The sequence below is a fragment of the Paenibacillus phytohabitans genome (assembly GCF_013141775.1).
Lineage (GTDB): Bacteria > Bacillota > Bacilli > Paenibacillales > Paenibacillaceae > Paenibacillus_AQ > Paenibacillus_AQ phytohabitans.
Genome location: NZ_WHOB01000093.1, coordinates 1 through 327,711, shown reverse-complemented (window position 1 = coordinate 327,711; position 327,711 = coordinate 1). Strand labels below are relative to the sequence as shown.

254 protein-coding genes, 2 pseudogenes, 3 riboswitches and 2 other annotated features are annotated in these 327,711 nt (G+C 53.3%); of the genes and pseudogenes, 187 read left to right on the top strand and 69 right to left on the bottom strand.

Features of this window, described 5'->3' with window-relative positions:
- Nucleotides 1-220 precede the first annotated feature (220 nt).
- Nucleotides 221-1,171: a helix-turn-helix transcriptional regulator gene (locus GC101_RS32500; RefSeq protein ID WP_171720671.1), complete on the top strand. Its 951-nt coding sequence runs from the start codon at nt 221-223 to the stop codon at nt 1,169-1,171.
- Between the two features lie 91 nt (nt 1,172-1,262).
- On the opposite strand, the gene katA is transcribed toward GC101_RS32500, so the two are convergent.
- From katA to glgP, 3 genes are all read right to left on the bottom strand, one after another.
- Entirely contained in the window at nt 1,263-2,714 is a 1,452-nt protein-coding gene (gene katA / locus GC101_RS32495; RefSeq protein ID WP_171720670.1) for a catalase KatA, read from the bottom strand.
- Between the two features lie 329 nt (nt 2,715-3,043).
- Complete coding sequence (locus GC101_RS32490; protein ID WP_171720669.1) at nt 3,044-3,568, bottom strand: discoidin domain-containing protein; 525 nt, start codon at nt 3,566-3,568, stop codon at nt 3,044-3,046.
- A gap of 389 nt (nt 3,569-3,957) precedes the next feature.
- Nucleotides 3,958-5,574: an alpha-glucan family phosphorylase gene (glgP, locus tag GC101_RS32485; protein WP_171720668.1), complete on the bottom strand. Its 1,617-nt coding sequence runs from the start codon at nt 5,572-5,574 to the stop codon at nt 3,958-3,960.
- Nucleotides 5,575-5,867: 293 nt separating this feature from the next.
- On the opposite strand from glgP, the gene rbsK reads away from it, so the two are divergent.
- From rbsK to GC101_RS32455, 6 genes are all read left to right on the top strand, one after another.
- Complete coding sequence (gene rbsK / locus GC101_RS32480; RefSeq protein ID WP_343049844.1) at nt 5,868-6,836, top strand: ribokinase; 969 nt, start codon at nt 5,868-5,870, stop codon at nt 6,834-6,836.
- A 324-nt stretch (nt 6,837-7,160) separates the two neighbouring features.
- The gene (aroD, locus tag GC101_RS32475) at nt 7,161-7,925 is read left to right on the top strand and encodes a type I 3-dehydroquinate dehydratase (protein ID WP_171720667.1); all 765 of its coding nucleotides are present in this window, start codon (nt 7,161-7,163) and stop codon (nt 7,923-7,925) included.
- Nucleotides 7,926-8,383: 458 nt separating this feature from the next.
- Entirely contained in the window at nt 8,384-9,076 is a 693-nt protein-coding gene (locus tag GC101_RS32470) for a response regulator transcription factor (protein ID WP_171720666.1), read from the top strand.
- Nucleotides 9,073-10,437 carry a sensor histidine kinase gene (locus tag GC101_RS32465; protein WP_171720665.1) on the top strand — a complete coding sequence of 455 codons (1,365 nt, stop codon included), beginning with the start codon at nt 9,073-9,075 and terminating at the stop codon, nt 10,435-10,437. Before GC101_RS32470 ends, GC101_RS32465 begins: the two co-directional genes overlap by 4 nt.
- On the top strand, nt 10,434-11,066 hold the full coding sequence (locus tag GC101_RS32460) for a PepSY domain-containing protein (RefSeq protein ID WP_171720664.1): 633 nt from the start codon (nt 10,434-10,436) through the stop codon (nt 11,064-11,066). The genes GC101_RS32465 and GC101_RS32460 overlap by 4 nt, the downstream gene beginning before the upstream one ends.
- Nucleotides 11,067-11,258: 192 nt before the next feature.
- Nucleotides 11,259-11,828, top strand: coding sequence for a PepSY domain-containing protein (locus GC101_RS32455; protein ID WP_171720663.1), 570 nt, complete (start codon nt 11,259-11,261; stop codon nt 11,826-11,828).
- 71 nt (nt 11,829-11,899) lie between these two features.
- On the opposite strand, the gene GC101_RS32450 is transcribed toward GC101_RS32455, so the two are convergent.
- Together GC101_RS32450 and GC101_RS32445 are read right to left on the bottom strand one after the other, a co-directional pair.
- Complete coding sequence (locus tag GC101_RS32450) at nt 11,900-12,664, bottom strand: MerR family transcriptional regulator (protein ID WP_171720687.1); 765 nt, start codon at nt 12,662-12,664, stop codon at nt 11,900-11,902.
- Nucleotides 12,665-12,959: 295 nt separating this feature from the next.
- Nucleotides 12,960-13,712, bottom strand: a complete 753-nt coding sequence (locus GC101_RS32445; RefSeq protein WP_042133697.1) for a 3'-5' exonuclease — start codon at nt 13,710-13,712, stop codon at nt 12,960-12,962.
- Nucleotides 13,713-13,901: 189 nt separating this feature from the next.
- On the opposite strand from GC101_RS32445, the gene GC101_RS32440 reads away from it, so the two are divergent.
- The 3 genes from GC101_RS32440 to GC101_RS32430 all read left to right on the top strand — a co-directional run bounded on the left by GC101_RS32440 (nt 13,902) and on the right by GC101_RS32430 (nt 20,136).
- A complete protein-coding gene (locus tag GC101_RS32440; protein WP_171720662.1) occupies nt 13,902-14,552 on the top strand; it encodes a hypothetical protein in 651 nt (216 codons plus the stop codon).
- 157 nt (nt 14,553-14,709) lie between these two features.
- The gene (locus GC101_RS32435; RefSeq protein ID WP_171720661.1) at nt 14,710-15,129 is read left to right on the top strand and encodes a hypothetical protein; all 420 of its coding nucleotides are present in this window, start codon (nt 14,710-14,712) and stop codon (nt 15,127-15,129) included.
- Nucleotides 15,130-15,156: 27 nt separating this feature from the next.
- Nucleotides 15,157-20,136 (top strand): DUF4132 domain-containing protein, encoded by a 4,980-nt coding sequence (locus tag GC101_RS32430; protein WP_246354610.1) that lies wholly within the window; start codon nt 15,157-15,159, stop codon nt 20,134-20,136.
- A gap of 551 nt (nt 20,137-20,687) precedes the next feature.
- On the opposite strand, the gene GC101_RS32425 is transcribed toward GC101_RS32430, so the two are convergent.
- From GC101_RS32425 to GC101_RS32410, 4 genes are all read right to left on the bottom strand, one after another.
- Entirely contained in the window at nt 20,688-22,256 is a 1,569-nt protein-coding gene (locus GC101_RS32425) for an ABC transporter substrate-binding protein (protein WP_171720660.1), read from the bottom strand.
- Between the two features lie 31 nt (nt 22,257-22,287).
- Nucleotides 22,288-23,181, bottom strand: a complete 894-nt coding sequence (locus GC101_RS32420; protein WP_246354609.1) for a carbohydrate ABC transporter permease — start codon at nt 23,179-23,181, stop codon at nt 22,288-22,290.
- 17 nt (nt 23,182-23,198) lie between these two features.
- Nucleotides 23,199-24,188: an ABC transporter permease subunit gene (locus tag GC101_RS32415; protein WP_171720659.1), complete on the bottom strand. Its 990-nt coding sequence runs from the start codon at nt 24,186-24,188 to the stop codon at nt 23,199-23,201.
- A gap of 138 nt (nt 24,189-24,326) precedes the next feature.
- Nucleotides 24,327-26,654: a helix-turn-helix domain-containing protein gene (locus GC101_RS32410; RefSeq protein WP_171720658.1), complete on the bottom strand. Its 2,328-nt coding sequence runs from the start codon at nt 26,652-26,654 to the stop codon at nt 24,327-24,329.
- 313 nt (nt 26,655-26,967) lie between these two features.
- Here GC101_RS32410 and GC101_RS35895 point away from each other — a divergent pair, with 313 nt between their 5' ends.
- The 6 genes from GC101_RS35895 to GC101_RS32365 all read left to right on the top strand — a co-directional run bounded on the left by GC101_RS35895 (nt 26,968) and on the right by GC101_RS32365 (nt 38,124).
- Nucleotides 26,968-30,102: a fibronectin type III domain-containing protein gene (locus GC101_RS35895; RefSeq protein WP_216626837.1), complete on the top strand. Its 3,135-nt coding sequence runs from the start codon at nt 26,968-26,970 to the stop codon at nt 30,100-30,102.
- Nucleotides 30,103-30,377: 275 nt separating this feature from the next.
- Nucleotides 30,378-32,546: a right-handed parallel beta-helix repeat-containing protein gene (locus tag GC101_RS36830; protein WP_171720657.1), complete on the top strand. Its 2,169-nt coding sequence runs from the start codon at nt 30,378-30,380 to the stop codon at nt 32,544-32,546.
- On the top strand, nt 32,524-34,848 hold the full coding sequence (locus GC101_RS35890; protein ID WP_216626836.1) for a YyaL domain-containing protein: 2,325 nt from the start codon (nt 32,524-32,526) through the stop codon (nt 34,846-34,848). Before GC101_RS36830 ends, GC101_RS35890 begins: the two co-directional genes overlap by 23 nt.
- 121 nt (nt 34,849-34,969) lie before the next feature.
- On the top strand, nt 34,970-37,402 hold the full coding sequence (locus GC101_RS32375) for a helix-turn-helix domain-containing protein (RefSeq protein WP_171720656.1): 2,433 nt from the start codon (nt 34,970-34,972) through the stop codon (nt 37,400-37,402).
- Between the two features lie 127 nt (nt 37,403-37,529).
- Nucleotides 37,530-37,889 (top strand): nuclear transport factor 2 family protein, encoded by a 360-nt coding sequence (locus GC101_RS32370; RefSeq protein WP_336102354.1) that lies wholly within the window; start codon nt 37,530-37,532, stop codon nt 37,887-37,889.
- Between the two features lie 37 nt (nt 37,890-37,926).
- Nucleotides 37,927-38,124, top strand: coding sequence for a DUF4177 domain-containing protein (locus tag GC101_RS32365; protein WP_171720654.1), 198 nt, complete (start codon nt 37,927-37,929; stop codon nt 38,122-38,124).
- A 366-nt stretch (nt 38,125-38,490) separates the two neighbouring features.
- Here the strand turns inward: GC101_RS32365 and GC101_RS32360 are convergent, their stop codons facing one another.
- From GC101_RS32360 to GC101_RS32335, 6 genes are all read right to left on the bottom strand, one after another.
- The gene (locus tag GC101_RS32360; protein ID WP_171720653.1) at nt 38,491-39,276 is read right to left on the bottom strand and encodes a spermidine synthase; all 786 of its coding nucleotides are present in this window, start codon (nt 39,274-39,276) and stop codon (nt 38,491-38,493) included.
- Nucleotides 39,248-40,744 (bottom strand): response regulator, encoded by a 1,497-nt coding sequence (locus GC101_RS32355; protein WP_171720652.1) that lies wholly within the window; start codon nt 40,742-40,744, stop codon nt 39,248-39,250. The genes GC101_RS32360 and GC101_RS32355 overlap by 29 nt, the downstream gene beginning before the upstream one ends.
- A 51-nt stretch (nt 40,745-40,795) precedes the next feature.
- Nucleotides 40,796-42,607, bottom strand: a complete 1,812-nt coding sequence (locus tag GC101_RS32350; protein ID WP_171720651.1) for a histidine kinase — start codon at nt 42,605-42,607, stop codon at nt 40,796-40,798.
- Nucleotides 42,608-42,632: 25 nt separating this feature from the next.
- Nucleotides 42,633-43,466: a carbohydrate ABC transporter permease gene (locus GC101_RS32345; protein WP_171720650.1), complete on the bottom strand. Its 834-nt coding sequence runs from the start codon at nt 43,464-43,466 to the stop codon at nt 42,633-42,635.
- Nucleotides 43,467-43,468: 2 nt separating this feature from the next.
- Nucleotides 43,469-44,362 carry a carbohydrate ABC transporter permease gene (locus tag GC101_RS32340; RefSeq protein WP_042133723.1) on the bottom strand — a complete coding sequence of 298 codons (894 nt, stop codon included), beginning with the start codon at nt 44,360-44,362 and terminating at the stop codon, nt 43,469-43,471.
- A 250-nt stretch (nt 44,363-44,612) separates the two neighbouring features.
- Nucleotides 44,613-45,965 carry an ABC transporter substrate-binding protein gene (locus GC101_RS32335; RefSeq protein WP_039310194.1) on the bottom strand — a complete coding sequence of 451 codons (1,353 nt, stop codon included), beginning with the start codon at nt 45,963-45,965 and terminating at the stop codon, nt 44,613-44,615.
- Between the two features lie 292 nt (nt 45,966-46,257).
- Between GC101_RS32335 and GC101_RS32330 the strand changes: the two genes are divergently transcribed.
- The 12 genes from GC101_RS32330 (at nt 46,258) to thrC (ending at nt 64,067) form a co-directional block, all read left to right on the top strand.
- Complete coding sequence (locus tag GC101_RS32330) at nt 46,258-48,795, top strand: beta-mannosidase (protein WP_171720649.1); 2,538 nt, start codon at nt 46,258-46,260, stop codon at nt 48,793-48,795.
- Between the two features lie 689 nt (nt 48,796-49,484).
- On the top strand, nt 49,485-51,635 hold the full coding sequence (locus GC101_RS32325) for an alpha-galactosidase (protein WP_171720648.1): 2,151 nt from the start codon (nt 49,485-49,487) through the stop codon (nt 51,633-51,635).
- Nucleotides 51,636-52,839: 1,204 nt separating this feature from the next.
- On the top strand, nt 52,840-53,184 hold the full coding sequence (locus GC101_RS32320; RefSeq protein ID WP_039310202.1) for a hypothetical protein: 345 nt from the start codon (nt 52,840-52,842) through the stop codon (nt 53,182-53,184).
- A gap of 315 nt (nt 53,185-53,499) precedes the next feature.
- Nucleotides 53,500-54,591, top strand: a complete 1,092-nt coding sequence (locus tag GC101_RS32315; RefSeq protein ID WP_171720647.1) for an ABC transporter substrate-binding protein — start codon at nt 53,500-53,502, stop codon at nt 54,589-54,591.
- 2 nt (nt 54,592-54,593) lie between these two features.
- Nucleotides 54,594-55,574 (top strand): nucleoside hydrolase, encoded by a 981-nt coding sequence (locus GC101_RS32310; RefSeq protein ID WP_171720646.1) that lies wholly within the window; start codon nt 54,594-54,596, stop codon nt 55,572-55,574.
- Entirely contained in the window at nt 55,567-56,385 is an 819-nt protein-coding gene (locus GC101_RS32305) for an ABC transporter permease (protein WP_039310210.1), read from the top strand. Before GC101_RS32310 ends, GC101_RS32305 begins: the two co-directional genes overlap by 8 nt.
- A gap of 4 nt (nt 56,386-56,389) precedes the next feature.
- Complete coding sequence (locus tag GC101_RS32300; RefSeq protein ID WP_171720645.1) at nt 56,390-57,178, top strand: ABC transporter permease; 789 nt, start codon at nt 56,390-56,392, stop codon at nt 57,176-57,178.
- Between the two features lie 30 nt (nt 57,179-57,208).
- Nucleotides 57,209-58,279, top strand: coding sequence for an ABC transporter ATP-binding protein (locus tag GC101_RS32295; RefSeq protein ID WP_171720644.1), 1,071 nt, complete (start codon nt 57,209-57,211; stop codon nt 58,277-58,279).
- A 22-nt stretch (nt 58,280-58,301) separates the two neighbouring features.
- Nucleotides 58,302-60,023 (top strand): adenine deaminase C-terminal domain-containing protein, encoded by a 1,722-nt coding sequence (locus GC101_RS32290; RefSeq protein WP_171720643.1) that lies wholly within the window; start codon nt 58,302-58,304, stop codon nt 60,021-60,023.
- Nucleotides 60,024-61,313: 1,290 nt separating this feature from the next.
- On the top strand, nt 61,314-61,868 hold the full coding sequence (locus tag GC101_RS32285) for a hypothetical protein (RefSeq protein WP_171720642.1): 555 nt from the start codon (nt 61,314-61,316) through the stop codon (nt 61,866-61,868).
- A gap of 94 nt (nt 61,869-61,962) precedes the next feature.
- Nucleotides 61,963-62,457 carry a CYTH domain-containing protein gene (locus GC101_RS32280; protein WP_171720641.1) on the top strand — a complete coding sequence of 165 codons (495 nt, stop codon included), beginning with the start codon at nt 61,963-61,965 and terminating at the stop codon, nt 62,455-62,457.
- Nucleotides 62,458-62,678: 221 nt separating this feature from the next.
- Nucleotides 62,679-64,067, top strand: coding sequence for a threonine synthase (gene thrC, locus GC101_RS32275; RefSeq protein ID WP_171720640.1), 1,389 nt, complete (start codon nt 62,679-62,681; stop codon nt 64,065-64,067).
- Between the two features lie 571 nt (nt 64,068-64,638).
- Here the strand turns inward: thrC and GC101_RS32270 are convergent.
- Complete coding sequence (locus tag GC101_RS32270) at nt 64,639-65,925, bottom strand: PucR family transcriptional regulator (RefSeq protein WP_171720639.1); 1,287 nt, start codon at nt 65,923-65,925, stop codon at nt 64,639-64,641.
- Nucleotides 65,926-66,044: 119 nt separating this feature from the next.
- On the opposite strand from GC101_RS32270, the gene GC101_RS32265 reads away from it, so the two are divergent.
- The 8 genes from GC101_RS32265 (at nt 66,045) to GC101_RS32230 (ending at nt 75,902) form a co-directional block, all read left to right on the top strand.
- Nucleotides 66,045-67,985, top strand: coding sequence for an NAD(P)/FAD-dependent oxidoreductase (locus tag GC101_RS32265; protein ID WP_171720638.1), 1,941 nt, complete (start codon nt 66,045-66,047; stop codon nt 67,983-67,985).
- A 24-nt stretch (nt 67,986-68,009) separates the two neighbouring features.
- Nucleotides 68,010-68,831 carry an acetoacetate decarboxylase family protein gene (locus tag GC101_RS32260; RefSeq protein ID WP_171720637.1) on the top strand — a complete coding sequence of 274 codons (822 nt, stop codon included), beginning with the start codon at nt 68,010-68,012 and terminating at the stop codon, nt 68,829-68,831.
- A gap of 76 nt (nt 68,832-68,907) precedes the next feature.
- On the top strand, nt 68,908-69,681 hold the full coding sequence (locus GC101_RS32255; RefSeq protein WP_171720636.1) for an SDR family NAD(P)-dependent oxidoreductase: 774 nt from the start codon (nt 68,908-68,910) through the stop codon (nt 69,679-69,681).
- Between the two features lie 314 nt (nt 69,682-69,995).
- On the top strand, nt 69,996-70,982 hold the full coding sequence (locus GC101_RS32250) for a Gfo/Idh/MocA family protein (RefSeq protein WP_042133752.1): 987 nt from the start codon (nt 69,996-69,998) through the stop codon (nt 70,980-70,982).
- Between the two features lie 57 nt (nt 70,983-71,039).
- The gene (locus tag GC101_RS32245; protein WP_171720635.1) at nt 71,040-71,915 is read left to right on the top strand and encodes a radical SAM/SPASM domain-containing protein; all 876 of its coding nucleotides are present in this window, start codon (nt 71,040-71,042) and stop codon (nt 71,913-71,915) included.
- Nucleotides 71,916-72,029: 114 nt separating this feature from the next.
- Entirely contained in the window at nt 72,030-72,704 is a 675-nt protein-coding gene (locus tag GC101_RS32240) for a response regulator transcription factor (RefSeq protein ID WP_171720634.1), read from the top strand.
- On the top strand, nt 72,701-74,068 hold the full coding sequence (locus GC101_RS32235; RefSeq protein ID WP_171720633.1) for a sensor histidine kinase: 1,368 nt from the start codon (nt 72,701-72,703) through the stop codon (nt 74,066-74,068). Before GC101_RS32240 ends, GC101_RS32235 begins: the two co-directional genes overlap by 4 nt.
- 895 nt (nt 74,069-74,963) lie before the next feature.
- Nucleotides 74,964-75,902, top strand: a complete 939-nt coding sequence (locus GC101_RS32230) for an alpha/beta fold hydrolase (RefSeq protein WP_246354607.1) — start codon at nt 74,964-74,966, stop codon at nt 75,900-75,902.
- 529 nt (nt 75,903-76,431) lie between these two features.
- On the opposite strand, the gene GC101_RS32225 is transcribed toward GC101_RS32230, so the two are convergent.
- Nucleotides 76,432-77,436, bottom strand: a complete 1,005-nt coding sequence (locus tag GC101_RS32225; protein WP_171720631.1) for a LacI family DNA-binding transcriptional regulator — start codon at nt 77,434-77,436, stop codon at nt 76,432-76,434.
- A gap of 491 nt (nt 77,437-77,927) precedes the next feature.
- Here GC101_RS32225 and GC101_RS32220 point away from each other — a divergent pair, with 491 nt between their 5' ends.
- The 11 genes from GC101_RS32220 (at nt 77,928) to GC101_RS32170 (ending at nt 93,833) form a co-directional block, all read left to right on the top strand.
- Nucleotides 77,928-79,289 carry an ABC transporter substrate-binding protein gene (locus GC101_RS32220; RefSeq protein WP_171720630.1) on the top strand — a complete coding sequence of 454 codons (1,362 nt, stop codon included), beginning with the start codon at nt 77,928-77,930 and terminating at the stop codon, nt 79,287-79,289.
- Between the two features lie 138 nt (nt 79,290-79,427).
- Nucleotides 79,428-82,313, top strand: a complete 2,886-nt coding sequence (locus GC101_RS32215; protein ID WP_171720683.1) for an extracellular solute-binding protein — start codon at nt 79,428-79,430, stop codon at nt 82,311-82,313.
- A gap of 54 nt (nt 82,314-82,367) precedes the next feature.
- The gene (locus GC101_RS32210) at nt 82,368-83,240 is read left to right on the top strand and encodes a carbohydrate ABC transporter permease (protein WP_081970408.1); all 873 of its coding nucleotides are present in this window, start codon (nt 82,368-82,370) and stop codon (nt 83,238-83,240) included.
- Between the two features lie 5 nt (nt 83,241-83,245).
- Entirely contained in the window at nt 83,246-84,145 is a 900-nt protein-coding gene (locus tag GC101_RS32205) for a carbohydrate ABC transporter permease (RefSeq protein ID WP_042133769.1), read from the top strand.
- Nucleotides 84,146-84,158: 13 nt separating this feature from the next.
- Nucleotides 84,159-85,667: an NHL repeat-containing protein gene (locus GC101_RS32200; RefSeq protein WP_343049843.1), complete on the top strand. Its 1,509-nt coding sequence runs from the start codon at nt 84,159-84,161 to the stop codon at nt 85,665-85,667.
- Nucleotides 85,648-86,268 (top strand): YIP1 family protein, encoded by a 621-nt coding sequence (locus GC101_RS32195; protein ID WP_171720629.1) that lies wholly within the window; start codon nt 85,648-85,650, stop codon nt 86,266-86,268. Before GC101_RS32200 ends, GC101_RS32195 begins: the two co-directional genes overlap by 20 nt.
- A gap of 14 nt (nt 86,269-86,282) precedes the next feature.
- Nucleotides 86,283-88,862, top strand: coding sequence for a DUF5696 domain-containing protein (locus GC101_RS32190; RefSeq protein WP_171720628.1), 2,580 nt, complete (start codon nt 86,283-86,285; stop codon nt 88,860-88,862).
- Entirely contained in the window at nt 88,859-89,758 is a 900-nt protein-coding gene (locus tag GC101_RS32185) for a carbohydrate ABC transporter permease (RefSeq protein ID WP_171720627.1), read from the top strand. Before GC101_RS32190 ends, GC101_RS32185 begins: the two co-directional genes overlap by 4 nt.
- 24 nt (nt 89,759-89,782) lie before the next feature.
- Complete coding sequence (locus GC101_RS32180) at nt 89,783-90,793, top strand: carbohydrate ABC transporter permease (RefSeq protein WP_171720626.1); 1,011 nt, start codon at nt 89,783-89,785, stop codon at nt 90,791-90,793.
- Between the two features lie 25 nt (nt 90,794-90,818).
- A complete protein-coding gene (locus GC101_RS32175; RefSeq protein ID WP_171720625.1) occupies nt 90,819-91,859 on the top strand; it encodes a glycosyl hydrolase in 1,041 nt (346 codons plus the stop codon).
- A gap of 42 nt (nt 91,860-91,901) precedes the next feature.
- Nucleotides 91,902-93,833 carry a cellulase family glycosylhydrolase gene (locus GC101_RS32170; protein WP_171720624.1) on the top strand — a complete coding sequence of 644 codons (1,932 nt, stop codon included), beginning with the start codon at nt 91,902-91,904 and terminating at the stop codon, nt 93,831-93,833.
- A gap of 89 nt (nt 93,834-93,922) precedes the next feature.
- On the opposite strand, the gene GC101_RS32165 is transcribed toward GC101_RS32170, so the two are convergent.
- Nucleotides 93,923-94,756 (bottom strand): helix-turn-helix transcriptional regulator, encoded by an 834-nt coding sequence (locus tag GC101_RS32165; protein WP_171720623.1) that lies wholly within the window; start codon nt 94,754-94,756, stop codon nt 93,923-93,925.
- Between the two features lie 117 nt (nt 94,757-94,873).
- On the opposite strand from GC101_RS32165, the gene GC101_RS32160 reads away from it, so the two are divergent.
- Complete coding sequence (locus GC101_RS32160) at nt 94,874-95,716, top strand: NAD-dependent epimerase/dehydratase family protein (RefSeq protein ID WP_171720622.1); 843 nt, start codon at nt 94,874-94,876, stop codon at nt 95,714-95,716.
- A 283-nt stretch (nt 95,717-95,999) separates the two neighbouring features.
- The gene (locus tag GC101_RS32155; protein WP_171720621.1) at nt 96,000-98,084 is read left to right on the top strand and encodes a class I SAM-dependent methyltransferase; all 2,085 of its coding nucleotides are present in this window, start codon (nt 96,000-96,002) and stop codon (nt 98,082-98,084) included.
- Between the two features lie 86 nt (nt 98,085-98,170).
- Here GC101_RS32155 and rarD read toward each other — a convergent pair whose 3' ends face one another.
- The 4 genes from rarD to GC101_RS32135 form a co-directional block, all read right to left on the bottom strand.
- Complete coding sequence (rarD, locus tag GC101_RS32150; RefSeq protein ID WP_171720620.1) at nt 98,171-99,049, bottom strand: EamA family transporter RarD; 879 nt, start codon at nt 99,047-99,049, stop codon at nt 98,171-98,173.
- Nucleotides 99,050-99,243: 194 nt separating this feature from the next.
- Nucleotides 99,244-99,594, bottom strand: coding sequence for a nuclear transport factor 2 family protein (locus GC101_RS32145; protein ID WP_171720619.1), 351 nt, complete (start codon nt 99,592-99,594; stop codon nt 99,244-99,246).
- Nucleotides 99,595-99,732: 138 nt separating this feature from the next.
- A complete protein-coding gene (locus tag GC101_RS32140) occupies nt 99,733-100,647 on the bottom strand; it encodes a YwqG family protein (protein WP_171720618.1) in 915 nt (304 codons plus the stop codon).
- Between the two features lie 75 nt (nt 100,648-100,722).
- The gene (locus GC101_RS32135; protein WP_171720617.1) at nt 100,723-101,640 is read right to left on the bottom strand and encodes an AraC family transcriptional regulator; all 918 of its coding nucleotides are present in this window, start codon (nt 101,638-101,640) and stop codon (nt 100,723-100,725) included.
- A 127-nt stretch (nt 101,641-101,767) separates the two neighbouring features.
- Between GC101_RS32135 and yicI the strand changes: the two genes are divergently transcribed.
- Entirely contained in the window at nt 101,768-104,089 is a 2,322-nt protein-coding gene (gene yicI, locus GC101_RS32130; RefSeq protein ID WP_171720616.1) for an alpha-xylosidase, read from the top strand.
- A 399-nt stretch (nt 104,090-104,488) separates the two neighbouring features.
- Complete coding sequence (locus GC101_RS32125) at nt 104,489-105,676, top strand: SGNH/GDSL hydrolase family protein (RefSeq protein ID WP_171720615.1); 1,188 nt, start codon at nt 104,489-104,491, stop codon at nt 105,674-105,676.
- 270 nt (nt 105,677-105,946) lie between these two features.
- On the opposite strand, the pseudogene GC101_RS37015 reads toward GC101_RS32125, so the two are convergent.
- The 3 genes and pseudogenes from GC101_RS37015 to GC101_RS32110 form a co-directional block, all read right to left on the bottom strand.
- Nucleotides 105,947-106,245, bottom strand: a pseudogene (locus tag GC101_RS37015) (transposase); the annotation flags it as partial.
- 334 nt (nt 106,246-106,579) lie between these two features.
- Nucleotides 106,580-108,241, bottom strand: a complete 1,662-nt coding sequence (locus GC101_RS32115; protein WP_171720614.1) for a helix-turn-helix domain-containing protein — start codon at nt 108,239-108,241, stop codon at nt 106,580-106,582.
- Nucleotides 108,238-110,076: a cache domain-containing sensor histidine kinase gene (locus GC101_RS32110; protein ID WP_171720613.1), complete on the bottom strand. Its 1,839-nt coding sequence runs from the start codon at nt 110,074-110,076 to the stop codon at nt 108,238-108,240. Before GC101_RS32110 ends, GC101_RS32115 begins: the two co-directional genes overlap by 4 nt.
- Before the next feature lie 134 nt (nt 110,077-110,210).
- Between GC101_RS32110 and GC101_RS32105 the strand changes: the two genes are divergently transcribed.
- The 4 genes from GC101_RS32105 (at nt 110,211) to GC101_RS32090 (ending at nt 115,513) form a co-directional block, all read left to right on the top strand.
- Entirely contained in the window at nt 110,211-111,092 is an 882-nt protein-coding gene (locus tag GC101_RS32105) for a carbohydrate ABC transporter permease (protein ID WP_171720612.1), read from the top strand.
- Complete coding sequence (locus GC101_RS32100; protein ID WP_171720611.1) at nt 111,093-111,926, top strand: carbohydrate ABC transporter permease; 834 nt, start codon at nt 111,093-111,095, stop codon at nt 111,924-111,926.
- A gap of 58 nt (nt 111,927-111,984) precedes the next feature.
- Nucleotides 111,985-113,286: an ABC transporter substrate-binding protein gene (locus GC101_RS32095; protein ID WP_171720610.1), complete on the top strand. Its 1,302-nt coding sequence runs from the start codon at nt 111,985-111,987 to the stop codon at nt 113,284-113,286.
- 214 nt (nt 113,287-113,500) lie between these two features.
- Nucleotides 113,501-115,513 (top strand): beta-galactosidase, encoded by a 2,013-nt coding sequence (locus tag GC101_RS32090; RefSeq protein ID WP_246354605.1) that lies wholly within the window; start codon nt 113,501-113,503, stop codon nt 115,511-115,513.
- A gap of 21 nt (nt 115,514-115,534) precedes the next feature.
- Here the strand turns inward: GC101_RS32090 and GC101_RS32085 are convergent, their stop codons facing one another.
- Entirely contained in the window at nt 115,535-115,768 is a 234-nt protein-coding gene (locus tag GC101_RS32085) for a hypothetical protein (protein ID WP_171720609.1), read from the bottom strand.
- A gap of 153 nt (nt 115,769-115,921) precedes the next feature.
- On the opposite strand from GC101_RS32085, the gene GC101_RS32080 reads away from it, so the two are divergent.
- Nucleotides 115,922-116,833 (top strand): LysR family transcriptional regulator, encoded by a 912-nt coding sequence (locus GC101_RS32080; protein WP_171720608.1) that lies wholly within the window; start codon nt 115,922-115,924, stop codon nt 116,831-116,833.
- Between the two features lie 77 nt (nt 116,834-116,910).
- Here the strand turns inward: GC101_RS32080 and GC101_RS32075 are convergent, their stop codons facing one another.
- Complete coding sequence (locus GC101_RS32075) at nt 116,911-117,747, bottom strand: AraC family transcriptional regulator (protein ID WP_171720607.1); 837 nt, start codon at nt 117,745-117,747, stop codon at nt 116,911-116,913.
- 118 nt (nt 117,748-117,865) lie between these two features.
- Between GC101_RS32075 and GC101_RS32070 the strand changes: the two genes are divergently transcribed.
- Nucleotides 117,866-119,896: a beta-galactosidase gene (locus GC101_RS32070; protein WP_171720606.1), complete on the top strand. Its 2,031-nt coding sequence runs from the start codon at nt 117,866-117,868 to the stop codon at nt 119,894-119,896.
- 65 nt (nt 119,897-119,961) lie between these two features.
- Here the strand turns inward: GC101_RS32070 and GC101_RS32065 are convergent, their stop codons facing one another.
- The 4 genes from GC101_RS32065 to GC101_RS32050 all read right to left on the bottom strand — a co-directional run bounded on the left by GC101_RS32065 (nt 119,962) and on the right by GC101_RS32050 (nt 124,931).
- Nucleotides 119,962-121,152 (bottom strand): Ger(x)C family spore germination protein, encoded by a 1,191-nt coding sequence (locus GC101_RS32065; RefSeq protein WP_171720605.1) that lies wholly within the window; start codon nt 121,150-121,152, stop codon nt 119,962-119,964.
- Nucleotides 121,145-122,248: a GerAB/ArcD/ProY family transporter gene (locus tag GC101_RS32060; RefSeq protein WP_171720604.1), complete on the bottom strand. Its 1,104-nt coding sequence runs from the start codon at nt 122,246-122,248 to the stop codon at nt 121,145-121,147. The genes GC101_RS32065 and GC101_RS32060 overlap by 8 nt, the downstream gene beginning before the upstream one ends.
- Before the next feature lie 32 nt (nt 122,249-122,280).
- Nucleotides 122,281-123,954, bottom strand: coding sequence for a spore germination protein (locus GC101_RS32055; protein WP_425497171.1), 1,674 nt, complete (start codon nt 123,952-123,954; stop codon nt 122,281-122,283).
- 245 nt (nt 123,955-124,199) lie between these two features.
- Complete coding sequence (locus GC101_RS32050; protein ID WP_171720603.1) at nt 124,200-124,931, bottom strand: hypothetical protein; 732 nt, start codon at nt 124,929-124,931, stop codon at nt 124,200-124,202.
- A gap of 248 nt (nt 124,932-125,179) precedes the next feature.
- On the opposite strand from GC101_RS32050, the gene GC101_RS32045 reads away from it, so the two are divergent.
- Together GC101_RS32045 and GC101_RS32040 are read left to right on the top strand one after the other, a co-directional pair.
- A complete protein-coding gene (locus tag GC101_RS32045) occupies nt 125,180-125,737 on the top strand; it encodes an SLOG family protein (protein ID WP_171720602.1) in 558 nt (185 codons plus the stop codon).
- 13 nt (nt 125,738-125,750) lie between these two features.
- The gene (locus tag GC101_RS32040) at nt 125,751-126,071 is read left to right on the top strand and encodes a YciI family protein (protein WP_171720601.1); all 321 of its coding nucleotides are present in this window, start codon (nt 125,751-125,753) and stop codon (nt 126,069-126,071) included.
- A gap of 18 nt (nt 126,072-126,089) precedes the next feature.
- On the opposite strand, the gene GC101_RS32035 is transcribed toward GC101_RS32040, so the two are convergent.
- Nucleotides 126,090-127,547 (bottom strand): amidase family protein, encoded by a 1,458-nt coding sequence (locus GC101_RS32035; RefSeq protein ID WP_171720600.1) that lies wholly within the window; start codon nt 127,545-127,547, stop codon nt 126,090-126,092.
- 210 nt (nt 127,548-127,757) lie between these two features.
- Between GC101_RS32035 and GC101_RS32030 the strand changes: the two genes are divergently transcribed.
- On the top strand, nt 127,758-128,660 hold the full coding sequence (locus GC101_RS32030) for a DUF6612 family protein (protein ID WP_171720599.1): 903 nt from the start codon (nt 127,758-127,760) through the stop codon (nt 128,658-128,660).
- Between the two features lie 85 nt (nt 128,661-128,745).
- On the opposite strand, the gene GC101_RS32025 is transcribed toward GC101_RS32030, so the two are convergent.
- The 4 genes from GC101_RS32025 to GC101_RS32010 form a co-directional block, all read right to left on the bottom strand.
- Complete coding sequence (locus GC101_RS32025; RefSeq protein ID WP_171720598.1) at nt 128,746-129,486, bottom strand: hypothetical protein; 741 nt, start codon at nt 129,484-129,486, stop codon at nt 128,746-128,748.
- Between the two features lie 436 nt (nt 129,487-129,922).
- Nucleotides 129,923-130,417 carry a hypothetical protein gene (locus GC101_RS32020; protein WP_171720597.1) on the bottom strand — a complete coding sequence of 165 codons (495 nt, stop codon included), beginning with the start codon at nt 130,415-130,417 and terminating at the stop codon, nt 129,923-129,925.
- Between the two features lie 97 nt (nt 130,418-130,514).
- Nucleotides 130,515-131,927 (bottom strand): sensor histidine kinase, encoded by a 1,413-nt coding sequence (locus tag GC101_RS32015; protein WP_171720596.1) that lies wholly within the window; start codon nt 131,925-131,927, stop codon nt 130,515-130,517.
- Nucleotides 131,915-132,595 carry a response regulator transcription factor gene (locus GC101_RS32010; protein ID WP_039305880.1) on the bottom strand — a complete coding sequence of 227 codons (681 nt, stop codon included), beginning with the start codon at nt 132,593-132,595 and terminating at the stop codon, nt 131,915-131,917. Before GC101_RS32010 ends, GC101_RS32015 begins: the two co-directional genes overlap by 13 nt.
- A 189-nt stretch (nt 132,596-132,784) precedes the next feature.
- Here GC101_RS32010 and GC101_RS32005 point away from each other — a divergent pair, with 189 nt between their 5' ends.
- The 6 genes from GC101_RS32005 to GC101_RS31980 all read left to right on the top strand — a co-directional run bounded on the left by GC101_RS32005 (nt 132,785) and on the right by GC101_RS31980 (nt 137,393).
- Nucleotides 132,785-133,501 carry a YceI family protein gene (locus GC101_RS32005; RefSeq protein WP_171720595.1) on the top strand — a complete coding sequence of 239 codons (717 nt, stop codon included), beginning with the start codon at nt 132,785-132,787 and terminating at the stop codon, nt 133,499-133,501.
- A gap of 580 nt (nt 133,502-134,081) precedes the next feature.
- The gene (locus GC101_RS32000; protein WP_171720594.1) at nt 134,082-134,411 is read left to right on the top strand and encodes a nucleoside triphosphate pyrophosphohydrolase; all 330 of its coding nucleotides are present in this window, start codon (nt 134,082-134,084) and stop codon (nt 134,409-134,411) included.
- Between the two features lie 105 nt (nt 134,412-134,516).
- Entirely contained in the window at nt 134,517-135,515 is a 999-nt protein-coding gene (locus GC101_RS31995; RefSeq protein ID WP_171720593.1) for a Gfo/Idh/MocA family protein, read from the top strand.
- Entirely contained in the window at nt 135,508-135,882 is a 375-nt protein-coding gene (locus GC101_RS31990; RefSeq protein WP_171720592.1) for a hypothetical protein, read from the top strand. Before GC101_RS31995 ends, GC101_RS31990 begins: the two co-directional genes overlap by 8 nt.
- Nucleotides 135,879-136,802 carry an ADP-ribosylglycohydrolase family protein gene (locus GC101_RS31985; protein ID WP_171720591.1) on the top strand — a complete coding sequence of 308 codons (924 nt, stop codon included), beginning with the start codon at nt 135,879-135,881 and terminating at the stop codon, nt 136,800-136,802. The genes GC101_RS31990 and GC101_RS31985 overlap by 4 nt, the downstream gene beginning before the upstream one ends.
- Nucleotides 136,803-136,886: 84 nt before the next feature.
- Nucleotides 136,887-137,393 carry a hypothetical protein gene (locus GC101_RS31980; RefSeq protein ID WP_171720590.1) on the top strand — a complete coding sequence of 169 codons (507 nt, stop codon included), beginning with the start codon at nt 136,887-136,889 and terminating at the stop codon, nt 137,391-137,393.
- 238 nt (nt 137,394-137,631) lie between these two features.
- Here the strand turns inward: GC101_RS31980 and GC101_RS31975 are convergent, their stop codons facing one another.
- Nucleotides 137,632-138,333, bottom strand: coding sequence for a class I SAM-dependent methyltransferase (locus tag GC101_RS31975; protein ID WP_171720589.1), 702 nt, complete (start codon nt 138,331-138,333; stop codon nt 137,632-137,634).
- A gap of 35 nt (nt 138,334-138,368) precedes the next feature.
- Nucleotides 138,369-139,478, bottom strand: a complete 1,110-nt coding sequence (locus tag GC101_RS31970; protein ID WP_171720588.1) for an ATP-binding protein — start codon at nt 139,476-139,478, stop codon at nt 138,369-138,371.
- A 285-nt stretch (nt 139,479-139,763) separates the two neighbouring features.
- Here GC101_RS31970 and GC101_RS31965 point away from each other — a divergent pair, with 285 nt between their 5' ends.
- The 11 genes from GC101_RS31965 to GC101_RS31915 all read left to right on the top strand — a co-directional run bounded on the left by GC101_RS31965 (nt 139,764) and on the right by GC101_RS31915 (nt 149,159).
- The gene (locus tag GC101_RS31965; RefSeq protein WP_171720587.1) at nt 139,764-140,138 is read left to right on the top strand and encodes a Na-translocating system protein MpsC family protein; all 375 of its coding nucleotides are present in this window, start codon (nt 139,764-139,766) and stop codon (nt 140,136-140,138) included.
- A 149-nt stretch (nt 140,139-140,287) separates the two neighbouring features.
- On the top strand, nt 140,288-141,073 hold the full coding sequence (locus GC101_RS31960) for an ABC transporter ATP-binding protein (RefSeq protein WP_042210734.1): 786 nt from the start codon (nt 140,288-140,290) through the stop codon (nt 141,071-141,073).
- A gap of 111 nt (nt 141,074-141,184) precedes the next feature.
- On the top strand, nt 141,185-141,994 hold the full coding sequence (locus GC101_RS31955) for an ABC transporter permease (protein WP_373604790.1): 810 nt from the start codon (nt 141,185-141,187) through the stop codon (nt 141,992-141,994).
- 42 nt (nt 141,995-142,036) lie between these two features.
- Nucleotides 142,037-143,086 carry an ABC transporter substrate-binding protein gene (locus tag GC101_RS31950; RefSeq protein WP_171720679.1) on the top strand — a complete coding sequence of 350 codons (1,050 nt, stop codon included), beginning with the start codon at nt 142,037-142,039 and terminating at the stop codon, nt 143,084-143,086.
- A gap of 47 nt (nt 143,087-143,133) precedes the next feature.
- The gene (locus tag GC101_RS31945; RefSeq protein ID WP_039305844.1) at nt 143,134-143,772 is read left to right on the top strand and encodes a cysteine hydrolase family protein; all 639 of its coding nucleotides are present in this window, start codon (nt 143,134-143,136) and stop codon (nt 143,770-143,772) included.
- The gene (locus GC101_RS31940; protein ID WP_171720586.1) at nt 143,769-145,211 is read left to right on the top strand and encodes an MFS transporter; all 1,443 of its coding nucleotides are present in this window, start codon (nt 143,769-143,771) and stop codon (nt 145,209-145,211) included. Before GC101_RS31945 ends, GC101_RS31940 begins: the two co-directional genes overlap by 4 nt.
- 261 nt (nt 145,212-145,472) lie before the next feature.
- Nucleotides 145,473-146,249: a Cof-type HAD-IIB family hydrolase gene (locus GC101_RS31935; RefSeq protein WP_171720678.1), complete on the top strand. Its 777-nt coding sequence runs from the start codon at nt 145,473-145,475 to the stop codon at nt 146,247-146,249.
- Nucleotides 146,250-146,271: 22 nt separating this feature from the next.
- A complete protein-coding gene (locus tag GC101_RS31930; protein ID WP_171720585.1) occupies nt 146,272-146,790 on the top strand; it encodes an NUDIX domain-containing protein in 519 nt (172 codons plus the stop codon).
- Nucleotides 146,787-147,536 carry a WecB/TagA/CpsF family glycosyltransferase gene (locus tag GC101_RS31925; protein ID WP_171720584.1) on the top strand — a complete coding sequence of 250 codons (750 nt, stop codon included), beginning with the start codon at nt 146,787-146,789 and terminating at the stop codon, nt 147,534-147,536. Before GC101_RS31930 ends, GC101_RS31925 begins: the two co-directional genes overlap by 4 nt.
- Before the next feature lie 48 nt (nt 147,537-147,584).
- Nucleotides 147,585-148,727 carry a 3-dehydroquinate synthase gene (aroB, locus tag GC101_RS31920; RefSeq protein WP_171720583.1) on the top strand — a complete coding sequence of 381 codons (1,143 nt, stop codon included), beginning with the start codon at nt 147,585-147,587 and terminating at the stop codon, nt 148,725-148,727.
- A 99-nt stretch (nt 148,728-148,826) separates the two neighbouring features.
- Nucleotides 148,827-149,159: a hypothetical protein gene (locus GC101_RS31915; protein ID WP_171720582.1), complete on the top strand. Its 333-nt coding sequence runs from the start codon at nt 148,827-148,829 to the stop codon at nt 149,157-149,159.
- A gap of 117 nt (nt 149,160-149,276) precedes the next feature.
- Here the strand turns inward: GC101_RS31915 and GC101_RS31910 are convergent, their stop codons facing one another.
- Genes GC101_RS31910 through GC101_RS31900 form a run of 3 tightly spaced genes read right to left on the bottom strand, consistent with a single transcriptional unit; the run spans nt 149,277 to nt 152,204 of the window.
- Nucleotides 149,277-151,079, bottom strand: coding sequence for a hypothetical protein (locus GC101_RS31910; protein ID WP_171720581.1), 1,803 nt, complete (start codon nt 151,077-151,079; stop codon nt 149,277-149,279).
- 56 nt (nt 151,080-151,135) lie between these two features.
- The gene (locus GC101_RS31905) at nt 151,136-152,059 is read right to left on the bottom strand and encodes a hypothetical protein (protein WP_171720580.1); all 924 of its coding nucleotides are present in this window, start codon (nt 152,057-152,059) and stop codon (nt 151,136-151,138) included.
- On the bottom strand, nt 152,052-152,204 hold the full coding sequence (locus GC101_RS31900; protein WP_171720579.1) for a hypothetical protein: 153 nt from the start codon (nt 152,202-152,204) through the stop codon (nt 152,052-152,054). The genes GC101_RS31905 and GC101_RS31900 overlap by 8 nt, the downstream gene beginning before the upstream one ends.
- A gap of 242 nt (nt 152,205-152,446) precedes the next feature.
- Between GC101_RS31900 and GC101_RS31895 the strand changes: the two genes are divergently transcribed.
- The 8 genes from GC101_RS31895 to GC101_RS31860 all read left to right on the top strand — a co-directional run bounded on the left by GC101_RS31895 (nt 152,447) and on the right by GC101_RS31860 (nt 170,456).
- Entirely contained in the window at nt 152,447-154,270 is a 1,824-nt protein-coding gene (locus GC101_RS31895) for a vWA domain-containing protein (protein ID WP_171720578.1), read from the top strand.
- Between the two features lie 89 nt (nt 154,271-154,359).
- Nucleotides 154,360-157,749 (top strand): tubulin-like doman-containing protein, encoded by a 3,390-nt coding sequence (locus GC101_RS31890; RefSeq protein ID WP_171720577.1) that lies wholly within the window; start codon nt 154,360-154,362, stop codon nt 157,747-157,749.
- 4 nt (nt 157,750-157,753) lie between these two features.
- Complete coding sequence (locus tag GC101_RS31885) at nt 157,754-160,177, top strand: FtsZ/tubulin family protein (protein ID WP_171720576.1); 2,424 nt, start codon at nt 157,754-157,756, stop codon at nt 160,175-160,177.
- A gap of 102 nt (nt 160,178-160,279) precedes the next feature.
- Nucleotides 160,280-161,551, top strand: a complete 1,272-nt coding sequence (locus GC101_RS31880) for a vWA domain-containing protein (protein WP_171720575.1) — start codon at nt 160,280-160,282, stop codon at nt 161,549-161,551.
- Between the two features lie 35 nt (nt 161,552-161,586).
- Entirely contained in the window at nt 161,587-162,222 is a 636-nt protein-coding gene (locus GC101_RS31875) for a beta-mannanase (protein WP_171720574.1), read from the top strand.
- 702 nt (nt 162,223-162,924) lie between these two features.
- A complete protein-coding gene (locus tag GC101_RS31870; RefSeq protein ID WP_076247346.1) occupies nt 162,925-164,187 on the top strand; it encodes a hypothetical protein in 1,263 nt (420 codons plus the stop codon).
- On the top strand, nt 164,184-167,441 hold the full coding sequence (locus tag GC101_RS31865; protein WP_171720573.1) for a GAP1-N2 domain-containing protein: 3,258 nt from the start codon (nt 164,184-164,186) through the stop codon (nt 167,439-167,441). The genes GC101_RS31870 and GC101_RS31865 overlap by 4 nt, the downstream gene beginning before the upstream one ends.
- Before the next feature lie 451 nt (nt 167,442-167,892).
- Nucleotides 167,893-168,081: riboswitch (cobalamin riboswitch) on the top strand.
- Between the two features lie 194 nt (nt 168,082-168,275).
- Nucleotides 168,276-170,456, top strand: coding sequence for an S-layer homology domain-containing protein (locus tag GC101_RS31860; RefSeq protein ID WP_171720572.1), 2,181 nt, complete (start codon nt 168,276-168,278; stop codon nt 170,454-170,456).
- Between the two features lie 80 nt (nt 170,457-170,536).
- Here the strand turns inward: GC101_RS31860 and GC101_RS31855 are convergent, their stop codons facing one another.
- Nucleotides 170,537-170,755: a hypothetical protein gene (locus GC101_RS31855; RefSeq protein ID WP_171720571.1), complete on the bottom strand. Its 219-nt coding sequence runs from the start codon at nt 170,753-170,755 to the stop codon at nt 170,537-170,539.
- A 1,051-nt stretch (nt 170,756-171,806) separates the two neighbouring features.
- On the opposite strand from GC101_RS31855, the gene GC101_RS31850 reads away from it, so the two are divergent.
- From GC101_RS31850 to GC101_RS31825, 6 genes are all read left to right on the top strand, one after another.
- Entirely contained in the window at nt 171,807-172,541 is a 735-nt protein-coding gene (locus GC101_RS31850) for a DUF4430 domain-containing protein (RefSeq protein WP_171720570.1), read from the top strand.
- Nucleotides 172,538-173,482, top strand: coding sequence for an energy-coupling factor transporter transmembrane component T (locus tag GC101_RS31845; RefSeq protein ID WP_171720569.1), 945 nt, complete (start codon nt 172,538-172,540; stop codon nt 173,480-173,482). Before GC101_RS31850 ends, GC101_RS31845 begins: the two co-directional genes overlap by 4 nt.
- Nucleotides 173,398-175,239 carry an ABC transporter ATP-binding protein gene (locus GC101_RS31840; RefSeq protein ID WP_171720568.1) on the top strand — a complete coding sequence of 614 codons (1,842 nt, stop codon included), beginning with the start codon at nt 173,398-173,400 and terminating at the stop codon, nt 175,237-175,239. The genes GC101_RS31845 and GC101_RS31840 overlap by 85 nt, the downstream gene beginning before the upstream one ends.
- Complete coding sequence (locus GC101_RS31835) at nt 175,212-175,898, top strand: ECF transporter S component (RefSeq protein ID WP_171720567.1); 687 nt, start codon at nt 175,212-175,214, stop codon at nt 175,896-175,898. Before GC101_RS31840 ends, GC101_RS31835 begins: the two co-directional genes overlap by 28 nt.
- Nucleotides 175,899-176,041: 143 nt before the next feature.
- Complete coding sequence (locus GC101_RS31830; RefSeq protein ID WP_171720566.1) at nt 176,042-177,751, top strand: methyl-accepting chemotaxis protein; 1,710 nt, start codon at nt 176,042-176,044, stop codon at nt 177,749-177,751.
- A gap of 277 nt (nt 177,752-178,028) precedes the next feature.
- Nucleotides 178,029-179,114, top strand: a complete 1,086-nt coding sequence (locus GC101_RS31825) for a hypothetical protein (protein ID WP_171720565.1) — start codon at nt 178,029-178,031, stop codon at nt 179,112-179,114.
- A gap of 369 nt (nt 179,115-179,483) precedes the next feature.
- Here GC101_RS31825 and qoxD read toward each other — a convergent pair whose 3' ends face one another.
- The 4 genes from qoxD to qoxA are packed head-to-tail and all read right to left on the bottom strand — an operon-like array spanning nt 179,484 to nt 183,381.
- The gene (qoxD, locus tag GC101_RS31820) at nt 179,484-179,777 is read right to left on the bottom strand and encodes a cytochrome aa3 quinol oxidase subunit IV (protein ID WP_039302907.1); all 294 of its coding nucleotides are present in this window, start codon (nt 179,775-179,777) and stop codon (nt 179,484-179,486) included.
- A 1-nt stretch (nt 179,778) separates the two neighbouring features.
- A complete protein-coding gene (gene qoxC, locus GC101_RS31815) occupies nt 179,779-180,375 on the bottom strand; it encodes a cytochrome aa3 quinol oxidase subunit III (protein ID WP_042133881.1) in 597 nt (198 codons plus the stop codon).
- Nucleotides 180,372-182,321: a cytochrome aa3 quinol oxidase subunit I gene (qoxB, locus tag GC101_RS31810; protein WP_171720564.1), complete on the bottom strand. Its 1,950-nt coding sequence runs from the start codon at nt 182,319-182,321 to the stop codon at nt 180,372-180,374. The genes qoxC and qoxB overlap by 4 nt, the downstream gene beginning before the upstream one ends.
- Before the next feature lie 43 nt (nt 182,322-182,364).
- Nucleotides 182,365-183,381: a cytochrome aa3 quinol oxidase subunit II gene (gene qoxA, locus GC101_RS31805; RefSeq protein WP_171720563.1), complete on the bottom strand. Its 1,017-nt coding sequence runs from the start codon at nt 183,379-183,381 to the stop codon at nt 182,365-182,367.
- A 503-nt stretch (nt 183,382-183,884) separates the two neighbouring features.
- On the opposite strand from qoxA, the gene GC101_RS31800 reads away from it, so the two are divergent.
- Nucleotides 183,885-185,024: a polysaccharide deacetylase family protein gene (locus GC101_RS31800; RefSeq protein WP_171720562.1), complete on the top strand. Its 1,140-nt coding sequence runs from the start codon at nt 183,885-183,887 to the stop codon at nt 185,022-185,024.
- A 493-nt stretch (nt 185,025-185,517) separates the two neighbouring features.
- On the opposite strand, the gene GC101_RS31795 is transcribed toward GC101_RS31800, so the two are convergent.
- On the bottom strand, nt 185,518-186,138 hold the full coding sequence (locus GC101_RS31795; protein WP_171720561.1) for a TetR/AcrR family transcriptional regulator: 621 nt from the start codon (nt 186,136-186,138) through the stop codon (nt 185,518-185,520).
- 157 nt (nt 186,139-186,295) lie between these two features.
- Between GC101_RS31795 and GC101_RS31790 the strand changes: the two genes are divergently transcribed.
- From GC101_RS31790 to GC101_RS31765, 6 genes are all read left to right on the top strand, one after another.
- A complete protein-coding gene (locus tag GC101_RS31790; RefSeq protein WP_171720560.1) occupies nt 186,296-187,732 on the top strand; it encodes an MFS transporter in 1,437 nt (478 codons plus the stop codon).
- 237 nt (nt 187,733-187,969) lie between these two features.
- Nucleotides 187,970-189,070 (top strand): agmatine deiminase, encoded by a 1,101-nt coding sequence (gene aguA / locus GC101_RS31785; RefSeq protein WP_171720559.1) that lies wholly within the window; start codon nt 187,970-187,972, stop codon nt 189,068-189,070.
- A 253-nt stretch (nt 189,071-189,323) separates the two neighbouring features.
- Nucleotides 189,324-189,713 (top strand): GntR family transcriptional regulator, encoded by a 390-nt coding sequence (locus GC101_RS31780; RefSeq protein WP_171720558.1) that lies wholly within the window; start codon nt 189,324-189,326, stop codon nt 189,711-189,713.
- Nucleotides 189,706-190,608, top strand: a complete 903-nt coding sequence (locus GC101_RS31775; RefSeq protein WP_171720557.1) for an ABC transporter ATP-binding protein — start codon at nt 189,706-189,708, stop codon at nt 190,606-190,608. Before GC101_RS31780 ends, GC101_RS31775 begins: the two co-directional genes overlap by 8 nt.
- Nucleotides 190,583-192,586, top strand: a complete 2,004-nt coding sequence (locus GC101_RS31770; RefSeq protein ID WP_171720556.1) for a DUF6449 domain-containing protein — start codon at nt 190,583-190,585, stop codon at nt 192,584-192,586. Before GC101_RS31775 ends, GC101_RS31770 begins: the two co-directional genes overlap by 26 nt.
- Before the next feature lie 181 nt (nt 192,587-192,767).
- Nucleotides 192,768-193,289, top strand: coding sequence for a mismatch-specific DNA-glycosylase (locus GC101_RS31765; protein ID WP_144026182.1), 522 nt, complete (start codon nt 192,768-192,770; stop codon nt 193,287-193,289).
- Nucleotides 193,290-193,661: 372 nt separating this feature from the next.
- Here GC101_RS31765 and GC101_RS31760 read toward each other — a convergent pair whose 3' ends face one another.
- Nucleotides 193,662-194,621: an MraY family glycosyltransferase gene (locus GC101_RS31760; RefSeq protein ID WP_171720677.1), complete on the bottom strand. Its 960-nt coding sequence runs from the start codon at nt 194,619-194,621 to the stop codon at nt 193,662-193,664.
- 103 nt (nt 194,622-194,724) lie between these two features.
- On the opposite strand from GC101_RS31760, the gene GC101_RS31755 reads away from it, so the two are divergent.
- Both GC101_RS31755 and GC101_RS31750 read left to right on the top strand, forming a co-directional pair.
- Nucleotides 194,725-195,408 carry a YjjG family noncanonical pyrimidine nucleotidase gene (locus GC101_RS31755; protein ID WP_171720555.1) on the top strand — a complete coding sequence of 228 codons (684 nt, stop codon included), beginning with the start codon at nt 194,725-194,727 and terminating at the stop codon, nt 195,406-195,408.
- Between the two features lie 147 nt (nt 195,409-195,555).
- A complete protein-coding gene (locus tag GC101_RS31750) occupies nt 195,556-196,227 on the top strand; it encodes a stalk domain-containing protein (protein ID WP_171720554.1) in 672 nt (223 codons plus the stop codon).
- A gap of 198 nt (nt 196,228-196,425) precedes the next feature.
- Here the strand turns inward: GC101_RS31750 and GC101_RS31745 are convergent, their stop codons facing one another.
- Entirely contained in the window at nt 196,426-197,409 is a 984-nt protein-coding gene (locus tag GC101_RS31745) for a ring-cleaving dioxygenase (RefSeq protein WP_171720553.1), read from the bottom strand.
- 205 nt (nt 197,410-197,614) lie between these two features.
- Here GC101_RS31745 and GC101_RS31740 point away from each other — a divergent pair, with 205 nt between their 5' ends.
- From GC101_RS31740 to GC101_RS31700, 9 genes are all read left to right on the top strand, one after another.
- A complete protein-coding gene (locus GC101_RS31740) occupies nt 197,615-198,454 on the top strand; it encodes an AAC(3) family N-acetyltransferase (protein ID WP_171720552.1) in 840 nt (279 codons plus the stop codon).
- A gap of 88 nt (nt 198,455-198,542) precedes the next feature.
- Nucleotides 198,543-199,475, top strand: a complete 933-nt coding sequence (locus GC101_RS31735) for a manganese-dependent inorganic pyrophosphatase (RefSeq protein ID WP_042133906.1) — start codon at nt 198,543-198,545, stop codon at nt 199,473-199,475.
- 171 nt (nt 199,476-199,646) lie between these two features.
- Nucleotides 199,647-200,219: a hypothetical protein gene (locus tag GC101_RS31730; protein WP_171720551.1), complete on the top strand. Its 573-nt coding sequence runs from the start codon at nt 199,647-199,649 to the stop codon at nt 200,217-200,219.
- A 30-nt stretch (nt 200,220-200,249) separates the two neighbouring features.
- Nucleotides 200,250-200,687, top strand: coding sequence for an RrF2 family transcriptional regulator (locus GC101_RS31725; RefSeq protein WP_171720550.1), 438 nt, complete (start codon nt 200,250-200,252; stop codon nt 200,685-200,687).
- Between the two features lie 119 nt (nt 200,688-200,806).
- Nucleotides 200,807-201,454, top strand: coding sequence for a nitroreductase family protein (locus GC101_RS31720; RefSeq protein ID WP_171720549.1), 648 nt, complete (start codon nt 200,807-200,809; stop codon nt 201,452-201,454).
- 181 nt (nt 201,455-201,635) lie between these two features.
- Complete coding sequence (locus GC101_RS31715) at nt 201,636-202,337, top strand: pirin family protein (protein WP_171720548.1); 702 nt, start codon at nt 201,636-201,638, stop codon at nt 202,335-202,337.
- A 35-nt stretch (nt 202,338-202,372) separates the two neighbouring features.
- Nucleotides 202,373-202,702, top strand: a complete 330-nt coding sequence (locus GC101_RS31710; protein WP_171720547.1) for a hypothetical protein — start codon at nt 202,373-202,375, stop codon at nt 202,700-202,702.
- A 182-nt stretch (nt 202,703-202,884) separates the two neighbouring features.
- Nucleotides 202,885-203,979 (top strand): Leu/Phe/Val dehydrogenase, encoded by a 1,095-nt coding sequence (locus GC101_RS31705; protein WP_042133922.1) that lies wholly within the window; start codon nt 202,885-202,887, stop codon nt 203,977-203,979.
- A gap of 244 nt (nt 203,980-204,223) precedes the next feature.
- Complete coding sequence (locus GC101_RS31700) at nt 204,224-204,565, top strand: DUF898 family protein (RefSeq protein WP_039302961.1); 342 nt, start codon at nt 204,224-204,226, stop codon at nt 204,563-204,565.
- Nucleotides 204,566-204,698: 133 nt separating this feature from the next.
- On the opposite strand, the gene GC101_RS31695 is transcribed toward GC101_RS31700, so the two are convergent.
- On the bottom strand, nt 204,699-205,397 hold the full coding sequence (locus tag GC101_RS31695; RefSeq protein WP_425497170.1) for a peptidylprolyl isomerase: 699 nt from the start codon (nt 205,395-205,397) through the stop codon (nt 204,699-204,701).
- Between the two features lie 174 nt (nt 205,398-205,571).
- On the opposite strand from GC101_RS31695, the gene GC101_RS31690 reads away from it, so the two are divergent.
- Nucleotides 205,572-206,789: an MFS transporter gene (locus tag GC101_RS31690; protein WP_171720545.1), complete on the top strand. Its 1,218-nt coding sequence runs from the start codon at nt 205,572-205,574 to the stop codon at nt 206,787-206,789.
- Nucleotides 206,790-206,808: 19 nt separating this feature from the next.
- On the opposite strand, the gene GC101_RS31685 is transcribed toward GC101_RS31690, so the two are convergent.
- The 3 genes from GC101_RS31685 to GC101_RS31675 all read right to left on the bottom strand — a co-directional run bounded on the left by GC101_RS31685 (nt 206,809) and on the right by GC101_RS31675 (nt 209,098).
- Nucleotides 206,809-208,116, bottom strand: a complete 1,308-nt coding sequence (locus GC101_RS31685) for a voltage-gated chloride channel family protein (protein WP_171720544.1) — start codon at nt 208,114-208,116, stop codon at nt 206,809-206,811.
- Nucleotides 208,117-208,180: 64 nt separating this feature from the next.
- Nucleotides 208,181-208,242: riboswitch (Fluoride riboswitch) on the bottom strand.
- A 49-nt stretch (nt 208,243-208,291) separates the two neighbouring features.
- Nucleotides 208,292-208,897 (bottom strand): hypothetical protein, encoded by a 606-nt coding sequence (locus GC101_RS31680; RefSeq protein ID WP_171720543.1) that lies wholly within the window; start codon nt 208,895-208,897, stop codon nt 208,292-208,294.
- A 21-nt stretch (nt 208,898-208,918) separates the two neighbouring features.
- The gene (locus GC101_RS31675) at nt 208,919-209,098 is read right to left on the bottom strand and encodes a hypothetical protein (RefSeq protein WP_042133927.1); all 180 of its coding nucleotides are present in this window, start codon (nt 209,096-209,098) and stop codon (nt 208,919-208,921) included.
- A 275-nt stretch (nt 209,099-209,373) separates the two neighbouring features.
- Here GC101_RS31675 and GC101_RS31670 point away from each other — a divergent pair, with 275 nt between their 5' ends.
- Nucleotides 209,374-211,269, top strand: coding sequence for a sensor histidine kinase (locus GC101_RS31670; protein ID WP_171720542.1), 1,896 nt, complete (start codon nt 209,374-209,376; stop codon nt 211,267-211,269).
- Between the two features lie 296 nt (nt 211,270-211,565).
- Nucleotides 211,566-213,302 carry a sensor histidine kinase gene (locus GC101_RS31665; protein WP_246354604.1) on the top strand — a complete coding sequence of 579 codons (1,737 nt, stop codon included), beginning with the start codon at nt 211,566-211,568 and terminating at the stop codon, nt 213,300-213,302.
- Between the two features lie 15 nt (nt 213,303-213,317).
- Here GC101_RS31665 and GC101_RS31660 read toward each other — a convergent pair whose 3' ends face one another.
- Together GC101_RS31660 and GC101_RS31655 are read right to left on the bottom strand one after the other, a co-directional pair.
- Nucleotides 213,318-213,557: an NHLP leader peptide family RiPP precursor gene (locus GC101_RS31660; protein ID WP_039302970.1), complete on the bottom strand. Its 240-nt coding sequence runs from the start codon at nt 213,555-213,557 to the stop codon at nt 213,318-213,320.
- An 84-nt stretch (nt 213,558-213,641) separates the two neighbouring features.
- The gene (locus GC101_RS31655; RefSeq protein WP_171720540.1) at nt 213,642-214,580 is read right to left on the bottom strand and encodes a hypothetical protein; all 939 of its coding nucleotides are present in this window, start codon (nt 214,578-214,580) and stop codon (nt 213,642-213,644) included.
- A gap of 222 nt (nt 214,581-214,802) precedes the next feature.
- On the opposite strand from GC101_RS31655, the gene GC101_RS31650 reads away from it, so the two are divergent.
- Nucleotides 214,803-215,879 carry a Gfo/Idh/MocA family protein gene (locus tag GC101_RS31650; protein ID WP_171720539.1) on the top strand — a complete coding sequence of 359 codons (1,077 nt, stop codon included), beginning with the start codon at nt 214,803-214,805 and terminating at the stop codon, nt 215,877-215,879.
- Between the two features lie 401 nt (nt 215,880-216,280).
- Here GC101_RS31650 and GC101_RS31645 read toward each other — a convergent pair whose 3' ends face one another.
- Nucleotides 216,281-218,209, bottom strand: a complete 1,929-nt coding sequence (locus GC101_RS31645) for a glycoside hydrolase family 20 zincin-like fold domain-containing protein (RefSeq protein WP_171720538.1) — start codon at nt 218,207-218,209, stop codon at nt 216,281-216,283.
- 84 nt (nt 218,210-218,293) lie between these two features.
- On the opposite strand from GC101_RS31645, the gene GC101_RS31640 reads away from it, so the two are divergent.
- From GC101_RS31640 to GC101_RS31515, 24 genes are all read left to right on the top strand, one after another.
- Entirely contained in the window at nt 218,294-219,148 is an 855-nt protein-coding gene (locus GC101_RS31640) for a helix-turn-helix transcriptional regulator (RefSeq protein ID WP_171720537.1), read from the top strand.
- 827 nt (nt 219,149-219,975) lie between these two features.
- Entirely contained in the window at nt 219,976-221,421 is a 1,446-nt protein-coding gene (locus GC101_RS31635; RefSeq protein ID WP_246354603.1) for a sensor histidine kinase, read from the top strand.
- A gap of 23 nt (nt 221,422-221,444) precedes the next feature.
- A complete protein-coding gene (locus GC101_RS31630; protein ID WP_076247414.1) occupies nt 221,445-222,080 on the top strand; it encodes a response regulator in 636 nt (211 codons plus the stop codon).
- Between the two features lie 363 nt (nt 222,081-222,443).
- Nucleotides 222,444-223,184: a YveK family protein gene (locus GC101_RS31625; RefSeq protein WP_039302983.1), complete on the top strand. Its 741-nt coding sequence runs from the start codon at nt 222,444-222,446 to the stop codon at nt 223,182-223,184.
- Nucleotides 223,168-223,809, top strand: a complete 642-nt coding sequence (locus GC101_RS31620; protein WP_171720535.1) for a CpsD/CapB family tyrosine-protein kinase — start codon at nt 223,168-223,170, stop codon at nt 223,807-223,809. Before GC101_RS31625 ends, GC101_RS31620 begins: the two co-directional genes overlap by 17 nt.
- Nucleotides 223,810-223,855: 46 nt before the next feature.
- Nucleotides 223,856-224,746 carry a UTP--glucose-1-phosphate uridylyltransferase GalU gene (gene galU, locus GC101_RS31615; protein ID WP_171720534.1) on the top strand — a complete coding sequence of 297 codons (891 nt, stop codon included), beginning with the start codon at nt 223,856-223,858 and terminating at the stop codon, nt 224,744-224,746.
- 30 nt (nt 224,747-224,776) lie between these two features.
- Nucleotides 224,777-225,469: a sugar transferase gene (locus tag GC101_RS31610; protein WP_039302991.1), complete on the top strand. Its 693-nt coding sequence runs from the start codon at nt 224,777-224,779 to the stop codon at nt 225,467-225,469.
- A 19-nt stretch (nt 225,470-225,488) separates the two neighbouring features.
- Complete coding sequence (locus GC101_RS31605) at nt 225,489-226,430, top strand: glycosyltransferase (RefSeq protein WP_246354602.1); 942 nt, start codon at nt 225,489-225,491, stop codon at nt 226,428-226,430.
- 14 nt (nt 226,431-226,444) lie between these two features.
- Entirely contained in the window at nt 226,445-227,791 is a 1,347-nt protein-coding gene (locus GC101_RS31600; RefSeq protein ID WP_039302995.1) for an O-antigen ligase family protein, read from the top strand.
- Nucleotides 227,788-228,561 carry a WecB/TagA/CpsF family glycosyltransferase gene (locus tag GC101_RS31595; RefSeq protein ID WP_039302998.1) on the top strand — a complete coding sequence of 258 codons (774 nt, stop codon included), beginning with the start codon at nt 227,788-227,790 and terminating at the stop codon, nt 228,559-228,561. The genes GC101_RS31600 and GC101_RS31595 overlap by 4 nt, the downstream gene beginning before the upstream one ends.
- Before the next feature lie 31 nt (nt 228,562-228,592).
- Nucleotides 228,593-230,092, top strand: coding sequence for an O-antigen ligase family protein (locus GC101_RS31590; RefSeq protein WP_171720533.1), 1,500 nt, complete (start codon nt 228,593-228,595; stop codon nt 230,090-230,092).
- Entirely contained in the window at nt 230,058-231,437 is a 1,380-nt protein-coding gene (locus tag GC101_RS31585; protein WP_171720532.1) for an oligosaccharide flippase family protein, read from the top strand. Before GC101_RS31590 ends, GC101_RS31585 begins: the two co-directional genes overlap by 35 nt.
- A gap of 295 nt (nt 231,438-231,732) precedes the next feature.
- Nucleotides 231,733-232,587: a glycosyltransferase family 2 protein gene (locus GC101_RS31580; RefSeq protein ID WP_171720531.1), complete on the top strand. Its 855-nt coding sequence runs from the start codon at nt 231,733-231,735 to the stop codon at nt 232,585-232,587.
- Complete coding sequence (locus tag GC101_RS31575; RefSeq protein ID WP_171720530.1) at nt 232,574-233,764, top strand: glycosyltransferase family 4 protein; 1,191 nt, start codon at nt 232,574-232,576, stop codon at nt 233,762-233,764. Before GC101_RS31580 ends, GC101_RS31575 begins: the two co-directional genes overlap by 14 nt.
- The gene (locus tag GC101_RS31570; protein ID WP_171720529.1) at nt 233,761-234,900 is read left to right on the top strand and encodes a glycosyltransferase family 4 protein; all 1,140 of its coding nucleotides are present in this window, start codon (nt 233,761-233,763) and stop codon (nt 234,898-234,900) included. Before GC101_RS31575 ends, GC101_RS31570 begins: the two co-directional genes overlap by 4 nt.
- Before the next feature lie 102 nt (nt 234,901-235,002).
- On the top strand, nt 235,003-236,103 hold the full coding sequence (locus GC101_RS31565) for a glycosyltransferase (RefSeq protein WP_171720528.1): 1,101 nt from the start codon (nt 235,003-235,005) through the stop codon (nt 236,101-236,103).
- A gap of 4 nt (nt 236,104-236,107) precedes the next feature.
- Complete coding sequence (locus tag GC101_RS31560; protein ID WP_171720527.1) at nt 236,108-237,448, top strand: UDP-glucose dehydrogenase family protein; 1,341 nt, start codon at nt 236,108-236,110, stop codon at nt 237,446-237,448.
- A 45-nt stretch (nt 237,449-237,493) separates the two neighbouring features.
- A complete protein-coding gene (locus GC101_RS31555; RefSeq protein ID WP_171720526.1) occupies nt 237,494-238,003 on the top strand; it encodes a hypothetical protein in 510 nt (169 codons plus the stop codon).
- Nucleotides 238,004-238,624: 621 nt separating this feature from the next.
- Complete coding sequence (locus GC101_RS31550; RefSeq protein WP_042133969.1) at nt 238,625-239,998, top strand: sugar phosphate nucleotidyltransferase; 1,374 nt, start codon at nt 238,625-238,627, stop codon at nt 239,996-239,998.
- 137 nt (nt 239,999-240,135) lie between these two features.
- A riboswitch (cyclic di-GMP riboswitch) is annotated at nt 240,136-240,216 on the top strand.
- Between the two features lie 13 nt (nt 240,217-240,229).
- Nucleotides 240,230-242,812, top strand: coding sequence for a PA14 domain-containing protein (locus tag GC101_RS36390; protein WP_246354601.1), 2,583 nt, complete (start codon nt 240,230-240,232; stop codon nt 242,810-242,812).
- Nucleotides 242,813-243,024: 212 nt separating this feature from the next.
- Nucleotides 243,025-244,539, top strand: coding sequence for a glycosyl hydrolase (locus GC101_RS31530; RefSeq protein WP_171720525.1), 1,515 nt, complete (start codon nt 243,025-243,027; stop codon nt 244,537-244,539).
- Nucleotides 244,540-244,759: 220 nt separating this feature from the next.
- Complete coding sequence (locus GC101_RS31525) at nt 244,760-247,306, top strand: discoidin domain-containing protein (RefSeq protein WP_171720524.1); 2,547 nt, start codon at nt 244,760-244,762, stop codon at nt 247,304-247,306.
- Between the two features lie 87 nt (nt 247,307-247,393).
- Nucleotides 247,394-248,872, top strand: a complete 1,479-nt coding sequence (locus GC101_RS31520; protein ID WP_171720523.1) for a potassium/proton antiporter — start codon at nt 247,394-247,396, stop codon at nt 248,870-248,872.
- Between the two features lie 233 nt (nt 248,873-249,105).
- A complete protein-coding gene (locus GC101_RS31515) occupies nt 249,106-249,561 on the top strand; it encodes a Dps family protein (RefSeq protein ID WP_042133976.1) in 456 nt (151 codons plus the stop codon).
- 83 nt (nt 249,562-249,644) lie between these two features.
- Here GC101_RS31515 and GC101_RS31510 read toward each other — a convergent pair whose 3' ends face one another.
- Both GC101_RS31510 and GC101_RS31505 read right to left on the bottom strand, forming a co-directional pair.
- Nucleotides 249,645-250,349, bottom strand: a complete 705-nt coding sequence (locus tag GC101_RS31510) for an AIM24 family protein (RefSeq protein ID WP_042133978.1) — start codon at nt 250,347-250,349, stop codon at nt 249,645-249,647.
- 52 nt (nt 250,350-250,401) lie between these two features.
- Entirely contained in the window at nt 250,402-250,911 is a 510-nt protein-coding gene (locus GC101_RS31505) for a phage tail tape measure protein (protein ID WP_171720522.1), read from the bottom strand.
- 212 nt (nt 250,912-251,123) lie between these two features.
- Between GC101_RS31505 and GC101_RS31500 the strand changes: the two genes are divergently transcribed.
- The 10 genes from GC101_RS31500 to modB all read left to right on the top strand — a co-directional run bounded on the left by GC101_RS31500 (nt 251,124) and on the right by modB (nt 261,586).
- Entirely contained in the window at nt 251,124-251,810 is a 687-nt protein-coding gene (locus GC101_RS31500) for a M50 family metallopeptidase (RefSeq protein ID WP_171720521.1), read from the top strand.
- A gap of 187 nt (nt 251,811-251,997) precedes the next feature.
- Nucleotides 251,998-252,681, top strand: a complete 684-nt coding sequence (locus GC101_RS31495) for a hypothetical protein (RefSeq protein WP_171720520.1) — start codon at nt 251,998-252,000, stop codon at nt 252,679-252,681.
- A gap of 234 nt (nt 252,682-252,915) precedes the next feature.
- The gene (locus tag GC101_RS31490) at nt 252,916-253,881 is read left to right on the top strand and encodes a helix-turn-helix transcriptional regulator (RefSeq protein ID WP_039302247.1); all 966 of its coding nucleotides are present in this window, start codon (nt 252,916-252,918) and stop codon (nt 253,879-253,881) included.
- Nucleotides 253,882-254,152: 271 nt separating this feature from the next.
- Nucleotides 254,153-255,142: an ABC transporter ATP-binding protein gene (locus GC101_RS31485; RefSeq protein WP_216626834.1), complete on the top strand. Its 990-nt coding sequence runs from the start codon at nt 254,153-254,155 to the stop codon at nt 255,140-255,142.
- Nucleotides 255,139-256,131 (top strand): ABC transporter ATP-binding protein, encoded by a 993-nt coding sequence (locus GC101_RS31480; protein ID WP_171720519.1) that lies wholly within the window; start codon nt 255,139-255,141, stop codon nt 256,129-256,131. The genes GC101_RS31485 and GC101_RS31480 overlap by 4 nt, the downstream gene beginning before the upstream one ends.
- Nucleotides 256,132-256,251: 120 nt before the next feature.
- Nucleotides 256,252-257,922 (top strand): ABC transporter substrate-binding protein, encoded by a 1,671-nt coding sequence (locus GC101_RS31475; RefSeq protein WP_171720518.1) that lies wholly within the window; start codon nt 256,252-256,254, stop codon nt 257,920-257,922.
- 78 nt (nt 257,923-258,000) lie between these two features.
- Entirely contained in the window at nt 258,001-259,005 is a 1,005-nt protein-coding gene (locus tag GC101_RS31470) for an ABC transporter permease (RefSeq protein ID WP_171720517.1), read from the top strand.
- Between the two features lie 11 nt (nt 259,006-259,016).
- Nucleotides 259,017-259,910: a nickel transporter permease gene (gene nikC / locus GC101_RS31465; RefSeq protein WP_171720516.1), complete on the top strand. Its 894-nt coding sequence runs from the start codon at nt 259,017-259,019 to the stop codon at nt 259,908-259,910.
- A gap of 204 nt (nt 259,911-260,114) precedes the next feature.
- The gene (modA, locus tag GC101_RS31460) at nt 260,115-260,894 is read left to right on the top strand and encodes a molybdate ABC transporter substrate-binding protein (RefSeq protein ID WP_171720515.1); all 780 of its coding nucleotides are present in this window, start codon (nt 260,115-260,117) and stop codon (nt 260,892-260,894) included.
- A 29-nt stretch (nt 260,895-260,923) separates the two neighbouring features.
- Nucleotides 260,924-261,586 (top strand): molybdate ABC transporter permease subunit, encoded by a 663-nt coding sequence (modB, locus tag GC101_RS31455; protein WP_042133997.1) that lies wholly within the window; start codon nt 260,924-260,926, stop codon nt 261,584-261,586.
- A gap of 60 nt (nt 261,587-261,646) precedes the next feature.
- On the opposite strand, the gene GC101_RS31450 is transcribed toward modB, so the two are convergent.
- Both GC101_RS31450 and GC101_RS31445 read right to left on the bottom strand, forming a co-directional pair.
- A complete protein-coding gene (locus GC101_RS31450) occupies nt 261,647-263,266 on the bottom strand; it encodes a helix-turn-helix domain-containing protein (RefSeq protein ID WP_171720514.1) in 1,620 nt (539 codons plus the stop codon).
- Complete coding sequence (locus GC101_RS31445; protein WP_171720513.1) at nt 263,253-265,058, bottom strand: sensor histidine kinase; 1,806 nt, start codon at nt 265,056-265,058, stop codon at nt 263,253-263,255. The genes GC101_RS31450 and GC101_RS31445 overlap by 14 nt, the downstream gene beginning before the upstream one ends.
- 224 nt (nt 265,059-265,282) lie before the next feature.
- Between GC101_RS31445 and GC101_RS31440 the strand changes: the two genes are divergently transcribed.
- From GC101_RS31440 to dhaK, 7 genes and pseudogenes are all read left to right on the top strand, one after another.
- Entirely contained in the window at nt 265,283-266,845 is a 1,563-nt protein-coding gene (locus tag GC101_RS31440) for an extracellular solute-binding protein (protein WP_171720512.1), read from the top strand.
- A gap of 80 nt (nt 266,846-266,925) precedes the next feature.
- A complete protein-coding gene (locus GC101_RS31435) occupies nt 266,926-267,834 on the top strand; it encodes an ABC transporter permease (RefSeq protein ID WP_042134003.1) in 909 nt (302 codons plus the stop codon).
- 24 nt (nt 267,835-267,858) lie between these two features.
- A complete protein-coding gene (locus GC101_RS31430) occupies nt 267,859-268,728 on the top strand; it encodes a carbohydrate ABC transporter permease (protein ID WP_042134005.1) in 870 nt (289 codons plus the stop codon).
- 42 nt (nt 268,729-268,770) lie between these two features.
- Complete coding sequence (locus tag GC101_RS31425; protein ID WP_171720511.1) at nt 268,771-270,984, top strand: alginate lyase family protein; 2,214 nt, start codon at nt 268,771-268,773, stop codon at nt 270,982-270,984.
- 240 nt (nt 270,985-271,224) lie between these two features.
- Entirely contained in the window at nt 271,225-272,232 is a 1,008-nt protein-coding gene (locus GC101_RS31420; protein WP_171720510.1) for a PocR ligand-binding domain-containing protein, read from the top strand.
- Between the two features lie 134 nt (nt 272,233-272,366).
- Nucleotides 272,367-273,467, top strand: a complete 1,101-nt coding sequence (locus GC101_RS31415; RefSeq protein ID WP_076242274.1) for a glycerol dehydrogenase — start codon at nt 272,367-272,369, stop codon at nt 273,465-273,467.
- Nucleotides 273,464-275,107 (top strand): annotated as a pseudogene (gene dhaK, locus GC101_RS31410) (dihydroxyacetone kinase subunit DhaK). The gene GC101_RS31415 and the pseudogene dhaK overlap by 4 nt, the downstream one beginning before the upstream one ends.
- 92 nt (nt 275,108-275,199) lie before the next feature.
- Here the strand turns inward: dhaK and GC101_RS31405 are convergent.
- Nucleotides 275,200-276,210, bottom strand: coding sequence for a substrate-binding domain-containing protein (locus tag GC101_RS31405; RefSeq protein ID WP_171720509.1), 1,011 nt, complete (start codon nt 276,208-276,210; stop codon nt 275,200-275,202).
- 144 nt (nt 276,211-276,354) lie between these two features.
- Nucleotides 276,355-277,131: a polysaccharide deacetylase family protein gene (locus GC101_RS31400; protein ID WP_171720674.1), complete on the bottom strand. Its 777-nt coding sequence runs from the start codon at nt 277,129-277,131 to the stop codon at nt 276,355-276,357.
- 246 nt (nt 277,132-277,377) lie between these two features.
- On the opposite strand from GC101_RS31400, the gene GC101_RS31395 reads away from it, so the two are divergent.
- Nucleotides 277,378-278,787: a deoxyguanosinetriphosphate triphosphohydrolase family protein gene (locus GC101_RS31395; RefSeq protein WP_039302188.1), complete on the top strand. Its 1,410-nt coding sequence runs from the start codon at nt 277,378-277,380 to the stop codon at nt 278,785-278,787.
- A 209-nt stretch (nt 278,788-278,996) separates the two neighbouring features.
- Nucleotides 278,997-280,781 (top strand): methyl-accepting chemotaxis protein, encoded by a 1,785-nt coding sequence (locus GC101_RS31390; protein ID WP_171720508.1) that lies wholly within the window; start codon nt 278,997-278,999, stop codon nt 280,779-280,781.
- A gap of 874 nt (nt 280,782-281,655) precedes the next feature.
- On the opposite strand, the gene GC101_RS31385 is transcribed toward GC101_RS31390, so the two are convergent.
- On the bottom strand, nt 281,656-282,612 hold the full coding sequence (locus GC101_RS31385) for a D-2-hydroxyacid dehydrogenase (protein WP_171720507.1): 957 nt from the start codon (nt 282,610-282,612) through the stop codon (nt 281,656-281,658).
- A 91-nt stretch (nt 282,613-282,703) separates the two neighbouring features.
- On the opposite strand from GC101_RS31385, the gene thpR reads away from it, so the two are divergent.
- Both thpR and GC101_RS31375 read left to right on the top strand, forming a co-directional pair.
- A complete protein-coding gene (gene thpR / locus GC101_RS31380; RefSeq protein WP_171720506.1) occupies nt 282,704-283,315 on the top strand; it encodes an RNA 2',3'-cyclic phosphodiesterase in 612 nt (203 codons plus the stop codon).
- Nucleotides 283,316-283,391: 76 nt separating this feature from the next.
- Nucleotides 283,392-284,300, top strand: coding sequence for a cell wall hydrolase (locus tag GC101_RS31375; protein WP_171720505.1), 909 nt, complete (start codon nt 283,392-283,394; stop codon nt 284,298-284,300).
- Nucleotides 284,301-284,452: 152 nt separating this feature from the next.
- Here the strand turns inward: GC101_RS31375 and GC101_RS31370 are convergent, their stop codons facing one another.
- Nucleotides 284,453-285,649 carry an MGDG synthase family glycosyltransferase gene (locus GC101_RS31370; protein ID WP_171720504.1) on the bottom strand — a complete coding sequence of 399 codons (1,197 nt, stop codon included), beginning with the start codon at nt 285,647-285,649 and terminating at the stop codon, nt 284,453-284,455.
- Nucleotides 285,650-285,945: 296 nt separating this feature from the next.
- On the opposite strand from GC101_RS31370, the gene GC101_RS31365 reads away from it, so the two are divergent.
- The 5 genes from GC101_RS31365 (at nt 285,946) to GC101_RS31345 (ending at nt 296,760) form a co-directional block, all read left to right on the top strand.
- A complete protein-coding gene (locus GC101_RS31365; protein WP_039302173.1) occupies nt 285,946-286,521 on the top strand; it encodes a TetR/AcrR family transcriptional regulator in 576 nt (191 codons plus the stop codon).
- Between the two features lie 196 nt (nt 286,522-286,717).
- Nucleotides 286,718-289,072, top strand: a complete 2,355-nt coding sequence (locus tag GC101_RS31360) for a YhgE/Pip domain-containing protein (RefSeq protein WP_171720503.1) — start codon at nt 286,718-286,720, stop codon at nt 289,070-289,072.
- Between the two features lie 374 nt (nt 289,073-289,446).
- Nucleotides 289,447-294,042, top strand: a complete 4,596-nt coding sequence (gene gltB, locus GC101_RS31355) for a glutamate synthase large subunit (RefSeq protein WP_042140782.1) — start codon at nt 289,447-289,449, stop codon at nt 294,040-294,042.
- A 1,007-nt stretch (nt 294,043-295,049) separates the two neighbouring features.
- Nucleotides 295,050-295,976 carry an ABC transporter ATP-binding protein gene (locus GC101_RS31350; protein ID WP_171720502.1) on the top strand — a complete coding sequence of 309 codons (927 nt, stop codon included), beginning with the start codon at nt 295,050-295,052 and terminating at the stop codon, nt 295,974-295,976.
- Nucleotides 295,969-296,760 (top strand): ABC transporter permease, encoded by a 792-nt coding sequence (locus GC101_RS31345; protein ID WP_042134035.1) that lies wholly within the window; start codon nt 295,969-295,971, stop codon nt 296,758-296,760. Before GC101_RS31350 ends, GC101_RS31345 begins: the two co-directional genes overlap by 8 nt.
- Nucleotides 296,761-296,815: 55 nt before the next feature.
- Here the strand turns inward: GC101_RS31345 and GC101_RS31340 are convergent, their stop codons facing one another.
- Nucleotides 296,816-297,265 carry a bactofilin family protein gene (locus tag GC101_RS31340; protein WP_171720501.1) on the bottom strand — a complete coding sequence of 150 codons (450 nt, stop codon included), beginning with the start codon at nt 297,263-297,265 and terminating at the stop codon, nt 296,816-296,818.
- Between the two features lie 22 nt (nt 297,266-297,287).
- Nucleotides 297,288-298,511, bottom strand: a complete 1,224-nt coding sequence (locus GC101_RS36645) for a M23 family metallopeptidase (RefSeq protein ID WP_281365936.1) — start codon at nt 298,509-298,511, stop codon at nt 297,288-297,290.
- Between the two features lie 213 nt (nt 298,512-298,724).
- On the opposite strand from GC101_RS36645, the gene cls reads away from it, so the two are divergent.
- A complete protein-coding gene (gene cls / locus GC101_RS31330; RefSeq protein ID WP_171720500.1) occupies nt 298,725-300,155 on the top strand; it encodes a cardiolipin synthase in 1,431 nt (476 codons plus the stop codon).
- 168 nt (nt 300,156-300,323) lie between these two features.
- The gene (locus GC101_RS31325; RefSeq protein WP_039302151.1) at nt 300,324-301,232 is read left to right on the top strand and encodes a YitT family protein; all 909 of its coding nucleotides are present in this window, start codon (nt 300,324-300,326) and stop codon (nt 301,230-301,232) included.
- A gap of 192 nt (nt 301,233-301,424) precedes the next feature.
- Here GC101_RS31325 and ligD read toward each other — a convergent pair whose 3' ends face one another.
- From ligD to ku, 3 genes are all read right to left on the bottom strand, one after another.
- The gene (gene ligD, locus GC101_RS31320) at nt 301,425-302,309 is read right to left on the bottom strand and encodes a non-homologous end-joining DNA ligase (RefSeq protein ID WP_171720499.1); all 885 of its coding nucleotides are present in this window, start codon (nt 302,307-302,309) and stop codon (nt 301,425-301,427) included.
- A gap of 138 nt (nt 302,310-302,447) precedes the next feature.
- Nucleotides 302,448-303,446 carry an ATP-dependent DNA ligase gene (locus GC101_RS31315; RefSeq protein WP_342424315.1) on the bottom strand — a complete coding sequence of 333 codons (999 nt, stop codon included), beginning with the start codon at nt 303,444-303,446 and terminating at the stop codon, nt 302,448-302,450.
- Nucleotides 303,439-304,431: a non-homologous end joining protein Ku gene (gene ku, locus GC101_RS31310; RefSeq protein ID WP_171720498.1), complete on the bottom strand. Its 993-nt coding sequence runs from the start codon at nt 304,429-304,431 to the stop codon at nt 303,439-303,441. Before ku ends, GC101_RS31315 begins: the two co-directional genes overlap by 8 nt.
- Nucleotides 304,432-304,644: 213 nt before the next feature.
- Here ku and GC101_RS31305 point away from each other — a divergent pair, with 213 nt between their 5' ends.
- The 22 genes from GC101_RS31305 (at nt 304,645) to GC101_RS31200 (ending at nt 327,441) form a co-directional block, all read left to right on the top strand.
- Nucleotides 304,645-304,824: a hypothetical protein gene (locus GC101_RS31305; protein ID WP_171720497.1), complete on the top strand. Its 180-nt coding sequence runs from the start codon at nt 304,645-304,647 to the stop codon at nt 304,822-304,824.
- A 12-nt stretch (nt 304,825-304,836) separates the two neighbouring features.
- On the top strand, nt 304,837-305,022 hold the full coding sequence (locus tag GC101_RS31300; RefSeq protein WP_171720496.1) for an H-type small acid-soluble spore protein: 186 nt from the start codon (nt 304,837-304,839) through the stop codon (nt 305,020-305,022).
- Nucleotides 305,023-306,018: 996 nt separating this feature from the next.
- Nucleotides 306,019-307,185 carry a group II intron reverse transcriptase/maturase gene (gene ltrA, locus GC101_RS31295; protein WP_171720495.1) on the top strand — a complete coding sequence of 389 codons (1,167 nt, stop codon included), beginning with the start codon at nt 306,019-306,021 and terminating at the stop codon, nt 307,183-307,185.
- A gap of 456 nt (nt 307,186-307,641) precedes the next feature.
- A complete protein-coding gene (locus tag GC101_RS31290) occupies nt 307,642-308,652 on the top strand; it encodes a multidrug resistance efflux transporter family protein (RefSeq protein WP_171720494.1) in 1,011 nt (336 codons plus the stop codon).
- Between the two features lie 237 nt (nt 308,653-308,889).
- Nucleotides 308,890-309,381, top strand: a complete 492-nt coding sequence (tsaE, locus tag GC101_RS31285) for a tRNA (adenosine(37)-N6)-threonylcarbamoyltransferase complex ATPase subunit type 1 TsaE (RefSeq protein WP_171720493.1) — start codon at nt 308,890-308,892, stop codon at nt 309,379-309,381.
- Nucleotides 309,378-310,211, top strand: a complete 834-nt coding sequence (gene tsaB, locus GC101_RS31280; RefSeq protein ID WP_171720492.1) for a tRNA (adenosine(37)-N6)-threonylcarbamoyltransferase complex dimerization subunit type 1 TsaB — start codon at nt 309,378-309,380, stop codon at nt 310,209-310,211. The genes tsaE and tsaB overlap by 4 nt, the downstream gene beginning before the upstream one ends.
- Nucleotides 310,208-310,732 carry a ribosomal protein S18-alanine N-acetyltransferase gene (rimI, locus tag GC101_RS31275; protein ID WP_042134051.1) on the top strand — a complete coding sequence of 175 codons (525 nt, stop codon included), beginning with the start codon at nt 310,208-310,210 and terminating at the stop codon, nt 310,730-310,732. The genes tsaB and rimI overlap by 4 nt, the downstream gene beginning before the upstream one ends.
- Entirely contained in the window at nt 310,729-311,778 is a 1,050-nt protein-coding gene (gene tsaD / locus GC101_RS31270; protein ID WP_171720491.1) for a tRNA (adenosine(37)-N6)-threonylcarbamoyltransferase complex transferase subunit TsaD, read from the top strand. The genes rimI and tsaD overlap by 4 nt, the downstream gene beginning before the upstream one ends.
- A gap of 54 nt (nt 311,779-311,832) precedes the next feature.
- Nucleotides 311,833-312,127, top strand: a binding site (T-box leader).
- 46 nt (nt 312,128-312,173) lie between these two features.
- Nucleotides 312,174-312,473 (top strand) — a binding site (T-box leader).
- Between the two features lie 81 nt (nt 312,474-312,554).
- Nucleotides 312,555-314,123: a 2-isopropylmalate synthase gene (locus GC101_RS31265; protein ID WP_171720490.1), complete on the top strand. Its 1,569-nt coding sequence runs from the start codon at nt 312,555-312,557 to the stop codon at nt 314,121-314,123.
- Between the two features lie 734 nt (nt 314,124-314,857).
- The gene (locus tag GC101_RS31260) at nt 314,858-316,915 is read left to right on the top strand and encodes a BglG family transcription antiterminator (protein WP_171720489.1); all 2,058 of its coding nucleotides are present in this window, start codon (nt 314,858-314,860) and stop codon (nt 316,913-316,915) included.
- Nucleotides 316,916-316,931: 16 nt separating this feature from the next.
- On the top strand, nt 316,932-317,420 hold the full coding sequence (locus GC101_RS31255; RefSeq protein ID WP_171720488.1) for a PTS sugar transporter subunit IIA: 489 nt from the start codon (nt 316,932-316,934) through the stop codon (nt 317,418-317,420).
- Complete coding sequence (locus GC101_RS31250; protein WP_042210843.1) at nt 317,417-317,701, top strand: PTS sugar transporter subunit IIB; 285 nt, start codon at nt 317,417-317,419, stop codon at nt 317,699-317,701. The genes GC101_RS31255 and GC101_RS31250 overlap by 4 nt, the downstream gene beginning before the upstream one ends.
- A gap of 69 nt (nt 317,702-317,770) precedes the next feature.
- The gene (locus tag GC101_RS31245; protein ID WP_171720487.1) at nt 317,771-319,033 is read left to right on the top strand and encodes a PTS galactitol transporter subunit IIC; all 1,263 of its coding nucleotides are present in this window, start codon (nt 317,771-317,773) and stop codon (nt 319,031-319,033) included.
- A 259-nt stretch (nt 319,034-319,292) separates the two neighbouring features.
- Entirely contained in the window at nt 319,293-320,324 is a 1,032-nt protein-coding gene (locus GC101_RS31240; protein ID WP_171720486.1) for a zinc-binding dehydrogenase, read from the top strand.
- A 24-nt stretch (nt 320,325-320,348) separates the two neighbouring features.
- A complete protein-coding gene (locus GC101_RS31235) occupies nt 320,349-320,540 on the top strand; it encodes a hypothetical protein (protein ID WP_171720485.1) in 192 nt (63 codons plus the stop codon).
- On the top strand, nt 320,533-321,210 hold the full coding sequence (gene rpe / locus GC101_RS31230; RefSeq protein ID WP_171720484.1) for a ribulose-phosphate 3-epimerase: 678 nt from the start codon (nt 320,533-320,535) through the stop codon (nt 321,208-321,210). The genes GC101_RS31235 and rpe overlap by 8 nt, the downstream gene beginning before the upstream one ends.
- Nucleotides 321,211-321,214: 4 nt before the next feature.
- On the top strand, nt 321,215-322,408 hold the full coding sequence (locus GC101_RS31225; RefSeq protein ID WP_171720483.1) for a sn-glycerol-1-phosphate dehydrogenase: 1,194 nt from the start codon (nt 321,215-321,217) through the stop codon (nt 322,406-322,408).
- Between the two features lie 123 nt (nt 322,409-322,531).
- Nucleotides 322,532-322,990 (top strand): ribose 5-phosphate isomerase B, encoded by a 459-nt coding sequence (gene rpiB, locus GC101_RS31220; RefSeq protein WP_171720482.1) that lies wholly within the window; start codon nt 322,532-322,534, stop codon nt 322,988-322,990.
- A gap of 20 nt (nt 322,991-323,010) precedes the next feature.
- On the top strand, nt 323,011-325,044 hold the full coding sequence (tkt, locus tag GC101_RS31215; RefSeq protein WP_171720481.1) for a transketolase: 2,034 nt from the start codon (nt 323,011-323,013) through the stop codon (nt 325,042-325,044).
- Between the two features lie 2 nt (nt 325,045-325,046).
- The gene (locus GC101_RS31210; protein WP_042210850.1) at nt 325,047-325,313 is read left to right on the top strand and encodes a phosphocarrier protein HPr; all 267 of its coding nucleotides are present in this window, start codon (nt 325,047-325,049) and stop codon (nt 325,311-325,313) included.
- Complete coding sequence (gene ptsP / locus GC101_RS31205) at nt 325,313-327,040, top strand: phosphoenolpyruvate--protein phosphotransferase (RefSeq protein WP_171720672.1); 1,728 nt, start codon at nt 325,313-325,315, stop codon at nt 327,038-327,040. Before GC101_RS31210 ends, ptsP begins: the two co-directional genes overlap by 1 nt.
- A gap of 38 nt (nt 327,041-327,078) precedes the next feature.
- On the top strand, nt 327,079-327,441 hold the full coding sequence (locus GC101_RS31200) for a hypothetical protein (protein WP_171720480.1): 363 nt from the start codon (nt 327,079-327,081) through the stop codon (nt 327,439-327,441).
- The last annotated feature ends 270 nt before the right edge of the window (nt 327,442-327,711 follow it).

Below are 327,711 nucleotides of genomic sequence, written 5' to 3'. Positions count from 1 at the left end.
AAATAATAGTTATAGAAACCCTTGTTATTCAAGGGTTTTTTTTGTTTTTTTCTACATGGGGCGGAAGTATTGGCTTATTAAAAATGCACATTGTATGCTGGTGGCCGCTCTATGCGCTGATAATGCTATATTATGCAGACAGCCATGTTTATATAGACCTGTTATATTAGAACTATAGAAGTACAGGCACTATTTACTTGGAAGTTGAGGAGCATTTATTATGACAGACAAAGTAATACGGATTTTCAAGATCATTAACGCCATCCAGTCGAATCCCGGGATTACGGCTGCGGATTTGGCATTCCGGTGCGAGGTGAATATTAGAACGATTTACAGGGACTTGGATGTAATCAGTCATTTTGCACCGGTGATGAACGAGGGGAGAGGAACAGGTTATAAGTTTATGGGGAAATTCTTCTTATACCCGCTGGATTTCTCCGAGCAGGAGGCAATGGCCTTCTCTCTGCTGCCCTCCGTGCTGGCACCCGGCAAAATCCCCCCAGGTTTCCTATCTGCCTTTGACAAAGTCATGGGCACACATCTGAAGGAGAAATCCAAACAGAATGGAATGCTTGAGAATATTTCAGATATTATCCAAATGGGCAAGCCTGCTTACCGCAAGGAGAGCCGGAATTTCCTGCAGCCGCTGATCGGGGCGATTATGGAGCAACGGCGGATTCGTACGGTATATCACTCGCAATTGCGCAACGAGACAACGCAGCGGGAGATTGATCCTTATTATTTGATTCCGCGTGACCAGAGATTCTATCTGATTGGCTATTGCCACCTGAAGAGGGCGATCCGGACGTTTCGTATCAGCCGTTTTCTGCAGGTAGAGGTGACGGATACCCCCTTCGACAAAGGGGATTTCAATATTAAACAGTATCTGAAAAATACCTGGTCGATCGACCGGGGCAATAAGAATACCACCTTCAAAGTGCGGTTTCATCCGGAGGTAGCGCGTTACATCAAAGAAGAGGAATTGTTCGTGCACCCGCGAATGACCGACGAGGAAGACGGAAGTCTGCTGTTTGAAGTCACCGTCAATAACGACAAGGAATTTATTAAGTGGATTCTGCAATATGGCCCTAACGCCGAGATTCTTGAGCCGGTATCCGCGAGACAGGGACTGAAGCAGCAGCTGGAGCAGTGGATGAATGTGTATCATTAGGCTATATACATAGAAAATCATAGAAAATGCTGTAAGAAACCCCTGACTGATGAAGTCAGGGGTTTCTGTGCGCTGGAGGATGCAAGTGGAGTTACTCCGGTACCACCAGTCCCAGTCCGTCCGCGATACGCCGGCCAAATTCCGGATCGGCTTTGTAGAAATGGCCAATCTGGCGAAGCTTGATCTCATCCGACTCCACTGGAGTCATAGCTCCTACAATATTGCGTACGAGCCGGGCACGCTCCTCCTCACTCAGTAGACGGTACAGGTCGCCAGGTTGAGTGTAGTGATCATTGTGGTCGTAAGGGACGCTGTCCGCTTGGCCGGAGACTGCAAAAACGGCCGGTTTATCCTGCGGCGACTCGGTTGCCCCGCCGAAGCTGTTAGGCTCGTAATACACGGAGCCTCCGCCGTTATTGGTGTGATTCAGCGCGCCATCCCGCTGATTATTGTTAACCTCAGCGATGGGGCGGTTAATCGGCAGGTGGTTGTGATTCGCTCCTACCCGGTAACGGTGGGCATCACCGTAGGCGAAGAGGCGGCCTTGGAGCATTTTATCAGGAGAGGCTTCTATCCCTGGCACAAATGATCCCGGAGAGAAGGTAGCCTGCTCCACTTCAGCGAAGTAGTTCTCCGGATTGCGGTCCAGCACCATGCGGCCCACCTCAATCAGCGGGTAATCCTTCTGGGACCATACCTTGGTGACATCAAACGGGTCGAAACGGTAGGTGTCAGCATCCTCTACAGGCATGATCTGCACATGCAGTCTCCAGGCGGGGAAATCCCCTTTGTCGATCGCATTGAACAAGTCCTCAGTATGGTAATCCGGGTTGTCACCGGCAATCTGCGCAGCCAGATTAACATCGAGATTCTTGACGCCCTGCTCTGTTTTGAAATGGTATTTCACCCATACTGCGGCGCCTTCTGCATTCACCCACTTGAACGTATGGCTGCCGAAGCCGTGCATATGACGGAGGGTGGCCGGTATGCCGCGGTCAGACATCAGAATGGTAACCTGGTGCAGGGATTCAGGGGAGAGCGACCAGAAATCCCATACAGCGTTCGGGTTCTTCAGATGTGTCTGCGGGTGGCGTTTCTGGGTATGGATAAAGTCCGGGAATTTGATCGCATCACGGATGAAAAAGACAGGTGTATTGTTGCCGACGAGGTCATAGTTGCCTTCTTCGGTGTAGAATTTCACGGCAAAGCCGCGCGGATCACGCACGGTATCAGCAGAACCCAGCTCCCCGGCTACGGTAGAGAAGCGGATGAACATTGGTGTGCGCTTACCGACTTCAGATAAGAAGGCAGCTTTTGTATATTGGGAGAGATCCTTGGTGACTTCAAAATAACCATGGGCACCGGCACCTTTGGCATGGACGACACGCTCAGGAACACGTTCCCGGTTAAAATGGGCTAATTTCTCCAGCAGGTGGACATCCTGCAGCAAAGTGGGTCCGCGGGAACCGGCTGTCATAGAATTCTGGTTGTCACCTACCGGGGCACCCCAGCTTGTCGTTAGTTTGTTATTGCTCTCACTCATGAATACAGTCACCTCGTATTAGGATTTGATTTTAGATTAAGTATAAGTTTTATAATAACAAAAAATTAAATAAAATCAATCCTTTTTTATAATCATTATAATTAACAATATGCGGAAGAAGGTAAAATCATGATAGGGTAGACTGCCTCTGGTGCGGAATATATCTGGCATTATTGGATGGCAAGGGCAAAGGCGAGTGAGAGGGAGGTATGAGCTGAAGAAGTAGGGTGACAACGTCAAAAACCCTCTACGTTGGGCGTAAGAGGGTCTCTATTGCTGCTATCAGTCAGGAATGCGGCCTGTATCTGATAAGCGGATGTAAGCGTTAATTATTCGTACAGCTCCAGCTCGCCTACAGAAGTGGAATAAGCACCGTTGTTGGCGGTAATGACTAGCCTGTAGCTGGTATAGTCACCTGTAGAAGAGAGGCTGAAGTAGTAAGAGGAACCCGGATAATAAAGGCCAGACTGGCTGCTCAGAACGACCCAGCTGCTGCCGTTACTGGAGCCCTGAAGGGTCCAGGTTTTTGGCACATTCGCCTGAGGCTGGGATGAGGTGGTAAGCCTATAGCTGCGGACCTTTTTGGAAGTGCCAAAGCTGTATTGCAGATATCCTGAGCTGCCGCTGGAAGTGGAGTAATAGGTGCTGTAATCATGGTCAAAAGCTTTGTAGGCTTCATGGAATGCCCATTCGCTGCTGGCGGAGGCGGTACCCGCCGGACTTGTGTTGGAGGTCATCACTGGAACAAGATTGCCGGCAGCACTGGCTCCGGTTAAACTGATCGCGGAAGCAATAAGCAGAGTCCCTAAGCCGATGCCTACTTTTTTGAAGCTGCCCATTCGTTGCAATTGCATTTGCCCATCTCCCTTTGTAGTGGTTTTACCTGCTTCATTTGTGCGTGTTTGGCCTAAATAAACTCCCGGGAACTTCTAGCCGCTCATCGCATATCTTATTGTGCAAACGTTTGTAGCACACTATCACTGTAACCTAAGTGAACTGAAAATAATGTCGGAATTGGACAAGCAGCCAAAAAAAATTGGTTGGGGAAACTGGTTTCACTAAAAGTAGGATATTTGCCCGGAATTCCGCTGGAAAGCAGATTAAATGAAGATGATTAACGTTATTAAAGATAAAGAATATGAACTGAAAACTCGTGGAACCTAAAAAATCCCGCCCGCTTCAGCGGGCAGGAGGGAACGAAGAAAGGGCATGTAGAAGGAAGCAGCAGAACTGTGGACGCCAATCAGCCTTTGATGTACATCCGGTTATAGTATTCATCCAGCATGCGTTTGGTGGCGAACTCGGTGCGGGTGGTCTCAATGCTGCGGTGCATCATCTGCACCCACTTGTCCTTGTTCTCATAGAAGGTCGGCAGAACACGGTTCAGGAGTGTATCATACAGGGCATCGCTGTCGTGCTGATCAAGCACCGCGAAGTCCGTAGTCTCAAAGCCGTCCCCGATCTGCCAGCCGTTCTCGCCGTCTATACAGGCTTCCGGCCACCAGCCGTCAAGGATGGAGCAGTTGAGGACGCCGTTCATGGCGGCCTTCATACCGGAGGTTCCGCTGGCTTCCAGCGGTCTGCGCGGATTGTTCAGCCAGATATCGGAGCCGCGGGTGAGCTGGGCACCGATGGTCATATCGTAGTTTTCCAGGAAAACTACGCTTTTCGGGTATTTTTTCATCATGGCTACGAGGTTGCTGACGATTCTCTTGCCGTTATCATCCAGCGGATGCGCTTTGCCGGAGAAGACAATCTGAATTCTGCCGCTCTCCAGGTAAGGCTCAATCACCTCGGGCTGGGAGAAGATCAGGTCACTGCGTTTGTAGGGAGCTGCGCGGCGGGAGAAGCCGATCAGCAGGTTGTCGGCATTCAGGGCAATCCCGGAGCGTTCCTCGATGAAGCCGATCAGCTCCTGCTTGATCTCCTTGTGTGTGGCCCACAGGTCGCCGCCTTCCTCAAAAGCACGCGTCATCCGTTCATCCACCCAGGTAGGCGTATGAATTGCATTAGTAATGCCGATGATCTCGGACCGGCCGGCGACCTCTTTCCACATTTTATTGGCGGTATCGGCATGGAGCTGGGCAACGGCGTTCGAGATACGGGACAGGCGCAGGCCTGCCACAGTCATGTTGAACGGCTCTCCGCCGATCCGCTCCATCTGAGCGCGGGTTAAGCCGTTAAAAGCACCCATGTACTCCAGACGGTCGAGCGGATGGGTCTCATTACCTTCCTTGATCGGTGTATGTGTAGTGAACACAACCTCTTCCCGTGTAGCTTTCCAGGCTTCCTCAAAAGTACTGCCGCCCGACATCTTCTCACGGATCAGCTCAATTGCTGCAAGCGCGGCATGCCCCTCGTTGAAGTGGTAGACATCAATCGGAATTCCCAGGGCACGCATGGCCTTGACGCCGCCGATCCCCAGGACAATCTCCTGGGCAATGCGTTCTTCCCCGAACCAGCCATACAGCTGGCCTGTAATCCAGGCATCACTGTTCTCGGGAATATCGGTGTCCAGCAGATAAAGCGGGCTGTTACCGAAATGCTCTGTTTTCCACACTTTGCAGACGACATCGGTTTTTCTGACTTTTACCGTAACCTTGACGCCTGTATCTTCAAGGAACTCATATACATAATTATGGTAGGAGTCGTATGGATTGCCGTTTGCATCAATTTTCTGGTCCGTGTAGCCTTGTTTCCATTTGAGTCCGATGGGGATGATTGGAGCGCCTATATCCTTGGCACCTTTGATGTAATCTCCGGCCAGAATGCCCAGGCCTCCGGCGTACATTTTGAAGTCTGAATGGAGCCCGTACTCCATGCTGAAATAAGCTACTGACGGCAGTTGGTTCTCGTTCACTTGATAAGCCTCCTAAATATGATTTAGATTATTATTGGCCAAGCTGCAGGCTTTATCTAAGATGCAAACGTTTGCTCAAAAGAATATGCTGATTTCTGGAAGCGATTGCACACCTATTCTAGCATATTTGTCTTTAAAAAGCACAGCGAAGTTTTGATGAAAAAAAGCTGCCAAAGCTTCTATTCATAAAAATTTGATTAACCCGGCTGAAGGCCATAAGATAAGAGGATAACAACCAGTAACGCCGGTGCCGTCCCTTCCATGGAGAAGGTAGCCTTAATGGCGAAGAAACAATGGAAATAAACCAAGTGGTGGTGTTCATGTTGAGTATAGTCGTAATTGGAAGTCTGAATATGGATATGGTAGTACGCACGAAACGGGCTCCGGAAGCGGGCGAGACGCTGTTTGGTCAGGAATTTGCATTGTCCCCGGGCGGCAAAGGTGCCAATCAGGCCGTTGCTGCAGCCAGACTTGGCGCGGAGGTAACCATGATCGGCAGAGTGGGCCGGGACTCTTTTGGCAGCGGACTGCTGGAGGTTATGTCACAGGAGCAGGTTCACACCGGATATATCACGCAGAGTGAGTCACAGGCTACAGGAGTCGCCTCCATTGTGGTGGACGGAGAAGGCGAGAACCGGATTATTGTGGTCCCCGGTGCGAATGTCGAGATGAAGCCGGCCGATATTGAAGCACTTGAACCGGTTATCCGCCAAGCCGGAATTGTCGTCATGCAGCTGGAGACGGATCTGACTATGGTAGAGGCTGCGGCTGCCGTTGCTTCCCGCCATGGAATTCCGGTGATCCTCAACCCGGCACCGGCTCAGCCGCTCGGAGATGAATTGCTTCACCATGTGACTTACCTGACTCCGAATGAAACAGAGGCGGGCATTCTGGCCGGTATTTCTGTAGAGAGTGTGGATGATGCGGAGCGTGCGGCACGGATTTTGCTGCAAAAAGGGGTTCAGCACATTATTGTCACACTGGGCTCCAAAGGGGCGCTGATTGTGAATGCCGCCGGCAGCCTGCATGTTCCCGGGTTCCCGGTACAAGCTGTAGATACAGTGGCAGCGGGCGACTCCTTCAACGGGGCGCTGGCCTGGCAGCTTACCCGCGGGAAAACGCTGGATGAAGCGGTCAGATTCGCGAATGCGGTCGGTGCACTGGCGGTTGGCAAAGCGGGAGCGATTCCTTCGCTGCCAAGATTACAAGAGGTGAAGCAGTTCCTGCAGGAAGCTGCTGATGCCGAGCCGGGCGCACAGTAGATTTAGCGTAAGGATCGTGTAAATGGTCCTTTGAGATTCGTAAGTTCATTCTGTATAGGCAAAATGTTGCAGGTATTACAACTTGAATCCATAAATACCGCGTTGTCCGGACGGATTGTTGTATGAAATACATGAATTGTTTGTTTATTCTGCATGGTAAGGGGAGAATATTGCCTTTTATACAACAATTTCGGCTTCTGGTTAATATATTGCGGGGATTGTTGTATTCTGTGCAGGATTGTCTGACCAGATACAGAATGCTGCGGATAAGCGAGCCGTACGGTTAATTCACAGGCTTAGCCTGATACATAAGGAGCTGAAACGATGAGCGGTACAGTAACCGTTAAGAATGTGACCCTTGGGGAGGGGATGCCCAAAATCTGTGTTCCGCTGGTCGGAACAACGTTATCCGAGCTTCGGGAAGAGGCGGAGGCCCTTAAGGCTCTGGCTCCGGATGTGGTGGAGTGGCGGAGCGATTTCTTCAGCCAAGTGGAGGATATCGCAGCAGTAACGGAGGTCCTGGAGGAAATCCAGCAGCTTCTGCCGGAGATTCCGCTGATCTTCACGTTCCGCAGCGCCAAAGAGGGCGGGGAGAAGGAAATCTCCACAGAGTATTACTTCCGGCTCAACAAAGCCGCTGTAGAGAGCGGATACGTTGATATTGTGGATGTGGAATTGTTTAACGGGGAACAGGAGGTCCGCGGGCTGATTGCCACAGCGCATGACAATGCGGTATTCGTGATTATATCGAATCATGATTTCCATGGCACGCCGTCACAGGATGAAATCGTCTCCCGGCTGCGCAGAGCACAGGAGCTTGGCGGAGATCTGCCGAAGATTGCTGTGATGCCGCAGAGTGCGGGGGATGTGCTGACCCTGCTGGCGGCAACAAACGTGATGCAGGAGCAGTATGCGGACCGTCCGATCATTACAATGTCGATGGCCGGAGAGGGTGTAATCAGCCGGCTTGCCGGTGAAATCTTCGGCTCAGCGCTGACCTTCGGGGCAGCGCATAAGCCTTCGGCTCCGGGTCAGGTAGCGGTTGCCGAGCTGCGCAGTGTGCTGGAGCTGCTGCATCGCAGCTTATAATTGCTGCTGCTATTGCCTGTTCATACGCAGTAGAAGAGAATGGGGTGTTTCCGAGCCGCTTAAACGGCCTGGAGCACTCTTTTTTGTTTAATCCGCAGAAAGTGGGCAATAGACGGGAACGAGAGGGATATTGGATTTGGCGGTATCCGGGAAAAATGAGGAAATGAGAGGGATAATTTCCTCTGATTGAGCGAAAGGCGGACAGAATGAGGAAATGAAAGGGATAAATCCCTTTGGTTGAGCGTTAGGCGGGCATGTTGAGGAAGGGGGCAGGGGTCCATAGTTAAGGGGATGTATAGTTCATACTATTAAGAATAAACCGGAGAATTACGAGGAGCGAGGGGACATTGGCCAGAGGCAGAGTTTGAATCTGCGCCTGCCTATGCCCTACAATGGAGGCAGCCGGATTAAGAATAAGCATGCATACACGTGCATGCAGGCAGAAAGGCGGAACGCCAATGACAGAATCTATCCTGGTTGTTGAGGATGAGGTGAGAATAGCCCGTCTGCTGCAGATTGAGCTGGAGTGTGAGGGATACCGTGTATCCATTGCCGGCAGCGGCCATCAGGGACTTGAGCTGTATCAGGAGCAGCAGCCGGATCTGCTGCTGCTGGATGTAATGCTGCCCGGATTCAGCGGAATAGAGCTGCTGCGGCGTATCCGGGCGAATGATGCCGATACTCCTGTGCTGCTGCTTACGGCTAAAAGCTCGGTGGAGGATAAGGTATCGGGGCTGGATTTAGGGGCAAATGACTATATTACCAAGCCTTTTCAAATAGAGGAGCTGCTGGCGCGTGTCCGCGCTGCGCTGCGGCTGGCATCAGGACGTAAGACAGCGGAAACAGACTCCTGGCTGAGAGCGGATGATCTTGAGCTGAACGAAGCTACACGTGAGGTAATGCGGGCGGGCAGAAGGATTGAGCTGACGCCGCGGGAGTTCGATCTGCTGGTGTTCCTGCTGAAGAACAAACGCCAGGTGCTGAACAGGGAGCAGATAATGACAGCCGTCTGGGGATATGACTATTACGGGGATACGAATGTCGTGGATGTCTATATCCGGTATGTCCGCAAAAAGCTTACGCAGGATAATCAGGAAGAACTGATCCATACGGTGCGGGGCATCGGTTATGTGCTGAAGGACTCCCTATGAAGCTGCGGAGCAAAATCTATCTGTACTCCAGTGTGCTGTTTGCCGTACTGCTTGTCATCATGAACCTGTTCATTTACCTGATGTTCAGCCGGTTGTCGACAGATAGCCAGCTGGAGCAGGCTGCTGCCGAGACAGCCAGGGTCGCTGCTGATATGAGAAGGGCGGGAAGCGGGGTAACGGCGCCGGAGCTGCTCCGGGCCTATGTGCCGATTGAAGGGATGCTTCGGCTGCTCGCACCGGACGGGAGCGGTCCTTCGCCTGTCACTTCAGCCTCCGAACAGGAGATCAGCCGGCTGAAGCCGGTCTATCATTCTGAGAAGCACACTGGAATTATACAGGCGGGCGGGCGCTCCTATGCTTTCGTGAGTGCTCCGGTCATCTGGACGGACGGGAACGTCATGAATGTCCAGATGACCAAAAGTCTGGAGAGCACCATGAGTACACTGCGGGTGCTCCGGATTGTGCTTGCCGGAGCCACGCTTGTTGCGCTGCTGCCGCTGCTGCTCTCCAGCCGGTTGCTGTCGGGGCTGATTATGCGCCCCATCGTGCAAATGACAGTTACCATGCGGGAGATCAAAAATAGCGGGAAATTCCGCAGGCTTGCGCTGAAGGAGACCTCCGGGGATGAGCTGGTGGAGATGGGGCGTACGTTCAACGAGATGATTGCCCTCCTGGAGAGCAATCATGTGAAGCAGGAGAAATTCGTCTCCGATGCTTCACATGAACTGCGCACACCGCTGACGGTAATTGAGAGTTATGCCAGCCTGCTGAAGCGGAGAGGGCTGGATCATCCCGAGTTGTTCAATGAATCGGTTGAAGCCATTCATTCTGAAGCTGTACGGATGAAGGAGCTGACCGAACAGTTGCTGCTGCTGGCAAAGCATCATGAGCATTGGGATCTTGAGATGAAGATGATCGATTTGGAAGAGCTGGCCCGAGCTTCGGCCAGGGTATTTCATAATGCATATGGGAGAGAAGTGACCGTCCAGTCCAAGGGCCCGGTTGAAGGCTACAGCGATGAAGCGAAGCTGAGGCAGCTGCTGTTCATCTTCCTGGACAATGCCCGCAAATACAGTGATGAGGCGATAACTGTCAGCCTTGAAGCTTCCGGGCAGGAGCAGGTTATAGTCATTACGGACCGGGGGATCGGGATTCCCCCGGAGGAGCTGCCTAAAATATTCGACCGTTTCTACAGAGTGGATGAGGCAAGAAGCCGTGAGGGCGGAGGTGCAGGCCTGGGGCTGTCGCTTGCGGCAGAGATCGCAGGCGCGATTGGTGCCAAGCTGTCCATGAATAGTGCAATAGGTCTGGGAACCTCGGTGATGATCCGGATTGCCGCTGAGAGCAGGGGAGGACAATGAACAAGCAGCGTGAGAATACGAAACGAGTGAATAATAAACGATCGACCAAGAGCCTCCTGTACAAGGCGGTCATTATTTTGGCTGTGCTCATCGTGCTGGTACTTGCTGCACTGTGGATATCCGGTAATGAATCCGAACAGCTGCTGTCCAGGGAACAGGCGGAGCAGGCCGTGCTGAAGGAATATGCCGGAACGGTAGAGAGTCTGAGGCTGCAGTCCGGGAAATACGTGGCAGAGCTGGAGACTGCGCAGGGATTATATGAGCTGAAGCTGGATGGAGCCACGGGTGATATCCTCTCCATAGTGTTGCTGAAGCGCGCAGCAGAGCCAGCTGTTCAGCCTACACCCGCAGCCTCTCAAGCCCCTGCGGGCGGAGCAACCGCTGCACCGTCACCAGCTCCGTCCCCGTCAGCGCAGCGTGTGGTCTCAGAAGACGAAGCGGTCCGGCTGGCATTGCAGGAAGTGGCGGGGGAACCGGATGATGTGGACACCGGAATCAATGACTCAGGCGCATTTTATCTGGTGGAGATTAAAACTTCAGACGGACGAGAGGCCGTAGTTCAGGTGAACGCCATCTCTGGCAGCATTATGTCAGTAACGTGGGAAGAACCGGATGGAGATAACTCCTGAGCCTTTTTCTAAGACAAGAATATATATGTTCTGGGGCCCCCGCAAAGTACCTGAGTAAACATCGAAGCTATAGCTCCACTTTGTGAGGTTAATTTTCTCATCAAATTCTAATGTTCCTCCCGCTGTCCTCTCATGTTGGGCCGTTATAGTTACTACATGAGCAGCACAGATTGAACTTAGGAGGCGGCAAAGATGAAGAAGAAAGTATGGAGCAGTATAGCGGCAGCAGCATTGATTCTCGGAGGTGCCTACGGCATCGGCGAGGTTAAGGGCGGTACTGCGGCAGCAGCCGCATCGGTGCAGAGTCAGAGCAAAACGCTGATCGGTGTAAGCAAAGCCGAAGAGATTGCTTTGAAGGCGGCACCGGGACAGGTAGAGAGCATTGATCTGGATAAGAAACTCAGCGGTACGTATTACGATGTCGAGATCCGGCAGGCCAAGCAGGAGATGGATGTCCGGGTAGATGCGTACACGGGTAAAGTGATAAGCGTGCGCAAAGAAACAGACGATGACGACGATGATAACTATGAAGTTGCTGCTACAGCACCAAGCGGAACGCTGATTACAGCGGCCAAAGCAGCCGCAGTAGCATCAGCCTCAGTGAAGGGAACGGTAGCTGAAATTGACCTTGACCGGGACAATGGCGGAGCCGTGTATGAGGTGGAGATCAGAAACGGACGGGTCTCGACGGAAGTGGGAGTCGATGCGTATACAGCCAAGATTGTGTACACCGATGTAGACTCCGACGACGATGATGATTGAGCCATACAGCAGTATAAAAAAGAGGCAGCCGTGCAATCCGGCTGTCTCTTTTTTATAAGGGGACCCTCACACTACTGCTTCGCGCCCGTATACACATGTACAGCATCCCGCAGGAACCCGGCCAGTCCGGGACGGCGTTTGTCGTAATAGGCGGTGAAGCGTTCATCATCGACATACATCTGCGCTACCCCAGCGTGAGCTTCCTTGGTGTAGGTATCCCAGTAGAAGCTAAGCCACTGCCGGTGCAGATCAGCTGCCTTCTGCGCAAGCTCACCTGCAGAATCTCCTTCCTCCATCGCCTGCTCCAGCGAAGCGAACATGTCTGCTTCAAGCTGCTGGATGGCAGCATACTGCTCCTCGGTCATGTTCTTCAGCTTGCGGTTCGACTTCTCTACGGCATCTTCGCCGTACTTCTCCCGGATTTCCTGCCCGTACTTCTGCTCGTTATCGTCAATCAGCTTCTGCTTAAAGCCTGCGAATTTCTCATCATTGCTCATTGTAATTCTCCCTTCGGTGTGTGCAAGTGTCTGCTCGACGTTCGCGATCAGCCGGTCCAGCTGCTGTCTCCGCTGAAGCAGCTTGTCATGGTGCTCACGCAGCGCGCGGGCCCCATCGAAGGAAGGTGATGTGACAATGTCCCTGATCCCTTCGAGGCTTAAGCCCAGCTCCCGGTAAAAGAGAATCTGCTGCAGCCGGTCTACTTCGGCCTGGCCGTAGATGCGGTATCCCGAGGAATTGATTCTGGCCGGCTTCAGAATCCCGAATTCATCGTAATACCGCAGTGTCCGTGTACTGATCCCCGCGAGTGCTCCCAGCTTCTGAACAGTGTACTCCATTGTCATTTCAGCCTCCAACTCTGTCTTGGCGTATACAGCATGGACGTGCTCTATCGTCCCCGCCGTGTAAGCTGCTGCTTACAAGAATTACTCTACACCTTCACGTAACGGCAATGTCAAATCCTAATTTTAGGATAACCCGAGGGCTAGCAGGATAACCAGATAACCGGATAATATCTCAAACAGCAAACAGCAAACAGCAAACAGCAAACAGCAAACAGCAAACAGCAAACAGCGGCAGTCTCCGTAGCTGCTGCTAGGAAACTGCCGCTGTCAAGCGGAGCATGAGGGATGTCTATTTCTTGCCGACCTGGGCGGCGAAATACGCCTGCAGTTCTGCGAGCTTCCGGGGGTCGGCCAGAGCATCCTCAGCAGGGAAGTAATGCTCGGCTACAAGCTCCCAGGTGGGAACGATCTTCTGGGAGGTCATGGCTTTGATGGCGATCTTGACGGTCTTGCGTTCTCTGGCGTTGGAGAAGGTGTCGATATAGTGCTGGGAGCGCCCGAAATCCAGCTCGCTGAAGACCGCACGGAAAATATCGGCCGTCATCTTGGCATCATCCAGCGCGCGGTGTGCAGAGCCGGAAGGCTCAAGGCCGAACAGGGCCATAGCGCCTTCAACGCTGATGTCATTGCTTAGGCCGCGGGCGCGGAGTACGCCTTTGAGCAGATCGAAGTAGGTTGCTTCCATCCAGTAGGCGTCATCGATTTTGTGCATCCGCACGTCCTGGATGATCCGTTTCATATCCTCGCCGCCCCAGGTCAGCAGCAGCACGCCGTCCGTGCTCTGGTCAAGCCAGGCTCTGAAGGCGGCTATCACCTTCGGGAACCGGTCGGCGACATCTATATCCTCTTGGGGGATGCCGGTTTTTTTCTTGATGAAGGAATTGAGGGTGGAGAAGTATATGGGTTTGATTAAGGCAGAGAACTCGCCCTTATATTGCAATGAAGCGTCTAGACGGACAGCTCCGATCTCAATGACCTCCATAGGGTGCTCACTGGCAAATTTGCGGCCGTTGAATTCGATGTCCAGAATAATATAATCCACAGGTAATGCCTCCGTTTCAGTGACTGGCGCCGGATTGCCCGTAATTGCGCCGACATTTCTATTTTAACAAAAAAAGTGCTTGTGTGGGGAATTCGGCGGTGAAATGGCAGATTGATGCAGGAACGGCGGCAATCCGGTGTCGAATAGCTCAGTATCAGGTAATGCCGGAGAACAAAGGAGCGGATGTACATGAACAGACAAATCTATTGGATCGGCGGTTCGGCCTGTGCCGGAAAAAGCACGCTCGCGGGGCGCCTCGCGGAGAAATATAATGTGGCGCTCTACGCATGCGATGAGCATTATGAGGATCACCTGCAGAGAATTACAGGGAAGGCGCAGTCCGCAATGTACCGGGTATCGCAGATGTCAATGAATGAAGTGTTCTTCACCAGGGATGTGGCGGAACAACTGGATGTATATACCGGGTGTCTGAGGGAGGACTTCAATTATGTGCTGAGCGATCTTGAGGGTTCGGGCGATGGCCCCATTGTTGTGGAGGGAAATCAGCTGCTCCCGGCGCTGGTGGTGCCTCTTCTGAAGCCGATGGATAAGGCAATCTGGGTGATCCCGGCGGAACCGTTCCAGCGGGAGCAGTACAGCAAGCGGGAATGGATTCAGGGAATCCTGCAGGCTACAGAGAATCCGGAGCTTTCGTTCAACAATTGGATGAAGAGAGATGCGCTGTTCGCTGCGAGGATCAGGAGTGGGGCAGGGGAACGGAAGCTGAAGGTGCTGGAGTCAGATGGCAGCCGGACGCTGGAGCAGAATTTCGCTGAACTGGAGCGCTGGTTCGGATTGCAGGCGGATGGCGGGGCGGAATCGGCGGATGCGGCTGAGTAGGCAAATTAACGGGTTAGATTGTACCCGGGATGAAGTCTGTCCCGAATTTCATCGTGTGAAATCTAGCCGAAGCGCGGCAGAGGGGCCGGAATTGGGTATTAATCTAAGATGGCCTGTTTTCCGGTAAGGCTTGTCTGTAGAAACAGGAGGGATAGATGTGCGGCTGTATGTTACTGTCAAAAGCCTGGGCAAACGCAAACCGGTGCTTGCCCGGCAGGAATTAGTACTGCAAGGGACTCCTGCTACACTGCAGGAGCTGATTACTGAGATCGTAGTCCTGCAGGTGCAGGGACTTGCGGACAAGCAGGGGCGGGGAGAGATCATTCCTTATCTTACAGGCAATGAAATCGAAGAACAGGGAGAGAACGGCAAGGTTGGCTTCGCGACCATTTATAATGATGAACCGCCGGATACCGGTGAAGCGGTTGCTGCTGCACTGCTTGCTTTTGAGGACGGATTATATAAGGTGTTCCTGCAGGAGCGGGAATGTGCCCTAATAGAGGAGCCGCTGCAGATCCAGGACGGGGATGAGCTGGTATTCATCCGGTTCACTATGCTGGCCGGAAGACTATGGTAGGAAGACTAGGTAGAAGGGGGAACAGGAATGGCGGTAAGTAAAACTGAGGATCTGGAAGCACAGTGGTATGCGGAGATGGAGAATAAGGCCAAAGGGCTGGATGAAGAAACATCGGGTCTTGCGTCTGTCGTTATTGGACTCAGCCGTTTGAATTATTATGGCGGCCAGGAGGAGGAGAGCAAGGCGTGCTTGGAACAGCTCAGGACACTGGCCGGCGGCAGGACAGAAGGATTCTATGAACCGCTGCTGACGGCTGTCAGGAAGCTGTTCAGCCCGTATACCGCAGAAGTGATGACCTACATAGTGGAGCATTGTACGGAGTATCCGTACAGCAGGGGATACGTGCGCAGACCGTACCGTACCCGTAATCCTGAGCTGCACAGCGCACAAATTCTGAGCAAACTGAGCTCCCTGATCTTCATGGAGCGGCAGGGTTTCGTCCTTGGAGAGTATCTGCGCAAAAAGGACAACGATACGGATTACAATGTGAGTTACCGCTTCAGGCTGGTCTTAAGCGATGTCATAGCCTATGAGCTGGACCGTGAGGACAGCAGCGGTATGCTGGACGACCTTAAGGAAATGGTCTACGGCGATAATCAGGCAGCGGTGCTGAGCTACGAGGTGATCAAGGGCGTATTCATGAGTCACCGGAAGGAAGCTGTGGTGATGCTGGGCGAGCTGCTGCTGGCTGCCAAGCTGCAGGAGGGACTGCGCCAATCGCTGGTGGAGCGGATGGATGAAGGAACGCTGGATAACAATCTGTACGTGCTGAAGCTGATTCTGGACAATGATTTCATCCGCTACAGCTCTGTCGTGCGCGCGCTGGGCGTGTGGACGGGCATGGGGCTGGAAGCCCAGAATCAGCGTGTGGCCAAGAGCCTGATTGAAGGCGCATACCTGGTTCTGCAGGATGAAGCAGTGCGGGCAGCATGGCTGGAGGATGCGAACGCCCATCATGTCTACCTGAGCCTGTGGGCAACAGCTGTGCATGAGGAAGAGGATCTCTATGGACGGATTGGGGTTCTGATGGCCGGAGGGCAGCTCTATCAGAAGATTGTGGCCCAGTATGTGCTGGCGAACAGCCAGAACAGCGAGCTCCGGCTGGAGAGCGCCCGGCAATCTCTGGAGGAGCAGGACCTGGAGCTGCAATACTGGGTTCTAAGCAACTATAGCTACGGCTACAGCAGGCTGTGGAGACCGGACAAGAACGGGCCCAAGCTGGAGCTGCAGCGTTCACCGCAGCTGGGGGAGAAGGCGGCACGAGAGCGGGATTTCACTGCCCTCAAAGCGATGTTCCTGCGCACTCCCCATCGTGAATTAACCGGGGAATCCAAAGTGCTGGATTTCGTCCAGGTGAACTACACCCCGGAGCTTCCGGTGCGCAAAATGCTGTACCTGACCGCGTATGATATGGACAGCGCCTGGATTGCCGAGCTGATTGCACTCAAGGATGAGTTCTCGCCGGATCTGCGCGGCGAACTGCTGGCCAGCTTCATTAGCGACCCGCTGAATCCGGTGCAGCGTGAATTCGTGTTCGCCAGCCTTGGCGATAAAAGCATGAAGAACCGTGAGCTGGCCCTGGAGCAGGCCAAGGAATGGACACTGGATGCGGAGGAACTGGTGCAGGCCGAGGCGCTGCTGAAGCTGAAGACCGGATCGCTGCGCCAGAACGTGACCCGGCTGCTGCTCAGCCAGCCGGATTCGGCGCTTGAAGGCAGCATCCAGCGGCTGCTGCAGGAGAAAAACAGCCTGCAGCGCCTGGCCGCGCTGGAGATGGTGACGGTGCTCTTCGAGGATGAGCAGCGCAGCAGCCTGTATGAGGCGGTGCGTCCACAGGTGGAGGCGATTGCCGAGCCTGCGGCGAAGGAACGGGAGCTGATCGCGAAGCTTAGCCGCAGGAATGAATATACGGCGGCGAGCGGGTTCGGGCTGTTCAACCCGGGGGAGACGGAAGCATGGCTGACCGGGGGGCCGCAGCCCGGCGAATTCAGCTGGGATAAGGTGTTCTCCCTGCCGCTGGAGGAGATCAGGACCTTCCTGCACGGGCTGGATGAGCAGATTCATGGACAGCGGGACACGGAATATGTCAGCGAATATTATTCCGGCCAGAAGGAGACGCTGTTGGTCGGTGCGGTGCTGCGCACACTGAAATGGACTATGGCTAAGGACAGGGACAAATCGGCTTCTCAACTGGAGGAGTATCCGCTCCATGAGCTCTGGTCCGCCTATCTCCAGCAGAGCGGCTGGAATCCAAAGATGCTGCTGGAGCTGAACTTTTACAACCAGCTTGATGATCTGGATGGAACGATGGAGAGCTATTACCGGTACTACAGAGGCTCTATGGATTATAGGGAGCTGAAAAAACATAAGCTGCTGGAGGGCTGGAGAGCGGAATTCACGGAGCAGGTATATCCGCTGCAGACCATCAGGGATGTAGCAGAGCTGTTTGAAGGGCTGCGGTACGGCAATCAGGTGAAGACTCTGATCAGTGCCTTCTATGCAGACAGTGATAAACAGGATAACTTCAGCCTGGCCGCCGGGGCGCTGAATGCGCTGATGGCAGCGATGCCGGAGGATAAGCTGGAAAGTGAGCCGGCGCTGCTGAATGTGCTGGCCCAGCCATGGCTGAGGATGATGCGGGACCGGGCGGACGGGCCGGAGGATTTCAAGGAGCTGTTCAGATCCTTGTATGTCTTCGACCGGATGAACCCGGAGGATGCTGGCACCAGGCTGGAGCTGTACGATTATCTGAAGGCTTACGAAACGGGATTAATCGGTGAAGGTGAATTGTACAAGGAGCTGCTTACCGGCCATGACAACCGCCATCACATGCGCACCCTAACCGGCCGGAATGTGGAGTGGATTGACGACAGTGAGCGGGTTGCCGGAATCCGCACCGTATTGATTGACCGTCTGCTGGAAATCGATCTGGCCCGCGGGGAGCTGCCGACCGAGGTGACCCCGCTGGTGATGGGGCTGCAGCGGATTCAGGGAATGGAGTATTTCATCCGTATTCTGGCGGGGCTCGACAAGGAGACCTTCATCCGGGGTTATGTATATGGCTACGGCGACAGTATCACGAAGAAGGAATCATTCAGCCATCTGCTTAAGGTCAGCCATCCCCGGGAGGGTGAAGACTCTGCACTCCTGCGGACGCTGTTGAAGGATTCCGGTATCACGGAGAAGCGGCTGCTGGAGGCCGCCATGTATGCGCCGCAGTGGATTGAGATTATCTCCGGCTATCTGGATTGGGAAGGCATCCGCAGTGCCGCCTGGTATTTCCACGCCCATATCAACGAGAGCTTCTCGGCGGAGAAGGAGACGGTGGTGGCGCATTACTCGCCGATTACCCCGCAGGACTTCAATGACGGCGCTTTTGATATGAACTGGTTCCAGTCGGCGTATCAGACGCTTGGACAGAAGCGGTTCGATCTGCTCTACGACTGTGCGAAGTATATCTCTGCGGGTGCGAACCACCGGCGCTCCCAGCTGTTCGCTGATGCCACCCTTGGCAAGCTGAAGCTGGAGGAAATGAAGCAGTCTGTGGAACAAAAGCGTAACAAAGACCATCTGCTCAGCTACAGCCTGATTCCGCTCCGCAAGGACCGGGAGCAGGATATCCGGGAGCGCTATGAGCTGATCCAGCGCTTCCTTACGGAGAGCAAGAAATTCGGCGCACAGCGGCGGGCGAGCGAGGGGCTGGCGGCACGGATTGCCCTTGGCAATCTGGCCCGCAATGCCGGATATGCCGATGTCACCCGGCTGATGTGGGATATCGAAGCCCGCAAGCTGGATGAGCTGAAGCCATACTTCGAGCCGCACGCGCTGGATACCGACACCTTCGCCCAGCTGGTCATTGATGAGCAGGGTCAGAGCGAGCTTGTCATTACCAGCAAAGGCAAGGTGCTGAAATCGGTGCCTGCCCGCCTGAAGAAGGATGCCTATATCGAGGCGCTGAAGGAAACGCGGAGCGAGCTGACGGCCCAGTTCCGCCGGGCGCGCCTGGAGCTGGAGCGCTCGATGGAATCAGGCAGCAGCTTCACGCTGCAGGAGATTACCGGGCTCAGCCGGAATCCTATTCTGGCGCCGCTGCTGCGCGGTCTTGTCCTGAAGAGCGGCAGCGTGCTGGGCTACTTCGCGGCCCTTCCGCCTGCGCTGGAGAATCCTTCCGGAGCGCAAGCTGCTCTTACGGATAAGGATGAGCTATTCATCGCCCATCCGCTTGATCTGTATAACAGCGGGCAGTGGAGCCTGTACCAGAAGGATCTGTTCGACCGGCAGCTCAGCCAGCCGTTCAAGCAGATCTTCCGGGAGCTGTATCTGCCCAATGCGGATGAACTGGCGAATGGCGGCGTATCCCGCCGCTATGCCGGCCATCAGGTGCAGCCGCGCAAGACGGTCGCACTGCTGAGAGAGCGGCAGTGGACGGTCAGCTATGAAGAGGGGCTGCAGAAGGTATTCTATGGCGAGAATCTGATTGCGCGGCTCTACGCCATGGCGGACTGGTTCTCCCCGGCCGATACGGAGGCACCAACGCTGGAGACGGTCGAGTTCTTCGACCGGACTACGTATAAGAACGTTAAGCTGGATGAGGTGCCGCCCCGCCTGTTCTCCGAGGTGATGCGGGATGTGGATCTGGTAGTGAGCGTAGCGCATGTGGGAGGCGTCGATCCGGAGGCCAGCCTGACGACTATAGAGATGCGCCGGGTGATCGTCAGTGAGTCCCTGCGTCTGCTGAAGATCGGCAACGTCCGCGTGGACGGCAGCTATGCGCGGATTACCGGGACGCTGGGCGAATATGTAGTGCATCTGGGCAGCGGAATGAGCTATAAGCAGGCCAGCGGGGCGCTGCATATTATCCCGGTCCATTCGCAGCACCGCGGCCGGCTGTTCCTGCCGTTCCTGGACGAAGATCCGCGCACGGCGGAGATTCTCTCCAAGGTCGTGCTGCTGGCTGAGGATACGAAGATTAAAGACCCTGAGATTCTGGCGCAGCTGAAAGCTTAAGCAGCTGAGTAGGGGGTGAGTCGTGCGGCTGAGCCTATGCTTCAGCCGCAGAGAATCTATAGCAGGTATGCAAAAAGCACCGGCGCTGAAACAGAGCGCCGGTGCTTTTTACTATAGTGTAAATTGAACAATACCAAAAACGTGTATAACTCCGAAGAAGCGGCTAAAGAAGCCGGGAGCACCATTGGCAAGGGTTTGACTGCGGATTTGGCTGTGGCTGTGACTGCGGGTGTAGCCGGATATAGTTGGATATTGTCCACTTGCTTATGAACGGAGGGACACTTGCCGGGCAACAGTTGGATAATCAGCACTTAATACGCTGCAAATAGATCAGAGTAGGGGAAATGCATGAAATTAAATGACGTTTCTCCAACTAATACCTCAGACTCCGTCAAAACACCCAAATTAAGATACGTTTTTCCAATTAAAAATGCTGGGTGGATGCTCCCTGTGGCCACCATTTTATAAAACTGCTAGTTTTAAGGGAAAGTAACAGGGAACGGTGTTAGCCCCCGGAGAAGGCCTATCGCCGTTCCCTGTACATTCGCAGCTTACTGTTTGTTTTTCAGAAACTCGGTCCACTGGGCAGTGATCTCAGCCTCTACCTTCTCGATGCCTGAGGCTTTGAGCTTGGCGATATAGTCGGGAAGCACTTTGTCCGGATCAACCGCTCCGGTCTCCAGGGCAGCTTCAAACTCATTTTTGACCGCGTTGATGTTGGCGGCTTCGGCCTTGATCTTATCCTCGCTGTACTGGAAGCCATTGCTGGCAGGCACGATTGCATTATTGTTCAGCTCGATGGTCTTCTCCCAGGTGTCTGCGGCCTGGCCCGGCTTCAGATAAGCATTGAACTGGTTACCGAACACCCAGTCTCCGTTAGGCGCATAACCGGAATTCTCAATCGGAGCGATGTTCTGCTCGTCGACCTTGGTGTAGTGTGTGCCTTCGATACCGTTACAGATCAGGTTATAGAGATATTGGTCGGTGTTGAGCAGATTGATGAGCATCAGGGCACGTTCAGGATTCTTGGAGTTCTTGTTGATGACCTGAATGGCGCTGGCAATCCCGGTGAAATAGCTGTCAGAGATCGGAGCGTATACGACATCATTGCCGCCGTTAATCGCTTTCTCACCGATCTCTCCGCCCGGCTTCGAGGTGAATTCAATCGCTACAGCCACATTGCCTTTGCTCTTGAGATCATTGATATTCTGCAGCACAGGCGCATCCTGGTTGATGTACCCTGCCTTGTACCAGGCGTTCATCGTCTGGAAATATTCTTTCTTGTTCTCCAGCTGTGTAATCTTGGAGATGAACTTCATCTCCGGGTCGTCTTTCTTATAGAATACGGAAGAGCCGTCGGCGCCGACTTCAGTGCGGTCAATGTAGATGCCGTTGGAATTCTGGGCGAGACCGAGCGGTATGATTCCTTTTTCATTGTCCTTCAGTGTCTTGAGGAATGGCTCGATGTCTTTGTAGGATTGAATGGACGCGAGATCCAGATTGTATTTGTCGGCAAAACGTTTCTGGATCACCAGACTCTTCTGCTTGGCTGCGATCTGATAGATCGGGAAGCCGTAGACTTTGCCGTCGGCGGCTTTCATGTCCGGCCAGAATTTGTCGGGAATATTGGCACGGGCTTCGGGTGCATAGCTGCTGATCATTTCATCTGTAATTTCCAGATAAGCGCCCCGGTCAATATAAGGCTGATAATTGCCGAGCCAGCCCTTGGAGCTGAAGGCAATGTCGAAGTCTTCCTGAGCGGCCAGCATGGCATTCAGCTTCGGCTCATATTCGTCAAAGGTCAGCGGTTTGAGCTCGACGGTGGCGTTGATTTTGTCCTTGATGTATTTATTAATCTCATCGTTCACCAGCTGCTGGTCTTTGCCCGGGTCAGCGGCTACCGGATAAATGAAGGTCAGCTTAACCTCAGGCAGCTCGGTGGCGGCAGGTGTGGCGGCGGGATCGGTGCCGTTTGTGGCAGCCGGCTCGGTTGTGGCGTTGCCTGCGGGGGCTGCGCCGTTGTTTCCATTATTATTGCTGTTGCCGCAAGCCGCGAGAACCGACATACAGAGCAGGAGTACACACAGCAGCACAGCGGTGGATTTCGTGTGTTTGATCATTCATGAACCCTCCATTATTTTGGAATAGAAGCTATTCTTTCAGGGAGCCTACCGTGATGCCTTTGACAAAGTACTTCTGGAAAAAAGGGAAGATCAGCAGCATCGGACCGCTGGCCACAATAGCCATCGCCATCCGCACTGACAAGGTCGGGAAGCTCGCATACTTCAGCTTATCCGAGACCTCCGCCATCGGCGAGTTGGCCAGGAAGTCGGCCTGGGACAGGATGCGCACGAGCAATAGCTGCAATGGGATGAACTTATCATTATCGATGAAGAGCAGCGCATTGAACCATTCATTCCAGTAGCCGAAGGAAATCAGCAGTCCGAGCGTAGCCAGGGCGGGCGTGGACAGCGGCAGGATAATCTGGAAGAAAATCCGGAACTCCCGGGCGCCGTCAACCTTCGCCGACTCGATGATTTCCTTGGAGATTTTGTCCAGAAAGCCTTTCATAATCATAATGTTGAAGGGGCTCAGCAGACCGGGAATGATCAGCGCAGCCAGTGTGTTCTTCAGATGCAGATACTGGGTCATCAGGATGTAGAACGGAATCAGTCCGCCGTTGAACAGCATGGTGAAGAAGACGAAGAAGGTCAGCTGGCGGTTGTAGCGGAAATCTCTGCGGCTGAGCGGATAAGCCATCATGGCCGTCAGCAGGAGCGAGAGCACGGTGCCGATTACAGTAATCAGTATCGTTACCCCGTAACCGCGCAGCAGGGTAGTGGGCTTCTCAAACACAATCCGGTAAGCCTCGAAGCTCCACGCCTTGGGCAGAAGGTTATATCCGAACTGGCTCAGCGCATCCTCCGATGTCAGCGAGATGGAGATGACGAGCAGGAACGGAAGAGCGATCATCAGGCAGACTATGATGAAAAATACATTGATGCCGAAGTTAGACGGTGCGGATTTGGCTGTGTTCATGTTCATGTGTGTGCTCCTCCTGTTCAGAAAAGTGCGCTGTCATCGTCGATTTTGCGGACGACATAGTTGGCAGTGACGACTGTGATCAGTCCGACTACCGATTGCAGGAAGCCGACAGCTGCCGCGGAGTTGATATCCCCCAGCTTGGTCAGTGCCCGGTAGACGTACGTATCAATAATGTCGGTGGTCGGGAAGTTCGGCCCTACGTTGTTCGGCAGGAAATAGTGCAGGCCGAAATCGCCGCGGATAATATTGCCGAGCCCCAGGATGAACAGAATAATGATCAGCGGCCTGATCAGGGGCAGCGTAATTCTGCGCATCATCTGTACACGGGTTGCCCCGTCCAGCGTGGCAGCTTCATAGTAATCCGGGTTAATGCCGGTCATGCCTGCATAATAGATCAGGGTAGAGAAGCCGATGCCTTTCCAGAGTGAGACCAGCGGGAGAATGAAGATCCAGGGGGTCGTCTCCAGATACCAGTTATGCGGGTCGATGCCCACATAGCCGAGCAGCGTATTGAGATATCCGTTCTGGAAGTCGAAGAAAGCGTTACCAATATAACCGACGATAACCATGGAGATGAAAAAAGGCAGGAACATCGTCGTCTGGTAGACCTTGACCAGCCGGCCTGACAGCTCATTCAGCAGCAGTGCGAGCAGCAGGGCGGAGACCGTCCCCAGGATAATATAAGAAAAATTGTACAGCAGCGTATTGCGGATAATGCGGAAGGCGTCCTGCGCCTTGAAGAGGAATTCGAAATTCTGCAATCCTACCCATTTACTTCCGAAGATTCCCTCGTCATATCTGAAAAACTTGAATGCCAGAATCAGACCCACCATTGGAAAGTACGCGATCACCAGCTTGAATAGTATTCCGGGCAAGGCGAGCAGCAGCAGTTCGCGGTTCTTGCGCAGATGCCTGAATTCGCTTCTCACCCATCGTAGAACAGCGGGCTGCCTGCGGCCTGTGTTCCCCGGAAGTGTGCTTAGTTCGGCCGGCTCAGGCTTTCCCATCTTCATCTCCTCCTCCGTTCTGTTATGAATCCATCATGCCATGGAGGGGAGGAGGGAGGATACAATGTCATGTTCGAAAAGCTGTGCAGCGGGAGTATACAATATGAGAATTCCTGTGTATTCTTGGAATCGGCACGTTCAGGACAGTGATTTCTTAAGCCGGTAATCCTTCGGAGTGGTGCCGAACCGGGTCTTGAACAGCCGGAAAAAGTAACTCTGATTGGCATAGCCGCATTTATCCATAATCTCTGAAATCGTATAATCGCTCTGCAGCAGCAGCTCTTGTGCATGCCGCAGCCGGATATCGTTGATATATTCGGTAATGGATACGCCGCAGCTGTCCTTGAAGAGCTTGCCGAGATAGGCGGAGGTCAGCTTGACGTTCGCCGCAATGGACTGCTGGCTCAGATTAAGGTCGTTGAACTTCTGTTCAATGACCTCTTTGACAGTGCCGATAATCAGCTCATTACGTTCAGGACTGGCCGGCCGCTGGCCTTCACAGATGGTGGCACACAGCGACAGAAGAGCTACGTAAATCTCCTCCAGCGTCTCATGCGCCTGGGGAATCCGGTGAATCTGATCGATGTCGAGGGGCAGGGAGCCTACCCGGTTGCCGGCAATTTCCGCCGCTGTATTCTGCACCACCCAAGCCAGGTCGGCAACGACACGCCGCATCTCTTCATACTGGAATGTGGCGAGGAGCGAGAAGGCTTTCTCCAGTTCGCTGCCTGCGGCCGTGAGCTGGCCTTTCTTCAGCGCCTCCGACAGCTTGCGTTCAATATCCGGCGGCAGGGTCTTGCGTTTATTTCCGAGATTCTCCCGGACATCCTCCGGCAGGATGATCGATTTGTATCCCGAAGCAAAGGTATACAGAGATAATTGATAGGCCTGGTAGTAAGCAGCGGAGAGCTGCGGAAGCTGGGAGATTACGCTGCTGATTCCTCCGGACAACGACAGGCCGTAATACTGGCCGATCGTATCCTGAATCTCCCGGATGAGCGGCTTCGTCCCGGCAAAATCAGATGTGGTGCCGGAAGCCGCCGATACAATCAGCACGATATGGTCGCCCTGAAGATCTACAGCTTCGCAGGGGTAAGCACGCGACATAATCTCCTGGGCGATGTTGACCAGAGCGAAGCTGTGCAGCTTCTTGGAAGAAGGCGGCGTCGCCAGGTCATAAGCGGCATAACGTTCGATGCGCAGCACACATACGAGCAGGGATTCCCGGGCGGAGATATGCAGCCCGTGCTTCTCAATCAGCAGCTGCATGTCATTATGGGAGAAGATCCGGCTGTCCGTCAGGAACTTGCGGATGTAATATTTGTTCACGATCTGCTCGGAGCTGATCTCCTGCAGCTTCTCCTGCATGCGCTGATAATGCCCGCTCATGAGATCCAGCTCGTTACCGTATGGTTCATCCGCCTGCTTCGGATCTGCGGACAGCGGTCGCATCCGCCGCAGCATATTCTCAATCGGGTCATAGAGCTTGTAGGAGAGCCAGACGGATACGGCAATCGACAGCAGCAGGAAGCCGCCGGTAATCAGCAGCGATTTCGTGCGGGCATCGGTCACATCCTTCATGACGGAGGCATACGGCTGGACATACAGGATCATCCAGTCGCCGATGCCTTCCATATAGGTGATAATGCTTTTGCTGTTGCCGGTATTGCCGGTGACTGAACCGGAGCCTGCGCCGGTCATGGCCTTATCCTGCCGGATCAGTTCGGTAATACCGTCCAGGTCCGGTTGATTACTCTGCGCGAGGTTCTCGCCGGACAGCAGCTGTCCGCCGGAAGTCTGGATATAGATTTGGCCTTGGGCTCTTGTGCCCGCATCATTCAGTTTGGCGAGACTGTCGAAGACCCAGCCGGATTTAATATAGAGGATAAGTGCAGACCGGTCGCCGGTAAAGGGGATGTAGGCATCGGTTACGATGAAGGCGAAGGCATCAATTCCGCCGTCTGTCCGCTCCAGGCTCACCGGGATTAGCCGTGAGGTCGGATGCGGCTGCGCCGGATGCAGCAGCCACTCTGTCATCCGTTCTTTGGTGACACCGCCGTCGACCAGGAAATTGCTGGTCGAGCCGTACAGCTCGTTGCTTGAAGCGTTGTAGACGGCAATGGAGTGCAGAAACGATGAGCTTTTCATCAGATTGGCCATTTCACGGTAGCCGCGGATATAGTCCATTTGAGGCAGGGGTTTCGAGAACAGCAGCGGGATCAGCAGATTATCGTTATAAGCGAAGGTGGAGAGGTGGGTAATGATTTCATTCATGGAAGACAGATTATATTGCGTCTGCGTCAGCACCTTAAGGTTGGAATTCTCCTGCACATTCTTGATCGAACGTTCCAGCACGTAGGTATTTACAACGGCTAAGCCGGTCAGAATCAGGGCCATGGCAAGCATGATGGAGAACATGACGGATTGGAAGTATTTTTTCGATTTATAAAATGAGAACGGTTTCATAAATCCAGCCCCTTCGGCGCAGACATAGTTGTGAGAGTAGGTATGATATAGTTTTAAACAAATTTGCCTAGAGGTGCAAGGCTTTTGTCAGACGGCTGGATGATATTCTGTAAAAAGAAAGCTTTTGGCGTTTTATACAGTGTGTAAAACATGCTTTTTGATAAAATGAACAGTTTCTCCCCCTGTAGAAGGTATGGCAAGATAAGGAGGAGATGTCCCGGCTCACGTTCAGTCTGCCCCGCCGGAAGCATCGGATCATGCGGGAAGCCGGAAATCATGCATTAGCCGATTCAGAAATGACAGGGAGGGATTTATGAAGATGACAAGCAAGCTGAAACACGCCTCAAAACTGAAAGTGCGGATACTCTGTATTCTTGGTGCTGTATCGCTTCTCCTGCCAGCCGTGCCGGCAACTCCGGCGTTTGCCGCAACATTAAATGTAACCGCTTACGGTGCGAACGGCGGGGATACCGCAGACGACAAGGCGGCGTTCCAAAGTGCTGTAGATGCAGCGGTCAGCGGAGACACTGTGCTCATTCCGGCGGGAACCTACTATCTGTCAGGAACCGTCAACAGCAAATCCGGCGTCAAAATTGCCGGGGCCAGCCGGGATTCGGTAATTATCAAGTTCACTCCCGGCGCCACGGCCGCAACCTTCTTCTACCTGCATAATGCGCTGAATGCTGAAGTATCGGACATGACCCTCGATGGAGGCAACAACACCGCAGCCCAGTCTGCCGTTACTTCCGAAGACAGCGACGGCAACAAGATGCGTAATTTGCGGGTCAAGGATTTCGTCGCATCGAGCGGCTTCGGACCTTTTGCGCTATATGCTGTAAGATCGACCCATATTGAGATTTCGGGCAATACAATCACCAACACCGGCGTGAATTCCGACTGGGGAGGCGGGGTACGGGCCGGCTGGGGCTCCAGCTATGCGCTGATTGAGAATAATACGATTGCGGATACGGGCCGGGGCGGGATTTTTGTGAATGATGACAGTCCTTACGCTATCGTCCGCGGCAACACCATCACCGGCACCGGTAAAAAAATGGAGGGCCTTGGCATCGAGCTGCACACCAACGTCGACTATTCGCTGATTGAGAACAACAACGTCGATCACTGGATCAGCGCCGTCCGCTCGAAGTATATTGCGGTGCGCAACAATGTAGTTAAGGCAACGGACGGCTCTGTCGGCCACATGGGACTGGAGGTCATGGTTGACCATGGTGTCACCTCAGGCAATCTCGTAGACGGGGGACAGCAGGTGGGCATGCAGCAGTCGCCAGGTACGGGCTATCAGCTGTGGAACTACAATACGGTGCAGAACATCGTGATGTGGGGCATGCAGCTGCAGGGTGCCGGTACCGGACAAACCGAGCAGTATCAGTACTTTTATAAGAATATCTGGAAAAATGGACCGGCCGGCAACCCCGCCGCCGCTTATCCGGGGTATGACGGCAATGCCGTGCGGATTCACGGGGATACGCGGAACATTACTTTTGACAGCAACCAGATTCTGAATAACGGCCGGAAAGCTATTGAGATTACGACAGCTTCCGGGGTGGACCGGATCAGCTTTGTTAATAACACCATTACTGGAAACAGTGGACCATCCATTGACCAGTATCCGTCAGCGGCTGCTGATCTGGAGTGGAGCGGCAATACCGTCAGCGGCAACGGTACGAATACGCAGCTTACCAGCCGAGGCTTCAATGATCCGAAGCCGGTGGCCAATTTCACCGCACCGCTGACCGTTCAGTTGGGGCAACCCGTCACCTTCACCAATACGTCCACAGACAACGGCAGTATTGTGGAGAATCTGTGGGATCTGGGTGAAGGCATTCCGGTTACCACGGTGAGTCCAACCTATACGTACCAGAAGGCAGGCACCTATAAGGTCATACTTGGTGTCTGGGATAATGGCGGCCGGGCCAGTGTGAAGGAGCAGACAGTGACCGTATACGCTGGTCCGCCGGATACTACGGCTCCTACCGCACCGGGCAGCTTAAGCACGCCTTCCAAAACAGATACCACAGTCAATCTGACCTGGTCGGCATCCACCGACAATGTGGGGGTATACGGCTATACGATCTATAAAAATGGTGTAAGCACGGGAACTACAGTAGGTGCAGGTGCAACCTCTTATACTGTAACCGGGCTTACAGCGAATACAGCCTACAGCTTCACGGTGAAGGCCAGTGATGCGGCGGGCAATCTGTCGGCGGCAAGCAATGCGCTGAGTGTAACGACGAATGGTCCGGATACGGTGGCACCGGGTGCTCCGGCGAATCTCGCTTCACCGGCCAAGACGGACACCAGTGTTAGTCTTACCTGGAGCGGCTCCACCGACAATATTGGAGTCACAGGCTACAATGTCTATAAGGGAGGCGTACTGGCCGGGTCCACCACAGGCGCGCTCAGCTTTGAAGTGACGGGTCTTGCGGCAAGCACCGCCTACAGCTTCACCGTCAAGGCGAAGGATGCAGCGGGCAACCTGTCGGCTGCGAGCAACACACTGAGCGTAACGACGCTGGTATCCTCGGCTAACTGGGTTCCTTGTGCCGGTGAGAACAATCCTTGTAACTTCACAGGCACCAAGCAGGTGCGCTTCGGGGCGAACAACAGCTACGCCTACGGCACCTACACCAATACGGTCATGTGCTCGACGAATGCCTTCGGCACCGATCCGGCCGTGGGTTTCTACAAGACCTGTGATGTGAACCAGGGTGGAGGCAGCAACCCGACACCGACGCCGACACCGACGCCGACACCGACGCCGACACCAACACCGACGCCAACGCCGACACCAACACCGACGCCAACGCCGACACCAACACCGACACCGACGGTAACGCCAACTGTAGCACCGACACCAACGGCGACAGCGACGGCAACGCCAACGGTAGCACCGACACCAACATCAACGCCAACAGTAACACCAACTCCGACGCCGGGTGGTTTGACTCAGGTCGGGACGATTACCCGTGAATACTGGATCAATGTTACGGGAGGCTCAGTTTCAGCCATCCCGGTAGGGACGACACCAACCGGGGTTACGGCCTTGACGAGTTTTACAAGTCCGTCGAACTGGGCCAACAGCTACGGGGAACGCGTAAGAGGATATATTGTGCCGACGGTTACAGGTGTTTATCAGTTTGCCATTGCCGGAGATAATGACTGTGAGCTCTGGCTCAGCACGACTAACAGTGCGGCCAATAAGGTCCTGATCGCCAACGTAGCCGGCTGGACGCCAGCGGGAAATTGGACCTACCAGCCTTCGCAGAAGTCCGGCCAGATTACATTGACCGCAGGACAGCGCTATTACGTAGAGGCGCTGCACAAGGAAGATCAGGGCGATGACTCCCTGTCCGTAGCCTGGACCGTTCCGGGTGGCGGATCAATGTTCACGGTCATTGACGGGGCGCATCTGGCTCCAATTCAGTAAGGTAAGCAGGATACAGTTATAACTTACGGAGGCTTTCGCAGGGCTAAAGGCGGCCCCGCGAAAGCCTCTTTGCTGCGGAAATGAACAGTAAATCTTATAAAGTACAGTATGAATGCGGGCAATTGCCATATTGAACAGTAGATTTTGTAATGTGATAGCCTGCATGCTGGAGACAGGAGCTGGTGGCGCAGAAAGCTGTGAAGAAGGTTGTGAAGAAGGCAGTAATCGGCGTGAATCAGGATGAGAAGGGATGAGGGGAAATGGGGGAAACAGGCGTGTCAGAAGAACGGGAAACGGATTGTGAACTGCAGCTTTATATCCACCCGGATATAGGGAATGATTCCGGCAGCGGAAGCCGGGAAGAACCGTACCGCACAATTCCCGCCGCGCAGAGTGCGGTGCGCGCTGCCCTAGCCGGAGGGCACACGGGGCAGATAACAGTCTTCCTCGGGGGCGGTATCTACGAGCTTGGCGAGCCGCTGCGCTTCGGGTGCGGGGATGCAGCGGGTACCCGATGCCGTGTACTCTACCGTAATGCTGAGGGAGAGAAGCCGGTACTCGCGGGAGGCGCCGTGCTCTCCGGCTGGGAACTGTGGCAAGACGGCATCTGGCGTACAACGCTGCCGCAGGGAACCCGGTTCCAGACGCTATATGCAGGCGGGGAACGGGTAGCGAAAGCCCGCCTCCCGGCGGCGGGTTATTACGAATCCGCCGCCTCGGTTGAGGGAAGAGAGCATGACGGAATCATTGCCCGGAAAGGGGATGTGCCGGAGCAGCTGGATACGGCGGGACTGCAGATGTTTGTGTGGCCGGGAGAAGGCGAGTGGAACTGGGCCTCCGAGACGATTCCGGTGCGGCGGATCGATCACTCTTCCGGCTGGATTGAGCTTGCGCGGCCCACCATCTGGGGAATAGGTGCAGGCTCACGCTTTTTCCTGCAGGGCTCGCTGTCGTTCCTGCGTGAACCCGGCCAATTTCATCTGGATGAGGCAGAGGCTATGCTGTATTACCGGCCTAAGCGCGGCACTCCGCTGGAGGAGCAGGTTATCGCCCCGTCTGTCCTGCGGCTGCTTGAAATTCAAGGGGAAGATGATTCCCGGCGGGTATCCGGTCTGGCCTTCCAGGGTCTGACCCTGGCCTGCACTGATTTCTATGAAGACTATAAGATGATGCGCAATGAACCGGGAATGGATAATGTTGAACCGGATGAACAACGTAACGGAGTGATCTATATCCGCAATGCGGAGGAGATTGAAATCTCGGATTGCCATATCCGTGAATCCGGCGCCTGCGGCATCTTCCTTGACCGCAGCGCCGAGCGGATTGTGCTGGACGGAAACATTATACAGACCGTTGGACACACGGCCATTTACGCCTCAGGTTATGCCCCGGGGGAAGGTTGCTTCCGTGAAGTGGAGGATGCCAATCAGAATAAAGGACACCGGATCACGAACAACCGGATTAGCCATGGCGGAGAGCTTGTCGGCCATGGAAGCGGAATTGTCCTGTATCAGTGCGGGGACTGCGAGGTCGCGCATAACCGCATCTCACATATGCCCCGCTACGGGATATCGCTCAAAGGACAACGTCATCAGCAGTTGCCGGAATCTCTATGGGGTGTAGCCGTGACGCGGGAGAACCACCATGATTTCCTCTTTACCCGGGCCAACCGGATCAGCTATAACGATATCTCGGAGGTGATGACCGGCAGCCAGGACGGGGGGCTGATCGAATCCTGGGGAATCGGCCGCCGGAATGTCATCCATGGCAACCGGCTGCATCACAGCGGTATCCATTTCTCCTTCGGCTTCGGCATTTATCTGGATGATGCCTCCGATGATGTGACTGTGTCGCATAACGTGCTTGACCATCTCTACAGCACCGGGGAGGGGAAGCTGTGGATGACGATTTTCTCCAAAGGCGTCGGCAATGTCATCCGCAACAATCTGATGGCGGATAATCCCCAGGCGGTCAACGCTATAGGCTCGCAGGAGATGGTAGGGGAAGCGAACCGGGATATTACGGTCGAAGGAAATATCATCTCTAATTCAGGTCATCTGTACTGCTTCGTCAACTGGAGTCCGAAGCGGTTCCGGGCTGCTGACCGCAACCTGTTCTGGCGCGGTGGAGTCGTTCCCCGGATCACCGGCGAGCTTCCGGCAGAGTCTGTCGGCCCCAATAGTGTATGGGGCGAAGAATACACATGGGAAGCCTGGCGTGCTGTACTGGACGGCAAATATGATGCCGGTACCGTCTTGGCCGATCCCGCTTTCGTTGATGGTCCGGCAGGGGACTACCGGCTGCTGCCTTCTTCGCCGGCTTATGCCTTAGGCTGGGAGGATATCGATTTCTCGCAGTTTGGCCCGCGTGACAGAGCTTCAGAAGCAGGGTTGGCGGAGAGAGAAGAGAGGGGGGCGGCAGATGCAGATGCAGAAGAAGCTTGAGCTGCTGCTTGAAGAAGCCGGAGCGAAGCTGGCTTTCGCTTCGCACACCTTCGAGGAGGCCGAGCCGCTTAAGGAATATCACACTGGCTGGGCGGCAGATGCAGGAAATGCAGGAGAAGCAGGAGAAGCAGGAGAAGCAGGAGAAGCAGGGCAGCCCCTTCTGCCTGCCGGAGAAGCAGCGGCTTGGGAGATTACGCTAACCTGCGCCGGGATAGGCGGCAGCAGTGATGGAGCCAGGCTTGAAGTGAACTGGCTCCACCGGGGACAGTCCAGGCAAACGGCAGCGGAGGTCCGCTTTGAATTTGCTGCCTGGGACCGCTCCAATTATGTGCTTGTTCCCGGCGCTGTATATAACGGCAACCGCTTCGATGTGCGCAGCTTCAGCTATCCGCCCTGCTGGAGCAAGCTGCCGGAGCGCGGCCCGGATACTCCGGCGCTGATTACAGACGTGCCGCGGCTGTCCGTAGGGCCCGGCCCTTCGGCATTCCACCTGCTGGCCGGGGACGCGGCTACACCGGCGGTGGGGGTATATGATCCGGTCCGCAGACAGGGAATCCTGATTCTAACCTGCCAACGGACCGGCTGCGGGGAGACCTCGATTCATGTGCAGGAAGCGGAGGACAGAGGCTCTGCTGTTATATCCTTCCGTGCTCCGGGCGTACGGCCGCGGATCAAATACGACATGTGTACCACCGGGGCCCCTTCCCCGGACAGAGGGGCGGACTTCGGGGAAGGCGATAAGCTCAGTCTGAGCTTTGAGGTATACAGCTTCCCGTGCGGCAGTGTGGACGGGTTGTTCGCCAGATTCGCCGGGGTGCGCAAGTCGCTGGCAGGAAATCCGGTGCTGTCCTCCAGCCTGCCGTTCTCGGCGGCATGGGCCATTCAGGAGCAGAAATATAACGAACTGAATTGGAAGGAGCCGTACGGCTATTACGCCGTAGGCACCGTGGATATGAAGCATCAGGACTGGCAGCTGGGCTGGGTCGGCGGCGGCATGTCCAGCTATGCGCTGCTGCTTGCGGGTGGCGAAGAATCGGTCCGCAGAGCCCGCCGGACCCTTGATTTCATCTTCAGCGGACAGACGGAGGCCGGATTCTTCCCCGGTGTATTCTATAACGGCCGCTACTACGGCGATGAGTTCAATGAAGATCCGCAGCGCGATCATCCGGAGCAATGGCATATTGTGCGCAAGAGTGCGGATGCGTTGTACTTTCTGGGGAAGCAGCTCATGGCAATGAACATGCTGCACCCGAATGAACCTCTGCCGGAGCGCTGGCTTGAGGGCACGCGGCGGCTTGCCGATGGCTTCCTCCGCTTATGGGGCCGGTATGGCCAGTTCGGCCAATGGATACAGGCCGAAACCGGAGAGCTGCTGGTCGGCGGCTCTGCCGGAGGTGCGATGGCGGTTGCCGGACTGGCGCTGTTCGGCCAACACCTGAAAGAAGAGGTGTATCTGGCAGCGGCGCGGGCAGCCGGGGATTATTATTACCGCCAGTATACCCGGGAGGGTGTAACCACGGGCGGGCCCGGAGAGATTCTGCAGTGTCCGGACAGCGAGTCGGCCTTCGCCCTGCTGGAAGCGTTCATCGTCCTCCACGAAACGACAGGGGAGGAGAAGTGGCTGCAGCGGGCAGAGGAAGCGGCCCGGCAGGCAATCTCGTGGTGTGTGTCGTATAATTTTGTTTTTCCGCAAGAATCGACCTTCGGGCGGCTGGGGATTGAAACGGCAGGCTCGGTCATTGCCAATGTGCAGAATAAGCACAGCGCTCCGGGCATCTGCACCCTGTCTGGCGATTCGCTGCTGAAGCTGTTCCGGGCCACCGGCAACCCGCTGTATATGGAGCAGCTCAGGGATACTGCGCATCAGCTTCCGCAATATCTCTCCCGCCAGGACAGACCTGTCATGGGCTGGGACGGGAAGGAGCTGCTGCCCGGTTATATGAGCGAAAGGGTGAATATGAGCGACTGGGAGGGCACGGAGCTGATCGGGGAAGTGCTGCCGCTCTCCTGCTGGTGTGAGGTCTCGAATATGCTGACCTATGCCGAGGTTCCGGGAATTTATGTGCAGCCCGACACAGGGCTGCTGTGGGTATTCGATCATGTGGAATGCTCGCTGCAGGAGGAGAACGGGAAGCAGGTCCTTACCGTTGCCAACAACACAGCTTATCCGGCTGAGGTGTCCATATTCGCCGAGCTGTCTACCGCAGCGGCAGTCGCGCTGGGGCAATGTACAGCTGCGGATTGGCCGCGCATCAGCGTAGAACCCGGCGCTGTGCGCAGGGTTCCGCTGGCTTTTCACTGAAACCAAATCGCAGTCTGAGATCGGAGAGCAATTCGCACATTGTACAGTAGATTGCCCCATCCGCTATATGTCATGCTGGTTACAGGCGGCATAATGCATCTTAGTAGAGGGGGGACTGCCGATGTGGCAAGCTTACAGGTCCAAGAAGTACCTGCTGCGCATTATAGGCTCTGTAACACTGCTGATGGTGGCTGTGCTCGCCGGTTCTTCGCTGCTCCTGCAGTATAATGCGGAACGCAGCGCAATTCGGATGCAGCAGGAGGTCAGCCGCAAGGCTATGAAGCAGATTCAAATCAACCTGTCCTATATGTCAGGAGTAATGAATAATCTGGCTGTCTCCCTGTACATGGACCCTAATATTGTACCGCTGCTGAATTTGCGTGATCCTGACGAAATGCTGGTGATCCGTTCGATGAATTCGCTGAAGCAGGCCTACCTCTCCTCTTCGTTCCTGCATTCGATCCTTGTCTATAACGGTTATGACGACCGGACCTATACCGTAGGGGAGCTCAGTCTGAACAAACCGGATGCCCCGATGAGCGGGGAGATTGCCCTGCTGGTGAAGAATAAGCAGAAGCTTCCCCGGATGAAGCTGATTCCGATGAATTTCAGCGGAGCAGACCAGCCCGTTGATTTCTTTTCGCTGGTGATGTATCAGAATTTCACGGACACCGGCACCAGTAAGGAGAGTGCACTTGTCGTCAATATCAAGCCCGAATGGCTCTATGAGAATCTGCGCTCGTTCAATGACTTCGCTATCCCTGAGCAATCGGGCGTCTATCTGCTGGATGAGGCAGGCAAGCTGCTGCTCTCAGGTAACCCGGAGTTGCTGCCTAGTCAGGGGGAGCTGATCCGGGCGCTGGGCGGGCATACGCCGGGGGATGCCGAAGCATTCGGCACCTTGTCCGGCAGGTTCGGCGGCAGCACCAGACTGCTGGTCAACTATCTGAATATGCAGGGGACGAACTGGAAGGTCGTCAGTGTGCAGCCGTATGAAATTATCCTTCAGCCTATACGGGAGCTGCGCGGCACCTTTCTGTCCGTCATTATTGCCGTTCTGCTGCTGGCTGTGGTTCTGGCTACCCTTGTAGCGCACAAGCTCTATAAGCCTATTGGACGTCTGATAGGCCAGCTGGGGATGCAGCCGGGAGGGAAAGCGGCGGCTGGTAAGGCCACGGGGCAGAATATGGAGAAGGGTACGGAGAAGGGGAAGGAGAAAGATAAAGAAAAAGATAAAGAAAAAGATAAAGAAAAAGATAAGGATGAATTATCGGCAGTGGCCAGCCTGTTCAGTACGATGGCCCAGCAGCTGCGAAGCGTCTCAGACGAGCAGGGCAAACAGCGGCATATTATTACAAGCTATTACCTCCGAACCCTTCTCTCCGGTGGCAAGGCGTTGTCCGCGAAGGAATTCGAGGATAATATCAGGCAGAACGGCCTGCAAATCAACCGCAGCGGCCCTTACAGGGTAGTCCTGATTCAGGTGGACGGATATTCCGGGTTCATCAGCAGGACCAGCCATAATGAACGCAGCCTGTATTATTTTGCTATCCGCAATATTGCAGAGGAGATCCTGCGTCCGGGACATTATCTCTGCGAGCTGGCAGATATGCGCAGCAGTCATCTGGCCCTGCTGATCAGCCGGGCAGAAGGCAGCAATAGTGAAACCGAAGATGAGGAAGCGCTGCATGAGCTATTCCGTAACATCCAGCAGGTGGTCAGCAGCTATTACCAGCTGTCACTGACCCTGACGGCCAGTGAATCCTGCGGCAGCCATGAACAGATTCCGGACCGTTATGCGGCGGCTGTTCAATATTCGATGTATAAGCTGGTATACGGCCGGCAAAGCATCATTACGAAGGAGCGAGTGGACGGCAATCTCCGGCAGCAGGAGTATAGCTTCCCGGCGGAGCTGGAGAAGAGGCTGGGTGAGAGTATCCGTACCGGTCATCTGCCTGCCATGGAGCAGGCCATCGGGCATATGCTGGCTCCGCTGGGGCATTGCCATTATGATGCCATTGTTCACAGCCTGCTGCATATCACGGGCATTATCAAAACCTCCGTTAAGGAGATTAACCATAACCGTGTTATTCCGCTGAATGTGGAGCTGAGCACGCTCAGCCGTCAGGTGCTGGAGCAGGAGACGCTGCAGGAGACCGCTGAATTATTCCGCAGGGTATGCCGGGATATTCATGATCAGCTGGACCAGACGGGCAGCGGTAAGAATGCGGCTCTGATGGACGCGATTAAGGAAATCATCGAGATGAATTATAAAGAGCCGAACCTCAGTCTGCAGGGGATTGCCTCGATGCTGCATATGACTCCTGCCTACGTCGGCAGAATGTTCAAGCAGAGCGAAGAGGTATCGGTGAGCGAGTATCTGAACGATATCCGCCTTCAGCATGCCCAGACTTATCTGGAGACGAAGAATATCAGCATCAAGCAGATTATGGAGCTCGTCGGATACGTCAATGAGAGTACCTTTTTCAAATTGTTCAAAAAAGCCTTCGGCGTTACCCCCAAGGAATACCGCCTGAAGCGGTCGCTGGAATAGGCTGCATTCCCTTGCGGAATCCCGGTTAGCGCTGCGTCTCCTGCAGAATGGACCGGGATTTTTGCTGTCTGGAGAGGATATTCCAATGCCCATCCAGAATAGTAAATGTAAAAAGGAGGGAATTGATGTGACAGCTAAAGAATTGCTGGCAGACCATATATGCGATCTCGAGGAGCAGCTGCTGAGCAATGAAGTGCGTACGAATCCTGAAGCGGTGGCGCTGCTGATCGCAGATGATTACACTGAATTCGGAAGTTCAGGCAGGGTATGGCGGAAGCAGGATCAGGTTGGCGAAGGGGGAGCAGGTGAGGTACGGATGACCTTGAGTAACTTCGAACTCCATACGTTGTCTGAGGAGGCTGTCCTTGCGACCTACCGGACCTTCAATGAAGATTCCGGCATTCACTGCCTGCGCAGCTCGGTCTGGAGGTTGCTCGAGGGACGCTGGCAGATGTTTTTTCATCAGGGGACGCCGGTGAAGGATTAACATGCTTAAGTAGAAAATTACAACAGGAGGAAGATCAATGTTTGAATACAAATTTGTACAAATTAAAAAGAAGAATACTGGATTTCTCCAATTGCCAACGGAGAATTATCAGGAGATTATACATACGCATGCAGCGGAGGGCTGGCGGTTCGTTCAGTTTGTTATCATGCCCAGCGCCCAGGCTGTGGGGTTTCCGGAATATTATGAGCTGATTTTTGAAAAGAAAACGGAGTAGGCCTATTCAGCGGCTGGTCGAGTGGTGCGCAGCGGAGCTGAGCGGACTCAAGGTGGAGTTCGGCCACAAGCGTATCTGTTCAATGGGCGGACATTTCTCCCCCGGCAGCGCCTGCCTGCGCGTACCGAACGCGGAGTGCCTAGTATTTAGTTGTATTTCCTGCAGTTAAAAGACGGCGAAAACCCGGATTTGCCGGGTTAACTGTATTCTGTACAATTAAAAAGAGGGGGAAGCCCCCTTTTGCGGAATATGAGAGTTTTTAATTGTAGAAAATACAACTAAAACCTTCGCAGCGCAATAATCGCTCGTTTTAGTTGTACAAAATACAGTTAAAGCTAGGGCGGCGCAACTCCGGTCATAGGCCAACTACCGGGGGTCCCGGATCACATGCCCAAGCTCCGGCGTAATTTCGCTGAATCCGGCCATGTGGCGGGACTGATAGGTGACCGGACGGCTGCTGCCAACCATTATAATGTTGCTGAGATCCGCAGTGCCTTCTGCCGGGAGGGCAAAAGTGCGGGTATGGGGATACACCTCGCTAAGCGTCGTATGAATGGCGCCGATCAGCCGGTCATTATCGCTGCGGCCCATCAGGTTCATGATAATCGCGCCGTGTCCGTGCAGCTTATCCCGGGTAAGCCCGAAGAACTCCAGCGAGGTGAAATGCGCCGGCGTTCCGGCAGCGGTGAAGGCATCCAGCAGAATGTAATCATAGCTCCGGTCTGCTTCATTCTCCAGCAGGCTGCGGCCGTCACCGATCAGGACATTGTCCTGATTGTAACCAAAGCGGGTTCGGCTGTATTCCACAACCTGCTCATTGACCTCAGCGACCTTAAAGCGCTTCTCCGCAAAATACCCGGCAATCGTTCCAATCCCGTGCCCGATCAGGAACACATCCTCGAAATAAGGATCGCCCGCCTCCATCAGATGGATCATCGCCCGCGGATATTCAAAGACGACCCGGCGGGGATGCTCCAGATCCAGCGCGCCTTGAATCGCTTCACCCGAGAACTGCAGCACACGGAACCGTCCGGTCTCGCCATACAGCTCGGTTGTATCATATACCTCGATTTCCTGAGAGTCATGTGTAGTTCGGGACAGCGGATGCAAGTGATCAGACTCCTTACACAGATGAGATTCGTTTATATTCATTCGGCGTGACGCCGACAACTTTTTTGAACAGTTTATTGAAATAGGCGGGGTCGGGATAGCCGACTTCGGTGCCGATTTCATGGATTTTGAGATCCGGGGCATTCTTCAGCAGCTGCTTGGCCTTGCGGATGCGGATTTCAATTATATAATCAGTCAGCGTAAGGCCGGTCTCCTGCTTGAACAGCTTGCTCAAATAACTTGGCGTAAGATACACCATCCCCGCAAGGGTGTTCAGATCTGCGTGCTGGTTATAGTTGGCTGAGATCCAGCGCTTGATGGTCTCGACGGCGGTACCGGACAACTCCAGCCGGTGGGCACGGATACTGCTTAGAGCAGACGACAAGGAGGAAGCGAACAGCTTTTCCATATCTGCAAAAGCCAAACAGCTCTCCAGCTGTTCCTCCAGCGCCATAGTTAATCCGTTACGGTAGACCGCTTCGAATTCCTGCACTTCCTTACGGGCAAGCTCTTCCATCTCCCGGCACATGCGGAGAATCTGCTCGGGATAAGCACACTGCGATGCAAGCTCCGAGAATAGCTTATGAATTCCTGCAAGTACACCCTCGACATTGAGGATCTGTAAATCATGGACCAGCGGTTCACGATAAGGCGCAAAAAGCTCAGACCCTGCCTTATCCGGCAGGATGAGCTCTTCAATAGTAACATAATGCAGCGGCCGGGATTGGTATATTCCGCAGTCACAGGCATGTTTGGCTTCCAGATAAGCCGTTCTGAGCCTGGCTGCATCCGCGTAGGAGCGGCTTATGCCCACATGCAGAGTATGCCCTGCACTGGCAGCCTGCAGATATCTGCGGATCTCGCTTAATTCAGCAGATTCCAGCGGCTGCGCAGAATACCAGATCCAGACCTGCAGTCCCTGGCGGAGTTCCAGCACATCGAATCCGTTATCCTTCTCTTGCCGCAGACTGTCTGTACAGGAGCAGACGGTTTCAGGCGAGTCTCCTTTGAGGACAAACACCGAGAAATAAGGCTGGGGCAAAATAAGGCCGCCGATCAGCACAGCGGAGGGCTCTTCAATATGCAGCATGGAGAGCAGCATCCCGGAGCGGTGCCGTTCTTCCTTCTCACGCAGCAGCGTGCGTTCCTTATCCAGGCTGTAGAGCACGTCGAACAGCTGCTCTTTATTGATCGGCTTCAGCAGATAATCTACCGCCGAGCTGCGGATGGCTTCCCGGGCATAATCAAATTCAACGAATCCGCTCATCAGCAGGGAACGGATATGGGGATGACTGGCTTTGAGCAGACGGATCAGCTCAAGGCCGCCAATCTGCGGCATGCGGATATCGGTAATCAGGACATCGAACTGGAGGGCAGGCAGCTCATCCAGCAGCTGTTTGCCGTCAGGATAAGTGCGGATGACGGCGAAATCGCTGCTCTCCTTGCTGATCATCCGGGCCAGACCTTCGCGGATCAGGACTTCATCATCTACGATCACAATACGCAGCAATCCGGATATCCCCTTTCAAAAGACATAATGTGCAGGTTGCCCTGTTTCCGGTTAATCTTCAATACGGTGGGAGAGATTCTCGATTCTTAGAATGACACGGGTGCCTTGGCCGGATTCGCTCTCTACACGCAGTCCATACGGGCTGCCGTAGTCCAGGCGGAGCCGTTCGTTCACATTGCGCAGGCCGATACCGAATTTCTCGCCGTCAGCTCCCCCCGTCAGGGTATGGTTCAGCGCGCGCAGCGTATCTTCATCCATGCCGACACCATCATCCTCCACGCAAAATACAGCTTTGCTCCCCTCTGCCCAGCCGGTGATGCTGATGGTGCCCGGGCCTTCCTTGGGCTCCAGGCCATGAAAGACGGCGTTCTCGACGATCGGCTGGAAGACCAGCTTAATGACCGGGAAGCTCAGCAGAGCATCCGGCACGTCAATCTTCAAGCTGAATTTGTCCGGGAAACGGATTTGCAGCATATCCAGATAATTACGGGTATGATCAAGCTCCTGCCCGATGGTCACCATCTCCTCGCTGCGGACAATCCCGTAACGCATCTGCATCCCCAGCAGGTACGTCAGCTTCGCGACCCGGGGATCATCACTGCCTTCAGCCAGCATGCGGATGGATTCAAGCGTGTTGTAGATGAAATGCGGATTGATCTGGTTCTGCAAGGCCCGCATATCGGCTTTTTGCTTGCGTTTCTCCGTCAGCTTCACTTCCTGCAGCAGGTCCTTCACGCGGATGATCATCCGGTTGAAGTGGCTGCCCAGCATTCCGATCTCATCATTGTACCGGGGATGCAGCCATACCTCCAGATTGCCATGCTGCACCTGCTTCATCAGGCGGACCATGGATTTCAGCGGCTTCGTCAGGGCATGGGAGATGAAGGTGGCTACGATCAGGGCGAAGGCGATTATCGCCAGCGTGGTCAGCACCTGCGCGTTACGGGTTTTCTCCACTGGTGACAGTATCCGCTCCAGCGGGATAGAAACCATTGTAGTCCAGCCGGTCTTGGCTGATACGGTATATACCGCGAGAAATTCCTTGCCGTCCAGAGTGATCTGGAAATGGCCATCGTGTCCGTTCACCTGCTGCAGGAACTTGTCCGTATGCTTCTCCAGCATGCCGGAGCCACCGCCTGAATCATCCGGGCTGGCGTACATCATTTCCCCCTTGTCATCAACAATCAGGGTACTCCCCTGGGTGACTGCATTGACCGGGTCCACGATGCCCTTGAACAGGCTGATATTGATATCGAACACAATAATGCCGATCTTCTGTAGCGAGCTGACCGAACTGACGGTACGCAGAATGCTGAATACCTCCCGGTGATCCCCCGCATTTACACGGATCATATGCCTGCCCTGAACTATGGAAGCTACGCCGGACTCGGTGAGACTCTGCCACTGTGCCAGACGTTCTTCCGGGAACAGCTCGCTGATGCCCGAGCTTTTGTCATAATAGACGGAGCCGTATTTATCCACCAGGTATACGGCAACAATCTCTTCTTTCGTATGGTTCAAATAGCTAAGGAACATGGACATGCCCGTATTTTTTTCCCAATCGGTCTGCTCCTGCTCCAGATAGAACTGGACATCGGTATTGTAGAGCGGGAGCGCAGTGTACCTCTTCAGGTCGGCTACATAACGGTCGATGGTATCCGAGGCGCTGTCTGCCATCTGTCCGGCGCTTGCTGTTGCATTAACCAGGACGGAATTGAAGGTGGAACGGGACGAGAGATAACTGACATAAGTGATCGGCATGGATATCAGAAAAATAAACACGACAATCAGTTTGCGCTCCATAGGCAGATTGGCCAGGAACAGCCAAAGGGTACGCGGAAATCTCCGGATATAGGATACCACTGTGTTGTTCCTTTCCGTACATCCCCTATTTCACCGCGCCGTTCGTTACGCCTTCAAAGATATAACGCTGCAGGAAGAAGTAAAGGATGACTGTCGGCAGCAGGATCAGCAGGATCGCCGCACAGATCAGGTTCCACTCGCCTGAATTGACCCCCTGGAAACGCATGAGGATCGTCGTTACAACACCCAGGCTCTGCTTGGGCATATAGAGGTAAGGGATGTACATGTCATTGTAAATGCTGATCGTCTTCAGGATGACCAGGGTGGCCGTCGCCGGTGTAAGCAGCGGGAAGATGATCGAGCGGTAGATTTTGAACAGGGAAGCGCCTTCAACCATGGCATTCTCGTCGAGATCAAACGGAATATTGCGGATGAACTGTAAATAGAGAATGATCTGGATCACATCGGCCCCGATATAGAGCACAATAGGAGCGCCGAGCGTGTTGTAGAGCCCCATATTTTTGATGATGCCGAAGGTTGCCACCTGGGTGGTGATGCTCGGAATGATGGTGGCCACGAGATATGCACCGAACACAACCGGCTTCAGCTTAAAAGAGAAGCGGCCTAGTACATATGCCACCATTGTGCCAAACAGAATGTTCAGGGTCAATGTAATTATAATAATGACGAGTACATTGCCGAAGCCGCTGAGCAGCCCGCCGCGCTGGAAGACAGCAACGAAGTTGTCAAAATTCAGGAAGCTGTGCGGCAGAGCCATAGAGCTGCTGCTGTTGAACTCATCCGTGGATTTGAACGCATTGACGATCACGACATACGGCGGGAACAGCACTACGAATACGCCGATGAGCAGCGTGAAATATTTGAACAGGTCTTTGAAGCGCAATTTGGAATGTTCCATGGCTACTTATCTCCTCCCCGGCTAAGAACCAGCTGTTGAATCAGCAGTACGATGACTACAAAGAAGAGCAGGATAACGCTCATGGCCGAGGCCAGGCCGTAATTGTTGAAGGCAAATGCCGTATCCACCACGCGCTGGACATACGTCTGGCTGGCGCCCGCTGGGCCGCCTTTGGTGAGTACGAACGGAAGGTCGAAGACTTCGAGTGCGCCGGTCACGGTCAGGAACAAATTGAGCTGAATGACGGCCTTCATATTCGGCAGCGTAATTCTCCAGAGGGTCTGCATTGAGTTTGCACCGTCAATCTTCGCAGCTTCATAAATATCACGCGGAATGGCCTGCAGGGAAGCAATATAAATGACCATATTGTAGCCCATGAACCGCCAGAAGCCGGTGGAAGCGAGCGCGTAGTTCACCAGTCCTTCGGTGCCGAGCCAGCTGGTCTGTCCAAGACCGGTCAGGCCGATGCTGTTCAGGAACAGATTCAGTGAACCGTTGGTAGTGTCGAAGACATAACCGAACATGAAGGCAACGGCGACACCATTCATAATGTAAGGCAGGAAGAGCATGATGCGAAAAGCATTCCGGCCCCGCAGCTTGCTGTTCAGCACAACGGCGAAGTAGATCGCCACTATATTCTGAACGAGACCCATGACGAAGTAAGCGAAGTTATGGGTGAATACTTTGAAAATATCGGGAGTGTTAAACACCTCGCGGTAATTATCGAGGCCGACCCAAGGCTTCTCGGGGCTGTAGCCGTCCCAGTTGGTGAAGCTGTAATAGACCAGCTTCAGCGCCGGATAATAAGTGAACGTGGCGAGGAGGATCAGCGGGATCAGCAGAAAGGAGACTATGATAATAGTTTTCTGTTTGTTATAAGACAGTGTTCCGAACATCGCATACCCTTCTTTCGTGAAAGCTTAAGTGGGATTGACGACAAAAGGGATTATCCATGAAGGCGATAATCCCTTTTGCGCCGGAAGTTTAGTGCATCTGGCTGCTTAGTGCAGCAGGGTGAATCATTTTATACCTTGAAGCTAAAGCTCCACTTCGTGGGGCTGTTTTAAAAGAATTTATATGTTTCGGGGTCCCCGCAAAGTACCTGAGTCATCACCCGAAGCCAATCTCCACTTTGTGGGGTTATTTTTAATAGCCGAGGTCTTTCTTGGCTTTGGCCCAGGCTTTATTCCATTTGTCGAAGACGGTTTGCGGATCTTTGGCAAGCACGAACTCTTGGACCATAGCAGGCAGGTCGAGCTGTGCTTTGTTGGTGATTTCGGTAACCTTGGCGTCATCTACGGTACCTTCCTGCAGGACTACACCCGTCGACTGGAATTCCTTAAGCTGAGTCAGCTTGGATTCTTTGCCTTTGAGCGGGGAGATGAAGCCGGCGAAGTCCTCGTATCCGGATTCTTCGATCATCCATTTCACGAAGGCCTTGGCAGCATCGACATTCTTGCTGTTCTTAGCCACGGCATAGAAGAAGTCCGGGCTGAGCGGAGCCGTCAAAGTGCCCGAGTTGTCATAAGGAAGCGGGAAGAAGCCTACGTTATCGGAAGTGGTACCCGCACCGATCACCTGATTGATGACCCAGTTACCCAGGAAGTACATGGCGAATTTACCCGATGCGATGTCTTTCTTGGATTGCTCCCAGTTGGTGGAGTTGATGTCTTTTTCCAGGTAGCCTTTTTCATTCAGCTCTCTGAGCAGACCAAGCGCTTTGCCGTATCCGTTGTCCATGGTGAACGGGGCATCCTGTGTCAGCTTCTCATTCGGGAAGTCAGGGTTGCCGGCAATCACGCGGGGAACAGCATATACCCAGTCATTAAGCGGCCATTTGTCTTTGAAGTTGGAAGCGAGCGGAACGACACCTTTGGCTTTGAGTTTCTCGCAGGCCGCGAGGAATTCATCCCATGTCTTCGGAACTTCGGTGATTCCGGCATCGGCGAAGGCTTTTTTGTTATAAACAATCCCCGAAGTGGAGTTACCGGTAGTGATCCCGTACAGCTGGCCGTCAAAGGATTTGAAATCTTTGAAGGTAAGCTGGTCGTTCAGGCCGAGATCATCAAGTGAGGCGAAATATTTAGGCAGATCGGAGTTCGGAATGTTAGGGACGAACATGACGTCCGGCAGCTCGCCGCTGGCCATTCTGACTTTTGCCTGCTGGTTGTAGTCGGTCTGGGAAGCTTCGAATTCTACCTTGATGTTCGGATATTTCTCATTAAAGCGCTTAACATATTCGTCATACTCTTTGCCGATCATGTCGGTTCTGTTGGTCAGGAAAATGATTTTGCCGCTGATGTCAGCGCCGCCTGCCGCTGCAGGTTCAGTAGCAGGTGCAGCTGTTGCCTCTCCGGCGGCAGTCTCAGGAGCGGTGGTTGCTGCCGGCTCATCTGTAGCCGTCGCTGCGTTGTTATTGTTGTTAGAACCGCAGCCTGTCAGGGATAAAGAGAAGATCATGATGATAACAAAACATAACGAAAATAACTTATTTCTCATTGTGTAGTCCCCTTTTCGTTTATTGATAGCGTTTACATGATTATTATAGCGCTAAAGTATCCAATGAGAAATGTATTCATTTATTATTTATTGTCTTTATTTGTTCTGTTTATAAGATTATAATTAAGTTATTGCTAACAATAAAATAACAAAATACAATGAGGGTAATTAAAACGTAGGCTATTCAACTTAAAGCTTATGCTATTAAAACTTAAAGCGTATACTTCCGATGCGGGTTCTGTACGAAGCAATCTCAGGGAAGTGTACGCTCACAAAACTTTTAGGAGGACTTATGAAACAACTGCACATCAACCTGACGAACTGGGAATTTAGAGCCTGTGGAGATGAAGCCTGGCTTCCGGCGGCCGTACCGGGAACGGTACATACGGATCTGCTCCGGAATGGAGTTATAGATCAGCCCTTTTATGGAACCAATGAACATGACCTGCAATGGATCGACAAGAAGAACTGGGAATATAGAACTGTACTTACATTAGAAGAGAAATGGCAGACACTGGCGGTTACGGAGCTGGTATTCGCCGGACTGGACACGTATGCAGATGTATATGTGAACAATGTGCATGCCCTGTCCGCAAATAATATGTTCCGCTCCTGGACCGTGAATGTGAAGGGCCTTCTGCAGGCTGGGGAGAATGAGATCCGCATCGTATTCCGCTCGGTGGTGACCGAGGATCTGCCGAAGCTGGCACAGCTGGGCTATGATCTGCCTGCACCGAATGACCAGTCCGAGCTCGGCGGGCTTCAGGAGCAGCGGATCAGTGTGTTTGCCCGCAAAGCGCCGTACCACTATGGATGGGACTGGGGCCCGAGATTCCTGACCAGCGGCATCTGGCGTGAAGCTGTGCTGGAGGGCCGGGACATTGCGGTCATTAAGGATCTGTACATCCGCCAGAATGCTGTGAATGCACAGGAAGCGCGGCTGACGGCTGTAGTGGAAGTGGATGCTCCGGAAGCGTGGAGCGGTATGCTGCGTGTAACTGCAGAGGGGCAGGAATGGATGAAGGCAGCTTCGCTGGTACCGGGCAATCAGGTGGTAGAACTGGAGCTGGTCATCGATACGCCGCGCCTGTGGTGGTGTAACGGGTTGGGTCTACCTGAGCTGTACAATTTCCGTGCAGAGCTGCTGGAGGGAGAAGAAGCTGTGGCCGTGTCGGAGGTTACGACCGGACTGCGGGAAATTAAGCTGGTCCGTAAGCCCGATGAGCGCGGGGCTTCGTTCCATTTTGAGCTGAATGGTGTGCCGGTCTTCGCTAAAGGATCGAATCATATTCCCAATGATAGCTTCATAACTGAGGTTACGGAGGAACGTTACCGCCATGAGATTGCTACAGCGGTGGAATCCAATATGAATATGCTGCGTGTGTGGGGCGGCGGATTCTATGAAGAGGAAGTTTTCTACCGGCTGTGTGATGAGTACGGCCTGCTGGTCTGGCAGGACTTCATGTTCGCATGCAGCATGTACCCGGGGGACGAGCCGTTCCTGAACAATATCCGTGAGGAAGCGGTATATAATGTCCGCAGATTGCGGAATCATCCTTCTATTGCTGTATGGTGCGGGAACAATGAGATTGATTCGGCCTGGTCGCAATTCGAGGAGAATATGGGCTGGGGCTGGAAGGAGAAGCTGAGTGCTGATATCCGTGAGACCTTATGGGCCGCGTATGAAGAAATCTTCCACAAGATTCTGCCTGAGGCTGTTGCCGCGAATCATCCGGGTGTGGATTATTGGCCTTCCTCACCGCTGCGTGAGCTTACCCGCGGTCAGGATCAGCATGCTACGCGGATTATGGGCGAAGGCGATATTCACTACTGGGGAGTATGGCACGGAATCGAGCCATTTGAGAACTATAACCTTAAGGTTGGCCGCTTCATGAGTGAATATGGCTTCCAGTCCTTCCCGGAGCTGAAGTCGGTGCTCAGCTATGCAGAAGAAGCGGATATGGAGCTGGAGTCCAAGGTGATGCTGGCCCATCAGAAGAACGGACGGGGTAATCAGCTGATCAAGGAATACATGGATATGTACCTGCCGCAGCCTAAAGATTTCAGAGGCTTCCTGTACATGAGCCAGGTGCTTCAGGCCGAAGCGATCCGCATCGCGATTGAGAGCCACCGCCGGAACAAGCCTTATTGCATGGGCACGCTGTACTGGCAGATGAATGACTGCTGGCCGGTAGCTTCCTGGGCGGGTATGGATTATTACGGACGCTGGAAGGCGCTGCAATATACCGTGCGCAAGTCCTTCAAGGATGTGCTGCTGTCCATTGACGGTACGGACGGGGATACGCTCAAGGTTCACGCTGTCTCCGACCGGCGTCAGGCGCTGGACGGCGAGCTGGTGATTCGGCTTCATGACTTCAGCGGCGCGCTGCTGCGGGAATGGTCGCAGCCGGTAACGCTGGCAGCGGATTCGGCAGAGGTGGTATTCACGCTGCCGGTTGCTGAGCTGCTGGAAGGCCGCGAGCCGGCACAAGTGCTGCTGGTGGCTTCCCTGCTGGAAGGCGGACAGGTGCTGGAGCACAAGGAGCATTACTTCGCGGCAGCCAAGGATATTCCGCTGAGCAAGCCGGTAATTACAGTGACGGAAGTGCCGGGCAGCGCCGGGAAGAGCTTCACGCTCAGCAGCGATGTGTTGGCTAGAGGTGTGCATCTGACCGTAGAAGAAGAGGGCATCTTCTCCGACAACTTCTTCGATCTGCTTCCGGGCGAGCCGAAGACGATAGAGTTTGCGCTCAGCGGAAGCGGTGAGGCGGACTTCACGCCGGCGGCTCCAACGGGCCTGGTGGTCCGCTCGATGGCGGATTATATCTAAATATAAAGCGGGTGCTACGCAATCCTTCACGCTGAATCGGATTGCGTCCCTTGATGGACGAGATGGCCGTTTCTACTTGAGGGAAGCAGGCAGGCTTGCGGACTGACAAGACCTTATTGTTTGAAATAAAGCATAATTTCGACTCTTGCGGACTCAGAAGACCTTAATTCCCGCTCAGAAGGCCATTTGGATGATGAAGCGGTGCAATAGGGGCTTCTGAGTCCGCGTGGAAGGGAAAAGTGGCATTTTCGGCGAAATAACGGCTCTCCAGTCCGCTTGGACTTGTCTCGTAGAAGCAGACGGGGCTTGGTGAAGAACAAAGAATGCTGGAGAACGTGGAAGTGGAAGCAGCGGAAGTAGCAGAAGCAGCGGAAGTAAGAGTAGCAGAAGTAGCAGAAGTAAGAGTAGCAGAAGTAGATGACCGCCGAAGACCGTTAAGGCCACAGGAACTTCGGGTTACCGTTAGGTGACTGGGCGGAGTTCGGCTTATCGTTGGGTGACAAGGCGGAGGTTCGCGCGTGTTGTAGGCTGAAGCAAATAGTAAGTAGCAGATATTAGATATTAGATATTAGATATTAGATATTAGATATTAGATATTAGATATTAGATATTAGATAGTAAGCTGCAGGTTGTAGCTGTAGGTTGCAGGTTGCAGATAATTAATCCTTAGGAGAGAAGGAATCAGGGCCATGGCGATTTGGGTTCAGGAAGACAAGGGGATATTCCACCTGCAGAGCACAGGGATGAGTTATGTGATCGGACTGGTGAATGGTTATCCGGCGCATCTCTATTGGGGAGGGCGGCTGCGTGAGGGCAGCAATCTGGACGGTTTGCTCCTGCCGGTGGCCCATGGCTCGCTGGACCGGCTGCCGCAGGAATATCCGCAATATGGAACCGGGGATTTCCGCGTTCCTGCCTATCAGGCCAAACTTGAGGATGGAACACGGGTCACTGAGCTGCGTTACAGCGGGTACCGCGTGACGGAAGGCAAACCGGAGCTTGCCGGATTGCCTTCCGTGTATGTGGAATCGCCGGAGGAAGCAGATACGCTTGAGCTTATCCTGAAGGATGATTACGCCAAGCTGACCGTGAAGCTGCGATATACGGTATATAAGGAACGGAATGTCATAGCGCGTTCCGTGGAATTCGTCAATGACGGCCCGGATACGCTGCAGCTACAGCGCGCCCTTAGTGCCTCTGTGGATTTCCCGGCGGCTGACATGGATATGATCTACCTGTCCGGTGCCTGGTCGCGGGAGGCCCAGATTACCCGCAGACGCCTGGAGCAGGGCAACTCTGCGATCCAGAGCCGCCGGGGAATGAGCAGCCATCAGCATAATCCGTTTGCTGCATTGGCCAAGGCCGGAGCTGATGAGAACCAAGGCGAGGTGTTCGGCTTCTCCCTGGTATACAGCGGCAATTTTGAAGCTGAGACAGAGGTAGATCCCTTCGGAACCACCCGGTTTACCATCGGTCTGAATTCCTTCGATTTCTCCTGGAAGCTGGAGCCGGGCGGATATTTCCAGACTCCGGAAGCGGTTATGGTCTACTCGGGACAGGGGATCGGAGAGATGTCTAGAACGTATCACCGTCTATACCGGACCCGTCTCTGCCGAGGAGAGTACAGGGACAAAGAACGTCCGATTCTGGTCAATAACTGGGAAGCCACTTATTTCGACTTCAACACCGACAAGCTGGAGGCGATTGCTGCCGAAGGAGCGAAGCTCGGCATTGAGCTGTTCGTGCTGGACGATGGCTGGTTCGGCAAACGGGATGCGGATAATTCCTCGCTGGGTGACTGGGTAGAGGATCTGCGCAAGCTGCCGGGCGGGTTGGCTGACCTGGCGCAGCGGGTGAACGGCCATGGCCTCAAATTCGGCCTGTGGGTTGAGCCGGAGATGATCTCGCCTGATAGCGATCTGTACCGCAGTCACCCGGACTGGTGTCTGCATGTGCCGGGCCGCCGCCGCAGTGAAGCCCGCTGGCAGCTGGTACTGGATTATACCAGGGCTGAGGTACGGCAGTATATTTTCGAGTCGCTTAGCCGTATCTTCTCTTCAGTTCCGGTAACCTACATTAAATGGGATATGAACCGCTGTCTGACCGAGATCGGCTCGGCGCAGCTTCCGGCAGACCGGCAGGAAGAAACTGCGCACCGTTATGTACTCGGGCTGTACGAACTGCTTGAACGGTTGACATCGGCATTCCCCCATATATTGTTCGAGAGCTGCTGCAGCGGGGGCGGCCGTTTCGATCCCGGCATGCTCTACTATATGCCGCAGACCTGGACCAGCGATGACACCGATGCGGTAGAACGCCTGAAGATTCAGTATGGCACCAGCCTAGTCTATCCGGCCAGCTCCATGGGAGCACATGTCTCTGCGGTGCCGAATCATCAGGTGGGCCGGTTCACGCCGCTGTCCTTCCGGGGGGATGTCGCCATGTCCGGCAACTTCGGTTATGAGCTCGATCTGACGAAGTTCACTCCGGAGGAGAAGGAGCTGGCGAAGGCTCAGGTGGCGAATTATAAGGGAATCCGCAGCCTGGTGCAGCAGGGCAATCTGTACCGGCTGGAGAGCCCGTTCGAGGGCAATGATACAGCCTGGATGTTCGTCTCGGATGATCAGCGCGAGGCGCTGGTCTATTACTTCCGGGTACTAGCCATGCCGCACCCGCCGCGCAAGATGCTTCTGCTCGGGGGCCTGAACCCGGACCTCGACTACCGTATTGAAGGCAGCGGCGAAGTCTACGGCGGGGACTGCCTGATGCAGGCCGGTCTGCTGCTGCCGGAGGTCCAGCGGGACTTCGTGAGCGGCTGCTACCACCTGAAGGCTGAATAATAAACAGCAGGCAGATCATAAGGGAAAGGGGAAGCCGGGGAAACCTTGGCTTCCCCTATTCTGTATAGAAAGCTGTAGCATGTGAATAATTAGGGATGCGGCAAAGAGGAGCAGAAGTAGAAGATGAAGCAGATGAGATAGCATTAGCAGATGAGGCAGACGTAGCAGAAATTAGCAGCAATAGCAGTAGTAGCAGACGTAGCAGACGAGACAGAAATAGCAGTAGTAGCAGAAGTAGCAGATGTAGAAGACGTAGTAGATGTAGCAGACGATGCAGTAGCAGACGTAGCCAGAAGTAGCAGCAATAGCAGATGAGGCAGACGTAGCAGAAGTAGAAGACGTAGCAGATGTAGTAGATGTAGCAGATGAAGCAGACGTAGCAGCAGTAGCCAGATGAAGCAGATGAAGCAGCAATAGCAGACGTAGCGGGATGTAGCAGCATTGGCAGTTGTAGCCAGATGTAGCAAATATAGCAGCAGTAGCAGATGAAGTAGCATTGCAGTCGTAGCCAGACGAAGTACTATTAGCAGCTATACTCCCTTTGCCGTTATTTGTCGGTTTTTGTTAGCTTCGGTTCGGACATAGAATTAAGCAGGTTAACTGTAAATAGGCTGAACTTCATTTCCCGAGAGCCGCGGCTGAGTCGAACGATATTCACCTGATAGATTGTACTTGAGTATGCCCGATTCAGAAGGAGTCTGCGCTTGCCAGTATATAGAGAGTAACCCATGTGCAGCGTATAGCGGTTAATTGTATTTTCTGCAACTAAAGAGCGGAAATTGGACCGGATTCCCGGGTTAACTGTATTCTGTACACTTAAAAATAGCGGCAGCACCTCTTTTGCGGAATATGGGGGTTTTTAACTGTACAAACTGCAATTAAAACGCCCGCAGCGCGATAAATGATCATTTTAGTTGTACGAAATACAGTTAGAACAGAGCTGGAGTAAAATTGGAACGCTAGTCTAGCAGCGAACTGCTGCAATCCAATTCCAGTAAAGCATTTGGTGTGAGTCCGGTGGTAATGGGGTGTCGATCCGGAGGATTTCAGTTCATTCCACATAACTGTTAGCCAGGCATCGTTCGGGTTTGGCGTTACTTTCATGTTATATTCAGCTTTTTTCTTGCCGGAAAAGCTAGAATTATGTATAATAGCAATTATTATCGATGTGAATGTACGATATTCTGTTTTCGAAGGTGGTTGCATGGCAGAACTGGAAAACAGCGAGCAGAAGAAGAAGATGTGCCAGATCTACAATGAGATCTCCAAGGAATTGTTTGGTTTCGGGACGACCCTGCTCCGCGTTACTGTCGATCAGCGGGTCATTACCTTTCACGCCAAGCACCGCAGGTCTCCACGGTCGACCGCCCTGGAAGGGGAGGCGCCGGAGCTTAAGCAGGAAGTAGACTTCCGGATGTCGCTGCTGTTTAAGAAGAGATTCAAGGAACGGCTCGAAGCAGAGATGGGCTTAACGATTGAGGTTCTGCTGAGGGATTATGATGCACCAACCGGATGGGCTTTTACCAATATGATATTGGCCGGGGAATGAAGCATTTCAGTCAATGAATTTTGAATATCACGGATTTTTGCTTTTGATCTATCTTAAGCGAAGACCGTCCTTCTATAACGGGGTAGCTCTTTCCTTTGTTTATACAAAGAAAAGTGTTCTTGTTCCTACAAGAATGCTTTTCTTTTTTTTGTGAAAAAATAAGGCAAACCAAGTTTTTATTACCAACAGGGGGTGCTGCTGATCCGTTGTCTGCTGCCGATTGCTTAATGGAAGACTGACAGAACATGCCGTATGTATAGGATGACCGCTGGAATTGTACCGCATATTTAATTACATTTGGGAGGTTATTTACTAATGAATAAATTAATGACTACAGGCCTTGCTCTTGCTTTGACTTCTCTGCTTGCCGCTTGCGGCAACAACAATACCGCTGCGACAAACGGCGCCGGTACGGACAATGCAGCTACACCGGAAGCAACATCTGCGGGTGCGCCAACGGAATTAGTGGTCTCAACCTGGGGATTCTCGGAGGATTTCTTCAAGGAAGCTGTCTACGCTCCTTTTGAGAAAGAGCATAATGTCAAAATCGTCGTCGAGATCGGCAACAACGCCGAGCGCCTGAACAAAATCCGCCAGGGCAGCTCCGATGTAGATGTAGTCTATCTGTCTGACTATTATGCGCAGCAGGCTATCAATGAAGGACTGTTCGAAACGATCGACCGCAGCAATATTCCGAACATCGACAAAATCTATGATATTGCCAAAGCACCGCTTGGCGAAGAATATGGTCCGGCGTACACCGTTGGCCGTCTGGGAATTGCCTATAACCCGGCACTTGTTGATGGAGAAGTGGGTTCATGGGCAGATATGTGGAGTAAGTTCGACAAGAACCTGGCGCTGCCGGCGATTACTGCCACAGCGGGTCCAATGATTGTGGATGCGGCATCGCTCGTGTCGGGCGGTACAGAGTTCAATGAAGACGGAGCCTTCACGAAGCTGAAGGAGCTGGACAGCAATGTGGTCAAATATTACTCCCAGACTTCGGAGTATGTAAATATGTTCGGCCAGGAGGAAATTGCCGGCGGTCCGATTATGGAAATGTACTTCAAGGATCTCCAGGCAGCCGTGCCGGATGCCAAGTTCGTAGCTCCGTCTGAAGGTGCTTATGCCGTAATGAATACGGTCAACGTGGTCAAAGGCAGTGACAATAAAGAGCTCGCCGAAGAGTTCATCAACTGGCAGCTGAGCCAGGAAGTGCAGGAGAAATCGGCCAAAGCCAAAGTCGATTCCCCGGTAAACACAGAAGTTGTGCTGACGGACGAAGAAGCAGTAGGCGTAACGTACGGTGCAGAGGTAATCAGCAAGCTGCGCAAGCTGGACATGTCCTTCGTGAACGAGCATATCTCCGTGTGGACAGACCGCTTCAACCGTGAGATTGGCGGCTAAGGATGACTGGACGTAAAAAAGTCATTCTCGATGTAGATACAGGGGTGGATGACGCGCTGGCAATTATGCTGGCCGTCACGAGCGGACAGCTCGACATTCTGGGGATTAGCACAGTCAGCGGCAACGTCTCGCTGGATCAGGCGACCCTGAATACCTGCAAAATTCTGGAGCTGCTCGGCGTATCCGGGCAGATTCCGGTCTTTCGCGGAGCGGACAAGCCGCTTGTCCGTGATACCGTGTTCGAGCACCGTGTGCACGGCTCGGACGGCATCGGCGGTGCACTGCGCGACATGACGGTAACGAAGCAGGCGGAAGCAGAGCGGGCGGAGGACTTCATCATCCGCCAGGTGCTGGCGCATTCCGGTGAGGTCACGCTGATTATGACCGCGCCGCTGACCAATCTGGCGCGCGCGCTGCACAAATGTCCGGAGCTTACGCAGCATGCCGCCGAAGTGATTGTGATGGGCGGTGTGGTGCAGGGCTTCGGCAACATTACGCCGACCGCCGAATACAACATGTATGTCGATCCGGAGGCGGCCAAGCTGGTGCTGGCTGCGGGCTTCCCGCAGCTGACGCTGGTCGGGCTGGATGTAACCCGCCGGGCGCTGCTCAGCGCGGAGGATATCGCGAAGCTGCGTATTCCGGCGGTTCGCGAATATGTGGAGCAGAGTACGGCAGACTACCGTACGCGCTATTTTGAACGTAACGGTGTGCAGGCCTGTGCGCTGCATGATCCGCTGGCGGTAGGTGTGGCGCTGAACCGGGAGTTTGTTAATGTGCAGAAGTATTACGTGGACGTGGAAACCCGCAGCGAGCTATGCGACGGGCAGACGGTCTGCGATTTCCAGAACAGGCTGAACAAGCCGGCCAATGCCGGCGTCTGTCTGGAGGTGGACGCGCCAGCTTTTCTGGAGTGCTTCATTAATAGCCTGAATAGCTTGAATCAAGAACCGAAGAAGGACGGGAGTCATGAGAATGAATAAAAGAGTGCTGCTTCTCCTGCTGCCGGGCCTCTTATTCCTGGCGGCCTTCATGCTGGTCCCGATCACGCTGACCATTGCCTCCACCTTTGTGCAGGACGGAAAGCTGACGCTGGAAGGGTATTTGTATTTTTTCCGTGACGGGTACTTTAACCGCATCCTGCTGACTACGCTACGGGTAAGTGTGGTGACTACGCTGGTCTGCATGGTGCTCGGGTATCCGGCGGCTTATTATATCTCGCGGGCCAGCGCGCGTAAGAAGAGCCTTCTGCTTGCGCTGTCGATTTTTCCGCTGCTGACCAGTCCCGTTGTGCGTTCATTCAGCTGGATGATTATTCTAGGCAAAAAAGGGCTGATCAACTCGTTCCTGGTGAACACCGGATTGATCGCGAAGCCGCTCGACATTCTGTATACGCCGACCGCGATGATGATCGGGCTGGTGCATCTGTTCCTGCCGCTGATCATTATTACGCTGCTCGGAGTGATGGAGAATCTGGACCATGAGCTGGTCCGGGCGGCGCGCAGTCTGGGCGCTTCCCCGTTTGCCGCGTTCCGCAAAATCACCTTCCCGCTGACCGTGCCGGGGCTGATCATCGGCGGGATTCTGGTCTTCGTCGGCAGTCTCACGGCGTATACCACGCCGGCGCTACTCGGCGGTAAGGAACGGGTGGTCTCCACCTTCCTGTATCAGAATGCCATGACGCTGAATGACTGGCAGGCGGCTTCGGTGATCGCGGTAATTATGATCGTTATTACATTTGTGGTGGTTGGGCTGATGAATGCCTGGGCCAACCGCTTGAATCCGAAGGGGTGAGAATATGAAGGAAGGTAACCGCATGCTGTCCCTGTACACGCTGCTGGTCTTTATTTTTCTGCTGGGTCCGCTCGTAATCATCTCCATTACTTCCTTTGAGCCGGGCACGGTCCTGAAATTCCCCCCGGAGGGCTTTTCGCTGAAGTGGTATAAGAATATCTTTGAGGTCAGCGCCTTTATGGAGACCTTCAGGACTTCCATTGTCATCTCGCTGCTCGGCAATCTGCTGGCGCTCCTGCTGGGTGTGCCTGCGGCTTACGCGCTGAGCCGTTACCGGTTCCACGGGCGGGACACGCTGAATGCGGTATTCCTGTCGCCGGTGCTGATTCCCGGGATTGTGCTGGGCTTCACACTGCTGCGTTATCTGATTGTGGTGTACAATCTGCCGATTGTGGCGGGGCTGCTGATCGGACATACGGTGATTATGCTGCCTTTTATTATCCGGGTGATTGCTTCGAGTCTGGAGAATTTTGATTTCGCGGTGGAAGAGGCGGCGCAGAGCCTGGGGGCGACCCGAGTATACACTTTCTTCAAAGTCGTGCTGCCCAACATCCGCTCAGGAATATTGGCGGCCATTCTGATCGCTTTCCTGGAGTCGTTCAACAATGTGGATATCTCCGTGTTCATGACGGGGCCAGGGATCAGTACCCTGCCAATTCAAATGCTGACCTATGTGCAAAATTACTTCGATCCCACGATTGCCGCGATTTCGGTCATTCTGATGGTGCTCACGGCAGCGCTGATGTTCATCATCGAGCGGCTGATGGGCTTCGCCTATTTCACCAAACGATAACCTATTCAAAGATAATGGGGGCCTAGAGCAATGTCACTACTCAGTCTTGAACATGTATCGGTTGCTTATGACAACCGTTTGATCTTAGAGGATTTCAACCTGTCGCTGCAAAAAGGCCAGCTGCTCTCCCTGCTCGGACCCAGCGGCTGCGGCAAAACAACCACCCTGCGGCTGATCGCCGGCTTCCTGAATGCCGAGGCAGGGAATTTCATGTTCTCCGGCAAGGATTATACCAAGGTTCCTGTGGAGAAAAGGAATTTCGGCTTCGTATTCCAGAGCTATGCGCTGTTCCCGCATCTGTCGGTGTTTGACAATGTGGCGTTCGGCCTGCGGCTGCGCAAGCTGAAGGAAGCGGAGGTTAAGAAGCGGGTGAACCGGATGCTGGAAACGGTCAGTCTCGGCGGTTTTGAGAAAAGACTGCCGGGCGCCCTGTCCGGCGGACAGCGCCAGCGGGTAGCGATTGCCCGGGCGCTGGTCATCGAGCCGGATCTGCTGCTGTTCGATGAGCCGCTGAGCAATCTCGATGCCAACCTGCGGGTCAACATGCGGGTAGAGATCCGCCGCATCCAGCAGGAGCTGGGCATCACCACCGTCTACGTCTCCCATGACCAGGAGGAATGCTTCTCAATCTCCGATCAGGTCGCCGTTATGAATAACGGGAAGATCGAGCAGTTGGATCATCCGGCGAACATCTTCAAATATCCGGCCAGTGAATTTGTGGCCCGGTTTATCGGGTTTGGGAACTTTATTGCTTTTGACGGACGGAATGATGAGGGGGCGGATATTGAGCTGAGCCGTGGTGAGCTGAAATTCCAGGCAGCTAAGCGGCCGGGCGGCGAGGGTAATACCGGACTGCTCGGAGCGATTCGTCCCGACGATCTGCAGCTGCTTGGCGCTGGGGCGGATATGGGCACAGGCACAGAGGGGAATGCTTTGACCGGCAAAGTGCAGGTCAGCACGTACCTCGGCCGCAGCTACCAGTATCAGGTAGAGACGGAGCTTGGGGTATTCACGGTCAATCAGGAGATGGAGCAGCCGTTCATTCAGGGACAGCAGGTCACGGTTTATTTTCCAAAAGAGAAGCTGGTGCTGGTGCAGTAGCGCGTCATAAGGAGCATACACGATGAATACAGATCAACTTATACTGAACGCTAAGGTCTACAACAGTTACTATAAAAGATTTGAGACGGCGAATGTGGCCGTTAAGGAAGGGCGTTTTCTCTACGTGGGTCCTCTTGGCGCAGAGACGTTTATGGCTGAAGAGATCATTGAAGCTGAGGGATTGTATCTGGTGCCCGGCCTGATTGATATCCATCTGCATATTGAGAGCACGATGATTACACCGGAGACCTTCTCCTACGGCATTCTGCAGCATGGGGTGACCACGATTGTTCCCGAGCCGCATGAGATGGCCAATGTGTTCGGGGTAGAGGGCGTCCATGAGATGATCCGGGCCAGCCGGGATTGCCAGGTAGACATGTTCTATGCGATCCCGAGCTCGGTGCCGGCGACAACGCTTGAGACTACAGGCGGCTCAATTGAGATCTCTGATATCGACGAGCTGATGGAGACGCAGCGGATGATCTGCCTGGGTGAAGTCATGAACTTTGTGGATGTGATCCGCGATCCTGAGGGGAAAAGCAACCGCATCCTCCAGCATGTCCGCAGCCGCTATCCGGGCCTGGTCATTGAAGGGCATACGCCGAAGCTGCTGGACCTCGATCTGCACCGCCTGATCTATGCAGGGATTGATTCCGATCATACCCATCAGAGTATCGAAGGGCTGACCGCACGGATCGCGGCCGGGATGTTCATCGAGATCCAGGAGAAATCGATGACACCTGAAGTCGTGGATTATCTGATCGGTCATCCGGTGAGTGAGCATTTCTGCTTCGTGACGGATGATGTCATGACCGATTCGCTGGTGCAGACCGGCCACCTGGACCATCTGGTTCGTAAAGCCATCGCCATGGGCATGGCGCCGGAGGACGCAGTCTATGCGGCTACGTTCACCCCGGCGCGGCGGATGAAGCTGGATGACCGCGGCGTGATCGCACCGAACAAAACCGCCGATTACCTGCTGCTGTCCGACCTCGACAGCTTCGCCATTGAGGCGGTGTACAAGCGGGGCTTGCAGGTCTATGACCGCAAGCGCCCGCAGGCACAGGTCGTGAGTGAGCCGCAGTTCCCGGCTCACTTCTATAAGAGTGTGCAGCTGGAGCCGCTGGCGGAGGCTGACTTCACGGTGCCTGCTGCGCTAACGGACGGCCGCTACGGCGCCCGCGTGATGATGGTCAACAACGTGTCCACGTTTACCGAGGAGAAGCATGTGGAGGCCGGAGTGAAGGACGGCCTGCTGCAATGGGAGGAGACCGGCTGCGGTCTCATCGCGACCTTCGAGCGGTACGGCAAGAACGGCAACCGTGCCTATGGCCTGATCGGCGGAGACACGATCAAGCGCGGCGCGGTCGCGACTACGTATTCGCACGACAACCACAATCTGCTGGTTGTCGGACATAACGCGGCGGACATGGTTTTGGCCGCCAATACAGTGATTGCGGAGCAGGGCGGCTTCTGCGTCGCCTGCGGCGGCGAGGTGCTCGCGCTGCTGGCGCTGCCGGTCGGCGGCATCCTGACCGAAGCGCCGCTGGCCGAGACTGCGGAGCAGGTGCTGGCGCTGCGCACGGCGATGGAATCGCTGGGCTACAATCACTACAACCCGATTATGTCCATCAGCACCCATTCGCTGCCGGTCAGCCCGGCGCTGAAGATTACGGACCACGGCCTGATTGATGTCGGAGCCGGCAAGGTAGTGCCGCTGCTGTTCCCGCTTGGGGACGAGTAAGGGGAGTCGGGGATTGCAGCGGGATTAGCCGGAAGAGCTGGCAGAGGGGCTGGCAGGGAAGCTGGCGGAAGAGCTGGCAGGGAAGCTGGCGGAAGAGCTGGCAGAGAAGCTGGAAGAAAAGCTAGCTGAAAGGCTTGTAGAGAAGCTGGATGCAGAGTTAGCAGAAGCACTGGCGGAAGAGCTGGAAGTAGAGTTAGCAGAAGCATTGGCAGAAGAGCTGGCAGAGAAGGGTGTCCCGGTGGGATGCCCTTCTTTGTTATTAGCAGTACCTTTGAATTCACCGCTAGAAGTAGGCTGGGTGGAGGGATGGAAGGGATGAATCTCCCTGAACCGCTGGAAGTGGGCGGCAGGCGGGAATGAGGGGCAAAAGTGCCCCTGAATCCGCCGAAAGCGGGCGGCGGGGGAGAACGAGGGGCAAAAGTGCCCCTGAATCCGCCGAAAGCGGGCGGCGGGGGAGAACGAGGGGCAAAAGTACCCCTGAATCGGCCGAAAGTGGGCGTCAGGGGAGAACGAGGGGCAAAAGTACCCCTGAATCCGCCGAAAGTGGGCGTCAGGCGGGAACGAGGGGCAAAAGTGCCCCTGAATCCGCCAAAAGTGGGCGTTCGGCGAGAATGAGGTGCATTAGTGCCCCTGAATCCGCCAAAAGTGGGCGTTCGGCGAGAATAAGGTGCATTAGTGCCCCTGAATCTGCCGAAAGTGGGCGGCCGACGAGAATGAGGTGCATTAGTGCCCCTGAATTGGCCAAAAGTGGGCCTTAGTGGGATCATCAGTAGAGTGAAGCGGACTGAGAAGCTCCTATTTCTCGAAAAAGCCTAGTTTTGAGGCTGAAGCGGACTGAGATTCCGTTATCTTGTGACTTCGGGCTTAAAATGAGAGATTTCGGAACACATAGCGGAATCTCAGTCCGATTGGCCAGTGATTTCGCCTGATCTGACCAAATAACGGAATCTCAGTCCTCTTGCTAGTCGAGGAGTGGCAAAGCCTTCGCAAGTCCCGCCAAGCCCCGCTCTCGCAAGTCGCAAATCCCGCCAAGCCCCCGCTCTCGCAAGCCGCAAATCCCGCCAAGTCCCGCCAAGCCCCCGCTCCCACCAAGCCCCACCGTCTCGCCAAGCCCTCACCCATACTTTATGCTCCCGCTAACCTCCACCCGCATTTGCCCAACGAGCGGTTTTGTGCCTGAACACCCAGGCAGGAGCGGGTTTTAGTATACATAGCTGGCGAGCGAGGTTTTTACTGTAACCAATATTGTATATAATGGAACAAATATCGGATTTCGGAGGAGGTACTTGGGTGACGGAGACAGAGCGGTTGAACGGGCCGGAGAATATGGAGCAGCCGGGAGAGCAGGGAGGGCCAGGAATGCGGGGGAAGCCGGGAAAGCCGGGAAAGCGGAAGAAGCTTACGCTGGGCCGGATCTTCCTGATTATTTTCCTATTGGGGCTTGCGGTTTATCACGTAGGTACGATCGCACAGATGTTCACCTCCTTTGAGGCAAGGGTGTCCAGCCGTATCAGCCTGGAGGATATCACCTCCATAGAAATTACCCGATCATTGCCGGAAACGGCAGATGACGTCGTGGTTACGGTGACCGATCCGGCAGAAATCGCGGGGATCATGAATGCTTTTGCCGGAGTTAAGTTAAGAAGCTCCTATGCTTCGCATGATTTCACCAGAAGCTACTGGATTCATATCGATGTGAACAAATACTACCGGTTCTCGATTAGAGTGGATGACGCCAAGTATATCTCGATCAGTGATTCCTCCCGGCGAGACAAGTACAGCAGCGGATCTTTTAAAATCATCAACGATTATGACATCGGGTCGATCGACCGCCTGTTTCCGTGAGAATCCGCCGCTTCCGGTTGACTTGCGTAGGACCCGCCCCTATGATGATAAATAATATGTAACATTAGGCTCGTACACAGAGGAGAGAAACAGCATGGCTATGGAGATTGAACGCAAATTCCTGCTGCCGGAATACCCGGAGCGGCTTATTGAAGAAGGACAGCTGAAGGTGCTCACCCGGCACAGTATTGACCAGACGTATTTAGCGATTGAGGACGGGCAGGAGCTGCGGGTACGCAAAATTACCGACCTGGATACGGGCGAGGTTACTTACACACATACGTTCAAGGATGGCAAAGGCATCAGCCGCCAGGAGATCGAATATTCCATTTCGGCTGGTTTATATAATCAGATGATCGAGGCTGTGAAAGCTGTAGCCCTGGTCAAAACCCGCATCACAGGCGTATGGAACGACACGACGGTGGAGATTGATCTCTACACTCAGCTGGAGCTTACGGTGCTGGAGGTTGAATTCGATTCGCTGGAGGAAGCGGAGAGCTTCATCGCCCCGGAATGGTTCGGCCAGGATGTCAGCACAGAGAAGAAGTACAGCAACAAAACCGTCTGGAAGCAGCTGCAGAACAAATAGTGTCCATAGGCATAATGCGGTGAATAGGATACGGGCGAAACTTCGCTTTATTTTAAAAAATAACGCCAATAATTAACGGACTTTAACGCGTAAACGTGTTACTATGTAAAGTAAAATTAAGCACCATATAAGCTGAACTTAAGAATGATGGCGAGTATTGTTATATGGTCAGTTAATATCAGCTGGTTAAATAAAGAGGGGTTCAGGAGGATGAGACGGGTATGGAGTATGTAAGCACAAGAGGCAAGGTGGAAGCAAGAGGCTTTATTGACACGGTTCTGATGGGACTGGCGGATGATGGCGGGTTGATGGTGCCTTTTCAGATTCCTACGGTTTCCCCTGAAAAGCTTGAAGAATGGAGAAGCCTCAGCTTCCAGGAGCTATTCCTTGAGATTTTCTCCTACTATACCAATGATGAAATTCCCTATGATGACTTAAAAGAAATGGTCTACACCAGCTACGGCAATTTCCGCGCTCCGGAAGTCACACCGCTGCACAAAGTAAACGACTCCCTGTATGTGCTGGAGCTGTTCCACGGGCCTACGTTTGCCTTCAAGGATGTGGCGCTGCAGTTCATGGGTGAGCTGTATTCCTATATTGCCAAGGTGCGGGGCGAAATTATTCATATTCTCGGCGCAACCTCGGGCGATACCGGAGCGGCTGCAATCCAGGGCGTACGCGGTAAAGAAGGCATCAAAATCTGTATTCTTCATCCGCACGGCAAGGTCAGCAAGGTGCAGGAGCTGCAAATGACGACCGTAGATGACAGCAACGTGCTGAACCTGTCCGTGGAGGGTAACTTCGACGATTGCCAGAAGATCATCAAGGAGCTGTTCGCCGACCTCGACTTCAAGGGACGGTATCACCTGCGGGCGATCAACTCGATCAACTTCGTGCGGATTCTGGCGCAGACGGTCTATTATTTCTATGCCTACCTGCAGCTTCCGGAGAGTGACAAGAAGAAGGTGAATATCAGCGTGCCTTCGGGGAACTTCGGCAATATTTTCTCAGGCTTCCTGGCGCAGAAAATGGGGCTGCCGATCAACAAGCTGATCATCGCCACCAATGAGAACAACATTCTCGAACGGTTCGTGTTAACCGGCGAATACAAACCGGGCAGCTTCACGGGCACCTATAGCCCGTCGATGGATATCCAGGTAGCAAGCAACTTCGAGCGTTATCTGTATTATTTGCTCGGTGAGGATACAGTGAAGCTGTCCGAATATATGGCTGCGTTGCAGAGTGAGGGCGCCATCACGGTTGACGGCGAACTGTTTGCCCGGGTGCAGGCCGACTTCTCGGCGCTGGGTGTCAAGAATGCGGAATGCCTTGCGACGATCAGCAAATACGAGCAGGAATCCGGCTATCTGCTGGACCCGCATACGGCATGCGGGGTTGCGGCTTACGAGAAGTTCAGCGCCCCGGGTGAGACAAGCATCGCCTTCGCGACAGCGCATCCGGCCAAGTTCGACGAGGCGATTGCCCTGACCGGCATCAAGCAGGAATTTCCGGCGCAGATTGCTGCCCTGTTCGAGCTACCGCAGCATCAGGTTGTGGTCGATCATGATAAGGCGGAGATTGTGCGCCAGCTGCAGGCTTTTTACGGTTAAAAAGGTTCGGGGGTCTATACAGGTCCCGCTCCCTGAATAGGGATAAACAGCCCGCGCTCTTCTGGAGCGGGGGCTGTTTATGTTGTGTGTTTATTGTCTTGTAACGAATAGTGCTATAGCCGCCGCGCTGCATCAATGCTACTGCTAGTCCGCAGGGGGACTCGATATAGTTATGAAATCCGGCTAAGCAGCTTCCTAGTGGAGTAAGAGTGTGGGTGTGGATGAGTAAGGGTAAGGGGAAGAGTAAATGAGTATTAGTATGAAGTATGAGTATGAGCGGGCTCTATATAGTCGTGATTGCACTATGTGCAATAGCCATCTGCTCTATGCCAAATTCCGCACCAGCCGTCCTTCCGGCTGGTAGAACAAGGGCCGTTTGGCTCTTCACCGCCCATCAAGCCAGCGTTAGCCGCAGCGCCCCGCACATTAAGCCAACTTAGCAGCAGCGCGCCCCGCCCAGCAAACTTGCTCGGCAGCCTTCGCCGTCTGTCAAGCCAGCGTTGGCTGCGCCTCACCGCCCACCAAGCCAGCGGTAGCTCCTAGCCGCCCGGCAAATTTACCGGGCGCCCCCTTACCGCAAAGGCAGCGCCTCCTGCTGCGCTTGCTGCTCCCTAGCCTTGTCGCAGAAATCGGCGATTTTGTAGGAAACGTAGTAGGCGAGCATCTTCTCGGAATCGGTGAAGCCGGTCTCCAGCTGTCTGCTGATCTGGTCGAGCTTGTACCGGAGGGTATTCCGGTGAATGTACAGCTCTTCGGAAGCAAGCTGCATGTTACGGTTGTGCTTGAGATAGATGTAGAAGGTGTGGTACAGATTGGATTGATGGGCGGCATCGTATTCCTGCAGCTTCCGGAGCTCCGGATGGCGGTAGCACTGCTCCCCGCCTGACAGCACCTCTGCAGGCAGCAGCTCGTAGAGCTGGACATCGGCATAATAGGTCAATTGGCGTTCCGGGCAGAGAATCCGGCCGATCCGGATGGCGCTCAGCGCCTGAAGATAGTGCAGCCTGCACTGATTGAGGCTGGAGAACATGCTGCTGATTCCCAGACTGACTCCGGTCTGGCCGAGGAATTCCTGCAGCGGCCCGAAGGCGAGCTCCCGGGAGAGGCTGCCGTTATGGATCAGCACAATCCGTCCCTCATAATAGGCGCAGGGACTGCCGGGAAATAAATATTGCAAGCGCTCTCTTAAATAGTCATCATAACGCCCCGAATCGACGTATCCGGTCAGATCGAACAGCAGCACAAGCAGGTCCTTCCCGAGCCTTAAGTCAGCTGACTGCAGCCGCTCCTGAAGGGTATTGCTGTCCTGCAGCTGCTGCTCCAGCAGCCCGCAGATGATATCTTCTACTTTTATATTCTTGGCGTTCCGGTAGTAGCTGCTCTTGCCCATTTCTTCGGCAAGCACGGTGGCGGTGAGGGTCAGCAGTTCACTGTCTATCGGCCGGAAGGAATGCTTGCAGCCCAGGAGCAGCACATTGCCGATTGGTTTGCCGCCTACTTTTATTTTGGAGATCAGCTTGGTGTTAGAGGTTTCTTCACAGGCCACTTCGTAGGAAGCATCGCTCTGCTTGCCCCGCCGGACACTGTCCATCCTGTTCACAGCCGCAATGAAATCATAAGAGCAGTACCCTTTGCGGATGTTCTCGCTCCAGATGTAATCATCGATATCCTCACGCCCGGAATGGGCCACAATTCTGAAGCTTGCGTCAAAAACAATCACGGGATTGCGCAGCAGTCCTGCAGCCGTCTGCACGATGCCGGCAAGGCCGGCCCCTGAGATGAATGCCGTGAACAAGGCTGCGGTGAAATGCTCGGTTTCGAGTCTGTCAAGCTGCGGTTCATTTAAGGAAATATCCATTGGTATCGCCCCCTTATTATCATAGTGCACTGTGCACTATAAAGAAGTGATTTTTGGCGCTTGTAAATATATTCACAAAGTCTCGGCGGACTTACACTAAGGGTGGAGGTGCTGAGCAGATGAAATACGAGAAACTGTTTGCAGCAGGAAGAATAGGACGCCTTGAGCTTAGAAACCGGATTGTGATGCCTGCTATGGGCACATCACTGGCTGCGGCCAGCGGCGAAGCCTCGGATGAGATGATTGCTTACTATGAAGAACGTGCTGCAGGGGGCTGCGGTCTGATTATTACGGAGATTACCCGTGTAGACAATGAGACAGGAGTGGGCACACCCAATCAGCTGAACGCAAGTGATCTGCTGTATGTTCCCCGCCTGGAAAAGCTGGCCCGGGCTGTACACCGCCATGACAGCCGGATATTCCTACAACTCCAGCATCCGGGCCGGCAGAATCATGGCCGACTAATCGGCGGCAAGCAGATTGTCGCCCCGAGTGCAGTCATGTCCTCAGCCATCGGTGAAATGCCCCGGGAGCTGACGACAGAGGAAGTGGAAGCGCTGGTGGGCAAATTCGTCTTCGGGGCGTACATTGCCCAGCTGGCAGGAATCGACGGGGTTGAGATTCACGGCGCCCACGGCTATCTGATCGGTCAATTTCTCAGCCCGCTGACCAATCTGCGGACCGACAAATACGGCGGATCACTGGAAGGCCGGATGCGGTTTCTGTGCGAGATTGTGCAGGGGATCAAGAAGACCTGCGGAGCAGGCTTCCCGGTCTCTGTGCGGATTGACGGGGATGAATTCGTGCCGGGCGGGATTACGCTCGAAGAAGCGCTGCTTACCGCGCTGCAGCTGGAGAAGCTCGGTGTGGACTGCATTAATGTAAGCGCTGGTACTTATGAGTCGTCGAATACAATTATCGAGCCGATCTCCTATCCGCAGGGCTGGAAGAAGCATCTTGCCGCCGCAATGAAGCAGGCCGTGCAGATTCCGGTCATCGCCTGTGATGTGATCCGCAAACCGGATTTTGCCGAGTGTCTGCTGGAAGAAGGCAATACCGATTTCGTGGCGCTTGGCAGAGCATTGCTGGCTGATCCGCAGTGGGGCAACAAGGCAGCGGAAGGCCGGGAGGCAGAGATTAGAACCTGTATCTCCTGCCTGTACTGCATCCAGGAAGTGATGGAGTGCAAGGTGATCAAATGTGCGGTCAATGCCAGAGTTGGCCGTGAGCTGGAATTCCCTGAGCCGCAGCAGAACGGAGACGGCAGAGTCGTGGCTGTGGTCGGCGGCGGACCGGCAGGCATGGAGGCAGCGCGGGTTCTGGCGGAGCGGAAGTTCAAGCCTGTGCTGTTCGAGGCGCGCGATGTGCTGGGCGGCAGTGTGGAGCTGGGCAGCCGTCCGCCGCTGAAGGAGAAGCTGAACTGGTTCCTGGACAGCATGGAGCATCAGCTGGAACAGCTGCATGTGGATGTGCGGCTGTCAGAGAAGCCGACGCTGGAGCAACTGCGGGAGCTTGACCCGTACGCGGTATTCGTAGCCGCCGGGGCACAGCCGATTATTCCGGCAATCCCGGGAGTGACCGGGGACAATGTCTGCACAGTGGTGGATGTGCTTAGCGGGGCGGCAGTGATCAGGGATAAGCGGGTCGTGGTGATCGGCTCCGGGATGACAGGGCTGGAGACGGCTGAATATCTGGCTGAACAGGGGAATCAGGTCACTGTGGTGGAAATGCAGCCGAGGATTGGCCCGGATGCCTATCTGCCGAATCTGATCGATATCGTCACCCGGCTGAAGAAGAACGGTGTGCAGTTGCTGGCCTCAACGAAGCTGGTGGAGGTGCGGGAGGGTACTGTAGTGCTGGAGAATGTCTCAACGGGTGATATTTCCGTTCAGGATACCGATGCCGTAGTGCTGTCCATCGGTGTTAGCCCGGAACGCGGTTTCGTGAATGAGCTTAAGCGGGTGATGCCGCAGGTGAAGGTGCTGGGCGACGCCGCGAAGCCGGGCAGAATCGGCCAGGCCATCCAGTCCGGCTTCGAGACGGCTTATGTGCTGAAGTAATACCAATTTAAGGAGGGTTCATGTATGGGGAGTTTTGTGAAAAGCCCGGCCGATATCCGGCAGTACGGCGGCAGACCGACGACCTTTTATGATGCGGAGATGCTGACAGTCTACTGGGAGACGAAACCCGAGATTATTGAACGGCTGCTGCCGAAGCCGCTGAAGCCTGCGGGCCGGCCGCTGGTGAATGCCTTTATAGCCGATTACCCGGCAACGAATTTCTGTCCGCCTTACCGTGAAGCCGGATTGTTCGTGCTGGCCGATTACAACGGGGAGCTGGGCAACTATTGTCTGTCGATGCCGATCACCAGCGACATTGGCATGGCGATGGGCCGTGAGGTGTGCGGGCTGCCGAAGAAGATGGCGGATGTCCGCATGCAGGTAGAAGGTGACTCCATCAGCGGCTCGATCGGCCGGCAAGGGATTGATTTTTTCAGCATACACGCTCAAATGGCTGAAGTCTTCAATGATCCTGAAGCTGAAGGGATTCTGGAGCAATTCTACGGCAAGGACATCCCGCTCTACAACATCAAATATTCCAATGCGGTGGACGGCAGCGGCTTCGACCTGATGCCAATCCTCGTGACCCAGCGTCTGGTCAGCGACGTCAAGGTGTACAAAGCAGCGGAAGCATCGGTGATGTTCCAGGAATCCCCGCATGATCCGTGGAGCGAGCTCGAAGTCGTCAAGATGCTGGGAGCCGTCTATACTGTCAGCACTAATGTGCTGGAGAAGGGCAGGGTGCTGGAGCCGCTCCATCCGATGGAGTTCCTGCCTTACTGCTATCTCCGCTGGGACTGGTGGGAGAACAAGCTGCAGCCTGAGACTGCGGAGAGCTCCGTATAACGGGGACTACGGTGCGGGATCAGAGCTGATGCATTCATTGTTATAGCCTAATCTGACAAATTTGAGGAGGATTACGATGATTAATCTTTTTGATTTAACAGGCAAGACAGCCATTATTGCCGGTGCTTCCAGCGGAATCGGTGTGCAGTTCGCCGGCATGCTGGCTGATCAGGGTGCGGATGTGGCCATTCTGGCCAGACGATTCGACAAGCTGGCAGTAGTGGCTGAGGAACTTCGTGCCAAATATCCGGAGCGGCGGATTATCCCTATTGAATGTGATGTGAGAAAAGAAGATGAGATTATCGCCGCAGTCTCTAAGGTGATGGAGGCTTTTGGCCAAATTGATATTCTGATTAATAACGCCGGTGTGGTGGACTCTGTGCCGATTGATGCGCTGGAGGAAGAAGCCTGGGACCGTGTCCTCGATACGGATCTGAAGGGTGTCTTCCTGATGTCGAAGCATGTCATCCGCCACATGAAGGATCGCAAATACGGCAAAATCATCAATACCGCCTCCATGCTGGGCCTCACGGCATCGGCTTCGATTCCAACCCATTCCTACAATGCGGCCAAAGGAGGAGTGATCCACCTGACCCGGGGTGTGGCGGCTACGTATGCCAAGCACGGCATTACCGTCAATGCGATCGGCCCCAGCCTGTTCCATAGCGAGATGACGGAGAACACTTTGTTCACCGAGCAGGCGCTGCGGATGTACAACGCGGTCTGTCCGATGGGCCGGCCCGGCAATCCGGGGGAGCTGAACGGGGCGGTGCTGTATTTTGCCTCGGATGCCTCCAGCTATACTACCGGCCAGACTCTGTTTGTAGACGGCGGCTGGACGATTGTATAGAAGCTGCATCGTATAGAAGCTTTATAAAAGATTGCATAAACACTGCATAAACATTGCATATTAGACGAAGCGCCTGCATTTATGCAGGTGCTTTTTTTCACAAGCAGAATCTAGCGGAATTTGTCGGAAATTACGGCTGAAAAGTGGACATACCTACCACGGAATGAGAAAATAGCAGTTATAGATCAGTATGACATGCTGGAGCCCTTCTGCTGTCCTGAGTAAGGATGGGATAGGCTCAGCGGTAAATAGAAGGATACTTAATTGTGTTCGGATATATAGTCTTATATTTATAAAAAAGGACGGGATCATTCATGACAATTCGTTTCGGGGTCGTAGGCACTAACTGGATTACTGACCGCTTCGTTCAAGCCGGACTGGAGAATGAGGAATTTATCCTCACAGCCGTGTATTCCCGCACAGAGGAGAAGGGACGGGCTTTTGCCGCAAAATATGCAGGAGCTTCGATCTATACGGATCTGGAGGAGATGGTATCCGGCGCAGAGGTGGACGCGGTCTATATCGCCAGCCCCAATTCGATGCATGCGGAGCAGTCCTTAATCTGTCTGAACCATGGCAAGCATGTCATTTGCGAGAAGCCGGCTGCCTCTAACAGCACAGAGCTGAAGGCAATGATTAACGCGGCGCGCAGCAATGATGTGCTGCTGATGGAAGCGATGAAATCAACCTTTATGCCGAATTTTGGCGTAATCCGGGATAATTTATATAAGCTGGGTCAAGTGCGGCGATATTTCGCCGGTTATTGTCAATACTCATCGAGATACGATGCTTACCGCCAGGGCACGGTGCTGAACGCCTTCAATCCGGAATATTCAAACGGCTCGCTGATGGACCTGGGCATCTATTGCCTGTATCCCATGGTGGCATTGTTCGGCAAGCCGGACTCGGTCAAGGCAGTGGGCATGATGCTCTCCTCCGGAGTGGACGGCGAAGGCAGTATGGTAATGCGTTATCCGGATATGGATGCCGTGGTCATGCATTCCAAGATCGCCGACTCTTATCTGCCGGCGGAGATTCAGGGTGAGAACGGAACGATGGTCATCGACAAGATCAACCAGCCCTATCAGGTCAAAATCCATTACCGTGACGGCACCATCGAAGAGCTTACGCTGCCGCAGGTGTTCGAGCCGATGTATTATGAGATTCAGGAGTTCATTCATCTCTTGAAGAGCGGCCAGCGGGAGAGCGGAACTAACAGTCATGCCAATTCTCTGGCGGTTGCCGAGCTGATGGAGGAAGCAAGAAGCCAGATCGGCCTGCGCTACGCCTCGGATCTATAGCTGTATGGGCATGTACGGCCTGAATTAGGATGTACGACTGGAAAAGGGGAGCGGAACTTGAAGACTTTCAAAAAGGTATACATCGAGATTACAAGCGTCTGCAACCTGGCCTGCAGCTTCTGTCCGCCAACCGAGCGGCAGAAGAATTTCATGAAGCTGGAGACGTTCAATACCATACTCGATGAGATTAAACCGCATAGCAATCATATCTACCTGCATGTCAAAGGCGAGCCGCTGCTCCATCCGAAGCTCGGCGAGCTGCTGGATGCAGCGCATGCCAAAGGCTTCAAGGTCAACATCACGACCAACGGCACGCTGATCCATAAGGCGGGACCGAAGCTGCTGGGCAAGCCGGCATTGCGGCAGATAAACTTCTCGCTGCACAGCTTCGACGGCCATGCGGGCTCCGAGAACCGCGAAGGTTATGTGTCGGAGATTATCCATTTCGTCCGGGAGATCTCTGCCCAGGGCGTCATTGTCTCGTTCCGGCTGTGGAACCTGACGGAGGACAACCGGACGAATCTGGAGAAAAGCCGCAACCGCGAGACGCTCGCTCTGCTGGAGGAGGCCTTCGGGCTCGACTTCCGGATCGAAGAGAAGGTTGTCCCCGGCAGCGGGGTGAAGATTGCCCCGCGTGTCTATCTGAACCAGGATCACGAGTTCAGATGGCCGGCTCTGCACGAGCCGGAGGACGACGGCAAGGGCTTCTGCCATGCGCTGCGCAGCCAGGCGGCGGTGCTGGTGGACGGCACGGTTGTGCCGTGCTGCCTCGATGGCGAAGGCGTGATCAAGCTCGGCAATATTCACGAGACACCTTTCTCCGAGATTGTCGAGGGCGAGCGGGCGAATAATCTGTTCTACGGCTTTTCCCGGCGGGAAGCTGTTGAGGAGCTGTGCCGCAAATGCGGGTACCGGCAGCGGTTCGGAACTTAGAGGGTTAGCGGGTACTGGTGCTTATGCTGGTGAATACAGGAAGCTGCCGCAGGGGAAGTTAAGCTTATATCTGAAATATCAGTACAGGCCGGACAATGCGAAAAGAGGGAACGGATGCCTACTATACTTGTTGCAGACGACGATGCGAACATCCGCGAACTCGTCTGCCTATTTCTGCGTAATGATGGATACACAACAGCTGAAGCCGCGGACGGCAAGGAAGCACTGGAGGTCTATGCCAGGGAGCATGTTGATCTCGTCGTGCTCGATATTATGATGCCGGTGATGGACGGCTGGACGTTATGCAAGGAGCTTAGAAAAGCCGATCCTGATCTTCCGCTACTGATGCTGACGGCCAGAGGCGAGACCTGGGAGAAGGTGAAGGGGTTCGAGCTGGGCACGGATGATTACCTGACCAAGCCGTTCGATCCGCTGGAGCTGACGGTCCGCGTCAGGGCGCTGCTCAAACGGTACCGGATTGGCAGCGCGCAGATGATCCGGTTCGGCAGCACTACCCTCGACCGGCAGACTTACAAGGTGATCAGCGGGACAGAATCGCTGTCGCTGCCGCTCAAGGAGTTCGAACTGCTGTACAAGCTTGCCGGGACACCCGGACAAGTCTATACGCGTGAGCAGCTGATCGATCAGATCTGGGGAATAGATTATCCCGGGGATGACCGGACGGTAGATGTGCATATCAAGCGGCTGCGGGAGCGGTTTGCGGCTACACCTGATTTTCGCATAGAGACTGTGCGCGGGCTGGGCTACCGGCTTGAGGTTACCGAATGAGCAAATCCTTATATACCCGGGTTGTCCTGACCTTCCTGGTCTCCGTAATCGGGGGGACGGTTATTTCCTTTTTTGTGGCTACATGGCTGTTCAGAGATAAATTAAACGAGAATCTGCAGCTCCCCCTGCTGCGCTTCGGACAGGATATTGTCCGGATCTATGACGCCTTCCCGCTGAGTGAGGCAGATGCGTTCGTACACGGAATGCAACAACTTGAATCCTACCATATCCGGATTTATGAACAGACGGGCCAGTTTCAGTCTTTCGGGGAGCTGCATGAGAATAAGCCGGTTACCGTGACCACGGAACAAGTGAAGCAAGTCTTGTCCGGGAAGATTGTTCAGCTTAATCCAACGGGAATTTCCACTACGCTCTTAGGGCTGCCGCTCACAACTGATGCGGGGACGAAAGCGATGTTTGTAGAGCCCATCGGTCCTCCTTCCACCTCTTTTGTCCTGACATGGATTCTGAACTTCTCGATCTATTCGCTGGTAGCAGGAAGTCTCGTGATTCTGGTTGCTGCCATGTTTCTGGTCCGGCCGATCAAAAAGCTGACCAACGCGACCCGGCGGATCGCAGCCGGAGATTTCAATGTGAAGCTGAATATTAAGCAGAAGGGTGAGCTTGGTACTTTGGCACGGAGCTTCGAAGAGATGATGCGTGAGCTGCAGCAGCTGGAGCAGATGCGCAGGGAATTCGTCACCAATGTGTCGCATGAGGTTCAGTCACCGCTGACCTCCATATCCGGGTATGCACTGGCGCTTAAGCAGATGAATATCCCGGAGGGCGAGCGGAACCGATATCTGGATATTATCATCAGCGAAGCGGAGCGGATGTCCAAGATGAGTGACAGTCTGCTGAAGCTGAGTCTGCTGGAATCGCAGTCCCGGCAGCTGCAGCTCACCACATTCAGCCTGGATGAACAGATCAGACGGGTAATCGTTGCACTCCAGCCGCAATGGTCGGCCCGAAGCATCAGCTTCGAGCTTCATCTGAAGGCCGTCCGGCTGACGGCTGACCATGATCAATTCAATCAGGTGTGGACGAATCTGCTGGGGAACAGCATCAAATTCTCCAGGGATGGCGGCGTGATCAGCGTCAGTATCAAGCAAGATTATAAGAACGTGACCGTGCGGATATCCGACACGGGCATCGGGATCTTGCCTGAGGACCAGAAGCGGATCTTCGAACGGTTCTTCAAGGCTGACCGTTCCCACAGCCGCCAGTATAACGGAAGCGGTATGGGACTGGCCATTGTTAAGCAAATCGTCTTGCTCCATCAAGGCGATATCCGGGTGGAGAGTGAGCCGGGACGGGGCGCGAGCTTCATTGTCACCCTGCCGGTCACTGCACCGGCGGATTAGTCTGTTCTGCTGCGGCAACCTGCTCAAGCTTAGGCTTGTGCAGGTTGCCGCAGCTTTTTTTCATTGACTGGAAAAGTATGCTACTCACCTTTTGTGGATAATATGTGCATAATATTGTGGATAAGTTACATTGGAATTTGGAGCAGGAACCTTCTCTGGAGGACGATTGTTGTTCTTGTATCAGAAATCCCTCTGATTCCGCCGAAAGTGGGCAGTATAGGGAAATTAAAGGGATAAATCCCTCTGAATCCGCCGAAAGTGGGCGGCACGAGGAAATTAAAGGGATAAATCCCTCTGAATCCGCCGAAAGTGGGCGGCATGGGGAAATTAAAGGGATAAATCCCTCTGAATTCGCCGAAAGTGAGCGGCACGGGGAAATTAAAGGGATAAATCCCTCTGAATCTGCCGAAAGTGAGCGACACGGGGAAATTAAAGGGATAAATCCCTCTGAATCTGCCGAAAGTGAGCGGCAAGCGGGAATGAGGGGCAGAAGTGCCCCTGAATTCGCCGAAAGTGGCCGGCACGAAGGAATGAGGGGCAGAAGTGCCCCTGAATTCGCGGAAAGTGGGCGGCAAGCAGAAATGAGGGGCAGAAGTGCCCCTGAATTCGCCGAAAGTGGGCGGCAAGAGGAAATGAGGGGCAGAAGTGCCCCTGATTCACCCGTAAGGGTGATTTTATTCAAATATAAAAATATATATGTTTCGCACGGTAACTTATCCTTCTATTGCTCGCTGAAACACCCCGTCCTTATAGGACGGCGTAGCCGTTTCCACTTGTATGCAGCTGTTCATATTCCGTTCATATTGCCGTCACGGGGAGTACATCTTCATTGTGTAAGCTTACCTTATTGGTTCGTAAGGATCTTAATCAAACGATGAGGACAGGTGCATGTATAATGAAAAAATGGCTTAGGGTTACGCTTAAATCTATTGCAGCAATAATGATCGCCATAGTGCTTTTTTTAGCTGTTGTGTTTGTAGTGAATATTATCAGCAGCAAATCGGAGCAGGGGAAAATTGAGTCTTACGGCCAGCTGGTGCCTGTAGACGGCAAAAAGATGAATGTACTGATTCAAGGGACAGGCGAGGAAACTGTGGTGCTGCTGCCTGGTTATGGCACGGGCGCTCCGGCACTGGATTTCAAACCTCTGATCGACGAGCTGTCTCCGCATTACACGGTAGTAGCGGTTGAGCCGTTCGGCTATGGATTAAGTGATGGAACCGATAAGGAACGGACTAACGATAATATTGCCAGCGAAATTCATGAGGCATTGCAGCAGCTTGGGATTAAACGTTACACGCTGATGGGGCACTCCATTGCCGGCATATACGGACTGGATTATGTGAACAAGTACACAGACGAAGTGACTGCTTTTGTTGGAATCGACAGCAGTGTGCCGACACAAGGCGGGATGGATGCTGAAATGCCTATCGGACTGTTTAAGTTTCTGGACAACTCAGGTCTGATGAGAATGCTCAAGAAGCTGAGCGGTGACCCGTATGCCGGACTGCCATATGATGATCATACCAAGCAGCAGATGAAAATGATCTCGAATAAAAACTCCAGCAACGACACTACTATGAATGAAATGAAACATTTCAATGATAACTTTACAGCGGCTCAGGCTTTGGCATTCCCTAAGGAACTCCCGCTGCTCCTCTTCATACAGGCTAATAATACAGATGTTGAGGGTTGGCAGACGCTGCATGAAGGGCAAGTGAAGGATTCTGTGCACGGCAAACTGATCCCGCTTGAAGGGGAGCATTATTTACACCACACTCTGTCTAAAGAGATCGTCCAGGATTACAAGGAGTTCATGGAACAAGCCAAATAATAGAAGCTCGACGCTATATTCTGGATAACAGAAACAGCGGCAGCCGGGACAGTAACAAGTCTTGGATTGCCGCTGTTTTGTGATGATAATTGTAGTTAGCTTAGTTGATTATTTACGGGATTAAGAAACCTGGCAAGCTTTTCTTTATAGGCTTCAATGTCATGAAAAGTCTGAAGCAGCCATTATCATTACCACCTTTAGATGGAGGTCTGAGCGGACTGAGATTCCCTTATTTCGCCAAAAAACCTCATAATAAGGCTGAAGCGGACTGAGATTCCGTTATGTTGTTCTTTTGAGCTTAAAATGAGGATGATTAGGATACTTAGCGGAATCTCAGTCCGAATCCCCCGCAATTTCCCCAACTCCCGCAGGATAGAGGAATCTCAGTCCGCTTCACAGCTGGATGAGTCATGAGGCCCCGCCGAAGTTCCATTTGTGGAATGGATAGCTCCATGCGCAGCCGCTAAGCTCCCTCTTGATTCACCCGTAGTATAATTATGTTCGGCAACATACGCCCGGCTTACCTATATCAGTCCCTGACAATAAGATCAGCCTGAATTAGGATTTTCTCATAGCTTGTACCCGGGTTCAGGATTCTCCACAGCATATGATCTACAGCTCTTGTACCGAGCAGCTGCTTGTTAACATTAACGGTTGCCAGGAACGGCAGGTTGGGGTGCGTATTATCGAAACCGGTAAACACCAGATTGTCAGGAACGGGCATACCCATAATCTCCATCGTCTCCAGGGCGAACAAAGCGTAAATATCATTAGCACATACAAAAACCTCGGGCAGACCGTGTTCGGTAACAGCCGCAGTGAAGGTTTCCCGGAAATTATCAATCTCCGGCCCGTTAAGGGAAGGGTTCTGCTTAAGTTCGATCTCGTTATCCTCAAGTGCGGCCCGGAAGACCAGGAACCGTTCATAGAAGCTCTGGGCATCACGGATGTTGCCGAGGAACTGGTAGTTGCGGTAGCCCTTTTTGATGACAAGGTTCATCAGTTCTCTCATGCAGGACAGATTATCGGTAAAAATAGAATCGCACGGAAAGCTGGGATCGTAGTGATCCACCATCATGACCGGAATGCCGAGACTTCTGATCTCTGCCAGAATCGGTGTGGAAATGGAGCCGACTGTAATGACCCCCATGATGGCCTCGGGATTGAGGAGCGAGAACATTGAATCATCTTTGGGCTCTGTCAGCGTTAGCACATTAATGCCCCGCTGATCCAGCCGGGTAGAGATGCCGTTGAACAGCGGGCCCCAATATAAGGAGTCCGGATTCTGGTAGCGGATGTTGGGAAATAAGATCAGAATGGTTCCCGACCATTTGCGGGCATCCAGATCGATAAGCTCACCCGGAGGCTGCGCAGCGGTTGAGTCTTTAAAGTATCCGAGCTGCCCTGCCGCTTTGAAAATCATATCTCTGGTCTGTGAGCTGACTCCGGGTTTGCCGGATAATGCCCGTGACACTGCAAATTTAGATAGCCCCGTAAAATCTGCTATGGATTGGATCGTTACTTTACGCCGCATGAAATCATCCTACTTTAGTCAGTTTATTTAGTCTCTTCAGAAGAACTACATTCCAATTTTACATGAAGAAGAGTAGACTAACACTTGTTTTTTTAGTTTTCTGAAAATGGTTTTGCCTATGAATCTATCTGTTATTGTGATTATAGTTTTATATTATCTTTTTGTTTTTATATAATGTTATTTTGTTATGCTAAAGATAACACTGTTATACGCCTTCAACAAGAGATAAGCGATTTTTCCCCGTAAAAAAGCCTTTTTTATGTTAAAATAAGGATTTTTAATAAAATATTATTGACCATTTTCCTGCTCGGTGGTAATATTTGTTATGCTAAGAAAAACAAAATAACAATAACAAACAGGGGCGGTGTGAAAAACAAACAAAGGTAAATGGGCTTTTGTTATTTTTTTAATCAGCATTGTAAGCGCTTTATCCGAGATGTGGCAGCACTGACTTATTCATCGTTTATCAATTATCATGGGAGGTTTGACGGATGAGAAAGATAAAGGGGTATTCAGTTTTATTATTGTGTTTTGTTTTTTTACTTACAGCCTGCAGCGGCGGCAACAATGCAGCCAATAATACCAAGGCCAATGCGACGGCAGAGCCTGCTGCTACAGAGGCAGTGGCAGAAGCAACAGCGGAACCGACGGCAGCACCTGTTGATATGGGCGGACGTGTAATTAAGGTAGCGGCCTGGTGGGATCTGAAGCCTGCGGGCAATTCCGCATCCGAGAAGGAACGTCTGGCCAAGATTACTGAAGTGGAGCAGAAGTACAACTGCAAGTTCGAATTTGTAAACGTTCCCTTCGAAGAATTCATGCCTAAATTCACAGCTACCGCGCTTACCGGCGAACCCTTTGCCGATATCGTAATTATGGAGTACAACTCGGCCTGGCCGGCAATCCTCAAGGGACAGCTGATGAAAGTAAGCGAATATACAACAGCGGCTTCCAATATCAACAACGAAGCTAATCTGCTGGTGAAGGCGCCAAAAATTGCTAATGAGGACTACGCCTTTGCTGAACCCGGTGTGGGTGGAGCCGGTATTCACTACAACCGTGACTTGTTCAAGAAGCTTGGGCTTCCTGACCTGCAGGAGCTGTATGCCAGCGGACAATGGAATTGGGAGAAGTTCGTTGAAGTTGCCAAGCAGGCAACCAAGGACACAGATAATGACGGCAAAATCGATACTTACGGCTTCTCAGGCTGGGCGATCGATATGCTGCGTAACTTCTCCGCTGCCAACGGCGGCAAGCTGGTGGATGAAGCAACAAGCACTCAGGGTCTGACTGATCCGAAGGTTATTGAGGCGGCTGAATTCATTAACCGTCTATACAACGTAGAGAACGTAGTCAAAGTCAAAGGCGCAGACAAAGTCGGCTATGACGAATTCAATACCTTCAAGGATGGCGATGTAGCGATGTTCCCGGCTCCGATCTGGAACCTGGGCGATCTGACCTTCGATTTCGGTGTGGTTCCTTTCCCGAACGGACCTTCCGGATCGCCTGAAGTTACCTATGCCGATAACGGCAAGAATGCATTCTTCGTTCCCAAAGGTGTGAAAGATCCGCAGGCGGTCTATCAGGCTTTTGAAGATACCTATGATATTACACAAACCGGTGATTTCCCTAGCCAGGAATGGCTGGAAAGTATCTACGCACATGAAGAAGATGTCGCTATGATGCATGAGCATATCAACAACACAGGCCAGATTCTGCTTGAAACCGCTTACCCGGAATATCCGACCTCCGGTTATATGAAGGACATCATTGTAGACAATCAATCGGTTACTGCAACTGCCGAGAAGTATAAGCCGGAAGCAGAAGCTTCCATTGCTAAGCTAGGCAAGTAATAGGAGGGTTCCGGATCGTCATAACAACGGGGGGATGTCTTGGTGACTCCCCCTATTGTATGGATATAAGATTTCCGCTTGTAAGGAGGACTTCTGGTGACAGATAAAAAGCGTCAATCCAAAATAGCCAAGAATATAATGCTTGCTGCTGTAGCATTGCTGATCATGCTTCCGGCAGGCTTGAATGTACAGGCGGAGACTGGCACGAAGAAGGCTGTCTCTGCAGAAGAGCAGGTTCCCGGCGTTACCTCCGGGATTGCGGCGAATACCGGGAATAAATACGTTGCCTATCTGGCTGAACATAAGGACGCTCCCAGACCTGATCAGGAAATTATTCTGGAGGCGGCTGACTATAGTCATGTAGAAGGCGGCGGCTTCGAGAAGTGGTCCGATTACGAAGGTATGGCCGGTGAAGCGCTGTTAACCGGTGAAACCGGCAAGGCCGAGTGGACTGTTCAAATTAAGGAAGCCGGCTTTTATAACCTGTCGATGCTGTACTATCCCGTCGAAGGGAAAAGTTCGGCTATTGAGCGCGCCTTCTATATTGACGGGAAGCTTCCTTTCAAGGAGGCGGCGTTCCTGCAGTTTGACCGGATTTGGGATAATCAGTCGGATCAGCTGGTCCAGGACAATCAGGGCAACGACCTGCGGCCAAGGCAGGTGGAGCGGCCGGTCTGGAGCGAGAAGGCGTTTCAGGACTCCGACGGTTATGAGAATGAGCCGTTTTTATTTTATTTCAGCGCCGGCACACATACGCTAACGCTGGAATCTTCAAGAGAACCTGTACTGATTAAGCAGCTGAAGCTGTTCAGGCAGAGTGCGCCGCTGCCGTACGAAGAAGCGAAGAAAGCGTGGGACTCCGAAGGCATGCAGGCCGTAAGCGGCCAGCTCCTGACCGTTCAGGCAGAAGACGCAACGGCGAAATCCTCCCCGACGTTGTACCCGCTGAATGAGCGTTCGAGCCCGGCAGTGACTCCGTACAGTTCTTCTGTAATCAAAATTAACACGATTGGCGGGCTGAACTGGCGGATACCGGGTCAGTGGATTGAATGGGAAGTAGATGTGCCTGAGACCGGATTCTATAAGCTGGCCTTCAAGACGCAGCAGAATTATGTGCGGGGAATCTATTCAACCCGGAAGCTGACCATTGATGGTACCGTCCCGTTTGCGGAAATGGCCAAGGTTCCTTTCCGGTATAAAAGCTCTTATCGGCTGGACATTATGGGCGGCAATGAGCCCTATCTATATAAGCTCGGCAAAGGCAAACATACCATACGGCTGGAGGTAAGCCTGGGTGAGTTCGCCCCGCTCATCCGCGAGGTAGAGAACAGCCTGTACAATCTCAACTCCATGTACCGCAAGATCCTGATGATTACGGGTACAAAGCCGGATGAGTACCGGGATTACCAGCTGGACCGGAAGATTCCGGGCCTCCTGGAGGTATTCGCAGCGGAGCGCGACCGCCTGAAGGGGATTGCGAAGGAACTGGTCCGTTTATCCGGACAATCCAGTGATCAGGAAGCGCTGCTCAAGACGATGGCCGAGCAGCTGGACGAGATGATTGAGGACCCGGATACGGTCCCCAAAAGACTTACCGCCTACAAGACGAATACCGGCGGACTCGGCACCTGGGTCCAGACGGCAAGAGAGCAGCCGCTTGAAGTGGACGCACTCTACATAGCTTCACCTGATCAGAAGCTCTCGAAGAAAGGGATGGGCTTCGGCGCGAAGCTGAAGCATGAGACCGCAGCCTTCTTCACTTCTTTCTTCACCGACTACAACCAGATCGGCAATGTGTCGGATGAGGATGAGCAGAAATCGGTTACCGTATGGATCGGCAGCGGACGGGATCAGGCCAATACGATGAAGGCGATGATTGATGAGACATTCACCGCTGCCACCGGGATTAATGTCAATCTGAAGCTGGTCAACATGACCACGCTGCTTCCGGCGACCCTGGCCGGACAAGGGCCGGATGTGGCAATGCAGATCGGCAATGATCTGCCGGTTAACTTTGCAATGCGCAATGCGGCGGCAGATCTGACGCAGTTTGCGGATTTCGGGGAAGTGAGCACACGTTTCCGCGAGAGTGCGGTGCTGCCTTACCGGTATGACAGCGGTGTCTATGCCCTGCCTGAGACCCAGACCTTCAATATGCTCTTCTACCGCAAGGACATTCTGGAGGAGCTGGAGCTTGAGGTTCCGCAGACCTGGGATGAGGTATCCACACTGCTCGCGGTGCTCAGCAAGAATCATATGCAGTTTGGCCTGCCTGTAGTGGTCCAATCGGCAGTGCAGGGACAGAACATCCCGCCGAACTCGATGTTTGCCGCGCTGCTGTTCCAGAATGGCGGGCAATTCTACCGGGATGGCGGCAAAGAGTCAGATCTGGATTCGCGTACCGGAATCGAGACCTTCAAGCAATGGAGCGAGTTCTATACCGATTACAAGCTGGAGAAGGAATATGACTTTGCCAACCGCTTCCGTACAGGTGAGATGCCGATCGGCATCGCGGATTATACGCTATACAATCAGCTGTCTGTGTTTGCACCGGAGATCAGGGGCATGTGGGGCTTCGTGCCGATCCCCGGAACCGTGAAGGAAGACGGTACGCTGGACCGCACAGTCTCCAGTGGCGGCAGTGCAGTCGTAATGCTGGATAAAGCAAAGGACAAGGATGCGTCCTGGGAATTCATGAAGTGGTGGACGAGTGAACAGACGCAGACGGTGTTCGGGCGTGAGATGGAAGGCTTGATGGGTGCTGCCGCACGTTATCCGACAGCGAATATCAAAGCGCTGGACAGCTTGCCTTGGCCGATCGCCGATTACGAGAATCTGAAAGCCCAGTTCGAATGGGCGGAAGGGGTTCCTGAGGTTCCGGGCGGATATTTCACGGGCCGGCATTTGTTTAATGCTTTTTACAAAACAGTGGTCGGCGGTGTGGAAGCCAGGGAATCCATTATGGACTATGTCCAGTATATTCAGGACGAAATCACCACCAAACGCAAAGAGTTTGGTCTATAGCGGTAAGGGGGAGAGTCAAGCGTGCAAACTTGGTGGAGCCTGAAATGGCAGCAGATGAGAGCGAATAAGCATTCGTACATTCTGATGGCGCCGTATATGCTGTTGTTCGCCGTATTTACGGTGCTGCCGGTATTGGTCTCGGTTGTGCTTAGCTTCACATATTTCAATATGCTGGAATTTCCGAAGTTCATTGGGTGGCAGAACTATACGCGTCTTTTTTTGGAGGATGATGTATTCCTGATTGCCCTCAAGAACACACTGCTGTTCGCAGTAATTACAGGTCCGATAAGCTATATCGCCTGCTTCGTGTTCGCCTGGATCATCAATGAGCTGTCTCCGAAGCTGAGAGCGGTAATGACGCTGGTGTTCTACGCACCGTCCATCTCGGGGAACGTGTACTTCATCTGGCTGATGATCTTCTCCGGGGACCGGTACGGGATCATGAACGGGTTGCTGCTGAAGTTCGGCTTCATTCTGGAACCGATCCAGTGGCTGAAGACAGAAGGCTATATTATGCCGATCATCATCCTGGTCCAGTTATGGCTCAGTCTGGGAACGGGCTTCCTGACCTTCATTGCCGGACTGCAGACCGTGGATGGAACCTTATACGAAGCGGGAGCCGTGGACGGAATCAAGAACCGCTGGCAGGAGCTCTGGTATATCACCTTGCCTTCCATGCGCCCGCAGCTGATGTTTGGTGCTGTCATCCAGATTACGACCGCGTTCGCCGTAGCTGATGTTTCGATTGCCCTGGCCGGGTTCCCGAGCGTGAACTATGCAGCGGAGACCATCGTGACGCATCTGATCGACTTCGGCACCACAAGGTTCGAGATGGGCTATGCTTCAGCGATTGCTACTGTATTGTTCTTCATCATGGTAGGCACCAACCTGGTGGTGCAGAAGCTTCTTAGAAAGGTGGGTGAATAGAAGACATGAATACCCCCTTTCAAATAGGTTCCAAACGGTTAAACCGGCCTTTGCGGATGCCCAAGAAGCGGGTGAACCGCTCTGCCTGGGGCACCTTCTCTTTATTTGCCCTGCTTACTGTATTCGGGGCGTTTATGATTTTGCCGCTGGTGTATGCAATTAATAATGCGTTCAAGCCGCTGGACGAAATCTTCATCTTCCCGCCGACGCTGTTTGTCCGGCACCCGACGATGAACAACTTTATCGATCTGTTCAACCTGCTGGGGAATTCATGGGTGCCGTTTTCCCGGTATATTTTCAACACGGTGTTCATTACCGGTGCAGGGATTATCGGGCATGTCCTGCTGGCTTCGGCGGCAGCGTACCCTCTGGCCAAACATCATTTTCCGGGCAAAAAAGCACTGTTCAGCATCGTTGTCCTCTCGCTGATGTTCACACCGGCGGTGACGGCTATGCCAAACTATATGATCATGTCCTGGCTGGGCCTCATTGATACGTACTGGGCGGTTATTATACCGGCCTTCGCTTATTCGCTTGGCCTCTATCTGATGAAGCAATTTATGGAGCAGATTCCCGATGTGCTGCTGGAAGCGGCTAAGATTGACGGGGCCAGCGAATACCGTATTTTCTGGTCGATCGTGATGCCGAATGTTAAGCCAGCCTGGCTGACACTCATCATTCTGTTATTCCAGATTCTCTGGGGCAGCGACGGCAACGGGTTCATCTACAGCGAGCAGCTGAAATCACTGCACTTTGCAGCGGGCCAGGTGGTTGCAGGAGGGATTGCCCGTTCCGGTCCCGCGGCAGCGGTGGCCCTCATTCTGATGAGCGTGCCGATCACGCTGTTTGTGTTCTCGCAGAGCCGGATTATAGAGACCATGGCAACTTCGGGAATGAAGGATTAAGGGGGGAACGCAGTTGATCGCAAAAAAATGGCTGCTGTCACTTATGGCGGCATCCCTGCTGATTGTGTATGCAGCTCCCGCTCCGGCGCATGCAGATTCTGCGCCTTATGAGAGCTACAACTATAACTATTGGGAAGAAGCAGTGCCCGCTCCTGCGGCGTATATCCCTGACCGGACCCTGTCCGGCAAGGATCTCGGGGTAGGCGATTTCCGGGAACCCGGCGACATGGCCGTGGCGGCAAGCGGACTGATCTATATAGCCGACAGCGGAAACGGGCGGATTATTTGCCTGGACCCGGACTGGAAGGTCGTTAAGGTCATTAATAGCTTCGATAATCAGGGCGCGGAGGATACATTCAAGAATCCATCCGGATTGTACATTACGGAAGACGGCAATTTGTATGTTGCCGATACGGATAACGGGCGTGTGGTGATCCTGTCCCCGGAAGGGGAGCTGCTCGGCATGGTGGAGAAGCCGGCGTCTGATATTTTGCCGGCGGACTTCAAGTTTATTCCCGTGAAAGTGACTGTAGATCAGGCTGAACGTGTCTATGTCATCGCTAAAGGGATCTTCGAAGGGATCATGCAGTTTGATAAGAATGGCGAGTTTATCGGCTACGTCGGCACGAACAAAGTGCAGCGTGATTATGCCGAATATTTGTGGCGGCTGGTCTCGACCAAAGCGCAGAAAGCCCAGATGGCTCTGTTCGTGCCAACAGAATTCTCCAATATCGATGTGGATGCCAAGGGTTTCCTCTATGCCACCAATATAGATCCGGGCTCCAAGGAGCCGGTCAAACGGCTGAATCCCTCCGGGGAGGATGTCCTGAAGCGGTTCGGATATTTCGATATTAAGGGGGACATCACATACCGCACGGCAGTTGGATCCTCCAAATTCACGGACATTAAAGTGCTGGCAAACGGGATGTACAGTGCGCTTGATGCCAACCAGGGCAAGGTGTTCACGTATAACGACGAAGGCGATCTTCTCTATGTCTACGGAGGGAAGGGCAACCAGACCGGGACCTTCAAAATACCGGTAGCGGTAGAGTTCTCCCAGGGGAATCAGCTCGTACTGGACCGTGGAAAAGGCAACATTGTCATCTTCAAGCCGACCCGGTTCGGCACAAGCGTCAATGAAGCGGTGGGGTATCACTACAATGGTGAAGATACGCTCGCTGTGCCGGTATGGAGGGAAGTGCTGAAGCTGAACTCCAACTACGATATCGCGTATATCGGCATTGGCAAGTCCCTGCTGATGGACAAAAAAAACAAAGAGGCACTTAAATACTTCAAGCTCGGAATGGACCGCGACGGGTATTCGGTAGCCTTCAAACGGTACCGGAGAGAAGTCATGCAGGAGCATTTCGGAACCTTCCTGACAGCGGTAACGATCCTGGTGCTGGCTTGGCTGTCTTATAAGCTCTTCAGCTTCTGGAGAAGGAAGCGGCGGTTAACCGCGTCCAGGCAGGCTTCGCCAAACCTTAAGGAGGGGAACGCCCATGAGGCAGGATTTCATTAAATTCCCGCTGCACCTCATTGTGCATCCGTTTGACAGCTTTTGGGATATGAAGTACGAAGGCAAAGGGAAGGTCCGGGTCGCGTTGACGATTCTGCTGCTGGTCGTGATTTCGATGATCCTGAAGGATCAGTTTGCGGGTTTCCTGGTGAATTATAACGACCCCCGGCATCTGAACAGCATCACGCAATTGTTCACGATTATCTTTCCCTTCTTCCTGTGGTGCCTCTCCAACTGGGCGATCACCACACTCATGGACGGGGAAGGCAAATTCAAAGAAATTATGATGGCTACAGCCTATGCGCTAGTTCCGATTGTAATTATTTATGTGCCGATGATCCTGGCCAGCCGGTTTATGGCGGAGGAAGAAACAGCCTTCTATTATCTGATGATGACGATATCCTCCGTATGGTTCGTCGCGCTATTATTTGTCGGCATTATGACCGTTCATCAATATACTGTGCTCAAAACCGTAATCACGATGCTGCTCACGGTTATTGTCATGGGAATTGTCGTGTTTCTGGGGACGCTCGTCTTAAGCATGCTCCAGCAGATTATCGAATTCTTCGTTAACATTTACCGGGAATTAATTTTCCGTACGTAAAGGAGGCCGCACCTGTGAAAAATCGTAAAATGCTGGTCGCGGTGCTCGCCTGTGCCGCAGTCCTGCTGATCCTTGCCGGTTCTGCCTTAGTCTTCTCCTCACGCGGAGTGAAGGCGGTGGAAGCCTCGGCCTATATGCAAGTAACAGCTGAGCTGGAGGCCGGAACCGGGTTCACCGCACTGCCGGATTCGTCCGGGGGCATTCCGGGTATGCAGCTCGCAGCAGATGAATCTGAGCTGTCCTTATATTTCAATCCAGAGACAACGGAAATCGCCGTGAAGGATAAAAGCCATGGTCAGATCTGGTACAGCAATCCTGCGGGCCGTGAGCAGGATACCCTGGCTTCGGGATTCGAGAAGGAGCTGCTGTCCTCGCAGCTGAACGTACTGTTCCGCGACTCTATAGGGACGCTAGAATCCTATACGAACTTCGCCCAGAGTATCAGCAGCAAACAATTCACTGCCGAGAGCATCAAGAACGGGCTGCGGATTGTATATACGATTGGAGATACCTCCATCGGGATTGATGCGCTGCCTAAGTTCATCAGCAAGACAAGAATGGAAGAGAAGGTCCAGGCTAATCTGGATGCGTCCAGCGCCAAATATGTAGGGCAGCGTTATTATCCGAAAGACGGTGACCCGGAAGTTCTGGAGCGCATTGATGCCCAGGTCTCGAAGCCGCTGGTGCTGAGCAAAATGACCGCAGCCTTCAATAAATCCGGTTATTCTGCGGAGGATCTGGCCTTCGATAATGAGGAGAACGGAGTGGAGGGCGGCTCCGGAGCAAGCAAGCCAAACTTCATCATTCCGCTGGAATACCGGCTGGATGCAGGGTCGCTGGTAGTAACCGTCCCGATGAACCAGGTCAAGGAGAGCGGTGAATACCAGATCCGCAGCCTGGAGCTGCTGAATATGTTCGGAGCAGCCGGTCAGCAGAGCGACGGCTACATGTTCGTTCCGGACGGCTCCGGCAGCCTGATCTATCTGAATAACGGAAAAGTGAAGGAAGAGCAGTATGTTCAGCGTGTATACGGCCCGGACCCGAATGATAACAGCTATAGACGCGGGCAGGTCAGCGAGAGTGCCAGAATGCCGGTCTTTGGCCTGAAAACAGAGGATGCCGCATGGTTTGCCGTGATCGAGAAAGGCGATGCCATAGCCAGCATAGCCGCAGATATCAGCGGCAAGAAGAACTCCTACAACTTCATCCACAGCAGCTACACCCTGCGGGGGGAGGATGAGCTTGAGCTGTATACGGGTTCTACCATTCAGGAAATTCAGCTGTTAAATGAAGAGATTTACAAAGGCGATATTGAGGTCCGCTACAGCTTCCTCGGTAAAGATAAAGCCAATTATTCAGGAATGGCTGAGCTGTACCGGAATAAGCTGGCGGCGGAGCAGGTGCTGCAGCCTCTGGAGACCGGACAGGATGTCCCCTTCTATCTCGATATGCTGGGGGCGGTCGACAAGCAGAAGTCGTTCCTCGGCGTCCCTTACCGGTCCGAGATTGCCATGACCACCTTCGGGCAGGCGGCGCAGATTGCAGAGCAATTGAAGCAGGATGGCGTTGACCGGCTGCTTATGCGCTATACCGGCTGGTCTGCCAAAGGTGTGAATCACGCTACACCGGATAAGCTGAAGACGGAAAGTGTGCTCGGCAGCAAAGCGGAGCTTCTTGAATTATCAGAGCAGCTGGAACAGGCGGGAGGTATGTTATTCCCGGATGTGGCCTTCCAGAAGATCTATCATGATGATGGCGGCTTCACGCCTTCCTCCGATGCCTCCCGGTTCGTGACCCGGGAAGAAGCGGAGCTCTATCCGTATAACCGGGCCTTGAACCGGATGGATATGACGCTCGGAAGCTACTATCTGTTGTCCCCGGCCAAACTGCCCTATTATGTGGACACCTTCATGAGCAAGTATTCAGCTTACGGGTTCAACGGCGTATCCCTGCGGGATCTCGGCAGTGTGCTCAGCTCGGATTTCCGGGTCAGCCGGGTCATTCAGCGGGAGACGGCCAAACAAATCGTAGAGGAGCAGCTGGGCAAGCTGGATCAGAGCATCGGCCAGACGATGGTCGCAGGCGGCAATGCTTATGCATGGCCTTACTCCGATCATCTGATCAATGTGCCGACAGCCTCCAGCGGCTTCGTGCTGACGGATGAAGAAATCCCGTTCTATGAAATGGTTGTCCATGGTTACATCAGCTATACGGGGACGCCGGTGAATCTGAACGATGAGCAGGATCTCAAGGTGCAGCTGCTCCGCTCTATTGAGCTTGGTGCCGCGCCGCATTTCTCCTGGTCGTATGAGCCGTCCTCCAAGCTGAAATACACTCATTTTGACGACATGTATGCCACAAGTTATCAGGATTGGTACGGTCAGGCGGTTTCGCTGTACAAGGAAGTCAGTAAAGTGCTCTCTCCGGTACAGAACGCGCAGATTGTGAACCATATACGCCATCAGGAGGGTGTTGTGGAGGTGCAGTACAGCAATGGTATTTCAATCTATGTGAATTACACAGATATGCCAGTCTCCGTACACGGCTTCACTGTCGGAGCCGGACAATATGGGATAGAAGGTGGGCAGTCATGAGGGGGAGCAAGCTCAGCTTAAATCACAAGCGCTCTTGGCTGGGAGTCGCCTTTATTACGCCGTGGCTGCTTGGCTTCGTGTTCATGTTCGCGGCTCCGCTCATCCAGTCGGTTAAGTTCAGCTTCAGCAAATTAAACGTTGATCCGTCAGGTTTCACACTGGAATGGGTAGGCTGGTCTAATTTCAATAATGCATTGTTTGTAGATGCAACCTTCAACCGCGTACTCACCGAATCCGTCAGGGATATGGTGCTTAACGTTCCAATGATCCTGTTCTTCAGCCTGTTCTCGGCAACGCTGCTGAATCAGAAATTCCGGGGGAGAGTTCTGGCCCGTGCGATATTCTTTCTGCCTGTTATTCTGGCTTCGAATGCGATCTCGGCGGCAGAAGCGTCCGGACTGATCAACCTGGTGGGGGATGCCACGGCTGTGAATGAACTCGGTCAATCCGGCTCCCAGTACAACGTCATGTCTATGGTGATGATTCTGAGTGATATCGGTCTGCCGCTGTCGTTCGTGGATTACATTGTGGATGCTATCCTGCGGATTTATGAGATTATTACGAGCTCGGGTGTACAGATTCTAATCTTCCTGGCCGCGCTGCAGTCGGTGCCGGGAGCGATGTACGAGGTAGCGAAGATTGAAGGGGCGACCGCTTATGAATCCTTTTGGAAAATCACCTTCCCGCTGGTAAGCCCGCTCATCCTGACCAATGTGATCTACACCATTATCGACTCTTTCACGGGTAGCAAAGTAACGCAAATGATCTTCACCACCGCGTTCACCACCCAGAACTTTGGTCTCAGTGCGGCCATGTCGTGGATCTATACGCTGATTATCAGCATCGTCCTGATTATTGTAGGATACTTCCTGTCCAAAAGAGTGCATTACAATTGATTAATCGCAAAGGAGGGTACGGCTATGCAAGCTCCTCAATCTGTTCAGCCTGCTCATAGGGAGGCGAATCACCATAGAGTCCATAAGCTAAAAGGCAAAGCAGTGGATCTTCTATACGCACTGTTCCGCTATGCGCTGGTCATCGGGATCTCCTTCATCATTATTTACCCGCTGCTTATGAAGTTCTCGATCGCCTTCAAGGATAAAGCGGATATTTACAATCCGACGATTTATATGATTCCGGTCCACTACACTATGGATAACATCAGAATGGCGATGCAGATTCTGGACTACTTCCCGCTGCTGGGGAATACGCTGCTCTTCGTCGTAGTGACTACGGTGCTGACCACGGCTTCCTGCGCTTTGGCCGGTTACGGCTTCGCCCGGTTCAGCTTTCCGGGGAGCAATATCCTGTTCGCGCTCGTCATTCTTACCCTGCTTGTCCCTACCAGCACGCTGATGGTGCCGATGTACCTGCATTTCAGAAGCTTTGACATTATGGGGATTATTCATTTGTTTACAGGGAGAAGCGGCATTAATCTGCTCAATACGTATTGGCCATCGATGATTACATCCGCGACTGCCATCGGACTTAAGGCGGGGTTGTTCATTTATATTTTCCGCCAGTTCTTCAAGGGGATGCCGAAGGAGATTGAGGAAGCGGCGCTGATCGACGGTGCAGGGGGCGTGAAGACGTTCCTGCGGATTATGCTGCCCAATGCGGTCTCGCCGATGATTACGGTCATCCTGTTCTGCTTCGTCTGGCAGTATAACGATACCTTCTTCACCTCGCTGTTCATGAGTGAAATTGCACTTATGCCTACGAAGGTCAGCTCGCTGGCCGCGCAGGCCAATGCCCTGCTGCCGGGATTGCTTGGGGTAGGCGGGGGATCGGGTGTTAAGGCGGACCCCAATCACGTAGCGATGATTATCGATACCGGTATCCTGCTGGCGATTCTCCCGCTGATTACCTTATATATGGTGGTGCAGCGTTACTTCGTAGAGAGCGTGGAACGCAGCGGAATTATCGGTTGATCTCATTCAGAGAGGAATTTAGAACATGCATAAAGAGAAGGCATCCCAATATATAGTGGAGCCTAAGCTGGTGAACCCGCATGCGGATGCGGGTGCGCTTAGGCTAATGACCTATCTGTGCAGCATCTACGGGTCCCGTGTATTAACGGGACAGCAGATCGGTGTCGAATCGGCGCCCGAGCTTGAGATTCTGTACGAAGTGACAGGCAAGTACCCGGCTGTCTATGGTTTCGACTTCATGAATTATTCGCCTTCCCGGACGGAGCGGGGGGCGCAGTGCAGTGACACCGATATTGCCATCGGCTGGTGGCGGAGCGGCGGGATTGTCACCTTCTGCTGGCACTGGAACGCGCCCAAGGATCTGATCGATCTGCCGCCCGACAAGACCTGGGGAAGCGGCTTCTATACCAAGGCCACGACCTTTGATCTTGCACAGGCGTTGGATCATCCGGAATCGGAGGAGTATCAATTGCTGCTGCGGGATATGGATGCCATCGCCCTGCAGCTGAAGCGGCTTCAGGCTGCCGGAGTCCCCGTACTGTGGAGACCGCTGCACGAGGCATCTGGCGGCTGGTTCTGGTGGGGCGCGCGCGGCGCTGATCCGTATATCCGGCTGTGGAAGCTGATGTATGACCGGATGACGAATCTGCATAAGCTGAATAACCTGATCTGGGTATGGAACGGCCAGCATGGTGACTGGTATCCGGGTGATGAATACGTTGATATCATCGGAGAGGATCTGTATCCTTCGGCCAGAGACTATAGCTCGCAGAAGGGGCATTTCCAGCGTGCCCGAAGCTATACCGGGCAGAACAAAATCATTGCCTTATCGGAGAATGGAGTGCTTCCGGACCCGGATTCCATGCTGAAGGATCAGGCCCTGTGGGCCTGGAACTGCACCTGGTACGGCACATTTGTGTATATGACTGAAGAGGATGGCCGGAGAGCCTACAGCAGCGGATATACGGAGCGCAAGCATCTGATCAAGTATTATGATCATCCGCTCACGGTAACGAAGGATGAGCTTCCAAATCTGAGGGACGAGGACGAATTAAGCAGCAGTTGAATGAGCATGTGTATTTAGAAATGATTAGGAAGGCGGCCTGAGATGAAGCTGAAACGCTCGTTCGTCATTACCTGTATACTGCTGCTGGCCGTCCTGGTGACGGCAGTTCCTGCGCAGGCGGAAACCCGGGCGAAGAAGAATGCCCTGCAGGCTTATGTTGAATCGCTCGGACCGGGCTGGAACCTGGGGAATACCTTCGAGGCTTCCGGGGACGAAACCTCATGGGGGAACCCGGCCGTGACCCAGGCCTTCATCGGGCAGCTTGCGGAGGAGGGCTATAAGAGCATCCGTATCCCGGTTACCTGGAAGCACCGGATGGGCGATGCTCCTGATTATGCAATCCGGCAGGACTTCATGGCCCGGATTCAGGAGGTTGTTGACTGGTCGCTGGCTGCGAACCTTCATGTGATTATTAATCTTCATCATGACAGTAACTGGGTGATGAACATGGCAGCGGAGCATGATGAGGTGCTGGACAGATTCAATGCCGCCTGGACGCAGATTGCCGGGCATTTCAAGAATTATCCGGACAGCCTGATGTTCGAGAGTCTGAATGAGCCGCGTTTCTCCGACGACTGGAGTAAGGACAGCCCGGAATATTTCACTATGCTGGATGAACTGAATGTGTCCTTTCATACTATTGTCCGGCATTCCGGAGGGAACAACAAGCAGCGGCCGCTGGTACTTTCTACGCTCACTGCTGCCCCTACCCAGGCCAGACTGGATGCATTAGCCGCAACCATCAAGAAATTAAATGATGATAGACTGATAGCAACGTTCCATTACTATGGTTATTATGCGTTCAGTGTGAACCTTGGGGGCTCGACCACGTTCGATACCACGGCCAGGGAGGATCTGATTCAGGCGTTCGACCGGGCTTATGATACCTTCACAGCCAAGGGCATTCCCGTAATTATCGGGGAATTCGGCCTGCTCGGGTTCGATAAATCGCTGAGTACGGTCCAGCATGGCGAGATTCTGAAGTTTTTTGAATACGTTACCTACTATGCCCATGAGAAAAAAATGCCGCTGATGTTATGGGACAACGGGCAGCATTTCGACCGGCGCACATTCAAGTGGGTAGACGAGGAGCTTCATCAGGTGATGAAGCAGGGCTGGAAAGGCCGTTCCTCCAATGCGGAGACGGATTCGGTCTATATTCTAAAGGATGCGGAAATGAAGGATACCGCCATTCCCCTGAATTTGAACGGCAATACGTTCACGGCGTTGCTTAATCAGGAACAAGTGCTTGTAAAAGGAACGGATTATGAGCTTGAGGGAGAGAACCTTATCCTCCATGCCGGGCTGCTGCAGAAACTTGTTACGCAGAAGTACGGTATTAATGCAGTGCTAACTGCCAGATTCAGCGCGGGTGCTGACTGGAGAATGGACATTATTTATTACGACACGCCCAGCTTCATCAGTGCGCAGGCTCCGGAGGGGATATATACAATCCCGGCCTGGTTCAACGGGGATAGTCTGGCAACACTGGAAGCCGTCTATACGGCTGGCGGCAATGCCGGACCTAATGACTGGACTCCCTTCAAGGAGTACTACAAAGCCTTCTATCCGGACTATACGACCGGAGAGATCAAATTCACGGATGAATTCTGGAAAGAAGTGAAGGATGGGGAAGTGCAGCTGAAGATGCATTTCCGCAGCGGTGCAGTTATCCCGTATACGATTACCAAGACAGGCACTCAAATTGCCGGGGTCTCCGCAGAGGATGCAGAAAAGGCGGCAGCGCTGGCTGCGGAAGAAGCGGACGGGCAGGCTGTAGAGGTGCTGGCGGAATCTGCTGATCCGGCATCGGCAGATACTGCAGCAGCAAATTCAGTGGAGAATTCTGCTGAAGCTGTCCAGCCAGAGGAAGCCAGCCAAGGCAGCGATACCTTAGTGATCCTGCTCGCTGGATCGGCGCTGATCGTTGTAGCGGCAGCGGTCATGTACCGGCGGAGAACGGGTAGAAGATAGGCTTAGCGGATAACGAAACAGCAGCAACCGTGGACGGGAGAATCATGTCCTGGTTTGCTGCTGTTATTTTTGAACCCATAAACGCATGATTAATGTTCGCTGGTGTTCATTAGACTTTGCAGACGCGCAGCTGTTTCGGCAGTAGCTGTATAAATCATGATCTTCAGATCTGGATGGCCCTGGGGCTGTAGGGTCATATGTTCGAACTCCAGCTCCCCGATGCCCGGCGCATTCCACTGTTTGTGGCAGTCCGTTACAACCTGAACATCATGCAGCGGCCATTTCTCGCGGAACAGCGGGCTGCTCTGCATAAATTCCCCGATAAGCTCCTTGAACCTCGGGTCATTAGGAAAATGTGCGTAATCCGCACGAAAGCGTGCAACGATGACTTCTGCTTTACTCTCCCAGTCCTCTGAATTCATTCTTCGTTTCCCGCCCGTCAATAACAGTCTCATCCAATTGGGACGCTCCTGCTCACCCTCTGAGAATGAAGGAAAGCCGAAAACCAGCTCCGCTGCCTGATTCCATAACAGCAAATCCCAGCTTCTCCCGATTACGAAGGCCGGATTCGGCTCCAGGGCCTTAATCATCCGTTCCAGGCCTGTATTCAGTTGCTGATCTTCTACGGCCTGCTGCTGCACCGGTCTGGCAAGAAGATGAAGATGGTGACGTTCGTCTTCAGTCAGCCGCAGCGCCTCTGCTATGTTATTCAGTACATCCTCTGAAGGATTGATACTTCTTCCCTGCTCCAGAGAGGTGTACCATGAGGTTCCGATGTGGGCAAGCTGGGCCACTTCTTCCCGGCGGAGTCCCGGAGTCCGCCGTCTTCCATAAGAGACTAACCCGGCTTCTTCAAGAGTCAGACGTTCCCGGCGCGAACGCAGAAATTCTCCTAACGGCATTCTGGAAGAAACCTCTTCCATGTTGAACTCCTCCTTATCCTGACACTGACAGTCCTACGATAAACGCAGGAAGGATGCCAGTTACACATTCTATTATACTGCCAGTATAGCATCTATAAACTTAGGAGGATTTGAACTATGAACATATTTGTAACTGGAGCCACCGGTAAAGTAGGCAGCCGTTTCGTTCCGCGTCTGCTGCAGCGCGGTCATCACGTTAAGCTGTTGATCAGGGATGCTGCCAAGGCAGAGGGGCTTAAGCAGCTGGGGGCTGAGATTGTAGAAGGCGAGCTTCTGCAGCCGGAGCATTATGTGGAGGCTCTCAGGGGGATTGATGTTGTGTTTCATCTGGCAGCTCAGTTCCGCGGGGTAGACGAGAATACCACCTGGATATCCAATTTCGATGGCAGCATCGCTCTGGCCAAGGCAGTGCTGGAGGCGGGGGTGCCAAGGTTTGTTTTTGCGAGCACTAACAATGTCTACGGCTCCGGAAGTAACGCGGGACCCAGTCAGGAGGATGACGAGCTGAAGCCTGCGTTTGCTTATCCGCAGTCCAAAGCCAAGGCTGAGGCAGCGCTGCTGCAGCTTCATCATGAACAGGGATTAGGCCTGCGCATTGTAAGGCTGCCCTTTGTCTACGGTGAGCGGGATCCGCATATCACAGAATTTCTGCCGCTCGCAGGCAATTGGAATCCGGCAAAACGAATGCATATGGCGCACCATGCCGATGTGGGTCAGGCCCTGCTGCTCGCTGCTTCCGCAGACGGGATAGATGGCCGGATCTACAACGTCGGTGACGACGCACCGATCACCATTGCGGAGCTGCAGAAGCTGCATCATTTTGAAACCTCCCCGGAAGCGCAGCAGCAGGAATTCAATCCATGGGAGGGTGTCATTGATACCACCCGGATCAGAGACGAATTACATTACCGGCCGATTTTCCCGTCATTCTATACGGCTAGGGATGCAGGTGCACTTTAAATTGGATTTATCTTCTCCCGGCAATCTGGTATACAATATACAATAGTAGTGCATTTTCTTGACCGCAGGCTTCTCTTCAGAAGCTTGCGGTTTGTTGTATTAACAGTTTGAATAAGATGAACTAAAGAAATCTGGACACAACAGCGGCTGGAAGGCCAAATATTCACCGCAGTTACGTCCTCGCCCAGCTGGGGGGGCTTAAGTTGATCTATAGAGATCATGATTCAACCGCAGCCAGCAGGGCTATTGTATAGAGATCGTTATTACATAGGGAGGCAGGCAAATGCTGAAATCATTGCAGGCTATTGAAACATACCGCGAAGAAGGAAGGCTCCCCGTTGAAGGCTGTCTGTGGCTGGAATATATCGTTCAGGCCGAGCAGACGATTGTGAACCTCGAACGGGTAGAGTCACTGGGGGAACTGGAGCAGCAGAGTCCGGTGCTGGATTACGTAGAGCGGAGCCTGCGCGTACTGGACAGTCTGCCGCTATCCTACTGGATCAGGGAATTGGCTGAAGAGACGCTGATCTGGTCGGAGACTGCCAAGGGCGGTACGATCCGGCAGCGCAGAAGCTGGCAGGAGGACGGCATTAATATATTTGTGCATAATATCGGTTCGGCACAGCTGTACTGGCGTTATGCAGAGGATGACCGGGAGGACGCTGCCTCTGCGGATAAGCGGCTGATCGTGCACCGGCTGATCGAAACCCACGGGCTGATCGGGCAGCAGATCCGCGGCGAGGTTCCGCCTTCGGTCAATCTTCCGTTATCCGGACTGGTGGAGCAGGGGCTGCTGACTGCAGATGAGCTGGAGCGGCTGCTGTTCGCGCTGAATCACTGCATTATCTCTGCCGTTGCCCCGGAGCTGTGGCAGGAGGTTCGTCCTCAGGTGATGGAGCTGATTGCCGTAATCTCCTCGGGGAATCTGCATGATGAAGTCCCGATGAAGGAGCGTCTGCGGAGAATGCGCTCCGGGTCTATCGCGCAGGGCGAGGATTATGAGACGGAGTGGAGCAGTCTTGTACAGGAGGGCTTCAATCCTGCTGTACTGGAGCCGCTGCAGCCTGTCACCTTCTGGTATGTGGAATCAGCACTGCAGACCTTCTCGCTGGAGCAGTTTCTCAAAGTAGTAAGCCTCTCCGCTAGCAGTGATTTGTCCGCTCTGAACCATATCAGCTTCGAAGCGGTGATGAATAGCATTTATTATGACTACAAGGGCAGCAAGAAGATCAACGTGTACAAGAAACGGATCATTGAGAAATACTTGTCTGAGCTGGACTGGACAGAGATCTACAGCGGGGAGCAGCCTTCCGGCAATCCGCATCTGTTGCACCGGCTGCTGCGGAAGGAGCATTTGCCCGACACGCTGTTCTTCAACTTCGAATTCTCCCCGGCGGCTGAGAAGCTGATTGAATTCTGTATAGAAGCCGAGAAGTCGGCGCTGTATGAACGGGCGGTGCTGCTGCTGTTCGATCTGTTCGATCTGCGCCGGGATGCGTTCGACCGCTTCCATAACGAGGATACGTATTTAAGCCAGATGAATGATACGGCAGATTATAAGGCGGTCATTCTGGATTACGTCACCGGCCGCAAGGTGCTGGACATCGGGCCGGGCGGCGGGGTGCTGCTGGATCTGATCGAGCAGCGGATGCCGGACGTGATTCCGGTGGGCATCGATATCTCCAGCAATGTCATTGAAGCATTGCGGCAGCGCAAGCAGCGGGAAGACCACCGCTGGGAGGTGCTCCAGGGCGATGCGCTGAACCTGAAGGATTACGTGGAGGCGGGGACGGTCGACACAGTGATTTTCTCCTCCATCCTGCATGAGCTGTATTCCTATGTCCCGCTGGACGGGAAGAAGTTCAATCACGGGACGGTTGCTGCTGCGCTAACCAGCGCTTTCGGGGTGCTGGCGGACGGCGGAGTCATTATTATCCGCGACGGTATTATGAGTGAGCCGGAGGATCAGCAGCGGAGAGTGCGGTTCCTGGAGGATGACGGAATGGCGTGGCTGGAGCGGTATGCGAAGGATTTTGCCGGCCGGAGTATCCGGTATGAGCAGCTTAGCGCCCGGGAGGTCCTCATGCCGGTGAATGATGCGATGGAGTTCCTGTACACGTATACGTGGGGCGAGGAAGCCTATATCCATGAGGTACAGGAGCAGTTCGGATATTTCACTCCGGCTCAATATGCCGCGTTCATTGAGCAGACGCTTGGTGATCAGGCGAAGATTGAGGTCTTCCGCCATTACCTGCAGGAAGGGTATACGGAGGCGCTGCAGGATCGGGTCGTGGTGATGGATGAGAGCGGGCAGGCGGTCGCACTGCCGGACAGCACCTGCTTCATTGTAATCCGTAAGGCGGGCTGAAGCCGGGCGCTTGAGTGGAACATAAAAGGGGCATTACCACAGCCGTGTCCGGCGCTGGTAATGCCCTTTTTCGATAAACTGACCGATCAGTTGGTAGCCGGCAGCCTGGATTTCCTGAAGCCGGCCACACTGTAGACAATCAGGGCAACCCAGATGAAGGAGAAGCTGACTAGCCTTCCCTGCGAGAAGGGCTCACCAAGCAGGAATACTGCCAGCAGCATACTCGTCGTCGGCGAGATGTACTGGATGAAGCCGACCATGGAGAGCGGGAGCAGCTGCATAGACTTGGCGAACCAGAACAACGGCATCGCCGTAGCGGCTCCGGACAGCAGCAGGACGATCATCAGCAGGGGAGACAGCGAAGCGAACGTTCCTGTGCCCTGCGACTGAATGTAGATCAGATAGCCCAGCGCAACTGGCATGGCCATCAGTGTTTCCCCGGTCAGGCCGAGCAGAACATCGAGCCCTGCAAGCTTTTTGGCCAGACCATACAGGGAGAACGTGACCGCCAGCGCAATTGCCACCCATGGAACCTGCCCGTACTGGACCGCCATAATCCCCACACCGGTGCCTGCCAGAAGAATAGACGCCCATTGCCACGCTGACAGCTTTTCCTTGAGGAAGATGACCGCAAACAGAACGCTGATGAGCGGATTCATATAGTAGCCGAGGCTGGTCTCCAGCACGTGATTATTGTTCACAGCCCAGATGAACAGGAACCAGTTCATGCTGATGAAGAAGGAGCAGAGGACAACTGCTACGGTGCTTTTGGTGCTTAAAAAGATAGTCTTCAGCCGTCCCCACTGCCGCGAGCACGTAACCAGTACGGCTACAAAAACGAAAGCCCACACAATCCGGTGCCCAAGTATTTCCCACGCGGGCATAGCCTGGAACAGCCGCCAGTAGAGCGGCAGAAACCCCCAGATGAGATAGGATAGAACGGCATAAATAATGCCTTTTTTCATAATGACACCCCTGCCCGAAGAATCAAAAGAATGGAAATATTAGGTTCAATTCGTTCATTATATCAGGCATTCCGCATCCTGTATTTAGCTGAGCTTCGCTCCGTAAGCACGATAGACGAAATGCTCTGTGTCGAACAACAAAAAGGAGCCGCGTGACTGCGGCCCCCTTCACATTATAAATGAAATCTGTATCGCTACTTAAGCGTGATGTTAAGTAAGCTGATTTTACCGCCCTGCACCTTGAACTCGTGTCTGAACAGCAGCGGAGCGGGAACGCGGTTCTTGTTAAATTCCCCTTCCATCTCTGCTGTCACAGCGACGGACTCCCCGGCTTCTTCTATTTCCATGATCGTATAGCGGACCTTGGCAGAGAACAGCTCTGATTCTCCCCAGGCCTGTATAGCCTCCCTGCCCGCAATCTCTTTACCGTTATCCTTAACGCTGGCGCCGGGAGTGAACAATTCTATAAAGGCTTCAGGCTGATATTGGTTAATGGCATTGTAGAACTCCTGTACCTCACTCGGCATAGTGACATGTTGATTCATGGTGATCTGCCTCCTGTAAGTAGAGTAGCGGAAGCGGCATGGCTCCACCCTTACACGTAACTTAAACGTATCCGGGCGTCGGTAAGCAGATTGGAGGGTGAATAGGGAGGGTGATCGATCCTATCGAACCCCCTGACCTCACGTCCCCACGCGGTACGTATAGACCTTCTCGAAGAATAATTTTTTGAAATCATCCGCTTTGATGAAAAAATGCAATAAACCGGACAAGTCCCATTCCATCCCGATCTGATCATCAGAATCAGCCTGGAATAATAGAATCTCATCGCTGGGATGACCTCCGTATTGCAGTGCTGTCATATGGCCCAGAAAACGGAATCCGATTCCACGGTCGTAAGTAATCAGGAATTTCGGTTTGAATTCCAGGGAATAGCGGTTCAAGTCCGTTTCGTTGTTCATCAGATGGTTGGCTTCCAGATAATCTGAATCGGGAATCGTTAATTCAAGCTTTGTTTCGAGCAGCGCGGATTTGAATATTTGATCTTCCGATAATGTCATCGGTGGCTCCATTCGAACCAATTCTGTAGTTTCAGGGGAGTAATATACAACATTATTATTCTTCTTGTCTGAATCATAATCATCGCTGTTATACCATACCTCAGAATCATACACGTAGAAGAAGTAGAGAATTCCGGTAGCCGGATACCCCGGGTTAACCAAATTCATAGGGAACTCTTCAAGATTGATTTGAGCGACAAACGACATGGGATGGTTCCTCCACGAAGGCCATTCAAAGGAAGAGGGCATGTCAGGATGTCCCCCGATTTTGCTGGCGCCAAGCTTGATTTCCGTTTCATCTGTCATTTGTGGAACCATGTAGAATCCGGGCAGAATGTGATATTTTAATGTATCCCAATACTTATCAAGACCTGCTTCTCCCAGCATCAAGCGGATCTCACCCATTGAAGGGTCTGTGATTTGATCAGATGCCAGCGGGTGCTTGTATATGGAGGTCTCATTGCTGCCTGCTGCATTACCCGTTATTAAGAAGCGGAGCAGTAGTATAAACGCTGTTATTATCTTAAATGTATTCAAGGTTTGTCCCGCCCTTCTGAATTGTTATTCTACACGGGCAGGTTAAATTTGTCAGTTCGAATTATCCCATTGATCTTACGGATAAAGCTGACCCTGACCGGCTCCCGGAATAGCATCCTTGCGGAATTCGGAAGGCGAGCAGTTCATCGCTTTGCGGAAGACTTTGATGAAGTAGCTGACGTTGTCGAAGCCGACATCCATGGCGATATCGGAGATTTTGCGGTCACTCTGCTGCAGCAGGGCGGCGGCCTGGCGGATCCGGTAGGAGTTGATATAATCGACGGGCGTCTTGCGGGTCATGCTTTTGAAGAACCGGCAGAACTGCCCCTCACTCATCGGAATCAGCTCCGACAGATCGCGGGTGCGGATCGGCTCCTGGTAATTGTCCTGGATATAGAGGATGACTTTCTTCAGCCGGTCGATCTTCGTGTTATCGGCGCCTGCCGATTGGCTGTAGTTCACCGAACGTCCCGGCGGCGCAATCTGTGAGAGCATGATGAGCAAAGTTCCTTTCATAAAGGACTCGAATCCGGGCATTTTATTATCATATGCCTCCATCATCCGCTCCAGGTGCAGCAGAAGCTCTCCTTGCCAAGGTACGGAGGAGGTGATGTGACGCGGAAAGCTCTGGCGTTTCTCCTGAAGCGGCAGAATTACAGTCTGCTGGATGGTATCATATTGGGCGCTGGCCAGGAGATCGGGGTGAAAGACAAGTGCGCAGAACCGGCAGGGAGTGTCCAGAGCCGCATAGGCGGCATGAATATCACCGGATTCAATAAACACGGCTTCGCCGGGGCGGAGCGTGAAATAATCCGTATCCACCTGAAAGAGAATCTCGCCTTCAAGCAGCAGGAAGAACTCCGCTTCCTCATGCCAGTGGGTATCCAGGACAGGGGCTCCGGCCGGGAGCTCTATCCAATAGGCGGCCAAGGGAAACATAACATCCCCGTGTTCACGGTCTTCTTTGAGCAATCGCTGCGATGTGCGGTCCATAATGGCCCTCCTTGTGGGTAAAACATCAAAATAGTGTTATAAATAAGCTATATTATAGTAGTTTTGTGATTTTGTTATCGTTATAATGCAACTATAAACACCAAATTGAAGGGTGGCAAGTGCACACATGAAATTTACAGACGGCCTTTGGCTGGTTCGCGACGGAATCACAATCAATGGTGCAGTTCAGAACTATGCGGTAGAAAAAACTGCAGAAGGTCTGACAGCAATTACGCAGACAACTCCGATTACAGGACGTGCAGCAACACTGAACTCCACACTGCTTACCGTAAAATTCCATTCCCCGCTTCCGGGTGTGGTTGGGATTAAGATTATTCATAATGACGGCGTTATCGACCGCGGTCCTTCCTTTGAATTGACCCAGGGAACTGGCGACCACGTTCAAATCGAAGAAACCGAAGCGCAGACCGTGCTGATCAGCGGCGGACTCCGCGTGGTTATCAACAAGGGAACTCACTGGTCGGTAGACTTCTACCGCGGCGACGAGCGCATTACAGGCAGCGGTTACAAATCGATGGCCTATATCACTGATCAGGACGGCAACACGTTCATGCGTGAGGAGCTGGATATCGGCATCGGCGAATTCGTGTATGGTCTGGGCGAACGCTTCACTGCTTTTGTGAAGAACGGCCAGGTAGTTGACCTGTGGAACAAAGACGGCGGTACAAGCTCCGAGCAGGCTTACAAGAACGTTCCGTTCTATGTAACCAGCAAAGGCTACGGCGTATTCGTGAACCAGCCTGAACTGGTTTCGTATGAAATCGCTTCGGAGAAGGTGAAAAAAGCCCAATTCAGCGTAGCTGGAGAGAGCCTGGAATACTTCGTCATTGAAGGGCCGACTATCAAAGAAGTTATTACTAAATATACTTCCCTGACCGGCAAGCCTGCGCTTCCACCGGCATGGACCTTCGGCCTGTGGCTGACGACTTCGTTCACTACGGACTACGATGAAGCTACGGTTAACTCCTTCGTAGAAGGAATGGCTGAGCGCGATCTGCCGCTCCATGTCTTCCACTTCGACTGCTTCTGGATGCGCGAATACCAATGGACCGATTTCCAGTGGGATTCCCGTGTGTTCCCGGACCCTGTGGGTATGCTGAAGCGCCTGCATGAGAAAGGGCTTAAGATCTGCGTCTGGATCAACTCCTACATTGGACAGCGTTCACCGTTGTTTGAAGAAGGCAAGAAGAACGGCTATCTGCTCAAAAAACCGAGCGGCGACGTGTATCAGACGGATCTGTGGCAAGCGGGTATGGGACTCGTTGACTTCACGAACCCTGCGGCTTGTGAATGGTATGCAGGTTACCTGCGTGATCTGGTGGACATGGGCGTAGACAGCTTCAAGACCGACTTCGGCGAGCGCATTCCTACGGATGTTGTGTACTTCGACGGCTCCGATCCGCACAAAATGCACAACTACTACACACAATTGTATAACAAGGTTGTCTTTGAAGTACTGGAAGAGAAGCTTGGCAAAGGCGAAGCAGCCGTGTTCGCACGTTCGGCAACCGCCGGCGGGCAGCAGTTCCCGGTTCACTGGGGCGGTGACTGCTACGCTGACTACGAGTCCATGGCAGAAAGCCTGCGCGGCGGCCTGTCGCTCGGCCTGTCCGGCTTCGGCTTCTGGAGCCATGACATCGGCGGCTTCGAGAACACTGCTCCGGCGCATGTCTTCAAGCGCTGGCTGGCCTTCGGCCTGCTCTCCAGCCATAGCCGTCTGCACGGCAGCACCTCGTACCGTGTGCCTTGGGCTTACGACGACGAAGCCGTGGATGTTACCCGCTTCTTCACCAAGCTTAAATGCAGCCTGATGCCTTACCTGTATGATGTAGCCGGACAGGCACATGAGCAGGGCTGGGCTTCGATGCGGGCGATGGTGATGGAATTCCCTGAAGATCCGACCTGCGAGGTGCTGGACCGCCAGTACATGCTGGGCGATTCCCTGCTCGTGGCTCCGATCTTCCAGGAGAACGGCGAAGTGAAATACTATCTGCCGGCTGGACGCTGGACACACCTCCTGAACGGTGAGACCGTAGAGGGCGGATCATGGCGCAAAGAGAAGCATGACTTCTTCAGCCTGCCGCTGTTCGTCCGCCAGAACTCCCTGCTTGCCGTGGGCAGCGAAGACAGCCGTCCGGATTATGATTTTGCCGAGGGCGTGAAGTTTGGCTTGTACTCCCTGGAGGATGGCAAGGCTACAACTGCAACCGTACGCGACATCAACGGCGCTCCTGAGCTGAAGGTGGAAGCTGCACGCAGCGGCAACACTATAACTGTAACTGCAGAAGGCAGCGGCAAAGCATTCACCTTTGCGGTGAAGGATCTCGGCGCTATCGCTTCCGTAGAAGGTGCTGAACAAGCAGATGAAACTACAGTGAAAGTAAACGCCGGAGCTACATCCGTATCGTTCACGATTACACTGAAATAAGATTATACTGCCTATACTCAAGCTCTCTGATGACAGGGGACATTCGTCCCCGGTGTATCAGAGAGTTTTTTGAGGATTGAACAGCGGGTACGGTACGGTATTTGAGGCTATTGAAACTTCAAGCTGTTCTTGCCGCGGTAATCTTGCACGGAATACAACATTTTCCACCTATTATCGATCCTAAACCGGAATTGTTGTACAAAAGACAGCATTTCTCCTTGCTTCCGCTGCTTTGCGGAGGAATTCATGTATTTCGTACAACAATTCTCTCAAACAGCCTGTTATTCATGCATGGAAGTTGTAGAACGTACAACATTATTGCCTTTTTCCATTTATTACAGGTAAGCTGTGAACTAATGAATCCCATTTCGGTCAGCAACGATAGGAGAATAGAATGCTATGAACAATAAAGTTAATACAGGAGTGTACAGCCAGTCTGAATTCACTTCAGCAACGGCAGTATCCGCAGCCGCTAATCATATTATGAACTCGCCCGAGCCGTTCACCCACACGTACCGGACCTATGTCCGCCTGCGCGAGACTGGCAGCCTGACGCTGAAGTTCTGGCACAGCAATGCTGTAGACTCCACATGGAACCTGGGAGAGGAGGCAGCTGCCAGTGAACCGGGCGGCGAATGGAGCATCGAAGCGGCGTATGTTGCCGATGGCGGAGCCGTGCCGGATGGTACAGTTGTGCCAGGTTCGCAGGTTCCGGTAACCTTCGGTGGCGAAGCCTCGCGGAACGTTGCTCTGGGCGAGCAGTTCTGGAGCGATGAAGCGCTGCTGGAGCTGCCGGAAGGGCATTACCTGGCCTTCACCTGGACGCTGAAGACGGCAGCTGCCGGGAAGTCGATCCCCTTCAACGTGGAGGGGATGCTGGTCTCCGGCTACGATGCGCCGGGCAATCTGGCCGCTCAGGAGACAGCCGAAGCGTTCAGTGAATCGGACAAGCTGCAGGTCCTGCCTAGCTTCCTGGGGTATAAGAAGGCTGTAACGAAGAAGCTGGTCTTCCTGGGGGATTCGATTACGCAGGGCGTGCGGACCGCGAAGGATGAGTATTCCTACTGGGCGGCAAGAATTGCCGAAGGATTGGGAACAGACTACGGGTTGTGGAATATCGGCTCCGGCTGGGGCCGGGCCTATGATGTCGCCACCGATGGAGCCTGGCTGGACAAGGCGCAGCAGGGCGATGAAGTGCTGATCGTGCTTGGAGTGAATGATCTGGATATCGGCAACCGTACGGCAGAGGAGCTGCTGGGGGATTTGGCGCATATTATCTCCAAGATTAAGGAAGCACGACCTGAGACTGCTGTGATTCTCAGCACCGTGCCGCCATTCAATTTCGAGGGGGAACGGGAAGTATACTGGCGCAAGGTGAATGAGACGATCCTGGCGAACCCTCCTGCCGGGGTGGACCGCGTGTTCGATATCGCGGCGGTACTGTCTGTACCTGCTCCGGCAGATCACAGAATCAGACCGGAGTATATGAGCGACGAGTTTGACCCGCATCCGAACGGCGCCGCCGGCAAGGCAGTGGCGGATGCATTTCTGGAGTGGTACGGCGAATCTGCAACAGGGAGACAATAATACTGCTTAGGCAAAGCAATAGGCAGAAATGTTGTACGTAATGCAGCTTTGATTCCGGAATACCGGGGTTTGAGGGAAGATTGTTGTACGGAATACAAGAATTGTTCCGTAAAGCCGCCAGGAGAAGGAGAAATGCTGCTTTTTGTACAACAATTCTGGATTGTGGATGATATCATGCGGGAAATGTTGTATTTCGTGCAGGATATTATAAAGTCCGAAGAGGCTGTTCCAAAAGTAGTTTTCTACGAGTAAAGACAAATCATTCTCATTTGCAGCTTGCTTCAATAGATTGCGGGCAAGCGAAAGCCAACCGACCTCGAGCGTTACTATTTCCATGCCGCGAAGCAGAAAGCGCCGGAAGCCCCGGTTAATTATTCAGTTGTCCAAATATACTTTCCGGTTCCGTCCTTCGGCGTACGGCCGGGGCGAAGCCTTCCTCGCTTCGCAGGATGTCCCGAGCCGGCTTGGTACCGTAGCCTCTCCAGACTGACAACCACTTTCCGATTTCCTGCAGCCTTGGTGCAGCGTTCCTTCAACGGACAGCCTTCGCAGCTTTGGCATCGGTTATGATTATTGAAGGATTGTCGTATATTTCCCGCTTAAACAGCGGAGAGGACGAACTGATTGTGTAAAAGCGGTAGCGGTCGCCTTGGTCTCCCGATTTTCACCGCTAAGGGGATTGAAAAAAATCTGGAGAGCACAGCGATTGGAACAACGGTCTGTTCGCGCAGCGTCCTCATCTAGCGCAACCGTCTATCCGACTCTAAAAAAAGGGGCGTCCCAGCCATTTCTTGGCTTTTGGGACAGCCCCTTTCTTTATATGTTGACTTGGAAACTTAAGGAAGAAGAAGGAGTGACGGATAGGAATTTTGGAACTGGAGGAGCTTACTCACAACTAATGCGCTAATGCTCCGCCTGCCCCCGGAAATCCTTCGGCGAGCAGCCGACCTGCTTCTTGAACACCTTGCTGAAGTATTTGACGTCATGGAAGCCGACCATCTCCGAGATCTGCGCCAGCTTCAGGTTAGGATTCTGCATCAGCAGCTTGGCCTTCTCGATGCGGACACTGCCGATGTAGTCGGAGAAGTTGATGCCGTATTCCTGTTTGAATTTGCGTGAGATATACTCGCGGCTGACATAGAATTTGCCGGCAACCTCCTGCAGGGAGAGGTCAGACGGGTAATTCTGCTCGATATATTTAACAATCTCCGTCATCGGGTTCCGCTCTTTCATGTGTCTGGCCGAGAGCGTCTGGGACAGCTGCTGCATCAGCGCAAAGGACCAGTCGCGCCAGGCGAAGAGGGAGAAGGAATAACCGCTTGGCGGCGGTGAAGGACTCAGCAGATCAGCCTGTTCAAGCTCGGCCAGCACACTGTCCGACTGGGTTCCCAGCGCTTCCCGGACCAGCCGCGAACGGAACAGGAGAGCATCTGCCTTCCACGAATTCAGCATTTGCGGGGTAACGACACCCCGGCGGCTGAGCTCGTGGGTCCAGTGCTGCGCGGCAGCAGATAGAGCTTCTGCTGTGCCGCTGATGACCGCCATCCGCCAGTCCTCCTGGACATCGGCGAAGTTCAGCGGTGCCTCCGCCTCCGTGTTGGCGGATTCCCGGCTGTCTGCCGCCATGCCGCCGGCTCCCGCACCCGGGGAGAAATGGCAATAATCCTCATGCCGTAACAGGTTCCGCCGCAGCAGGGCTTCGGCAGCTTCTGTGCGCTGCGCCGGCAGCTGTCCCGGGAACGCGCCTGCGGTGCTGATTCCGAAATGCATGCGGAACTGCAGGGTACGGTAGATCCCCTGATTAATCCGGCTGATCAGCTCGACAACAGATTCCTCCAGATCCCAGAGAATGATGGCGATCTCCGGCGGCCCGCCCCAGTACCGGAAGGCAATGCCCTTTCGCTGCAGCTGCAGGAATTCATTGCAGATGTTCACGATGGCGTAGTACATCAGCTCACTGTCGCCCCCGAACCGTTTGAGCAGCGGATTGTTACCGCTGTCCGTCTGCAGAAGGATCAGCCGCGCAGCCTGTACACTCTGCGGAATGATTTCGTCACCGGTCAGCCTGCGCAGCGAAGCCTCGGCATTGACCTTATCATCAATCAGCGCGGAGAGCAGCTTCTCCCCGTAGATCGGCTTGATCTCATTCAGCCGGAGGCTCTGGAGCTGACGGTGGCTGCGCTCCTCTTCTTCGGAGCGCCAGGCTGCGACCGCCTTGGATACCGCAGTGTTAATCATATCCGCTTCAATCGGCTTCAGAATATAGTCAATGCCGCCGTGGCGGACGGTCTGGCGCACGAAGTCGAAATCATCATGCCCGCTGACAACAATGAATTTGGTGTTGCCTGCGAATTCATCCACCCAGGTCATCAGCTCAACGCCGCTGCCTGACTCCATCATCATATCCATAATCACCAGCGCCGGCTTCTCCTTGCGGATCAGCCCGATGGCTTCATTGCCGTTCCCTGCTTCCAGAATCTCATCAATCTGATGCGCATCCCAGTCCACCAGCAGCCGGACGGCCTTCCGGACTCTTGCTTCGTCATCCACAATAAGCGCCTTCATATCCGTTCACTCTCCACTAATATATCAATTTGAAGCCGGATGATGACCCCGCCTGCTGGCAGATTGTCCACCGTCAGAGAGGCATCATCCCCGCATACCAGCCGCAGCCTGGCCAGCACATTCCCAAGGCCGATTCCCGCACCGGGAGCATCGCGTCTGCTATAGCTGTCCTGACCTGAGTTCTTGAGCATGTCGAGCTCTTCAACAGCCCTTGGCTGCTGCAGCTCCTTGCGCAGCGTCTCCAGCCTTGCGGCCGGAATCGAGAGGCCGTTGTTCCGGATACTGATTTCCATCCGGCTGGTGCTGAGTCTGGCTGCTGTAATCTCAATGAATCCGTCTGTACGGGCGAGGTTGAATCCATGCTTGAAGTAATTCTCCACAATCGGCTGCAGGATCATTTTGGGCATCAGCGCGTGCAGCAGGGAGTCTTCCATATCGTAGCGGAAACTGAACTTATTTTCAAAACGTTCCTTCTGCAGCTCAATATAGGCTTTGACATGCTCCAGCTCATTCTGTATCGTCACAATCTTCTCATCATTATACATGCTGTAGCGCATCATCTTGGCCAGTGCCGAGAGCAGGCCGTAGATTTGCGGCACCTTCAGCTCGAGGGCGAGCGTGCCGATGATCTGAAGCGTGTTGTTCAGGAAATGCGGGTTAATCTGCGACTGCAGCGCCCTCAGCTCATTGGTTTTGTTCGACAGCTCCAGCCTGTATTCCCGCAGAATCAGGTTGTTGATCGTGTCCATCATACTGCGGAAATGCTCCGTGACTACACCGATCTCATCTTTTCCCGCCGGGCGGATATCGATCTCCAGGTTACCGGTCTGGACCTGATTCATGTAACGGGTCAGCTGCTTAATGGGAGCCGTTATCCGGAAGGAGATGAGAATCGTCAGCGTGATGATCATGCTCATCAGCACGAAGAGCAGCAGCAGGTTAATGCCGGCAGCCTCTTTGGCTTCGCGGAACAGATAGGAGACAGGGATCTGCTTGACGAGCGTCCAGCTAAGGCCGATGCTTTCGACTTTTTGATAAATGAACACAGAGTTGTCCTGCTCAAAATACCCTTGGGTCCCCGTGCTGTCAGCTATCTGCTTATTGTACCACGCTGCATCCAGCGGTTTGCCGAATGTGCCGGCGTCAGGCCCATACACCAGTCTTCCGGCGCTGTCTACCAGATAGATGGTTTCCTGATCCTGGTCGTACAGCTGGTCTACTATGTCACCAAGAGCTGCCAGCTTGACATCAATCGAGAGATAGCCGAGTGCTTCAGAGGAAGGGATACGCTCAATTCTGCGGTGCATCGTAAAAACAGGCTCCGGCACGAACTGCGTTAACGGCAGCTTTAGCCCGTAGGCGTTGCTGGTATGGGTACTCTGTACCTCAACCGGAGAGGCTCCTGTAATATTGGACTCCTGGTAGGGCAGGTTTTCCAGCCAGCGCTTGGGCGTTGTATTATCGGTAATCAGTGTAGATTTACCGTCTTTGACACCGTATAAGTACACCTGTGAGATATTGGGCAGCGAGGTGGAAATGTAACTGAGTGAGTTGTAAATTGCGATATCGGAGGACAGGTCGTCGTGCCCCGCTTCCAGCAGCCGGTAGAATTCCGAGTCAGAATACACGCTCAGCGACAGGCGGTTGATCTCCCCGATCAGACTGTTAATGTTCTTGTAGCCCTGATAGAGCAGATTCTTATTCTCATCGACCGCCCGGGTTCTCAGGGAGTTGGTCGTATAGGAATAGCTGACGAACATAGTAGCCATAATACAGATTAATGTAGGCAGGAGTAGAAAAACGATCAGTTTCGTGCGGATACTGTTCCATTTCATGAGGTGCTTGTCACATCCGATCAATATTTTACACCTTAAAGATCACATGCGTAGGTGTAAGGGGCTCTGCAAAAAACAGATAATATGTTTAGATCATAAACAAGTGAGTGAGTAAAAGAAAGGGGGGCCATTAAATGCGCGGCAATAAGTTGTCCCAATTAGGTCAACAAGTATTTTTCGTTGGCCCGGCATTATTGTTTTTTACCTTGATCACGATTATTCCTTTCCTGATGGGGATGTACTACTCCTTCACAGACTGGAACGGCGTATCGGGTAATGTTAGCTGGGTCGGCTTTGAGAACTTTAAAATGATTTTTACCAATGATCCCGATTTCTGGTCATCCTTCTGGTTCACCGTGAGATTCACGGCCCTTGGAGTGATATTGACCAATGTAGTGGGCTTTTTCCTGGCCTATCTGCTGACCAAACCTCTAAAAACACGCAATATGCTCCGGACCATTTTCTTCATGCCGAATGTGATCGGGGGATTGCTGCTTGGTTTCATATGGCAGTTCATCTTCATCAAAGGCTTCGCTACCATGGGGGATATGACAGGCTGGTCCTTCTTCAACCTTCCTTGGCTCGGTGACGCAACAACCGGCTTCTGGGCAATCGTCATGGTGTTCATCTGGCAGTCCTCCGGTTATCTGATGGTTATCTACATCGCTTCGCTCAGCAACGTGTCCAAAGAAGTGCTCGAAGCTGCCGAGATTGACGGCGCATCCCGGATGCAGGTGCTTCGCAACATTATCGTGCCGCTGATTATGCCTGCGGTGACGATCGGCTTGTTCCTGGCGATTTCCTGGTCCTTCAAAATGTTCGACCTGAACCTGTCGCTGACCAAAGGCGGGCCGTTCAAATCGACGGAATCCGTTGCTATGAATATCTACAATGAAGCCTTCCTGAACAACCGTTACGGTCTGGGTACGGCAAAAGCGCTGTTATTCTTCGTGATTGTCGCACTGATCACAGTGATTCAGGTCCGTGTAACGAAGAGCAAGGAGGTAGAAGCTTAAATGAATGCTAAATCAAAAGGCAGATGGAATATCGGAATTGAAGTGATTATGATTCTTCTGGCGCTTCTGTTCCTCTCTCCTTTCTATTTCCTGCTGGCGAACTCGGTGAAATCCTTCGGTGAGATCCTGAGCGATGCGGCCAGCTGGCCGCAAACCTTCATGTGGTCGAACTATACTAATGCCTGGAAGCTGGCCCGGTTCTCCGAGGCCTTCCGCAACTCGCTGATTGTTACGATTATCAGTGTGGTGCTGATCTCGCTGTTCAGCGCTATGGCGGCGTACCGCATGGTGCGTGCCAATAACCGGTTCAACCAGGTTCTGCTGCTGCTGTTCGTAGCCGCTATGGTCGTTCCGTTCCAGACCATCATGATTCCGATCCTGAAGGTTGTTAACATTCTGCATGTGAACAACTCCTTCACGGGTCTGATCATCTCCAATCTGGGACTCAGTATTCCGATGGCGATCTTCCTGTTCCACGGCTTCATCAAGTCCGTGCCGCTGGAAATTGAAGAAGCGGCAACCGTGGACGGCTGTAATCCGATCTCGGCCTTCTTCCGGATTGTGCTTCCGCTGCTGAAGCCGATGCTGATGACGATTATCGTGCTGAATGCCCTGGGCATCTGGAATGACTATCTGCTTCCATCGCTGATTCTTCAGGCACCCGGACTGCGGACCATTCCGCTGGCGACCTTCTCCTTCTTCGGGCAGTATACGAAGCAGTGGGATATGGCGCTTCCGGCACTGACTATCGGGGTTGCTCCCATCGTGATTTTCTATCTGTTCATGCAGCGTTACATTGTTGAGGGAATAGCGGCTGGCTCGGTGAAGGGTTAATTCACCGGGCTCCCGTTCCACATATTAAGCAGTTAACTTATTCAAGGGGGAAATAAAAATGATGAAAAAACGCTCTGCAGTGATGCTGTCCAGCGTCATGCTGATGTCTGTCGTGCTTGCAGCATGCGGCGGTAACAACAATACCGCTTCAAATAATGCATCAAATGGAAGCGCTGGCAACTCCGGTGAAGTGAAAACGGTTAAGATCTTCCAGTTCAAAACCGAAATCGTAGAAGGCCTTAACGAGCTTAAGGTTGAATTCGAGAAAGAACATCCTAACATCAAGCTGGACATCCAGACTGTCGGCGGCGGCGCAGACTATGCGGCAGCCCTGAAGACTAAATTTGCTTCCGGCGATGCTCCTGATATTTTCTCCAACGGCGGTTACGCTGAATTCGATCTGTGGGGAGACAAGATCGAGGATCTGTCCGATCAGCCTTGGGTCAAGGATCTGATTCCTTTGGCTGCAGAGCCTATGACCAGAGACGGTAAAACCTATGGTATGCCAATGAACCTTGAAGGTATCGGTTATGTATACAACAAGGACCTGTTCGCGAAAGCCGGTATCACTGAAACGCCAAAAACGATCACTGAGCTGGAAGAAGCGGCTAAAAAGCTGCAGGCGATCGACGTTATTCCCTTCGGCAACGCATATCAGGAATGGTGGCTGCTGGGTATCCAGGGCATCAGCGTAGCTTTTGCACAGCAGGATAATGTGGATGAATTCATCAGCGGCCTGAATGCCGGAACTTCCACCATCGTAGGCAACGAGAAGTTCAAGGACTGGAGCAACCTGCTTAACCTGACGGTGAAATACGGACAGAAGAATCCTTTGACTACCGATGCCAACACGCACCTGGCTATGTTCGCTAATGGCGAAACGGCAATGATGCAAGAAGGAAACTGGGCGCAGACGCTGGTTGATAACATTACGCCTGACATGAACATCGGCATGTTCCCTATGCCAATCAGTGACGATCCTGAGTTGAACGATAAGCTGTCTGTAGGTGTTCCGGCGAACCTGGTCGTAAACAAGGATTCCGGATCTAAGGAAGAAGCTAAAACCTTCCTGAACTGGCTCGTAACTTCTGACATGGGTAAAGAATATATCTCTAAAAAATGGAAATTCATCCCTGCCCTGTCGACTATTCCAGTAACAACTGAAGATGTAGGCCAGCTTGGTTCCGATGTATGGAACTATGTTCAAGAAGGTAAAGTTTACGGTCTGCAGGCTTCGAAATTCCCTGATGGTGTAACTCAAGAATTCGCAAGCAGCATCCAAGAGCTGATCGCGGGCAAAGTGGATGAAGCCGGCTGGGAAAAAGGCATGCAGGCGGGTTGGGACAAGCTGAAGAAATAATCAGTACCTGCAAGCAAATCATTCTAATGTAATACTAAACAGAGAGTCCTTCTAGGGACCTAACCCGGATAAAGTGGATTTGCTAGGACGCTCCAGTCTATCTCAGCATATGAGGTGAGGCGGGGGCGTCCTTTGGGTTATCCGGAAAACAGGCGGCTGGCTGAGATATACTCTATTTATAAAGTGTCTGTGCATGAATGAGGAGAGGGAGCTGATGGAGGTTATGGAGCTGAACAACTACAGCAAGGTGCAGATCGGTGTGGACTATTATCCCGAGCACTGGGACGAGTCTATGTGGGAGAGCGATATCAGGCTAATGAAGGAAACCGGAGTCAAAGTAGTCCGGGTCGCGGAATTTGCCTGGAGCCGGCTTGAACCGGCGGAAGGGGAGTTTGATTTCACCTGGCTGGACCGGGCGCTGGAGCTGTTCCATGCGTACGGGATTCAGATTGTCATCGGGACACCGACAACAACACCGCCGCGCTGGCTGACCTCTGCTTACCCGGATGTGCTGCCCGTATATGCGGATGGAGGCGTGTACCATCCGGGAGTGCGCGGACACCGCTGTTACAACAGCGTATCGCTGCGTAAGTATGGCACCCGGATTGTTGAAGCGCTGGCCCGGCATTACAGCAGTCATCCTGCTGTCACCGGCTGGCAGACAGACAATGAATTCGGCATGCTGGATTGCCATTGTGACAGCTGCAATCTGGCGTTCCGCAGTTGGGTTCAGAAGAAATACGGCACAACTGAACAGGTGAATGCAGAGTGGGGAACAGTCGTCTGGAGCGGGGAGTATAGCAGCTGGGATGAACTGACGGTACCCTATGGCGGCTCGCCATTCCAGAACCCCTCCATGCTGCTGGATTTCCAGCGCTTCCAGTGGGAGGCAGCGATTGCCTTCCAGAAGACGCAGACAGACGTGCTGCGCGCGGTCTGCCCGCAGCACTTCATCACCCATAACTTCCACAGCTATCCGCAGCGGCTGAACATGCACGGGCTGGCTGAGGACCTTGATGTCGCAGCCTTCGACTATTATCCGAACCCCTCGCCGCAGAAGCAGGCTACCGCGCCTTACAGCGGGGCGTTATCCCTGGATCTGACCCGCGGCATCAAACGCCGCAATTTCTGGATCATGGAGCAGCTCAGCGGCCCGCCGGGCTGCTGGTTCCCGATGTGGCGGACGCCTTATCCGGGGCTCATCCGCGCCTATAGCTGGCAGGCGATTGCCAGAGGTGCGGATACCGTGGTGCATTTCCGCTGGAGAAGCGCAGCTGCCGGGGCGGAACAGTTCTGGCACGGGCTGATCGACCACAGCAATGTACCCGGGCGGAGATTTGCTGAATTCGCCCAGTTATGCGGTGAAGTGAACCAACTGGCTCCGCTGCTGGAGGGGAGCCGCGTTATTAGCCAGGCGGCTATCCTGTATTCGCATGAGCAGATGGCAGCGCTGCGGATTCAGCCCCAGGCGGAAGGGCTGGACTACTATGAGAATATCAAGCAATACCACCGGGCACTGACCAGGCTTGGCATTGGCTGTGATGTTATCGGCTGGCGGCAGCCGCTGGAGGGATACAAGCTGGTGATTGCCCCCAGCCTGTATCTGCATGATGAAGCAGCCGCGCAATTGCTGGAGGACTTTGCGGCAGGAGGCGGAACAGTAATTCTTACCAGCCGCAGCGGTGTGAAGAATATGAACAACATCTGTGTGATGCAGCCGCTGCCGGGACTCTTCTCCCGGGCGGCGGGCCTAACGGTGGAGGAATATGACCCGGTGGGAGGCGAGGTCCACTTGCTTCGCGGCTCTGACGGAACCCGGTATGAATGCAGCCAGTGGTGCGACATTCTGCGGCCGGAGGGAGCTGAGCCGATCGCCTGGTATGAGGATGATTTCTTTGCCGGTGCTCCTGCCGTTACAGTGAACCGCTTCGGGGCGGGCAGGGTTTATTATATCGGCACCCATGCGGAGGAGAGTTACTGGGTGAAGCTTCTGGGTGATCTTGCACCGGAAGCGGGTCTTCCCCTGTTCCCTGAATTGCCGGACGGCGTGCAGGCCTTCACACGTACAGGAGACAAGGGAGAGCTGCTATTCCTGCTGAATCTCAGCCGGAAGCCTCAGACAGTAGGGCTAGACAAGCTTTACCGCAGCGCTCTTACCGGTACCCTGATGACTGGACCGGTAGAGCTTGCGGCGTATGGAGTAGTGATTCTGGAGACTGAAGGCTGAAGCTTGGCGGGGTACTGATACTCAGGCGGAAGGATGGCGTCTCTTGTCCAGCATGCGCGAGAGGAAGGGGATGACCACGGCTCTGGATTGCGGAGGACTCATTCCTGCAGGCTGGTCCTTCGGCGGAGTCTGAGGATCTTCTTGCCGGAGCATGTCCAGCAGGTCATAGACCGTTGTGATTTGATCCGAAGCTATAGCTAATTCTTTACCCTCCGGGTTACCGGGGACCTTGAAATTCCATTGTTTGTTTCCCATGGTTATCACTCCTTATTCGTGTGTGCTCTTCGGCGGAGACAGCATGTTTCTTTTATATTTCCATCATAATCTGCTCAGCGGATCATGTATAATGAAGGGAAATGATGGTGGCCATCACTGCGGCTGATGGGTGATCCGGGGGAGAGATGCGGTATGGATATGGGTCTTCTTAAAGTATTTCTGGCGGTTGCTGAAGAAGGTAGTATCTCTAAAGCAGCCCAAAGCCTAAACTATGTGCAGTCGAATGTGACAGCCAGAATTCAGCAATTGGAGCAGGAGCTGAAGACTCCGCTCTTCTACCGGCACAGCCGGGGGATCACGCTGACTTCAGCGGGACAGACGTTCATGGAATATACGGTCAGGATTCTTAAGCTGCTGGACGAAGCCAAACAGGCGGTGCTGGATTCACCGGTGCCCAAAGGCTCGATTACGGTCGGCTCGGATACGACGGCTGCCGTCCGGCTGCCTGCCATCCTGTCCGCTTACCGGGTCTGTTATCCTGATGTTGAAGTTCATCTGCAGGTGGGACGGGCGGGGGAGCTTATTGATTCTGTCCTGCAGCATACCGTGCACGGAGCCTTTCTGGACGGACCGGTGGAGCATCCGGAGATTGTCCAGGAGCTGCTCATCCATGAGCGGATCGGCCTTGTGATTCCGGATACGATGGATTATCAGGGCATCCGCTCTGTGCATGACAAGACACTGCTGATGCTGAATTCAGAGTGCCTGTACCGGAGCAGGCTGGAGAAATGGCTCGCCGAAGAGGGCGGCCGGCTGGGCAAGGTGATGGAATTCGGGACGATGGAGGGACTCCTCGGCTGTGTGAAAGCGGGAATTGGCTATGCGGTGCTGCCTTTATCCTATTTCACCCGGATGAATGTAACGGAAGGCATCCGCATTTATCCGTTTCCGGAGAAGTATGCGGAGGTTCCAACAGTGTTCATCCGGCGGCGCGACCTCTATATGACGAGCGCTTTCCGGGAGTTTATAGAAGAGCTTAAGGCTGGGCTGCCTGAAGCGGTGAGCGGGGCAGATATGACGGCGGACACAGCGGCAGAGCTGTGAATTAACAACTATATAATCAAACAGCGGCACCCCGGCTGGCTTAGCTGCGGGTGCCGCTGTTTATGTCTGGAGATGGATTAATGCAGCTTCCTGAACTGCTCCGGCGTAATCGCCGACTGCTTGCGGAACGTAGCCACGAAGTGGCTGACGTCGCGGAAGCCGACGCGCTGTGAGATTGCTTTTACCGTAAGTGCAGGCTGGGTGACAAGGAGCTCCTTGCTCTTGCGGATTCGCAGCCGGACGAAATAGGCATAAGGGGAGAGGCCGAACGTCTGCAGGAACAGGCTGTTCAGATAACGCCCCGATACATCAAGCTGGGCCGCGAGATCATAGAGACCGACCTCGGGATCGCCGTAGTGGCTGTCCATCCATTTCAGCAGCGGCTGCAGCTTGTCCACATTGCGGGAGATCGCTGTGTTATTGTGCAGCTGCCCGTACTTGTTCAGCGTCAGCAGGAAACGGTAGGCGTCGGTCGATTCACCCAGGTTGAACATGTCTCCGGAAGTGTCATGGCGGTCCAGCATCTCCTTCAGCATATGGCGGAGCGGTGATTCATTCTCCCAGCGGTACAGGAGATTGGTGTTCATCGCGAGCGAATCCAGAATATGCCGGGCTGAAGTCCCGCCGAAGGTGAGATAATAGGTGCACCATACCTCGGAAGAGAGGGATTCATAGCCGTGCGGCATACCCGGCATCAGCAGAATACCGCTGCCTTCGGCGAGTGTTATTTTTTTGTTGTCGAAATGAATGATGCCTTCACCGTACGCGGTTTGCAGCCAGTGGTAGGTATGATAGCCTTGGGGGCGGGAGACTTTCTCCTGATCGGGATTATAGCCCATACTATCCAGGGTAATCGGAAGCTGCTGGCCGCTCTCCTGGGCGAACACGATTCTGCGCACGGTGCTAACTGGCATAAATGTCAACTCCTGTAGTTCCATATTATTATATGATTGGTTTTTTATTTTATATATAAAGCGCTTAGTTTAATGCTTAAAATAAGAATATACTTATACTATAAAGGATGTGCAAAGTATGATCAACGAGAAATTGCCGAAGATCTGGTATGGTGGAGATTATAACCCGGAGCAGTGGGATGCCCCGGTATGGGCAGAGGATGAACGGATGTTCAAGCTGGCAGGGATCGATGTCGCTACGATCAATGTGTTCAACTGGGCAACGCTTCAGCCGTCCGAAGATACGTATGATTTCAGCGGTCTGGATGAATTAATCGACCGTCTATATAAGAATGGAACCTATGTATGTCTGGCTACTGCAACCGGGGCGCATCCGGCCTGGATGGCTCACCGCTATCCAGAGGTTACGCGGGTGGATGTCCAGGGCAGAAAGCGCAAATTCGGCGGACGCCATAACTCCAATCCGAACAGCCCGGTGTACCGCGAATATGCTGCACGGCTCGCCGGCAAGCTGGCGGAACGCTACAAGGATCATCCGGCGCTGCTGATCTGGCATATCTCCAATGAATACGGCGGATATGATTATTCCGAGCAGTCTGAAGCGGCCTTCCGCGTCTGGCTGCAGGAGCGTTACGGTTCGCTTGATGCACTGAACAAAGCCTGGAATACCCGCTTCTGGGGACATACCTTCTATGACTGGGAAGAGATCGTAGTCCCGAACGAGCTCAGCGAAGAGTGGAACGGCAACCGGACGAACTTCCAGGGGATTTCGCTGGATTACCGCAGATTCATGTCCCACAGTCTGCTGGAATGCTATAAGCTTGAGCATGCTGCGATCAAGGAGCATAGCACGAATATTCCGATTACCACCAACCTGATGGGCTTCTATCCGGAGCTGGACTATTTCGAATGGGCCAAATATATGGATGTTATCTCCTGGGACAACTATCCGGCGCTGGATACACCGGTCAGCCATACAGCTATGACGCATGACCTTATGCGCGGGCTGAAGAACGGCCAGCCGTTCATGCTGATGGAGCAGACGCCAAGCCAGCAGAACTGGATGCCGTACAATTCCGTGAAGCGTCCGGGCGTGATGCGCCTGTGGAGCTATCAGGCGGTGGCGCGCGGTGCGGACACGGTGCTGTTCTTCCAGCTGCGCCGGTCGATCGGTGCGTGCGAGAAGTATCACGGTGCGGTCATTGAGCATGTGGGACATGAGCATACGCGGGTATTCCGTGAATGTGCCGAGCTTGGCCGGGAGCTTGAGCTGCTGGGTGATGAGCTGCTGGATGCACGCAGTGCAGCGCAGATCGGGATTGTCTATGACTGGGAGAACCGCTGGGCGCTTGATCTCTCCAGCGGCCCGACCGTTGCACTGGATTATGTGAAGGAAATTCACAGCTATTATGATGCACTGTATCAGCAGAATATTGAAGCGGATATGATTGGCGTAGAAGAGGACTTAACGAAGTACAAGGTTGTAATTGCACCGGTCCTGTATATGATCAAGCCGGGATTCGCGGCGAAGGTTGAAGCTTTCGTTCAAGCGGGCGGAACGTTCATTACCACCTATTTCAGCGGTATCGTTAACGAGAACGATCTGGTTACCGTTGGAGGCTACCCTGGCGAGCTGCGCAAGGTTCTGGGCATCTGGGCTGAAGAGATTGATGCCCTGCTGCCGGATATGCGCAATGAAATTGTGATGAACCAGGAATGGGGTCAGCTTAACCGTTCTTATTCCTGCGGTCTGCTCTGCGATCTGATTCATTCTGAAGGTGCGGAGGTACTTGCACAGTACGGCACTGACTTCTATAAGGGGATGCCGGCCCTGACCGTGAACCGCTTCGGCGAAGGCAAAGCCTATTATGTAGCCACCAGTCCCGATGCTGCATTCCTGCGCGCATTCCTGGCTACGGTGAGCGCAGAGAATGGCATTGCCCCGCTGGTGAGTGCGCCGGAAGGCATTGAATCCGTTCAGCGGGTGAAGGAAGGCGTATCCTACCTGTTCCTGCTGAATCATTCCGCAGAGGAGCTTAGTGCAGATATCGGCACCGGCGAGCGGACAGATCTGCTGACAGGCAAGAAATGCAGCGGTTCCACTGTAGTTCCGGGCCGCGGAGTAATGATTCTGTCGGATAAACAGTAAATTCAATATCTCATAATGCAAAATGCCGCCGCCCGTGTCCTTAGGGCGGCGGCATTTTGCCGTTTCTAATTGGTAAAAGAGCCGAAGTCTGTAATCTTCAGATCAACATTGATATGAATGGGGGTCCGGCTGAATACATCATCCCAGTGATCCTCTGACTTTCTCCATAATGCCGGCTTCTGGATACTGAGCCTGTCGCTGAATCCGGCGACATCGGCCTTGTAGTCGGACTGCAGCTTCTGAATCAGCGCCTGCATCATTTGCTCCAGCTTTTCCTTGAACAGCTTTTCTGCTTTTTGTGCGTGCTTTGTGGCGGAAGGGTATTCCTCGGCGTTCCAGGTTTCGCTGAGCCTTCCTTCCGTTGTGATTTTAACGTCAAAGGCCAGATTGCCGCCGTCGGTGACGGCAGTGATTTTACTTTTCATGGCCTTCATTTCATAGGTCATCGGCTGATTGTTCCAGTCGTAGGTTTTGATGACCCCGGTCTTGCCCTCGTTGGTGAGCCAGGACAGACATTCGGTATCCTCCTGATTCAGCATTCCTACCCAGTGACCTGTATCTCCTTTAATAATACCGGCACCCGAGAATTCTACTTCGCCATTGGCTGTCACCAGGTTCTGCAGCGCATAACTGCGTTTGGAATACATCAGGGCGTCCATTTTGGATAAAATCACCGGATCCATCAGCTTGCTGGTCCTCTTCTGATTACGGATCATATCCCGGATATGAAAGGCAGGGATTTCATTTTTTTCCTTGGAGACGAGTGTCTCCCTTGCCCGGCCCTGGCTCAGGAATACCATCGTACTGGGGCGGATATCATTATCACGAAGCACGAAATCCATTAACTGATTCATTTTCTGCTGCTTGAGCAGCTCGCTGGAAACCACAATAACCTTGAGGTGATGCCCGATAATCGGCCGCTCACGGCGGATGGAGTACTGGCGGAAGATCTCCAGTACAGAGTCTCCGGTTCCTGTCACGTTCAGATAGGGAGAGCCGCTGCTGGTATCCGAACTTTCTATGCCGCCTACGGAATTAGCAGGAACCATCTGAATGGTAACTGTAATCTTGTTCCGCTTGGGATAAGTCGCGCCTTGTTCCTCCAGAGCCTGCTCCGTGGGGGTGAGCTCCCCGGTATCCAAAGCCAGGCCGGCGTATAAGGCCAAATCTTCGATCTCCTTGCTGCTCCAGCAGGAGGTCTGAGTGGCGAGCAGCATCAGACAGCACAGTATAAGGAGGAATCTTCGACTATACATGCTGCTTCAGCCCCTTCACACGGATGAGCCAGATAACCGAGAGCAGCACAGGCAGCAGCAGGAACAGGACAATCCCCATCTTGCCGATGGCATCCCCGAAAGCGAACAGGTCGGTCATAGATTTGGGCAGCATCGCCGATAGGAACAGAACCGGAACCATAGCATAAATAATCGGATGAATCTTAATCTTGAAGATCTGTGAAATGCCAAGCGTGGACTGGAAAAAGAAGCTGCTGAAGTTGCAGAACATCTGCATCAGCCAGATGACCATGAACGGGAATTCCATACGCTCGAAGAAAAAACCGGGTACCTCGAAGCTGCGCATCAGATCGATGGTAGGCCAGGTACTGGTGATGGCGGAATCAACGGAAATGCCTCCGATAACCATGACCACGGTCAGGAAATAGAGTCCCAGCGGGATTGCGAGGCCTCCAAGCATAGCTTTGACCGCCAGTTTGGGCTTCTCCATGAACGCTACAAGTGTCATCGTAACTTCTACGCCGGTGAATACGAGCACTGTGGATTTCAATCCTGCGAACACAGGAGGAAATCCGTTGCCCAGCACAGGACGCAGATGGTTGATATCAAACAGCCGCACGCTGAGAATAAAGGAAATAAGCAGGATCATAATACTGATCGGGAACACAATCGTAAAGACCCGGGCAATAGAGTTAATGCCTCCGTATACCAGATAGGTGCTGAGCCAGAGAAAAGGAAGAATAACTGCCCAGATGGGGGTTCCCTCCAGCAGAAAAAACAAGGTGACCTCGGCCAGCGTGCGGATTTCAAAGCCGGCAATAATGATGAAATAAAGCACCAGCAGCACACACAGGCCTCCGCCGAATACCCGGCCGGTAATCTGCGCGGCATATTGGAATACAGTTTTGCCCGGAAACTGCTGGCTGATCTTCACCATAATGAATACAACCAGCATCACAATGGCCCCGCCCAGCAGGACGGATATCCAGGAGTCGGGGGTTTTGACAGATTCGCTCACACTGCGCGGAAGCGTAAGAATCCCCGCGCCAAGCAATGTATTGTTCAAGAAAACGGCTGCTTGTGTAGCCGTGATTTTATCATCGGTGCGTACGAACATTAAGTCCTCTTCCTCCTTGCGCGCAGGCGCGGTTATGATTTTCGTTTATCCTGTTTGGTTTTCATCATCACCGGTCTGCGTTTCATCAGAGCCATCGGAGCACGCAGGAACAGATCTTTCCAGTCACTCAGCCGGAAAGGGGATACCGGCGTCAGATAAGGCACACCGAAGCTTTTGAGCTTGGTGAGGTGGCAGCAGATCAGCAGGAAGAACAGAATGGTGCCGTACATTCCGAGTACTGCTGCGAACAGCATACCGGCGAAGCGCAGCAGCCGCAGCGTAATGCCGGCGCTATACATCGGAATGGAGAAGGATGAGATGGCGGTTACGGCAATAACGATAACCAGGAACGGACTGACAATGCCCGCCTGTACGGCGGCATCGCCGATGATCAGACCGCCGACGATACCCATGGCCGGGCCGATCGGCTTCGGCAGCCGGATGCCGGCTTCCCGCAGAATCTCGATGGCAATTTCCAGAATCAGCACTTCAATCAGTGAAGGGAAGGGGACGCCCTGCCGGGTCTTGATGATGGTGATCGCCAGCTCCGTCGGTATCAGCCCCGGATGAAAGGAGATGAACGAGATATACAGGGACGGGGCCATCAGCGCCAGGAAGGCGGCTGCAAAACGGAGCAGCCGCAGCAGTGTGCCGGGAAGCCAGCGCTCATAATAATCCTCCGGCGATTGCAGCAGCATACTGAAGGTAACCGGTACAATCAGTGCGAAGGGGGTTCCGTCCAGCAGAATAGCAATCCGTCCCTCCAGGAGAGCGCTAATGACCCTGTCCGGCCGTTCAGTATTCTGGACCTGCTGGAAAGGGCTGAGATAGTTGTCTTCAATCAGCTGCTCGATATAGCCGGATTCGGCGAGGAAATCGATATCGATTTTGCGGATGCGGTTCGTAACCTCCTCCAGCAGCTCGGGGTTAACGATATCCTTCATATAGGCCAGAACTATATCCCGCTGAATGGTGTTGCCTGCCCGGTAGGTCTTCATCTCGAGCTGGTCACTGAAGCCCTGGCGACGGAGCATGGAGGTGTTCTCGCTTAATACTTCAGAGAAGCCCAGTCTAGGCCCGCGCAGCAGGGCTTCAGAGACCGGCTCCCCAATCGTGCGGTTGGCTCCTCCGGGCAGCTCAATCAGCAGACCGCCGGGCAATCCTTCAATCAGCAGGGCCGTGTGGCCGAAGAGGACAGATTTATTGAAGCTCTCCACACTGTCCGCTTCATTAAGCTGGCTGAAGGGCAGCAGCTGGTTGGCAATCTCTGCAGAGGACACCGGGCCGGCGGGTATCTCGTACATCAGGAACTGCATAATCCGCATATTAAGAATCCTGTCATTCTGCATGCCGTCTACGTAGATCAGTGCTCCCCGGCCTCCGCCATTCGCGATTGTGAATTCCCGGATATGCAGGTCGCTGTTGGCACCGATAGCCTTCTGCACCGCGAGCAGGTCGGTAGTATAGTTGCCGCTGAAGGGGATTGAAGCCGGTGTGCCCGATTTTGCCCCGGCTGCAGACTGTGCTTGTGACCGGGGAACGGTCCTGGTGCCGTAGCCAGCCTGCCCCCGTCCGCTCCCTACCAGCAGGTACAATGATTTATACAAGTATCCGAGGACAAGCGGAACGAGCAGCGCAACACCCGCCTGAACAAAGATTGCCCAGCCGGGTATATAGGATACAATGGAAGCGAGCAATCTGATCATCCCCCCAGCCGCAGAAATTAAGAATCCGTGTTCATGAAGTTTTCCAAAGTTTGCTTCGATTTAGTCATTTCTCTGAAAAATATAAATAAAAACCGGAGGCGCTCCTGTGGAAGCGCCTCCGGTTTTTATTTAAGATAAGAATTTAATGGAATGACGGGTGCCGCCTTTCCGCCCGCTAACGGCCTCCGGAATTACCGAAAACCGAGTCACCGGGTCACCGGACTACTGGAGGCCGGCTCTTACTGTTACTTGCCGGTAGCCGTGCCGCTTGCCTCAGCATCGCCTGCCGGTGCCTTGCCTTGACCCTGTCCCCGTCCGCCGCCACCCATTCCGCCACCGCCGAAGCCGCCTGTACTGAGCGTGATTTTCTCAGCCTCGGTGGTATCCGTCTTCAGCGTATATTGGATGATGTCATCGGCTTTCAGATCGGACAGGGAAAGTGCAGTCTCCGTCTGAGCGCCGTTGTCGAAGGTGACCGATACGTACTGGGTATCGCTTCCGGTTGTGATATCGGTGGTCTCTTCGGAGAAGTTCTGCATCATGCCGCCGCCTTGACGTCCGCCGCCCTGCGCAGCGTCTTTGCCTCCCCCGTCTGTGGGCTGTCCGCCTTCAGGGGGAGTACCCTGCCCCTCCGCCGGGGCGCCGCCTGCCGCGTTGCCGGGAGCCGCTGCCCCGCCTTCCGGCGCAGTTCCCTCTCCGCCGTTCTGCTGCCGTGCCGGCATATCAGCGGTGTAGAGCGTGATGGTATTTCCGCTGATGCTCTTGATTTTGCCGATATTCATTCCGGCCCGGTCCATCCGGTTCTGGCCTGCCCCGGCAGTCCCGTCCGGCTGAGCCGCCTTGCTGCCGCTCTGGGTCTGGGCTGTCTGAGTATCGCCCGAGGTTGCTGCCGCCGGAGCTGTATCCGAGCTGCAGCCGGCAAGCAGGATCGCAGCAAGCAGGCTGCCGGCCATCATATAAGGCACATGTTTTTTCATATCCATAGTCCTCCTAAACTGTATGGTGTGTATAAACTTCATCGCCTGTTGTCGTATAAAGCTGGCATAAAAAGCCTGGGATTAGGTTTAACACTGTCCTGAAGGACAATATATCAGATGCTCCTGAAAGCAAGCTTAAAGTTAGGCAGAGCTTTCCCGGAAGTTTCGCTTGGTGAAATGTTATATAATGCATAATAGAGTGGATATGACAGAGAACAGGAATGAAGCGTTCAGGAAAGAGGCAGCACATGAAAACCTTACTGGTAACAGGCTACCGCGCGCATGAGCTCGGGATTTACGACAGCAAACATCAGGGTATTCCTTATATTAAGAAGGCGCTCGCCAACCGGCTCGCTCCGCTGATAGAAGAGGGGGTAGAGTGGGTTATCACTCCCGGCCAATACGGCGTCGATCTATGGGCCTGCGAGGTTGTGCTCGAGCTGAAACGGCAATACCCCGGACTGAAGCTGGGGATTATTACAGCCCATGCCGCCCCGGAAGAGAAGTGGAAGGAAGAGAAGCAGAATGAATACCGCCGTATTATTGCCGGAGCAGACTACTACGGAGCTGTGAGCAATGCACCCTATGATGGCAGCTGGCAGTTCAGGGCGAGAGATGATCTGCTGTTCCGCAAAAGCGACGGGATTCTGCTGTTCTACGATGAGGATGCTGCGGAAGGCAGTGTGAAATTCACCAAGGAACGGGCAATGAAGCTGCACGCTGAAGGTGATTATGAACTCTATCTGATGCATGCCGAGGAGATTCAGAACATTGCCGACGAAGAGAGCCAGCGCGGTTACGAATGAGGAGGAGAGCAGGTTGAGTGAAAAGCAGGCTGAAGAGGATATTTGTTATGTAATATTGCTGAGCCCGACTGCACAGGACCGCAGAGATATGGATATCATCCGGGCGCATGTCAGACATCTGCAGGAGCTGGAGCGCAGCGGACAGCTGGTGCTGTGCGGTCCCTTCAGTGACAGTCCCGGCGGAATGGTCATTATCCGCGCCGCTTCCCGTGAAGAGGCAGCTGAGATTGCCGGGCGGGACCCTTATGTACTGTCAGGTATCCGCAGCTATGAACTACGCACCTGGGGCCTGTCCCATGAAGGCAACAGGCACATGGGCATAGCCGCCGAGTAGGCGGCTTACAAGGAAATTTTAGATGAAGCTCTGCAGCGAAGGCGCCTTGCGGACCTTGTAATTCTGCTCGTAGGCATAAGCCAGCCGGATGAGCACCGGTTCCTCATAGGCCCGTGCCGAGAAGGTGACGCCAAAGGGAGCACCGGCTGAGGTGTATCCTGATGGTACTACGATAGACGGATAACCGGCTCTGGACGTAATTCTTGCACCGAAGTCAGCCGGGAACAAGAGGACATCCAGCTGATGCTCCCGCATAGTCGCATCGATACCCAGTTCCTTGCAGAGCCGCAGATCCGTCGCACGGTCGCGCAGATACTGCGGCTCCGTGAGGGTGCCGGAGGTTGTGTATTCGGCATCCAGCAGGGTGGCTTGCCCGAACTTCAGTGTTTCTACCGGATGGGCATGATTGAAGTCAATGATATCCTTCAGGGTTCGCATGGGAGCGCCCGGGCCCAGTTTTGCCAAATAGGCGTTAAGTGAGAGCTTGAATTCATTCAGCACTACAGAGGAATAACTGATCTCCCGTGCAGTTGTAATCTCTGCCGGATCAATAATGGTCGCCCCGAGCTCGCGCATTCTGTCCACTGAGGCATTGAACAGCGCGAGCTGTTCGTCTGTAAGCTCCTCGAAATAATAATCCCGCGGAATCCCGATACGCGCACCCTTCAGGCCGTCTGCATCGAGGAAGACCGTATAATCCGCATGCAGTCTGCCTGTATTCGTACCCATTGAGGCATCGCTGTCGTCCTGTCCAAGCAGGGCATTCAGCAGAAGTACAGCATCGCGGACGGTTCTCGCCATAGGTCCGGCGGTATCCTGCGTATTGGAGAGCGGAAGAATGCCGGAGCGGCTGATCATTCCCACAGTAGGCTTGATGCCGATGACCGATCCAAGGTTGCCGGGATTGAGGATCGAGCCCGAGGTTTCCGTTCCTACGGACACGGCGCAGAAATTGCAGGCAACCGCCACTGCAGATCCGGCGCTGGAGCCGCCTGTCGGCGTGGAGATATTGTAAGGGTTAAGCACCTGACCGCCCCGGGAGCTGAAGCCTGAGGGCATGCCGTTCGTCATGAAATTGGCGAATTCCGTCATGTTGGCCTTGCCCATAATGATCGCCCCGGCTTCGCGCAGCCTGGTAACAATGAAGGCATCCTCCTGCGCAAAGGAATCCGCCAAAGCCAGCGAACCCGCACTGGTATGCATTTTATCCCCTGTGTTGATATTGTCCTTCAGCAATACCGGTATACCGTGCAGCGGTCCCCGGGGCCCCTGAAGCTGTCGTTCCACGTCCAGGGATTCAGCGATGAACAGCGCATCCGGATTAATCTCCAGCACGGAATTGATCGTCAGGCCGTTTTTGTCATGATCTGCAATGCGTTCAAGATACATAAGGACTAATTGTCTGGAAGTGATTTCTCCGGAATCCAGAGCGGCCTGAATCTCCGGTAGGGTAGCCTCTACGATTTCAAAACTCATGCGGGTTCACGCTTCTTTCCCTCTAGGTTTTTTAGGTTTTCTCCTTCATCTAACCATAGTTTTCCCTGTCTTCATAGTGTTGTTTTTGCTGTCCGGGTTACTCTTACAGTCCATGTTAGTTCTGAAAGAAATGTTAGAGGCGTATCTCCTGTGGTTAATAGTTGACATGCACTCACACATCTTGCCAATAACGATTAGGAGGATTACAACTTGAGAAAATGGACTGCATTATTCATGGGGGTTATTCTGTCTGCTGCCTTAACCGCATGCGGCAACAATGAAACGGCTCAGCCGGCTGCTGATGCTTCTGAAGCCCCGGCAGCAACTGCCGGTACAACCGCCACTACAGCCCCAGCCGAACAGACATCCGCCGGCGTTCCGGCTCTGGAGGAACTGCTGCAGAAGACGGCTGCTGCACAATCAGAATTGAAGAGCTTCGCCATGAACTCGCAAATTCAGCAGAATATGGTGGTGAAGCAGGGCGAAACCAATCAGGAACAGGCCATTGAGATGGCAGTGAACGCTGAATATACTAAAGATCCGCTGGAAATGCATCAGGAGATCGTTATGACTCTGGCAGGCCAGGGAGAACAGAAGATGGAGCAGTACGTAACCGCAGACGGCTTCTTCTCGCTGACGAACGGGCAGTGGGTTAAGATGCCGGCTGCGATGACTGAGCAGTTGACCGCTGCCATGCAGCAGTCTGCAAATCCTGAGAAGCAGCTGGAGCAGTTCAACCAAATTGCTGACCAGACGAAAATCACCGAGGAAGGTGACAATTATCTGATAACAGCTGAAGTATCGGGCGAAGAAGTGAAGAATCTGGCGAAGAGCTATCTGAACCAGAGCGGAAGTGTAGACAGCCAGATGACTGCGATGATGGAGCAGATGAATATCAAGAGCATGAACATCGCTTACACCGTGGACAAGAAGACTTATTTCCCGACTTCATCGGATGTTAATCTGGTCATGGATATGAGCAGCGGTGAACAGACCGTCTCGATGGATATGAAGATGAAGGCAACCATTAGCGAACATAACAAAATCACGGAGATCAAGGTTCCGCAGGAAGCTCTGGAGGCGCAAGAGGCTCAAATGCCGGCAACCCAGTAACCGGCCCCAATTAAAGAACAGGCAGAACAGGAGGACCCGTACACCGGGTCCTCCTGTTTGGTCAGGGGAAATGCTGATTACATGATTACAGGCCAAAGGGGGACATACTGTTGAACAGTCCGTAGGCCGCTCCGGCCAATACCGACATTATCAGCTTGTAGAATATATATCCGGTTGCGACATTTGCGGTAGCAATCAGGTACAGGGTATCGATTCCGCGGTTGGAGGTGTTAAGCGGATACTGAAACGCCACGGTGTTGATGCTGACAAAGACGAAGAGAAATGACAGGATAAGCAGGAGAACCGAGAAGGAATACAGGCTGAGGATCAGCGACAGGATAGCCAGAACCAGCAACGCTACAGCGGGAACGAGCAGAGTGCCGAATCTTGCGATCAGCAGCTTGAGATCGAAGCTGACTTTTTCCAGCCGGAGTGCGGCATAAGTAGTCCCGCAGCCAACGGCAATTCCTGCAGCCGTTAATAGAAGCGGCTTCAGAAATCCGGGTCCTATGATTGGCGAGATATCCCATTTAATGAACCAGGTGAGAAAATATAGTGCTGACAGTATTGCCGTCAGTCCCATTGTAATCAGACTGTTCAGCAATTGGGCGGCCTGGACCTCTTTCATCGTACTGTAAGGACGGGTTAGAGCACTCAAGAAAAATCCCCAGTACTGTTTGCTGACGTGCTTAGCCTGCCTGACGCGTTCATCATGGAGCAGATTGTCCCATTGCCCGGATGTTCTGCGCTGGGGCTGCGGTTGCCCGTTATCTGGATTAGGCCCTCCGGGATTCGTAAAGGGAGCTCCGCCTTCCGGATTGTTCATTGCTCATCCTCCTTAAGAAAAATATGGATATCATAGCATTGGCTATAGTATAAGGGGGTTGCCCTATAAATACTATAAATTTGCCAAAGACATAAACCGCCCATACCGGATTCGTTGGCGGGAGAACCTGAATTTCTTAAGTTTCACAGGGTTTAGGCTTAATGGGCTTAATTGTTGTACGCAGTACAGCTTAACTTCCTAAATCCCTGGGTGTTCGGACAGATTGTTGTATGAAATACAAGAATTGTCCCGCTTCACCGCTATGTGGGAAGAGGAATGCTGCCTTTTGTGCAACAATTTCCGATTATACCAGGATTACGAGGGGATGTTGTATTATGGGCAGGATTTTAAAAAGCCTGTATCCCGCAGATAAAATGCGGTTTACAGGCTTTGCGTTGAATGTACCTTACAGGGAAGCTGGCGGGTAATCAGGAAGTTACTCCTGTTCCCGGACAAATCCCTCTTCCGCCAAATACTCCTCGGCTTCTTCTACGGTTTCGAAGGCCATCTCCAGCTGTAGACCTGCATAGAGGTACCACAGATCTTCCTCGAATCTTAGACTCAGCGTGTGGCCATCCTCATTCTTCCATAGAGATTCAGCACCAGTCTGCGCTTTTTTCTTTCTTTTGGCCGGAGCAGGGGCATCGGGAATGAACATGGATAGAGACGTAATCGAAGCATCCACCAGTTCCCGCAGCTCAGCTTCCGAATAATCTCTGATGTTCACCAGACCTTTGTCATCACTCTCATAGCCCCGCAGCAGGCCGGCATAGACGAAGCCGTTGCCGTTCGGGTGGATATAGGAAGCGACGGTCTTCTTGTCGTGCCGGCTCTCCTCGAAGTGGTAGTTCACCCGTCCGAGCGAGACATTCCGCCGTTCCAGCTGGGGGTAGGAATCAAGAATAGCTAATTTCTGTTCAAAAGTAAGCATATGCAGCCTCCGGTTCGCATTTTCGTCAGTTGATTATACCATGCCGGCGGGCAGTGGACTATATAGCCTGCCGGAACTGCTCCGGCCCTTAAGCGGCTCAACCGGCAAGCGGCAGCCGCAGCACGAACGAGCAGCCCTGCGGCGGGGCGCTGCCCAGCTCAAGGCTGCCGCCCATGCCTTCGGCGAGCAGCCTGCTGAAGGTCAGGCCAAGCCCGAGTCCGCGCAGCACGCTCTGCTTGGCAGTGCTGCGGAAGAAGGCTTCGAAGATCAGCTCCCGGCTCTCCGGATGAATACCCGATCCGTTATCTGTCACCGTAATTTCGGCGCTGCCCTGCGGCGTGGCCGCAAGCTCCAGCGTTAATTGAAGCTTGCGGTCCTGTGCCTTCGCCTGCACGCTGTTGTTCAGCAGATTGACGATAATCTGCTGGATACGCAGCGGATCTCCCCGCAGAAACAGCCGGCTCTCCGGCAGATGAAGAATGGGCTCGCAGACATCCTCCCCTTGGGTCAGCTTCCATTGATAGAGGATTTCCTCCAGCAGCGGAGCGGCCTCCAGCCTATCATGACGGACAGCAACAATGCCCGCTGTCAGCGCGTTATAGTCGAGCAGATCCGCGACCATGCGCTGCAGCCGCTCGGCTTCGAGTAAGGCGATACCCAGGAACTCCCCGGCCTCCTCCCCCTCGACCACACCCTCGCGGACCGCATGAAGCAGTCCTTTAATGGAGGTGACCGGGGTCTTCAGTTCATGGGACACTCCGGCCAGCATGACGGCCCGGGACTGCTCGAACTGCTGCAGCTTGCCCGCCATCTCCTGGAAGGATACCAGCAGTTCATGGATTTCCCGCTCCTTGGCTCCGGTCTCCAGCACGATGTTATACTGGCCGCCGCTGATCTGTGCAGCAGCGGCAGCGACCCGCTGAATCGGCTTGGCCAGCTTGATCGACAAGAGGTAGATCGTCAGCCAGCTTAAGATAATCAGGAAGACAATGATGATCGAGAAGAAGGTGATCTCTTCCTGCGGGATATGGCGCAGGGAACGTTTGGACTGCAGGACAATTACCTGCCCGAGCGTTCCCTGATCTCCCTGGATCTGCGCAGCGGCGGCCTTGAATTCCGGGCTGCGGGAATCCGTCAGCGTATCATTCAGCTTATGCCGCATCTCTTCATCCGTCAGCGGAGGCTGGGAGTACAGCAGCTCGCCCGAAGGTCCGGTAATGATGACGCACATCTCCATGGCTACCTTGAAGAACCGCTTGCGGTCTTCGACCAGCTTGTCGAGGCCCTGGGTGATGGCAAGCTGTCCGTCCGTGCCGACGCTGCGGTCGGCAATCTCCTGGGCCAGCAGGCCGGTGGTCTGCATCCGGTTGTTCATCGCCTCCTGCTGAATCCACCAGAAGGTTACCAGCGCCGTCAGCAGCAGCCCGATACTGATAATCAGCAGGTAACGGACGGTCCAGTAGGAGAGGATCGAAGTGGGTTTCTTTGTTCTGTTATTCATGTTGTCCATAATTGATAACCTGTTCCTCTCAGGGTACGGATCTCTCCTTCGCTGTCCGGCCAGTGCGAGAGCGCCTGGCGCAGTCTTTTAATGGAGAGGTCAACGGCCCGGTCGCTTCCTTCGTAATCCATTTCCCACACATGCTCCAGCAGCTGGTCACGGGTGCAGATCTGATTCGGGCGTTCGGCCAGGAACAGCAGCACGGACATATCGCGCGGACTAAGGCTGACCTCAGCCCCGTTCAAGAACACACTGCGCGCAGAGTAATCAATGAACAGGCTGCCGAAATGGCGCTTGCGGCTGCCGTCCGACCACTGCGAGGGGCGGCGCAGCACCGCGTTCACGCGGGCGACAACCTCCTCGGGAATGAACGGCTTCGACATATAGTCGTCGGCCCCGCCGTCCAGTCCCGCCAGCCGGTCATTGATGCCGTCCCTGGCCGTGAGCATAATGACAGGACAGCTGCTTTTCTCCCGGATCAGTCCCAGCAGCTCGAAGCCGTCCATGTTCGGCAGCATAATATCAAGCAGGATCAGCGAGGGCGGCGCCACCTCGAAGGCTTCCAGGGCACTCCGGCCGTCGGCGGCACGGGTGACGTGGAAGCCCGCTTTTCGCAGATAAGCACTGAGCACCCGGGCAATCGCCTCCTCATCCTCAACAATCAGAATGGATTTCATCTATTCAGCCTCCTTCTCAGGCCCGGCGGGGAATGCTTCTCCCGGGGCTACGGCTATGTGTTAGTTAAAATTACGACAATTCTACCATACTGCGGGCCGGTGTGCTTTGACTTCTTCCCGACATATTGCTTTGTTAGAATGGGAACCAAGCCTAATAGGGCATACAGAGAATTGGATGGAGGGAATAAGATGAAGAAGAAAACAATCGCCTTAATCGCAGCCGTAGTCGTTATCGCAGGAGCCATCACAGCATTCATGTTACTTAACAATAGCCTGGGCAATAATGTTGAGATCGAATCTGTTATTCCTGCGCAGAGTCAGGGAACCGAAACCCAGGAAGCGGGAACTGCGAACGCGGCGGCAGCGACTGGTGCTGCAGTTACGGCAGAGCAGCTGAACGGTGCCTGGAGCATTGCGGATACGTCCAAAGTCTACTGGTCAGTGACAACTTCCAAAGAAACTGTTAACTTCGTAGACCCTTCCGTTACCGGAACCTGGAATGTGAATCTGGAGGATGCCAGCTCGATGACGGGCGAAGGAACCGTAGAGATGAGTGCGCTGGATTCCGGCAACGGCCAGCGGGACGAGCATGTCAAGGGGGCAGACTTCCTGGCAGTGACGGAGTTCCCGGAGTCCACATTTACCGTGAGTTCCTTCTCGGAGCTTCCTGCGGAATGGAAGGAGGGCACCGCGGTGCCGGTTGAGCTCCAAGGTACGCTGACAGTCAAGGGGATAGAGAAGGATGTTACGTTTGACTCGCAAGCCGTATACAGCGGCGGACAGCTCATGCTGTCGGGCACAACCATGGTTACCTTTGAAGATTTCGGCATGAGCAATCCGCATTCGATTGTGCTGGATACCGAGAATAACCTTGAGGTCCGCCTGGAGCTTGTACTGAGCAAATAATATAGGATTAGATTGTTAATAAGAAACTCTCCCCGTCACTGCGGATTCGCGGCTGGCGGGGGGAGTTTTTGGTTCGGGTATATATACAAACCTAACAGTGGCCGGAAGTCAAACATTCTCTGCAGCCAAGGCTAATCCCCGCAGTGGAATTTTCCCTGTTCAATCTATATAGTGCCTGGGGTGTGAACCGTCAATTAACGGATTTTGAGTCCGTTTGGCCAACGAATACAGCTGATTTGCTGCAATAGAGGATTCTCAGTCCTTTTCACCGGCGGATGAGTTGATTTGTTAAACATTTGATGGTGTACTAAAGGGGGACCTCTATACCCGCTTGCGGGTTCAGAACAAACTCTTCACCCTCCATTTCGAGAAGGCGGTACTGCCCGGTAGAACAAAGGGGAATTGGTGTGACTGCTGGTGATAATGCTTCACTTCTGAAGTATGAGCTAGCTTCAATAGATTATGGTAGCTTCAATGGATTATGTTTGATTCAATGGATTATGATTTGTAGTTGGATTCATCCGGTGATCGTACATAAATATGTCTATAAATTCAATACATCCCCAAGGAGGCAATGAAGTTGGCGGATTATCCGAAACTGGTGCGTGACGGAATACCGGCGCTGATTGCGGCGAACGGGCAAACCTGCAGGACAAGAATCATGGACGAGGAGGAATATATACGGGAGCTGCGTGCGAAGCTGCATGAGGAGTTGGCGGAGTATTTACGGGAGGACAATGACGGACAAGCGCTCGAGGAGCTGGCGGATCTGCTGGAAGTCATCCGGGCTTTGGCGGTAACCCATGGCGGGGACAGCGGTATTCTGGAACAGATCCGTGCTGACAAAGCGGAGCGCCGCGGCGGATTCAAGGACCGGATTCTGCTGCTGCAGGTGGAGAGCAGGGGGTGACCGTATGGACCCGGCAGGTGGCGATTAGCGGGCATCATGTACACACCAGGCACATTTTGATAGAATTGTAGGGACTAAGTTTCATTTAAAAGGAGGATTTAACTAATGACAGAAGATAACGCTTACACGATAAAATGGGGCATTCTCAGCACAGGCTGGATCGCCCATCAGTTCGCTACAGATTTGGCCCATGCCAGCAATGGTGTGGCTTATGCGGTTGGATCGCGCACGCAGGAAAGCGCAGATGAGTTTGCCCGAAATCACGGCATCCCCGTGGCATATGCCACCTACGAGGAATTGGTCAGCGATCCTGAAGTGGATGCGATTTATATTGGAACGCCGCATCCGTTCCACAAAGAGAATGCGCTGCTCGCATTGCGCGCCGGTAAAGCCGTGCTCTGTGAGAAGCCTTTTACCGTGAACAGTGCAGAGCTTGAAGAAATCGTGGCGTATGCCCGCCAGCAGAAGCTGTTCCTGATGGAGGCTATGTGGAGCCGCTATATTCCGGCCAATGCCAAGGTTAGAGAATGGCTCGCAGCGGAGCGCATCGGCGAAGTGCGGCTGGTCAAAGCTGATCTTGGTTTCCGCGCGGACTGGAATCCGGAAGGGCGTCTGCTGAACCCGGCCCTTGGCGGCGGAGCCCTGCTGGATGTCGGCATCTATCCCATCTCCTTCGCGTCGATGGTATTCGGACCTCACCCGGAAGCCGTCTCCAGCACCGTACATATCGGCGAGACTGGTGTGGACGAGCACTTCTCCCTGCTGCTGTCTTACGGCGGAGGCAAGTCGGCTTCCCTGAACGGCGGGATTCGCCTGAAGCTGCACGAAGAAGCCTATATCTATGGAACGGAAGGCTATATCGTAGTCAAAGGCACGCTGGTGAATCCGAAATCGGCTGAGCTGTATATTGGCGGGGAGCTGGTGGAGACCTTTGAGGATGACCGTGCTTCGATCGGGTATTCTTTTGAAGCTGAGGAAGTGGGACGTTGTCTCCAGGCAGGGCTGACGGAAAGCCCGGTAATGACGCTGGATGAGTCCGTTGCGATTCTTAGGCTGCTGGACGGCGTGCGTGAACAATGGGGGCTTAAGTATCCCGGTGAATAAACTGAACCTGACGCCCTTATCCCGCAAGCTTCTGCTTCACACTGTAATCTATCTTGTATTGTTTCTGGTGATCCCGTATTTTCAAAGCGGCGGTTCCGGGGTAATGGAGGATCTTGGCAGCTGGCTGCTGCTGCTGGTTCTGGTGAATCCCACAGCCGTGCTGATCCTTGCTGCGGATTCGGGACTTAAGCTGGGTTTCAACCTGCTGGTATGCCTGCTGCCGTTGCCGCTGTTCGTGTTATCCATCTACGTGTTGTTTGACGGAAGCGGTGCGTTGTTCTATGGCATCATGTACTCCGTAATCGCTCTGATCAGCAATAGTATAGCTGCAAGCGTAAGAAGGAGGAAAAAGGGGGGAACCAAATGACATTGAATGCTGACCGCTATCAGGGCTGCCTGCAGGGTCTGGCCGCTGGAGATGCGCTGGGAACGACCGCTGAGTTCAAAGCACCCGGAACCTTTGAGCCGCTTACGGATATTGTCGGCGGCGGGGTATTTGGTCTCCAGCCGGGACAGTGGACCGATGACACGTCAATGGCGCTCTGCCTTGCGGAGAGTCTGCTTACGAAGCAAACATTTGATCCTGTGGATCAAATGCAGCGTTATGTGAAGTGGTACCGCGAAGGCAAGCTTAGCAGTACAGGCGAATGTTTCGATATCGGCAATGCGACACGCGCGGCGCTGCATCAATTCGAAGCCGGCGGCGAAGGGTTCAGCGGATCGGATGATCCTCATTCTGCCGGGAACGGCTCCATTATGCGGCTTGCGCCGGTGGTCATGTACTACGCAGAGAATCCTGCAGAAGCTATCCGCTATGCGGCACTCAGTTCAAGAACGACGCATGGCGCTGTTGAATGTCTGGATGCCTGCCGTCTGCTCGCGGCGTACATCCTTGCCGGACTGCACGGGTGGAGCAAGCAGGACATGCTGGCCCCGGAGGCTTACCGTGAATGGCTGAATGAAGACAGCCTGACGCCGCATATGCTGAATATTAAGTACGGCTCCTACCGGATCAAGGAGCCGCCTGATATCCAAGGCTCGGGATATGTAGTAGAGTCGCTGGAGGCGGCACTGTGGGCTTTTCACAAATCCTCCAGCTTTGCGGAAGGCGCGCTGCTCGCTGTGAATCTGGGCAATGACGCCGATACCACAGGGGCGGTCTACGGCCAGATCGCCGGAGCGTATTACGGGCTGGATGGCATACCGGCAGAATGGCAGAGTAAGCTGGCCATGCGTGAGCTGATCAGTGACTACGCCGGGCGGTTGTTTACAGAACGGGTGGAATAGAAGGAAATAGGCTGCATGAGGCAGGCTGAGCGCATCTATAACGGGCACTCAGCCTTTTTTAATTATGGAAAGGGGAGAATGGATATGGGCAAGGGTTGGCGGAAACTGCTGATATGGCTGCTGATTAACATCATCCTGGTAGTATTGACGGATGGGATGACATTCACATATAAAACCGGCGGAACGATATCCGGCAACGGCAATCCGGGAATTATCATGCTTGCGGCAGGATGGCTGTTTGGCATTATTCTTTTGTGCAGTGCGGGCATGGTGCTCTACCGATTATTCCGGTTGAAATCCGTATTCAGCATACCAAGTCTGTTGATTGCCGTCTCCGCGCTTATTGTGCTGCCGCTCGCCATCTGGCTGGAAACCGGATATATCGATGCGTTGAGAGTGCATCTGAGGGGTTTCACCAGAGATGAGGATTCCGTCGTATTCCGCTTCGGCTGGATTAACCAATATACCAACAACCTGTTCTATAATGCTTATATTCTGGCTGGCGGGATCGCACTGGTTATCCTTGTGGCGTGGATTGCAGCACTGCTGCGGCGGAAAGCCGATACAAAGTCCCGGGTAAATTCGGGTTAGTCAGGGGCCGAGAGCAGCGTCACTCCTTCGATCGGCAATCCTTTCGGGCGGGGGCTGCAAACGATTGGTAGAGATGAGCCGAATGTATGCGAAAAAACGAATACATTGTGCTAACGATAGGGTTGATGAGCCGAATGTATGCGAAAAACCGAATACAATGTGCCAGCGATAGGTTTGATGAACAGTACACTTACGGCAAGCCTGGCATGGGGTGATGTGGATAAGGACAAGTATTCCGTTAATTTTTTCTGAACAAGGCGGTCCACAGAAAAGCTTCACCAAACAGCGCATCCTCCTGATCCATCTGGCGCATGCGTCTGAACTCTATAAGCTCCAAACCGCTGAAGAAGCTCTTAAGTTTATCCTCGCTGAAGCCTAATCCGCCCCGGAGGCTCCGCTGCCGGTACACTTCCCAATCCGTGATCTCCGCACCCATGGCGCCAGCCGCGAAGCAGACCAGTCCGAAATACCCGCCAGGCTTAAGCGTCCTGTTCACCAAATCGAGAAAGGTAACTCTCCGGTGGGGGTAGATGTGATGGAAACATCCGCTGTCATAGATGAGGTCGTAGCTGCCTGGCTCCAGGCTCAGGTCAAAAATATTGCTGCGGGCGAAATTCACCTCCACCTGATGTTTGCGGGCGCGTTCCCTTCCCCAATCTACCGCTGCCTGAGAGATGTCAATGGCATCCACGGCGTAGCCCTGCTGAGCCAGATAAACCGCATTTCTGCCGCCCCCGCAGCCTAATTCCAGAACCTTGCCGGGTGTCATGTGCCGCTTGCTTACGTATTCAACCAAATTCTCATCCGGACGATCCTTGAAGAAAGGAATCCCTTTATCCCGGTCCCCGTAGAACTGATTCCACCAATGCCCTTCTTCCCGGAAAAGAGAGTCCAGCATCTTCAGCGTATCCTCATGACTATAAATCGTTTCATGCGACATTTAGCAGCAGTCTCCTTTCATTTCATTCGCCCGGTTTAGTTGTTAACGAAGATGGAGAGCCCCGGATAAGCCTTCATCAGCTCAGCACTTTGTTCATTCAGCCGTGCCTGTTCAAAGCCTGTGCCCAGAAATTCCTGATCCGGCTTAAAAGTCACACTTGTCCCCGTATCCTTCGCGATTCCAACCGTCATCAGTCCGGACTGCGGCACACCATGCCTATATTCCTGGCGGTACATTCTGCCGCCGCGCCGGATATCAACAGTAAGTCTGCCGGAGAGGGCGTTGACCACGGCAATGCTGATTCCCTGCTCAGCACCAGGCACCTTAAAAGCTGCGTCTCCATTAAATCTATGAATATCGGTCAGAATGGATTGCGCAGCCGGTATGTTGGAATTCGGCAGAGACGCTACCGGAATTCCCCGTCCATTGTCCGTTACGGTGACACTCCCGTCATCATGCAGGAATATCCCGATTTCGCTGCAATATCCGGCCGCATGCTCCATCACCGGATTCTCGATAACAGCCCACAGCAGGTGGTGGACATCGAAATTGTGTACAGGGCCCAGATAAATCCCCGCGTTATTTCTCGTACTCATCCTGTCCATATAGTCACTTGTATCCTCTAGAGTGCTTACCGAAGCTAGCAGCAGGAGGAAGGGGAGGAGGCGGCGGGAAGGGAAGGCATAACGGCCTCCGCTCTCCTGCACTAATAAATCTGCGCCAGTCAATGCTTTGAGATGATGATACAGCTGGCCGGTAGTGCCCATACCCAGACGCTCCACCAGCTCGGTGCCCGTAAGCGGCTCCTGGATGACGGATTTCAGAATGTCCAGCCGTTGCCGGTTGCTTAATGCCGCCAGTATTTTAGCTGATTTCTCGTTGTTCACATCGAGCAGCTGTTCCATCGGACGCTCCTGGGGTTCCCAGCGATAGCTTTGTCCGTTAAGACGGGCATGGCCGGAATAAAATACAGATCCGGGTCCCGCGCCGGGCTGCTCCGCTTCTGCGGCTGAATTCACAGATTCCGGCGAATCAGCACGGCCTGCGAAGCTTCTCCGCTCAGTATTCCAATGCTGGACGGCGGCCTGAAGCTCGGCCACCTGCTGCTTCAGCGTATCCAGTTCGCTGCTTAAGTCACGGGTCATGAAAGAAGATCACCTGCTTTCGATATTATGTTATTACGTAGTTACGTAATAATTGTAATTCATTAGTATTATTTTGTGAATATTTAGGATGATAGATTTTAATGTGTAAACTAACTTCACATATGCTCCGAAAAACTAATTAATATGTTAATTTATCTCCCGTAAATTCATTGACAACTCTACCTTTTTATCTATAATGATGTATAAGCGGTGGACAATGATGCAGTTGTTGACGTTCTTGTGACATAATGTAACATTATTAATAGCTATGAAGGTGTGATCGCAATGATCGCTTCCGCCGGACAATGGAAACAGGATATTTTAAGGATTTATAACGAAATCAACAAGAAGCTGTTTAACGCCGGCGTCAAGCAGCAGAAGGTCGACTTCGTGGGGAACAAGATTATTATTTTATCCATTAACAGCCGGGTGCCCGTACTGAAGGTACTGGATACCCATGATGCCACGGCAAGCCGCCAGATTAATCTGGTACTGCATGAAGTATTCAAGTGTGAAATCAAGCAGGCATTTCTGGATGAATTTCAAGTGAATATCAAGGCCGTTCTTAAAGATTATGATGTGGAGACCGAGTATTCCGGTACGATCATAATTTTGGAGAAGGACCTCGAGCATTACCTGAACGTTACGTTGGAACTCTGATCTTCCGGAGAGCCGGCCTGCCGTCAGTTTTCGGACATTAGCCCTCTGGGGCTGTGTCTAAAACTGGCGGCTTTTTGTTTATTCGGTTTTTTTACCCCCGAGTCTACCCAAGCTGTCGATGCTGTTAAACCTAATAAGGAGCTGATTCTATGAAAGCAAAGATTGAGATTGCCGGTGTAAGCAAGTGGTTCCGCCGTGACGGCCAGGAGATTATCGCCATGCAGGAGACGAATCTCTCTATAGAGCAAGGCAGATTTGTCAGTATTATCGGCCCCAGCGGCTGCGGCAAATCCACATTGTTCAATATCATAGCAGGACTGATTCCGCCGTCTACCGGCCGCGTGCTTGCTGACGGTGAGGATATCGTTGGCAAGACCGGATATGTCGGATATATGCTGCAGAAGGACATGCTGCTCCCCTGGAGGACGATCCTGGATAACATTATTCTGGGCATGGAGATCCGCGGGGTGCCGCGTAAGGAAGCGGTAGCCCGGGCCCAGCCGCTGATGGACCGTTATGGACTGAAGGGCTTCGGCGGCCATTATCCGGCAGAATTGTCCGGAGGCATGCGCCAGCGGGCAGCGCTGCTCCGCACGCTGCTGTACGACCGGGATATTATTTTGCTGGACGAGCCCTTTGGCGCACTGGATGCCCAGACCCGGCTGACCATGCAGAACTGGCTGCTGGAGATCTGGGAGGATTTCCGCAAGACGGTGTTATTCGTCACCCACGATATTGATGAAGCCATCTACCTGTCTGATGACATCTATGTCTTCTCCGGGCGGCCGGGCAGAATCATCTCCAAGATTTCTGTGGATATGCCGCGCCCGAGACATAAGGAGGATACGGTATCTGCGTCATTTATGGAGCTCAAAGCCCATCTGCTGGACCTGCTGTCAGGCGGAGGCGAGGAGCCGGCAGCCCATATCTCGTAGAGCTTACAAAACTTGTAGAAGGAGAGAACAACTATGGAGAGTGTGCAAAAGAAAGGGTATGTAATTCACAAGCTGGAGCCGGCCCCAATCCATTCGGTCAAGCCTGAGAAAATGCAGAAGGAACCCGTCATCGTGGATGAAGAGGGTGCAAGGCGCCGGACACAGCGGATTGTCGGAATCGGGCGGCTGACGGTCGGGCTGCTGATCGTGCTCTGCTGGGAGCTGTTTACGCGGATCGGCTGGATGGATTCATACTATTGGAGCAGCCCGGTACGGATTCTCAGCACAACATGGACACAGGTGACGCAGGGTACTCTGCTGGAGGATATCGCTTATACCTCCAGCTCGACGATTCTGGGCTTCATCGGCGGAACCCTGATCGGATCGCTGCTCGGTTTATCCTTCTGGTGGTCACGCAGATTCGCCGGCATCAGTGAACCGTTCCTGATCCTGCTCAATGCCATGCCGAAGCTGGCGCTTGCTCCTGTGCTGGTGATTCTGCTGGGCATCGGATTCTTCTCCAAGGTGGCGCTCGCTTTTGCCATGACGGTAGTCGTTGCCGCCTTATCGGCGCACAGCGGCGTGCAGAGTGTGGACAAGGATATGGAGAAGCTGATGTATTCGCTGGGCGCGAAACGCCATCAGGTATTCACCAAGGTGGTCATTCCCTGGGCGATGCCCTGGATGATCAGCAGTCTGCGGATTAATATTGCCCTCTCGCTGGCCGGTGCGATTGTCGGGGAATTCATTGCTTCCAGCCACGGGATTGGCCGCATGGTGATCTACGCCGGTACGATCCTTGATATCAATCTCGTCTGGGTGGGAGTTGTAGTCTTGTCCGTTCTGTCGATGGTGATGTATGCGGGAGTGGTCCTGCTGGAGAAATGGCTGTCCAAGGGATACGGGATGAAGAAGGCTTGAGACCTAAGCAATCCTATATAAGATAAAGGGGAGAATCTGATGATGAATGTAACCAAAGTGAAGCTGTCCGCCGTCCTGCTTGCCTCTGTAATGATCCTGCTCTCGGGCTGCAGCAGTAAAAGTAATGCTGAAGTTGAAGCCGCAGCTGCCGGCAACGAAGCGGGGAAACTCAAGAAGCTGATCATTGCCGAGCCGCTGCACTACACAGGTTATCTGCCGCTGTACGTGGCGCAGCGCGAGGGATATTTTGCGGATGAAGGGCTTGAGGTTGAGATGCTGCAGGCTGCCGGAGGCACACATGTGACTTCGGTAGTCAGCGGGGATGCCTGGGGCGTCATCGGCGGTCCGGAATCCAATGCACTGGCGAATATCGGCAACTCTGACCCGATCGTATCAGTCAGCAATGTGGTTAACCGTGCGAATGTCTACTTGATGGCCAAGAAAGGGACAGCCCCTGCGGGCAGTTCTGATGAAGAATTGAAAGCCTTCCTGCAGGACAAGAAATTGAATGCCGGACGGCATGGCGGAACCCCGAACCTGCTGACCCAATATCTGCTCCTGGAGCTGGGGCTTGATCCGCAGAAGGATGTGCGGCTGCTTGAACCGGCGGATGGCTCCACCGTGGTGGCGATGGTTCAGCAGGGTGCGGCGGATATTGCGAACGGCGCCGAGCCGCAGATCAGTGACGGGATCGCCAAGGGGGTCTGGGAGGAACCTTTTTACAAGTTCCATGATATGGGCGACTATGCTTACTCTGTGCTGAGCGTGAAGAAGTCGACACTGGAGAAGGACCCGGAAACGGTGCAGAAGGCGGTTAACGCCGTCGTGAAAGCACTGAAGGCCATCCAGGAGGATAAAGCTCTGGCGATGAGCGTCCTGAAGGCTGAATTCCCTACAATCTCCGATGATGCGGCACAAGCTGCGCTTGACCGGGCGTATGCCGACCAGCTCTGGAGTCCGGATGGTGTGATTACCGAGGAGGCGCTGGATAAGGACATGAACGTGATGATTAAGACGGGGATCTACAAAGGCGAATACACCTACGAGGATTTGGTCGATATGCAGTTTGTGAACAACATAGCAGTGAAATAAGCTAAGCGTCTTGCCATAAGCCTTCAAAAACTAAAGAGGTGAAGATGATGGAATTAACTGCCGATCTAATTATGCCTGATAAAACCGCACTTATTATAGTAGATGTACAGAACGATTACTGCCACGGGGAAGGCGCACTTGCCGCTGGCGGAAATGATGTGTCAGCCGTACGCGAGATGATGCCGCAGCTGCATGGGCTGATCGCGGCAGCGAGGACACAGGGCGTGCCGGTGATCTATATCCAGACCTTCCATGAAAAGGCGACCGATTCGCCCGTCTGGACTTCCCGCTCCGGGCGCGGTTCGCTGGGGGTCTGCCGCAGAGGAAGCTGGGGGGCTGAATTCTACGAGGTGGCCCCGCTTCCTGAGGAGATTATTGTCAATAAACACCGGTATAGCGCTTTTATCAATACCCGCCTCGATTCTGTGCTCCGTTCGCAGCGGATCGAAACCCTGATTATGACAGGAGTGAGCACCAATGTGTGCGTGGAGTCGACGGCAAGGGACGGCTTCATGCTGGATTATCAGATTGTGATGGTGCAGGACGCCTGTGCTTCCTATTCCCGGGCCGCTCATGAGATGACGCTGGAGAACATGAAGGGCTACTTCGGCGTGGTAGCTTCAGCCGCAGACATTGAAGAAAGCTGGAAAATGTGGAATCAGCCCGCCCTGCAGCGGATGTTATGAATTTACCGGTAAGGTCTTCAGGACAAGCTGTGAACCATTCGGCGGTCAAGGTGGTCATCTGCCTCGGGGCCTTTCTGTCCAATCTGTCTGCCGGTATGTTCAATATTTCGCTCATCGATATTGCGGCTGATCTGCGGTTCCCGGTGGCCTCTGCCCAGTGGATCGTCAGTATCTATCTGCTGGTGATCTCGGTGCTGCTGCCTGTAATGGGACGGCTGGGAGACAGGTTCGGCCGCCGTAAGGTGCATAATTTGGGCCTGTTCGCTTTCGCGGCGGGAGCCCTGGGCTGTGCGCTTGCCCAGAACGAAGCCATGCTGCTTGGCTTCAGAGTCATGCAGGGAGCCGGTGCCTCCATGTATCAGGCGACCAATATGGCCCTCATTGTCTCTGTATTTCCGCCCGGGCAGCGGGGCAGGGCACTGGGGCTGATGAGCACCTTCGTCGCTGCCGGCTCCATGGCAGGCCCCGGTCTTGGCGGCTTCCTAATCCAGTGGTTCACCTGGGAGAGCAACTTCTGGCTGCTGGCCGGAGTGGCGGCGGCCGTAGGCGTGCTTGCGCACAGGCTGATTCCCCGGGATACGGAAACGGCCGGAGGCAGGCTGGATCTCGCCGGAGCCGCCTGGTTTGCGGCCTGTCTCTCCTCGCTGATGATCGCCTTCGATCTCGGCGGCCGCTCCTCCTTCCTGTCTCCGCCTGTGCTGCTGCTGCTGGCGGCTTCAGCGGGAATGGCGGCCGCTTATACGGCACATGCCCGCTTCTCCCGCAGCAGGGATAAGAGGGGGCCGCTTGGTGAATTCCCGCCAGCCGACAGCGGAGTCAGCCTGTTCACTAACCGGAGCTTTGCCGCCGGCATCGCCATTACGGTTATCACATATATGGCGGCCTTTGCAGCACAGCTGGCTTTGCCCTCGCTACTGCGTATATCGGGGGCCGAGCCGGCCTGGGTGGGGCTGATCATGATTGGATACCCGCTGGCGCTGGTGGTGACCGCTCCTGTCAGCGGGAGCATCGCGGACCGCAAAGGGCCGCTCGGCATCCTGACGGCCGGACTGCTGCTGATGAGTGTCACGCTGCTAGCGCTGGGCTTCGGCTCACCTGTGCTGAGGACAAGTGCCATGGTGCTGCCGGTTATGCTGCTCGGCTGCGCAATGGGGATGATTACTTCACCTAACACAAGTATTGTTATGGGGCTGGCGGCGAAATCACAGCTTGGCCGGGTCAGCAGCCTGCTTGCCTTGTCGCGCAACATTGGCATGATGTTCGGCACGGCGGCAGGCGGACTGATGATTGGCGGCACAGGTAGTCCGAACGGGAGCTATCTGGCCGTATTCGTAGTCTGTGCAGCCGCCGTAGGCCTTTCTTCAGTCTGGCAGCTGTATTCTTTCCGTCACAACAGCAAGCGCAAAGGGGCGGAACAACTGCATATACCCTATAAATAAGAAGGAGCCTCTGCCCGCCGGGCAGAGGTTTTCGTGCTGAAACAAGAAGGAGGTCCCGCTTCTTAAAATGGTTTGTTCCATCGGCAAAGTACCATGGCGGGAGCATCCGGAGCTTTGCGTCCGCAGGTGCGGAGAAGCCGGAATCGGCTAAAGTAATTTTCTGCATTGAAAAGAAATACCGATGTTGGTATGGTGGAATTGCCCGTGTAAATATATGGTTATCTTTTGGGGATTCATTGGATGGGAGTTGTTCTCTACTTCATGTACAAAGTGGTATTTTTTGATGTAGACGGTACGCTTTTGAGTGAAACTGACGGACGTATGCCGCCGAGCACGAAGGAAGCCATTGAGCAGCTTCTTGTCAAAGGGATAAAAGTGGTGGTGGCTACAGGAAGACCGTATAGCTTATGTGCGGAATTGCGTAATCTGGGAATAGAGACGGTTATTTCTGCAAACGGAGCGCTCATTACAAGCCATGAGGAAATTATATATAGATCTGCGATTCAGGCAGAGACTGTACGGGAGCTCTCGGAATTCGCTGCATTGCATGGGCATGGAGTAGCCTATTTTACAGACAAGTTGTCAATGAACGGCGTTGGCCTGGAGGATGAGCGGATATTGAGGGCGTTGAAGGAAACCTTGAGTCTCGAATGTTATCCCCAGAACGCAGAATCTATGAACGGTGAAGTATACTGCATGTGCCTGTATGCCGATGAGAACGAGACGCTGAGGTTCACGGAACAGTTCCCTGCGCTAAGGTTTGTGCGTTTCCATGACTATGTATTGAATGTCCTCGAAGCTGCAGAGGTGTCCAAAGCTGTTGCGGTATCGAGAGTATTAGAACACTATAATATCCCGGCTGCTGAGGCTATCGCATTTGGTGACGGCGGGAACGATATGGATATGCTGGAGTGTGCGGGGTTGGGCATTGCTATGGGCAACGGCACAGAGCGCCTGAAGCAGAGGGCGGACTTCGTAACTACCAAAGCAAGTGAAGGCGGAATTGCCTATGCACTGCAGGTATTTGGTGTGATTTAGATGAAGCTGGAGGCGACCGCTGATGCTGCTTAGACAAATGGCTGTAGCTTTGTTATTCAATGGGAATCATGAGGTGTTATTTCTTCAAAAGAAAACGGAGGCCAAATTTCTCTCCGGGCACCTCGTCCCTGTCGGGGGACATCTCGAAGAGAATGAGATCAATGATCCGCAGAAGGCCTGCCTGAGAGAGATTGAAGAAGAAACAGGATTAACTTCTAACAGCATTAACGATCTGTCGCTGCGGTATATCCTTCACCGGGTGAAGGATGACCGGGAGATCCGCATTCAGTATATTTTTACAGGTAAGGTTGCAGCAGGGAGCAGGCTTCTTGAAAGTGAAGAAGGGCGGCTGGAATGGGTGGGTTGCGGCGGGCTTGAGCAACATAGTGTAACCGCTTCAACCAGAGAGGTACTGGGACATTATCTGGTAACAGGCATACATAACAAGCTGGTTTATACCGGTTCAATGCATTCGGTTCGGGGAGAGCCGCGGGTGCAGTGGGCCATTCTGCAGGATTGGGAAGGACAGGTGAAAAGATGAAGGACAAGGTTTCCATTCTCGGAGTTCCATTCTCCAAGCTGACGCTTGAACAGACAACCTCGCTATTGGACAGCCACATCGGGGGCGGACAGGGAGGGCTATTTCACCTGATTACAGCGAACCCGGAGATTACATTGGCCAGTCAATCGGACGGGAGACTCCGCGAGATCATCTGCTCAGCGGATCTAATCGTGCCGGACGGGATCGGGATTGTAATGGCAGCACGAAGACAGGGGAATCCCATTCCGGAGCGGGTGACCGGCTACGATCTGCTGCTGAGTCTCCTTGCGAAGGGGGATGAGCGGGGCTGGAGTTTCTATTTCCTCGGAACGGATGAAGTGACCAGCGGACAAGCGGTGGAGAGAATCGCCCTGCGCTATCCGCAGGTGAAGATCGCCGGAAGGCATCACGGATTCTTTACCGCAGACGAGGAGCCAGGAATTATCGCCGGTATTCAGCAGGCGGGGCCGGATATTCTCATTCTTGCGATGGGCGCTCCCTACTCGGACAAATGGCTGTATAAGCATAAGGATGCGCTTAGCGGGATTAAGCTAGTGTTTGGCGTAGGCGGTAGTCTGGACGTAATCTCAGGCAAAGTGAAGCCGGCACCGGCCATCTGGAAAAAGCTAAATCTGGAGTGGGCCCACAGGCTCCTGTTCGCACCCGTTGCCAAAGGCCAGAAATCACGCTGGCGCAGACAATCCGCCCTGCCCAAATTCGTCTACCGGACGATGATCCGCAAATGAAGGAGACGATTCAATTGAAGAGTGTTGAACAGGAAAGGGGCAGAGTTCATGTCTAAGAGCTTTGAAGTGGTACTCAAAAAAGTAGTCGATCACTCTTACACTATTGAGATTGGCGAGGCTCTGTTCGGTTCCCTGATCCGCGATCTGCAGCAGGGACTTCTGCCGGATGTAAGCAAGTTCGCCATTATTACCGATTCTACGGTCGAGCCGCTGTATGGCCGTCCCTTACTGGAGCTGCTGCGGCGTAGCGGCTTTCAGGCGGATTTATTTTCTTTTCCGGCTGGAGAGAGCTCCAAAACCCGTGAAACCAAGGCGCTGCTGGAAGACCAGCTGTTAAACCAGGCATACGGGCGGGATTGCTGCATTATTGCCGTGGGCGGCGGAGCCGTAACGGATCTGGCCGGATTTCTGGCAGGCACCTTTGGCCGCGGGGTCCCTGCCCTGAATTATGCAACCACTCTGCTGGCAGCGGCAGATGCCTCTGTCGGCGGCAAAACCGGCGTGAATACACCTGTCGCCACGAACCTGATCGGCGTGTTCCACCAGCCCCGCAAAGTCTACATAGACCTGGCAGCATGGCGCACCCTTCCGGCCCGTGAGTTCCGCAGCGGCCTGGCGGAGACCATCAAGCATGCCTGCCTGGCGGATGAGACATTCTTCCGTTACCTGGAGGAGAATATCGGCAGGATCATCTCAGAACAGGGCGGGCTTATCCTGGATGCGGACGTATGCGGGCATATCGCACTGACGAACTGCCGGATCAAATACGAAGTGGTAGAACAGGATGAGCATGAGAGCAACCTGCGGCAGATTCTGAATCTGGGGCATACGGCGGGCCGGGCGCTTGAGGCGCTCAGCGGCTACCAGCTGCTGCATGGCGAGGCCGTTGCAGTCGGGCTTGTCATTCAGGCCAGGCTGGGTGTGAAGTATGGATATATGACGGCTGAACAGGCTGATCGTGTAGTCTCGTTACTGAAGAAGGCAGGCTTGCCGACGGAAATTCCGGATTTTATTACTAACAGGGCACTGGTGGACAAGATGTACACGGACAAAAAAGTGCGCAGCGGCCGCATCCGCTTCGTCTTCCAGGACGGCATCGGGGAGATGAAACGTTTCGCGGACGGCTCCTATTCGGTTCCTGTTGAAGAGGCGGATATCCTGGAGCTGCTGGAGGAAATGCGCGGCAACTGAAGCCGTATTAAAGAGTGCTGAGCTTTATTTTAACCGATCGGGAAGCCGCCCCCTCCAATCTGGGTATATGTAGTTAAAGGGAACTTAGGAGGAATCGATATGGGCAACCCGCTGAAGGAATTCAAGAACAGCATTAACGGGCTGAAGCAGTCGCTGGACGGTGTGAAGCAATCGGTGGACGGGCTGAAGGCTCCGGTGGATGAGTTCAAAATGAATGTTCAGGAAACGCTGGACGAGGCGAAGTCGAGATCGGAAGGTGTGAAGTCAGAGCTCGGACGGATGAAGCAGGCTGTGAGGGAAACGCAGGCGGTGCTCACTGAGGTGAAGGATACCCTGACGGCATCGGCGGATGTGCTGTATACCCGCAAACGATATTTACGCTTATTCGGCCGCAAAAGAAAACTGCAAACCGCCAAGGCCGGGCGTGCTTAAGCCAGTCAGCAGTTAGAATTGGGAATTAGGGTTCCCCCAAAAAGAAGACGCAAGAGAAAACGGCAGAATCACCGTTCATCTCTTGCGTCTTCTGGCATGACTGGAACATCAGCGGCATCAGGGCATCTGAATGCTTAAACTACCAATCGAATCTACAATAAAGACAGGTACATACTGCTCGCCGGTATCCGTCTCCACCTGATCATAGCCGTTCTCGAACTGGCCGCTGACGACAGCTAATCCGGTAACCCCGCCGGTTTCACCTTGAAGAATCAGATAACGCCCGTTCGAGCTGGCGACCGTTCTTCCGGCAGAGTCGATATAAATATTGCACGAGAGAGTCACCTTCTCATAAGGATGAAGCTCCAGCTGTGAAGCATCAATCATGGTGTACGTATTCTCCCGGTAGATTTCCGAGAACTCATACACGCCGTTCATTTGGCGGAAAATGGCCGTCTGCCCGTCTTGACCGTCTGCAAGGTCCGTATCTGCTACACGGATGGAGCCGTCTTCTGCCATCAGCTCATAGCCGCTGCCGGCAAAGCTGAACAGCTGCAAGATCCCCTCGGGCCTAATGGTGTAGGCGGTGAAGGTACGGCGCCCGTCCTCTCGGCTGCCTATAGCTGTAACTACAGGTACTTCTGAATAGACAGACAATGACTCGTCAAAAGTAAGCTCTATCAGTGCAGCCGCATCCGGAACGGTGCCGCCGGTGCGGGTGGAGAGGGTTCCGTCATCGCTCATATCGGCGTAGACCAGCCTGCCGCTGGCGTCCACTCCGGCCACAGCCACCTTAGCGCCATAGCGTCCGGTGACGGAGGCCGTAAGGGTATAGCTGCCCTGCACATCTCCGCCGGGCAGCAGCTGCACCGGTTCAGCGGTATTCCAGGCGAGTGTCGCAGCGGCAACCGCCCCGGAGGTGTCCTGCAGCGGATTCAGATCCCCATAGAGCCGGATGGCTTCGGCATATTGCCCGCCCCGGACCTGGCGCGCCGCCTCGCGGAGCAGCCTGGTGGTGCTGCTGTCGATTAGCTTCAGCACTTTGGAAGATTTCAGGCCAGCTGACTCAGCATACTTGCGGTAGGCCACAGCGTGTCCGGCGAAGGCGGCGGTATGATCACCGTCCAGGTCCTTGTTCAGGATAAGTGTGGTACTTTCCTGAACCTGATCCGCTATCCAGTCCGCTGTATAACTATGGCTTTGATAAGCCTGTTCCATAGATAAGGCGCTGTCCAGCATAGGCTGGAAGCTTCCGGCTGCCGCCAGAGCCTTCAGCCTGGCGGTGTCATGAGCCTCGAATTTCGCAGCCAGTAATTCTTCCTTGGCCCCGGCCCCGCCGTAATAGGCCTCGGGGATTTGCAGCAGGCTCCATTTGACGCTCTCTGCGCTTCCGGTGCCGGTCGTGTTATTCGCTGCATTCTTCTGGCTCTCCGTGAGCCCGGCAAGAAACTGCTCCTTGAACTGCCGGAACCCAGCTGTCATCTTCTCCGAAATGCCTGAATCAGCCGACAGCTGGCGATAATAGACTTCATAAGGTCCTCCCGTAACCATATACTTGCTCTTCAGGCTGAGCAGGGAGGCATAACTCTCCATATATCCGGTGAAATCCTTGACCGTCAGCTGGTCTTCCAGGGTTAATACCAGTCCCCTTAGGCTGCTGCGTATAGCTGTTATGGGAGCGAGCTCTTTAAGCCGTGCGTTAATCTGTTCTTCCTTGTATAAGATTGCCGTATTTGCCGCCGCCAGCCGGTACTGGTTCTCGGCAGCGATAAGCTCTCCTGCAGCATACAGCCGCTCAGCCTCACGCACGGTCTGAATCTTGTTCTCTATCCCCAGAGCCTTCTGTCCCAGCAGAACCAGCATGAAGATACACAGAATGATCATAATATTCCGCAGGGTTAATGCTTGTTTGATCGTCATATAGTATAGCCCCTTTATTCGGATATAAGGATTGCGCGTGCTGCCAGCTATCATCCTTATACTTCAGGGTCCCACCGGTACTTGAGCTCGCGGATTTCCGCCACCTTGGCATCCAGGCCGTTCCACGGCTCATAGGGGTTCGCAGCAATCAGCCGGGACAGGCGCAGGAAGCGGTCCTTGGGCAGCTCCTGTACATATCTTCCGATCAGTCCGGAATAGAGCAGCGCATAACGCTTCAGGCGTACTGCTGCCCCGGCAACGACAGCCAGAATAGCCAGCCCTTTGTCCATTTCGAGAATCTGCACTTCGTAGTTCTTAACATAGCGGAGGGTGCGGTCTTTAATCAAATCGGGCCGGACCTTGGCGATTTCACCAATATATTCAGCGAGCAGCGGCTCGAAGTCCTTCAGCAGCAGCTGTTCCAGCTCCAGAACCATGTCCTTGCGCAGCTGGAAGCCGTGCAGCAGGGCGACGCGCTGGCGGGAGATCCGGTCTCCGCGCAGCAGAATGGAGATCTCGCGGAGCTTCTCATAAGCGAGGACATCATTCTCGCGGAGGACGGATACTGCCTCCTGGCGGTTAAGCTCAAGATCTTCCTTAATTCTGAGGATGTTCCGGCCCAGCAGCTCGTTAAGGGCATACAGATTTTCGTTCTGCCGTACTTTCCGCTGCGTATAGTAGACCAGTCCGGCTATCACGATACCGCCTGCACCGCTTAGCGCCATCTGCTGCAGGCTTTGGCCGAAATAGACCGAGGCCAGGGTCAGCAGGAGGATGAGCAGCAGCCGGGTATGCATCTTGCGCCCGGCAATGGATACCGCCTGCTTCTCCACGGGGATCAGCGAGGCGCGGCCGCAGCGGGTGCAGCGTTCCTCGCCCAGGGCGGTGTAACGCCCGCAGCGGCGGCAGATACGGAGCTTCTCATAAGAATAGCGGGTAGCCTTGAACGGCCGGAAGGTAACAGGTTTCTTCTTACTCACGGGTAGTGTCGCCTCCGTTCAGTGCAGCAAGGAGCCGCTCGTCTATGTCCTCACGGGTAAGCGGCTTCCGCTGGCGTGAAGCGTATAAGGAGATCTGAATAACGGCATAGAGGAACGTTACTCCGAGTATGACGTATGTAATCATGGAACTCTTCCTTTCTCTCTGGTTACGGTCTTTTAATCAAATATTCAGGAACACGGCGTATACTTAGAATAATCCATCCGCTTCAAGATGGCGATTCTACCAGACGGGAGTGCCGGTCCAGCGGTCACTATGTTGATGTTTACAAGGTTTAATTATATCATAATGGCATACTATTTACAGAATTTAGCTATGCTGCCGGATTTGCCAGATCCGCCGAATTTAACACAAGAGGAGCCCTATTTATGCTTCGTACACACCGTAACCCCAGAACGATCAAGAATAGACTGCAGCGCATTTTTCCTGCATTGCTGCTGATCCTATGCATCGCTGTCCTGCCTTTCGGAGGCGCAGCGGCCAGTGCTGCTTCTGCCGCGCCGTCCCATATTGATGCTGTACTGCTGATTGATGTCAGCAACTCGATGAACAAGAGCGACAAGAACAAAATCGCGAATGAAGCGATGAAGATGTTCATAGATATGCTGTCCACGCAAGGAGACAAGGTAGGGATCGTTGCCTACACCGACAAGGTGCAGCGCGAGAAGGCCCTGCTTGGCATCACCTCTGCCGGGGACAAACAGGATTTGAAGGATTTCATCGACGGGCTGAACCGTGGACCTTACACGGATATAGCGGTCGGAATGGAAGAAGCTGTGAAGGTGCTGGAGAATGGCAGCGATCCTGGCCATGAGCCGATGATCGTGATGCTGGCCGACGGCAACAATGACTTAGATGAAGCCAGCGGCGCTACGCAGGCCCAGTCCGATCAGGAACTGAAGGCCGCTGTAGAAACTGCGAAGCAGAAGGGGTACCCGGTCTATACGATCGGGCTCAATGCGGATGGCAAGCTGAACAAGGAGATTTTGTCTAATCTGTCAGATCAGACCGGCGGCAAGGCGTTCACAACGGATTCCGCGGATGATCTGCCGCAGATTCTCAGCGAGATTTTTGCCAGCCACCTGAAGCTGAAGGTCGTGCCGGTGCCGTCCATTACGGCAAACGGCGATTATCAGGAAGTGACGGTCAATGTGCCGAACGGCAGTGTGCTGGAAGCGAATATTTCAATTATGTCCTCGCAGCCTGTAACGGCGAAGCTGAGTGATCCGTCAGGGAAGGAAGTAGCGATTCCCTCGGATGCTGTGCTGCTATCCAAGTCTTCTACCTACGCGCTGATCAAGCTGCTCTCGCCGGAGCAGGGAGACTGGAAGCTCCAGGTCAAGGGTGTGGCGAAGGACAAGATCGATATTAATCTGGTATTCAACTATGATCTGGAGCTTAAGATCGATGCGCTGCCTTCCCAGTCCTACCGCAAAGGCGACACCGTCGATATCTCCTCGCATCTGTTCAGCAACGGTGCTGAGGTTACAGAGAGCAGCTTGTACCAGGATATGAAGGCTGTACTGCTGGCCACAGATGTGGATACCGGCACGGTGCAGGAGATTCCGATGGACAATTCGGGCGCTGAGTTCAAGAGTGCTTTTGAAATACAAGACAATCATGCCTATGAACTTAAGGTCCGGGCCGAAGAGAGCAGCTTCTACCGTGAGAGCGATGTGCTGACGATCAACGCCAAGACAGGAACGGTGGCTACAAGCCCTCCGGCCACGGGGGCAGGCACTGGTGAAGAACCGGTAACGGATGCCAAGTCCTCGTACACTCTTTACTATATTATAGGCGGGATTGTACTCCTGCTGGCTGCGGCCGCCGCATTCTGGCTGCTGCGCGGCAGATCAAACCGCGGGTTTGTCGGACAGCTGGTCGTGGAAGTGCTGGACGGCAATACCGGAGAGAAGACCTATCCGCAGTATAAGAAGCTTGCAGGCTTCCGCGGCAAATTCACATTGCATCAGCTGCTGCAGCTGGCGCCTGAACTGAAGGAGAGCGAGAAGCTGGTCTTCACTCCGGGGAACAATGACCGGCTGATGCTGCGCGGAGGAGAAGGAATCTCAGTGGAGCGGTCAGGGCGCGCCGCCGATACCTCGCGGGGCCTTGAGATGAAGAGCGGTGACCGTGTATCGGTCTCCCTGCAGACGGTAGATAAGACGATATTACTCGAATATTTGATATAACAGCAGACTAAGCGTAAGCTCCGAAGTGAATTTTTGAACGAAGCATGTTCAGGAAGAAGCGCTACGCATAACTTTTAGGAGGATAACCTATGAAACCGGTAGTAAGAGAACATATTCAGCAGCTCGATGTATCGCTTGGCGGAGGGATCGTCAGCGACAAAATAAGAGTGGACACCATAGACAACCCGATTCTGATTATCGGACTTGGCGGCACGGGCATCGATGCCCTGCTGCGCTTGAAATACCAGATTAACCGCCGCTTCAAGCTGCCTGAGGATCCGTTGTCCAAGAAGAAGCGGGATAAGCCTGACAATGTGGAATTCCTGGCATTCGAGACCAATGAACAGGACCGCGGCAAAAAATATAAAGGCATCGGCCTCGACCCGCAGAATGAATTCGTGCTGCTGGCCAATGCCGAGATCGGCGGACTGCTGCAGAACCGCAGCATTCTTGATTCGTACATTACAGACTGGCTGTCGCCGGAGCTGAGCATCACGGACGGCATGAACGGAGCCGCCGGGGTGCGCCAGGCCGGACGACTGCTGCTGTTCACGAAGATTAATCAGGTCGTGGCTGCAATTGATAAGAAGATCAAGACACTGTCGGTCGGCACCAGCAAGAAGCTGATGGTTTTCCTGCTTACCGGCTTGTCCGGCGGAACAGGCAGCGGTGCCTTTTTGGATATTGCCTACATTGTCCGGGGGATTATTGAACGTGACTATGGCGCTGCCGGTATCGACCGCGTGAATACACTGGGTTACTTGTTCACCCCGGATGTGAATCTGGCGAACAAGAGCCTCAGCGAGCACACCCGCGAGTATATCCGCAAGAACGGTTATGCTGCGCTCAAAGAGCTGGATTACTGGATGAATGTGGACAGCCGGGGAGAACGGTTCCGCCAGCAGTACGGCAATATTCTGAGCGTTAATTCGCCGCTGCCGCCGTTCAATCTGTGTCATCTGATCTCGGCGACGAATACGGAAGGCAAGCTGCTGGAGAATGCCTATGATTACTGCATGAATGTAACGGCTGAGAATATCACCAACTTCATGGCCAGCGAGGAAAAAGCCTCCGGCGAGGAATTCGCCATCCATGACTATATCAGCAACATCCGCACCAACATTGCACAGATGAACAAGACGTATCCTGCGAATTATGAATACAACATTATCGGCGCTTCCTCGGCGGTGCTGCCGATTGAGGAAATGACCACATATCTGGCCTTCCGCCTCTTCGACAAGATGGACAAGATGTTCCATCACGCCCCGGGGCAGGAGGATGTGGAGAAGATGGCACGCAAGCTCGGCATTGATCTCGATACGATGATCAAGACCTTCGAGTCCCGTGTGCCGGAGCCGCTGCCCGGCTATCAGAACAGCGAGCGCCTCAGCCATGCCAATGTAGTGAAGAATCAGGTGGTCAGCATGGATACGGAGCTGGAGCAGAACTTCCTCGCCCGTGCGCGGGAAGAATACATCAAAGCGAAGAAGCAGCTGCCGGGCGAAATTACCGGACGTTTCGGCGAGGAGCTGGAGCGGATCTTCCTGCATCCTGAGCAGGGGCCGTTCTATGTATCCCGGCTGCTCTACACGGAGAAGGGCTTCTGTATCCTGAAGCTGATTCAGTCGTATATTGAAGCGCTGCGGGAGAGCCTGCTCCGTCTGCCGCGTGATATCGAGACGGCGCAGGACAGCGCAGAGGAGAAGCTTGGCGATGCGCGCAGCGCTTTTGTCTCCAAGGAGAAGAAGAAGAACGCCTATATCGAAGCCAAGATCAATGAATACTGGCTGCATGCCGATGTGGAGCGCACCGAGCAGATGATCCAGTTCTACGAGGATCTGTACGAGCTTCTGAATGAAGAGAACAGCCGGATCTACGGCGTATTCACGGAGATTCTGACGGCGCTCAGCTCAATCTTCGAGAAGAATGGCGACATTCTGATCAATGGCGAAGAGCAGGCTGATCATAAGGGGAACAAAACCTACTATTGGAATATCGTCAATGTGCCGGATATTTCGGCAACCATCTCCAAGGTGATGGACCAGAAGGACGGCGACGATCTGATCCGTGATTTCACGCGCGAAATGCTGAAGCATTCCGGACGCTGGGTCAAAGAGCAGGAGATTGATATCGTCCGTTCGATCTCTGAATTCCTCAGCGACAAGTTCGGTGATCTCATTACCCGTTCAATGGAAGATTTCCTGGTGATGAAATACGGGCGCGAGGAGCCGCTGGATAAGTTCGTTGAGCGGATTATCGCCGGACGTCTGGATGAAGATGCGGTGCCGATTTTCCACCTCAGCAACAGCTCCGGCAGTCTGCACTTCCCGTCTTGGGGCTTCGTATCCGTGCCGGTGAAGGCGCCGGGTATTCTGAAGGGAATCCGTAATTATCAGAATAATGCGCTCGGCAAATCGCAGTTCACGATCAAGGAGAGCCAGGTTAAGAACCGGATTTTCTGGCTTAATACACGTAACGGGGTGCCGCTGTTTGTGTATACGCCGCTGCGGGTGTTCGAGGAGAACTATGAACGGACCATCCTGGACAAGGAAGGCATCGGCCGCCATCTGGTGATGACCGACAAGGATAACTGGACCTACCTGCCTTCCCCGATTCCGGAGAAGTCATGGGGCGATACCTACGTGAATGCGCGGGTCCGTGATTATAATGCCAGAGTGCGTGCCGACTTCTTACGTGCCCTGGAGGCTGGTGTAATTATCGAGAAAGGCATCGACGAGAATACGAGCAGCCGCTTCTCGGTCATCTTCACGAAGCCGTTTGATCTGGATAAAATGCTAAGCGGCTATGATCTGCAGCTTGGCTCGTCGCGTCCGAATCTGGGCGAAGTAAGAAAAGCCGCTGAAGAGCTCAAAGCGCTGCGCGCGGGCGGCCTGGAACGTGAAGGAATTAAGGACATCTTCGGCAGCATCAACCGTGAGCTGGCCCAGGAGAACCTGATCCGCTCACCGCAGCTGATTGCCCGTGTCCGTGAAGAGCTGGCGAAATACGACGCATTGTCGGCCAAGGCAGCGGAACTCGAAGTGCTGGTCCACCAGCATCTGGATGAAGACAAGTGGATCGACCAGTTCATTGAGGCGCTGTACACCGATACCATCACCAAAAAAGGTGCGCTCTATGTCTATGACCGTGATGAAGACGAAGATGCCTGGGAGCCGTTCGCGAACCTGATGAAGGAGCGCAGCTATGTGGAGTATGCTGTCTACCGCCATTTCCGTGCGCTCGATGAGAAAAGCCGCAGTGTCCTGCTGCGCAAGGCGGCACGCCGGGCCGGAGAGATGACGGCCGCGGAGGACGTGACTCCGCTGCTGTATAAGCTGGAAGGGATGTATGTATCCTTCCTGGAGGCGCGCGACAGCCTGGAATATGAGCGGGTAGAGCATGCGAACGGCGATGAAATGTACGGCTTCTACAAGAGCCTGACCGGCAAGCTCGGCAGCATCCGCAGAAAGCTGAAGTAAGCCTATGATCAGAGATCAGGCCTTACAATATGCAGAGCAGTACGCTGCGCAGGAGGAAGCGCAGCATAACAAGGGGGATGGGCGCAGCAGCATCCATTACCCTGCTCTGTTTCTGTTCCTCGGCGACAAGGTGACCCCGGCCATCGGTCCGGTGCTGGAGCGCTGCGAGCGCAAATGGGACAATGCAGGCGGTGTCATGGCGCTGCACGCGGGTTCTCCCAGCGGCAGCGGCAGTACGCAGGAGAAGGATGGAATCAAGGGATGGATCGGCAGCGGTAACAGCAGCGTTCATGAACGCGTGTTGCACATGGCCCTGCCGAACACGGCGGGCCGTGATCCCCGGACGGTGCGGCGGGAGTTGTACCGTGAATTTCATGAGGACAGCCAGTACCTGGCCGGGATGAACCGGACGCTGCGCCAGTTAAGCAACAGCATAGCGGACTACGGACGGCTGTATTCTTCGTTCGATGTCATCCATCTGTCCATCGTTACGCGGGTCGATGATCCGCTTAATGTGCTGCTGCCGGAGGTTGCCCTGCTGGCCCGCGCCATCCTCAGCCAGTCGTTCAAGTCGGTGCAGACCGATCTGTATGCGCTGATCAACGAGCGGGAGCAAGGGGATAACTTTGGCTATTCCAGCTCGGTAGGGCTGGCTTTTCTGCGTGAGCTGGACGGGATGCAGGCGGCGGACTATGCCTTAAGCGCTCCGCTTCTGGTTACGGAGGAAGGGCTGTCCATCCCCGTGGGCCATGGTCCCTCCGCGTTGTTCGATCTGGTCTATCTGCTCTCCGACAAGAACGAGCGCGGACTGATGTCCGTTCACGGGATGGACGACAATTATGAGATTATTGCCCATATCAGCCTGCTGAAGAACCGTGTCCGGCCTGCGGCTGATCATGCTTCCGGGCATGGCGGCTACAATAATATGACCTTCAAAAGCGGCATCCGGGGCAGCACGGGCAGACAAGGCTATGCTTCGGCCGGTTTCTCGGCGGTACGCAGGCCGAACCGGCAGATTGCGCTGGCGGTGCTCTACCATGCCCTGCATTACCTGGCTGAGAAGCTGCGTGCCGGCAACAGCCGGAGCCTTAAGGAACGGCAGGCGCTGCTGGGCCTCGGAGCGGATTCCCTGCGTGCCCGCGCGGCGGAACTGCTGCCGGATGACACCGGCCTCTCGGAGATGACCGGGCTGATGAGCCATGGACGCCCGTCCTACTCGGAGCTCAGAGCGCTGTCGCTGCGCGAAGCCGAGGAGCTGCTCTTCGGCGAGGGCGGGCAGGCCTATTTCCGCAGCAACTTTGCGGAAGTGTCCGCAAGAAGGACTGCGGCGATCGACCCTGCGCGGGAGTGGGCCGCAGTCCTGGCCGCCGAGGAGCAGGCAACTCCGCCGGTGACCTTCTATCAGCTCGCAGAATGGACAGCCGAGCTGGCAGAGGGCGGAGGGGGTGTGCTTCATGCCCTGCGCCAGCATATGGCCGGACTGCGTTCGGCCCTGCTCTCTGCGCAGGAGGAGCTGGAACGGCTCTATGCGGAGAGTGTAGAACGCCAGCCGTTCCAGCGGGTGCCGCTGCTGGATAAACGGACTGTGCGTAATTTCATTCATTATTTATTCGATACCGTATATGGTAAGAAATATGAGATTCTGCGGCTCGAAAGCGAGCTTGCCCTCTGCCTCCGCTATGATGCGGCGCTTGAGCAGCTGCATGCAGACAGCAGAGCCATGGTCCTGGCGATGGAAGCGCTGGCGGAGGAGCTGCAGAGCCTGGCCCTCGCCAGCATCGGCCGCAGCAAGGACACCGTGGATCAGAACATCATGGAGTATTACCGCAGCGTGACGGAAGAAGTCATGAAGGATATCGAGACCCGGCGCGGCGGAAATATCTTCTTCAGTGAGCGGTTTATGGGCAGCCTCTCGGAGCTGCTGCGCCGTGGCCGCGAGGCCGTGGCTGAGCGGCTGATCGAGATCTGCCGCCGGGAGCTGCTGACGGCAGGGCCCTTCACGCTTCCGTTCGAGGAAGAGCTGCTGCGGCGTGCCAATGTCGCGGCGGCCTATGAGAACCGGGACATTGTCTCCAAGGAGGAGCTGTTCAAGCAGCTCTACCGGAGTCTCGAAGAGGAGGCGGCAATGAATGTCCGCCTGTTTGAATATACGCAGGAGCACCGGCATGAGGAGAAATACTTTTTCGGCGACAGTGCTTCCGAATTCCTGCGCTATGCCTTCGGTGCTGACGAGACCACCCGCATCTACCGCTTGGGCTTCGTGCATGAGCAGCGCAGGAGCGGAGTGGAGAAGCTGAATCTGATGGGCGGCTTCCACCTGGAGGATCTGCTCTATTACCGCAACGGCAAGGTATATTATGAGACCTATGCGGGCAACGGCTATGAGCTGCACGGTCTTGCTGAGGAGCAATTGCCGGAGATGAGATGAGGACAATTTTCTCTCATTCTGCTGCAGGAAGTGCACTTCAGCCCCACAGCGCCGGTTTCAAGCGCATTATTATTAAGGTTTTTCCGGAAAGGATGAATATTAATGCAGCGTAAAATCAATCTCCTCCTGCTCCTCTTCAGTCTGCTGGGCGGCGGTGTGGCTTTTGTGCTTGGCGAGCTGCTCCTGGACCGCAGGCCGTATGACCTGCCGCCGATTGTACTGGTTGGGATCTATTTTGCCCTTGTCGCGCTCTGTGTCTCGATAGGCAGCGTGGTTGCCGAGACGATCTCACCTAAGCTGAACGGGCAATCTTGGAAGCTCCGTTATCTCGGTACGTCATGGAAAATGCTTCCGCTGGCAGTGGTGCTGCTGTTTGGCATAGGTACGCTGACCGAGTTCGTGTATGAACTGAACTTTGGCGGCATCAAGCCGGTCAAGAATGTCATCATGGTCATCGATGATTCCGGCAGCATGCTGGAAAGCGACCCCAATAACAGCCGCTACGAAGCAGCCAGAGCACTGGTGCAGCAGCTGGATGAAGACAACAAGGTGGCTGTGGTCACCTTCAGCCATGAGGCTTCGGTAGTCCAGCCGCTGATCCCGCTCTCGAAGGCGGAGAACCGCCAGAAGGTGTCGGATGTAATCAGCAGCCTGGTGACTACCGAGGGCGGAACGAATATCAGCGGTGCTCTTACAGAAGCGATGAATGTCATCAATGAAGACGGGGCGGACCGCGGAGCGATGGTCATTCTGTTATCTGACGGCTTCAGCCAGTTTGATACTTCAACGGAGCTGACCGCATTTGTGGACCGCGGCATTGCGGTCAATACCATCGGGCTTGCCCTGGATGATCCGTCCGGCTCCAATCTTCTGCAGGATATCGCCAGCGTGACAGGCGGCCAGTATTATGATGTTACAGATGCGAACCGTCTGGGCGAGGTATTCCAGCAGATCTATGACCGTCTGGGCGACCGGACCCTGCTTACCGAGCGCAGTGATAGGGCAGCAGACAGTCCTTATTATGCTGTAGTGCGGATTCTGGCGTTGATCCTGATTGGTACCGCACTGGGCCTCGGGCTTGGCATTATATTCGATAACCGCCATCTGGCCCGCAGCTTCAGCTTCGGAGGCGCATTATCCGGGCTCGCTGCCGGACTGATTCTCGAATTTGCTCTTAACGGGGATACGGTTACAGATCCAATGATCCGCCTGCTGGCACTGCTGGTGCTCGTTGCTATTCTTACATTGTTTACTTATGTAGTACCTGTAGGGGAAGGACGCCTGTCCCGCAAGGGGAGAGCCGCCGGAGCTGCGGCCGCACCTGCGGACGGCTTCCCTCCGCCGCGCCGGAACCGCGGCAGTAAGGGATTCTGAGTCCGATGGTTACCTAATGAAAGGAGCATGTTGCCATGAAGTACGCCGAGGTTGATTCTGGTGCACCGGTTATAGCCGAAGTGGTATCCAGAGTGGAAGACCGGTTCTGCACGCTGCGGTGGCGCTGGCCGGATGGCGTGCAGGCGGTATGTATTCATAAAGCCTCTGCGGAGGCACCGGAGGATGGAGAACATCCGCCTTCCGGCATGAAGCTCTACACACGTGAAGAGTACAAAGCGAATAACGGCTACCGTGACCGGCTGGATGAGATCGGGCTGGTGGCGTATACCATTTATGCCCGGCTGTCCGAGAATGGGGAGACTTTGCTGGTGCGTCAGCGGGACGGTGCCAACAAGACACTGGTCAGCGCAGGCAAAGCGAGAATCTATTATTCCGTCCAGCACAAAAAAGGCCTGTTTAGCAAGCTGAAAACTGTGCATATGACAATTACCGCTGAGGTGCCTGTACCGAAGGAAGTACTCTGCTACGTGAAGAAGCGGGATGGCCATCCGGCCTCCAGGGAGGACGGGGCGCTTTTCCCGTTCGTGCAGGATTTCGCCCCCGGACGAAATCAGCTTCCGCCGATTGAGGTCGGCAAAGACGACTTCATCCGTATCTTTTTCACGGACGGCCGCAAGTACGGTTTATATTACGAGCTGGTGCCGGAGTGACCGGCTGGCAGGGTGTAAGGAATATTAGTTGGAGCGCGGAGCTCAGCCTGATACGTCCAGATATGGAATAACTGTATTTCATACAGCTAAAGTGGCAGATTTCTGCCGTACGGGATGTTTAATTGTATTTTGTACATCTATATCTCGGGGAACCCCTCTAATCATGCTCTCTGCTCTGGTATAGTTGCACAAACTGCAGCTATTCGGACGCAAGCGGGCGGAAACGGTAATATAGCTGTACAAAGTGCAGTTATATGCGCTCCAAGAACCGCGTACAAACGGAATGCCGGGAAAGTGCAGTGTGTAAGGCCGGAGAAATTAAGCGAGCGGACCGTCTGCGCTCAGATATAGAAGCAAATTTGTGCGATACCCGTTTTGCGAGCAGCTCGTTCGCCTGAGCATCTGCTGCGGCAAAACTTTAGGCTTATGCTTTTGAGGCCAGTTTTGCGAGCAGCTCTTTCGTTGAGCATCTGTTGCGGCAAAACTTTAGGCGTATGCTTTCGAAGCCAGTTTTGCGAGCAGCTCGTTCGCCTGAGCATCTGCTGCGGCAAAACTTTAGGCTTATGCTTTCGAGGCCAGTTTTGTCAGCCGCTCGTTCGCCTGAGCTGCTGCATCAAAACTTGGAGATTATGCTTTCGTAGCCAGTTTTGTCAGCCGCCCATTTACCTGAGCTGCCGGACAAAACGTTGAGGAGGAAGAGAAATGTCTTTTTTTAGCCGCTTCATGAAGAAGAATCAGCCCCCGGCAAGGCCGCTGTATTATGACATCGTCTGCCCGTACTGCTTTTCCCGCTTTGAGCCGGAGGAAGTGGTGTTCCGGGCCATGCACAGCCGTGAGGATGACGAGAATTATGCGCTGGGCGAAGATGATCTGCTGAATAAGTACCGTGAGCGCTTCGGCCTCGATACGGTAGACGATATGGAAGCGATCCTGAATCCGGCGGATATTCCGGAGGAGTATCATCATTATACGGACCATGTGCTGACCGGAATCACCGACCGCTATGGCGTGCTGACCCGCAGACGGCTCTGCCCGTCCTGCCATAATGAGCTGCCTGTAACTGCCGGCAAGGTGCCGAGCAATATTATCTCGATTATCGGCGCTTCCCAGGTAGGGAAGTCAGTGTATATGACCTCGCTGATCCATACGCTGCAGCATACGACAGCGGGGCATTTTGACGCGGCCTGTATGCCGCTGAATGCCGAGATCAGCCGCAAATTCCGCACACTGTACGAAGAGCCGCTGTTCGAGCGGGGAGATCTGCTCGCTTCTACCCAGAAGGAGAAGATGCAGGAGCCGTTTATTTTCCAGTTCGTGTTCAAGGATGAATCCAAGCCCCCGCTGACGCTGGTGTTCTTCGATGTTGCCGGTGAAGGGATGGTCGATCAGGATTATCTGGGCTTGCACGGCCAGCATATCAAGAACTCCGCAGGTATTCTGTTCATGGTCGATCCGCTGCAGATCCGCTCCATCCGCGAGAAAATCCGCATCAACTTCGGCGACCGTCCGGGCGAGTGGGTGTCGCAGTATGATGAGCCGCGCGATGTGGTGCTGACGATGTTCGGTGACTTCATCGCTTATCAGGAGAAGAGCAAAACCAATATTCCAACGGCCATTGTACTGGCCAAAAGCGACATGCTGCACTCACTCAAGGATGAGGATGGCGATTACATCAAGTCCAACAGCAACGTGTTCAACAACTATGTGCACCGCAACACGCTGAATCTGGACGAGTTCCACAACATCGACGGTGAAATCCGCCGCTTTATCGAGAAGGTCGACCGTCCGTTCAAGGATACGATGGATGTGTACTTTGCCAACACCGGTTACTTCGCGGTATCTGCGCTGGGCAGCAATCCGGTCAATCAGAAGGTGGAGGGTGTCGTCAGTCCGATCCGTGTGGACGAGCCGTTTATCTGGCTGCTGCACAAGCTGAATTATATTGAGGGGAGCGACGGGCCGTGAACAGATTTTCAGGGTCCATGATCACCCAGCAGATGTATACCCGCGAGCGCCGCGGCGTTTACCGGGCGACAGAGGGATTCGATACGGTAGCGAAATCGGAGAGTCTGGACAATAATTTTGTCAAAAAAATCCTGCATCCCTTCTGCCTCTACGATGCTCCGGCCGAGCTCGCGGCACGCGGTGAGAAGGATGAGGAGCTGTATCCTGACGCGCTGCATCTGTTCCATACGGAGAGCAATGAGACAGTGATTGGCCTCAGCCGCTATCTGGCGGCGGATTTCACGGGGCAGCGGAGCGCTTTTTTTGCCCATAATTTCGTGGTGCCGCCTATCCGCTCGGAGGAGATTGTTGAGGGGTACGGGGAATGGCTGCATGCCGGCTTCGCCCGGAGTTATGAGGGAGAGCCGGGCGGAACACTGCCTGAGCTGGAGTCCATTCCAGTCGGGGTCCGTGAAGAGTCAGCAGACCCGCTGACCGTGCTTCGCAGCCTCGGATTCACCGAAGAGCTGTTCAAGGCCCTGCTGCAGGCGGTCATGCTGTCCGTAGCCGGCAAGAAGAAGATCTATGTAGCGCTGGATGTGCCGATCAGTGAGTTGTCGCAGCGTGCGGTGGAGCTGACGGAGGTTCTCTATGCTTCATTGCCGCATGACTTCCGCCGCAGGCTGGGAGTGATCACTTATGCCAAAGAGCCGCAGAGCCGCAAATATATTCACCTGAGCTTTGTGGAGAAGGGCTCGCTGCGCCCGGGGGACCGGAGTATTGAGAAGGATTATATTTTTGATCTGGCAGGCGCGCGGATTCTGAATGCCGATTTCGGGGAGTCCCGGCAGACGTATGCAGACCTGGCCTGGAAGACGCTGGGGCAGGCGGGCGGGAGTCTCAGAGACTTCGCCAGATTCGCCGACTCCCTGCTGCTTGGTGAGAGTGTGGACCGCAAGCTGTCGCTGGCACTCTACAATGAGCTGGCTGTCTTTTATGAGATTGAGCAAGGCAATGAAGATTTATATACAGGGAACAAGAACGCTGTGCTCGGCGGTCTGCTGTCCTATCTGAAGCCGGAGGGGGCGCTGGAATCCCGGGTACGCCTGAATGATATGTTCCTGGAGCGGTTCGACCGTGAGTATGATCTGATCCGCAAAAAAGGGATACCGGCGCCGGAGATTCTGGAGTGGTTCAAGGAGTATTTTGCGCTGCCGGGCCATAATTACCGGGTCAAAATTGTGGATTACTTCATCAACGGGATGCTGAACTGCCAGTCGGCGGGACGTGAGGATGCGCTTGCTGCCGCTTACGGTATTATTGAGGGCAACGATGAGCTTAGTGCGGCCTTCTTCAAAAGAGTGCTGGCTCAGCCTATCTTCCGCAAAGCGCTGCTGGAGCCTTATATGGAATCCCGGCTGGCTGACGCGCCGAAATCGGCGGATATTCTGCGGTTCGTGGCGCATTGGGGCCGATTCCTGCCGGAGGCGCTTCAGCAGGCTTTCGTGCGCGATACCGTCAAGGAATATCTGCTGGAGAAGCTGCAGCGGGACAATGATCCGGTGGCGGCGGTGGCATCGGTTCATGAGTCGGTGCAGAAGGCGGAGAAAGAACGCCGCAGAGGCGGCGGTGTACATCCTGAGGCGCTGTCACTGCTGCAGGAACTGGGAACCGTTGCCGACCGCTTCCTGCTGAACCGGATCTCGCTGGACGAGCTGACGATGGAGCAGCTGCTGGAGATTTCTTTCCTGCGCTACCGGGATACGGCGGATTGGCAGCCGCCGCTGGATGCAATCGCTAAGCGTAAAGCGAATGCGCTGCGCGCTGCGTACCGCTGGTTCGGGGAGGAGAAGCCGGACGAGGAGATCTTCGCCGGTCTGTCTCCCCGGGAGCTGGATGATGTACAACTGCTCGGAGGACGCTGGCTGAAGGAGCCGCGGAGCATCGAGCCGTTCGAACGGCTGCCGCTGGCCTTCTACCACAGCAGTGAACGTGAGGGTGGTCCGCTTGATTACGATGCGCTGCTGGAGCTGGTGGCGCGCAAAGCGGGCAATGATAAGGAAACGGTCTACCGTTTCCTGGCCTGGTCGCAGCATAACCGGCTGTTCACCATCTCGAGCAAGAAGCTGTGGCCGAATTACCGGCGGGCGGTGCTGAAGTATTTCCTGAAGAATGACCGCGAGGCGTTCAAGAACCGCGATTTCCGCAAAAGCTATAGCTCGGCCGCAACGCCCGCCATGCAGAATGTCTACAATGAAGCCCGCTCCCAGCTGGCTTCGCCGCTGGCGCGGTGGGTCAGCCGCAGCCGATTTCAGATCCTGATCTCCGGCAGCGTGCTTGGGATCGTACTGATCATTGCCATTATCGCTATCAGCTGGCTGCGGCCGGATGCGGATACCGCTGCGCCGCAGCCGACTGTGAGCCCGATTCGGGGCGATATCCACAATGTGGATGGGCAAGAGCAAGCCCCGGTCTCTGTACGGCTGGTTGGCGGAGTGGCAGGTGCCGGGACAAGCACAGGAACCGGAAATGGTGGAACAGAAGGTACCGGGAACGCTGGCGGGGCTGAAGGCGGCGGAACAGAAGGCACCGGGAATGCAGGCGGGGCTGAAAGCAGCGGGGAAGCAGGCGTCAAGCTGGTGTTCAGCTTTGCCGCTGCGGCGGAGTGCTCCGACTTCAAGCCGGCGGAGATCATTGTGATGTCCGGTAATAACGTTGCGGACACTTACAAGGTTGCAGCAACTGCGAGCAGTTGCCTGGCCGCCGGAGTTGACGGCGGCGCGAATGGGGATGCAGCCGCCGGAAATAGCGGCGGCTCTGACGAAGCCGAAGCCTCCCCGGCGGCGGGTGCATCGGCCGCCGGAAATGACGGCGGCTCTGATGAGGGAGCCGTGGGGACTGACGGCGGGGCGACCGGAGATGTGGCCGCCGGGAAAGACGGCGGCGCGAATGGGAATGCAGCCGCCGGAAATAGCGGCGGCACTGATGAGACAACCGCCGGGACTAACGGCGGCGCGAACGGGGAAGCAGCCGAAGCCTCCCCGGCGGCGGGTGCATCGGGCGCAGGAACACCTGCACGCGTATATGAAGTGACGGTGGAGCTGGAGCCGGGCGCGAAGCTGGCCGCGGGTGATGTGATCACCGCCGGAATCTATACGCTGAAGCTACAGGTTAGTCCGGGGAGCATTCTGGGAAGTACCCCGAGCACTACTCCGGAGACTACACCCGGCACTGACCCCACTCCTTCCGCCAGCCCGGACACGGATGCGGAATGATTGGGTGAGAGCCTGAATTGGGTGAAGCCGGATGTAAGAGACGTCCGGCATAATCAGCTCTATTATGCGTTTTATTGTAATTGGTACATTAGATTCCGGATTTTAGAGCCTATAAGGGCTATATTCCAAAATCAATTGTATATTAAATACAGCAGAATGCATTATGGCCGCCGTATATTCTCATTCTGTTGTACATAATACAATCAACCAGCTGCCGGCTCTTGCCGGAAGCGGAAGGTTCACTATTTAAGTCCTGAACAGCACGATATGCCGAGAGAATGCGGTGGGTGTTGTTCAGGATTTTTTGTGCGGAAGGGGCCGGTTGTGCCTATAATTGAAACAGCTTGTCTATAGACATACAGGGGAATAGTAGATATGATTGTTTGTGAATATTCAAATTTAATAAGCTTTGGAAAAAGGTGCGGATTTCCGTAGAAACAGGCGCTGTCATGCAACAGATAGCCATGCCTGTGCTACGAATGTAATCTGCTTAAAAGGGAAGTCCGGTGCAAGTCCGGTGCGGTCCCGCCACTGTAAATGCGGAGCGACTCCTGAGAAGCCACTGTCTGATAATAGGATGGGAAGGCGGGGGAAGCAATGAAGCGTAAGCCAGGAGACCTGCCTTTTTCGTTGTTGTTTCTATTCTTCGGGGGTAAGAATGCGGAAGCAGGTGCAAATATAAGCAGTGGCTGTGTGTAGGGAAACTTCATTTCAGCCGCATGTATTGTATCCTTCCCCGGCCGCCCTGTACAGGGCGGTCTTTATGTTGCACCCGCATCAGCGGAGGACACAGGATTCATCTATACCATTCTATTCACAGAAAGAGGTCAAGCAATGAAGAACAATTTATCATCCAAGTTTATCCGGCTGGGTCTGATCGTTGTCATGATGTTCGCGGTTCTGGGAGCGGCTGTAGCTCCGGCGGGACAGGCTTTTGCCCAGAGTGATACCGCATCAGCCCAGTTAAGTGCAAATACAGCGAATACGGCTTCAGCTCTACCTTCAGGCACAGCAGTTAGCGTAGCTGAGGCAGTCTATGCCACTTCGGAGTTTGTGCTGAAGGCCGGAGTCCAGTCCGACTGGCAGGCCATCGGCCTCGCGCAGGCGGGCTACAAGGTTCCGGATAGTTATTTAAAGGCGCTTGAGAGTAAAGTAGCCGCAGCCAAGGGTGTTTACGCCAGAGCTACGGACTATGCGCGGATTACGCTGGCGGTTAGGGCGCTTGGCGGGAATCCGGCGGATGTCGCCGGCTACAACCTGATTGAGAAGCTCTACAATAACGATAAAATTACCGGCCAGACGCTGAACAACGCAGCCTATGTACTGCTGGCGCTTGATTCCGGAACATATACTATACCTGACAATGCGAAATGGACACCGGCGAAACTGCTGGCTGAGATCCTGTCCAAGCAGAACACAGACGGCGGCTTCACCCTGACTACGGGAGCAAGTGACCCGGACATGACGGCGATCGTGCTTACTGTGCTGGCAGGACATAAGGATGATCCGGCAGTCAATACCGCGGGACAGCGGGCGGCAGCCTGGCTGGCGACCGCACAGGATAAGAACGGCGGCTATGGTGACAGCAGCGAGAGTGTCGCTCAAGCCATTATTGGTCTGTCTTCCTTTGGCATTGACCCGGCAGGAGCGGAGTATACCGTAGGCAATGTGAACCTTGTCAGTAAGCTTCTTAGCTTCAGTGCAGCAGATGGCGGGTTCGCTCATACAGCGGGCGGAAGCTACAATCAGCTCTCGACAGAGCAGGCGCTGGAAGCATTGGTAGCTTACAAGCTTTTCAGCACAGGCAGCAAGCTCTATGATCTTAGCAATTCACCTGTGAAGACTCCTCAGGTTAGTGTGTCCGTTGCCATTGAGGGCCCTAACGGAACCCTGGCAGAAGGCACTGTATATGCGGGAAATGTACTTCGAGCACTGGAGAAGGCAGCGGCGGCGAAGAAGGTGGCCCTGGTCAATGAAGCTGGCAATTACGTGACGGGAATCGGCGGCGTAACTGCGGGTGCTTTTGGCGGCTATGACGGATGGATGTATGTTGTAGCCCGCGGTGGAGCGTGGATTTATCCAAGTGTAGGCATGGGTGATTTCCTTCTTGCGGAGAATGACCGCGTGCTTGTCTATTATGGCGGGGATAACACACAGGTGGTAGAGTCCGTGGCGGTCTCCCCTGCACAGCCGCAGCCTGGACAAGATATTACTGTAATAGTAACTCAAAAGCAGTGGGTATGGAATGAAGCGACCTTCACTTCCGACCCGGTATCCTCACCAGCCGCAGGGGTTCAGGTATCCATTGGCGGTAAAACTGCTGTTACGGATGCTGCGGGTTCAGCTGTTGTTGCCGGCGGCCTGCCAGCGAATAAATATACGATTACCGTTACCGGATATCTCAAAGACAGCACACCTGCGGTAGTCCGCTATTCGCAGCCGCTGACCGTGGCTTCTGCTGCGGCTGACCGTGCTGCTTTTACCGATGTGAAGTCAATCTCGCCTTGGGCGCTGGAGTCAGTGTACACGGCCTATGACCGCAAGCTGATGGGCGGGGTCAGTGAGAGCAGCCTCGTGTTCGCGCCGAAGCAGAATATTACCCGGGCTGAATTTGCGGCACTGCTGCTGAGATTGACCGGCAACGAGCCGTCTGCGGCATCGTCAGCCCAGAGTTTCAGTGATGTTAAGGCGGATGCGTGGTATTATGGAGCAGTGAACAAAGCGAAGGAACTGGGAATTGTCAGCGGAGTAACAGGTACAGCCTTCAAACCGGACAGCCCCGTTACCCGCCAGGATATGGCTGTAATGATCGTGAGAGCCTTGAAGCTGGACGAAGCTTCGGCAGCAGCCGGAACCGGAAAATTCACAGATGAAGAACAGATCAGCGCCTACGCATTAACGGCGGTACGTACTGTAACCGGACTTGGAATTATGAGCGGTACCGGCGGCGAATTCGCTCCTGCCACAGCTGTAACCAGAGAAATGGCCGCTGCTGTAGCGGTTAGATTGCCTTAGGAAAGATATGGGTCAAGGAAGAAGAGCCTTGATGAAGAAAAGATCCTAGATAAGCTAAACCTTAAACTTGAATATATAACTTAGTCTCCGTCAGCAGTAAAATTTGAATTGTAGGGCAGCTGGGGCAAGAATCTCACGATTTCAACCCGCGTTTGGGGTGGGAATCTGAATGCTTGTTGAAAATCCTGCACAAAATACAACATTTTCACCAGGATATCGCCTATATTCGAAAAATGTTGTACAAAAGGCAGCATTTCTCTTCTAACAAGCGGTGTAGCGGGAAGATTGTTGTATTTCATACAACAATCTTCCCGAATGCCCAAGGATTAAGGGAGTTAAGTTGTATTTTCTGCAAGATTTTGCATGGAGCAGCCTATTAAGCGATAGTGCGGGGTGCTGGTGGGATATATAAGTGGAAAAATGCCACTTAATTCCCGGTTAATCTCCCGATATGGCGGCGTAGTTGGAAAAACAACACTTAATCTCGCATGAATTAGCGAATGACCCGGCTAGGGGCAGAATTAAGTGTCATTAATCCAACTAGGATCGGCAGTGAAGTCCGTATAGGATAAATAAGTGTCATAAATCCAATTGCTGTTCCGGCGGAGGAATGTTTTGTGGAGTTTCGCTCGGGAAGGCATGCTTTCCCGGATTGAGCCGATGGTTTAAAATGCTGATGATGCTATTGATGCTATTGATGCTATTGATGTTACTGATGCTATTGATGCTATTGATGCTATTGATGCTATTGATGCTATTGATGCTACTGATGTTACTGATGTTACTGATGTTACTGATGTTACTGATGTTACTGATGTTACTGATGTTACTGATGCTACTGATGTTACTGCTAGTGGGGCTAGAGCTAATGAAGCTGGTGGAGCTATTGGGGCTAGAGCTGATGAAGCTACCGTTAGTGGGCTAGAACCAATGAAGCTATTACTAGTGAGGCTAGAGTTAATGAGCCAATGAAGCAACTGCTAGTGAAGTTAGAGCTAATGCTAATGAAGCTGATGATGCAAATGATGCTATTGTTAGTGGGGTTAGAGCTAATGAAGCCAATGAAGCTACTGTTAGTGGGCTAGAGCTGACGAAGCTAATGAAGCTAGAGCTAATGAAACTGAGAGTATGGTGCCAGCCAGTATTTAAAGCAGCGGCTGATCTTAGCCGATAGAGAAGCTCCTGCGGGTTGCTGGACTGAGATGCTCAGCTGTTAAGAGGCTGGCTGATGGTGCTTTGCTCAGGATTAGTATGTATAAGTAACACTAAGAAATCATAAGGTGTTTGGACGGAACGGGGAACAGGCTGACTGCCCCCGTTCTTTTCCCTTTTGTGGAGGTGCTCGAGGTAATGTTCAGTCTATTGAAATCAGGAAGGGCGAGGCTCTATCCGCTGCTCCTGCTCCTGGTTGTCCTGCTGCTCACCGGCTGCTCCAAGGCGCAGCCGGATTCCGCAGGCGGCGGGCCTGTGCCGCCCGCCAGTTCCCAGGCCGCGCAGACGCCGCGGCCTGAGGGCACTGCCATACCCTCCGCCACGGCGGACGGCATGGCAGCTTCCAGCTCCGGCGCAGCGCCAGCCGGAGCCGCCCCCGGCCACACCGGTGCCGCGACGCCAGCCCCGGCGGCCACGGGCAGTCCCGCCGCGCCAGCATCGGCGGCCACCGGCAGTCCCGCCGCGCCAGCCCCAGCGGCCACCGGCAAGCCAGCCGCGACAGCTCCAGCGGCTACCGCCGCGCCGGTGAATACGGTGACTCTCTCCATTACTGGAGATGAGGAGCACGGCGTTATTCTGGCTCCGGCGGCTTATGAAATAGAGAAGAATGAGACTGCGCTGGAGCTGCTGGGACGGATTACCCGCCAGCACAAGATCCAGATGGAATATCAGGGCAGCAAAACCTTTGCCTATGTGGAAGGTATAGATAATCTGTACGAATATGATCACGGGGCAGAGAGCGGCTGGATGTATAAGGTGAACGGAGAGTTTCCGTCCAAGGCTTCCGGCAGCTGGGTTATGAAGCCCGGAGATACGGTAGAGTGGCTGTATACGCTTGATCTTGGCAAGGATATCGGGGCAGCGGCGCCATGAACAGCGGCTTCCGGTCCATGCATCCTGCCGTTGCCCTGCTGTATTATGCCGGGCTGCTGCTGTTCGCCCTGCTGGGGCTTCATCCGTTGTTTCTGGTTACGGAAATAGCAGGTCTGCTGGCGTTGCTGCTGCTGCAGGGCCAAGGGAAGGCGCTGCTGCGCGGACTGCCTTTTATGCTCCTGATGGGGGGTTCAGTCGCAGTGCTGAATCCGCTGTTCTCGCACAGGGGTGCGCATATTCTCTTCTACTGGCTGGACCAGCCGATTACGCTGGAGGCTGTGCTGTACGGACTTATAATGATGACCGTATTGCTGACCATCTTCATCTGGTTCATTTCATACAATTACACGGTAACGACAGATAAATTCATGTACCTGTTCGCTGCCGCTGCGCCCAGAACGGCATTACTTACGCTGATGGCGCTCCGGTTCGTCCCCTTATTCCAGCGGCGGCTGCGCCAGATTACCCTGATCCAGCGCCTGCGCGGGGTGGATGTCCGCACAGGAAGCCTGCGCAAGCGGATGCAAGACGGCATGACGCTGCTGAAGGTGCTGCTCACCTGGTCGCTGGAGGAAGCGCTGCAGACCGGAGATTCCATGACGGCCCGCGGCTACGGGGTTGCCAAACGCAGCACGTACAGTATATACAAGCCGGATCGGCAGGATAAGCTGATTCTGCTGGTACTGACGCTCAGCGGTATGATTGCATTGTTCTTTTGGCTGCAGGGCTACGGTACGCTGGAGATTTATCCCCGGATGAAGAGTATGGATTTCGGCTGGCAGGATGCCGTGATGTACGGCAGCTTCTGCTTGTTCGTCCTGCTCCCTGCAGGTCTGGAAGGAAAGGAGAAATGGTTATGGAGATCCTCAAAGCGGAACAAGTATCCTTCCGCTATCCTGAAGAAGACAGGGACTCGCTCCATGAGCTCTCGTTCACAATAGAAGAAGGCGAATTCGTAGTGCTCTGCGGCCCGTCAGGCGGCGGCAAAACGACACTGCTGCGCCATCTGAAACGTGAGCTTGCCCCGGTAGGCATGTTCAGCGGAAGCCTGACATATAAAGGTCAGCCGCTGCCCGGTCTTCCGGCAGCCGTTGCCGCAGGGGAAATCGGAATGGTCTTCCAGAACCCGGATGCGCAGATCGTGATGGATACCGTCTGGCATGAGCTGGCGTTCTCCATGGAGAATCTGGGGATACCGCCTGCAGTGATGCGGACCCGGCTGGCTGAGATCTGCGCATTATTCGGGCTGGAGCCGCTGCTCTACCAATCCGTGCATGAGCTGTCCGGCGGGCAAAAGCAGCTGCTTAATCTGGCCTCGGTGCTGCTGCTTCAGCCCAAGGTGCTGCTGCTGGACGAACCGACCTCACAGCTTGATCCTGTAGCTGCCAGGGAATTCATTATGGCGCTGCAGCGGCTGAACGAGGAAATGTCGGTGACGGTAATCATCAGCGAGCACCGGCTGGAGGAGGTGCTGCCGCTCGCCGACCGTGTGCTGATGCTGGAGGGAGGCAGGCTGGTGGCGGATGCGAGCCCGCGCGGTTTCGTTCAGCAAGCCGGCAGCGCATCACTCGCTTCGCGTCAGGCTTATCTTCCGGCAGCTTCACGGTTATATCTGGCGCTGTCAACGGAAGCGGGAACAGCCGCACCTGAGAATATTCCGCTGACCGTACGCGAGGGCAAACGCTGGCTGCTGAATTCCAGGGCAGCGGGAGCTTCTGTTGTGACAGAAGCAGGAGTATGCGCTAATGTCATTCGTGATCATCCGGCCGCTAATTCCGGCGCTGGATTACCTGCTGTGGTCACCCGTGAAGCCTCTGCTGCAGCTCCGGGTATTGTCACACCCGGCAATGCAGTCGCTGAGCCCGTTACTTATCCGGCTGGAGCCTCCGGCCCGGGCGGGCCGGATTCACCCGTGAACCTTCCTGCACCATCCGCAGAAATTCTGCTCAGCTGCAGAGAGGTCACCTTCCGCTACGACAAGGAAGGCCGGGAGGTGCTGAGGAAGCTCTCGCTAACGCTGAGGCGGGGAGAGCTTCTGGCGGTTATGGGCGGGAACGGTGCAGGGAAGTCGACCCTGCTCCATGTACTGGGCGGCCTGATGAAGCCGCAGCGCGGCAAGGCCGAGCTGTCCAAGGGGAGTACAACCGGGCTTCTGGCCCAGAATCCGCTGCTCTATTTCAGCTATGATACTGTGGCTGAGGAACTGCGGCATATGGCGCAGTATGCCGGGGCATCCCTGGAAGAAGCCGGGCGGGAAATAGATGCCCTGCTGGAAGTCTTCCGGCTCCGCGGGGTGCTGCAGAGCCATCCGCATGATCTCAGCGGCGGCCAGCAGCAGCAGACCGCACTTGCCATGATGATGCTGCTGAAGCCGGATATCCTGCTGCTGGATGAGCCGACTAAGGGGCTCGACCCGGCAGCCAAGGACAGGCTGGCTGCTCTGCTCCAGCAACTGCGCAGGCAGGGGGCCAGTATTCTGATCGTAACGCATGATGTGGAGTTTGCCGCTAAATATGCTTCCCGCTGTGCGCTGCTGTTTGACGGCAGCATAACAGCGGAAGGGGCGCCGGCAGAGTTCTTCAGCAGTAATTATTTCTATACTACGGCAGTCAACCGTATGGTCCGGGACTTACTGCCGCAGGCATTGACAATAGAGGATGTGATTCGAACATGGTCCGGTTCCGCGCCCCCCTGCTGATTGCTTTGGGATTATTCGTGGCTGGCCTAGCGCTAACAGCGGCGCTGAAAGACCGTCATTATGTGCTGCTCAGCCTGGTGCTGCTGCTGGCTGCGCTGCTGCCGCTGTTTCTCCGTCTGGAGCGCCGCCAGCTGGCATCCCGTGAACTGGTGCTGCTGGCCGTATTATCTGCTATTGCTGCGGTCAGCCGGATTCCTTTTGCCGCATTGCCGGGGGTCAAGCCCGTGTCTGCCGTTGTCATTCTGTCGGCTTATGTCTTTGGGGCAGAGGCAGGGTTCGTCATCGGTGCAGTGGCGGCGCTGGTCTCGAATATCTACTTCGGTCAGGGCCCCTGGACACCATGGCAGATGTTCGCCTGGGGGATGACCGGACTTACGGCAGGCTGGCTGCGGAATACCTGGTGGATGAAGAAACGGCCCGGGCTGCTGATCTTCGGTTTTATCTGGGGATTCCTGTTCGGCTGGATTATGAATCTCTGGGTTATTCTCAGTCTCCCGGATGCGTTCAGCTGGGGGCTTGTGGCAGCGACCTATGGAGCCAGCTTTTATTTTGACCTGGCCCATGCTTTATCCAATGTTTTTTTCCTGGCTATTCTGGCCGGCGGATGGACCAAAGTGCTGAAGAGATTCCGCAAGAAGTATGGACTGCTTCAAGAGTGAAAAGCTGTTTATAGGTCTTTGTTCATATGAATCGATAATATTTTTCTTTTTTCGACATTTTTTTCAGCGTATTATCAACATTTTGGCCTAATTCTCCGATAAATACAGTTACAGCAAGATATCGAGAAGGCGGGATTATAAGAATGAGACATCTGAAGATTAAGCATAAAATGACTTTGCTGATTGCAGTGATTGTAGTGTTACTCATAGGCATTGGGACGACAGGCATTATGACCACCAGCAGAATGGCGGACAGGTCCCAGGAGACATACGAACAGAATTTGCTGCCGATTTATCTCATTACGGAGATCCGCGGGAATAACCGGGCGATCGAATCTTTTCTGCTGGAGGATCTCATTACCAGGGATGCTGCCAAGAGCCAGGAGCTTAAGGCGGCTATTGAAACGAATATCACTACGAACAATGAACTTTTAGAACAGCTCAAGACAGTTGAGTTCAGCAATGACAAAATCGCGGCCAATATCAACGAATACCTGCTCCTTCTGCCGGACTACCGCTCCCAGCGTGATAATATCATCCATCTTGCCGACAATAATCTGAATGATGAGGGGTATCAGGTTTTCTCGGGTGGAGCGTTCAGTGAATCGCGCCGGACGATGGTTAACCTGCTGGAGGATACTGCGGCCCTGCTTGTACAGGATTCATCCGCGCATAATGAGGATACTGTAGCAAGCGCCAAGAGCTCCATCACTTTAAGCGGCATTCTGATTACTATTGCCTGGGTTCTGAGTATTGTGATCAGCATCATGATTACCCGGTTGATTACGAAACCGCTCAAGGAACTGCAGCAGCTGATGAAGCGCGCAGAGGAGGGGGATTTGACTGCTGCCGCCTCCTATCAGTCGAAGGATGAAATCGGCCAGATTAACACTTCGTTTAATACAATGCTGGAAGGCCTCCAGAATATGATGCGCGGAGTTTCCGAGAGTGCCGAGATTCTGTCGGCTTCCTCAGAGGAGATGAGCGCCAGCGCAGAACAGACGGCGCATGCTTCCCAGATGATCGCCGAGACCTCAAGTGAAATCGCTGCCGGATTCGATGTACAGGCCGAGAGCATCGCACGTACCGCCCGGTCCGTCCGGACGATGACGTATGATATTACCGAGGCCCGGCACAGCGGCAGTGAAATGAACGGTCTGATGGCACAGGCTGCCTCATCAACGGACCGGGGCGTTGAAGCGGTTGAACGGATTCTGGCCCAAATGCGGGAGATTGACTCCAGTGTATCGGCAAGCCAGAGTATTGTCGGCAGTCTGGGCAGCCTGTCCGAAGAGATCAACACGATCATCACAACCATCAATGACATTGCTACCCAGACTAATCTGCTGTCACTGAATGCCTCGATTGAAGCGGCCAGAGCGGGTGAGCATGGGCGGGGCTTCGCTGTCGTTGCGGGTGAAATCCGCAAGCTTGCGGAAGCTACCGGAAGAAGCTCGCTGCAGATTACGGAGATTATTACACATATCCGCCAGCAGACTGAAAGTGCAGTGGAATCCATGGAGCTGGGCTCCGGGATTGTCTCCCATGGCGTAGCACAGAGCGAAGTGGTCTCCGCTGCATTTACTGAGATACAGACCTCTATTCAAGCAGCCAGCGAGCAGATGGAATTGATTACGGAGGTTATCGGACATGTCGCTCAGGAATCGGAGGGCGTAGCCCAGGCGATGGCTGAGGTGGATGAAATCTCGCGTAAAGGCGCCGGTGATGTTCAGGACACAAGCGCAGCGAGTGAGCAGCAGCTGACCGCAATGGGGGAGATGTCTTCCTCTGCCCAGTACCTCGCCACATTGGCCGAGGATCTGCAGAAGCATCTGGCCCGGTTCAAGCTATAGGAAGTACTGAAGCCTTGTTCGGCTAAAGATTGCAGGGAGTTTCCTGTTATCTGCAGCTGAACCAGGCTTTTTTTGAATGAATAAGGTCATCCGGCCCTACAACAACAGGCAGCTTCCTGCAACATACGGCTTTCTGCTCACGTCTTTAAGGATACCGGGAGAGTAGCTCCGGGGTATTGCTAAGGAAACGGGAGGGCGTCTTGAGCGCGATTCCTGATTCCATGATTGGATGTTCATTCCAGGATGTGAACCTGAATTCAAGGAGGCGATTCACAGGATGAGGACCCCAATATTCAAATTGGCCCTAGTTCCGGTATTATTAAGCACACTTATTGCCTGCAGTGCAGGTCAGGACGGAAATAATACCACGGCTGAACCCGTCAAATCTGCCGAACCAACCCGGGAAGCAGCCGGGCCTGGGGTAGCGGCGGGGGAGATCAGGCATTATGAGAATATAGTTATTTCTGACTGGATGGATGAGGATACGGTCGTAGTGTCCAAGGAGAACGACAAGTTAGGTAAAATGAGTCTGGAGGAGCTCGCGGATTCATTGCCCAAAAGCCTGTACTTCTACCACCTGGATACCAAAGAATTTGAATTGATCAAGGAACAGGAAAATGTGTTTCTGGGAGACGCTGTATTGTCATCCGATCACAAGCATCTGCTGTATAGTGAATTCTCATTAGGAGATCCGGTCTACTATGTGATGGATTTAGGGTCAAAGAAGACCTTCAGCATCACAGGCGATGACATTGCAGGAGCTATGAGCGCCCGGTGGGCTGATGATGACACCGTTATAGGACCTGCATACAGCGGCGGTGCTTTTACAGCAAATACCTCCGGTAAGATCGCTGCGGTGGAGGGGCTTAGCGGTGAAGGACTGATTGTTGTCCGGCAAATCAAAGATAAGATTTATTACACCTCCAATTCCGGCGAAACGCTGCAAACCTTCGATCTGAATACCAAGGAAAAAGCCACATTAAAAATTGAACGTGTCGGCAGCGTAATTCCTTCACCGGGCGGAGATCAGCTGCTGGTCCTGCAGTATAAGGATTCCGCACAAGCGCTGCTTCTCACTGATACAGACGGGGGGAATCAGAAGATTATCGTGGAAGGCGCGGAGCTTGGCGGTATCTCCTGGTCGCCGGACCAGCGGAGGATTGCCTACAGCATGTCCGCTGACGGGGACGGTACGGCCTCTACTGCTCTTTATGTCTACGATCTGGAATCGGTTAAGTCTGTCAAGGTTGCAGACGGTACAGGGAACCTGACGACCTCCTGGAGCCCTTCGGGCAAACAGCTGGCTTATACCGAATGGAGCGGAGATCAGAGCAGCAGTAGTGTGGTTCAGTTGAAGGATTAGTGATTATTTACTGAGAGCATCTGAGATAGCTAGATAATAACAATAAGCGCAAAGGATCGGAGGGGGATTTTGGAACTGTAGGAGCGGTAGCGTCCGCCTGAAAGCTTTCCGCAGGAAAGCTAGCTTCGGAAGCATCATCTGTCTACGGATTTCGACCGCCAAGAAGCGGTATCAATCAAGAAATCTGTAGACGGGCAGCGGCCGGAAGTCCAAATATTCACCGTAGTGACGATTGAGCCTTTAGTTAATGCTTTAAGTTAATATTTAAAATACAGTCTAGCCAAAAAAAGCGGCCCGTCCCGGAACATACCGGAAACGGACCGCTTTTATTATGCTGCGTAGAAGGGACGTTCCCGCCCCTCATAAAGTTTAAGAGTACCAGCCCCACACGAAGATGAACAGGGTTCCGAAGATGGTAACCAGACCCACGAACAGTGCATAGGCGATGTTGATGTACAGCTCTTTCTTGGAGTCGGCCGATTCCCCGATGTGCATGAATACAAACAGCTGCAGAGAAGCCTGGATAAGCGCTGTAATCAGCAGCACGGCCATATTGGCCCCGGAGGAGAGATCTCCGTAGATGACAATCAGCGCAGCGGCAGAAAGGACCAGAGAGGCCAGATAACCCATCACATGGCGAATTGGGAACAGTTGCTTCATCATGTCACATCAGTCCTTTCAGGTAGACGAAGCTGAAGATAAAGATCCAGACAACGTCCAGGAAATGCCAGAACAGGGAGAAGATAAAAGCCTTGTTGGCGGTGGCCGGTGTGATGCCGTGGCGCCACAGCTGAATCATGATTCCCGCTCCCCACAGGAAGCCGAAGCTGACGTGGGCACCATGCGTTCCGAGCAGTACGAACAGACTGGAGAGGAAACCGCTGGTTTGCAGGGTCGCACCCTCATGCACGTAAGTGAAGAACTCGTCAATTTCAATGCCGATAAAGCCGAGACCCATAAGCAGCGTGATGGCCATGAAGACCATCATCGCTTTCTTATAGCCATGCCGCATGGCATGGATAGCCAGGCCGATCGTGAAGGAGCTCGACAGCAGCAGGAAGGTCTCGATCAGCACTGGGCCGATTTTGAACAGCTCGCTGGCGCTCGGACCGCTGGCAAAGCGGTTAACCATTACGAAATATACTGTAAACAATGTAGCGAAGAGAGGGATTTCAGCTCCGAGAAAGACCCAGAAGCCGAAGATCTTGTTACTGTTCTCTTCCGTTGAATATTCGAGCGGCTTGGACGCATCTATTTTCATACAGTCTCACCCCGCTTCAATTTCTTTTCTGTAGCGATAACCTCTTCAGCCGAAATATAGTAGCCGTGATCCCGGTCGAAGGACATGAAGGCCAGCATGACAATGACACCGATACCTGAGAGGATGGCCGGAATCCATAAGCTGAATACCAGGGAGAATCCCAGGATGAAGAAGATCACGCCCAGAATGAACGGCTTGCCGGTATTGCTAGGCATATGGATCTTGGTGATTTTTTTGTCATCATAGAGCGGGATATTGTCCTGCTTCGCGGACCACAAGGCATCACGGGTCTGCACAGTAGGGACAATTGCGAAGTTGTAGATCGGCATCGGGCTATGCGTAGCCCATTCGAGTGTCCGTCCATCCCATGGATCACTTGTTGTGTCTCTAGGCATATAACGTGTGCTCCAGTAAATATTGTAGACCAGCAGCAGGAACCCGATAGCCAGCCCGACTGCCCCTACGAAGGACAGCATGTTCAGCGGGCCAAAGCCTGATTCCTCGGAATAGGTATACGTCCGGCGTGTCATTCCCATCAGACCCAGGAAGAACAGCGGGAAGAAGGTTACGTTGAAGGAAATCACGATCCACCAGAAGGAATGCTTACCGAGCCGTTCATTCAGGCGGAAGCCGAACACTTTAGGGAACCAGTAATGGAACCCGGCGATGACGGCGAACACGGCACCCGGAATGAGCACATAGTGGAAATGCGCCACCAGGAACATCGTGTTGTGATACTGGTAATCGGCACTGGCCATTGCGAGCATGACACCCGTTACCCCGCCGATGGTGAAAATCGGAATAAAGGCGAGCGTATACAGCATTGGCGTTGTGAAGGTAATCCTGCCTTTTCGCAGGGTGAACAGCCAGTTGAATATTTTAACCCCTGTAGGTACGGCAATAGCCATCGTGGTAATTGAGAAGAAGCTGTTGACCATGGCGCCTTGACCCATCGTATAGAAATGGTGAGCCCATACGAGGAAGGACAGGAGCGAGATAATCAGCATACTGAATACCATTGAGGTATAGCCATACAGGTTCTTTTTGGAGAAGGTGGCGATAATTTCGCTATAAATACCGAAGGCCGGCAGAATAACGATATAGACCTCCGGATGACCCCATACCCAGAACAGATTGGCCCAGAGCATATCCATCCCGCCGTTGGCCATCGTGAAGAACTGGGAGCCGAACAGGCGGTCGAACATCATCAGCGCAAGCGCGACAGTAAGTACCGGGAAGGCGAAGACGATAATGACGTTGGTGATGAGTACGGACCAGGTGAACATCGGCATCTTCATCAGCTTCATGCCCGGTGCGCGCATCTTGAGAATCGTTACGATAAAGTTGACCCCTGTAATCAGCGTCCCGATACCGGAAATCTGCAGAGCCAGAGAGTAGTAGTTGTTACCGACCGTCGGGCTGAATTCGAGACTCGCCAGCGGGAAGTAGGCTGACCATCCGGCATCCGGCGATCCGCCGATAACGAAGGAAATGTTCAGCAGCATGGCCCCCATGAAGAAGAGCCAGAAGCTGACGGCGTTAAGCCGCGGGAACGCGACATCACGCGCACCGATCTGCAGCGGAATGATCACATTCATCAGACCGATGATGAACGGCATGGCCATGAACAGGATCATAATTAGGCCATGCGTGGTAAATACCTCATTGTAATGCTGGGCATCGAGGAATTTCATTTCCGGCGCTGCCGTCTGCAGGCGCATCATCATCGCGTCCACACCGCCGCGGAACAGCATGAGCAGCGCCGCGAGGATATACATGACACCGATTTTTTTGTGATCTACAGTAGTAAGCCATTCACGCCAGAGGTATCCCCATTTCTTGAAATAGGTAAGCCCGACGAGAATCCCGATGGTGGCAAGTGCAATGCTGACCATGGCTCCGTATATCAAGGGTTCGCCGTGAACCTTAAATTTGTCTAAATCCATTAGGGTGGCTCCTTTCAGTGTGTTACGTTAAGCTCTTGCAGAGCTAGTGGCCATCATGAGTCTCGGCATCTACGGGTGAGCTTGGCAGCGGCTGTTCGACTTCCGGATCAGGTTCGCTGTCAAATTCGGTTCCGCTGGACGGCTCAGGAGAAGGGTGGATCTCTTTGTTATCCTGATGCTCTTCACTGCCGTTGTCCATATCCATCTCACTTCCGTCACCACTCATGTGTTCACTGTGGTCTCCAGGGGGAGGACTGAACTCCAAATGGGTCGAGGAATAGGTTTTGCGTCCGAGGAAGTCCGTGGCGAGCAGGCCTTTGAATTCATCCTCTGTAAGCTCTGGCGCGGTTTCCTTGACGTCGTTCACCCATTCGTCATAATCCTTGTTGCTCATAACAAGAGCTTCAAATTCCATGTGGGCAAAGCCTTTACCGCTGAAGTTGGCATTCTTTCCGATATAAGAGCCTTCGGTATCAGCAGAAAGGTGAAGCGTGGTGAGCATGTCGCTCATGGCGTACTTTTGTCCGGCAAGCTGTGGAATCCATAAGCTGGTAATGGTGCCGAATGAGTACATTCTGAATTCAACTGCACGATGCACAGGCATATTCACGTAGTTAACCGTTTCAATGCCTTCCTCCGGATAGCTGAAATGCCACTTCCAGTTGGAGGATGAAGCGTAAATGACCAGCGGTGTCTGATCTTTGTAATCCGCGGCCACGTTCTCAACCTCGGTAGTTGTCTTGACGGTTACAACTGACAAGAAGGCGACGATAATGATCGGGATAATAATCCAGATCGCTTCAAGTACCTTGTTGCCCTCCTCGTGTTCAGGAATATAACCCTCGTTACTCTTCTTCGCCCGGTATTTCACCAGTACAAAGATATATAAGATGTAGACAACTGCCAGAACACCAAGCATTACAACAATGGAGAGAATGATGGTGTCCGATAACGTCCTTGCAGACGGCCCCTTAGGATTCAGAACAGTGAGTGAACTGCATCCCGGCAGGAGAAGGATCAGGCTTAGAAACAAAGCGTATAACGGTCCCTTTTTTTTCATATAGAACTCCTTCCTTCAATACTACTTTTCATTCGCCGTTCATTAACGGGCTTACTACTTAACCTGTATCTATAGTAAGAACTACTTACCCATAATGCAAAATACATAATTTGTATATTAAGCTAAAAAAGACCTTAAAAATGGCGAACAAGTTAAATATGTGTGATCAAATTGTTACAACTAGTTAAAGGTATGATAAAGATCACTGTAGTGGCGCAGTTTAAGCTAATTTTAAGGTTGTTCAAACTTTGTTCAAAATTGCACAATTGTTATTAATTTTGTCACATTTATTTCGGGTCAAAAACATGTGATTTAACCGCATATTGCTTGCTGTGACAGCATTCGACGCGAATTGTCGTATTTCAGAAAAAAAGCTGGATAATCATTTTCTCATTGCAAAAAGGGTAACAATATTTTAGCTTGCGGTTACAATCTCTCAAATTACGTTATATCTATGTGTGATAAAGTAATAGACAAATATACATAGATTGGAGATTGCTGCTGTGCCCATTAAAAAAATAATGCTGTTATTCTTCTCTTTATTCCTGATTACGGGTCTTGTACAGATCCCTGCTAACGCTGAAGGTAAGACTAATGTACTAAAGCTCGGGATCAACGATAAATTGAGCGGTATAGAAGCCGTGTCTGTAAAAGGCACTTATTATGTCCCGCTGCGTGCGCTGGCCGATGAATTAAAATGGACGCTTACCGGCCTGACCGACGGAGTTCTGGTGTCTGGCGGCTCCGGGTCGCTGACCTTGCAGGGCGATGCCGGCGCTGTACTCAAAGATGGTACAGTGGTGCCTGTGAGCACTTTTTTGCAGGACGGTAAACTTATGGTTCCGCTGAAAGTAAGCGGGTATCTTGGGTATATCATATCCTTTGCGGGGGATAAATATTTACTCCGGGTGAAGGACGGCTCGGCGGGGCTTACGGATGATGCCTTTGTCACCAAGTATGCAGCTGAACTGAAACCTGCGGAGACAGCCCCGGCGGAACCTGAACCATCCGCTGAACCCGGCAAGCCGGGACAAACCGTATATCTTACTTTTGATGACGGCCCGTCGGCGACGACTTCCCAGCTGCTGGATATCTTAAGCAAGTATGAGGTGCAGGCAACCTTCTTCATGCTGGGAAATAACATGAACAAATATCCTTCGCAGGTGAAGCGGATAGTGAAGGAAGACTACGGCCTGGGGCTTCATGGCATGACACACCGCAAGGAGAAATTCTATGCTTCTCCGGCTGCGGCACTGGCAGAGATGTCGGGCGATAATGCTGTCCTCAAGAAGCTGACTGGCGCTACTACAACGCTGATCCGGCCGCCTTACGGAAGCAAGCCGTATTTCACCAAGTCTTTCCGGGATAAGGTGCTGGGTCAGGGCTATCATCTCTGGGACTGGAATGTGGATTCGAATGACTGGAAGTACAAAGAAGACAGTGACAAGATCTATACTACAGTTATGGATCAGGTCCATAAGCTGAAGCAGTCCAAGACCAATCCGGTTATTCTGATGCATGACCAGAAGGCCACGCTCAAGGTGCTGCCGCGTCTGCTGGAGGCGCTTAAGAAGGAAGGCTACACCTTCCAGGTCATTACGAAGGATATGGAGCCGGTGAATTTCTGGAAGGATAAACGGTGATCAGAAGGATTGAATGCAAAAGAGCTAGCTGCGGGGGTTTCCGGCGGCTTGCTCTTTTTTTGCGGCTTGTACCGGGAAATATGGGAACTAACCCTTGCGAAAAAAAGTGTGACGGTGAGTAGGGCTAGGCTGCCAGAGAGCCAAACCGCCAAGCTGGCCAAACCACCAAACCGGCCAACCTAACCGCCAAACCGCAATTGCGAAAATCCTTCGCGAAATACAACAATCGGTGCCGCTGAGGCGTCGATCTGGTTGAAATCTTGCACGAAATACAACAATCGGTAGCGCTGAAGCGTCAATCTGGTTGAAATCTTGCACGAAATACAACAATTGGTGCCGCTGAAGCGTCAATCTGGTGGAAATCCTGCAGAAAGTACAACAATTCTGGATATGGCCCGCCGAATCGCCGGAAATCCTGCATAAAGTACAACAATGCAGGTTCGCGCCGGCTGAATCAGCGGCCAGATGTGTTAGCACGAGAGTGACGGAGGCGCTACTTGTACAGATATTGGACAAGCATATTGACCAGCTCCGACTTCAACCGGTCCACGGCAATCCGCTGCGGGGAGAATGAGATGACATCGACGATGGCGCTCACCGATTCGAACACAACCACGGAAGCCGCCTCGATATCATCGAACTTCATTTCCTCCTCCTGTCCCATCTGCAAATACTTAAGGGTTCTGAGCCGGCCGGTTTCATACTGGGCATCCATCAGCTGTTTGATGACCTCATCGCTGTGATACATGACGCTCAGATCCTTGTGATATCCAATGAATGCCTTATGCGAGAGCAGAAGGGTGTCTATCAGATGCAGAATCAGCTCGGAGCGGCCGATCGTTTCGAAATCAATCTCTGACATTGAAGCATCAATCCTGGCCAGAAGGTCATCGCCGTACATATGGAGAACGTCGATGAATATGGCTCTTTTATCAATAAAATAGGAATAGAAGCTGCCTGTGGATACCCCGGCCGCCGCTGCGATTTCCTTGGTATTGGTCTGATGAAAGCCCTTGTCCGAGAATAGCTTCATTGCCGCCTTGATAATGGCTTCCTTGGTTCTGATACTGCGCTCCTGCTGCGGAGTTCTCACTTTGTCCTCGATTTCACCCATGTCTTAAGGTCCCCCTTATAGTACAAATTCTAGAGGAGCAGTTTTGAGCTGTCAATAAAAGTTGAACCCTGGTTCATTTTTTGTAATTGACAAATGTGAACTTTGGTTCATATAATGCGAATATGAACTTTATTTCATATTTTGAAGGGTGATGGAGATGGGCATTAGAACACGCAGAGCGTTATCTTTTACGGCAATAGTTCTGGGCTTTTTCATGGCGCTGCTGGATACGACGATTATTAATATTGCCCTGCCGGAGATGACGCGTCATTTCGGCGGAAGTGTATCACAAGTCTCCTGGGTGATGAACGGCTATAACCTGGCATTCGCCGTGTTTATACTCACCGCCTCCCGTCTGGCCGATCAATTCGGGCGGAAGAAGGTGTTCCTCATTGGAGTGGCGCTGTTTACGCTGAGCTCCCTGCTGGCAGGTTTCTCTACTTCGCTCGGTATGCTCATTGCACTTAGAGTCATTCAGGGATTGGCCGGTGCGGTGATTGTGCCGGTCACGATTCCGCTCACCACCACAACCTTTCCCAAAGAAATGCACGGTCTGATTATCGGCATCTGGGGTGCCATCTCCGGGGTGGCGGCTGCAAGCGGTCCGGCGCTTGGCGGGATTCTGACTCAGAAGCTGAGCTGGGAATGGATCTTTTTTGTGAATGTGCCGCTTGGGCTGCTGAGTATTGTGCTGACGGCCATATTCATTAAGGAATCACGGGATAACACGGCAGGACGGTCTATAGATTACGGCGGGGTCCTGGGGATCACTGGAGGGATGTTCTTCATTACATATGCTCTGATCAAAGTGCAGGATTACGGCTGGAGCTCACGAATTTTCCTAGCGCTGCTGGCTGCGGGAGTACTGTTTGTGGTGTTCTTTTTTATTACACAGTACAAGGGGAAGGAGCCGATGCTGCCCTTGTCATTGCTGCGGATCAGAGCGTTCAACAGCACATCTGTTTCTATGATCATCTTAGGTGCGGCGCTGATGAATGTTTCGCTGCTGACCTCCTTTTATCTGACCCGGGTGATGGGGGTGTCCGAGCTGAAGGCGGGCCTTGTTCTCTCCATGATGGCAGTCGGCTCCATCGCCAGCTCAGCCATTTCCGGACCGCTGTCTACGAAATATGGCAGCAGCCGGTTTGCCGCAGCAGGTATGGTGTTGATAGGCGGCGCCACCTATTCCATGAGCGGGCTGCACGCCGGCTCTACACTGGGCGCGGTGATGCTCCGGCTCGCACTGGCCGGCCTCGGGGTGGGGCTCTCAATGGCGCCTGTCATGTCTTCGGCGATCCGGGTCGTTCCTGAAGACAAGGTGGGCATAGCTTCGGGGGTAACCAATATGGCAAAGTCGCTGGGAAGTGTGCTCGGCGTGGCGGTTATCGTAACCGTGCTGCAGCATAATACAGCCGGGCAGTTGAGAGCAGCGAGCTCCGCTAACATACGGGTGATACCTGGAGCGGATGTGCAGCAGCAGGCTGCGGCAGATGCTTTCAGCCAGACTTATAAGTTCGCAAGTTACCTGATCCTGCCGGGCATCGCCGCAGCTTTATTCAGTGATGAACGCAGACAGCGGCGGGGCAGCGTTTGATAATTAGCGTGTCGTATCTCTACAGCTGTTTGTCTGTGCCTGGCGGAATCCCTGAAATATTATTTTTCTTATAACAACGCAAATTAACTGTTTTTGAAACTGGACAGTGATTATTTTGTTCACCAGTGTTCCGAATCGTAGCAATAAGTCCCGGCCCCGCATAAATTGGAACAGGACGAGATGCCGGGCAGCGTTCTCTGCGGTCCCCATCCTGTTCAAGTGCCGGGAGGGATGCTTATGCCACGCAGAATTACCAGTACACCCAGACAAGACGGCTACCGTATGCCTGGGGAATTCGAGGCGCATCAGGGGACATGGATGCTCTGGCCGACCCGGACGGACACTTGGCGGCTGGGGGCGAAGCCGGCGCAGGCTGCTTTTGCCAGAGTGGCGGCAGCGATTGCGGAGTTCGAACCTGTAACGATTGGCACCATCAGTGCACAATATGAGCATGTCCGGGCACTTGTGCCACCGCAGGTACGTGTGGTGGAGATCTCCTCGAACGATGCGTGGATGCGGGATATCGGCCCGACCTTTGTAGCGAACAGCAGCGGCGGGGTACGGGGAATTGACTGGGGGTTCAACGCCTGGGGCGGACTGGACGGAGGGCTGTATTTTCCCTGGGACCAGGATCTGCTGGTGAAGCGGAAGGTGCTGGAGATCGAGAAGCTGGACTATTATGACCTGCGGCATTTCATCCTTGAGGGCGGAGCTGTTCACGTGGATGGAGAAGGTACGCTGATAACGACTGAGCAGTGTCTGCTGAATAAGAACCGCAACCCTCATCTGTCCAAAAGGCAGATCGGGGGTTATTTGCGCGACACGCTGAACGTAGACAAGATTATCTGGCTGCCCAGAGGGATGAGCGATGATGAGACGGACGGGCATATTGATGAGGTGGCCGCTTTTGTGAAGCCGGGCGTAGTGGTGATGAGCTGGACGGACGACCGGGAAGATCCGCAATATGAGGTGCTGCACGAAGCCTATTCACGGCTCATCCGGCAGAAGGATGCCCGCGGGCGCAAGCTGGAGGTTCACCGGCTGCACATCCCGGAGCGGCTGATCATTACAGATGAAGAGGCGGGATGGATCGACCCGGCCAGCGGCAGCTACAGCCGTGCCTCCGGCACAACATTCGCTGCGACTTATGTGAATTTCTATATCTGCAATGGCGGAGTGGTAATGCCGGCATTCGGAGACAGGCGGGACGGGGAGGCGCTGGAGACACTCCAGCGGATATTCGCAGACCGCAAGGTGGTGCAGGTTAATACCCGCGAGATCGCCTTGGGCGGCGGGAATATCCACTGTATTACCCAGCAGCAGCCCCGGGGCTGGTAGTGTTGCGCTTGCACCTGCATCGGGCTCGAAACGGGCCGGCATATCGTTTAACCCGGGTCCTTTTGTGGCCCGGGTTCTTTTTGTGCATGGAGTGAAACGGTTTACCCGGCCGACTCGCTGGAAAAGCGCTGGTTAAGGTTCTATCTATGCTTGTATGTTAATGATTGACATATAACTGCAACTGTATTAATAATAGTAGTACAGTTAATACACCTTGACACCCTGTGAAACATCATATGAAAGGAGGACTGTCATGTTCGAACTCGATGTACGCAGCCGCAAGCCGATCTATGAACAGCTGACCGATAAGGTCAAAGAGATGATTATGCATGGTATTCTGCAGGCGGATGAACAGCTGCCTTCGGTAAGGGCTTTATCCTCGCAGCTCACGGTGAACCCCAATACGATCCAGAAAGCTTACAGGGAGCTGGAGCGGGAGGGCTACATCTATTCCCTGCAGGGCAAAGGCAATTTCGTGGCCCGCCAGCAGCAGGCACGCAATGAGAGTAAACGGGCAGAGCTGAAGGAAGAGCTGCTGCGGCTGATGGCGGAGGCAGTCTACCTCGGATTCACCGAAAGCGAGATGAGTGCGCTGTACCGCCAGGCGCTGGAAAAGAGAAGAGAGGAGAACAGCCATGATTGAGATACGCGGAGTGAGCAAGATTTTCCAGGAAGAGAAGGCTGTTGAAGACATTTCGCTGACTGTACATAAAGGGGCCATATACGGCTTGCTGGGCTCCAATGGAGCCGGTAAAACAACGCTGCTTAAGACGCTCGCCGGCATCTATCGTCCTGAAACAGGGAGTGTCAAGATAGACGGCCAGCCGGTGTTCGAAGCTCCTGAGGTGAAGCGCAGACTGATCTTCATGCCGGACAGTCCATATTTCTTCCCGCAGGCAACTATCAGAAGTATGGCGGCATTCTATCGTTCCATCTATCCGGAATGGAGCCAGAAGAGATACGAGGAGCTCGGGACGGCGTTCCGGCTGGATACCCGGCGCAAGCTCAGCCGTTTCTCCAAAGGAATGCAGCGCCAAGCCGCCTTCTGGCTGGCCCTCAGCTGCAAGCCGGATGTGCTGATTATGGACGAGCCGATCGACGGGCTGGACCCGGTCATGCGCAGGCAGATCAAGAATCTGCTGTTCCAGGAGGTGGCCGAGCGGGAGCTTACCGTGCTGATCTCCTCGCATAACCTGCGGGAAATCGAAGATCTATGCGACCATGTCGGTATTATGCATGAAGGCCGGATGCTGGTCGAGAAGGATCTGGATGATCTGAAGGCGGACACGCATAAGATCCAGGTGGCTTTCCGCGATGAACGCCATGCGGCGGCGCTGGAGGCCAAGCTGCAGATTCTCCACCAGGAGCAGCGGGGAAGTGTCAGCCTGTATATTGTAAAAGGCGACCGGGAGCGGATCGCCCAGGCTTTTCATGTCTACGAGCCGTATGTGTTCGATCTGCTGCCGCTGACACTGGAGGAAATCTTTATTTATGAAATGGGGGATGCCGGTTATGACGCGCAGCCGATACTTCTTTAACAGCAGCATTATCCGCCAGAACCTGCGCCAGCACGGCTGGATCGGAATTCTATATACACTGGTACTGCTATTCGTATTCCCGTTGCAGATACTCATGAACGGCTATCGTTTTACGGAGCCGATGGAGATACCGCAGCTTTTTAACATTGGGATCGATATTGCACCTTTTCTTGTTGCATTTCCTGTTGGAGCCGGCTTATTCCTGTTCCGTTATCTGCAGTCCAAAATGCCTTCCGACCTGTGGCACAGCCTGCCGCTGCGGCGCTCGCATCTGCTGGCTTCCCATACGCTGAGCGGTTTGCTCCTGCTGCTTCCGCCAGTCTGGATTACAGCTGCGGTTGGAGCTATCATCCGCCCGCTGGATGGCATCATGTATATCTACAACGCAGCCGATGTCTGGGAATGGTGCCTGACCGTCAGCCTGCTGACGCTGTTTCTATTTGTGTTCACTGTATTTGTAGGCATTTGCACGGGACAGACCATTCTCCAGGGAATACTGGTCTTCATTCTGCTGATTCTTCCCGCTGCACTCCTGCAATTCATCGACCTGCATTTGAACAGATATCTCTACGGGTATCCGGAATGGTCCGGTTTGCAGAATATCCTGAATAACTGGGCACCGCTTCTGCGTATTATGGACCTGTCCGTTGAGACTTTAACTAATGTGGAAACGTGGGTATATGCCATTCTATCCGCTGTGTTCATGGCGCTGTCCTTCCTGCTGTACCGTAAACGCCACGGGGAAAAAGCCGGTCAGGCTCTGGCCTTCTCCTACTTCAATCCGCTGTTCAAAGCCGGTGTGATGCTGTGCAGTATGCTGCTGGCCAGCCTTTACTTCGGTACCGGGCGGAATCAGCTTGGCTGGATCATCGGCAGTGTTTTTATCGGAGGGCTGGTTGGTTACATTGTAGTAGAGATGATTATCCGTAAAACCTGGCATATTATGACCCGCAGGCTGCCGCTTGAATTCGCGGTGTACAGCGTGCTGCTGGGTCTGCTGCTCTACATTCCCGTGTCAGGGTTAACCGGGTATGAGGACAGGGTGCCACAGGTTGATAAAGTGACTGCGGTATATGCCGGAGGGAACTACCGTGAATTAACGCAAGATCCGCAAGGGATCAATACCTGGAAGGAACCGGAGGAGAATATTTACTCGACAGACCAGGAGTACATCAAAGCTGTTACCGCGATGCATCAAGCAGTTGTTACTTCCAGGCCGAATCCCCGGAATACCCCGCGGTACGATTATACCGGGACCCGGGAGTTTACTCTGGCGTACAAGCTGGAGAGCGGGCGGAAGCTCGTACGGACCTATATTGTTCCGGCAAAGGGGTTCGAGCCGGAACTGAAGGCTGTTATGGAGAAAGAGGATTTCAAGCGTGAGAAGTATTATCTGGCCCAGCTGGATCAGGAGATGGAGAGCTTCAGGCTGAGCTATCTGGATAAAGTGTACAGCATCTCCGAACCGCAGGATGTACAGGAATTTAATGAAATCCTGAAGCGTGAGCTGCTGAACAGGACTTATGAAGATCAGGTTAGCGACCTGCGTGCGCTGGCTTCAATCCAATACGTTGTTAAGCAGAATTCAAACAAGAATCAGATCTTTTATTCGTACGAATGGTATCCGTCCTACCGTGAAATGACGGCCTGGCTGCAACAGAAGGGCTATGCCGATAAAATCAAGTACACAGCGCAGGAGGTACTGTCCGCTGAGATGTTCAAGGATGAACACCAAAGCGAAATTCCTGCTTCCCAGATGTACGATCTAGAGAAGCGGCTGCAATTAGCCCGCAGTGAGAAGCGGTCAGCTGTGATTACAGATCCGACGCAGATCGACAGTATACTGGAGCGCCAGCGCGCCTTCACCCGGCAGGGGGACAAGTATATAGTGAAGATAGAGTACAAAGGCGGGGCGATTAATTATGTATCGCTGGATGAGCGGGATATGTCGCCGGTGCTTAAGGCTCTTCTTCCTTAGGATCATTATAGTAATTCCCAGTCTATAGTTACAGTGATGCCCCCGCTCCCGGTGTATATGCCCTCCGGTCCGGGGGCATTTCGTGTCTTAATCCGTCTGCTTGGGTTATGCTTATATATAGCTAATATAAAGCAGGAATTATGCGTTCGCATGGAATCAACAGGGTAAGGAGGGAAGTTTAATGGAAGAGGTACCGGATCATCTGGATCATGGATTGCAGATCGTCTTCATAGGCTTTAACCCCAGCATCCGATCAGGAGAGCTGGGCCATCATTACGCCAATCCGCGCAATAACTTCTGGCGCATCCTGCATAAGTCCGGTCTGACGCCGCGGCTGTATGATGCCTCGGAGGACGGCGAATTGCTGAAGCTGGGCTACGGGTTCACTAACATTGTCGCCCGCCCCACGGTAGGCGCTGAAGATATTACCCGGGAGGAATACACGCAGGGCCGGGAGCTGCTCCGGGCCAAGCTGGAGCAATACCGTCCAGAGATCGCCTGCTTTGTCGGCAAAGGCGTATACACGGAATTCAGCCGCAGAACCAAAGCGGACTGGGGATTTCAGGAGGGTGTGACTCCGGTGGTGGATGGAGTGCGGGAGTTTGTCGCGCCTTCGTCCAGCGGACTCGTCCGTATGCCAATGCCGGAGATCGTGGATATTTACCGGCGTCTGCATGATTTTACGGAAGAGAAAGAGACTTGAGGCAAGGGCCGCCATATACTTGATTCGTAGTTTCCGCAGAATGGGGACTTCTAAGGAAGCCCTGTAGACCTGAAAGTTGTACGTTGTGCAACTTTGATTCATTGAGAGCAAGGTATTCAGGCGGATTGTTGTATGAAATACAAGAATAATCCTGCTAAGCCGCTTGAGAAAGGCTAAATCATGCCTTTTGTACAACAATGCTGGATTTAGGCTGATAGGATGAAGAGAATGTTGTATTATGGGCAGGATTTTATAAAAAGTCACCAGATCTTTGCCCCGGAAAGCGGATAAGCGGATTAATCGAACAATTGCAGTGAACTGCACATCAAACAAAAGCCCCCTCAGCTCAAAGGCTCAAGGGGGCTTACATAGTTAGATCTGAATCAGCAGCAGAATAATCGATGATAACGACAGGCAGACGCTGACCAGATACAGCACAGCAACGACCTGTTTCTGGTTCAGGCCGGCTTTGAGCAGGCGGTAATGAACCTGGGTGGCGTCGGCCTGATAGATGGCCTGACCCTTGAGGAACCTTTTGACGACAACAAAAATATTATCGAAGATCGGCACGCCGAGCGCAAGAATCGGAATGCACAGCGACAGCACCGTTGCCTGCTTGAAGGCACCGTCGAGCGCAATCACGGCCAGAATGAAGCCGAGGAAGGTGGCGCCGGCGTCACCCATGAAGATTTTGGCGGGAGCCTTGTTGTAGCGCAGATACGCGACTGTGACCCCGATTAGCGACATCGCCATGATGGCCGACGAAGATTGTCCCATGGTAATGGCGACTACGAACAGGGTTACTGCCGAGATCGCCGTCAGTCCTCCGGCCAGGCCATCCATGCCGTCAGAGAAATTAATCACCGTGGTGACGCCGAAGATCCAGATAATCGTCAGCAGGAACTGCAGAATGAACGGCAGTGAGATATAATCTCCTGAGAAGGGATTGATGAATCCCGTGAAGGCATTGCCTGAGAAAAAGACGAGAATCGCTGCGGCGATCTGAACAATGAATTTCGGAAGCGCCGGGAAGTCCTTGCCTTTGGTTTTGTACCAGTCATCAATGGTTCCTATAGTCAGCAGCAGCACGCCACCGATGAACAGGGCCAGCGTCTCCAGTGAGAAGTCCCGGGCAAACAGCAGATATGTAATAAAGAAGCCTACGAATATGGCATAGCTGGCCGTGAGCGGAATCGGCTCCCTATGTATTTTGCGTTCTACATCTTCTCTGGGCCTGTCCACAAAATCAAGGCGGAAAGCGAGCTTACCAAGAGGGGGAATCAGCAGATAAACGATAAAAAATGACACGAGAAACGCTAAAACGTATAAAATGACAATCACCCCGTTGATTTATTTAGGCTGGTCTGTGTAAATTATATCGCAGAAGGTTATACGTTGTCGAACCGGCAAACGAGATGGAGGGAAATATTGAAAGATGAAATACGAAGTGATTTTATTTGATGCCGATGATACGCTGTTTGATTACGGGATGGCGGAGAGCCATGCCTTGTACCACGCCTTTGCCCATTTCGGGCTGCCGACAGGGGCAGAGGACTATGCGGCCAGCTACAAAGCAATTAACCATTCACTGTGGAAGGACTTCGAACAGGGACAGATTACCTCTGCTGCACTGCGAGTGGAACGGTTCAACCGGCTGTTTGCCGCGCATAGTCTTGAGCTTAAGCCGGATGAATTCAGCGAAGCTTATCTGCGGTTCCTCGGCGAGGGCACGTTCCTGATTCAAGGGGCGGTAGAGCTGTGCGGAGAGCTTGCCGGATGCAGGCTGGCCATTATTACCAACGGAATCAAGGATGTGCAGCAATCCAGAATCAAGGGTTCGCCGCTGAGCGAGGTGTTCGAGGCGATTATTATCTCTGAGGAGACCGGGTATCAGAAGCCGGAGACGGGGATTTTTGATTATGCTTTTGAGCGGCTTGGTATTTCTGATAAAAGTAAGGTGCTGATTGTCGGTGACTCCCTGACCTCGGATATTCAGGGCGGGATCAATTATGGCATCGATACCTGCTGGTTCAATCCGCTGGAGAAGCCGGGAGATCCGGGTGTGCTGCCTACCTATGAAATCCGCAGTTTAGATCAGCTGCTGGAGATTGTGCGCTAGGGTGAGGTTTATGTCAGTCGGGTGAAGCGGAGCGCTAATCCGGCTTGAACTTGGCTTCCGGGAGGTTGAAAGATTCTCCCCTGTGTTAAATATATAAGGACGCTATATTCGTCCTATATTGATAACAACACACGGGAGAGGATTACTATGAATAAAAAATGGCTGATTGCCGCCGTTGTCACCGGACTTACGGTAACCGGCTCGGCAGGAGTCTATGCAGGCACCAAGCTGCAGCAGATCAAAGCCTATCTCAACCACAGTCTCGGGATTGTGGTGGATGGCACTCCGTACTGGCTGAAGGACGGCAACGGCAAAACTCTAACGCCAATCACCTACGAAGGCACCACTTACCTGCCCATCCGTTCGATCGCGGATGCGCTGGATGTGCCGATAACTTATGATGCCGCGAATTATAAAGTGCGGATCGGTACCGGCAGCGAGGTTGCCCCTTCACCGGGAACCTCCGCCGGCGGCGGGACTACAGCTCCGGTAGAGGGTACTGCCCGGCCGGTTAATCTGCCGAAGGATTTCCCGATTCCGGCCGATGCCCTGATTGCGACTACCCTTGATACGGATGCTAACGGTGTGAAAAAGGTAGCCTTCAGCTACTCCACGCAGGAAACGCTGGACATGATGGGATTCGTATACAGTGAATATGTACGGATTAAGCGGCTTGATAATGCCTCTGAGACCGTATCCGCCAGCACGGTCAAAATTACCGGCAGACTCGGCGGTACGAGTCCGGTATCGATCACTGGTAAAGCTTCGACTGCCCGGCCGGGCTTCAATATCTTCACCGTTACCTGGTCAGAGAGCTGACGGAGTAAGTATTGCGTCATACAGCCGTATACAGACTCAAAACTCCGGACCGCTTGTCGGCCCGGAGTTTTTGCTGGGATGCTGCAGATTCAGGAGGTGCCTGGTACACGGACTTCTGCACTCGGAGACCCTGATTGTCCACTGTCCGTGGGTCCTCTAAGAAGGATAGATGCTGTGTCCGCCAGCCGGGCAGAAGCCTTAAGCCTGCTGCCGGGTATCCAGCGGCTTCAAATGGGCTTCGATCTGTTCACGTTTCGACTCCAGGAACGGCGGCAGGGCCAGTGATTCCCCGAGATGCTCCACCTCTTCATCGGTGGCGAAGCCCGGACCATCCGTAGCCAGCTCGAACAGGATTCCATTAGGCTCGCGGAAGTACAGTGAGCGGAAGTAGAAGCGGTCGACGAATCCGGAATTGGGCAGCTGTACGGTGCGGATACGTTCGATCCACAGCTTGAGCTCTTCTTCGTTATCCACGCGGAAGGCGACATGGTGTACACCGCCCCGTCCGAGGCGCTCCTGCGGCAGATCCTTGCGTTCCTCCAGATGAATCTCCGTGCCGGACCCGCCTTCTCCGGTCTCGAACACGATGACATCCGGCTGTCCGGTTGCCGGCGAAGGATAAGTGCCCGCGCGGCGGAAGCCGAGCAGATCTTCCAGAATCAGTGCCGTATGTTCGGCAGTCTCCACTGTGAGATGTGCCGGGCCCAGTCCAACAATGGCATATTCCGCGGGTACGGGGCTCTTGTCCCAGGGCTTGCCGCCGGCCATGCCCTGATTATGCTCATCCGAGACGAGGATGAGGCGCTGTCCCTCGTGGTCGGTGAAGGCCAGCGTCTTGCGGCCGCCGCGTTCGGTAATCTCATCGTGCTCTACACCAAACACCGTGAACCGCTGGGTCCAGAAGAGCAGCGCATCATCACTTGGTACACGGAGTGAAAGTGCAGAGATGCTGTTGTTGCCGTCGCGGTTGCGTCCGGCGTTCGGCAGCTCGAAGAAGGTGAGCTCCGTGCCCGGATTCCCGGTCTCATCACCATAGAACAGGTGGTAGACAGAGACATCATCCTGGTTTACTGTTTTTTTGATCAGGCGGAGTCCGAGCACTTCTGTATAGAATTTGTAGTTCTCCGGTGCTTTGGCTGTAATGGCGGATACATGATGAAGCCCTTTTAATGTTAAACTCATGGGAAGACCTCCTAATAAAGTTATGCCGCTGCGAAAGCAGCAACTATAGTTTGTGACCTTAAGCGGATATATTTGAACGTGCCGGATACTTAATGAGTATTTTTAAGTTACTATAATTTTAATAGTTAATTAAGAGAAATGCAAGGTGTATTTTGTATTTTCATATTTAGTGTCCTATTTAGTATCCAAGAAAGCGGGGGTAAACATGCATACCCAATCAAGTCTGCTGCAGCAGCTGGAGAACCTGCGAATCGATCCGCGCGGAACGCTGCTGGTCCATTCCTCCTATAAAAGCATCGGTGAAGTAGAAGGAGGGGCAGACACCGTTCTGGATGCGCTCTCCGAATATATGAAGGAAGGGCTGCTTGTCCTGCCGGCACATACCTGGTCATATATTAACGGAGCGAATCCGAGGTTCTCTGTTCTGGAGTCACCCGTCTGTGTCGGCATCCTGCCGGAGCTGTTCCGGAAGCGGCCGGGTGTGATCCGCTCCTGGCATCCGACCCACTCTGTAGCTGCGCTTGGAGCGGACGCGGCGGCTTTCACTGCCGGAGACCAGCGCTGGGATACGCCCTGCGCGCGCGGCTCGGTCTACGGCAAGCTGCTGGACCGCGAGGCAGAGATTATGCTGCTGGGTGTGGATCTGCGGAGGAATACCTTCATCCATGGCATTGAAGAGTGGGTGGATATCCCCGGCAGAATGACGGACGGGCATGAACTGCTCTACACTGTGACACCTGAAGGGGAGGAAATTGCTGTTCCTTCACGCAGACATTCCGGGCTGTCCTGGTCGCAGCATTTCTGGAAAGTGGAGCCTGTGCTGGAGGAAGGCGGCGCTCTGCGCCGGGGGAGCTTCGGGGATGCCGGAGTCATGATCTGCGGAACCGTGGAGACCACGGATATCCTGAGCCGCATGCTGGCGGACAATCCGGATTTGTTCTCGGACAATGAGCCGCTAAGCGGAGGGGATGTGCCTGAAGCATTACCCAAGACGAAGCCGGGAATTCCGCAGCACCGGCCAGCCCGGGAGCGCTTCCGCCCTTAATCCGGGACCGGGCATCTGTTCATTCTGGCAAGGCTCTATCAATGTATGGTATATTATTCTCACAAAAAACATAGTAAGGAGATTGGAAATGACAAAAACTTTGATCTTTGGACACAAAAACCCGGATACAGATACCATCTGTTCAGCAATTGCTTATGCAGCACTCAAGAAGGAACTGGGCTGGGATGCCGAGCCGGTCCGGCTGGGAGAAGTCAGCGGAGAAACCCAATATGCGCTTGATCACTTCGGGGTACCGGCACCGCGCCACGTGGAGAATGTTGCCGCTGAAGCGAAGCAGGTTATTCTCGTTGACCATAACGAACGCCAGCAAAGTGCGAATGATATCGATCAGGTCCGTGTGGTTGAAGTTATTGACCATCACCGGATTGCCAACTTTGAAACCGCTCATCCGCTGTACTATCGTGCAGAGCCGGTAGGTTGTACTGCAACAATCCTGAATAAGCTGTACAAAGAGAATGGTGTAGCTATTCCGAAGGACATCGCCGGTCTGATGCTCTCCGCTATCATTTCCGACTCCCTGCTGTTCAAATCGCCGACCTGCACTGATGAAGATGTTGCCGCTGCCCGTGAGCTGGCTGACATTGCTGGTGTAGACGCTGACAGCTATGGCCTTGCCATGCTCAAAGCGGGTGCGGACCTAAGCGACAAGAGTATTGCCCAGCTGATCTCCCTGGATGCCAAGGAATTCAAAATGGGTGAATACAAAGTGGAGATCGCCCAGGTCAATGCTGTAGATGTGAACGATGTGCTCTCCAAGCAGGCAGAGCTGGAAACAGCCCTTACCGCGATTATCGACGACAAGGGACTTGATCTGTTCCTGTTCGTAGTTACCGATATCCTGAACAACGATTCGGTTGGACTGGCATTGGGCCGCGTGGCCGGTGCCGTGGAGCAGGCTTACAATGTGAAGCTGGACGACAACAAAGCTGTGCTGAAGGGTGTAGTTTCCCGCAAATCACAGATCGTACCGGTGCTGACCGAAACGATTGCCAAGCTGTAACAGGCACGCCAGGAACTCATCCGGAACAGTAAATTATCCATAATTTTATATAAAGCCGGCTGCAGCATTCTTAACAGGATGAAGCAACCGGTTTTATTTTACAATTGACAGCAACTCCTTCCGGTTTGGCGGGTATAATCAGCATAGGAATATTTGAGGGGGACGTAAAAGATGGGGAAGATGCGTAAGCTGGCGGTTTCCACACTTGGACTGATGATTATCTCAGGAGGAACTTTGCTGTATGCTGCTGCGGGCAAAACGGATCTCTCTGTATACATAAATAACGTGCTTCAAAAGCAGCCGGGGATATCATCGGAAGGCCAGACCTATGTGCCGCTGGACCAGCTTCCTGACAATATGCATGCGATCCTGTCTCTGGACGAGTCGGCGGGGACGGTCCGTATCTATAAGCCCAATGTGAACACGGTGCTGCTTGATGAAAAGGGTACCATTTTCGGCAAAGTAAGAACCGCGTCCAGCAGTACATTCTACACCCTGGTGCAGGTGGATCAGCTGAAAACGGATGTTTCCGATTTGAAAATAACAATTACTGACCCGGCCGGCAAAACGGATACCGTGGACAATCAGCAGATTACGGAGAAGAAGGAGAGCTTCTGGTTCAAGTCGGCGGCGTATAATTACACCTTCACGGAGAAGGGCAGCTATACGATCCAAGTCTATTTGAAAGACACTGCATCCAAGAAATGGTTCATCGTTTCCGAACTGCAGATATCGACCACTTAAGGTCTTCATCATGAAGGAGGAGCGGGGAATATGGCAAAAACACGAAACAGCGGAGCTCCCCAATATAAGTCGTTTGGTCTTGTACTGCAGGCATTGGTGATTCTCGCGAAAAAAGGAAGTACCTGTTCCAGCTGCGAAATCGCCGGATTGCTGTCCTCTGAAGCCACACTGCTCAGGCGCATTATGGCTAATCTGACCCGTGAGCGGATTCTGGTGACCCGCGAGGGTCGTGACGGAGGGTATTTGCTTAACCGCGCACCGGAAGATTTGACGCTTGCGGAGATCTATCAGGCTATGGAGGCGGGAGAGGGACGCAATCATGCGCACGATGATACGGTGTGTACGAACGCCTTGGGGACACAAATGAAGGTAGCCTATGGTGAATTGCTGGACGAGCTGGACCAGAGTGCGCTAAGAGTTCTGGAACGTTATACGCTGGCCGATATAGTGCGCAAAACGGAAGATTGACAGGGTGCTTTTTTTTGAATTATACTGTGCGTAATATTATACAGTTAAACGCAGCTCTAGAATACAGCGGTTGATGAAGTGCTTATTTGGATCAGGAAGAGGAAGAGGAGGATGAGCGTATGTCAGCAGAACTGAAGGTAGAACAGGAATTCGGCAAGGTGATTCGCGATAGGCATTCTGTGCGGAAATACGATCCATCCTGGACAATATCCGATGCGGAGATTAAGGAGATCCTCGAAGAGGCGATTCTGGCCCCGTCTTCGTCCAATCTGCAGCCTTGGCGGTTCATTGTTATTACCGACCCGGACGTGAAGGCACAGCTCCTGCCAATCGCCCATAACCAGGCACAGATTACCGAATCCTCAGCAACAATAGCCGTGCTTGGCGATCTGGAGGCTTACCGCAATGCGGAAACCATCTATCAGTACGCAGAAGCAGCCGGTTATGTCACAGCAGAAATAGGTGCGGCTATGGCCAAAAGAAGCTATGACGGCTATTCGGGCATGCCTGCTGAGAAGCTGAAGGAGATTGCGCTGATCGATGGCGGGCTCATCTCCATGCAGCTTATGCTGGCAGCCAAGGCGAGAGGTTATGATACCGTGCCTATGGGCGGATTCGTGCACGACAGCTTCAAGCAGCTGTTCGGGATTACGGAGCGTTATGTGCCGGTGATGCTCATTGCACTGGGCAAGGCAGCAGTAGAAGGACGGCCGACAGCCAGACTTCCGCTGGAAGCAGTTGCGCAATGGAACGCTTTTCAGGCCTAATTCTGAAGGACTCAAGCTTCACACTATATTACTGTACCTGCTGTTTTCTGAAGAAACGGATGCCGCCCCAAGGGACGGTGCCCGTTTCTTCTTGTTTGCGGAGCTTTCTGCTACACTGAAGATATTGAACGCATGAACTTAAGTTAAGACAGACCATAACAGCCTTTAGGAGGAGATCACATTGATTACAGTATATCCTGCAGAGTCTGCACACCGGTTCGATCACGGCTGGCTGAAGGGCAGTCATGTCTTCTCGTTCGGCGATTTCTATGATCCTGATAATACAGCCTTCGGCCCGATGCGGGTCTGCAACGACGATACCATCTCTCCGGGAAGAGGCTTTGGTGCCCACCCGCACAGTGATATGGAGATCGTCTCCATTGTGCTGTCCGGCGTGCTGCGCCATGAGGATAACCTGGGCAATGTGGAGGAGACTTCTTTTGGCGGCATTCAGCGGATGTCAGCCGGCACAGGAGCCATTCATACAGAGCATAACCCTTCTGACAGCGAGCCGGTGCGGCTGCTGCAGCTGTGGTTCATGCCGCGTACCCGGGGAACGGCTCCTTCCTATGCGACAGGCCGCTTCGATCCGGCGAAGCTGGATGGAAGACTGCTTCCGGTAGTGGCGGCTGAAGCCTCGGCGGAGGTCGTCGGCATTGCCCAGGATATGACCCTCTATCTGGGCAGAGCGCAGACCGGCGGGCTGCTCGATTTCCGGCAGGAGCCGGGCCGGCGGATCTTCGTCTATTTAATCGGGGGACAAATTACGCTGAATGGGGACGCTGTGCTGAGGCCGGGAGATTCTGCCCGGATTGAAGGGGTGAGCCATTTGGAGCTGCAGGCAGACGGGGATACGCTTGTCATGCTGATTGATCTGCCTTAAATAAGGCTTAAACCTAAATGTGGGAGGAATCCTTGATGGCAGAGCAGGAAAGAGTACTGGTGAAGCATTCCGTAACAGGGCGTATGCTGATCAGCAGTACAGATGGCATAGGCTATACTTTTGATGAGCAGGGCGGGCTAACTGTGATTACCCTAACCGGAGTTCCGGCTGATAAGGGGGCGGCAGTTGCTGAACTCAAGGCTGAGCTGAATGTATTCCGTTTCGAGGAACCGGCTGGCGGGCCGGTGATTAAGCACTGGTATTACGTAGGTGATCATCCTGTAGTATATGATGAGGCCATGGGCCGTCTGACGATAGCTGTGCAGTCCGAGATCGAATACCGGCCGGACCAATACTGGGAATAAAGCTGCAAAGACATCAATCTGACTCTCTAACGCTTCGCGTGAGGTTGATGTCTGTTGCTTGCTGGATTTTGCTGAAAAAAGCTGAAAATGAAACAAAAGATATTGACAACATGTCCTGAAAGGACTAGCTTTGTTATGAAACGTAACATGTACATAAAGTGGAGACAGGAGAAATGAAGCTAATGGAATTGTTTGCGGCAATGGAGCGGGACGACTACGAGGAAGTGCTGTTTTGTCAGGATAAGGCATCAGGCTTGAAGGCAATCATTGCTATTCATGACACAACACTGGGTCCCGCACTGGGTGGAACGAGAATGTGGACCTATGCTACAGAGGGAGAGGCGGTTGTGGACGCGCTCCGGCTGGCCAAGGGCATGACGTATAAGAATGCGGTTGCCGGGCTGAATCTGGGCGGCGGCAAGACGGTGATTATCGGGGATCCCAAAAAAGATAAAAATGAGGCGATGTTCCGCGCCTTCGGCAGATACATACAGGGCTTGAACGGCCGTTATATTACAGCCGAGGATGTAGGCACTACGGAAGAGGATATGGACATCATCCATCAGGAGACGGATTTCGTCACCGGCATCTCGGCTACCTACGGTTCATCCGGCAACCCTTCACCGGCTACTGCTTTCGGGGTATACCGGGGAATGAAGGCAGCGGCCAAGGCGGCATTCGGCAGTGATTCACTGAACGGCAGAACCGTTGCCGTGCAGGGTGTCGGCAATGTATCCTTCACGCTGTGCAAATATCTTCACGAGGAGGGCGCACGCCTGATCGTCACAGATATTAATAAGGAGGCTGTCAGCCGGGCAGTAGAGGCTTACGGGGCTACAGCGGTGGACCCGGGCGAGATTATTCAGGCGGATTGTGACATCTACGCGCCGTGCGCACTCGGTGCGACCATTAATGATGAATCCCTGCCGCTGCTGAGAGCCAAGGTTGTGGCGGGAGCCGCTAACAATCAGCTTAAAGAACCGCGCCACGGGGATGCCCTGCATGAGATGGGGATTGTCTACGCCCCGGACTATGTCATTAATGCCGGCGGCGTAATCAATATCGCCGACGAGCTGAACGGCTATAACAAGGAACGGGCGTTCAAGCAAATCGCCAAAATCTACGACAGCATCACCCGCGTGCTGGAAATCTCCCAGCTGAGCGGAATTCCAGCTTACGCTGCAGCGGATCAGCTCGCAGAGGAGCGGATCTCGCTGCTGCGTAACAGCCGCAGTACCTTCCTGCGCAACGGGCAGCATGCCCTTAGCAGAAGATAAGGTGAGCAGCCGGGGCGGGAGCGGTGATCCCGCTGCATAATCCGGGCAGCATTGAATCTGTACATGAACGGCCCTGTTCCGCTAATCGGCGGTGAACAGGGCCGTTTCTTAGGCTGTATAGCAGATCATTCGACAATTCGTTTGCTATTTCATGCAGAATAGTGAGAAATGTAGCAGTAGCCGGCTTGGATAATAAGGAAAATAGAACCAGGAAAGATCTTGCAGGATTGAAAGGTGGAGACACATGGCAGCGGTGAATATGAATGCGGCAATGAATTACGGAAGCAGGGAGTCGTACTTTGACGGGACACTTATCGAGTATATTGGCTGGTGCCTGGCAGGCTGGCTGGTTACGGTGTGTACCCTCGGAATTTGCTATCCTTGGTCTGTGGTGATGATCTACCGCTGGAAGGTGGAGCATACCGTAGTTAACGGGCAGCGTCTGCGGTTTGACGGCAGTGCCGTAAGCTTGTTCGGACAATGGATCAAGTGGTTCCTGCTGTCATTAATAACGCTCGGCATCTACAGCTTCTGGGTAAGAATCAAGCTGGAGCAGTGGAGAACGAAGAATACTCATTTCCAATAATCCGCTGCATGATTTAAGAATACGGTTTATAGAGCAAGAGCCATCGTCCGTAACCGGAGGATGGCTCTTGCTTTGCTCTACTTGGTACTTCCGCTGCTGGAAGGACGGCAGCGGAGTATGGGATAAATAGCGGTTATTGCACCTTTTGCGGCTCCGGATAGGTTACGCCGAGAGTATCGACCGTTACCTTCTTCATCACTGGCGGCTGTTCAGGGCGGTCATTAGCATCACGCGGCAGATTGACGATATCCTGGACGGCTTCCAGTCCTTCGGTAACCTTGCCGAAAGCGGCATAGCTGCCGTCAAGGCTCGGATACGCGGCGGCCATAATGAAGAACTGCGAGCCTCCCGAGTTCACATCCTGGCTTCTGGCCATGGATAGAACGCCTTCTGTATGCAGCAGATTATTGGTGAATCCATTGGCGGAGAACTCTCCGGTGATACTGTAGTCCGGACCGCCCATACCTGTACCGTCAGGGTCGCCGCCCTGAATCATGAAGCCGGGAATGACCCGGTGGAAGATGGTTCCGTCATAGAAACCCTTCTGGATCAGCGAAATGAAGTTGTTAACTGTGTTAGGGGCAACCTCGGGATACAGCTCAGCCTTAATAATGGCGCCGTTATCCATTTCAATTGTAACCACCGGATGGCTGGCTGTGGCTGAAGGTACGCCTTCCGTAGCTGCAGCAGCATTATCCTGTGGCGCCGTAGTAGCCTCGCTGCCGGCTGCAGCATTATTGTTCACAGGCTTGTTGCCGCAGCCCGCCAGAATCACGAGCATCAGACACATCACCGCCAGCAGGATGACGGGTTTTCTAGTAGTAAGCTTCACGGTACAAATCTCTCCTTTTATCTTTGAATAATAGGGTGCAGTCTCCCTAGTATCATACCTTCTTTGTCCCGCTTCATGCAAAGCCTGCCCCTCCGGCCGGGATTGGCACATTCTTCAAAGAGGGGTAGAATGGGAGAAGTGCTTCCAAAAAAACGCTGAAGGGATGTGTGCAGCATGAGTTTTTCATGGAAGCGGAACCTGATCGTGCTCTGGGTAGGGGTTTTCTTTTGCAGTACGGCATATTCGATCTCGATTCCGTTCCTCTCAATTTTTCTTAGCGACCAGTTAGGTGTTACAAGCCATTTGGAGATCTGGTCGGGGGTCAGCTTCGGCATTACGTTTCTGGCCAGCGCGCTAATCTCGCCTTATTGGGGTTCACTTGCCGACAAATACGGCCGCAAGCCGATGCTTATCCGTTCGGGCTTCAGCCTGGCGGCCCTGTATCTGATTAATTTCTTCGTGCATGATCCTTATGTATTCTTGGTCGTGCGGATTCTGCAGGGACTGCTCGCAGGGTTCGTTCCGGCAGCAATTGCTATGGTAGCGACCAACACACCGGAGGATAAGACAGGCTATGCACTAAGCATCATGTCTACAGCCGGAGCCACCGGCAGCATCATCGGGCCGCTCATCGGCGGCGTAGTCAGCTATTACTCCAGCAACCGCGTTGCGTTCCTGTTCTCGGCTGTTATTGTGCTGGTCTCCGCGCTGATCGCTACCTTCTTCGCCAAGGAAGAGAACTTCGACCGTTCTGCCCCGCGTTCCAGGGTAAGGGATGATATCCGGGAAGCCGGCCAGAACCGGGCGTTCATCACCCTGCTTCTGCTTGCGGGCATCAGTACCTTCTCCGTCATGATTCTGGAGCCGCTGCTGCCGATCTATCTGCTGGACATGGGGATTTCGCGCAGCAGCGCCTCGCTTAGCTCCGGAATCGTTTTCTCGGCAGTCGGCATCGCTACCGTAATTATGGCACCGCAGTGGGGAAGAATCGGCAGCCGCAAAGGCTATGGCTTTATTCTCTTCATCGGCCTGATTGGCGGAGGCATCGGGAATATTCTGCAGTATTTCGTATCAGGTTATGTAGAGTTTGCCATTCTGCGTTTTGCCTACGGCCTGTTCTATGCCGGTGTGCTTCCTTCCGTTAATGCGATGATAGTCCAGGTCATTGAACCGGGCTTCCGCGGACGGGCCTTCGGGCTGAATCAGGCGGCCAGCCAGCTGGCAACGATGGCGGGCCCGATTATCGGCGGTCTGCTCGGAGCCTTCCTGCCGATCCGCTGGGTATTTGTCATTAACGGCGTCATGCTGCTTGTAGCGGCTGTGCTCGTGAAGACCCACAAGCTGGAATCGAAGGTGAATGCTGCCCACGCGGGAATCCAGGTGACTCCCTGAGAATGAACTGCCGCCGTGTCTACTTGTGAAGCTCTTTGACGGCGGCCAGCGTCGTTCCTTCAGGAACAGGGAGCAGTGCGCTTTTGGAGATGCCGATGAGCTGGGAGCTGTAGATGCCGCTGTGTCCGGAGAACAGATAGCTGATTACGCAGGCGATGAACATGTATACCGCTCCGCCGGAGCCAAACAGCTCAATGCCCATAATGAAGCAGGCGATCGGTGTATTGACCGCTCCGCAGAAAACGGCGATGAAGCCTAGCGAAGCCAGGAAAGGTCCATAGAGATGAAGCAAGCCGGCCAGACTGTTCCCCAGAGTAGCTCCGATGGCAAAGAGCGGGGTCACCTCGCCGCCCTGAAATCCAGTCCCCAGGGTAAAGGCTGTGAAGACCAGTTTCCACAGAAAGGCGAAAGGATGGACATCCCCCGTAAATGAACCGCTGATTAGCGGAATCCCGAGGCCCAGATAATCCCGTGTACCGGCAATGTACACCAGGGCGATAATGATGAGACCGCCGGTGGCGCTTTTGAGCATAGGGTTACGGATTAAGGCGGCGAAGGTCCGCTTCAGATAATGGGTAAGCTCGCTGAACAGCAGGCTGACCAGACCGAACACAATGGACGCGGCAATCACTTTGACCAGCACCAGCGCATCCATTCCGGGGACAACATCCACCTGATAGTGGATATGGTGCACACCCCACAAGCGGGAAGCGACAAGATCACCGGTGAAGCTGGCAACGAAACAGGGCAGCAGGGCCTTGTGGCTGATCAGGCCGATGGCGATAACCTCCAGACCGAAGACCGTTCCGGCCAGCGGGGTCCCGAAGATCGAGCCGAAACCGCCGCTGATTCCGCACATGAGCAGGATTTTGCGGTCCAGGGAGTTGATCCGGAGCCATCTTCCCAGCGCATCGGCCAGACTGCCGCCCATTTGCACAGCCGTTCCCTCACGCCCGGCAGAACCTCCGAAGAGATGGGTAATCAGTGTCCCGATAAGGACCAGAGGCGCCATCCGCAGCGGAATCGCTTCATCTCCCTGCTGAATTTGCTCCAGAATAAGATTGTTACCCTTTGCGCTATTCCTGCCGTAACGCATGTACATGCCGCTAACCAGAGCGCCCCCCACAGGAAGCAGGAACAGCAGCCAGGCATGCTCCAGCCGGACCTTGGTCACGGCTTCCAGGCTTTTCAGGAAAATAGCCGAGGCACTCCCCGACAATAGTCCCACCAATCCCCCCAGCACCACCCATTTCACAAATGTACTCCAAAGAGCGAGCTGGCTCCGCCGTGCTGCAAGCTCCACCCACCGTGCATACTTCCTCTTCATCCTGCTATGCCCCCATATCCCGAGTCTGCTCCCTGAAAATAAACAGACTCCTACCAGCGAGTGATCACTGGTAGGAGTCATTAGTCCCGAAGGACGGTTATGGCGAACTCCATCGCCGTATTGAATGCCATTATAGTAAGTTTATTTCGTTCAAAAGTCAATACGGTTATGCCGCTTAGTCCTCTTCACCGCTGGAGCCGTTCAGCACATCGGTTCCGGGCATTGCGTCGGGGTCCGGGGAGACCGGGTCGATCGCGCTGCCGGGATCAATATCGTCGGCATCCGGGATATCCTCCAGCGGAAGCTCTTCCTCTTCCTCCAGCAGCTCTTCCTCATCCGCATAATCAATTACATTGCCGGTCAGGCCTGCTGCGCCGGCAGCGTACAGTGCATCCGATTCCAGGAGCTCGTCCCGTTCCGGCGCCGGAGTCCCTGGCGGAGGGGGGTTCCGGTCTGAACGCGGGCCCAGCCCGGAATCCGGCACATTCAGTCCGATGTCGGCAGCCAGAATATTATCGCCGACCAGTGCCGGATCGGAACCATCGTCCACCACACCGTCGAAATCTATGGGTGTGAAATTAGCGGGATCATGGCTGGCCAGAGCAGATTCAAGCGGCCGGTTCCCGGCGGTGTCCACTTCATCACTTGGACTTTGTTCGGTAATGGTGCCGAGCGGACGCAATTCTTCCAGCGGAATATCCTGTTCCGGGGAAACGCCGCCCATTTTGGTATAACGCTCGTACACAAAGTCGGCTTCGGTCTTATTGAATTCATTGCCCATTGCTGTTCAGCTCCCTTTATTTTAAGTCTGCCCCTCTTTGGGGACAGCATGATTAACCGCAGCTTTCTGATCCTTGTCCGGAAGTGCGCCGGGATAGGTGCCTTCCTGGAACAGTCCGGACTCTTCATCAATATCCCGCTCGGTAATCAGGTCCTCACGGTCTTGTTCTTCACCATCAGCAGGTTTCTTATGAGTGTCCATCGCGAGCCTCCTTTACCTATAGTAATTGTATACCCTTTAAACCGGCGGCGAATCTGTTCGGCAGCCGGGCAGCCATTCTGTTAATATATTCATTCCACCCGTGGAATAACCACAATTAACACGTAAATATAAGAATGCCTAGGCTTCACAAGCTAACTAATCCTTCTATTTTTCGAGGTTTTTTGCAGGATAAGGCAGGTATAGTGCGAACGTTGTCGAAAATAAGAATCATATGAACTACGTAAATACAACTAAGGATTCACTGGGGTGCCACAATGAAGTTGCCTTCAACCAAAACAGCAGCCGCACTAATTATGCTGCTGCTCGTAATTGCCATAATCCCGGTTGGCATTGCCATGGAATGGGGCGGACATAAAGAAGTAGCCCTCCCGGCATGGCAGCTTAAATGGGAACATGCAGTTCTACATGATATTCAGGAGGCGATGGCTGCTCCTTCCGGGGAGTGGCGGACTGTACAGGCGCGGGCAGACAGGCCGCAACCGCCTGCGGGTGCAGATTCAGTCTGGCTGCGGTTTTCTTTGCCGCGGACAGAGGCGAATTCAGCACTCCTGATCGACAAAGTATACGGCGACAGCCTTAAGGTATATATAGACCGCCGGCTCATCTATGATTCCAGTGAGGTGATCAATTACAGCGGCAACAAGGTGCTAATTCCGCTATCCGGGGAGGACAGTGCCAAGCAGCTGTATCTATGGAGTGCCGGGGGCAAGGATTTCGGCATCGGGGGAAAGGTCAGGGTAGGCAGCTATGACAAGCTGCTGTCCTTCTATGTGAAGCAGGATCTGGTGGATATTGTCATTGGAGCGGCGCTGATATTTATGGGCGGAGCGCTGATGATCTGTCTGTTGTTCCTTAAACCGGAATTTTTCTCGGGCGGATTATTTCTGATTCTGGTCATTATATCCTTTGGCGTGCTGCTGATTACGTATTCCCCGTTCCTGCGGCTGATCGTGAACAGCCAGGAGCGGCTTACGGGAATCTGCTTCGATCTGGCGCTCTTCACACTTCTGCCGGCGTTTACGATCTACTTTGAACAATTATTTGGACCCGGCAAGCGGGGATATACCACCCGGCTGCGCAATTTCCAGCTGGCTTACTCCTTGTTCTGCCTGGGTGGGCTTGCCCTGAATGCCGTGCTCTCATTCCGGTTCGACTACCTGTACTCCTTCCTGACCATCAATGTGACAGGTGTGCTGATTATGGCGCAGTTTGTTTATTTGCTGTATATGTCGCTGACTTATGCCCTCAGGGGCAATAAAGATGCTGTGATTTTCTCGATGGGGTTCTCTGTGTTTGCCTTCCTGTCCCTGAGTGAGCTGCTGATCTATTATTTCTCTTCGGAGAGGTATCATCTGTATTGGTGGAAGTGGGGAATGGTTCTGTTCGTTATTTCCCTGATTGTTATTCTGGGAAGACGGTTTGCGGGGAGTCATGAGCAGGCTTTGGAATACTCCAGGGAACTGGAGAAATTCAATAATGATCTGCAGCGGTCGGAGAAAATGGAGATTATCAGTGAACTCGCTGCCTCGGTTGCCCATGAGGTACGGAATCCCCTGCAGGTAACCCGCGGTTTCCTGCAGATTCTGGGAGAACGCTCCGGCAAGAAGGAGAAGGAGTATCTGCAGATGGCCATGGAGGAGCTGGACAGGGCCTCGGTCATCATTACCGACTTTTTGACGTTCGCTAAGCCCGGTATGGATACGGTAGATGTATTTGAAGTCTCCGGAGAGCTGAAGCATGTGTCAGGTATCCTGGTGCCCCTCGCCAATCTGCAGGGTGGAGCCATTGAACTGCATCTGCAGGAGGATCTTCAAGTGTCGGGCAGCCCGGCCAAATTCAAGCAGGCATTCATTAACCTGATTAAGAACAGCATTGAGTCATTGCAGGAGGAAGGCTTGATTGTAGTAACCGCCTGGAAGACAGGCAGTCATGTGGTCATCAGTGTTCAGGATAACGGCGAAGGCATGAAGGTCAGCGAGCTGGCCCGGCTGGGGGAGCCGTATTATTCCAATAAGACGAAGGGGACGGGGCTTGGACTCATGGTAACCTTCCGGATTATTGAAGCGATGAACGGTTCCATAGAGTTTCAGAGCAGGAAGGGTGAGGGGACAGAGGTTATTGTTAAATTACCAGCCTCAGGCAATAATTAGGAATTATTTTTGTTTATTCCGTTTTTTTGAAGGGATGGGCAGAGGGCGGAGCGAAATACTAACACTAACAGAACTTTGTTTCTGAAACTTTCTTCTGAGGTGCTTGCATGTCTTTGATGTTCAAAAGTTTACATATAACCTTAGTGCTGTTTCTGCTCTCAGTAACCTGTGGACCGTTTCTGGTATCGGCGCAAAGTTACTACCCTGCCAGCGAGATCAGCCATTGGCAATTGAAGTGGCAGGAGGGTCCGGGAGACAGCGGGCGGAAGGTTCCTCTGAGGGAAACGGAGGGATGGATGGAAGTTGAAGGGAAGACTGAGATGCCTCAGCTGCCTTCCGGGGTATCCTCCGCCTGGACGAAGCTAACACTACCCTCATATAGCTACGCAGCCCCTTCCGTCTATATTGATGCGATCTATGCCCTGCATGTCAAAGTGTACGTGGAAGAGCGGCTGATTTTCGAGAGCGACCGCAGCTTTATTAAGGATAATTATTCGCTGCTTGTGCCTCTGGATATGACGGACAACGGCAAAACGATGTATATTTGGACGGAAACCCTGAAGGACCGGATTGGAATCAAGGATAAGATCGTGGTCGGTGAGCATAGTGTTCTGATCAAGGATTATATTAAAAATGGACTTATCGATGTGATCCTGGGCGGCGCCTTTGTGTTCGTGGCGGTGGTCCTGTTTGTCTGCTCATTTTATCTGAACAAGGAGTACTTCCCGGTTGCAGCTTCCTTAGCCATAGTGATAGCCTCCACCGGAGTGCTGTCTATCACCTACTCTCCGTTTACATATACCTTCTACAGTTATCTGGGACCGGTCAGCGTGGTGTTCTTTGACGTCGCGCTATTGTCGCTGTTGCCTTCCCTGACCTTTCTGTTTGAGAAAATATTCGGCGGCGGCAAATTCGGCATCATCCGCTCGTTCCGCAAATTCGAGTCCGTTTACTCCCTTTTTTGCATCCTCTGTCTGATTGTTAATACGCTCTCCGGCGACCGGATTTTGGAATTCTACTATTTTGTCTCGACTAAGATTCTTGGGATCATCATGATCCTGCAATTCATTCTGCTAATCGCCTGCGTGATCATATTCTCCCTGAAGCGCAATAAGGATGCCATCATTTTTGCCATTGGTTTCGGTACTGCAGCTCTAACCGGGGTCTCGGAGCTGGTCTGGTATTATGTTAAGGGCGGAAATTATGACCTGTTCTACTGGAAATGGGCGCTGGTAGTATTCATCCTGTCGCTGATTGTCATCCTGGGCCGGCGGCTGGCGCAGAATCATCAGCAGGTGGTGAAATATTCGCGTGAGCTGGAGCTGTTCAACAATGAACTGCAGCGTTCGGAGAAAATGGAGATTATCAGCGAGCTGGCAGCGTCTGTAGCTCATGAGGTGCGCAACCCGCTTCAGGTCACCCGGGGGTTCCTCCAGCTGCTCAGCGAGAAGTCGAACGGCGATGAGCGGAGATATCTGTTCATGGCACTCAGTGAACTGGACCGTGCAGCGAGTATTATCACGGATTTCCTGACCTTTGCCAAACCGGAGTTTGAGCAGATCTCCCTGCTTAACGTGAATGATGAATTCAAGCATATCCAGAGCATACTCTTGCCGCTGTGCCATTTAAATGGAGGCAAAATGATTCTGGATGTTGAGGATTGCTTATGGGTTAAGGGCAACTCGTCCAAATTCAAGCAGGCGCTGATCAATATTATCAAGAATAGTATCGAATCACTGGGAGAAGACGGCGCGATCCATCTGCTGGCCTATGGTAAAGGGGATAAAGTATACATTCATATTAAGGATAACGGGGCGGGGATGGAGCCTGCGGTCCTCAGCCGGCTGGGTGAACCGTATTTCTCTTCCAACAAAACAAAAGGTACGGGTCTTGGACTGATGGTTACTTTCCGTATTATCGAGGCGATGGAGGGGGAAATCCGCTTCATGAGCAAAAAAGGAGCCGGAACCGAATCCATCACCATTCTGCCGCGTGCAGAAGGTCCGGATGATTCCAACTCCCTATTAGCTTGATTTCATTAGTGAAAGTTACCAGATGCCGAGCGCAGAGACATTAGTCTTCATCATTCCGGAGGCCGGACTTGGAGGAATAACGAGATAGAACTCATTGGAGCCTTCCTCTACTGTCTTAAGTGTAATGTTATCAGGAAGGGTAATGCCGAGCACTTCTTTGAGGGCTGCTTTCGGATCTGTGAGTAGTCTCTGTTTGAAACTCGGATCTTCCCAGGCCTTCTGAATCACTTGATTCTTAAGAATTGCGTCTGACAATACAATCACCCTTTCAAAATGGTTATATTTTCCTGATAAGCATAACATAGGCCAATCTATAATTCTATTGCTTTTTTATATATTTTATAAAATATTCATATTTTTGGTTAACCAATAATTGAGCCCTCCGCTTTGCAATAATTGCTTCTCGGCTTCGATCGCTGCGGCCATATGCTGCAGGTTCTTCACCAGCACCTGATGGAAGGATAACAGATGGGGAAGCTCCAGCGTGAAGGCTTCAAGTGTGCAGTGATTAACCAGAGCTGTCCCCGCATACGAAGCAAGTCCGCCATTTGTAAAAATAAAATCCTTCACCGATGATTTAGTGAGCGGTACTCCTTCATCCTCCCCATGGCAGCGTGCCAGCGACAGCAGGCAATTGTAATTTCCCTCCTCCAAATCCTGTTCCCAATCCTCATAGTCGTCAAGCATCTGCAAGGTCAGCAGTACGCCATGAATCATCTCTTCAGCTTCAGTTATCAGGTGGGATTGGTCTGAGAGCAGCAGTGCCGCCGTGCTGGTAAGCTTAAGCGGACTGGCTTTGTGGGAGATACGGAGGCGGTCCCTCAGGAAATAATCTCCGCCGGCTTCACCGCTTACACTGTCTGCCCACTCCGAGATATAACGGCCAAAGTATGACCAGAACGGGGAATCCGCGGGGAAAAGCGGACGGTAAATATTCAGAAACTCGACATAGAGCAGATTGGCCAGCGGCAGTGCCTGTGCAGCGGAGAGCTCATTACTGTCCATCAGATCATCCTGGAGGAAAAAGTAGAGCATAAAAAAGACGTTGCCGACCGACATTTGACGGGTCAGGGGGATACTCAGGCCGCATCTGTCCTGCAGCCAGAAGGGGAGAAGATAACATATGTAATTTTTGTGGCTTCCTGCCCTAAATACGTTAAACTGATCAAGATAGGACAGGCCTTGGGCATTAAGCGGTTCGGGAAACGCTGAGATAACCGTGCAGCTCTCCTGAAAAACCAGGCGGAGCTCGTCCTCATAATCATGAAGCCAATCCATAGGCTTGTCTCCTGTCAACAATGTATTGTTCTTCTACTATTAGGAAAAAAGTGGGTATTTGTCATGATTATAGTCCTAGATTCAGCCTATTTCAATCCAATTTTGGAAATGAAGTCCCTGGGGGACTAACGGACTATTTAACCGCAGAGATTATAGGCCGGGAGAAGGCGGGAGCAACAGAATAAAACTATGTGAGCAGTGCAGAAAGGAAGGATGTTAAGCATGGATATTATCAGGTTCGGACTGGTGGGCGGAGGCTGGCGGGCTGAATTCTATCTGCGGATCGCCAGAGCGCTTCCGGAGCGCTTTGCCGTAGGGGCCATGTACGTCCGTAATAAGGATAAAGCGGATGCATTGAAGAGAATCTGGGGAGTGGAAGTATATACTTCCATCGATACGTTTATTGAAGCAGGCGGCTATTCATTTGCTGTTATCTGCCTGAAGCGGGAGGCCAGTAAAGATTACATCATTAGACTGGCGGCGGAAGGGATTCCGCTCCTGGCGGAAACTCCGCCGGCACCGGATCTGGAACAGCTCACTCAGCTATGGAATGCGCTGGACCGTTCAGCCGTTATCCAGATAGCCGAGCAGTATATGTTCCAGCCGATGCATGCAGCCCGGATCCGGCTGGCCCGCTCAGGACGCCTCGGGACAATCAGTCAGGCGCAGGTGTCAGCGGCCCATGGATATCACGGGATCAGCCTGATCCGGCAGCTGCTGGATCTCCGCTTCGAGAACGTGAGTATCCGTGCACAGCGTTTCGGTTCTTCTATTATTAACGGCCCGCAGCGCAGCGGGCCTCCGGCTGCCGAGGAGCTGGTGCAGACCGAGCAAACGCTGGCTGTCCTGGAATTCGGCGGCAAGCTGGGGGTCTATGATTTCACCCGTGACCAGTATTTCTCCTGGATTCGCGCTGGCCGCGTGCTCGTCCGGGGGGAACGTGGAGAGATGATGAACGATGAAGTCTCCTGGCTGCAGAGCTATGACACTCCAGTCTACAGCAAGCTGCGGCGGATCGATGCCGGTCATGGCGGGAACCTGGAGGGCCTATATCTCAGGGGGATTATGGGGGACGGGGAGTGGCTGTACCGCAATCCCTTTATTCCTGCCCGGCTAACGGAGGAAGAAATTGCTATCGCCGAGAGTCTGGACAGAATGCAGCGGCATGTAGAGGGAGGCCCTTCATTCTACAGCCTGGCTGAGGGCAGCCAGGATCAATATCTGGCGCTGCTGATGGAGCAGGCTGCGGCAAGCGATGAGATTGTCCGCTCTACTACTCAGCCTTGGGCGGCGGAGTGACCAACTGGCGGGTGGCGGATGGAAGAGCGGAGCAGGAAGTATCAGGGAAGTGCTGGATGCAGTAAAAAACGAGTCCCAATTCCACTATTGTGGATAGGGACTCGTTTGTTTAGAGATCATGAATGTTTGGGTACCGCATTCCAGTACAACTTCGATCAGAATTCCTGCACGAAATACAACATTCTTCGAGATATATAACCCTTAACCGGAGATTGTTGTACGGAATACAGCATTTCTCCTCTTCCAACCGGCTTAGCGGGAGAATTGTTGTAATCCATACAACATTCCTTCTAAAAGCCCGCCTATCAGGAGGTTAAAGTTGTAATTCTTACAACATTTTTATGCGCTTACCTGTTCTGATCACACTAAGCGCGTGTATAGTCCTGGGACTAACTCTATCCTTATACTTCAGCCTCACTGAGCTTGGCTGCAAGCGCAACATACTCTCCGCGCAGGCGGACCAGCTTCGACACACTTTGCTCCAGGCCGCCGAGCCGGTTGCGCCGGGTCCATAGCTGCCGGTAATGATGTAGCAGGAGATCCAGATCATGGATCAGCTCCTGAACGAGTGCCGCATCAATCTGCGGCGTTGCCCCGGCCATTTGTTTCTTAAGCCGGGTCAGCTGCACGGCATGCTTCACGAAGTGAATCCCGTTGCTTAGCTCTTCAGCGACAAGACCGGCATCCTCGCATTCCAGGGCGAGCCCTTCAAGTCTTGCTTCTATGCCGGTGATGTAATGCTCAAGCTGCTGAAGCTGCTCTCCGGTCAGCCTCTCTGCCAGATGCACATGACCCAGACTGCTGCGCAGCAGCATGGACATTTCCGTATCATTCGGGCGGAGGGTGCCGGATTCGAAGGTATAGTAATTTCCGAGATCGAGCAGTAATTGCCCGATGGCTCCGGAACGGTCATGGAAGATGGAGGTGTTCAGGTATTCGGCAATATCCGCTTCAAGGTTGCCCTCCACATTCCAGGCCAGTGCAGCCCCGTATACGAATCCGGCGTAGCTGACCGGCAGATGCTGCCAGTGGCCGAAATCGCCCCAGTCTGTAATCAGATAGCCGATTGCACCATTACGTTTGCCGTGGACTGCCGCGCTGCGCAGATTAGCCAGCATATTGTCAGTCCGTCCGGTAAGTGAATTCCAAGAGCTGGTTCCCGGACAGACATAGAACGGAATCTCCGCTTCACGGAATTTCAGGGTATCCGCTTCGAACGGATGAGCGGCGCTGTAGCCCCATTCCATGGCGATAATATCCTTCGGCAGGCGGGGAATCAGCTCCGGATGCTGGATAATGATATCACCCCAGAACTGCATGGTTTTACCGCGCTCCGTAACGAGCCCGTGGATTTTCTCCAGGAAAGAGAGATAGAGCTCGCCTTTACCGGCGGAGTCGGCCTTCGCTTTGCTTTTGCCAAGTCCCAGTTCATAGGTCTCGTCACATCCGACATTGAATAGCTGCGAATGGAAGTAAGGAAGAAGGTCATCATACATTGTGCCCAGAAGCTTCAGTACTTGCGGATCTTCCGTATCGAAGGTTCCGGGATGCATGAACAGCCCATCGGGATACAGATCGCTGTCATACATATGATCAGGGAGCATGAAGCCTTCGGGAATTTCGGCCAGACTATTGAATTCAGGACGGGTCAGCCAGCCCTCCATATGGCCGAAGCTGTTCTGGTTAGGCACCAGCTCGATATAACGCTCACGGCAGTAGGCATCCAGCAGCAGAATTTCCTCACCGGTAATGGGCGTTTCCAGCTCCCAGACCTGCGGGAAAGACTCATAGGCAAATGGAACTCCTTCTATATATAGCTGTAACTGATTCAGCTTCAGATCGGACATCAGATCAATGATCCGGTACAGGGTTTCCAGCTTGGGGATTTTGTTGCGGCTGATATCGATCATGAGTCCCCTGGCGGCAAAATCCGGCTGATCACGGATAACCAGCTGGGGAATACTTCTGCCATACTGCTCCAGCAGCTGCTTCAGCGTACCAACCGCATAATAAGCGCCTTCCGGGGAGCCATAGGCAATGGTGATTCCGTCTTCATTAATGTGAATCTCATAGGCCCCGGCCGCCAGCAGGGCATTATAGCTGAAGGTAAAGGCGGAAACGGTGGAAGGGCGTATCCCCACCGACAGAGACAGACGGAGCTGAACCGCCTGTAGAGTAACCTGTTGAAGCTTGCGTGCTGCCGGGAGTGCGGTTTGATTCCTCTCACCGGCCAGAACAATACTCCCCTTGGCGGGAATGGGAAACTGGCCTTGGGATACTGTGACCTGCTGGGGGTAAGGGAGCAGCTGTAAATTAATGTTTTCAGGCATAGCGTGGACACCTCTTATTCATGTAGAATATGATCATCTTCATTACAACCATATCACTCCTAAACAGGTGGAGGAATGCAATGTATGCCCAAGCTCATGGATTATATGATCAGTCCCTATCCGATCCGGATTATCGATCCTAAGGTAGAAGCTTCCAGGCTCCGGCTGCAGTCGATACGGATAGGGCAAGCGGGTCATCTGCCGGGAAGAACGCTTTTTCGTTCAGGTGTGGTGTTCGAGCACTGGGCGCTCGTATACATAGTTTCCGGTGGCGGTTCTTATAGTGAGAACGGAGGCAAGGAGCAGCAGGTCCGCGAAGGGAGCCTGTTCTTTTTCCGTCCCGGCTGCACCTACAGTTTCGGACCGCCTTCAGGAGGGTATTGGGATGAATACTATATTAATTTCGCCGGAAGCCGTGTCACGGAATGGCTGGAGACCGGAATGATAGCTGGAGGGGCTGTCTGTCAGGCGGATGGGGTGCAGGGACTTACGGCCTTGTTTGAAGAGGTTCTGGGGCTAATGGACGGCGGGGCTCCCGGAGATGCGGACCGGGCGGCCTTGAAGCTCGAAGAGATGCTGCTGGAATGTTCACTGCGTATCCAGGGTAATAACCGGCTCCTGCAGGCAGAACCCATGTCTCATATCCGCGAAGTGCTGAATGCCTGCATCTATGAGGAGCCTGATCTGCCTGGAATCGCTGCAGGTCTGCACATCTCCATGTCTACACTCCGTCGTACGGTCCGCAGAAGCAGCGGTTACCCCTTGCATGAATATATCCACCGTCTCAAAATGGCAGAAGCCAAACATCTTCTGCTCAACACTTCCCTGCAGGTTCAGGAAATCGCGGGAATGCTTCATTATAGGGATTCCTTCTATTTCTCAAGGCTGTTTAAGAAATATATGGGCATTTCTCCGCAGAACTGCCGCAGCAACGTATAAAAACCGACATAATTCTACTTTATTTCTGGATATATGTCGTAATTTGCAGATTATTGTTGACATGCTGAAAAAGACAGTGATATGATTTAGAACATATTAGCAGTTTTTTGAATAGTTCTTCTAGACTATGCCGGAGATGAAGCCATGAGAGAATATTACTGCATCAGTTGCCGCAGTCTCCATAAGGTGGACGCAAGAAACCATACCTTACGTATTCTGTCCACCGGGTATCATATCGTTGGCGAACAGCGTTACCAGATTTGCATATGTAATAAGGCCAAGCAGCAAACAGCCTTGCCGGCGGTGACTGAGTAGACTGCAGACGACAGAATGATCATGACGGTTGTGAATATTATATAACGAACAGCCTGTCCCTCCAGGGGGACAGGCTGTTCGTCTTGTGCAGGAAATCATTGTTAGATCATGAATACGCTATTATTTGGAATTATGGATATAACTGAGTGCGATTTTGTAAAAAAAGGTTAATGACATGCTTTTTATTTTAAAAGTAAACGCTGTCATTAAAAAGCGAAACTTGTTATTGTGATTTTTCTCATGTATGATGCTTTTAAACATAGCTTAGAATAAGCTCGAATTTTCCACAAACTGGAGAATAGGGTGGTGGGATGAAAATTAAAGCAACAGCTGAAGACAGAATGATCGCCTTTTACAGAACCATTTCTTTGTCCCTCACATCGTTTATGTTCCTCATGGTTCCTGCGGGGCCTTCCGTAATATACAAATCCCTACTAATCATTGTGCTATTCTTATTTGCTCAAGTATTCACTTTCTATTACCGGAGGCTTCGTGCAAGACCGCGTGTTCTTATGCTCGTTATCAGTATAGAGCTGGCGGGAATCATTGTATTGACGCTATTTACAGGGGGATATGACAGCCCGTTTAAGCTGTATGTGCTGAGTCCTGTCCTGATTGCTGCAGGATCGCTATCATTCTATTTTGTCTGGAGCCTGCTTCTCGGGTATTTCGGCATCGTTGCCGCGCTATGTTATTTTCTCCCCGGTTCTGCGGGGAAATCTTTCTCCGAAATCTTGCTTACGAACGGCAACATGTTTCTAGCCCTGGCTCTTGCGGTTATAGTTATGCAAATGGTTAACGGGATAAAGCGGCAACGGGAGGAAGCAAACGCGCGGACCAACGATACCATGGAACATATCAAGTCGCTTTATCACATCGTGGAAACATCGAGCCAGCATGATTTCATGAACATAGGCCAAGTCATTACCGACTACGTTGTAAAGCTTACCAGGCTGGAGAAGGCCTTGTTCTGGTTCGCGAAGAAGAGCGGGGAGCCCGCTCCGGAGAGCCGGCAGACGGGCTGGCAGCATGAGGAAGAACGGTTTCTGTTCATGGAGCTGGAGAAGCATGAGCATGAATGGAGGCTGCAGCGGGAACCGGTATTCAAGAGTCTGCCGGGTCTTGGTGATTTCCTGCTGATGCCGGTAAGGATGAGCACACGGTTCGTCGGGATGATCGGCGTGAGGCTGGAATCCTCGGAAGGGCTGGAAGGCCGCAGATGGTATATCCAGCAGCTGATGTTCCTGTCGGAGCTGAGTGCGATTATTCTTGAGCGCCATGAGCTGGGCGTGATCGAGAACCGGCTGATCATCACGAATGAACAGAACCGGATAGCCGATGAAATGCATGACAGTGTATCACAGAGCCTTTTTGGCATTGTATATGCTACGCATTCCCTGAAGCAGTCCTGGCGCAAAATGTCCGAAGGCGAGCTGGAGGAACAAATTGAGCTGATTCACGATTCAGCCACCAAGGTGGCCAAGGAACTCCGGATCACCATCTACAGCCTCAGCTCCAAGAAGAGCGGCGGCCCCAGCTGGCTTGGCATGGTGCGCTCCCATCTCAAGAGCCTGTCCCGGCTCAATGATGTGGAAATTGAACTAAAAATAACGGGGGATGATTTCAGTCTCCCTTATCCTTACCACAAGGCGCTCTTCCGGATTATCTCCGAAGCGACAGGCAACGCCATACGTCATGGTGCGGCCAGCCGGGTGGATGTTGAATTGTCCCTGAAGCCCAAATGGATCAGACTATCGATTATCGACGATGGCGTCGGATTCGATACGGACTTGATCTGGACCGAGTCCGAGGATAACACCGGCGGACTGGGAATGAAGAATATGCAATATTTGGCACAGTCCCTTGGCGGTGACTTCCAGTTGTCCAGCAGTGAGAATGCAGGCACCAGAATTTTGATCTCCATCCCTGTCGGTGTGGCTGAACTAAAAAATGCATAAACTTTAGGCAGGAGGTCGTTCAAGTGAAAATCGTCATTGTTGATGATCACCCTTTGGTGAGAAGAGGATTGGCTGCTGTGATTTCAATGCAGGCTAATCTGGAGTTTGCCGGTGAGGCTACGAATGGCCAGGAAGCTCTTCTCGTTATAGAAGAGATACAGCCTGATCTTGTGCTGATTGACCTGAAGCTTGCCGATGAATCGGGTCTGGACATTATCAAGGCAGCCCGTATACGCGGAATTTCCAGTAAGTTCATTCTGCTTACGTCCTCCGCAAGCCGGGAGGATTTCCTGAAGGCGGAAGAAGTGCTGGTAGACGGTTACGTGCTGAAGGAAGCTTTGCCGGAGGAATTGCTGTTTGCGATTCAACTGGTGCACAAAGGCAGAAAGTATTATGATCCCGGCCTGATGGAAGACAAGATGCGGATGAGCGGCAACAGTCCAACGGATGAATTGACACCGAAAGAGAAGGAAGTGTTGATTGAGCTTGGACAGGGTGCCTGCAACCGGGAGATCGCTTCCCGCTTGTTCATCAGTGAATTCACAGTCAAGAAGCATGTCAGCCAGATTCTGGCGAAGCTTCAGGTAGCGGACCGGACGCAGGCAGCATTATATGCCAATGCGGTTGGGCTTACCAAATACGAGATGTCGTACGACTAAGGTTACCTCATAACGGATGGTTCATGAGCACGGACAGTGATGTCCGTGTTTTTTTGTGCCCTTTGGTCCCTACCCTAGCATGAGCATCTGAACATTTTCTGAACAGTTTCTTTATCTTTCAAAAGCATGAAGTGACACGCGAAGTAGGTAACGCTACCGGATGCTGTTAGTTATTACCAGTCATATGGTACTAAAGTATACCATCCCTACCCTCTTAGGGACTAATCGGCATCACACGAAAGTGAAGTGTAAAGGGATGCTATGAGGCATGTGACAAATGATGTGCGTTGATAGAATAAAAGCAAGAGTTCTGAAATTTTCATGATTGCTTTCAAAATGAACACATGCGGAAGGAGGGTTACTGTGGAAAAGACGATTTTGGATTACATTAACCTGATTAAAAAAAGATTATGGTTAATCACGGTGTTCGTGCTTATCTCCTGCGCCACCACCTTCTATGTCAGCAAAAACTTCGTTGTCCCCGTCTACTCCGCCTCTGGACAGCTACTGGTCAACAACGTCGTAAATGTTCCCGAGAGCAACAATCTCAACGCACTCAACTTCAGTCTTAACCTCATCGAGAGCTATAAGGAAATCATGAAGTCACCAACGATTATGAAGAGTGTGATCGCGGAGCATCCCGAATTCGGTCTGACGGCAGGCCAACTTGCTGCCAAGCTGCAGATCAAATCCTCAGAGAAAAGCCAAGTGATTAATCTGAGTGTGCAGGATGAGGATTACGCCACCGCAGCTACGATCGTAAACGCGGTCTCACAAACATTCATCCGCAGTCTGCCGGCACTGATGAATCTGGACAATGTAACGTTCCTGACCCCGGCGGACCCGGCGAATCAGCCTGGACCGGTCAATAGCGGTTCTACCATGAACATTATCATCAGCTTTGTAGTCTCGCTGATGGCGGCAGTAGGAATCATCCTGCTGATGGAAACGCTGAACGGTACATTGAGATCCGAGAAGGAAGCAGAGTTCGATCTTGGCCTTCCGGTCATTGCCAGTATCCCGGCAATCCGTAAACGTGATTTGGGCAAGGCAGCAAATGCCAAGGCAAGAGTAGGGGAGGGCGCTTATGTTACGGCTGAATAGAAGTTTGATTACGGACATTAACCCGTCTTCGCATATCTCTGAATCCTTCCGCTCGCTGCGTACCTATATCCGCCAGCTCGGTCTGCTGAAGGGCAATGGTGGACAGGTGCTGCTCTTCACTTCTGCGGAAGGCGGGGAAGGCAAGACAACGATTCTCTCCAATTTGGCCGTATCCTTCGTCCAGGACGGCAAGAAGGTTGCCGTTGTGGATTGCAACCTGAGGAAGCCCGGACTGCACAGTGTGTTCGAGGTAGAAGGAAGCCAAGGGCTGGCCGCTTATCTGGCCGGTTATGAGGAAACCAAAGATATTGCCGTATACGGCAGCCTGGCTAATCTGGCCGTAATTCCTGCCGGTATTACCAGTGTCAGTCCCCCGGATCTGCTCGGCAGCGACAAGATGTCAGCCCTGCTGGAAGAACTGAAAGCAAGCTTTGATCTGATTCTGCTGGATTCGCCGCAAGCGGTGGAATTCAGTGACGCCCGCATTCTGGCTCCGCTCTCAGACGGTGTAATCATCGTGGCCAGACATGGCCGGACGAAGCGTGAGTCTCTCCGCAAGCTGAAGGCTCTTATGGAACAGACAGGTGTAAGAATTCTCGGAATTGCGATGAACCAGACCAAATAATGTACTGAAGCGGCAAGGTGAATGAAACTTTTGGGAGGTATGTGTGATGAAAAAGGTCAAAAAGGTAATAATCCCGGCAGCCGGGTTAGGCACACGTTTCCTTCCGGCAACCAAAGCGATGCCTAAGGAAATGCTGCCCATTATCAACAAACCAACGATTCAATATATCGTGGAGGAAGCGATCGCTTCCGGGATCGAAGACATCATCATCGTTACCGGTAAAGGAAAGCGGGCGATTGAGGATCATTTCGATAATGCCTTTGAACTCGAATCCAGATTGCTGGAAGACGGTAAGCTGGAGCTGCTCAAAGAAGTACAGCGTTCCTCAAAAGTGGAAATTCACTATATCCGGCAAAAGGAACCCAAGGGTCTGGGCCATGCCGTATGGTGTGCCAGACGGTTTATCGGGGATGAACCCTTCGGCGTTATGCTCGGCGATGATATTGTAACCGGACAGGTCCCCTGCCTGAAGCAGCTGATTGACCAGTATCAAGAAACACAGAATTCAGTGATTGGTGTTCAGGTCATCCCTGATGAATTCACCAACCGCTACGGGATTATTGAACCGGATCTGCAGGACGGACGGCTCTACCGGGTTAACAACTTCGTGGAGAAGCCTCCGCTCGGAACGGCTCCTTCCAACCTGGCGATTATGGGGCGTTACGTGTTCACGCCGAAGATCTTCAAGTATCTGGACCTTCAGGAAAAAGGCGCGGGCGGCGAAATTCAGCTCACGGACGCGATCCAGAAGCTGAACCAGAGCGAACGGGTATATGCTTATAACTTTGATGGTACGCGGTATGACGTTGGTGAACGCCTTGGTTATATTTTGACCACACTGGAATTTGCTCTACAGAGCGAGGATTTGCGCTATCAGGTGATGGATGCAATGTCGGAATGGCTGAAACAGGCCGGACAAACCACGCTGAGCAGCTGAACCAACAATATTTAGGAGGAATGAGGAGAGATGAGCATGCAAAAACTGCCGGAAGACTATGAGGCCGTCCTGCCGAAACTTTACATGCTGCATGCCAATGAAGGAAGTAAGGAAATGGATTCCTATCTGGTATTGAAGCGGATTATCGACATTTTTTTCTCCGCTCTTGGCCTTCTCGTACTGCTGCCGCTGTTCGCGGTGGTGGCTGTCCTAATCAAGCTGGAGGATCCTAAAGGCAAAGTATTCTTCCGCCAGAACCGGGTCGGCAAGGATGAGAAGCTGTTCCCTATGTACAAATTCAGATCCATGGTCTCCAATGCCGAGGAGCTGAAGGCCAATCTGATGGCCTACAACGAGGTGAGCGGCGCAATGTTCAAGATCAAGAATGATCCCCGCATCACGCGGACAGGAAGATTCCTGCGCAAGACAAGTATTGACGAACTGCCTCAGCTCTGGAACGTGCTTATGGGCCATATGAGTCTCGTAGGCCCCCGTCCCCCGCTCGTTGAAGAGGTGGCGCAGTATACGGAGTATGACAAACAACGGCTGATGGTTACACCGGGCTGCACCGGGTACTGGCAGGTTAATGCCAGAAACAGCGTTGGCTTTGACGAAATGGTCCAGCTGGACCTGACCTATATCCACATGCGCAGCACTATGCTGGATCTTAAGATCATTGTCAAAACCGGCCTGATGCTGCTCGGCTCCAAAAATGCTTATTAAAATTATGGGAATTGGGTGAATGCCGATGCTTGTACACGGAGAAGTACCTAAGATTTCCATTATCATCTGCACCTACAACCGGTCGGCGCTGCTGGTCAAGACTCTTCATTCGCTGCTTCCGCTGGAGAATCTGGACCAGGCCGAAATCATCGTTGTGGATAACAGCTCCAAGGATGATACGGCAGCCGCCATCCGGAGGTTTATGGATACCTATGGTGCTGATATGGATATCCGTTATCTTCTGGAGCCGGTGCAAGGACTGTCGGCGGCCCGGAATACGGGAATTCTGGCTTCCAAATCGCCGCTCATCGCCTTCCTGGATGATGATGCGATACCTTGCCGGACCTGGATTAGTACGATCGTCAGTACGTTTGAGCAGAAGCCGGAAGTGATGGCGATGGGCGGTAAAATTGCTCCGATCTTCGAGAGCAAGCGTCCGGAATGGCTGATTAAGCCATTCGAGCTTCCATATACCATAGTTGATCTGGGCAACCGGATCAGGGAATATCCGAAGCGTCTGCACCCCTGCGGAGCCAATATGGCGATGCGCAAGATCGTGTTCGACATCAGCCTGTTTCCGCTGGAGCTGGGGAGAAAAGGTGATTCGCTGCTCTCCGGTGAAGAGACCTGGCTGTTCGGCCAAATCCAGCAGGAGGGGCATTCCATTCTCTATCATCCGGAGATGGCGGTGGATCATTTCGTACCGGCTAACCGTTTGACGGAAGACTGGATCATGAAACGGTATTACAGCCAAGGCATCTCCAATGCGATGAAAAGCGAAGGGATGAAGGGCAACCTGCTGCTGCTGGGTAAAACAGGGGCCAAGGTGATGTACATTCTGGCAGATTCCCTTCTCTCCCGCAGTCAGGGAAGAAGGCTGCTGAACAAATGCCGGCTGGAGAGTATTCGCGGAACTCTCCATATGATTTGGAACCGGAAGAGGGAATCCGCAGCGGGGTGAGGGGAGTGCGTGACATGACTAATTTTGAATGGGGCTCCAAAATAAACGCTTTGCCATACGGAATGCTCTATCTCATGTCCGCATTATTCCTGGGGGCAGCGGTCATCTACCAGCCGGTCATAGCCGTAGCTGCTGTACTCCTGATTATGCTGCTGTTTGTCTCCATCTCCCGTCCGGAACTGATCAGCTACTTCGTTCTGCTGACCACCGCAGTCTCGATTAACTTCCTGTTCAGCGGCAGTATGTTCGGTGTTGAGATTCTCTCACTCTACAAACTGGTTATCCTGATGCTGCTGGTGCCGTGCATTCTGGTCAACGGCCTGAAGTTCCGGCTCAGCCAGCCCCTGTGGGCGATGCTGGCGCTGGTCTTCATCACCTTCACCTTCTCCATCTGGCTTCCGGAGATGAGCTCATCGATTGCAGTCAAAGCTTTTATCGGATTATCGCTGCCCTTCGTATTCCTGCTTATCAATTGGAAGAAGGAGGTGGCTGAGAAGCAAATCCGCATCATCACCCTGCTGCCGCTGGTCAGTGTATTAGCCGGAGTGGTGCTGCAGGCGGCTCATCTGCATTCCTTACTCGACATCGAATTCACCGGCGCAGTACGGATTCAGGGGGCGAATATTCCGGCGCATCTGGCTATGCTGGCTTTCATGGGAGTCGCGATCGCATTCATTGAAATTAAGCGAAGCCCGCAGCATATCCGCTTTTACTACACAATGCTGGGTCTGAATTTCCTGATCCTCATTGGAACCGGGACACGGGGGCCGATCCTGGCACTGGTCCTGATGGTGCTCTATTATTTCTACGACATCTCCCGCCAGTATTTAAAAGGCAAAACGAAATTTCTAATCCCGCTGCTGTGCTCGCTGCTGGTAATCACCTCAGCAGTATACCTGCAGCTCGATAACATCAAGAAACGTTCCTTCGAACGTACGACGGAAACGGGGGTCGACCTGTCAGGGCGTGCGGAAGCCTGGGAGTACTTCCTGAATAAAGCGGAGGATTCCCCCTATGCGGGACGGGGTCTTGGAGCGGTGACGGTGGCGAATGACGGATCGCTCTACAAAGGGTTTGTTGTTCCGCACAATGAGTATATCCGCTTCTACTTCGATGGAGGGTATTTCGGCGCAATCCTGCTGCTGCTTTCCTTGTTGGCTGTGTTCCTTCTGGTGTACAGGGCTTTGGCACCGCCGGTCAAACCTTATTATCTGCTCTTTATAGCAGCGTTTCTGATCTACTCTTTCACAGATAACACGCTGTCGACGGTCCAATTCATCATTCCGTTCTGTTGGTACCTGAACTGCCTGTATCGATCTTCACAGCTGGCCGATTCCCCACAAAAAGAAGTGATACGATGAACCAAGTGAATATGTTCGATGTCAATTTCGATAACTATGATTTCATGGACCTGCTCGATTACATTGACAAAACGATTCAGGAAAGGAACCAGTCCTACATCCTGACATGCAATGTCGATCATGTGATCAAGCTCCGCAAGGACAAAGAGTTCCAGGAAGTCTATTCCGAAGCCGGAGCTGTTGTGGCAGACGGAATGCCGCTCATCTGGGCTTCCAAAATGCTCGGTAAGCCGCTGAAGCAAAAGGTATCGGGAGCGGACCTGTTCAGCAGGCTGGGCAATGCTTTTGAACAAAGGAAATACCGGCTGTTCTTCCTGGGCTCAGCGGAAGGCGTGCCGGAGCAGGCGACGAAGAACCTGAAAGCAGCTTATCCGGGTATCAATGTTGTCGGCTGTTATTCTCCTTCCTACGGCTTTGAGCACAACGAAGAAGAGAACCAGCGGATTATCCAGATGCTGACCGAGAGTCAGCCGGATATTGTGTTCGTAGGCGTGGGAGCGCCGAAGCAGGAGAAATGGATATACCGTCACTATACCTCTTATCAGGCGCCGATCTCGATCGGTGTGGGTGCAACCTTCGACTTCCTGTCAGGCTCGGTCAAACGGGCTCCGGATTTCATGCAGAGAACCGGGATGGAATGGCTGTGGAGGCTCAGTCAGGAGCCGGGCCGTCTATGGAAAAGATACCTGGTCGATGATGCCCAGTTCCTGGTGCTGCTCCTGAAGGAGCTGCGCAAGCGGGATAAAGTGAAGAACAGCAAATCGCAATAAACGAGAAGCGGCGGAGACGGGAGGCGGGGGAATGAAGATGCTAAGCAGGGATGAGAACAGTCTGAGTCTCCCCTCTAGATCAGCTGTGAAGTCAGCGGCAGTGATGACCATGATCTGCGGCGCAGCAGTGATTCTGCCGCTGCTGATCGGCTTCGCCAGTGCGAAGCTCAGCTCATCGAACAGTCTGCAGGGAGTGATACTGGCAGGAATCCTCTTCCCGGCCTTCCTGCTGGCGCTGCTGAATACACGGATGCTGATTCCTTACACGCTGCTGATCTGGGCGGTGGCGCCGGAGCTGCGGCGGATCGCAGACTGGTATGAAGGGGTGTATCACTCCGTATCACTGCTGAGTCTGGCGCCCCTGCTCACCGGAGCTACCTTAGCCATTCCGGTACTGAAGGAGATTCACAAGATCCGCAAATCCTCTACCCGGATCCTGCTGCTGTTCTCCATTGCGCTGGCCTACGGCGCGATGATTGGCCTCGCGAAGAACGGCATTGGCTCAGTATACGATCTGGCGAATTATATCGTTCCACTGCTGCTGATTCCGTTCTTCGCGGTAACCCAGTACAAACCGAAGGATATCGACCGGCTGCTGTACGCTTTTGCCAATATCGCCGTGCTGGTTGCAGCGTATGGGATTGTACAGTATCTGACGGTTCCCCCGTGGGACGCCTTCTGGATGAGGAACGCGGATATGATGTCCATCGGAACACCGTATCCCCTCGAGATCCGGGTGTTCTCCACTCTGAATTCTCCGGGCCCGGCGGCAACCTTCCTGGTCTTCGCACTGGTCCCGATGATTCTGGAGAAAAGATGGCAGGGGACACTGCGCTGGATCGGTGTTCTGCTCGTAGTAGTCTGCCTGCTGACTACGCTGGTGCGTTCCGCATGGCTGGTCCTGCTGGTGATGCTGCTGGTGTACATTGCCTCCTCTCCATCCAAAGGCAAATGGAAAACCCTGCTGCAGCTTGGATTCGTGGCAGCCGCGCTGTTCACGATCGTTCCCAAGCTGCCGGGGGCAGAGGGGCTGGTCGCCCGGATGGAGACCCTCACCTCGGTGCAGGAGGATCATTCCTACAATGAACGTCTCAGCCTCTGGACGAACATGCTGCCGATGGTGGCAGGTAATCCGGTCGGGCAGGGTATCGGCAGTGTAGGACAGGGGACGAAGATCGGCAACGGCGGGGAGCTTGGGGAATATGGGAACATGGATAACGGTGTGATCGCACTGCTGCTTACCTTCGGAGTACTCGGCGCATTGTTCTTTTTCGGAGCCCTGGGGGCCGTCATTAAAGAGATTGCCGTCAGAGTAACCAGCAAGGATCATCTTCAGCCTTACGCCCGCCTGTCGCTGGCGGCATGGATGGGGGCTGTGGTAAGTCTGGTATCGGATAACGGATTTCCGGGTCTTAAGGGTTATCTGATCTGGATGCTGATCGGACTCGGACTCAGTGCCAAAGAGATTACTCAGAGCAGAAAGAAGGGTATACCACATGCAGCAGTTGAACGCGAAATCACTTCCCGCTAGTACAGTCTGGTCCTCCCTCCGGCGCTTCACGAAGAGTAAGGACAACAGCTCGGCTGCCGTCAAAACAATGTTCGTCAGCGTACTGATTCTGCTGGTCAATATGCTGACCGGTGTGCTGACCGCCCGGTATCTCGGCCCGACAGGGCGGGGGGAACAGACCGCTATGGTGAACTGGTCACAATTCCTGGCGTTCAGCATGAGCTTCGGTATCCCCTCGGCACTGATCTACAACGCCAAGAAGAACCCGGATGAAGCCGGAGTACTGTACAGGGTGGCGCTGCTGATCGGACTTGTGTTCGGGACCATGGCCATGATCATCGGGATTATTGTTCTCCCGTATTGGCTGAAGTCCTTCAGCCATGAGGTTGTGGTCTTCGCCCAGTGGTCGATGATCCTGTGTCCGCTGATTGTGGTCTCGCAGGTCAACAATGCGGCGTTCCAGTTCAGAGGGGATTACAAAACCTTCAACTGGCTGCGTTATCTGATTCCTCTGCTGACCCTGGCCGCGATTGGGATACTCATCCTGACCGGACACATGAATCCTTATACAACAGCACTGGCCTATCTGGTCCCGTCAGTTCCGCTGTTCATTGGAATGACGGTCTCGCTGCTCCGCACCTATAAAGTTAAACTGCGGGATGCCTATCTTAACTTCAAAAGACTGTTTACTTACGGTATGGGCTCCTATGGTAATGACCTGCTTGGACAGTTCTCTTATTACATAGACCAGATCATTATTGCCGGGCTGCTCCGGCCGGCCGATCTGGGGCTCTATGCGGTTGCGGTAAGCTTGTCGCGAATGGTCAACTTCTTCTCCAACTCGATTACGGTGGTCCTGTTCCCCAAAGCCTCCGAGATGTCGAAGGATGAAGCGGTAGCCCTAACCTTCAAGGCTTTCCGGATCAGTACTACCTGTACTCTGTTAGGCGCAGTGTTCCTGATGCTGGTTGCCCCGTTTGTCATCCCGCTGCTCTACGGCAAGGATTTCAATACGGCGCTTACCGTGTTCCGCCTGCTGCTGCTGGAAGTGACCATCAGCGGAGGGACCCTGATTCTGGCCCAGGTGTTCATGGCGCTGGGCAAGCCGAAGTTCGTATCCATTCTTCAGGGAGTAGGCCTCATCCTTGTGATTCCGCTGCTCTTCCTGCTGGTGCCGAAGTTCGGATTGTTCGGAGCCGGAGTGGCGATGCTCTCCTCGGCAGTGCTGCGGTTCCTGTTCATTATTCTTAATATCAGATACAACCTGAAGGTTAAGCTTCCGCGGCTGCTTATTAACGCCCAGGACCTTCAGTGGCTGAAGACGACGATGAATTCGTATATTCGCAAGAAACCTATGGATGTGTAAGCAGGTAAGTAATTGATTCAGCGAGCCGAGAATACGAGGCGAGCGACTTATCTGCTAAAAAACCAAGGGACGGTGCTTGGAGGAGCGCAGAGAAAATTTGGAGCTGCAGGAGCGTCAGCGTCCGCCTAAAAGCTTTTCGTAGAAAAGCTCGCATCGGAAGCATAAGCTGTCTTCTGATTTCAACCGCAAACAGCGGTCCAATCAATGAAATCAGAAGACAACAGCGGCCGGAAGCCCAAACTTTTCTCGCAGCGACGACACACACCGGACCTACAAGGCAAAGGAGGATACCTTCATGGATTCAATGACAAGCGTGCTTGGCGGCCGGGGGAGTTACCCGATATCGGCGGTCATCATTGCTCAGGATGACGAAGTTCGAATCTCCGCAGCAATTCAGTCCTGCCGGTTGTTCGCCGACGAGGTGGTTGTAATCGACGGGGGCAGCAAAGACGGGACGGTCCAGCTGTCCGAGAGCCTGGGATGCCGGGTGTATGTTAACCCATGGCCCGGATATGCGAAGCAAAGGGAATTCGGAGTGGAACGCGCCGTCCATGATTGGGTCTTCCTGATTGATACCGACGAAGTGGTCAGTGAAGAGCTGGCGCGGGATATTCTGGAGCGCAAGCCGGGACTTACGGATGCTACCGTAGCGTTCTCGCTATACCGGATTGGTGATTTTCTCGGCAAATGGCTGGATAAGGGTGAGTACCTGGTGCGGCTGTATAACCGCAAGGAGTACGGCATCCGCAACAGCCTGGTGCATGAGATGCCCGAGGTATCCGAGGAACGGACGGTGAAGCTGAACGGAACGCTGTGGCATCAAGGCTTCCGCAGCATCAACGACCACGTGGCCCGGTTCAACAAATACACGGATCTGGAAGCGCAAAGCGCCTTTGCCAGCGGCAAGCCGTTCAAACTCAGCCACCTGCTGCTGCGGCCGCCGGCACGTTTCCTGCAGAAGTATTTCGTGCACGGCTTATTCAAAAAAGGGATTTCAGGCTTCGCGGTATCGATATTCTGGGTGATGTATGAATTCATGGTCGGCTTCAAGCATTACGAATTACACAGCTCCGGCAAGCTGTCCCGGCATAATGCCATGGGCCAGGCCGACAAGGAGAACAAAGGGGAGAGAAGCTATGTCGTACAATGACGGATTGAACATTATGACGACCGGCCTCAGCTGGCCCTCGTTACAGCCCGGAGGACTGAACACCTATTTCAAATCCGTATGTGAGCAGCTCTCCTCACGGAACCAGGTGCATGCCCTGATCTGTAGTCAGGAGACACCTGATACCCCGAAGGAACTGATCATCCACAACGCCGGTGATCCCAAGGAGACGATCTGGAAACGCAAGGATGCCTTCCAGCGCAAGGCGGCGGACCTGATGGGAGACGGCAGCGGGCGGATTGATATCCTCTATACCCACTTCGCACCTTACGGCATCGGGCCGGCAATTGAAGCGAAGAAGCGGGGCATTCCGGTGGTGATGACCTTCCACGGCCCGTGGAATGAAGAGATGAAGATCGAAGGTCAAGGCATCAAGCACAAGGTGAAAACAACGATTGCCAAATCGATTGAACATAAGGCTTACAAGCTCGCGGACAAATTCATTGTCCTCAGCGAATACTTCCGGGGTATGCTGCATGATCTGCATGGGGTGCCGCTGCACAAGATCATCGTCATTCCGGGTGCGGCCAATGTGGAACGCTTCGTGCCTTCCACCAACCGGCTGGCGATCCGGCGGACACTGAATCTGCCGGAAGGCGCAACTACCGTGCTGACGGTCCGGCGGCTGATGAACCGGATGGGGCTGCTGCAGCTGCTCGAAGCCTGGAAGCAGGTCGCCGAGCGGTTCCCGAACGCGATTCTGCTGATCGGGGGCAAAGGCCCGCTGCGCGGGGAGCTCGAAGAGAAAATAGCCGATTATGGACTGGGCAACAAGGTCCGGCTCCTGGGCTATATTCCCGATCATGAGCTGGCCTCCTATTATCAGGCGGCGGATATGTTCGTCGTTCCTTCGCAGGCGCTGGAAGGCTTCGGCCTGATCACCGTGGAGGCGCTGGCCTCCGGACTTCCGGTGATGGCGACTCCGGTCGGCGGCAACAAGGAGATTCTGCAGGGCTTCCGGCCGGAGCTGCTGTTCAAGAGTGCAGGCAGCGACGATATGGCAGAAGGCATGATTCATATGCTGAGCAACCGCAAGCTGCTGCCGGGCCGTGACGAATGCCGGAATCATGTGCTGGAGAAATATACCTGGCAGCATGTAGGCGATCAAGTGGAGTCCGTATTCCTCGAAACTTTGGGAAAGGGTGTGAGCGTAGGATGATCAAAGTCGCTTATATTGATCACACCGCCAAATGGAGCGGCGGAGAGGTTGCCTTGTTCAACATTCTCACCAACATCGGTGAACAGATTAACCCGCTGGTGATTCTGGCGGAAGAAGGGACATTGGCCGAACGTCTGCGGGAGAAGGGCATCGATGTCCGCATTATCCCGCTGGATGAGAGCATCCGCAGCCGCGGACGCAATGCCGTGAACCTCGGCGCCCCGGCGGCTGCAATGAAGCTGCTGGCCTACGGCCGTAAGCTCGCTCCGCTGCTCAAAGAGGAGAAGGTCGATTGCGTGCATACCAATTCGCTGAAATCGGCATTTTACGGAGCGGTGGCCGCCAAAAAAGCCGGAGTGCCTCTGATCTGGCATATCCGGGACCATATCGGAGCCCCGTACCTGAAGCCGGTTGTCGCCAAGGCGATCCGGCTGCTGTCACGCCTGCTGCCGAACGGCGTCATCGCCAATTCCCATTCCACGCTGAATGCGCTGGAGCTGCCGCGGTCGAAGAAGACGCTGGTCGTATACTCCGCTTTTGCCAAAGCGATCGGTGAAGGGATCGGCAAGCGGGACCAGAAGGACTTCAACGTCCTGCTGGTGGGACGCCTGGCTCACTGGAAAGGCCAGCATATTGTACTGGAAGCCGCCAAGGCCTTCAAGCATGACAGCCGGGTGAAGTTCTGGCTTGCCGGAGACGCGCTATTCGGGGAAGAGGAATACAAACAGGAATTAATTCAGCAGATGCAGCAAGGCAACATTACCAATGTCAGCCTGCTGGGTCATGTAGATGATATACAAGGACTTATGAACAAAGCCGATTTACTGATTCACACGTCGATCACCCCCGAGCCGTTTGGCCAGGTCATCGTCGAAGGTATGGCGGCTGGACTGCCGGTGATTGCCTCCAATGAAGGCGGACCGGTTGAGATTGTAGTTCCTGGCGTAACAGGAATGCTGATCCAGCCGGGAGATGCTACTGTACTTGCAGACTCCATCACCTGGATGCTGAACCATCCCGAAGAGCGTAGACGGATGGCGGATAATGGAATGAAACGGGTGAAAGAGCATTTTGTCATCGAGAATACGGTCAAGGATATCGTCGCTTACTACAAAGGTCTGCTGGCGGTTACCTGACCCTCGCGCTTGGACAATGCTTAAGACTTGCTTCACTATCCGTTTCTACCATGCGTTCACTGCTTGATGATGCTGCTCCATAAAACTTTGAGGATGATTCACATGAAAATTGCGATAGCGCACGATTACTTAATCCAAATGGGCGGAGCGGAAAGAGTGGTGGAGGTGTTTCATCACATGTATCCGGATGCTCCGATCTTCACAACGGTTTTTAACGGAAGCCGCCTGACCGATAACCTCAAAGATGCGGATATCCGGGCCTCCTGGCTGCAGAAAATCCCGGGAGTGAAGAAGAATTTCAAAGGGGTGCTGCCGCTCTATCCGATGGCCGTCCGCGATTTGGACTTCAGCGGGTATGATATCGTCCTTAGCTCCAGCAGTGCTTTTATGAAAAGCATCCAGGTTCCCGAGTCTACATTTCATCTGTGTTACTGCCATACCCCCATGCGGTTCGCCTGGGATTATGACACCTACATGGAGCGCCAGTCGAATTCCGGTATATTCAAAAGACTGCTCAAGGTATACATGCAGCGCCTGAAGAACTGGGACCAGCGTACCTCCAAAAATGTAAATCAGTTCGTAGCCAACTCCTCCGTCGTGAAGACGCGGATTCAGAATTATTATCACCGGGATTCCGATGTGATCTTCCCGCCGATCAATACAGCGCGCTTCACCAGCTCCCCTACCATTGGAGATTACTATCTGATCGTATCCCGGCTGGTTTCCTACAAGCGGATCGATCTGGCGGTAGAGGCATTCAACCGTAACGGCGTGAAGCTGTACATCGTGGGAGACGGACCGGACCGCAAGCGTCTGGAAGGCATGGCCAAGGATAATATCTCTTTCCTGGGCCGGCTGGAGGATGATGAAGTGACAGGGCTGATGTCGCAGTGCCGGGCTTTTGTTTTTCCCGGAGAAGAGGATTTCGGCATTACGCCCCTGGAGGCGAATGCAGCAGGAAGACCGGTCATCGCCTATCAGGCCGGAGGAGCGCTGGACACGATTATTCCTTACGTCAACGGCGTGTTCTTCCAGCACCAGGAAGTTGATGATCTGCTCCAGGCTATTGATGAGGCAGAATCCTATGCGTGGGATATCGAGCAGATTATGGGCCATGCACGTAAATTTGATGAGCAGGCGTTTATGGTCCAGTTCAAGCAGTATGTGGAACAGGCCTACGTCAATTTCCTAAAAGGAGGATGATTGTATGAAACTCGCAGTAATCGGTACCGGCTATGTAGGTCTTGTCTCGGGCGTATGCTTCACCCTTAATGGAAATCATGTCATCTGTGTCGATAAGGATGAGGCGAAGATTGAGAAGCTTAACCGGATGGAATCCCCAATTTATGAGCCGGGTATTGAGGCACTGATCGAAATGAATCTCCGCGAGGGCAGGCTGAGCTTCTCGGCCGATCTTAAGGATTCGGTCCGCCGCTCCGACATCGTCATCCTTGCTGTAGGGACTCCCTCACTGCCGGGCGGTGAAGCGGATCTAAGATATATCGAAGGGGCAGCCATTGAAATTGCGCAGGCAATGGAAGGCTACAAGGTCATCATGACCAAGTCAACCGTACCCGTAGGCACCAATGAGAAAATCCGCAATTTGATCGCTTCGCACACGAATCATCCCTTCGACATTGTCTCCGCCCCTGAGTTCCTCCGTGAAGGCTCCGCGATCCGCGACACGCTGCATCCCGACCGGATCGTGATCGGACTAGATAATCCTGAGCTTGAGCCGATGATGCGCCAGCTGCATCAGGGATTCACGGACAATGTGTTCGTCACGGATATCCGCAGCGCCGAGATGATTAAATATGCGTCAAATGCATTCCTGGCTACTAAAATATCGTTCATTAACGAAATCGCCAATATTTGCGAAAAAGTGGGAGCTGATGTAACCGAGGTGGCCGAGGGCATGGGAATGGACCGGAGAATCGGATCTACCTTCCTGCAGGCCGGTATCGGTTATGGAGGCTCCTGTTTCCCGAAAGACACCAATGCGCTGATCCAGATTGCCGGCAACGTGGACTACGAGTTCAAGCTGCTGAAATCGGTGGTCGAGGTCAATAAAGGCCAGCGCTTCATGATCATCTCCAAGCTGCATGAATCGCTGGGCAGCCTGCGCGGCGCAGTCATCGGCATCTGGGGACTCGCCTTCAAGCCGAACACCGATGATGTCCGCGAGGCGCCTGCCCGTGAAATCGTTGAAGCGCTGGTAGCCGAAGGCGCCACGGTGAAGCTCTATGATCCGATTGCCGCCGAGAATTTCCGTGCGCAATATGATCATCCGCAGCTCCGCTGGTGCGGACTGGCGGAAGAGGCTGCCGAAGGCAGCGATGCGGTATGCCTCCTGACCGACTGGAGCCAGTTCAAGGATATCGACCTGCATCTGCTGGCGAAGAGCATGCGCCACCAGGTGTTGATCGACGGCCGCAATGTCTATAGCAAAGAGCAGATCGAAGGAACCGGCCTGGAGTATCATTCCGTCGGACGCCCGCAGATGGGCGGCCTTAGCGGATTCTCCGCCAGCGTTGCCGGCGCGGTCTAAGCTCTTGGTCTATCAGTGATCCCGCAGCCTCCCACTGAAAGTGTGATGCACGGGGAAATTAGAGGGAAAAATCCCTCTAATTCCGCTGAAAGTCAGCTGTATGGGGAAATTAGAGGGAAAAATCCCTCTAATTCCGCTGAAAGTATGCTGTACGGGGAAATTAGAGGGAAAAACCCCTCTAATTCCGCTGAAAGTCAGCTGTATGGGGAAATTAAAGGGAAAAATCCCTCTAATTCCGCTGAAAGTCAGCTGTATGGGGAAATTAAAGGGAAAAATCCTTCTGATTCCGCCGAAAGTGTGCTGCATGAGGTAATTAAAGGGATAAATCCTTCTGAATGCATCGGATGCGGGCTAAACGAGGAAATGAGGGGCAAAAGTGCTCCTGATTTCACCGGATGCGGGCTAAACGAGGAAATGAGGGGCAAAAGTGCTCCTGATTTCACCGGATGCGGGCTAAACGAGGGAATGAGGGGCATTAGTGCTCTTGATTCCACTAAATGTGGGCTAAACGAGGAAATGAGGGGCATTAGTGCTCTTGATTCCACCGCCGCGTAAGTGAACGTAAAACCTTGGAACAAGAGTGTTATGTTTCCCCTTCGCTGCTACAGCGAGCGGAAATCCCTTGGAACAAGATGCACTTAATCCCTTAAATCTCTCACCGCCGCTTAGTTGAGCGGCGCCGCCTTGGAACAAGCGTGAAATGGCTTTGCCGCCGCAAAAGCAGGCGGGGCAGCCGCAGGTTTAATTGCCGCAAAAGCATGCGGGGCAGCCACAGGCTATATTGCCGTAACAACCAGCGGCAGCAGCTGATTCAATTGCCGCTCAACCAAGCGGCAATAGCCGGATCTTTAGCCGGGAGCTTCGCCTGCGGGCGAAGCGAATAAGCCAGCTGTTATGTAAGGGAACGGAGAGGAATTTTGGAACTGTAGGAGCGTTAGCGTCCGCCTGAAAGCTTTCCGTAGGAAAGCTAGCTTCGGAAGCATATGCTGTCTCCGGATTTCTACCGCGATAAGCGGTTTAAATCAGGAAATTTGGAGACGGGCAGCGGCCGAAAGTCCAAACATTCCTTGCAGTGACCCTCATAACAGCCTGCCTTTAGGCTTAAGCAAACGCAGCCAGTTCCCAATAACAATCCGATATTTTCGAGACATCACATAAACTTAGGAGGGTTCACTTATGAAACTAGTACTTCTATCAGGCGGTTCTGGTAAACGGCTCTGGCCTTTGTCCAATGATTCACGTTCGAAGCAATTTCTGAAAGTACTGGAAAGCCCGGCAGGTGAACCGGAATCCATGGTACAACGGGTATGGAGACAGCTGCAGGAGACAGGGATGGCGGAATCGTCCTACCTAGCTACCGGCCGTAGCCAGGTAGAGATGATTCAGAGCCAGCTGGGCAGCGGGGTGCCGATTATCGTTGAGCCGGAGCGGCGCGATACCTTCCCTGCCATTGCATTGACAGCAGCTTACCTGTATTCGGTCGCCGGTGTTTCACCAAGCGAGACGGTAGCCATCCTGCCCGTCGATCCTTATGTGGAGTCGTCCTTCTTCGAGACTGTACTGCAGCTGGAGAGCACGATGCTGGAGAGCGGTGCCAATCTGGCGCTGATGGGTGTAGTTCCGGAGCATGCCTCCGAGAAATACGGCTATATCATTCCTACCAGCGCCGAAGCTGGAGCGAGCGGTTATTTGCAGGTCAGCCACTTCCAGGAGAAGCCGGACCGCAAGCAGGCCGAGGAGCTGATCAGCCGGAATGCGCTCTGGAACTGCGGCGTATTCGCTTTCCGTCTGGGGTATCTGCTGGATATCCTGCAGCGCAAAGGACTGCCGCTGAACTATGAGGAACTGCAGAAGCAGTATAAACTGCTGGCTTCCATCAGTTTTGATTATGAAGTGGTAGAAAAAGAAGAGAATATCGTAGTTCAGCCTTACGCCGGATTCTGGAAAGATCTGGGCACCTGGAATACACTGACCGAAGAAATGACCAGCAATCATGTCGGCAAAGGCTTCGTCACTGCCGATTCCGAAGGCACCTGCCTGATCAACGAGCTGGACATTCCGATCACCGTGATCGGGGCGAAGGATCTGATTATCGCCGCCAGCCCGGACGGAATTCTGGTTACGCACAAGGCGGAGAGCCCGCGCATTAAGGAAGTGCTGAAATCTTTTGAACAAAGACCGATGTACGAAGAACGCCGCTGGGGTCACTACAAGGTAATTGATTATGTGAAATATGCGGAAGGCAATGAGGTGCTGACGAAGCGGATCTTTATTTCTGAAGGTAAAAATATCAGCTATCAGCTGCATCACAAACGCAGTGAAATCTGGACCATTGTCAGCGGTGAAGCCAGCATTGTGCTCAATGAGAAAATGCATAATGTGAAGGCGGGGGATGTCGTACGGATTCCGGAAGGCACCAAGCATGCGATCCTGGCATTGACAGATATGGAATTTATCGAAGTGCAGACCGGCTCTGAACTGGTGGAGGAAGATAACATCCGAATCACCTTGGATTGGGAAGATATCGCCTTGCAGCAATTCATTTCGTAGGTCTAATCTATCTATATAACCAATTGTTACAAATCCAAAACAGGTATTAAGAACCAATTATTAAGAAAAATTCATTTTTGCTCTTAATTAAAACTAAATAGGGACGATATTTACGGTAAGAGGGATTAATCCTTCCAATACGACAAAGGCAAACCTAATCGAAAGATAGGGACGCAAAGCTATAGGGCCTTCGCAAGAGTGGCAGCCTGGCTACCGAAAGGAAGATGGATTTTGATAACTTACCGTAAGTCTCGTTTGCTGTGCACTGTGCTGTCTCTGGCCCTTTTATTGACTGCAGTACCTCTGGGACTCGGCGGAATGCCTTCATCTGCAGAAGCTGCCTCTAGTTCCAAAGCACCCGTTAATCCGGAGGCTTCGACCGAAGCAGTCAGATTGCTGGATGATCTGTATTCCATTACTGGAAAAGGCATTATTACCGGCCAACATGACTATCTGGAAAGTCCGGACGAATTCAGCAACAAGCTGAAGGGAACCAGCGGACAATATGCTGCTCTTCACGGCTATGAATTGGGCGTAATCAGCGGGCAATCGGAAAGTACAGCAGCGGCGCAGCGCAGAAATGTTGTGAACAGCGCGATCAACTGGTATAAGGGCGGCGGCATTGTAGCCATGACTTTTCATGAGAATCTGCCAGGTACTGCATACCTCTGGTCCAATGTTCAGAAACCGCTGAGCCAGGCGGAATTCAATAAATATATTACTCCAGGTACAACACAGTACACTGCATTGATTGCAGATCTGGATAAAGTGGCAGTGTCACTTAAAAGCCTGCGGGATGCCGGTGTTCCCGTACTCTGGAGACCTTACCACGAAATGAACGGTGACTGGTTCTGGTGGGGGAAGAAAAATAATTTTGCTGCGCTTTGGAATATTATGTATGACCGTTTCGTAAACGTTCATAAATTAAACAACCTGCTGTGGGTATGGAACCCCAATGCACCCAATGCCTGGTCTGATCCTTATGCGCTGACCTATCCGGGGGCTGACAAGGTGGATGTACTCGCGGCAGATATATATGAGAACGATTATATGAATAAATACCATGACAGCCTGCTCGCTCTTGCGAATGGCAAACCGATTGCCATTGGCGAGAATGGACAAATGCCAAGCACGGCAAAGCTGCAGCTCTCCCAGAAAAATTGGGTATATATGATGAGCTGGGGAAAAATGCTGTATGAAACCAACACCGATGCTACCATCAAAAACTTCATGAGCGACAGCTATACTGTGACCCGGGACGATTATAAAGCAGGCACATTTGCTACGGCGACACCGAAACCAACAGCAACGCCAACGCCGGTACCTACAGCAACGCCAACGCCGGTACCGACAGCAACGCCAACGCCGGTACCAACAGCAACACCAACGCCGCCGGTACCGACAGTAACGCCAACGCCGGTACCAACAGCAACGCCAACGCCAGTACCAACAGTAACACCAGCGCCGGTACCGACTGCAATGCCGGTACCGATACTGACGCCGCCACCTGCTTCCAATGATTCTGTGACGACCCCCGTCGTTCAGAATGGTCTTCAGGGAGAATACTTCAAGAACATGACGCTTTCGGGTACTCCGGTCCTGGTCCGGAATGATGCGCTGCTGAACTTTAACTGGCGCCAGGCAGCGCCGGATGCCAAGCTCGGAGTGGATAGCTTCTCCATCCGCTGGACGGGTCAGATCAAACCGTCTTTCAGTGAAACCTATCAGATTATCACTACATCCGATGATGGTATCCGCGTCTATATTGACGGCACAGCTGTAATCGACAGCTGGACCAAACAGAGCGGTACCGAGCGTACAGGAAGCATAAACCTGCAAGCAGGCCGGTTGTATGATATCAAAGTAGAGTATTACGAGAATGCCGGCGATGCCAATATCCGTCTGATGTGGCAGAGTCCAAGCCAGGCGAAGGCAACTGTCCCTACAAGCGCGTTATTTGTGAACACGTCTGCTTCTTCAGCCAGCAAAGCAGCTTTGGATGCTCCGGCTGTGACTGCAACACCAGTACCAACAGCAACGCCGTTACCAGTATCAACACCAACACCGGTGCCGACAGCGGCACCAACGCCGACAGCGGCACCAACGCCGACAGCGGCACCAACGCCGACAGCGGCACCAACGCCAACAGCGGCACCAACGCCGACAGCGGCACCAACGCCGACAGCGGCACCAGCGGCACCAACGCCAACAGCGGCACCAACGCCGACAGCGGCACCAACGCCAACAGCGGCACCAACGCCGACAGCAGCACCAACGCCGGCAGCAGCACCAACGCCGACAGCGGCACCAACGCCGACAGCGGCACCAACGCCGGCAGAAGCTCCATTACCGGAGAATCTTACGGCCGAGGCTCCTGCGGCGAACGGGCTGGTTGCGGAATATTTCAATAATATGACGTTGTCTGGTGCTCCGGCAGTGGTACGTACCGATGCAGTGCTTGACTTCAACTGGCGTCAAGGCACGCCGGATGCCGCAATCGGCATAGATTTCTTCTCTGTACGCTGGAGCGGTAAGCTCAAGCCGCTATACACTGAGACGTATCAGATTTATACCACTTCAGATGACGGCATCCGCGTACGGATCAATGGTGAGCTTGTGATCGACAGCTGGATGAAGCAGAGCGGGACCGAACGCACAGGAAGCATAAGCCTGACAGCCGGTCAGCTATATGATATACAAGTGGAGTACTATGAGAATCAAGGAGATGCCAGAGCACGCCTGATGTGGGAGAGTCCGAGCCAAGTTAAGGCAACGGTTCCCGCGAGCGCACTGTTTCTCCCTTCCGCTTCCTAAGATCATACCCCCGCAGCTGCATTCATTATTGGCGCTGATACTGGTTAAGACGTTACAATTCTAAATCCTATAAAGTCCAATCTTAATGGCCCTGCTTATCAGCAGGGCTACTAAGCTATAGACCATCCGGGTAATTCAATGCAGCCTCTTAACAGAGAACTGCATGCCTGCACGCCTAAGGCGGCAGTGAGGCCCGGGGAAAGGAGATTATATTGAACACTTACCGTAAGTACAGGCTATATACAACAATTATTCCAATTATCCTTATCCTTTCTCTTCTGCCATGGGGGGAGGCGCGCAGTCTTCCGGTAGCACGTACCGTCAATACTCCTGCCGCTCCAATCAAACCCGTTAATCCCTCCGCTTCCAAGGAAGCCACCGCACTGTTAAGCTATCTGTCCGATCTCAGCGGCAAAGGTATGATCTCCGGCCAGCATGATTATCTGGAGAGTCCTGATGAATTCAATAATAAGCTTAAAAACGCAAGCGGGCAGTATGCCGTTCTGCACGGCTACGAATTGGGAGCCATTAACAACCAGTCCGAAGAGACCATTGCCGGGCAGCGCCAAGCTGTCGTAGACAGTGCCATTAAGTGGTACAAAGGCGGAGGCATTGTGGCGATGACCTTCCATCAGAATCTGCCGGGAACCTCTCCCGAATGGACTAATGTGAAAATGAACCTGAGCCAGGCCAAATTCGACGCCTACGTTACTCCCGGAACACCCCAGTACAAAGCCCTGATTGCAGAGCTGGATGAGGTTGCCGGATATTTGGGTGAGCTGCGGGATGCAGGGGTGCCGGTCTTATGGCGGCCTTATCATGAAATGAACGGCAACTGGTTCTGGTGGGGACAGAAGGATAACTTCGCCAAGCTGTGGGACATTGTGTATGACCGTATGGTGAACACGCATAAGCTGAATAATCTGCTCTGGGTATGGAACCCGAATGCACCGAACGAGTGGGCAGAGCCTTACAGCAATTATTATCCGGGTGCCTCCAAGGTGGATGTACTGGCAGCCGATATTTATAACAATGACTTTAAGCAATCCTATTACGAGAACCTTCTGAAGCTGGCTGACGGCAAACCCATCGGTATCGGGGAGAGCGGAGAGCTTCCAGACCCTGTCATATTGTCTCAAACCCAGAGTAAATGGGTATATACGATGACATGGGGGAAAATGCTGCTCGAGAATAATAATCTCCAGAAAATTCAAAGCTTTATGAGCAATAAGTACACCGTATCACGGGATGATTACAAGCTGGCACTGAATGCTCAGATCAACACACTTACTGCGGTATCGCGCAACGGTCTCAAGGGGCAATATTTCGGCAATGCGGAGCTGTCCGGCAAACCGCTGCTTACCCGGAATGACAACACGATTGACTTCAACTGGCATGGCGATTCACCGGCGCCGGGAATCGGCAAGGACTCTTTTTCCGTACGCTGGACCGGTAAGATCAAGCCAGTCTACAGTGAAAAGTATACTTTTACAGCCTCTTCCGATGATGGCATCCGTGTGTGGATCGGCGGCAAGCTGATCATTGATAGCTGGAAGAAGCAAAGCGGTGTCAGCCGGGAGGGAAGTATAACTCTTACAGCCGCAACTGCCTACGATATTAAAGTGGAGTATTATGAGAATCACGGTGACGCAAGCGTCCGTCTGATGTGGCAAAGCCCGCGCCAGAAACAGGCGGTGATTCCCCAGAACGCGCTGACTCTTCCTTGAGGAATGAAGCTGGTCATGACGAATGAAGCTCTACGGAAACCGGTACATTACAGCCACCCTGGAAGAAAGTGAGGACAAGGGAATGAGGACTAGACTCAAAACAAAGAGAAATAAACCCATTCATCTACTACTAAAATTTGCAGCATTGATCATCTTGTTTCTGTTGTCCGTTTCTGTCTTCGGAGAGGATGGGACAAATAGCGGCGAGGTGGAAGTTGACATGTCGGAATTATCTGCGGCCAAGGATGCGGGTCCCGCAGTTCCGGAGGGGACTGTGCTATGGAAGCTTGGCCAGCATGACGGTTCAGCCGCAGAGTTTGCAGCAGCCGGATCAAACGGGGCCAAGGGGGTATTCAGCGTTGCTTCAGCCGCAGCGAAGACGGCGGAGCTTCAGAGTATCCCGTCCGGGCTGCACGGCGCTACCAATCCTGAACTGCGGATTACCTACAAGCTGGATAAGATCCCGGTTAACGGGGTCTTATTTCGTGTCAGCATCCTTGAAGCCTACAAATCTGTACCGCAGATGAGCGTATTCTCCAACCGGCAGCTGTCAGGGATTATTCAGATTGCCGGTGTAGACGGTACGGACAGTAAATATGATTTCCGCAAAACCTATGAGCTGTACATTCCCAAAGAACAGCTCATCAGCGGAACCAACGAGCTAACGCTGCGGGCAGCGCGCGGGATCTATTCCTCGGCTGCGGAGGATAAGTATAACTGGTGGACATGGGATAACCTTAGTCTGGAAGCACTGAAGACTCCGGTTAAGGAGCCGATTCACGGGAGCTATACGCTGACCGGAACCATGGTCAACAACAAACAGTTCTATTTCGACAAAGGTGCCGTTACGCATTTGCCTTATATTATGAAATGGCTGGGTTTAGCCTACAGCGGCAACATTATGCGGACCAGCTGTGCCAGCGATGTGGGCAGATCCTGTGAGAATATGGGAGAGTACTATGAGGTCCTGAAGGATTATAATATGCAGGCTGTTGCCCTCTATCTGTACACGGGTGATATCAAGCTCAAGGAAGACGGTTCACTGCCGGATGATGCGGAGAAGAAGCTGACCGATTATTTCAAGCAATACGGCCAGTATTTCCAGTATTATGAGGTGGATAATGAGCCCGGACTGTTCAACCGTTCCAAAGCAGTCAATCTGGCGATAGCCGACTGGCTGAATAAGAAAGGCAAGACGATCGCACCGCATCTGCAGACGGTTGCCCCGGGCTGGGCATACTGGCCGGGTTACAGCGAAGATTCCTGCGGCAATCAGAAGGGGACGCTTAAGCAGTGCGGCGATCCGGACGGCTGGGAACGTGACCCGGAGCAGCGGAATGAACTGGAGGAAGTTACGGATTTGACCAATGGGCATTCCTATGGTGAATCCTACATTTTCAGCAACGGAGGCAGCTTTACAGAGAATCTGAAGACCTTCGGGGGAGCGGTTGACGGCCTCAGCAAAAAAATGCTCACCACCGAATTCGGCACCTCGGATACTCATGTGGATGCCTATCAATACGGCGCATCCGAGCGGACTGCGGCGGTGTTTGACCGGATTATGCGCGGGCATATCGGATATGCCGATATGTTTGTGCAGCATGCCGCTTTCTTCAAGAACTTCAGTCTGTTCAAGTATGGCTTCAACCTGGAGGAGCATGATCCGGGAGCTACAGAGATTTATTATACCAAAGAAGGTGAAGACTCACGCGTAAGTATTATGCGCCGGCTGGATCTGGCTTATGCCACACACGGGGCGCCGCTGAGCTACCAGATTACGAACAAAGACGATTTGGCTGACAAACTGGTGTATGTGCGGGCGGTAGACACTTCTACCCTTGAGCCTCTGGCAGGCAGCGGAGCCACATCCAACAAACTACTTGTGAACTTTGTCAATTTCGAAGAAACCGAGCAGACGGTTAAAGTAAAGGTGACCATGCCGGAGAAGACCGTATATGAGGGTGAACGCTTTGGCCGCGGAGATACTTATGAAGAGGCACGCAGCTATATGTCGGGCAGGAATGCTACACCTGTGCTGGAATTCACCGAAACGCTGGCTCCGGGTGAGGCGGTGCAGTATATTCTGCAGCCCTCTTCCGAAGTAGCGGATGTGGCGCCGCAAGGCTTCAAGGCCGCGGCAGTCAAAGGGCTGTCGATGCATCTGAGCTGGCTGGAGGCTCCCGGGGCAAGCTATGAAGTGCTCCGGGCCGACGGCCCGGGCAGTGAACTGAAAGTGATTGCGGCAGGTGTGCAGAGCACAGAGTACACTGACAGCAAACTGCAGGAGGGCACATTGTATACTTATGCGGTAAGAGTGTCAGGCTCTGGCGTCATGTCGGAGAAGACACAGATTACAGCAACCGGACTCGTCCCGCTGGACCGGACCGGCTGGAAGGTTACGTCTAATGTGAACACGGCAGCCTCGAAGCCGGAGAGTGCCATTGATGGAGACCGGCGCACACGCTGGGACACCGGTAAACACCAGGCATCTGGTGAATACTTCCAGATCGATTTAGGTGCAGTACATGCAATAGAAGCCATAGAGCTGATTTATACTTTATCGTCGTATGATTATCCGCGGGGATATACCGTCCAGGTATCCGATGATGCCAAGAGCTGGACACAGGTAGCATCCGGCAAAGGGAAGCTGGAGTTGACCAGGATTACTTTTTCCCAGGTCCAAACCCGTTATATCCGCATACAGCAGACAGGTTCCGGAGGCAACTATTGGTCGATTCAGGAGCTGCAGGTGTATTCAAGAGAATAAAGGACGGCATAATAAGCTCCGTGGATTTAACAAGCCACCGGGGTTTTTTGCTGCGAAGTATGAATGGGAAAGGGGTGAACCGGATCGATGACTCATCTTGCAGATCAAATTATTCTGCTGCTGGCGGCCTTACTGCTGGTAGGCGTGCTGTCCACCAAATTCTCCACCCGTTTTGGAATGCCCGCACTGGTTCTGTTTATCGCTGCCGGAATGGTACTCAGTCATTTCATTTATTTCAACAATGCTTCATTAACACAGATCGCCGGGATTTTTGCGCTTGTGGTTATTCTGTTTGAAGGCGGAATGCAGACGAGTATGAAGGATATCCGCCCGGTCATGAAGCCGGCGCTGTCGCTGGCTACAGCAGGTGTGCTTGTGACAACAGGGGTTGTCGGTATTTTTGCCAGAGTTGTATTAGGCGTGCCGTGGGCGGAGAGCTTCCTGTTCGGGGCGATTGTCGGTTCGACGGATGCGGCTGCGGTGTTCTCAGTACTGGGTGGCAAAAACATTGATAAACGCCTGACCTCCACACTCGAAGCAGAATCCGGCAGCAACGATCCCATGGCGGTATTCCTCACCGTCTCCCTGATCGAATGGATACAGCATCCTGATACTGCAATCTGGAGTCTGGTGCTCTCCTTCTTCTGGGAGATGGGGATCGGTCTTCTGCTGGGGATTCTTATCGGTAAGCTGGCTACATATCTGATCAACCGGATCAATCTGGACTCCACCGGGCTGTACCCGGTGATGGCCATCGGCTTTGCGGTTCTGACCTACGGGGTTTCGGCGATGGTCCACAGCAGCGGTCTGCTTGCCGTCTATGTCATGGGGCTGGTGCTGGGGAACTCCGAGCTGATGTATCACCGTACGATCATGAATTTCAATCACGGCTTTGCCTGGATGATGCAGATTGCCATGTTCATCCTGCTCGGACTGCTGGTCTTTCCCCAGGAGCTGGCGGATATTGCCTGGCAGGGTATACTGTTGTCCGTTATTCTAATGGTAGTAGCAAGACCTGCGGGTGTATTCATCAGTCTGCTGTTTGCCAAGTTCTCATTCCGCGAAAAGACACTGATCTCCTGGGCCGGACTCAGGGGCGCCGTCCCCATTGTGCTTGCGACCTACCCGCTGCTCGCGGGGCTTCCGCAGGGCCGGCTGTTCTTCAATGTCGTTTTCTTCGTAGTCCTGACCTCGGCGGTCATTCAGGGAACGACCATTTCACCCTTGGCCTCGCGGCTTAGACTGGTAGGACGGGAGGATGCATCCCAGCCGTCACTGATGGAGCTCGTGGCTCTTGGCAAGACGGATTCCGAATTTAACCACATCGGGATTGACCGGCATATGCCGATTGCCGGGATGCAGATTGCGCAGATCGGGCTGCCGGATGATATCCTGTTCACCGCGATTATCCGCAACAAAAGCATCGTGACGCCGCATGGCAGCACGGTTATTGAACCGGGCGATACAGTGTATGTACTCAGCCCCAAGACCAAACGGGACGAGATGCGGGCGATCTTCCGGAGCGGGAAGGGGAAAGCGGCGGAGACAGATATCACATCGGTTTAAGGATAAATGTGAGCTTCTCTGCCGGGTGAAGTGATTTGTGTCAATATAGGTTTTTTTACAGCATTGTGACCGAAATAATAGGAGGTTCCGAAAGGGGAATGCTAGAATTTGCAGTAACCCTATATCATAAAACAGAGTTGCATTAAGGCTTGATCTGTGTTAAATTGTATATAGATTTAGAACGAGTCTAAATACAATAACAAAATAAATACACATCCCAGGAGGTTATTAGAATGAGTACACAAGTTAAAAGCCATACTGAATTGCATGCTGCCCTGAACCGTCAGACAGCGAACTGGACGCTGCTTGGAGTGAAGCTGCATCATTACCACTGGTATGTCAGCGGAGCACAATTCTTCACGCTGCATGAGAAATTTGAAGAGCTGTACAATGAAGCTGCCGGTTATGTGGATGAGCTGGCTGAACGCTTGCTTGCCATTGGCGGACAACCTGCTTCCACAATGACACAATATCTGGCTCTCTCCGGACTGAAGGAAGCAACCGGCGGCGAAAGCGCGAAGGAAATGGTAGCGCAGCTGGTTAAGGACTTCACTGCCGTAGCCGAAGAGCTGAAGCAGGCGATCTCTGCTGCCGAAGAGCTTAGCGACCAGCCTACTGCTGACCTGCTGATCGGTATTAGAACAAGCGTAGAGAAAACGTCCTGGATGCTGAACGCTTACCTGGCTTAAACTGTAACAAAAGTATATAAGAAGAGCGCCCGTGGGTATCCGCACGGGCGCTCTTTGCAGTATGGCCGGTTATCCCGGCAGGCTTACTTGATAAATACTCCGCCAAACGGCAACGCCTCGCGCAGGAAGCGTTTGATAATGCCGTCTTCATTATTATCCCGCTGAAAACGCCTGCTCTGGCGTCCGGCCTGGAACAGCACAGGCCCGTGGCCGGTCATCTTCCAGTGATAGCTCATATGCTGGCTGGCGAGATGATTGCCGTAGACCGTAAGCTCAAGCCGGGCATTCTCGGGATAGGCAATAATACTGCCGGCATCGACGTACAGCGGATCAAACGGGTCAAGCTCGGCTTCACAGACCGTGCCTTCTGTCAGAATGCCGATGCTGCCATGACCGGAGAATTTCACCTTGACGATATCCCGGGTAATCAGCATATTCTTCATATTCAGCACTCTGGTCTGCATGGTGACTCCCTTGCTGTAGAAGAACAGATGCCTGAAATCATAGAGCAGATCGCTCTTGCCGTCGAGCTGCAGCGTCTTGACCCGGTAACCGGGCGGCAATGCAGCCACGAACCGGCAGGGTCCGGTGATATCCGAGCGGATCAGCTTCCGTTTGCGGTACATGCCCTTCACATCCATCAGCCGGTCCGCCCGTCCTGAAGAGGGGCCTTGATAAGCTATAATCTGCTGCGGATGGAGCACATGAACCTCTTCATTTTCTGCGACGGTAAAAGCAACGGCCTGTCCGCTGCCGCTGTCGCCTTCATCCTGGACATCAACATTCATTCCTTATGCTCCCCTCGTGCAGTGCCGTGTACATGCGCTTCTTCCTCCGGCCTTAACGCAGCCGGTCGCTTCTTCTGGAACGGTGGCGCATGGTGAAGCGCAGCAGCCGGATCAGCAGGAAATAACCCAGGATAAGAGCAAGTCCGGTGATCACAGTCACCTTGATCCGGTTATAGTAATTTTCCCTTGCCGTACGGTCATTCTTCAGTTCATCAACGACCTGGCTGAGCTGGCGGTTCTGTTCCTGCAGCGCGGCATTCTGGGCCTGGTAGGTCGCCATTTGCTGCAGAGACTGGTCCAGCTGGTCCTTGGTCTGCCCCAGCTCGTCCACTGCCGTTCCGAGCTCGTCCTTTGTTTTCTGCAGTTCCTCCGCCGTCTGCTGATAGCTCTCCTGCAGTTTGTTGACTTCACCAGGCAGCTCCGAGAAGCTCTGTAGTCCATTATATAAATCAGTGAAATAGTTGGCTTTGGCCGCTGGGATATCATAAGTGAAAGAAATCCCGAGCAGCAGCAAGGCCGACCCCAGCAGCTTTATCATATTTCTTGTTGCGCGATTGTTCATTACTGATCACCACCTGTTATAGGCTTGTTGTATTCTTATTTTATCATAGCCGGTCCTGATTTGGGCAGTGCGGGCAGCTTTAGGCATAATTACCCTTCCTGTCTATGCAGGTAACCATACGTGTAATACAGCACAAATCATATGAAGGTTTCTATTATATTGAGTGTGCACATAAATTAACGTATACTTTGAACGGAAAGGAGCTGCTTCGAGTGAATAAATGGCTCAAAACATTGTTGTTTCTGGCGGGTTCTGCACTGTTGACCCGGTTTATTCCGTTCTCATCCTTATTCCGTAATCTGGATACGATGTTTCACGAATTCGGCCATGCCCTGGTAACCCTGCTGCTCTCGGGGAGTGTGCTGCGGATAGAGCTGCATCCCGACCATAGCGGTGTAACCTATTCAGCGATTGCCGCGGGGGGGAGGGCAATTCTTGTATCGCTGGCCGGTTATCCTCTGGCTTCACTATTCTCATTGCTGCTCTTCTATTTATATAGTAGAGACAAGCGGCAATGGGGGCTGATTATGGCCAGCGGTGTTGCGCTGGTGATGCTGGTGCTCTATGTACGGGGCGGCTTTGGGATGATTTGGCTGAGCGGTTTTATTCTGCTGAATGCCGCTATGCTGTTCCTTTGGCCGAAGGTCAGCAAATATTATTATTTATTTCTTGCATTTCTGACTCTGGAGGAGTCCGTAATGGGGACGCTGTTTCTGGTAACGGCTTCGGTAATGACACCTTCCCGTGCGGGGGATGCAGCAAACTTGGCCAGATTAACGCCGCTGCCGGCTGTATTGTGGGCACTGCTGTTCTTCCTCTTCTCGCTGCTGTGTGCCAAGTGGGCGCTGGGCTTTTTTTTCAGGGAAGAAAAATCAGCTAACCGGGCAAGAAGCCTATAATGCGCAAAACTGTGTTCGTCATATTTTGACAAAATAATAGACTTTCGCAAAGAGGCAATTACCTTTAGTGGTAGGTTGGCTCTTTTTTTGTCGATATTATAGGACCGAACATATATTCCATGACAAGGAGTTGTCCGCCATTATTGGTACATTAATAGAAGACCCAAAAAAAGAAAGAGGTGGAAATATGCAAGCAAGTATTCAGCCCATATTTACTTGGAGCCAGGATCGGATTTTAGCAGGAGGTGCGAAGAATATTATCCTGCTCGTGGAGTGGAAGGGAGTGTCACAAGGAGAGGAATTCCGCAAGAAAAGCCGAAAGGTTGTAGCCCGGGAGATTGAACTGCGCGTATGGCTGGAAAGCCACGTAACGGTGACCGGATGCTACGGGTGTACAGCAGAAGAAGGAGAAGGACGTTCCCTGCTGCTGAAGCTGGGCAAAATCCATTCCGGGCAACGCAGGTTTATTGCATTGGAATTTACGATGTCAGGCATGCCTGCAGGCATACATGAGGCGCTTTGGCTGCAGTGGCAATACAGACAGCCCACGGTAGAACGTATACGTGAGCTGCCGCTCAAGAAGCTGGGAATGGAATATTCACGTCATACGGATGTACTGGGCGCTCAGTGTTGTTTTCATGTAGAGAAGCATGTAGAACTGCTCAAAATGGAGGGATTATTAGCAGAAAGGGAAGTGGCCAGAGCCCAAAATCAGCAGCAGGTCTCCACGGAGAAGCTGCGGCGTCAGGCGGATAAATTGCTGCTGCTCGCTGCACGTTCCGGCGATATGCAGCTTGTGAAGGAAGCGGAAGCGCTCTATAAGCAGCTTGAGGCGGAGATGACTCTCCTGGGAAAGGTTGTAACGAGATAAATGTAAGGAATGCAGCAGGGATATAATAGGCAGTGATCATACATAAAGGTTAAAATTTGAATCCAATTCGCAGAAATAGATAACGAATCGTGTAATATATAAATGTGGTAATATAGTAAAATAGTTCTATTATATTTTCTTATCTCGGTTATTACATCCTTGGTTATAGATATATATAACTAGTTTATTTAAAAATAATGGGTCTATTTTACCATGAATCAAGGAGAACTGAAAATGACAGACCGATTAATCCGGCTGATGCGCATTATTACGCTAGTTCAAGCCAAACCGGGAATTCTGGCCCGTGAGCTGGCGGAACGATGCGGCAACAGTGAGAGAACGATTTACCGGGATATGGATGCGCTCAGTGCCATGCATATCCCCATTACCCATATGGGACACGGTAAGGGATATGCTTTTATCGGTAATTTTGCACTGTACCCTTTGGATTGGTCAGAAGAAGAAGCAGCCGCATTTTCACACTTGCGCAGTATTATGACGGATATCAAACCTTTATTGCCCCCGGATTTCGAAGACGCCTATGAGAAAGTGATGGCCGCAGAATATAAGCAAAAGGCAGAAAGGGAAGAAACGATGGAGAGCGCGAAGAAGGAAGCGGGTCAGCATTGGATGGAGAGAAGCGGATCTCATGGAGATCAGCCATTCTATCTGACCGGCATTCTGGATGCCGTGATGAAGCAGCGCAGTATACAGGCGGACTACAGTGAGAATGCATATGAAGAAAAAGGTATCAAAATTGATCCCTACTGCCTGGTCCCGTTGGAGAATCGTTTTCATTTGATTGGGTTTTGTCATCGCTTCGGGATCATCCGCACCTTTCATATTAACGGGTTTTCCAGTGTGAAGCCGCTGGACAGCTGGTTCTCCAAGGATAAATTTGATTTACAGGCTTTTATGGAGCAGAAGTGGTCTCTGGACCAGGATAGTCTGCAGGTAGAATTCAAAGTCAAGTTCTCGGAACGGATGATGGAGCGGCTTAAGCATGAGGAGATGTTTGTAAAGCCCAGCAGAGTAGACCGCCAGAACCGCTGTCTGCATTTTAAGGTTGCGGTAGAGCAGGATATTGGTTTTGTTCACTGGATTATGAGATACGAGGAAGAAGCTGAGATTATGGAGCCGGTCTACTACCGGGAAGTTCTCAGAAATCAGCTCGAGAAATGGCTGTCGCTATACAAATAGCGCAGTTTTTCTTTTTATATATAGATATTTCCACAGGTTAGGTATGTAATTATTCTTACAAAAACACTCGTGTTAGTTATATGTGCAAATTTTCCTTGTCTAGTCGGGGTATATATAGTAAGTTATACATTAAATAACAACAATGTGTATTTAAATAGATTATTGTAACGTCTTATGTCAGGTATTCGTTAATATATCTAACTTTTTAAATATATTTCCTATCCTGTCATTTGACCTTTGTTCAATTTTTAAATAGAAGAGAGGTAAAGATTTGATCCAGCCCATTCTAAAAATTGAAAATTTACACACCCACTTTTTTACCGACCGCGGTGAAGTTCCTGCAGTTGACGGTGTTGATTTGTACATTAATCCGGGTGAGGTTCTGGGTGTGGTCGGCGAATCAGGCTGTGGTAAAAGCGTAACCTCCCTGTCCATTCTGAAGCTGGTTCCGGATCCCCCGGGGGAAATCGTGGGCGGACGCATCCTGCTGAAGGGCCGTGATCTTGTCCCGCTCAAAGAGAAAGAGATGCGTAAGATCCGCGGTGACTCGGTCTCGATGATTTTTCAGGAACCGATGACTTCGCTCAATCCGCTGTTCACAGTCGGACAGCAAATTATAGAAACCGTACGCCTACACCGCGGCCTCTCCAAGAAGGAGGCCCGGGAGCACGCTGTAGAGATGCTCCGCAAGGTTGGCATTCCCCGGCCGGAGGCCATTATTGATGAATATCCGCATCAGCTGTCGGGAGGCATGCGCCAGCGTGTAATGATCGCCATGTCCATCTCCTGCAGTCCGGAGCTGCTGATTGCCGATGAGCCGACGACTGCGCTTGATGTAACGATTCAGGCACAGATTCTGGATCTGATCCGCCGGCTTAACGAAGAACAGGGTACCGCAGTTATGCTGATTACCCATGATCTTGGTGTTGTAGCGGAGATGTGCCACCGTGTTGCGGTTATGTATGCCGGCAAGGTAGTGGAGGAAGGCAGCGTACGTGATATTTTCAAGAATCCGCTGCATCCGTATACCCGGGGGCTGATCGAATCGGTACCGCGGATGGATGAAACCAGAGAACGACTGTATTCAATTCCGGGCAATGTGCCGATTCTCAGCAAAGAAATGCAGGGCTGCCGGTTCGCGCCGCGCTGCCTTGATGTCATGGATATCTGCCGTCAGAGTCTTCCGAAGCTTACGCTCCAGGAGGAACAGCACAGCTGCAGATGCTGGCTGCATGAAAGTCAACAGGAGGATGCGGTATGAGTGAGAGCCTGCTAGAGGTCAAGGGCCTTAAGAAGTATTATCCGATCAACAAAGGGTTCTTCAATCGCGCGCAGGGTTATGTCAAGGCTGTGGACGATATCTCCTTCTCGGTAAGCAAAGGTGAGACCTTTGGCCTGGTTGGAGAGAGCGGCTGCGGTAAATCCACAACCGGCCGTGCCTTGCTTCGGCTGATTGAGCCCACGGCGGGAGAGGTTTGGTTCGAAGGTCAGGATATCACGAAGCTATCTATAGAGGAGATGCGCAAGCGGCGCCGGGAGATGCAGATTGTTTTCCAGGACCCGTTCTCATCCTTAGATCCGCGCAATACCGTACAGCGTATTCTTGAAGAGCCGATGATCGTGCACGGAGTAGGCGATGCCAAGCAGCGCCGGGCTGAAGTAGAACGGCTTGCGGATGTAGTCGGGCTGGCTAAAGCGCATTTGCAGCGTTACCCGCATCAGTTCTCCGGCGGACAACGCCAGCGGATCGGGATTGCCAGAGCACTGGCGCTCCAGCCGAAGCTGATTATCGCCGATGAGCCTGTATCTGCACTGGATGTATCGATCCAGTCACAGGTCATTAACCTGATGCAGGATTTACAGAAGGAATTCGGATTGACCTATATCTTCATCGCCCATGATCTCAGCGTGGTGAAGCATATCTGCGACCGTGTTGCCGTCATGTATCTGGGACGGATTGTTGAAGTCACTGATAAGCATAAGCTCTATGCCGATCCGCAGCATCCCTATACGCAGGCACTGCTGTCCGCAGTTCCTGAGCCCGATCCCGATATCCGCAAGGAACGGATCATTCTGCAGGGTGAGGTGCCGAGTCCGGCGAATGCGCCGGTCGGATGTGCTTTTAATACACGTTGTCCCAGAGTGATGGAGGTATGCCGTAATGTCAGACCGCCGCTGCAGGAGACGGGTTCAGGACATTTGACCGCGTGCCATCTGTATGATGAGGAAGTCCGTTCCCGGCTGGCCTAATGAAAGAAGGAAGAATTCAATACCGCTCTCTATGCATTGGCCCTGATATATGGCAGCGCTTTGGCGCAGCTCCATATAAACGCTTTAATACTTTTAATGAGAGAAGGGAGTTTTCTAGAGATGAAGAAGTGGAGTAGTCTTGCACTGGCAGTAACGCTGGGGGCGGTATTAACATTAAGCGGCTGCGGGGGTAACAATAACAATGCAAGCACAGAAGCGACTGCAGGCACGAATGCAGCGGCGACTACCGCACCGGAGAGCTCACCTGAAACATCGGCTAACACTCAGGATACGCTGATTCTTGGGCGCGGCGGCGATTCTGCATCGCTGGATCCGGCCATTGTCACAGACGGCGAATCCCTGAAGATTGCCCACCAGGTATTCGATTCCCTGCTGGAATACAAGCCCGGTACCTCTGAAGTACAGGCTTCCCTTGCGGACAGCTGGGAGGTATCTGCTGACGGTCTGACGTATACCTTCAAGCTGCACCCGGGCGTGAAGTTCCATGACGGAACGGATTTCAACGCTGAAGCAGTAGTCTTCAACTTCACACGCTGGAGTGATCCGGCAAGTGAGTTCAAGTTCGAAGGCGATTCCTTTGACTACTATGACTCGATGTTCGGTCCTGACGGCAGCCGTGTAATCAAAGAGGTTAAGGCTGTAGACGCCACTACGGTAGAGTTCACACTCAACCAGCCGCAGGCACCGTTCCTGCAGAATATCGCTATGACCTCCTTCGGGATTGCCAGCCCGGCTGCCATCCAGGAGAAGAAGGAGAACTTCAAGAACGAGCCGGTAGGCACAGGACCTTTCGTGTTCACGGAGTGGAAGCATAATGATTCCATTACACTGGACAAGAACCCGAACTACTGGAAAGAAGGCCTTCCTAAGCTGAACAAAGTGATCGTCCGCTCCATTCCGGACAACTCGGCACGCTTCAATGCCCTGCAGAACGGCGAGATCGATCTGATGGAGGATTTAAGCCCGGATGATCTGTCCACGCTTGAAGGCAATACTGAACTGCAGAAGATTGAGCGCCCGCCGTTCAATGTAGCGTACCTCGGCTTCAACTTTAAGAAGAAACCTTTTGATAATGTGAAAGTAAGACAGGCGCTGAACTATGCGGTGAACAAACAGGCAATCATTGATGCATTCTTCTCAGGCCAGGCTACTGCCGCTGTTAACCCGATGCCGCCTTCACTGTGGGGCTACAACGATGCTGTGCAGGATTATGAATATGATCTGGACAAAGCGAAAGCGCTGCTTGCAGAAGCTGGCTACCCAGACGGTCTGCCGGATACAGTAACCCTGTACGCTATGCCGGTATCCCGGCCTTACATGCCTGACGGCAAGAAGGTTGCGGAAGCCATTCAGGCGGACTGGGAGAAAATCGGCGTGAAGACGGTTATTGAATCCCCGGAATGGGCGACTTATCTGGATGACACCAAAGCCGGAGAGAAAGATGATATCTACATGCTCGGCTGGACCGGCGATAATGGTGACCCGGATAACTTCCTGTATACGCTGCTCGACAAGGATGCTATCCCCGGCAACAACCGTACCTTCTATGTGAATGAAGATCTGCACACGATCCTGATCAATGCCCAGAAGGAAACGGATCAGACGAAACGCTCCGACCTGTACAAACAGGCTCAGGAAATCATCAAAGCGGATGCACCGTGGATTCCGCTTGTGCACACTACACCGCTGCTGGCTGCGAAGGCCAATCTGAAAGGATTCGTTCCAGGCCCTACAGGTACGGAATATTACAGCGAAATTTACTTCGAATAGTATGCTCCATAAGCATTTCCTTGCCGCCGCATGCCGGGCGGCAAGTTATGCTTAAGGACCACTGGAAGGTGAGCCAACTTGAACTCCTACCTATTAAAACGTGTCATGGTTTTATTCCCTGTGCTGATCGGAATGACGATTATCGTCTTCTCCATTATTCATGCCATTCCGGGTGATCCGGCCGAAACCATTCTGGGCCAAAAGGCAACCGAGCAGTCCAAACAGGCGCTGCGCGAGCAGCTTGGTCTCGACAAACCTTGGCTGCAGCAATACTTCAATTATATGGGAGATTTGGTGCAGGGCGATCTGGGAACCTCGATCCGGACTAAGACACCGATTGCCAAAGAGATTATGCCTTATCTGGCGGCAACGCTGGAGCTTACGGCAGCGAGTATGCTGTTCGCTACCTTTGTAGGAGTGAACGCCGGTATTCTAAGTGCCTGGCGGCAGAATTCCTGGTTTGATTATACGGCGATGATTATAGCGCTCATTGGCGTGTCCATGCCGATCTTCTGGCTGGGGCTGATGGAGCAGATGTTATTCGCGCTGAAGCTGCACTGGCTGCCCTCTATAGGCAGGATGGATCAACGGAATCCCGTGGAGAGTATAACCAATCTGTATGTGATCGACACGATACTGGCAGGAGACTGGCGCCAGCTGTGGACGGTCATCAAGCATCTGATCCTGCCAAGCATAGCACTGGGCACCATTCCGATGGCAATTATTGCCCGGATGACCCGTTCGAGTATGCTGGAGGTCATGAACTCCGACTACATCCGTACGGCAAAGGCCAAAGGATTGTCGCAATTCCTTGTCGTATATAAGCATGCACTTAAGAATGCGCTGATTCCCGTGCTGACCGTAGTAGGTCTGCAGACAGGTGCGCTTCTCGGCGGTGCGGTGCTGACAGAGACAATCTTTGCCTGGCCGGGCGTGGGAAGATATATATTTGAGGCGATCAGCTCACGCGACTATCCGGTCATCCAGACCGGCATTCTGATCATTGCTTTTATCTTCGTGTTCATTAATCTGCTGGTGGATCTGCTGTATGCCGTCATTGATCCGCGCATCAACTACAAGTGAGGGGTGAACCTATGGGACAGGCATCAATTCAAGTAACGCCCCCGGCTGTACCTGCTGACAAGGTTTCCGGGCCTTGGCGGGATGCGTGGAAGGCTTTCCGCAAGAATAAGACAGCGATGGCCGGCCTTGGCATCATCGTATTTTTTGTGCTGATTGCCCTGCTGGCACCCTTCATCGCCCCTTACGGCTTCAAGGAGCAGGAGCTGGTTAACCGGCTCAAGGCGCCGTCCGCTGACCACTGGTTCGGTACAGATGATCTGGGCAGAGATATGTTCACCCGTATTCTATACGGTGCCCGGATCTCTCTCTGGGTGGGCTTCTTCTCGGTTATCGGCTCCATTGTTGTCGGTACGTTTCTGGGGATTCTTGCGGGATTCTACGGCAAATGGATTGATATGCTGATCTCCCGCATGTTCGATATTCTGCTGGCCTTCCCGAGTATTCTGCTGGCCATTGCCATCGTAGCCATTCTGGGGCCTTCGCTGCAGAATGCGCTGTATGCGATTGCCATAGTTAATATCCCTACCTATGGCCGGCTGGTAAGGGCCAAGGTACTCTCTCTGAAATCGGAGGAGTACATTACGGCAGCCCGGGCGATCGGAATGACGAATAACCGCATTCTGCTGACCCATATTCTGCCGAACAGCTTAACGCCGATTATCGTGCAAGGGACACTTGGCATCGCCACCGCGATTATTGAGGCAGCTGCACTTGGCTTCCTGGGACTCGGCGCACAGCCGCCCGATCCGGAATGGGGCAAGATGCTCTCGGATTCACGGCAGTTCATCCAGAAGGCACCCTGGACGGTTATTTTCCCGGGGCTGTCCATTATGCTGACCGTGCTTGGCTTCAATCTGGTAGGGGACGGCCTGCGCGACGTGCTTGACCCGCGGATGAAGAATTAACTTCTGTTCACTGATAGCCCTGCAGGCCTTTGGCTTGTAAGGGCTATTTTTTCTGAGTAGCTATACTTACAGCTGGAATTATCACTTGTTCATATCAATAATAACTAAATATAATCAAACATAATCAAAACGTATAGTAAAACCAAAAAAGATGTGCTAGAATAGCACCAAAATATATAAGATACATACATGGGAGGAATGGAAATGTTCAAGAAGTTGGGGTTAGTGTTAGTAGCGGGATTGGTAGCGGCGGGATTGTCTGCTGCACCTGCTGAACAGGCACAGGCAGCTAAGAAAACTGAAATTATTATATCTGCGGCAGCCAGCCTGCAGGACAGTCTCGACAAGATTGCCGTGACTTACGAGAAGCAGCATCCCGGTATTGATCTTGTTTTTAACTACGGTGCTTCCGGTACGCTGCAAAAGCAGATTGAACAAGGCGCTCCGGCTGATCTGTTCTTCTCTGCAGGAGACAAACAGATGACTGCCCTGGTAGATGGCGGGCTCATTAGTGATAATACGGAACTGCTGAAGAATCAGCTGGTTCTCGTGGTGCCTTCTGATTCGAAGACTTCCATTACTACAATCACCCAGCTTACCGATAAAGCCTTCAAGAAGGTGGCTGTCGGCCAGCCGGAATCGGTGCCGGCCGGGCAATATGCGCAGCAGTCATTGACGGCTAAGAAGGTATGGGATACGCTGCAGAGCAAGCTGGTCTTTGCCAAGGATGTCCGTCAGGTATTGTCTTATGTGGAAACAGGCAATGCAGATGCCGGCTTCGTCTACAAGACAGACGCGCTTACGTCGAACAAAGTGAAGATTGCCCTGACAGTGGGCGGACATGTGCACAAGGCCATTAATTATCCGGTAGGCATTGTTAAGGAGTCCTCGCATCAGGCGGAGGCCAAGGCATTCTACGATTATGTACAGACAACAGCGGCGGACGCGGTATTTACAAGCTACGGCTTTCAATTAGCACAATAATAACTACTATATAAATGGGGTGAGAAGAGATGGAGATCAATTGGACCGATTTTTTCGCCCCGGTCTGGCTTTCGGTCAAGATTTCAGTGATTACCAGCATTATAGTGTTCTTACTGGCTACGCTCGCAGCCAAGAAGATGGCAGGGCGGAGGTTCTTCGGACACAGCCTGGTTGAAACGGTCCTGCTGCTTCCGCTGGTTCTGCCGCCGACGGTTGTCGGCTTCGTCCTGCTGGTGATCCTCGGCCGGCGTAGCTGGATCGGCAGGCTGTATGAACAGTTCACCGAGCATACCATTCTGTTTACCTGGGGCGCGGCGGTCATTGCCGCAGTAGTGGTCGCTTTCCCCTTGGTATACAGGACGGTCAAGGCGGGCTTCGAAGGGGTGGAGAAGGATCTTGAGGATGCCGCGCGGGCGCAGGGAGCCAGCGAGCTTCAGGTCCTGCGCTATGTAACCCTTCCGCTGGCCAGCCGTTCACTGGCCGCAGGTTATGTGCTCGGGTTTGCCAGGGGGCTGGGCGAATTCGGCGCTACGATTATGGTAGCGGGGAACATTCCCGGGCGCACCCAGACGGTGCCGACCGCAATCTATGTAGCGGTTGACGGAGGCAATATGACGCTGGCCTGGATGTGGGTATGCTCGATTATTGTCATCTCGGCCCTTATGCTGATGTTTGTTAACCGCCGTTCCTGACGGAGTGTAAGCTGAATTACCCCCGGTATCACCAGAAATTCTGGAGATATCGGGGGTTTTTCATTGGGGCATTCCCATGCCCATTCTGCGGTAATCGGAAGGGGATACGCCGGCCTCTTTCTTGAAGATCCGGTTAAAGGACCGGTAATTCTCAAAACCGATAGATTCAGAAATTTCAAATGTCTTATGATCCGTGGTAAGCAGCAGCAGCTTTGCCTTTTCAATCCGCAGACGGGACAGGTATTGAATGAAGCTTTCGCCTACTGCTTTTTTGAACATGGAGCTGAAATAAGGCACACTGTAATTAATCGAAGCTGCCAGCTCCTCCAGCTTATAGGGATAGCTGAGGTCTTCACGCATGTGCTGAATGATTCTTGTAATCGAAGCATCGATCTTCCGGCCGCCCTCCTGAAGCTGCTGAAGCTTGCGGAAATAATCGCAGGTCGCCTCGTGTACGGAGTTGAAGGTCTGGCACAGCTCCATTTTTTTACGCAGGTCCGCTTCGAGATCCGCACCGCCCTCTGCTCCAATAACGTTATGGCTCATATCCAGGAAGACTCTCAAATATAAGGATTTGATCTGCTCCGGGTCCCAGGATTGCTCCATAGCCTGGCGGTATAAGGAGAGGCGCTCCTGCTCCAGTGCAGCTGTGTTCAAATGCGGCTCCAGCAGTGCTTTCTTGAGTACCTTGCTCCAGAATCGGCTAAGGGGCTCCGGAATCCGCTGGAAACGGGCGATTTGTTCCCAATCCTCAATAGCGATGCTCTCGCCAAAGCGGTAAAAGAAAGGATAGGGGGCAGAAGCCAGCCGTTTCAGTGCCTCAGGCCGGGCCTTCAGTCCCTGGCCGAAGCTGCACTGCAGGGCAATGCAGCTCATTTTGAGATTGGCGGCAAAGGAATCCAGCACCTGTTCCGGGAAATTGGGGCGCATAGCCTTTGACGTATCGGTGTATATGGCGAGAAAACGTCCCTTGTCGAGCGCGATCACTTTATGCGGGCCTATGCCGGCCAGCAGCTCCTTAAGTACGTTGACTCCGGCGAATTGCCACAGCTTCAGCTCTTCAAGCTGATCGATCGGGAAGCGAAGGGAATTCCTGTCCAGCTCCAGCAGCAATACCTTGAAGCTTTGTTCGTGAAGCGGGAGCTGGGAGTCCTCCAGACTGCGCAGCCACTTGGCTTCGGCCGCTGGACTCAGCAGCATATCCAGAAAGAGGCTCTGCTCAATCTCCACCTCACTGAGCCGGACCTGCTGTTCCAGCTGGAGATGCTTTTCCCGGGTTTCATCAAGTGAGTTCACCTGGGAGGCCAGCTCCTCCATCGTCCGGGTCAACAGGCCGGGATCAGAAAGACAGTCATCTTTAATGAGATAGGCTGCCGCCTTCAGATGAATGGCCTGCTGGGCATAATGGAAATCCTGGTGGCAGGTAAGGATGATGATCTGCGGCGGACGTTCTCCGCTTTTCTCAATTTCGCTTAGCATCTCAAGCCCATTCATGCCCGGCATGGTGATATCGGTTACGACAAGCTCCGGCTTGTGCTTCAGGAACAATTCAAGTCCGTCCCGGCCGTCTTCGGCTTCGCCAACCAGCGTGAATAAATCGGCACGCTCTTCAATGAAATGACGGAATACCGTTCTTGCCGGAATTTCGTCCTCCACGAGTACAACTCTATAGGGATTCATGAGGCTCCTCCTTTACAAGAACATTCTCAGACGGCAGCATAATACGGATCGTCAGCCCTTCACCCGGGGCACTGGAGAGCAGAATTTGCGCATCCCCTCCGAACAGCAGTTTCATCCGCAGCCATACATTCTGCAGCCCGATGTTCTCCGTGGACTCTTCATGGAGCAGATGGAGCTGCAGCTTCTTCAGTTCGGCTTCCGCAAGGCCAATCCCGTCGTCAGTAATCTCAAGGATGATATAGTTCTTGCCGGTATCGGTGAAGACCCGTATACCGATATGCCCTTCCGGCGTTTTACGCGGAAGAATCCCATGGAACACAGAATTTTCGATCAGCGGCTGGAGGCTCAGCTTCGGAATCTGCATACTCTGCAGCGGCTCCTCGATGCTGGACTCCAGCCGGATTTGACATTTATACCGCATATTGAGCAGGCCCACATAATCCGCCAAGTAATCAAGCTCCTGCCGAAGCTGCACGGTCTGCTCGAAATTCTCCATAGAGTACCGCAGCAGCGCGACCAGCCGGCCCATCAGCGAATTGATCTTCTCATAATCCTTCATCATGGCGAACATCCGGATGGTGTTTAAGGTATTGTACATGAAATGGGGATTAATCTGCGATTGCAACGCTCTAATCTCCAGTTTGCGCTTCAAATCCTCCGAATCATGCAAATCTGCCAGCAGATCCTGAATGCGGACAGCCATCGTATTGAGCATCCGGCCCAGATCCCCGATTTCATTATTGGCAAAATGAGTGACCCGGGCCTCGAAATGCCCTTTCTTAAGCGCATCGACCTGCCGCTTCACGGCTTGCAGCGGCCGGTATAACTGATATCCGAACCCGACAACGCATAGTGCCCCCAGCACCGCAAGAATGACCAGGAAATAAGTTACGGTCCGCCGGATAATGTCTGCGCTGGCGGTAAGCTCCTTGGACGGAATTTCCGAGACCACGATCCAGTTGTCGTAGGTTGAGGTCTGTTTGACTGAGACAATGGAAGAGCCTGCCGCGAATTGATCGGGGCGGTTCAGCTCTTTCCAGTGCTTGAGAATACCCTGTACACGCCGGGTATCCTCGGCTTTCTCAAGCTTGCTGGTTGTAGCGATCGTCAGCCCGTCTTCGGTCAACAGCGAAATGGAGCCTTCGCTGCCGAGCTGAATATTCTCGATCTGCCGCTGGTATTGGTTATTGCTCATGGAGATCAGCAGTACTCCCTTCAAGTCCTCATACAAATCGAAGGGAACCCGTGAGATATAATAGGTGGAAGAGTCCAGAATCGCAAGTTCCGGCAGAGAGTGCTTATCCAGAAAAATATTAGGTTTCCCCGAGGCCAAATACGTTTCAATCAGCGGCCGGTAAGGGGAATCCGCAAGGGCAGCCGGGGCCTCCGTAGAAGAGAGCACTTCTCCTGTAATAGCTGAATAGACCTGCAGTCCTTCAACATTCCCGATAATCGCCGAGGCGCTGCTGAGCACGGAGATCAGATCCTTTTTGCGGACAACCTCTTCAAAATATTGGGCCGACGGTGAAACCAGCGCGCCCTGAATCGACGAAATACGTGAGTATTGCTCGCTTAATTCCCTCAGCCGGGTCATGGTTAATTCAATCCGGTCTACGACCTGATTGACCAGCTGGGCATTCAGACGGTTCACCTGTTTCTCTACGGTAGTGGTGGATACGCTTACAGAGATAATAGACAATACAATCAGCGGAATCACGGAGATGGCGAACATGACGAGAATCATCTTGATGTAGAAGCTCCGCCGCAAAAAGCTGAAAAATGGTGAACTCATAGGAACCCCTTCCGTTAACCGGTTTTAGACGCTGGATGCTGGATAGGCTATCCTATAAAGATTATAGTACATTGGAGAATAAGGAGAAACACAGATCCGGGGAAATCTTAAGAATGGTGACACTTTGGCTCGAATCCGGCATGTTCACTACCTGCGGTGTCTTCTATAATCCAAAGTGTAAGAACAATGTAAACGCACTCAATACAAGCGAATGGGGGATAACAATGAATTTTACAAGAAAGCTTGTACCGCTTATGGCATCAGCAGCATTAATGGCAACAGCCCTGGCAGGCTGCTCCGGTAACAACAATTCTGCAGCAGGCAGCACAGCCTCACCGGATGGAAGCGCACAGACAGAGACTGGCGGCAAGCCGGCCAGCATCAAAGCGATGACGATCCTCTTCGGCAATCCGCCGGAGATGGGCAGCAATAAAGCGCTGGAGGATCTGGAGAAACGCGGCAACGTTGATCTGGATGTGACCTTCGTACCCTCCGAGGCCTATACCGATAAGCTCTCCGTAGCCGTGTCGGCAGGTGATTCCTATGATCTGCTGCTCATGGACGGCGGAAAGGACGACAAATTCAATAACCTGGTGAAGATGGGCGCGTTCCATGATCTGACGCCTTATCTGGAGAAGACGGAGAATATCAGCCAGATCGATGATGTCGTCTGGGATGGAATCAGAATTGACGGCAAGGTATACGGAGTTCCCCGGCCGCGCGGCCTGTACGGCGGAGGGGAAGCCAATATCCTGATCCGTAAGGACTGGCTGGACAAATACAATCTGGCTGTGCCAAAGACGATGGATGAGCTGACGAATGCACTTGCTGTATTCAAGGAGAATGATCCGGCAGGCGGAGGCAAAACCATTCCGTTTACGATCTATGGTTCAGACGGAGTCAACAGTCCAGGACCTTTCTCAGGAGTGCTTCCGATTCAGTTTGCCTTCGGTATTCCTAATGTGTGGAAGCTGGACGGCGGGAATGCCGTGCGCGATTTCCAGACTCCTGAATACAAGGCATTTCTGGAGTGGCTGCGAGATTCCTGGAGCAAAGGCCTGATTGACAAGGATGCGCCGGTGCTCAAGAACCAGGGCCAGGCACGGAGCAAGTTCCTGTCAGGCACAGCGGGTGCTTTTGTGGGGAATGTCAGCGATCTGGGAGAGGCCAATGTGGAGAAGCTGAAGCAGACAGATCCAAATGCTGAAATTGCCATTGTCGATGTGCTCGAAGGGGCAGGCGGACACAAAGGTGCTGCTGTACTCGGCGGATACTACGGGCTGTGGGTCATTCCAAGCTCCGTACCGGAAGATAAGGTTCAGCAGATTGTTGATTTCCTTGATTTCACCGCCTCCGAGGAGAATATAGCGTTCTCCAAAGCGGGAGTTACCGGCATTCACTCCAGTGACTTCAAAGATGGTGTTGCTGTGCAGACTGAAGAGCAGAAGAAGCAATACGACCTGGATAAGCCGAGCCAATTCGTGCTGGAGAACCGGGTAGATCCATATGTATACGCCAGCTCCAAGGAGCCGGAGATTCTGGCGCAGCAAAAGGCGACATTGGATATCATCAGCAAGATCGGTGTTGAGAATCCGTTCCTCAGCTACAACTCACAGTTCGCCAGCAAGAATCCGGACAGCTACAAAAAAATGAGCGCCGTGATGACGAAATATGTGCTGGGTGAAGGCACCTGGGAAGATGTGCAGAAGGAGATTGATACCTGGACAAATGGTGCAGGCGGGCAGATAGCCAAGGAACTGCTGGATCAATATAATGCAGCGCACTAAATAAGACACCACTAAATATACACAGAGGCAAAGGAGGGGGCTTCCCCTTTCTTTTGCCCATGGATAAGGAGGTTTAGCCTGTGCAGAGAACTTTGCGCCCTAAACGGTTTAATCAATTATGGCCTTTCTATTTACTGGCGGCACCTGGCATTCTCTATTTTCTGGTTTTTCATTATATCCCGATGTCGGGACTCATTCTGGCCTTCAAGGAGTACAGCCCGTTCAAAGGCATTATGGACAGCCCGTGGGTGGGGCTGGATAATTTCAGACAGTTTTTCGGAACCTCCGATTTCTATATTTTGCTGAAAAATACACTGCTGATCAGTCTGCTGAACCTGATCATTTATTTTCCGTTTACGATCCTCCTGTCGTTACTCCTGAATGAAGTGCGGCTCAAAGTGTTCAAACGGGTGTCGCAGACGATCGTCTATCTGCCCCATTTCCTGTCCTGGGTCGTCATTTACGGGATTACGATTTCGTTCTTCGGGCCTTCAGGCGTCATTAATCATTATCTCAGCCAGTGGTTTGACGGCAATGCCAATTTCCTGGTGAGCAATGAATGGTTCCGGCCGCTGGTCATCTTCCAGTCCATCTGGAAGGATGCAGGCTGGGGGACAATTATCTTCCTGGCGGCACTGGCAGGGATCAACCCGGAGCAGTACGAAGCGGCCAAAGTGGATGGAGCGAGCCGGCTGCAGAGCATCTGGCATATTACCCTCCCCGGCATCAAGAGCACGATTGTTATACTGCTGCTGCTCCGTCTGGGCTCCTCTATGGACTCCAACTTCATGCAGATCTTCCTGATGACCAACAGCCTCAACCTGGATGTCTCCAATGTGTTCGATCTGTTCGTCTACCATATCGGTCTGGAGCAATTCAACTACAGCTTCGCGATTACCGTAGGCATGTTCAAATCCGTTGCCAGTCTGATCCTTGTAGTCGGGGCCAATTATGCGGCAAAGCTGCTTGGCGAGGAAGGCATATTCTAGAACAAGAACAGGAGTGGAGACGTTATGAAGCTCAAGGCAACATGGTTTGACACCATTATTGTAGTTATTATCTGCTTAATCAGTCTGCTGGTTATTCTGCCTTTTCTATACATTATCGCGGTATCCTTCAGTCCGCCCGGAGATTCAATGGCCGGGAATTTCTTCATCTGGCCCAAGCACTGGACGCTGGATGCTTACAGCTATCTGCTGAATGCGAATACGTTCCTGACCTCGGTCAAGAACTCCGTCATTATCACGGTAATGGGTACGCTGCTTAGCCTGTTTGTATCCATTACCCTGGCCTATGCCTTATCTAAGAAGTTTCTGCCCGGCCGCCGCATCATGCTGCTGATTATTTTCTTCACCATGATCTTTCATGGCGGGATGATTCCCAGTTATCTGGTGGTCAAAAATCTGGGTCTGATCGATTCCTACTGGGCAGTGGTGCTTCCTGCGGCTTCCAGTGCTTTTAATATCATGGTCATCCGCTCGTTCTTCCAGAGCCTGCCGGAAAGTCTGGATGAAGCGGCAAGAATTGACGGGGCAGGAGAGTTCAGAATTCTGTATTCGGTCGTGCTTCCGCTGTCCAAACCGATCATCGCCACGTTTACGCTGTTCTTCATGGTGCAGTTCTGGAATGAGTTCTTCTCAGCGGTCATCTATCTGAATGATACATCGCGCTGGCCGATTCAACCGCTCCTGCGGCAGATGGTGGCGATCAGCGCCTCCAATATTTCGGCAGAGGCTGCAGTTGACGCACAGCTTGCGGCCAACCTTGGACCCAATGTCCAGAATGCGGCGATATTGCTGGCCATGCTGCCTATTGTAATCGTGTATCCGTTCCTGCAGAAATATTTCGCCAAAGGAGCCATGCTAGGTTCGATCAAGGAATAGACGCGGATGAGATCCGTTAAACCAATAAAGGTGAGGGTTCAAATGACGATTGGATATAAAGACTTGCGCCATAATCCTATATATACAAAGCCGCAGCTATCGGATGAAGAATTCCTCGGCACCATGCTGGACTTGAACAGACCTGAGCTTGGCGGTGTGGCTGCATACTTGAAGTCAGGTGATGTGCCGGCTGCACGGGATGCCTATCTGGAGGTCATTTCAGCAGGTAACAACGGGAGATATTACTTTGAAGTGAAGGATGTTCCCAAGCTTCAGGCGTATGCCGCAAGCTACTACGGCCATGAGGAGGAAGCGCAGCAGACAATCGCTGAGGCAGACCGGATCGTGGAAGGGGATATCCCGCTATTCAAAGGGAAAAGAGTGGTCTTTCCGCGTGGAACCTATGACTGGAACAGCTGGCTGTACGACAGCTCCCAGTATCAGCTGCATCTGACCCGGTTCGTATATGTGAAGCATCTGTCCAGAGCTTATGCGCTGACCGGTGATGAGAAATACGCCAAATGCTTCAATGACATGATCAGCGACTTCATCGATGATAATAGGGTGCCGGTGGATGATACATTCCGTTCCGAGCATTCGACCTGGGACCCGCTGTCTGTCGGGGTGCGGCTGTTTATGCTGCCGGAAGCCTTCATTATCTTCTTCAGCTCACCTGCGTTCGAGCCTGAGGTTAAGCTGAAGCTGATCAAGTCCTTCCAGGAGCACGGGCAGTATGTGCGCAAATACCATGCCGGCGGCGGTAACCATGTCTGCATGCAGCTGCGGGGGCTGATCCAGACGGCGCTGCTCCTGCCGGAGCTGAAGGATTCCGCGGAATGGCTGGAGTACGGGCTGCGTGAGCTGCCGGGATATATCCGCCAGAACGTATATGCGGATGGGGTACAGTTCGAAGGCAGTCCGAATTATCACCTGATCGTGATGCGCGATCTGTATGAGCTGGTGGCACTGTTCCATAAGCTTGGAATCGACGCCGGGGAGTATCGCGACACCTTGGAGAAAATGTTCACCGTGACGATGCATCTGCTGGCCCCCGACGGTCAGATGGTCAAATTCGGCGATACCGATGTGCAGGTGGCCAGCGAGCTGCGCAATGTCATGAGTCTGGGCGCTTATCTGTATCAGCGCGGCGATTTCAAAGCGCTGGGGCATGAGCGGCTGCCGTTCTCCCTGCTCTGGAGAGTAGGGCCGGAAGCGGTGCAGCAATATGAGCAGCTGAAGGCGAAGCAGCCTGCCGAAACGGCAGCCTGCTTCCCGATTGGAGGTTACATTACCTCCAGGCAGGGCTGGAGCCGGGAAGACATGTACATGGCGATGCGTGCAGGTGTTGGAGTCGGCGGACATGCCCATTCGGATGCGCTGAGCCTGGTGCTCTACGCCGGAGGGCGCGAGCTGCTGGCGGATTCAGGCATGGGATTGTTCGAGTGGAACAAGGAGCGTAAATATACGGTATCCACCCGGGCCCATAATACCGTAGTGGTGGATGGCCAGGACCAGCATGTCCGCAGCTTTCACTGGAATACGCCGACGACGGCAGCCTGCAGAATCTGGGACGTCCAGTCCAGTGCAGCCTATGACTACAGCTTCGCGAGCCATTACGGCTATACCCGTTACGATGATCCGGTCATCCATTCCCGCAAGGTGCTGTTCATCAAGAACAGCTACTGGATGATTGTGGATCTGTTTGAAGCGAAGGAACAGCACCGTTATGAGCAGTACTTCCATCTGCCTACAGGCGGAGCGGGATATGACTGCCGCCGCAGCGGTGAAGTGTCCACTCAGCTGGAGGGGGCTAATCTGCTGCTGCTGCATCTGCCGGCCGGCCACGCTGAGGACCAGCTGTTGCTTGAGCCGGGACTGATTTTCAAGCAGGGGGAGTATACTGAGAGTCCGGTGGTGAAGCGTTCATTAACTGTGGCGGGGAGGACGGCAATCGTAACGCTTGCCGTTCCGTTCGGAACGGAGAAACCTAAGGTGACCATTGAGCCCCTGCCTGCACGGATGAACGGGAAAGAGCTATCTGCTGAAGAGGCAACGGCCCTCCGTATTATAATGGAAGATCGAGTGGATGAAATCTGCTTGTACCATAATAGTGTAGAGGTAGCGGGCTACCTCGATCACACCGGCAATATCATTGCCGAAGCGCTGCTGCCCCGCAAGAATGAACCGGACGGCTTGGAGTTTGCCGGGGGCAACTATAGCCGGGATGTTATTGTGATCACGGATTCCAAATCATAGCGGTCTGAAAAGAACAACGTCCATCCTGTACCGGGGTGGGCGTTGTTTTAGTTTGGGGGGAGAGGAGGAAATGAAAGGGAGAAATCCCCTTGAATGCGGCGGAAGCAGGCAGCAGGCGGGAATGAGGGGCAGAAGTGCCCCTGAATCCGCCAACTTGAAAATGTTTGCGCCGAATCCCCTTGTTGCAACCGTTATCATGTTATAATTTTAGATATAATTTGAATGATAATGGAGGGACTCATGAGGAACTCTTTGGAACTGCTTGAGGATGTCGTGGATACACAGGCGCTGCAGATCATTCAGGACGATCTTGCTGCGGTGACGGATATGGCTGTGCTTACGGTCGATGCTGGCGGCAAGCCGGTGACCCGGCACAGCAAATGCACGGACTTTTGCAGAGCGATGAGATCGGCCACCCAGTCCTCCCGGTTATGTGAGAGCTGTGATTACCGCGGGGGATATGCCGCACAGAGTATGCAGCGTCCCTATGTCTATAAATGCCATATGGGGATTGTGGATATGGCGGTACCGCTGGTAGTCGGCAGCAAGTACCTTGGCTCCATTATGCTGGGGCAGATCTCTATTCCCGCACAGGATACCGGTAAGAAGCTTGATATGCTGAGCTCAACCAGCCGTCCAGATCAAAGGGAGCATGACAGCATGCTGGAGGAATATTACCGGAGCCTTCCGGTGATGTCTTATGAACGGATCGAATCCGTAGCCCGTCTGGTCACCCACATGAGCCATTATATAACCGGCAGAGTTAGCGCCAGGAACCGGACTTATGTATTCGGCACTTCTGCAGCTGCTGCGGATGTGAAGCTTACAGAAGAAGCAGCGCAAGTACATGAGATTCCCCGGCAGCAGGTACAGGAGGAGGCGGGCCAGCCGACTGACAGGAAGCAAGCTGCGGGCACAACAGGCGGCAGCCTCAGGCTGAAGCCGGCGCTGGAGCATATGCATGGGCATTTCCGGGAGCGGCTGAGACTGGCGGACATGGCCCAGTTATGCTGGATCAGCGCGGACTATTTCAGCAGACTGTTCCGGCAGGAGACGGGCAGCACCTTTTCTTCCTATATAAATAGCCTTAGGCTGGAGGAAGCGAAACGTAGTCTGGCGGAGGGGGAAGAATCTGTAGTGAGCATCGCGTATTCGCTGGGGTTTGAGGATAGCGGGTATTTCATCCGGACCTTCAAAAAAGCTACAGGCGAAACACCGGCGGTCTACCGCCTGAAGAGCCGTGCATAATCCGCGCTGCGCTGGGAGTTTATAGGATGAAATGACGGAATAGTTCTATACAGGATCGTGCAATGCCAAACAGCGGCAAAGCGCTTATACTGAATAGGAAGCGTTTACAAATCCTGCCTAAGGAGTGCTGTGAAATGAGAAAAATACTAACCTCTCCCTCTAAATATGTTCAGGGCAAAGATGAACTGTACAACATCGGGGACTATGTAACGATCTATGGACGGAAAGCGCTGCTGGTGGCGCATAAGGATGATCAGGCCCGGGTTCAGGATTACCTGGACAAGGCAGTTGCCAAAGGCGGCTTCGAATTCGTAACCGGCGGGTTCGGCGGGGAATGTACACTTAAGGAGATCGGCCGGCTGGAGCAGTTCGCGGCAGCAGAAGGCTGTGATGTGATTGTTGGCCTCGGCGGCGGCAAGGCGCTGGATACAGCCAAAGCGATCGCCAACCGGGCCAGAATTGCGATTATTGTCGTACCGACGATTGCGGCGACTGATGCACCATGCAGCGGCTCTTCGGTGATCTATTCGGAGCACGGCGAGTTCGAATCCTATCTGTATGCGCGGCAGAATCCCAATGTGGTGCTGGTGGATACCGGAATCATTGCCAATGCGCCGACGCGTTTTCTGGTGGCCGGGATGGGGGATGCGCTGTCGACCTTTTTTGAGGCGAGATCCTGTGTCAGAGGGTTCACCTATAACAATTCCGGGGCCGTAAGCACGAAGGCGGCGATGGAACTGGCCCGGCTCTGCTACGAAACACTGCTGGAGGACGGACTGAAGGCCAAAGCGGCCAATGACAGCAAGGTGGTCACGCAGGCGCTGGAGAATATTATCGAGACGAATATCCTGCTCAGCGGGCTTGGATTCGAGAGCGGGGGACTGGCCGCAGCGCATGCCGTGCATAACGGGCTGACCATTCTGGAGGAGACTCATCATTATTATCACGGGGAAAAGGTGGCTTTCGGCACGCTGGTGCACATGGTGCTGGAGAATGCGCCGCAGGAAGAACTGGACACGGTGCTTGGCTTCTGCAAGTCGCTCGGATTACCTACCTGCCTGAAGGACCTGGGTGTTACAGATATCAGTGAAGCCCGGCTGATGCCGGTAGCCGAAAGAGCCTGTGCCGAAGGGGAGTCCATTCATAATATGCCGTTCCCGGTTACGAAGTATGATGTATATGCGGCCATTCTGGCTGCGGACCGGCTGGGCGGAAGCGGAGGCGAAGCCAGATGAAGAAGATCATCAACGCTCCTGAAGATGTAGTCGTGCAGATGATCGAGGGCATGGTGCTTGCCCATCCGGAGCTGCTGGAGTGGAACCGGAAATACAAGATCATTACGCGTAAAGAGCTGAACCCGGACAAAGTCACTCTGATCAGCGGCGGAGGCAGCGGACATGAGCCTGCGCATGGCGGATACGTAGGTAAGGGAATGCTGGATGCGGCGGTATGCGGTGATGTGTTTGCCTCTCCGTCGACGATTCAGGTCTACAATGCGATTACGAAGACGGCTTCCTCCCAAGGAACGCTGCTGATTATCAAGAACTATTCCGGTGACTGCATGAATTTCGATGCGGCGGCGGAGATGGCGTTCGAAGATGATGATATCACCGTGGAGAAAGTGTATGTGAACGATGATGTGTCTGTGGCAGATGATGCATCGACGGCAGGCAGAAGAGGCGTGGCCGGAACGGTGTTTGTGCATAAGATCGCCGGAGCGGCTGCAGAACGCGGAGATACACTTCCGGAGGTCAAGTCCATCGCGGAGAAAACCGTGCGCAATGTCCGGTCGATCGGCTTCGCGCTGACTTCCTGTACCGTGCCGGCCAAAGGCTCACCAACCTTCGCGCTTGGAGAGGATGAGATCGAATTCGGCGTAGGCATTCACGGCGAACCGGGTATTGCCCGGGAAAAGCTCGTTCCGGCCGATGAACTGGCCGCGAAGGCACTTCAGGCGCTGCTCGCCGATATGCCGGTTAACCCGGAGGAAGAGGTCGCGCTGATGATTAACGGCTTCGGGGCAACGCCGCTGCAGGAGCTCTACATCCTGAACCGTTCCGTCAGCCTGCTGCTGGAGGAAGCCAAGATCAGGGTATACCGGACCTTTGTCGGCAATTATATGAGTGCGATTGATATGGCGGGAGCATCGGTCACCCTGCTGAAGCTGGATGATGAGCTGAAGCAGGCACTCGACTATAGCGCGGAGACGGCAGCTTATAGATGTTAGGAGGCGGAAGCAATGGAGAAGCTGCTTACAGCTGATATAGTAGTGATGATAGATGAGATGGCGAAGCTTATCATTGAGAAGGAAGTCGAATTCTGTGAACTGGATTCCTTTGCCGGAGACGGGGACTTCGGCATGTCGCTGGCCAAGGGCTTCCGGCAGCTGAAGCTGGAATGGGAGGAGCTGCCGCAGGAAGATATCGGCGAATTCCTCAAAGCCTGCGGAATGGTGATCATTGAGCACTGCGGAGGCGCTTCGGGTCCGATCTGGGGCTCGGCCTTCCGCAGCGCGGCGAAATACGCCAAGGGCAAGACCGAATTAAGCGGACTTGAGCTGGCGGGGCTGCTGGAGAACGCGGTAGAGGGCATCCAGAAGCGGGGCGGAGCGAAGCTTGGCGACAAGACGCTGCTCGATGCACTGATTCCTGCTGCTGAAGCTCAGCGGAAGAGTGCGGAGAGTGGCGACGCCCTGCTGATCAGCATGCGCAAGGGCGCAGAAGCGGCGGTGCAGGGAGCCGAGCACACCAAAGACATTATCGCTTCCAAAGGCAGGGCAAGCTATGTGGGCGAGCGGAGCCTCAGCCACCCGGATGCCGGAGCTACAGCGATAGGTATTCTGTTCACCGGGATTGTAGACCGGATGCAGCAGTAAGGATCGAAGACCCCGATTGAAATACAGATGCAGCGAAAAGGGACGTCCCGGTGGTATATCTCCGCCGGGCGTCCTTTTGCTGTTCCGCTAGTTCAAGTCTCGTATATAATATTCCCTGTTTCGGTAAGGTCATAGCTGTGAATGGACTTCAGCTCGTTCTGGAAGGCGGGTGAACGCAGAATATCAATAACCGTGCTGATCCATTGTTCATTCTCGGGCTTCTTGACCATGACCAGATCGTAGCGTTCCGTGGTGAGCGGAATGAAGTCGATGCCGTCAATAATCTTGGCGGCCTTCTCGGTGCCGATACCCACATCGGCGCTGCCCCGCGCCACCATACCGGCTATAGCCAGATGGCTGTTCTCTTCGGTTCCATAGCCCTCCAGCGCTGCGGATGGAATTCCGAGCAGGCGGAGCTGCTCATCCAGCAGCACCCGGGCCCCGGAGCCGCGTTCGCGGTTGATCAGGATCAGCCCGCTCTGCCGGAGATCACTCCAGGTGCGGATGCCTTTGGGGTTGCCCTTCCGTACATAGAACCCGGCACTGCGCGATAGCAGATGCACTACGATATAAGAGAAGCCTACGAGCAGCTTGCGGATATAAGGCAGATTATATTCGCCGGTATCCCCGTCCAGCAGATGGGTGCTGACAATATCCGATTCCCCGTGATACATGGCAATCAGGCTGTCCAGACTGCCGGCATACGAACGGAGCGGGCGGGTGGACGGCAGCGTACGCTCCAGATAGGTCGCCAGAATATCAAGCGACATATCCTGGCCGGTAATGACCACATTCATACTGGTGCTTTTGCCGGTATGGGGGGGCGGAGGGGCGAAGGCCTGATACGGAGCCGCAAAGGAAGCGGCCGTCTGCAGCGGCTGTATTTCCTGTAATCCGCTTCCGCCGGGGAGCGGATGCCCATAAGCCCCGCTGCTGCGGGAATTCTGCTTGTATGCCTCCAGATCAGAGAGGTCAACACGCATCTGTTTGCCGACACGGTAGGAGGGCAGCTCTCCTTTTTTGATCAGATCATAGACTTTAAGTTTGGATATTTTGAGTAACCGGGCGATTTCCTCGGTTGTATAGGAAGTATTCTCAGACATGAATTAAACCCTCCCAGGGGATGCACTGCGGCAGAAGTCACAGGTAGCCATATAATGCTTATAATGCTCAAGACTACCTTATTTTGTGGACCTGCGCAATCTAAGAAACCCCCGGACCGCAGGCGCAGAGCAGCAGACGGAGCTTCAATAAGTCCCGTGCCGCTCTGTCTTCGCCTGCTGCGCATCGGATAACGTGATCAGCTCGGAGACAGTGACGAACCGGAACCCTTGCTTCGCAAGCTCGGGGAGGATGATCTTCAGCGCTTCCTTCGTTTGCGATTGCCCATGGACATGGTCATGGAACAGAACGATATCTCCATTCCGGGCATTACGGATCACTCTGCTGGAGATGCTCCAGACTCCCGGGCGGTTCCAGTCGCGGGTATCCTGATGCCAGGACCAGAGCACCGGCTTCAGGCCCATGCTGTTGGACACATCAATCATCGTGTCGTCGTACATTCCGCCCGGCGGTCTGAACAGGCTGCTGTGTTTGCCGGATACTTTGACAATCTCCTTCTCCGTCAGCTCCAGCTCCTCCTGAATCTGCTGCCCGGAGACCGGTTTTTTGAAATAAACGTGATTATAGGTATGGTTCGCAAGCTCATGGCCTTCATTAATGACGCGTCTGGCGACCTCGGGATAAGCGGCGATCCGTTTGCCAATTGCAAAAAAAGTGCATTTCGCATTGTATTCATGCAGTACCTCCAGAATGCCATCCGTCTCGAAGGGGTCCGGGCCGTCGTCGAAGGTGAGTGCAATAACCTTTTGGCTGGTCTGCACCTCCCAGATTATGTCGCCCCGTTCCTCATAATAATAGCGGTTCTTGGCCCTGTTCGGGCTGCCGAGGGCAATGTCTGCAGAGCCGTGCATAAGCGCGAGCGCTGCAAGGGCCGCGGCAGTGATTCGGATTCCTCTTTTCATGCGTCTCAAGTTTCACTCCACACCCTGTGTTTTTATAAGCCGTTCCTGCTCTGCTTGAGCCTTAGAATGCTCCATTTGCCCCGGGAAATATGCATTTTATATAAAGCGAACTGGAAGGTTAATGATAAAGATGAAAGTAACATCTGAACCGGAAACTTATCTGGTCGCATTTTAGAGTGAAAGTTCTGCCGGAAATGACTTATAATGAGATACTAAATACAGAACAATGGAATAGGGGCAGCGGAGATGACACTAATTGAGAAAAGAGAGCATAGGCAATATCCGGAAATTACCCGGCTGGAAACATCCAGAGCCGCATATGAACGCGATTATTCGCGTCTGATCCATTCGCCGACCTTTCGACGGCTGCAAGGCAAATCACAGGTATTCGGTGCAGGCACCGGAGATTATTACCGCACACGGCTGACCCACTCGCTGGAGGTGGCGCAGATTGCCCGCGAAGCGGCCAAGAGTCTGCTGCGTTCTTACCCAGAGGTAGAGACGGGGGCAGCTGAGAATCCGGGATTGGTCATCGATCCGGAGGTCGTGGAATGTGCGGCCATTGCGCATGATTTCGGACATCCGCCGTTTGGGCATAAGGGGGAAGAGGTGCTGGACAGCCTGCTGGAAGGGCTTATTGCCAAGAAGACAGCGGAGGCTGCCGCGAAGTCCGGGGCCGGTCCGGTACAGAAGCAGACGATCCATGAGAGCATGAAGCGTAAATATGAACATTTTGAAGGCAATGCCCATAACTTCCGCCTGATCATGTTTCTGGAGAAACGCGAGAATATCGATGGACTGAACCTCTCGGATGCGGTGCTGCTGGGCATTAACAAATATCCGTTTCCCGGTACTGTGCTGAAGAAGGGCATGTACCTGCATGAATGGGAATACATCAACGAGATCCGCACCCAGTGGGGGGTTCCGGCAGGCAAGAAGACACTGGAAGCACAGCTTATGGACTTATGCGATGACATAGCCTATTCGGCCCATGACCTCGAAGACGGCATCAAGGCCGGCAAGATAGAGGTACACGAGCATTTCATGCACGACGAATACATCCAGCGGCTGATTGTAGAGAAGATCACGACGCTGGAGGATGCCTTCTGGTCAGGCTGGCAGGCCGAGGCGATCAGCGCCAAGGTGGAGGAAGTGCTTAGCTCATTCCTTCGGGTGTGGATGGAGAAAATGCCGACCTGTGAGAATGACTACTCCCGCACGCGCCGTGAAGTTAAAGCTTATTGGGTCAGTACTTTCGTCGCCAGTCTCGGCGTCATCGAGGACGGGGACTGGAAGAAGGTTACCTTCATCAAGGAAGGCCAGGAGGATGAGGATATGCTGCGGACGGTCAGTGTGCTCAAAAGCTTCGCCTGGGTAACGATGATCCGCGATTTGCGTGTGCAGCGCCTGCAGAAACGGAGTGAATGGATCCTCCGGCGGTTGTGGGAGGCCTTCCTGGATCCCGAGACCTCGCGGAGTATTATTCCGAGCGATTGGCTGCAGCGGTATGAGAAGGATCAGAGGTCGGCTAAGCCTATCTGGACCTGGGAGCATATGGTGATTGATTATATCGCCGGAATGACCGATGCGTTTGCCGAGAAAATCTACAATGAGCTGTATGGACTAAAGGTAGGCTCGATTTACGATCTGGATTAGGCATGGCTCTGCGCCCATAGTACCTGTCAGCCGGTTTGGCTGGCGGGTACTGTTTTTTTATATGATCTGGATATACATATAAAATTTTTTAGGTATTTTGCCGAAATAGTACTAGCAACCTATTTTTTTTTGTTCTTTTATGAAAATGGAATGTAATAGAATGGAATTCCGGTCATGTTTTCGGAAAAAGTTTGAGGAGGCGCGCGTAGATGGGCAAGGGTCAACAACTGAAAAGTGCAGTTAAAAAATGGGTGAGTAGAACTAAAAAGGTGCGCCAGACCGCAGTAGCTAAAGGAAGTAAAAGTATTGGATTCAAGATTGCCTCCGGTTATGCGGCTTTGGCAGTACTGGTTCTGGTTACCGGCGGGGTCTCGCTCTATCAAATGAACGGTATGCAGAAGAACACAGGCAATATTATTGATCAGAGCATTCCCGCACTGGATAAAATCCACAATGTAAATTACCTGACAGAGCATGTTATGGCGATCAGCATGCAGCATATTCTGAGCACGGATAGCGCAGAGAAAAACACACTGGCGGAAGAGCGGGCTGAATTCATCCGCAAAGTGTCAGATACATTGAAGGAATACAAGCTCACCTTGCGGGGAGAGCAGGAGCTGGGGCAATTACAGTCGCTCGTCGGGAAATGGGGAGAGTTCCTGACCGTCAACAATCAGGCGATCCTGCTCAGCAGCTCGAATGACGAGGCATTAGCACTGGAGGTATCCCACAAGGGGATTGAGGCGTTTAATTCGATGCAGATTGATCTGGACGCGCTTGTTGCACACACTCAGGATGAAGCAGCGAGTGAGGGCAAAGTGTCCGAGAAGATTTTCCACACTTCCCTGACGTTGAGTATTGTAACTGTGCTGATTGTCCTGGTAGTCATCGGAATGATTAACATGGTGATCCGTAAGACTATGATCAATCCGCTCAAAAAGGTAACCGTACACCTGCAGCGGATCTCCGGCGGTGATCTGACCGCTGAGGATACCCTGATCGGCAATATGGATGAAATCGGCCAGCTTGCCAAGACCGTTAACGAAACTAACCGTACCTTGCTGGAAATGGTGAACCGGATCAGAAATGTCTCCGAGGTGATTTCGGAACAGGGCGATGAGCTGATGCATACGATTTCCGATACCAAGGAGGGCAGCAGCCAGATTGCCTTGACCATGGAAGAGTTGGCCAAAGCCTCCGGCAGCCAGGCCGAAGCAGCGGTAGATGCTTCTAAGGCGGTGGAGGAATTAAACGCTATAATTGAGAATTTTGCCGGCAGGGGAATTGACCTCTCGCTTCATTCGGAGCAGGTGCGGCAGAAGGGTGAAAAAGGCAAAGCGCTCATGGAGAGCTCTGTAGCGCAAATGAACCAGATTGCGGACGCTGTATCGCAGTCTATGGACACGGTGGAGGAGCTGAACCGCAAGAATGAGGGGATCTTCCGGCTTGTGGGCTCCATCCGCAGCATCTCTGAGCAGACGCATCTGCTGGCGATCAATGCGGCCATTGAAGCGGCGAGAGCCGGTGACAGCGGCCGGGGCTTCGCGGTAGTAGCACAGGAGGTGCGCAAGTTGTCGGAGGATGTGCAGCGGACCGTAGCGGAGATTACCGGAATTACACAGGGAATCCAGCATGACTCCAGAGCGATGGTTGAACAATTGCGCGGCGGCGTGGCGAAGACGGAAGAGGGCAGCCGGCAGATAGTCGAGACGGGCGAAGCCTTGGCCGATATCAATGGCTCGGTAGGGGTAATGGCACTCACGGTGGAAGAAATGGCCAAGGATCTGGAGCAGATGACCGGAGCCAGTGAAACCATGAACGAGTTCAGCCAGCATATCTCGGCACTCGCCCAGCAATCTGCGGCCGGTGTAGAAGAGACTTCAGCTTCGGCCCACGAGCAGCTCAGCGCGACTACGGAAGTGGCTAACGGCATCGAGCATCTGAAGCTGCTGCTTACTGAGCTTAAGGAGTCTGTGACGCGATTTCAAGTGTGAGGGGCTATATAGGCTGAAGCAGTGAAATTTAATTACTTAGGGATACGCCGTGACTGCAGAGAATGTTTGGACTTCCGGCCGCTGTTGTTCCCGGATTTCTTGATTTATACCGCTGGTAGCGGTGGAAATCCGTGAACAAAGGCGGACGCTGCCGCTCCTACAGTTCCAAACTTCTCTTCCGCCACTTCCCACTAAATGTAAATTTCAAGTTCAAACTATATAGTGAGATGGGAATATAAAAACAGCCTCTGCTTAGGTTAGCAGAGGCTGTTTTTGTCTTGGTATTGTGCTGGGGAGAGCAAAGTTATGTTACCTACTGCTATATTACTATACAGCTTGAACTGGGGGTTTTTCGGATGGCCCCGGCTCCTAGCTCTAACTGCACTAATTGATGACGAGACCCGTGCTGCCTAAGTACTAACTAACTGTATTTTGTGCAACTAAAGCGATCGTTTTTTGCGCTGCGAGGGTTTTAATTGCATTCTCTGCAGTTAAAATCCCCCATACTCCGGAAAAAAGACGTACCGCTAATTTTAGTTGTACAGAATACAGTTAACCGGGCAAATCCGTTTTTTCGCCGTTATTTAACTGCAGGAAATACAATTAAAGTAATTGCAATGCACTCCGCACTAGCTAGTTCACAATAGACTTGTCCGCGCAGAGTCTTGCCAGCGCAGGGTTCTACAGAGCAAGGTACTTTCCAGCTCAATCTATAGTCTATATAGTTGAAATCCTGCACAAAATACAACATTTTCCTCAAAAGATCGACGTTAACCGAAAATTGTTGTATAAAAGGCATCATTTCGCCTCCATCCGCCAGCCCAGTCCACAAATCAACATATCCCACAGTAACCCCGCACCTAGCAGCGGAGGCTTAATATTGGCGGCTGTAGTCGACCAGATTGAGTGAAGGCGTTCCGGACTGCAGATAGGCCTTCATGTTCTCAACGAAAATATCCACTACCCGGTCCGCGTAACGGTCGGTTACCCCGGCACAGTGCGGGGTCATGATGACCTGCTCCATCCCCCACAGAGGGTGATCCTCCGGCAGCGGTTCTTTCTCGAAGACATCGAGTCCGGCACCGGCAAGCTGTCCGCTGTGCAGCGCAGAGATTAGATCGTCCGTATTGGTAGTCGCTCCGCGGCCAATATTAATGTAATAGGCCCCCTGCTTGGCAGCGGAGAAGATGTCTGCATCGAATATTCCCTGCGTCTCGTCGGTGATCGGCAAAGTGTTGATAATAAAATCGGCGTCGCTCACGGAATCCTTCAGCTGTCCGGTCGTGAAGACCTCATCGAAGCCGTCAACCGGCCGGCCGGAACGGCTCACACCGATCGTCTTCATACGGAAAGCCTTGGCAATTCTGGCGGTTTCACTGCCGATGGAGCCGGTTCCGGCAATCACTGCCGTCTTGCCGGTCAATTCACTCTCTTGTCCATCCGAATGCCAGCGGCGGTTCTGCTGGTTGCGGATAGCGGTATGCATGTTCCGGGTGAACATCAGCATGAAGCTGAAGATAACGGCAGTAATCGGTTCGGCGTGAACACCGCTGGCATTCGTCAGCAGAATCCCGCGTTCATGCATGGCTTCGAGCGGAAGTTTCTCCACACCGGCAGACCAGGCCTGGACCCAGCGCAGCGGTGAACCCTGGCGCAGAAGGGTATCACTGACGCCTTTTCCCCAGCCGATGATAATTTCCGCACCGGAGAGCAGCTCAAGGTCCGGATTCCTGGAATCTCCGAGGGTAAGGGTATAATCTGGTGCAGCGGCGCGGATCAGCTCCTGCTGCCCATCTGATAAATGCTGCATACAAACGATGGATTTAGTCATGTTGGTTCCCTCCTATTCTACATTTCAGTAGAGAAATGGACGATAAGTATAGAATAAGCATAACAAATCTGCCTGGAAAGGTGAAATTAGAATGGAACATAAGGAGCCGGAGCAAGAATTTGAGCGTCTGTTTATCGCGATACCTTTGCCGGAAGCGCTGCGCTATTATCTTAAAAATGAGTCTGCCCGCGTGTCTTCCGGACTTAAATTTGCCAGATGGACACATTTTGAAGATTTCCATATTACGCTGCAATTTCTTGGCGACACTCCGAAGGAGGATATCCCGGCCCTGTTCGCGGCGCTCCGGAAAGTTTCCTCGTTAAGCAAAGGCTTTCAGCTGAAGCTCGGAGAATGGGGCACATTCGGCCTCCCGGACTCGCCAAGAGTGCTCTGGACGGGGGTTTCCGGGGAGCTTGAGCCGCTCAGGGAGCTGCAGAAAAAGGTGGTTTCGGCGACACTTCCGTTAGGGTTCACGGCGGAAACGCGAACGTATAATCCCCATTTGACAGTGGCCCGCAAATACCGTGAGGAGCAGCCGTTTACGCTGGAGCGGCTGGAAAATTTACGGGTAAAGGGACGTCCCGCAGGCAATTTACTTCCAGACTTAGGCTGGACGGTGGATGCTTTTGTGGTGTATGCTACCAGGATGCATGCCATTCCTATGTATGAAATGACCGAAAAATTTACATTTTTCTCAACATAAATCGACAAGAAAGTTTTCAAAGCTTCCATTTTCGGTTACATACAATAGGAGTGTGCCGTAAAATAGGAGGTAAATAATGTTAATATTTAAACAGAGCCGCTGTATTGCGCTGCTGGTTAGTGTAATTCTAGTGTCTTTCTCAGCGATAAGTTTGATGAACCCCGAAGGATCTGCTGCTACCGGGGAGAATGTAATAGAAATGGGTAAATTGAAGTCTGCCGGCCATGAGTCTCTGGAGCCCAGTGTTCCGAAAGCTGCATCCGCTGTATATAGGACAAGCCCTTCATCCAGCACAATGATTCCCATGCTTTACACCACAGCTGCCGAACCGGTCCACACCTGGGCCCGCATGGTAAGCGCCGGATGGTTAAGCCCCGAGAAGCTGCAGCGTCAAGAGGCTGTGAAGACGGGCGCCGTTCAGCCTAAGCCTAAGGCTAAGGTAACTGTGGTGAAAGCAACGCCGTCAGCGGCGCAAGCGCTGAAGAAAGCGGCCAAGGGGACAACGAGCGTAAATAAAGTCAAAGCGGCAACTCAGCAACATCCCCCCGCAACATTGTTCTTCTCTCGGACCAAGCTACTAAGCCAGGAGCAGCAAGCTGAAGCTACCTGGAGCTACGCCGTATCCGAAGAAGACCTGCTACTGCTGCAAAAAATCGTCATGGCAGAAGCAGAAGGCGAACCGTACCAGGGCAAGGTGGCAGTTGCCAACGTTGTTCTGAACCGGCTGCGGTCAGCCAATTTTCCCGATACCATTCATGATGTAATCTATCAAAAAAGCCAATTCAGTCCTGTCGCCAACGGCCGTCTAAAGCGTGTGAAGCCCAACGCAGACAGTATCAAGGCTGTTAATGCTGCACTTATGGGAGTTAAGGAAGTTACGGATGACACGTACTTCTTCTTATCGCTGACACTCGCGCAGGATCTTACTGTGCATCATTCACGGACACTCCTTAAGACCATCGGCAATCATACCTTTTACAAATAATCACTGTTACGGTCTAGCCATCCGAATTCACGCTGGCTGCGCGCGGAGAAGGTTTCCGCTGCATTCTCATCTTAAGTAATGCAAAAGAACCTCCAAATCCACGCTTACCAGTGGCTGGAGGTTCTTTATGTTGTTGTTCACCTGGGGGCCGTTTACGGGGTGACATAGACGGCCTCTTCATTGCGCACCTGTGAGGGGGAGCTCCACGACTCGGATTCGGCAACAGCTTGGCTGGCGGGCTTGCCCAGCAGCTGGAGCACAGTAGCTGCACAATGCTGAGGCTGCTGGCGTTCCGGGGAAGTCCGGCGTTTCCGCTGTAATTCAAGTCCGGCATATTCATGCAGCAGCATGGAGAACCATTTGTTCACCACTTCCGAATCAAGTACCTCGGCCAGCCCCAGCTCTACAAAATACTGGCTGTTCTTCTCTTCCTGCCCCGGGATGGCGCTGTAGAACAGCATCGGAATGCCTTTGGCCTGACCTTCAGTACAGGTCATTCCGCCCGGCTTCGTAATCAGCAGATCGGAAGCATCCATTAATTTGTTGATCTCGCTGCTGTAGCCGAGAATCTTTACATTGGGATGGTCCAGCAGCGGGTTGGCTTTCATTTTGGCTACCAGCTTGTCATTGCTGCCCATACAGAATATAAGCTGGATCTCATCCATCCGGGCCGTGAGCGAATTCATGATGTCCTTCCCGAACATCAGCCCCCAGCCGCCGCCCATAATGAGCACGGTAGGAATGTCGGCGAGCCCCAGCTCCTTGCGGAGCTGAGTCTTGCTATGGCGCTCCCAGAACTTCGGATGCACCGGGATACCGGTAACCGTCACCAGCTCAGGAGATACGCCCCGTCCGGTAAGAATAGATTTGACGCGTGAAGTAGAGACGAGATAACGGTTAGCTTCGGCGTTCACCCAGCTGCCGTGCGCATCATAATCTGTAATCAGCGTGTAGAGCGGGACATCCAGCCCCTGCTGCTTCAATCTGGAGATGACTGCGGCCGGAATCGGATGAGTGCAGATAATCAAATCGGGTTTAAGCTGCTCTATGACCTGTGAGGCATGTGTATAAAAAATCCGGTGAAGAGCCAGCTTGGTCAACCGGTTCAGTGATTTATGATATTGGGTCTTATACATCATGCCGACCAGCTTAGGCTGGCTGCTGACTGTTTTGCGGTAAGCGGAAAGAATCCATGGTGCGACCGTAGGATTGAGGAATTTTCCAAGCTCAATGACCCGGCACTGCACATCCGGACTCAGCAGTCTTATTCCTTCGGCCAGAGCATAGGCTGCCCCTGTGTGGCCCGTGCCGAAGCCTTCCGAAAACAGCAGTACTCTTTTCTTTCGCATAAGTTCACCTGCTACTTTCCATCATGGGTAGAATTACGAGTTCTCTTCATCGGTTCATTCGAGATCCCATGTTCATGTTCTATTATATTATACTAGGGTTTTTGCTTCTTTTCTCACATTATACAAATAAGACGTAAATAGAAAGTTAAAACACTGCAATAAAATAAAAAAAGTTGGGCATAAGTATTGCATTGGCAGGAGCATCGTGATAAAGTTGGTCTTGACCGAGTGACCGGATTAGTAAATTGGTCAGAACGCGGACGCAATGATATTTCCTGACGAAAGGGAGTGCACGGGTGGCTGTGGTAGATCGAAGGCAGCAGGTGCTTCAGGCGGCGACGAAATCTTTTTCATTATTCGGCTATAAGGCAACTACAATGGATCAGGTCGCCAAGATTGCCAATGTCGGCAAAGGGACGATTTATACCTTTTTTACGAACAAGGAACAATTATTTGACGAGATTCTGCGAGATGTCATTATTGAGATGAAAAGAATCGCCGAGCGGGAGATTAAACGCGACAAGCCGTTTTTTGATAATCTGCACCGCGTGCTGGACGCCCTGCTGGAATTTCGGAGCGAACATGAGCTATTCATCAAGCTGTCCCAGGAAAGTCGTGATTTCGGAACGCCGCAGGCCGGTGATGGGCTCGACAAGATCGAGAGTGTCGTACTTGAATATTTGGAACGGGAGGTGGAACAGGCAATCCGTCAAGGAGAGATCAAACCTTGCGATCCCCAGATTGTCTCGGTAGTAATGTTCAGGCTTTATATCGTACTTACTGCTGAACTGAGCAAGGTGCATGTGCCTTTGACCAAAGAGCAGATTAAATGCTACTTTCATTTATTTTTGGCAGAAGGCCTGTCACAGTAGAATTTAAGTCCGGTATAGGGACGGCGCCCTGCGAACCTGCGCTTTCCCTGATGTGATCAGGCAAATTTTTTTTGCTCTTGAATGACTGAATGGGGAAAATGGTCAACCAGTGTTACTGTAACATTCACGAAAATATCATTTCAGAGGAATTTATAGCATTTTAAAGAGAGCATATGATTAGAAGGAGAGAACCAGAATGAAATCTTTATCCGTGTTTATCAAGGACCTTGGCGCGGTTTTTAAGAATCCCAAGATGCGTATTTCCATGTTTGCCATTCTGTTCATTCCTGTACTGTACAGCGGATTATTCCTGAAGGCATTCTGGGATCCTTACGGTAAAATGAACGAGCTTCCGGTCGCTGTCGTAAATGAAGATAAAGGTGCTGATTATGAGGGCTCCAAGCTGAGCGCCGGATCAGACCTGGTGGCGGAGCTGAAGAAGACGGACGGGTTCAAGTGGAATTTCGTCAGCCGTGAAGCAGCGGAAGCCGGACTTGCGGACAATACCTATTATATGGCGATTATTGTTCCGGAAGACTTCTCGGCCAAAGCTACTACCCTGCTGGATGCGGATCCGCAGCCGGCCAAAATCATCTACGAGCCTAATGAAGGGTACAACTTCCTGGCTGGCCAGATCGGCGGCACTGCAGTGAAGGATATCAAGACTAAAGTGTCTGCCAAGATCACAGAAGCGTATACCGAATCTGTATTTGATAAAATCACGGATATCGCCAGCGGGCTTGGCGAAGCCGGGGACGGCGCCACTAAGATTGCTGACGGTGCCACCAAGCTGGATGACGGAGCGCTTAAGCTGAAGGACAATCTGCTTGTCCTGACTGAAGGCACCGGCAAGCTGCTCGATGGCGTAGCGCCGCTTACCCAGGGTGTGACGGATCTGAATACCGGAGCAGCGGCTCTGGAAGCCGGCAGCAGCACGCTGGCCGGTGGGCTTCAGCAGTTGTCCGCAGCCCATAAGCAGCTGCAGGATGGTGTGACCCAGTCGGCAGCAGGCAGCAAGCAGCTTGACGCAGGGCTGCAGAAGACTGCAGCCGGAGCGGCTTCGCTTAAGGACGGCACACAGTCGGCCGTAGACGGAACCGCCAAGCTGCAGGCTGGCACGAAGTCGGTGGTAGACGGCAGCGCGAAGCTGGAAGCGGGTCTGACCTCTTCCGCAGAAGGCAGCGCGAAGCTCGAAGCCGGTCTTACGGCTTCGAAGGAAGGCAGCGCGAAAGCGGCAGCCGGAGCCAAGGCGGTAGCAGACGGTCTGCAGGCACTGGCGAAATCGAATCCGCAGCTTGCGGCAAGCCCGGATGTACAGAAGCTGCTGGCGGCAAGTACAGCAGTGGCCACCGGCACTGCACAGCTGGACCAGAGCCAGGAGCAGCTGCTGGCAGGAGCAACGGCACTGCACAGCGGCCAGGAGCAGCTGGTGCAGGGAGCGAATCAGCTGCACAGCGGTTCCCAGCAGCTTGATGCAGGTGTAACGCAGCTGCATGCCGGAGCGCAGCAGCTGAACGCCGGCAGCGCACAGCTGCTGGAAGGCCAGCAGCAGCTGGCGGCTGGCGCTGGCACACTTGCAGCAGGCGGCGCTAAGCTGTCGGCAGGCATGCAGCAGTTCGGCGCGAAGCTGGACGAAGCGGCCGCAGGCGGTGCGAAGCTGGCAGACGGCGGCAAGGCGCTTGAAGCCGGAACAGCGAAGCTGCTGAGCGGCGCAGGACAGCTTGGCAGCGGCCTCAGCTCTGTAGCTGACGGCTCGAAGCAGCTGAGGGACGGAGCAGGCCAGCTCAAGGATGGTCTGGATGAGCTGAAAGCAGGCTCCGGTGAGCTGGCCAGCAAGCTGGGCGATGCTGCAACGCAGACTAATGCTGTGAACAAGAGCGATGCGCTGGTATCCATGTTTGCCCAGCCGGTACAGATTGAAGAAGTGAAAGTCAGCAAGGTACCGAACTATGGAACAGGGTTCGCCCCTTACTTCCTGTCGCTCGGTTTGTTCGTAGGCGCACTGATCTGTACAATTGTTATTCCGATGCGTGAATCTGAAGTGATCGGAGCCAGCCGGTTCAACCGGTTCATGAGCCGTACTCTTACGTTCTCCATGATGAGCTTGCTCCAGGCACTTCTCGCCATCCTGATTGTTCTGTACGGCCTGGGCCTTGAAGTGCAGAGTGTAGGCTTGTTCTACGCCTTCTCCTTCATTACCAGCCTTGCCTTCATGTGGATGATCCAGGCGATTGTAACCTGGCTCGACCAGCCGGGCCGTTTCGTAGTCATCCTGATTCTGATCTTCCAATTGACTACGAGTGCGGGTACGTTCCCGCTGGAGCTGATTCCGAACTGGATGAAGATCTTCAATCCGCTGCTGCCGATGACTTACAGTGTCAAAGGCTTCAAGGCAGTCATCTCCACTGGCGACTTCAGCTCGATGTGGAATGATGCCGGACTGCTGGCCGCTTACGGCATAGTATTCCTGGCGCTTACCTTCACCTACTTCATGACCCGTGACCGCGGTAATGAAGCTCTGCTGAAAAGTGAACAAGTTTTGACTGTATAATGGAACACATTTCCTTGTAAATATGAGGACACAAAAACGCCCCTGAGGGGGCGTTTTTGGCTTATACAGAAAACTAAATGGGTTAAAAAAGTGCCATACCCATGGCAGGAAAATAAATGAAACGCTTTCAATGCATAAGAACTTATTCGTCTTTTATGCATAATTATGCACTGAGAAGATTTTTTACGCTTTTATCCGCTAAAGCTGCGCTGCAAAAGCATTTGTTAATCAAGCTCATAAAAAAGTTTAAATTGCGCTCATGTCAGGTCGATGATAAAATAATATAACCAATCTGGCTTGAATAATTATTAAGATTTTCCTCTGAAAAATTTTCCTGGAATTCCGTCTACTTTATAATAGAAAGGTTGCGTATGATGAGACACACTGAACTGCCCGGCAAACAGGGCCTTTATGATCCTCAGTTCGAAAAAGACGCTTGCGGCATGGGATTTGTTGCCCATATTAAAGGCAAACCGTCCCATGATATTGTTAGCAATGCTCTGACTATGCTCTTTAATATGGAGCATCGGGGAGGCCAGGGAAGCGAGCCGAACTCTGGTGACGGAGCCGGCATTATGCTGCAGATTCCGCACCGTTTCTTTGCCGGCGAAGCAGCGAAGCTTGGCTTTGAGCTGCCGGAACAGGGCCATTACGGCGTGGGCATGATCTTTCTGTCTCATAACGAGGAGATCCGGACCCGCCATGAGGCGCTCCTGAGCGAGATTATCGCTGAAGAGGGCCAGCAGGTGCTCGGTTACCGCGATGTGCCTACCTTTGACGAAATGCTCGGCAAGACGGCCAAGGCTGCCAAGCCTTATGTGCGGCAGGTATTTATCGGCCGCTCCGAAGGAATTAAGGATGATCTTTCTTTTGAACGCAAGCTGTACGTGATCCGCAAACGTGCGGAGCTGTCGATCCGCTACGGCGGAGCAGAAGAGGGGGAATCCTTCTACGTACCGAGTTTATCCTGCAAGAAGATCGTATACAAGGGCATGCTGACTACTGTACAGGTTGGACAGTTCTACCTGGATCTGCAGGATGAGAAGCTGGAGTCGGCGATTGCGCTTGTCCACTCCCGGTTCAGTACCAATACCTTCCCAAGCTGGGAACGTGCCCACCCTTACCGCTTCATGATTCACAATGGCGAAATCAACACCCTTCGCGGCAATGTGAACTGGATGCATGCCCGCCAGTCGCTGTTCAAGAGTGAAGTGTTCGGAGAGGATCTCGGCAAGATCAAGCCGGTGGTTAACCCGGACGGCTCCGATACTGCGATGTTCGATAATACGTTCGAGTTCCTGTACCTGAGCGGACGCTCCCTGCCGCATGTTGCGATGATGATGGTTCCTGAGCCTTGGAGCAATCATGACAGCATGGACGAGAAGAAGAAAGCCTTCTATGAATTCCACAGCACCCTGATGGAGCCATGGGACGGGCCTGCCGCTATGGGCTTCACCGACGGCGTGCAAATCGGGGCGATCCTCGACCGTAACGGTCTTCGTCCTGCGCGTTATTATGTCACCAAAGATGATCTGATCATTCTGTCCTCCGAAGCGGGAGTCCTAGATATCCCGGCAGAGGATGTACTATACAAAGACCGCCTGAGACCGGGCCGTATGCTGCTCGTGGATACGAAGCAGGGCCGGATTATCTCTGATGAAGAGGTCAAGGCTGAAATTGCTTCGCAGCAGCCTTATCAGGATTGGCTGGATGAGCACCTGATCAGCCTCGATGAGCTTCCGGAAGCACCGGAGCTGCCGAATCCGAAGCATGATAACGTGCAGCAGCTTCAGCAGTCGTTCGGTTATACCTTTGAAGATCTTCGCAAGGTGCTGGAGCCTATGGCTTCCACAGGTGCCGAAGCTGTCGGGTCCATGGGTTATGATTCACCGCTGGCGGTATTGTCTGACCGTCCGCAGCGGCTCTACAACTACTTCAAACAAATGTTTGCCCAGGTAACCAACCCGCCGATTGACGCGATCCGTGAAGAACTGGTAACGTCCACGGCGACAACGATCGGACCTGAACGCAATCTGCTCAAAGCAGAGCCGGAGAGCTGTCGTCAGATCTCGCTGGATTCTCCGATTCTCTCGAACGAGGATTTCGCCAAGCTGCGCCATGTACGCCGTGCCGGCTTCAAATCGATGTCCATTCCGATTCTCTTTCCGGCAGAGCTGGGGGCAGAAGGGCTGCGTATCGCTCTGGAGCGGATGAATGAGGCGGCAGACCGCGTTATGGCCAAAGGACATAATATTCTTATTCTGTCCGACCGCGGGGTAGACCGCGACAATGCTGCAATTCCGGCGCTGCTGGCTGTCTCCAGCCTGCATCACCATCTGATCCGCTCGGGAACACGGACCAAGGTCAGTATCCTGCTGGAATCCGGTGAACCGCGTGAAGTTCATCATTATGCGCTTCTGCTTGGTTATGGTGTCAGTGCGGTCAACCCTTATCTGGCCTTCGAGAGTCTGGATGATATGATCGGCCAAGGCCTGCTCCGCGGAATCTCGCATGAGAAGGCTGTGAAGAACTATATCAAGGCCGCTACGAAGAGTGTTGTCAAAATCCTGTCCAAAATGGGGATCTCCACAATTCAATCTTACCGCGGCGCACAGATTTTTGAAGCTGTAGGTCTGAACTCGGAGTTCGTAGACCGTTACTTCACCTGGACACCATCCCGTATCGGGGGAATTGGCCTGGAGGAAGTGGCTCTAGAAGCACTTGCCAGCCATAACCGCGCCTTCACTGACAAAGACGGTAACGACAAGGTGCTGGATTCCGGTGGTGAATACCAGTGGCGGAGTGACGGGGAAGAGCATCTGTTCAACCCGCAGACGATTCATCTGCTGCAGCATTCCGTACGCAGCGGAGATTACGAGATGTACAAGAAATATGCGGCACTTGTTCAGGGCGAAAGCGAGAAACACCAGACGCTACGCTCGATGCTGCAGTTCAAATCCACTAATGCACCCGTTTCGCTTGACGAGGTAGAACCGGCGGAATCGATCATGAAACGCTTCAAGACCGGTGCCATGTCCTTCGGCTCGATCAGCAAGGAAGCCCATGAGACATTGGCCATTGCGATGAATCGTATCGGCGGCAAGAGCAATACCGGCGAAGGCGGGGAAGATCCGGCGCGCTTCATTCCGGACGCTAACGGCGATTCCCGCCGCAGTGCGATCAAGCAGGTGGCATCGGGACGGTTCGGCGTAACCTCGAACTATCTGGTGAATGCCGACGAGATCCAGATCAAGATGGCACAAGGCGCTAAGCCGGGTGAAGGCGGACAGCTTCCGGGCCGCAAGGTATATCCTTGGGTTGCCGAAGTCCGCGGCTCTACAGCAGGTGTAGGTCTGATCTCCCCGCCGCCGCATCATGATATTTACTCGATCGAGGATTTGGCAGAGCTAATCTATGATCTGAAGAATGCCAATCCGCGTGCCAATATTAACGTTAAGCTTGTATCCGAAGTCGGCGTAGGCACCATTGCCGCCGGTGTGGCCAAAGGCCGTGCCGATATTATCCTGATCAGCGGCTATGACGGCGGCACCGGTGCTTCACCGATGAACTCCATCCGTCATGCAGGATTGCCTTGGGAGCTGGGTCTGGCTGAGACACACCAGACACTGATGCTGAACAATCTGCGCGACCGTGTTGTACTGGAAACAGACGGCAAGATGCTCAGCGGGCGTGATCTGGCAGTAGCAGTTCTGCTTGGCGCCGAAGAATACGGCTTCGCTACTGCACCGCTGGTAGCTGTAGGCTGCATCATGATGCGCGTGTGTCAGATGGATACCTGCCCGGTTGGCGTTGCTACCCAGAATCCGGAGCTCCGCAAGAACTTCATGGGAGATCCGCAGCATGTCGTTAACTTCATGACCTTTGTAGCACAGGATCTGCGCGAGATTATGGCTGAGCTCGGCTTCCGCACCATTGAGGAAATGGTCGGCCGCACGGATTGCCTGGATGCGGTTCAGGCTTCGACCCACTGGAAGAAGAAGGGTGTCGATCTGAACAGTCTGCTGCATACACCGGCTATGCCGGAAGGAAGCACACGCTTCCGCAGCAAACACCAGAATCATGGCCTGGAAGAAACGCTGGATATGACTCACCTGCTCGATATTGCCGCTCCTGCACTGGAATCCGGCACAGCAGTTGAAGCATCCCTGCCGATCACGAACGTTAACCGTGCAGTGGGTACGATTCTGGGCAGCGAGCTGACGCGCAAATATGGCGCAGCAGGTCTGCCGGATGACACCATCAAGCTGTATTTCACCGGCTCGGCCGGACAAAGTCTGGGCGCATTCGTACCGAAGGGCATTACGATTACGGTAGAAGGCGACTCCAATGACTATGTCGGCAAAGGGCTGTCCGGGGGCAAGCTGATTATCAGACCGTCCCGCAAGGCAACCTTTGCCGCTGAAGATAATATCATCATCGGGAATACGGCACTGTATGGAGCGACTGGCGGCGAAGCTTATGTCAGCGGGATCGCCGGTGAACGTTTCGCAGTCCGTAACTCCGGGGCGAATGTAGTCGTTGAAGGCGTGGGTGACCACGGCTGCGAATACATGACTGGCGGCCGTGTGGTTGTTCTGGGTGAGACCGGCCGCAACTTTGCGGCAGGGATGTCAGGCGGTATCGCCTACGTATATGATCCGGACAGCACGTTCATCAAACGCTGTAACCTGGAAATGGTATTGCTGGAGCGTGTGGAAGAGGCGGATGAAATCGCTGAGCTGCATAGCCTGATTACCCGTCATACCGAGCTTACAGACAGCAATGCGGGCAGAGCGATTCTCGATTCATGGGATCAGGCCCTGCCGAAGTTTGCCCGTGTCATTCCGAAGGATTACAAACGGATGATGGAGCAGATCCGTAAGGTGGAGCAGAATGGCCTGACCGGCGAAGCTGCCCTGATGGCTGCTTTTGAAGCGAATATGCGTGAGCTTGCCCGTGTCGGCGGCTAATGATAAGCAGCAGTAATTAATAACGGACAGCCAGCCCGTATAGATAACCCAATTCACCGCTGTTAATTGCTAATAATTGAACATCCGTACGGCCTGGTATAGCGTCAGATTTAATTTAAACTATATGGGCTGAACTTAAGAATGATGGGCAGCCGCTGGGCGAACCTCTTGTGGAGCAAGAATTTCGCCTATGCAGCAAGTTGGATTCTTAAGTTCACTCTATATAGTGAAAACGACCTTGGTAGATCTCTTGCTGAGGGTTGCAGTGACCCCATTACGGATTATCCGGTAGGCTTAATTGCACTTTATACAACTAAATCGTCTGATTTTCAACCGATTCTTCGTATAGTTGTATTTCGTACAATTAAAATGCCGTTTGTAGATGGTTTTCACCAATTCTGGCAGATTTAGTTGTATAAACTACAGTTATAAGATACAAGCGTTTTTATCGCTGTTTTTAACTGTACATTATACAACTATCCTGAGTTTTCATTTGAAACTGAATACATTGATTGCTGCATTGTAAATTGAACTCACTTCTTTGGTTCTGATGTTCTACTAGTTCAATACACTATGTCTCTCAACCAAAGGGACAGTATTCTTACCCGTACAACACGGGGAAGATACTGTCCCTTTTACTATTACTGCATTTCTTTCCTAATTTCAGGAAAAAGGAAAGCTATGGTAGAATATAAAAATGTATGAAACGGGTTGCTGATACAGCGATAAGGTTAATATAGCTTGAACTGAAAGAGACAATATTAAGATGGGAGTAGCGGAGGGGAAGTTTGGAACTGTAGGAGCGGTAGCGTCCGCCTTTGTCTGCGGATTTCCACCGCTAAAAGCGGTATGAATCAAGAAATCTGCAGACAACAGCGGCCGGAAGTCCAAACATTCACCGCAGTTACGGCTAACATCTGCATTGGAGCCTCTTCAGTTCTTCTATTAGTCACCTTATCCGAAAGCGCAAGTCCGTTTCATCCAAACCGACGAAAGGAAGTGAAGTTATGCCGAATACGGCAGAAGTTGTGAAACCTGTGGCCAGCCTGATGGGAGTTACCAAAAAGATCGGCTCCAAAACGCTGATCAGCGACTTGACCCTCGATATTCCACCCGGGCAAATCTTCGGATTCCTGGGTCCGAACGGTGCCGGTAAAACAACTACCATCCGCATGATGGTAGGGCTTATTTCCATTAGCCGCGGGGATATTCTCATCTGCGGACGCAGTATTAAAGATCATTTTGAAGAAGCGATAGCGAATGTAGGGGCGATTGTGGAGAATCCGGAAATGTACAAGTTCCTTACCGGATACCAGAATCTGCGCCAGTATGCCCGCATGGTCCCCGGTGTGACCAAGGAGCGGATTAATGAAGTAGTAGAGCTGGTAGGCCTCAGCCAGAGAATCAACGACAAGGTTAAGACCTATTCTCTGGGGATGCGCCAGCGGCTGGGTGTGGCCCAGGCACTGCTGCACCGGCCGAAGCTGCTGATTCTCGATGAGCCGACCAACGGGCTGGACCCGCAGGGCATCCGCGAGCTGCGCGATTATCTGCGCCTGCTGTGCCAGAAGGAAGGTACTACTGTTTTTGTCTCCAGCCATTTACTCGCTGAAATGGAACTCATGTGTGATAGTGTGGCGATTATCCAGAACGGCCGCCTGATCGAAGTGAAACAGCTTAAGGCTGTAGGCAATGTGCTGGTGCCGGTGGGTGAGACCCTGTTCGAAGTAGATCAGCCTGAAGCTGCGCTGGAACTGATGGGCCGTGGCGTGGTAAAGGACGGGGGTATTGCTGTAGAGGCGGTGCGGGAGGAAATTGCCGAGCTCAACGCGAAGCTGGTGGCCGGCGGAATTAAAGTGTACAGCATCAAGCCGCTGTTCCGGTCACTGGAAGATCAATTCTTGGAGATTACAGGAGGTGAAGGCATTGGGTGAGTTCGCTGCTCTCATACATAATGAGAATATCAAAATTTACAGACGTCTGCGCACATGGATTATGCTGTTCATTCTGGCGGTTATGAGTGCGCTGTTTCCGGCGCTAATCCATTTCACCAGCGGAGGCAATGAGGTAACGATCGGTTTATGGGACAGCTTCCAGACTACCGTAGCTATTGCTTTTTTCCTGAACACCATCTTCACAGCCCTGGTGGCTGCTGACTCCGTTGCGGGCGAATTCACCTGGGGAACGATTAAGCTGCTGCTGATCCGCCCTTGGAGCCGCTCCAAAATCCTGCTCTCGAAATATATATCGATGGTGCTCTTCAGCTTGTTCAGCACTCTGCTGCTGATCGTGTTTGGTTATGGCTCAGCCCTGATTTTCTCGTCCTCGGCCGTGGATTCGATAGGGGGGCCGACGATGGCCTGGAGCCAGGGGGAATACGTTTTTCTGACGATTATGTGCGCCTACATTGAGCTGTTTCTCACAGCAGCCATTGCCTTTATGATCTCCAGCGTATTCCGTTCCAGCGGCCTTGCGATTGTACTGTCGCTGTCCATCATGTTCACCAAAGATATCTTTATCGCCATCTTCAGCCCGGAACGGTATGAGTGGGCCAACTATCTGATTTTTGCCCATATGAATCTAAGCGGCTATCTGCTGTCGGACACCGGCCCCGGAGGCGCTACGTTAGGATTCGCAATTGCTGTCCTCGCGGTGTATTACGTTATTTTCATGCTAGTCTCTTGGGTTGTATTCCGTAAAAGAGATGTCGCTGCTTAATGTAATACAGGGCTGCACAAGGACTGGAAGCAAGCATATGCGGGGTTATGCCCGCTCAGCCTGCTTCCAGTTTGTTCTGTTTATGGGAACCCCGCTTACCTGCCTTGTCCGCAGAACCATCTGCCTGAAGCCCGCCCGCTGTCTCTGTGGCGGGCTGTTCGGCCATGGCTACGGACCCGTTCAGCACGCTGCCTTCCATAATACTCAGTGCGCCGGCTGCGATATTACCGTGCAGCTGTCCGGTTTCGGTCATGATCAGCTTCTGGTTGGCGGTCACGTCGCCGTAGACCTTGCCGGCAATAATAACCTCCTGCGCCTTAATGCTGGAGTGGACCGTTCCCTGTTCGCCGACCGTAACTGTCCCCTGGCACAGGATTTCCCCGCTGAAATTCCCTTCAATCCGCAGATTGGTATCGCAATGGACTTTACCTTCAAGTGTGCCTCCATGTCCGATAAGTGAATCGGTCGATTTATATGGAGCACTTTGTTTGCGTTTGTTCCACATGCCTGCATTCCTCCTTGTATTCTTAAGGTTTAACATAATTCAGCGGATTCACCGGCTTATTCTGCTTCACAACCTGGAAATGGAGATGGGGACCCGTGCTGCGTCCGGTATTGCCGAGCATACCAATTTGCTCCCCTTTGCTGACCTTGTCACCGGGCGAGACCACCATGCCGTTCAAATGCATATACCAGGTTTCCAGCCCGTTCGCATGCTTGATAATGATATATTTGCCTCTGGCGCCCAGCTGGTCGGCAGAAGTGACCACACCTTCCATCGCTGCGTATACAGGGTCACCGATGCGGCCGGCAATATCGATTCCGGAGTGGTAGGCAGAGACCCCCTTGAAGGGATCGGAACGATAACCGAAGCTGGAGGTGATCACCTTCGAGCCTGTGGGCCAGAGGACAGCCGGGGCCAGTCTCGCTTTTTCTTCACGTGCCTTCTTGGCCTGCAGGTTAGCCTCCAGGGTGTTGGCTTTTTCGGCCTCTGTAATTGTAGTGGAGATACGGCTGACCATTTCCTCCAGCATCGTTTTTATTTCTTCGTAGTCGTCTCTTGTTTCCTGAACCAGCTCCAGCGGGTCATTGGCATATACAGCAATGTACTCCCCGCCGACCTGGGGGGGCACTGTACTTCCTAATGCAGCGGTAACTACCCCGAAACGGAAATCAACTGCAGACAAAGTGCCGGAAGAGGTGTCTGATGGATGCTCTGCAAGGAACGGAGCCGTACTTGAACGGCTTATGGTTCCCTTGACGTCTCCCTTAGTTCCGCTTGCAGCAACTTTGGCTGATGCGGCAATGAACGGCTGGCTGCTTGCGGCAGAAGCTGCAGAGGCAGTGGGTTCATTGTCTGTACCGGAAGAAGAGGTCGTCTCTTTCTCAATCAGCGACTGCAGCTGCTGCTCCAGTTCAGAGACACTCTTCAGCTTGTCTTTAATGCTCTGGGCTTCCTCCGAGAGCTCGGTCACCTGGCTGCGGAGCTGCAGCAGCGCCTGGTCCTTGTCGGCGACCTTGAGCTCCATCCGGATATTCGTCAGCGATAGTGCCGCAGCTTCGGCCTCCAGCTCGGAAATGGACCGGGAGGCATGAATATGCATGGAGGTGACCAGACTGGAGAGGGACAGGGCAGCTGCGGCAGGCAGGGCGAAGGCAAGCGGCTTGGACAGCTGCAGCTGTCTGACCGGCCGTCCGGCCTCACGGACGACGAGCAGCGTAATCTTTTTATGATCGGGCTGACTCTTCATAACATCTCCTTCCTGCGGCCTTTAGCAGCCGCGTGGTATGAACTGAGTGAATCCAACATTGCTATAGAGCGGGGCTCATCCGATTCGTCCTACTACTCTATGTATTCCATTCCTCTGGCGAACATGACAACGGTTTGCTTGAATAAAGAAGGAGAGTTACGGCAAGACCTGTAGTAGATCATCTTCAATAACATAACTTTTAGGAGGCCCGGGATGAGGATATTCGCAGTTATCTTAAGTCTTTTTATCATACAGATTGCCATTATCGTTATATCGGAGTTCCGCCGTCCGCAGAGGGCATTGGCCTGGATATGCATTACCTTCTGCTGTCCGCCGCTGGGGCTGCTGTTCTATTATTTCCTCGGGCGGGATTATTGGCAGAGCCGGAAGCTTGGCAAACGGTGTGTGTCCCTGCTGAGGGAGATCCGCGCCCATGTTGCCGGCAAAATCCATATCGTCAAAAGCACGGCAGATACCGGGAATCCGGGGTTTGAGAACCGTAAAGAACTGCTGCATTTGCTCTCAGGCCTGTCAGAAAGCCACATTACAAGCCATAATCAATGTCAGGTGCTCAATAATGCCGGGGACGCCTATAAGGCGATGCTGGAGGTTATGGAGAATGCGCAAGAGCATATCCACATGGAGTTTTATATTTTCCGGGATGATGATATTGGCAGGCAGTTTCAGGAGATTATGATCCGCAAGGCGCGTCAGGGGGTTAGGGTGCGTCTGCTATGTGATGGGCTTGGGAGTCATCAGCTGAGCCGGAGATTCGTGAATACGCTCAAGAACGCAGGAGTGCAGGTTCACTTTTTTCTGCCGCCGCTTACTTCGCTGCTGGACCGCCGCTTCAATTACCGCAATCACCGCAAGATACTCGTGGTCGACGGGCTGACGGGCTTCACCGGGGGAATGAATGTAGGTGATGATTATCTGGGAAAAGACCCTAAGATGGGCTATTGGAGAGATACGCATCTTCGTGTTGAAGGGGATGCTGTGTATCATCTGCAATATGTGTTTCTCAAAGACTGGAGACTGGCAGCCGGTGACACTATGAGCCATCCGCGGTTTTTTCCTGTTCATACCTGCAGCGGGCCGGATGCTGTACAGATTGTAGCCAGCGGGCCCGATGGGGCGGTTGATGCCACACAGGAGATGTTTTTCGCTTCACTCTGTGCGGCGAAGGAGCGCATCTGGATGACCTCCCCGTATTTCATTCCGGACCCGGCCATTTGCCGGGCACTCAAGAATGCGGTGCTCAGCGGAGTGGATGTGAGGATCATTATCCCGGCGAAGCCGGACAACAAGCTGGTGTATAAGGCAACCCTGTCTTACCTTGAGAATCTGCAGGATGCCGGAGTGAAGTTCTACCGCTATACAAGAGGCTTCATGCACGCGAAAGTGATGATTATTGATGACGTACTGGCAACGGTTGGCAGTGCGAATCTGGATATGCGCAGCTTCTATTCCAACTTTGAACTGACGGCTATTCTGCTCCGTCCGGCGATTATTGCGCAACTGGCAGAGGACTTCAGCCAAGACCTGAAGCACAGCGAATTCATCGATCCCAAAAAGTTTAAAGAGAGAGCGCATAATGTCAAACTGATTGAGGGGCTCTGTCAGCTCTTATCGCCGCTTTTATGACATAAAAGGTGAAGTAAGCATCGTTTATCGAAGGTTATATCAAGTTCCATGCGTTATTTGAGCTTCCTTTATGATATAATAGGAATATAAGAAGCAAAGGGGAGAAAGCGCAGCTGTGAAGTCTGCTTTCGTATACTTCTTAGATATACTATTTATAGGGGGAGTTCTATGACTGTAAGCCAACAAATCTTTACGAGTGAGGAACAGAAGAAGCCTCAGAAATCAGGAGCCTTCAAGACAGCGAAGCTGGCCCAGCGGATTGTGATGATTGTCATCGGAGCGGCCATGATGTCTGTTGCGCTTGAGATTTTTCTTGTTCCCAATGAGTTGATTGACGGCGGAATAACCGGTATTTCCATTATGTTGTCCCATATTTTCAATATACCTCTGGGTATTTTATTGACACTGCTTAACCTGCCGTTTCTGGTGATCGGTTATAAGCAGATTGGTAAGACCTTTGCTTTATCTACTCTATTTGCTGTAGTTGTAATGTCCATTGGTACCCAATTGCTCCATCCTGTGAATCCGATTACGGTTGAACCGCTGCTTGCTGCAGTATTCGGAGGGGTAATCCTCGGAGTCGGGGTCGGACTTGTGGTACGTTATGGAGGATCGCTTGATGGTACTGAGATTGTGGCCATCCTTGTGTCCAAGAGACTTCCGTTCTCCGTAGGGGAAGTTGTAATGTTCTTCAACCTGTTTATTCTTTCCGGCGCGGGTTTTGTCTTCGGCTGGAATAATGCGATGTTCTCGCTGATTGCCTATTACATTGCTTTTAAATTAATAGATATTACACTTGAAGGTCTGGATCAGTCGAAATCGGTATGGATTATCAGTGATAAATTCCGTGATATCGGTGAAGCCTTGACGGAGCGTCTGGGACGCGGAGTGACGTATCTGGATGGTGAAGGCGGATTCTCAGGCGATAACAAGAAAGTTATCTTTGTAGTCATTACCCGTTTGGAAGAAGCCAAGCTTAAGTCCATTGTAGAAGATTGGGATTCTGACGCATTCATCGCGATCGGTAATATCCATGATGTCAAAGGCGGCCGCTTTAAGAAAAAAGCAATCCATTAGCGAGTTCGGTATAACCGGAGCGCTTCCGAAGGAAGGTATATTTACGAACGTCAGAGTAATCAATGCGGCGGCCTGTGCTTGCTGCGCCGTATTCTCATATATAATACCTTCCGTCCATATGCTGGACGCCAAATAAGCCCGCAGCCTAGAGTACAGGTAACTGCGGGCTTATTGCTGTCCTCAGGGCCATTCTCAGGGCAGCTTGGCAATAATATCACCCACCGGCTGGGGAGGGACCCGGGCGATAAGATCGCCCATCCGGGTCAGACGCTCCTCAATGTTCAGCAGATGGTAATCGGTAGGCTTGACGTTACGCTGCACTTCCTCCCACAGGAGGGGCGTTGAGACGGTTGCCAGCGGACGGGCCCGCGGGGTGTATGGGGCAGCAAGAGTTTTGCCGCCGTAATGCTGGAGGTAATCGAAATAGATTTTGTCCCCGCGGTTTTTCTTCAGGCGCTCCAAAGTGAACAGATCGGGACGCTTCTCCGTAACATAGCGGCCGACGAAATGGCCTACCCGGCGCAGGCCGTCGAAGGTGACTCCCGGCTCCACCGGAACAATGATCTGCACACCGGTGGCACCGGAGGTCTTGGGTACAGAGGCCAGTCCCAGGGACTTCAGTACCTCGCCCACCGTAGCGGCTGCCTCCATAATGCGCGGCTCGACCTCAAGCGAGGGGTCCAGATCAATCATCCATTCGCAGGGGAGCTCACTGCCCGCATAATGCAGTGAGGGATGGAATTCGAGCGCGGCCAGATTGCCGAGCCAGAGCAGCTCCGGGAGCCCCTGCAGCACAATATAGGTAATATTCTCATGAGTTGCTGTATGCACGAATTCCGGCAGCGGCTCGGGGGCATTCTTCTGGTAAAAGGACATCCCCGGAACACCATGAGGGTAGCGGATTACCGTGAGCAGCCTTCCCTGGCAGTAGCGCAGCAGATATGGAGAGAGCGCGGCCAGCTTGAGCAGATAGATCTGCTTGGTGATGCCGGGTTCAGGCCATAGCAGCTTATCCGGGTTCGTAATGCTGATCTCGTGTCCCCCTGCGGTAATGGAGCCTCTGATCGTCTTCGGCATGCGGCATCCTCCTTGTGTAGTTATACGAGCTGAAGATAAGGTGAGGCTTAGTAAGGCAAGACTCGTGCAAGACTCAGGCAGGGCTCAGGCAAGACTTAGGCAAGGCTCAGGCAAGGCTCAGGCCCGGTGATCCCGTTCCTACGTCTGCGTTCTCTGGTCCATGCGGCAGGATAGCGGAGGGAGCTCTACCTGGGATTGTATAACCGGCTGGCGGAAGGTTCCGGAAGTATTCCATTCCAGATAGTGCAGCTTGAACACCAGCTCAGGCTTAATCCAGACCGAGCCTTTACTGCGCTGGGGCAGCTCTGCAAAAGGCATCTGCTCTGTGATCATACCGCTGATCTGTGCGGTCAAATTCCGCCAGTCCTGTACGGTCATTTTGCCCGCTCCTGCATGGCCGATATAGTGCAGCTTCCCCGCATCATCATACAATCCGAAGAGCAGGGCGTTGACCAGACCGTCACGGAAGGTGACGCCGCCGGCTACAGCAGTGACATCGGAGATGATTTTGCATTTCTGCCAGCGCTTATCCTTGCCTCCCGTGGCATAGGTGCTGGTGAGCTCTTTGCATACAATCCCCTCCAGCCCGCCCTTCAGAGCGGCGGCGTACAGCTGTGCGGGCTGATGGTAGCTTGGCACATTCTGCACATGGGGATGGGGCAGCAGCATTTCACTTAACATCTGCTGCCGCCGGGACAAAGGCTGGTCCAGCAGCCAAATGCCATTGCAGTACAGGATATCGAAGACCATGTAGAGCACCGGTACCTGCGGACTTACCGCCCGGATCGCTGCTTCATTCTTCAGGCTGTCCCGCCGCATCACCTCATGGAAGGAGGGCTTGCCGCCGCTGAGCGCAATAATCTCGCCATCGAGAATGACGGAACCGGCCCGGCAATACGCCTCCGGTCTGGCAAGCTCAGGATACTGCAGCGTGCGCAGGTTGCCCCGCCGGTTGATCAGCTCGGCATGGCTTCCATCGTAATAGGAGAGCATCCGCACGCCATCCCATTTGATCTGGGCGATCCACTCCTCGCCCTCCGGTAGCCTGGAGGCAAGCACGGGCTCGAATGGAATAACCGGCTGCAGCGTAAGCGGACCGCCAATAACGGGAGGTGCGGATGACCTGCTCCTAGGCACCGGTTACCTTGCTCTTGGCCGTCCGGCGTTTCGGCTTCGGAGCGATGACCGGAATCGGACCTGTTGCCTCGTTAACTGCCGGCACCTCCGGCTCAGGGGCAGGGGTTCCGGAGGCTTTGGCCTGTGCCGGTTTTTTCTTACCGGCCGCAGCCGCCCGCGGCTTTTTGCCTGTGCCGGTTCCTGTGCCGGACAGTGAAGGTCCGGGGTCGGACGGAATATGCTGTACAGCTTCGATACTGGCCTGCAGGGCAGCCATCAGATCGATGACATTGTTCTCCTGGCGTGCCGGAGCAATATGGAATTCCTCACCGGCGATCTTATGCGTGATCAGATCAAGCATCCGCTGGCGGTAATCGTCCGTGTATTTAGCGGGTTCAAACGGTGTGGACAGCTGGGAGATCAGCAGCTTGGCCATATCCAGCTCTTTGTCGTTCACGATCCCCGGCTCCGGCAGACCGGGGACCTGCGATACCGGACGGACTTCGTCCGGGTAATAAATGGTTTCAATCGCCAGGCAGTCGGCGAGGACGCGGATAGCAGCCAGACTGCTTTTAGAGCGGATGGAGATTTTGGCGATCCCGATTTTGCCGGTCTGGCGCATCGCCTCCATGAGCAGACGGTAGGCGTTGGCGCCGGCCTGATCGGGAGACAGGTAATAGGTCTTTTGGAAATAAATTGGGTCGATCTCCGTCAAATCCACAAAATCCAAAATTGTAATGCTCTTGCTGCTCTCCTCGGTTAACTGATCCAGCTCTTCCTTATCGAACAAGACAAACTTGCCCTTCTCATATTCGTATCCCTTGCCGATCTCTTCCCAGGCCACTTCCTTCTCGCACACGGGGCATTTACGCACGTAGGATAGCGGACTTCCGCATTCTTTATGGATGTAACGCAGCGAGATATCCTTGTCTTCCGTAGCGGAGAACATTTTGACCGGAACATGCACAAGCCCGAAACTGATGGCTCCTTTCCAAACGGTATGCATGAGAATCGCCTCCTGAGTATTAGTGCTGTTTATAATTGCTTATCATGAGTTCACGATCAATATGGCTTAGTATGACGCGGTGGGGCTTTTTCTAGCCGGATGCATTATTTGCGATTCATGGGAAAAAATAAAGCCGTTCAGCGTACGCATTGCACAGTGAATGAGACATTCATTGCTGGTCATTGCTGGATAGTCATGCTAAGGGAGGCCGTTATGGAAAAAGAGCGGAACAACTGGAGCGACGCCCTGTCCGAGCAGGATATCCCGGCAGAGGCTGTCGATTGGGAGAGCATTATTGCGGAGCCCGGGGAAGAGGAGCTGTACGGTGAAGCCGGACTGCTGGATGCTGATGCAACTATCGGCGAACTTTCTGCAGAAGATGAGGATGAATAGGGAGGCGACAAAATGGATGTGAAACGTGCGGGGGATATTTACGCCTCCAAGGATAGGATTGCTGTCCATCTCGATGGTGAACCGGTATGGATTGAGCATGTGGATGCCGATAACGGCATGGCCACTGTACAAGTAGGCTCCCGGCCGGATAATACACGAACCGTTGGTGTAGACCGGCTGGAGGAGCAGGAAAGTTAGATCGGTTGATGCCTACCTAGGCAGAGGCCGGATGAGGTAGAGTGAGTAAGGACGGATAGGAACGGCTCAGGTTAATATAGAAAACCGGTTGAGAGGTATCCGATCAGCCGGTTTTTTGGTGCGCCTCACAGTCACATCATCTAGGTGGTTCAAATCCACCCGGTAACTTTACCCTTTAAAGTGCCGTAGCCGAAGTAGATATCCGGCAATCGAAGGTTGCCCGGATAGGCAGGGTGTCTTCCGTGAGGAAGAATCCGAAGGGCATGCAGGCAAAGTCCAGCCCGGAATACAGTGAACCAGAGGTGGCGGCGATGTCGGGCGACCCGCCCGAAAAACGGGGAAGCCTATACGAGAACGTATATTTTACAGGAAAACAACCAAAGGGAAATGACCTGTAGGACTCATCGACGTGATTAGGGTCAGGATGGATGGAATAGAAGGTGCAGATAACTGAGGGAAGTCTCGTAGTCTCCTTGACGCAAACGCGGACAAGGTAGGGGAGGTATAACCGAAAGGGAAAGCCAAGCCGAAGGATTGCGAGATGGCGGATCGTTTCGTAGTAGTGAGTAAATCCGGGCCAATGAAAGCTGGTAACAGACTGGAGGAGAAAACCCGGATGATTATGCGCCTGTATTTTTTTTTGAAAGGCAATTAGCCAGAAAAAAAAGTGGTGTCGCATACCCTGCTCTCACTCCAAAAGAGGAGAGACAGAGGCGAAGGGAACGTGCTTCGTCAAAGCCTGTGAGTGTTCGTGAGTGGAGATCGTAAACGTCTTAAACCAGCGAGGGTTTGGCCGAGAGGGTACGTCCCGCCGAGAGCGAAAGAGCGCTTGGGGATGAGGCAAACTGGCGGCCTGAGTACATCCAGGGTAGCAGGAGCGATTGAAAGTTTTTTTTTCTAACACGCAGCTGCCGGGATGGAACAAGAAAGGAATCGATCATCTGTAGCGGAAACAAGACCAGCTTGGTGAGTAGCAGTAAAGGTGGTGAAACACCAATGAAACCGAAAAGACGGTACTATTCCTTAATCGATAAGGTTTACCAAATGAACAACCTGCACGAAGCATGGCTATCGGTGAAGAAGAATCAGGGAAGCGGCGGAATCGATGGCGTCAGCATCGGGATGTATGAGAAGAATGTAAGCACGAACCTAAAGGAACTCCAAAGGTTATTGCAGCAGGGTCGTTACGTCCCCGATCCGGTGAGGCGGCATTACATCGAGAAGGAAAATGGGAAGTTAAGGCCGCTAGGCATTCCCACGATCCGAGATCGCGTATGTCAGCAAGCCGTACGTCAAATTATTGAGCCCATCTTTGAACAGGATTTTTATTACTATAGCTTTGGCTTTCGGGCAGGATATTCGGCGCATCAAGCCATACGTACCATTCGGCGGGCCAAACGTAACGGATATGAACACGTAGTAGACCTGGATATTGTATCTTTCTTCGATGAAATCCCCCACGAAGGGCTAATGGAGAAGATACGAGAGAGAATCAGCGACGGAAAAGTGCTGACGCTCATTCGCGGATGGCTAACGGCGGGAATCATGGAAGATGATCAGTTCCATGAAACGGAAATCGGGTCTCCACAGGGCGGGGTAATCTCGCCGCTGCTGGCGAACGTTTATCTGAACACGTTTGACTGGAGAATGAAGGAGCAGGGATTTGCCATAGTCAGGTATGCAGATGATGCAGTGATTCTATGCAAGACAGAGGAACAAGCAAAAAAGGCATACCTGTCGGCAAAGACCATACTGGAAGAAGAACTGCGACTGCGAATGCACCCGGAGAAAACAAAAGTGTTGGATTTCGATGAGGGATTTCGTTTTCTGGGATTCGACTTCCGGAGAGATTATATAACTGTACCGGACACGAAAGTGAAGAAGTACAAGGATAAAATCCGAAAGGCGACTCGCAGACAGCAAGGAAAGAACCTGAGCGGAATGCTCAAGAAACTAAACGAAATCATCCGAGGATTTGGAAATTATTTTGGCATAGGGAATGTAAAGAAAAAGTTTGAACGTCTGGATAAATGGATGCGAATGAGGGTGCGAGCCTTTATGCGGCGAAAGAAGTCTACGGTTTCAAACCAGTTGATCCCGAACAAAGTACTGGAATCAGCAGGAATGGTATTTCTAACAAGCTTACTCACCACACGTTCCTAATTCAGGAGTGAAATAGGCAATCCGGTGACGGATGAAGGAAACTCACTCCTGAAGATGGGGAACTGACGAAGGAAAGCCGTGTGCGGGAAATCCGCATGCACGGTTTGACGGGGAGTCCGAGGGAGTAATCCCTCGTCTTACCCTACTGTAGTTTAGGCAATTATGTGATGAGCAAGTTGCTACGGCGCGGGTAACCGAGCCAAATGTATGCGAAAAACCGAATACAATGTGCGACTACGAAGCTAACCGAGCCAAATGTATGCGAAAAACCGAGTACAATGTGCTGGAGGAGGCTGGTTGGTGAACATAAAGGGGGATGTCTCTTTAAATCCGCCAGAAATTGGCCAGAGCGTCATCCGGCAAAAAGATCATATTAGAGCTGACACAAAGGTTGACGGAATGCGCCATAACCCCCTATATTTGGGGGGAGAATTTTGACGAAAAGAGATGATAGGCGTGCGTCCCATTTTGCTTGGTGTATGTTCGGCGCTGTTTTTTGCGGTAACGTTTGTGCTTAACCGTAGGATGGAGCTTGCGGGAGGAAGCTGGGCCTGGAGCGCCTCGCTGCGTTATTTCTTTACCCTGCCGTTTCTGCTGGCCCTTGTGGCCGGAAGAGGGCGGCTGAGGCCGCTGCTGGCTGCGATGAGAGAACGTCCGGGGGCCTGGCTGTTATGGGGGACAGTCGGCTTCGGCCTGTTCTATGCGCCTATTTGCTTCGCGGCTGCATATGCACCCGGCTGGCTGACGGCGGGGACCTGGCAGATCACGATTATCTCGGGCTCACTGCTCGCTCCATTCTTCGGACAATGGGTAAGCGGGCCTTCCGGTTCTGTATACATACGCGGTAAAATCCCGCTCCGCGGGCTGCTCCTGTCCCTGATCATTCTGGCCGGAGTAGCGCTGCTGCAAGTGGAACATGCGCGCCAGCTGACTCCATCCCAGCTGCTGCTGGGCATTATTCCGGTACTTATTGCTTCATTCGCCTATCCGCTGGGCAACCGCAAGACGATGGAGCTCTGCGGAGACCGGCTGGATGTGTTCCAGCGGATTCTAGGGATGACGCTGGCCAGCCTGCCCTTCTGGCTGGCAGTCGCATTATATGGCCTGGCAGACGCGGGCCAGCCGTCGTCCTCGCAAGCGGGCCAGTCCGTGATCGTTGCCCTATCTTCGGGGATAGTGGCTACCGTACTCTTCTTCCGGGCTACGGATATGGTCAGGGGCAGTATGAGCGGCCTGGCGGCAGTTGAGGCGACCCAGTCCCTGGAGGTGCTGTTTGCCCTGCTGGGTGAGATGCTGATTCTGGCTTCTCCGCTGCCGTCCCTCCTGTCATGGACCGGGATTGCGGTCATTATTGCGGGCATGGCGCTGCACAGTCTGTTCTCCCGGCATCCGGGAGAAGCGGCATCCGGGACAGAGAAGCGGCGCGGAGGAGCAGAAGTTCCTGCAGCCGGAGGTAAGATTACATAATGAGAATCCGTGCAGCGGGCTCTGTACACTGGCTCCATATACAGATAACAGCGGCCTGTTGCGGTGCAAGTATCATACCGATATAATTAAAAGTATTGTTAACCGTTAAGGGATATCAAGTAGAAACGGCTACGCCGTCCTTTAAGGACGGTATCCGTTTCAGCGAGAAATAGAAGGATAAAGTATAACGTAAAACATATACTTTCTTATATTTTCTAAAAGGTGGTAGTTGCAGTTTTGGACAATAATATTGAAACGGTGTTTACTTACCGTTCCTCGAGCCTCCAGGACACTGACGCGCTTGCAGCCGCCATCGCAGCCGTGTCGGAGCCGGGGATGGTGATAGGCCTGGACGGGGATCTGGGTGCGGGCAAAACCGCGTTCTCGCAGTGCTACGCCCGCCACTTAGGTGTGGAGGGGATTGTGAACAGCCCTACTTTTACAATTATCAAAGAGTATGAGGGCCGTCTGCCGCTGTATCATATGGATGTATACCGGATTTCCCTCCAGGAAGCGGATGAGCTGGGGCTGGAAGAGTATTTCTACGGCCAGGGAGTAAGCCTGGTGGAGTGGAGCAGTATCATTACGGACCTGATGCCGCCGCGGCATTTGCATATAGAGCTGAAGTCTTCCGGCCCGGAGAAGCGGGAGATTACGGTAACCGGAATCGGGGAGCCTTACGGCGGAGTGTGCCGGGCGCTGATCCAGAAGTGGGGTAAAGAAACATGACGAATCTGAATAATGAGCCGCGCAAGCGGTTTTTGGCGCTGGATACATCAACGGCTGTGCTGGGGGTGGCAGTTACCGGGAACGGGGAGCTGCTGCATGAGATTAATGCTTCCGGGGAACGGAATCACTCGGTACATCTGCTGCCGATTATTGAGCAGGCGCTGCAGGCCTCGGCTACGGCGGCAGACATGATCGGCGGAATTGCAGTCGGTGTCGGTCCGGGATCGTATACCGGGACAAGGATTGCTGTAACTGCAGCCAAAACGCTGGCCTGGGCCTGGAACGTTCCGGTCACCGGGGTGTCCAGTCTGCATGCGCTGGCGTGGGGCGGATATCATGCCGCGGCTCTTCAGCAGGAAGCGGGACAGGCTGATGTGACGTCCGCGAACGGGACAACGGGTCCGGACTGGATCATCCCGCTGATCGACGCGCGCCGTGGACAAGCCTACACTGCGCTTTTTGCAGCGGACGGGGACAACCCTCCGCAGCGGCTGGCGCCGGATGCCATCCGTCTGATGGCAGACTGGGTGCAGGAGCTCGGAGAGCGGCTGAAGGACGCTGCAGCGGAAGGCATGCTGCCGGGCACATTATGGTTCACCGGGGACACGGCACTGCATGGAAGTGCAGAATCGCTGGCCCCGCTAGCCGGAGCAGGCATTGTTCAGGCACTGCCTTACGAACTCGAAGGCCGCTGGACCGGATTCTTGGCCGAAGCGGGCATCTATGAGGAAAGCGCAGATATTCACGTATTGATTCCCAATTATACGCAGCTTACCGAAGCGGAGGCTAATCTCCGACGGAGCAGTGAAGGGAGCCTGAATAAAGGATGACGGTATCGGAACCAGGAAAAGATCAGGGGACTGAGCTAGTTTTTCGCCTGATGCGGCTTGAGGATATCCCGGAGATTCTTGTGATTGAACGCGAAGCCTTCACAATGCCGTGGACGGAGGAAGCGTTCCGCAACGAGCTGAGCCATAATCATTTTGCTAAGTATATGGTAATGGAGCTGGCCGGGCATATCATCGGCTACGCCGGGATGTGGGCGATTGTCGATGAGGCGCATGTAACGAATATTGCGCTGCTGGAGGCCTATAGGGGACGTAAATGGGGAGACCGGCTGCTGGACGAGCTGATGAAGACGGCGGCGTATCTCGGGATGAAATCGATAACACTTGAAGTGCGGGTCTCGAACGAGGTGGCCCAGAATTTATACCGCAAAAAAGGCTTCCGTCCTGCCGGCACCCGCAAGGGTTATTATTCGGACAACCGCGAGGATGCGCTCATCATGTGGGCGGATCTGCCGGAGTACGGGGAGCAAGGGTTGACGGAAGGAAGCGTGGACTTGAAATGAAGACCGGAACGGGCGCACTTAAGCCTGTATATATACTTGCAATTGAAACGAGCTGTGACGAAACTTCAGTAGCTGTAGTCAAAGACGGCTGTGAAGTGTTATCCAATATTATCTCCAGCCAGATTGAGACCCACCGGGCATTCGGCGGCGTGGTGCCTGAAGTGGCCTCCCGCAAGCATGTAGAGGTGATCACGCTGGTTATTGAGGAAGCCATGAACGCGGCGGCAATCTCGCCGCAGAACCTGACGGCAGTCGCGGTCACCCAGGGCCCGGGGCTTGTCGGGGCGCTGCTGGTCGGTGTCGTGGCGGCCAAAAGCCTGGCGCTGGCCTGGGGCAAGCCGCTTATCGGCACCCACCATATTGCCGGCCATATCTATGCCAACCGGCTGGTCAAGGAACTGCAGTATCCCAATATGACGCTGGTGGTATCCGGCGGTCATACGGAGCTGGTCCTGATGGAACGGGAAGGTGAGTTCAAGATCATCGGGCGCACCCGGGACGATGCTGTCGGCGAAGCTTACGACAAAGTGGCCCGGGCGCTGGGCTTTCCTTATCCGGGCGGTCCCCATGTGGACCGTCTGGCGCGGGAAGCAGAAGTAGCCTTCCCGCTGCCGCGTGTATGGCTGGAGCCGGGTTCGTATGACTTCAGCCTCAGCGGCCTGAAGTCTGCGGTGCTCAACGCGGTGAACCAGAGTAAGATGAAGGGGCTGGAGCCGGATGTGGCCGGAATCGCCCGCGGCTTCCAGGAATCGGTTGTTGAGGTACTGGTCGAGAAGGCTGTGCGTGCCGTACGTGAGTTCAGCGCAGGGCAGCTTTTGCTCTGCGGAGGGGTGGCTGCGAACAAGGGCCTCCGTGAAGCGCTGACCTTGAGATGCGCTGCAGAAGGGATCGAGCTGATCATCCCGCCGCCGGTATATTGCACGGATAACGCAGCGATGATCGGGGCTGCTGCCTATGTGAAATGGAAGCATGAAGGCGGGATTCCGCTGGATATGGTCGCCGATCCCGGATTTTCGCTGGAGAAATGGTCTGTATCTGCCTATTGACTTCTTTTGGAGAAGCCGGGTATAATCAGTTCAATTCATGAATCTTATATTTGAACAAACGCGATGATTGGAAGCAGTAAGGAAACTCCGGGATAAGAGAGCTGCGGGCGGGTGCGACGCAGTCGAAGGAGACCTGAACTCGTCCGGGAGCGGAGCGGTGGAAGCAGGGAACTTCTTGAACAGGGAGTGCTGGCCGGTGCAGAATGTAGACCGGGCCCTTTCGTACACCGTTACGGTTGACCTCCGTAAGAGGGTTGTTGAGTGGATACCGCAGGCGCAGCAGAAGAGTTGCTGATCCGGGTATCAACAAGAGTGGTACCGCGAGGGTGAACAACCTGTCGTCTCTTGAATGAGACGGCAGGTTTTTTTGTGCGCTGGTATAGGCATTCATAGAATTACACGCAATGAACGGGAGTAGTAGACGGCCAAGGTGAACAGAGAGCTGCGGGTGGTGCGACGCAGTCACCGGAGGCCGGCGAATCTCGCCCGTGAGCGGAACGGCGGAAAGAGCTTCATGTACGCCGTTACGGATGTCCCCGTTACCGGACTGTTCGTATCCCCCAGGCTACCCTTACGGGAGCAGGGAGATATGAAGCGGAGCTGGACGCAGCTTGGGCTGCCTGAATGGAATGAGGTTCAGGAGCCTATGCGTCAAAAAGAGTGGTACCGCGGAGGGGTGACCCGCCGTCTCTTTAATTAGAGACGGCGGTTTTTTGTGTTTTTTGAAGTTGAGCTGGAAGGCTGGCTGTATGAACCCAATTTGAGGAGGATGAACAATGATTATTCCGGTAAAGAAACGAATTCAGATTTTTGATACGACGCTGCGTGACGGAGAGCAGGCCCCGGGGGCTAGCCTTACCCCGGAGCAAAAGATCATTCTGGCAGGCAAGCTGGCCGAGCTGGGCGTGGATGTCATGGAGCCGGGCTTCCCCGTATCCAGTCCGGGTGACTTTGCAGCGGTAGAGACCATCTCCCGCAAGATTCAGGGCGTAGAGATCTGCGGCTTCGCCCGCGCGGTCAAAGGGGATATCGATGCTGCTGTGCGGGCAACGCGGGATGCGGAGCGGCGGCGGATTCATCTGTTCATCTCCTCCTCTGACATTCACCTGCGCCATCAGCTGCGTAAGAGCAGACCTGAGGTAGTTGCCGCCGCACGCGAAATGACAGCCTATGCCCGCCAGTTCAGCGATGTGGTGGAATTCACCGCCATGGATGCTGCACGGACTGGAATCGATGATCTGATCGAGATGGTCGAGGCGGTGATTGAAGAAGGTGCAACCATTATTAATCTGCCCGACACGGTAGGTTATGCGCTGCCGCAGGAATACGGGGAGATGTTCCGGCGTGTGCGGCTCGGTGCGCGGGGCGGCGACAAGGTCATCTATAGCGCCCATTGTCATAACGACCTGGGGCTGGCCGTGGCGAACAGCCTGGCGGCGATTGCTGGCGGTGCCACACAAATTGAGGTCACTGTCAACGGAGTGGGCGAGCGGACCGGCAACTGTGCGCTGGAGGAGCTGGTTATGGCGCTGGAAACACGGGGTGATGCTATCGGTGCGGAAACGGGCATCCGGCTCGAGAAGCTTTATGACACATCACGCATCATCAGCGGGGCGATGCATTTCCCGATCGCCTTCAACAAGCCGGTCGTCGGCCGGAATGCCTTCCAGCATGAATCCGGCATCCACCAGGACGGCTTGCTTAAGGACCGCAGCACGTATGAGATTATGGACCCGGAGCGGCTGGGCATCCCGCGCAGCATGATCATCCTCGGCAAGCATTCCGGCAGGCATGCGCTGAAGGACCGCGCGGCGAAGTACGGGATTGCCCTGGATTCAGCGGAGCTGGACGCGCTCTATGAATCCTTCAAGGAAACCGCTGACCGCCAGAAGGCCGTCAGCGATGATGAGCTGCTGCGGATGGTCAGCAGCACCACCGGGCAGCAGGCGCAGGTCTATGCGCTCGGCGAGGTGCAGGTCCTGGCAGGCAGCGCGCCGCGCCGCGTAGCCGCCGTATCGGTGCGCCACCTGCAGAGCGGCGCAGAAACCACGCACACCAGCACCGGAGACGGTCCGCTGGAAGCGATCATTGCCGCCATCGGGCAAGGGATCGCTGAGGATATCCGCTTCGACGGTCTGGAGCTGCACTCCCTGGGCAGCGGCGGGGATGCTCAGGCTGAGGCTGCCGTTATGGTGGAATGGAAGGACACCAAGTTCCGGGGGACGGCCATCCATCACGATATCGTGATGGCAGCGGGAATTGCTTACATTGCTGCCTGCAATGCAGCGTTGCTGTCAGAATCGGCTGCGGATTCTCCGGAAACGGAAACTGCGGTGAACGGCTAAGCATTACCCGGAATGCAGCATCAGACACTTCACGGACGCGTCTTGCCGATGTCACTCAGACACGGCGGGGCGCGTTTTTTAGCGGATAACTCCGAAGAAGCGGCGCGGTGCAAGAAGCTGGCACGAGGGTGGCTGGTGCCGGCGGCCGGAAACAGGTGGATTTTCTCCACTTGCTTATGAAGTGAGGAGCTCTTGCCAGGAAACAGTTGGATAATCAACACTTAATAGGCTGCAAATATCCAGACTTGAGGGAATGCATGAATTTAAATGACGTTTATCCACTTAATGATCTCAAACGCTCCAAAACAGCCAAATTAAGATACGTTAATCCACCTAAATTATTATGCAGAGTGGAGGCCCATCAAACTAATCACCGCCATTTCATAAGATCCGTCTCGGGTGACGGTGTTCCAGGCTAATGGTATATCCGTCCGGCAGTGGAACAGCAGGAATTCGGCTGCGGAGGCAGCCTTCAGCAGAAGCATCACAATGCTGTACAATTTTACAGCTAGAAATTGGGATGAAAACGTGTACATTATTTGAGGTTACGATGATAAGATATTTTTGGGAGAACAACCAGACACTGAACCCGCTGCTGCATACCGGTGAACGGGTTCTATCATTCTGGCAGACTTCCTCTACATCCGGTGCCGGAAAATGGCCAGCTGAGCAGCGGATATGTAAGCGTAATCATTATGTGGTGCGACCATTAGCCTTTAAAGGAAGGGGAAGACATGGAACTTGATGCTAGAAGCAGCTCGCTGCTGCAGGAACTGCTCACCAATTCCGGAATCAGGAACAAAGACCTGGAGCTTAAATACGGATTAAGCCGCAGGCAGATCGAATATAGCTTCGGCAAGATTAACGATTGGCTGGAAGCCCGCTACCTGCCGCAGATTAAGCGGACCAAAACCGGTCACTTCCTGATTCATAAGGCGCTTCTGACCGCTTTGTCCAGTGAGCAGAACCAGCAGGCGGGCAGTACCTATGTACTCTCCGAGGAAGAACGGACGAATCTGATTATCCTGATGCTGCTGAGCAAGAACAGTGATCTGTCCCTGCTGCATTTCACTGATGCGCTCGGAGTCAGCAAGAACACGATCCTCAGCGATTTGAAGAACGCCCAGGCTATTGCAGGTGCATTTGATCTGGCAGTTACTTATTCGAGAGTCCTCGGATATTCGCTGGAAGGGAAGGAATTCAACAAACGGCAGGCGCTGATCAACATTGTGTACAGAACGATAGATATGTATGGCGGCGAGACTTGGATTAAAGAGCTTTCGGGTGCAGACAGCAGCGAGATCGCCGCGCTGAGCCGCAAGATGGAAGCGGTCGAAGCCAAGCTGAACCTGAAATTTACCGATGAAAAGATGGAATCCATGCCTTACATTCTGTTGTTGTCCTTGCGCCGCATCCGGCAGGGGCAGATTGTAGAAGGGTTTCATATCCACTGCGATGAGCTTTCGGATACGAAGGAATATCAGGCCGTGGAAGAGATTCTGCATGACCTGCAAGGCATCCCGACAGAAGAAAGATTGTTCTTCACCCTGCATCTGCTGACAACGAACGTCTCCTCGATGGCCTATCTGTCGGAGGATACGCTGCCGGAGCTGACCCGGGCGCTGGATGAGATGCTCTCATTATTCGAACGCAGTGCGTGTGTGACGCTTCAGGACCGCGGACAGCTGCTCGATAAAATTCTGCTGCATCTGAAGCCTGCCTATTACCGCATTAAATACCAGCTGACGATTGCCAATCCCCTGCAGGAAACAATCGGCAAGGAATTCAAGGAGCTTCATCATCTGGTCAAACAATCCAGCACCCCCTTACGCAGACTGATTGGAGTAGATATCCCGGAGAGCGAAACGACGTATCTGACGATGCTCATCGGCGGGTGGTTATCCCGGCAGGGAGACAGTCTGCAGCAGAAGATCAAGGCGCTCGTGGTCTGCCCCAAGGGAGTATGTGTATCCAGGCTGCTGCAGAGCACGCTGCGCGAGCTGTTCCGGGAATTTATCTTCTTCGATTCCCTCTCGGTACGGGAGTTCCACAGCTATGCGCTGGAATATGACGTGGTGTTCTCCACGGTATATCTGCCGACAGACAAGAAGCTGTTTGTCATTAAGTCTTATTTGGATAAAGAGGATAAGCACCGGCTGCGCCAGCAGGTGATGCAGGAGATGAGCGGCTACAGCCCCTCTGAATTCAACATGGAGCTGATTATGGAGATTGTCGGCAAACATGCGGTGATCGCAAACAGCCACAGCCTGCGCGAGGAGCTTGAGGAGCATTTCCAGCCGGGAGACCGGGCGTCCGGCAAGCGGGACTATGACACCCGCATGCCTGATCTAAGCGGACTGCTGACTCCGGATACGATCCGGCTGGAGCGGCGTGCGGACTCCTGGCAGGAGGCGATTCGTCTGGGGGCGGAGCCGCTGCTTAGACGCGGGGCGATCACCCCGGGATATGTGGAGGCTATGATTGATTCCTATGACCGGGAAGACCCTTATATCGTAATCAGCCCGGGTCTGGCTATTCCGCATGCCGACCCGGCGAGCGGTGTGAATGAAGTCTCGATGAGCCTGCTGCGTCTGGAGGAGCCGGTAAGCTATTCGGATGACTGCCCGGTTCAGGTAATCATCATTATTGCCGCCAAGGATAAACATCAGCATCTGCGTTCACTGATGCAGCTGATGCAGCTTGCCGGCAGCCAAGAGGCGGTAAGAGCTGTAATTGAGGCCGGTTCCGCGCAGGAGATTCATAAGGTGGTCGTGAAATTTTCCAAAGATTAAGAGAGAAGGTACAACCATGAACATGGATATGATGGACGAAGCTTTCATTCTGATTGGTGTGGAAGGTGAATCCAAGGAGGATATTCTCACCCGGATGGCCGAAAATCTGGTGAAGCTGGGTGTGGTGAAGGAGAGCTATATTGCTGCTGTAATCGAACGTGAGCAAGCCTATCCCACAGGTCTGCCGACCGGGGGCTGCTCCGTGGCCATTCCACATACAGATATCGAGCATGTGAACCGTAAAGCGATCAGCATCGGGGTGCTGAAGCAGCCGGTCCGCTTCGGCATCATGGGTGAGGAGGAGGAGACTACTCCTGTAGAGCTGGTGTTCATGCTGGCTATGGATCAGAAGCATTCCCAGCTGAAGCTGCTGACCCGGCTAATGCAGGTCATTCAGGATCAGAGCATGCTGAGAGCCCTCAGTAAGGAAACCAGTCCCGCGAGTATCAAGGAATTAATGAACACCGTACTTCAATTCGAAGCCCAGGGAGGCCCATTAACATGACCAAAAAAACAATTCTCGTAGCCTGCGGAGCAGGAATCGCTACCTCAACCGTCGTGAATGAAGCGCTGAAGAATCTCTGCAAGGAGCATAAAATTGACGTCAACCTCATCCAGTGCAAGATTACCGAGGTCTCTTCACTCGCCGACGGGGCCGATCTGCTGGTCAGCACCACGATTGCCAATAAGGAATACCCTTTTCCGGTCATCAATGCCAGAGCGTTCCTGACAGGGATCGGGATTGAGGAAGTGAAGCAGAGAATTCTGGCCGAACTGGTCAAATAACAGCTTAAGGGGAGTGTCTGTTTCTTGGCAACTGGCAACATAATTGTCTAATTCATAGGGGGAATCTCAATGCAAGGTATGGTAGACGCATTACGTTCATTTCTGGATCTGGGTCCGACGGTTATTCTTCCGGTCGCGATCTTCATTCTGGGCCTGATCTTCGGGCAAAAGCCGGGCAAGGCCTTCCGTTCCGGTCTTACCATCGGCGTGGGCTTCATCGGGATCTCGCTGGTGGTCGATCTGCTGGTCAACAACCTCGGGCCTGCCGCGAACGGTATGGTGGAGCGTTTCGGTGTCCAGCTTAATGTCATCGACGTAGGCTGGCCGGGTTCGGCTTCGATCTCCTGGGCCTCACCCATCGCGGCCTTCATTATTCCGCTGGGTCTCCTGGTCAACGTAATCATGCTGGTGACCAAAACCACCAAGACAATGAATGTCGACATCTGGAACTTCTGGCATTTTACTTTTACGGGAGCTTGTGTTTACGCGCTGACCCAGAGCATGGTGCTTGGCCTGATTGCTGCAGTCATCTTCCAGATTATTGTCCTTAAAATTGCCGACTGGACGGCGCCTATGCTGGAGGATTACTTCGATCTTCCCGGGATTTCCGTCCCTACAGGAAGCACCGTGTCCTATGCCATTCTGGGGATTCCGCTGGTGAAGCTGGTGCAGAAGATTCCGGGGATTAACAAGCTGCACGCCGACCCGGACAGCATTCAGAAACGCTTTGGTGTTTTCGGCGAGCCGATCTTTATGGGACTTGTTCTGGGGATCGGGCTGGGTGCGCTCGCCGGTTACAATGTTGGTGAGGTCATCAAGGTCGGGATGTCGATGGGCGGGGTTATGTTCCTGATGCCGCGTATGGTCAAAATCCTGATGGAAGGACTGATGCCGGTATCTGAATCGGCCAGAGAATTCCTGAGACGCAAGTTCGGCGCCGAGAATGTCTATATCGGTCTGGATGCTGCGGTAGCGATTGGCCATCCGTCTGTTATTGCCACTGCGCTGATTCTTGTTCCGATTACCGTCGCACTTGCCGTATTCCTGCCGGGTAATAATGTCCTGCCATTCGTCGATCTGGCGACCATTCCGTTCATTGTGGCATTCATTGTCGGTGCGGCGAAGGGAAATATCATTCATTCGGTTATCGTCGGAACACTCGTCATTGGCCTGTCCCTGTATATGGCGACTGACCTTGCGCCGCTCCACACACAGATGGCTGTGGATGCCCACTTCAATATGCCGGAAGGGACCGCACAGATTTCCAGTATCGACCAGGGCGGGAATCTGATCAACTATGTGATCTATAAAGCCTTTGCCTTATTCAATTAACGTATTATGTCTGCGGGCAACAGGCAGAGGGACAATGCCGGATGTTCTTCCGGCAGCAGCGCTGCTTCATTAATAAGGTCAGAGAATAACCATAAGAAATAAACCTATATGAAGGATTGGAAAACAGGCCGTCCGCGTAGATATGTTTATTATTAATTCATGTAACAACTACAAAAAGACGGTCTGTTATTTTTAATATACCTTAGTTATGCGAGACAGCACCAGACTGGCCAATAGATAAAATGGAGGGGAAGCTGTAATGAAAGCCTTAGTGAAGAAAGAAGCCGGATATGGACACCTGGAGGTTATGGAGGTCGAGGAACCGCATATGGGGCCCGACCAGGTGAAAATTGAAGTTAAATATGCGGGAGTATGCGGGACGGACCTGCATACGTTTGAAGGCAGATACAAGGTGAAGGCACCGGTCACTCTGGGCCATGAATTCTCCGGCGAAGTCGTTGCCGTAGGTGACAATGTGACGCATATTCAGGTCGGGGACCGGGTAACGTCGGAGACGACTTTTTATATCTGCGGCACCTGCGAGTACTGCAAATCCGGACACTACAATTTATGCGGTTCACGCAAAGGACTGGGCACCCAGCAGAACGGCGGATTCGCCAAATATGTCGTTGCCCGCAAGGAAAGTGTGCATCAGCTGCCGCCCAATGTGGATTACCTGTCCGCTGCTTTGACGGAGCCGCTGGCCTGTGCGCATCATGCTGTATCCAAGGCGGCAGTGAAACGGGGCGAAGTGGTCGTTGTGCTCGGTCCGGGTCCAATCGGACTGCTGACAGCCCAGATTGCCAAGAGCTGCGGGGCGACAGTAATCATCACAGGACTGGATAAGGATAGCATCCGACTGGATAAAGCACTGGAGCTGGGGATCGATCATGTGGTTAATATTCAGACGGAGAATGTGAAGGAGCTCGTGGACAGCCTTACCGAGGGCTATGGAGCCGACGTGGTACTGGAATGTACGGGTGCAGTTCCGGCGGTGGCGATGGGGCTGGATTTATTGACCAAGAAGGGCCGTTATGTTCAGGTCGGTATCTTTGGAACGCCGGAAATTCCTGTGGATTTCGAGAAGATTATTCAAAAAGAAATTAAGGTAATCGGCTGCCGCAGCCAGAATCCGTTCGACTGGGAGCCGTCCCTGCAGCTGATGAATGATCACCGGGTGAATGCCGAGGCATTGGTTACCCACCGGCTCGGTCTCTCAGAGTGGGAGCAGGCCTTCAAGCTGATGAAGAACGGGGAAGCGATCAAGGTCGTGCTGACGCCGTTGCAATAACCATATGCCTTAGGGTTTACACTTTTGCAGAAATCAGGTGAGGTTATGGTTGAGAGCTTCCTGGATTATTCGCTGGGACCCTACGGGAGGGCCCTCGGTGCGCTGCTGTTCAAATACCAGTTTCCCGTGAATTGCGCTATTTTTGCCTTTGTTGTCTTCAGTATTATCCGCAAGCTGCATATCCGCAGGAAAGAGCAGGTGAACAAACATGATTAAGCTGGCCCCGTCCATTCTGGCGGCTGATTTCTCCGCGCTCGGAAGTGAGATACAGGCGATTGACAGCTCCGGCGCGGATCTGGTTCATATTGATGTCATGGATGGACATTTCGTACCTAATCTCACACTGGGACCCGATATTATCAGAGCCATCCGGCCCTATACCAGACTGTGCTTTGATGTACATCTGATGATCGCCGAGCCGCAGCGCTATATCAGTAGCTTCGCTGCGGCCGGCGCGGATATTCTCACTGTGCAGGCAGAAGCCTGTACCCATCTGCACCGCACTGTGCAGGAGATTAAGGCGGCAGGCCTGAAGGCTGGTGTAGCACTTAATCCGGCGACGCCGCTGAGTGTGCTGGACCATATTCTGGAGGATATTGATCTGGTGCTGCTGATGAGCGTCAATCCCGGCTTCGGCGGACAGAGCTTCATTCCTGCGGTAATGGGCAAAATCAAAGCCCTGCGCCGGACACTGGATACCCTTGACCGCCGGATTGATCTTGAGGTGGACGGCGGTATTAAATTATCCAATGTCCGGGAGGTTGTTGAAGCCGGTGCCAATGTAATCGTGGCCGGCTCCGCGCTTTTTAAGACCGGCGGGCTGCGGGACAACGTGGAACGGTTCCGCAGCGAGACGGGGAGCTATGCTGCCCCCGTCCAGGAATAAGCGGATGAAGGAGCTATCCCGCTTGATCAATACGCCGCTCAGCTGCACCTGCGGGCGGGTCCATGAAGTGCCGGTCCGCAGCCTCTCGCTGCATGCGGATATGGATGCTGTGGCAGAGGCATGTCTGACGTACATTCAAGGCCGGAATCTGCTGGTTGTCTCAGACCTGACTACCTATGAGCTGCAGGCCCGTGAGCTAATCGGAAGGCTGGAGCAGAAAGGCTTCAAGGCCGGCAGCTGCCTATACACTGAAGCTAAAGTACTGCCGGACGAACGCTCACTGGGCCAGCTGCTGATGTCATCCGCCGGGAAACCGGATGGAATGATTGCCGTCGGTTCAGGTACCATTACCGATCTGACACGGATGGCCGCTGCACGGCAGGGCATTCCGTTCCTGTCCGTTCCTACCGCCCCGTCGATGGACGGTTATGCCTCGGGCGTCTCCTCCTTGCTGGCAGGCGGCAGGAAGACTACTTATCCGGGCGTTACAGCTACAGCTATCCTTGGGAGCCTTGAGCTTATTGCTGCTGCCCCGCTGAAGCTGCTGCAGGCCGGCTTCGGCGATATCATCGGCAAAAAAATCTCCGTCTGTGACTGGCTGCTCGGGCATACGCTGAACGGCGAATACCTTTGCCCGTATATTCTCGGTCTGGTGGAGCAGGCGGCGGATAGTGTTATTGCCCGCGCTGAGGGTATCCGCAGCCGTGAGCCCGAGGCTGTGCAGGGACTGATGGAGGCCCTGCTGCTGTCGGGCATGGCTATTGCCATGGCCGGAGACTCGCGGCCTGCATCCGGGTCCGAGCATCTGCTGGCGCATTATCTGGAGGGTGCATTCCTCCGCGAAGACCGGGAACCGCTCTCCCATGGTCTTGCGGTTGCTGTAGGCACCGTATGCGCAGGAATGTTCTATCACACAGTACTGAACAGCGCAGAGTGGGTGGATAAGGAGCAGATTACAGCTGTCCGTGAGGCGCTGGGGGCCAGGCAGCCTGTGCCTTGGCAGATCCGCAGCTGGCTGGCTGACATCGGGCTGTCCGCTTCCCCGGCTGATTACGGCATCAGCCGTGAGCTGCTGCGAGAGGCTCTGCTGGTGTCCCATTTTACCAGACCCCGTTATACAATCTTCTCATTCGCGGCCAAACTGGGCATTCTGGAGCAGGCGGCGGAGAGGGTGCTGGATAAGCTGTATCCCTTGTGAACAAAGGGCCTGTGCATCACAATGATGCACATTTCAATGGTAATAAGTTGGGATGAAAACGTGTACATTTATGAATATCAAAATGATACTATGAAAATGAAAAGAGAGGAGGAAGGCAGGTAAATGAAGATCGTAATCGGCAATGACCACGGCGGAATCTTTTTGAAGGAGGAGCTTTTGCTGGTGCTTGCGGAGCTTGATCTGGAGGTCGAGGTTGAGGATATCGGCTGCCATACTTGTGAATCAGTGGATTATCCGGACTATGCAGTAACAGTTGCCCGTAAAGTAGCAGGCGGAGAAGCCGACCGCGGGATTCTGATCTGCGGTACAGGAATCGGTATGTCGATCGCTGCCAACAAGGTACCCGGCATCCGCTGCGCCCTGGTTCACGATGTATTCAGTGCAAAGGCCACACGGGAGCACAATGACAGCAATATCCTCGCGATGGGTGAACGGGTCATCGGCCCGGGGCTGGCCGGAGAGATTGTACGGGTCTGGCTGGGGACGGAATTCACCGGCGGCCGCCATAAGCAGCGGATTGATAAGATAGCAGAGTTTGAACACTCTGCACTACAGGAGTAAGGAAGAGAGGGAGAAAGCATATGAATACAACTCCGGTTACAAGCAGTGTGACCCGGAAATTGGCTGTAAACACGCTGCGTACTTTGTCCATCGACGCCGTGGAGAAGGCAGGCTCCGGGCATCCGGGTATGCCGATGGGGGCAGCACCGATGGCTTACGCTTTATGGGCAGGAGATATGAAGCACAATCCGCGCAACCCCGGCTGGTTCAACCGTGACCGCTTCGTCCTGTCGGCGGGGCATGGCTCGTCCCTGCTCTACAGCCTGCTGCACCTGTTCGGCTACGGGCTTACTATAGAGGACCTGCAAAGCTTCCGGCAATGGGGCAGCCGGACTCCCGGACATCCCGAATTCGGACACACTCCCGGGGTGGACGCAACTACCGGTCCGCTGGGACAGGGGATTGCCATGGCTGCCGGAATGGCAATGGCTGAGCGCCATTTGGCCGCTGTCTACAATAAAGATCAGTTCCCGCTGGTGGATCATTATACGTACTGCATCTGCGGCGACGGCGATCTGATGGAAGGCGTATCGGCAGAGGCGGCTTCACTGGCCGGGCACCTCGGTCTGGGGCGGCTGATTGTCCTATATGACTCCAACGACATCTCACTGGACGGAGAGCTTACGATGTCCTTCTCCGAATCCGTTGAGGACCGCTTCAAGGCTTACGGATGGCAGGTGCTGCGGGTTACGGACGGCAATAGTGTGGAAGATATTCAGGCAGCCATTGCCGCAGGCCGGGCCAATGAAGAGCAGCCGACGCTGATTGAAGTGAAGACCGTAATCGGCTACGGCTCACCGAACAAAGGCGGAACCTCAGCCTGTCATGGCGCTCCGCTGGGAGCCGAAGAGGCCCGGGCTGTGAAAGCTGCCTATGAATGGGTGCATGAACCATTCGAGGTACCGGCAGCAGTGAAGGCACTCTTCGCGGAGCTGGCTATGCATGGGGAACAGGCGGAGATGGAATGGAATGAGCTGCGCCGCGAGTATGAGCTGCAATTTCCGCAGCTGGCTGTCCGGTTTCATGCGGCTGTCTCGGGAGAGACGGCTCCGGACTGGCAGGAGCATCTGCCGCAGTTCACCCCGGGACAGAGCCTGGCTACGCGGGAATCCTCCGGCCGGGTCCTGAATGCGGCTGCACAGGTCATTCCGCAGCTGATTGGCGGATCAGCGGATCTGGCCAGCTCGAATAAGACACTGCTGAAGGATAGCGGCAATTACAGCCGCGGAGCTTATGCAGGCCGTAATCTCTGGTTCGGCGTACGCGAATTTGCGATGGGCGCAGCGATGAACGGCATGGCCCTGCATGGCGGGGTCAAGGTGTTCGGTGCTACCTTCTTTGTTTTCTCGGATTATCTGCGTCCGGCAATCCGCCTTGCCGCCCTGATGAAGCTGCCGGTGACCTATGTGTTCACCCATGACAGTGTGGCCGTAGGCGAGGACGGACCGACCCATGAACCCATCGAGCAGCTGGCTTCGCTACGGGCGATGCCCGGGCTGTCCGTTATCCGCCCGGCGGATGCCAAGGAGACTGCAGCCGCATGGCGCCTGGCACTGGAGAGCAAGGACACGCCGACCGGGCTGATTCTCTCCAGGCAGAATCTGCCCACGCTTGCCATTGAAGATCATGCCGCTTATGAAGGGGTGAAGAGAGGCGCATACATTGTCTCCCCGGCAGCGGAAGATGCTGAGGGCCTCCTCCTGGCAACAGGCTCGGAGGTCAGCCTGGCAATAGCTGCGCAGGCGCTGCTTGCTGTAGACGGTGTGTATGTCTCCGTCGTGAGTATGCCGAGCTGGGACCGCTTCGAACAGCAGCCGCCGGAGTACAGGGAAAGCGTCCTGCCCGCAGTGCTTAAAGTGCGGCTTGCCGTGGAACTGGGTTCCCCGTTCGGCTGGAGGGAATACACCGGCGAAGCGGGGCAGACGCTTACGCTCAGCGGCTTCGGGGCTTCCGCTCCGGCAGAGGTGCTGTTCCGGGAATACGGCTTCACACCGGAGAACGTCGCGCTGCAGTTCAAGCGACTGGCTGCGCAGAACGGAAAGGTGGGGGTATAGCGATGGTTATGGAAACTTTCGTAGTCACTGAAGAGTCGGGTCTGCATGCCCGTCCGGCCTCTGTACTCGTTCAGACCGCCAGTAAGTTCAAGGCGGAGCTGCGCATTGAATATGACGGCAGGAGCGTCAATCTGAAGTCTATAGTCGGTGTGATGTCGCTGGGGGTTCCCCAGGGTCACTCGTTCACAATCTCCAGCTTCGGGGAAGATGAGGAAGAGGCGATTGCCAAACTGAGCAGCATCATTATCGGCCAGGGGCTGGGACAATGATGCTCCAGATGCTGAAAGGAATTGGCGCTTCATCCGGCATTGCGATTGCCAAGGCGCACTGTCTGTACACGGCAGCGCCGGTGATTGAGAAGAACAGCAGGCTGGGCGCGGGGGCAGAGCTGGAACGGTTCGGTGCAGCCGTCAGTCTTGCGGTTACACAGGTCAGGGAGCTGAAGGAGCTAACGGCACAGAAGCTGGGGGAAGCCGAGGCCGGAATCTTTGAGGCGCATCTGCTGGTGCTGGATGATCCGGAACTGCTTGGGGCAGTCAGGGAGCAGATCCGTGCCGGGGAAACAACAGCGGAATATGCATTGCAGGAAGTCTCACAGCAAATTGTAGAGACCTTCGAATCGCTGAATACAGAATATTTGCGGGAGCGGGCCGGAGATATCCGCGATGTATCCCGGCGGATCATGAACGTGCTGTCCGGGGCCGCAACCGGCATGAAGAGCATTGAGCAGGCAGTAATTATTGTTGCCCATGACCTCACACCCTCGGATACGGTGCAACTAAACCGGGAATATGTGAAAGGTTTCACTACTGTGGCAGGGGGAACGACCTCCCACTCGGCCATTATGGCCCGGTCCATGGAGATTCCGGCCGTTGTCGGTGCAGCGGATGCGCTGCAGGAGATCCGCCAGGATGATCTGCTGATTCTTGACGGGGAGGAAGGCGTACTGCTGGTGAATCCCCCGCCTGAGATGATCGCTGAATACGAAGGGAAGCGGCTGGAATTGGAGCGCCGTAAGGAGCAGCAGGCGAAGCTTGCGGCTCTGCCGACGCTTTCCTCCGACGGACATCAGGTGGAGTTGGCCGGCAATATCGGCAGTCCGGGTGATGTGGCGGCCGTGCTGCAGCATGGAGGAGAAGGCATCGGCCTGTTCCGCACCGAGTTCCTGTATATGGGCCGGGAGGAGCTTCCGTCCGAAGAGGAACAATTTCAGGCCTACCGGAGCGTGCTGGAGCAGATGGGAGACCGGCCCGTGGTCGTCCGCACGATTGATATCGGCGGCGATAAGGAGCTGCCCTGTCTGAAGCTGCCGAAGGAAGAGAATCCCTTCCTCGGCTTCCGGGCCATCCGGCTCTGCCTGGAGACGGAGGAGCAGGCGTTATTCCGGACGCAATTGCGCGCGCTGCTGCGTGCCGGGGTCTACGGGAACCTGAAGATCATGTTCCCGATGATCGCTACGCTGGATGAGCTTCGCCAGGCCAAAGCGGTGCTGGCACAGGAGAAGCGCAAGCTGGAGCAGGCAGGCATCCCGGCAGGCGCCGGTATCGCTGTCGGGATGATGGTGGAAATCCCCGCAGCGGCAGTGATGGCGGATTTATTCGCACCGGAGGTGGATTTCTTCAGCATCGGCACCAATGATCTGATTCAGTATACGATGGCCGCCGACCGTATGAACAGCAGGGTATCCTATCTGTACCAGCCCTATAATCCGGCGGTGCTGCGCCTGATTAAGGGAGTGATTGAGGCCGCGCACAGCCATGGCAAATGGGTGGGGATGTGCGGAGAAATGGCCGGGAACAGGGCGGCCATTCCGCTGCTGCTGGGCCTTGGATTGGATGAGTTCAGCATGAGCGCCCCGTCCATTCTGGCGGCGAGAGAATGCATTATGCAGCTGTCCCAAGCCGGGATGGAGGAGCTCGCCCGGAAGGCTCTTTCTATGGGCACTGCGGAGGAGGTCATAGCCCTGCTGCGGCAGGAAGCGGGCAGGAGGACGTAAATCCGCAGACCGGTAATTCTGCAAGTCTGCAGGAGGAGATGAGTCCGCAGACTGGTAATTCTGCAAGCCCGCAGGAGGAGGTGAGTCCGCAGACTGGTAATTCTGAAAGCCTGCAGGAGGAGTTAAGTCTGCAGACTGGTAATACTGCAAGCCCGCAGGAGGAGGTAAGTCCGCGGACTGGTAATTCTGCAAGCCCACAGGAGGAGGTAAGTCGGCAGACTGGTTATTCTGCAAGCCCACAGGAGAAGGTAAGTCTGCAGACTGGTAATTCTGCAAGCCCGCAGGAGGAGGTAAGTCCGCAGACCGGTAATTCTACAAGCCTGCAGGAGAAGGTAAGTCCGCAGACCGGTAATTCTGCAAGCCCGCAGACTGTGGGGTATCTAGTTCCGGTGTTTAGATGAAGTCATGAGGTTAACCGGCAAGTCCTCAGGTAATTTAGTATTCGTAGTTCCACTAGCTCTGCAACCCAGTAATTCCGTTTAGGAGAATCCGCCCTGACCTGCCCTTCCGCCTGCAAGTGCGGAGGGCAGGTCCTTTTTATTGATTAGGAGATTATAGTTATCGTCTGTTACTGAATCCTTAGGCAGCCGACAGCAGGGTCAAGTTAAAGGGAGATGACCCCCTCTAATTCCAGTACACTTGCACCAAACCTGACATGAGTAGATATGGAA

Coding starts and splice junctions, on each gene's coding strand:
- GC101_RS32500 (WP_171720671.1), top strand. CDS start 221: ATGACAGACAAAGTAATACGGATTTTCAAGATCATTAACGCCATCCAG.
- katA (WP_171720670.1), bottom strand. CDS start 2,714: ATGAGTGAGAGCAATAACAAACTAACGACAAGCTGGGGTGCCCCGGTA.
- GC101_RS32490 (WP_171720669.1), bottom strand. CDS start 3,568: ATGCAATTGCAACGAATGGGCAGCTTCAAAAAAGTAGGCATCGGCTTA.
- rbsK (WP_343049844.1), top strand. CDS start 5,868: ATGGAAATAAACCAAGTGGTGGTGTTCATGTTGAGTATAGTCGTAATT.
- aroD (WP_171720667.1), top strand. CDS start 7,161: ATGAGCGGTACAGTAACCGTTAAGAATGTGACCCTTGGGGAGGGGATG.
- GC101_RS32470 (WP_171720666.1), top strand. CDS start 8,384: ATGACAGAATCTATCCTGGTTGTTGAGGATGAGGTGAGAATAGCCCGT.
- GC101_RS32465 (WP_171720665.1), top strand. CDS start 9,073: ATGAAGCTGCGGAGCAAAATCTATCTGTACTCCAGTGTGCTGTTTGCC.
- GC101_RS32460 (WP_171720664.1), top strand. CDS start 10,434: ATGAACAAGCAGCGTGAGAATACGAAACGAGTGAATAATAAACGATCG.
- GC101_RS32455 (WP_171720663.1), top strand. CDS start 11,259: ATGAAGAAGAAAGTATGGAGCAGTATAGCGGCAGCAGCATTGATTCTC.
- GC101_RS32450 (WP_171720687.1), bottom strand. CDS start 12,664: ATGGAGTACACTGTTCAGAAGCTGGGAGCACTCGCGGGGATCAGTACA.
- GC101_RS32440 (WP_171720662.1), top strand. CDS start 13,902: ATGAACAGACAAATCTATTGGATCGGCGGTTCGGCCTGTGCCGGAAAA.
- GC101_RS32430 (WP_246354610.1), top strand. CDS start 15,157: ATGGCGGTAAGTAAAACTGAGGATCTGGAAGCACAGTGGTATGCGGAG.
- GC101_RS32425 (WP_171720660.1), bottom strand. CDS start 22,256: ATGATCAAACACACGAAATCCACCGCTGTGCTGCTGTGTGTACTCCTG.
- GC101_RS32420 (WP_246354609.1), bottom strand. CDS start 23,181: ATGAACATGAACACAGCCAAATCCGCACCGTCTAACTTCGGCATCAAT.
- GC101_RS32415 (WP_171720659.1), bottom strand. CDS start 24,188: ATGGGAAAGCCTGAGCCGGCCGAACTAAGCACACTTCCGGGGAACACA.
- GC101_RS32410 (WP_171720658.1), bottom strand. CDS start 26,654: ATGAAACCGTTCTCATTTTATAAATCGAAAAAATACTTCCAATCCGTC.
- GC101_RS35895 (WP_216626837.1), top strand. CDS start 26,968: ATGAAGATGACAAGCAAGCTGAAACACGCCTCAAAACTGAAAGTGCGG.
- GC101_RS35890 (WP_216626836.1), top strand. CDS start 32,524: ATGCAGATGCAGAAGAAGCTTGAGCTGCTGCTTGAAGAAGCCGGAGCG.
- GC101_RS32375 (WP_171720656.1), top strand. CDS start 34,970: ATGTGGCAAGCTTACAGGTCCAAGAAGTACCTGCTGCGCATTATAGGC.
- GC101_RS32365 (WP_171720654.1), top strand. CDS start 37,927: ATGTTTGAATACAAATTTGTACAAATTAAAAAGAAGAATACTGGATTT.
- GC101_RS32360 (WP_171720653.1), bottom strand. CDS start 39,276: ATGAATATAAACGAATCTCATCTGTGTAAGGAGTCTGATCACTTGCAT.
- GC101_RS32345 (WP_171720650.1), bottom strand. CDS start 43,466: ATGGAACATTCCAAATTGCGCTTCAAAGACCTGTTCAAATATTTCACG.
- GC101_RS32340 (WP_042133723.1), bottom strand. CDS start 44,362: ATGTTCGGAACACTGTCTTATAACAAACAGAAAACTATTATCATAGTC.
- GC101_RS32335 (WP_039310194.1), bottom strand. CDS start 45,965: ATGAGAAATAAGTTATTTTCGTTATGTTTTGTTATCATCATGATCTTC.
- GC101_RS32330 (WP_171720649.1), top strand. CDS start 46,258: ATGAAACAACTGCACATCAACCTGACGAACTGGGAATTTAGAGCCTGT.
- GC101_RS32325 (WP_171720648.1), top strand. CDS start 49,485: ATGGCGATTTGGGTTCAGGAAGACAAGGGGATATTCCACCTGCAGAGC.
- GC101_RS32320 (WP_039310202.1), top strand. CDS start 52,840: ATGGCAGAACTGGAAAACAGCGAGCAGAAGAAGAAGATGTGCCAGATC.
- GC101_RS32315 (WP_171720647.1), top strand. CDS start 53,500: ATGAATAAATTAATGACTACAGGCCTTGCTCTTGCTTTGACTTCTCTG.
- GC101_RS32310 (WP_171720646.1), top strand. CDS start 54,594: ATGACTGGACGTAAAAAAGTCATTCTCGATGTAGATACAGGGGTGGAT.
- GC101_RS32305 (WP_039310210.1), top strand. CDS start 55,567: ATGAATAAAAGAGTGCTGCTTCTCCTGCTGCCGGGCCTCTTATTCCTG.
- GC101_RS32300 (WP_171720645.1), top strand. CDS start 56,390: ATGAAGGAAGGTAACCGCATGCTGTCCCTGTACACGCTGCTGGTCTTT.
- GC101_RS32295 (WP_171720644.1), top strand. CDS start 57,209: ATGTCACTACTCAGTCTTGAACATGTATCGGTTGCTTATGACAACCGT.
- GC101_RS32290 (WP_171720643.1), top strand. CDS start 58,302: ATGAATACAGATCAACTTATACTGAACGCTAAGGTCTACAACAGTTAC.
- GC101_RS32280 (WP_171720641.1), top strand. CDS start 61,963: ATGGCTATGGAGATTGAACGCAAATTCCTGCTGCCGGAATACCCGGAG.
- thrC (WP_171720640.1), top strand. CDS start 62,679: ATGGAGTATGTAAGCACAAGAGGCAAGGTGGAAGCAAGAGGCTTTATT.
- GC101_RS32270 (WP_171720639.1), bottom strand. CDS start 65,925: ATGGATATTTCCTTAAATGAACCGCAGCTTGACAGACTCGAAACCGAG.
- GC101_RS32265 (WP_171720638.1), top strand. CDS start 66,045: ATGAAATACGAGAAACTGTTTGCAGCAGGAAGAATAGGACGCCTTGAG.
- GC101_RS32260 (WP_171720637.1), top strand. CDS start 68,010: ATGGGGAGTTTTGTGAAAAGCCCGGCCGATATCCGGCAGTACGGCGGC.
- GC101_RS32255 (WP_171720636.1), top strand. CDS start 68,908: ATGATTAATCTTTTTGATTTAACAGGCAAGACAGCCATTATTGCCGGT.
- GC101_RS32250 (WP_042133752.1), top strand. CDS start 69,996: ATGACAATTCGTTTCGGGGTCGTAGGCACTAACTGGATTACTGACCGC.
- GC101_RS32240 (WP_171720634.1), top strand. CDS start 72,030: ATGCCTACTATACTTGTTGCAGACGACGATGCGAACATCCGCGAACTC.
- GC101_RS32235 (WP_171720633.1), top strand. CDS start 72,701: ATGAGCAAATCCTTATATACCCGGGTTGTCCTGACCTTCCTGGTCTCC.
- GC101_RS32230 (WP_246354607.1), top strand. CDS start 74,964: ATGAAAAAATGGCTTAGGGTTACGCTTAAATCTATTGCAGCAATAATG.
- GC101_RS32225 (WP_171720631.1), bottom strand. CDS start 77,436: ATGCGGCGTAAAGTAACGATCCAATCCATAGCAGATTTTACGGGGCTA.
- GC101_RS32220 (WP_171720630.1), top strand. CDS start 77,928: ATGAGAAAGATAAAGGGGTATTCAGTTTTATTATTGTGTTTTGTTTTT.
- GC101_RS32215 (WP_171720683.1), top strand. CDS start 79,428: ATGCTTGCTGCTGTAGCATTGCTGATCATGCTTCCGGCAGGCTTGAAT.
- GC101_RS32210 (WP_081970408.1), top strand. CDS start 82,368: ATGAGAGCGAATAAGCATTCGTACATTCTGATGGCGCCGTATATGCTG.
- GC101_RS32205 (WP_042133769.1), top strand. CDS start 83,246: ATGAATACCCCCTTTCAAATAGGTTCCAAACGGTTAAACCGGCCTTTG.
- GC101_RS32195 (WP_171720629.1), top strand. CDS start 85,648: ATGAGGCAGGATTTCATTAAATTCCCGCTGCACCTCATTGTGCATCCG.
- GC101_RS32185 (WP_171720627.1), top strand. CDS start 88,859: ATGAGGGGGAGCAAGCTCAGCTTAAATCACAAGCGCTCTTGGCTGGGA.
- GC101_RS32180 (WP_171720626.1), top strand. CDS start 89,783: ATGCAAGCTCCTCAATCTGTTCAGCCTGCTCATAGGGAGGCGAATCAC.
- GC101_RS32175 (WP_171720625.1), top strand. CDS start 90,819: ATGCATAAAGAGAAGGCATCCCAATATATAGTGGAGCCTAAGCTGGTG.
- GC101_RS32170 (WP_171720624.1), top strand. CDS start 91,902: ATGAAGCTGAAACGCTCGTTCGTCATTACCTGTATACTGCTGCTGGCC.
- GC101_RS32165 (WP_171720623.1), bottom strand. CDS start 94,756: ATGGAAGAGGTTTCTTCCAGAATGCCGTTAGGAGAATTTCTGCGTTCG.
- GC101_RS32160 (WP_171720622.1), top strand. CDS start 94,874: ATGAACATATTTGTAACTGGAGCCACCGGTAAAGTAGGCAGCCGTTTC.
- GC101_RS32155 (WP_171720621.1), top strand. CDS start 96,000: ATGCTGAAATCATTGCAGGCTATTGAAACATACCGCGAAGAAGGAAGG.
- rarD (WP_171720620.1), bottom strand. CDS start 99,049: ATGAAAAAAGGCATTATTTATGCCGTTCTATCCTATCTCATCTGGGGG.
- GC101_RS32145 (WP_171720619.1), bottom strand. CDS start 99,594: ATGAATCAACATGTCACTATGCCGAGTGAGGTACAGGAGTTCTACAAT.
- GC101_RS32135 (WP_171720617.1), bottom strand. CDS start 101,640: ATGGACCGCACATCGCAGCGATTGCTCAAAGAAGACCGTGAACACGGG.
- yicI (WP_171720616.1), top strand. CDS start 101,768: ATGAAATTTACAGACGGCCTTTGGCTGGTTCGCGACGGAATCACAATC.
- GC101_RS32125 (WP_171720615.1), top strand. CDS start 104,489: ATGAACAATAAAGTTAATACAGGAGTGTACAGCCAGTCTGAATTCACT.
- GC101_RS32115 (WP_171720614.1), bottom strand. CDS start 108,241: ATGAAGGCGCTTATTGTGGATGACGAAGCAAGAGTCCGGAAGGCCGTC.
- GC101_RS32110 (WP_171720613.1), bottom strand. CDS start 110,076: ATGAAATGGAACAGTATCCGCACGAAACTGATCGTTTTTCTACTCCTG.
- GC101_RS32105 (WP_171720612.1), top strand. CDS start 110,211: ATGCGCGGCAATAAGTTGTCCCAATTAGGTCAACAAGTATTTTTCGTT.
- GC101_RS32100 (WP_171720611.1), top strand. CDS start 111,093: ATGAATGCTAAATCAAAAGGCAGATGGAATATCGGAATTGAAGTGATT.
- GC101_RS32095 (WP_171720610.1), top strand. CDS start 111,985: ATGATGAAAAAACGCTCTGCAGTGATGCTGTCCAGCGTCATGCTGATG.
- GC101_RS32090 (WP_246354605.1), top strand. CDS start 113,501: ATGGAGGTTATGGAGCTGAACAACTACAGCAAGGTGCAGATCGGTGTG.
- GC101_RS32085 (WP_171720609.1), bottom strand. CDS start 115,768: ATGGGAAACAAACAATGGAATTTCAAGGTCCCCGGTAACCCGGAGGGT.
- GC101_RS32080 (WP_171720608.1), top strand. CDS start 115,922: ATGGATATGGGTCTTCTTAAAGTATTTCTGGCGGTTGCTGAAGAAGGT.
- GC101_RS32075 (WP_171720607.1), bottom strand. CDS start 117,747: ATGCCAGTTAGCACCGTGCGCAGAATCGTGTTCGCCCAGGAGAGCGGC.
- GC101_RS32070 (WP_171720606.1), top strand. CDS start 117,866: ATGATCAACGAGAAATTGCCGAAGATCTGGTATGGTGGAGATTATAAC.
- GC101_RS32065 (WP_171720605.1), bottom strand. CDS start 121,152: ATGTATAGTCGAAGATTCCTCCTTATACTGTGCTGTCTGATGCTGCTC.
- GC101_RS32060 (WP_171720604.1), bottom strand. CDS start 122,248: ATGTTCGTACGCACCGATGATAAAATCACGGCTACACAAGCAGCCGTT.
- GC101_RS32055 (WP_425497171.1), bottom strand. CDS start 123,954: ATGATCAGATTGCTCGCTTCCATTGTATCCTATATACCCGGCTGGGCA.
- GC101_RS32050 (WP_171720603.1), bottom strand. CDS start 124,931: ATGAAAAAACATGTGCCTTATATGATGGCCGGCAGCCTGCTTGCTGCG.
- GC101_RS32045 (WP_171720602.1), top strand. CDS start 125,180: ATGAAAACCTTACTGGTAACAGGCTACCGCGCGCATGAGCTCGGGATT.
- GC101_RS32035 (WP_171720600.1), bottom strand. CDS start 127,547: ATGAGTTTTGAAATCGTAGAGGCTACCCTACCGGAGATTCAGGCCGCT.
- GC101_RS32025 (WP_171720598.1), bottom strand. CDS start 129,486: ATGAACAATCCGGAAGGCGGAGCTCCCTTTACGAATCCCGGAGGGCCT.
- GC101_RS32020 (WP_171720597.1), bottom strand. CDS start 130,417: ATGCTTACTTTTGAACAGAAATTAGCTATTCTTGATTCCTACCCCCAG.
- GC101_RS32015 (WP_171720596.1), bottom strand. CDS start 131,927: ATGGACAACATGAATAACAGAACAAAGAAACCCACTTCGATCCTCTCC.
- GC101_RS32010 (WP_039305880.1), bottom strand. CDS start 132,595: ATGAAATCCATTCTGATTGTTGAGGATGAGGAGGCGATTGCCCGGGTG.
- GC101_RS32005 (WP_171720595.1), top strand. CDS start 132,785: ATGAAGAAGAAAACAATCGCCTTAATCGCAGCCGTAGTCGTTATCGCA.
- GC101_RS31995 (WP_171720593.1), top strand. CDS start 134,517: ATGACAGAAGATAACGCTTACACGATAAAATGGGGCATTCTCAGCACA.
- GC101_RS31985 (WP_171720591.1), top strand. CDS start 135,879: ATGACATTGAATGCTGACCGCTATCAGGGCTGCCTGCAGGGTCTGGCC.
- GC101_RS31980 (WP_171720590.1), top strand. CDS start 136,887: ATGGGCAAGGGTTGGCGGAAACTGCTGATATGGCTGCTGATTAACATC.
- GC101_RS31975 (WP_171720589.1), bottom strand. CDS start 138,333: ATGTCGCATGAAACGATTTATAGTCATGAGGATACGCTGAAGATGCTG.
- GC101_RS31970 (WP_171720588.1), bottom strand. CDS start 139,478: ATGACCCGTGACTTAAGCAGCGAACTGGATACGCTGAAGCAGCAGGTG.
- GC101_RS31965 (WP_171720587.1), top strand. CDS start 139,764: ATGATCGCTTCCGCCGGACAATGGAAACAGGATATTTTAAGGATTTAT.
- GC101_RS31960 (WP_042210734.1), top strand. CDS start 140,288: ATGAAAGCAAAGATTGAGATTGCCGGTGTAAGCAAGTGGTTCCGCCGT.
- GC101_RS31955 (WP_373604790.1), top strand. CDS start 141,185: ATGCAGAAGGAACCCGTCATCGTGGATGAAGAGGGTGCAAGGCGCCGG.
- GC101_RS31950 (WP_171720679.1), top strand. CDS start 142,037: ATGAATGTAACCAAAGTGAAGCTGTCCGCCGTCCTGCTTGCCTCTGTA.
- GC101_RS31945 (WP_039305844.1), top strand. CDS start 143,134: ATGGAATTAACTGCCGATCTAATTATGCCTGATAAAACCGCACTTATT.
- GC101_RS31940 (WP_171720586.1), top strand. CDS start 143,769: ATGAATTTACCGGTAAGGTCTTCAGGACAAGCTGTGAACCATTCGGCG.
- GC101_RS31935 (WP_171720678.1), top strand. CDS start 145,473: ATGTACAAAGTGGTATTTTTTGATGTAGACGGTACGCTTTTGAGTGAA.
- GC101_RS31930 (WP_171720585.1), top strand. CDS start 146,272: ATGCTGCTTAGACAAATGGCTGTAGCTTTGTTATTCAATGGGAATCAT.
- GC101_RS31925 (WP_171720584.1), top strand. CDS start 146,787: ATGAAGGACAAGGTTTCCATTCTCGGAGTTCCATTCTCCAAGCTGACG.
- aroB (WP_171720583.1), top strand. CDS start 147,585: ATGTCTAAGAGCTTTGAAGTGGTACTCAAAAAAGTAGTCGATCACTCT.
- GC101_RS31915 (WP_171720582.1), top strand. CDS start 148,827: ATGGGCAACCCGCTGAAGGAATTCAAGAACAGCATTAACGGGCTGAAG.
- GC101_RS31910 (WP_171720581.1), bottom strand. CDS start 151,079: ATGACGATCAAACAAGCATTAACCCTGCGGAATATTATGATCATTCTG.
- GC101_RS31900 (WP_171720579.1), bottom strand. CDS start 152,204: ATGATTACATACGTCATACTCGGAGTAACGTTCCTCTATGCCGTTATT.
- GC101_RS31895 (WP_171720578.1), top strand. CDS start 152,447: ATGCTTCGTACACACCGTAACCCCAGAACGATCAAGAATAGACTGCAG.
- GC101_RS31890 (WP_171720577.1), top strand. CDS start 154,360: ATGAAACCGGTAGTAAGAGAACATATTCAGCAGCTCGATGTATCGCTT.
- GC101_RS31885 (WP_171720576.1), top strand. CDS start 157,754: ATGATCAGAGATCAGGCCTTACAATATGCAGAGCAGTACGCTGCGCAG.
- GC101_RS31880 (WP_171720575.1), top strand. CDS start 160,280: ATGCAGCGTAAAATCAATCTCCTCCTGCTCCTCTTCAGTCTGCTGGGC.
- GC101_RS31875 (WP_171720574.1), top strand. CDS start 161,587: ATGAAGTACGCCGAGGTTGATTCTGGTGCACCGGTTATAGCCGAAGTG.
- GC101_RS31870 (WP_076247346.1), top strand. CDS start 162,925: ATGTCTTTTTTTAGCCGCTTCATGAAGAAGAATCAGCCCCCGGCAAGG.
- GC101_RS31860 (WP_171720572.1), top strand. CDS start 168,276: ATGAAGAACAATTTATCATCCAAGTTTATCCGGCTGGGTCTGATCGTT.
- GC101_RS31855 (WP_171720571.1), bottom strand. CDS start 170,755: ATGAAATACAACAATCTTCCCGCTACACCGCTTGTTAGAAGAGAAATG.
- GC101_RS31850 (WP_171720570.1), top strand. CDS start 171,807: ATGTTCAGTCTATTGAAATCAGGAAGGGCGAGGCTCTATCCGCTGCTC.
- GC101_RS31845 (WP_171720569.1), top strand. CDS start 172,538: ATGAACAGCGGCTTCCGGTCCATGCATCCTGCCGTTGCCCTGCTGTAT.
- GC101_RS31840 (WP_171720568.1), top strand. CDS start 173,398: ATGGAGATCCTCAAAGCGGAACAAGTATCCTTCCGCTATCCTGAAGAA.
- GC101_RS31835 (WP_171720567.1), top strand. CDS start 175,212: ATGGTCCGGTTCCGCGCCCCCCTGCTGATTGCTTTGGGATTATTCGTG.
- GC101_RS31830 (WP_171720566.1), top strand. CDS start 176,042: ATGAGACATCTGAAGATTAAGCATAAAATGACTTTGCTGATTGCAGTG.
- GC101_RS31825 (WP_171720565.1), top strand. CDS start 178,029: ATGAGGACCCCAATATTCAAATTGGCCCTAGTTCCGGTATTATTAAGC.
- qoxD (WP_039302907.1), bottom strand. CDS start 179,777: ATGATGAAGCAACTGTTCCCAATTCGCCATGTGATGGGTTATCTGGCC.
- qoxC (WP_042133881.1), bottom strand. CDS start 180,375: ATGAAAATAGATGCGTCCAAGCCGCTCGAATATTCAACGGAAGAGAAC.
- qoxB (WP_171720564.1), bottom strand. CDS start 182,321: ATGGATTTAGACAAATTTAAGGTTCACGGCGAACCCTTGATATACGGA.
- qoxA (WP_171720563.1), bottom strand. CDS start 183,381: ATGAAAAAAAAGGGACCGTTATACGCTTTGTTTCTAAGCCTGATCCTT.
- GC101_RS31795 (WP_171720561.1), bottom strand. CDS start 186,138: ATGGGTGAAATCGAGGACAAAGTGAGAACTCCGCAGCAGGAGCGCAGT.
- GC101_RS31790 (WP_171720560.1), top strand. CDS start 186,296: ATGGGCATTAGAACACGCAGAGCGTTATCTTTTACGGCAATAGTTCTG.
- aguA (WP_171720559.1), top strand. CDS start 187,970: ATGCCACGCAGAATTACCAGTACACCCAGACAAGACGGCTACCGTATG.
- GC101_RS31780 (WP_171720558.1), top strand. CDS start 189,324: ATGTTCGAACTCGATGTACGCAGCCGCAAGCCGATCTATGAACAGCTG.
- GC101_RS31775 (WP_171720557.1), top strand. CDS start 189,706: ATGATTGAGATACGCGGAGTGAGCAAGATTTTCCAGGAAGAGAAGGCT.
- GC101_RS31770 (WP_171720556.1), top strand. CDS start 190,583: ATGACGCGCAGCCGATACTTCTTTAACAGCAGCATTATCCGCCAGAAC.
- GC101_RS31765 (WP_144026182.1), top strand. CDS start 192,768: ATGGAAGAGGTACCGGATCATCTGGATCATGGATTGCAGATCGTCTTC.
- GC101_RS31755 (WP_171720555.1), top strand. CDS start 194,725: ATGAAATACGAAGTGATTTTATTTGATGCCGATGATACGCTGTTTGAT.
- GC101_RS31750 (WP_171720554.1), top strand. CDS start 195,556: ATGAATAAAAAATGGCTGATTGCCGCCGTTGTCACCGGACTTACGGTA.
- GC101_RS31745 (WP_171720553.1), bottom strand. CDS start 197,409: ATGAGTTTAACATTAAAAGGGCTTCATCATGTATCCGCCATTACAGCC.
- GC101_RS31740 (WP_171720552.1), top strand. CDS start 197,615: ATGCATACCCAATCAAGTCTGCTGCAGCAGCTGGAGAACCTGCGAATC.
- GC101_RS31735 (WP_042133906.1), top strand. CDS start 198,543: ATGACAAAAACTTTGATCTTTGGACACAAAAACCCGGATACAGATACC.
- GC101_RS31730 (WP_171720551.1), top strand. CDS start 199,647: ATGGGGAAGATGCGTAAGCTGGCGGTTTCCACACTTGGACTGATGATT.
- GC101_RS31725 (WP_171720550.1), top strand. CDS start 200,250: ATGGCAAAAACACGAAACAGCGGAGCTCCCCAATATAAGTCGTTTGGT.
- GC101_RS31720 (WP_171720549.1), top strand. CDS start 200,807: ATGTCAGCAGAACTGAAGGTAGAACAGGAATTCGGCAAGGTGATTCGC.
- GC101_RS31710 (WP_171720547.1), top strand. CDS start 202,373: ATGGCAGAGCAGGAAAGAGTACTGGTGAAGCATTCCGTAACAGGGCGT.
- GC101_RS31705 (WP_042133922.1), top strand. CDS start 202,885: ATGGAATTGTTTGCGGCAATGGAGCGGGACGACTACGAGGAAGTGCTG.
- GC101_RS31700 (WP_039302961.1), top strand. CDS start 204,224: ATGGCAGCGGTGAATATGAATGCGGCAATGAATTACGGAAGCAGGGAG.
- GC101_RS31690 (WP_171720545.1), top strand. CDS start 205,572: ATGAGTTTTTCATGGAAGCGGAACCTGATCGTGCTCTGGGTAGGGGTT.
- GC101_RS31685 (WP_171720544.1), bottom strand. CDS start 208,116: ATGAAGAGGAAGTATGCACGGTGGGTGGAGCTTGCAGCACGGCGGAGC.
- GC101_RS31680 (WP_171720543.1), bottom strand. CDS start 208,897: ATGGGCAATGAATTCAATAAGACCGAAGCCGACTTTGTGTACGAGCGT.
- GC101_RS31675 (WP_042133927.1), bottom strand. CDS start 209,098: ATGGACACTCATAAGAAACCTGCTGATGGTGAAGAACAAGACCGTGAG.
- GC101_RS31670 (WP_171720542.1), top strand. CDS start 209,374: ATGAAGTTGCCTTCAACCAAAACAGCAGCCGCACTAATTATGCTGCTG.
- GC101_RS31665 (WP_246354604.1), top strand. CDS start 211,566: ATGGAAGTTGAAGGGAAGACTGAGATGCCTCAGCTGCCTTCCGGGGTA.
- GC101_RS31655 (WP_171720540.1), bottom strand. CDS start 214,580: ATGGATTGGCTTCATGATTATGAGGACGAGCTCCGCCTGGTTTTTCAG.
- GC101_RS31650 (WP_171720539.1), top strand. CDS start 214,803: ATGGATATTATCAGGTTCGGACTGGTGGGCGGAGGCTGGCGGGCTGAA.
- GC101_RS31645 (WP_171720538.1), bottom strand. CDS start 218,209: ATGCCTGAAAACATTAATTTACAGCTGCTCCCTTACCCCCAGCAGGTC.
- GC101_RS31640 (WP_171720537.1), top strand. CDS start 218,294: ATGCCCAAGCTCATGGATTATATGATCAGTCCCTATCCGATCCGGATT.
- GC101_RS31635 (WP_246354603.1), top strand. CDS start 219,976: ATGCTCGTTATCAGTATAGAGCTGGCGGGAATCATTGTATTGACGCTA.
- GC101_RS31620 (WP_171720535.1), top strand. CDS start 223,168: ATGTTACGGCTGAATAGAAGTTTGATTACGGACATTAACCCGTCTTCG.
- galU (WP_171720534.1), top strand. CDS start 223,856: ATGAAAAAGGTCAAAAAGGTAATAATCCCGGCAGCCGGGTTAGGCACA.
- GC101_RS31610 (WP_039302991.1), top strand. CDS start 224,777: ATGAGCATGCAAAAACTGCCGGAAGACTATGAGGCCGTCCTGCCGAAA.
- GC101_RS31605 (WP_246354602.1), top strand. CDS start 225,489: ATGCCGATGCTTGTACACGGAGAAGTACCTAAGATTTCCATTATCATC.
- GC101_RS31600 (WP_039302995.1), top strand. CDS start 226,445: ATGACTAATTTTGAATGGGGCTCCAAAATAAACGCTTTGCCATACGGA.
- GC101_RS31595 (WP_039302998.1), top strand. CDS start 227,788: ATGAACCAAGTGAATATGTTCGATGTCAATTTCGATAACTATGATTTC.
- GC101_RS31590 (WP_171720533.1), top strand. CDS start 228,593: ATGAAGATGCTAAGCAGGGATGAGAACAGTCTGAGTCTCCCCTCTAGA.
- GC101_RS31585 (WP_171720532.1), top strand. CDS start 230,058: ATGCAGCAGTTGAACGCGAAATCACTTCCCGCTAGTACAGTCTGGTCC.
- GC101_RS31580 (WP_171720531.1), top strand. CDS start 231,733: ATGGATTCAATGACAAGCGTGCTTGGCGGCCGGGGGAGTTACCCGATA.
- GC101_RS31575 (WP_171720530.1), top strand. CDS start 232,574: ATGTCGTACAATGACGGATTGAACATTATGACGACCGGCCTCAGCTGG.
- GC101_RS31570 (WP_171720529.1), top strand. CDS start 233,761: ATGATCAAAGTCGCTTATATTGATCACACCGCCAAATGGAGCGGCGGA.
- GC101_RS31565 (WP_171720528.1), top strand. CDS start 235,003: ATGAAAATTGCGATAGCGCACGATTACTTAATCCAAATGGGCGGAGCG.
- GC101_RS31560 (WP_171720527.1), top strand. CDS start 236,108: ATGAAACTCGCAGTAATCGGTACCGGCTATGTAGGTCTTGTCTCGGGC.
- GC101_RS31555 (WP_171720526.1), top strand. CDS start 237,494: ATGCACGGGGAAATTAGAGGGAAAAATCCCTCTAATTCCGCTGAAAGT.
- GC101_RS31550 (WP_042133969.1), top strand. CDS start 238,625: ATGAAACTAGTACTTCTATCAGGCGGTTCTGGTAAACGGCTCTGGCCT.
- GC101_RS31525 (WP_171720524.1), top strand. CDS start 244,760: ATGTCGGAATTATCTGCGGCCAAGGATGCGGGTCCCGCAGTTCCGGAG.
- GC101_RS31520 (WP_171720523.1), top strand. CDS start 247,394: ATGACTCATCTTGCAGATCAAATTATTCTGCTGCTGGCGGCCTTACTG.
- GC101_RS31515 (WP_042133976.1), top strand. CDS start 249,106: ATGAGTACACAAGTTAAAAGCCATACTGAATTGCATGCTGCCCTGAAC.
- GC101_RS31510 (WP_042133978.1), bottom strand. CDS start 250,349: ATGAATGTTGATGTCCAGGATGAAGGCGACAGCGGCAGCGGACAGGCC.
- GC101_RS31505 (WP_171720522.1), bottom strand. CDS start 250,911: ATGAACAATCGCGCAACAAGAAATATGATAAAGCTGCTGGGGTCGGCC.
- GC101_RS31495 (WP_171720520.1), top strand. CDS start 251,998: ATGCAAGCAAGTATTCAGCCCATATTTACTTGGAGCCAGGATCGGATT.
- GC101_RS31490 (WP_039302247.1), top strand. CDS start 252,916: ATGACAGACCGATTAATCCGGCTGATGCGCATTATTACGCTAGTTCAA.
- GC101_RS31480 (WP_171720519.1), top strand. CDS start 255,139: ATGAGTGAGAGCCTGCTAGAGGTCAAGGGCCTTAAGAAGTATTATCCG.
- GC101_RS31475 (WP_171720518.1), top strand. CDS start 256,252: ATGAAGAAGTGGAGTAGTCTTGCACTGGCAGTAACGCTGGGGGCGGTA.
- nikC (WP_171720516.1), top strand. CDS start 259,017: ATGGGACAGGCATCAATTCAAGTAACGCCCCCGGCTGTACCTGCTGAC.
- modA (WP_171720515.1), top strand. CDS start 260,115: ATGTTCAAGAAGTTGGGGTTAGTGTTAGTAGCGGGATTGGTAGCGGCG.
- modB (WP_042133997.1), top strand. CDS start 260,924: ATGGAGATCAATTGGACCGATTTTTTCGCCCCGGTCTGGCTTTCGGTC.
- GC101_RS31450 (WP_171720514.1), bottom strand. CDS start 263,266: ATGAATCCCTATAGAGTTGTACTCGTGGAGGACGAAATTCCGGCAAGA.
- GC101_RS31445 (WP_171720513.1), bottom strand. CDS start 265,058: ATGAGTTCACCATTTTTCAGCTTTTTGCGGCGGAGCTTCTACATCAAG.
- GC101_RS31440 (WP_171720512.1), top strand. CDS start 265,283: ATGAATTTTACAAGAAAGCTTGTACCGCTTATGGCATCAGCAGCATTA.
- GC101_RS31430 (WP_042134005.1), top strand. CDS start 267,859: ATGAAGCTCAAGGCAACATGGTTTGACACCATTATTGTAGTTATTATC.
- GC101_RS31425 (WP_171720511.1), top strand. CDS start 268,771: ATGACGATTGGATATAAAGACTTGCGCCATAATCCTATATATACAAAG.
- GC101_RS31420 (WP_171720510.1), top strand. CDS start 271,225: ATGAGGAACTCTTTGGAACTGCTTGAGGATGTCGTGGATACACAGGCG.
- GC101_RS31415 (WP_076242274.1), top strand. CDS start 272,367: ATGAGAAAAATACTAACCTCTCCCTCTAAATATGTTCAGGGCAAAGAT.
- GC101_RS31405 (WP_171720509.1), bottom strand. CDS start 276,210: ATGTCTGAGAATACTTCCTATACAACCGAGGAAATCGCCCGGTTACTC.
- GC101_RS31400 (WP_171720674.1), bottom strand. CDS start 277,131: ATGAAAAGAGGAATCCGAATCACTGCCGCGGCCCTTGCAGCGCTCGCG.
- GC101_RS31395 (WP_039302188.1), top strand. CDS start 277,378: ATGACACTAATTGAGAAAAGAGAGCATAGGCAATATCCGGAAATTACC.
- GC101_RS31390 (WP_171720508.1), top strand. CDS start 278,997: ATGGGCAAGGGTCAACAACTGAAAAGTGCAGTTAAAAAATGGGTGAGT.
- GC101_RS31385 (WP_171720507.1), bottom strand. CDS start 282,612: ATGACTAAATCCATCGTTTGTATGCAGCATTTATCAGATGGGCAGCAG.
- thpR (WP_171720506.1), top strand. CDS start 282,704: ATGGAACATAAGGAGCCGGAGCAAGAATTTGAGCGTCTGTTTATCGCG.
- GC101_RS31375 (WP_171720505.1), top strand. CDS start 283,392: ATGTTAATATTTAAACAGAGCCGCTGTATTGCGCTGCTGGTTAGTGTA.
- GC101_RS31370 (WP_171720504.1), bottom strand. CDS start 285,649: ATGCGAAAGAAAAGAGTACTGCTGTTTTCGGAAGGCTTCGGCACGGGC.
- GC101_RS31360 (WP_171720503.1), top strand. CDS start 286,718: ATGAAATCTTTATCCGTGTTTATCAAGGACCTTGGCGCGGTTTTTAAG.
- gltB (WP_042140782.1), top strand. CDS start 289,447: ATGAGACACACTGAACTGCCCGGCAAACAGGGCCTTTATGATCCTCAG.
- GC101_RS31350 (WP_171720502.1), top strand. CDS start 295,050: ATGCCGAATACGGCAGAAGTTGTGAAACCTGTGGCCAGCCTGATGGGA.
- GC101_RS31340 (WP_171720501.1), bottom strand. CDS start 297,265: ATGTGGAACAAACGCAAACAAAGTGCTCCATATAAATCGACCGATTCA.
- GC101_RS36645 (WP_281365936.1), bottom strand. CDS start 298,511: ATGAAGAGTCAGCCCGATCATAAAAAGATTACGCTGCTCGTCGTCCGT.
- cls (WP_171720500.1), top strand. CDS start 298,725: ATGAGGATATTCGCAGTTATCTTAAGTCTTTTTATCATACAGATTGCC.
- GC101_RS31325 (WP_039302151.1), top strand. CDS start 300,324: ATGACTGTAAGCCAACAAATCTTTACGAGTGAGGAACAGAAGAAGCCT.
- ligD (WP_171720499.1), bottom strand. CDS start 302,309: ATGCCGAAGACGATCAGAGGCTCCATTACCGCAGGGGGACACGAGATC.
- ku (WP_171720498.1), bottom strand. CDS start 304,431: ATGCATACCGTTTGGAAAGGAGCCATCAGTTTCGGGCTTGTGCATGTT.
- GC101_RS31305 (WP_171720497.1), top strand. CDS start 304,645: ATGGAAAAAGAGCGGAACAACTGGAGCGACGCCCTGTCCGAGCAGGAT.
- GC101_RS31300 (WP_171720496.1), top strand. CDS start 304,837: ATGGATGTGAAACGTGCGGGGGATATTTACGCCTCCAAGGATAGGATT.
- ltrA (WP_171720495.1), top strand. CDS start 306,019: ATGAAACCGAAAAGACGGTACTATTCCTTAATCGATAAGGTTTACCAA.
- tsaB (WP_171720492.1), top strand. CDS start 309,378: ATGACGAATCTGAATAATGAGCCGCGCAAGCGGTTTTTGGCGCTGGAT.
- rimI (WP_042134051.1), top strand. CDS start 310,208: ATGACGGTATCGGAACCAGGAAAAGATCAGGGGACTGAGCTAGTTTTT.
- tsaD (WP_171720491.1), top strand. CDS start 310,729: ATGAAGACCGGAACGGGCGCACTTAAGCCTGTATATATACTTGCAATT.
- GC101_RS31265 (WP_171720490.1), top strand. CDS start 312,555: ATGATTATTCCGGTAAAGAAACGAATTCAGATTTTTGATACGACGCTG.
- GC101_RS31260 (WP_171720489.1), top strand. CDS start 314,858: ATGGAACTTGATGCTAGAAGCAGCTCGCTGCTGCAGGAACTGCTCACC.
- GC101_RS31255 (WP_171720488.1), top strand. CDS start 316,932: ATGAACATGGATATGATGGACGAAGCTTTCATTCTGATTGGTGTGGAA.
- GC101_RS31250 (WP_042210843.1), top strand. CDS start 317,417: ATGACCAAAAAAACAATTCTCGTAGCCTGCGGAGCAGGAATCGCTACC.
- GC101_RS31245 (WP_171720487.1), top strand. CDS start 317,771: ATGCAAGGTATGGTAGACGCATTACGTTCATTTCTGGATCTGGGTCCG.
- GC101_RS31240 (WP_171720486.1), top strand. CDS start 319,293: ATGAAAGCCTTAGTGAAGAAAGAAGCCGGATATGGACACCTGGAGGTT.
- rpe (WP_171720484.1), top strand. CDS start 320,533: ATGATTAAGCTGGCCCCGTCCATTCTGGCGGCTGATTTCTCCGCGCTC.
- GC101_RS31225 (WP_171720483.1), top strand. CDS start 321,215: ATGAAGGAGCTATCCCGCTTGATCAATACGCCGCTCAGCTGCACCTGC.
- rpiB (WP_171720482.1), top strand. CDS start 322,532: ATGAAGATCGTAATCGGCAATGACCACGGCGGAATCTTTTTGAAGGAG.
- tkt (WP_171720481.1), top strand. CDS start 323,011: ATGAATACAACTCCGGTTACAAGCAGTGTGACCCGGAAATTGGCTGTA.
- GC101_RS31210 (WP_042210850.1), top strand. CDS start 325,047: ATGGTTATGGAAACTTTCGTAGTCACTGAAGAGTCGGGTCTGCATGCC.
- ptsP (WP_171720672.1), top strand. CDS start 325,313: ATGCTCCAGATGCTGAAAGGAATTGGCGCTTCATCCGGCATTGCGATT.
- GC101_RS31200 (WP_171720480.1), top strand. CDS start 327,079: ATGAGTCCGCAGACTGGTAATTCTGCAAGCCCGCAGGAGGAGGTGAGT.